305 protein-coding genes, 2 tRNA genes, 6 pseudogenes and 1 riboswitch (1 of these 314 running past the window's edge) are annotated in these 340,745 nt (G+C 71.4%); of the genes and pseudogenes, 139 read left to right on the forward strand and 174 right to left on the reverse strand.

Annotated features, from left to right (window positions below):
* The 3 genes from ACZ7DL_RS00240 to ACZ7DL_RS00250 form a co-directional block, all read right to left on the reverse strand.
* Nucleotides 1–1,809, reverse strand: the 5' portion of a protein-coding gene (locus ACZ7DL_RS00240; RefSeq protein ID WP_470770183.1) for a VMAP-C domain-containing protein. 615 nt of this gene lie to the left of the window's left edge; 1,809 of the gene's 2,424 nt are visible here — the first part of the coding sequence; its start codon is at nt 1,807–1,809; its stop codon lies off the left edge, out of view.
* The gene (locus ACZ7DL_RS00245) at nt 1,806–2,216 is read right to left on the reverse strand and encodes a CU044_2847 family protein (protein WP_470770184.1); all 411 of its coding nucleotides are present in this window, start codon (nt 2,214–2,216) and stop codon (nt 1,806–1,808) included. The genes ACZ7DL_RS00240 and ACZ7DL_RS00245 overlap by 4 nt, the downstream gene beginning before the upstream one ends.
* Before the next feature lie 116 nt (nt 2,217–2,332).
* A complete protein-coding gene (locus ACZ7DL_RS00250; protein WP_470770185.1) occupies nt 2,333–2,512 on the reverse strand; it encodes a DUF6104 family protein in 180 nt (59 codons plus the stop codon).
* 202 nt (nt 2,513–2,714) lie between these two features.
* Here ACZ7DL_RS00250 and ACZ7DL_RS00255 point away from each other — a divergent pair, with 202 nt between their 5' ends.
* Together ACZ7DL_RS00255 and ACZ7DL_RS00260 are read left to right on the forward strand one after the other, a co-directional pair.
* Nucleotides 2,715–3,731, forward strand: coding sequence for a DUF4097 family beta strand repeat-containing protein (locus ACZ7DL_RS00255; protein ID WP_470770186.1), 1,017 nt, complete (start codon nt 2,715–2,717; stop codon nt 3,729–3,731).
* 1 nt (nt 3,732) lies between these two features.
* Complete coding sequence (locus tag ACZ7DL_RS00260; protein ID WP_470770187.1) at nt 3,733–4,782, forward strand: PadR family transcriptional regulator; 1,050 nt, start codon at nt 3,733–3,735, stop codon at nt 4,780–4,782.
* A 40-nt stretch (nt 4,783–4,822) separates the two neighbouring features.
* Here ACZ7DL_RS00260 and ACZ7DL_RS00265 read toward each other — a convergent pair whose 3' ends face one another.
* Both ACZ7DL_RS00265 and ACZ7DL_RS00270 read right to left on the reverse strand, forming a co-directional pair.
* Entirely contained in the window at nt 4,823–5,788 is a 966-nt protein-coding gene (locus tag ACZ7DL_RS00265; RefSeq protein WP_470770188.1) for a zinc-binding dehydrogenase, read from the reverse strand.
* Nucleotides 5,789–5,984: 196 nt separating this feature from the next.
* Nucleotides 5,985–7,208 (reverse strand): NAD(P)-dependent malic enzyme, encoded by a 1,224-nt coding sequence (locus ACZ7DL_RS00270; protein ID WP_470770189.1) that lies wholly within the window; start codon nt 7,206–7,208, stop codon nt 5,985–5,987.
* Between the two features lie 547 nt (nt 7,209–7,755).
* On the opposite strand from ACZ7DL_RS00270, the gene ACZ7DL_RS00275 reads away from it, so the two are divergent.
* The 3 genes from ACZ7DL_RS00275 to ACZ7DL_RS00285 are packed head-to-tail and all read left to right on the forward strand — an operon-like array spanning nt 7,756 to nt 10,492.
* Nucleotides 7,756–8,715, forward strand: coding sequence for an ABC transporter substrate-binding protein (locus ACZ7DL_RS00275; RefSeq protein ID WP_470770190.1), 960 nt, complete (start codon nt 7,756–7,758; stop codon nt 8,713–8,715).
* Nucleotides 8,716–8,753: 38 nt separating this feature from the next.
* The gene (locus ACZ7DL_RS00280) at nt 8,754–9,689 is read left to right on the forward strand and encodes an amino acid ABC transporter permease (protein WP_470770191.1); all 936 of its coding nucleotides are present in this window, start codon (nt 8,754–8,756) and stop codon (nt 9,687–9,689) included.
* Nucleotides 9,686–10,492: an amino acid ABC transporter ATP-binding protein gene (locus ACZ7DL_RS00285; RefSeq protein WP_470770192.1), complete on the forward strand. Its 807-nt coding sequence runs from the start codon at nt 9,686–9,688 to the stop codon at nt 10,490–10,492. The genes ACZ7DL_RS00280 and ACZ7DL_RS00285 overlap by 4 nt, the downstream gene beginning before the upstream one ends.
* A 63-nt stretch (nt 10,493–10,555) precedes the next feature.
* Here the strand turns inward: ACZ7DL_RS00285 and ACZ7DL_RS00290 are convergent, their stop codons facing one another.
* Nucleotides 10,556–11,314 carry a class I SAM-dependent methyltransferase gene (locus tag ACZ7DL_RS00290; protein WP_470770194.1) on the reverse strand — a complete coding sequence of 253 codons (759 nt, stop codon included), beginning with the start codon at nt 11,312–11,314 and terminating at the stop codon, nt 10,556–10,558.
* A 100-nt stretch (nt 11,315–11,414) separates the two neighbouring features.
* On the opposite strand from ACZ7DL_RS00290, the gene ACZ7DL_RS00295 reads away from it, so the two are divergent.
* Complete coding sequence (locus tag ACZ7DL_RS00295; RefSeq protein ID WP_470770196.1) at nt 11,415–12,044, forward strand: CGNR zinc finger domain-containing protein; 630 nt, start codon at nt 11,415–11,417, stop codon at nt 12,042–12,044.
* Here the strand turns inward: ACZ7DL_RS00295 and sodX are convergent.
* On the reverse strand, nt 11,948–12,382 hold the full coding sequence (gene sodX, locus ACZ7DL_RS00300; protein ID WP_470771165.1) for a nickel-type superoxide dismutase maturation protease: 435 nt from the start codon (nt 12,380–12,382) through the stop codon (nt 11,948–11,950). The genes ACZ7DL_RS00295 and sodX overlap by 97 nt on opposite strands.
* A gap of 145 nt (nt 12,383–12,527) precedes the next feature.
* Between sodX and sodN the strand changes: the two genes are divergently transcribed.
* The 4 genes from sodN (at nt 12,528) to ACZ7DL_RS00320 (ending at nt 14,796) form a co-directional block, all read left to right on the forward strand.
* A complete protein-coding gene (gene sodN / locus ACZ7DL_RS00305; protein ID WP_362194992.1) occupies nt 12,528–12,923 on the forward strand; it encodes a superoxide dismutase, Ni in 396 nt (131 codons plus the stop codon).
* Between the two features lie 239 nt (nt 12,924–13,162).
* On the forward strand, nt 13,163–13,564 hold the full coding sequence (locus ACZ7DL_RS00310) for a helix-turn-helix transcriptional regulator (protein WP_470770198.1): 402 nt from the start codon (nt 13,163–13,165) through the stop codon (nt 13,562–13,564).
* A gap of 34 nt (nt 13,565–13,598) precedes the next feature.
* Complete coding sequence (locus tag ACZ7DL_RS00315; RefSeq protein WP_470770200.1) at nt 13,599–14,015, forward strand: VOC family protein; 417 nt, start codon at nt 13,599–13,601, stop codon at nt 14,013–14,015.
* 25 nt (nt 14,016–14,040) lie between these two features.
* The gene (locus tag ACZ7DL_RS00320; RefSeq protein WP_470770202.1) at nt 14,041–14,796 is read left to right on the forward strand and encodes a VOC family protein; all 756 of its coding nucleotides are present in this window, start codon (nt 14,041–14,043) and stop codon (nt 14,794–14,796) included.
* A gap of 21 nt (nt 14,797–14,817) precedes the next feature.
* On the opposite strand, the gene ACZ7DL_RS00325 is transcribed toward ACZ7DL_RS00320, so the two are convergent.
* The 4 genes from ACZ7DL_RS00325 to ACZ7DL_RS00340 all read right to left on the reverse strand — a co-directional run bounded on the left by ACZ7DL_RS00325 (nt 14,818) and on the right by ACZ7DL_RS00340 (nt 18,491).
* Entirely contained in the window at nt 14,818–15,150 is a 333-nt protein-coding gene (locus ACZ7DL_RS00325) for a DUF952 domain-containing protein (RefSeq protein WP_470770203.1), read from the reverse strand.
* 78 nt (nt 15,151–15,228) lie between these two features.
* On the reverse strand, nt 15,229–15,534 hold the full coding sequence (locus tag ACZ7DL_RS00330) for a hypothetical protein (protein ID WP_470770204.1): 306 nt from the start codon (nt 15,532–15,534) through the stop codon (nt 15,229–15,231).
* A 292-nt stretch (nt 15,535–15,826) separates the two neighbouring features.
* A complete protein-coding gene (locus ACZ7DL_RS00335; RefSeq protein WP_470770206.1) occupies nt 15,827–16,972 on the reverse strand; it encodes a family 2 encapsulin nanocompartment cargo protein polyprenyl transferase in 1,146 nt (381 codons plus the stop codon).
* Between the two features lie 112 nt (nt 16,973–17,084).
* A complete protein-coding gene (locus ACZ7DL_RS00340) occupies nt 17,085–18,491 on the reverse strand; it encodes a family 2B encapsulin nanocompartment shell protein (RefSeq protein WP_470770207.1) in 1,407 nt (468 codons plus the stop codon).
* 297 nt (nt 18,492–18,788) lie between these two features.
* Here ACZ7DL_RS00340 and ACZ7DL_RS00345 point away from each other — a divergent pair, with 297 nt between their 5' ends.
* Nucleotides 18,789–19,382 carry an N-acetylmuramoyl-L-alanine amidase gene (locus ACZ7DL_RS00345; protein ID WP_470770208.1) on the forward strand — a complete coding sequence of 198 codons (594 nt, stop codon included), beginning with the start codon at nt 18,789–18,791 and terminating at the stop codon, nt 19,380–19,382.
* 37 nt (nt 19,383–19,419) lie between these two features.
* Nucleotides 19,420–20,376 carry a 1-aminocyclopropane-1-carboxylate deaminase/D-cysteine desulfhydrase gene (locus tag ACZ7DL_RS00350; RefSeq protein WP_470770209.1) on the forward strand — a complete coding sequence of 319 codons (957 nt, stop codon included), beginning with the start codon at nt 19,420–19,422 and terminating at the stop codon, nt 20,374–20,376.
* Here ACZ7DL_RS00350 and ACZ7DL_RS00355 read toward each other — a convergent pair.
* Nucleotides 20,373–21,956, reverse strand: a complete 1,584-nt coding sequence (locus ACZ7DL_RS00355; RefSeq protein ID WP_470770211.1) for a Na+/H+ antiporter — start codon at nt 21,954–21,956, stop codon at nt 20,373–20,375. The two genes, ACZ7DL_RS00350 and ACZ7DL_RS00355, sit on opposite strands and share 4 nt — an antisense overlap.
* A 61-nt stretch (nt 21,957–22,017) precedes the next feature.
* Between ACZ7DL_RS00355 and ACZ7DL_RS00360 the strand changes: the two genes are divergently transcribed.
* The 3 genes from ACZ7DL_RS00360 to ACZ7DL_RS00370 all read left to right on the forward strand — a co-directional run bounded on the left by ACZ7DL_RS00360 (nt 22,018) and on the right by ACZ7DL_RS00370 (nt 24,116).
* Nucleotides 22,018–22,278: a UBP-type zinc finger domain-containing protein gene (locus ACZ7DL_RS00360; protein WP_470770212.1), complete on the forward strand. Its 261-nt coding sequence runs from the start codon at nt 22,018–22,020 to the stop codon at nt 22,276–22,278.
* A gap of 297 nt (nt 22,279–22,575) precedes the next feature.
* Complete coding sequence (locus ACZ7DL_RS00365) at nt 22,576–22,992, forward strand: ATP-binding protein (RefSeq protein WP_009190566.1); 417 nt, start codon at nt 22,576–22,578, stop codon at nt 22,990–22,992.
* A 17-nt stretch (nt 22,993–23,009) separates the two neighbouring features.
* Complete coding sequence (locus tag ACZ7DL_RS00370) at nt 23,010–24,116, forward strand: RNA polymerase sigma factor SigF (RefSeq protein ID WP_470770214.1); 1,107 nt, start codon at nt 23,010–23,012, stop codon at nt 24,114–24,116.
* 74 nt (nt 24,117–24,190) lie between these two features.
* Here the strand turns inward: ACZ7DL_RS00370 and ACZ7DL_RS00375 are convergent, their stop codons facing one another.
* Nucleotides 24,191–24,643: a hypothetical protein gene (locus ACZ7DL_RS00375; RefSeq protein ID WP_470770215.1), complete on the reverse strand. Its 453-nt coding sequence runs from the start codon at nt 24,641–24,643 to the stop codon at nt 24,191–24,193.
* A 135-nt stretch (nt 24,644–24,778) separates the two neighbouring features.
* On the opposite strand from ACZ7DL_RS00375, the gene ACZ7DL_RS00380 reads away from it, so the two are divergent.
* Both ACZ7DL_RS00380 and ACZ7DL_RS00385 read left to right on the forward strand, forming a co-directional pair.
* A complete protein-coding gene (locus ACZ7DL_RS00380; protein WP_470770216.1) occupies nt 24,779–25,747 on the forward strand; it encodes a diacylglycerol/lipid kinase family protein in 969 nt (322 codons plus the stop codon).
* A gap of 320 nt (nt 25,748–26,067) precedes the next feature.
* Complete coding sequence (locus tag ACZ7DL_RS00385) at nt 26,068–26,325, forward strand: WhiB family transcriptional regulator (protein WP_003992873.1); 258 nt, start codon at nt 26,068–26,070, stop codon at nt 26,323–26,325.
* Nucleotides 26,326–26,534: 209 nt separating this feature from the next.
* On the opposite strand, the gene ACZ7DL_RS00390 is transcribed toward ACZ7DL_RS00385, so the two are convergent.
* On the reverse strand, nt 26,535–28,001 hold the full coding sequence (locus ACZ7DL_RS00390) for a sensor histidine kinase (protein ID WP_470771166.1): 1,467 nt from the start codon (nt 27,999–28,001) through the stop codon (nt 26,535–26,537).
* Nucleotides 28,002–28,333: 332 nt separating this feature from the next.
* Nucleotides 28,334–28,963, reverse strand: coding sequence for a TetR/AcrR family transcriptional regulator (locus tag ACZ7DL_RS00395; RefSeq protein ID WP_470770217.1), 630 nt, complete (start codon nt 28,961–28,963; stop codon nt 28,334–28,336).
* Nucleotides 28,964–29,056: 93 nt separating this feature from the next.
* Between ACZ7DL_RS00395 and ACZ7DL_RS00400 the strand changes: the two genes are divergently transcribed.
* The 8 genes from ACZ7DL_RS00400 to ACZ7DL_RS00435 all read left to right on the forward strand — a co-directional run bounded on the left by ACZ7DL_RS00400 (nt 29,057) and on the right by ACZ7DL_RS00435 (nt 38,079).
* Complete coding sequence (locus ACZ7DL_RS00400) at nt 29,057–29,809, forward strand: SDR family oxidoreductase (RefSeq protein WP_470770218.1); 753 nt, start codon at nt 29,057–29,059, stop codon at nt 29,807–29,809.
* Between the two features lie 115 nt (nt 29,810–29,924).
* Complete coding sequence (gene nagB / locus ACZ7DL_RS00405) at nt 29,925–30,710, forward strand: glucosamine-6-phosphate deaminase (RefSeq protein WP_470770219.1); 786 nt, start codon at nt 29,925–29,927, stop codon at nt 30,708–30,710.
* A 298-nt stretch (nt 30,711–31,008) separates the two neighbouring features.
* Nucleotides 31,009–31,773 (forward strand): GntR family transcriptional regulator, encoded by a 765-nt coding sequence (locus ACZ7DL_RS00410; protein ID WP_360749104.1) that lies wholly within the window; start codon nt 31,009–31,011, stop codon nt 31,771–31,773.
* A gap of 151 nt (nt 31,774–31,924) precedes the next feature.
* Nucleotides 31,925–32,197 carry a DUF3311 domain-containing protein gene (locus ACZ7DL_RS00415; RefSeq protein ID WP_470770221.1) on the forward strand — a complete coding sequence of 91 codons (273 nt, stop codon included), beginning with the start codon at nt 31,925–31,927 and terminating at the stop codon, nt 32,195–32,197.
* Nucleotides 32,194–33,822: a monocarboxylate uptake permease MctP gene (gene mctP, locus ACZ7DL_RS00420; protein WP_470770222.1), complete on the forward strand. Its 1,629-nt coding sequence runs from the start codon at nt 32,194–32,196 to the stop codon at nt 33,820–33,822. The genes ACZ7DL_RS00415 and mctP overlap by 4 nt, the downstream gene beginning before the upstream one ends.
* 75 nt (nt 33,823–33,897) lie before the next feature.
* Complete coding sequence (locus ACZ7DL_RS00425) at nt 33,898–34,404, forward strand: GNAT family N-acetyltransferase (protein ID WP_470770223.1); 507 nt, start codon at nt 33,898–33,900, stop codon at nt 34,402–34,404.
* Nucleotides 34,405–34,456: 52 nt separating this feature from the next.
* A riboswitch (cobalamin riboswitch) is annotated at nt 34,457–34,580 on the forward strand.
* Between the two features lie 128 nt (nt 34,581–34,708).
* Nucleotides 34,709–37,066 carry a ribonucleoside-diphosphate reductase subunit alpha gene (locus tag ACZ7DL_RS00430; protein ID WP_470770224.1) on the forward strand — a complete coding sequence of 786 codons (2,358 nt, stop codon included), beginning with the start codon at nt 34,709–34,711 and terminating at the stop codon, nt 37,064–37,066.
* The gene (locus ACZ7DL_RS00435; protein ID WP_470770225.1) at nt 37,066–38,079 is read left to right on the forward strand and encodes a ribonucleotide-diphosphate reductase subunit beta; all 1,014 of its coding nucleotides are present in this window, start codon (nt 37,066–37,068) and stop codon (nt 38,077–38,079) included. Before ACZ7DL_RS00430 ends, ACZ7DL_RS00435 begins: the two co-directional genes overlap by 1 nt.
* 81 nt (nt 38,080–38,160) lie before the next feature.
* On the opposite strand, the gene ACZ7DL_RS00440 is transcribed toward ACZ7DL_RS00435, so the two are convergent.
* Nucleotides 38,161–38,370: a hypothetical protein gene (locus ACZ7DL_RS00440; protein ID WP_470770226.1), complete on the reverse strand. Its 210-nt coding sequence runs from the start codon at nt 38,368–38,370 to the stop codon at nt 38,161–38,163.
* Between the two features lie 93 nt (nt 38,371–38,463).
* Here ACZ7DL_RS00440 and ACZ7DL_RS00445 point away from each other — a divergent pair, with 93 nt between their 5' ends.
* A complete protein-coding gene (locus ACZ7DL_RS00445) occupies nt 38,464–39,426 on the forward strand; it encodes a GlxA family transcriptional regulator (RefSeq protein ID WP_470770227.1) in 963 nt (320 codons plus the stop codon).
* Between the two features lie 22 nt (nt 39,427–39,448).
* Here the strand turns inward: ACZ7DL_RS00445 and ACZ7DL_RS00450 are convergent, their stop codons facing one another.
* From ACZ7DL_RS00450 to ACZ7DL_RS00495, 10 genes are all read right to left on the reverse strand, one after another.
* The gene (locus ACZ7DL_RS00450; protein WP_470770228.1) at nt 39,449–40,819 is read right to left on the reverse strand and encodes a bifunctional albaflavenone monooxygenase/terpene synthase; all 1,371 of its coding nucleotides are present in this window, start codon (nt 40,817–40,819) and stop codon (nt 39,449–39,451) included.
* Nucleotides 40,816–41,901 carry an epi-isozizaene synthase gene (gene cyc1 / locus ACZ7DL_RS00455; protein ID WP_470770229.1) on the reverse strand — a complete coding sequence of 362 codons (1,086 nt, stop codon included), beginning with the start codon at nt 41,899–41,901 and terminating at the stop codon, nt 40,816–40,818. Before cyc1 ends, ACZ7DL_RS00450 begins: the two co-directional genes overlap by 4 nt.
* A 290-nt stretch (nt 41,902–42,191) precedes the next feature.
* Entirely contained in the window at nt 42,192–42,842 is a 651-nt protein-coding gene (def, locus tag ACZ7DL_RS00460) for a peptide deformylase (RefSeq protein WP_470770231.1), read from the reverse strand.
* 73 nt (nt 42,843–42,915) lie between these two features.
* Nucleotides 42,916–43,896, reverse strand: a complete 981-nt coding sequence (locus ACZ7DL_RS00465) for a hypothetical protein (RefSeq protein WP_470770232.1) — start codon at nt 43,894–43,896, stop codon at nt 42,916–42,918.
* A 100-nt stretch (nt 43,897–43,996) separates the two neighbouring features.
* The gene (locus ACZ7DL_RS00470; RefSeq protein ID WP_470770233.1) at nt 43,997–45,280 is read right to left on the reverse strand and encodes an HD-GYP domain-containing protein; all 1,284 of its coding nucleotides are present in this window, start codon (nt 45,278–45,280) and stop codon (nt 43,997–43,999) included.
* Entirely contained in the window at nt 45,277–46,581 is a 1,305-nt protein-coding gene (locus ACZ7DL_RS00475) for an HD-GYP domain-containing protein (protein WP_470770235.1), read from the reverse strand. Before ACZ7DL_RS00475 ends, ACZ7DL_RS00470 begins: the two co-directional genes overlap by 4 nt.
* Nucleotides 46,582–46,690: 109 nt before the next feature.
* Entirely contained in the window at nt 46,691–47,002 is a 312-nt protein-coding gene (gene rsrA, locus ACZ7DL_RS00480; protein WP_470770236.1) for a mycothiol system anti-sigma-R factor, read from the reverse strand.
* Nucleotides 46,999–47,694 carry a sigma-70 family RNA polymerase sigma factor gene (locus ACZ7DL_RS00485; RefSeq protein ID WP_470771167.1) on the reverse strand — a complete coding sequence of 232 codons (696 nt, stop codon included), beginning with the start codon at nt 47,692–47,694 and terminating at the stop codon, nt 46,999–47,001. The genes rsrA and ACZ7DL_RS00485 overlap by 4 nt, the downstream gene beginning before the upstream one ends.
* Nucleotides 47,695–47,950: 256 nt before the next feature.
* Nucleotides 47,951–48,580: an alpha/beta hydrolase family protein gene (locus ACZ7DL_RS00490; RefSeq protein ID WP_470770238.1), complete on the reverse strand. Its 630-nt coding sequence runs from the start codon at nt 48,578–48,580 to the stop codon at nt 47,951–47,953.
* 1 nt (nt 48,581) lies between these two features.
* Nucleotides 48,582–49,397, reverse strand: a complete 816-nt coding sequence (locus tag ACZ7DL_RS00495) for an SOS response-associated peptidase (protein ID WP_470770240.1) — start codon at nt 49,395–49,397, stop codon at nt 48,582–48,584.
* Between the two features lie 50 nt (nt 49,398–49,447).
* On the opposite strand from ACZ7DL_RS00495, the gene ACZ7DL_RS00500 reads away from it, so the two are divergent.
* The 4 genes from ACZ7DL_RS00500 to ACZ7DL_RS00515 all read left to right on the forward strand — a co-directional run bounded on the left by ACZ7DL_RS00500 (nt 49,448) and on the right by ACZ7DL_RS00515 (nt 52,945).
* On the forward strand, nt 49,448–50,170 hold the full coding sequence (locus tag ACZ7DL_RS00500) for a M50 family metallopeptidase (RefSeq protein WP_470770241.1): 723 nt from the start codon (nt 49,448–49,450) through the stop codon (nt 50,168–50,170).
* Nucleotides 50,171–50,198: 28 nt separating this feature from the next.
* Nucleotides 50,199–51,515 (forward strand): 3-phosphoshikimate 1-carboxyvinyltransferase, encoded by a 1,317-nt coding sequence (aroA, locus tag ACZ7DL_RS00505; protein WP_470770242.1) that lies wholly within the window; start codon nt 50,199–50,201, stop codon nt 51,513–51,515.
* 11 nt (nt 51,516–51,526) lie between these two features.
* The gene (gene rsgA / locus ACZ7DL_RS00510; RefSeq protein WP_470770248.1) at nt 51,527–52,537 is read left to right on the forward strand and encodes a ribosome small subunit-dependent GTPase A; all 1,011 of its coding nucleotides are present in this window, start codon (nt 51,527–51,529) and stop codon (nt 52,535–52,537) included.
* 84 nt (nt 52,538–52,621) lie between these two features.
* The gene (locus ACZ7DL_RS00515; protein WP_030657145.1) at nt 52,622–52,945 is read left to right on the forward strand and encodes a DMT family transporter; all 324 of its coding nucleotides are present in this window, start codon (nt 52,622–52,624) and stop codon (nt 52,943–52,945) included.
* Between the two features lie 30 nt (nt 52,946–52,975).
* On the opposite strand, the gene ACZ7DL_RS00520 is transcribed toward ACZ7DL_RS00515, so the two are convergent.
* Nucleotides 52,976–53,581, reverse strand: coding sequence for a TetR/AcrR family transcriptional regulator (locus ACZ7DL_RS00520; protein WP_470770251.1), 606 nt, complete (start codon nt 53,579–53,581; stop codon nt 52,976–52,978).
* A gap of 182 nt (nt 53,582–53,763) precedes the next feature.
* On the opposite strand from ACZ7DL_RS00520, the gene hisN reads away from it, so the two are divergent.
* On the forward strand, nt 53,764–54,564 hold the full coding sequence (hisN, locus tag ACZ7DL_RS00525) for a histidinol-phosphatase (RefSeq protein WP_470770253.1): 801 nt from the start codon (nt 53,764–53,766) through the stop codon (nt 54,562–54,564).
* Nucleotides 54,565–54,736: 172 nt separating this feature from the next.
* On the forward strand, nt 54,737–55,132 hold the full coding sequence (locus tag ACZ7DL_RS00530; protein WP_470770254.1) for a CBS domain-containing protein: 396 nt from the start codon (nt 54,737–54,739) through the stop codon (nt 55,130–55,132).
* 68 nt (nt 55,133–55,200) lie between these two features.
* On the opposite strand, the gene ACZ7DL_RS00535 is transcribed toward ACZ7DL_RS00530, so the two are convergent.
* Nucleotides 55,201–56,655 carry a catalase gene (locus tag ACZ7DL_RS00535; protein WP_470770255.1) on the reverse strand — a complete coding sequence of 485 codons (1,455 nt, stop codon included), beginning with the start codon at nt 56,653–56,655 and terminating at the stop codon, nt 55,201–55,203.
* Between the two features lie 145 nt (nt 56,656–56,800).
* Here ACZ7DL_RS00535 and ACZ7DL_RS00540 point away from each other — a divergent pair, with 145 nt between their 5' ends.
* Entirely contained in the window at nt 56,801–57,217 is a 417-nt protein-coding gene (locus ACZ7DL_RS00540; RefSeq protein ID WP_470770256.1) for a Fur family transcriptional regulator, read from the forward strand.
* 163 nt (nt 57,218–57,380) lie between these two features.
* On the opposite strand, the gene ACZ7DL_RS00545 is transcribed toward ACZ7DL_RS00540, so the two are convergent.
* The 4 genes from ACZ7DL_RS00545 to ACZ7DL_RS00560 all read right to left on the reverse strand — a co-directional run bounded on the left by ACZ7DL_RS00545 (nt 57,381) and on the right by ACZ7DL_RS00560 (nt 62,568).
* Nucleotides 57,381–57,454 (reverse strand) — tRNA-Met (locus ACZ7DL_RS00545).
* Between the two features lie 67 nt (nt 57,455–57,521).
* Nucleotides 57,522–59,333, reverse strand: coding sequence for a tetratricopeptide repeat protein (locus ACZ7DL_RS00550; RefSeq protein ID WP_470770258.1), 1,812 nt, complete (start codon nt 59,331–59,333; stop codon nt 57,522–57,524).
* A gap of 204 nt (nt 59,334–59,537) precedes the next feature.
* Nucleotides 59,538–59,611, reverse strand: a tRNA-Met gene (locus tag ACZ7DL_RS00555).
* Between the two features lie 41 nt (nt 59,612–59,652).
* The gene (locus ACZ7DL_RS00560; protein ID WP_470770260.1) at nt 59,653–62,568 is read right to left on the reverse strand and encodes a UPF0182 family membrane protein; all 2,916 of its coding nucleotides are present in this window, start codon (nt 62,566–62,568) and stop codon (nt 59,653–59,655) included.
* Nucleotides 62,569–62,711: 143 nt separating this feature from the next.
* On the opposite strand from ACZ7DL_RS00560, the gene ACZ7DL_RS00565 reads away from it, so the two are divergent.
* Nucleotides 62,712–63,254 (forward strand): PPA1309 family protein, encoded by a 543-nt coding sequence (locus ACZ7DL_RS00565; protein ID WP_470770261.1) that lies wholly within the window; start codon nt 62,712–62,714, stop codon nt 63,252–63,254.
* A gap of 75 nt (nt 63,255–63,329) precedes the next feature.
* Here the strand turns inward: ACZ7DL_RS00565 and ACZ7DL_RS00570 are convergent, their stop codons facing one another.
* The 4 genes from ACZ7DL_RS00570 to ACZ7DL_RS00585 all read right to left on the reverse strand — a co-directional run bounded on the left by ACZ7DL_RS00570 (nt 63,330) and on the right by ACZ7DL_RS00585 (nt 66,550).
* A complete protein-coding gene (locus ACZ7DL_RS00570) occupies nt 63,330–64,427 on the reverse strand; it encodes a YlbL family protein (RefSeq protein ID WP_470770263.1) in 1,098 nt (365 codons plus the stop codon).
* Nucleotides 64,428–64,477: 50 nt separating this feature from the next.
* Nucleotides 64,478–64,651, reverse strand: coding sequence for a hypothetical protein (locus ACZ7DL_RS00575; protein WP_470770265.1), 174 nt, complete (start codon nt 64,649–64,651; stop codon nt 64,478–64,480).
* Between the two features lie 218 nt (nt 64,652–64,869).
* The gene (locus ACZ7DL_RS00580) at nt 64,870–65,331 is read right to left on the reverse strand and encodes a molybdenum cofactor biosynthesis protein MoaE (RefSeq protein ID WP_470770267.1); all 462 of its coding nucleotides are present in this window, start codon (nt 65,329–65,331) and stop codon (nt 64,870–64,872) included.
* Between the two features lie 106 nt (nt 65,332–65,437).
* Nucleotides 65,438–66,550 (reverse strand): SDR family oxidoreductase, encoded by a 1,113-nt coding sequence (locus tag ACZ7DL_RS00585; protein ID WP_470770269.1) that lies wholly within the window; start codon nt 66,548–66,550, stop codon nt 65,438–65,440.
* A 191-nt stretch (nt 66,551–66,741) separates the two neighbouring features.
* On the opposite strand from ACZ7DL_RS00585, the gene ACZ7DL_RS00590 reads away from it, so the two are divergent.
* Both ACZ7DL_RS00590 and ACZ7DL_RS00595 read left to right on the forward strand, forming a co-directional pair.
* Nucleotides 66,742–68,190, forward strand: coding sequence for a zinc-dependent metalloprotease (locus ACZ7DL_RS00590; protein WP_470770270.1), 1,449 nt, complete (start codon nt 66,742–66,744; stop codon nt 68,188–68,190).
* On the forward strand, nt 68,187–68,708 hold the full coding sequence (locus ACZ7DL_RS00595) for an NUDIX hydrolase (RefSeq protein ID WP_470770272.1): 522 nt from the start codon (nt 68,187–68,189) through the stop codon (nt 68,706–68,708). Before ACZ7DL_RS00590 ends, ACZ7DL_RS00595 begins: the two co-directional genes overlap by 4 nt.
* A gap of 56 nt (nt 68,709–68,764) precedes the next feature.
* Here ACZ7DL_RS00595 and ACZ7DL_RS00600 read toward each other — a convergent pair whose 3' ends face one another.
* The 4 genes from ACZ7DL_RS00600 to ACZ7DL_RS00615 all read right to left on the reverse strand — a co-directional run bounded on the left by ACZ7DL_RS00600 (nt 68,765) and on the right by ACZ7DL_RS00615 (nt 72,691).
* Complete coding sequence (locus tag ACZ7DL_RS00600; protein WP_470770274.1) at nt 68,765–69,520, reverse strand: AIM24 family protein; 756 nt, start codon at nt 69,518–69,520, stop codon at nt 68,765–68,767.
* 17 nt (nt 69,521–69,537) lie between these two features.
* Entirely contained in the window at nt 69,538–70,218 is a 681-nt protein-coding gene (locus ACZ7DL_RS00605; RefSeq protein WP_470770275.1) for an AIM24 family protein, read from the reverse strand.
* Nucleotides 70,219–70,229: 11 nt separating this feature from the next.
* Nucleotides 70,230–71,951 carry a TerD family protein gene (locus tag ACZ7DL_RS00610; RefSeq protein ID WP_470770277.1) on the reverse strand — a complete coding sequence of 574 codons (1,722 nt, stop codon included), beginning with the start codon at nt 71,949–71,951 and terminating at the stop codon, nt 70,230–70,232.
* A 134-nt stretch (nt 71,952–72,085) separates the two neighbouring features.
* On the reverse strand, nt 72,086–72,691 hold the full coding sequence (locus ACZ7DL_RS00615; RefSeq protein WP_470770278.1) for a M48 metallopeptidase family protein: 606 nt from the start codon (nt 72,689–72,691) through the stop codon (nt 72,086–72,088).
* Nucleotides 72,692–73,107: 416 nt separating this feature from the next.
* On the opposite strand from ACZ7DL_RS00615, the gene ACZ7DL_RS00620 reads away from it, so the two are divergent.
* Together ACZ7DL_RS00620 and ACZ7DL_RS00625 are read left to right on the forward strand one after the other, a co-directional pair.
* Nucleotides 73,108–74,322 (forward strand): TOMM precursor leader peptide-binding protein, encoded by a 1,215-nt coding sequence (locus tag ACZ7DL_RS00620; RefSeq protein WP_470770279.1) that lies wholly within the window; start codon nt 73,108–73,110, stop codon nt 74,320–74,322.
* Nucleotides 74,315–75,694, forward strand: a complete 1,380-nt coding sequence (locus ACZ7DL_RS00625; protein WP_470770280.1) for an ABC1 kinase family protein — start codon at nt 74,315–74,317, stop codon at nt 75,692–75,694. The genes ACZ7DL_RS00620 and ACZ7DL_RS00625 overlap by 8 nt, the downstream gene beginning before the upstream one ends.
* Before the next feature lie 115 nt (nt 75,695–75,809).
* On the opposite strand, the gene ACZ7DL_RS00630 is transcribed toward ACZ7DL_RS00625, so the two are convergent.
* The 5 genes from ACZ7DL_RS00630 to ACZ7DL_RS00650 form a co-directional block, all read right to left on the reverse strand.
* Entirely contained in the window at nt 75,810–76,022 is a 213-nt protein-coding gene (locus tag ACZ7DL_RS00630; RefSeq protein ID WP_470770281.1) for a hypothetical protein, read from the reverse strand.
* A gap of 138 nt (nt 76,023–76,160) precedes the next feature.
* Nucleotides 76,161–76,484 (reverse strand): hypothetical protein, encoded by a 324-nt coding sequence (locus ACZ7DL_RS00635; protein ID WP_470770282.1) that lies wholly within the window; start codon nt 76,482–76,484, stop codon nt 76,161–76,163.
* A complete protein-coding gene (locus ACZ7DL_RS00640) occupies nt 76,481–76,849 on the reverse strand; it encodes a WhiB family transcriptional regulator (protein ID WP_103817702.1) in 369 nt (122 codons plus the stop codon). The genes ACZ7DL_RS00635 and ACZ7DL_RS00640 overlap by 4 nt, the downstream gene beginning before the upstream one ends.
* Before the next feature lie 173 nt (nt 76,850–77,022).
* Nucleotides 77,023–77,343, reverse strand: coding sequence for a hypothetical protein (locus ACZ7DL_RS00645; protein ID WP_470770284.1), 321 nt, complete (start codon nt 77,341–77,343; stop codon nt 77,023–77,025).
* 162 nt (nt 77,344–77,505) lie between these two features.
* Nucleotides 77,506–79,701: an ATP-dependent DNA helicase UvrD2 gene (locus ACZ7DL_RS00650; RefSeq protein ID WP_470770285.1), complete on the reverse strand. Its 2,196-nt coding sequence runs from the start codon at nt 79,699–79,701 to the stop codon at nt 77,506–77,508.
* Between the two features lie 208 nt (nt 79,702–79,909).
* On the opposite strand from ACZ7DL_RS00650, the gene ACZ7DL_RS00655 reads away from it, so the two are divergent.
* Nucleotides 79,910–80,152 (forward strand): mycoredoxin, encoded by a 243-nt coding sequence (locus ACZ7DL_RS00655; protein ID WP_201827110.1) that lies wholly within the window; start codon nt 79,910–79,912, stop codon nt 80,150–80,152.
* Nucleotides 80,153–80,322: 170 nt separating this feature from the next.
* Here the strand turns inward: ACZ7DL_RS00655 and nudC are convergent, their stop codons facing one another.
* The 5 genes from nudC to ACZ7DL_RS00680 all read right to left on the reverse strand — a co-directional run bounded on the left by nudC (nt 80,323) and on the right by ACZ7DL_RS00680 (nt 90,674).
* Nucleotides 80,323–81,267 carry an NAD(+) diphosphatase gene (nudC, locus tag ACZ7DL_RS00660; RefSeq protein ID WP_470770286.1) on the reverse strand — a complete coding sequence of 315 codons (945 nt, stop codon included), beginning with the start codon at nt 81,265–81,267 and terminating at the stop codon, nt 80,323–80,325.
* A gap of 151 nt (nt 81,268–81,418) precedes the next feature.
* A complete protein-coding gene (locus tag ACZ7DL_RS00665) occupies nt 81,419–82,822 on the reverse strand; it encodes a dipeptidase (protein WP_470770288.1) in 1,404 nt (467 codons plus the stop codon).
* A 53-nt stretch (nt 82,823–82,875) separates the two neighbouring features.
* Nucleotides 82,876–86,517, reverse strand: coding sequence for an ATP-dependent helicase (locus ACZ7DL_RS00670; RefSeq protein ID WP_470770289.1), 3,642 nt, complete (start codon nt 86,515–86,517; stop codon nt 82,876–82,878).
* 93 nt (nt 86,518–86,610) lie between these two features.
* The gene (locus tag ACZ7DL_RS00675; protein ID WP_470770291.1) at nt 86,611–90,030 is read right to left on the reverse strand and encodes an ATP-dependent helicase; all 3,420 of its coding nucleotides are present in this window, start codon (nt 90,028–90,030) and stop codon (nt 86,611–86,613) included.
* A gap of 257 nt (nt 90,031–90,287) precedes the next feature.
* On the reverse strand, nt 90,288–90,674 hold the full coding sequence (locus tag ACZ7DL_RS00680) for an MGMT family protein (protein ID WP_470770292.1): 387 nt from the start codon (nt 90,672–90,674) through the stop codon (nt 90,288–90,290).
* A gap of 161 nt (nt 90,675–90,835) precedes the next feature.
* On the opposite strand from ACZ7DL_RS00680, the gene ACZ7DL_RS00685 reads away from it, so the two are divergent.
* From ACZ7DL_RS00685 to ACZ7DL_RS00705, 5 genes are all read left to right on the forward strand, one after another.
* Nucleotides 90,836–93,736, forward strand: a complete 2,901-nt coding sequence (locus ACZ7DL_RS00685; RefSeq protein WP_470770293.1) for a lysylphosphatidylglycerol synthase domain-containing protein — start codon at nt 90,836–90,838, stop codon at nt 93,734–93,736.
* A gap of 100 nt (nt 93,737–93,836) precedes the next feature.
* Nucleotides 93,837–95,381, forward strand: coding sequence for an alpha/beta hydrolase (locus tag ACZ7DL_RS00690; protein ID WP_470770294.1), 1,545 nt, complete (start codon nt 93,837–93,839; stop codon nt 95,379–95,381).
* Nucleotides 95,382–95,507: 126 nt separating this feature from the next.
* Nucleotides 95,508–97,070, forward strand: a complete 1,563-nt coding sequence (locus ACZ7DL_RS00695; protein ID WP_470770297.1) for an alpha/beta hydrolase — start codon at nt 95,508–95,510, stop codon at nt 97,068–97,070.
* A 198-nt stretch (nt 97,071–97,268) separates the two neighbouring features.
* The gene (locus tag ACZ7DL_RS00700; RefSeq protein WP_470770299.1) at nt 97,269–98,669 is read left to right on the forward strand and encodes a hypothetical protein; all 1,401 of its coding nucleotides are present in this window, start codon (nt 97,269–97,271) and stop codon (nt 98,667–98,669) included.
* Nucleotides 98,670–99,041: 372 nt separating this feature from the next.
* Nucleotides 99,042–99,263 carry a hypothetical protein gene (locus ACZ7DL_RS00705; RefSeq protein ID WP_470770301.1) on the forward strand — a complete coding sequence of 74 codons (222 nt, stop codon included), beginning with the start codon at nt 99,042–99,044 and terminating at the stop codon, nt 99,261–99,263.
* A gap of 752 nt (nt 99,264–100,015) precedes the next feature.
* On the opposite strand, the gene moeZ is transcribed toward ACZ7DL_RS00705, so the two are convergent.
* The 12 genes from moeZ to ACZ7DL_RS00765 form a co-directional block, all read right to left on the reverse strand.
* A complete protein-coding gene (moeZ, locus tag ACZ7DL_RS00710) occupies nt 100,016–101,194 on the reverse strand; it encodes an adenylyltransferase/sulfurtransferase MoeZ (RefSeq protein WP_470770303.1) in 1,179 nt (392 codons plus the stop codon).
* A gap of 63 nt (nt 101,195–101,257) precedes the next feature.
* Nucleotides 101,258–102,013, reverse strand: a complete 756-nt coding sequence (locus ACZ7DL_RS00715; protein WP_470770305.1) for a spherulation-specific family 4 protein — start codon at nt 102,011–102,013, stop codon at nt 101,258–101,260.
* Nucleotides 102,001–102,960, reverse strand: coding sequence for an NAD-dependent epimerase/dehydratase family protein (locus ACZ7DL_RS00720; RefSeq protein WP_470770307.1), 960 nt, complete (start codon nt 102,958–102,960; stop codon nt 102,001–102,003). The genes ACZ7DL_RS00715 and ACZ7DL_RS00720 overlap by 13 nt, the downstream gene beginning before the upstream one ends.
* A gap of 214 nt (nt 102,961–103,174) precedes the next feature.
* Nucleotides 103,175–104,254 carry a hypothetical protein gene (locus tag ACZ7DL_RS00725; RefSeq protein WP_470770309.1) on the reverse strand — a complete coding sequence of 360 codons (1,080 nt, stop codon included), beginning with the start codon at nt 104,252–104,254 and terminating at the stop codon, nt 103,175–103,177.
* An 884-nt stretch (nt 104,255–105,138) separates the two neighbouring features.
* Nucleotides 105,139–106,920, reverse strand: coding sequence for a DUF3492 domain-containing protein (locus ACZ7DL_RS00730; protein WP_470770311.1), 1,782 nt, complete (start codon nt 106,918–106,920; stop codon nt 105,139–105,141).
* Nucleotides 106,921–107,155: 235 nt separating this feature from the next.
* Nucleotides 107,156–108,805 (reverse strand): dipeptide ABC transporter ATP-binding protein, encoded by a 1,650-nt coding sequence (locus ACZ7DL_RS00735; RefSeq protein ID WP_470770312.1) that lies wholly within the window; start codon nt 108,803–108,805, stop codon nt 107,156–107,158.
* Complete coding sequence (locus tag ACZ7DL_RS00740) at nt 108,802–109,800, reverse strand: ABC transporter permease (RefSeq protein WP_470770314.1); 999 nt, start codon at nt 109,798–109,800, stop codon at nt 108,802–108,804. Before ACZ7DL_RS00740 ends, ACZ7DL_RS00735 begins: the two co-directional genes overlap by 4 nt.
* Complete coding sequence (locus tag ACZ7DL_RS00745) at nt 109,797–110,942, reverse strand: ABC transporter permease (RefSeq protein ID WP_470770316.1); 1,146 nt, start codon at nt 110,940–110,942, stop codon at nt 109,797–109,799. Before ACZ7DL_RS00745 ends, ACZ7DL_RS00740 begins: the two co-directional genes overlap by 4 nt.
* 4 nt (nt 110,943–110,946) lie before the next feature.
* A complete protein-coding gene (locus tag ACZ7DL_RS00750) occupies nt 110,947–112,665 on the reverse strand; it encodes an ABC transporter substrate-binding protein (RefSeq protein ID WP_470770317.1) in 1,719 nt (572 codons plus the stop codon).
* Between the two features lie 190 nt (nt 112,666–112,855).
* The gene (locus ACZ7DL_RS00755; protein WP_353051285.1) at nt 112,856–112,951 is read right to left on the reverse strand and encodes an Ms4533A family Cys-rich leader peptide; all 96 of its coding nucleotides are present in this window, start codon (nt 112,949–112,951) and stop codon (nt 112,856–112,858) included.
* Between the two features lie 56 nt (nt 112,952–113,007).
* Nucleotides 113,008–114,504 (reverse strand): DUF3152 domain-containing protein, encoded by a 1,497-nt coding sequence (locus ACZ7DL_RS00760; RefSeq protein ID WP_470770318.1) that lies wholly within the window; start codon nt 114,502–114,504, stop codon nt 113,008–113,010.
* An 8-nt stretch (nt 114,505–114,512) separates the two neighbouring features.
* A complete protein-coding gene (locus ACZ7DL_RS00765) occupies nt 114,513–115,520 on the reverse strand; it encodes an alpha/beta fold hydrolase (protein WP_470770319.1) in 1,008 nt (335 codons plus the stop codon).
* Between the two features lie 197 nt (nt 115,521–115,717).
* Here ACZ7DL_RS00765 and ACZ7DL_RS00770 point away from each other — a divergent pair, with 197 nt between their 5' ends.
* From ACZ7DL_RS00770 to ACZ7DL_RS00785, 4 genes are all read left to right on the forward strand, one after another.
* Entirely contained in the window at nt 115,718–115,951 is a 234-nt protein-coding gene (locus tag ACZ7DL_RS00770; RefSeq protein ID WP_470770320.1) for a hypothetical protein, read from the forward strand.
* Nucleotides 115,952–116,117: 166 nt separating this feature from the next.
* The gene (locus tag ACZ7DL_RS00775; protein WP_470770321.1) at nt 116,118–116,759 is read left to right on the forward strand and encodes a TetR/AcrR family transcriptional regulator; all 642 of its coding nucleotides are present in this window, start codon (nt 116,118–116,120) and stop codon (nt 116,757–116,759) included.
* A gap of 139 nt (nt 116,760–116,898) precedes the next feature.
* Nucleotides 116,899–117,126, forward strand: a complete 228-nt coding sequence (locus ACZ7DL_RS00780) for a DUF3107 domain-containing protein (RefSeq protein WP_030649699.1) — start codon at nt 116,899–116,901, stop codon at nt 117,124–117,126.
* A 169-nt stretch (nt 117,127–117,295) separates the two neighbouring features.
* A complete protein-coding gene (locus ACZ7DL_RS00785) occupies nt 117,296–117,565 on the forward strand; it encodes a hypothetical protein (protein WP_470770322.1) in 270 nt (89 codons plus the stop codon).
* Between the two features lie 132 nt (nt 117,566–117,697).
* Here the strand turns inward: ACZ7DL_RS00785 and ACZ7DL_RS00790 are convergent, their stop codons facing one another.
* Nucleotides 117,698–118,444, reverse strand: coding sequence for a ferritin-like fold-containing protein (locus ACZ7DL_RS00790; protein WP_470770323.1), 747 nt, complete (start codon nt 118,442–118,444; stop codon nt 117,698–117,700).
* A 503-nt stretch (nt 118,445–118,947) separates the two neighbouring features.
* On the opposite strand from ACZ7DL_RS00790, the gene ACZ7DL_RS00795 reads away from it, so the two are divergent.
* Together ACZ7DL_RS00795 and ACZ7DL_RS00800 are read left to right on the forward strand one after the other, a co-directional pair.
* On the forward strand, nt 118,948–121,467 hold the full coding sequence (locus tag ACZ7DL_RS00795) for a DEAD/DEAH box helicase (RefSeq protein ID WP_470770324.1): 2,520 nt from the start codon (nt 118,948–118,950) through the stop codon (nt 121,465–121,467).
* A gap of 398 nt (nt 121,468–121,865) precedes the next feature.
* Nucleotides 121,866–122,747 carry an alpha/beta fold hydrolase gene (locus ACZ7DL_RS00800; protein ID WP_470770325.1) on the forward strand — a complete coding sequence of 294 codons (882 nt, stop codon included), beginning with the start codon at nt 121,866–121,868 and terminating at the stop codon, nt 122,745–122,747.
* A 9-nt stretch (nt 122,748–122,756) separates the two neighbouring features.
* Here the strand turns inward: ACZ7DL_RS00800 and ACZ7DL_RS00805 are convergent, their stop codons facing one another.
* Entirely contained in the window at nt 122,757–123,662 is a 906-nt protein-coding gene (locus ACZ7DL_RS00805) for an NYN domain-containing protein (RefSeq protein ID WP_470771168.1), read from the reverse strand.
* Nucleotides 123,663–123,871: 209 nt separating this feature from the next.
* Between ACZ7DL_RS00805 and ACZ7DL_RS00810 the strand changes: the two genes are divergently transcribed.
* The gene (locus tag ACZ7DL_RS00810; protein ID WP_470770326.1) at nt 123,872–124,024 is read left to right on the forward strand and encodes a hypothetical protein; all 153 of its coding nucleotides are present in this window, start codon (nt 123,872–123,874) and stop codon (nt 124,022–124,024) included.
* A 55-nt stretch (nt 124,025–124,079) separates the two neighbouring features.
* Here the strand turns inward: ACZ7DL_RS00810 and ACZ7DL_RS00815 are convergent, their stop codons facing one another.
* The 3 genes from ACZ7DL_RS00815 to ACZ7DL_RS00825 all read right to left on the reverse strand — a co-directional run bounded on the left by ACZ7DL_RS00815 (nt 124,080) and on the right by ACZ7DL_RS00825 (nt 126,436).
* Nucleotides 124,080–124,685 carry a MarC family protein gene (locus ACZ7DL_RS00815; RefSeq protein ID WP_470770327.1) on the reverse strand — a complete coding sequence of 202 codons (606 nt, stop codon included), beginning with the start codon at nt 124,683–124,685 and terminating at the stop codon, nt 124,080–124,082.
* Nucleotides 124,686–124,759: 74 nt separating this feature from the next.
* Nucleotides 124,760–125,617, reverse strand: coding sequence for a PHP domain-containing protein (locus tag ACZ7DL_RS00820; RefSeq protein ID WP_470770328.1), 858 nt, complete (start codon nt 125,615–125,617; stop codon nt 124,760–124,762).
* 177 nt (nt 125,618–125,794) lie between these two features.
* Nucleotides 125,795–126,436 (reverse strand): DUF6758 family protein, encoded by a 642-nt coding sequence (locus tag ACZ7DL_RS00825; RefSeq protein WP_470770329.1) that lies wholly within the window; start codon nt 126,434–126,436, stop codon nt 125,795–125,797.
* A gap of 178 nt (nt 126,437–126,614) precedes the next feature.
* Between ACZ7DL_RS00825 and ACZ7DL_RS00830 the strand changes: the two are divergent.
* A pseudogene (locus ACZ7DL_RS00830) lies at nt 126,615–126,793 on the forward strand (MFS transporter); the annotation flags it as partial.
* 166 nt (nt 126,794–126,959) lie between these two features.
* Here the strand turns inward: ACZ7DL_RS00830 and ACZ7DL_RS00835 are convergent.
* Entirely contained in the window at nt 126,960–127,544 is a 585-nt protein-coding gene (locus tag ACZ7DL_RS00835) for a suppressor of fused domain protein (protein ID WP_470770331.1), read from the reverse strand.
* A gap of 498 nt (nt 127,545–128,042) precedes the next feature.
* Here ACZ7DL_RS00835 and ACZ7DL_RS00840 point away from each other — a divergent pair, with 498 nt between their 5' ends.
* Together ACZ7DL_RS00840 and ACZ7DL_RS00845 are read left to right on the forward strand one after the other, a co-directional pair.
* Entirely contained in the window at nt 128,043–129,167 is a 1,125-nt protein-coding gene (locus ACZ7DL_RS00840) for a magnesium and cobalt transport protein CorA (protein ID WP_470770332.1), read from the forward strand.
* Nucleotides 129,168–129,200: 33 nt separating this feature from the next.
* Nucleotides 129,201–129,716 (forward strand): hypothetical protein, encoded by a 516-nt coding sequence (locus tag ACZ7DL_RS00845; RefSeq protein WP_470770334.1) that lies wholly within the window; start codon nt 129,201–129,203, stop codon nt 129,714–129,716.
* Nucleotides 129,717–130,122: 406 nt separating this feature from the next.
* Here ACZ7DL_RS00845 and ACZ7DL_RS00850 read toward each other — a convergent pair whose 3' ends face one another.
* Nucleotides 130,123–130,866: a hypothetical protein gene (locus ACZ7DL_RS00850; RefSeq protein ID WP_470770336.1), complete on the reverse strand. Its 744-nt coding sequence runs from the start codon at nt 130,864–130,866 to the stop codon at nt 130,123–130,125.
* Nucleotides 130,867–131,056: 190 nt separating this feature from the next.
* Here ACZ7DL_RS00850 and ACZ7DL_RS00855 point away from each other — a divergent pair, with 190 nt between their 5' ends.
* The 4 genes and pseudogenes from ACZ7DL_RS00855 (at nt 131,057) to ACZ7DL_RS00870 (ending at nt 134,900) form a co-directional block, all read left to right on the forward strand.
* Nucleotides 131,057–132,346, forward strand: coding sequence for a magnesium transporter MgtE N-terminal domain-containing protein (locus ACZ7DL_RS00855; RefSeq protein ID WP_470770338.1), 1,290 nt, complete (start codon nt 131,057–131,059; stop codon nt 132,344–132,346).
* A complete protein-coding gene (locus ACZ7DL_RS00860; protein ID WP_470770340.1) occupies nt 132,336–132,950 on the forward strand; it encodes a DUF1003 domain-containing protein in 615 nt (204 codons plus the stop codon). Before ACZ7DL_RS00855 ends, ACZ7DL_RS00860 begins: the two co-directional genes overlap by 11 nt.
* A 43-nt stretch (nt 132,951–132,993) precedes the next feature.
* Nucleotides 132,994–134,127: an Mrp/NBP35 family ATP-binding protein gene (locus ACZ7DL_RS00865; RefSeq protein ID WP_470770341.1), complete on the forward strand. Its 1,134-nt coding sequence runs from the start codon at nt 132,994–132,996 to the stop codon at nt 134,125–134,127.
* A gap of 294 nt (nt 134,128–134,421) precedes the next feature.
* Nucleotides 134,422–134,900: pseudogene (locus tag ACZ7DL_RS00870) on the forward strand (DUF6185 family protein).
* Nucleotides 134,901–134,952: 52 nt separating this feature from the next.
* Here the strand turns inward: ACZ7DL_RS00870 and ACZ7DL_RS00875 are convergent.
* From ACZ7DL_RS00875 to sigE, 5 genes are all read right to left on the reverse strand, one after another.
* Entirely contained in the window at nt 134,953–135,618 is a 666-nt protein-coding gene (locus ACZ7DL_RS00875; protein ID WP_470770342.1) for a hypothetical protein, read from the reverse strand.
* Between the two features lie 241 nt (nt 135,619–135,859).
* Nucleotides 135,860–136,291 (reverse strand): sec-independent translocase, encoded by a 432-nt coding sequence (locus ACZ7DL_RS00880; RefSeq protein WP_470770344.1) that lies wholly within the window; start codon nt 136,289–136,291, stop codon nt 135,860–135,862.
* A gap of 84 nt (nt 136,292–136,375) precedes the next feature.
* Nucleotides 136,376–138,301, reverse strand: a complete 1,926-nt coding sequence (locus tag ACZ7DL_RS00885; protein WP_470770345.1) for a S1C family serine protease — start codon at nt 138,299–138,301, stop codon at nt 136,376–136,378.
* 129 nt (nt 138,302–138,430) lie between these two features.
* Nucleotides 138,431–139,468 (reverse strand): zf-HC2 domain-containing protein, encoded by a 1,038-nt coding sequence (locus ACZ7DL_RS00890; RefSeq protein ID WP_470770346.1) that lies wholly within the window; start codon nt 139,466–139,468, stop codon nt 138,431–138,433.
* Nucleotides 139,465–140,178, reverse strand: coding sequence for an RNA polymerase sigma factor SigE (sigE, locus tag ACZ7DL_RS00895; RefSeq protein ID WP_470770348.1), 714 nt, complete (start codon nt 140,176–140,178; stop codon nt 139,465–139,467). The genes ACZ7DL_RS00890 and sigE overlap by 4 nt, the downstream gene beginning before the upstream one ends.
* A 236-nt stretch (nt 140,179–140,414) precedes the next feature.
* On the opposite strand from sigE, the gene ACZ7DL_RS00900 reads away from it, so the two are divergent.
* Nucleotides 140,415–141,110, forward strand: coding sequence for an O-methyltransferase (locus ACZ7DL_RS00900; protein WP_470771170.1), 696 nt, complete (start codon nt 140,415–140,417; stop codon nt 141,108–141,110).
* 86 nt (nt 141,111–141,196) lie between these two features.
* Here the strand turns inward: ACZ7DL_RS00900 and ACZ7DL_RS00905 are convergent, their stop codons facing one another.
* Nucleotides 141,197–141,364, reverse strand: coding sequence for a DUF3117 domain-containing protein (locus ACZ7DL_RS00905; protein ID WP_018544333.1), 168 nt, complete (start codon nt 141,362–141,364; stop codon nt 141,197–141,199).
* A 373-nt stretch (nt 141,365–141,737) separates the two neighbouring features.
* Here ACZ7DL_RS00905 and chcB point away from each other — a divergent pair, with 373 nt between their 5' ends.
* Nucleotides 141,738–142,541, forward strand: coding sequence for a 2-cyclohexenylcarbonyl CoA isomerase (gene chcB / locus ACZ7DL_RS00910; RefSeq protein WP_470770350.1), 804 nt, complete (start codon nt 141,738–141,740; stop codon nt 142,539–142,541).
* Nucleotides 142,542–142,624: 83 nt separating this feature from the next.
* Here the strand turns inward: chcB and ACZ7DL_RS00915 are convergent, their stop codons facing one another.
* Complete coding sequence (locus ACZ7DL_RS00915; RefSeq protein WP_470770351.1) at nt 142,625–143,212, reverse strand: DNA-3-methyladenine glycosylase I; 588 nt, start codon at nt 143,210–143,212, stop codon at nt 142,625–142,627.
* Nucleotides 143,209–143,565, reverse strand: coding sequence for a DivIVA domain-containing protein (locus tag ACZ7DL_RS00920; protein WP_470770353.1), 357 nt, complete (start codon nt 143,563–143,565; stop codon nt 143,209–143,211). Before ACZ7DL_RS00920 ends, ACZ7DL_RS00915 begins: the two co-directional genes overlap by 4 nt.
* A 136-nt stretch (nt 143,566–143,701) precedes the next feature.
* Here ACZ7DL_RS00920 and folP point away from each other — a divergent pair, with 136 nt between their 5' ends.
* Entirely contained in the window at nt 143,702–144,562 is an 861-nt protein-coding gene (gene folP, locus ACZ7DL_RS00925) for a dihydropteroate synthase (RefSeq protein ID WP_470770355.1), read from the forward strand.
* A gap of 284 nt (nt 144,563–144,846) precedes the next feature.
* On the opposite strand, the gene ACZ7DL_RS00930 is transcribed toward folP, so the two are convergent.
* A complete protein-coding gene (locus ACZ7DL_RS00930; protein ID WP_470770357.1) occupies nt 144,847–145,605 on the reverse strand; it encodes an LOG family protein in 759 nt (252 codons plus the stop codon).
* A 197-nt stretch (nt 145,606–145,802) separates the two neighbouring features.
* Nucleotides 145,803–146,882: a succinyl-diaminopimelate desuccinylase gene (dapE, locus tag ACZ7DL_RS00935; RefSeq protein ID WP_470770358.1), complete on the reverse strand. Its 1,080-nt coding sequence runs from the start codon at nt 146,880–146,882 to the stop codon at nt 145,803–145,805.
* Nucleotides 146,883–146,974: 92 nt separating this feature from the next.
* Between dapE and ACZ7DL_RS00940 the strand changes: the two genes are divergently transcribed.
* The gene (locus tag ACZ7DL_RS00940; protein WP_470770359.1) at nt 146,975–147,967 is read left to right on the forward strand and encodes a VldE C-terminal domain-containing protein; all 993 of its coding nucleotides are present in this window, start codon (nt 146,975–146,977) and stop codon (nt 147,965–147,967) included.
* A 285-nt stretch (nt 147,968–148,252) separates the two neighbouring features.
* The gene (locus ACZ7DL_RS00945; RefSeq protein WP_470770361.1) at nt 148,253–148,690 is read left to right on the forward strand and encodes an ATP-binding protein; all 438 of its coding nucleotides are present in this window, start codon (nt 148,253–148,255) and stop codon (nt 148,688–148,690) included.
* Nucleotides 148,691–148,753: 63 nt separating this feature from the next.
* Here the strand turns inward: ACZ7DL_RS00945 and ACZ7DL_RS00950 are convergent, their stop codons facing one another.
* The gene (locus tag ACZ7DL_RS00950; RefSeq protein WP_470770363.1) at nt 148,754–149,851 is read right to left on the reverse strand and encodes a bifunctional succinyldiaminopimelate transaminase/glutamate-prephenate aminotransferase; all 1,098 of its coding nucleotides are present in this window, start codon (nt 149,849–149,851) and stop codon (nt 148,754–148,756) included.
* Nucleotides 149,852–149,968: 117 nt separating this feature from the next.
* Nucleotides 149,969–150,289 carry a ferredoxin gene (gene fdxA, locus ACZ7DL_RS00955; protein WP_023546973.1) on the reverse strand — a complete coding sequence of 107 codons (321 nt, stop codon included), beginning with the start codon at nt 150,287–150,289 and terminating at the stop codon, nt 149,969–149,971.
* Nucleotides 150,290–150,429: 140 nt separating this feature from the next.
* On the opposite strand from fdxA, the gene ACZ7DL_RS00960 reads away from it, so the two are divergent.
* The gene (locus ACZ7DL_RS00960) at nt 150,430–151,494 is read left to right on the forward strand and encodes a GNAT family N-acetyltransferase (protein WP_470770365.1); all 1,065 of its coding nucleotides are present in this window, start codon (nt 150,430–150,432) and stop codon (nt 151,492–151,494) included.
* A 29-nt stretch (nt 151,495–151,523) separates the two neighbouring features.
* Nucleotides 151,524–152,390: a transglutaminase family protein gene (locus ACZ7DL_RS00965; protein WP_470770367.1), complete on the forward strand. Its 867-nt coding sequence runs from the start codon at nt 151,524–151,526 to the stop codon at nt 152,388–152,390.
* 28 nt (nt 152,391–152,418) lie between these two features.
* Here the strand turns inward: ACZ7DL_RS00965 and ACZ7DL_RS00970 are convergent, their stop codons facing one another.
* The 8 genes from ACZ7DL_RS00970 to ACZ7DL_RS01005 all read right to left on the reverse strand — a co-directional run bounded on the left by ACZ7DL_RS00970 (nt 152,419) and on the right by ACZ7DL_RS01005 (nt 160,110).
* Complete coding sequence (locus ACZ7DL_RS00970) at nt 152,419–153,033, reverse strand: response regulator (RefSeq protein WP_470770368.1); 615 nt, start codon at nt 153,031–153,033, stop codon at nt 152,419–152,421.
* Nucleotides 153,030–154,211 (reverse strand): sensor histidine kinase, encoded by a 1,182-nt coding sequence (locus tag ACZ7DL_RS00975; RefSeq protein WP_470771171.1) that lies wholly within the window; start codon nt 154,209–154,211, stop codon nt 153,030–153,032. Before ACZ7DL_RS00975 ends, ACZ7DL_RS00970 begins: the two co-directional genes overlap by 4 nt.
* Before the next feature lie 5 nt (nt 154,212–154,216).
* Nucleotides 154,217–154,957 (reverse strand): ABC transporter permease, encoded by a 741-nt coding sequence (locus tag ACZ7DL_RS00980; RefSeq protein WP_470770370.1) that lies wholly within the window; start codon nt 154,955–154,957, stop codon nt 154,217–154,219.
* Nucleotides 154,954–155,883, reverse strand: a complete 930-nt coding sequence (locus ACZ7DL_RS00985; RefSeq protein ID WP_470770372.1) for an ABC transporter ATP-binding protein — start codon at nt 155,881–155,883, stop codon at nt 154,954–154,956. Before ACZ7DL_RS00985 ends, ACZ7DL_RS00980 begins: the two co-directional genes overlap by 4 nt.
* Before the next feature lie 138 nt (nt 155,884–156,021).
* A complete protein-coding gene (locus tag ACZ7DL_RS00990; RefSeq protein ID WP_470770373.1) occupies nt 156,022–158,415 on the reverse strand; it encodes a hypothetical protein in 2,394 nt (797 codons plus the stop codon).
* Nucleotides 158,416–158,600: 185 nt separating this feature from the next.
* The gene (locus ACZ7DL_RS00995) at nt 158,601–159,017 is read right to left on the reverse strand and encodes a DUF6113 family protein (protein WP_470770374.1); all 417 of its coding nucleotides are present in this window, start codon (nt 159,015–159,017) and stop codon (nt 158,601–158,603) included.
* On the reverse strand, nt 159,014–159,868 hold the full coding sequence (gene mshB / locus ACZ7DL_RS01000; RefSeq protein ID WP_470770375.1) for an N-acetyl-1-D-myo-inositol-2-amino-2-deoxy-alpha-D-glucopyranoside deacetylase: 855 nt from the start codon (nt 159,866–159,868) through the stop codon (nt 159,014–159,016). Before mshB ends, ACZ7DL_RS00995 begins: the two co-directional genes overlap by 4 nt.
* A 47-nt stretch (nt 159,869–159,915) precedes the next feature.
* Entirely contained in the window at nt 159,916–160,110 is a 195-nt protein-coding gene (locus ACZ7DL_RS01005) for a hypothetical protein (protein ID WP_190013027.1), read from the reverse strand.
* 172 nt (nt 160,111–160,282) lie between these two features.
* Here ACZ7DL_RS01005 and ACZ7DL_RS01010 point away from each other — a divergent pair, with 172 nt between their 5' ends.
* Nucleotides 160,283–162,415, forward strand: coding sequence for a S9 family peptidase (locus tag ACZ7DL_RS01010; RefSeq protein WP_470770377.1), 2,133 nt, complete (start codon nt 160,283–160,285; stop codon nt 162,413–162,415).
* Nucleotides 162,416–162,555: 140 nt separating this feature from the next.
* Here ACZ7DL_RS01010 and ACZ7DL_RS01015 read toward each other — a convergent pair whose 3' ends face one another.
* Genes ACZ7DL_RS01015 through ACZ7DL_RS01035 form a run of 5 tightly spaced genes read right to left on the reverse strand, consistent with a single transcriptional unit; the run spans nt 162,556 to nt 168,114 of the window.
* Nucleotides 162,556–163,617, reverse strand: a complete 1,062-nt coding sequence (locus ACZ7DL_RS01015; RefSeq protein WP_470770378.1) for an ABC transporter ATP-binding protein — start codon at nt 163,615–163,617, stop codon at nt 162,556–162,558.
* Nucleotides 163,610–164,584, reverse strand: a complete 975-nt coding sequence (locus ACZ7DL_RS01020; RefSeq protein WP_470770380.1) for an ABC transporter ATP-binding protein — start codon at nt 164,582–164,584, stop codon at nt 163,610–163,612. Before ACZ7DL_RS01020 ends, ACZ7DL_RS01015 begins: the two co-directional genes overlap by 8 nt.
* 7 nt (nt 164,585–164,591) lie before the next feature.
* Complete coding sequence (locus tag ACZ7DL_RS01025; RefSeq protein ID WP_470770382.1) at nt 164,592–165,572, reverse strand: ABC transporter permease; 981 nt, start codon at nt 165,570–165,572, stop codon at nt 164,592–164,594.
* Nucleotides 165,565–166,488 (reverse strand): ABC transporter permease, encoded by a 924-nt coding sequence (locus tag ACZ7DL_RS01030; protein WP_470770384.1) that lies wholly within the window; start codon nt 166,486–166,488, stop codon nt 165,565–165,567. The genes ACZ7DL_RS01025 and ACZ7DL_RS01030 overlap by 8 nt, the downstream gene beginning before the upstream one ends.
* 6 nt (nt 166,489–166,494) lie before the next feature.
* Nucleotides 166,495–168,114: a peptide ABC transporter substrate-binding protein gene (locus tag ACZ7DL_RS01035; protein ID WP_470770386.1), complete on the reverse strand. Its 1,620-nt coding sequence runs from the start codon at nt 168,112–168,114 to the stop codon at nt 166,495–166,497.
* A gap of 509 nt (nt 168,115–168,623) precedes the next feature.
* Here ACZ7DL_RS01035 and ACZ7DL_RS01040 point away from each other — a divergent pair.
* The 6 genes from ACZ7DL_RS01040 to ACZ7DL_RS01065 all read left to right on the forward strand — a co-directional run bounded on the left by ACZ7DL_RS01040 (nt 168,624) and on the right by ACZ7DL_RS01065 (nt 175,685).
* Nucleotides 168,624–169,613 carry an ABC transporter permease gene (locus ACZ7DL_RS01040; RefSeq protein ID WP_470770388.1) on the forward strand — a complete coding sequence of 330 codons (990 nt, stop codon included), beginning with the start codon at nt 168,624–168,626 and terminating at the stop codon, nt 169,611–169,613.
* A gap of 78 nt (nt 169,614–169,691) precedes the next feature.
* Nucleotides 169,692–171,449, forward strand: coding sequence for an ABC transporter substrate-binding protein (locus ACZ7DL_RS01045; RefSeq protein WP_470770389.1), 1,758 nt, complete (start codon nt 169,692–169,694; stop codon nt 171,447–171,449).
* Between the two features lie 96 nt (nt 171,450–171,545).
* Complete coding sequence (locus ACZ7DL_RS01050) at nt 171,546–172,526, forward strand: ABC transporter permease (RefSeq protein WP_470770391.1); 981 nt, start codon at nt 171,546–171,548, stop codon at nt 172,524–172,526.
* Between the two features lie 70 nt (nt 172,527–172,596).
* On the forward strand, nt 172,597–173,634 hold the full coding sequence (locus ACZ7DL_RS01055) for an ABC transporter ATP-binding protein (RefSeq protein ID WP_470770392.1): 1,038 nt from the start codon (nt 172,597–172,599) through the stop codon (nt 173,632–173,634).
* Between the two features lie 26 nt (nt 173,635–173,660).
* Nucleotides 173,661–174,704: an ABC transporter ATP-binding protein gene (locus ACZ7DL_RS01060; protein WP_470770394.1), complete on the forward strand. Its 1,044-nt coding sequence runs from the start codon at nt 173,661–173,663 to the stop codon at nt 174,702–174,704.
* A gap of 240 nt (nt 174,705–174,944) precedes the next feature.
* Nucleotides 174,945–175,685, forward strand: a complete 741-nt coding sequence (locus ACZ7DL_RS01065; RefSeq protein WP_470770395.1) for a class I SAM-dependent methyltransferase — start codon at nt 174,945–174,947, stop codon at nt 175,683–175,685.
* 31 nt (nt 175,686–175,716) lie between these two features.
* Here ACZ7DL_RS01065 and ACZ7DL_RS01070 read toward each other — a convergent pair whose 3' ends face one another.
* The 7 genes from ACZ7DL_RS01070 to ACZ7DL_RS01100 form a co-directional block, all read right to left on the reverse strand.
* On the reverse strand, nt 175,717–176,844 hold the full coding sequence (locus ACZ7DL_RS01070; protein ID WP_470770397.1) for an ABC transporter ATP-binding protein: 1,128 nt from the start codon (nt 176,842–176,844) through the stop codon (nt 175,717–175,719).
* A gap of 29 nt (nt 176,845–176,873) precedes the next feature.
* On the reverse strand, nt 176,874–177,938 hold the full coding sequence (locus tag ACZ7DL_RS01075) for an ABC transporter ATP-binding protein (protein ID WP_470770398.1): 1,065 nt from the start codon (nt 177,936–177,938) through the stop codon (nt 176,874–176,876).
* 10 nt (nt 177,939–177,948) lie between these two features.
* Nucleotides 177,949–178,929, reverse strand: a complete 981-nt coding sequence (locus tag ACZ7DL_RS01080; RefSeq protein WP_470770400.1) for an ABC transporter permease — start codon at nt 178,927–178,929, stop codon at nt 177,949–177,951.
* 85 nt (nt 178,930–179,014) lie between these two features.
* Nucleotides 179,015–180,823, reverse strand: a complete 1,809-nt coding sequence (locus ACZ7DL_RS01085; RefSeq protein ID WP_470770401.1) for an ABC transporter substrate-binding protein — start codon at nt 180,821–180,823, stop codon at nt 179,015–179,017.
* Between the two features lie 75 nt (nt 180,824–180,898).
* On the reverse strand, nt 180,899–181,933 hold the full coding sequence (locus tag ACZ7DL_RS01090) for an ABC transporter permease (RefSeq protein WP_470770402.1): 1,035 nt from the start codon (nt 181,931–181,933) through the stop codon (nt 180,899–180,901).
* 564 nt (nt 181,934–182,497) lie between these two features.
* Entirely contained in the window at nt 182,498–184,405 is a 1,908-nt protein-coding gene (gene typA, locus ACZ7DL_RS01095; protein WP_470770404.1) for a translational GTPase TypA, read from the reverse strand.
* 133 nt (nt 184,406–184,538) lie between these two features.
* Entirely contained in the window at nt 184,539–186,752 is a 2,214-nt protein-coding gene (locus ACZ7DL_RS01100; RefSeq protein WP_470770406.1) for an ABC transporter family substrate-binding protein, read from the reverse strand.
* Nucleotides 186,753–187,066: 314 nt separating this feature from the next.
* On the opposite strand from ACZ7DL_RS01100, the gene ACZ7DL_RS01105 reads away from it, so the two are divergent.
* From ACZ7DL_RS01105 to ACZ7DL_RS01120, 4 genes are read left to right on the forward strand one after another with little or no spacing between them, the layout of a single operon-like run.
* On the forward strand, nt 187,067–187,354 hold the full coding sequence (locus tag ACZ7DL_RS01105) for a hypothetical protein (RefSeq protein ID WP_470770408.1): 288 nt from the start codon (nt 187,067–187,069) through the stop codon (nt 187,352–187,354).
* Nucleotides 187,355–187,379: 25 nt separating this feature from the next.
* Nucleotides 187,380–188,201 carry a hypothetical protein gene (locus tag ACZ7DL_RS01110; RefSeq protein ID WP_470770411.1) on the forward strand — a complete coding sequence of 274 codons (822 nt, stop codon included), beginning with the start codon at nt 187,380–187,382 and terminating at the stop codon, nt 188,199–188,201.
* A gap of 24 nt (nt 188,202–188,225) precedes the next feature.
* Nucleotides 188,226–190,157 (forward strand): fumarate reductase/succinate dehydrogenase flavoprotein subunit, encoded by a 1,932-nt coding sequence (locus ACZ7DL_RS01115; protein ID WP_470770413.1) that lies wholly within the window; start codon nt 188,226–188,228, stop codon nt 190,155–190,157.
* Nucleotides 190,154–190,927 carry a succinate dehydrogenase/fumarate reductase iron-sulfur subunit gene (locus ACZ7DL_RS01120; protein ID WP_470770414.1) on the forward strand — a complete coding sequence of 258 codons (774 nt, stop codon included), beginning with the start codon at nt 190,154–190,156 and terminating at the stop codon, nt 190,925–190,927. Before ACZ7DL_RS01115 ends, ACZ7DL_RS01120 begins: the two co-directional genes overlap by 4 nt.
* Here the strand turns inward: ACZ7DL_RS01120 and ACZ7DL_RS01125 are convergent.
* Nucleotides 190,905–191,990: a hypothetical protein gene (locus tag ACZ7DL_RS01125; RefSeq protein ID WP_470771172.1), complete on the reverse strand. Its 1,086-nt coding sequence runs from the start codon at nt 191,988–191,990 to the stop codon at nt 190,905–190,907. The two genes, ACZ7DL_RS01120 and ACZ7DL_RS01125, sit on opposite strands and share 23 nt — an antisense overlap.
* A 539-nt stretch (nt 191,991–192,529) precedes the next feature.
* Here ACZ7DL_RS01125 and ACZ7DL_RS01130 point away from each other — a divergent pair.
* Nucleotides 192,530–194,116, forward strand: a complete 1,587-nt coding sequence (locus ACZ7DL_RS01130; protein ID WP_470770416.1) for a hypothetical protein — start codon at nt 192,530–192,532, stop codon at nt 194,114–194,116.
* A 120-nt stretch (nt 194,117–194,236) separates the two neighbouring features.
* On the opposite strand, the gene ACZ7DL_RS01135 is transcribed toward ACZ7DL_RS01130, so the two are convergent.
* The 6 genes from ACZ7DL_RS01135 to ACZ7DL_RS01160 all read right to left on the reverse strand — a co-directional run bounded on the left by ACZ7DL_RS01135 (nt 194,237) and on the right by ACZ7DL_RS01160 (nt 200,970).
* The gene (locus ACZ7DL_RS01135) at nt 194,237–196,825 is read right to left on the reverse strand and encodes a SpoIIE family protein phosphatase (protein WP_470770417.1); all 2,589 of its coding nucleotides are present in this window, start codon (nt 196,823–196,825) and stop codon (nt 194,237–194,239) included.
* A 270-nt stretch (nt 196,826–197,095) separates the two neighbouring features.
* Nucleotides 197,096–197,524, reverse strand: a complete 429-nt coding sequence (locus ACZ7DL_RS01140; protein WP_470770419.1) for an ATP-binding protein — start codon at nt 197,522–197,524, stop codon at nt 197,096–197,098.
* 219 nt (nt 197,525–197,743) lie between these two features.
* On the reverse strand, nt 197,744–198,169 hold the full coding sequence (locus ACZ7DL_RS01145; RefSeq protein ID WP_470771173.1) for a (deoxy)nucleoside triphosphate pyrophosphohydrolase: 426 nt from the start codon (nt 198,167–198,169) through the stop codon (nt 197,744–197,746).
* 38 nt (nt 198,170–198,207) lie between these two features.
* Nucleotides 198,208–198,399, reverse strand: coding sequence for an SPOR domain-containing protein (locus tag ACZ7DL_RS01150; RefSeq protein WP_470770420.1), 192 nt, complete (start codon nt 198,397–198,399; stop codon nt 198,208–198,210).
* A gap of 461 nt (nt 198,400–198,860) precedes the next feature.
* A complete protein-coding gene (locus tag ACZ7DL_RS01155; protein ID WP_470770422.1) occupies nt 198,861–199,613 on the reverse strand; it encodes a GntR family transcriptional regulator in 753 nt (250 codons plus the stop codon).
* 163 nt (nt 199,614–199,776) lie between these two features.
* Nucleotides 199,777–200,970, reverse strand: coding sequence for a DUF4190 domain-containing protein (locus tag ACZ7DL_RS01160; protein WP_470770423.1), 1,194 nt, complete (start codon nt 200,968–200,970; stop codon nt 199,777–199,779).
* A 474-nt stretch (nt 200,971–201,444) separates the two neighbouring features.
* On the opposite strand from ACZ7DL_RS01160, the gene ACZ7DL_RS01165 reads away from it, so the two are divergent.
* Nucleotides 201,445–202,665, forward strand: a complete 1,221-nt coding sequence (locus ACZ7DL_RS01165) for a serpin family protein (protein WP_470770424.1) — start codon at nt 201,445–201,447, stop codon at nt 202,663–202,665.
* Nucleotides 202,666–202,756: 91 nt separating this feature from the next.
* Here ACZ7DL_RS01165 and ACZ7DL_RS01170 read toward each other — a convergent pair whose 3' ends face one another.
* The 5 genes from ACZ7DL_RS01170 to ACZ7DL_RS01190 form a co-directional block, all read right to left on the reverse strand.
* A complete protein-coding gene (locus tag ACZ7DL_RS01170; protein ID WP_470770425.1) occupies nt 202,757–204,121 on the reverse strand; it encodes a DUF1266 domain-containing protein in 1,365 nt (454 codons plus the stop codon).
* Between the two features lie 157 nt (nt 204,122–204,278).
* The gene (locus ACZ7DL_RS01175) at nt 204,279–204,677 is read right to left on the reverse strand and encodes an Imm7 family immunity protein (protein WP_470770426.1); all 399 of its coding nucleotides are present in this window, start codon (nt 204,675–204,677) and stop codon (nt 204,279–204,281) included.
* A gap of 4 nt (nt 204,678–204,681) precedes the next feature.
* Complete coding sequence (locus ACZ7DL_RS01180) at nt 204,682–209,388, reverse strand: putative T7SS-secreted protein (RefSeq protein ID WP_470770427.1); 4,707 nt, start codon at nt 209,386–209,388, stop codon at nt 204,682–204,684.
* 3 nt (nt 209,389–209,391) lie between these two features.
* On the reverse strand, nt 209,392–210,051 hold the full coding sequence (locus ACZ7DL_RS01185) for a hypothetical protein (RefSeq protein ID WP_470771175.1): 660 nt from the start codon (nt 210,049–210,051) through the stop codon (nt 209,392–209,394).
* Nucleotides 210,048–210,530, reverse strand: coding sequence for a hypothetical protein (locus tag ACZ7DL_RS01190; RefSeq protein WP_470770428.1), 483 nt, complete (start codon nt 210,528–210,530; stop codon nt 210,048–210,050). The genes ACZ7DL_RS01185 and ACZ7DL_RS01190 overlap by 4 nt, the downstream gene beginning before the upstream one ends.
* A 4-nt stretch (nt 210,531–210,534) precedes the next feature.
* On the opposite strand from ACZ7DL_RS01190, the gene ACZ7DL_RS01195 reads away from it, so the two are divergent.
* From ACZ7DL_RS01195 to ACZ7DL_RS01205, 3 genes are all read left to right on the forward strand, one after another.
* On the forward strand, nt 210,535–210,879 hold the full coding sequence (locus ACZ7DL_RS01195; protein WP_470770429.1) for a CPCC family cysteine-rich protein: 345 nt from the start codon (nt 210,535–210,537) through the stop codon (nt 210,877–210,879).
* A 163-nt stretch (nt 210,880–211,042) separates the two neighbouring features.
* Nucleotides 211,043–211,309: a type II toxin-antitoxin system Phd/YefM family antitoxin gene (locus ACZ7DL_RS01200; protein WP_470770430.1), complete on the forward strand. Its 267-nt coding sequence runs from the start codon at nt 211,043–211,045 to the stop codon at nt 211,307–211,309.
* A gap of 7 nt (nt 211,310–211,316) precedes the next feature.
* Entirely contained in the window at nt 211,317–211,580 is a 264-nt protein-coding gene (locus ACZ7DL_RS01205; RefSeq protein ID WP_470770431.1) for a type II toxin-antitoxin system RelE family toxin, read from the forward strand.
* 133 nt (nt 211,581–211,713) lie between these two features.
* On the opposite strand, the gene ychF is transcribed toward ACZ7DL_RS01205, so the two are convergent.
* Nucleotides 211,714–212,802 (reverse strand): redox-regulated ATPase YchF, encoded by a 1,089-nt coding sequence (gene ychF, locus ACZ7DL_RS01210; RefSeq protein WP_470770432.1) that lies wholly within the window; start codon nt 212,800–212,802, stop codon nt 211,714–211,716.
* A gap of 184 nt (nt 212,803–212,986) precedes the next feature.
* On the opposite strand from ychF, the gene ACZ7DL_RS01215 reads away from it, so the two are divergent.
* On the forward strand, nt 212,987–213,553 hold the full coding sequence (locus ACZ7DL_RS01215) for a DUF6542 domain-containing protein (protein WP_470770433.1): 567 nt from the start codon (nt 212,987–212,989) through the stop codon (nt 213,551–213,553).
* A gap of 182 nt (nt 213,554–213,735) precedes the next feature.
* Here the strand turns inward: ACZ7DL_RS01215 and ppgK are convergent, their stop codons facing one another.
* Both ppgK and ACZ7DL_RS01225 read right to left on the reverse strand, forming a co-directional pair.
* A complete protein-coding gene (gene ppgK / locus ACZ7DL_RS01220; protein WP_470770434.1) occupies nt 213,736–214,482 on the reverse strand; it encodes a polyphosphate--glucose phosphotransferase in 747 nt (248 codons plus the stop codon).
* A 29-nt stretch (nt 214,483–214,511) separates the two neighbouring features.
* Nucleotides 214,512–215,519 (reverse strand): 4-hydroxy-3-methylbut-2-enyl diphosphate reductase, encoded by a 1,008-nt coding sequence (locus ACZ7DL_RS01225; protein ID WP_470770435.1) that lies wholly within the window; start codon nt 215,517–215,519, stop codon nt 214,512–214,514.
* 381 nt (nt 215,520–215,900) lie between these two features.
* On the opposite strand from ACZ7DL_RS01225, the gene xseA reads away from it, so the two are divergent.
* From xseA to ACZ7DL_RS01240, 3 genes are all read left to right on the forward strand, one after another.
* Nucleotides 215,901–217,109, forward strand: a complete 1,209-nt coding sequence (gene xseA / locus ACZ7DL_RS01230; protein WP_470770436.1) for an exodeoxyribonuclease VII large subunit — start codon at nt 215,901–215,903, stop codon at nt 217,107–217,109.
* Entirely contained in the window at nt 217,106–217,330 is a 225-nt protein-coding gene (locus ACZ7DL_RS01235) for an exodeoxyribonuclease VII small subunit (protein ID WP_404062975.1), read from the forward strand. Before xseA ends, ACZ7DL_RS01235 begins: the two co-directional genes overlap by 4 nt.
* Before the next feature lie 144 nt (nt 217,331–217,474).
* On the forward strand, nt 217,475–218,065 hold the full coding sequence (locus ACZ7DL_RS01240) for a malonic semialdehyde reductase (protein ID WP_470770437.1): 591 nt from the start codon (nt 217,475–217,477) through the stop codon (nt 218,063–218,065).
* A 68-nt stretch (nt 218,066–218,133) separates the two neighbouring features.
* Here ACZ7DL_RS01240 and ACZ7DL_RS01245 read toward each other — a convergent pair whose 3' ends face one another.
* The gene (locus ACZ7DL_RS01245; RefSeq protein WP_470770438.1) at nt 218,134–218,661 is read right to left on the reverse strand and encodes a DUF4245 domain-containing protein; all 528 of its coding nucleotides are present in this window, start codon (nt 218,659–218,661) and stop codon (nt 218,134–218,136) included.
* Between the two features lie 128 nt (nt 218,662–218,789).
* Between ACZ7DL_RS01245 and glpX the strand changes: the two genes are divergently transcribed.
* Complete coding sequence (gene glpX / locus ACZ7DL_RS01250) at nt 218,790–219,824, forward strand: class II fructose-bisphosphatase (protein ID WP_470770440.1); 1,035 nt, start codon at nt 218,790–218,792, stop codon at nt 219,822–219,824.
* 79 nt (nt 219,825–219,903) lie between these two features.
* On the opposite strand, the gene ACZ7DL_RS01255 is transcribed toward glpX, so the two are convergent.
* Both ACZ7DL_RS01255 and ACZ7DL_RS01260 read right to left on the reverse strand, forming a co-directional pair.
* Complete coding sequence (locus ACZ7DL_RS01255) at nt 219,904–220,278, reverse strand: WhiB family transcriptional regulator (RefSeq protein WP_319147745.1); 375 nt, start codon at nt 220,276–220,278, stop codon at nt 219,904–219,906.
* Nucleotides 220,279–220,452: 174 nt separating this feature from the next.
* Nucleotides 220,453–221,142, reverse strand: coding sequence for a DUF1707 SHOCT-like domain-containing protein (locus tag ACZ7DL_RS01260; protein ID WP_470770442.1), 690 nt, complete (start codon nt 221,140–221,142; stop codon nt 220,453–220,455).
* A gap of 146 nt (nt 221,143–221,288) precedes the next feature.
* On the opposite strand from ACZ7DL_RS01260, the gene ACZ7DL_RS01265 reads away from it, so the two are divergent.
* Nucleotides 221,289–222,959 carry a fumarate hydratase gene (locus tag ACZ7DL_RS01265; RefSeq protein WP_470770443.1) on the forward strand — a complete coding sequence of 557 codons (1,671 nt, stop codon included), beginning with the start codon at nt 221,289–221,291 and terminating at the stop codon, nt 222,957–222,959.
* Nucleotides 222,960–223,208: 249 nt separating this feature from the next.
* Here the strand turns inward: ACZ7DL_RS01265 and ACZ7DL_RS01270 are convergent, their stop codons facing one another.
* The gene (locus tag ACZ7DL_RS01270; RefSeq protein WP_470770444.1) at nt 223,209–224,753 is read right to left on the reverse strand and encodes a ricin-type beta-trefoil lectin domain protein; all 1,545 of its coding nucleotides are present in this window, start codon (nt 224,751–224,753) and stop codon (nt 223,209–223,211) included.
* A gap of 103 nt (nt 224,754–224,856) precedes the next feature.
* Between ACZ7DL_RS01270 and ACZ7DL_RS01275 the strand changes: the two genes are divergently transcribed.
* From ACZ7DL_RS01275 to ACZ7DL_RS01285, 3 genes are all read left to right on the forward strand, one after another.
* Nucleotides 224,857–226,254 carry a class II fumarate hydratase gene (locus ACZ7DL_RS01275; RefSeq protein WP_470770446.1) on the forward strand — a complete coding sequence of 466 codons (1,398 nt, stop codon included), beginning with the start codon at nt 224,857–224,859 and terminating at the stop codon, nt 226,252–226,254.
* An 84-nt stretch (nt 226,255–226,338) separates the two neighbouring features.
* On the forward strand, nt 226,339–227,028 hold the full coding sequence (gene fomD / locus ACZ7DL_RS01280) for a cytidylyl-2-hydroxypropylphosphonate hydrolase (protein ID WP_470770448.1): 690 nt from the start codon (nt 226,339–226,341) through the stop codon (nt 227,026–227,028).
* Nucleotides 227,029–227,332: 304 nt separating this feature from the next.
* Entirely contained in the window at nt 227,333–229,462 is a 2,130-nt protein-coding gene (locus tag ACZ7DL_RS01285; protein WP_470770449.1) for a SpoIIE family protein phosphatase, read from the forward strand.
* Between the two features lie 57 nt (nt 229,463–229,519).
* Here ACZ7DL_RS01285 and ACZ7DL_RS01290 read toward each other — a convergent pair whose 3' ends face one another.
* Nucleotides 229,520–231,847: a transglycosylase domain-containing protein gene (locus ACZ7DL_RS01290; protein WP_470770451.1), complete on the reverse strand. Its 2,328-nt coding sequence runs from the start codon at nt 231,845–231,847 to the stop codon at nt 229,520–229,522.
* Nucleotides 231,848–232,063: 216 nt separating this feature from the next.
* On the opposite strand from ACZ7DL_RS01290, the gene ACZ7DL_RS01295 reads away from it, so the two are divergent.
* The 5 genes from ACZ7DL_RS01295 to ACZ7DL_RS01315 all read left to right on the forward strand — a co-directional run bounded on the left by ACZ7DL_RS01295 (nt 232,064) and on the right by ACZ7DL_RS01315 (nt 236,866).
* Nucleotides 232,064–232,975 (forward strand): SPFH domain-containing protein, encoded by a 912-nt coding sequence (locus ACZ7DL_RS01295; RefSeq protein WP_470770452.1) that lies wholly within the window; start codon nt 232,064–232,066, stop codon nt 232,973–232,975.
* The gene (locus ACZ7DL_RS01300; RefSeq protein WP_470770453.1) at nt 232,972–233,208 is read left to right on the forward strand and encodes a type II toxin-antitoxin system antitoxin; all 237 of its coding nucleotides are present in this window, start codon (nt 232,972–232,974) and stop codon (nt 233,206–233,208) included. The genes ACZ7DL_RS01295 and ACZ7DL_RS01300 overlap by 4 nt, the downstream gene beginning before the upstream one ends.
* A 117-nt stretch (nt 233,209–233,325) precedes the next feature.
* Entirely contained in the window at nt 233,326–233,850 is a 525-nt protein-coding gene (locus ACZ7DL_RS01305) for a PadR family transcriptional regulator (protein WP_360743530.1), read from the forward strand.
* Nucleotides 233,847–234,536, forward strand: coding sequence for an ABC transporter ATP-binding protein (locus tag ACZ7DL_RS01310; RefSeq protein ID WP_470770456.1), 690 nt, complete (start codon nt 233,847–233,849; stop codon nt 234,534–234,536). Before ACZ7DL_RS01305 ends, ACZ7DL_RS01310 begins: the two co-directional genes overlap by 4 nt.
* Complete coding sequence (locus ACZ7DL_RS01315; RefSeq protein WP_470770457.1) at nt 234,533–236,866, forward strand: ABC transporter permease; 2,334 nt, start codon at nt 234,533–234,535, stop codon at nt 236,864–236,866. Before ACZ7DL_RS01310 ends, ACZ7DL_RS01315 begins: the two co-directional genes overlap by 4 nt.
* Before the next feature lie 101 nt (nt 236,867–236,967).
* Here ACZ7DL_RS01315 and ACZ7DL_RS01320 read toward each other — a convergent pair whose 3' ends face one another.
* On the reverse strand, nt 236,968–237,912 hold the full coding sequence (locus tag ACZ7DL_RS01320) for a LysR substrate-binding domain-containing protein (RefSeq protein ID WP_470770459.1): 945 nt from the start codon (nt 237,910–237,912) through the stop codon (nt 236,968–236,970).
* A 132-nt stretch (nt 237,913–238,044) separates the two neighbouring features.
* On the opposite strand from ACZ7DL_RS01320, the gene ACZ7DL_RS01325 reads away from it, so the two are divergent.
* A complete protein-coding gene (locus ACZ7DL_RS01325) occupies nt 238,045–238,599 on the forward strand; it encodes a peroxiredoxin (protein ID WP_470770461.1) in 555 nt (184 codons plus the stop codon).
* Nucleotides 238,600–238,602: 3 nt separating this feature from the next.
* The gene (locus ACZ7DL_RS01330; protein WP_014674689.1) at nt 238,603–239,136 is read left to right on the forward strand and encodes an alkyl hydroperoxide reductase; all 534 of its coding nucleotides are present in this window, start codon (nt 238,603–238,605) and stop codon (nt 239,134–239,136) included.
* A gap of 21 nt (nt 239,137–239,157) precedes the next feature.
* On the opposite strand, the gene ACZ7DL_RS01335 is transcribed toward ACZ7DL_RS01330, so the two are convergent.
* From ACZ7DL_RS01335 to ACZ7DL_RS01365, 7 genes are all read right to left on the reverse strand, one after another.
* Nucleotides 239,158–240,567: an AI-2E family transporter gene (locus ACZ7DL_RS01335; protein WP_470770463.1), complete on the reverse strand. Its 1,410-nt coding sequence runs from the start codon at nt 240,565–240,567 to the stop codon at nt 239,158–239,160.
* A gap of 142 nt (nt 240,568–240,709) precedes the next feature.
* Nucleotides 240,710–241,420 (reverse strand): aggregation-promoting factor C-terminal-like domain-containing protein, encoded by a 711-nt coding sequence (locus ACZ7DL_RS01340; protein ID WP_470770465.1) that lies wholly within the window; start codon nt 241,418–241,420, stop codon nt 240,710–240,712.
* Between the two features lie 399 nt (nt 241,421–241,819).
* Nucleotides 241,820–243,145: a PhoH family protein gene (locus tag ACZ7DL_RS01345; RefSeq protein ID WP_470770467.1), complete on the reverse strand. Its 1,326-nt coding sequence runs from the start codon at nt 243,143–243,145 to the stop codon at nt 241,820–241,822.
* A 349-nt stretch (nt 243,146–243,494) separates the two neighbouring features.
* Entirely contained in the window at nt 243,495–244,268 is a 774-nt protein-coding gene (locus ACZ7DL_RS01350) for an isoprenyl transferase (protein WP_470770469.1), read from the reverse strand.
* Between the two features lie 768 nt (nt 244,269–245,036).
* A complete protein-coding gene (locus ACZ7DL_RS01355) occupies nt 245,037–245,822 on the reverse strand; it encodes a class I SAM-dependent methyltransferase (RefSeq protein WP_470770470.1) in 786 nt (261 codons plus the stop codon).
* Nucleotides 245,823–245,933: 111 nt separating this feature from the next.
* Nucleotides 245,934–246,452 (reverse strand): GNAT family N-acetyltransferase, encoded by a 519-nt coding sequence (locus ACZ7DL_RS01360; RefSeq protein WP_470770472.1) that lies wholly within the window; start codon nt 246,450–246,452, stop codon nt 245,934–245,936.
* 55 nt (nt 246,453–246,507) lie between these two features.
* Nucleotides 246,508–247,380, reverse strand: a complete 873-nt coding sequence (locus ACZ7DL_RS01365) for an LLM class flavin-dependent oxidoreductase (RefSeq protein WP_470770473.1) — start codon at nt 247,378–247,380, stop codon at nt 246,508–246,510.
* Nucleotides 247,381–247,471: 91 nt separating this feature from the next.
* On the opposite strand from ACZ7DL_RS01365, the gene ACZ7DL_RS01370 reads away from it, so the two are divergent.
* A complete protein-coding gene (locus ACZ7DL_RS01370) occupies nt 247,472–247,906 on the forward strand; it encodes a DUF192 domain-containing protein (RefSeq protein ID WP_470770475.1) in 435 nt (144 codons plus the stop codon).
* Nucleotides 247,907–248,045: 139 nt separating this feature from the next.
* Here ACZ7DL_RS01370 and ACZ7DL_RS01375 read toward each other — a convergent pair whose 3' ends face one another.
* The 14 genes from ACZ7DL_RS01375 to ACZ7DL_RS01440 form a co-directional block, all read right to left on the reverse strand.
* Nucleotides 248,046–248,669, reverse strand: a complete 624-nt coding sequence (locus tag ACZ7DL_RS01375) for an OmpA family protein (RefSeq protein WP_470770477.1) — start codon at nt 248,667–248,669, stop codon at nt 248,046–248,048.
* A gap of 7 nt (nt 248,670–248,676) precedes the next feature.
* Complete coding sequence (locus ACZ7DL_RS01380) at nt 248,677–249,258, reverse strand: hypothetical protein (RefSeq protein WP_470771176.1); 582 nt, start codon at nt 249,256–249,258, stop codon at nt 248,677–248,679.
* A gap of 38 nt (nt 249,259–249,296) precedes the next feature.
* Nucleotides 249,297–249,881: a pilus assembly protein TadG-related protein gene (locus ACZ7DL_RS01385; protein ID WP_470771177.1), complete on the reverse strand. Its 585-nt coding sequence runs from the start codon at nt 249,879–249,881 to the stop codon at nt 249,297–249,299.
* Nucleotides 249,881–250,078, reverse strand: a complete 198-nt coding sequence (locus ACZ7DL_RS01390) for a Flp family type IVb pilin (protein ID WP_470770479.1) — start codon at nt 250,076–250,078, stop codon at nt 249,881–249,883. Before ACZ7DL_RS01390 ends, ACZ7DL_RS01385 begins: the two co-directional genes overlap by 1 nt.
* A 125-nt stretch (nt 250,079–250,203) precedes the next feature.
* A complete protein-coding gene (locus ACZ7DL_RS01395; protein ID WP_470770480.1) occupies nt 250,204–250,968 on the reverse strand; it encodes a response regulator in 765 nt (254 codons plus the stop codon).
* Between the two features lie 14 nt (nt 250,969–250,982).
* Nucleotides 250,983–252,506: a sensor histidine kinase gene (locus ACZ7DL_RS01400; RefSeq protein WP_470770481.1), complete on the reverse strand. Its 1,524-nt coding sequence runs from the start codon at nt 252,504–252,506 to the stop codon at nt 250,983–250,985.
* 244 nt (nt 252,507–252,750) lie between these two features.
* A complete protein-coding gene (locus ACZ7DL_RS01405; RefSeq protein ID WP_470770483.1) occupies nt 252,751–253,638 on the reverse strand; it encodes a DUF5936 domain-containing protein in 888 nt (295 codons plus the stop codon).
* A gap of 15 nt (nt 253,639–253,653) precedes the next feature.
* Entirely contained in the window at nt 253,654–254,598 is a 945-nt protein-coding gene (locus tag ACZ7DL_RS01410; RefSeq protein WP_470770484.1) for a type II secretion system F family protein, read from the reverse strand.
* Between the two features lie 11 nt (nt 254,599–254,609).
* Nucleotides 254,610–255,947, reverse strand: a complete 1,338-nt coding sequence (locus ACZ7DL_RS01415; RefSeq protein ID WP_470770486.1) for a CpaF family protein — start codon at nt 255,945–255,947, stop codon at nt 254,610–254,612.
* A 19-nt stretch (nt 255,948–255,966) separates the two neighbouring features.
* Entirely contained in the window at nt 255,967–256,308 is a 342-nt protein-coding gene (locus tag ACZ7DL_RS01420; RefSeq protein WP_470770487.1) for a TadE/TadG family type IV pilus assembly protein, read from the reverse strand.
* Nucleotide 256,309: 1 nt separating this feature from the next.
* Nucleotides 256,310–256,690, reverse strand: a complete 381-nt coding sequence (locus ACZ7DL_RS01425; RefSeq protein ID WP_470770488.1) for a TadE family protein — start codon at nt 256,688–256,690, stop codon at nt 256,310–256,312.
* A 7-nt stretch (nt 256,691–256,697) separates the two neighbouring features.
* Complete coding sequence (locus ACZ7DL_RS01430) at nt 256,698–257,936, reverse strand: AAA family ATPase (protein WP_470770490.1); 1,239 nt, start codon at nt 257,934–257,936, stop codon at nt 256,698–256,700.
* Between the two features lie 12 nt (nt 257,937–257,948).
* Nucleotides 257,949–258,653 carry a Flp pilus assembly protein CpaB gene (gene cpaB / locus ACZ7DL_RS01435; RefSeq protein WP_470770492.1) on the reverse strand — a complete coding sequence of 235 codons (705 nt, stop codon included), beginning with the start codon at nt 258,651–258,653 and terminating at the stop codon, nt 257,949–257,951.
* 61 nt (nt 258,654–258,714) lie between these two features.
* Nucleotides 258,715–259,596, reverse strand: a complete 882-nt coding sequence (locus tag ACZ7DL_RS01440) for a hypothetical protein (RefSeq protein ID WP_470770494.1) — start codon at nt 259,594–259,596, stop codon at nt 258,715–258,717.
* 284 nt (nt 259,597–259,880) lie between these two features.
* Here ACZ7DL_RS01440 and ACZ7DL_RS01445 point away from each other — a divergent pair, with 284 nt between their 5' ends.
* The 6 genes and pseudogenes from ACZ7DL_RS01445 (at nt 259,881) to ACZ7DL_RS01470 (ending at nt 269,765) form a co-directional block, all read left to right on the forward strand.
* Nucleotides 259,881–261,599, forward strand: a complete 1,719-nt coding sequence (locus tag ACZ7DL_RS01445) for a chitinase (RefSeq protein ID WP_470770496.1) — start codon at nt 259,881–259,883, stop codon at nt 261,597–261,599.
* A gap of 142 nt (nt 261,600–261,741) precedes the next feature.
* Nucleotides 261,742–262,227 (forward strand): hypothetical protein, encoded by a 486-nt coding sequence (locus ACZ7DL_RS01450; RefSeq protein WP_470770497.1) that lies wholly within the window; start codon nt 261,742–261,744, stop codon nt 262,225–262,227.
* Nucleotides 262,224–262,874 (forward strand): hypothetical protein, encoded by a 651-nt coding sequence (locus ACZ7DL_RS01455; protein ID WP_470770499.1) that lies wholly within the window; start codon nt 262,224–262,226, stop codon nt 262,872–262,874. Before ACZ7DL_RS01450 ends, ACZ7DL_RS01455 begins: the two co-directional genes overlap by 4 nt.
* A complete protein-coding gene (locus tag ACZ7DL_RS01460) occupies nt 262,874–267,643 on the forward strand; it encodes a putative T7SS-secreted protein (protein ID WP_470770500.1) in 4,770 nt (1,589 codons plus the stop codon). The genes ACZ7DL_RS01455 and ACZ7DL_RS01460 overlap by 1 nt, the downstream gene beginning before the upstream one ends.
* A gap of 710 nt (nt 267,644–268,353) precedes the next feature.
* Nucleotides 268,354–268,954 (forward strand): annotated as a pseudogene (locus tag ACZ7DL_RS01465) (RHS repeat-associated core domain-containing protein); the annotation flags it as partial.
* Nucleotides 268,955–269,366: 412 nt separating this feature from the next.
* On the forward strand, nt 269,367–269,765 hold the full coding sequence (locus tag ACZ7DL_RS01470; protein ID WP_470770502.1) for a hypothetical protein: 399 nt from the start codon (nt 269,367–269,369) through the stop codon (nt 269,763–269,765).
* A 178-nt stretch (nt 269,766–269,943) separates the two neighbouring features.
* Here ACZ7DL_RS01470 and ACZ7DL_RS01475 read toward each other — a convergent pair whose 3' ends face one another.
* Entirely contained in the window at nt 269,944–270,252 is a 309-nt protein-coding gene (locus ACZ7DL_RS01475) for a hypothetical protein (RefSeq protein WP_470770503.1), read from the reverse strand.
* An 87-nt stretch (nt 270,253–270,339) separates the two neighbouring features.
* Nucleotides 270,340–270,999 (reverse strand): hypothetical protein, encoded by a 660-nt coding sequence (locus ACZ7DL_RS01480; protein ID WP_470770505.1) that lies wholly within the window; start codon nt 270,997–270,999, stop codon nt 270,340–270,342.
* 280 nt (nt 271,000–271,279) lie between these two features.
* Here ACZ7DL_RS01480 and ACZ7DL_RS01485 point away from each other — a divergent pair, with 280 nt between their 5' ends.
* Together ACZ7DL_RS01485 and ACZ7DL_RS01490 are read left to right on the forward strand one after the other, a co-directional pair.
* Complete coding sequence (locus ACZ7DL_RS01485) at nt 271,280–272,536, forward strand: DUF1266 domain-containing protein (protein ID WP_470770507.1); 1,257 nt, start codon at nt 271,280–271,282, stop codon at nt 272,534–272,536.
* 172 nt (nt 272,537–272,708) lie between these two features.
* Nucleotides 272,709–274,052: a M14 family metallopeptidase gene (locus tag ACZ7DL_RS01490; RefSeq protein ID WP_470770509.1), complete on the forward strand. Its 1,344-nt coding sequence runs from the start codon at nt 272,709–272,711 to the stop codon at nt 274,050–274,052.
* 3 nt (nt 274,053–274,055) lie between these two features.
* Here ACZ7DL_RS01490 and ACZ7DL_RS01495 read toward each other — a convergent pair whose 3' ends face one another.
* The 4 genes from ACZ7DL_RS01495 to ACZ7DL_RS01510 form a co-directional block, all read right to left on the reverse strand.
* Nucleotides 274,056–274,610: a hypothetical protein gene (locus ACZ7DL_RS01495; RefSeq protein WP_470770510.1), complete on the reverse strand. Its 555-nt coding sequence runs from the start codon at nt 274,608–274,610 to the stop codon at nt 274,056–274,058.
* A 127-nt stretch (nt 274,611–274,737) separates the two neighbouring features.
* Entirely contained in the window at nt 274,738–275,148 is a 411-nt protein-coding gene (locus ACZ7DL_RS01500) for a RidA family protein (RefSeq protein WP_470770512.1), read from the reverse strand.
* A gap of 9 nt (nt 275,149–275,157) precedes the next feature.
* Nucleotides 275,158–275,919, reverse strand: a complete 762-nt coding sequence (locus tag ACZ7DL_RS01505) for an IclR family transcriptional regulator (RefSeq protein ID WP_470770513.1) — start codon at nt 275,917–275,919, stop codon at nt 275,158–275,160.
* Entirely contained in the window at nt 275,916–276,965 is a 1,050-nt protein-coding gene (locus tag ACZ7DL_RS01510) for a sugar kinase (protein WP_470770515.1), read from the reverse strand. Before ACZ7DL_RS01510 ends, ACZ7DL_RS01505 begins: the two co-directional genes overlap by 4 nt.
* Nucleotides 276,966–277,138: 173 nt before the next feature.
* Between ACZ7DL_RS01510 and ACZ7DL_RS01515 the strand changes: the two genes are divergently transcribed.
* Together ACZ7DL_RS01515 and ACZ7DL_RS01520 are read left to right on the forward strand one after the other, a co-directional pair.
* Complete coding sequence (locus tag ACZ7DL_RS01515; RefSeq protein ID WP_470770516.1) at nt 277,139–278,434, forward strand: alanine racemase; 1,296 nt, start codon at nt 277,139–277,141, stop codon at nt 278,432–278,434.
* 9 nt (nt 278,435–278,443) lie between these two features.
* Nucleotides 278,444–280,054 carry an N-acyl-D-amino-acid deacylase family protein gene (locus tag ACZ7DL_RS01520; protein ID WP_470770517.1) on the forward strand — a complete coding sequence of 537 codons (1,611 nt, stop codon included), beginning with the start codon at nt 278,444–278,446 and terminating at the stop codon, nt 280,052–280,054.
* An 18-nt stretch (nt 280,055–280,072) separates the two neighbouring features.
* On the opposite strand, the gene ACZ7DL_RS01525 is transcribed toward ACZ7DL_RS01520, so the two are convergent.
* Nucleotides 280,073–280,933, reverse strand: a complete 861-nt coding sequence (locus tag ACZ7DL_RS01525; protein WP_470770518.1) for a S1 family peptidase — start codon at nt 280,931–280,933, stop codon at nt 280,073–280,075.
* Nucleotides 280,934–281,232: 299 nt separating this feature from the next.
* Nucleotides 281,233–281,910, reverse strand: a complete 678-nt coding sequence (locus ACZ7DL_RS01530) for a hypothetical protein (RefSeq protein WP_470770519.1) — start codon at nt 281,908–281,910, stop codon at nt 281,233–281,235.
* A 125-nt stretch (nt 281,911–282,035) separates the two neighbouring features.
* Between ACZ7DL_RS01530 and ACZ7DL_RS01535 the strand changes: the two genes are divergently transcribed.
* Both ACZ7DL_RS01535 and ACZ7DL_RS01540 read left to right on the forward strand, forming a co-directional pair.
* Entirely contained in the window at nt 282,036–283,247 is a 1,212-nt protein-coding gene (locus ACZ7DL_RS01535) for a pyridoxal phosphate-dependent aminotransferase (protein ID WP_470770521.1), read from the forward strand.
* A gap of 89 nt (nt 283,248–283,336) precedes the next feature.
* A complete protein-coding gene (locus tag ACZ7DL_RS01540) occupies nt 283,337–283,759 on the forward strand; it encodes an SCO4983 family protein (protein ID WP_470770522.1) in 423 nt (140 codons plus the stop codon).
* Nucleotides 283,760–284,249: 490 nt separating this feature from the next.
* On the opposite strand, the gene ACZ7DL_RS01545 is transcribed toward ACZ7DL_RS01540, so the two are convergent.
* Entirely contained in the window at nt 284,250–286,070 is a 1,821-nt protein-coding gene (locus ACZ7DL_RS01545; protein WP_470770524.1) for a phosphoenolpyruvate carboxykinase (GTP), read from the reverse strand.
* Between the two features lie 290 nt (nt 286,071–286,360).
* Between ACZ7DL_RS01545 and trhA the strand changes: the two genes are divergently transcribed.
* The 4 genes from trhA to ACZ7DL_RS01565 all read left to right on the forward strand — a co-directional run bounded on the left by trhA (nt 286,361) and on the right by ACZ7DL_RS01565 (nt 288,715).
* Complete coding sequence (gene trhA, locus ACZ7DL_RS01550) at nt 286,361–287,074, forward strand: PAQR family membrane homeostasis protein TrhA (RefSeq protein ID WP_470770526.1); 714 nt, start codon at nt 286,361–286,363, stop codon at nt 287,072–287,074.
* A 115-nt stretch (nt 287,075–287,189) separates the two neighbouring features.
* Entirely contained in the window at nt 287,190–287,321 is a 132-nt protein-coding gene (locus ACZ7DL_RS01555; RefSeq protein WP_470770528.1) for a hypothetical protein, read from the forward strand.
* 5 nt (nt 287,322–287,326) lie between these two features.
* Nucleotides 287,327–287,959: a TetR/AcrR family transcriptional regulator gene (locus ACZ7DL_RS01560; protein ID WP_470770529.1), complete on the forward strand. Its 633-nt coding sequence runs from the start codon at nt 287,327–287,329 to the stop codon at nt 287,957–287,959.
* A gap of 33 nt (nt 287,960–287,992) precedes the next feature.
* Nucleotides 287,993–288,715 carry a Mut7-C RNAse domain-containing protein gene (locus tag ACZ7DL_RS01565; protein WP_470770531.1) on the forward strand — a complete coding sequence of 241 codons (723 nt, stop codon included), beginning with the start codon at nt 287,993–287,995 and terminating at the stop codon, nt 288,713–288,715.
* 188 nt (nt 288,716–288,903) lie between these two features.
* Here the strand turns inward: ACZ7DL_RS01565 and ACZ7DL_RS01570 are convergent, their stop codons facing one another.
* Nucleotides 288,904–290,934, reverse strand: coding sequence for a thioredoxin domain-containing protein (locus ACZ7DL_RS01570; RefSeq protein WP_470770533.1), 2,031 nt, complete (start codon nt 290,932–290,934; stop codon nt 288,904–288,906).
* Entirely contained in the window at nt 290,915–291,505 is a 591-nt protein-coding gene (locus ACZ7DL_RS01575; RefSeq protein WP_470770535.1) for an ArsR/SmtB family transcription factor, read from the reverse strand. Before ACZ7DL_RS01575 ends, ACZ7DL_RS01570 begins: the two co-directional genes overlap by 20 nt.
* Nucleotides 291,506–291,822: 317 nt before the next feature.
* On the opposite strand from ACZ7DL_RS01575, the gene ACZ7DL_RS01580 reads away from it, so the two are divergent.
* Nucleotides 291,823–292,191 (forward strand): hypothetical protein, encoded by a 369-nt coding sequence (locus ACZ7DL_RS01580; RefSeq protein WP_470770537.1) that lies wholly within the window; start codon nt 291,823–291,825, stop codon nt 292,189–292,191.
* Between the two features lie 76 nt (nt 292,192–292,267).
* Nucleotides 292,268–295,468, forward strand: a complete 3,201-nt coding sequence (locus tag ACZ7DL_RS01585) for a tetratricopeptide repeat protein (protein ID WP_470770539.1) — start codon at nt 292,268–292,270, stop codon at nt 295,466–295,468.
* A gap of 8 nt (nt 295,469–295,476) precedes the next feature.
* Here ACZ7DL_RS01585 and ACZ7DL_RS01590 read toward each other — a convergent pair whose 3' ends face one another.
* The gene (locus tag ACZ7DL_RS01590; RefSeq protein WP_470770541.1) at nt 295,477–295,725 is read right to left on the reverse strand and encodes a hypothetical protein; all 249 of its coding nucleotides are present in this window, start codon (nt 295,723–295,725) and stop codon (nt 295,477–295,479) included.
* Complete coding sequence (gene mca, locus ACZ7DL_RS01595) at nt 295,718–296,599, reverse strand: mycothiol conjugate amidase Mca (protein ID WP_470770543.1); 882 nt, start codon at nt 296,597–296,599, stop codon at nt 295,718–295,720. The genes ACZ7DL_RS01590 and mca overlap by 8 nt, the downstream gene beginning before the upstream one ends.
* A 158-nt stretch (nt 296,600–296,757) precedes the next feature.
* Here mca and ACZ7DL_RS01600 point away from each other — a divergent pair, with 158 nt between their 5' ends.
* Together ACZ7DL_RS01600 and greA are read left to right on the forward strand one after the other, a co-directional pair.
* Nucleotides 296,758–297,156: a DUF4307 domain-containing protein gene (locus ACZ7DL_RS01600; RefSeq protein WP_470770545.1), complete on the forward strand. Its 399-nt coding sequence runs from the start codon at nt 296,758–296,760 to the stop codon at nt 297,154–297,156.
* A gap of 231 nt (nt 297,157–297,387) precedes the next feature.
* Nucleotides 297,388–297,885: a transcription elongation factor GreA gene (greA, locus tag ACZ7DL_RS01605; protein ID WP_470770546.1), complete on the forward strand. Its 498-nt coding sequence runs from the start codon at nt 297,388–297,390 to the stop codon at nt 297,883–297,885.
* Nucleotides 297,886–298,054: 169 nt separating this feature from the next.
* Here greA and ilvA read toward each other — a convergent pair whose 3' ends face one another.
* Complete coding sequence (ilvA, locus tag ACZ7DL_RS01610; protein WP_470770548.1) at nt 298,055–299,284, reverse strand: threonine ammonia-lyase; 1,230 nt, start codon at nt 299,282–299,284, stop codon at nt 298,055–298,057.
* Between the two features lie 161 nt (nt 299,285–299,445).
* Between ilvA and ACZ7DL_RS01615 the strand changes: the two genes are divergently transcribed.
* The 3 genes from ACZ7DL_RS01615 to ACZ7DL_RS01625 all read left to right on the forward strand — a co-directional run bounded on the left by ACZ7DL_RS01615 (nt 299,446) and on the right by ACZ7DL_RS01625 (nt 300,948).
* Nucleotides 299,446–299,952 (forward strand): MarR family winged helix-turn-helix transcriptional regulator, encoded by a 507-nt coding sequence (locus tag ACZ7DL_RS01615; RefSeq protein ID WP_470771178.1) that lies wholly within the window; start codon nt 299,446–299,448, stop codon nt 299,950–299,952.
* 131 nt (nt 299,953–300,083) lie between these two features.
* Nucleotides 300,084–300,590, forward strand: a complete 507-nt coding sequence (locus ACZ7DL_RS01620; protein ID WP_470770550.1) for a sigma factor-like helix-turn-helix DNA-binding protein — start codon at nt 300,084–300,086, stop codon at nt 300,588–300,590.
* 109 nt (nt 300,591–300,699) lie between these two features.
* A complete protein-coding gene (locus tag ACZ7DL_RS01625; RefSeq protein ID WP_470770552.1) occupies nt 300,700–300,948 on the forward strand; it encodes a hypothetical protein in 249 nt (82 codons plus the stop codon).
* A 111-nt stretch (nt 300,949–301,059) separates the two neighbouring features.
* Here ACZ7DL_RS01625 and ACZ7DL_RS01630 read toward each other — a convergent pair whose 3' ends face one another.
* Nucleotides 301,060–302,214 carry a cystathionine gamma-synthase gene (locus tag ACZ7DL_RS01630; protein WP_470770554.1) on the reverse strand — a complete coding sequence of 385 codons (1,155 nt, stop codon included), beginning with the start codon at nt 302,212–302,214 and terminating at the stop codon, nt 301,060–301,062.
* Nucleotides 302,215–302,462: 248 nt separating this feature from the next.
* Between ACZ7DL_RS01630 and ACZ7DL_RS01635 the strand changes: the two genes are divergently transcribed.
* The 3 genes from ACZ7DL_RS01635 (at nt 302,463) to ACZ7DL_RS01645 (ending at nt 306,662) form a co-directional block, all read left to right on the forward strand.
* The gene (locus ACZ7DL_RS01635) at nt 302,463–303,581 is read left to right on the forward strand and encodes a hypothetical protein (RefSeq protein WP_470770556.1); all 1,119 of its coding nucleotides are present in this window, start codon (nt 302,463–302,465) and stop codon (nt 303,579–303,581) included.
* Between the two features lie 313 nt (nt 303,582–303,894).
* Nucleotides 303,895–305,526 carry a M48 family metalloprotease gene (locus ACZ7DL_RS01640; RefSeq protein WP_470770558.1) on the forward strand — a complete coding sequence of 544 codons (1,632 nt, stop codon included), beginning with the start codon at nt 303,895–303,897 and terminating at the stop codon, nt 305,524–305,526.
* A 35-nt stretch (nt 305,527–305,561) separates the two neighbouring features.
* On the forward strand, nt 305,562–306,662 hold the full coding sequence (locus ACZ7DL_RS01645; protein ID WP_470770560.1) for a hypothetical protein: 1,101 nt from the start codon (nt 305,562–305,564) through the stop codon (nt 306,660–306,662).
* Nucleotides 306,663–306,836: 174 nt separating this feature from the next.
* Here ACZ7DL_RS01645 and ACZ7DL_RS01650 read toward each other — a convergent pair whose 3' ends face one another.
* A complete protein-coding gene (locus ACZ7DL_RS01650) occupies nt 306,837–307,880 on the reverse strand; it encodes an NAD(P)-dependent alcohol dehydrogenase (RefSeq protein ID WP_470770562.1) in 1,044 nt (347 codons plus the stop codon).
* Nucleotides 307,881–308,050: 170 nt separating this feature from the next.
* Between ACZ7DL_RS01650 and ACZ7DL_RS01655 the strand changes: the two genes are divergently transcribed.
* Nucleotides 308,051–308,962, forward strand: a complete 912-nt coding sequence (locus ACZ7DL_RS01655) for a helix-turn-helix domain-containing protein (protein WP_470770564.1) — start codon at nt 308,051–308,053, stop codon at nt 308,960–308,962.
* 53 nt (nt 308,963–309,015) lie between these two features.
* On the opposite strand, the gene ACZ7DL_RS01660 is transcribed toward ACZ7DL_RS01655, so the two are convergent.
* The 5 genes and pseudogenes from ACZ7DL_RS01660 to ACZ7DL_RS01680 all read right to left on the reverse strand — a co-directional run bounded on the left by ACZ7DL_RS01660 (nt 309,016) and on the right by ACZ7DL_RS01680 (nt 315,930).
* On the reverse strand, nt 309,016–312,264 hold the full coding sequence (locus ACZ7DL_RS01660; protein ID WP_470770566.1) for a S8 family peptidase: 3,249 nt from the start codon (nt 312,262–312,264) through the stop codon (nt 309,016–309,018).
* Nucleotides 312,265–312,565: 301 nt separating this feature from the next.
* A pseudogene (locus tag ACZ7DL_RS01665) lies at nt 312,566–313,186 on the reverse strand (ABC transporter ATP-binding protein); the annotation flags it as partial.
* A gap of 2 nt (nt 313,187–313,188) precedes the next feature.
* Nucleotides 313,189–313,941 (reverse strand): annotated as a pseudogene (locus tag ACZ7DL_RS01670) (ABC transporter permease); the annotation flags it as partial.
* 142 nt (nt 313,942–314,083) lie between these two features.
* Nucleotides 314,084–315,334, reverse strand: a complete 1,251-nt coding sequence (locus ACZ7DL_RS01675; RefSeq protein WP_470770568.1) for a L,D-transpeptidase — start codon at nt 315,332–315,334, stop codon at nt 314,084–314,086.
* Nucleotides 315,335–315,588: 254 nt separating this feature from the next.
* A complete protein-coding gene (locus tag ACZ7DL_RS01680; RefSeq protein WP_470770569.1) occupies nt 315,589–315,930 on the reverse strand; it encodes a hypothetical protein in 342 nt (113 codons plus the stop codon).
* Nucleotides 315,931–316,039: 109 nt separating this feature from the next.
* Here ACZ7DL_RS01680 and ACZ7DL_RS01685 point away from each other — a divergent pair, with 109 nt between their 5' ends.
* A complete protein-coding gene (locus ACZ7DL_RS01685) occupies nt 316,040–316,366 on the forward strand; it encodes an LAETG motif-containing sortase-dependent surface protein (RefSeq protein WP_470770571.1) in 327 nt (108 codons plus the stop codon).
* Between the two features lie 42 nt (nt 316,367–316,408).
* A complete protein-coding gene (locus ACZ7DL_RS01690; RefSeq protein ID WP_470770572.1) occupies nt 316,409–317,191 on the forward strand; it encodes a hypothetical protein in 783 nt (260 codons plus the stop codon).
* Between the two features lie 53 nt (nt 317,192–317,244).
* Here the strand turns inward: ACZ7DL_RS01690 and hutH are convergent, their stop codons facing one another.
* The 3 genes from hutH to ACZ7DL_RS01705 form a co-directional block, all read right to left on the reverse strand.
* Nucleotides 317,245–318,783, reverse strand: a complete 1,539-nt coding sequence (gene hutH / locus ACZ7DL_RS01695; RefSeq protein WP_470771180.1) for a histidine ammonia-lyase — start codon at nt 318,781–318,783, stop codon at nt 317,245–317,247.
* Nucleotides 318,784–318,871: 88 nt separating this feature from the next.
* Nucleotides 318,872–320,014, reverse strand: a complete 1,143-nt coding sequence (locus tag ACZ7DL_RS01700; protein WP_470770573.1) for a GGDEF domain-containing protein — start codon at nt 320,012–320,014, stop codon at nt 318,872–318,874.
* A 179-nt stretch (nt 320,015–320,193) separates the two neighbouring features.
* On the reverse strand, nt 320,194–320,988 hold the full coding sequence (locus ACZ7DL_RS01705) for an enoyl-CoA hydratase/isomerase family protein (protein ID WP_470770574.1): 795 nt from the start codon (nt 320,986–320,988) through the stop codon (nt 320,194–320,196).
* 191 nt (nt 320,989–321,179) lie between these two features.
* On the opposite strand from ACZ7DL_RS01705, the gene ACZ7DL_RS01710 reads away from it, so the two are divergent.
* Nucleotides 321,180–321,782, forward strand: a complete 603-nt coding sequence (locus ACZ7DL_RS01710; protein WP_470770576.1) for a hypothetical protein — start codon at nt 321,180–321,182, stop codon at nt 321,780–321,782.
* A gap of 171 nt (nt 321,783–321,953) precedes the next feature.
* Here ACZ7DL_RS01710 and ACZ7DL_RS01715 read toward each other — a convergent pair whose 3' ends face one another.
* Complete coding sequence (locus tag ACZ7DL_RS01715) at nt 321,954–323,078, reverse strand: adenylate/guanylate cyclase domain-containing protein (protein WP_470770577.1); 1,125 nt, start codon at nt 323,076–323,078, stop codon at nt 321,954–321,956.
* 215 nt (nt 323,079–323,293) lie between these two features.
* Complete coding sequence (locus ACZ7DL_RS01720) at nt 323,294–324,154, reverse strand: biotin--[acetyl-CoA-carboxylase] ligase (RefSeq protein ID WP_470770578.1); 861 nt, start codon at nt 324,152–324,154, stop codon at nt 323,294–323,296.
* Between the two features lie 110 nt (nt 324,155–324,264).
* Here ACZ7DL_RS01720 and ACZ7DL_RS01725 point away from each other — a divergent pair, with 110 nt between their 5' ends.
* The 4 genes from ACZ7DL_RS01725 (at nt 324,265) to ACZ7DL_RS01740 (ending at nt 326,984) form a co-directional block, all read left to right on the forward strand.
* Nucleotides 324,265–325,878, forward strand: a complete 1,614-nt coding sequence (locus ACZ7DL_RS01725; RefSeq protein WP_470770579.1) for an acyl-CoA carboxylase subunit beta — start codon at nt 324,265–324,267, stop codon at nt 325,876–325,878.
* A gap of 24 nt (nt 325,879–325,902) precedes the next feature.
* Nucleotides 325,903–326,115: an acyl-CoA carboxylase epsilon subunit gene (locus tag ACZ7DL_RS01730; protein WP_470770580.1), complete on the forward strand. Its 213-nt coding sequence runs from the start codon at nt 325,903–325,905 to the stop codon at nt 326,113–326,115.
* 89 nt (nt 326,116–326,204) lie between these two features.
* Nucleotides 326,205–326,333 (forward strand): morphogenic membrane protein MmpB, encoded by a 129-nt coding sequence (gene mmpB / locus ACZ7DL_RS01735; RefSeq protein ID WP_470770581.1) that lies wholly within the window; start codon nt 326,205–326,207, stop codon nt 326,331–326,333.
* A gap of 33 nt (nt 326,334–326,366) precedes the next feature.
* Nucleotides 326,367–326,984 (forward strand): Maf family protein, encoded by a 618-nt coding sequence (locus tag ACZ7DL_RS01740; RefSeq protein WP_470770582.1) that lies wholly within the window; start codon nt 326,367–326,369, stop codon nt 326,982–326,984.
* Here the strand turns inward: ACZ7DL_RS01740 and ACZ7DL_RS01745 are convergent.
* Nucleotides 326,956–327,525 carry a hypothetical protein gene (locus ACZ7DL_RS01745; RefSeq protein WP_470770584.1) on the reverse strand — a complete coding sequence of 190 codons (570 nt, stop codon included), beginning with the start codon at nt 327,523–327,525 and terminating at the stop codon, nt 326,956–326,958. The two genes, ACZ7DL_RS01740 and ACZ7DL_RS01745, sit on opposite strands and share 29 nt — an antisense overlap.
* 379 nt (nt 327,526–327,904) lie before the next feature.
* On the opposite strand from ACZ7DL_RS01745, the gene ACZ7DL_RS01750 reads away from it, so the two are divergent.
* Complete coding sequence (locus ACZ7DL_RS01750; RefSeq protein WP_470770586.1) at nt 327,905–329,677, forward strand: acetyl/propionyl/methylcrotonyl-CoA carboxylase subunit alpha; 1,773 nt, start codon at nt 327,905–327,907, stop codon at nt 329,675–329,677.
* 184 nt (nt 329,678–329,861) lie between these two features.
* On the opposite strand, the pseudogene ACZ7DL_RS01755 reads toward ACZ7DL_RS01750, so the two are convergent.
* From ACZ7DL_RS01755 to ACZ7DL_RS01765, 3 genes and pseudogenes are all read right to left on the reverse strand, one after another.
* A pseudogene (locus tag ACZ7DL_RS01755) lies at nt 329,862–330,083 on the reverse strand (hypothetical protein); the annotation flags it as partial.
* 40 nt (nt 330,084–330,123) lie between these two features.
* Nucleotides 330,124–331,068 carry a DeoR/GlpR family DNA-binding transcription regulator gene (locus ACZ7DL_RS01760; RefSeq protein WP_470770587.1) on the reverse strand — a complete coding sequence of 315 codons (945 nt, stop codon included), beginning with the start codon at nt 331,066–331,068 and terminating at the stop codon, nt 330,124–330,126.
* A 166-nt stretch (nt 331,069–331,234) separates the two neighbouring features.
* Nucleotides 331,235–332,683: an NAD(P)H-quinone dehydrogenase gene (locus ACZ7DL_RS01765; RefSeq protein WP_470770589.1), complete on the reverse strand. Its 1,449-nt coding sequence runs from the start codon at nt 332,681–332,683 to the stop codon at nt 331,235–331,237.
* Between the two features lie 96 nt (nt 332,684–332,779).
* Between ACZ7DL_RS01765 and ACZ7DL_RS01770 the strand changes: the two genes are divergently transcribed.
* From ACZ7DL_RS01770 to ACZ7DL_RS01780, 3 genes are all read left to right on the forward strand, one after another.
* The gene (locus ACZ7DL_RS01770) at nt 332,780–333,217 is read left to right on the forward strand and encodes a gamma-glutamylcyclotransferase family protein (RefSeq protein ID WP_470770591.1); all 438 of its coding nucleotides are present in this window, start codon (nt 332,780–332,782) and stop codon (nt 333,215–333,217) included.
* A gap of 137 nt (nt 333,218–333,354) precedes the next feature.
* On the forward strand, nt 333,355–334,179 hold the full coding sequence (locus ACZ7DL_RS01775; protein ID WP_470770593.1) for a purine-nucleoside phosphorylase: 825 nt from the start codon (nt 333,355–333,357) through the stop codon (nt 334,177–334,179).
* Nucleotides 334,180–334,735: 556 nt separating this feature from the next.
* Nucleotides 334,736–336,382, forward strand: a complete 1,647-nt coding sequence (locus ACZ7DL_RS01780; protein ID WP_470770595.1) for a phospho-sugar mutase — start codon at nt 334,736–334,738, stop codon at nt 336,380–336,382.
* 113 nt (nt 336,383–336,495) lie between these two features.
* Here ACZ7DL_RS01780 and ACZ7DL_RS01785 read toward each other — a convergent pair whose 3' ends face one another.
* Nucleotides 336,496–337,197, reverse strand: a complete 702-nt coding sequence (locus tag ACZ7DL_RS01785) for a PH domain-containing protein (RefSeq protein ID WP_470770596.1) — start codon at nt 337,195–337,197, stop codon at nt 336,496–336,498.
* A gap of 134 nt (nt 337,198–337,331) precedes the next feature.
* Between ACZ7DL_RS01785 and deoC the strand changes: the two genes are divergently transcribed.
* From deoC to ACZ7DL_RS01800, 3 genes are read left to right on the forward strand one after another with little or no spacing between them, the layout of a single operon-like run.
* Nucleotides 337,332–338,291, forward strand: a complete 960-nt coding sequence (gene deoC / locus ACZ7DL_RS01790) for a deoxyribose-phosphate aldolase (RefSeq protein WP_470771182.1) — start codon at nt 337,332–337,334, stop codon at nt 338,289–338,291.
* Between the two features lie 6 nt (nt 338,292–338,297).
* Nucleotides 338,298–339,728 carry an aldehyde dehydrogenase family protein gene (locus ACZ7DL_RS01795; RefSeq protein ID WP_470770598.1) on the forward strand — a complete coding sequence of 477 codons (1,431 nt, stop codon included), beginning with the start codon at nt 338,298–338,300 and terminating at the stop codon, nt 339,726–339,728.
* Nucleotides 339,721–340,629: an aldehyde dehydrogenase family protein gene (locus ACZ7DL_RS01800; RefSeq protein ID WP_470770600.1), complete on the forward strand. Its 909-nt coding sequence runs from the start codon at nt 339,721–339,723 to the stop codon at nt 340,627–340,629. The genes ACZ7DL_RS01795 and ACZ7DL_RS01800 overlap by 8 nt, the downstream gene beginning before the upstream one ends.
* Nucleotides 340,630–340,745: the final 116 nt, after the last annotated feature.

The following is a 340,745-nucleotide window of genomic DNA, read 5'->3' on the forward strand; positions in this document are numbered from 1 at the left end:
CTCGCCGCCCTCTCCGGCGACCAAGGCGTCGGGCAGCAACTGCCAGTCGTCCACCGGGAGATCGAACAGCTTGCGGGGCAGGAAGACCTCGAGGGCGGCGAGATGCTCCCCGTGGTCCCCCTGGCTCAGCGCCCGGGCCAGCGGCTCCCGCAGTACCCGCGCCAGCTCCTCCGGCCGCGCGCCCCGGTCGTCCCCGTCGACCGGGGTGACGTCCCGCCCGTCGTAGATCAGCTGCACGCTCCAGGGATGCCGGCCGTAGGTCGCTGGACCGACCTTGACGAGCACGTCGGTACGGGTGGCGGGGGGCACCGGGAACGGCGCCTGGTGCCCCCCGGCGGCCGGCGCTTCGGGGAGTCCGCCGAGCGGTGGTGCTTCGCGAGGGGCGGGCAGGGTGGGTGCGGCGGGTGTCGTGGCCGTGGGCGCGGGGACGGCCTCGGCCGGGAGAGGCGCTCCGGCGAGGTCGGCGGGCAGGGGCACCCCGGCAGGCGACGGCTCCTCGACGAGACCGGCGGGAGAGGGCGTGTCGAGGGACGTACCCGGTGACGGCACCCCGTCGGCTCCCGCCCACGACGGCACCGCGTCGGGTCCGGGCTGTGACGGTATGGGGAGGGAAGCGGGCACGGCCTGCCCGTCGGTGCCCTCCAGCAGCGCGCGGATGGCCTCGCCGACCGCCCAGTGCCGGTGGCCGGCGGCCTGTCCGGCGACCCACTCGGTGAACGCCCGCAGCCGCCCGGCCTCCACCTCCCCGGCATGCTCCCGAGCGGCCTTGCGGGCCACCCGGGCCGCGTACAGCAGAACGGCGTCCAGGTCGACCAGCGTGCCGCCGCCGCCCGGGTCCAGGGTGCGCAGCCCGTACAGCAGCCCGGCGCCCTCGCGCCAGGTCCGTACGTTCGGCAGCACCAGCGAGGGCAGGCGTTCGCCGCGTACCTGCTCCTTCACGTCCTCCACCAGGTGGACGACCTCGCCCGCTCCGGCCGGCGGCGGCAGGTGAGCGAGATGGCTGTAGAGGCGCGTGCGCAGCTCGGCGGTGACGCCGGAGACGGAGGGCGCGTGGCCGGGCAGGGCGGCCTGGAACCCGGTCCAGTCCGGGTACGGCGAGGGCGCGCCGAGCAGGCCGGCGTGATACAGGTCGTGTGCGCGCAGTGCCTCGCGCACCGCGCGCCCTGCCTCGCGCACGTCCAGCAGTTCGTACAGCGCGGTGACCGGGACGGCGACGCCCTCCTCCCGCCGGCGGCCCTTGATCACGCCGATGACGGAGCCGTGCCGCAGGTCGAGCACCGGCCCGCCGGAGAGTCCGCCGATCGGCAGGGTCCCGGTGAGCAGCAGGGCCCGCGCGTCGGATCCGGCGAGTTCGGCGGCGCCGTGCCGGATGCCGAGCTCGCCGGTCTGCACCGACCAGCCGTAGAGCCCGAGCGGGGTGCGGGGGCCGGCCTCCCGGTCGCCGAGCCACAGGCAGCGCACCGTGTCGGCGCCGGTCACCCGGACGAGGGCGAGGTCGGGGAACGGCCAGGGATCGCCTGCCGGCCCCGCTCCCCCGGGCCGGGGCGCGACGACGACGGCCGTCCCGGTGCCGCTGCGCGACTCCCAGGCGCCGGCGGCGGTGCGCTCCTGCCAGGTCACGCTCAGGGCGCTCTCCCCTCGGCACACCGCGGCTCCCCCCTTCCCCACGACGTGGGCGCAGGTCAACAGCCAACCCGGGGCTATGAAGAACCCCGACCCCCGGTACGAGTCACGGTCCGTTGCATACCCGTCACCCGGTGCGCCGATGCGTGCGAGAGAGGGGCGCACCATCTCGTCGAAGGCGCTCATACGGCGCCGGGGCCCGGGGACCGCGGCGGTGCGACCCCGCCGGCCGGCGCCGCGGGATCCGCGCCGTCCGCCGCCGTGGCGGGTTCGGTCCAGGTCAGGGACACGGTGAGGGAGGAGGTGCCGCCGCCCTCCGCGATGGCGCTCACGATCTTGCCGGACCGCGCTGTCAGTTCGACACCGAAGCTGACGGAGACCTCGACGGGGGCCGGTGTGTCCAGACCGGCGCGCAGGGAGCGCACGACACCGCCGACCGTGTCGGCCAGTCCCCCCGCCATGTCGATGACCCGGTCGCCGAGTCCGGTGTCCCAGTAGCCGCCCTCGTCCAGAGCGTCGTCGCCGGCCGTGCCGATCCTGGCCCAGACGACGGTTCCGTCGTCCAGGCGCACCCGTTCGATTCCTCCAGCCATGACGCCCCCGTTCGCCGATGGGAGGAGAAGGCTAACTCCAGGGGAGGGTGAGGGGGAGGGGAAGACGAAGGCCGGTGAACAATACGGCCGATGATCGCCCCCCCCGGCGGGGGGAGCTACTCGTCGTCCTCGTCGTCGAGCCGCGCGAGCCACGTGGCCAGGCGCTCCACGGGCACCTCGAAGTCCGGGTTCAGATCCACGAACGTCCGGAACTGCTCGGCCAGCCACTCGAAGCTGACCTCTTCCTCGCCACGCCGCTTCTCAAGCTCCTCGATACCGCGGTCGGTGAAGTACATAAGGGCACGTCTCCTGCGTAAACATCCAGCGAGCCAACACTCCCCACCAGCCTATGCGCCTCGCCCGACCGCCCGCGCACACCTCCCGGCACGTCCCGGCACTCACGCGAAAGAGCGTCTTGACTTCGCACATCCACGATATATCGTGTCTCTCACAGAACGCGATATGGCGTGTCGCGACCGTGTCCGCCGAGGAGGCCCCGTGTCCGAGTGGTCCGTCACCGAGCCCCAGAAGCTGACCTTCGACGCCCCCGTACGGGACCTCCAGGTCCGCATCGTCAACGGCACGGTGAACGTCGTGGGCACGGACGAGACCTCCGCCCGCCTGGAGGTGTCGGAACTCGAAGGACCGCCCCTTGTGGTCACCCGGAACGGCAGCACCCTCACCGTCGCCTACGAGGACCTCCCCTGGAAGGGCCTTTTGAAGTGGCTCGACCGCAAGGGCTGGCGCCGCAGCGCCGTGGTCTCCCTCGCGGTCCCCGCCGACACCCGCGTGGAGGTGGGCGTGGTCGGCGCCGGTGCGGTCGTCTCCGGCGTCCGCGGCCCCGCGGTGGTCAAGGGGGTGACCGGCGACACCACCCTGGTCGGCGTCTCGGGCCCGGTCCGCACGGACACCGTCTCGGGAAGCCTGGAGGCCCAGGCGGTCACCGGCGATCTGAAGTTCCACTCGGTCTCGGGAGACCTCACCGTGGTCGAGGGCTCCGGCCCCTCCGTGCGCGCCGACACCGTCACCGGCTCCATGATCGTCGACCTGGACCCGGACGGCCCCACGGACATCGGCCTCACCAGCGTCTCCGGCGAGATCGCCATCCGCCTGCCGTACCCGGCGGACGCCGAGGTCGAGGCGAACACCGCGAGCGGCACGATCTCCAGCGCCTTCGACGGTCTGCGGGTGCACGGCCAGTGGGGCGCGCACAAGATCACCGGCCGCCTCGGCGCGGGCACCGGCCGGCTCCGCGCCACCACGGTCTCCGGTTCGATCGCCCTGCTGCGCCGCCCGCCCCGGGACGACGAGGAGAACACCCCCTGGGAGGCCGAGCCCCCGCAGGGCACCGGCCCCGGCACCGGCCCCGCACCTCACCCGGCCGTCGGCACCCCGGTCCCAGGGGGCCCGGCCACAGGAACCCCGGCCGCCCCGGGTGACAATTCCGTCTCCGGCCAGGACGCCGACGCCACCGGCACCCCGGCCGACGGCACGACCGACAAGAAGGTGCTCTGACATGCCTCCCGTCTTCGCCCACGGCCGCCTCCGCCTGTACCTGCTCAAGCTGCTCGACGAGGCCCCGCGCCACGGTTACGAGGTGATCAGGCTCCTGGAGGAGCGCTTCCAGGGTCTCTACGCCCCCTCGGCGGGCACGGTCTACCCCCGCCTGGCCAAGCTGGAGGCGGAGGGCCTGGTCCGGCACACCACCGAGGGCGGCCGCAAGGTGTACGCCATCACGGACGCCGGCCGTGCCGAACTGGCCGAGCGCAGCGGCGAACTGGCCGACCTGGAGCTGGAGATCCGCGAGTCCGTCGCGGAGCTGGCCGCCGAGATAAGGGCGGACGTGCGCGGCGCGGCCGGCGACCTGCGCCGCGAGGTCCGCGCCGCCGCCTCCGAGGCCCGCCGGGGCGCGGGGACGCCCGGGGCCGGATCGTCCTACGGGGAGTACGGCGAGCCGGGTGACAAGGAGGCGTGGAAGGTCGCCAAGGAGGAGATGCGCCGGGTCAAGCAGGAGTGGAAGGAACAGGCGCGGCGCGCCAAGGACGAGAGCCGCCGGGCTCGCGAGGAGGCTCAGCGGGCACGCCGCCAGGCCCAGGAGGCGCAGGCGCGGGCGCGGGCCCAGGCGCAGGAGGAGATGCAGCGGATCGCCCGCCGGGTCCAGGACCACTTCCTGCGCGGCGACTGGCCGGCCGGCGTCCGCGAGGGCCTGACCGAACTGGCCAAGGAGTTCGGCGAGTTCGGGAAGGACTTCGGCAAGGACTTCGGCCGGGACTGGGGCTTCGGCCGCCCCGCCGAGGAAGCGGCCACATCCGCCCCCGCGGCGGAACCGCACTACACCGCCGCGGAGGAGGACTTCCCCGCCGCGTACGCCCCCTCCTGGGCCCACGAGGACTCCACCGGCGACCCGGCACGCGACCTGGACCGCCTCCTGGACCGCTTCCGCGACGGCATCCGCGACGCGGCCCGCGACCACGGGGTCACCGCCACCCAACTCGGTGAGGCCCGGCACCACCTTTCGACGGCGGCGGCCCGCATCGCGGCCGTACTCCACGCCCCCAGGCCCTGACCTGCCGGCCGACCGGACCGGCAGGCACCCCCGGGGCGGCTCAGGAGTTGGTGAGCACGATCTTTCCGAACTGCTCTCCGGAGGCGAGCCGTTCGAAGCCCTCGCGGGCCCGGTCGAGCGGCAGCTCCTCGTCGATGACGGGCCGTACCCCGGTCGCGGCGCAGAAGGAGAGCAGGTCCTCCAGCTCGTCCTTGGTGCCCATGGTCGAGCCGACGACCTTCAGCTCCAGGAAGAAGATCCGGGTCAGCTCGGCGTGCGAGGGCCGGTCGCCGCTGGTGGCGCCGGAGATCACGAGCGTGCCACCGGGACGCAGGGACTTCACCGAGTGCGACCAGGTGGCGGCACCCACGGTCTCGATGACGGCGTCCACCCGCTGCGGCAGCCGGGCACCCGGCTCCACGGCCTCCACGGCCCCGAGCTCCAGGGCCCGCTTGCGCTTCGCCTCGTCCCGGCTGGTGGCGAAGACCCGCAGGCCCGCCGCCTTGCCCAGCACGATCGCGGCCGTGGCGACCCCGCCGCCCGCGCCCTGCACGAGCACCGAGTCCCCGGGCCGTACCCCGGCATTGGTGAACAGCATCCGGTACGCCGTCAGCCAGGCCGTCGGCAGGCAGGCGGCCTCCGCGAAGGACAGCTCCTTCGGCTTGGGCAGGATGTTCCAGGTCGGCACGGCGACCTGCTCGGCGAAGGTGCCCTGGTAGCGCTCGGTCAGGATGGAGCGCGGCTCGTCGGGGCCGACGCCGTGGCCGCTCTGGCCGATGACGGAGTGCAGGACGACCTCGTTGCCGTCCGCGTCGATACCCGCGGCGTCACAGCCGAGGATCATCGGCAGCCGGTCCTCGGGAAGGCCGACGCCCCGCAGGGACCAGAGGTCGTGGTGATTGAGGGAAGCGGCCCGCACGGTGACGGTGCTCCAGCCGGGACGGGCCTCGGGAGCCGGACGCTCCCCCAACTCGAGGCCGGTGAGCGGCTGGTCGCGGTCGATTCGGGCGGCGTAGACAGCGAACATGCTGCCGACGATAGGTGCGCGGTGCAGCCGACGGAACCAGCGGCCCCTGTGACACATGCCCTCTTGCGCACCGGCACCCGGACAGCGCAGCGCGCCACGGACGGGCCGTGAGGGCGCCCTTGTCACCACCCGATCGGGCGAGCCGGTGGGTAAAAAAATGGTCCCGCCCATACGGACGGGACCATTCGGCGCAACGTCAGCGACGGGCGACGCCTTCGGCCCGAGCCGCGGCGGCAACCGCTGCGGTCACCGCCGGAGCCACCCGCTCGTCGAACGGCGACGGAATGACGTAGTCGGCGGCGAGATCATCGCCCACCACGGCGGCGAGCGCCTCCGCGGCGGCGATCTTCATGCCCTCCGTGATCCGCGTGGCCCGCACCTGGAGCGCGCCGGCGAAGATGCCGGGGAAGGCCAGCACGTTGTTGATCTGGTTCGGGAAGTCCGAGCGCCCGGTGGCGACGACCGCCGCGTACTTGTGCGCGACGTCCGGGTGCACCTCGGGGTTCGGGTTGGCCATGGCGAACACGAAGGCACCCTCGGCCATGGAGGCCACGGCCTCCTCCGGGACCGTACCGCCGGAGACGCCGATGAAGACGTCCGCGCCCGCGAGGGCGTCCTCCAGCGAGCCGGTGAGGCCGGCCTTGTTCGTGAAGGAGGCCAGCTCGCGCTTGACCGAGGTCAGGTCCTCCCGGTCGGCCGACACGACGCCCTTGCGGTCCGCCACCGCCACGTCCCCGATGCCGGCCTCGACCAGCATCTTCGCGATGGCGACACCGGCCGCGCCGGCGCCCGAGATGACGGCCCGCAGCTGCCCGATCTCGCGCCTGCTGAGCCGCGCCGCGTTCCGCAGCGCCGCGAGCGTCACGACGGCCGTACCGTGCTGGTCGTCGTGGAAGACCGGGATGTCCAGGCGCTCCTGGAGCCGGCGCTCGATCTCGAAGCACCGGGGGGCCGAAATGTCCTCCAGGTTCACTCCGCCGAAGGAGGGAGCGAGCCGGACGACGGTCTCGACGATGTCGTCGACGTCGGTGCAGTCGAGCGCGATGGGCACCGCGTCGACGCCACCGAACTGCTTGAAGAGGATGGCCTTGCCCTCCATCACGGGGAGCGAGGCCTCAGGGCCGATGTCCCCGAGTCCGAGCACGGCGGTGCCGTCGGTGACGACGGCGACCACGGAGGACTTCCACGTGTAGTCGTTGACCAGCTCCGGCTGTTCCGCGATCGCGGTGCACACGCGCGCGACTCCGGGCGTGTACGCGAGGGAAAGGTCGTCCTTGTCACGAACCGGCACCGTGGCCTGCACAGCCATCTTGCCGCCGCGGTGCAGCGCGAACACCGGATCGAAGGAATCGAGGGGCTCGGCCCCGCCGTCCTGGTCCGTTGTGCCGTCGCTGCGAGGATTGACGATCTCCGCTGCCACTTTGTCTTACCCCTTAGGTATGCATGGTTTGAGGGTCGACCACTCCTGGTGAGGGGTGGGCGGGCACCACGTACGGCTCGATTGCGGATACGTACGAGCTCATACGTGACGGGCGCGCCGCACACGCGCCCTGAGCCCCGGATGAGGGGTGTAAAGAACCTTCTTACCGGACGGAAGGTGCCCGCGACGAGTCCATTAGGCGCAAGGTCACATCGGGCGGCCGGAAGGCGTCGCACAGGTGACGGGCGGGCGAAGGGGCCGGAATGGCGCCAAAACCGCAGGGCCCGACCGATCGCATCGTGAGACAGGCCGAAGATTTTCCGGCTGGAGCGCTGGATTCCCGCAGATGATTCGGTGGCAATGGACCAGGCTTGTACCGACCTGATGCGGTTCGGGGGTCACCCGTTATCCGATTTTGACATAGTGACCCGCCTGAATGGCGCAGTCCGAATGGCAAGATGCCGTAAACCCACGAGGTCGCGACACCCGAAGGTGTGTGTTTCCGTCGACCCATCGGCAACTCTTCCCATCCGCCGGAGGAACCACGATGACCGCAAGCTCCATCCGTCGTACGACCGCCGCGCGCTCCCGTCTGGCCGCGGCCGGTGCGATCGCGGTCGCAGGCGCCCTGCTGCTCACCGGCTGCGGTGACCAGACCAAGGAAAAGAACAACGACTCCGGCAGCGCGTCCACCAGCAGCGCCCCGCTCGCCGACAAGCTCCCCCAGGACATCCGGAACAAGGGCAAGATCAAGGTCGGCTCGGACATCGCGTACGCCCCGGTGGAGTTCAAGGACTCCTCCGGCAAGGCCGTCGGCCTGGACCCGGACCTCGCGGCCGCCATGGGCAAGCAGCTCGGGGTGACGTTCGAGTTCGAGAACGGCACCTTCGACGCCCTGCTCACCGGTCTGCGCTCGGGCCGCTACAACATCGCGATGTCGGCGATGACCGACAACAAGAACCGCCAGGAGGGCGTCGACCCCGACACGGGCAAGAAGGTCGGCGAGGGCGTCGACTTCGTCGACTACCTGACCGCCGGTGTCTCCATCTACACCCGCAAGGGTGACACCGGGGGCATCACGAACTGGTCGGACCTGTGCGGCAAGAAGATCGCCGTCGAGCGCGGCACCGTCTCGGAGGACCTGGCCAAGCAGGAGGCCGAGAAGTGTCCGAAGGGCAAGAAGCTCAGCATCGAGGCGTTCGACGACGACCAGCAGTCCCAGACCCGTCTTCGCTCGGGCGGTGTGGACGCGGCCTCCTCCGACTTCCCGGTGGCGGCGTACGCGGTGAAGACCTCCGGCGGCGGCAAGGACTTCGAGATCGTCGGCGACCAGGTCGAGGCGGCCCCGTACGGCATCGCGATCTCCAAGGAGGACACCCAGCTGCGGGACGCCCTCCAGGCCGCGATGAACGCGATCATCAAGAGCGGTGAGTACAAGAAGATCCTCGAGAAGTGGGGCGCCCAGGACGGCGCCGTCAAGGAGTCCGTGATCAACGGCGGCAAGTGACCCGCGGCACCTGAAGCGGCCACTGAGAGGCAACACCCGTGACTGACATTGACAAGACGGCGGGGCCGACGGACACGCCCCCGGCCGGCGCCGAGGCCATCAAGGCCATCCCGGTCCGGCACTACGGACGCTACGTCTCCGCCGTCATCGCGATCGCGCTCCTCGTCGCGATCATCTACGCGTTCGGCCAGGGCAGGATCAACTGGCACGCGGTACCGGACTACTTCTTCGACGACCGGATCATGACCGGTGTCGGCAAGACCCTCCTGCTGACGGTCCTGTCGATGCTGATCGGCATCGTCGGCGGCATCCTCCTGGCGGTGATGCGGCTGTCGAAGAACCCGGTGACCTCGTCCATCGCCTGGTTCTACATCTGGTTCTTCCGCGGCACCCCGGTCCTGGTCCAGCTGTTCCTCTGGTTCAACCTGGGCCTGGTCTTCGAGTACATCAACCTGATGCCGTTCTACAAGGACTACTGGTCGAACTTCATGACGCCGCTGCTGACGGCGTTGCTCGGCCTGGGTCTGAACGAGGCGGCGTACATGGCCGAGATCTGCCGGGCCGGTCTGCTCGCGGTGGACGAGGGCCAGACCGAGGCGGCCCACGCGCTGGGCATGAGCCACGGCAAGACCCTGCGCCGGGTGGTCATCCCGCAGGCGATGCGCGTGATCGTGCCGCCGACGGGCAACGAAGTGATCAACATGCTGAAGACGACCTCGCTCGTGGCGGCCGTCCAGTATCCCGAGCTCTTCCGTTACGCCCAGGACATCGGCCAGAACTCCGGTGCCCCGGTGGAGATGTACTTCCTCGCCGCGGCCTGGTACCTGATCATGACCTCGGTGCTGAGCGTGGGCCAGTACTACATCGAGCGGTACTACGCCCGCGGCTCCAGCCGCCAGCTGCCGCCGACGCCATGGCAGAAAGTGAAGACGAACATGCTCTCCCTGGGCCGGCCCAAGGGAGGCACGGCATGACCGACAAGCTGAGCAAGACGCAGGACACGCGCCCGCAGGGCACCGTCCCGATGGTCAAGGCGGAGGGCGTCCACAAGTCCTTCGGCCACGTCGAGGTGCTCAAGGGCATCGACCTGGAGGTGAAGCCGGGCGAGGTGTTCTGCCTCATCGGCCCCTCCGGCTCCGGCAAGTCGACCTTCCTGCGGTGCATCAACCACCTGGAGAAGATCAACGCCGGCCGGCTGTACGTCGACGGCGAGCTGGTCGGCTACCGGCAGCAGGGCGAGAAGCTGTACGAGCTGCGCGACCGCGAGGTCGCCCTGAAGCGCCGGGACATCGGCATGGTCTTCCAGCGCTTCAACCTGTTCCCGCACATGACGGCCATGGAGAACGTCATGGAGGCGCCGGTGCAGGTCAAGGGCGTGAGCCGGACGCAGGCCAGGGAACGCGCCATGCAGCTGCTGGAGCGCGTGGGCCTGGCCGACCGGGCCGGGCACTACCCCTCGCAGCTCTCCGGCGGCCAGCAGCAGCGGGTGGCGATCGCCCGGGCCCTGGCGATGGACCCGAAGCTGATGCTGTTCGACGAGCCGACCTCGGCCCTGGACCCGGAGCTGGTCGGTGACGTCCTGGACGTCATGCGCGACCTCGCCGAGTCCGGCATGACCATGGTCGTCGTCACCCACGAGATGGGCTTCGCCCGCGAGGTGGGCGACAGCCTGGTCTTCATGGACGACGGTGTGGTGGTCGAATCCGGTCACCCGCGGGACGTCCTGGGCAACCCGCAGCACGAGCGGACGCAGTCGTTCCTGTCCAAGGTGCTCTGACACTCCGCACGGACAGAGGGGCGGTACGGGTCTCCCGTACCGCCCCTCTCGTTCATGCCCGGCTCACTTCAGCGCCAGCAGCAGGGTGTCCGACGGCGAGCACCACACCGGCCGGGCCTCGCCGAAGCCCCGCTCCAGCAGCGTGCGCGCATGCCAAGCCGCCGACGGCATGTCCCCGTCCGCGTGCTCGCCGTAGATCTCGAAACGGCGGGCGGTCGGCTCGGCGAGGACCGGGTCCCCGGCCGCCAGCTGCCACCAGTCGGCCCAGTCCAGGGCGCCGTCCCGCTTGGCCTGATCCATACGGGCGTGGCGCTGGGCGCGCTCGGCCGCGTTGATCCGGGGCGTGCGCTCATCGATCATGTGGTCCGCGTTCATGAAGACACCGCCGTCGCGGACCAGCTCCGCGACCTGACCGTAGAGGGCCGCGAGGGGTTCGCTGTGCAGCCAGTGCAGGGCCGTGGCCGTCAGGACGGCGTCGTAGGAGTCGTACGGCAGCTGCGCCGGCCAGTCGGGGTCCTTGAGGTCGGCGGTGACGAGCGTGACGCGGTCGTCGCCGTCGAAGGTGCCGTGCGCGATGGCGAGCAGGGCCGGGTCGAGGTCGACGCCGGTGCTGGTGGCCTCGGGGAAGCGCCTCAGCAGCCGGGCGGTGATGCTGCCGGTGCCGCACGCCAGGTCGAGCACGCGCGGGGCGGTGCCGACGAGCGCCTCCACCATGTCGAGCATGATCCGGAAGCGGTCCTCCCGGTCCGGCATGTACCACTCCTGCTGCCGGTCCCAGCTCTCCTGCCAGGCCGCCCAGTCGGTTCCGGTACTCGTGGTCATGGAACCCCGACTCCCCTCGGTTCGCGTAATACCCTGGAAGCACGACCGGCTGTTACCCGACCGCAGACAAGACGATAAAGCGCCTCCGTAAGGACTACAAGTGGAACTGGCCTATTACTCGGATTACGCCGTACGCCTCGTCAACAGCGAGGAGCCGGCCCGGGGCAAGGACACCCTGACCACGGTCGAGGCCGTCCGCGATCTCTTCGGCGGCAACGCGTCGGCGGCCCGCCGCGCCACCGACGCCGACGTGACGCGCTTCCGCTCGGTCCGGGCCCGGCTGCGCGCGGTCTTCGAGGCGGCCGACAAGGGCGACGAGACACTGGCCGTGGACCTGCTGAACTCGCTCCTGCTGGAGTTCCCGGTCAGCCCGCAGATCTCCGGGCACGACTTCCGCGACGAGGACGGCCGGCCGCTGTGGCACATGCACCTGGCCGACCACCCGTCCAACGCCACCGCCGGCTATGCGGCGATCGCGGCGATGGGCCTGGCCTTCCACCTCACCGAGTACGGCGTCGACCGCCTCGGCCTGTGCCAGGCGCCCCCGTGCCGCAACGCCTACCTGGACACCTCCACCAACCGCTCCCGGCGCTACTGCTCGGACCGCTGCGCCACCCGCGCCAACGTGGCCGCCTACCGGGCCCGCAAGCGTCTGGAGGCCGACCGGTCGGGCAGCAGCGGCCTCGCCGCCGAGACCGCCCAGCGCAGCAGCGTGAGCGGCGAACGCTGACCGGCCTTGAGCGGCCGGAACCGGAACCACGCCGTGCCGAGAATCAGTTCCTCGGGCACCACTCCGTAGTCCGTGCTGTCCCCGCCCGCGTACGGGTTGTCACCGAGCACCCACCAGCCGCCCTCGCGCCGCTCCACGGCCCGCTTGACGACCAGCAGGTCCTGCTGAAACGGATGCCGCAGCACCACGACGTCACCGGGCCTGACCGCAGCCCCGTACCGCACGAGCAACTGATCCCCGTGGTGCAGCGTGGGCACCATGGACGGGCCCGTCACCTCGGCCAGTCCGAAGGGCGCCACCGCCCTCCCCCGCTCGGTCTCCTGTGACAGCTCCGGCATCCCCGGCACCTCCCCGGTCCGTTCCTCCACCAGTCTCAGTCTCACCCTGGACTTTTGTCCTAAGCCCTAGGGGGCACCCGAGAAATCGCCTTCCCCAGGGAGTAATGTCACACCTGAGAAGACGATCACGAGGAAGGAATGCTCCATGCTTTCCCGCCTGTTTGCCCCCAAGGTCAAGGTCAGCGCCCACTGCGACCTGCCCTGCGGCGTGTACGACCCGGCCCAGGCCCGCATCGAGGCGGAGTCGGTGAAGGCCGTCCAGGAGAAGATGGCCGGTAACGACGACCCCCACTTCCAGGCGCGCGCCACCGTCATCAAGGAGCAGCGCGCGGAGCTCGCGAAGCACCACGTCTCCGTTCTGTGGAGCGACTACTTCAAGGCCCCGCACTTCGAGAAGTACCCGGAGCTGCACCAGCTGGTCAACGACGCCCTGAAGGCCCTCTCGGCCGCCAAGGCGTCCACCGACCCGGCGACGGGCCAGAAGGCTCTGGACTACATCGAGCAGATCGCCAAGATCTTCTGGGAGACCAAGCAGGCCTGACCCCTCCGGCCTTTTCCGGTCGCCCTCCCCGCACCCGGCCCCCAGGCCGCCGACCTCGGCGCGCCGAAGGGCCGGGTTCGGTCTTTTTCACCTCGGGCACCGAGGCGGAGGCGATCCGGCCGAGCCGGAAGCCGTTCGTCCGAGGCGAGCGGGGGCGGGCCGGCGCCCGGACAAGCGGAGGAAAACGCTCCGTCGAACTGGTGGGTCCCTGGTGTGCGTTCCCGTGCGAAGCTGAGCGGGTGACCGCCCTGGAGGACCTGAGACGGCTGCGCCGCGTGCGCGACCGTATGGACCGCGAGTACGCCGAGCCGCTCGACATGACCGAGCTGGCCCGGGACGCGCTGATGTCCTTGGGGCACTTCCAGCGCAGCTTCCGCAAGGCGTTCGGGGAGACGCCGTACAGCCATCTGATGACCCGCCGGATCGAGCGGGCCAAGGCGCTGCTGCGCCGGGGCGATCTCACCGTGACCGAGGTGTGCCTCGCCGTCGGCTGTACCTCGCTCGGCTCCTTCAGTTCCCGGTTCACCGAGCTGGTCGGCGAGACGCCGAGCGCCTACCGGGCCCGTGACCACGAGGAGAGCGCGGCGATTCCGCCCTGCGTGGCCCGCAGGCTGACCCGGCCGCGCCGCCGCCCGTACTGAGGCGCTGTCCGCGCGTCGGTTCTAGGGTGGGGCCATGGACGTGAAACTCGCGCAGTGTTTCATCGCCGTGGACGACCACGACAAGGCCATCGCCTTCTACCGCGATGTGCTCGGTCTGGAGATCCGCGACGACGTGGGCTTCGAGGGGATGCGCTGGGTGACCCTGGGTTCCCCGCTCCAGCCGGACGTGGAGATCGTCCTGGAGCCGCCGGACGCGAGCCCGGACGCCTCCCCCGCCGACAGGCAGGCGCTCAACGAACTCCTCGCCAAGGGCCTGCTGCGCGGGGTCATCTTCACCACCCCGGACTGCGACGCGCTGTACGAGCGGGTACGGGAGTCCGGCGCCGACGTCCTCCAGGAGCCGATGGACCAGCCGTACGGGGTGCGCGACTGCGCCTTCCGGGACCCGGCGGGCAACCAACTCCGGTTCATCGAGCGGCCCCTGACCTGAACCGGCCGCCGCATACACTCCGGTCATGATGATCCGCTGGACGTATGCGTTCGCCGACCGTCCCGCCGCACGACTCGGTGACGCGGGTGCCTTCTGGACGGCCGTCACCGGTACGCGGCTGTCCGAATTCCGCGGAGACGACGACGAGTTCGTGACGCTGCTGCCCGAGGGGGCGGACCCGAGCGTGAAGCTCCAGGGTGTCGCCGAGGGGGACGGCGGCGCCCACATCGACCTGTGCACCGAGGACGTACGGGAGTTGACCGCCCTCGCCCGCCGGCTCGGCGCCGCGCTCATGGCCGACCACGGCGACTGGGCCGTACTGCGCTCGCCCGGCGGGCAGTTGTTCTGCGCCGTGCCCTGGCACGGGGAGACGGTGCGGCCGCCGGTGGTGTCCGGCAGCCGCCTGGACCAGGTGTGCCTCGACATCCCGCCGTCCCGGTACGAGACCGAGTCCGCCTTCTGGGCCGGTCTGACCGGCTGGGAGCGACGGGCGGGCTCCCGGCCGGAGTTCGCCGTACTGCGGCCGCCGGCGGGCTTCCCCCTCCGGCTGCTGCTCCAGCGGCTCGACGAGGAGCGCCCGGGCTCCGCTCACCTCGACCTCGCCTGTGCGGACATCGCCGCCGTCCGTGCCCGGCACGAGGAACTGGGCGCCGCCCGCGTGCACGAGGGCTCCCACTGGACGGTCATGCGCGACCCGGCCGGCGGCACGTACTGCCTGACCGGCCGCGTCCCGGAGACGGGCGGCCTGCCCGCCGGCCCCGGACAGGCGCGCGCGGACTGACCGGCGGCCTCCCCGGCCGGGTCACCCCCAGGGCTCGACGTCCACCACGGCCTCGACCGGTACCGGGCCGTACACGTGCGGGAACTCCTCCCCGCCCGGCTCGACGGACTCGTACCTCACCGGCGCCCCGACCCGGGCCGGGTCCACGACCAGGACGACCAGTTCGTCCGGGCCGTCGTAGTCGCCGTAGAGGAAACCGGCGACCCGCGGGAGCTGTTCCCGGGTGGAGAAGTGGATGAAGCCCTCCTGCTGGAGGGTGCGGCCCCGGGTGGACAGCTCCCAGGTCCCGCGCTCGCGCGCCTGCTCCCACAGAGAGCGCTCGGTGATGTGCAGAATGGGCGGAAGTTTCGGCATGCGCCCACGCTACGGCGTCCCCGTCCGCCCCATGCGCCCGCCCGCCCACGCCACGGCGTCCCCCGGCAGCCCCTCTGCCTAGACGGCGCTGTTCCCCGCGCCGGTCGCCGACGGGTTCTCCGGGCCGCTGCGGCCCGGCCGGGCCGACGCACCGGCGGATCGGCCGGAGCCGGCAGACCGCTCGGAGCCGGCGCGCCGGCCGGGATCGGCGGGCCGACCGGACTCGGCCGACGACCGGCCGGACTCGGCGTTGGCCGGGCAGTCGGGGTTGCGGCACGGGCCGCGGCCCCAGACCGGTACCCAGGCGCCCAGGGTCTTGTGCCGCTTGACGACCGTGTCGACCGGCTGTCCGCAGACGGGACAGGCCTGGTTCTCGCTGTCCATGCCCTCAGGGTATTGCGGCGGCAGCCTCGGCGCTTCCCGCCGTACGTCCGCACCGGCGCACCGCTGCTGAGGCAGGGGTCCATCCCGCCGTCCCCCGCCTTGGGCGCGCACCGGGCCGAGCGGGTCGTCGGCGACGATCTCGGCGTGCGGGTCTGCCCGTGAAGAGCGGCGTCCCCGCACACTGTGGGGATGTGCGGGGACCACCTGGCCGGAGTCCCGGTGACCGCACGGGGTCAGGAGCCGCACGGGCCCGGGACTCCGGGTTCTACCCGGCCGCCGGGGGGCGGCGGCCTCAGCTGGTGCGCCGGGTGACGAACTCGGCGAGCGCCAGCAGACCGCCCGCCGCCTCCGGATCGGGGACCGCGCATGCCAGCTCCTGCATGGCCCGGGCCATCCGGTCGGCCGCCTCGGCCTGCGCCCAGTCCCGGCCGCCTGCCCGCTCGACGGCCAGCGCCGTACGCGCGATCTCCCCGGCCTCCGCCTCCCCGGCGAGGTGCGGCTTCCCGTACAGCGCGGCGAGTTCGTCCGCCGCCGGGGTGCCGGAGGTGAGCGCCGCCACCACCGGCAGGGACTTCTTGCGGGCGGCGAGATCCGCGCCGGCCGGCTTGCCGGTGTGCTTCGGGTCTCCCCATAAGCCGATGACGTCGTCGATCAGCTGGAAGGCGAGCCCGGCCTGGCGGCCGAAGCCGTCCAGCGCGGCCACCTCCTCCTCGCCCGCACCCGCGTACAGCGCGCCCAGCGCGCAGGCGCAGCCCAGCAGGGCGCCGGTCTTGGCCTCGGCCATGGCGAGCACCTCGTCCAGGGTGACCTCGTCCGGCGCGCGCTGCTCCAGGTCGGTGTCGGTGTGCTGGCCCTCGCACAGCTCCACCACACAGGTCGCGAGCCGGGCCGCGGCCGGGACGGAGGCCGGGTGCGGGTCCTCGGCGAGCACCCGCAGGGCCAGCGCCTGGAGGGCGTCCCCGGCGAGGATCGCGTCGGCGTCGCCGAACACGGTCCAGGCCGTCGGCCGGTGCCTGCGGGTGGTGTCCCGGTCCATCACGTCGTCGTGCAACAGCGTGAAGTTGTGGACCAGTTCGACCGCCGCTGCCGCCCGGACGGCCGCCGGGCGGGCCGCCGGGCCGCCGAGCGCGGCGGCGGCCGCCAGCACCAGCGCCGGCCTTATCGCCTTGCCCGCGTTGCCCGCCGCCGGGGTGCCGTCGGCGTGCTGCCAGCCGAAGTGGTAGAGCCCGATCCGGCGCATGGAGCCGGGCAGCGATTCCACGGCCGCGCGCAGCTCCGGGTCGACCAGGGCCCGGGTGCGCTCCAGCTGCGCCACCGCCTCCTGCGCGTCGAGCGGAGCGGCGGCTTCGCCTCCGGTCTTCTCCGGCGCCTCCCGCGGTGTGCCGGGACGTGGCACACCGGCGGAACGCTCCGCGGTCTCCGTCATGAACTCGGCCATGCCTCCCCCTCGCCAGGTCCGCGGAGGCCGTCGGCACCGGCCCGGCCGGACGCGTACCCCGGGGGCCTGCCCGCCGCGGCGGGCAGAGACACGGCCGCGACGTGCGGAAACGTCACCTCCACCGGCCGATCTCGACGTTCTCCAGCACGCCGAGCGCGTCGGGCACCAGGACGGCGGCCGAGTAGTACGCAGTGACCAGGTACTTGATGATGGCCTGTTCGTTGATGCCCATGAACCGGACCGACAGGCTCGGCTCGATCTCGTCCGGGATGCCGGACTGCCTCAGGCCGATGACACCCTGCTCGGACTCGCCGGTACGCATGGCGATGACGGAGGTCGTCCGGGCCTCGCTGATCGGGATCTTGTTGCACGGGTAGATCGGCACTCCGCGCCAGGTGGGGATGCGGTTGCCGGCGATGTCGACGGTCTCCGGGACCAGTCCCCGCTTGTTCAGCTCACGGCCGATCGCGGCGATCGCGCGCGGGTGGGCCAGGAGCAGCTTGGTGCCCCGGCGGCGGCTGAGCAGCTCATCCAGGTCGTCCGGGCTCGGTACGCCGTCGTGCGGCTGGATCCGCTGGTCGTACTCGCAGTTGCTGAGCAGGCCGAACTCCGGGTTGTTGACCAGCTCGTGCTCCTGGCGCTCCTTCAGCGCCTCGACCGTGAGCCGCAGCTGCTGCTCGGTCTGGTTCATCGGCTGGTTGTAGAGGTCGGCCACGCGCGAGTGGATGCGCAGCACGGTCTGCGCGATGCTCAGTTCGTACTCGCGGGGCCGCGGCTCGTAGTCCACGAAGGTGTGCGGGATGTCGGGCTCGCCGGAGTGGCCGGCCGCCAGCTCGACCTCCTTCTCGCCGTACTTGTTGGTCCGCTGCCGCGGGAGCGAGCGCATCTGCTCCAGGTGCTCGCGCAGTGAGTCGGAGCGCTCCGCGACCTGCTCGAAGTCCTGGCGGCTGAGGATCAGCACCGTGCTCGCGGTGTCCGCGCGGACGGTGTACTCCCAGATCGCCTCCGGGTCGAGCAGGCCCTGGTCGCCGAAGTAGGCGCCGTCGGCGAGGACCCCGAGGACGGCGTCGTCGCCGTAGGGACCCGTGCCGATCTTCTCCACCCGGCCGTGGGCGAGCAGATAGACCTCGTTCGCCTGGTTGCCGAAATCGGCGATCACCTCGCCGGGCGCGAAGTCGCGCTGACGGCATCGCCGGGCCAGCTCCGTCAGCACCTCCTCGTCCTCGTACGACCGCAGGGCCGGCAACTCACCCAGCTCGGCCGGGATGACCTCCACCTGGTTCCCGGTCTTCACAAAGGTGATGCGGCCGTCGCCGACGGCGTACGTCAGCCGCCTGTTCACCCGGTATGTGCCGCCCTGGACATCCACCCAGGGAAGGGTGCGCAGCAGCCAGCGGGAGCTGATCTCCTGCATCTGTGGAACGGACTTGGTAGTGGTGGCCAGGTTCCGCGCTGCCGCCGTCCCGAGGGACTGCTGCGGCTTGCCCTGATCTGTGCGGACCTCTTCGCCTACCGACATAGAAAAATGCCCTCCCAAAGTATGCCCGGTGCCGAATCGCACCGGGCACCGGTCTCGTCACCGAGCGTTCCAGCACGGAGGGTCGCGGCGCCATTACCCGAAAGAGCGGGAATGGATCATCGGATAACCGGGCAGACAGAGGGACCTCACTCCGGCCCTCGCCGATCCGCAGGCTGTCCGGATCGACTCGCACAACATACGAACGATGTGTCCCGTGACGTCCGGTTTCGGTAGAAGCAGGTAGGACGAAACGGCCGCGACCGGCGGCCGGACCGGCACGGCACTAAGGAGTCGGGCATGGCCCCACCCATGTCGGCGAGCGGATTTCTGGACGCGCTTCGGGCGGAGGGCGTGACGGTCGTCGAGGTCGGCGACTGGCAGCATCACAACCGCAATCACAAGGGCCCCTGGGGCCCGGTCCACGGCGTGATGATCCACCACACGGTGACACAGGGCAGCACGCAGACGGTGGAGCTGTGCCGCGACGGCTACCCGGAGCTGCCGGGACCGCTGTGCCACGGGGTGATCACCAAGGACGGCACGGTCCACCTGGTCGGCTACGGCCGCGCCAACCATGCCGGGCTCGGCGACGACGAGGTGCTGCGGGCGGTGATCGCCGAGAAGAGGCTGCCGCCGGACAACGAGGCGAACACCGACGGCAACCGGCACTTCTACGGCTTCGAGTGCGAGAACCTCGGCGACGGTGAGGACCCGTGGCCCGAGGAACAGCTGGACGCGATCGAGCGGGTCGCCGCGGCGGTGTGCCGCGCGCACGGCTGGACCGAGAAGTCGGTCATCGGACACCTGGAGTGGCAGCCGGGGAAGGTGGACCCGCGGGGCTTCACCATGCGGTGGCTCAGGGAACGGGTCGCCGAGCGCCTGAAGGGGTGACCCCGCCGGGGTGCGGGCCGACGGGCGACAATGAAGCGTGACCAGCCCGGACGTCCTCGCCCCCCGCCTCCCCTCCCCCCTCCAGGAGGTGCGGGACGACCGTTTCGCGTGCCGCGGGCTGCGGCTGCTGCTCAAGCGGGACGACCTCATCCACCCGCAGCTGATCGGCAACAAGTGGCGCAAGCTGGTGCCGAACATCGCGGCCGCACAGGGCCGCGCCCTGGTCACCTTCGGCGGGGCCTACTCCAACCATCTGCGGGCCACCGCCGCCGCGGGCCGGCTCCTGGACCTGCCGACCACGGGCGTGGTCCGCGGCCAGGAGCTGGCCGACCGCCCGCTCAACCCGTCCCTGGCCCGGTGCGCGGCCGACGGCATGCGGCTGCACTTCGTCGACAGATCGACGTACCGGCACAAGACCGAGCCCGAGACCCTGGCCGGGATCCTGCGCGCGTCCGGCGCCGAGGGCGCGTACGTCGTACCCGAAGGCGGCAGCAACGCCGAGGCGGTACGCGGCTGCCGTGCCCTCGGCGTGGAACTGCGCGGCCACGCCGACGTCGTCGCGATCGCCTGCGGCACCGGCGGCACCCTCGCGGGTCTCGCCGCCGGACTGGCGGCCGGGCAGCGCGCGCTCGGCATACCGGTCCTGAAGGGCGGCTTCCTGGAAGCCGGCATAGAAGCCCTTCAGGAACGTGCCTTCGGCACCCGCAGCGGCGCCTGGTCCCTGGACGACCGTTTCCACTGCGGCGGCTACGCCCGTACGACACCTGAGCTGGAGGAATTCGCTCAGGACTTCGAGCGGCGGCACCACCTGCCCGTGGAGCGTCTCTATGTCGCCAAATTGCTGTACGGACTCGTCACCCTCGCGGAGGAGGGCGCCTTCGCGCGCGGGACGACGATCGCCGCCGTCGTCACCGGCCGGCCGTTCCCGGAATCCCCGGCCGCCCCGGCCGCCCCGGCGGCCCCGGCCGCCCCGGCCGCCCCGGAACGACGCTAGCCGGCCTCCCTGAAGGCAGCCGCCTCCTCCAGGTCCAGGCGTCTGAGCAGGGCGCGCAGCATCTCGTCGTCGATGTAGCGGTGGTCGCGGAGCCTGACGAAGACCTCGCGTTCGGCGCTGATCATCTCGCGGGACAGCCGGCGGTAGGTGTCGTCCGCGGACTCGCCGGTGATCGGGTTGACCTGGCCGAGCCGCTCCCAGACGGCGTTGCGGCGGCGCTCCAGGACCGTGCGCAGCCGGTCGGCGAGCGGTGGCGGCAGGGCGTTGCGCTCGTCGGAGAGCAGTTCGTCGAGGTGGGCCTCGGCGGCCCGGGACGCCTGCGCCTGGGCGTTGGCCTCGGCAAGGGTCTCGGCCTGCCGGTCGCGACCGGGGAACTTCAGCATCCGGATCAGCGGGGGCAGGGTGACGCCCTGGACGACGAGGGTGCCGATGACGGTGGTGAAGGTCAGGAAGAGGATCAGGTTGCGGGGGCCGTCGGCCATGGTCGGCGGGATGGCGAAGGCGATGGCCAGGGAGACGACCCCGCGCATGCCGGCCCACGAGGTGACCATCGCGCCCCGCCAGGTGGGGTTGTCCTCCCGCTCCCTGACGCGCGCGGACAGCAGCCGGGGCAGGAAGGTGGCCGGATAGACCCAGACGAACCGGGCCACCACCACGACGAGGAAGACGGCCACCGCGTACCAGGCGGCGGAGGCGCCCTCGTACTCCCCGAGCCGCTTGAGGACGATCGGCAGCTGGAGGCCGATCAGGGCGAACACGGCGGACTCGAGCACGAAGGCGACCATCTTCCACACCGCCTCCTCCTGGAGCCGCGTGGCGAAGTCGACCTCCCACGCGCGGTGGCCGAGATAGAGGGCGACGACGACCACCGCGAGCACCCCGGAGGCGTGCGCCTGCTCGGCGACTCCGTAGGCGACGAAGGGGATCAGCAAGGAGAGGGTGTTCTGGAGGAGGGGTTCGGTCAGGTGGGTGCGCAGCCAGTGCAGGGGCGCCATGAGGACGAGACCGACCCCGACACCGCCGACCGCGGCGAGCGCGAACTCGCCGATCCCGCCGGCCCAGGTGGCCCCCTCGCCGACGGCGGCGCCGAGCGCCACCTTGTAGGCGGTGATCGCGGTGGCGTCGTTCAGCAGGGACTCGCCCTGGAGGATGGTGGTGATCCGGGAAGGCAGGCCGACCCGGCGCGCGACCGCCGTGGCGGCCACCGCGTCCGGCGGCGCCACCACCGCGCCGAGCACCAGGGCGGCGGGCAGCGACAGCCCGGGCACGATCAGATAGGCGGCCCAGCCGACGACGACGGTCGCGAACAGCACGTAGCCCACCGAGAGCAGCGCCACCGGCCGCAGCTGCGCCCGCAGGTCGAGATAGGAGCTGTCGCTCGCCGAGGTGTAGAGCAGCGGGGGCAGCAGCAGCGGCAGGACGACGTGCGGATCGAGGGTGTAGGACGGCACTCCGGGGAGGTAGGAGACCACCAGGCCGGCCGCGACCAGCAGCAGGGGCGCCGGCACGGGGGCACGCCGGGCCGTGGCGGCCACCGCGGCGCTGCCCGCCACCAGCAACAGCAGGGGCATCACGTCCATGGTCCTCGCCCACCCTCGTTTTCCGCGCGGCCGTCCGCACACCCGTCGTAATCTGGCAATCATGAAACAGTGCACGCACGCCGACGCGCTGCCGCACCCCGAACCGACGCCGCTCGACCAGACCTGTCCGGAGTGCCGGCGGGACGGCACGCATCCGGTGCAGTTGCGGCTGTGTCTCACCTGCGGCCACGTCGGCTGCTGCGACTCCTCGCCGGGACGGCATGCGACGGAGCACCATGAGAAGTCCGGTCACCCGGTGATGCGGACCTTCGAGCCCGGCGAGGACTGGCGGTGGTGTTTCGTGGACCACGTGCTCGTGTGAGCGAGACCGTCCCGCCCGACCGCGTTCTCGTGTGACACTGCATGCGGCGGCTGCCGCACGACGGTTCGAGCGTCTGACGTCTGGGTACGTCAACCCGGCGCGCGCTCTCCCCTTTTGGGCCCGCAAACCCTCTAGACACGGAGCGTATCCACAGCTTTACTGTGAGTGACGCCAGGGGGTTGGGGTCCCGGGACAGAAACGTTCGGAGCGCGATAGCGTCACCGCTTGAACCACGTACGCGTTACCCCGGGGGGCGACCCTCGGCCCCGTAAAGCTTGTACCACCATGGAGGTGAGGGTGTCCCAGATCGCAGGCGAGCCCGCGGCGAACCAGGACTTCGTGGAAGTCCGGCTTCCGGCTGCGGGTGCCTACCTGTCGGTGCTGCGGACGGCCACGGCCGGTCTCGCGGCCCGCTTGGACTTCACCCTGGACGAGATCGAGGACCTGCGCATCGCCGTGGACGAGGCCTGCGCGATCCTGCTTCAGCAGGCAGTGCCCGGCTCGGTGCTCAGCTGTGTCTTCCGGCTCGTCGACGACTCGCTGGAAGTCACCGTGTCGGCACCGACCACCGACGGCCACGCCCCCTCGCGGGACACCTTCGCCTGGACCGTGCTGTCGGCCCTCGCGGGCAAGGTCTCGTCCGCCGTGGACGAGGACAAGACGGTGTCGATCAGTCTCTACAAACAGCGCGGCGCCGGCCCCGGGCCGGCGTGAGGAACGGGGACGGGCCGGTGCGGGACGAAGAGCGCGGCACACGGGAGCTGCCGACCGGGGACGGGGGTGCCCCCTGGTCGACCAGCGCCGAGACCTCCGGGGCGAGCCCTCAGGACGGTTCCCGGCGCATGGCGGACGGCATCGACGGCATCCCCGAGCAGGCCAGACCGCACCCGGAGGACGACTCCGCGCGGGCCGGCGGTGACGGTGAGGGCTCGCCACCGGAGGCACGCGGCGGCGTCGAATCCGCCGCCCGCGCGGAGGCGAAGGCTCGGGGAAGGGCTACGGGCGGGACGATGAGCGAGCACGAGCGACACGCCGACGACGGCGCGCGCGGCGCTGAGGCCGTGCGGGCCGTACAGCACGACGCCCATGACCGCAGCGGGGCGCGGGCGAAGTTCGTCGAGCTGCGCAAACTGCCGGCGGGCAGTCCGGAGTACGCGGAGCTGCGCAACCAGCTGGTCCGTATGCACCTGCCGCTCGTGGAGCACCTGGCGCGCCGGTTCCGCAACCGCGGCGAGCCGCTGGACGACCTCACCCAGGTCGCCACGATCGGCCTGATCAAGTCCGTCGACCGGTTCGATCCCGAGCGTGGCGTGGAGTTCTCCACGTACGCCACCCCGACCGTCGTCGGCGAGATCAAGCGGCACTTCCGCGACAAGGGCTGGGCGGTGCGGGTGCCGCGTCGCCTTCAGGAGCTGCGACTGTCCCTGACGACGGCCACGGCGGAGCTGTCGCAGCTGCACGGCCGCTCCCCCACGGTCCACGAGCTGGCCGAGAAGCTCGCGATCTCCGAGGAGGAGGTCCTGGAGGGCCTGGAGTCCGCCAACGCGTACTCCACGCTGTCCCTGGACGTCCCCGACACGGACGACGAGTCGCCGGCGGTCGCCGACACCCTGGGCGCCGAGGACGAGGCGCTGGAGGGCGTGGAGTACCGCGAGTCCCTCAAGCCGCTGCTGGAGGACCTTCCGCCGCGCGAGAAGCGGATCCTGCTGCTGCGGTTCTTCGGGAACATGACCCAGTCGCAGATCGCGCAGGAGGTCGGCATCTCGCAGATGCACGTCTCCCGGCTGCTGGCCCGCACGCTGGCCCAGCTGCGGGAGAAGCTCCTCGTCGAGGAGTGAGCCGTCTTCGGTGAGCGCCGCGCCGGGGAGTGAACCCTGGTCGGCAAGGCTCGTCAGGTGAAGTCCGGTGGGCCCTACTCACCCCGGCCCGGTCCCTTGATCCCGAGGGCCCGGGTCGTCTCCCCGTTGACCAGGAGCACCAGCGCGGCCACGGCGACGACCGCGAGGGCGATGCCGGCCGGGATGGCCATGCTGTCGGCCTGGAGCAGGTTGTAGGCCACCGGAAGCGCCATGACCTGCGTGATCACGGCGGGGCCCCGGCTCCAGCCGCGCCGCAGCAGCAGACCGCGCGCGGCGAGCAGCGGCAGCAGGGCGAGGGCGACCAGGGTGATCCCGAGGGTCACGGCCTGCTGCCGGTCGTCCGGGGCACCGGTGAGCCCGAGGACCAGCGCCCACAGACCGCCGGCCACCAGCGCGGCCCCTTCCAGGGCGGACAGCGCGGCCGCACAGGTCAGCCGGCGCGGGCGCGGCTCCGCGGCCGCGGTGGCTACGGCGGTGTCCGGGGCGGGATTCTGCTGACTGCTCACCCCAGCAGGGTAGCCGTCCGCCCGGAGCGCCCGGCCGCGCCCCGCACCACCGAGTGTTCAGGCTCACGCCCCGCCTCTTACCGGATCCCTACCTCGGTCTGGGCCGAGTACCCCCCAGTAGGTACGCTGCCTTGCATGCGTGCACTTCTCGTGGTCAATCCAGCGGCAACCACCACAAGCGCACGCAGACGTGACGTCCTGATCCACGCCCTGGCGAGCGAGATGAAGCTGGAGGCGGTCACCACCGAGTACCGCGGCCACGCGCGCGACCTCGGCCGGCAGGCGGCGGAGAGCGACGACATCGACCTGGTGGTGGCACTCGGCGGCGACGGCACGGTGAACGAGGTCGTCAACGGCCTCCTGCACGCCGGCCCGGCCCCGGACCGCCTCCCCGGTCTGGCCGTCGTCCCGGGCGGTTCCACGAACGTCTTCGCCCGGGCCCTGGGCCTGCCCAACGATCCCGTCGAGGCCACCGGCGCGCTGCTGGACGCGCTGCGCGAGGGCAGCGAGCGGGTCGTCGGCCTCGGGTTGACCTCGGGAACGCCGGGCACCGAGGACGAGGCGGTGCCGGCCCGCTGGTTCACGTTCAACGCCGGGCTCGGGTTCGACGCGGGCGTGGTGGGCCGGGTCGAGCAGCAGCGCGAGCGCGGGAAGAAGTCGACGCACGCGCTCTACGTCCGTCAGGTGATCCGGCAGTTCCTCGGCGAGCCCCACCGGCGGCACGGCACGATCACGCTGGAGAGGCCCGGCGCCGACCCGGTCGAGGATCTCGTCGTCGCCATAGTCTCGAACACGTCCCCGTGGACGTATCTCGGCAATCGCCCCATGTACACATCACCTAAGGCCTCGTTCGACACCGGCATCGATGTGCTCGGTCTCAGCCGCCTGTCGACGGCCGCGGTTGCCCGGTATGGCACCCAGTTGCTCACTTCGTCCCCCGAGCGCGGCCCGCACGGCAAGCACGCGGTCTCCATGCACGATCTGGACCAGTTCACCTTGCATTCGAAGGTGCCTCTGCCGCTTCAGATGGACGGTGACCACCTCGGGCTGCGTACAAGCGTGACGTTCACAGGCGTACGCCGTGCACTGCGTGTGATTGTGTGAGCGGAACGGGCGAAAGTCCTTTCACTCGAACGTTTAGGCCAGGATCCACCCCATGGAAGTACGGCTGTGACCTAGTCGACACCGAGGAATCAAAAAAAACTTTCCGGAAGGGGTTGTATCCGCCGCTGAGGTTTGCGAGTCTCTACGTGGCGATCGGGACGGCCCGCAAGACCGGCCTCCACTGATCACCGGAACCCCTCTACAAACCAAGGACCACGCCGGGGAAGACTCGGCGGTCGGCCCTTCACTTGTTGAGGGATTCGTGAAAGCGTTCACATTCACAAGCAACTTGCACGTAATACCAAGGAGAGGTAGCAGCCATGGACTGGCGTCACAACGCCGTTTGCCGCGAGGAAGACCCCGAGCTCTTCTTCCCCATCGGCAACACCGGTCCTGCGCTGCTGCAGATCGAGGAAGCCAAGGCCGTCTGCCGTCGCTGCCCGGTGATCGAGCAGTGTCTGCAGTGGGCGCTCGAGTCCGGTCAGGACTCCGGCGTCTGGGGTGGTCTCAGCGAGGACGAGCGCCGCGCCATGAAGCGCCGCGCCGCCCGCAACCGGGCCCGTCAGGCCTCCGCCTGACACACCCACCCCTGCTGACAGCCTGAGCTTGGCGGCGCGCACAGCACGTGCGCATCTCCCGCCCCCGAGCCGCAGCGCGCAGTATCCCCCGATGCGCTTCGCCCTATAGCAGAGCAGCAACGAGCACGAGCCTCGGACCAATGGCGGTCCGGGGCTTTTTGCTGTGCCCACCCCCGCGCTCGATCGCCCGGCGCGTCGCGGCACTCGGCTCACTTCTGCGCGCGCACCGGAATGTCCAGGATCACCCGGGTCCCCCGCTCCGGGGCCGGGACCATGTCGAACGAGCCGCCCAACTCGCCCTCCACCAGCGTCCGTACGATCTGGAGGCCGAGGTTGCCCGAGCGGTGCGGATCGAAGCCCTCGGGCAGGCCGACGCCGTCGTCCTGGACGGTGACCAGCAGGCGGGCCTCCTTGGTGGTGCCGCCACGCACCGCGGAGACCTCGACCGTGCCGGTGTCGCCCTCGCGGAAGCCGTGCTCCAGGGCGTTCTGGAGGACCTCGGTGAGGACCATGGACAGCGGGGTGGCGACCTCCGCGTCGAGTATGCCGAAGCGTCCGCTGCGCCGGCCGGTCACCTTGCCCGGCGAGATCTCGGCGACCATGGCGAGCACCCGGTCGGCGATGTCGTCGAACTCCACTCGCTCGTCCAGGTTCTGAGACAGCGTCTCATGCACGATCGCGATCGATCCGACCCGGCGGACCGCCTCCTCCAGGGCCTCCCGGCCACGCTCGGACTCGATCCGGCGGGCCTGGAGCCGGAGCAGGGCGGCGACCGTCTGGAGGTTGTTCTTCACCCGGTGGTGGATCTCCCGGATGGTGGCGTCCTTGGTGATCAACTCCCGTTCGCGGCGCCGCAGTTCGGTGACGTCCCGGAGCAGCACCAGCGAACCGATGCGCGTCCCCTTGGGCTTGAGCGGGATGGCCCGGAACTGGATGACGCCGTCGTGGGCCTCGATCTCGAACTCGCGCGGCGCCCAGCCGCTGGCCACCTTGGCGAGCGCCTCGTCCACCGGGCCCCGGGTCGGGGCGAGTTCGGCGGTGGTCTGCCCGAGGTGGTGGCCGACCAGGTCGGCGGCGAGGCCGAGACGGTGGTAGGCGGACAGGGCGTTCGGGGAGGCGTACTGGACGATGCCGTCCGCGTCCAGCCGGATCAGGCCGTCGCCGACGCGCGGGGAGGCGTCCATGTCGACCTGCTGGTTGGGGAACGGGAAGGAACCGGCCGCGATCATCTGCGCGAGGTCGGAGGCGCTCTGGAGGTAGGTCAGCTCCAGGCGGCTGGGGGTGCGCACGGTGAGCAGGTTGGTGTTCCGGGCGATCACGCCGAGGACGCGGCCCTCACGGCGTACGGGGATGGACTCGACCCGTACGGGGACCTCTTCGCGCCACTCCGGGTCGCCTTCGCGCACGATCCGGCCCTCGTCCAGTGCCGCGTCCAGCATGGGCCGGCGGCCGCGCGGGACCAGGTGGCCGACCATGTCGTCCTGGTAGGAGGTCGGGCCGGTGTTGGGCCGCATCTGGGCCACCGAGACGTACCGGGTGCCGTCCCGGGTGGGGACCCACAGCACCAGGTCGGCGAAAGAGAGGTCGGAGAGCAGCTGCCACTCCGAGACCAGCAGGTGGAGCCACTCGAGATCGGAGTCGTCGAGAGCGGTGTGCTGGCGGACCAGTTCGTTCATGGAGGGCACGGTGCGAGCGTACCCGGGGCCTCGCGGGTGGCCGAAAAAACACCCGCGGGCCGCGGCGCCTGGAAGGGACCCTCAACCCTCCCGGCACCGCAGCCCGGAGCATCATCGGCCGTGGGGTGTGCGGTCCCGGTCGGCCGAAGTCGAGGAGCCGGGGCAGTCAGGGCAGAGAGCACCGGTTCCTCGGTCCGCCTTCCTGTGCGGGGAAGACGGAGGCTTGTTCACTTGGATTGTGGACTAGACCATAAGGGCGTGTCCACGGTGTCGGAGGTGCGTGCGCCGCGAAAGCGCGGGCACGCGATGCCACGCAGCCTAGCCCGACCGGGTCAGTCGTGGGGCCAGATGGACATGGCAATTTCCGCGAGTGCTTCCAATTCCTCCCGGTGCGCGCCGTCGCGAGCCTGCTGGGACATGCCCTGGATCATCGCGCCGGTGTGCCGGGCGAGGGCGGCGGCGTCGGTGCCGGCCGGGAGCAGCCCGGCCGCGATGTCGGCCCGGATCCGGGACTCGAACCGGGCGATGTTGGCGTTGCGCAACTCCCGCAACAGCGCCTCGATCTCGGGGCTGGTGCAGTTGGTGGCGGCGTGGACGATCAGGCAGCCGTACGGATGGGCCGGGTCGCTGTACTCGGCGGCGGCCTCACGGAGCATGCGCGTGACGGCCGCGCGGGCTGTCGGCTCCTCCGCGAGGGCGCGGTCGCCGAAGGCTCCGTGCGTGCGGGCATAGACCCGGACGACCTCGTCGAACAGGGTGCGCTTGTCGCCGAAGGCGGCGTACAGACTGGGGGCGCCGATGCCCATGATCCGGGTGAGGTCGGAGACCGAGGTGGCCTCGTACCCGTGCTCCCAGAACGCCATCAGCGCCTTCTCCAGCGCGGTGGCCCGGTCGAAGGAACGCGGCCGGCCCCGCGTCCGGCCCGTGCCGCCCTGCGCCTGCATCTCCTGACCCGTCGCCATGACGGCCATTTTATAGCGCCCCCTAGAAAATTGTCGGCGGGGGGGTGTACGGTTTTTTTGTATCGATCGCTAGATAAATGGGGAGGGGCCGACATGGGTGCGCTCACGGGGAAGACGGCGTTGGTCACGGGGGCGAGCCGGGGCATCGGGCGGGGGATCGCCGAGCGCCTGGGGCGGGACGGGGCGCGGGTGGCGGTGCACTACGGGAGCAACGAGACCGCCGCGAAGGAGACGGTGGCGGCGATCGAGGCGGCCGGCGGCTCGGCGTTCGCGATCGGGGTGGAGCTGGGAGCACCGGGGGACGCCGAGCGACTGTGGGAGGAGTTCGACCGGCACGCGGACGGGCTGGACATCCTGGTGCACAACGCGGCCGTCGCCGCCTCCCGCCCCTTCACGGAGATCAAGGAGGAGGAGTACGACCGGCTCTTCGCGGTGAACGTGAAAGCGCCGTTCTTCCTCACCCGGCCCGGGGTGGAGCGGCTGCGGGACGGTGGGCGGGTGGTGGCCATATCGTCCGGGCTGGCACGGAGCGCCGCGATGCCCGATCTCATCGCCTACTCCATGACGAAGGCGGCGCTGGACGTCTTCACCCGGGACCTGTCCAAGCTGCTCGGCCCCCGCGGGATCACGGTGAACTCCGTGGCGCCGGGCATCGTCGACACCGACGTGAACGCCTCGTGGCTGCGCGCGAGCGACGAGGCCCGGCAGGGCGCCGCGGCGTACTCGGCGCTGGGGCGGGTGGGGACGCCGGCGGACATCGCCGACGTGGTCGCCTTCCTGGTCTCGGAGGACGGCCGCTGGGTGACCGGACACTGGCTGGACGCGACGGGAGGCTCCCTCGGCTAGGGCGGACCGGTCCGGAAAAGCCCCTTCCCTCCCCCGCCGGCGAACCCCGATTCTGTTAGATTGGTCTAAACCACATAGAGACGCACACAGCCCTCTTCAGAACGGCAGGCCCAGCGTGGAAGTTGTCATCGTTCCGGACGCCGCGGCGGGCGGCGAGCTGATCGCCGAGGCCATGGCCCAGCTGCTGCGACGCAAGCCCGACGCTCTGCTCGGCGTGGCCACCGGCTCCACCCCGCTGCCCGTCTACCAGGCGCTCACCGCCAAGGTGCGGGCCGGTGCCGTGGACACCTCGCGGGCGCGGATCGCGCAGCTCGACGAGTATGTGGGGCTGCCCGCGGACCACCCCGAGTCCTACCGCTCGGTGCTGCGCCGCGAGGTGCTGGAGCCGCTGGGCATAGACATGGCCGCGTTCACGGGGCCGGACGGCACGGCGACGGACGTACAGGCGGCCTGCGAGGCGTACGACCGCGCACTCGCCGCGGCCGGCGGGGTGGACCTCCAGCTGCTCGGCATCGGCACCGACGGGCACATCGGGTTCAACGAGCCGTGCTCCTCGCTCGCCTCGCGCACCCGGATCAAGACGCTGACCGAGCAGACCCGGATCGACAACGCCCGCTTCTTCGGCGGGGACATCGAGCAGGTCCCGCACCACGTCATCACCCAGGGCATCGGGACGATCCTGGAGGCCCGGCACCTGGTGCTGCTGGCGACCGGCGAGGGCAAGGCGGACGCGGTCGCGGCGACCGTCGAGGGCCCGGTCGCGGCCGTCTGCCCGGCCTCCGCGCTCCAGCTCCACCCGCACGCCACGGTGGTCGTCGACGAGGCCGCCGCGTCCAAGCTGAAGCTGGCCGACTACTTCCGGCACACCTACGCCGACAAGCCGGAGTGGCAGGGGATCTAGTCCGGAGCATCGGCGGACACGGGGGGGGAGCCGGGCGGCGCGGGCGGACACGGGGGACGGCGGGCCGGAGCGAGGCGGCGCGGGCGCGGGCCGGCGTGCGGATCCGGGCGCGACCCCTGGGGCGCCGCGACCGTGCACTCCACCGGGCGATGGACTAGACCAACAGCGGGTGCAACGGTATACAGAGGAGATCACGGAGCGTGCGGGTGGAGTCGGACACCGCAACCCGTGCCACGATGTGAGCCGTGGCCGATGGGATGTCGGTCGCTTGCGGCATCCGGAGCCGGGAAGGCAGAGCATGAGCACCGACGTCAGCAGTGCGGAGAACGAGGCCGGCACAACCGTCCGTACCGCGCGCGTGCCCAAGTACTACCGCTTGAAGAAGCACCTGCTCGACATGACGGAGACGCAGGCGCCGGGCACGCCGGTCCCGCCCGAGCGCACGCTGGCCGCCGAGTTCGACACCTCCCGCACCACGGTCCGCCAGGCCCTCCAGGAACTGGTCGTGGAGGGCCGGCTGGAACGCATCCAGGGCAAGGGCACCTTCGTGGCCAAGCCCAAGGTCTCCCAGGCGCTCCAGCTCACCTCGTACACGGAGGACATGCGGGCCCAGGGCCTGGAGCCGACCTCGCAGCTGCTGGACATCGGGTACATCACCGCCGACGACCGGCTCGCCGAGCTGCTGGACATCACCGCCGGCGGGCGCGTGCTGCGCATCGAGCGGCTGCGCATGGCCAACGGCGAGCCGATGGCGATCGAGACCACCCACCTGTCGGCCAAGCGCTTCCCGGCCCTCAGGCGCTCGCTGGTGAAGTACACCTCGCTGTACACCGCGCTCGCGGAGGTCTACGACGTCCACCTCGCCGAGGCCGAGGAGACGATCGAGACCTCGCTGGCCACCCCGCGCGAGGCGGGTCTGCTCGGCACCGACGTCGGTCTGCCGATGCTGATGCTCTCCCGTCACTCGCTGGACCGCGAGGGCAAGCCGGTGGAGTGGGTGCGTTCGGTGTACCGCGGAGACCGGTACAAGTTCGTGGCACGGCTGAAGCGGCCGGCGGAGTAAGGACCCGTCAGCCCGTCAACCGCAGCTCCCGCCGGGCATGTTCGCTGAATCGATATACCGATATGCGGACGAGGTCTTCCGCTGTCATGACGCCGTCACCTAGATTGCGTGCGCATTAAACAGGTGATCGCGAGGGGACGGGAGCCATGGCATGTCCGAAACGCCTGAAGTGAGACCACCGGTGGTGACACCGGGCAGAGTGATCATCGCCCTCTGTCTCGTCGCGCCCTTCGTGGCGATGCTGTGGGTCGGCTCGTACGCGAAGACCGACCCCACCTTCATCGGGATCCCGTTCTTCTACTGGTACCAGATGCTCTGGGTGCTGGTCTCCACGGCGCTCACGATGCTCGCGTACCAGCTGTGGCAGCGTGACCAGCGCGCCCGCAAGGCGGCGACCGCCCGGCACGAGGAGGCGGCGAAGTGAAGGACGGCGTCAACGGCGTCGCGCTCGGCGTCTTCATCTTCTTCTTCCTGGCCGTCACGGTCATCGGCTTCCTGGCCGCGCGCTGGCGCAAGGCCGAGAACGAGCACTCCCTGGACGAATGGGGCCTGGGCGGACGGTCGTTCGGTACCTGGATCACCTGGTTCCTGCTCGGCGGTGACCTGTACACGGCGTACACCTTCGTCGCCGTACCCGCGGCGATCTACGCGGCGGGCGCGGCCGGCTTCTTCGCGGTGCCGTACACGATCCTCGTGTACCCGATGATCTTCACCTTCCTGCCCCGGCTGTGGTCGGTCTCGCACCGGCACGGGTACGTCACGACGTCCGACTTCGTGCGCGGCCGGTTCGGCTCGAAGGGCCTGTCACTGGCGGTGGCGGTGACCGGCATCCTGGCGACGATGCCGTACATCGCGCTCCAGCTCGTCGGCATCCAGGCGGTGCTGGACGTGATGGGCGTCGGCGGCGGCGAGAACACCAACTGGTTCGTGAAGGACCTGCCGTTGCTCATCGCCTTCGGTGTGCTGGCGGCCTACACCTACTCCTCCGGCCTGCGCGCCCCCGCGCTGATCGCGTTCGTCAAGGATGCCCTGATCTACATCGTCATCGCGGTGGCGATCATCTACATCCCGATCAAGCTGGGCGGGTTCGACGACATCTTCGCCAAGGCCGGCCAGGCGTTCAGCCAGGTCAACCCGGTCACGGAGAAGCCGCGCGGGGCGGTCGTCCCGCCGGAGACCGGCCAGTGGACGTACGCCACGCTGGCCCTGGGCTCCGCGCTGGCCCTGTTCATGTACCCGCACTCGATCACCGCGACCCTGTCGTCCAAGAGCCGTGAGGTGATCCGCCGCAACACCACGATCCTGCCGCTGTACTCGCTGATGCTGGGTCTGCTGGCGCTGCTGGGCTTCATGGCGATCGCGGCCGGTGTGAAGGTCACCAACGGACAGCTGGCCATTCCGCAGCTGTTCGAGGACATGTTCCCGGACTGGTTCGCGGGCGTGGCCTTCGCGGCGATCGGCATCGGTGCGCTGGTCCCGGCGGCGATCATGTCCATCGCGGCGGCGAACCTCTTCACCCGCAACATCTACAAGGACTTCATCAAGCCGGACGCGACGGCGGAGCAGGAGACCAAGGTCTCCAAGCTGGTCTCCCTGCTGGTGAAGGTCGGCGCCCTGGTCTTCGTCCTCACCATGGACAAGACCGTGGCCATCAACTTCCAGCTGCTCGGCGGCGTCTGGATCCTGCAGACCTTCCCGGCCCTGGTCGGCGGCCTGTTCACCCGCTGGTTCCACCGCTGGGCGCTGCTGGCCGGCTGGGCGGCCGGCATGATCTACGGCACGGCCGCCGCGTACGGCGTCGCCTCGCCGACGCAGAAGCACTTCGGCGGCAACGCCAAGGAGATCCCCGGCATCGGCGAGATCGGCTACATCGGTCTCACGGCGTTCGTCCTGAACGTCGTGGTGACCGTGGTCCTCACCGTCGTCCTGAAGGCCGTCAAGGCTCCCGAGGGCCTGGACGAGACCCGGCCGCAGGACTACACGGCGGACGCGGGCGATCCCGGGGTCCAGGTGGAGCTGCCCTCGGCCACCGCGGGCGCCGGCCACTAGCAGCCCCCCGCACCACCCGCAGCGGGCCGCCGGAAAGCACGTTTCCGGCGGCCCGCTTGCTTGCACACTCAGACCATGGACATCCTGATCCGCCCCGCCGAACCGGGCGAATACGACGCCCTGGGAGAGCTCACCGCCCAGGCATACCTCCAGGACGGCCTGCTCGACTTCGGCGAGAGCGACCGGTACCTGGGCGAACTGCGGGACGTGGCCAAGAGGGCGGCCGCGGCCGACGTACTCGTGGCCACGCGCCACGGCGCCCTCCTCGGCGGAGTCACCTTCGTCCCCTCCGGCGGCCCCATGGCCGACATCGCGCGGCCCGGGGAGGCGGAGATCCGGATGCTCGCGGTCGCCCGGGCGGCCCGCGGCCAGGGTGCCGGCGAGGCGCTCGTGCGGGCCTGTGTCGAGCGCGCACGGGCCGCGGAGGGCTGCACGGCCGTCGTCCTGTCGACCCAGCGCACCATGCACGCCGCCCATCGCATCTACGAACGGCTGGGCTTCGTGCGGGTTCCGGAACGGGACTGGAATCCGATGCCGGAGCTCGACGACATCACTCTCGCCACCTACGAGTTGACGCTCTGACACCGGCACGACACAACATCTGGGGGTGACACGACAGCCCGGCACTAGATGTATGCTCGTCCTCGCTGTCGCCGCAGGGGAATCCGGTGCGAGTCCGGAACTGTCCCGCAACGGTGTACCTGCGCGTATCTGCGCGCCTGTTGAGTCCGACGACCTGCCGACAGCGCACACCCGGCCGTCCGGCCCGGGTGGGTTTCTGAACGTCCGGGCCTCGTGGAGTGGGCCGGTGGACGCGACGCCGTGCGCGCTCGTGGCTGCCCCCTGCCCTCCGCCGGGCCCCGTGCCGAGCGAGGGAGAGCCCCACGTGACCATCGCGCCAGCCGACCCGGCTTCAGTCAGCGAGCTGGAGACCGACGGTCCCGGTGCCGTGCTGCTGCGGACCCTGACCGAGCTGACCGCCGACCTGCCCGACGCCGACCCGGGCCGGGTCGCCGCCGCCGCGCTGCGCGGCCGGTCCGCCCGGGCCGACGAGGCGGAGCTGCGGGAGCTGGCCACGGAGGCCGCGGCGGGCCTGATCTCCGAGGACCCGGCCTACTCCAAGCTGGCCGCCCGGCTGCTGACCCTCGCCATCCGGGACGAGGCCGCCTCACAGGGCGTGACGTCCTTCACCGAGTCGGTCGAGGTCGGCCACCGCGAGGGTCTTGTCGCGGACCGCACCGCGGACTTCGTCCGGCTGCACGCGGAGCGGCTCGACGCGCTGATCGACGGTGCGGCCGACGACCGGTTCGGCTACTTCGGCCTGCGCACCCTGCACAGCCGCTACCTGCTGCGCCACCCGATCACCCGCAAGGTGATCGAGACGCCCCAGCACTTCATGCTGCGGGTGGCGAGCGGTCTGGCCGAGGACGACACGACCCGCTCCGTGGACGAGGTCGCGGCGCTGTACCGCCTGATGAGCCGCCTCGACTACCTGCCCTCCTCCCCCACCCTGTTCAACTCCGGCACGCGGCACCCGCAGATGTCGTCGTGCTACCTCCTCGACTCGCCCCTGGACGAGCTGGACTCCATCTACGACCGCTACCACCAGGTCGCCCGGCTGTCGAAGCACGCCGGCGGCATCGGCCTGTCGTACTCCCGCATCCGCAGCCGCGGTTCGCTGATCCGCGGTACCAACGGGCACTCCAACGGCATCGTGCCGTTCCTGAAGACCCTGGACGCCTCGGTCGCCGCGGTGAACCAGGGCGGGCGGCGCAAGGGCGCGGCGGCGGTCTACCTGGAGACCTGGCACTCCGACATCGAGGAGTTCCTGGAGCTGCGGGACAACACCGGTGAGGACGCCCGCCGTACCCACAACCTGAACCTGGCGCACTGGGTCCCGGACGAGTTCATGCGCCGGGTCAACGCCGACGAGCAGTGGTCGCTGTTCTCCCCCGCCGACGTGCCCGAGCTGGTGGACCTGTGGGGCGACGAGTTCGACGCCGCCTACCGCAAGGCCGAGGCGGCGGGCCTGGCGAGGAAGACGATGCCGGCCCGGGACCTGTACGGCCGGATGATGCGCACGCTCGCGCAGACCGGCAACGGCTGGATGACGTTCAAGGACGCCGCCAACCGCACCGCCAACCAGACCGCGCAGCCGGGCAACGTCATCCACTCCTCCAATCTGTGCACGGAGATCCTGGAGGTCACCGACGACGGCGAGACGGCCGTCTGCAACCTGGGATCCGTGAACCTGGGCGCCTTCGTGGCCGACGGGGACATCGACTGGGAGCGGCTGGACGAGACCGTCCGTACGGCCGTGACCTTCCTCGACCGGGTGGTGGACATCAACTTCTACCCGACCGAGCAGGCGGGCCGTTCCAACGCCAAGTGGCGGCCGGTCGGTCTGGGCGCGATGGGCCTCCAGGACGTCTTCTTCAAGCTGCGTCTGCCCTTCGACTCCGCCGAGGCCAAGGCGCTGTCCACGCGCATCGCCGAGCGGATCATGCTCGCCGCCTACGAGGCGTCCGCCGACCTCGCCGAGCGCAACGGCCCGCTGCCCGCCTGGGAGCAGACCCGCTCCGCCCGCGGAGTCCTCCACCCCGACCACTACGACACCGAGCTCACCTGGCCCGAGCGCTGGGACGCCCTCCGGGCGCGCATCGCACGGACGGGCATGCGCAACTCGCTGCTCCTCGCCATCGCGCCGACGGCCACGATCGCCTCGATCGCGGGCGTGTACGAGTGCATCGAGCCGCAGGTGTCCAACCTGTTCAAGCGCGAGACGCTGTCGGGTGAGTTCCTCCAGGTCAACTCCTACCTGGTGCAGGACCTGAAGGACCTGGGCGTGTGGGACGCCCGGACCCGCGAGGCCCTGCGCGACGCCAACGGCTCGGTGCAGGACTTCGTCTGGATCCCCGAGGAGGTGCGCAGGCTCTACCGCACGGCCTGGGAGATCCCCCAGCGCGGCCTCATCGACATGGCCGCCGCCCGCACCCCGTTCCTCGACCAGGCCCAGTCGCTGAACCTCTTCCTGGAGACGCCGACCATCGGCAAGCTCTCCTCGATGTACGCCTACGCCTGGAAGTCCGGGTTGAAGACCACGTACTACCTGCGCTCGCGTCCCGCGACGCGTATCGCCCGTGCCGCCCAGGCGCAGGCCACCATCCCCGTGCAGCAGGTCGCCGACCCCGAGGCGGTCGCCTGCTCCCTGGAAAACCCCGAGTCCTGCGAGGCCTGCCAGTAATGTCCACCCGTAACACCAACCTGCTCGACCCGGGCTTCGAACTGACCCTGCGCCCGATGCGCTACCCCGACTTCTACGAGCGCTACCGGGACGCCATCAAGAACACCTGGACCGTCGAAGAGGTCGATCTCCACTCCGACGTCGCCGACCTCGCCAAGCTCACCCCCGAAGAGCAGCACCTCATCGGCCGCCTCGTCGCCTTCTTCGCCACCGGCGACTCCATCGTGGCCAACAACCTCGTGCTGACGCTGTACAAGCACATCAACTCCCCCGAAGCGCGCCTGTACCTCAGCCGGCAGCTCTTCGAGGAGGCCGTCCACGTCCAGTTCTATCTGACCCTGCTGGACACCTACCTCCCCGACCCCGACGACCGCGCCGCCGCCTTCGCCGCCGTGGAGAACATCCCCTCCATCCGCGAGAAGGCCGAGTTCTGCTTCAGGTGGATCAACGAGGTCGAGAAGATCGACCGCCTGGAGACCCAGGCCGACCGGCGCCGCTTCCTGCTCAACCTCATCTGCTTCGCCGCCTGCATCGAGGGACTCTTCTTCTACGGCGCCTTCGCCTACGTCTACTGGTTCCGCAGCCGCGGCCTCCTGCACGGCCTGGCCACCGGCACCAACTGGGTCTTCCGCGACGAGACCATGCACATGTCCTTCGCGTTCGAGGTCGTCGACACCGTCCGCAAGGAAGAGCCGGAGCTGTTCGACGACGCGCTCCAGCAGCAGGTCACCGACATGCTCGGGGAAGCCGTCGAGGCCGAGCTCCAGTTCGCGCGTGACCTGTGCGGCGAGGGCCTGCCGGGCATGAACACCGACTCGATGAGGCAGTACCTGGAGTGCGTCGCCGACCAGCGGCTGACGCGTCTCGGCTTCGCCCCGGTGTACGGCTCGGAGAACCCCTTCTCCTTCATGGAGCTGCAGGGCGTCCAGGAGCTGACGAACTTCTTCGAGCGCCGTTCGTCGGCCTACCAGGTCGCCGTGGAGGGCACGGTCGACCTGGACGAGGACTTCTGACCGGTCGGGAGCTGCTCGGCGTCGCCCGCACGCACCGCCTTCGCGGAGGTGCGGTGGCGGGCGGCGCCGTTCGCTTTCCGGTCAGGCGTGACGGGCCACGCCACGGTGCCCGCGCAGGGGCTTGGCCTCGCCCGTGGGCTCGGTGGGTGTCCCGCGCTGCTCCGCCTCCCTGAGCTGCCGGTCGATGCGCCGGTCGCGCAGTACGCCGAGCGCCGAGGGGAGGACCATGAGGACCAGGATCCCGAGGGTGGCGAGCATTCCGATCAGGCCTTCGATCTGGTTTCCGTTCATGGACACCACTGTCGCGCCGGATACTCCTTACCGGGAGTGGCAGGACTGCCGTAGACCCTCGAATTACTGCCAACACTGAGGCACACTGGCCGCATGCTGACGAACGTGGCCGCCGTGCTGCTGGACGGGGTGCATCCCTTCGAGCTGGGTGTCGTGTGCGAGGTGTTCGGCATCGACCGCAGCGACGAGGGGCTTCCGGTGTACGACTTCGCCGTGGTGTCGGCGGAGGGGTCCGAGCTGCGCACGCACTGCGGGTTCACCGTGTCCACGCCGCACGGGCTGGAGCGGCTGGACGAGGCCGATCTGATCGCCGTACCGGCCGGTGAGACCTATGCGGAGCGCGCGTACCCGCAGGAGCTGCTGGCGGCGCTGCGGCGGGCCGTCGAGCGGGGCGCGCGCGTGCTGAGCGTCTGCTCCGGGGTGTTCGTGCTGGCCGCGGCGGGGCTGCTGGACGGGCGCCGGTGTGCGGTGCACTGGCACCACGCCGAGCAGCTCGCCCGGCGTTACCCCCGGCTGCGGGTCGAGCCGGACGTGCTGTACGTGGACGAGGATCCCGTCATCACCTCCGCCGGCACGGCCGCCGGGATCGACGCCTGTCTGCACCTGGTGCGCAAGGAGCAGGGCCCGGAGGTCGCCAACAAGATCGCCCGCCGGATGGTGGTGCCGCCCCATCGGGACGGCGGGCAGGCGCAGTTCATCGAGCGGCCACTGCCGAAGGCGCCCTGTGACACGGTCGGCGAGGTGCTGGCCTGGATGGAGGCGCACCTCGACGAGGAGGTCACGGTCGAGCAGCTCGCCGCCCGCGCCCATATGGCGCCGCGCACCTTCGCCCGGCGCTTCCAGCAGGAGACGGGGACCACTCCCTACCGGTGGATTCTGCGACAACGCGTGCTGCTGGCACAGGAGTTGCTGGAGGGCACGGACGAGACCATGGACGCCATCGCCTGGCGCACCGGGTTCGGAACGGCCGCCGCGCTGCGCCACCAGTTCGTCCGGGCGCTGGGCACGACCCCGAACGCCTACCGGCGCGCGTTCCGGGGGCCGGAGGCCGCCTGAGCGCGCGCCGGTACCAGGTGACCTACCAGGGCAGCGCCCGCAGCAGGAGGTTGTGCGGGCGCAGGGTGATGCCCACGCGGGTGGTGTCATCGGACCCGCTGACCTGCTCGAAGCGGTACTTCGCCGAGATCGCCGCGGTGATCAGGCTCAGCTGGGTCATGGAGAAGTGGTCGCTGGGGCACTTGCGGTTGCCCACACTGAAGGGGCTCATGGCGTACTTGGGCACGTCCCGGGCCCGCTCGGGCAGCCAGCGGTCGGGGTCGAAGTCGAGGTGGCGCGCGTAGGAACGGGCGTCGCGCTGAATCGCGTAGGGGCTGTAGACGATGTCCGCCCCGGCCGGTATGCGATAGCCGCCGAGTGCGGTGTCGGTCACCGCGCGCCGCGTCAAAATCCATACGGCGGGCCTGAGCCGCATGGCCTCGACGACGACATTGTTGGTGTGCGTAAGTGAGCGCACATGCTCGAATCCGACGGGTCGGCCACCGGTCACGGATTCGACCTCGGTCCGTACCTTCTCGGCGTGTTCCGGATGTTCGGCGAGGACCTGGAGCAGCCACATGATCGTGGACGCCACTGTTTCGCTGCCGGGGGTGAGTATCGCGACGACCTGGTCGTGGATCTCCTGTTCCCCGATGGGGTCGCCATTGTCGTCCTTCGCCTCCAGCAATGCCGTCAGCAAATCGTCCGGCTTTTGACCAGATGCCCTCCGCTCGGCGACGATCTCGTCCACCAGCAGATGCAAATCGGCCAGCGCCCGGTTGAATTCGCGGTTGGCCGGAAACGGCAGCCGGTAGAGCGGTCCGAGCGGGAGCACCATCCTGCGGTACATCCCGCGGAAGACGCTGGCGAGGTCGACGCTGAGGCGTTCCGCGCGCTCGTCCATGTACTCGCCGCGCAGCAGGCAGCGGGCGGCGATGCGGACGGCGACCCGGAAGGACTCGGAGGTGCAGTCGATGGTCTCGCCGGGTTTCCAGCGCTCGGTCAGCGCGTGCGCCTCCTCCTCCATGACCGGGCCGTAGGCGGGTATCGCGTCGAGCCGGAACGCGGGCTGTATGGTGCGCCGCTGCCGGCGGTGCCGGGGGCCGTTGGCGGTGGCCACGCCCTCCTTGCCGAGCAGGCCCTCCAGGGATTCCCACAGCGGGCCGTCGATCTTGAAGTCGGGGCTGAGGGCCAGTGCTCCGGTGAGCGCGGGCGTGGTGACGGCGTACACCGTCTTGGGGCCGAGCCGCAGGCGCACGACGTCGCCGTGTTCGCGCAGCCCGGACATGAAGGCGAGCGGGTCGCGCACCAGTCTCAGGCCGTGTCCGAGGACCGGTAGGGCACCTCCGGCCAGGGGTGGTTCGCACAGTGCGGGCGTCTCGGGGGTCGCGGGCCTCACCGACTCGACGGTCATGACTCACCTGCCGCTTCGTTCGTGACGTACGGGGGCGTGGACCGGTCGTCCCAGCTGTCGACCATGTACCGGCCGGACTCGTGGTGGAACCAGTAGACGGAGCTGAACCAGTTGCGCATAGAGCCGACGCAGGCCCGGACGGCGGCGCTCAGTTCCTTTCCGCGGGCCGTTCCGTCATCCGTTTCACGGGCGAACCTCAGGGCGTCCCGTTCGACTTCGAGGAATTCGCGGACGCATTCCTCGACGCGTCGCCTGATTTCATCGACCGCGTCCTCGAGGGACAGCCCCTCATGAGTGATGAGGCTGATGCCGAGATTGTGGACCTCGTCTCCCGCTATTTCCTTCGGCAGTGAGCAGAGGTCGTTGTACCAGGCGGCGAATTCCTGACTGAGCAGGGCCGCCCGGCGGTACGCCGGGTATTTCCTTACAGCATCCGGAAGTTCACACCCGGCACTGGGCTCGAGCAGGTCCGTCCATATCCAATGCGCGAAGGTGAGCCGGCGCAGGGCGAGATACTCCTCGACGCCGGGTATGTATCCCTCGCTGCGATTGCGGAATTCGCGGTCGTACGCCTCGATCACCGCGTGGAAGTGCCGGGCGAACCGCTGGTTCCAGGTGTGCGGCAGAAAGCCGTACAGTCGCAGCACGCTGTCCGCGAAGCCCGCCACCAGCGGGTCCGGGTGGTGCAGATGGTGCCTGGGTGCGTCGAGAGCCGCGTGCAGCCGGTACCGCAGCCGCCGCCAGTCGCCCGCCCGGCCGTTCACGACGAAGCGGTCGTGGCGGTCGTCCCAGACGAAGAACCAGGCGCTGTAGTCGGCTATGGCCTGGAGGACCTCGTCGGGGGCGGTGGTGTAGTAGCCCGCCATGAGGTCGGTGTAGCACAGTCCATCGGCATATTCCTGCACCTTGTCCGCCGGCATGAGCCGTTTTTCCAGGAGCCAGAGCCGTGTCTTCTCCTGGAGCCGCGGCCAATACGGATGCAGTTGCCGGGGAAAGGCGGACTCGATCACCGGGAGTGCCAGTGAGGGTGGGACTACCACCGCCGTCGGTGCCGCTGTGGTGCTGCGTGGGAAAGCTTGCACGAACAAACCCCTCTCAGCCGCCAGGAGCGCACACCCCTCCTGTTGTGCCGGGCGTGCGCCGTTGCGTATCCCCGCACTTCCCATTCAGCACCACAACGGACCGCTGTGGGAACGGATTTGCTTCACTCACTACCCCACGGTGCCGAGAATCCCCCCCTGTGTGACTGATTAAGGATCACTAGGAGCACGGAAGAGATCGGCTGTACGACGCACGAACGAGCGAACAGCGGCAACACGAAGGCGCCCGGCCTGGAAGATCCCGGCCGGGCGCCTCAACTGCCCTCGGCACCTCAGTCGTTGGCGACCACGGGGTAGCGTGGCTCGTTCTCGGCCATCTGCCGCAGCGCATCCTTGCGGTCCCGCTTCGACAGCCGGTCGATGTACAGGTAGCCGTAGAGGTGGTCGGTCTCGTGCTGCAAACAGCGCGCGAAATAGCCGGTGCCGCGGACCTTGATCGGGTTGCCCTTCTCGTCCTGGCCGGTCACCTCGGCGTAGTCGGGCCGCGCGAGCGACGCGTACGCCGTGGGGACGGACAGGCAGCCCTCGTTGCTGTCGTCCAGCCGGCGCTTCTCCGCGGGCAGGTCGACCAGCTTCGGGTTGCACACCACGCCGACGTGCCGGACGCCCTCGTCGTCCTGGCAGTCGTAGACGAAGACCTTCAGGTCGACACCGATCTGGTTGGCGGCCAGGCCCACGCCCTCGGCGGTGCGCTGGCTGGCGAACATGTCGGCGACCAGCTGGTCCAGCTCCTCGCCGAACTCGGTGACGTCCTTGCACTCCTTGTGCAGCACCGGGTTGCCGACGACCGTGATCGGCCGCGAGGTGCCGCGCTCGCGCCAGGCCCTCTCGCGCCCCTCGCAGTCCTCCGTGTCGACGACGTAACCCTCGTCGTCGACGGGGAGCACGCCCGCGTGCTGCTGATCGGTGTCCTGCTGCGCCATGACCGACGTACGCCTTCCTGCAAGCCTGGAAATTTCTGCGAGTACAGCCTAAAGGTGGCTGGTCACCGACGGCTCAGCAAACCTCTTCGAGATCCCGCCAGTCCCTGGAGTCCGGGCTGTCCGCGACCCACCCGTCCAGCAGCCCCTGGACCAGCGAGGCCGGCGCGGCCAGCCCGCACTCGCGCTCGGGCACCCACAGCTGCCCGTCCGTCCGGTGCCCCAGCGGCCCGGGATGACCCGGCTCGCTGTGATCGTGCGGGTCGAGATGCACCCCCTCGCCCTCGTCCGAGGGCATCCGTGACTCCGAGCACATCCGGCACAGCAGCCGCACCGACGACGACCAGTCCTCCGCGGCGAACCCGGCGTCGGCGGCCAGCTGCTCCAGCGCGTCCCGGTCCGCCTCCGTGGCCGCCTCCAGCAGCACCACCCAGGTGGGGACGGGGGACGGCGCCCACAGCTCGATCTCGTCGAAGACCGGGTAACTGTGCCCGGCGGAGGTGGTGCGCTCGCCGTGCGGGACCCCGTCGTGCAGGACGACCTCGCCCCAGCGCCGCCCGGACGAGGGAAGCGGGATGGAGAGGACCTCCAGCCGGGCCGGGTCCAGCCGACGGCCCCAGACGACCTCGGCCTCACCCTCCGGGGAGAGCCGTACGGCCGCGCTGCCCAGCTCCATGCCGAGCGGCTCCGCGGAGGCCGCGGCACCTCCGGGCACCTTCAGCCCGTACGCCTGCCAGGCGCGGCGGGCCAGCGGCCAGTCCTGGAGGGCGGTCGCGGCGATGCCGACGTTCCACCAGTCGGGCGCCCCGGTCTCCCGGTCGAGCAGAGCGACCGCGCGCAGTCCGGCCGCGCGCGCCTGCTCCCAGTCGTGCCGGAACTTGTGCAGCAGAGCGAGGTTGAACCAGGACTCCGACAGCCAGGGTTCCAGATCGGCAGCGCGTGTCAGCAGTTCGCCCGCGTCCTCGTACCGGCCGTCGCCGATGAGCGTGAACGCGCGGTCGGTGGCCTGCCGCCAGGAGGCGGAGGGCCGGTGCCGTCCCTTGCCGAAGATCCTCACGTTTCCCGCCTGCCAGTTCCAGTTCCGCACAGTGGGCTGGCTTGTGCCCCCGGACACCCTCTCCCTCGCATCCAACCACGTACGGCGGGAAAGGCGCTCATTACCCATGGGTTACCCAGCCGGGAGCGGGGTCAGACAGTCCGGTCCGCCGCGCCTGCATGCGCTCCCGCGCCCCCCGTGGCCGCGCCAGCACCCGGGCGAGCGACTCCACGACCTCGGGAGCGTAGTCCCCGGCGGTGCCCAGCCGCAGCTCCTCCAGCGCGCGCAGGGGACCTTCGGGGCCGGCGTCCCGGGTCTTCTCCTCGTAGGCGTTCACGGCACGGACGATCCGGGCGGCGAGCGGCTGCTCGGCACAGGGGTCGGCCTGCCGCTCGACGACGACGGCGACGGCCGCGTCCACCCCGGTCTGCCGGACGACCGCCCCGCCGAGCAGGGCGATACGCCGCTGCTCCGCGGCCGGCAGGGCGGCGGTGGCGCCGGCCGGGACCGGGTCGACCAGGCTGAGCTGGCCGATGTCGTGCATCAGCGCCGCGTACTCCAGGACGTTCAGTTCGGGGCCGGACAGGCCGAGGTCCCGGCCGACGGCGAGGCTGAGCTCGGCGACGCGGTGGGCGTGCCCGGCGGGGGTGCAGCCGGCGATCTCGGTGGCGCGGGCCAGGGAGGCGATGGTCTGCCGGTAGGTGGCGCGGACGGCCGCGTACCGGCGCAGGGACAGCTGGACGAGCAGCAGGGGCAGGCAGAACACGGGCAGCGCCCACAGGCCGACGACGGCCGTCGCGAGCGCCATCACCGCGCCGGTCGCGCAGACGGCGGAGCCGATGCCGAGCAGCCCGTGCAATTCCTCACGCAGCAGCGGGCCGAACGGCCAGCGGGTGCGGCAGTGGGCGAGCGCGGCGGCGAGGACGGCGCCGCACAGCGAGGTGAGGACGAGCAGGGTGAGCAGCAGCAGGGCGTAGACGGGGCCCTCCCAGGCCGCGAACACGCCCTCGTCGAAAAGGGGTTGGAAGCAGACGGCGGCGAAGCCGACGGTGAGGACGCGGCGGGCCAGGTGGTCGACGGTGGGGGTGCGGCCGGCCCAGATGTGCGGCACGGCGCCGAACAGGGCGGCGACGAGGACGACGGTGACGACCTGGGCGGCACCGTGCTGGGTGGGCCGCCCGGCGTCGGGGCCCAGCAGGGCGTAGGACAGGGAGCCGGCGGCGCCCAGCGGCGCGGCCTGCCGTGCCGCCCGGGCGTCGCTCCAACGGGCCAGCTCGCCGACGGCTATGAGCACCCCGAAGGCGAGCGCGACGCCCCGGTCGTCCAGTCCGGTCCACAGGACGACGGCGAGGGAGCCGGCCGCGGTGAGCGCGGCGGCGCCGTGGATGAGCCGCAGCAGGGTCATCGGTGCGCCCCGGTGCCGGGGGCCGGCTCCACCGGCCGGGTGCCGTACGCCGGTTCGTCGGCGGTGACCGCCGGGTGCCAGCCGGAGCGGCGCAGGGCGCGGACGAGCGCGCCGACCATGCGGGGGTCGAACTGGGCGCCCGCGCAGCGCTTCAGCTCGGCGACGGCCACCTCGACCGGCCGGGCCCTGCGGTAGCAGCGGGTGGAGGTCATGGCGTCGAAGGCGTCCGCGACGGCGACGATCCGGGCGCACTCGGGGATCTGGGTGCCGGCCAGGCCGTACGGGTAGCCGCTGCCGTCCAGCCGCTCGTGGTGGTGGAGGATGGCCGCGCGGGCCTCGCCGAGGAAGGAGATCCCGCGGACCATCTCGTGCCCGTACTCCGGGTGCAGCTCGATGATCCGCCGCTCCTCCGGGGTGAGCGGCCCGTCCTTGCGTAGCAGCCGGGTGGGCACGCCCAGCTTGCCGACGTCGTGCAGGATGCCGGCGAAGCGCAGCACCTCGACGCGGTCGTCGTCCATGCCGAGTTCGCGGGCGATGAGCACGGATGCCTGCCCGACGCGTTCGCTGTGGCCGCGGGTGTAGCCGTCCTTGATGTCGACGGCCTGGACGAGGGCGCGGATGGTGGCCTGGTGGGCGGCGCGCTCTCGGTGGTACTGGGCGAACACCCACCCGGAGACGCACATCGGCAGCAGTACGAGCAGGGCGGCGACCGGGCCGTACGGGCTGCGCCAGAGCACGGCCATCATCAGCCCCGCGAGTCCGTGCACCGCGACGGGGGCGAGGCAGCGCGTCAGCAGCCCGCGCCACGCCCGGCGCAGCGGCACCAGCCCGGCCGCCGCGCGCAGGCCGCCGTCGAGGACGGTGAGCACCAGGCAGAAGGCGAGGACGGCCGCGCCCGCGGGCAGCAGGGCGTAGGGGAAGTGGCAGCCGACGACGGCGTCCCGGCCGCCGAGCGCGCCGTGCACCCGGGCGGCCGCCCACACCGCGAGCGCCGGCTGGGCGGCCCGCCACACGCGCCGGGGCAGCGCGGGCCGGTGCTCGACCGGGCAGAGCAGGGCGGCGGGCAGCGGGACGAGCGCGGCGGCCGCCGGCGGCAGCAGGAAGGCGCCGGCGAGCAGGACGGGATAGAAGGTGCCGCCGAAGCGGCGGTGTACGACGTGCTCACAGGCCGCGTACAGCGTGGCCAGCAGGGCCGGCGCCCACCAGGAGGCGGGCGTGGCCGGCAGGGGCAGGAGGATCGGCACGGCCGCCAGGGCCACGGCGGCCACATAGCCGCGTGCCCTCGCCGATACCGCCTCCATCGCGCCCCTCCCCGCCCTGCCTGTCAGGCTCGGAGCCTAGGGCGGGAATCGGGGGGCGTGGGGCTTATGACCTGAGGATTAGCACGGACGGGTGATGCGACCCGGCGTGTCAGGACTCCTGGGGTGCCGCGGGGGCCTTGGTCACGTCGTGCTCCGGCACGGTGTGGCCGGAGCGGATCAGCTCGATCCGCCCCATGACCTTGGCGCGCAGGTCGGCGGGCACGTCGTCATGCCCGCAGCACCGCTTGACCAGCTTCTTCACGGCCTGCTCCAGACCGTACTTCTCCAGGCACGGCGAGCATTCCTCGAAGTGGTGCTGGAACTTGTCGCGGTCGATGTCCGGCATCTCGCTGTCGAGGAACTCGTACAGGTGGTCGAGGACCTCACTGCAGTCCGTCTCGTGCGGCTCTCCGCAGCTCATGAGCCCGAGCCTTTCGCTTCGTTCGACTCTCCGGCGCCGGCCGGGACCAGTCCGCGCTCACGGGCGTAGTCCTCCAGCATGCCGCGCAGTTGGCGGCGGCCCCGGTGCAGCCGGGACATCACCGTTCCGATGGGTGTCCCCATGATGTCCGCGATCTCCTTGTACGCAAAGCCCTCTACATCCGCGAGGTAGACGGCGATGCGGAACTCCTCGGGGATCGCCTGGAGCGCTTCCTTCACATCCGAGTCGGGCAGGTGGTCGAGCGCCTGCGACTCGGCGGAGCGCAGACCCGTCGACATGTGCGACTCGGCGCGGGCGAGCTGCCAGTCCTCGATCTCCTCCGCGGCGGAGCGCTGGGGCTCGCGCTGCTTCTTGCGGTAGGAGTTGATGAAGGTGTTGGTGAGGATCCGGTACAGCCACGCCTTCAGGTTGGTGCCCTCGCGGAACTGGTGGAAGGACGCGTACGCCTTGGCGTAGGTCTCCTGCACCAGGTCCTCGGCGTCGGCCGGGTTGCGCGTCATGCGCAGCGCGGCCGAGTACATCTGGTCGAGGTATTCGAGCGCGTCCCGCTCGAAGCGCGCACTGCGCTCGGCGCTCGTCTCGTCGGACGCGTCCGCGCTGATGCCCTGGCCCTCGGGCAGCTCCGCCTGGCCGTTGTCGGTCCCTGCGTCGGTCCCAGTGACCGGACCCACCTCCTCAAGATCCCGGGCGGGACCGAAACCGATCCCACTCGATTCGGAGGATAGAACACCACCCGTACCCGCCGCCGCTCGAATAGGAGCGGTCTTGGCCGCGTGCAGCACCGTCCAGTCCAGGTCAGTACTGCGCTGGCGGGCCGGGCAGATGGTCGAACCCATGCGGCGGACTTCCTTTCCCACGACGTCGGTGCCGAGGCCTCAGCACTTCTGTCGGCCACAACAGCGGGCCGCCGCGCAGCATTCCCGGGCGTCACCCGAGTGACGCGACCCACCCGGCGACGCCCTCGGTGATGATCTCCAGTGCCCGCTCCTGGCCGATCTGCGCACGCTTGGGCACGGCGAAGCCGTGATCGCCGTACGGCACCTCGACCAGTTCGTAGGTGCCCTCGGGAAACTCCTCCGGCCGCCCGAAGGGGTCGTTCCCGCCCTGCACGACCAGCGTCGGCACCCCGGCGCCCAGCAGCTCCTCGGCGCGGGACTTCTCGGGCTTGCCCGGCGGGTGCAGCGGGAAGCTCAGCGCGAGCACGGCGTGCGCGCCCAGCTCGGCGGCCGTGCGGCAGGCGACCCGGGCCCCGGCGCTCCGGCCGCCGGAGACCACCGGCAGCCCCGGCTTCGCCAGCGCCGGCCAGAGGCCGCGCCATCCGGTGTCCAGGGTCTTCGGGGCGGGCGCCACCTTCTTGCCGGCGACCCGCCAGGGCTGCTCGACGAGGGCGACGGTCACGCCGTGCGCGGGGAGCGCCCGGGCGAGCGCCTGGAGGTCGCGCGCCTCGATGCCGCCGCCGGCCCCGTGGCTCAGGGCCAGCACCAGCCGCGCCCGCTTCGCCGGGTGCCAGGTGATCCGGGCATCCCCGGCGTCCGTACCCACCGTTTCTTCCGTCACGTCAGAAGAGTGTGCCCTCTTCCGGTGCCTCCAGCTCCTTCAGCAGTTCCGGACCGTTGTTGCGGACGTTGCTGACGGCGGTGGAGACCGGGTAGGCGCGCATCAGGCCGGGCGGGGGCGGCGCGAGCAGGTCGCGCAGGCCCTCGGGGTCGGTGCGGGACGGGTCGAGCCAGGCGTCCCAGCGGTCCGGGGTGAGCATCAGCGGCATCCGGGGGTGGATCTCGGCGAGGGAGTGCGGACCCTCGGCGGGGGCGACCGCCAGCGGGGTCTGCTCCGCCTCGGTGGTGATCACGGAGCAGGTGACCCACCAGGCTCGCGGGTGGTCGTCGGGCAGGGTCCGGTCGCGCCAGAACTCGTACAGGCCGGCCATCGCGAAGACCGAGCCGTCGGCGGGCAGCACGAAGTACGGCTGCTTGCGCGGCCGCTTCTTCCTCCCCTCCACCTCCAACTCGCGCTCCTGCCTGCCGGTGACCCACTCGAAGTAGCCGTCGGCGGGCAGGATGCAGCGGCGGGCGGCGAAGGCCCGGCGGTAGGCGGGCTTCTCGTGGACGGTCTCCGCGCGGGCGTTGATCATCCGGGCGCCGCCCTCGGGCGTCTTGGCCCAGGACGGGACGAGGCCCCACGTGAGCTTGCGCAGCTGGCGAACCGGGCGCGGGGAGTCCGCGTCTTTCAGGGGGCGGGCGAGGACGGCGTAGACCTCCTTGGTCGGCGCCACGTTGTAGTCCGGCTCCAGAGTCTCCTCGGGCTCCCACTTCTCGACCTCGAAGATTCCTGCGAGATCCTCGGGCCTACGACTCGATGCATACCGTCCGCACATACGTGCCACACTGCCAGACTCCGTACGAGAACAGGGGGCCACGCAGACATATGGCCAGCCTCGCCGCCACCGCCCTGCCCGACATCTGGGACCGGCTCACCGGCACCCAGCCCGACCCCGATCTGTGGGTGGTCCTCACCACGCTGGCCGCCGGGCTCGCCGTGGTCGTCCCGCAGACGCTGTGGCGGATATCCCGCAACGCGATCACCATCGCGCACGAGGGCGGCCACGGCCTGGTCGCCCTGCTCACCGGCCGGCAGCTCACCGGCATCCGGCTGCACTCCGACACCAGCGGGCTCACCGTGAGCCGGGGCAAGCCGTACGGACTGGGCATGATCCTGACGGCCGCCGCGGGCTACACGGCCCCCTCGCTGCTGGGCCTCGGCGGGGCGGCGCTGCTGGCCGTGGGCCGCATCACGCTGCTGCTGTGGGTGGCGACGGCGCTGCTGGTGGCGATGCTGGTGATGATCCGCAACGCGTACGGCGTGCTGACCGTGGTCCTCGCGGGCGGTGCGTTCCTGCTGGTGTCCTGGCTGGCGGGGCCGCAGGTGCAGGCGGCGTTCGCGTACGCGGTGGTGTGGTTCCTGCTGGTCGGCGGGGTGCGGCCGGCGTTCGAGCTCCAGGCCAAGCGGTCCGGAGGAGGCGCGGGTGACTCCGACGCGGACCAGCTGTCGAGGCTGACGCACGTCCCGGCGGGGCTGTGGCTGTTCCTGTTCCACGCGGTGTCCCTGTGTTCGCTCATCGGCGGGGGCCGCTGGCTGCTGGAAGGTTGATACCGAGCCCTCCTTATAAAGTGGCCCCATGGCCCCGAACACCTCCTCCACCGCCCTCTGGCCCGCCCCGCACGCGAGCGGGGCCGTCGACGCGACGGTCCACGTGCCGGGGTCCAAGTCGGTCACCAACCGCGCCCTGGTCCTCGCGGCCCTGGCCTCCGAGCCCGGCTGGCTGCGCCGCCCGCTGCGGTCCCGCGACACGCTGCTGATGGCGGGCGCCCTGCGCGCGATGGGCGTGGAGATCGAGGAGGGGGTCGGCCCCGACGGCACCGGCGAGGCGTGGCGGGTGCTGCCGAACGGTCTGCGCGGCCCGGCCACCGTCGACGTCGGCAACGCGGGCACGGTGATGCGGTTCCTGCCGCCGGTGGCCGCGCTGGCCGACGGTCCGATCCGGTTCGACGGGGACCCCAGGTCGTACGAGCGTCCCCTCAACGGTGTGATCGACGCGCTGCGGGCACTCGGTGCCCGGATCGACGACGACGGCCGGGGAGCGCTGCCGCTGACCGTGCACGGCGGCGGTGCCCTGGACGGCGGCCCGGTGTCGATCGACGCCTCCTCGTCCTCCCAGTTCGTCTCGGCGCTGCTGCTGTCCGGGCCGCGTTTCAACCAGGGCGTCGAGGTCCGGCACACCGGCGCGTCCCTGCCCTCGATGCCGCACATCCGGATGACGGTGGACATGCTGCGCGCGGTCGGGGCCCAGGTGGACACCCCGGAGTCGGGCGGCGAGCCGAACGTGTGGCGGGTGACGCCGGGCGCGCTGCTCGGCCGGGACCTGACGATCGAGCCGGATCTTTCCAACGCGCAGCCGTTCCTGGCGGCGGCCCTGGTCACCGGCGGCAAGGTGCTGATCCCGGACTGGCCGGCCCGCACCACCCAGCCGGGTGACCGGCTGCGGGAGATCTTCACCGAGATGGGCGGTTCCTGCGAACTCACCGACTACGGGCTGGTGTTCACCGGTTCGGGTGCGATCCACGGCATCGACGTGGACCTGAGCGACGTGGGTGAGCTGACCCCGGGCATCGCGGCGGTCGCCGCGCTCGCCGACTCGCCGTCCACCCTGCGGGGCGTGGCCCATCTGCGGCTGCACGAGACGGACCGGCTGGCCGCGCTCACCAAGGAGATCAACGAGCTGGGCGGTGATGTCACGGAGACGGCCGACGGCCTGCACATCCGGCCGCGCCCGCTGCACGGCGGGGTCTTCCACACCTACGAGGACCACCGCATGGCGACCGCCGGCGCGGTCATCGGCCTGGCCGTGGAGGGAGTGCGCATCGAGAACGTGGCGACGACCGCGAAGACCCTGCCGGACTTCCCCGAGCTCTGGGCCGGGATGCTCGGGCAGTAGGGACGTACGCCATGCGCCGCTACGGCAAGCACACCGACGAGGACGACATCCGCAGCCGCCCCAACCGCAAGGGCAACCGGCCGCGGACGAACATCCGGCCCAAGCACGAGGACGCGGCCGAGGGCATGGTCCTCACCGTCGACCGCGGACGGCTGACGTGCCTGGTGGAGGACCGGGCCGTCCTGGCGATGAAGGCCCGCGAGCTGGGCCGCAAGGCCGCCGTGGTCGGCGACCGGGTGGCGCTGGTCGGTGATCTGTCCGGCAAGAAGGACACCCTCGCGCGGATCGTCCGCATCGCGGAGCGGACGTCGGTGCTGCGCCGTACCGCCGACGACGACGATCCGTACGAGCGGGTGGTGGTCGCCAACGCCGACCAGCTGGCGATCGTGACGGCTCTGGCCGACCCGGAGCCCCGCCCCCGGCTGATCGACCGCTGTCTGGTCGCGGCCTTCGACGGCGGTCTGGAGCCGCTGCTGGTGCTGACCAAGTCGGACCTGTGCCCGCCGGACAAGCTGCTGGAGCTGTACGGCGACCTGGACATCCCGTACGTGGTGACGAGCCGGGAGGAACTGGAGAACGGCACCGCGGTGGCCCGGGTGCGAGAGCAGCTGGACGGTAAGGTCACGGCGTTCGTCGGGCACTCCGGCGTGGGCAAGACGACCCTGGTCAACGCACTGGTACCGCAGGATCAGCGCCGTACGACGGGCCATGTCAACGCGGTGACGGGACGTGGCCGGCACACCACCACCTCGGCGCTCGCGCTGCCGCTGTCGGGCGGCGCCGGCTGGGTCGTCGACACCCCGGGCGTACGCTCCTTCGGCCTGCACCACGTGGACCCGTCCCGGGTCATCCACGCCTTCCCGGATCTGGAACCGGGCACGGAGGGCTGCCCGCGCGCGTGCAGTCACGACGAGCCGGACTGCGCGCTGGACGCGTGGGTGGAGAAGGGCAACGCGGATCCGGCGCGGTTGTACTCGCTGCGCCGGCTGCTGTCGACTCGGGAGCGCACGGAAGGCGACTGAGCCTCGCGTTGTTTGCCGGGGCGTGAGTCCGGTAAGTGCATAATCGCACCGAGCCGGAGATCCGGACCAACGGGAGGACCGTACATGGCGTGGCTGCTGGTCATAGTGGCCGGGATTCTGGAGACCGGTTTCGCCGTGTGCCTGAAGCTCTCGCACGGGTTCACCCGGCTGTGGCCGACGATCGCCTTCGCCTCGTTCGCGCTGGGCAGCTTCGGCCTGCTGACCCTGTCCCTGAAGAAGCTGGACGTCGGCCCGGCCTACGCCGTGTGGACCGGCATCGGTGCGGCGGGCACCGCGATCTACGGCATGGTCTTCCTGGGCGACCTGGTCTCGACCCTGAAGATCGTCTCGATCAGCCTGGTGATCATCGGGGTCATCGGGCTCCAGTTGTCGGGGTCGGCGCACTAGGCGGAAACGCGGCGGGCGGCGCCGTACCGCTCACACCAGGTGGCGTGGGAGCACCGCGCGCACCAGCTCGGCGATGCCGCCCTCGCCGGGCGGGGCCGCCACGCAGGACAGGGCGAGGCGTACGACCAGTTCGCAGGAGCGGAGCAGTTCGGCGGTGTCGGCCGGGCCGGCACCGGGACCGGCCAGCGCGGTCGCCGCGCGGTCCCGGACGATCCGCACGAAGTCGCGGGGCGCCGGCAGCGGCCCGTCCGCCCGGCGCTGCGCCGGCACCGCGGAGGCGGAGGGTACGGCGGTGAGCGGCGGGGCGGGCAGCCACTCGCTCCAGCAGCCGGTGAGCATGGCCTTGACCAAGGTGTTGTCCCGGGCGGCGGCGGCCGTCCACTCGGCGGTCGCGGTGAGCCGGTCCCCCGGCCCGGCGGCGCCGGCGAGGGCCCGCTCGACGCCGGCGAGGTAACCGTCGGCCTCCCGCCGCACCAGCGCCCGGGCCAGTCCGTCCTTGCTGCCGAACTCGTTGTACAGCGTCTGCCGGGACACCCCGGCCGACGCCGCCACGTCGACCATCCGCACCGCGGACCACGGCCGGCGCGCGAGCGCCGTGTACGCGGCGTCCAACAGCGATTCCCGGGCAGCAGACATCCTCGCCTCCCTGCGCACGGCGACACTGCGCCCAGATTTGACGCGCTTGTATGCACTGTCAAGGGTTCGCGGCAGTCGTACCCCGCCCGGACCCCGCCGGCCCCCGCGCCCGCCGGCCCCCGCGCCCGCCGGCCCCCGTGCCCGCTGGCCCCCGTGCCCGCCGGACGGATACCGTTCCTCACATGCCGGACTACCTCGACGACCTCCGTCTCGCCCACGTTCTCGCGGACGCGGCCGACGCCGCCACCATGGACCGCTTCAAGGCCCTCGACCTGAAGGTGGAGACGAAGCCGGACATGACCCCGGTGAGCGAAGCGGACAAGGCGGCGGAAGAGCTCATCCGCGGCCAGCTCCAGCGCGCCCGTCCGAGGGACGCCGTCCTCGGCGAGGAGTACGGCGTCGAGGGCAGCGGCCCGCGCCGCTGGGTGGTCGATCCGATCGACGGCACCAAGAACTACGTCCGCGGTGTCCCGGTGTGGGCGACGCTCATCGCCCTGATGGAGGCGGGTGAGGGGGGCTACGAGCCCGTCGTCGGTCTCGTCTCCGCTCCCGCCCTCGGCCGCCGCTGGTGGGCCGCGAAGGGCCACGGCGCCTTCACCGGCCGCAACCTCACCTCCGCGAGCCGTATCCACGTCTCCCGGGTCGGCGAGCTCGCGGACGCCTCCTTCGCCTACTCCTCGCTCTCCGGCTGGGAGGAGCAGGGCCGGCTGGACGGCTTCCTGGACCTGACCCGCCAGGTGTGGCGCACGCGCGCGTACGGCGACTTCTGGCCGTACATGATGGTCGCGGAGGGCTCCGTGGACATCTGCGCCGAGCCGGAGCTGTCGCTGTGGGACATGGCCGCCAACGCGATCATCGTCACCGAGGCGGGCGGCACCTTCACCGGCCTCGACGGCCGTCCGGGCCCGCACAGCGGTAACGCGGCGGCGTCCAACGGCCTGCTCCACGACGAGCTGCTGGGGTATCTCGACCAGCGCCGCTGAGCCGCGGCGGACGCCCGGGCACGCCCTCAACTGACCTCGCGCGCCCCCTTGTTGACCTCCGCTTTACCTGGCACTCTGAGGCCACCCCCACTTGTGAACTTGTGCAGCGCCGAACAGGCGCCTCCGGCGCCGGGCTGAACGCACTCAGGGGTTCCTAGGAGGTGGCCCTTTCATGCTCGTCCGTGACGCCATGAGCACGGTGATACTCACCCTCGGCCCCGCTCACACCCTCCGCCAGGCGGCCGCCCTCATGTCGGCCCGCCGCGTCGGCGCCGCCGTGGTCCTCGACCCGGACGCCGGCGGCATCGGCATCCTCACCGAACGCGACATCCTCAACTGCATCGGCCTCGGCCAGAACCCGGACACGGAACCCACCCACGCCCACACCACCACAGACGTCGTCTTCGCCGCCCCGACCTGGACCCTGGAGCGGGCGGCGTGCGCCATGGCGCACGGCGGCTTCCGCCACCTGGTCGTCCTCGACCGCGGCGAGGTGGCCGGAATCGTCTCGGTCCGCGACATCATCCGCTGCTGGGTCCCGGCCCGGGAACCCGCGCCGGTGCCCTGAGCACGCGAAGCGGGCCGGACCCCAGAGCACCGCGGGGTCCGGCCCGCCCAGCCGCGGACGCGGCCGGCTCAGCCGCGCAGCGCCCGCACCGCCGCCTCCAGCCGCTTGCCGAAGTCGGCGTCGGCACTCGCGAAGTTACCGATCGCCCGCTCGACGATGTCCTCGCGCGAGACCGGCGCGAGGGCGCCCGCCAGGTTGGCGACCAGCCGCTCCTTCTCGTCCTGAGACATCAGCCGGTAGAGGTTGCCCGCCTGCACGAAGTCGTCGTCCTCGGCGTGCACCGGGGTCGGGTGGTCGCCGGTGCCGGCCGTGAAGCCGTCGAACGGCTGCCACAGCGGGCGGCCGGTCTGCTGCGGCCCGCCGAAGCTGTTCGGCTCGTAGTTCTTCGCGCCGCCGTGCCGGCCGTCGTAGAGGAAGCCGTCGCGCGCGTTGGTGCGCGCCTCGGTCGCGTGCGGGCGGTTCACCGGCAGGTGGTCGGCGTTGATGCCGACGCGGTAGCGGTGGGCGTCGCCGTACGCGAAGAGCCGGCCCTGGAGCATCTTGTCCGGGGACGGGCCGATGCCGGGCACGAAGTGCGCCGGGGAGAAGATCGACTGCTCGACCTCGGCGAAGACGTTCCGCGGGTTGCGGTTCAGCTCCAGCCTGCCGATCTCGATGACCGGGTAGTCGGCGTGCGGCCACACCTTGGTCAGGTCGAACGGGTTGAAGCGGTACGTCGCCGCGTCCGCCGCCGGCATGATCTGAACGCCCACGGTCCAGCTCGGGAACTCGCCGCGCTCGATCGCCTCGCGCAGGTCTCGCTGGTGGGAGTCGGGGTCCTTGCCCGCGAGGACCTCGGCCTCCTCGGCGGTGAGGTTCCTGATCCCCTGGTCGGTCTTGAAGTGGTACTTGACCCAGAAGACCTCGCCGGTCTCGTTGGCCCACTGGAAGGTGTGCGAGCCGAAGCCGTCCATGTGCCGGTACGAGGCCGGGATGCCGCGGTCGCCGAACAGCCAGGTCACCTGGTGGGTCGACTCCGGCGACAGCGACCAGAAGTCCCACACGTTGTCGGCTTCCGTGCTGCCGGTGTACGGGTCGCGCTTCTGGGTGTGGATGAAGTCCGGGAACTTGATCGCGTCCCGGATGAAGAAGACCGGGGTGTTGTTGCCGACGAGGTCGTAGTTGCCCTCCTCGGTGTAGAACTTCAGCGCGAAACCGCGTGGGTCCCGGACGGCGTCGGCCGCGCCGAGATTGCCGGCCACGGTCGAGAACCGCAGGAAGACCTCGGTCTCCTTGCCGACCTCGGAGAGGAAGGCGGCCCGCGTGTACGGCGTGACGTCGGCGGTCACCGTGAAGGTGCCGTAGGCGCCGGCGCCGCGGGCATGCACCACGCGCTCCGGGATGCGCTCCCGGTTGAAGTGGGCCAGCTTCTCCAGCAGCAGCTGGTCCTGGACGAGGACCGGACCGCCGACGCCCGCCGTCTCGCTGTTCTGGTTGTCGGCGACCGGAGCACCGGCCTCCGTGGTGAGCGGTCCCTGCGTCACGTGCGCCTCCTGCGTCATCACTGACCAAACCTGTCCTGTGGCCAAAGCCATGATTGATCCTACAATAGACTTTGTCTAAGTCAAACAGAGGTCTAAAGTCACACCTATTCCCGACCTGGTCCGCCTTCCTGTTAGGCTGGTGGCCATGAGCGACCTTCTGGAACGGCTGCGTGGACGCGGATGGCGGATGACCGCGCAGCGGCGCGTGGTGGCCGAGGTCCTGAACGGCGAGCACGTCCATCTGACGGCCGACGAGGTCCATGCGCGGGCCGTCGCGAAGCTGCCCGAGATCTCCCGGGCGACCGTCTACAACACGCTGGGCGAGCTGGTCTCCCTCGGCGAGGTGCTCGAGGTCACCACGGACAAGCGCGCCAAGCGGTACGACCCGAACGCCCACCGGCCGCACCATCACCTGGTCTGCGCCCGGTGCGGCGCGATCCGCGACGTCCACCCGACGGGCAACCCCCTCGCCGACCTCCCCGACTCCGAGCGCTTCGGCTTCACGGTGTCGGACGTCGAGGTGACCTACCGGGGCGTGTGCCCGAACTGCGCGAGCGCGTAGCCACCCGCTTCCGAAGAGCCCCGGCATCCGCCGGGGCTCTTCGCATAGGGGTGGCGCCAGGCTCTTCACCTCGGGACGCCGAGGCTCTTCGCGTCTGCACGTATGCGAAAAACGAAAAAACCGAGGGCCGGAATCCTTCTGGATTCCGGCCCTCGGCCTTCAGTAGCGGGGACAGGATTTGAACCTGCGACCTCTGGGTTATGAGCCCAGCGAGCTACCGAGCTGCTCCACCCCGCGTCGGTGAACACGACACTACGTGACTCCGGCGCCGGGATGCAAATCGCTTAGCGGTGAGTGGTCCGGGTCACGCCGACAGTTCCTCCCGCAGGGCGTCCCGCAGCCGCCCCGCTCGCTCCGCCACCTCCGCCGGCCCCAGCACCACCGCCCGGTCGGCCCACCGCTGCCCCTCCGCCAGCTCGCCGCGACGCGCGTAGACCAGGGCCAGCCGCAGCGCCGCCCGGCCATGGCCGGCGTCGGCGGCCCGGGCCCACCACACCGCCGCCTCCGGCTCGCTCCCCTCGCGGGCGAGCAGCAGCCCCAGATTGAAGGCGCCGTTGCGGGACCCGGCCTCGGCCGCCGCCCGGTACCACCGCGCCGCCTCCACCACGTCACCGCGGGCCGCCGCGAGCATCCCGACCCGCACCTGCGCCCGCCGGTGCCCCTGCGAGGCGGCACGCTCGTACCACTCCTCGCACTCGGTCTTCTCCTGCACGATCTCCCCCAGCTCGTGCGCGGGCTCCGGCGGCCGGCGCGCGTCGAGCAGGGTGGCCAGCCGGTATGCGCCCTCCGCGCTGCCGCCGCCCGCCGCACAGCGCAGGTGGCGTTCGGCCTCCCGCTCGTCGCCCTCGCGCAGCCGGGCGATCCCGACCTGGAGCGCGGCCTCGGCGTGCCCGGCGGCGGCCGCCCGCTCGTACCAGCGCAGTGCCGTCTCGTCCTCGCCGCGTCCGGCGTAGAGGATGCCGAGGTTGAACGCCGCGTCCACGCTCCCCGCCTCGGCGGCCTTGGAGAACCACGGCTCGGCCCCGGTCGTGTCGCCGCCCTGGAGCAGCAGGATGGCCAGCGCGTTCGCGGCCTCCCGGTGCCCGGCGTAGGCGGCCCGCCGGTACCACTGCTCGGCCTGCGCGGTGCGGCCCTGTTCGGCGCAGAGCAGGCCGAGGTTGTAGGCGCCGTTGTCGTCGCCGGCGTCCAGCGCGGCCCGGTACCAGCGCTCGGCGGTCTGGGTCTCGCCGCGCTCGGCGTGCAGCGCACCCAGCGCGTTGGCCGCGTTGCCGTCGCCGTCCTGCGCGGCACGGAGCCACCACACGGCCGCGCTCTCGGTGTCGCCGGCGTCGCGCAGCAGGAAGCCCAGCGCGCAGGCGGCCCGCGCCTCGCCGTCCTTGGCGGAGGTCAGATACCAGCGCCCGGCCTCCTTCAACTCCCCGCGCTTCTCCAGGATCGCCCCGAGCTGGAGTGCGGCCCGCCGGTGGCCGCGCGCGGCGGCCTGCCGGTACCACTGCTCGGCCTCCGCGACAGCGTTGTCGGGCGCGGTCTCGTCCCCGGGCCCGTCCTTGCGGTCGAGCCTGCGCGCCAGCCGGTAGGCGGCCTCCCGGTGCCCGCGCTCGGCGGCGGCCCGCAGCCAGTGCTCGGCGCCGACGTCCCCGCGGTGTTCGAGCAGATCGGCGAGCGCGTAGGCGCCGAGGACATGGCCCTGCTCGGCGGACTGGCGCAGCCAGTACTCGGCGGCCGGCTCGTCCCCGCGCTCGCGGTGGTAGCGGCCGAGCGCGTGCGCGGCGGCCGCGGAACCGGCCACGGCGGCGATCCGCCACCAGCCGGCCGCCTCCTCGGCGTAGCCGCGCTGGTGCAGCAGGACCCCCAGGTTGTTGGCGGCGGCCCGGTCGCCGGCCGCGGTGGCGGCCCGCAGATGGGGTTCGGCTCCGTCGAGGTCGCCGCGGCGCAGCAGCATGGCTCCGAGGACGCTCGCCGCCTCGGCGTCACCGCTCTGCGCGGCGAGCGCGAGGCGCGTCTCCTCGGCGGCATCCCCCATGTCCACCATTTCGTCGCGGGCCGGCTCTGTACCGGAAGGCTGCACAAATCGCCCTGTCTCGAACAGAGTTGCCTTGTCCCCCATAACGTCCATCGTCGCACCACCTGCAACCTGGGTACACCCGGTATACCGCAGCCCGTGAGGTCACTTCAGCGTTTTGTCGACATGCCCACAGGGAGACAAGTCAAACACACACCGCCCAACTCCCCACGGCGGCGCGGCCGTCCCTCCCTCCAGCACATGAGTTCGCACACCACGAAGGCCCGGATCCTGTCGGATCCGGGCCTTCGACTTCAGTAGCGGGGACAGGATTTGAACCTGCGACCTCTGGGTTATGAGCCCAGCGAGCTACCGAGCTGCTCCACCCCGCGCCGTTGCACGTCAACCGTACCACGGCGCGGGAGGGGCTTGATCAACTGCCGTTCTTCCCGTTGGTCTTCTCGCCGGTCTTCTCGGCCTTGGACTGGGCTTCCTCGGCCCGCTTCAGCGCGTCCTGGAGATCCTTCTGCGCCTTGGCGTAGGCGTCCCAGTCCGGGCCGTCCTTCAGCGCCTGCTGACCGGCGTCGAATGCCTTCTGGGCGTCCTCCAGCGCCTGCTTGACCGTCGGGTTGCCGGTACTGGGCGGGTTGGTGGTGCCGGTGTCCGGTGGCGTGGTGGTCGGACTCTTCGTACCGAAGACCTTGTCGAGCGCCTCGCCCAGCGTGTTCTCGAAGGCGGTCTCGCCCTCGTAGGTGACCAACACCTTGCGCAGCAGCGGGTACTTCAGTCCACCGCCGCGTACGTAGACGGGCTCCACGTAGAGCAGTCCCCCGTCCAGGGGCACGGTCAGCAGGTTGCCGTACTCGATGTCGGAGTCACCGCCCTTGAGGAGTTTGATCGCGGCGGCGATGTCCTGTTCGGAGTTGAACTTGCTCTGTACCTGTTTGGGTCCGTCGACCGTCGTACTGGTCGGCAGTTTCAGGATTCTGATCTTGCCGTAGTCACCGGTGCCCGCCTCCGCGTCGACGGTCATGAACGCGCTCAGGTTGTCCCGCCCGTTGGGCGTGAACGTCGTCGACAGCGAGAACGCCTGCTTCGTCTGGTCCGGCATCTTCATGCTCAGGTAGTACGGCGGCACCGCGTTGCCCGACTTGTTGGTCGGGTCGTCCGGCACCTGCCACACCTCGCTGCCGGTGAGGAAGGTCTCGGCGTCCGTCACGTGGTAGCGGGTGAGCAGCTCACGCTGGACCTTGAACAGGTCCTGCGGGTACCGCAGATGCTCCATCAGCTCCGCGGAGATCGCACTCCTCGGCTGCACCGTGTCCGGGAACGCCTTCATCCAGGTCTTCAGCACCGGGTCCTTGGTGTCCCACTCGTAGAGCTTGACCTCGCCGGTGTACGCGTCGACGGTCGCCTTCACCGAGTTGCGGATGTAGTTGACCTGGTTCTGCTGGGCCACCACCGCGCGCGAGTCGTTCGTCGCGGTCAGCGAGTCGGCCGTCGTGTCACCGAGGGTGGTACGGGACGCGTAGGGGTAGCCGTTGGTGGTCGTGTAGGCGTCGACGATCCACTCGATACGGTGGTTCACGACCGCCGGGTAGGCGTCGCCGTCGATGGTCAGCCAGGGGGCGACCGCCTCCACGCGCTCCTTGGGCGTGCGGTTGTACAGGATCCGCGAGCCCTTGCCGATCGCGCCCGAGTAGAGGATCTGCGGCTCGTTGAACGCCACCGCGTACGCGGCCCGGTTGACCGGGTTGTCGAGGTTGACCCCGCTCTTGCCCTCGTAACTGGTGGTCTTCTCACGGTCGTTGTCGGAGTAGTCGATCTCCTTCTGGGGACCGCCGACGATCGAGTAGGTGGTGGTCTTCTCGCCGTAGTAGATCTGCTGCTGGTACGTGCCGAGGTCGCCCCGGGACGGCAGGTCGTACTCCGTGAAGACCGGCTCGCCGTCCTTCGCCTCGGTGCCCTTGGCGGCGACCACGCCGTAGCCGTGCGTGTAGCGGAAGTGGTCGTTGATCCAGTTGTTCTTCGGGACACCGTCCAGGTTCAGCTCACGCAGCCCGAGGACCGTGTCCTGCTCCTTGCCGTCCTTGGTGGGGTACCGGTCGACGTCCAGGTTGGTCGGGAAGCCGTAGTAGTTCTTCATCTGCTGGAGCTGCTGGAACGTCGGCGAGACGATGTTCGGGTCCATGATCCGGATGCTCGCCGCGTCGTTCGCGTCACTGCGCAGACTGGTCTTGTCCGAGGTCGTGGACTGGCCCGAGTACGCGGTGACCTTGGCGTCGTCGATGCCGTACGCCTCGCGCGTCGCCTTCAGGTTCTTCTGGACGTACGGCGCTTCCTTGGCCTGCTCGTTGGGCTGGACCTGGAATTTCTGCACGATGGCCGGGTACAGGCCGCCGATGAGGATCGCCGACAGGACCATCAGGCCGAAGCCGATGACCGGCAGCTGCCAGGTGCGCCGCCACAGGGTGCCGAAGAACAGCAGCGCGCAGATGACGGCGATGCAGAACAGGATCGTCTTGGCCGGCAGATAGGCGTTGGCGTCGACGTAGCGCAGGCCGGTCCAGTTGTCCGTCGCCTTGAAGTCGCTGGACTTCACCGCGAGGCCGTACCGGTCCAGCCAGTACGCGACCGCCTTCAGGGCGACGAAGATGCCGAGCAGCACCGACAGGTGACCGGTCGCGGCGGCGGTGGCGCGCGCGCCCGGACTGGTGACGCGCAGCCCGCCGTACAGGTAGTGGGTGAGCGCGGCGGCGATCAGGCACAGGATGGCGGCGGCGAAGCCGAAGCCCAGCAGGAAGCGGTACCAGGGCAGATCGAAGGCGTAGAAGGAGACGTCGAGGTGGAACTGCGGGTCCTTCTGGTGGAAGGGCACGCCGTTCACCCACATCAGCCACGTCCGCCACTGGCCCGACGCCGAGGCGCCCGCGATCAGCCCGACCAGGGAGGTGACGGCGAGCAGCAGCCACGTCTTGTACGGCGCGATGCCCATCCGGTAGCGGTCGAGGCTCTGCTGCTCCATCGACATGGCGCTGAGCGGGGGCCGCAACCGGTGCGCGAGCCAGATGTTGAAGCCCACCGCGACCGCCATCAGCAGGCCGAAGACGAAGAACAGGCCGATCTTGGTCGACAGGGTGGTGGTGAACACCGAGGAGTAGTGCACCGACCGGTACCACAGCCAGTCCGTCCAGAAGCCCGCGAACATGGTGAACGCCATGCCGAGGACGGCCAGCACCCCCAGTGTCACGAGCAGGGCCCTGACCCGCCGGGACGGGCGGCCCGCTCTGATCCGTGGCCCCGTCGGGCCTCCGCCGCGGTCCGGCATCTGGAAAGCCAAGGTGCGCACCTCGAAGTTCGCTGTCGATCCGTCAGACCCTCGGGTTCGCGGGCCCGCCGTGGCCCCCCGTGATCGCGGGCCCACACCTATGCAACTTACTCACGGTTTACTCGGTTCCCGATTCCGGCCGGTAACGAGGCAGGATTGTGACCATGTCCAACACTCCCATGGCAGCGAGCCCGCTCACCCGGGCCGTACTCGAGATCGACGAGTACGCCTCCGGCCTCGGCTGGGACCAGCCCGCTCGCCTCTTCGCCCTTGTAGACACCGCACGGCTGCGGGCTCAGGAACCTTCGCTCGCGGCTCAGCTGGGCCTCGAGGACGAGTCCGAGACCGTCGGTCTCACCCCGATCGAGCAGGACGAGATCCCGTCCGGAAAGCCGCTGGACGAGTTCCTCGCCACCATCGCCTGGCCCGACGCCGTGACCGGCTGCGCGCTCACCGTCGAGCGCCTGATGCTGCCGCCGTCGGCCGAGGCGCAGGTCCCGTCCGGCCTGGACGAGGCCGGTCTGTCCACGTGGGTCGCGCAGCACCCCGAGCGCCAGGAGGTGCGGATGACGGTGGCCGTGCTGCGCGACGGCAGCCGCGAGTCGGCGCTGCGGCTGCGCGAGAAGGACTCCCCGACGGAGGTCCTGACCGGCCCCGACCTGGTGCCGGGCCTGGCGGACGCCCTGGCGGCGACGTTCGCCGACTGAGCCGCTCCGCCGCGGTACGGCGATGGGGGCGCCCCTGGTGTTCAGGGAGCGCCCCCAGCCGTTGTCAGGGGCCGCTCAGCCCTTGGTGGTGCACTTCGGCAGATCGGCGGTGTCCCCGCTGCGGATGTCCTTCAGCGCGTCGAGCGCGTCGCCGATGGCCTTGACCTTGACCAGGGTGAGCCCGTCCGGGGTGTCCTTGGCGGCTGCCGCGCAGTTGTCGGCGGGCGTCAGGAAGTACCGCGCGCCCTTGCTGCGCGCGCCGACGGTCTTCATCTCGACGCCGCCGATCGGGCCGACCGTGCCGTCGTCGTCGATGGTGCCGGTGCCGGCGACGAACGTGCCGCCGGTGAGATTGCCCGGGGTGAGCTTGTCGTAGATGCCGAGCGCGAACATCAGACCGGCGCTGGGCCCGCCGACGTCGGCGAGCTTGATGTCGATGGTGAACGGGAAGGTGTGGTCGGTCCCGGCGGAGATCCCGACGATGGCGCGCTTGGCCCCGCCGTCGGCGGAGGTCGAGGTCGTGATGGTGACGTCCTGCGTCCTGGCCGCCGTCCTGTGCGCCTTCTCCGCGGCGGCCTGGTCCTTGGCCGGGACGACGGTGAAGACGACCTGCTGGCCCGGCTTGTGCTTGGTGACCAGCTTGGCGACGTCGGCCGGCTGCTTCACCGCCGTACCGTCGACGGACTTGATCACGTCACCGGCGTGCAGCTTGCCCTCGGCCGGGGAGTCCTTGACGACGGTGGAGACGATCACCCAGGACTTCACCGGGACGCCCAGTTCCTCCAGGGCGGCGACCTTGGCGCTCTCCTGGGACTGGCTGAACTCCTCGGCGTTCTCCTGGGTGGACTGCTCCTCCGTCTTGCCGTCCGGGTAGAGCGTGTCGTGCGGGACGATCTTGCTGTCGTGCGCCAGCCAGCCGTAGACCGCCTCCACCAGGTTCATCCGGAAGTCCGCACTGGTGACGCGGACGGTGGTCATGTTCAGATGGCCGTCCGTCGGATACGTCTTGTGCCCGGAGATCTGGAGCACCGGCTCGCCGTCGTGCTCCCCGAGCGTGTTCACCGTCGGGCCCGGAGACATCTCCGAGTACGGCACGGGGATGAGTACTCCCGCGCACAGGAGCGCGATCAGCATCAGGGTCGAGGCGAGCATCGTCGCAGTGCGGCGTGGCATGCCACGACAGTACGGGACGCCTCTGTCAGCGCACCGTGAGGGCACCCCCGTCACGCACCGCGCGCACCGGAGCGGGACTTCTCCATGGCTTCGCGGAACCGGGCGTATCCGTCCAGCTCAGGGCCGTCACTGCGCGCCTTGCGGGTCCGATTCGCCCAACTGCCCCACAGCCCGCCGCCGATCGCAGCCACAAGCGGAATCAGCAGCCAGACAAGCACCCCCATGCCGACCTCCATACGCCATGAGCGTCCGCAACTGACTGATCAGCAGATTAACCATCCGCACGGACAACGCTCACGCGAGGGTCCCGGTTACGCAACCGGAGGGAACTGTGCGCCGACCGTGACGGCAAACGGGGGACGAGCGAGGCCGACCGGGGAACGCCGGGAGGGGCTCGACGGGCGTCGGGAGGGGACGGGGATCGGCGGGCGCCGGCGAGCGATCAGCAGGCGCCGACCCACTCCTCGGTGCCGTCGGAGAACTTCTGGTGCTTCCAGATGGGGACCTCGTGCTTGAGGTCGTCGATCAGCTTGCGGCAGGCGTCGAAGGCCTCCCCGCGGTGCGGGCAGGCCACGGCGACGACGACGGCGAGATCTCCGACCCGGAGGTCGCCCACCCGGTGGACGGCGGCCAGCGCCCGCACCGGATGGTCCGCGACGACCTTCTCGGCGATCCGCCGCATCTCGGCCTCGGCACTGGGGTGGCACGAATACCCGAGCGCGTCCACGTCGGCGCCCCCGTCGTGGTTCCGCACGGTCCCCACGAACAGCGCGATGCCGCCGGCCGCGTCGTCCCCGACGGCCCGGAACACCTCGTCCACGGAGAGCGCGGTCTCCCGGACACCGATCAGCTTGATGGGATCCTGAGCCGCCCGCTCACCGGGGTGGTCGTTCGTGAGTGCCATGCGTCCATCGTGCCGCACGCGCCCCACATCGCGGAATACGAGTTTCACCAGGCACGCGCGCGGGGCGCTTTGGATGCTTCTACAGCGGCGGGCGGAGCCCCTTGCCTCACACGCGCCGCCGAGCCTTCCGGGCCCGCCGTACGACGGCCGCCGCGCCCAGCAGAGCCACCGTCGCCCCGGCCGCACCGGCCGCCGTCGCGTCCTTCCGGCCCAGCCGCCGTCCGGCCACCGTGTGCCGCCCGGCAACCTCCTCCAGCAGCTCCGCGAGCACCTCCTCGTTGGTCCACTTCGGCCGCCACCCGGCATCGTGCAGCCGGCTCCCGCTGATCACCCAGGGGTACATCGTGTACGCCAGGTCCCCGGCCGGAGAGGGGGTGAGCCCGATCCGGTGCAGCCGGGCCGCCGCGCCGAGCGCGACCGCCGACGGCAGCTCCATCCGCCGGATCCCGCTCAGCTCCTCGACCTCCTCCTGCTCCAGCCATCCGTCACAGCCGACGGCCAGCTCCCCGTCGACCTTCTCCAGCACGGCGTACTCCAGAGCGCTGCACAGGTCCTCGACGTGGCAGAACTGCCACGCGGGCCGCGACCCGGCGACGACCAGCAGCCGCGGCGACTCGAAGTACCTGGTCAGCGCGGTGTCCGTGCCGCCCACGAGGACGGCGGGCCGTACCACGGTGACGTTCAGCCCGGGATGCGCCCGGGGCGCGCGCCGCGCCAGCCGCTCGATCTCCAGCAGGTCCCCGACGCCGGTCGCCTCGGCGGTGGCGCGCAGCTCGGCGTCCTCCGAGAGCGGCAGCTCGTTGTCCGGCAGCGCGCCGTAGACCATCGCGGAGGTGCACAGCACCACCCGGTGCACGCCGGCCGCCGCGGCGGCGGTCAGGACGGTCTGCGTCCCCCGGACGTTGTAAGCCGTACGCGCCGCCGCGTCGGTCTCCAGATCGAGGTCGAGCGCGAGGTGCACGACCACGTCGGCGCCCCGCAGCTTGTCCGCGATCGCCGGGTCGCGCACGTCGAGGATGTGCCATTGCGCGTCGGCGCACTCGCCCCGCCGCTCATCGATGGCGACGACGTGTCTGATCTCCTCCGACGCGGCGAGCCGCTCGGTGAGCAGGGCGCCGACCCCGGTGGCGGCGCCGGTCACCGCGACGACGGGCCCGCGCACGGCGGGAGGGGTTGAGGGGTTTCGCGCTGCGCGAACCTGCGGATCTGGGGAACTCACCGGGCGTCTCCAGCGGTTGTCTTCAGTACGAGCGCGAGTGACGCGTACGTACCAGGTGCATCCATCCTGCCGCAGGCCTTCCGTGGGCGAAGCACCGAGGCCCGATCGGGTCCGGGTGTCTACGCTGGGTGGTGTTGTCGGGCAGCCGCGCCGCCGGAGGAAACCGGTGGCCTTACCAGCCGAGGAATCCCGTGAGTGACACCCCATTCGGTTTCGGCCTTCCGCCGGAGGAGCCGGAAGACGGCGACGAGGGCAAGAAGAAGGACCAGCAGAGCGGTGGTGGGCAGGGACCGGCCAATCCGTTCGGTTTCGGCGGCCTGCCCGGAGCCGGCGGCTTTGGCGGCCCCGGCGCCGACAACCCGCTCGCAGCCATGTTCGGTTCCCTGAACCCCACCGACCTGGGCGCAGCCTTCCAGCAGCTGGGCCAGATGCTCTCGTACGAGGGCGGCCCGGTGAACTGGGACATGGCCAAGCAGATCGCCCGCCAGACGGTCTCCCAGGGCACCCCGGACGGCACGAAGGACGCCAGCGTCGGCCCGGCCGAGCGCCGGGCGGTGGAGGAGGCCGTGCGCCTGGCCGACCTGTGGCTGGACGACGCGACGTCCCTGCCGTCGGGCTCCGGCACGGCGGTGGCCTGGTCCCGCGCGGAGTGGGTCGAGGCGACCCTGCCGGCCTGGCAGGAGCTGGTCGACCCGGTCGCCGAGCGGGTCGGCGCGGCCATGGGTGACGTCCTGCCGGAGGAGATGCAGGCCATGGCGGGCCCGCTGATCGGCATGATGCGCTCGATGGGCGGCGCCATGTTCGGCACGCAGATCGGGCAGGCCGTGGGCGTGCTCGCGGGCGAGGTCGTCGGCTCGACCGACATCGGCCTGCCGCTCGGCCCGGCCGGCAAGGCCGCGCTGCTGCCGGCCAACGTGGAGGCGTTCGGCAAGGACCTGGGCGTGCCGCAGGAGGAGGTGCGGCTCTACCTGGCGCTGCGCGAGGCCGCCCACCAGCGCCTGTTCGCGCACGTGCCGTGGCTGCGCTCGCACCTGTTCGGCGCGGTCGACGGCTACGCGCGCGGGATCAAGGTCGACACGGCGAAGCTGGAGGACGTGGTCGGCCAGTTCGACCCGCAGAATCCCGAGCAGCTCCAGGACGCGCTTCAGCAGGGCATGTTCCAGCCCGAGGACACGCCCGAGCAGAAGGCGGCCCTGGCCCGGCTGGAGACCGCTCTGGCGCTCGTGGAGGGCTGGGTGGACGCGGTGGTCCACGCCGCCGCCAAGCCGCGTCTGGGGTCCGCCGACGCCCTGCGCGAGACACTGCGCCGCCGCCGCGCGACCGGTGGCCCGGCCGAGCAGACGTTCGCCACGCTGATCGGCCTGGAGCTGCGCCCGCGTCGGCTGCGCGACGCCTCCCGCCTGTGGGCCTCGCTCACGGACGCGCGCGGGGTCGACGGCCGCGACGGCCTGTGGGCGCACCCGGACATGCTGCCGACCGCGACCGACCTGGACGACCCCGACGGATTCGTCCACCGCGAGCACATGGACTTCTCCGAGCTGGACAAGATGCTCGGGGAGGCGGCGGGCGGCTCGACCAAGCCCGACCTGCGCAAGAAGGACGACGAAGACGACGACGGCAAGGGCGACGACACCGAGTGAGCCTGTACGACGACGCGGTCCTCGTCCTGAAGGGATACGAGGGCCAGGACGAGCTGCGCCAGGCCTACCTGGATCACCTGGCGGCCCATCCGGACGGCATGTGGAAGGCCTGCCACGCGGGTCACCTCACGGCCAGCGCCCTGGTGATCGACCCCGAGCGCGGCCGGGTGCTGCTCACGCTGCACAGGAAGCTGCGGATGTGGCTCCAGATGGGCGGCCACTGCGAGCCGGGCGACGCCACGCTGGAGGCGGCGGCGCTGCGCGAGGCAACCGAGGAGTCCGGCATTCCGGGGCTGACGCTGCTGCCCGGGGGCCCGGTGCGGCTGGACCGGCATCCGATCCCGGCGCCGTGCCACTGGCACCTCGACGTCCAGTACGCGGTACTGGCCCCGCCCGGCGCGGTGCAGGCGATCAGCGACGAGTCGCTGGACCTGCGCTGGTACGCCTACGACGAGGTGGACGGCGTGGCGGACGAGTCCGTCGTACGCCTGCTGGAGGCCACGCGGTCCCGGCTCTGACGGCATGAGGGGTGGCCGCATGCACGGTCACCCCTCGTCTGCCGGCCTGTCGTGGCTCAGCTCCAGACGTTGCCCTGGTTCTGGCCGCGCGCGCCCTGCTGTCCCATGCCGAACTGGGCGGAGAGACCCTGTCCGATCACCGCGTTCTGCGGCGGCAGCAGCTCGCTGGGCTGCACGAGCGCGAACCCGGAGCCCAGGAAGCTCAGCTCCCAGCCCTCACCGGTGTTGCCGCGCCGCCTCCACACGCCGGAGGAGTGCGTCTGGGCCTGCATCTGCACGCGCAGCCCGGTGGACCAGGCCACGATCGCGTCCGCGTCGCAGTTGACGTACTTGTCGGGCGTGACCTGCATCAGCAGCGGCGCGCCCGAGGTCATCAGGGCCACCTTGCCGCGCCCGGTGATGTTGAGCTGGTACTTCCCGGAGCCGGAGATGCCGTAGAGGCTGTCGACGGCGATGACCTCGTGGTGCAGCGAGGAATCCATCGCGAGGACATAGCTGCTGTCGACGGTCAGTCCGTCCTGCTCCACGTCCACGAGATGGACGTGCTGCTTGAGGTTGGCGAGGTAGACCGTGCCCTGTCCGTGACAGCGCATCAGGTCCAGGCCCTCGCCGGTGTGCGCACGCGCGCGTGCCTGGTTGTTGCTGCGGTACTCGGCGTCGAACTCGACCAGGCCCTGGTAGGCGACCATGGTGCCCTTGCGGGCGAGGATGTCGTCGTGGCCCTCCAGGGTGACCCGGAGCATCTGCTTGTTCTGGAGGCTCCAGCGCTCCTGCGTCTGCAGGTCGTTGTGTGCGAAAAGCGGGCTCTGCATGGCTTTCTGGCTCCCCCTCAGCCCCGGATCCGGAGGCGGTCGGTGCTGTCCTCGCTGGGCTGGACGACGACGATGCCCTGGCCGGAGAAGGCCATCTGGTAGGCCTCGCCGCTGCCCCGGCCGATCAGCGACTGCGCCTTGAAGCTGCGCTTGCCCTTGACCTTCAGGTTCGGCGACCAGGCGACGAGCGCGTCCGGGTCGACGTACGTCTCGTCCTCCCCGCCGCCGCAGTCGACGACGATCGGCTTGCCCCGGGAGGTCAGGGCCACCCAGCCCTGCCCGGAGATCTTCGTGTTCCACAGGCCCTGGCCGGCGAACTTGGCGAGCCCCTTCACCCGCTCCACACCCCAGCTGAGGTGGGCGTCGAAGGCGAGGAGATTGGTGGCGTTGACGGAGATGCCGTCGCCGTTGAGGTTGATGACGACGACGTTCGCGCCGTAGTCGGCGAGGTAGAGCAGGCCGTCGCCGGAGCACTTCATCAGCGGGGCGCCCTCGCCGGTGATCCAGTCGCGGGCGATCTGGCGGACCGCCGGCGGGTTGGGCTCGTACTGGATGAAGCCTTCGTAGGCGACCATCGACCCCACGCGCGCGAGGAGGTCGTTCCCGGTCTGCATGGCGACCTTCAGCATGTGGTTGCCGTGGTTCTCCATGCGGGCGGTGACGGGTGCGGGGGCATGGCCCGCGAGCGGCTGGTTCATGACGGGCTCCCTCAGACCTCGTACGGCTGGACGACGATGAAGTTGCCGGGCGCACCCCGGAACTGGAGGTTGACGCTCTCGCCGGTGTCGCCCGGGTAGGCGTTGCGGCGCATGCGGACCTGGCTGGACACGATCACCTGGGAGGCGGCCGACCAGGCGACGACGGCGTTGCAGTCGGCGAAGGTGGTCGGCGTGACCGGCAGCACCACGGGCGTGCCGTGCGTCTTGACGACGATCGTGCCGGTGCCCTGGAACTGCATGGTGAACAGCGCGCCGCCCGGGATGCCGTGCCCCTCGATGCGGCGGACCTCGTACTGGAGGCTCTCGTCGAAGGCGAGGACGTTCTCCGCGGAGACGCAGATCGCGTCGCCCTGGAGCTCGACCGGGTGCAGGTGGGTCGAGTTCTCGGCGAGGAAGACCTGGCCCTGGCCGGTGCAGCGCATCAGCTGCATCTCCTGGCCGGTCGCGTTGCCGACGACCCGGCCCATGAAGCCGGCGCCCTTGTAGCTGAAGTCGACCTTGCCCTGGTAGAGCACCATGCTGCCCTGCCGGGCCAGCACCGGCTGGCCGCCGATGCCGAGGTCGACGCGGACCAGCTTCTTGTTCTGCTGCGTCCAGCGCTGGCCGGTCGGCGTCTCCTTGAACGCCTGGAGCGCGGCCGTCACTCCGGCACCGCCCTGGGGCGCGCCCTGCGGCACTCCGTAGGGGGCGGGCTGCTGGCCGGGGACCTGGCCGTAGCCCGGCGGCATGGGCGGAGTCGGCTGACCGCCGTAGGAGGGCGGCTGCTGACCGTAGCCCGGGGGCAGCGGCGCGCCGGGCTGGCCGCCGTACGACGGCTGCTGGGGCGGCTGGCCGTAGGGCGCGGGGGCCGCGGGCGCGGACGGCGGCGGGACGGTGCCGCCGGGGGGCGGGGTCAGCGGGGCGACGACCGTCTGCGCGGCGTGCACGTTCGGCGCGGGGGCCGGGGGCGGGGTGTGGCCGGGCGGGGCCTGGCCGGGCGGCGGGGCGAAGCCCTGCGGGGGCGTGCTCCCGGACGGCGGGGCGAAGCCCTGTGCGGCGGGCTGCGGCGCGGGCGCAGGGGCGGGCGCGGGGGCGGGGGCGGCCGGGGCTCCGAACGCGGGTGGCGGTGTGGACTGGGCGGGCGGGGCGAAGCCGGGGGCCGCGCCGGGCTGCGGCTGCTGCTGCGGAGCGGCGGGCGCCTCCTCCTCCATCACCTCGCCGCCGAAGTTCTTCAGCAGCGCATCCAGGCCGCCGTCGAAGCCCTGTCCGACGGCGGCGAACCGCCACCCGTCCTTGAAGTAGAAGTCACCGAGCATCACGGCCCGCTCGGTGGAGAACTCCGCGCCGCTGAAGGAGTACCGGGCGACCTCCTCGCCGCCCGCCACGATGCGCAGGTATCCCGGGGCGATCTGTGACATCTGCCCGGCGCCGTCGAGGGTCGCCGTGAAGGACAGCTTGCGGATGTGCGAGGGGATCCGGTCGAGCGTGACCCGGAACGACTCCGTGTCACCCGCCTGGGCACCGAGCAGCTGGATGGACTCCTCGGGGGACTTCGGCTGGTTGAAGAAGACGAAGTACCGGTCGTCCGTAAGACGCTCGTCGGCGTCCAGACCGAAGCAGCTGATGTCGAAGGTCAGTCCGGGAGCGGAGATCTGCACGCCTACGTACAGATCCGTGCCCGCCGTGAGGTCACTGATCCTGGCCTTGTGGCCGCGTTGGAATTCCCTGGCCATGCGTTACGACCGTCCCCCATCCCGAATGTGAGTGCGTCGCGCCAGGCTAACGGCAAAGACCGACAACGGCCCCAGGTGGGCGTGGTCGGTACACACCCGGTACACAACCGCACCCGGCTGCTCACACAGGAGGCTCAGGCGTCCCGCTCACCCCGCGCGCCGGGCACGTGCGGCAGCCGTTCGGCGGCGACCACCCCTTCGAGATAGCCGCGCGCCCGCTCGGTGCGCGGATAGGCGTCCAGCAGCCGCCAGAAGTCGGGGCCGTGACCGGGGACCAGCAGATGCGCCAGCTCGTGGCAGAGCACGTAGTCGATGACGTACTCCGGCATCCCCTGGAGCCGGTGCGAGAGCCGGATGCTGCCCTCGGCCGGGGTGCACGAACCCCAGCGGGTGTTCTGGTTGGTGACCCAGCGCACGGAGGCGGGCCGCGCCCGGCCGTCGAAGTACTGGGCCGACAGCCGTTCGGCGCGCTCGGTCAGCTCGGCGTCGCCCAGCACCCGCTTGCTCTCCTGGGCAGCGAGTTTGTCGAGCATGACGGTCACCCAGCGCTGCTCCTCCGCCTTCGACATCCGGGCGGGGATCAGTACGACGGTGCGATCGCCCTCGCGGTACGCGGAGACCGTCCGGCGGCGCCGGGCACTCCTGCGGACCTCGATCGCGCTCGCCCCCGAGCCGCCGGGCGGCTGGCTCGTCGTGCTGTGCTGTGGTTTTCCGGCACGGTGCAGTGGGTCGGCGGGCACGCCCCGACGTTACCCGGTGGGCATGGGCAAAGTCCCGGCTCCGGGACGGTTCGCTGCTGATCCCCCACCATGTGTTTGATTCGTAGGACCGATCCATTGGTCCGACTTGCACAGGTTTGTCGGTCAGTTGGCGTGTGACGTACTCCTGATGTGATGCGACGCGGCCGCCCTGGTGTGATGTGCTGCGGCGCTGGCATGCTGTGGCGCGGTCCTGGTGTGCTGTGGCGCGGTACCGGTGTGCCGTGACGCGGCTCGCGTTTGTACGACTGATCCCTCCCGCCTGTGGACAACTTCCGGCACCCGGCGCCCGGGCCGGGCATGCTGGCAGGCGTCGGCGGAGCGCTACCGGTTCCGCCGGCAGGACGGACACCCCGGACGTTCCGGGGCTGTCACAACGGACACGGGGGGGGCGAGGCATGCATCCGGTGGTGAAGCCCGCGCTGCGGCGCGGCTGGCGCGATCGCAACACCGTGCAGTTCGGGATGACCCCGGCGCACGCGTTGACACTGGGCCCGATGGACACGGCGACGGGCAGCTTCCTTGAGCTGCTCGACGGCACCCGCGGGCTGCCGCTGCTGCGCGAGGAGGGCCGTCGCATGGACGTGCCGGACGACCGTGTCGACGCGCTGGTGGAGCGGCTGGCCCGCGCGGGCCTCGTCGACGACGCGCGCGGCGGCGGGCCGGCCGCGGACGCGCTGCGGGACAAGACGGAGGTCCTCGAGCGGCTGCGCCCCGACCTCGCCTCGCTGTCCCTGATCACGCCCGAGCCGGGCGGGGCGCCGGCCCGGCTGGCCGCCCGGCGCGCGCTGCGGGTGCGGGTACGGGGTGCGGGCCGGGTCGGCGCCCTGCTGGCGTCGGTGCTGTCGGGCGCCGGCGTCGGCGAGGTCGACGTACGCGACGTGGGCCGCGTGGAGCCCTGGGACGTGGCGCCGGGCGGACTGCCCACCGAGTCGCTCGGCGACCGTCGGGACGCGGCGGCACGGGCCGCCGTCCGCCGCGCGGCGCCGGACCGCCCGCCGCGTCACGCCCACTCCCCGGGGTCCGGCACCGAGGATCCCGGCCTCTCACTGGTGATCTTCGCGCCCCGCGACGACGTCGCCGTGCACGCCCCGGATCCGTTCACCGCCGAACCGCTCATGGCCTCCGGCACGCCCCACCTGTATGCCGGTGTCGTGGAGGGCACGGGCGTCGTCGGTCCGCTGGTCCTGCCCGGCGAGACGGGCTGCGCCGGCTGTCTGCACCGGGACCGCACGGACCGGGACCCGGCCTGGCCCCGGCTGGTCACCCAGTGGCGTTCCGGCAGGGCCCGCCGGATCGGCGCCTGCGATCTCACCCTGGCCACGGCGGTCGCCGGTCTCGCCGCCGCGCACGCCCTGGCCTTCCTCGACGGGGAGTCGCCGTCCGGCGCGGGTACCCGCTGGGAGGTGTCCCTGCCCGGCCTGAACTGGCGCGCCCGGCCGGTCCGGCCGCATCCGGAATGCGGCTGCGGGGCGGCGAGGAGACGTAACCGGGAGCACTCCTCAACCGGTGGGGAACCACGCGAGACAATGGCGGTGCAACGGCCGTCGACGGAGCGACGAAACGAAGCGGGCGCGGCGCGGCCGACTGGGACCTGGAGGGCGCATGTCTGATCTTCCCCGGAAGGCGGTCACCCGTACCGCCAAGCTCGCCGCGCTCCCGCTCGGCTTCGCCGGCCGGGCGACCTGGGGGCTGGGCAAACGGATCGTGGGCGAGTCCGCGGAGATCGTCGGCCGCGAGCTGCAACAGCGCACGGCGGAGCAGCTGTTCAAGGTGCTCGGCGAGCTGAAGGGCGGCGCGATGAAGTTCGGGCAGGCCATGTCCGTCTTCGAGTCCGCGCTGCCGGAGGAGATCGCCGGCCCCTACCGCGCCGCCCTGACCAAGCTCCAGGACGCGGCGCCGCCAATGCCGACCCGCACGGTGCACGCGGTGCTGGAGGAGCGGCTGGGGCCGGACTGGCGCGATCTTTTCGAGGAGTTCGAGGACAAGCCGGCCGCGGCCGCCTCGATCGGCCAGGTGCACCGGGCGGTGTGGCACGACGGCCGCGAGGTGGCGGTCAAGGTGCAGTACCCGGGGGCCGGCGAGGCCCTGCTCTCCGACCTCGGCCAACTGAGCCGGTTCGCCCGGCTGCTGGGGCCCCTCATCCCGGGCATGGACATCAAGCCGCTGATCGCGGAGCTGCGGGACCGGGTCTCCGAGGAGCTGGACTACGGCCTGGAGGCGCAGGCCCAGACGGCGCACGCGGAGGAGTTCGCGGACGACCCGGACGTGGTCGTCCCGGCGGTGGTGCACCAGTGCGAGCAGGTCCTGGTCACCGAGTGGATCGATGGCATCCCGCTGTCCGAGATCATCGCGGACGGCACCCAGGAGCAGCGCGACCGGGCCGGTCAGCTCCTTGCCCGCTTCCTCTTCTCGGGCCCGGCCCGCACCGGCCTGCTGCACGCCGATCCGCACCCGGGCAACTTCCGGCTGCTGCCCGGCGGCCCCGCCGGTGAGGACGACTGGCGCCTCGGCGTCCTGGACTTCGGCACGGTCGACCGGCTCCCCGGCGGCCTGCCGGCCCCGATCGGCGTCTCCCTGCGGATGACGCTGGACGGCGACGCCGAGACGGTTTACGAGCTGCTCTGCGCGGAGGGGTTCGTGAAGGAGACCATCGAGCTGGACCCGGACGCGGTCCTCGACTACCTGCTGCCGATCATCGAGCCGGCCCGGGTCGAGGCGTTCACCTTCACCCGGTCCTGGATGCGCAGCCAGGCCGCCCGCGTCGGCGACCCCCGCTCCCCCGCCTACCAGCTCGGCAAACGTCTCAACCTGCCGCCGGCCTACCTGCTGATACACCGGGTGACCCTGAGCACCATCGGGGTGCTCTGCCAGCTGGGCGCCACGGTCCGGCTGCGGGAGGAGCTGGAGGAGTGGCTGCCGGGCTTCGTGACCGACCCGGCCGAGGGGGACGCCGGCGAGGAGGAACCGGCGGCGGGCGCCTGACCGGGTCCGCACCGGCGCCGGGCCAGAAGGCTGCCTGACCGCGCGCCGGCGCCCCGCGTCACCCGCTCTCCGAACCGGCCGGCCTTCCCCGCTCTTCTCACCGCCGGGCCGGCTCTCACCACCAGGCCGAGTCCAGCCGTCCCTCGATCGCGCGGAGGTTCTCGCGGGAGCAGGCGTCGCAGAAGTACTGGCGGACGCCGTTCTCCACGGAGCAGGTCCAGGTGACCGGCTGGGGGCCGTCCGCGGGGGTGCCGCAGCGGGCGCACACGACGGGACGGGGCGCCGCGGTGGAGCCGCCCTGATCACTTCCTCCGGGAAGACTCGTCACCCGGCGACGATAACTCCGTACCCGGCACTTCGCCGTGCGCAACGCACCGCGGGGGCCGGTCCGTTCGGCCGGACCGGCCCCCGCGGAGAAGCTTCGCCTCCCTGTGCCGGGAGGCCACCGCTGCTCGGGTGTGTTCCTTTACTGCATGACGGCCATGGCGAGAGCGCGGCGGGCGCGCATCGAGGCGCGCTCGGCCCGGCGCTGCATCCGCCGGGCGGCGGCCAGGCGTACGGCCCGGCGTTCGCGCTCGGCGTCATGGAGCCGCTCGTGCATATGCGCGCGAGCCAGGGCTTCTTGCATGAGTTGCATCTCTCGGTTCCTGTTCTGGCGCGCTTCGGTCGCGCCGGTGGTGCTGAAGTCTGAGGTCGCGGAGCCTGCGGGCTCGCTGGTGGACGGCTTCATCGGGGCCTGCTTCTGGGGGTCGTGCGTGAGGGGGCGGTCGATCGTTCCTGCGGTGTTCATGCCGTGACCGGGTTCTTCCGCGGGCGACCACGGGGCCGCTTCCGGGCGACGACGACACCCTGGACGAACAGCTCGCCACCCCAGACGCCCCAGGGCTCACGCCGCTCCTTGGCGCCGGCGAGGCAGGCCTCCATCAGCGGGCAGGTGCGGCAGAGGGACTTGGCGTACTCGACGTCCGCGGGCGACTCGGCGAAGAAGACCTCCGGGTCGTAGGAGCGGCAGGGGACGGGTACGCCGAGGTTCTCGATGGCGTCGTCGAGCGCGGTGAGCGCGGTGAGGGGGGTCAAGGTGGAGTCCTCCGTGAGGCCGGGCGGGGGGATCGTTTGCGAAGGCGGTACGGACGGGGCGTGCGCTTCGAGTTGCACGGTTGGTTTTCCTCGTCTGGTCGGTCCGGCCGGTTGACCGGGTGGCGGCTTGGTACCGGGTTCTTTTCTTGTCCCGAGGCCCCTTCGCTCCGTCGTCCCGTTCGGGACAAACAGAAGGGCCGCGGATCCCGGATGGGGTTCCGCGGCCCTGAAGGCGCCGGCCTGATCGGCTGTCAGGCTGGATCGCTCCAGGGTTCTGGCCCACGGAAGGCCCACATCAGGTGGTGCTGCGTCGTCTGCTTCCGGAATCCGGCACCGGCCGCCGCAAAGGCATAGGCATGTGCCTGTGCCGCTACCGCTTCCAGTGCCTTGGTCGGTCGCTCGTTGCGCTCGCGGACAGGGAGGCCCGCGAGGGCAAGGGAGGACGCCGGACGGACGGCACGAATGCCGGACAGACCGGTGCCCTGGTTCGAGGCGCCGAGCATGCACGTGGAGACGGTCGAGCGATCGGTCAGTTTGGCCGTGCTGATGGTGCTGATGTTGATGCTGATCACTGGACTCGCCTCCTCTCGGCGTCTCTGGGACTGGGTGAACCAGTCCGTCGGATGTGCAAGTACAACACGGAACAGGGGCCTTGGAGAAGGCCGCTGCTTCCGTGCCTAGAACCTATGGGGATTGCCGGGGCATGCGCAAACTATTTTTTCGACGAGTTCGCATCAGTCGCTCCCGCCGCCTTCTTCAGGCTCCTGACCTGCACAAATGGCCAGAACATCGGCTCCGTAGCTGCGCAGCTTGCGGCTGAGGACGCCGGGGATGCGGGCGAGTTCGGCGGAGTTCTCCGGGCACGCCTCGGCGATGGCCATCAGCGTCCGGTCGGTGAAGACGCAGAAGTCCGGCTGGCCGCTGCGCTCGGCCTGGACCGCCCGCCACTCCCGGAGCCGCTCGTAGAGCCCTTCGTCCATGTCCGAGGGGCAGTCCTCGCAGCGCATCAGCTTCATCTCGCCCGCGTCGGTGAGCGTGCGACCGCAGACCCGGCAACGGGCGGGGGCGCGCTGGGTGCGCCGGGGGACGGCGCCGGTGCCCCCGGCGGTCCCGCGCTCCACGCCGCCGCCCGTACCGGCCCCGGAACGGCCGACGGTGGGGGTGGTGCCGGGGCGCAGGCCGTCCAGGAAGCGGCTCGCTCTGCGGCTCGGGCGTCCGCCGGGTGAGCGGGACAAGGACCAGGAGACGTGGAGGCGTTCGCGGGCGCGGGTGACGCCGACGTAGAGAAGGCGGCGTTCCTCCTCGATCTGCTCGTCGGTCCGGGCGTAGGTGATGGGCAGCATGCCCTCGGCGATGCCGACCAGGAAGACGACGTCCCACTCCAGGCCCTTGGCCGCGTGCAGGGAGGCGAGGGTGACGCCCTGGACGGTCGGGGCGTGCTGGGCGTTCGCCCGCTCGTCCAGTTCCGCGACGAAGTCACCGAGGGTGGCTCCGGGCCGGGCGGCGGCGAGGTCATGGGCGAGGTTCACCAGGGCGGCCAGGGATTCCCAGCGCTCTCTGACGGCGCCGGAGCCGGCCGGGGGCTCGGTGGTCCAGCCCTCGCCGGACAGCACCGCCCGTACCTGCGAGGGCAGGTCGACGGCCTCGTCCAGCAGGGAGTCGTTGCCGCCGAAGCGGGCCGCGCCGCGCATGGCGATGCCGGCCTTGCGGACCTCGGGCCGGTCGAAGAAGCGCTCGGCGCCGCGCAGCTGGTAGGGGACTCCGGCGTCGGCGAGGGCCTGCTCGTAGGTCTCGGACTGGGAGTTCGTGCGGAACAGGACGGCGATCTCGGCGGCCGGGACGCCCGCGTCGATCAGCTCGCGGATGCGGCGGGCGGCACCCTCGGCCTCGGCGGGCTCGTCGGTGTACTCGGTGTAGACGGGCTCGGGTCCCGGGGGGCGCTGGGAGACGAGTTCCAGCCGGTGGCCGGCGGCGCGGCCGCGGGCCTGGGCGAGCAGTCCGTTGGCGAGGTGGACGACCTGAGGAGTGGAGCGGTAGTCGCGGACCAGCTTCACGACGGTGGCGCCCGGGTGCCGGGTGCGGAAGTCGAGGAGGTGATCGGGCGTTGCTCCCGTGAACGAGTAGATGGTCTGGCTGGCGTCCCCGACGACGCACAGGCTGTCCCGGTCGCCGAGCCACAGGTCCAGTAGCCGCTGCTGGAGGGGGCTGACGTCCTGGTACTCGTCCACGACGAAGTGCTGGTACTGCGCGCGGACCTGCTCGGCGATGTCGCGCCGGTCCTGGAGGATGGCGACGGTCAGCAGCAGGACGTCCTCGAAGTCGATGACCGCCCGGTCGCGCTTGAGGTCCTCGTAGGCCGCGTAGAGGTGGGCGATCTCGGCCGGGTCGCGGGGGGCGTCGCGACCTGCCTTCGCAGCCGCGTACGGATAGTCCGCGGGGACCGTCTGGGTGACCTTGCACCATTCGATCTCGCCGGTGACGTCCCGCAGCTCGTTCCGGTCGAGGCGGGTGCCCAGGGCGGCGGCCGCGTCGGCGACGAGCTGGATCTTGCGGTCGACGAGCCGGGGCATGGAGCCACCGATTGCTTTCGGCCAGAAGTACTGGAGCTGTCGCAGAGCGGCGGAGTGGAAGGTGCGGGCCTGGACGCCCTGGGCGCCGAGTTGGCGCAGCCGGCCGCGCATCTCTCCGGCGGCGCGGTTGGTGAACGTGACGGCGAGCACACTGGACGGGTGCAGGATGCCGGCGCGCACCCCGTAGGCGATGCGGTGGGTGATCGCCCGGGTCTTGCCCGTGCCCGCTCCGGCCAGCACGCACACCGGGCCGTGCAGGGCGGTGGCCACCTCGCGCTGCTCGGGGTCGAGCCCTTCGAGCACCGCGTCGGCCGAGTCCGGTACCTGCGGGAAGAGGGTGGAGCGCGTTGCTGCTGTCACACGGCCATGCTGCCAGGTCGCCCGGGACGGCTGCGCCGGTTGTCCACAGGCAAAGGCTCGCAGTCGTATTAATCAGGGGCTCGCCGTCGTGTGAATGCGGCAGGCGTCACAGCCGAAGGCGGATACCCCGGTCGGGAATGGGGGGCCGGTCGCCTACGTTCTCTCCCTGGACGAACTTTTCCCTAGCTGCCTGAGGAGCGCGAGAGACATGCAGGGCACTGTGACGATGTACAGCACGACCTGGTGCGGCTACTGCCGACGGCTGAAGAGCCAGCTGGACCGGGAGGGCATCGCGTACAGCGAGATCAACATCGAGCAGGACCCCGAGTCCGCCGCTTTCGTGGAGAAGGCGAACGGCGGAAACCAGACGGTCCCGACCGTGCTCTTCGCGGACGGCACCACGCTGACGAACCCGTCGCTGGCCCAGGTGAAGCAGAAGCTCGCCGCGTGACCCTCCGCGGGTTTCCGCGGTGAGCGGCCGCCAGGGCGGCCCCTGTCTCTCAGGGGCCGCCCTGTTTGTTTGCCGTCCTCGGTCGTTTCCCGGCCTCGGTTGTGTCCCGTCGCCGGTTGTGTCCCGTCCCCGGCGGTTTTCCGTCCCGCGCCGGGCGCACCTCCCGCCGCTCAGACGAAGCTGCGTGTCGGCAGGGGCTTGCCGTACCACATCTCGATCAGGCGGGCCGCGATGGAGATGCCGTAGGGCGCCAGCACCTCGCCGGCCTCGAAGGCGGTGTGCAGCTCCTCCCGGGAGAACCAGCGGGCCTCGTGGATCTCGTCCCCGTCGACGTTGATCTCGGTGGAGGTGGCGCGGGCCATGAAGCCGAGCATCAGGCTGGACGGGAAGGGCCAGGGCTGGCTGGCGACGTACTCGACCGGGCCGACGGTGACGCCGACCTCCTCGGACACCTCGCGGCGCACCGCCTGCTCGATGGACTCGCCGGGCTCGACGAAGCCGGCGAGCGTGGAGAAGCGGCCCTCGGGCCAGTGGACCTGGCGGCCGAGCAGGATGCGGTCGTCGTCGTCGGTCACGGCCATGATCACGGCGGGGTCGGTGCGCGGGTAGTGCTCGGCGCCGCAGGCCGGGCAGCGGCGGATGTGGCCGGCCGCGGCGATGACCGTGCGCTCGCCGCAGCGGGAGCAGAAGCGGTGGGTGCGCTGCCAGTTCTCCAGACCGACCGCGTGCACCATGAGCCCGGCGTCGCGCGGGGACAGCAGCAGGCCGGCCTCCCGCAGCCCCGCGGGGCGCGCGGACTGGTCGATACGGCCGGGCAGCGAGTCCTTCTGGAGGGCGAAGTAGCTGACGCCGTCCCCGTCGGTGCCGAGGAAGTAGCGGTGGGCCTCGGTCAGCGGGGCCTCGAACGACGGGGTCATGACCAGCTCGGTCCGGCCGTCAGGGGTCTCGTCGATGAGCACCTGGCCGCCGGAGACCACGAAGCAGCGGGTCGTGGGGTGGCTCCACGCCGCCGCGAGCCAGGCCTCGTCCAGCCGGTGGTGGGCGGCGCGGTCGATGCCGCTCGGGGCGGTCAGCGAGATGGGTCGGTCGGCTGTGTGGTCGGTCCAGGTGGTCACGGGTGCTTCCAACTCCCCCAGGGCAGCGGTTCTGTCGGCGGGCGGTTCGGCGGGACGTAGGGCGGGAGGGCGCAGGGCCGGGCGCGGACGGGGCGACGGGGCGGTCCTTCCAGTGTGCCCCGCGCGCGGTGCCGTGCCGTACGCCGGCCGGTCAGGGTGCGGCACGCCAGTTCTCGGCCAGGTCACCCCACAGGTAGGCGCTGGTCTCGACGCCCTTGAGGAGGAGGTCCAGCTCGACCTTCTCGTCGGGGGCGTGCCAGCCGTCGGAAGGGACGGAGATGCCGAGGAACAGCACCGGGGCGCCGAGGACCTCCTGGAGATCGGCGGCGGGTCCCGAGCCGCCCTCACGGGTGAAGCGGACCGGCCCTTCGAAGGCCCGGCCCATGGCGCGGACGACGGACTGAAGCGCGGGATGGTCCAGCGGGGTCAGGCACGGGCGCGTGGCCGAGCTGAAGTCGATCTCGTACCGGATCCCGGCGGGCACCTGCTCGCCGGCCCAGGCGCGGACGGCCTTCTCGATGTGCTCGGGGTCCTGGCCGGCGACCAGCCGGAAGGACAGCTTCACCATGGCCGCGGACGGGATGATCGTCTTGCTGCCGGGGCCCTGGTAGCCGCCGCCGATGCCGTTGACCTCGGCGGTCGGGCGGGCCCAGATGCGCTCCAGGGTGGTGTATCCGGCCTCGCCGTGGGCGGCGTACGACTTGGCGGTGCGCAGCCAGCGTTCCTCGTCGAAGGGCAGCTCGGCGAACAGCTCGCGCTCGCGGTCGGTCAGCTCGACGACGCCGTCGTAGAAGCCGGGGACCGCCACGCGCGCGTGCTCGTCGTGCAGGGCGGCGACCAGGCGGGCGGCGGCGGTGGCCGGGTTGGGCACGGCACCGCCGAAGGAGCCGGAGTGGATGTCCTGATCGGGGCCGTACAGCCGGATCTCGCACTCGGCGAGGCCGCGCATGCCGGTGCACACCGTCGGGGTGTCCTCGGACCACATGCCGGTGTCGGAGACGATCACGGCGTCGGCGGCGAGCCGCCCGGCCCGCTCCTCCACCAGGGCGCGGAAGTGCGGGGAGCCGGACTCCTCCTCGCCCTCGATCAGCAGCTTCAGATTGACCGCGGGCGCGGTGCGGCCGGTGGCGGCGAGGTGGGCGCGGACGCCGAGGGTGTGGAAGAACACCTGGCCCTTGTCGTCGGCCGCCCCGCGCGCGTAGAGGCGGTTCTCGCGGACGACCGGCTCGAAGGGGTCGCTGCCCCAGCCGTCCTCGCGGGCGGCGGGCTGCACGTCGTGGTGGCCGTAGACCAGGACCGTGGGCGCCTCCGGGTCCCCCGAGGGCCATTCGGCGAAGACGGCCGGGGCACCGGGGGTCTGCCAGACCTCGGCGACCGGGAAGCCGGTCTCGGTCAGTTTCGCGGCGAGCCAGTCGGCGCTGCGCCGTACGTCGGGCGCGTGGTCGGGCTGGGCCGACACGGAGGGGATGCGCAGCCATGCGGCGAGGTCGTCGAGGAAGGCGGCGCGGTGCTGCTCGATGTACATGCGGACGGCGCTGTCCGGGGTCTGGCTCATGCTCCCGAGCCTATCCGCCCGCACCGGCAACCTCGGAGGGCGGTTCGTCACACTCAGGTCGCCTCCGGTGACCGCTCCGTCTCCCCCGTGAGCAGCCGCTCCAGCGCGGCCCGGTCCGGCAGGCCCTCGGGGCGTACGACCTCGCCGCTGCGCACGTACACGAAGGCGGCCGTGACGGACTCGGGCGGCACGCCCTGCTGCTCGGCCCAGGCCAGCCGGTACACGGCGAGCTGGAGCGGGTCTGCGGTGCGGGTGCGGCTGGTCTTCCAGTCGACGATCTCGTACGTCGTCCCGTCGCCGTCGCCGGTTCTGTAGACGGCATCGATGCGGCCCCGCACGACGCGGCCGGCGAGGCTGAGCTGGAAGGGCGCCTCGACGCGGTAGGGGGTGCGCCGGGCGTACTCCGTGCGTTCGAAGGCCGCCTTCAGGGCTTCCAGGTCGCGCTCGTCGGCGATCTCCGCGTCGCTGCCGGGCAGCTCGTCCGGTTCCAGCAGGGGCAGCGTCAGCTCCTCGAAGCGGGATTCGACCCATGCGTGGAACCGGGTGCCCCGGCGCGCGGCCGGTTGCGGGGGGCGCGGCATGGGGCGCGCGAGTTCCTGCGCGAGCCCGTCCGGGTCCTCGGCGAGACGCAGCAGCTGGGACGCGGTGAGCGTGGCGGGCAGGGGCACGTCGGTGACGGTCCGCCGGGCGCGCAGCAGTTCTCCGGTGAGCGCCTCCAGATCGCGGTCCCAGGAGGCGATGGTGCGGGCCTCCTCGGGCGTGAGCGGGGCCGGGACCGGCGGCCCGGCCGGACGGGGGCGGCGCGACGGGGCGGACGCCTGGTGGGGCACCGTGAGCCGCTCGTCGCCGCGGGCAGCGCGGTCGGCGAGGTCGGGCTCGTCAGGAACGGGGGCGTACGCGTCGTGCGGCGGCTCAGCGGCGAAGGGGTCGTCGTCGTACGGGAGGTCCTCGGCATACGGCTCCTCGCCGTACGGCTCGCCTTCGTACGCCTCCTCCGCCGCCTCCTCCGCGTACGGCTCGTCCGCGTAGGGCTCGTCGTCGTACGGCTCGTCGTCCGGCGGTGGCGGCCAGTCGGGGTTCTCGGCGCCGGCGGGGTCGTGCAGGGCCGGGCCGGGGCCGTCGGGGCGGGCGAGGGCCTCCAGGTGGGCGAGGACGGTCTCGGCGGCGGCGCGGCGGCGGGCCAGGGCGGCGGGGTCGAGCGGGAGCGGCCACACCTGGTCGGCGGTGGCCGTGTGCAGGGCCGGATTCTCCTCGTCCTCGGCAGGCTCCTCCGCCCATACCTCGATCTCGCCGTACCCGGCGGCGCAGTGGTCGTACAGGGCCTGGAGGAAGGCCGAGGGGCCGCGCCGCTTCTTCTGGCTGGGCCCCCACCAGTGGCCGGAGCCGAGGAGCAGGGAGCGGGGGCGGGTGAAGGTGACGTAGCCGAGACGGAGTTCCTCGGTGTGCTGGTGGTCCTTCATGGCCTCGTGGAAGGCCTTCATGCCCCGGGCGTCCCAGGATTCGATGTCGGGCAGGGTGTCGCTGTCGCCGCGCAGGGCGTGTGGCAGCACCTTGGCCTGGGCGGTCCACTTCTCGCGGCCCTGGGCGCTGGGGAACGTGCCGTTCACCAGTCCGGGGACGGCGACGACGTCCCACTCCAGGCCCTTGGACTTGTGCGCGGTGAGTACCTTCACGGTGTTCTCGCCGCCGGGCAGCGCGTTGTCGAGGCCCTTCTCGTACTGGGCCGCGGTGCGCAGGAAGCCGAGGAAGGCCAGCAGGGTGGCCTCGCCGTCACTCGCGGCGAAGGCGGCGGCGATGTCCAGGAAGTTGGACAGGGTCTCGCGGCGGCGGGCGGCGAGCGCGTGCGGGGATGCCGACAGCTCCACCTCCAGACCGGTGACGGCGAGGACGCGGTGCAGGACGTCCATCAGCGGGTCGGACAGCGAGCGGCGCAGGTCGCGCAGCTCGGCGGCGAGCCGGGCGAAGCGTACGCGCGCGTCCGGGGAGAACGGCAGCCCGTCGTCGTCTCCTTCCTGGACGTCCGCCTCCATCGGCGTTTCGAGGAACGTGTCCAGGGCGTCCGCGAGCGATATCACCTCGGACGGGTCCACCCCCTCCACGGCCGCGGCGAGCCGGCGGTCGGGGTCGTCTGTGTCGTCCACGCGCGCGTGGGCTACGAGCAGGCGGGCGCGGCGGCCCAGCAGGGCGAGGTCGCGGGGCCCGATGCGCCAGCGCGGTCCCGTCAGCAGGCGCACCAAGGCGGCGTTGGCGCCGGGGTCCTGGAGGACCTCGCAGACGGCGACGAGGTCGGCGATCTCGGGCAGGTGCAGCAGCCCGGACAGGCCGACCACCTCGACGGGGATGTCCCGGGCGACGAGGGCGCCCTGGATCTCGGCGAAGTCGGTCGCCGTCCGGCACAGGACGGCGATCTCGCCGGGGGGCGTGCCGGTGCGCACGAGGTGGGCGAGGGAGTCGGCGATCCAGTCGATCTCCTCGGCGTGGGTGGGCAGCAGGGCGCAGCGCACCGTGCCGTCGTACTCCGCGCCCGGGGCCGGGCGGAGGGCCTCCACACCCGCGTGCATGGCGCGCAGCGGCTCGGCGAGGCCGTTGGCGAGGTCGAGCAGGCGCCCGCCGCTGCGGCGGTTCTCGCTGAGCGCCTGCCGCGTGGCGGGCCGGCCGCCGGCGTGGGCGAAGTGCTCGGGGAAGTCGTCCAGGTTGGCCACGGAGGCGCCGCGCCAGCCGTAGATGGCCTGGCAGGGGTCGCCGACCGCGGTGACGGGGTGGCCGGTTCCGCCGCCGAACAGTCCCGCCAGCAGGACGCGCTGGGCCACGGAGGTGTCCTGGTACTCGTCCAGCAGCACCACGCGGAACTCCTCGCGCAGCAGACGGCCCACCTCGGGGATGCCGGCGAGGCGGGCCGACAGGGCGATCTGGTCGCCGAAGTCGAGCAGGTCACGCTCGCGCTTGGCGGCCCGGTAGCGCCGGACGAGGTCGGCGAGTTCCCGGCGGGCAGCGCCGGTCTCCGGGACCTTGCGCAGGTCGGCGTTGGTGAGCTTGGCGCCCTCCAGGGTGCGCAGCAGGCCGGCGTCCCAGGCACGCAGGTCCTCGGGGGCGACGAGGTGTTCGGCGAGTTCGGAGTCCAGGGTGAGCAGGTCGCTGACCAGGTCGGCGAAGGAGCGGGTCAGCGCGGGGTAGGGGCCGGGGGCCTCGCGCAGGACGCGCGCGGCCAGCTGAAAGCGGGTGGCGTCGGCCAGCAGACGTGAGGTGGGTTCCAGGCCGAGCCGCAGGCCGTGGTCGGCGAGCAGGCGGCCGGCGAAGGCGTGGTACGTCGAGATGACGGGCTCGCCCGGCGGATTGTCGGGGTCCGGCCAGGGGCTGCCGGCGCTCTGCGCCGTCGCCGAGGGGTGGTGGCCGGGCGACGGGAGGGCGTCGGGGTCGGTGACGCCGGCCTTGATCAGCGCCTTGCGGACGCGTTCGGCCAGCTCACCGGCGGCCTTGTTGGTGAAGGTCAGGCCGAGGACCTGTTCGGGGGCGACCTGTCCGGTGCCGACCAGCCAGACCACGCGGGCCGCCATCACGGTGGTCTTGCCCGACCCGGCGCCGGCCACGATCACCTGCGGGGCAGGCGGCGCGGTGATGCAGGCCGTCTGCTCCGGGGTGAACGGGATGCCGAGGAGCTCCTTGAGCTGCTCGGGGTCGGTGATACGGGCGGGCATGTCGAAAGAGGCTAGCGGCGGGCACTGACAGTCGGGAGCAGAGCACCCGTCCGGGACCGAAGAAGCGCAGGTCAGGCCGGGTCGTGCCGTACGTCACTCGACCACGTGCCGGCCCTCCGGCCGTGCGCTGCACGAGGCGCGGAACGCGCAGTGCGCGCAGTGCTGGCCGGTGCTCGGCGTGAACCGCTCGTCGAGCACCTTGCCGGCGGCGGTGGCCAGCAGCTCCCCGACCCACTCCCCCGCGAGCGGCTCCTGGGTCTGCACCTTGGGCAGGCTGTCGCCGCCGTCGCGCTTGGCGGCGCCCTGTCTGAGGTGGACCAGTTCGGCGCCGCCCGGTTCGGGGCGTACGCCGTCGAAGGCCGTGTCGACGGCGCCTTCGCGGACGGCGAGCTGATAGACGGCGAGCTGGGGGTGGCGCTCCACCTCGCGCGCGGTGGGTGCCTGCTTGCCGGTCTTGAAGTCGACCACGTAGGCCCGGCCCTCGGCGTCCGTCTCGACGCGGTCCATCTGGCCGCGGATGCGGACCTGGTAGTCGCCCGCTTCGAGAGTGACGTCGAAGTCCTGCTCGCTCGCCACGGGGGTGCGGCCGGCACGGTCCAGCACGTGCCAGTGCAGGAAGCGTTCGAGCGCCACGCGCGCGTTGTCCTTCTCCTGCCGCGACTTCCAGGGCGCGTCGAAGGCGAGCGCGTTCCACACGGAGTCCAGGCGTTCCATGAGGACGTCGAGGTCGGCGGGGGTGCGGCTGGAGGCGACCTCGTCGGCCAGGACGTGGACGACGTTGCCGAAGCCCTGCGCGGCGGTGGCGGGGGCGTCGGCCTTCACCTCGCGGCCGAGAAACCACTGAAGCGAGCATGTGTTGGCGAGCTGGTCGAGGGCGCTGCCGGAGAGGACCACGGGCTGGTCGCGGTGACGCAGCGGCACCTTGCTCTCGGTCGGCTCGAACATGCCCCACCAGCGGTAGGGGTGCGCGGACGGCACCAGCGGGCGGCCCTCCTCGTCGGCGAGCGCGGCCAGCCGGGCCAGCCGGCGGGCGGCGGCCTCCCGCAGCGCGGCGGAGACGCGCGGGTCGACGGTGGTGGCGCGCAGCTCGGCGACGAGCGCGGCGACGGCCAGCGGGCGGCGCGGGCGCCCGGTGACGTCCTTCGGCTCGACGCCCAGCTCGGTCAGGAACCGGGACGGCTGGTCGCCGTCGTCGGCCGGTGCCTTCACGGCGGTGACGACGAGCCGGTCACGCGCGCGCGTGGCGGCGACGTAGAACAGGCGGCGTTCCTCGGCGAGCAGCGCGCCCGGGGTCAGCGGCTCGGCGAGTCCGTCACGGCCGATGCGGTCGGCCTCCAGCAGCGAGCCGCGCCGCCGCAGGTCGGGCCACATGCCCTCCTGGACGCCGGCGACGACGACCAGCCGCCACTCCAGGCCCTTGGCGCGGTGGGCGGTCATCAGGCGAACGGCGTCGGGGCGTACCGAGCGGCGCGTGAGCGTGTCGGCGGCGATGTCCTCGGCCTCGATCTCCTCCAGGAAGTTCAGGGCGCCACGGCCTCCGGTGCGCTCCTCCGCGCGCGCGGCGGTCGCGAACAGCGCGCACACGGCGTCCAGGTCCCGGTCGGCGTTGCGGCCGGCCGCGCCGCCGCGCCGGGCGGCCCGCTCCAGGCGCGCGGGCCAGGGCGTGCCCTCCCACAGGTCCCACAGCGCTTCCTCGGCCGTGCCCCCGCCCGCGAGGCGCTCGCGGGCTTTGCGGAGCAGCGCGCCGAGGCGCTGCGCCCCGCGCGCGTACGCCGGGTCGTGTACGGCCAGACGCTCGGGCTCGGCGAGCGCCCGCGCGAGCAGCTCGTCGGACGGGGGCGGCAGCGGGTTGCCGGCGGCCCGCTCCTCCTCGCGCAGGGCGCGCCCGAGGCGGCGCAGGTCGGCGGCGTCCATTCCGGCGAGCGGGGAGGTGAGCAGGGTGAGGGCGGTCTCGGTGTCGAGCCAGCAGGCGTCCGGAGCTTGTGTTCCGGCGTCGTCGGCGGGTGCCTCCTCCGGTGCCGCGTCGCCTTCCGCGACCGGCGCCGCCGCAGGCTCCTCCGCCACGGCAGGCTCCTCGCGGCGCCCGGCCTCCGCCGTGGCCACCGCGCGCAGGGCCGTGAGCAACGGTGCCACCGCCGGCTCGTGCCGCAGGGGCAGGTCGTCGCCGTCGATGTCCAGGGGGACGCCGGCCGCGGTGAAGGCGCGGCGGAGGGTCGGGATGCGGGAGCCGGCCCGCACCAGGACGGCCATGTCGCTCCAGGCGACGCCGTCCTCCAGGTGCGCGCGGCGCAGAATGTCCGCGATGTTGTCCAGTTCCGCGCCGGGCGTCGGGTAGGTGTGGACCTCGACCCGGCCGCCGTCCCGTACGGGGGCCGGCTCCCGGTGGGCGCGGACCTTGTCGGCGGGCAGCCGGGGCATCGGCATGCGCTGGGTGATCAGGCGGGTGGCAGCCAGCAGGGCGGCGCCGGAGCGGCGGGAGGTGCGCAGCACCGCGACGGGGGCGGGGCGGCCGTCCGCGCGCGGGAAGGCGGACGGGAAGTCGAGGATGCCGTTCACGTCGGCGCCGCGGAAGGCGTAGATCGACTGGTCGGGGTCGCCGAAGGCGACCAGGGTCCGTCCCGCCCCTCGGCCACCGTCCTTCTGCGGCAGCCCCTGATTGCCGGCCAGGGCGTGCAGGAGCCGGACCTGGGCGGGGTCGGTGTCCTGGTACTCGTCGACGTACACGGCGTCGTACTGGGCGGCGAGCCGGGCGGCGGTCTCCGGGCGGCGGGCGAGCAGGACCGCGCGGTGGACCAGTTCCGCGTAGTCGATCACGCCCTGGAGGTCGAGCACGTCCAGGTACTCGGCGAGGAAGGCGGCCGCCGCCCGCCAGTCGGGACGGCCGATACGCCGTGCGAAGGCGTCCAGGGCGTCGGGGCCGAGGCCGAGCTCGCGGCTGCGGGCGAGGACGGCGCGGACCTCGTCGGCGAAGCCACGCGTGGTCAGGCAGGCACGCAGCTCGTCCGGCCAGCGGACGTGGGTCAGGCCGAGCCGCTCCAGGTCGGTCTGGCCGGCGAGCAGCTCGCGGACGGTGACGTCCTGCTCGGGCCCGGAGAGCAGGCGCAGGGGCTCGGTGAACCGGCCGCTGTCCTGGTGGGCGCGGACCAGCGCGTAGCAGTACGAGTGGAAGGTGGTCGCCCTGGGCGCGCGGGCCGCGCCCATGCGCAGGGCCATGCGGTCGCGCAGGCCGACGGCGGCCTTGCGGCTGAACGTCAGCACCAGGATCCGCTCCGGGTCACCGCCCCGGGCGATCCGCGCGGCGACGGACTCGACCAGGGTGGTGGTCTTGCCGGTGCCGGGACCGGCGAGGACGAGCAGCGGTCCGCTCCGGTGGTCAACCACGGCGCGCTGCGCCGCGTCCAGAGGAGGGGGATCCACTACGGCCGGCGGGGTACGGACCAGTCGGTAAGCGCCACGGCTCCCCTGCCGCACCGAGGGGTGCGGCAGGCGCCTGGTGGAGGAAGAGGAGCTCACGTGATCGGCCGGTCCTGGTGGTTGTGCTGGTGGGCGTGCGGTCACGCGTGCGAGGCGGTGGCCGCGGGGTGAGGGGGACACGTGCTGCCGACGCTACGCCGCCACTCCGGGCGGAAGCAGGGCTTCCGATTCTTCCCCGGCGGCGCTCGCACCACGCGCGCCCCACATCCCACGAACGTACGGCATGCCGCGAACGTCCCCCATGTCACCCGTATGGACCACAGGCCCGCCCTGGGGGCATCGGATGGCGGAAGCTGTCAGGTGTGACCCTCCGCGTCCGCGCCGCCGTCCCATCGGGCCCGCCGCATGTCGAGCCGCGGCAGATGGCCCTCGGCGCTCCTGCCCGCCTGCTTCAGCGGCGTGCCCTCGGCGCGATAGTGGGCGAGCGCCCGCAGCTCGTGCCCGGGCAGCAGCACACCGTCGGCGCGTACGACGCGCCACCACGGAACGGCGCCCCCGTAGAGGGCCATGACCCGGCCGACCTGGCGCGGCCCGCCCTCCTCCAGCCACTCGGCGACATCGCCGTATGTCAGCACCCGGCCCGGCGGAATCCGCTCGGCGGCCTCGAGGACCCGCTCGGCGTACTCGGGCAGCGCGTCCGCGTACCCCTCGCGGGCGTCTTCGGGAGGGCTCTGCTGGCTCATTCCCCCCATCCTGCCGCACCCCTCGGACATCCCGGCCGGGCCGGGAGCAACGGCCCTCTCGCCCCCCGGCGGTCCTTCGGGCAGACTGTGCGCCCGCGGATCCGCACCCTGATGCCCGTGTGTGTCGGTGGGGCATGCCACCATCGTGCGGGCGGTGACTGGTGATACGAGATCAAGAAGAGACGACGAAGGAGCAGGGCGTGCACCCCGAAGGAGCGGCGGGCACCCCTGACGCCTCGGCGCGCCCCGACACCGCCCGCGCGGGCGAGAACGGCGGCGACGCGCACCAGGACGACACCGGTCCGCACAAGAACGACGGCACGCGTGCGGAGGCAGGCGCCGCCGAAGCTCACGTGAGCGACGGCGCACGCGCGCGGGACGGCGACGCCGATGCCGCCGAGCCGGCGCCCGGCTCCGGAAACGCGCCGGCGGGCCACCTTCCGTGCGCCGACGACGACCCCCACGCCGAGCAGGTGGAGGGCGACGAACCGCTGCTCCCCGCGCGCGTGCACCGCCCCTCCGACCTCATGCGGCTCATGGTGGGCGTGCTCGCCATCGTCGTACTGCTGGCGATCGCCGCGTTCGCGCACGGCACCACCTCGGGCCTCGAACAGGACATCAACAAGGGCACCGGTCAGGCCCCGGACCTGCTGATCAAGATCGCCGGCCTGGCGTCCAGCATCGCGATCCTGCTGGTGCCGGTCGCCTTCGCGATCGAGCGGCTGATCAAACGGGACGGACTGCGGATCGCCGACGGCGTGCTGGCGGCCGTCCTGGCGCACGGAGTGACCCTCGCCACCGACCTGTGGGTCGCACGGGCCGCCCCGGACTCGATCCAGGAGGCGCTGACCCAGCCCTCGCCGGGCGACATCCACGCGCTGACCGACCCGGTGCACGGCTATCTGGCACCGGTCATCGCCTATATGACGGCCGTCGGGATGTCCCGGCGGCCCAGATGGCGCGCGGTGCTGTGGATCGTGCTGCTGCTCGACGCGTTCTCGATGCTGGTCACCGGCTACACCACCCCCTTCTCGATCATCCTGACGGTGCTGATCGGCTGGACCATCGCCTACGGCACCCTGTACGCGGTCGGCTCGCCCAACGTCCGCCCCACCGGCCAGACCCTGATGGCGGGCCTCCGGCACGTCGGTTTCCACCCGGTCAGCGCGGCCCGCGAGGAGACCGTGGAGACGGAGAACGGCGACCGGGGCCGGCGCTATTTCGTCGCCCTGGAGGACGGCCCGCCGCTGGACGTCACGGTCGTCGACCGGGAACAGCAGGCGCAGGGCTTCTTCTACCGCGCGTGGCGCAATCTGACCCTGCGCGGCTTCGCCACCCGCTCCAGCCTCCAGTCGCTGCGCCAGGCGCTGGAGCAGGAGGCGCTGCTGGCGTACGCGGCGATCGCTGCGGGCGCCAACGCCCCCAAGCTGATCGCCACCTCCGAACTCGGCCCGGACGCGGTCATGCTCGTCTACGAGCACACCGGCGGGCGCACGCTGGACTCGCTCGCCGACGAGGAGATCACCGACGAGCTGCTGCGCCACACCTGGCACCAGGTGCAGGCGTTGCAGTCGCGGCGCATCGCGCACCGCAGGCTGGCCGGTGACGCGATTTTGGTGGATCGTTCCGGCAAGGTGATCCTCACCGAGCTGCGCGGCGGCGAGATCGCGGCCGGTGAGCTGTTGCTGCGGATGGACGTCGCCCAGCTGCTGACCACACTCGGCCTCCGGGTCGGCGCCGAGCGGGCGGTCGCCTCGGCGGTCGGGGTGCTGGGCCCGGACGCGGTCGCCGACTGCCTGCCGATGCTCCAGCCGATCGCGCTGACGCGCTCCACGCGCGCGACCCTGCGCCGGCTGGCCCGGGAGCGGGCCCAGCGCGAACGCGAGGCGGTGCTCGAAGCCTCCCGGCAAGCCAAGCTGGCCCGGCTGGAGGAGGCGGCCGAGGCGGCCCCGCCCGCCCCGTCCGCCCCGGGAAAGCCCGACAAGAAGACGGTCCGCGCCGAGCAGCGCGCCGAGAGACGGGCCATCGACGAAGCCCTCGAAGAGGCCCGGGAAGAGGACCTGCTCACGCAGATCCGGCACGAGGTGCTGCGGATCAGGCCCCAGGCGCCCGTGGAGCCGGCCCGCCTGGAGCGGGTGCGGCCGCGGACGCTGATCAGCTTCATCGCCGGTGCGATCGGCGCGTACTACCTCCTGACGCAGCTCACCCACATCGAGTTCGGCACGTTGTTCTCGCAGGCCCAGTGGGGCTGGGTGATCGCCGCGGTGCTGTTCTCCGCGCTCAGCTACGTGGCCGCCGCGATGGCGCTGCTGGGGTTCGTGCCGGAGCGGGTGCCGTTCCTGAGGGCGGTGGCGGCGCAGGTCGCCGGGTCCTTCGTGAAGATCGTGGCGCCGGCCGCGGTCGGTGGTGTGGCTCTCAACACGCGCTTCCTCCAGCGCACCGGCGTGCGCCCGGGGCTCGCGGTGGCGAGCGTCGGCGCGTCGCAGCTGTTCGGGCTCGGCTGCCACATCCTGATGCTGCTGTCCTTCGGCTATCTGACCGGTACCGAGAAGACACCCTCCCTCTCGCCGTCCCGCACGGTCATCGCGGGTCTGCTGACCGTGGCGGTGCTCGTCCTCGTGGTGACGTCGGTGCCGTTCCTGCGGAAATTCGTCGTCACGCGCGTGAGGTCGCTGTTCGCCGGGGTCGTGCCGCGCATGCTCGACGTGCTCCAGCGGCCGCAGAAGCTCATCACCGGCATCGGCGGCATGCTCCTGCTCACCGCCTGCTTCGTAATGTGCCTGGACGCCTCCGTCCGGGCCTTCGGCGACGGCACCACCTCACTGAGCATCGCCAGCGTCGCCGTCGTCTTCCTCGCCGGCAACGCGCTCGGTTCCGCCGCGCCCACCCCGGGCGGCGTCGGCGCGGTGGAGGCGAGCCTCACGCTCGGTCTGATCGCCTTCGGTCTGCCCAAGGAGGTCGCCGCCCCGGCCGTCCTGCTGTTCCGGCTGCTGACCCTGTGGCTGCCGGTGCTGCCGGGCTGGCTTGCCTTCAACCACCTCACCCGCAAGGGAGCCCTCTAGGCCACCCGCAAGGGCGCCCGCTGGGCGTCTGCGCCGGGTGCTGTACCTCGTACGGCTCGCGTCCCGCGCGCCCCGGCGTGCGCGCCCCCACGATGGGGGTATGGCGAACCCCCTCCGGCTGCGCGCCGCCGCGCTGACCACCACCGCTGTGCTGCTCTCCGCCGTGCTGGCAGGCTGCGGTGACGGCGCCCAGGACGGGGATCTCACACAGCAGAAGCTGGACTGGAAGGACTGCCCGGCCCCGTCCGCGGCGGAGGGCGGCGGCAGCCCTCCGTCGCCGCTGCCGAACGGCACCGAGTGGCAGTGCGCCACCATGAAGGCACCGCTGGACTGGGGCAAGCCGAAGGGCGACACCATCGGCATCGCCCTGATCCGCGCCAAGGCCGGCGGCCCGGCCGACCGGCGGATCGGCTCGCTCTTGTTCAACTTCGGCGGCCCGGGCGGCAGCGGCGTCACCACGCTGCCCGCGTTCGGCGCGGACTACGCCGCCCTGCGCACCCGCTACGACCTGGTCAGCTTCGACCCGCGCGGCGTGGGCCGCAGCGCGCCGGTGAAATGCGAGAGCGACGCCCAGCTGGATGCCTACTTCCAGCAGGACGCGACCCCGGAGGACGGCGCCGAACGCGCACAGCTCCTGAAGCGCACCCGCCAGTTCAACGCCGCCTGCGAGAAGAACTCCAAGAAGGTCCTGCCGCATGTGCGCACCACGGACGCGGCCCGCGACATGGAACTGATGCGCCAGGTCCTCGGCGACGACAAGCTGCACTACTTCGGCATCTCCTACGGCACCGAACTCGGCGGCGTCTACGCCCACCTGTTCCCCAAGCACGTCGGCCGGGCCGTCCTGGACGGCGTCGTGGACCCCACGCAGAACCCGGAGCAGAGCGCGCTGGGCCAGGCCAGAGGCTTCCAGCTCGCCCTCGACAACTTCGCGAAGGACTGCACGTCGAAGACGACGGACTGCCCCGTCGGCGACACCGAGCAGGAGGTGAAGGACCGCATCGCGAAACTGCTCGGCGACCTGGAGAAGAAGCCGATCCCCGGCATCTTCCCGCGCCGGCTGACCCAGACGGCCGCCACCAACGGCATCGCGCAGTCCCTGTACTCGAAGGACTTCTGGGAGTACCTCACCGAGGGCCTGGAGGAGGCGTACGACGGCGACGGCAAGATCCTGATGCTGCTGTCCGACTCGATGAACGGCCGCAGCGACAACGGCGAGTACAGCAACCTCACCGCGGCGAACATCGCCATCAACTGCTCCGACGAGAAGCCGCGGTACACCGCTGACTACGTCCAGCAGAAGCTGCCCGAGTTCCGCGCGGCCTCCCCGCTGTTCGGGGACTACCTGGCCTGGGGCATGGTGAGCTGCACCGACTGGGCGGTGCCGGGCGCCGCCGATCACCCCGACGTCAGCGCGCCCGGGTCGGCGCCCATCCTCGTCGTCGGCAACACCGGCGACCCGGCCACGCCGTACGAGGGCGCGAAGAAGATGGTGGACGCGCTCGGCAAGGGTGTGGCCGTCGAGCTGACGTACAAGGGCCAGGGGCACGGCGCCTACGACAGCAAGAACAAGTGCGTACAGAGCGCCGTGAACGGTTACCTGCTGGACGGAAAAGTGCCGAAGGCCGACACGGTCTGCTCCTGAGCTCCCCCCAGAGAGCCACGAAACAGCAGGTCAGAGAGTTATCCACAGGCTGTCACGGCCCGGGCGCCTACCATGGCCTGAACGCCCGGCGCTGCACGGTGCGGCGGGCCTGTCAGGGGGGTGCACATGACGCGACTTCTGCGGTGGACGGCCGCGGTGGCGGCGGGGCTGCTGCTGGCCGGCTGCGGTGGCTCGTCCGGCGGGGACGGCGGCGGGGACGAGGGCAAGGGAGCGGACTCGGCTCCCCCGTCGGCGGCCGGCTCCACATCCACGCCGTCCCCGACGGCGCTGCCGTCCTCCCTCACCTCCCAGCGCCTCGACTGGCACCGCTGCACGTCCACCGGGAACGCCGCGGCACCGGGTGACGCATGGCGGTGCGCGACGCTCAAGGTGCCGCTGGACTGGTCCAAGCCCGCCGGCAGAACGATCGGTCTCGGCCTCATCCGCGCGCGGGCGACCGGCGGCGACCGCATCGGCTCGCTGCTGTTCAACTTCGGCGGCCCCGGCGGCTCGGGCGTGTCGACGATGCCGTACTTCGAGTCCTCCGTCTCCGCGCTCCACGAGCGCTACGACCTGGTGAGCTGGGACCCGCGCGGGGTCGGTGCCAGCGAGGGCGTCCGCTGCCGCGGCGACCGGGAGATCGAGGCCGCCGAGGCCGTGGACGCCACGCCGGACACCCCTTCCGAGGAGAAGGCGTTCTTCCAGGACGCCACCGCCTTCGGCAAGGGCTGCCAGAAGGCCACCGGCCCGCTGCTGGCTCACGTCTCCACCACCGACACCGCACGCGACATGGACCTGATGCGCCAGGTCCTCGGCGACGACAAGCTGCACTACTTCGGCATCTCCTACGGCACCGAACTCGGCGGCGTCTACGCCCACCTGTTCCCCAAGCGGGTGGGCCGGGTGGTGCTGGACGCGGTGGTCGACCCGACCGCGGACACGGTGGGCCACGCCGAGAATCAGGCCCGCGGCTTCCAGCGGGCCCTGGACGACTACCTCAAGTCCACCGGCCAGGACCCCGAGCAGGGTTCCCGGAAGATAGCCGGGCTGCTGACGCGGCTCGACGCCGAGCCGCTGCCGACGTCGTCCGGGCGGAAGCTGACCCAGACCCTCGCGATCACCGGGATCATCCTGCCGCTGTACAGCGAGTCGAGCTGGTCGAGACTGACCAGCGCACTCAAGTCGGCGGAGAGCGGCGACGGTTCGCAGCTGCTGGCACTCGCCGACGAGTACAACGACCGGGACTCCTCCGGTCACTACGGCACGATGTCGCACTCCCAGCGGGTCATCTCGTGCCTGGACGAGAAGGAGCGTCCGACGCTCGCCGAGACGAAGCGGCGACTGGCGGAGTTCAAGCGGATCTCGCCGGTGTTCGGGGACTTCCTGGGCTGGGACACGGCGGGCTGGTGCCACGACTGGCCGGTGCCGGGCCAGTACGACACTCCGGAGGTCATCGCACCGGGTGCGGCGCCGGTCCTGCTGGTGGGCAACACCGGCGACCCGGCGACCCCGTACGAGGGAGCCCGTAGGATGGCCGACGAGCTGGGCCGGGGCGTGGGCGTCGAACTCACCTGGAAGGGCGAGGGACATGGGGCGTACGGCAGCGGCAGCGACTGCGTCGACTCGACCGTGGACGCCTACCTGCTGAACGGAACGGTGCCGAAGGACGGCAAGGTCTGCGGCGGTTGAGAAGCCGACGGCGACAAGCCCACGGACGCGTAGAAGTGCCTCAGGGTCGTGCACCGGCACTGACCCGGCGGGGGACGTCCACGCATCGAAAGCCGGGGCGGCCCGCCGTGTCGCGCTCACGCATCCGCTCCTAACGGAAAATGATCATTCCGCTAGGATCCCCCGCGGTCATGTCATGAACACGGGGGAGTGAGATCCGTGAACCACAGGAGCGGTATAGGTCCGCGGGCGCGCGGCGCGGTCGTCGGGATGTCGCTGTCCCTGGCGCTGCTGACCGGATGCGGCGGCGGTGACGGGACGGCCGGCGGCGGTAAGGCGACGGCGTCCGCCGCGGCCGCCGGAGGCGCCGCGAAGGGCCCCGCCTACCGCGGGCCCGCGCTGCCCGGCTTCGCCGCCCAGCCCGCCTGGAGCCTGCCCGCCGAGGGCACCTCGGCGCCCGGCGTCCTCGACCTCGGCTCGACCCTGCTGCTGGCGAAGGACGCGCAGGGCGACTACGCAACGGGCGGGCTGACCGAGGGCATGCTGCACTCCTCAGAGGAGGCCGAGCCCCTCACGCTGGAGTTCCGCGACATGAAGACCGGCGCGGTCCGCAAGGCGCTGAAGGTACAGGCCGAGACGGTCGAGGCGGTCACCTGGCGTGACGGCGCCCCCGCCGTGGCCGTGACCTCCTCGACGACCAGCGAGTCAGACGGCCTCACCGAGGCGAAGACCACCACCGCGGCCACCCTGTACGGCGCCGACGGCGGCGAACTCGCCAAGGTCCCCTCGTACGAGCGGGGCACCCTGCTCGACGGCTACCGCGTCGAGAAGGCCGACGACACCCTCCGCCTCACGCCCGTCGGCGGCGGCCCGTCCCGCACGGTCACCTGCACCGGCACCGCCGCCAGGTGCACCTACGACGCCGAGACCGGCACGGCGGACGCCTCGGCGGCCCATACCCCGCTCATCGGCGGCGGCTACTACCCGGGCTTCCTGAACGCCAGCGACTTCCAGACCGAGCGCGAGCAGATCACGCTCAACGAACTCGCCACCGGCAAGCAGGTCTGGAGCACCGCCGACGCGAAGATCCCCGAGGGCGTGGAACTGGACGACAAGGGCAATCCCGAGAGCGAGGAGATCCGCATCCTGCGGATCGCCGACGGCAAGGTCCTCGTCGGCTGGAAGGCCGCTCCCTCCCTCTCCTCCGGCAACTGGATCCACGCCTGGTACGACCTGAAGAGCGGCTCGCTCCTCACCTCCTACCAGGGCGCGGCGGAGGTGCTGTTCTCGCCCTCCGGCGACCTCGCCGCCCGGGACGTGGTCAGGTTCGAGGACTTCCCCGGCACCACCGTGTGGCAGACCTCCGACGGCAAGCGGCTGTGGGAGCAGCAGGACGGCGAACACGCCCTCGACCCGGTCCGCTTCACGGCCGACGGGTCGGTGCTGTACGGGGTGACGGACGACGAGAGCGCCACCGACACCGGCGTCGCGGTGGACACCCGGACGAAGAAGGTGCTGGCGAAGAACCTGCCCGAGGAGAACATCCCGTCCGTCGACACGGCCACCGGCTACGGCTACGTCGGCACGGAGGCGGGTCTGTTCGTCTTCGCACCGGCGTGAGCCGGCCCGCACGCCGATCCATGTCACGCGGCGACCGAAAGGGTCGTCGCTGACCGATCTCCTCGGGGCCCCGCGCTGACCGATCTCCTCGGGGCCCCGGTTTCGCCGAGCAGCCGGTAGGGGTGGAGCCGGAGCGTACGCGCGCCTGATCGGTCGGCGCACGCGCCCTCGTGGCTGAGTGTCGTCGGCTGCGTTCGTGCCACCGCCGTGCCAGATACGGAGGGCAACCACGGTCAGCGAAGGAAACCTGCGGGCGATTTTTTGTCGCAGCAGGTTTCGAAACCGCAGGTCAGTGGCGTGATGCGGCCGATTCCGTCCGGATCTGTGCCGACGGCCACAGCGAGCGGGAAGAACGTAGGCTCATACTGAGCCATGACAAAGCCCGCTGCACCGAAGCGTCACTTGCCTACCAGCCCCTTCAAGCCCCCGGTCACACCGGCTCCCAAGCACTTCGCCACGGGCGACCAGGTCACGCATGACGTGTACGGCCTCGGCCGGGTGATCGGCATCGAGGACGGAATCGCGGCGCTCGTGGATTTCGGCTCGGCGCAAATGCGGATCTTGAGCCCGTACGCCAAGATGACCAAGCTGTAGGACCGCTGTGCCCGGTCACGGCACACCAGGCCCCTTCAGGGACCTGTACCGAAAGAGAGACCTCTCATCGATCTGACGCCGCTGTTCTCCGCCCCGGAGGGACAACGCCGCTGCTCCAGTGCAGCATCGCCGCCTCCGACGACGAACCCCTTCCAGGCCCCTGACTTCGGGCAAGACGACACCGTGCCGTTCGAGGGTGCACAGGAGCCCGGCTCGGGCATGCGTGCGGCGCGACCCGAGGCAGCTTAGCTCCACGAATGACGGTTGCTGCGGCAACTGGCCGCCGGCCGCCTCCGGTTCTGTGGTGAGGAGCGCGGCCGTCTCGGTTTCCGTTTCCTTCAGCCCGTTCACCGTCGTTCGGCGCACAGGCGGGCCACCGACCACCACGATCGGAAGGCGTGCGCCTACCGTCGGCATGAGGCAGTGAGCGGTGCGGGGCCGGCATGTGCACCTGGGGCGGCACCACGTCCCCGTTCCTGAGCCGCCGCCCAGCTCCCCGCCACTCAGCCGCTCAAAGCGGATGTCAGCCACCTGGCCCGGCTCGACCGGGCCGGCCCCCTCCCCAACGGGCCGTGCTGCCGGCCGGCGCAGGCTGCCGCATGGCGATTTCCCGTCCAGGCAGCCGCAGCCCGGGCCGTCTCCGGGCGGTGCGAGGTCAGCCCGACACCGACCGACAACGACCGAAGCCCACGGCATCTGCACTGGTCAGAGCCGTGGGCTTCTTCTGTCACGCTGGTCAGCCAGCGGGCCGGTCAGTAAACCGGCTTGTGCGGTTCGATCTGGTTGACCCAGCCGATGACGCCGCCGCCGACGTGGACCGCGTCGGCGAAGCCCGCGGACTTCAGGACCGCGAGGACTTCCGCACTGCGGACACCCGTCTTGCAGTGCAGGACGATCTTCTTGTCCTGCGGGAGACCCTCCAGGGCGGCGCCCATGAGGAACTCGTTCTTGGGGATCAGCCTGGCACCCGGGATGGAGACGATCTCGTACTCGTTCGGCTCGCGGACGTCGATGATCTCGATGTTCTCGCCGTCGTCGATCCACTCCTTGAGCTGCTTCGGAGTGATCGTGGAGCCGGCGGCCGCCGCCTGGGCCTCCTCGGAGACGACGCCGCAGAAGGCCTCGTAGTCGATGAGCTCGGTGACGGTCGGGTTCTCGCCGCACACCGCGCAGTCGGGGTCCTTGCGGACCTTGACCTGGCGGTACTGCATCTCCAGGGCGTCGTAGATCATCAGGCGGCCGACCAGCGGCTCGCCGATGCCCGCGAGGAGCTTGATGGCCTCGTTGACCTGGATGGAGCCGATGGACGCGCACAGCACGCCCAGGACGCCGCCCTCGGCGCAGGAGGGGACCATGCCGGGCGGCGGGGGCTCCGGGTAGAGGCAGCGGTAGCAGGGGCCGTGCTCGGACCAGAAGACGGACGCCTGGCCGTCGAAGCGGTAGATCGAGCCCCACACGTACGGCTTGTTCAGCAGCACGCACGCGTCGTTGACCAGGTAGCGGGTCGCGAAGTTGTCGGTGCCGTCGACGATCAGGTCGTACTGGCTGAAGATGTCCATCACGTTGTCGGCTTCCAGCCGCTCCTCGTGAAGGATCACGTTCACGTACGGGTTGATGCCGAGCACGCTGTCGCGGGCCGACTCGGCCTTGGAGCGGCCGATGTCGGACTGGCTGTGGATGATCTGGCGCTGCAGGTTCGACTCGTCGACCTCGTCGAACTCCACGATGCCGAGGGTGCCCACGCCCGCGGCGGCCAGGTACATCAGCGCCGGCGAGCCCAGGCCGCCGGCGCCCACACAGAGCACCTTGGCGTTCTTCAGCCGCTTCTGCCCGTCCATGCCCACGTCGGGGATGATCAGGTGGCGGGAGTACCTGCGGACCTCGTCTACGGTGAGCTCGGAAGCCGGCTCGACCAGGGGTGGCAGCGACACGGGGACTCCGTTGGTCGGTCAATCACTACAGTTGTTCTCCTCGTAACACTGCCACGGCCTTCTTCATTCCGAGACACCTGTTCCGATACGCGAGACGATTTCGTCCCAGTAGCCGGGCATCGCCTCCCAGGGGTCGGCGCGCCCGCCGCCGTCGGTGCGGTCCGTGAAGTAGACCGTCGCCGCTCCCTGCCAGCGGGCGATCCGCAGCGCCTCGTCCAGATGCCCGCGCGGCACGCTGTGCACGAAGTGGCAGAACCGGTCGGCCGGATAGTCGGCGGTCCACTCGGCCACCTGCGACCAGCGGTAGTCGGACCAGGGACCGGAGAAAGTCACCAGTTGGTCGGCGTCCTCGGCGTAGCCGGGGTGCGGGTGGCGGCCGTGGCCGAGGACGATGTGAGCGGTGTCACTGATCGCCCGGAGGGTGGTGACCGCGCGGCGGACCTCCGGGAGCGCGGCGCGCTCGGTCGGGCAGCGGTCCAGCAGGAAGCCGTCGACCCGGTACCAGTCGAGATGGCGGTGGGCGTCGGACAGCAGGTCCCCGAAGGCCCGGGCGCCGTAGGTCAGGTCCAGATGTCCGAGGACGCGGACACCCGCGGCGCGCAGCCGGGCCGCGGCCTCCAGGCAGTGCGGGTCGGGTCGGGTGCCGGGGCCCGCGGCCACGTCGAGCACCGCCCAGTCCAGCGGGGTGCCGGGGCGGGCGAGTTCGGCCCACTGGGCCGGGGCGACGAGCGGGTGGGCGTATCCGGGGATGCCGAGGGCGGTGCGGACGCCGGTGCCGGTGCCGGTGGCGCCCGCGGTGGTGCTGGTCAGATGCGGCATGCCGCCTCCATCCAGATGTCGGCCAGGGATTCTTCGAGGTTGATGCGGGGCCGCCAGCCGAGCCGGTCGCGGGCGGTGCGCACATCGGCCTGCTGCCAGCTGCCGCAGCCGTCCGGGTACGGGTAGGCGACCGGGGCCGCGTGGTCGGAGTCGGCGCGGGGATGGCCGATGGCGCTGCGCAGCGGCCCGGGCGGGGCGTCGAGTTCGTGCAGGGCCCCGCCGTATCCGGCCACGCGCGCGAGGACCGCGGCGGCGTCTCTGAGGCGCACGGCACGGCCCGACCCGATGTTGATCACGCCCTGCGCGGCGGAGAGCGAGGCGGCGTGCACGGCCCGCGCGACATCGCGCACGTCGATGAAGTCGCGCTGGACGCCGAGGCCGCCGAGCTTGAGTTCGCCGTCGCCGGACTGCATGGCGCGGCGCATGGCCTCGGCGAGCCGGCCGAGCGGGGAGCCGGCCGGGGTGCCCGGGCCGGCCGGCGAGAAGACGCGCAGGACGACGGCGTCCAGGCCGGAACCGAGGACCAGTTCGGTCGCGGCGAGCTTGCTGACGCCGTACGGGCCGCCGGGGCGGGGTACGGCGTCCTCGGCCGTGGAGGAACCGGGCTGGCTGGGGCCGTACTCGGAACCGCACCCGATCTGTACCAGACGGGCACCGCAGCCGCTGCGGCGCAGCGCCTCGCAGACGGTGGCCACGGCGACGGTGTTGTGCCGGGTGAGTTCACGGGCCCCACCGCGGGTGGCGCCGGCGCAGTTGATGACGACCCCGGGGTGGACCGCGTCGAGGAAGCGGGTGAGCGCGCCCGGGCTGCCGGTGGCGAGGTCGAAGCGGACGTCGGCGTCGTCGCCGCGGCCGAGCGCGGTGAGCTGGACGGCCGGGTCGGCGAGCAGGCGGTCGGCGACGAAGCGGCCGATGAATCCGTTGGCTCCGATCAGCAGGACCCTCATCGCGCGGCCCCCTGGGTGTGCGCGCCGGCGGTACCGGCCGTTCCGACCGCTCCTGCGGCTGCTCCGGACGCTCCGGCGGTTCCGGTGACTCCGGTGACTCCGGTGGCTCCTGAGGCTCCGGGTCGGAAGGTGGTCATCTGGTCTTCTCCTTCAGCGGGGTGGTGCGGGTGGTGCGGGTGCCTCCGGCGGTGGGTCGGGCCGGTGGGCGGAAGGTTCACTCGGGTGCTTCCGCGGGCGCGTGGGCCGAGGCCCGCGTGAGGGTGCGGCCGGCGTGCCACAGCAGGGCCAGGGCCGCGGTGCCGCAGGCGAGGGCCGGTACGGCGGCCTCGCCCCAGGCGTCGACGAGGGTCTCGACGGGAGCCGCCAGGAAGGCACAGCCGGGCAGTCGTCCGGCCGCCGGCAGCGCGAGGGCCACCGCCTCCGTGGCCGCCGCGGCGCCCAACGCGAGGGCGGGGACGCGCCGGTGGCGGTGCACGGTGAGCAGGCGCGCGAGCAGGAGCAGGGCGCCCAGCGGGAGGGTCTGCCCGTAGGCCGCGGGCGCGTGCAGGGCGGCGCCGCACAACGCGAGCGATGCGCCGAGGGCGCTCAGGAACAGGGCGAACGCGCCGAGCAGGAGCGGTTTCACGGCGGCCGTGAAGTCCTCCAGACCCCGGCTGCCGGCGAGCCTGCGGCGGGCGCCGACGGCAAGGAGGTGGGCGGACCAGGCCGCGGGGGCACAGGCCAGCAGGAGAGCCAGGGCGGGCGCGGTGGCGGTGGGCCAGGGGCCGTCGGGGGCGCCGGTGGGCAGGGCGTCGGGGCCGCCCGTCACGACGGTGTGGAGGAGGCCGTCGCCGAGGAGGGCGTAGGCGAGCAGCCAGAGCGTCCACGCGCGCGTACCGGCCGCGGTGCGCCACGCGCGCGTGCCGGGCGGGCCGGCGAGCGGGCCGTGACGCAGTGCCGCGCGCGCGGCGAGCGCTACGGCGAGGAGGCCGCCGACGGCCACCAGCAGGCGCGGGTGTCCGTGCGTGACGGGCAGTCCGGTCACCGTGGCCGCGCCGAGTGCCCCGGGCAGCAGGGTGAGCAGGACCCAGCCGAGGCGGACCCGCGGCACCGGCAGGGGCTCGGGCTCCGGACGCGGCTCAGCGTTGCGCGGCACACGCGCGTACAGCTCCTCGGCGAGCGAGAAGACGTCCCGGTGCCGGAAGCGGGCGGCGGTCCGGTCGGTCACCCCGTGCGCCTCCAGTCCCGCCGCGATCTCCAACGGGTCCACGGCCCGCTCACACAGCGCACGGTGCCGATGCAACAGGGCTTTCACCGGGTCACCGGACCGGCGGGGGCCGGGGGCACGCGACTTCTCGGCGGCTGCGACACCGGGGTCGGGTGAGGCGAAGGTGCGTCGGGGAGCGCGCCCGGCGGGAGCGGCTGGGGATTCGAGGAGCGCGGGGGGCTGTCCGGCGGCGGCTGGGGATTCGAGGGGCGCGGGGGGCTGTCCGGCGGCGGCTGGGGATTCGAGGGGCGCGGGGGGCTGTCCGGCGGCGGCTGGGGGTTCGAGGGGCGCGGGGGGCTGCCCGGCGGCGGCTGGGGGTTCGAGAGGCGCGGGGGGCTGCCCGGCGGCGGCTGGGGGTTCGAGAGGCGCGGGGGGCTGTTCGGCGGGGGTGGCCGGCGGTACGGAGGGGCGCGCTGGAGCCTGTTCGGTGGCAGCGGGCGATCCGGGGGCTTGCGCGGGTGCCTGGCCGGCAGGGGCGGCGAGCGCACCGCAGAATTCTGCGGCAGCCCGTCCAGCGACGTCGGCCGGCGCACGACAGGCTTGTCCGGGCGCCTGCCCGGTGGGGTCGGCGAGCGATGCGGAGACATGCACGGAAGCCCGGCCGGTGGCCTCGTCCGGCTCGCCCGTCAACCACTCCCCCGACCGCGCGTCCCAGGGATCGGCACCGCCGGGCATTCCCGGCCGGTCGACTCCGGCCGGTTCTTTACGACCCCGAGTGCCGTCCCCGGCGGACGCGCTCACGGGTGCCGAACCGCTCACAGCGGCGGAGCCGTCCCCGGCGGACCCGTCCGGGACACCGAAGCCCAGGCCCTCCAACTCACCCGGTTCCTCCGGCTCGACCTCCTCGCCACCGAACTCACCGCCCTCCCCACCCAGCTCCCCCACTCCTCCGAAACCGAGCCCCTCACCGGCGATCCGGCTGTCCAAGTCGCTCACCGTGCCCCCTCCGCAGCCGCCAGTGAGGTCGCGCGGACCGGTGGGCTGGCGGCCCAGGCGGGGATGGCTCGGGGCAGGACGCGGGCCGTGGGACCGGTCCAGCGGCCGGGGACGTGGGACTCGGCGGGCGCGGCGAACGGCAGTGGCTCGCCGGACTCGTCCAGGACGACCCGGCGGACCGGACAGTGCGAGACGATCTCCAGGTAAATGCCGTGAAATGCCGCGATGTTCTGCTCGACGGTGAACAGTTCGAGCGCCCGGGCGCGCGCGGCGGCACCGAGGCGCTCACGGCGCTCGGGGTCACGCAGCAGCGCCACGCACGCCTCGGCGAGCGCCCTGGGATTGCGCGGGGGCACGACCAGCCCCGTACCGCCGATGACCTCCACGACCGCGCCCACGTCCGTGGACACGGTGGCCCGGCCGCAGAACATGGCCTCGACGAGGCTGATCGGGAAGCCCTCCACGACGCTGGAGAGGACGACGACCGCGCCGGCGGCGTACGCGTCGGGCAGCGTCGGCGCCTCCGGGGAGCCGATCTCCTCGAAGGAGACGGGATTGTCGCCGACCTCGTGCGCGCCGCCCGCCTCGTCCGGGAAGAGCTGCGCGGCGAGCGCCCGGCAGTGGCCGAGGTAGGCCGCGCCGTCGGCGCCGGAGGGCGCGCCGACGATGCGCAGGCGGATCCGGGGCTCCTCCTTGCGGACCTCGGCGAAGGCGTGCAGCAACGAGACCAGGTCCTTGGCGGGTTCCACGCGCCCGACCCAGACCAGCGTGTCCGGGTCAGCCCGGTCCGGGGACTCGCCGGCCTCGGTGAAACGGTCGGCGTCCATGCCCGGGTACACCGTGCGGATCCTGGCGCGGTCGGCGCCGCACCGTTCCTGCCAGCGGCGCGCGTGAGCGTTGCCCGGGGTGAGGATCTCGGCCTTCCGGTAGACCTCGGTGGCGAGCCTGCCGTGAAAGGCGGCGAGCAGCGCGCGTACGGCGGGGGCGGCGGCGTCGGGGCCGAGGGCCAGGTAGTGCGAGCGCAGTTGCACGCCGTACTCGGTGACGAGCAGCGGTACGTCGGAGAAGTGCCGGGCGAGCAGTCCGCAGAGGGCGGCGGGGCCGCCGGCGGTGGCGTGGCAGAGGTCGGCCGCGCCGAGGCCGTCGTCGCCGTACCAGTCGAGGGAGAGGGGGCGCAGGGCGCGTTCGAGGTGCGCGGCGACGGCGAGCAGATCGGGTACTCGCGCCTCGCGCGCCGTGCGCAGCGCTCCGGGCGCACGACAGGCGTGTTCCAGGGCGCGTACGGCGGCGTCGGAGCGCAGGGCGCCGACCAGTCCGCCCTCCTCGCGGGCGAGTTCGGCAAGCCCGTACAGCGCACTGCCGAAACGGTCCGCCAGATCCGTGGGCGCGGACGCAGAGGCGGACGCGGCAGCCGGCCCGGCATCCGGCGCACCCTCGGCCCATCCGGCCTCAGACCCACCAGCCCCACCGGTCCCACCGCCGTCGACCCCGGCACACACCGCCCGCACCAGCTCCCCGTAGCACTCTGCGAAGCGCCGGCGCGTGCGCCGTCCGTACGTGACCCCGTCGTCCACGGCCGTCCACAGCGGCGCCGTACGCACCCGGCTGACCTGCGGCGGGAGCGGAACGCAGCCCTCTTCCTGCTGGCGTCGGCTGCGGCTGAGCGCGTAGACGTCGAACTCGTGCTGCTCGAGCCCGCGCACAAGCCGGTCGCACCAGAATCTGGCGTCACCGCTCACATACGGATAGCCACCTTCGGTGAGCAGTCCTATACGCATGTGTGCACCCCCGATCTCCCATCTGGGGAGCCGCCGTGGTCCCGGCGGCTCGCAGCGGGACGAACGTAAGGGGACAAGGCGGTGGCGCGACGGACGGTTGTCCGTCGCGCCACCAAAAGGGGTGAACGGCCGTAACTTTCGCGTGCGGGTCGCGTTCCGTCACGCTATGGGACCGCAGAGTGATCAAGCGAGCCCGAAACGTTACGCCACGCGGGCACGGGACCTGCGCCGGGCGCTACGCCACCGGTTCACGCCGGGCGGCGCGTCGCCGGGCCGTCAGCTCCGGGTCGAGCGCGGGCACGGCGGCCAGGAGCTGCTTGGTGTACGGCTCGCGCGGGCTGTCGTACACCTCGTCGGCGGGCCCGTACTCGACGAGCCGGCCGCGCCGCATCACCGCGACCCGGTCGCTGACCTGGCGGACGACCGCGAGGTCGTGCGCGATGAAGACCAGCGCGAGGCCGAGTTCCCGCTGGAGCTCGCCGAGCAGGGCGACCACCTGGGCCTGCGTGGTGACGTCCAGCGCGGAGACCGGCTCGTCGCAGACGATGGCGCGCGGCTCGGCGGCGAGCGCCCGCGCGATGCCGATGCGCTGGCGCTGTCCGCCGCTGAACTCGTGCGGGTAGCGGTCGTAGTGCGCCCCGTCGAGCCCCACGCGCTCCAGCAGCTCCGTCACGCGCCCCCGGATGCGCTCCTCATCCCTCCCCCACCCTCGGCTTCGCTCGCGCCGGGGGACCCCCACCCCCCGCGCGCGGAGCGGGTCGGCGATGGACTCACCCACGCTGCGGCGGGGGTTGAGGGAGGAGACGGGGTCCTGGAAGACCATCTGGACGGCCGGGTTCACGCCGGTGTGCGGGCGGCCCTCGTAGCGGATCTCGCCGGCGGTCGGCTCCAGCAGCCCCACGAGCATGCGGCCGAGCGTGGTCTTGCCGCTGCCGCTCTCACCGACCACGCCGAGGGTCTCCCCGCGCCGTACAGTCACCGAGACGTCGTCCACGGCCGCGAGCGCCCGCTTGCCGCGCCCGAACTCGCGCCGCACGCCGGTGGCCTCCAGCACGACCTCCTCGGTGGCCGGGGAACCGGTCCTGCGGGCGTCCACGCGCGGGACGGCGTCGAGCAGCTCGCGGGTGTACGCCTCGGCGGGCGCGGCGAGCACCGCGCCGACGGGGCCGCGCTCGACGGCCCTGCCGTGCCGCATGACGAGGACGTCGTCCACGCTCTCGGCGGCCACGCCCACGTCGTGGGTGACGAGCAGGAGACCCATGCCGGTCTCCTCGCGCAACGTGTGCAGCAGGTCGAGGATCTGGGCCTGCACGGTGACGTCGAGGGCGGTGGTCGGCTCGTCGGCGATCAGCAGGTCCGGCTCGCAGGCGAGAGCCATGGCGATGAGCGCGCGCTGGCGCATGCCGCCGCTGAACTCGTGCGGGCGGGACCGGGACCGGCGTGCCGCGTCCGGGATGCCGACGCGGTCCAGCACCTCGACGGCACGCGCGCGTGCGGCGCGGCGCGACACGCGCGTGTGGACGCGGTACACCTCCGCGATCTGGTCGCCGATCGCGTAGTACGGGTCGAGCGAGGACAGCGGGTCCTGGAAGACCATGGCGGCCTTGGCGCCGCGCAGCCGGCGCAGTTCCTCGTCGGAGGCCGTCTGGACGTCGGTGCCGGCCACCCGGACCGAGCCGCCGACCCTCGCCCCGGTGCCCCGGTGCAGGCCCAGCAGAGCGCTCGCGACCGTGGACTTGCCCGAGCCGGACTCGCCGACCAGGGCCAGGGCGGCGCCCTCGGCCAGGCTGAAGGAGAGCCCGTCGACGGCGCGCAGGGCGCCGAACTCGACGGTCAGGTCGGTCACTTCCACCAGGCTCATGTCCGCCACTTCCACCAGGCTCATGTGAGCACCACCCGTCGGTCGGCCACCGCGTACAGCACGTCCGCGACGGCGTTGGCGAGGACCACGAAGAAGCCGGTGACCAGGACCATGCCGACGACCACCGGCAGGTCGACGACCTTCACCGCGTGCACCAGTTCCTGGCCGATGCCGGGCAGGCCGAAGAGGGTCTCGGTGAGGACGGCGCCGCCGATGGCGGAGCCGAAGGTGACCGCGTTGAGCGCGATGACGGACGCCGTCGCGCCGCGCAGCGCGTGCCGGGCGATCACCGCCCGCTCGCCGACGCCATAGGCGCGGAACGTACGGATGTGGTCCTCGGCCAGCGTCTCCAGCATCGACGCCCGGGTCAGCCGGGCGAAGTTGGCCGCCTCGATGAGGGCGAGGGAGAGCCAGGGCAGCAGCAGGTTCCACGCCCACTGTTCGGGATCGTCGGTGAAATGCACGTACTGCGGGAAGGGCAGCAGCTGGAGTTCGCCGCAGACGACGATCATCAGGATCAGTCCGATGACGAAGACGGGGGTGGCCGTGCCCGCCAGGGTGATCGCGGTCAGGACGCGCTCGGAGAGCCGGCCGCGCCGCCATGCGGACAGCACGCCGGTGCCGATGCCGAGCAGCAGCCAGATCACCATCGCGCCGAGCACCAAGGAGAAGCTCACCGGCAGCTTGGTCAGGATGATGTCGGTGACCTGCCGGCCGGTCTGGTACGACTGGCCGAGGCAGGGTGCCGAGCAGTGCTCCACGGCGGTGCCGGTCGAGAAGTCCTGGCCCACGAAGAGCCCCTGCAGGAAGTGCCAGTAACGCACGTACAGCGGGTCGTCGAGGTGGAGCTGCTGGGCCACCTGGTGGACCTGGGCCGGGGAGCAGCGCGGGCCGCAGGTGATCTGGGCGACGTTGCCGGGGGTGACGTAGAAGACGACGTAGATGATCACCGAGAGCACGAACAGGGTGACCACGGCACCGATGACCCGGCGCAGCACGAATCCGGCGAAGCCGTTCACGCGCGCTCCTCCTTCTTCGGTGCGGCGGTCGGTGCGGCGCCCGCTGCGGCGTCCGGCGCGATGCACGCTGCGGCGTCCGGCGCGGCGCTCGGGGCGTTCCTCGGCGCGGCCGTCTCCGCGCGGGTCGCCTGGTGCGGTACGGCCGCCTGCGCGCGGGCCTCGCGCTTGCGGCCGGTGCCGATGCGCAGGCGCGAGGCCGCGCGCGGGTCGAGGGCCACGCGGACGCCGTCGCCGAGGACGGTCATCGCGAACACGGTCACGAACAGGGCGAGGGCGGGCAGCAGCAGGTACTGCGGGGCCGCCTGGTACCAGACGTCGGCGGAGGTGAGCATCTGCCCCCACGAGGGGGTGGGCGGCTTGACGCCGACGCCGAGGAAGGACAGGGCCGCCTCGGCGCTGATGTTCGAGGGGACCAGCAGCGCGGCGTAGGTGATGACCGGCGCGGCCAGGCCCGGGAGCAGCTCGCGTACGGCGGTCCGCCAGGTGCTCCAGCCGCTGAGCCGGGACGCGGAGACGTAGTCGAGGTGCTTGAGGGCGAGGGTCTGCGCCCGCACCATCTTCGCCATCGTGCTCCAGCCGGAGACCAGGGAGATGATCAGTGCGACGAGGACGGGCCGCGGGAAGCCGCTCGGCACGATGGCCAGCAGCGCGAGCGCCATGATCATCAGCGGCATCGAGACGAAGATGTCGGTGACGCGGCTCAGGACCAGGTCGACCCAGCGGTTGCCCAGTCCGGCGGCCACGCCCATGGCGACGCCGAGGAGGATCTGCACCAGCGTGGCGCCCAGCGACACGCCCAGGGAAACCTGCGCTCCGTAGGCCAGCCGGGCGAACATGTCGCGTCCGGTCTGCGGTTCGACACCCAGCCAGTGGTCGGCGCTGATGCCGCCGAGGGAGCCGATGGGCACGCCCCCGCGCGCGGAGTCGATCAGAGTGGGGTGGTAGGTGGTGGGGTCCTGGCCCTCCAGGGCGACGAGCAGCGGCGCGGCGAGCGCGACCAGGACGAGCAGCGCGACGACGGCCGCGGCGACCAGGGCGGCGCGCTGCGCCCGCAGCCGCCGCCAGAACTGATGTGCCCCCGAGACCGCCGGGACGGTGCTGCCCGTCCCGGCGGTCTCGACGGCGGCAAGTGCTTCGCTCACGGCGCTACTTCACCGCGACCTGGGAGATGTCCAGCACGCCGGTCCAGTCACTGATGACGATGTTCTTGACGTCCGAGCCGTACAGGCGCTTGTAGACCGGGTGGAACAGCGGCACGACGAGTGCCTTTCCGCCGATCTTCTTGTCCAGTGCACCCCATCGCCGGGCGGCGGCGTCAAGGTCGGTCAACTTGTTGATCGCGTCAATCTCGTCATTGACCGACTTGTCATTGAGCAGGCCCGTGTTGAAGTTCGCTCCATCCTTGACGATCTGCCGGCCGTCGAAGATGGGGGCGAGGAAGGGACCGCCGGAGGGCCAGTCGGCACCCCAGTGGGCGAGGAAGAAGCCCGGCTCGGACTTCACACTGTGGATCTTGTCCCGGTAGTCGTTGTCCTCCAGGCCCTGGAGCTTGACCGTGATGCCGGCCTTCTTGAGCGCGTCCTGGATGGCGGTGGCGATCTCCGGGCTGGTCTCGAAGTCCTTGTTGTTGGAGTGGGTCAGCGTGATGGTGAGCCCGTTCTTGTGACCGGCCTGGGCGAGCAGCTCCCCGGCCTTCGCCGGGTTGCCGGACTTGCCCGCCGGGAACGGGTCGTACGGCGTGTGGCCGAAGGACTTCTGGTTCGGCAGGAAGGTGGTGGCCGGCTCGGCGAGGGCGCTGCCGCCGGCCGCGTTGACCACGGACGACCGGTCGATGGCGTACGCGATCGCCTGGCGCACCTTGGGGTTGTCGAACGGCTTCACGGTCGGGTTGAAGGCGATGTAGTCCGTGTAGCCGAAGTGGCCGGTGCCCACCCGCGCGGCCAGCTCCTTGTCACCGGTCACCTTGGCGAGTTCGGCCGGGCCGAGGTTGGTGTCCGTGGTGACGGCGGCGGCGTCCGCCCCCTGAGACGTGGAGATCCGCTGGTTGATCACCGAGGAGTCGAGGCCGGAGCGGACGTCGATCCGGTCCGGGTAGGCCTTGCGCTCGGCGTCCGTCGCCGCCGACCAGTGGGTGTTGCGCTCCAGGACGAGGTGCTCGCCGTCGTTCTCGTTCTCGACGACCTTGTAGGGGCCGGACGAGACCGGGTGCGACTCGTACTTGGTGCCCGTGTCCTTGCTCTTGGGCACCGGGGCGAACTGCGTCTGCGTGGCGAGGTACGGGAACTCGCCCTCGGGCTTGTTCAGGTGGAAGACGAGGGTCCGGGCGTCCGGCGTCTCGATCGCGGACAGGCCCTTCTTGTCCTTGTACGGCCCCTGGTAGTCGGCGGCACCGACCAGCCAGTCGCGCAAGTAGGGGGCGCCACCGGAGAGTTCGGGGGCGAAGGAGCGCTCGATGCCGTACTTGACGTCGGCCGAGGTGATCGGCGTGCCGTCCTCGTACGTGAGGCCCTTCTTCAACGTGTACGTCCACACGGTGGCGTCCTTGTTGGGGCGCCCGGTGTCGGTGGCGAGGTCCGGGACGACCTGGGCGCCGGCCGCGCCGTTCTCGCGGTTGCGCGTGGTGAGGGTGCGGAAGACGAGCGAGGGAACGTTTCCGCCGCCGGAGGTGTACAGGCGCGCCGGGTCGAAGTCGGTCTGCGGCTCGGAGTTCAGGACCGTGAGCGTGCCGCCCTTGTGGGGCGCGGAGTCGCCACCGGAGCCCTTGGCATCGCTGTCCTCCGGGCCGCAGGCGGCGGCGCCCGCTGCCACGACCAGGCTGACGGATGCCGCTGCCACACGGCGCGCTATGACGGACGGTTGACGCATCGGAATGACGACCTCTCGGGGTGATGTGTCGGTGTCGATCGAGGGTTTCTCGATGGATGAGACATGTGGACGAGGAGTGAGACGACTGCGGACAGACGTCGGCCCCGGCGTCGGGTCGTCGAAAAATCCGTGACACAGTCACGGACGGAAGAGCGAAAAGGGTCGCGACGCGAACGCCGGGGAGGCGGCGTCAGCGACAGTGGATGTCGGCCACGCAGAGAGCGGTCACACCGATGAGCGCCAGCTCGATGGCGGCGCTCGCACGGACGGCATGACTAGACCACATGCGCAGAAATATGTACGAACTCACGGCTCATGTCAATGTGACATAAGTGGACTCTGTCAACGACCGGGGTATGGCCATGGATTGGGTCGACAGTGGATTCCGTCGTGGTCAAGGAATTTGGTCTGCTGCTGCATGACGGGCGCCAGCTCCCCGTCCTTCTGGCAGGTGACGTGCCCGTGGCCGAGCCGGTGGCCGACCTCATGGTTGATCAACATCTGCCGGTACGCATGGATCGCGTCACCGTAGGTCTTGCTGCCTTGAGCCCACCGGTACGCATTGATCATGACGCGGTCGGTCGCGGCCGAGTCGCAGGAGACGTTGTCCTCGGTGGTGTCCAGGCCGGACTTGGCGCACCACGTGGCGGTGGTGCCGGGGCTGGCCAGCGTGATCACGAAGTCGGGCTTGCCGGAGGAGATGCGCTCGAAGGTACGGGCGCCGCCGTGTGCCCAACTACGGCCGTCGTTCAGGGTCTTCTGCACAGCCTCGGCGAACAGCGCGCCGTCCAGCCCCAGTCCCTGCTCGACGTCGACGCGGTACCGGTACTTCTGACCGGTGCCGGGCGCCTTGTCGAGACCGGGCACGGCGTCGAACTTCCCCGAGCCCTTCAGTGCGGCGCCGAGCGGGTACTTCTTGGCCATCTTCTGGTCGTACGTCAGCGCCACCGCGCTCGGCACGGCGGCCGGCGTGGGCTCGCCGGAGGGCCGCGCGTCGTGGACCTGGCCGGTGGCGGACTGCGACTGTACGGCGTCGTCGTGCTGTCCCTCGGCCACCTGTCCGGCGACGACCACCGCGAGCACGGTGGTGACGGCGGCCGCCGCGATGCCGGTGAAAGCCCAGCCCTTGCCCCCGCCGCGCTGTGCCGGCACGGCTGCGCCGTCCGCCGCGACCGTGGACGTGCCCGGAACGGCGCCCGGTGCCGCGCCCGGCGGCCGGCCGGTACCGCGCGCCCGGCCCGCACCGGCCGCGAAGACGTCGATGTCCTCGATGCCCTCGGTGTCCTCGGTGCCCTGGGCGTCGGCACCGGCGCCGTCGAAGGCGTCGAGGTACTCCTGCCGGGGGCCGCGGCGGCGTCCCGGACCGCCCGGCGCCTGGCGCTGCCGCGGCACCGCCGCACCGGGACCGCCGGCACCGCCCGCCCGGCCCGGGAACTCGCCCCAGCCGCCGCCGGCTTCCCGCTGCTCGGGATGCCCGCCCCGCGCGGCCGTCCCCTCCCGGGAATCTGACACCCCGCGCGCGGGAGTGCCATCGGCCGCCCTCGGCGTCCCGCGCGCCGGCGCCCCGTCGGCCGGCCTCGGCACACCGCGTGCCGGCGTCCCGTCGGAGAACCTCGGCACACCGTGCGCGGGAGTACCGTCAGCCGGCCTCGGCGACCCCTGTGCCGGCGTGCCGTCGGCGAACCCGGGCACGCCCCGCCCCGTCGTACCCTCCGGCACACGGGGCGCGTCGCCGCCCTGGCCGTCGGAGCGCGTGCCCCGCTGGTCCCCCCGCCTCGCTGCTGGTATGTCCGCGGAGTCCTTCTTCGGGGCCGGTCCGCGGCGGCTGTGGCGTCCCACTCCGGACCTCAGCTCCCCGCGCCCGTGACGACGCCCTCGGTGGAACGGGCGCCCTCGGCGGAGCCGGCCGTCTGCGCCAGGAGCTCCCGGAACGCACCGGCCACCACGTCCGGGTACTCCATCATCGCCACATGCCCGGCGTCCGGCAGGGACAGCAGACGCGAGTCGCGGAAGGCGCGGGCGGCCTTGCGGGCCATGCGGAAGCCGACCAGCTGGTCCCGGCCTCCGTAGATCAGCAGGGTGGGGGCCAGCACCCGCTCGGCTTGGCGCCACAGCCCGTGCTGTCCGCCGAGCGTGTAGGCGTTGACGATCCCGCGCGCGGAGCGGCCCATCGCGTCCCAGAAGTACGGCAGCTGCTGCCGCCGCTCCAGCTCCTCCACTGCGTGCCGGAACGCCTCCGGCGAGACCCGCGTGGGGTCGCCGTAGCAGAGCGCCATGACCCCGCGCACCCGCTGCTCGGCCGTCCACTCCCTGGTGAGCCGGGTGAACAGGGCGGCGATGCCGGGCACACCGAGCAGCCCGGTCGGCACCGCGCTGCGCTGCACCCGCAGTTCGGGCAGGGCGGGCGAGACGAGGGTGAGCGTGCGGACGAGGTCGGGGCGTACGGCGGCCACGCGTGTGGCGACCGCGCCGCCGAGCGAGTTGCCGAACAGGTGCACCGGGCCACGGCCGGCCGCGTCCAGACAACGGATCACCGCGCGCGCGTGCCCGGTGACGGAGTAATCGCCGTCGTCCGGGGGCGGCGAGTCGCCGAAGCCCGGCAGATCGACCGCCTCGCTGTCGACGACGCCCTCCAGCTCGGCCATGAGCGACGACCAGTTCTGCGAGGAACCGCCGAGCCCGTGGACGTACAGCGCGGGCGGCAGGCCCTCGCGCGCCGGGCGCCGGGAACGGATCGACAGGGTGACCCCGGGCAGACCCACGGACCGCAGCCGCTCACCCTCGCCGACCCGGACGGGCGCCACCCTGGGGAGCACACTGGCGGCCGGTACGGACGGCGACTCGGTCGAAGACATGCGGCAATGTTACGAGGTGATCACGCCGGGGTTCGTGTGTTCGCCGTCACAGGCTGAACCGTGCACGGCCGGGGAACCGGACAGCGAACGGACCTGACGGCATGGCGTCCGGATCAGCTGTCTCCTAGGCTCATACAGAGGGCACCCGCATGTGGCCCCTGCTGTTTCCAGGGACGTTCGTAGGAAGGGAGCCCACCATGGCCTATGACCCCTCAGACCCCGACGCGATCGAGGACATCGAGGATCTGGAGGCCGACACGGTCTCGGAGATCGATGTCGAGGCGCCCGAGGTGGACGCGGCCGAGCAGCACGCGGACATCTCGCCGGACCGCGACGACCCCCTGACGGACGTGGACCCGGACCGGGGGAACGAGGCCGATCTCATCGAACAGGCACGCGTGGTCGCGCTCGACGAGGACGACTACCGCTGACCTCGCCGGTCCTCGCGGGACCCGGCCGGCCGCAGCAGGGCGGCCGCACGGCTTTCGCCGTCGTCCGGTACGTGAAATTCTGCGCTCGCACCGCGCACACCACGGTTACCGAAAAGTACGATGGCCGCGCGGCCGACACCGCACGTGGACGACTTTGGGAGGCGGCGTGACAGCCATCGAGCAAACTGAGGCGGTACGCCCGCGTGGCACCCGTCTGCCGCGCCGCGCCCGGCGGAACCAGCTGCTGGGCGCAGCTCAGGAGGTGTTCGTCGCGCAGGGCTACCACGCGGCGGCCATGGACGACATCGCCGAGCGGGCCGGCGTGAGCAAGCCGGTGCTCTACCAGCACTTCCCGGGCAAGCTCGACCTCTACCTGGCCCTGCTGGACCAGCACTGCGAGTCGCTGATCCAGGCCGTGCGCGGCGCACTGGCCTCGACGACCGACAACAAGCAGCGCGTCCGGGCGACCATGGACGCCTACTTCGCGTACGTGGAGGACGACGGCGGAGCCTTCCGGCTGGTCTTCGAGTCGGACCTGACGAACGAGCCCGCGGTGCGCGAGCGCGTGGACAAGGTCACCACCGAGTGCGCCGAGGCGATCTGCGACGTCATCGCCGAGGACACCGGCCTCTCGCGCGCGGAGTCGATGCTGCTCGCCTCCGGTCTCGGCGGCCTCGCCCAGGTGGTCGCCCGCTCCTGGCTGCACAGCGACCGCAGCGTCCCGCGCGACCAGGCGGTGCAGCTGCTGACCTCGCTGGCCTGGCGGGGCATCGCCGGTTTCCCGCTGCACGGCAGCGAGCAGCACTGACGGCCGGTTCAGTTCATTCCCGCGGGGTGTTCGCTCCTGGCGTTCCGGCTCGCAGCGTGTACGTCCCCTCACCGGGCTAATGTGTGCGGAGTACGGCGCGGAGATCGCGCACATCACTGACCGTCGGAGGGACATAGCCGTGGAGGTCAAGATCGGCGTGCAGCACGCGCCCCGCGAGATCGTTCTGGAGAGCGGTCAGAGCGTCGAGGAGGTCGAGCGCGTGGTGGCCGAGGCGCTGGCCGGCAAGACGGGGCTGCTGAGCCTTCAGGACGAGAAGGGCCGCAAGGTCCTGGTGCCGACGGACCGTCTGGCGTACGTGGAGATCGGCGAGCCGACCGTGCGCAAGGTGGGGTTCGGCGCGCTCTAGCCGACATCACGAGAAGGGCCCGGCGGCCGTGTGCCGCCGGGCCCTTCCGTATGCGGTGTGCTCACATAGGGAGCACAGCTCCTCCACAGCGGAGGATTGCAAACCGCAGGTCACGGGTATGACGGGCTACGACCGTCGAGCCAGACCGGCCGTGGGAGGGACCCCCGACATGATCCTGGAAGCACTCGGCTCCGCCGTGCTCGGTCTGATCCTCGCCTGGGCGGCGGCCCACCGTTTCGCCCACCGGCTGCCGGCCCGCCCGCTCGTGTACTCGACAGGCGTCGCCGGAGCCCTCTTCGGCGACTTCGTCACCCACACCGCCCTGGGCCCCGGCACCGCCCTGCTGAGCCTCCTGGGCGCCCTGATCATCGGAGTGGCGTCCCTGTCCCTGCTGCTCCGCCCCGCGGGCCGCCTGCGCCGACGATCAGCAACGGCGTAAGGGCCGTAGGGAGTCGGGGCGGCGACGGCGAAGCCGAGCCGCCCGAGGGGCGCGGGGAACCGCGCGAGCGTCCTCAACGCACCCCCAGCCGCGAGAAGCACCCCGACCAGCTCCCACAAGGCGCAACGGCTCTCAGGCCGCGAGGCCCAGCGCAGCCATCCGCTTGGTGTGCGCCTCGGTGATCCGCGAGAACATCCTCCCGACCTCCGCGAGATCGAACCCGTCGGCCACGCCCCCCACGAGCATCGTGGACAGCGCGTCCCGCTCGGCGACCACCCGCTGGGACTGCGACAGCGCCTCGCCCATCAGTCGCCGCGCCCACAGCGCCAGCCTGCCCCCGACGCGCGGATCTGCGTCGATGGCGGCCCGCACCTTCTCCACCGCGAACCCGGCGTGCCCGGTGTCGTCGAGCACCGCGAGCACCAGCTCGCGCGTGTCGGAGTCGAGCCGGGCGGCGACCTCACGGTAGAAGTCGCTCGCGATCGAGTCGCCGACGTACGCCTTGACCAGGCCCTCCAGCCAGTCCGAGGGCGCGGTCTGCCGGTGGAAGCCGTCGAGCGCGGCGACGAACGGGTCCATCGCCGCCGTCGGCTCCTCGCCGATCTCGGTCAGCCGGTCCCGCAGCCGCTCGAAGTGGTGGAACTCGGCCGAGGCCATCTTCGCCAGCTCCGCCTTGTCCGCCAGGGTCGGCGCCAGCTTGGCGTCCTCCGCGAGCCGCTCGAACGCAGCGAGTTCCCCGTACGCGAGCGCGCCGAGCAGGTCCACGACGGCGGCGCGGTACTGCGGGTCGGCAGACGCCTGCGCCCAGTCCCGGGCGGCGACGCCGGTGGGTGCGGCGGGTTCGGCGGAGGCGTTCTCAGGCTTGTCAGAGCTAGTCATGAGGCGCACAATAGCCCGCTTGTCGTGCCTCCGAAGCCCCTGATCAACCACTGTGACGACGACTACGTGACCGATTCGGCCATCGCATGTGCGCGAATCCGGGGTACAGTGGTATTGCGCCTGCTGAGTGCGTCGACGGTGTTCGACGTGTCCCGACAGGCTGCACGCATGAGGATGCCCGGTCGGTGGCCCGATCGGCTCCGACCCGACAGCCCTCCAAGGCCGTACGGCAGTGATCGTACGACGGCAGGAGGGACACCCTCAGCGGTACGAGCGCTAGAGCGTCGGCAGAGGTCCCGTGTCCTACGGCTTGCCCGAGCGGCTTTCCGTATGGCAGCCGACGTCCCCGGCACGGTCAGTCATGACCCCCCGCGCTCGCCTCGCACCGCGCACACAGAAGAGGCATAACCCTGACTACGACGTTTCGAGACCTCGGAATCCTTCCCGAGACCGCCGAGGCCCTGGAGGCCGTCGGCATCATCACTCCCTTCCCCATCCAGGAGATGACGCTTCCCGTCGCCCTCTCGGGCACGGACGTCATCGGCCAGGCCAAGACCGGCACCGGCAAGACGCTGGGCTTCGGCCTCCCGCTCCTCGAGCGCGTCACCGTCCCCGCCGACGTCGAGGCCGGACGCGCCGCCCCCGAGGCCCTCACCGACGCCCCGCAGGCGCTCGTGGTCGTCCCCACCCGCGAGCTGTGCACCCAGGTCACGAACGACCTGCTGACGGCCGGCAAGGTCCGTAACGTGCGGGTGCTGGCGATCTACGGCGGCCGGGCCTACGAACCCCAGGTCGAGGCCCTGAAGAAGGGCGTCGACGTGGTCGTCGGCACCCCGGGCCGGCTGCTCGACCTCGCGGGCCAGAAGAAGCTGAACCTGAAGCACGTCAAGTGCCTGGTCCTCGACGAGGCCGACGAGATGCTCGACCTGGGCTTCCTGCCCGACGTCGAGAAGATCATCGACATGCTGCCGGCCAAGCGCCAGACCATGCTGTTCTCGGCGACCATGCCGGGCGCGGTCATCGGCCTCGCGCGCCGCTACATGTCCCGGCCCACGCACATCCGCGCCACCGCGCCGGACGACGAGGGCGCCACGGTCGCGAACATCAAGCAGTTCGTCTACCGCGCGCACAACATGGACAAGCCGGAGATGGTCGCCCGCATCCTCCAGGCCGAGGGCCGCGGACTCGCGATGATCTTCTGCCGCACGAAGCGGACGGCGGCCGACATCGCCGAGCAGCTCCAGCAGCGCGGTTTCGCCTCGGGTGCCGTCCACGGCGACCTGGGGCAGGGCGCCCGCGAGCAGGCCCTGCGGGCCTTCCGCAACGGCAAGGTCGACGTCCTCGTCTGCACCGACGTCGCCGCGCGCGGCATCGACGTCGAGGGCGTGACCCACGTCATCAACTACCAGTCCCCCGAGGACGAGAAGACGTACCTCCACCGGGTCGGCCGCACGGGCCGCGCGGGCGCCAAGGGTACGGCGATCACGTTCGTCGACTGGGACGACATCCCGCGCTGGCAGCTGATCAACAAGGCGCTGGAGCTGGACTTCAACGACCCGGTGGAGACGTACTCGAGCTCCCCGCACCTGTTCTCCGACCTCGGCATTCCCGCGGGCACGAAGGGCATCCTGCCGCGCTCCGAGCGGACCCGTGCCGGTCTGGACGCGGAGGAGCTGGAGGACCTGGGCGAGACCGGCGGTCGGGGCGCGCGTGGCCGTGGCCGCGGCGATCGTGGTGACCGCGGTGGCCGTGGTGGCCGTGCCGAGTCGGCCCCGGCCGAGCGGGAGCGTCCGGACCGTACGCCGCGCCGGCGCCGCCGTACGCGCGGCGGAGCGCCGCTGGACGCCGCCCCCGCCGCCCCCGCCGCGTCGGTCGCCGAGACCGCCGGCCCCGAGGAGTCCCCGGTGGCGACCCGCACCCCGCGCCGCCGTCGCCGTACGCGCGGCGGAGCGCCGGCGGAGCAGCCGGTGACGGTCGCCGCGGTGACCGACGAGGCCGCTGTCGCGACGGCGGACACGGTGGAGGGCCCGGCCGTCCTGGACACCGCGGCCACCCCGGACACCCCGGAGAAGCCGCGCCGGCGCCGCACGCGGAAGTCGGCGACGGCGGAGGCGCCGGTGGCCGAGTCCGTGACCGAGCCGGTGACCGAGCCCGTGGTGGCGCCTGCTCCGGCACCCGCGCCCACCGTGGCCGAGGCCCCGGCCGCCGAGCCCGCGATCGCCGCCGGCGAGGTGGCAGCGCCCGAGGCCGCGCCGGCCGCGGAGGCCAAGCCGCGCCGCCGCACGCGGAAGACGGCCGAGCCGACCGCCCAGGCGGAGGCGGCGCTGGACACGGCGGAGGCCGCCGAGGCCAAGCCGCGCCGGACGCGGAAGACCGCGGCCGCCGCGGAGACCGCCGAGAACACGGAAGCCAAGCCGCGCCGCACCCGCAAGACCGCGGCCGCCGCCGAGGCCGCCGTGGACACCGCCGAGGGCACGGAAGCCAAGCCGCGCCGCACCCGCAAGACGGCAGCCGCCGCCGTGGACACGGCCGAGGCCGAGGCCACGCCGCGTCGCCGCACCCGCAAGGCAGCGGAGCCGACCCCGACCGACGCCCCCGAGGCCGAGGCCGAGACCAAGCCCCGCCGCACCCGGAAGACCGCGGCGGCCGCCGTGGACACCGCGGAGGCCGCCGAGGCCAAGCCCCGCCGGACCCGCAAGACCGCGGCCGTCGCGCCGGAGGCCACCGAGGGCGAGGCCGAGGCCAAGCCGCGCCGGACCCGTAAGACCGCCGCCGCCGTGGAAGCGGCCGGCGCGGACGAGGTCGCCGCTCCGAAGGCGCGACGGACCCGCAAGGCCGTTGCCGAGGCGGCTGCTCCGGAGATTCCGGCGCAGGCCACCGAGGAGCCGGAGGTCAAGCCGCGGCGCCGGACCCGCAAGGCGACGGTGTCCGTCGCCGAGGCGGCCGGTGAGGGCGCCGAGACGACGCCCAAGCCGCGCCGGACCCGCAAGGCCACGGCGTCCGTGGAGGCCGCCGAGGCCTGACCCGGCGCCAGGCCGCGGCGTCCGTGGAGGGCCCCCGAGGCCTGACCCGGCGCCGCGTGCGCGGCGGCAGAGTAAGCCGATCCGATGGCCGGGTTCACGACAGTGGACCCGGCCATCGCGGCGGCAGAGTAAGCCGGTCCGATGGCCGGGTTCACGACAGTGGACCCGGCCATCGGCGTCTCCACCCGTAACCCGCGCCCCACCGCCCCCGCGCCCGCCCCGCGCGCCCGCCGCCCACACCACCGAACCCGGCACCCGCGCCCAACCACCACCCACACACGCCACCCCGGCCCAACCGCCGCGCGCACCCCCGCCACCACACACCCCCACCCAGCTCCCCCCACCACCCCGACACCCACCCGGCGCCCGCCCCCACCCCCGCCCGATAGCCTCTCCCCATGAGCAGGCCCGCCACCTTCGTCCCGCCTCCGGGCGCCCGCGCGTACTCCCTCCGGACGGCGCGTGGTGAGTTCGCCGTGGTCGACGCTCCCGTGGCCGTCGGTGTCGAGTCCAGGGGTGTCGCGCTGCTGCTGCCGGGGTTCACCGGCAGCAAGGAGGACTTCAATCCGCTGCACGTGCCGCTCGCGGAGCGCGGATACCGGACCGTGGCCGTGGACGGGCGGGGACAGTTCGAGTCGGACGGACCGGCGAGGGACGAGTCCGCCTACGCGCAGGAGGAGTTGGCGCGGGACGTGCTCGCGCAGGCGGAGGCGCTCGGCGGCCCCGTGCATCTGCTGGGGCACTCCCTCGGCGGGCAGATCTCGCGCGCGGCCGTACTGCTCGACCACTCGCCCTTCCTGTCCCTCACCCTGATGGCCTCCGGGCCGGCCCAGATCTCGGCGTCCCAGCGGGAGCGCGTGAAGCTGCTCCGGGACGCGCTCGCGGTGCTGACCATGGCCGAGGTGTGGCACGCGATGCAGGCGATGGAGCCGCCGGAGGAGACCGATGCGCCCGCGCTGGACGAGGGGCTCGACGACCGGGACGACCTGCGGCGCCGCTGGCTGGCCACCAAGCCGGCCCAACTTCTCGCCACCGGCCGCCAGTTGTGTACGGAACCGGACCGGGTCGCCGAACTCGCGGCCCTGCCACTGCCGTTCCACGTCCTGTCGGGCTCGCAGGACGACACCTGGCCGCTGCCGCTGCTGGACGACATGGCGATACGGCTGAAGGCGCGGCGGACGGTCGTCGACGGCGCCGAGCACTCCCCCAACACCGACCGCCCCCTGGAGACGGCGCGCGCGCTCGCCGACTTCTGGGACGAGAGTCCGAGCACCCTCTAGGACGACGCCCTAGTACTGCGCGTGCAGATGCTCCCAGAACCCGTCCCTGAGCACGCGCCGCAGGTCCGCCTGGCCGCGCAGGGAGTACTGGAGCAGGTCCTCGGCCTCGACCAGCAGGTCCTGGTCGACGGAGCCGGGCAGGTAGGGGTGGCCGGGGAACAGTTCGACCAGCGCTTCGCGGCCCCGGGACGCGAGCCACTTCGCCGCGATCTGGGCGCCGACGAAGCGCACGTCCTCGCGGGTGGGGCGGGTGCCGGCCGTGGCCTCGTACGCGGCGGTCGTGCGCCGGGTGACGTACGGCTTGAAGAACTCCAGGTCGAACGTGCGCTGGCTGTCGACCTCCCAGAGCAGCGGCTCGGCCTGGTTGCGGCCCTCGGGCGCCTCGATGCCCCAGAGGTGGACGCGAGCGCCGTAGCCCTGGGCCGCCTCGACCGCCGAGACCAGGTCCTCGTCCCCGCCGAGCAGGGCCGCGTCGCTGATCGCGCGGTGGCGGGCCAGTGATTCCAGGTCCGTCCGGATCAGGGAATCGACGCCCTTCTGCTGGTTGTTGGAGTTGAGGTTGCCGAGGCGGACCTTGACGTCGGGCAGTTCGGCGATGGACTGCTGCTCGGCGGTGTGGATGCGGCGCCGGGCGCCGTCGTACCAGTACACGCGCAGCAGCCGGCTGTCCGCGAAGATCGAGCGGGCCTTGTCGATCAGCGCGTCGATCAGGCCCTCGGCGTCGAGGTCGAAGGCCCGGCGGTCCTCGGTTCCGGCGACCAGCCGGCCGGCGGCCGCGTACAGATAGCCCGCGTCGACGAAGATCGCGTGGGTCGAGGGCGTCTTCGCCACCTCGGCGAGCATGCGTTCCAGCAGCTCGTTCGTACGGTCGATGCGGGCGCCGAGGGCGGCAAGGTCGTCGTTCATCGCCTTCATTGTCCGGCTGGTCACGGTGCGAACACAACCGGTCCCGGTCGGTTCCCCCACGATCGCTTACCGGTCGGTAATTAGTCGTTCGAAAATTTTCTTTAGCGTAGGGAATGTTTGTAACAAAGACCGGGTTGACTATCTACGACACCGGATACACCGGACGTCACAGCAAGTAGTTCTCCTCCAGGAGGATCACCAGACGAAGGGAGAAGCCCATGCGCTTCGAGATCATGCGACTCGACGAGGTCGACGGCACCACCGTGGACACCACCGTCGTGGACGCCGCCTCCGTCAACCGGATCGTGCAGCAGGCCGCCGCCATCGGACAGCGCCTGTGGATCCGTCCGGCCGACACCTCGGCCTCGTAACACCTACGCGGGCATCCGCCACTCAAGCTTTCCGGGGGAGCCGAGCCGACGAGGCTCAGCTCCCCCGGATCACCTGAGTGACCCCGTTGATGATCTGCTGCACGGCGATCGCGGAGAGCATCATGCCCGCGAGCCGTGTCACGAGGACGACACCGCCGTCCTTGATGATCCGGATGATCAGCAGCGAGTAGCGCATCACCAGCCACAGCACAACGTGGATCGCGAGGATCGCGGACCACACCGAGACCTGCGTGGCCACGCTGTCGGCCTTCTGCACGGCCAGGATCACGGACACGATCGCACCGGGCCCCGCGAGCAGCGGCATGCCGAGCGGCACGAGCGCCACGTTCACGTCCTTGGTCTGCTTCGGCTCGTCGGTCTTGCCGGTGAGCAGGTCCAGCGCGATCAGCAGGAGCAGCAGCCCGCCCGCGATCATCAGCGCGGGCACGGACACGTGCAGGTAGTCGAGGATCTGGTGGCCCAGGACGCCGAAGACGGCGATGACCCCGCCCGCCACACAGACGGCCTGGAAGGCCATCCGCTTCTGCACCTTGCCGGGCCGTCCGGCGGTCAGGGCGAGGAAGATCGGGGTGATCCCAGGGGGATCCATGATGACAAAAAGGGTCAGAAACAGAGAGCCGAAGACGGCGATGTCGAACATGGGGGTAGTACAAGCCTTGCGGGGTGAGGAAGTACGGGCGTGAGGTGGTGCGGCGCGTCGGCCCCTGGGGGGCCTCAGGCTCCGCCGGTGCCCGGCACCGGGAACGCGCCCGTCGCCCGGCGGGTGATCTCCCCGTACACCTCGGGGTCGGTCGTGTACGCGCCCAGCGCCACGGTCTTGCGGCTGCCGTGGTAGTCCGAGGAGCCCGTGACCAGCAGCCCCAGCTCCTTCGCCAGTCCCCGCAGCCGGTTCCGGGCGTCGAGGTCGTGGTCCATGTGGTCCACCTCGATGCCGTCCAGACCGGCCTCGGCCAACTCCGCGATCCTGGACTCCGGCACGGTCCGGCCACGCTTGGCGGCGGCCGGGTGCGCGAACACACAGACCCCGCCCGCGGCCTTGACCAGCCGGATCGCCTCGAAGGGGTCGGTCTCGTGCTTCTCCACGAAGGCCCGCCCGCCGTCGGCCAGCCAGTCCTCGGTGAACGCGTCGCTCACCGTCGGCACGACACCCAGCTCGACCAGCGCGGTCGCGACATGCGGACGCCCGACGGAACCGCCGGCGGCGATCCGCTCGACCTGCTGCCAGGTGACCGGCACGCCCAGCGCGTTCAGCTTGGCGACCATGCCCTGGGCCCGCGGCACCCGGTCGTCCCGGACCAGCTCGCGCTCGGCGAGCAGGGTGGGCTCCTCGGGGTCGAAGAGGTAGGCCAGCATGTGCATCGAGATGCCGTCGATCCGACAGGACAGCTCGGCACCGGTGACCAGGGAGAGCCCCTCGGGCAGCGCGGCGATCGCCTCGGCGTACCCGCGGGTGGTGTCGTGGTCGGTCAGCGCGACGACGTCCAGTCCGGCCGCGGCCGCACGCCGCACCAGCTCGGCCGGGGTGTCCGTACCGTCGGAAGCCGTGGAGTGACAGTGCAGATCGATGCGCACGGCGACTCCAGGCGGTGACGGAAGGAAAGGGGACACCTAAGGATAGCGGTGTTTCCAAGCCCCACTGTCACACCCGCAACCGCTGAGCACCCCCTACGGCAGCCAACCCGAGGGGCGCGAGGAACCACAGACGACCCGCAGCCGCCCACGCAACAGAACCCGGCACCCCGGTGGGCGCTACGGCCGGAGCAGGCGCGGCGACAACGCCCCGCAGGGCACCAGATCTATCTCCGCCCCCGCGTCCCGCAGGTCGGTCAGCACCAGCTCGTCGTACATGAGCAGCCCGGACTGCTCGGGCCACATCACCGCCCACAGCCACATGCCGAGCGCCTCTCCGGCGAAGACGGCCCGGTCGTCGGGGGTGCGGAAGACGTGCCAGAGCGGGGTGGGGCGGCCCGCGGCCAGCACCTTGGCCTGCGGCGGCTTCTCCACGTTCATGTACGACCCCGGGTCCGGGCCGTCGATGCCGGCGTAGTACGCGCCGAGCCCGACGCCCAGTTCCTCGGCGATCAGGATCATCTCCCCCGGCCCGCCGAGCGGCCCGGGACCCGAGCAGGCCACGGCGGTCGCCCGGCCTCCGCTGCGGTCGTCCCCGGCGTAGGCCACACCCGTGAACAGCCAGCCGACCGGCAGCGGCCACGGCATCCACACCGGCACCTGGGTGCGGTGCACCACGACGTTGAGCGCCTCGACGCTGGGCGGGATCACGGGCTGCAACGGATACACCGTGCCGTGCACATCGCACTGCCACGCATCGGCGAAGAGGCCGGGAGCCCTGACCCGGCCACCACACCTCGGGCAACTGGGTTCGCCCCTCATAGGGCTCCACGGTCCTACCCCTGCCCGCCCACGTCAAGGACGATCACCCGTCCGGACGGAAGACCCGACCATATGCCGTACCAGCCGGACACACCCCGGATAGTTGCGTCAGCATTAATTAGGTGCGCTAACTTACTATGTGCATATCCCAACTATCCCGTGGGGACGCGAGAAGCACATGGACCCCTTCGACGCGGGAGTCCACGGCATCCTGCGGCAGCCCAAGGCGGTCTGGCCACGGCCGGCGCCTCCGTCGTCGCCTTCACGGGCGTCTGCCTGGTCGACCCGATCCCGCCGTCGATCGCGCAGGGCCTGCACGCCACCGCCAGTCAGGTGTCCCTGCTCTTCACCTCGCACACGAACGGCGTGAAGGCCGGCACGGTGAAGTACGTGCAGTTGGAGAAGTGCTGGACATGACGCCGTACCGGTCGGGCGCCGTGCTCTCCGCCTGGGGCGTGCTGCTCGCCGTCTTCGTCAACTGACCGGATCCGGCCTTGTGTTGGTGAGATCGGTCACCCGGGCGTCAGTCCAGCCGGACGGATCTGCGGGCGGGGTCCCTCAGGTCCGTCCCCTGGGTGAGCCAGCGCTCCTGGAGGGCCTGAGCACCGTGCACCCGCTTCCAGGCGGCCTCGTTCGGGGTCATCGGCAGCAGCGGCAGGAACCGTACGGGGTCCATCGGGGCGTCCAGCTCCAGGTCCTCCACGAGTCCACCCGGCTCGCCCACCAGGACCGAGGTGAAGGGGGCGCCGGGCCACAGCGGCTCACCCACCTCCAGCGAGGCACCGGGGGTCACCACCAGGCCCTCCACCTGCGGGGACGCGGCCAGGACGGCGAGCGGGCGGAGCACCTTGTCGGTGTCGGCCAGGCCCGCGCGGACGGACAGGACCAGCTCGGCGCGGGGACCCTTGACGGGGTCGGCCAGCAACGCCGTGGGGTCGGCCATCGGGTGCTGGGACATGCCGAGGGTGGCGTACCGGACGACGTCCCCCTCCTGGAACCGGAGCACCTCGATGCGGTCCGTGCCGAGGAAGGTGACCGCGGCGCGGGCGTCCGGTTCGCCCAGCGCGGTGTTCAACCGTGCCTCGACCAGAGGAAGAACATCAACCATGCGGTGAGCATAGAACTCGTCAGTAGCGGGCAAAGCGGCGCCTTGACACAGCGGGCGGCTGCTACGCTGAGCCGGTGGTTCGGGACAGCACGCAGAAGCGTCGCTATCGAGTCCCGACGCCGATGAGACTCCCTTACGAGGGACCGGCCGGAGGAGGTGGGGCTGTCATGGATCGAAGTCGACCGTGCAGTACCACTCGCTCTTCCGGCTGCTGATGTAGTTACCGGCTGGCCGCCGCCTTCCCTTTCGCGTCGTCGTTTCGCGTCGTCCTCGGAAGAGCACTTCGTTTCGCTTTGCCTGATCTGTCTGACCTGAATCAGTTCTGCATCAGTAGCGAAGTCGCCACCGCGACGGTGCGGTGCTCCCCGCTTTGTGGACGGGCCAAACATCCTTCCCTCGCCCGAAGGGCCGGGAGGCCCTTGCCGGACGTCCCCATTCCGGGTAGTTCCACCCGTCGCCGCGCGCGCTCTCGCTGCCCGCCCGCGAAGGAGCCTGCCCATGTCGATGATCCGCGACCTGCGCGCCGTGGTCCGCCCGTCGTCCCGTGTCTCGCTGCGCAAGGACGCCGGCCTCACCTACGACACCACGCGCGCCCCCGGCACCCCCTCGGCCGTCGTGGACTGCGCCGTCTACCGCGACGGCGCCCGCGTGGCGAGCGACAAGCCGCTGAGCCCGCACGAGGCGATGCGCCTGGTGCGCCGTGACGGCGGCTTCGTGTGGATCGGGCTGCACGAGCCGACCGAGGCCGAATTCGCCGGTATCGCGAGCGAGTTCGGGCTCCACCCGCTGGCCGTCGAGGACGCGGTGCAGGCCCACCAGCGGCCCAAGCTGGAGCGGTACGACGACTCGCTGTTCACCGTCTTCAAGACCATCCACTACGTCGAGCACGACCGGCTCACCGCCAACAGCGAGGTCGTCGAGACCGGCGAGGTCATGTGCTTCACCGGCCGGGACTTCTTCATCACGGTCCGGCACGGCGGCCAGGGCTCGCTCAGGGCGCTGCGGCACCGGCTCCAGGACGACCCGGAGCTGCTGGCCAAGGGCCCCTCGGCCGTGCTGCACGCCATCGCCGACCATGTCGTGGACGGCTACATCGCGGTCGCCGACGCGGTGCAGGACGACATCGACGAGGTGGAGACCGAGGTCTTCTCGCCCGGCCGCAAGGGTGGCGTGTCGCGTGGTGTCGACTCGGCACGGATCTACCAACTCAAGCGTGAGGTCCTGGAGTTCAAGCGCGCGGTGGCTCCCCTGTTGCGGCCGATGCAGCTGCTGAGCGAGCGGCCGATGCGGCTGATCGACCCCGACATCCAGAAGTACTTCCGGGACGTCGCCGACCACCTCGCCCGGGTCCAGGAGCAGGTGCTGGGCTTCGACGAGCTCCTCAACTCCATCCTCCAGGCCAACCTCGCCCAGGCGTCCGTCGCGCAGAACGAGGACATGCGCAAGATCACGTCCTGGGCCGCGATCATCGCCGTACCGACGATGGTGTGCGGGGTGTACGGCATGAACTTCGACTACATGCCGGAGACGCACTGGCGGTTCGGCTACCCGGTGATCATGGCCGTCACCGGGGTCATCTGCCTGGGCATCCACCGCACCCTGAAGCGCAACGGCTGGCTGTGAGCGGCCCGGTCCGGCCTGGATAGGCTGGGGCGCATGACAAGCGAGCTGCTCGACCGGGCCCTCATCGAGGAGGCCTCGAAGAAGTCCGGCCTGATCTGGGTCAGGGGCGCCGGTGCGCCGGCCGCGCGTGCGCTGTGGCACGTGTGGCACGAGGGCGCGGTGTGCGTGGTCGGTGACGGTCCCGGTGAGCAGCCGCTGGAGGGGCTGGCCGACGGCGGCTCCGCCGAGGTGAGCGTGCGCAGCAAGGACAAGGGCGGCCGGCTGGTGACGTTTCCGGTGACCGTGGCCCAGCTGGCTTCCGGCTCCGCGGAGTGGGAGGCGGCCGTCGCCGAGCTGAAGGGCAAGCGGCTGAACGCGCCCGACGGCGAGGAGATGCCGGCCCGCTGGGCCCGCGAGTGCCGGGTGCTCCGCCTGGTGCCGACGGGGGCGGTGACACCGGTGCCGGCCGGCAACCTGGCAGAGTCCCCCGTCCCCACCCCGGCCACGACCCGCAGACCGGCACCGGCGGGCCTGCCGAAGCTGCTGTTCAAGCGCCGTAAGCGGAAGTGAGAGCGGGGGGGCTGAGGGGGGCGTTCGGGGCCACGGGGTCGCGCCGCGGGGTTGCGCCGTCGGGTGGAGCCGCTTGGGCTGAGCCGCTCGGGTGGAGCCGCTCGGGCTGAGCCGCTCGGGCTGAGCCGCTCGGGCTGAGCGGCTTGGGCTGAGCCGCTCGGGCTGAGCCGCTCGGGCTGAGCAGGGTTCGGCACCGCCGGACTGCGCCGCGGGGGCTGAGCGCCGTTGCGGCGGGAAGTGGGTGGCGGCGGCTGGCTCAGGTCGGCTGTGCGTCCTCCGCCTGCTCCAGGAACGCTGTGCTCGCTCCACCCGCCCCGGAACCGCGGTTTCTTTCCCCGCCGCGACGGTGATCAGCCACGACGGCGTTGATCGGCGGTGCCGGGCCTCGCTCGGCCCGGCCGGTCGCTCATGAGGTCGGCAGTTGCTTGCCGTAGTCCACCGTTTCCGACTTGGCCGGTTCCTCGACGGTGAAGTTCTTGCCCCAGTCGGAGAAGCGGAGGGTCCCCGCCTGGCCGGCGCGTACCAGCCGGAGGGGGTAGGGCGTGCCCTGGAGGGACACGTCCAGGGTGCCGCCGGAGCCGTTGTCGCCGGTGATGCGGATCGTGCGGGTACCCGACCCGTCGGTGTGATGGCCGTCCGTGGCCAGCGTGCCGTGCAACGTCAGCAGACCGTCGAGGAGGACGTCCTTGTCCGTGAAGCCGCTGAACTTCTTGTACGCCGGGTCCCCCTGCGGCACCTTCACGTACTTGCCGTCCAGCTTGCCCGTGGCGCCGTCGTTGCCGTCGGTGTGCTTCCAGAAGTCCGCGTCGGCCTTGAGATACAGCTGCTGCCCGACCCGCAGCAGCTTGAAGGTCGCCCCCTGCGAGGTCACGGACCCGGTCCCGCCGTCGGTCTTCAGCCGCATGTCCAGCGTGTACGTACGGCCGCTGGTGACCACGGTCCCGGACAGCCGCACGGCGGACGCCGCCTCCGCCGCGGCCCGCGTCTTCGCCTGGATCTTCTCGGCGGGCAGCTTGCCCACGCCGTTGGTGCCCGCGTCCGGATCGTCGCCGCCGCACCCCGTCAGCGCCGCCAGCCCGGTCACGGCCAGTGCGCACAGCGCAGTCATCCGCGTGGCCCGGCGGGTTCGGCCCTGGGCAATCGCAGTCACAGGTGCAGCTGCCTTTCTGACGAGTCCTGAGCGGCGTACCGCAGCGTACCGGTGCCCGGGCCGCCCGGCGGAGCCAGTCCGTCCGGACCGCTCACCAGGGCGTATCCGATCAGGACCGGCTAGCCTGAAGCGCACCTGCGCGGGTATGTCCGAGCAACTCACACGATCCCCACGCAAAGGAAGCACAGCCATGGCAGCCGGTGCCCCCCGGATCTTCGTCTCGCACCTGGCCGGGGTCCCCGTCTTCGATCCGACCGGCGACCAGGTGGGCCGCGTGCGCGATCTGGTCGTCATGCTGCGCGTCGGGCGGCGCCCGCCGCGCGTGCTCGGCCTGGTGGTCGAGCTCTCCACCCGTCGCCGTATCTTCCTGCCCATGACCCGGGTGACCGGCATCGAGTCGGGCCAGGTCATCACCACCGGCGTGCTGAACGTCCGCCGCTTCGAGCAGCGGCCCACGGAACGGCTGGTCTTCGGCGAGCTGCTGGACCGGCGGGTCACGTTGGTGGAGACCGGCGAGGAGGTCACCGTCCTCGACGTCTCCCTGCTGCAGCTGCCCGCCCGCCGGGACTGGGAGGTCGACCGCGTCTTCGTCCGCAAGGGGAAGAAGGGGGGCGCCTTCCGGCGGGCGAAGGGCGAGACGCTGACCGCCGAGTGGTCGGCCGTCACCGGGTTCTCCCTGGAAGAGCACGGGCAGGGCGCCGAGAGCCTGCTCGCCACCTTCGAGCAGCTGCGCCCCGCCGACCTCGCCAACGTCCTGCACCACCTCTCCCCCAAACGGCGGGCCGAGGTCGCCGCCGCCCTGGACGACGACCGGCTCGCCGACGTCCTGGAGGAGCTGCCGGAGGACGACCAGATCGAGATCCTCGGCAAGCTGAAGGAGGAGCGCGCGGCGGACGTGCTGGAGGCGATGGACCCGGACGACGCGGCCGACCTGCTCTCCGAGCTGCCCGAGGAGGACAAGGAGCGGCTGCTGAGCCTGATGCAGCCCGCCGACGCGGCCGAGATGCGCCGCCTGATGTCGTACGAGGAGCACACGGCCGGCGGTCTGATGACGACCGAGCCGATCGTGCTGCGGCCGGACGCCACCGTCGCCGACGCGCTCGCCCGGGTCCGCAACCCGGACCTCTCCCCCGCCCTCGCCGCCCAGGTCTACGTCTGCCGTCCGCCCGACGAGACCCCGACCGGCAAGTACCTGGGCACCGTCCACTTCCAGCGGCTGCTGCGCGACCCTCCGTACACCCTGGTCAGCTCGCTGGTGGACGACGATCTCCAGCCCCTGGCGCCGGACGCCGCCCTGCCGATCATCGCCGGGTTCTTCGCCACGTACGACATGGTGGCGGCGCCCGTGGTGGACGAGTCCGGGTCGCTGCTCGGCGCGGTGACCGTGGACGACGTACTGGACCACATGCTGCCCGAGGACTGGCGGGAGACGGAGTTCCACCTGGACGAAGGAGAGGAGGCGCCCACGCATGGCTCCTGAGCGCGAGACCGCGACCCGCGACCGCCATCCGGCGGGCGCCACGGCCGCCACCCGGCCCCGGGCCCCCCGGCTGGACCAGCCGCGCCCGCCGCGCCGCCGTTTCCTGCCCGAGTGGGACCCGGAGGCCTTCGGCCGGCTGTCGGAGAAGATCGCCCGGTTCCTGGGCACCGGGCGCTTCATCGTCTGGATGACGGTCGTCATCATCCTGTGGGTGGTCTGGAACGTGGCCGCACCGGTGGGGATGCGCTTCGACCAGTACCCGTTCATCTTCCTGACCCTGATGCTGTCCCTCCAGGCCTCCTACGCGGCTCCGCTGATCCTGCTCGCCCAGAACAGGCAGGACGACCGCGACCGGGTCAACCTGGAGCAGGACCGCAAGCAGAACGAGCGGTCCATCGCCGACACGGAGTACCTGACCCGGGAGATCGCCGCACTGCGCATGGGCCTCGGCGAGGTCGCCACCCGCGACTGGATCCGCTCGGAGCTGCAGGATCTGGTGAAGGAGCTGGAGGAGCTGCGCAGGCACGACGGTCACCCCGGCCAGGTCGTATTCCCGGCGGAACGGGCAGAACGCCCGCAGGGACGTGACACAGACGACCGCTGAGGGGCATCCCGGATGCCCCTCGGCGCGCCGTACCATCGTCCTTATGGCTACGGAAGACGCGGTGCGCGAGGCACTGGCGACGGTGAACGACCCCGAGATCAACCGCCCCATCACCGAACTGGGGATGGTCAAGTCGGTGGAGATCGGTGCGGACGGAGCGGTCGCGGTCACCGTGTATCTGACGGTGTCCGGCTGCCCGATGCGCGACACCATCACGCAGCGCGTCACCGAGGCGGTCTCCCGGGTCGACGGCGTCACCCGCGTCGACGTCACGCTGGACGTGATGAGCGACGAGCAGCGCAAGGAGCTGGCGGCGGCCCTGCGCGGCGGCCAGGCCGAGCGCGAGGTGCCCTTCGCCAAGCCGGGCAACCTCACCCGGGTCTACGCGGTCGCCTCCGGCAAGGGCGGTGTCGGCAAGTCCTCGGTGACGGTGAACCTGGCGGCGGCGATGGCTGCCGACGGCCTGAAGGTCGGTGTCGTGGACGCCGACATCTACGGCCACAGCGTGCCGCGCATGCTGGGCGCCGACGGCCGTCCCACCCAGGTCGAGAACATGATCATGCCGCCGTCCGCGAACGGCGTGAAGGTCATCTCCATCGGCATGTTCACCCCGGGCAACGCCCCCGTCGTCTGGCGCGGCCCGATGCTGCACCGCGCTCTCCAGCAGTTCCTCGCCGACGTCTACTGGGGCGACCTGGACGTCCTGCTCCTGGACCTCCCGCCCGGCACCGGTGACATCGCGATCTCCGTGGCCCAGCTGGTCCCCAACGCCGAGATCCTGGTCGTGACGACCCCGCAGCAGGCGGCGGCCGAGGTGGCCGAGCGGGCGGGCTCCATCGCCGTGCAGACCCACCAGAAGATCGTCGGCGTGGTCGAGAACATGTCCGGCCTGCCCTGCCCGCACTGCGGCGAGATGGTCGACGTCTTCGGCACGGGCGGCGGCCAGCTGGTCGCCGACGGCCTGACCCGTACGACGGGTACGACGGTCCCGGTCCTCGGCAACATCCCGATCGACGTCCGCCTGCGCGAGGGCGGCGACGAGGGCAAGCCGGTGGTCCTCACCGACCCGGACTCCCCGGCGGGCTCGGCCCTGCGCGCGATCGCCGGCAAACTGGGCGGCCGCCAGCGTGGCCTGTCGGGCCTGTCGCTGGGCATCACGCCGAAGAACAAGTTCTGAGCCGGCTTCTCTCAGCTGGTACGGCGAAGGGGTGCCGTCGTTCGTCGACGGCGCCCCTTCGCCGTACTCAACGGTCGTCGCGTGCGTCCGCGTGCCCCGGGCAGAGGTCGAGCGTGGTGCACAGCAGGATCTCCTGACAGGAGGCTCCCCCGGGCTCAGCGCCCGGCTCCCGGTCGGCATGCGGCACGAACCGCCGTTGCGATGCCTTGAGGTGCCGCGTCCGATCCGCCTTCTCGACGTGCACGTGCTCCGCACACCGCGCGTCTGGCCTTCTACTTCGGAATCCCGGCCGGCGTGGGCCTGCTCTATCTGCACTTGCAGGATCCGTGGACCATGCTGCAGCTCAGACACGAGCCCACCGCGATTCCGGAGCTCGTCGCGAAGTTCGCCGCCTATCAGACGGCGTGGGCCGCTGCCGGTTTCACCCTGGGCGCGCTGTGGCGCCTGCTCCCGGCCACCGCAGCGCCGTTCGGGCGTGGTGCCTGGCCTTCGCCTTCGCCCTGCCCGCCTCTCTGGCGCTGCTGCTCTACCGGTTCACCGGCGCGGACTTCGTGAGCCTGCTTCTCTACTCCCTGCTCATGGCCACGATCCTGACGGCCACCAGCATCTGGTCGGACACATCCACGTTTCGCGAAGAACGGCAGTACTCGCCCAGCCGTCTCGCTCTGCTGGTGTCCATCTACCGGCTACGGGGCCTCACCGGGCACGTCACCTGGCTGCTGGCGCAGCTCGCGGCGGCCGTGGCGATCCGGCACGAGTTGGCCACCCGTTGACCGGCCCGATCCGGACCGCCGCCCGGCCGCGGCGGTCCCCCTGACCCGCCGCCTAGGCGTACGCGGCGATGTCCTTGATCGCGGCGAATCCGAGCCCGTACGCGCTCATCCCCCGCCCGTAGGCGCCGAGGTGCACTCCCGCCTCCGTCGTACCGGCCAGCACCCAGCCGTACTCGGACTCCCGGTAGTGGAACGAGGCGGCGACGCCGTCCACCGGGAGGGAGAGTCTGGACCATTCGGGGCCGTCGAGATCGTCGGCCAGCGCCCAGGCGGTCTCGGTCTGCTGGTCCAGCCAGTCGTCCCGCAGGCTGTGGTCCATCTGCCCGGGCCAGGTGAAGGACAGCAGCCCCACGCCGGCCAGCCATGCCGCCGAGGACACCGATGTCGCCTCCAGCAGCCCCGTGCCGTCGGCGCTCCGCCGGGACGGCTGCGCGGCGACGGTCACCACGACCGCGAACTTCTCCCGCGGCTCACCGGCGGAGCCGGACTCGCCCCGCACCGAGGGCTCGTCACCGTGCCCGATCGAACCGTGCTCGACGGCGCCGTCGGCCGCCGTGCCGACCTGCATCAGCCAGCGCGGCCCCGTGAACGCCTCGTCGAGCCCGTACCAGGGGAAGGGCGCCCGCAGGTAACCGTCGACCGTACGCCGGGCGGAGGGGAGCTGCTGTCCGCCCTCCGCGGCCGGCGCCTGCGCGCCCACCCGACTCGTCGTCTCCATCTGCCCGGACGCCTCCTCGCTCTCGTCGGACCGGGGTGGCCCGCCCCCCTTCGGGCGTACGCGTCCGGTCCGCACAACAACTCGGCAGCATATCCACACTGCTGAGAGCAGCAGGGCAGGCGCTGGATGCGTGGGTCGCGCGAACGGCCTGTTCAGGCCGTGCGCGACGGGCGGGCGCTATGAAACGCGTCACGTGCGCGGCGTACACCCGCGTGCGCGTGTCGGCAGGGAGCGGCTCCGCTTACGTGGCGTCCGCGTCGAAGGGCGGGCGCTCGGCGTCGCCGGGCGCCTCGGGCTTCTTGGTCATGTCGACGCGGCCGCCGGAGGACGCCGGGGAGGACGTCCCGCCGTCGCGACCGTGCACCGCGTCCGTGACCTCGGCCATCTCCTTCTTCAGGTCGAAGCCGTTGCGGATCTCCTTCAGCCCCAGTTCGTCGTTGTCCAGCTGCTTGCGGAGGAACGTCTTGGGGTTGAGGTCCTCGAACTCGAAGTCCTTGAACTCCGGACCGAGTTCGCTGCGGATGTCGTGCTTGGCGCTCTCCGAGAACTCGCGGATCTTCCGGATCGTGCGCATCACGTCCTGGATGACCTTCGGGAGCTTGTCCGGACCGAAGACGAGCACGGCGAGCACGATGATGGTCACCAGCTCCAGTGGCCCTATGTCATTGAACACCTGACGCTCCTTGCGATGCCCTCGGTCACTCAACGGTACCCGGCGTTCCTGTCCGACCGGTACCGTCCCGAGGTGAGACTTCTGTCAGTTCTGCTCCGACGCTCCCAGCACGAGTGACACCTCCCGCTCGATGCCCTCGCGTTCGACCGTCAGCCGCAGCCGGTCACCGGGGCGGTGGGCACGGATCTTGACGATCAGCTCCTCACCTGTGTGGACGCGCTCGCCGCCGACCTCGGTGATGACGTCGCCCGCCTTGAGGCCGGCCCGCTCGCCGGGGCCGCCCCGGGTGACGGCGGGACCGCCGCCCGCGCTCTTGCTGTCGATCCGGGCGCCGTCACCGGTGTAGCCCATGTCGAGAGTGACGCCGATCACAGGATGGGTGGCGTGGCCGGTGTTGATCAGTTCCTCGGCGACGCGCTTGGCCTGGTTGACCGGTATGGCGAACCCGAGGCCGATGGAGCCGGCCTGGCCGCCCTCGGAATCCGAGCCGCTGCCGGCGGAGCGGATCGCGGAGTTGATGCCGATGACCTGGGCGCGGGAGTCGAGCAGCGGGCCGCCGGAGTTGCCCGGGTTGATCGGGGCGTCGGTCTGGAGCGCGTCGACGTAGCTGACGTCGCTTCCGTCGCTCTTCTCCCCGCCGGCCGTGATGGGCCGCTCCTTGGCGCTGATGATGCCGGAGGTGACCGTGTTGGCGAGGTCGAAGGGGGCGCCGATGGCGACGACCGGGTCGCCGACCTTGACGTCGTCGGAGTTGCCGAGCGGCAGCGGGGTGAGTCCGTGCACGCCGCGCACCTGGACGACGGCGAGGTCGTAGCCGCTGTCCCGGCCGACGACCTTGGCCTTGACGGTGTCGCCGCTGCTGAACGTCACGGATATCTCGCCGTCCGACCCGGCGGGCTCCACGACGTGGTTGTTGGTGAGGATGTGCCCCTGGGCGTCGAGCACGAAGCCGGTGCCGGTGCCCGCCTCGTCGGCCCCGCGCACGTGCAGCGTGACCACGCTGGGCAGGGCGCGGGCGGCGATCCCGGCCACGCTGTCCGGCGCCCGGCCGGCCGGCACGCTCCCGGCCTGCGGCAGCCGGAGGTCGTCGCCCAGGCCCTCGCGCTCGACGTAGGCGCCGACGGCTCCGCCGATGCCCGCCGAGACGAAGGCGACGACCAGGGTCCATACGAGGATGAAGCGCTTCGCCCGCCGCTTGCGCTGCTCGTCCGTCAGCACCGCTGCCCCGGTCTGCTGCAGCGGCCCCTGGGCCAGGGCCTGCTCCTTGGCCGATCCAGCGCCCCAGGGGTCGTACCGCCCCCAGGGGTCGGCGGGAGGGGGTACGGAGGCGTCGGCGGCCTCGGGAGAGACGGGAGCCGTGGGCACCGCCGAGCCGGGAGGGGTGGGCTGCGCGGGCGCAGGCACGTGGGCCGCGGGTGCCGGCATGGCCGCAGGGGCCGGGACAGAGGGCGCCGGTGCCGGTACGGGCGGCGCGGGGGTCGGCGCGGAAGACATGGGTGCCGGACCGTGAGCCGCCGGTGCCGGTACAGAGGGCACGGGAGCCGGCACGGGAGACATGGGTGCCGGGCCGTGAGCCGCCGGTGCCGGTACGGGCGGCGCGGCTGCCGGCGTGGGAGCCGCGGGTGCGGGTGTCGCCGTCCCGTGGGCCGGAGTCGCCGCCGGGTGCTGTACCGGCGGTGCCGGAGCCCAGGGGCCGGGTTCGCCGTACGGCGGGGTGCTGTACGGATCGGGGTCGTGCAGCGGCTTGGGCCGCTCGGCGGGCACCGTCCAGGCGGTTTCCCCGGCTGCCACACTTTCGCCCGCCCCGGCGCCGGCCGCTGCCGGCCTGGCCAGCTCGAAGTCGCCGTCGGCAGCGGACGGGGCCCGGTCCACGGGCTCCGGTGCACGGCCGGCCGGGACCTCCTCGGTGCCCGTCTCCGCCCCCACGACATCCTCGATCCGGTCGGCCGGTGTCACCCCCGCCGCTCCCTCCGGTCCTGCCACCGGCGGGACACGGTTCCCCTCGTTCATGTTCTCCCCACGGCCCGGCCGCGACCACGCGCTGTCGCGGCCACGGAACTTCGTCTACGCGCCCGGGTCATCGCCACCGGGCACGGCCCTCACAGGATTCAACCAGGTTCGCCGTGGTGCAGTCGCCGGTCAGGGCGACGGGTGGGGTGCGGGGGTGGTGTCGGGGACGGGGGCGGACAGCAGGTCGGAACCGGTGGCTCCGAGGGACGTGGACCAGTCGGAGAGCGGGAGCGCCGTGATCTCGTCGAGCGGGCGTATCAGTGGGGAGACGGCGGCCGCACCGGCCAGCACCGGCGCGGTCAGGCCGCGTACGGCGTCGGTCTGTGGCTGCCCGGCGGAGGCCGGCACTCCGGGCAGCAGCGGGGCGGACAGCGCGGTCGGCGCCGCCGGGACCGGCCCGATCAGCGCACCGCCCTGGGCGAGCAGCGGTCCCACCGGGCGGCGGCGCTGGCTGTCCGGTGTGATCGTGCCCCCTGCGCCGGTGGTGCCCGCCGAGCGCGCCGGGGTCGCATTGCTGCCCGTGCCGGAGCCGCCGCGGGCGTCCGCGGTCAGGCCGGGGACGGCGGTGGTCATGCCGCCGAGGGCGACCGCGGCCAGCGACACCGCACCGGCGGCGGCGACCGCGAAGCGCAGCCCGCGCGAGGCGGAGCGGCCGTCGTCGGGGCGGCCGACGGGATGGATGCGGAAGCCACGGTCCGCGGGCCCGGCGGTGCGGTCCGCCCGGGCGGGGACATAGCCGTGCGGGCGGGCGGGGACGTACCCGAACGCGAAGCGGTCGGCGCGCCTCACGCCGAAGACGCCGGAGGATCCGGAGGGTCCGGAGGGTCCGGAGGGTCCGGAGGGTCCGGATGCGGGGTCGCCTCCGAGGAGGTGGCCCCCGGGTGACGGCGTGCCGCCGCCGTCCAGGTCACCTCCCGCGGGGAGGCCCTGGAGGCGGGCCAGAAAGCTCGCCGAGGGCGGGGGCGGGGCCGCCTCCGCGAACACGTTCTTCAGCGCGCGCTGGGCGTCCGCCTCCGCCTTGCACCGGGCGCAGGTGGCCAGGTGCGCGAGGACCCGCTCACGCGTGTCATGACCGAGCTCTCCGTCCACCAGAGCGGAGAGCCGGTCTCCCAGGTGCTGCTCTGCGAGATGGGGCTCCTCGACAGGTTTCAGTCGTGATCCACTCACGCGGTCGCGCCCCCTCCCCCCAGAGCGGGGACACGGGCCAGGAAGGAGCGCCGCTCGGCGGCACGGGCTTCCGGGGAGCGGTGGGCGAGCGCCTTGCGGAGCTGGGACCGGCCGCGGTGGATACGGGAGCGGACCGTGCCGAGCTTCACGCCGAGGGTGGCGGCGATCTCCTCGTACGACAGTCCTTCGATGTCGCACAGGACGACGGCGGCGCGGAACTCGGGCGCCAGGGTGTCGAGGGCCTGCTGGACGTCGGCGTCGAAGTGGGCGTCGTTGAAGAGCTGCTGCGGGGTGGGCTCGCGGCTGGCCAGGCGGTCGGCCGCGTCGTCGCCGAGGGCGTCGAAGCGGATGCGCTGCTTGCGCCGGACCATGTCCAGGAAGAGGTTGGTGGTGATGCGGTGCAGCCAGCCCTCGAAGGTGCCCGGCGAGTACGTAGACAGGGAGCGGAAGACGCGGACGAAGACCTCCTGGGTGAGGTCCTCGGCGTCGTGCTGGTTGCCCGTCAGGCGGTACGCGAGTCGGTAGACCCGGCCGCTGTGCATGCTGACGATCTCGTCCCACGTGGGCGGAGTCCACGCCTGCCCGTCCGCGTCGGTGGCGAAGGTCGCGGTCTGGGTCTCGCCTGCGGCGAAACCGGCGGCGTGGCTGTCAGCAGCGGTGTCGGTCACGGATTTCGGCCTGCCCGCCGACCCGAGGAAGCGCCGCAGCACTCCACCCCGATCCCCGGGCGCAGCCGCACCTCCCCTGTCGGCTCTGGTGGTGTCCAGTGGAGCCCCTACCATAGCCACCTCGCCCGTTAGCTCCGGATAAGCGGTTTTACGAGAATTTGATGCAGGCTGATACAGCTCATACGGCTGCGTCAGCAGTTGCTCGGCGTCCTGATCCACCTCTTGCCCCCCGTCGCCTCCCGGGCCACCGGCTCATCCCTATAAACGCCTGGTCCCATCTGCGGGTTCCCGCCGCCAACGGATACAGTCACGCCCAGGCAACCAGGGGACGGGAGAGGGTCATTACCGGCAACCGGCAGACGAGCTGGGCGTTCGCCGACGCCTTTGTCGCCGAGGACGAAGCGCTGCGGTGGGCCCGCGACCGGGCCCGCGAGGCAGGGCTGCGCTCGGTGTCGCCCAGCACGGGCGCCGCGCTGCGACTGCTCGCCGCCTCCGTGGACGCGAAGGCGGTCGCGGAGATCGGCACGGGCTGCGGGGTGTCCGGGATCCATCTGCTGCACGGGATGCGGCCGGACGGGGTGCTCACCACGGTGGACCCGGAGCCGGACCACCAGCAGTTCGCCCGGCAGGCCTTCCGCGTCTGCGGCTTCGCCAGCAACCGGGCCCGTTTCATCCCCGGCCACGCCCTGGACGTGCTGCCGCGTCTCGCGGACGCCGGCTACGACCTCGTCTTCTGCGACGGGGACCGGCTGGAGTACCCGGACTACCTCGCTGAATCGTTGCGCCTGCTGCGGACGGGGGGTCTGGTCGTCTTCGAGGGCGTCTTCGCAGGCGGCCGGACGGTCGACTCGGGGCCGCAGCCGACCGAGGTGCTGCGGCTGCGCGAGCTGCTGCGCACCGTGCGGGAGAGCCAGGAGCTGGTGTCGTCGCTGCTGCCGGTGGGCGACGGACTGCTCTGCGCCGTCAAGCGGTGACCCCGGCCGCGACGGTCCCCGGGAACGCGGCTGCCCCGGCACCGCGTACGATGCCGGGGCAGTCGCAAGGACAGGATCGCTGGGACTCAGACGACGACCTTCTTGAGGGCGTCGCCAAGCGCCTCGGCCTCGTCAGGGGTCAGCTCGACGACGAGTCGACCGCCGCCTTCGAGCGGAACGCGCATGACGATGCCCCGCCCCTCCTTGGTCACCTCGAGCGGGCCATCACCCGTCCGCGGCTTCATGGCCGCCATGCTCGTTCCCCTTCCTGAAACCAGCTCATCGTCTGCCGACGGCCCCAAGAGGGCAACCGCCATCCGGAACGGACACGCGACACCGGCATCGAACACATTGCTTCCAAGCCATTATCCCGCATCGCAGGACCCGATGACCAACATCGGTCGGCATCGCTTGGGCAACGCGCGCGAGCAAAACCACCCAATTCGGCGATGTGGCTGCGATACTGCGCCACCGCACGGAAATCCACCGGCCGGCCCGACCCTGCTTTTCTTTGACGCAGGTCACATGTGCGCTCCGGCCCTTTGCCGGCGATCTCCGCCATGCTGTCCTCAGACAGGGGCGTACTGAGCGGTACGTCACCAGCCGCGACACCGGAGGGGATACGCCATGGCCGACACCGTGCTCTACGAGGTGAGCGATGGACTCGCGACGATCACGCTGAACCGCCCCGAGGCGATGAACGCGCTGAACATCGCGACCAAGGTCGCCCTCCGGGAGGCGGCGGAATCGGCGGCAGGCGACTCGGCCGTACGGGCGATCCTGCTGACCGCCGCCGGGGACCGGGCGTTCTGCGTGGGCCAGGACCTCAAGGAGCACATCGGGCTGCTGGCCAGCGACCGGGAGAGCGGGTCGGGGCAGACGATGAGCACGGTCAAGGAGCACTACAACCCCGTCATGCGGGCGCTCGCCGGTGCGTCGAAGCCGGTGGTCGCGGCGGTGAACGGCGTCGCCGCCGGGGCCGGGTTCGGCTTCGCGCTCGCCGCGGACTACCGCGTGGTGGCCGACACCGCGTCCTTCAACACCTCGTTCGCGGGCGTGGCCCTGACCGCCGACTCCGGCATCTCCTGGACCCTGCCCCGGGTGATCGGCCCGAGCCGCGCCGCCGACCTGCTGCTTTTCCCGCGCAACATCAGCGCCCAGGACGCGCTGGAGCTGGGCATCGCCAACCGGCTCGTGCCCTCCGCCGAGCTGCGCGCGGAGGCCGAGAAGGTGGCCCGGGCGCTGGCCGAGGGGCCGACGGTGGCGTACGCGGCGATCAAGGAGGCGGTGGCGTACGGGCTGACGCACTCGCTCGAGGAGACGCTGGAGAAGGAGGACGAGCTCCAGACTCGGGCGGGGCAGTCGGAGGATCACGCCATCGCCGTTCAGGCGTTCGTGAACAAGGAGAAGCCCAAGTACTTGGGGCGGTGACGCTCCACGGGCGGGGATGCGGGTTCGCAGTGGTTGCTCGCGCCCAGGCGGCGGAGCCACAGATCGCTACGGCCCCGCGCCCCTCACGCGGCGCTACGGGCCACGCACACTTCCAAGTGGTCGTTCACCAGGCCGCACGCCTGCATCAGCGCGTACGCGGTCGTCGGGCCCACAAACCTGAGCCCCCGCTTCTTCAGCGCCTTGGAAAGGGCCGTGGACTCCGGAGTGACCGCCGGGACGTCGGCCAGGGTCTGCGGGGCCGGGCGGCCGGCCGGGTCGGGGGCGTGGGACCAGATCAGGGAGTCCAGGTCGCCCTCGGCCCAGTCGGCGAGTATGCGCGCGTTGGCGAGCGTGGCGTCGATCTTGGCCCGGTTGCGGATGATGCCCGGGTCGGCCAGCAGGCGGTCGCGGTCGTCGTCGGTGAACGTGGCGACCTTCTCGATGCGGAAGCCGGCGAAGGCCGCGCGGAAACCGGGGCGGCGGCGCAGGATCGTGATCCAGGACAGGCCCGACTGGAAGGCCTCCAGGCTGATCCGCTCGAAGAGGGCGTCGTCGCCGTGGACCGGGCGGCCCCACTCCGCGTCGTGGTACGACACGTAGTCGTCGGTGGACAGGGCCCAGGGGCAGCGCAGGGCGCCGTCCGGACCGGCGAGGGCTGCTCCGGTGGTCATCGCTGCTCCTCCCGGCCCTCGCCCTTGGCCGGCGGCGCGTGCGCGGCGGCGGCTCTGGCGCCGGCCAGGGCGGACTCCAGGTCGGCGATGCGGGCGTCCCGTTCGGCCAGTTCGGCGGCGAGCCGGCCGAGCGCGTCGTCGACGTCGGCCATGCGATAGCCGCGCGGGGCGACCGGGAAGCGCAGGCTCTCCACGTCCTCGCGGCCCACCGGGCGGTCCGCGGGCAGCGGGTCCCGCAGCTGCTCCGGCACCACCTCGGGGAGCGGGCCGCTCGCTCCGCCGCCCACCACGGCCAGGGTCACCGCGGCGACCACGACGGCCAGCGCGACGACCAGGAACAAGAACATCACCATCGCCAGAGGTCCCCACGCTCGTACCGGACGCTGTGCCGGAAGCTGAATCTGTCAGGCTCCGATCGTGCCATGCGAGTCTGACAGTTAGGGTCACAGGCGGCTGTACTGCGGGATGTTCGAGGAGAGGTCACAGCGGATGCTCAGGCTGGGCAAGCGGGAATTCGGACCGCACGAGCCGGTGATCATGGCGATCGTGAACCGGACGCCGGATTCCTTCTACGACCAAGGAGCCACGTTCCGCGACGAGCCTGCGCTCGCCCGGGTGGAGCAGGCGGTGGCCGAGGGCGCCGCGATCATCGACGTCGGCGGGGTGAAGGCCGGGCCGGGCGAGGAGGTCACGGCGGAGGAGGAGGCGCGCCGGACGGTCGGTTTCGTCGCGGAGGTACGGCGCCGGTTCCCCGATGTGATCATCAGCGTGGACACCTGGCGGGCCGAGGTCGGCGAGGCCGTATGCGAGGCGGGCGCCGATCTGCTGAACGACGCGTGGGGCGGGGTCGACCCGGGGCTCGCGGAGGTCGCCGGCCGGTACGGCGTGGGGCTGGTGTGCACGCACGCGGGTGGCGTGCAGCCGCGGACGCGACCGCACCGGATCGCCTACGGCGACGTCATGGCCGACATCCTCGAGGTGACCGTGGGGCTGGCCGAGCGGGCGGTGGCGCTGGGGGTGCCGCGGGAGTCGGTCCTGATCGACCCCGGGCACGACTTCGGGAAGAACACGCGGCACAGCCTGGAGGCGACGCGGCGGCTGGACGAGATGGTGGCCACGGGGTGGCCGGTGCTGGTGTCGCTGTCCAACAAGGACTTCGTGGGCGAGAGCCTGGACCGGCCGGTGAAGGAGCGGCTGATCGGTACGTTGGCGACGACGGCCGTGTCCGCGTGGCTCGGGGCGCAGGTGTACCGGGTGCACGAGGTGGCCGAGACCCGTCAGGTACTGGACATGGTGGCGTCGATCGCCGGGCACCGGGTCCCCGCGGTGGCCCGCCGGGGTCTGGCCTGAGCGACCGGGGGCTCCGCCCCCTGGACCCCGCTCGCCCATCCGCCCGACCGCCTCGGTCGGCTGACAGGCGAAGGAAAAGGGTGGGCATGGGCCCGGGGTCCGGGGCGGAGCCGACAGGGCCTAGGGGGTTTCGTTTGGATCAGGTCGGATCAGGCCGCGGCGCATGGTGCGGTGCATCGCAAGGCGGAGGATCACCCGCGTACTGGGCGTACTCGGGTGGTCCGACAACGCGGCGAGGTGCCGTGCCGGGCGTCGCGGACCCGGGCTGATCCAAACGAAGCCCCCTAGCGGCCCGCCTCCTTCGAGACCAGGGCCACCGCCTCCTCCACGTCGTCGGTCAGGTGGAACAGCAGGAGGTCCTTCTCCGCCGCCTTGCCCTGGGCGACCAGCGTGTTCTTCAGCCAGGCCACCAGACCGCCCCAGTACTCGCTGCCGAACAGCACGATCGGGAAGCGGGTGACCTTCTGCGTCTGGACCAGGGTCAGGGCCTCGAAGAGTTCGTCGAGGGTGCCGAGGCCGCCGGGCAGAACGACGAAACCCTGGGCATATTTGACGAACATCATTTTCCGCACAAAGAAGTACCGGAAATTCAGTCCGATATCGACGTACGGATTCAGCCCCTGCTCGAAGGGAAGCTCGATACCGAGGCCGACCGAGATACCGCCGGCCTCGCACGCGCCCTTGTTGGCCGCCTCCATCGCGCCGGGGCCGCCGCCGGTGATCACGGCCCAGCCGGCCTCCACCAGCCCGCGGCCGAGCCGCACCCCCGCGTCGTACTCGGGCGAGTCCACCGTCGTCCGCGCCGAGCCGAACACGCTGATCGCGGGCGGGAGTTCGGCGAGCGTGCCGAAACCCTCGATGAACTCCGACTGGATGCGGAGCACGCGCCAGGGGTCCGTGTGGACCCAGTCCGAGGGGCCGCCCGCGTCCAGCAGCCGCTGGTCGGTCGTGCTGGCCGTGACCTGTCCTCGCCGTCGGAGGACCGGTCCGAGCCGCTGCTCGTCCGGCGGCTGCTTCTTCCCCTCGGGGTTGCCGGTAGCCATGTGCGCTCCCTCCGCTTGCCGGTAGTTCGATCTCAGCCTAGATCCACCCGGGTTACGAAGGGGGGAAGTGCGCATGTCCGCGTGCGTGCCCGCGGGGACCCGCAAGGGCCCACCGGGCCCCACAGGAGCCCTCGCAGGGCCCCCGCAGAGCCCCGTAAGACCCCGCAGAGCCCATGGAGGCGCGCCGCGAGGGCCCCCTACGCCGTGAGCCAGTTCCGCAGCCGCTCCTCGCCCGCGAGGATCTTCGCGGTCTCCACGCGCTCGTCGCGCTTGTGGGCCAAGTGCGGGTTGCCGGGGCCGTAGTTGACCGCGGGGATGCCGAGCGCGGAGAAGCGGGACACGTCAGTCCAGCCGAACTTCGGTCGCGGGGTGCCGCCCACCGCCTCGATGAAGGCCGCGGCGGCCGGGTGGGAGAGGCCGGGCAGCGCGGCGCCGCTGTGGTCGTCCACCACGAACTCCTCCACACCGCAGTCCGCGAACACCTCGTGGACGTGCGCGAGCGCCTCCTCCCCGGTGCGGTCGGGGGCGTACCGGAAGTTGACCGATACCACGCACTCGTCCGGGATGACGTTCCCGGCCACTCCCCCGCTGATCGCCACCGCGTTCAGGCCCTCGTGGTACTCCAGGCCGTCGATGAGCGGCCGGCGCGGCTCGTAGGCGGCCAGGCGGGCCAGGACGGGCGCCGCCGCGTGGATGGCGTTGGAGCCCATCCAGCCGCGCGCCGAGTGGGCCCGCTCGCCCTTCGTCTTCAGCAGCACCCGCAGCGTTCCCTGGCAGCCGCCCTCGACCTCACCGTCGGTGGGCTCCAGCAGGACCGCGAAGTCGCCCGCCAGCCACTCCGGGTGGGTCTCGGAGACGTGCTTGAGACCGTTGAGGTCGGCGGCGACCTCCTCGTTGTCGTAGAAGACGAAGGTCAGGTCGCGGTTGGGGGCGGGCACCGTGGCCGCGACGCGCAGCTGCACCGCCACGCCCGACTTCATGTCGCAGGTGCCGCAGCCCCAGAGCACGCCGTCCGGGTCGAGCCGCGAGGGCACGTTGTCCGCGATCGGCACGGTGTCGATGTGGCCGGCCAGGATCACGCGCTCGGCGCGGCCCAGGTCCGTACGGGCGATCACGTTGTTGCCGTAGCGGTCCACCGTCAGGTGGGGCAACGCCCGCAGGGCGGCCTCGATCGCGTCCGCGAGCGGCTTCTCGGTGCCGCTCTCGGACCGGAAGTCCACAAGCTGCGCGGTGAGCGCGGCGGCGTCCAGGGTGAGGTCAAGCGAGGTGTCGGCCATGGCCCCGACCCTAGCGCGCCGCCCCTGGGCCGGTCCGCTGTGCCGGGCGGACCCCTCGTGAGGGCCTTGCGGGGCTCCAGTACCTTGTACGCGTGTCAGAGCCGTCCCCCACCCGTCCCAAGCGCCGCGGTCGCCTCTTCCGTTTCACCGCGGCCCTGTTGGTCCTGTGCGGTGTCGCCGCGTACCTCGTGGTGCAGTACATCACCGGAGGCGGCGGAGCGCGCGGCTGCAAGGTGGTCTCGGCCTCCGGCGACGGGGCGTCGTACGAGTTCACGCCGGAGCAGGCGGTGAACGCGGCGACGATCGCCGCCGTCGGCACCGGGCGCGGCATGCCCGAGCGGGCCGTGACGATCGCGCTGGCGACCGCCCTCCAGGAGTCGGGGCTGCGGAACATCGAGCACGGCGACCGGGACTCGCTGGGTCTGTTCCAGCAGCGGCCCTCACAGGGCTGGGGCACCGAGCGGCAGATCATGGACCCGGCCTACGCGGCGGGCATCTTCTACGCGCACCTGGCCAAGGTGCCGGACTACACCGACCTGCCGCTGACGGTGGCCGCGCAGCGGGTGCAGCGCAGCGGCTACCCGGAGGCGTACGCCAAGCACGAGCCGGACGCCACACTGCTGGCCGCGGCCCTGACCGGGCAGGCGGCGGCCACCCTGACCTGCGACGGGCGCCCGGAGCGCACGGCCTCGGCGACCGGTCCGGACGCGGTACGGGACGCGCTGGTACGGGACTTCGGGCGGGACGCGCTCCAGGAGACCGGTGCGCAGGTGGGCGGTACGCCCGTGCCGTCCCCGTCTCCGTCGCCGAGCGTGACCGCGACCGCGCGCGGGCGGACGGTGACCGTTCCGGTGCCCGCGGGCACACGGACGGACGCGACCGGGCGCGGCGAGCGGGAGCGGGGCTGGCAGGTGGCGCAGTGGGCGGTCGCCAACTCCTCGGCGCTGCACATCCAGCGGGTGTCGTTCGCGGGCCGGGAGTGGACCGCGGGGAGCAGCGGCAGCGCTTGGAAGACGACCGGTTCGCACGGGGCCGGCGGCGCGGAACGGTCCCTGGGCGCGGTCCGGATCGTGACCGGACAGTAGTACGGCGGGTCACTCCGGCGGGTTGTGCGGCGCCGGGCCGCGGGGCCGTCCGGCCGAGTGCGGTGGGGGGCCGGAAATCCCCGGAATTCAAGGGGTGGAAGGATTCTGCACGGTTTCGGGCAGACGTTCTTTGCCCGTTTTTATCCACACCTGATAATGCGATGCGTTATCCATTCTTTACCTTGGGCGTCCGCAACCTTCGCGGGCTTCGAGCGGTAGTCACGGCGTCCGAGCCGGACACGAGCTCGGACGCAGACACCGTTCTCTCCCGTCGAATGGAGCATCATGTCCCTCCCCCTGACCCGCCGGATCGCCCGTGCCGCGCTGCTTGTCGCAGCGGGAGCGGCTGCCGGGGTCGGTGCGGCCGGCTCCGCCGGTGCGGCCACGAATCTGCCGGCGGCCACCCCGAACCTGAGCGGTCTGACCTCGCCGGACGTGACGCCCGTCGGCAACACCGTCGACGGTGCCGCGCAGAGCGCCACCTCGCTCGCGGGCAACGCGGTCGAGAAGGCGGTGCCGGCCGCGGGCAAGACCGGCGGCGGCGCCGTGAAGAAGACCGCCCCGGCGGCGCAGAAGGCCGCGGCGGACGCGGCCGGGACCGCGGGGGGTGTCCTCGGGGACGCCGCCTCCGGTGCGACGAAGGGCGGGCTGCCGACGGACTCGCTCAGCAAGGGCGGGCTGCCCACGTCGTCGCTGCCCACCAAGGGCCTGCCGCTCGGCTAGGCGCCCTGCTGTGACGGTCGACGGGGTCCGGGGAGTTCCCTGGGCCCCGTCGGTCTGTCCGGGCTACGCCGTCAGGCGTGCCACCGCTGCGCGTACGCGTTCGTCCGTCGCCGTGAACGCCACCCGGACGTACCGCTCGCCCGCCTCGCCGTAGAAGTCGCCCGGGGCCACCAGGATGCCCAGGTCGGCCAGGTGGGCGAGCGTGGTCCAGCAGGACTCGTCGCGGGTGGCCCACAGGTAGAGGCTCGCCTCGCTGTGTTCGATGCGGAAGCCGTGGGCGAGGAGGGCCGTGCGCAGGGCCTCGCGGCGGGCGGCGTAGCGCTCGCGCTGCTCGTGGACGTGGGCGTCGTCGCCGAGGGCGGCCACGACCGCCGCCTGCGTCGGCGCGGAGGTCATCATGCCGCCGTGCTTGCGGATCTCCAGCAGCGGGCCGAGGACGGCCGGGTCGCCGGCGATGAAGGCCGCGCGGTAGCCCGCCAGGTTCGAGCGCTTGGAGAGGGAGTGGACGGCGACGATGCCGTCGTAGGAGCCGCCGTTGACGTCCGGGTGCAGGACCGAGACCGGGTCGGCCTCCCAGCCCAGCTCCAGGTAGCACTCGTCGGAGAAGACCAGGACGTCGTGGGCGCGGGCCCAGGCGACGATGTCCGTCAGCTCCTGCCGGGACAGCACCTTGCCCGTCGGGTTGGACGGGGTGTTCAGCCAGAGGAGCTTCAGGTTCGACGGGTCCAGCTCACGCGGGTCGTCGTAGACCTCGTACTCGGCGCGGGCGAGGCGGGCGCCGACCTCGTAGGTGGGGTAGGCCAGGCGCGGGTAGGCGACCTTGTCGCCGGGGCCGAGGCCGAGCTGGGTCGGCAGCCAGGCGACCAGTTCCTTGGAGCCGACGACCGGCAGGACGTGCCGGTGGGTGACCCCGCGGGCGCCCAGGCGGCGCTCCAGCCAGCCGGTGATCGCGTCGCGCAGAGCGGGGGTGCCCCAGACCGTCGGGTAGCCCGGGGAGTCGGCCGCGTCGATCAGGGCCTTCTGGATCAGCTCGGGGACCGGGTCGACGGGGGTGCCGACGGAGAGGTCGACGATGCCGTCGGGGTGCGCCGCCGCCGTCTTCTTGTAGGGCTCGAGCTTGTCCCAGGGGAAGGTCGGCAGGCGGTCGGAGACTGCGGACACGGTCAGTGGCTCACTTTCGTCTGGTGCGGCAAACGCCTCGGTCCCGTGCGGCGGTGATCAGGGGTGATCGGGCCGTACGGGACCGAGGCGGCGCGGTGTTGCGGGCCGCTTACGGGATTACTCGCCCTGCGGCGGCAGCGCGGCGACGAAGGGGTGGTCGCGCTCGATCAGCCCCAGCTTGCTGGCACCACCGGGCGAGCCCAGCTCGTCGAAGAACTCGACGTTCGCCTTGTAGTAGTCCTTCCACTCCTCCGGGACGTCGTCCTCGTAGAAGATCGCCTCGACCGGGCAGACCGGCTCACAGGCACCACAGTCGACGCATTCGTCCGGGTGGATGTACAAGGACCGGGAGCCCTCGTAAATGCAGTCGACCGGGCACTCCTCGATGCACGCCTTGTCCTTCACGTCTACACAAGGCTGCGCGATGACGTAGGTCACGCTGTCGTTCCTCCTCGATAGGGCGCTGGCGGGCCTCCTCAGGCTCCGCCGCCTGGCGCGCGGGAGCGCGGCGTCGTCGATGCCCGCCCCTAGTATCTCCGTTCCGGAGCATGATCCGAACAGGAGGGGTGAACTGACCAGTGGAAATCTCGGCGACAGGACGCCTGGTAGTCCGAATCACCCCTTCTGACGTGGGGAAACGTGTCTCTGTACGGCGGTTGGGCGAACCCGGTGCCGGCCCGGAGAAGTTCACCGACACGGTCGGTGTTCTCACATCATGGGACAACGGCGTGCTCATGATCACACGGCGGGACGGTGAAAGCGTCCACATCCCGGAGTCCGCCCTGGTAGCGGGGAAGGTCGTACCGGCCGCTCCGGCGCGCCGCAGGGGGCCCGCCGCCACGTATCCGGAGCTCGCGCGGATCGCCGCGCGCGCGTGGCGGCCGGTGGAGAGCGAGTGGCTCGGCGAGTGGGAGCTGCGGGCCGCCGACGGTTACACCAGGCGGGCCAACAGCGTACTGCCGCTGGGCGATCCCGGCCGTCCGCTCGACGCGGCCCTGGACGCGGTACGACGCTGGTACGGCGAGCGTGGCCTGCCCGCCTATGTGCAGACCGCGACCGGCGCCGAGGGCACGCAGGAGCTGCTGTGCGCGGAGCTGGAGCGGCGCGGCTGGGCGCGGGAGGTGACCGCCGAAGTGTGGACCGGTGCCCTGGCGCCGGTCGCGGACCGGGCCGAGGGCGCGGGTGTGGCCCTCTCCCGGACGGCTGACGAGCCGTGGCTCGCGCGGTACCAGCGCAAGGGAGTGAGCGAGGTGGCCCTGCGGGTGCTCGGGGGCACGTCCCCCTCGGGCGGAGCCGAGAGCGGGGAAGGGCCCTCGGTGTGGTTCGCGTCCGTGCCCGGCGCCGGGAGCGGTGAGCCGCCGGCGGCGATCGGGCGGTGTGTCGTGGACGGGCGCTGGGCCGGGTTCGCCGCCGTCGAGGTGGATCCCGGCCGGCGGCGGCAGGGGCTGGCCACCGAGGTGATGGCCGCGCTGGCCCGGCGCGCGCTGGACGAGGGCGCCTCGGCGGCCTGGCTCCAGGTGGAGGCGGACAACGAGGGCGGCCGGGCGCTCTACCGCGCGCTCGGCTTCGTGCCGCACCACGCCTACCACCACTACCGGGCTCCGGAGGAGCCGGAGGCGCCCTCCGGCCCCGGACGGTCGTAGGAACCGCCGTGGAAGGGCATGAGCCTGCCATGCGTCATCCGTATCTCCCGCCCCCGTATCCGCCCCCGCCGGAACGCTCCGCCGAGCTGCGGCGGCGGTTCGCCGAGGAGGCCCGGTCCGAGCGGCCGGACCTGTCCGCGCTGTGCCTGCTGATCGGCGCGGAGACGGACGGCTCGCTGGACGAGGCCGGCCTCGACGCCGCGCAGGCGGAGCTGGACCGGCTGGCGGGCGAGCTGCCGTACCGACCGGGCGGGCCGCACGCGTGGGCGGAGGCGGTACGACGGCTGCTCGGCGGCCGCTACGAGTTCCACGGAACGCCGGGCGACTACCAGCGGCTGGAGTCCTCCCTGCTGCACGAGGTGCTGCGGCGGCGGCGCGGGCTGCCGATCCTGCTGTCGGTGGTGTGGCTGGAGGTCGCGCGCCGGGCGGGGGCTCCGGTGTACGGGGTCGCGCTGCCGGGGCACTTCGTGGTCGGCTTCGGGGCGGCGGCGGAGCAGGTGCTGGCCGATCCCTTCGAGGGGGGCCGGGTACTGACCGGGACGGACGCCGAGCTGCTGGTGGCGGGCGCCACGGGCACCCCGCTGGATCCCGCGATGCTGGAGCCGGCGGCGCCTTTGGAGGTCGTGCAGCGCGTCCTGAACAACATCCGGGCGTGGGCCACCGCGCGGCCGGAGCGGTCGGACGTGGCCCTGCGCGCGGTGGAGCTGGCCCTGCTCATCCCCTCGCATCCGGCGCGACTGCGCTATGAGCGCGGGCAACTGCTGGTGCAGCGCGGGCAGTTCGTCGCGGGCGCCGAGGAGCTGGAGTACTACGCCGACCTGATCGAGGTGGTGGACGAGTCCGCCGCGCGGAAGGTCCGGCAGGAGGCGGGGACGGCGCGGGCGAAGCTCAACTGATCCCCGCGCCCCGCACCGGCAGGGGGGTTCAGAGCCACCCCTTCTCCCGGGCGGTCCGCACCGCCTCCGCCCTGTTGCGTACCGCCAGCTTCTGGATGGCTGTCGACAGGTAGTTGCGGACCGTGCCCTGGGAGAGGTGGAGCACCTGGGCGAGTTCGGCGTTGGTGGAGCCGTCGGCCGCCGCGCGGAGCACCTCCCGTTCGCGCTCGGTGAGCGGGTTCGCGCCCTCGGCGAGCGCGGCGGCGGCCAGGGTGGGGTCGATGACCCGCTCGCCGGCCAGCACCTTGCGGATCGCCTCGGCGAGCTGGGCGGCCGGGGCGTCCTTGACGAGGAAGGCGTCGGCGCCCGCCTCCATGGCGCTGCGCAGATAGCCGGGCCGGCCGAAGGTGGTGAGGACGACCAGCTTGACCCGCGGGTGCTCCCGGTGCACCCGGGCGGCCGCCTCGATGCCGGTGCAGCCGGGCATCTCGATGTCGAGCAGCGCGACGTCCACGCCGTGCGCGGCGACGGCCGCGAGGACCTCGTCGCCGCGCGCGACCTGGGCGACGACCTCGATGTCGTCCTCCAGGCCGAGCAGCGCGGCCAGCGCCTCGCGGACCATCGACTGGTCCTCGGCCAGCAGGACCTTGATCGTGCTCGTCATGCCCCGGATCCTACGTCGGCCCCGGGGGCCGTGGGCACGCGGGCGACGAGCCGGAAACCGTGCTTGACCCGGCCCGCCTCCAGGGTGCCTCCGGCCTTCTCCAGCCGTTCGGTCAGACCGGTCAGTCCGTTGCCGGGGGCCGCGCCCGAGCCGCCGGATCCGTTGTCCTCGACGGAGAGTTCGAGCACCGGCCCGTCGAGGGTCTGACGGTGCAGCAGCTGTACGACGCACCGGTCGGCGCCGCTGTGCCGGACCACGTTGGTGACCGCCTCGCGCAGCGCCCACGCGAGCGCGGCCTCGGCTTCCTCGGGCACGCCGGTGAGCTCGGGTTCGGCGGGCACCTCGGCGGTGACCCCAGCGGCGGTCAGGGCGACCTGGGTGCCGGCGAGTTCGGCGGCGAGCCGGGGCCGCCGGTAGCCGGTGACGGCCTCCCGGACGTCGACCAGGGCCTGCCGGCTGACCTGTTCGATGTCGGCGACCTGCTGGGCCGCCTTGTCGGGGTGGCCGGGCAGCATCCGGCCGGCCAGCTCGCTCTTCAGCGTGATCAGCGACAGCGAGTGGCCGAGCAGGTCGTGCAGGTCGCGGGCGAGCCGGAGCCGCTCCTCATTGGCGGCGAGCTGGGCTACGGTGGCCCGCGCCTTGCGCAACTCGATGGTGGTCCGCACGAGTTGGCCGACGCCGGTCATCGCGAATCCGATGAGCAGGACCAGCAGGACCAGGCCCCGCGCCTCGTGCTCGTCGGAGCGCAGGCCGATCAGGTACATCGCCACGGCGGAGGCCGGGATGGCCCAGTAGGCCGCGCGCAGCGGCAGGGTGGCCCCCCAGGCGACCGACAGGTAGACGAACAGGCCCAGCCAGGCCCTGCCGAGGGTGAACGCGAGCACGGGGGCGAGGACACCGAGGATGCCGCCCAGCGTGAGTACGACGCGCGGGGAGAACGGCCGGCCGATGTTGCGGAACACCAGCGTCAGATAGACCCCGACGAAGACGGTGAGGCCGAGTGCGCCGGCCACGGTGGCCCCGGTGGTGTGTCCCCCGTCGACCAGGTCCTCGACCGGCGAGCTGAGGAAGACCAGCCAGACCCCGATCCACAGCGTCTTCACCAGCAGCTCACGCCGGTTGCGGGGCGGCCAGCCCACGGGCGTGCGGTTCGGCATTCCGTGCCGGTCTTCCGTCATCGCGCTCACGCCTTCAGCGTGTCCTTCCGGTACAGCCAGGCCGCGCCGCCCGCGAAGAGGACGAAGTAGGCGGCGAGGACGGCGACGTCCGTCGCGCTCGGGGCCTGGCTCTGCTCGATCGCTCGTCCCACGGCAGCGTACGCGTGGGTGGGCAGCCACTTGGCGATGTCCTGCAGGATCTGCGGGAAGGTGGTGGACGGCATCCACAGGCCGCCGAGGATCGACAGACCGAAGTAGATGATCATCGTGATGGGCCGGACCGCGTCCCCGGAGGCGAGGTACCCGATGGCGACGCCGAGCGCGGCGAAGACGAGGCTGCCGGCCCAGATGGCCCCGGTGAGGGCGAGCCACTGCCAGGCGTCCAGGTGGACGTGCTCGATCGCGGCGGCGGCGAGGAACACCACGATGATCGACGGCAGGCTCACCACGGCGGCGCCGGCGGTCTTGGCGAGGACGTAGCCGCGCCCGGGCAGCGCGGTCAGCCGCAGCTGCCGTACCCAGCCGTTCTCGCGCTCCTTGGCGATGCGCTCGCTGTTGCCCATCAGGACGGCGGTCAGGGCGCCGAAGGAGGCCATGGAGACCATCAGGTAGGTGGCGACAGTCAGGCGGCTGCCGTCGACCTTCTCGTCCGCGCCGGAGCTGCTGGAGAAGATCAGGAACAGGATCGCGGGATAGAGCACCGAGAAGAACAGGAACTTCTTGTTGCGCAGGGCGCGGGCGAGTTCGAGCTTGATCAGGGCGTTCACGACTGCTTGGCCTCCTCGGCCTCGGTGATGGCGACGAAGGCCTGCTCCAGGCCGAGGCCGGCGACTTCGAGGTTGCGGGGGTAGACGCCGAGGCCGTACAGGGCGTGGACGGTGGCGTCGGCGTCGGAGGACTGGATGCGGACGGTCTGGCCGGACACGTCGAGCGAGGTGAGGAAGGGCAGGCCGCGCAGGGCCGTCTCGTCGATCTCCCCCTCCAGGTCGAAGGAGACCCGGCGGGCGCCGGCCTTGGCCTTGATCTCGGCGGCGGTGCCGTCGGCCAGGAGCCGGCCCCGGTGCAGCACCAGGACCCGGTCGGCGATGGCGTCGGCCTCTTCCAGGTAGTGGGTGGCGAACAGGACCGTACGGCCCTGGTCGGCCTGTTCGCGCATGGTGGCCCAGAATGCCTGGCGGGTGGAGACGTCCATGCCGGTGGTCGGCTCGTCCAGGACGATCAGGTCGCTGTCGCCGGCGGTGGCGAGGGCGAAGCGGACGCGCTGGGCCTGGCCGCCGGAGAGCTTGTTGACCTTGCGGTCGGCGATCTGCGCGATGCCCGCCCGGGCGATCACGTCGGCCGCCCGGTACGGCTTCGGGTGCAGCGAGCAGGCCAGTTTCACCAGTTCGGCGACGGTGACCTCGTCCATCAGCCCGCCGCTCTGCAGCATGGCGCCGACCCGGCCGGCGACGATGGCCTCGCGCGGGCTGGTGCCGAACAGCCGCACCGAGCCGCTGTCGGCGTGCTTGAGCCCGAGGAGCAGGTCCAGGGTGGTGGACTTGCCGGCCCCGTTCGGGCCGAGGAGGGCGACGGTCTCGCCCGGGTACAGCCGGAGCGAGAGGCCGTCGACGGCCCGCACGCTCCCGTATGTCTTGGTCACCTGGTCGAACCCGACCACCGGGGTGGTGGTGGCCGGTGCCGCTGTCGTCGTCATGCGTCCATGCTGGCCGGGAGGGCCGTGGACCCGGCAGTGTCGGCGGTCCCGAGTGCCGGATGACAGATGTCACGCGGATCTCGTGACGGACGCGGCGAGGGGGCGCCCCCTGGGCGAGGCGCCCCCTGGAACGGCCGGCTAACTCGGGTTCGTCTCGATGACGCCCACCCGCTCGGCCGCGGTCTTGCCCCGCAGGGCCTTGCGCAGCGCGGCGACGACGTCCTGCGGCAGGACGCCGCGCTTCCCGGTCGCGGTCTGGATCTGCACGCCGTCGAAGGTGCTGCCGTAGGCCGCCTTGAGCGCGTTGAGGTCGTAGGTGTCCACGAGCTTTCCGTCGATGGCCTTGAAGCCGATGATCTTCGGCAGCGAGACCGGGCCGAACGGGATGCTGTGCGCCGGGTCGGTCTGCACCCGGACCAGGCCGGACATCGCGGGCTTCGCGAAGTCCTTCATCATCCGGTCGACCTCGGCGTCGGAGACCGTCGGCTGCTTGGTGGTGGCGGGCACGGCGACCGGGGTCGCGCTGCCCGACTCCACCAGCGTGCGGTACGCCTGTTCGACCGCCTGGGTGGACCCGCCGGCGTCGATGGCCTTGCCCGCCTTGCCGTAGACGGCCACGGCCTTGCCGGACTGGAACTTGATGGTGCCGTCCGTGACCGAGCCCGAGCCGCCGCCGGCCTGCTGGAGGGCGGCCTGGAGCTTCTCCTCGTCCACCGGCATGACCGGCTCGACCACACGCTTCTGCCCGAAGAGGGAGCCGACGACGTGCACCGGGTTGTAGTCGCTCTTCGCGGCCTCGCTCACCGTGGCCTGGTAGTCGAACTGGAGGCCCGCGTTCTCCGGCGTAAGGGTGACCGTCTTGCCGCCCACGGCCAGCTTCAGCGGCTTGTTCACCCGGCTGCCGAAGGCGTCGTCCAGCTTCTTGACGGCGTCGTCGCGGGTGCCGCCGCCGATGTCGACGCCGAGCACGGTGGTGCCCTTGGGCACGTCGGTGTGGTTCATCAGCAGGCCGGCGCCGTAGGCACCGCCTGCGACGACGATCACGCCGACGCCGAGCAGCATCAGCTTGCTGCGGCCCTTCTTCTTCGGCTTGGCCGCCGCCTTGGGCGCGGCCGGCTCGGGCTTGGGCGCCGCCGGGCCGCCGGGGTGGCTGCCGAAGGGGGACGTGCCCGCGTCGGGGACGACCGGGATGCCGCTGGTGACGGTGTGTCCGGAGACGTTGTCGGCGGCCGGGGAGCGGTAGCCGGGCGTGCCCGGCTCCGGGGCCGGCTTCTGCGGGGTGAGGATCGCGGTGTCGTCGCTGAGCCCGCCACCGGGGCCGTGGCCCGCGGGGCCGTTGCCGGGGGCGGCACCCGGGCCGCCGGGGACACCGGGGCCGTCCAGGTCGGCGAGGTCGGCGAGGGCGCTGCGCGCGGGCGGGGTGCCCTGGCCGCCGAAGCCGGCGCCCGCGGGGCCGGCGAAGGGCTCGCCCGGCGCCGTGCCGAGGCCGCCGGCGGCCGGCGGGACGAGGGGGCCGTCGCCGGTGACCGGGCCACTGGTGGGGCCGGCCGGGCCCTGCGGGCCGCCGGGACCACCGGGGCCGCCGGGGCCGCTGAAGCCGCTGGCGCCGCCGTGGCCGTGGGCACCGCCCGCGGGGCCGCCGAAGCCGTCGTGACCGTTCGTGCCGGCCGTACCGGCGTCGAAGCCGCCCCGGCCGCCGTTCTCCGCGAAGGGCTCCGAGAGGCTCCCCCGGCCGTTCCCCGCGCCGTTGCCCATGCCGTTCCCCGCGCCGTTCTCCGCGAAGTACGGCAGATCGTCCCGGCGGGGCTCGGCGGAGCCGGCGGAGCCGGGCCGGGAGCCGCCGCCCAGCGGGCCCGCGGTCAGCGCCTCGGTCACGTCGAAGGAGCCGGTGCCGCCGCCGTGTCCCGGGGCGACGGGGCCGCCGGTGGCGCCGGGCAGGCCCTTGCCGTTCGAACCGCCGGAGCGGGGGCCGCCCGGCACGCTCATGGAGCCGACCACACCGCCGGGACGGCCGCCGCCGGGGCGGGCGCCGGGGGCGCCGGCCTTGCCGGACGGTGCCGGAGCGCCGGTGCGGGGGCCCGCCGCGGCGGAACCGCCCGGGATCCCCGCCCCGTTCGTGCCGCCGCCGCCCGGACCGCCCTTGGGGGCGGCGGACTTGCGGGGCGCGAACCAGTCGCTGGTCTTCTCCTCCGCCTGGGACGCCGGGTCGGCCGGGGCCTCGGCGGGGCCGGCGGCCGGACCGTCGGCCGCGGGCCGCGGCTCGGCGGCGGGCGCCTCGTCCGCGGCGGCCTCGCCGTCCCCGACGGGCGTGCGCACGACGACCGGCGGGATGGGCCGGGAACCGGGGATGTTGATCCGGATCCGGGTCGTCAGCGTCGTCTCGGTCTTCTTCTCCTCCGGGCGCGTGCCCGAACGGCCCGCGTCCAGGCCCTCGTCGGAAGCCAAAGGGGTCCCGTACGGCGGCGTGCCGGAGGGGTACGCGGCTCCGCGCCCGTTGGGCCCGGAGGACGGAGTGTCAGTTTCACGACTCAAGGCAGGTTCTCCCAGTTGGCTCCACCGCCCGTTACGACCTCACGTTGGGGGTCCCCCCTGCTCGAAGAGCTTGGGGGAGGCTCGGCGGCGCGCACCACCATACTGGCCACTTCTGGCGTGTATCCCCTGACCGCTGAGTAAACCCACACGGGACTCGCACGTGCGCCGCACGGCGAAGTGGTACGTCACTTGGCAAGTCGGGCGGAGCCGCCGTCGGGTTGCCGTCCGGCGCCAACGGTGGCACAGATCACAGCGAGGGCCATGCCGCCGAGCAGGAAGAGATAGGAGCCGCCGCCCGCGCCGAACAGGAAGTCGCCTTCCGGGCGCGAGGTGGTGAGCAGGATGACGGTGACGATCCAGCCCGCCGCCGGCGCGACCGCCCCGCTGCGGCTCCTGGTGGCGTACGCCCCGCCGAGGAAGAGCCCGACGGCGCCCGCGAGGGCGAGCAGCAGCCCGCCGGGGAACCAGGCCGCCTGCACCAGAGCGCCGGCGAGGCTTAGGACCGCGCCGAGCAGGAACAGGCCGATGTGGGCGACGGCCCGTCCGGCGGACGGCGGGCGCAGCGGCTGGGTGAGCATCGAGCCCGGTCCACCGTTGCTCATGACGCCTCCTCGACGCCGGCGAACAGGTCGGTCTCCCCGCCCTGTCCCGTCCCGCGCACCAACTCGTAGTACTCGGTGGTGAACAGCGGCTGGGCGAGTGCGTTGGAGAGCGCGAAGTACGGCTCGGCCACCTCGATCTGGGTGGCGTGGGCGCGCATCGCGGCGGCCTTGGCGGCGGCGTGCGCGGTGCCGTCGATCGCGGTGGTGATCCGCTCGTCGGCCACCACGCCGGGCAGGTCGTCCACGGCCGCACTCTTCTCGAACGGCAGTGCGGGCAGCTCGTCCTGGATGCGGGCGAAGGCGGCCTCGGCGACGGAGCGCGGGATGCGGTTCCAGTACACCTTGTCGATCCGGTGGCCCCGCTCGGCCGCCATGTCGACCGCGCGCATGGCGACGCGGTGGGCCTGGATGTGGTCGGGGTGCCCGTAGCCGCCTTTGTCGTCGTAGGTGACGAGGACCTGCGGCCGGACCTCCAGGATCACCTCGATGAGGTGGCCGGCGGCCTCGCCCGGGTCGGCCTGCCAGAAGCAGCCGGGGTCGTCGTTGTCGGCGAGGCCCATCATCCCGGAGTCGCCGTAACGACCGGCGCCGCCGAGCAGCCGGACGTCCGTGACCCCGAGCGCGCTCGCGGCCGCGCCCAGCTCGCCGCGCCGGTGCGTACCCAGCGCGGGACCCGTCAGATGCCGCAGCTCCGGCGGGATGACCTCGCCCCGCTCGCCCAGGGTGCAGGTGACCAGGGTCACATGGGCACCCTCGGCCGCGTACTTGGCCATGGTCGCGCCGTTGTTGATCGACTCGTCGTCCGGGTGCGCGTGCACCAGGAGCAGACGCCGAGCGGCAGGTTCCGTCATGGGACCACCCTACGAGGTTCCCACGCCCGTCCCCGGGACGGCTGCCGTCAGAACTTGATGCTGCCGATCATGCTCGCGACGTTGGTCGTCAGCTCGTTGATCGTGGGAGCGACGGTCGAGGAGGCGAGATAGAAGCCGAGCAGGATGCAGACGACCGCATGTCCGCCCTTCAGTCCTGACTTCTTGACCAGCAGGAAGACGATGATCGCCAGCAGCACCACCGCCGAAATCGAGAGTGCCACGGCGGCTCACCTCCAAAGATCCCAGGGACGCGGGTTCTAGATCAGTAGAGCAAATCCATGCAGATGCCAGCAGGTTCATACCCACACAGCGGTAGTGATCATAACTATCCGTACTCGCGCATCGCTCGGCGCACGGCCGCACAAGGGGGCGCATGGCCAATATGGTCGGGGTATGACGACCGAGGCAGACTCCTTCCCCCGTCGGCACGCCCGGACCCAGCGGTTCACGCTCGGCGCGCCGCGTGCGTTCAGCGTGGCGCCCGACGGCACGCGTGTCGCGTTTCTGCGTTCCGGCTCCGGCACCGACCGGGCCAACTCCCTGTGGGTGCTTGATCTGCCGGAGGGCGTGGAGCGTCTGGCGGCCGACCCGCGGGTGCTCCTCCGGGGCGCCTCGGAAGAGCTCTCGGCCGAGGAGCGGGCACGCCGGGAGCGCAGCCGGGAGGGCGGGGCCGGCATCGTCGGCTATGCCACCGACGGCGCCGTGGAGTTGGCGTCTTTCGCCTTGTCAGGGCGGCTTTTCACGGCGGAGCTACGAGCGGGTACGGCGCGTGAACTCCCCGTTCCGGGACCGGTGATCGACCCGCGTCCGTCCCCCGACGGGCGGCACGTCGCATATGTCGCCCGGGGTGCGCTGCGGGTGGTGGGCGCCGAGGGGGACGGCGACCGGGCACTGGTGGAGCCGGAGTCGGCGGACGTGAGTTACGGCCTCGCGGAGTTCGTCGCGGCCGAGGAGATGGCGCGTTCGCGGGGGTTCTGGTGGGCGCCGGACTCGGACCGGCTGCTCGTGGCGCGCGTGGACGACACGCCGGTACGGCGGTGGTGGATCGCGGATCCGGCCCATCCGGAGCGTGAGCCACTCAACATCCGGTACCCGGCGGCGGGCACGCCGAACGCAGACGTACGGCTGTTCGTGTGCGGGCTGGACGGGGCCCGCACGGAGGTTGTCTGGGACCGCACGCGCTATCCGTATCTGGCGCGTGCGCACTGGTCAGAGGCGGGTGCGCCGCTGCTGCTCGTGCAGGCGCGGGATCAGCGCAGCCAGCTGTTCCTGGCGGTGGACCCGGACACGGGGGCCACGCGGATGGTGCACGCCGATGAAGATCGAAGTTGGCTGGAACTGTTCGCCGGTGTGCCCTGCTGGAGCCCGTCCGGGCAGCTTGTCCGGATCGCGGACGAGGGCGGCGCACGCGTTCTGGCGGTCGGCGAAAGGCCCTTGACCAGCGGTCAGTTGCACATCCACGCGGTCCTGGACGTGGGCGCGGACGACGTATTGGTTTCCGCCTCCGCGGGAGAGGAGGCTCAGACACCGGAAATCGGCGAAGTCCATGTGTACCGGGTGAACGAGCTGGGCGTGGAGCGACTGTCGCAGGAGCCCGGGGTACACATGGCGGTGCGCGCCGGGGGCGTGACCGTCCTGGTGTCCGCCGCACTGGACCGGCCGGGCGCCCGGGCCCAGGTGCTGTGTGACGGAAAACCGGCGGCCACTATCCGGTCTTATGCCGAGGATCCCGGTTTGTCCCCGCGGGTGACCCTCACCGAGGGGGGCGCACGCCGAATTCCGTGCGCCGTGCTTATGCCACGGGACTACCACGGTGACACTCCCCTGCCGGTTCTCCTGGACCCCTACGGCGGTCCGCACAGCCGACGGGTGGTCGCCGCGCACAACGCGTACCTCACCCCCCAGTGGTTCGCCGACCAGGGCTTCGCGGTCCTCGTCGCCGACGGCCGGGGCACCCCGGGCCGCTCGCCGGCCTGGGAGAAGGAGATCCGGGACGACGTGGCGGCCGTCGTCCTCCAGGACCAGGTCGACGCGCTGCACGCGCTCGCCGAGCGGTACCCGCTGGACCTGGGCCGGGTGGCGATCCGGGGCTGGTCCTTCGGCGGCTATCTCGCGGCACTCGCGGTGCTGCGCCGCCCGGACGTCTTCCACGCGGCGGTGGTCGGCGCGCCCGTCACCGATCTGCGGCTGTACGACACCCACTACCAGGAGCGCTATCTCGGCGACCCGAACGAGCAGCCGGAGGTCTACCGCCGCAACTCGCTGCTCGACGACGCCGGTCTGGTCGACCCGGCCGAGCCGCACCGTCCGATGATGATCATCCACGGGCTGGCGGACGACAACGTCGTCGTCGCCCACTCCCTGCGCCTCTCCTCCGCCCTGCTGGCCGCCGGCCGCCCGCACGAGGTGCTCCCGCTGTCCGGGGTGACCCACATGACCCCGCAGGAGACGGTCGCGGAGAACCTGCTCCGCCTCCAGCTGGACTTCCTCCGGCGCTCCCTGCCGCAGCCCGGCCCCCGCCCCTGAACCCCGTTTACACACAGGCAACTTCACGGAAGCGGCACCGATATACGAACACGGGAGGCTGATCAGCGTACGGCCGTGCGGGTGCCGTGAACGGGCCGGGGTACGCCATGTGACCCCGGCCCGTTGCCGTTCCGGACGGCTCAGCGGGGCTCCTCGGGCGGCACGCCCCCCGGCGCGGAGCGCCTGATCGATACGGCCTCCGCCGCGAAGTGGCACGCCGAGGGGTGGGCCGCCGGGCCGGACGTGTCCCGGAAGGCGGCGGGGACCGCCAGGGCCGGCACTTCCCTGGCGCACCGCTCCTGCGCCTTCCAGCAGCGGGTGCGGAAGCGGCAGCCGGAGGGGATGTCCGTCGGCGAGGGCACGTCACCGGTGAGGATGATCCGCTCCCGCTGCTCCCGGGCCTCGGGGTCGGGCACGGGGACGGCGGAGAGCAGGGCCTGGGTGTAGGGGTGGGTCGGGTGGTCGTAGATCTCGGCGTCGCGCCCGGTCTCCACGATCCGGCCCAGGTACATGACCCCGACCCGGTCCGAGATGTGCCGGACGATCGACAGGTCGTGCGCGATGAAGACGTACGACAGCGCGAACTCCGCCTGGAGCCGGTCCAGCAGGTTGATCACCTGGGCCTGGACGGAGACGTCCAGCGCGGACACCGGCTCGTCGGCGACGATGATGTCGGGGCGCAGCGCCAGCCCCCGGGCGATGCCGATGCGCTGGCGCTGGCCGCCGGAGAACTGGTGCGGATAGCGGTTGATGTACTCGGGGTTGAGGCCGACCACGTCCAGCAGCTCCCGCACCCGGCGGCGCCGGTCGCCCCTGGGGGCCACCTCGGGGTGGATGTCGTACGGCTCCCCCACGATGTCGCCCACCGTCATCCGGGGGTTGAGGGAGGTGTACGGGTCCTGGAAGACCATCTGGATGTTCCGGCGTACGGCCTTGAGTGCCTTGCCGGAAAGCTTCGTGATGTCCTCGCCCTTGTACTTGATCAACCCTGCCGTCGGCCGCTCCAGATGGACCAGCATCCTGGCAACGGTTGATTTGCCGCAGCCGGACTCCCCGACGATGCCGAGGGTCTCTCCCCGGTCCAGCGTGATGTCGACGCCGTCGACGGCCTTGACGGAACCGACCTGTTTCCTGAACAGAACGCCCCGCGTCAACGGGTAGTGCTTGACCAGTCCGCTCACTTCCAGGATCCGCTCAACCATTGAGGCACTCCCTCCAGAAGTGGCAGGCACTGCCCCGGTGTTGATCCACCTCGTACAGCGGCGGCACCTCGGTGCGGCACACGTCCCGGGCCATGGGGCAGCGCGGGTGGAAGGCGCACCCCGGAGGGATGTTCATGAGGCTGGGCGGCAGCCCCTTGATGGCGCGGAGCTCCCGGCCCTTGCGGTCGAGCCGCGGGATCGACTCCAGCAGGCCCTTGGTGTAAGGGTGGGCGGGTGCCTTGTAGAGGTCGTGCACGGGCGCCGACTCGACGATCCTCCCGGCGTACATCACCGCGATCCGGTCGGCGACGTCCGCGACGACGCCCAGGTCGTGGGTGATGAGGATGAGGCCCATGCGGTACTCGCGCCGAAGCTCGGCGAGCAGGTCCATCACCTGGGCCTGGACCGTGACGTCCAGGGCGGTGGTCGGCTCGTCGGCGATGACGAGGGCCGGTTCCAGGGCCAGCGCCATGGCGATCATGATGCGCTGGCGCATACCGCCGGAGAACTGGTGCGGATGGTCCCGCACCCGCTGGGCCGCGGCCGGGATGCGCACCCGGTCCATCAGCTCCACGGCCCTCGCCCGCGCGTCCTTCCTCGACATCCCGCGGTGCACGACGAACATCTCGCCGAGCTGGTCCCCCACGGAGAGCACCGGGTTGAGGGCCGACAGCGCGTCCTGGAAGATCATCGCCATCCCGGCGCCCCGGATCCTGCGCCGCTCCTCCCCCTTCAGCCGCAGCACATCCCGCCCTTGGAACAGGATCTCCCCGCCGGTGATCCGCCCCGGCGGCATGTCCAGGATCCCCATCACGGCCTGTGCGGTGACGGACTTGCCCGAGCCGGACTCGCCGAGCACGGCCAGCGTCTGCGCCGCGTCCACGCCGTAGCTCACCCCGTTGACCGCGTGGGCGATCCCGTCCCGGGTCCGGAACTCCACATGCAGGTCGCGCACTTCGAGCAGCACGGCACCGTCACCTCAGCTTCGGGTCGAGGGCGTCGCGGACCGCGTCGCCGAGCATGATGAAGGCCAGCACCGTGAGGGCGAGGGCGCCCGAGGGCCACAGCAGGGCGTGCGGGGCGTTGCGGACGTAGGGCGAGGCGGCGGAGATGTCGATGCCCCAGGAGACGCTCGGCGGTTTGAGGCCGACGCCGAGGTAGGACAGGGTCGCCTCCAGGGCGATGTAGGTGCCGAGTGCGATGGTCGCGACGACGATGACCGGGGCCACGGCGTTGGGCGCGATGTGCCGGAGCAGGATGCGGGCGTCGGAGGCGCCGAGGGCGCGGGCCGCCTGGACGTAGTCGTTCTGCTTGACGGTGATGACCGAGCCGCGCGCGATCCGGGAGATCTGCGGCCAGCCGAGCAGCACCATGAACCCGATGACCGGCCAGACCGTATTACTCGTCACCACGGAGAGGAGGACGAGTCCGCCGAGGACGACCGGGACGGCGAAGAAGATGTCGGTGACACGGGACAGCACCCCGTCCCAGGCGCCGCCGAAATAGCCCGCGAGCCCGCCGAGCACCGACCCGAGCAGGGCCACCCCGAGCGTGGCGCACAGGCCGACCGTGACGGACGTACGGGCGCCGTAGACGGTGCGCGTGTAGACGTCGCAGCCCTGTCCGTCGTAGCCGAAGGGATGGCCGGGCCGGGCGCCGTCCTGAGCCCTGGCGAGGTCGCACTTCAGGGGGCTGCCGGAGGCGATCGCCGAGGGCCACAGGGAGATCACGATCAGGAACAGGATGACCAGGGCGGAGAGGAGGAAGACCGGATTGCGGCGCAGGTCCCGCCAGGCGTCGGACCACAGGGAGCGGGGTCTGCCGGCCGGCCCGGTGCCCTCCGGTCCGGCCGGCACCGGCTCCAGCGTGGCCGCCTCGCTCGCGCCGAGGTCCATCGCGCCGCCCATGCCGGTGCCGGCGATCGCGCGCTCGGGCTCGTACGGCTGCTCAGGCATAGCGGATCCTCGGGTCGAGTACGGCGTACAGGAGGTCGACGAGGAGGTTGGCGACCAGGAAGACGAGGACGAGCACGGTCACGAAGCCGACGACCGTCTGGGTGTTCTGGCGCAGGATGCCCTGGTAGAGCTGGTAGCCGACGCCGTGGATGTTGAAGATCCGCTCGGTGACGATCGCGCCGCCCATCAGCGCGCCGATGTCGGTGCCGATGAAGGTGACCACGGGGATCAGGGAGGTGCGCAGCAGGTGCCGGGTGATGACCCGGCGCCGGGGCAGGCCCTTGGCGACGGCCGTGCGGACGTAGTCGGACCGCTTGTTCTCCGCGATGGAGGTACGGGTGAGCCGGGTGACGTAGGCGAGCGAGACGGAGGCGAGGACCAGGCCGGGCACGAGCAGCTCGCCGAAGGCGGCGGCCGGGGAGACGGACGGTTTGATCCAGGTCCACCGGACGCCCAGGAGCAGCTGGAGCAGCAGGCCGGTGACGAAGGTGGGGACGGAGATCACCACCAGGGTCAGCAGCAGCACGGTGGTGTCGACGGGCCGGCCGCGCCTGAGGCCGGTGAGCACGCCGAGCGTGATGCCGACGACGATCTCGAACAGGAGGGCCACGACGGTGAGCCGGATGGTGACGGGGAACGCCGTGGACATCAGCTCGGTGACCGGCTGGCCGTTGAACGCCGTACCGAAGTCGCCGGTGAAGACGTTCCCCATGTAGGTGAGGTACTGCTGCCACAGCGGCTGGTCCAGGCCGAACTCCCGCTTCAGCTGGACGGCGGTCGCCGGGTCGCAGGTCCGCTCCCCGCACAGGCCCGCGACGGGGTCGCCCATCACGTTGACCATGAGGAAGATCAGCAGGGTGGACCCGATGAACACCGGGATCATCTGGAGCAGTCGCCGGACGACGTAGCGCCCCATGGCGGCTCAGCTGACCTTGATCTCGTTGTAGACGGGGACGCTGAAGGGGTTGAGCGCCACGCCGGACAGCCGCTCGGAGTAGCCGGCGCTGCCGTTCTGGTACCAGAGCGGGATGGCGGCCATGTCGTCCCGGACGACCTCCTCCGCCCGCTGGAACAGCGTGACGGCCCTGGCCTGGTCCGGCTCGGCGTTGGCCTGGTCGACGAGCCGGTCGAACTGCCGGTTGGACCAGGTGCCGTCGTTGGACGAGGCGCCGGTGTAGTACAGCGGCTGGAGGAAGTTCTGGATCAACGGGTAGTCCATCTGCCAGCCGGCCCGGAAGGGACCGGACATCGTGTGCCGGGTGATCTGGTTGCGGAAGTCGGCGAAGGTGCCGACCGGCTTGCCGACGCATGCCTTGTCGTTGTCGAGGGCGTTGTTGATGGAGTTGCACACGGCGTCCACCCATTGCTTGTGCGAGCCTGTGTCCGCGTTGTAGGTGATGGTCAGCCGGCCGCCGGGGATCCCGCCGCCCTCCCGGACGAGCCGCTTGGCCTGCCCGGGGTCGTAAGTGCAGGCGTGGCCGCACAGGCCGGGCCGGTAGCCGCCGGCCGTACCGAGGACCGGGGAGGTCCAGTCGGTGGCCGGGGTGCGGGTGCCACGGAAGATGGTCTCGGTGACCTGCTTGCGGTTGATGGCCATGGACAGGCCCGTGCGCACCTTCCGCGCCCCGCCGGTGTTCCACCTCGGGTCGTAGTACGGGAAGGCCAGGGTCTGGAGGATGCCGGCCGGGGTGTTGATGTAGCGGCCGTCCAGGTCGGTCCCGACGTTCTTGAGCTGGGTGGAGGGCACGTCGTCGACCAGGTCGAGATTGCCGGCCAGTACGTCGGTGTACGCGGTGTTGTTGTCCGTGTACACAAGGAGGGTCACGCCGACGTTCCGGGCCGGGTCGGGTCCGGGGTAGCCGTCCCACTTCCGCAGGGCCATGGCCGAGCCCCTGGCGTAGGAGTCGACCAGATAGGGCCCGTTGCCGATCGGCTTCTTCACCCAGGCCGCGTGATCGGTGAAGAAGGCGCGCGGGAGCGGGGCGAAGGCCGCGTACCCGAGGATGTCGGGGAAGCCGGAGAACTTCTGGCTCAGCGTGACGGTGAAGGTGTGGTCGTCGACCACCCTCAGCCCGGACAGGGTGTCCGCGGTCTGCCTGCCGCTGTCGGGGTGGACCTTGTCGTAGCCGGCGATGTACCCGAAGAAGTAGGCGTTCTTCTGGTTGTGGCGCAGGCTCGCCCCGTAGTTCCAGGCGTCGACGAAGGAGCGGGCGGTCACCTTCTCTCCGTCGGAGAAGGTCCAGCCGTCCTTCACCGTGACCGTGAAGTGCCGTGCGTCGTCGGTGTCGATGGACCGGGCGAGCCAGTTCTGCGCCTTGGCGGTCTTCGGGTCGTACCTCTTCAGGCCCCGGAAGAGCATGTCGAGGACCTTGCCGCCCTGCACGTCGTTGGTGTTGGCGGGTTCGAGCGGGTTCTCCGGTTCGCTCCAGGACGACGTCAGCACCCCAGCGCCGCCGTATCCGGCGCCGCCACCGCAGGCGGTGGCGAGCAGTCCGGCGGCGATCGCGCACACGGCCCACCTGACGCGCGCGGTTCCACGCATGGCTGCCTCCTCCGCGATCACCAAGCCTATATCGGTCATATCAGCTCATACTTCAGATATCGCAGGTACGCCGTCGGATTCGGGGGCCTTTGAGCGGACACGTCATCCGATTGCAGGCATCACCCGCCCGCCGCCTTGATGATCTTGAGCGAGGAGTGCAATAGATCTTCATGCAACGATGCTGAAACGTTGGATTGGGACGTGGCGATGTACGCATTTCGACACTCCACCGTCCGCATATCGAACTTCTTGCCCGATTTGCCCAATTGGTCCGATGTGAAGCACGGATTGATTACGGCGGGCTACCCGCGTAGCTACGGAATGATCAAGTACAGGCAAAGAAGGTAAAGAGAAACCCAAGCCGACCGAGAATTTATTGACCTTGAATGAATTGCGTTGAAAAAGTCCGGCGTAGCCCGTAGGGGAGCGCCCTGCGGAGTCATCAGACCCTCCCTTGGGCCAGGAGCACCATGACCCCCCCAACTCCATCTGCGGCTGCCCCGCTTGAGGTGACCGACGAAACCGTGTCGAAGTCGATCACTTCGGACGGTTCGAAGGGCAGCGAAGGCCGCTCTCCGGGACGGCTTGCTTGGAAGCGCTTCAAGCGCGACAAGACGGGCGTCATATCCGCTTATGTCGTGATCTTCTTCTTCGTGATCGCCATAGCGGCGCCACTCATCGCGAAGCTGTACGGCAAGGACCCGTACACCACCTACGCGAGCAAGGACCCGAGCCTGCTCAACGCGTTCTCCTACCCCGCGGGCCCCAACGGCGGCATGAGCTCGGAGTTCTGGTTCGGCATCGAGCCGCAGCTGGGCCGGGACGTCTTCACCTTCCTGCTGTACGCGATCCGCAACTCGCTGGGCATCGCTCTCGCCGCCACCCTGCTCACGACGATCGTCGGCGTCCTGGTCGGCATCACGGCCGGCTACCTGGGCGGCAGGGTCGACTACTTCGTCGGCCGGGTCATCGACATCATGCTGTCGTTCCCGTCCACCCTCTTCATCATCGCCTTCCTGCCGGTCGTCTTCGGCCTCTTCGTCGCCGCTGACGAGGACATCCCGACGAGCCTGCGCGCGGTCTCCCTGATCATCGTGCTGGCGGTCTTCGGCTGGGCGTCCATCGCGCGTCTGCTGCGCGGCCAGGTACTCGGCCTGCGCGAGCGGGAGTTCATCGAGGCGGCCAAGGTCACGGGCGCGTCTCCGATGCGCATCGTCTTCAAGGAACTGCTGCCCAACCTGTGGACTCCGATCCTGATCCAGTCCACGCTGATGCTCCCCGCGTACGTGACCGCGGAGGCGGGTCTCGCCTTCCTCGGCGTCGGCATGATCGACCCGACCCCGGACTGGGGCGTCATGATCCAGCGCGGAGCGCAGTTCTACACCGAGGACATCACCTTCATGCTCTTCCCGGGCCTGGCGATGGTGATCTTCGTCCTGGCCTTCAACCTCCTCGGCGACTCGGTGCGCGACGCGCTCGACCCGAAGTCCAAGCGGTAATCCACGTTCCACCCCCGGCCCGGTTCGACGACGACCGGCGGGTCCCGTCTGTTCCGATCGACACAAGGCAGGCTCAGCATGTCTTTTTCCCGTAGAAACTTCCTGATCGCCACCGGTGTGGCGGCGGCCTCGACCTCCGTGCTGAGCGCCTGCAGCAGCGGCAGCGGCAGCGGCTCCGGGGACAAGGTGCCCCAGGTCAGCGGCAGCAAGGAGACCAAGATCGCGGTCGGCACCAAGGCCGACTCGACCGGTCCGGCGCCGGAGGTTCCGGGAGCCACCAAGGGCGGGACCATCTACTCGCTCGACCAGTTCGACATGGACCACCTGGACCCGGCGCAGATCTACTCCTCGACCGAGGCCGCGATCAGCGTTCCGATCCTGCGCGGTCTGACCGGCTACAAGATCGACGACAAGGGCGGCGCCCTGCTCGTCGGCGACCTCGCCACGGACGCCGGCACCATGAAGAACGGCGGCAAGACCTGGTCCTTCACCCTGAAGGACGGTCTGAAGTGGGAGGACGGCTCGGACGTCACCATGGACGACGTCCGCCACACCTTCGAGCGCCTCTTCGCCGACTTCATCACCGAGGGCCCGCGCTACGTCCAGAACTGGCTGGAGGGCGGCAAGAAGTACAAGGGCCCCTTCAGCGGCAAGCACCTCGACTCCATCGAGATCTCCGGCAAGACCGTCACCTTCCACCTCAGTGAGGCGCGTGGTGACTTCAACTTCACCCTCGCCATGCGCGGTTACGCCCTGGTGTCGAAGAAGCACGACACCAAGGAGAAGTACGACGAGCGCCCGTTCTCCTGCGCCCCGTACAAGATCGGCGAGCGCAAGATCGGCAAGTCGCTGAGCTACGTGCGCAACGAGCACTGGGACCCGAAGACCGACTCGATCCGCAACGCCTACCCGGACAAGTTCGTCTTCCAGTTCGGCTTCCAGAACCTGGCGTCGACCGACCGCTACATCTCGGACCGCGGCAACGACCAGTACACGATGTCGATCTTCAACGAGGTCGCCGCCGAGCGTGTCGCCCAGGTCCTGACCAACGCGAAGTTCAAGAACCGCGTCCTCACCGCGGTCGACACGGCCACCTACTACTGGCCGATCAACACGACCCGGATCAAGGACGTCAAGGTCCGCCAGGCCATCAACTACGCCTGGCCGCTCCAGCAGCTCCAGACCATCCGCGGCGGTGCCTCGATCACCGAGATGGCGACCACCATCTTCAGCCCGGTGACCCCCGGCTACCAGAAGTTCGACCTGTACGGCAAGACCACCAAGCCGGGCGGCGACCCCGAGAAGGCCAAGGCTCTGCTGAAGGAGGCCGGCAAGGTCGGCCAGAAGCTGGTCATCGCCTACCAGCAGTCGGACAACTCGGTGAAGCAGGCCGTCGCGATCAAGAACGCGCTGGAGGCCGCCGGCTTCACGGTCGTCAACAAGCAGGTCGACAAGTCGACCTTCTACACGCAGATCAGCAAGCTGGACAACGGCTACGACATGTTCGCCGCGGGCTGGAGCCCGGACTGGCCCGCCGGTTACTCGGTGTTCTTCCCGTGCTGGGAGGGCAGCCAGATCGTCGACGGTGGCCAGAACTGGTCGCAGCTGAACAACACCGGCGTCAACAAGGCGATCGCGGCCGCGTCGCAGATCACCGACCCGGACAAGGCCAACAAGGCCTGGGGCGACATCGACCGCCAGATCATGGAGCTGGCGGGCTGTGTGCCGGACTACCACCCGATCCGTCACTGGATGTACGGGTCCAAGGTCGGCCACGTCATCTACGACAGCGCCAACACCTGCGTCGCGCTCTGCAAGCTGTACGCCAAGAAGTAAGCGCGCTCGAACCCTCGGGGGCGGCCACGATCTGGCCGCCCCCTCCGGCCCACCCCTCACCCCGGCGACGGCGCCCCGTCCGGAAAGTCACGCCCCATGTTCCGCTTCCTTGTCCGCCGAACCCTCGGCGCGCTGGTCATCCTCCTGGTCATCAGCGCTGTCACTTTCTGGCTGTTCTACGCAGTCCCGCGTGACCCGGCCATGCTGTCCTGCGGCAAGAACTGCACGCCCGACATGCTCAGCAAGGTCCGGCACAACCTGGGCATCGACCACCCGCTGCCGGTCCAGTACTGGTATTGGATCAAGGGCATCTTCGTCGGGCGGGACTACGCCGGCTTCGGGCACTGTGAGGCGCCCTGCCTCGGCTACTCCTTCGCCAACAACCAGCCGGTGCTCAACACCATCCTGGACCGGTTCCCGCTCACCCTCTCGCTGGCCCTCGGTTCCGCCGCCGTCTTCCTGGTCTTCGGCATCGGCGCCGGCATGATCGCCGCCGTCAAGCAGGGCAAGTGGCAGGACAAGGTGGCCAGCTCGGCCTCGCTGGTGGCCTCCTCGCTGCAGATCTACTTCATCGGTTACATCGCGATGTACTTCCTCGTCGGGAAGCTCGACCTCCTCGACAACCCGTCGTGGACGCCGATCACCGAGGACCCGGCCGCATGGGCCTCCGGTCTGCTGCTGCCGTGGCTGGTGCTGGCCCTGATCTGGACCGCCAACTACACCCGTATGACCCGCTCCCAGCTGGTCGAGACGCTCAGCGAGGACTACGTCCGCACGGCCCGGGCCAAGGGCCTGTCCCGCCGTAACGTCTTCTTCCGGTTCGCCTGGCGCGGCGCGATGGGTCCGATCGTCACGATCTTCGGTATCGACCTCGCCACCCTCATCGGCGGCGCGATGATCACCGAGTACACCTTCAGCCTCCAGGGCATCGGCCGCCTCGCGGTGGACTCCGTGGACAAGAGCGACCTGCCCATGCTGCTCGGCGTCACCATGCTGTCCGCCGGCGCCATCGTGTTCTTCAACATCATCGTCGACGCCATCTACGGCCTCATCGACCCGCGGATCCGGCTCGCCTGACCTCCGCCCGCCGTCTCCCTTCCCACCGCCCCACCCGGCGACCCTCGCATCACCCCCCAGGAGCGTCCCCGTGACGAGCACCGATCAGCAGCCGTTCCTCTCCATCAGGGACCTCAGGGTCCACTTCTCCACCGAGGACGGCATCGTCAAGGCCGTCGACGGACTGAGCTTCGATCTGGCCAAGGGCCAGACGCTCGGCATCGTCGGCGAGTCGGGCTCCGGCAAGTCCGTCACCAACCTGACGATCCTGGGCCTCCACGACCGCGACCGCACCGCGATCGACGGCGAGATCGTGCTGGACGGCAAGGAACTGCTCACCGCCTCCGAGCGGGAGCTGGAGCAGCTGCGCGGCAACAAGATGTCCATGATCTTCCAGGACGCGCTTGCCTCGCTCTCGCCGTACCACACCATCGGCACCCAGATCGGCGAGACCTACCGCAAGCACACGGGCTGCTCCAAGTCCGAGGCCCGCAAGCGGGCGATCGAGATGCTGCGCCGGGTCGGCATCCCGCAGCCGGACATGCGGGTGGACGACTACCCGCACCAGTTCTCGGGCGGTATGCGCCAGCGCGCGATGATCGCCATGGCACTGGTGTGCGACCCCGAGCTGCTGATCGCGGACGAGCCGACCACGGCCCTCGACGTGACGGTCCAGGCCCAGATCATGGACCTGCTCAAGGACCTCCAGCAGGAGTTCGGCACCGCCATCATCTTCATCACCCACGACCTCGGCGTCATCGCCGACATCGCCGACGACGTGCTGGTGATGTACGGCGGCCGGTGCGTGGAGCGCGGCACCAAGGAGGAGGTGCTGCGTACCCCGCAGCACCCCTACACGCTGGGCCTGCTGAACTCGATGCCGAGCCTGACCGGGTCGGTGGACGTGCCGCTGACGCCGATCCCCGGTTCGCCGCCCTCGCTGCTCAACCCGCCGTCGGGCTGCCGCTTCCACCCGCGCTGCACCTTCGCCGACAAGGTCGCCGGGGGGCTGTGCTCCGGCGAGCGCCCGGTGCTCGAGGTGGTCGACGGCCGCGGCTCGGCCTGCCACCTCACCGAGGAGCAGAAGCGGAAGCTCTTCGCCGACTTCGCCGGAACCCGGCACAACTGACGGACACGAGACGGGACTTCACGATCATGAGCAACACGAACCCCCTCCTGGACGTCTCCGGACTGACGAAGCACTTCCCGATCAAGGGCGGCTTCCCGATCCGCCGTACGGTCGGCGCGGTACAGGCCGTGGACGGACTGGACTTCCAGGTGGCCGAGGGCGAGAGCCTGGGCCTGGTCGGTGAGTCGGGCTGCGGCAAGTCGACCACGGGCCGGCTGATCACGCGGCTGATGGAGCCGACCGGCGGCAAGATCGCCTACCGCGGGCAGGACATCACGCACGCGAGCCGCAGGGAGCTGGCGCCGATCCGCTCCGAGATCCAGATGATCTTCCAGGACCCGTACGCCTCGCTGAACCCGCGGCAGACGGTCGGCAAGATCATCTCCAGCCCGATGGAGATCAACGACATCAACCCGGCCGGGGGCCGCGAGAAGCGGGTCCGCGAGCTGCTGGAGATCGTCGGCCTGAACCCGGAGCACTACAACCGCTTCCCGCACGAGTTCTCCGGCGGCCAGCGCCAGCGCATCGGCGTCGCCCGGGCGCTCGCCCTGGAGCCGAAGCTGATCGTGGCGGACGAGCCGGTGTCGGCCCTGGACGTCTCCATCCAGGCCCAGGTCGTCAACCTGCTCCAGAAGGTGCAGAAGGAACTCGGCATCGCGTTCGTGTTCATCGCCCACGACCTCGCGATCGTGCGGCACTTCTCGCAGCGCGTCGCGGTCATGTACCTCGGCAAGATCGTCGAGATCGCCGACCGCGAAGACCTGTACGGCAACCCGCGCCACCCCTACACGCGGGCCCTGCTGTCCGCCGTGCCCGAGGCGACGGTGGACGAGGAGCCGCGCGAGCGCATCCGGCTGACCGGTGACGTGCCGTCGCCGATCAACCCGCCCTCCGGCTGCCGCTTCCGCACCCGGTGCTGGAAGGCGACCGAGAAGTGCGCGACGGAGGCCCCGCCGCTGGTCCAGGCCGAGGGCAACAAGCCCGGCCACCTGACCGCGTGCCACTACCCGGAGACGGCCGACACCGTCCCCGCACCGCGCCTGTCCAAGGACCCCGAGGCGGCGGTCTGACACACCCCTTTCCGTCAGCCGCCCCCTTGCGGAACGGACTTTCACCGGCCCATTGACCCGAGCCCATGAACGTCCGCTCCAGGGGACGAGGGCCCGTGCCTCCCCAGGCGCGGGCCCTCCTCTGTGTGCCGGGACCTCTCCGGTCGCCCCGCCTTGCCCGAACCACCGCGGTGCGCAGCGGACTTCACGGAGTGCGCCGTTCCTGACGCACCGTTCAGGATCGTGTGTCACACTGCCGCGGTGGTCGATCACGTCTTTGCCGATCTCTCGCTCGCCGCGCTGTACGACAGCCTCAATCCCTGGGGACCGGGTGACGACTTCTACCTCGGTCTGGTGCGGGAGGCCGGGTCCGTGCTGGACATCGGCTGCGGTACCGGGCAGCTGCTTCGGCGGGCCCGGGCCGAGGGGCACCGGGGCCGGCTGATGGGTCTCGATCCGGCCGCCGCCATGCTCGTACAGGCGCGCAGAGCATGCCCCGACGTCGAGTGGGTGCTCGGCGATGTGCGGGTGCGGCGGTGGCAGGCGGAGTTCGACCTCGTCGTCATGACCGGGCACGCCTTCCAGGAGCTGGTGACCGACGACGAGATCCGTCTCTGTCTGCGCGCCGCGCGGGCGGCCCTGCGGGACGGGGGGCGGTTCGTGTTCGAGACCCGCAATCCCGGCGCCCGGGCCTGGGAGCGGTGGACCCCGGACCGGATCCACGAGATCACCGCCGCCGACGGCACCCCCGTACGGGTCTGGCACGAGGTGCGGGGCGACGGACCGCAGCGGGGCCGGGTGCGCTTCACCGAGACCTACGCCGGCCCCCGGTGGCCCGCCCCCCGCGTCCAGCACAGCGTCCTCCGTTTCCTGGACGCCGGCGCGCTGGAGGGCTTCCTCGCGGAGGCGGGCCTGGTGGTGGCCGAGCAGTACGGCGACTGGGCCCGGGGCCCGCTCACCCCCGACGCCCCGGAGATCATCACGGTGGCCCGCCGGGCCTAGCCGGCCACCGTGACAGGGACCCGGGAGGCCCCTAGGCCCTGTCGTCCTGGCCTTCCTCCAGTGCCGCCAGGGCCGGGTCCAGGACGATGTCCTCGGCGCGGGCCTCGATGGTCGGCTCCTCCGGGAAGTGGCAGGCCGTCAGGTGGCCGTCGTGGTTGCCGGAGAGCCGGATCAGCGGGGGCTCGTCGGTGGCGCACTTGTCCTGCGCCTTCCAGCACCGGGTGCGGAAGCGGCAGCCGGAGGGCGGGGAGATCGGGGACGGCACGTCACCGGCGAGGCGGATGCGCTCGCGGGCCGGCGCGTCGCCCTCCGCGAGGTTCACCTCGGGTACGGCGGACAGCAGGGCGTGGGTGTAGGGGTGGCGGGGGCGGGCGTAGATGGAGTCGCGGTCGCCCACCTCGATGATCTTGCCGAGGTACATGACGGCGACCCGCTGCGAGAAGTGCCGCACGACGGCCAGGTCGTGGGCGATGAACACGAACGCGATGCCGAGTTCCTTCTGCACCTTCTGGAGCAGGTTGACGACCTGGGCCTGAATGGAGACGTCCAGGGCCGACACCGGCTCGTCCGCCACGATCAGCTTCGGCTCCAGGGCGAGCGCCCGGGCGACGCCGATGCGCTGGCGCTGGCCGCCGGAGAACTCGTGCGGGAAGCGGTTGTAGTGCTCCGGGTTCAGGCCCACGGTCTCCAGCAGCTCGCGGACCCGCTTCTCGCGGCCCCCGGCCACGTTGATGCCGTTGATCTCCATCGGGCTGGAGATGATCTTTCCCACCGTCTGCCGCGGATTCAATGACGAGTACGGGTCCTGGAAGATCATCTGGATCTCGGAGCGGATGGGGGCGAGCTGCTTGCGCGTCGCGCGGCTGATGTCCCGGCCGCGGTAGGTGATCGTGCCGCTCGTCGGCTCCATCAGCCGCGTGATCAGCCGGCCCGTGGTCGACTTGCCGCAGCCCGACTCGCCGACCAGGCCGAAGCTCTCGCCGGCGTGCACGGTCAGGTCGATGCCGTCCACGGCCTGCACCGCGCCGACCGTACGGCGGATCGGGAAACCGCCCTTGACCGGGAAATGCTTGGTCAGCCCCGAGACCTCCAGCAGCGGCTCCCCGTCCGCGCCGGCGTTCTGCTCACGCGGGACCGGGAGGACCAGGTCCTCTTTCATGACGGTGTCCTCCTAGGACGACTGACGACCTAGCCCAGTCGGGGCTTGATCTCCTCGATGAAGATGGTCCGCTTCTGGTCGGCGGTGAGATGGCAGGCCGAGGCCCGGTCCGGGGCCGACAGCGGGCGTTCGGTCACACAGCGGCGCGTACCCTCCACCCGATCCTGGAAGCCGCAGCGCGGATGGAAGCGGCAGCCGGACGGCGGGTTGAGCAGCGAGGGCGGGGTGCCGGGGATCGGGGACAGCTGCGCGCCGAGGTCGGAGTCGAGGCGGGGCATGGAGTTCAGCAGGCCCCAGGTGTAGGGGTGCTGGGGTGAGCGCAGCACCTCCTCGGTGGTGCCCCGCTCCACCGCGCCGCCCGCGTACATCACCATGATGTCGTCGGCCATGTCGGCGATCACCCCCAGGTCGTGGGTGATGAAGATGATGCCCGAGCCGAACTCCTGCTGGAGGTCCTTGAGCAGATCCAGGATCTGTGCCTGGACGGTCACGTCCAGCGCGGTCGTCGGCTCGTCGGCGATGAGCAGGTCGGGGTCGCAGACCAGCGCCATGGCGATCATCGCGCGCTGGCGCATGCCGCCGGAGAACTGGTGCGGGTAGTCCTTCGCCCGTTCCCGCGGGTTCGGGATGCCGACCTTGCCGAGCATCTCCACCGCACGGTCCCAGGCGTCCTTCTTGGAGGCACTGTTGTGCTTCATGTACGGCTCGGCGATCTGCCGGCCGACGGTGTAGTAGGGGGAGAGCGCGGTGAGCGGGTCCTGGAAGATCATGGCGACCTTGTTGCCGCGCAGCTTCTCCAGCTCCGACTCCCGGGCCGTGGTCAACTCCCGCCCGTCCAGCAGGATCTCGCCCTCGACCGTGGTGAACATCGGGTTGTGCAGGCCGAGGATGGTCAGGTTCGTCACCGACTTGCCCGAGCCGGACTCCCCCACGATGCCGAGCGTGCTGCCGCGTTCCAGGTCGAAGGAGAGCCCGTCCACGGCCCGTACGACGCCGTCCTCGGTCTTGAAGCTGACGTACAGGTCCCGGACCGAGAGCAGGGGCCCGGCGCCGGCCGGGGTGGGAGCACCGGATTCCTTGGTCAGAGTGGTCACGACAGTGCTCCTAGGACAGCCGCACACGCGGGTCGATGAAGGCGTAGGCGGCGTCGACGATGATGTTGAAGAGCAGGATCATGGTGGCGGAGAACAGCATCACGCCGAGCAGCAGCGGCAGATCGCTGAAGAACACGGACTGGACGGCGAGCTGTCCGAGGCCGGGCAGGCCGAAGGTGGTCTCGGTGATGATGGCGCCGCCGAGCAGCGAGCCGAGGTCGATGCCGAAGATGGTGACGATGGGGATCAGCGAGCCGCGCCAGGCGTAGCGGAAGAAGACGTACTGCCGGGACATGCCCTTGGCCCGGGCGGTGCGGACGTGCTCCTCCTGGAGCTGTTCGATCATCGAGGACCGTGCCATACGGGTGTACTGCGCGGCGAAGATGGTGGACAGGACCACCCAGGGGATGATCAGGCCGGTGAACCAGCCGACCGGGTCCGTGGTGAAGGTGTTGTAGGCGGGCTTGTCGAACCAGTGGGTCTGGTAGACGAGGACGGCGAGCACCAGGGGGCCGAGGAAGTAGATCTGCATCGAGCTGAGCACCATCGCGCCTCCGGTGGCCGCCTTGTCGATCAGCGTGCCGCGCCGCCAGGCGGCGAGCAGGCCGGTGCCGAGACCGACGATCAGGAAGCAGACGGCTCCGCCGAGGGTGAGCGAGAAGGTGATGGGCATGCGGTCCACCAGGGTGCCCCAGACCTCCTCGTTGGTGTGGTACGAGTAGCCGAAGCAGGGAGCCGGGCAGGGGCCCTGGGCGAACTGGTCGCTGCCCAGGACGAGGTTGTGCAGGAAGGTCCAGTACTGCTCGGGAATGGACTTGTCCAGGCCGAGCACGTGGTGGATGTTGGCGAGGCTGTCGGGGTTGCAGGTCTTGCCGCACATCAACAGCGCCGGGTCGCGGGGCACTCCGAAGAACAGCAGGAACGCGACGATGCTCAGCAGGAAGAGGATGACGACGGCACCGAGAGTCCGGCGCACGAGGAAGCGCAGCATGGCAGGGGCAGCTCTCTGACGTCGGCGGCCTTGGCGGTACCCGGCGCACCGCTGGTGGGGCGCGCCGGGTACCGGGCGGGGACGGTTACTTGATGTAGAGGCGACGCGGGTCGACGCCGCCGATCACGTCGTCGTAGACCAGGCCGCCGACCTTGGAACCGGCGATCTGGGTCTGCTTGTAGTACGCGGTCGGGACGACGTTGACGACGTCCTTGACCAGGTACTCGTTGAGCTTCTCCCACTCCGCGGCGGACTTCGCCGGGTCGGTGATCCGGTTGATGCGGTCGATCTCGCTGTTGACCTTCGGGTCGTTGATCTGCGAGTAGTTCTGCGCGCCCTCGGCGATCTGCCGGCCGTCGTACAGCGGCGGGATCACGGTCGAGGCGGACGGCCAGTCGGCACCCCACGCGGTGTGGAAGATGTCGTAGTTGTTGTCGAGCTTGGAGACCTGGTCGTAGTAGGTCTCGGCCGGGATCTCCTGGCGCTGGACGTCGAAGCCGGCCTTCTTCAGGCCCGCCGCCATGGCGGTGGAGTACTGCTGGCCCTCGGGGGTGTTGATGTAGCCGAAGGTCAGCTTCATGTTGAGCTTGCCGGCCTTCTTCAGCAGCTCCTTGGCCTTCTCCGGGTCACCGGCGGGCTTCTTCTTCTTGCCCCACGGGTCGAAGGCGGCGTTGTAGCCGGAGACGGTCGGCGAGATCAGGCCGCCGGCGACCTCCATGGCGTCGGTGCCGCCGAAGGCGCGGACGAACGGCGTGATCGGCAGGGCGTAGGCGATGGCCTGCCGGACCGTCTTGTCCTTCATGGCCGGGTGGCTCAGGTTGACGTTCATCTGGCCGACGTACGGCATGTAGCCGGAGACCGTGCGGGACTTGAGCTTCGGGTCGCGCAGGACCTTGGACAGGTTGCCCGCGTCGACCTGGTTGGTGAAGCTGACGCCGGTCTGGTCGGCCCCGCTGTCGGCGAGCAGCGCCTTCGTGGACGTCTCGTACTGCTGGTTGAACGTGAAGTTGACCTGGTCCAGGTACTGGTGGCGCAGCGGGTCCGTCTTCGCGTCCCAGTTGGTGTTCTTCACCAGCACCATCGACTTGCCGGACTTGAACGACTGCACCTTGTACGGGCCGGACGCCACCGGCGCCTTGTCGTACTTCTGCTTGGTGTCGCCCTTCTCCGAGACCACCGAGTAGCCCGCCATGGCCAGCGCGTACGGCAGGTCGGGGTGCGGGGTCTTGAAGTGGAAGACGATCGTCTTCTCGTCCGGGGTCTCCAGGACGGAATCGGGCAGGTGCTTGCCCTTGTACGGGCCGTCCTTGAGCAGCTTGCGGTAGGTGGCGCCCGGGGTGTCGGCCAGCCATTGCTGGACGTAGCTGGGGCCCTGGTTGATGAACGGCGCGAAGAGCCGCTCGATGCTGTGCCGGACGTCCTTGGACGTGATCGGGGATCCGTCCTGGAACTTGATGCCGTCCTTGAGGGTGTACTTCCAGGTCTTGCCGCCGTCGGTGGTGGTGCCGGAGTCGGTGGCGAGGTCGCCGACCACCTCGTGCTGGCTGCCGTCGTTGCTGGTGGCCTTGTAGCCGGTGAGGCCCCGGTGGATCAGCTGCGACAGGGTCATCTCGTCCTGGACGTAGACCTGGCCCGGGTCGAGGTGGGCGAAGCTGTCGCGCTGGAGCACCTCCAGGGTGCCGCCCTGCTTGGCACCGGCCACGTCCGGTGCGGGGCCCGTGGAGTCGGCGGCGTTGCCGAACTTGATGGATGCCTGCTGGCGCTTGGCGTTCTCCTGCTGCTTCTTCTCGTTGCCGCCGCCGTCGCTGCCGCCCTTGCTGCAACCGGTGAGCACAAGAGCTCCGGCCGCGAGCACGGAGAGTGCGCCGTATACGTGGCGTCCGCCCCTACTCATCACGAAGATTCCCACCCATCTGTGTGTCACCAGTGCGATCCGTGTGTCACCAGTGCGAAAGAGAACGTGCTTGGGTCAGCGCGCGGTCTTGGGATCGAATGCGTCTCTGACCGAGTCCCCGAGCAGGTTGAACGCGACGACGAAGATGATCATCGAAATGCCGGGGAAGAACATGTAGGTGATGTCGTTCTGCATCACCAGTTCGGTGGACGCCTTGGAGAACATCTGTCCCCAGTCCGGCGTCGGTTCGACGATGCCCACACCCAGGTAGGACAGGCCCGCCTCGGCGGTCACGAAACCGGGCAGCAGGTACGTCGACTGCACCAGCAGCGGGGTGACGATGTTCGGCAGGATCTCCTTGCGGATGATCCGCCACGGCGAGGCCCCGCTGACCTTGGCCGCCTCGATGAACTCCCGTTCGCGCAGGGCGAGTGCGGTGCCGCGCAGGATGCGGCCGAGGCCCATCCAGCCCAGGAACCACTGGACGAGAATGAGTGCCACCACCCGGACGTAGGTGGGTGTCTCGTCGCGTGGGCTGACGAACAGGGAGACCACGACCGGCATGCTCGCGATGAAGAACAGCTGGGCCGGGAAGGCGAGCAGGAAGTCGATGATCCGGCCGATGAAATAGTCGGCCTTCCCGCCGAGGTAGCCGGCGGTGACGCCGAGCAGGATGCCGGTCACGACGACCGCGACGGTGACGGCGACCGAGATCATCAGCGAGGTGCGGATGCCGTACAGGAGTTTGGTGAAGACGTCGTAGCCGTTGCCGGGTTCGAGGCCGAACCAGAACTCGCCGCTGATGCCGCCGTTGGGCTGCACCGGGACGCCGGCGCTGTCGAAGAGCTCCGGGCGCTCGTCCGCGTACACGGTGTACGGGTCCTTGCCGTACACCTTGGAGATGAGCGGGGCGAGCAGGCCGATCAGGAAGAAGAAGCCCACGACGTAGGCCGAGATCACGCCGGTGCGGTCGCGCTTGAAGCGCATCCACATCAGCTGGCCGGGGGACCGGCCTTCGAGCTTGACGGTTTCGCTCTTCGTCTGCGGCCCGGGTTCGCCGTCGACGACGACCGAAGTACCGCCGCCCTCAATGTCGATAGGACTTGTCACGGTTCGTCCGTTTCACAGGTATAGGTGTGAGAGGTACCTGGGTACTCCTAGAACGCGCGAAACCGCAGTCGGACGCGCGTAGTTCTGTGTCGAATCACACCGCTGGAAGCGACGAACTGACCCACCTGGTGCTCGTGACACCGCGCATGGGGGTTCCTCCTCATGACTTCACGTGTTCACCAACAGGAGAGGGTTTCCGTCTTCCCTCCGACACCCCTGACGGAGGGTCAGACACCCCCTGGTGCTCGTGAGTCGGCGCTGTCCCCACAGCGCGAGACCCATTGACCCGAGCGCTACGCGGCTAACTATCTGCCATGCGACAGGTGGCGACCACCGTCTTTAAATCTCAATTCAGTCACAGCTGACGCGAACAACTTCCAATAACTGGACAAACTGTTCGACGGGAGAAGGCCGCGAAACGGACGTGTTACCTGGGTATCGGTCGGGGATCTCCGCAATCCGGACGCCGGACGCCCCGTAGTCGATCACCGGCCACCGGAAAACGGGTTGCAAAAAGCCCGGGCACCCCCATCATGGGGGCACCCGGGCTCAACTGCCGGTGCGTCAGCCGTGCTTGGCGCGGCTCGCGGAGCGGGCCCGCTCACGCTGGTCGAGTACGACCTTGCGGATGCGAACGGCCTCCGGGGTCACCTCGACGCACTCGTCGTCGCGGCAGAACTCCAGCGACTGCTCCAGCGACAGCTTGCGCGGCGGCACGATCGCCTCGAACGAGTCGGCCGACGACGACCGCATGTTCGTGAGCTTCTTCTCCTTGGTGATGTTGACGTCCATGTCGTCGGAGCGGGAGTTCTCACCGACGATCATGCCCTCGTACACCTCGGTGCCCGGCTCCACGAACAGCACGCCGCGCTCCTGCAGGTTCGTCATCGCGAAGGCGGTGACGGCGCCGGAGCGGTCGGCTACCAGGGAGCCGTTGTTGCGGGTCGTGAGGTTGCCGAACCAGGGCTCGAAGCCCTCGTGGATGGAGTGGCCGATACCCGTGCCACGGGTCTGGGTCAGGAACTCGGTACGGAAGCCGATGAGGCCGCGCGAGGGCACGACGAACTCCATGCGGACCCAGCCGGAGCCGTGGTTCGACATGTTGTCCATGCGGCCCTTGCGGACGCCCATGAGCTGCGTGACGGCGCCCATGTGCTCCTCGGGCACGTCGATCGTCATGCGCTCGACCGGCTCGTAGACCTTGCCGTCGACGTCCTTGGTGACGACCTGCGGCTTGCCGACGGTCAGCTCGTAGCCCTCGCGGCGCATCTGCTCGACCAGGATGGCCAGCGCCAGCTCACCACGGCCCTGCACCTCCCAGGCGTCCGGGCGCTCGGTGTCGAGGACCCGCAGCGAGACGTTACCGATCAGCTCGCGGTCCAGGCGGTCCTTGACCTGGCGGGCGGTGACCTTGCGGTCCTTCACGGCCGCCTTGGCGTCCGCGCCCTTGCCGGTGCCGCCCCGGCCGACCAGCGGCGAGGTGTTCGTGCCGATGGTCATGGAGATCGCCGGCTCGTCCACCGTGATCAGCGGCAGCGGAACCGGGTTCTCGGTGTCGGCCAGGGTCTCGCCGATCATGATGTCCGGGATACCGGCGACCGCGCAGATGTCACCGGGGCCGGCCTTCTCGGCCGGCTTGCGGGTGAGCGCCTCGGTCATCATCAGCTCGGAGATGCGGACGTTGCTGACCGACCCGTCGCGCTTGATCCAGGCGACCGTCTGGCCCTTGCGCAGCTCGCCCTGCTCGACGCGGAGCAGCGCGATACGGCCGAGGAAGTTGTCGGCGTCGAGGTTGGTGACGTGGGCCTGGAGCGGCGCGTCCTCCTCGTACGTGGGGGCCGGGATGTGCTCCAGGATGGTGGAGAAGAACGGCTCCAGGCTGGTGGAGTCGGCCGGGACCGTGCCGTTGTCCGGCTTGGTCAGCGAGGCGATGCCGTCACGGCCGCACGCGTAGACGATCGGGAACTCGATCTGCTCCTCGTCCGCGTCCAGGTCGAGGAAGAGGTCGTAGGTCTCGTTGACGACCTCGTCGATGCGGGCGTCCGGGCGGTCCGTCTTGTTGATGCAGAGGATGACGGGCAGCCGGGCCTGGAGCGCCTTGCGCAGCACGAAGCGGGTCTGCGGCAGCGGGCCCTCGGAGGCGTCGACGAGGAGGACCACGCCGTCCACCATCGACAGACCGCGCTCGACCTCGCCGCCGAAGTCGGCGTGGCCGGGGGTGTCGATGATGTTGATCGTGATCGGGTCCCCGCCGTCCTTGGGGTGGTACTTCACCGCCGTGTTCTTGGCGAGGATCGTGATGCCCTTCTCACGCTCCAGGTCGTTCGAGTCCATCATGCGGTCGTCGACCGAGTCGAGCTGGTGGGCGGCGAAGGCACCGGCCTGCTTCAGCATGCCGTCGACGATGGTCGTCTTGCCGTGGTCGACGTGGGCGACGATGGCGACGTTGCGGATATCGTGGCGCGTGGCCATGGTGTGGCGTTCTCCCGGAGTGTGAGGACTGCCCTGCGCGTACGTCCGTGCCGCGCGGGCCCTGCCGGGCTGGACACGCCACGGCCTCACCCCATGGTACGTGGCCTTTTCAGCCGGGGCTCGCCGGGCCGCCTCAGCCCTTGCCCGGACTGGCCGAGACCTTCGCCCCCTTCTTCAGAAAACCCATGTCCTCGTAGATCGGGGTCTGGAAACCGAAGGCACCGGCGTTGACCAGGTTCTTCCGCACCCCCACCAGCTGCGGCCGCTGGTACAGCGGGATCGAGCCGGCCGCGGCCCAGATCCTCGCGTCGGCCTTCCTGATCAGGTCCCGCGCCTCGTCCTCGTCCAGTGTGGTGCCGGCCTCGTCGAAAAGCTGGTCGACCTGGTCCGTACCGACCCGTGTGAAGTTCTGCTCGACGTTCACCGAGCCGTCGGCCGCCGGGACCGGCTTGGCGTAGATGGGCCGGGCGTCCGTGGCCGGGAAGGCGGAGGACGGCCAGGAGTACAGGGCGAGGTCGTAGTCGCCGGCGGCGATGTGGTCCTTGAAGTAGCTCTCGTCCGAGACCTTGGTGATCGTCGTACGGATGCCGACCTGCTCCAGCATCGCGGAGATCCGCTCGGCGACGGAGTTCAGGATGTCCGAGCCGGAGCCGGAGGGCAGGACGAAGCGGAGCGCGAGCGGCTTGCCGTCCTTGGCGAGCGGTCCGGCCGGCGCGGCGGCCGGGGCGGCCGTGCCCTGGGGCGCGTACGCGCCGGGTGCGCCGCCGTGCTTGCCCTCCTGCGCGAGGTGCTGGTCGCCGTGCTCGCGCCCGTCGTCGGCGGACTCGTGCTGCTTGTCCTTGCCGTCGCGCTCGCCGTCGCGCTTGCCGTCGTGGTTCTCGTCGGGGCCCTTGTCGTCCTCCCCGACGATGTACTCGCCGTCGTTGCCGCCGTTCGAGACGTCCTCGGAGCCGTGCTCGGGACCGTGCTCGGGACCCGCCGCCTTCTCGCCCTTCTTCTCCTCCTTCAGCGGGCCGCCGCGCACCCAGCCGGCGTCGGCGAGCAGCGCCTGCGCCTCCTTGGCGTCCTGGTCGCCGAGCGCGCCGCTGTTGTCGGCGTAGGCCAGCTGCCCGGACAGGGCGAGGTGGCTGCCGACCGGGACGGCGGGCAGCCCCAGCGGGGTGAGCACCAGCCGGGCCAGCTCCGTGCGGTCCAGGGCGCGGGCGACCGCCCGGCGCACCCGTTCGTCGGCGAGCGGGCCGGCGGCGCCGTTGAGGGCGAGCTGGGTGTAGACGGGCTCCAGGGACTTGCGGACGTCGAAGTCCCGCAGCGCCTGCTGCTGCTCCAGATAGCGGCTGACGGCCTTGCGCAGCTTCTTCTTGCCGGCGTGCACCTCGTCGGAGTCGAGGCCGTGCGCGAGGGCCCAGGAGCGCAGTTTCTTCGCGGAGGTCTTCCCGGCGCCCTGGAGCGGGGTGCCGGTGCCCTTCTCGCGGGCGGCCAGGCCGATCCGCTGGGCCTCGCCGGAGTCGATCTCGGCGAGGTCCACGCTGCCGTCGGCGAGCGCGGTGGCCCGCTTGTCGCGGGCCACGGCGTGCAGCACGATCCGGTCGAGCTTGGCGGGCTTGCCCCACCAGCGGGGGTTGCGGGTGAGGACGACGTCCTTGGCGGCGGTGTCGACCTTCTCGACCTTGAAGGGCCCGGCGGTGACCTTCAGCTTGCGGCGGGCGCCGTCGTTGAAGGCGTCCGGGGTGCCCGTGACGTCCTTCGGGTACAGCGGGGAGAACAGCGATTTCCAGTCGGCGTAGGGGCGCGAGAAGGTGACCCGGACCTGGAGGTCGTTGGCGCCGCGCTCGATCTTGGCGATCCGGTCGTAGCCGGCGTTGCGGGCGGTCCAGTAGGCGCTGTTCTTTCCGGACAGGGCGCGCCACTGGGCGACGAAGTCGGCGGCGCCGATCTCCCGGCCGTCGCTCCAGACGGCCTGCTGGTTCAGCTTGTACTCCACGACCTGGCGCGGTTCGGTCTCGATGACCTTGGCCGACTCCAGGTAGGCGGGATTGGCCGCCGGCCGGCCGGCGGCGTCCATCCGGAACATCGAGGGCAGCACGGCCTGGGCCACTCGGGTGGTGCCGGCGTCGGCGTCGGCCTGGAAGGTGTTCAGCGTCTCCGGTACGGCGTCGACGGCCCATTTCAGGGTGCCGCCGTCGGCGACCTGGTCGCGGGCGACGAGAGCGATGTCCTGCGGCGCGAGCGGGTCGGCGACCTCGTCGTCGGAGCCGCAGCCTGCGAGAAGCGGCACCGCGAGCGCCCCCGCGGTGAGGAAGGTGACCGAGCGCATGACCGCGCGCGAGCCGACGCCGTGGTGGGACATCTCTGCTACCTCCGGGAAGCCGCGGGCTTTATGCTCACATTTGTCGGTATACGGAACTGATCACTTTTGGCGGTATATGGAGCTGATCAGATCTATGCGGCCACTGAAGAGGAAAGGATCCAGCAACAGCGGGCGACACGGCGACGACGGTCGGTAAGCCCACCCGTGCGGCGCAACACACCGGGCGATACACCCGTACGCCTCGGCCAATCGCTGCACATCCCTTCACAGAGGCAGGCGTGAGGCGCAACACTCCAAGGCGCATGAACGTTGCCGCCCATGACCCGCCGGACCCGCGGAAGCGAGGGCAAGTCATGTCCGTGCACGACGACATCAACGCGATCCAGCGCTGTATCGAGGACCTCAACCGGTCGCTGGGCCGTCTGGAGCACCAGATCGGCGGCGGCCTGGACATACGCCGGGTCCGCCTGGACGCCGACCATCTGCGCGAGAGCGTGGCACTGCTGCGGGAGGCCGCCGCCGCCCCGGCCGCGTCGCACCGGCCCGACCTCGTCACCATCTCCGACGCGCCCTACGACATCAGCCTGTGGACGGACTCGGACGACGAGGGCCTGGGCGCCCGCGACCGCCGCGCCCCCTGAACCCGCTACCGACCGGAGTCCTGACTTGGCCACTGGTACGGAACCCCGACAGAACAGCGGCGGCGTACGCACCGGTACACGCGCCGCGATCGCCGCCCCGCACCTGCGGACCGACCGCTGGTGGCTGGCCCCCGCCGTCACCGCGGCCGGTCTGCTCGCCTTCGTCGTCTACTCGACCTGGCGGGCCTTCGCGAACGCGGACTACTACGCGGCGCCGTACGTCTCGCCGTTCTACTCGCCCTGCCTGGCGGAGAACTGCCGGACCATGCGCGCCGGGCCGAACGCCGACCTCTTCGGGAGCTGGTGGGCGATCTCGCCCGCGATCCTCATCCTGATCTTCCCGCTCGGCTTCCGCCTGACCTGCTACTACTACCGCAAGGCGTACTATCGCGCCTTCTGGGCGTCCCCGCCGGCCTGCGCGGTGGCCGAGCCGCACCGGACGTACACCGGCGAGACCCGCTTCCCGCTGATCCTCCAGAACGTCCACCGGTACTTCTTCTACGCCGCCCTGCTGGTCGCCGGCGTGCTGACGTACGACACCGTGCTGGCCTTCCGGGATCAGCACTACCGCTGGGGCCACATGGGCCTCGGCAGCCTGGTCTTCCTGGTCAACATCGTGCTGATCTGGGCGTACACCCTGTCCTGCCACTCCTGCCGGCACATCGTCGGCGGCAAGCTCAAGCACTTCTCCAGACACCCGGTGCGCTACAAGGCGTGGCAGTTCGTCGGGAAGCTCAACGCCCGGCACATGCTGCTCGCGTGGGCTTCCCTGCTGAGCGTGGCACTCGCCGACTTCTACGTCTATCTGGTCGCGTCCGGGGTCTTCGACGATCCGCGCTTCTTCTAGTGATTCCAGTGAGGGACTGAACTGATGTCCGTGGTCGACCGGCAGGAGTGGGACGTCGTCGTGGTCGGTGCCGGCGGTGCCGGGCTGCGGGCCGCCATCGAGGCGCGCGAGCGTGGCGCCCGTACGGCGGTGATCTGCAAGTCTCTGTTCGGCAAGGCGCACACGGTGATGGCCGAGGGCGGCATCGCGGCGGCGATGGCCAACGCCAACGAGCACGACACCTGGCAGGTCCACTTCCGCGACACCATGCGCGGCGGCAAGTTCCTCAACCAGTGGCGGATGGCCGAGCTGCATGCGCAGGAGGCCCCGGACCGGGTGTGGGAGCTGGAGACCTGGGGCGCGCTGTTCGACCGTACGAAGGACGGCCGCATCTCGCAGCGCAACTTCGGCGGCCACGAGTACCCCCGGCTGGCCCACGTCGGCGACCGTACGGGTCTGGAGCTGATCCGCACGCTCCAGCAGAAGATCGTCGCCCTCCAGCAGGAGGACTTCCGGGAGAGCGGTGACTACGAGTCCCGGCTGAAGGTCTTCCAGGAGTGCACGGTCACGCGGATCCTCAAGGACGGGGACCGCGTCTGCGGGGTCTTCGGGTACGAGCGCGAGACCGGCCGTTTCCTCGTCCTGGAGGCACCCGCCGTGGTCGTCGCGACCGGCGGCATCGGCAAGTCCTTCAAGGTCACCTCGAACTCCTGGGAGTACACCGGCGACGGCCACGCGCTGGCGCTCCTCGCGGGCGCACCGCTGCTGAACATGGAGTTCGTGCAGTTCCACCCGACCGGCATGGTCTGGCCGCCCTCGGTGAAGGGCATCCTCGTCACCGAGTCCGTGCGCGGGGACGGCGGGGTGCTCAGGAACTCCGAGGGCAAGCGGTTCATGTTCGACTACGTCCCGGACGTCTTCAAGGAGAAGTACGCCGAGTCGGAGGAGGAGGCCGACCGGTGGTACGACGACCCGGACCACAACCGCCGGCCTCCCGAGCTGCTGCCCCGCGACGAGGTGGCGCGGGCGATCAACGCCGAGGTGAAGGCGGGCCGGGGTTCGCCGCACGGCGGTGTCTTCCTGGACGTGTCGACCCGGATGCCCGCCGAGGTGATCCGGCGCCGGCTGCCGTCGATGTACCACCAGTTCAAGGAGCTGGCGGACGTCGACATCACGGCCGAGGCCATGGAGGTCGGGCCGACCTGCCACTACGTGATGGGCGGCATCGCGGTCGACTCCGACACGGCGGCGGCCCGCGGGGTGCCGGGGCTGTACGCGGCAGGCGAGGTGGCCGGCGGCATGCACGGCTCCAACCGGCTCGGCGGCAACTCCCTGTCCGACCTGCTGGTCTTCGGCCGCCGGGCCGGCTGGCACGCGGCCGAGTACGCGCAAGCGCTGACGTACCGGCGCCCGCCGGTGGACGACGTCCAGGTCGACGCGGCCGCCGCGGAGGCCCTGCGTCCCTTCTCCGCGGAGGCGGAGGGCGAGGCGGGGCCGCCGGAGAACCCGTACACCCTGCACCAGGAACTCCAGCAGGCCATGAACGACCTGGTCGGCATCATCCGCCGCGAGGGCGAGATGGAGCAGGCCCTGCACAAGCTGGCCGAGCTGCGGGCACGGGCCCGGCGGGCCGGCGTGGAGGGCCACCGCCAGTTCAACCCCGGCTGGCATCTCGCCCTGGACCTGAGGAACATGCTGCTGGTCAGCGAGTGCGTGGCCCGGGCCGCGCTGGAGCGCACCGAGTCGCGCGGCGGGCACACCCGCGAGGACCACCCGACGATGGACCGCGCCTGGCGCAACGTGAACCTGCTCTGCACCCTCGCCGACCCCACCGGCGGCCTCGCCGCGACCGATCACGCCCGCGGTCAGATCCGCCTCAGCCGCGAGACCACCGACCCCATCCGCCCGGACCTGCTCGCCCTCTTCGAGAAGGAGGAGCTGGTCAAGTACCTCGCCGAAGAGGAGCTGTACGAGTGAGCAGCTACGAGGCCCGCTTCAAGGTGTGGCGGGGTGACGAACAGGGCGGCGGCCTCGAGGACTTCACGGTCGAGGTGAACGACGGCGAGGTGGTCCTGGACATCGTCCACCGCATCCAGGCCACCCAGGCACCCGACCTGGCCGTGCGCTGGAACTGCAAGGCGGGCAAGTGCGGTTCGTGCTCGGCGGAGATCAACGGCCGACCCCGGCTGTTGTGCATGACGCGGATGTCGGTGTTCACCCGGGACGAGACGATCACGGTGACACCGCTGCGGGCCTTCCCGGTGGTCCGGGACCTGGTGACGGACGTCGGCTTCAATTACCGGAAGGCGAGGGAGGTCCCGTCCTTCGTCCCGCCCGCCGGTCTCGGCCCCGGCGAGTACCGCATGGTCCAGGAGGACGTGGACCGCTCGCAGGAGTTCCGCAAGTGCATCGAGTGCTTCCTGTGCCAGAACACCTGCCACGTGGTGCGCGACCACGAGGAGAACAAGCAGGCGTTCGCGGGCCCGCGCTACCTGATGCGCGTCGCCGAACTCGACATGCACCCGCTGGACGCGGCCGCCGAGTCCGGCCTGGACCGGGGGCGCACCGCCCAGGACGAGCACGGCCTCGGCTACTGCAACATCACCAAGTGCTGCACGGAGGTCTGCCCCGAGGGCATCAAGATCACCGACAACGCCCTGATCCCCCTGAAGGAACGGGCGGTCGACCGCAAGTACGACCCGCTGGTGTGGCTGGGGTCGAAGATCAGGAGGCGGTCGGGGGCGTGACCACCCAGTCCTCCCGGTACGCCCGCCAGTCCTCCTCCGTGGCCGCGAAGTCAACGTAGAGAGCGACGCCGAAGCGGGCCCGGCCGGCGTCCGTGCGGCTCAGGCCGAGGCGGACCCCGCGCACGGCGGCGGGCACGGTCTCGGCGTGCGCCCAGTGACCGAACCGGTTCTCGTGGTAGAAGGGCAGGCCCATCAGCAGGTCGGTGCCCTCCGGCGTGACCTCCAGGGCGAGGCTCGTCTGCTGGGCCACATAGCCGCCGTACAGGCTTTCGAGCGGCTGCATGGTGTCGTACGACATGACGGCGATCTGGTCGACGCGGCGGGCCACCTGTCCGAAGTACGCCTGCGACCACCACTTGGGGTGGCCGGTGGTCGTGCCCCAGAAGGAGTGGAAGCCGGGCAGCGGGTCGATCTGATGGGCCGCGACGGAGAGGACGGCGCCCCGGGCGTGGGTGAGGTCGCGCAGGTCGTCGAGGAGGCCGAGGTAGTCGCGGTCGCCGGAGTGCAGGGGCTCCAGGTCGAAGTGGGCGCCCTGGAAGCCGGCGTCGAGGATGCCGCGGGTCGAGTCGAGGATCGCCGCGCGGGTGGCCGGGCGGTCGAGGCGCAGCCCCTTCGGGCCCTCGCTGGCCAGCACGTCACCGAGCCAGGCCTGGACGCGGACGCCGGGCAGCTCCCGGTGGACGGCCGCCGTCAGCCAACGGGCCTTCGGGTACGCGGACCCGGGGAGGGTGCCGTCGTGTTCCAGCGGGCCCGAGTGGACGTACAGATCGTGGATGCCGGTGTCGCGGAGGCGGCGGGCGAGGGCCTTGACGTCCTTCTCGGTCTTCCGGCCGTCCACCCAGGCGTGGCCCAGCCAGACGGCGTCCCGGTGCCGGGTGCGGGTGCCGGGGGCCGGGTCGCCGGTGTAGTTGAGGCGGAGGGCCGTCTCGGCGGTGAGGAGCGGGAACAGCAGGAGGGCGAGGACGGCGGCGACGACGCGGAGGATCCGCCGCCTGCGGGAGCGGGGCTTCGGCCGCGGAGCCGGACGGTCACCGGCCGGGGCCGCGCCGTCCGGCGGGGCTATGGACTCGCCGGTCTCATTGCTGCGGCCGGTGTCGCCGGCCTCACCGGCCTCACCGGCTTCGGCTTCCGGACGGCCCTCCTGCTCCGCGTGTTCCGCGTCCCGGTCCCCGCCCACCGGGTTCGCACGGTCCCGGCTCTCGCCGGCCCGACCCAAGCCCGCCCGCTTCTCCTCGGCCCGACCCAAGCCCGCTCGCTTCTCCTCGGCCCGCTCCTCGCCGGCCCGCTTCTCCTCGGCCCGCTCCTCGCCGGCCCGCTTCTCCTCGGCCCTGTCCTCGTCCGCCCGCTTCTCCTCGGCCCGCTCCTCGCCGGCCCGCTTCTCCTCGGCCCTGTCCTCGTCCGCCCGCTTCTCCTCGGCCCTGTCCTCGCCGGCCCGCTTCTCCTCGGCCCGCTCCTCGCCGGCCCGCTTCTCCCCGGCTTGGTCCTCGTCCGCCCGCTTGCCGTCCGCCCGCTGCTCGTCCATCCCGCCCCCCTGTCCTTCTGGTCCCCCACCCGTATCCATCCCGCTCGCGAAGGCGTCTACCTGCCCATACGCTCCGAAATGTGACGTCCTCCCTGATCCGGGGCCGGCCCCGGCGTGCCACAGCGCACATACGGGTGCGGGTGGCGTATGCCGTGCTGGGTGCCCTGGTGGGAGCCGGGTGGCTGATGTCGCCGGTGATGACGGTCGGTGCCCGCGATCCGGTTCCCGCCGCGCCGGTCGGCATGGTGGCGAGCGCCGCCGCCCCCGACCAGGACGAGACGTCCACCGCCGACCTCGTGCTGCCGCTGGTCGCCGGGGTGGCGGCCGTCACCCTCGCCGGATACGGCTACCTCCGGCGCACCCGGCGGGCCCGCACCCGGACCACTCCGGGCACCGTCTCGGCGCGCCCGCCCTCGCCCACCCCGGCCGACTCCGAACGCCAGGCCCGCGCGGCACTGCGCCTGGCCGACGACTGCGTACGGACCAGCAGGGAGGAGCTGTCCTTCGTCCGGGACCGGTACGGGGAGAAGCAGACGGAGCCGTTCACGCACGCCCTGCGGGCCGCCGAGACCGAGCTGGCGGCGGCGTGCGCGATCTGGCGGCGGTACGAGGAGGGCGTCCCGGAGGACGAGAGCGCCCGGCGCCAGGCGCTGGTCGGGGTGATCGGCCGCTGCGCGGAGGCGGGGCGCCGGCTGGACGCGGAGGCGGCGGCGCTGGATCGGCTGCGGGGGTTCGGCGCAGAGGACGGGGCGGGGGGCCTCGGCTCGGCGCTGGAGGTGGCCGAGGGGCGGTTCCGGGAGTGGGCGGCGCGGACCCTGCCCGCGCAGGACACGCTGGCGGCCCTCCGGGAGCGGTACGCGCCCTCCGCCACCGGGCCCGCCACCGGATATCTCGAACAGGCCAAGGACCGGCTGGTGTTCGCCACCGTCCGGCTCAACGAGGCCCGCCAGGCCGCCGACGCGGGCGACATGCGGCGGGCCGCCCGGCAGCTGCGCGCCGGCGAGGGCGCGGTGGCCCAGGCCGGGACGCTGGTGGACGGCGTGGAGCGGCTCGCGGCGCGGCTCGGGGAGGCGGCCGGGCTGGTACCGGCCGCGGTGGCCGGCGCCGAGGAGGAGCTGGCCGCGGTCCGGCGCGAGGCCGGGCGGACCTCGTTGACCACGGGTGAGCTGCACGCCCGGCTGGCGCACGCCGAAAGGGTGCTGGCGGCGGTCCGCGAGGAGCTGGCCGGCGGACCGTACGACCCGCTGGACGCACTGCGCCGGATCACCCGCGCCGTCGAGCGGCTGGAGGGGGAACGCCCGGAGGTACTGGACACCGCGGCGCTGCTGGTGGCGCGGGGTGCCGTGGCCGGGGCGGAGGAGTTCGTCGCGGTGCACCGGGCAGCGGTGGGCGCGGAGGCCCGGGCCCGGCTGGCGGAGGCGGCACGGGAGCTGGACGCGGGGAACACCGGCCCGGCCGACGCCTTCGCCGCCCAGGCACGGGAGCACGCCGAGCAGGACGTACGGGTGTACGGCACCCCGCATGTCGGCACCGACGGGGACACGGCCGGTCTCGCCGGCGCCGTGCTCGGCGGCATCCTCCTGGCCGAGGACCCGGACGCCGGTCCCCCGGCCGCGTACGGCGGCCCGCAGACCCGCACCCGCCACCACAGCGGCCCCGACGCCTAGGGCCTCTCTTCCGGATCTCGCCGGGAGCGCGGGACCGGCCTGATCCGTAAGACCTGATCCGGAAAAAGGCCCCGGCCGCCGGGGTTCCGGCCGGCCGCGTCGTCGGGGGGCGGGCCCGGTTCAGAAGAGGCTCAGCAGCGCCTCCGCCGGGTCGGTGAGGCCGCCCTCTCCGCCCGGCAGCGGCAGCTCGAACCACACCGTCTTGCCGCGGGGCGTCCGCCGGGAGCCCCAGGCCGCGCTGAGCAGGCCGACCAGCTGCAAGCCCCGCCCGCCCTCGTCTGTGTCCCGGGCGCGTCGGCGGCGGGGCTGGACGAGACCGGAGTCCCAGACCTCGCAGACCAGTGTGCGGTCCAGCAGCAGCCGTAGCCTGATGTCCCCCTCGCCGTACCGCAGCGCGTTCGTCACCAGCTCGCTGACCAGCAGCTCCGTGGTGTCGACCAGCGGTTCCAGGTCCCAGGACAGCAGCTGGCCGCGGGCGTACTCACGGGCCCGGCCCACACTGCGCGGCTCGCGGGACAGCGTCCAGTCGCCGACGGACTCCGCGGGCAGCCCCTGGACCCGGGCCATCAGCAGGGCGATGTCGTCCTCGCCGTGGTGGGTGTCGAGGGTGTTGAGGACGTGGTCGCAGACGTCCTCCAGCGGCCGCGACGGATCCGTGAGCGCCCCCACGAACGCCTGCAGTCCCTCTTCCAGGGGGTGGTCGCGGGACTCGACCAGGCCGTCCGTGTAGAGCGCGAGCAGGGCGCCCTCCGGCAGTTCGACCTCGACCTCCTCGAACGGCTCGCCGCCCACGCCGAGCGGCATGCCGGGCGGCACGTCGAGCATCAGCGCCGTCTCGCCGGGCTCGACCAGGACCGGCGGCAGATGGCCGGCGTTGGCGAACGTGCAGCGTCTGGTCACCGAGTCGTACACGGCGTACACGCAGGTCGCCAGGTACACCTCGGACAGGTCGGCGTCCCGGGGCTGGCGGGCGGTACGCGTCGCCTGCTGGACCCCGCCCGGGGTGCCGAGCCCGCGCGCGATCTCGTCCAACGCCGACAGTACTTCGGCCGGTTCGAGGTCGAGCAGGGCCAAGGTGCGTACGGCCGTACGGAGTTCACCCATCGCCACGGCCGCGCGCAGGCCCCGCCCCATCACGTCACCGACCACCAACGCCGTACGGTGACCGGGCAGTTCGATCACGTCGAACCAGTCGCCGCCCACCTCCGTCGCCGCGTTGCCGGGCAGATAGCGGCAGGCGATGTCCAGGCCGGACGCCTCGGGGTCGCCGGGCGGGAGCAGGGACCGCTGGAGTATCAGCGCCCGTTCGTGTTCCCGGCGGTACAGGCGCGCGTTGTCGATGCAGACGGCGGCGCGTGCGGCCAGCTCGACAGCGAGGTCCCGGTCCCGGTCGCCGAACGGCTCGCTGCCCTTGGTACGGGCGAACTGTGCGAGTCCCACGACCGTGTCGTGGGCGACCATCGGCACGGCCAGCGTGGACTGCACGAGGCCCCCCTCCTCGGCGGGCACGTGCTGCGGCCGGGCGGTGCGCAGGGCGTCCGCGCAGGGCGAGTTGAACGGGAAGTGGTGGACCGCGCCCACCTCGACGGGTTCCCCGGAGCCGCTGAAAGGGGCACCGGACACCGCGCTGGCGAAGGCGACGCGGCGCAGTTCGGCGCTGCCGTCGGCGAGACCGGGTGGGGTCTCGTCGCCCGCCAGCAGGCCCTGGTAGAGATCGACGGTGGCGAGGTCGCAGAAGCCGGGCACGACCACGTCGAGGAGTTCGCGGGCCGTGGTCTCCAGGTCGAGGGAGTTGCCGATCCGGGCACCCGCCTCGTTGAGCAGGGCGAGGTTGCGGCGGGCGGCGGCGGCCTCGCGGGCGGCGGCACGGCGGGCGGTGATGTCGGTGCCGAGCCAGGCGACACCGATGGGCCGGCCGGTACCGCTGTGCACGCGGTAGAGGTTGACGGACCAGTGCCGGCGTTCCTCGGAGCCCGGGACGAAGCCGGTGACGTGCATGTCGGTGATGGACTCGCCGCTCTCCAGCACCCGGCGCAGGGTGGCCGAGACCCGCTCGGCCTCACCGCGCGGCAGATAGTCGTGAACTCCCTTGCCGCGGTGGTCGTCCGGGGATCCGCCGAAGATGGAGGCGAAGCGCATGTTGGCCCGGCGGATCCGCAGGTCGGGGTCGATCAGCAGGAAACCGAACGGGGATTGACCGAATATCGCCTGCGAGGCGGCGAGATCCGTCTCGATACTGCGCAGCGTGCGGACGTCGACGACTATACAGACGGCGGCATTCTCGCCCTCGGCACTGCGGGTCGGCATGACGTAGACCTCGGCCAGGCCCTCTTCGCCGCGCGCGCCGTCCGGCCCGTCCGGCATCCGGAAGGGAACCACTCCGGTCCACTCGCGCCCGTCGAGGATCTCGGCCATCTTCCGCTGGCCGCGCTCGCGCAGGTCGGGGTCGATGAAAGCCTCTATGGGGTCCATGCCGACGGCGCGTTCGGCGGGAATACCGAAGAGCTGCTCGGCTCGCAGGCTCCACTGTTCGACCAGACCGCCGGGACTGATGGAGAAGGACGCGACCTTGATGTAGTCGTAGATCGAACCGGGCGGACTGCTCTGCCACATGGCGTCTCCGGGTGCCGCGGCAGCCTCCGCGGCCTGACTCCTCGCGCCGTCCGACGGGTCCTCGAACTCCGTGGCCTTCGCTGGTATCTCGCTCACGCGAACCGTCCCCTCCAGCTCACCGCGTCCGGCACCGGTCACCGGGGGCGGCTGCCCGCAGTATCCAGCACTACGGCGCCGCACGACACGGTGTTCACGATCACAGCTCGGTCCAGGTGTTTTTCGGACCGGTCCGTGACAACACTCCCACTCTTCTAACCAGGGAACACACCGCCGAATCGCCCGCCCTAGGACAGGGTGCGCCCCCGGCGCGCACGGTGGACGGCGCGCCTGCGGCTGTACACCCCGTGCCCCCGTGGTGCTCCGGCCTCACCCGGGCACCGCCAGCTCGAACCAGACGGTCTTTCCGCTCGCGTCGGGCCGGGTGCCCCAGCGGCGGGAGGAGCCGGCGACCAGCTGGAGGCCGCGTCCGCTCTCGTCCTCGGGCTGCGCGACACGTTCGCGCGGCGGGTCCGGGAGCGGGTCCGAGACCTCCACCAGCAGCGCGTCCTCCATCCCGGCGGGGCGGATCAGCCGTACGCCGATGGGGCCGGTGGCGTGCCGCAGTGAGTTGGTGACCAGTTCGCTCACCAGCAGGGCGGCGAGGTCGGCGACGCAGTCCAGATCCCAGCCGTGCAGCTGACGCCGGACCGCCGCGCGGGCGGCGCGCACCGCGCCGGGATCTGCCGGAAAGGTCCACTCGACGCAGTCGCCGTCGGTGTCGATCACGCCGATCACTTCCCAGGCCAGCGATCCCACCCATGTCCGGTTTCGTGGGGTTAATGGGGACATACCCGATATCCGGGGGGCAGTACCGCGCGAAAGGGCGCACTGTGGCACGAACGGGCGCGCTCCACTTGGGGGCCGGGGTCCAAGAGCTCGGGTGGGGGTCGTCCTGCGACTGCGGGTCCGTTGCGGCTGGTCGCGCCCACGCGACGGCAGCCGCACCTCAGACCCGGCCCCACGCCCCTTGCGAGGCTACGCCCCGCGTCCGATCGTGGCCGCCACCTCTTGGACCGCCGGGACATCCTGGTCGAGCCAGTCGACCTCCCAGATGCGGTCCGGGGTCAGCCAGCGCAGCGCGTCGTGGTCCTGGAGGGGCCGGGGCGCGGGTGAGCCGGGGCGCAGGCGGGCGGTCCACACCTTCAGGACGTACGGCGTCCGCAGCGGCCACTCCCCCGGCACACGCCCGACCGGCTCGGCGTCGACGCCCAGTTCCTCGCGCAGTTCGCGCACCAAGGCGTCCTCGGGCCGCTCGCCCGCCTCGACCTTGCCGCCGGGCAGCTCCCAGCGCCCGGCCAGGTCAGCGGGCGCGCTGCGGCGTGCGGCGAGCAGCCGGCCGCCGTCGAACAGGGCGGCTCCCACCACCACGATCCGCTCCGGCCCGGGTGTCATCGGAGTCATGGACGTCATGGAGCGGAGCCTACGGGAGGCGGGAATGGTCAGTTCCGAGTGCCGTCGCCGTTCTGGCTGATGCGCTCGACCCAGTAGAGCTGCTTGTGCCCCCGGTCGTCGAGGCTGTCGGCGATCTTCTGCGCCTCCGCGCGGGTCGCGTACCGGCCGACGCGGTAGCGATTGCCGTTGTCGTCCTGCCGTATCACGATCCAGGGCAGAGAGACCGTGCCTTCACTCATGGGCCCCACCGCCCGCGTACCTTCGCGCACCGCCCCGCCCTCCCCCACTTCCGACTTCGCTCTCGCTTGCGCGGGGGGACACCCATCCCCTCTCGGGCCCCCGTCGCGCCCCGCCTAAGGAAACCGCAGTCCGCATATGCCCGAGCGTACGCCCAACCTTCACTGAGCGAATACGTCTTTTCACAAAGAGGTACGCAACCAGCCAGAACGCCGGGGGCGCACGGGACCGAATGCGCCGTCGCGAACTCCGCTGCCTCGACTCGGGCAAGCCGGGGGCAGCCGGGACCACCTGGGAGAACGGCCGGATTGCTGCGCCGCGCGGGGGCCCGGCGGCGACCGGAGCACCGTCGTCAACGCCCGTACGGGCGCGCGGGGGTGTGCGCTACTTCACGCGGAGTGCGCACGCACGCACGCCCGGCGGGCCGCCGACGGGGCGACGCCCGCGGGGCCCGGTGCGCCCGTCACTTCACGGGCAGGTGGTAGGAGACCCGGTAGCGGTCGGCCGGGATCACCACGTCGGCGGTCTCGACCGGGCGGCCGGAGGCGAAGTAGGTGCGCTGGACGACCAGGACCACATGGCCGGGGACACCGCCGAGCAGGTGCAGTTCCTCGGCGAGGCCGGGGCGGGCGCCGACCTCCTCGGTGACGTTGTCGACGATGACGTCGATGGCCCGCATCCGCTCGACCACGCCCATCCCGCCGAGCGGTCCCTCCTCGGGCAGCATCACGGGGGTGCGGCCGGTGACGGCGAGGGGCTCCCAGGAGGTGGAGAGCATCATCGGCTCGCCGCCCTCCCGGAACACGTACTTGGTGCGCATGACCCGGTCGCCGGACTGGATCGCCAGCCGCTCGGCGATGGCCGCGCCGGCCTCGGCCTGCTCGCTGCTGGACTCCCAGGTGCCGCGCACCGAGGCGTCGGACTGCTCCTGCCGGAACGGGGTGGCGCCGCCGGCCGGGCGGTAGCCGGAGCGGGCCACCCGCCGGGGCACCGGCCGCTCCCGCACATACGTCCCCGAGCCGGACCGGCCCTCGACGAGCCCCTCGGCCATCAGCACCTTGCGGGCCTCCAGCGCGACGGTGTCCGAGACGCCGTACTCCTCGCGGATGCGGGCCTGGGAGGGGAGCCGGGTGTGGGGCGGGAGTGAACCGTCGACGATCTTCTTGCGGAGATCACCCGCGACGCGCAGGTACGCCGGCTGCTCACCGAAAGTCACTGGCCGCTCCCATCAGGTTGTACAGACAGCAACAGCCTGGCAACCGTGGGTTGTGCCGTGCAAGCGAAGGCCAGAGAATCACTCGATGTGATGACATGCGGGCCGGGAGGGCTTTACCCAGGCGCTTTCTTCCCCGTATAGGGGTGCTCAGCCCGCGGCCCGCTCACACCTGGAGAGAGCTGCCGGCGCCCTCGTCGTCCGCGGGCGGGGTGGTGGCCAGCCCGAGCGCCTTGCGGGCGTCGACCGCCTGGCGGGGGCCGATCAGGCCGAAGCCCTTGTCGTAGTGCCCGTAGAAGGCGTCCGCGTCCTTCGCCTCGGCGGCTTTCGCCCACTCCGCGCGCGCCTTGTCCAGCCGGGCGGCGAGCGCCGTGACCGGCCCCTCGGCCCCCGCGGGCCAGTCGTGCGCGCGCAGCGTTTGGGACTGCTCGGCCAGCGCGGCCGACACCCGGCCCGCCCACGCCTTGTGCCCCGGCAGGTCGTCCTCCACGTACTCCTCGTCCGGGGCGGTCTCCAGGGCCGCGTTGAGGACGTGAGCGGCCTTCAGATAGGCGACCTGGTCGGCGTCGAGGACGGTCTCGTCGTTGCGCAACGAGCCGGTCAGGTCCTCGCCCTCCGTGGTGTTGCCGAACACACAGGTGACCTCGCGGTCCCCGCCGGCCCAGCTGTCCTCGGTCGGCGTCAGGTAGTACACGTCGACGTCCCGCGGGATCGCCCAGCCGTCCATCGCGTAGCCGTCCTGGAGGGTCCAGCAGCGCTCGTCGGCGGTGTCGGTGACCTTGTCGTCCCCGGGGTAGGCGCCGTCCGCCAGCCGGAAGGACGCGAACACCTCGCCGTCGTGCGCGCCGGCGCAGGGGACCTTGTCCACGTCGTACGTCTCGCCGCTCAGCGCACCGTCCGGCGCGTTGAAGCACTCCCCCTCGGCCAGCGAGACGGTCGCGCCCTCACGCGAGCCCTCCTCGACCCCCCGCCACACCTCGGCCGCGCCGCCGGTGGCGAGCAGCAGCGCCCACAGCGCGATCCCGACCCCGGACAGCACCGCGCCGCCCACGGCCAGCCCGGTGCCGCGTTCGCCACGCCGGCGGATCTGCCGCAGCGCGACCAGCCCGAGCACCAGCCCGACACCGGGCAGGAAGCACAGCACACCGAGCACGAGGGCGGCGATGGCGAGCCCGTTGACCGGTGCCGGGTGGTTGAAGGGGCTGTACCCCTGGGCCCACGGCCGGTACCCCGGCAACCCCGGGGGACCGGCGGGTTGTTGGCCGTACGGCGACGGCCCGTACGGCCCCCGCGGGTACGACTCGGGTGGCTGGAACGGCCCTTGTGGCTGGTGGGGGCCGGGTGGCGGGGGTATGGACACCGGTACCGTGCTCCTGGGTCGGGCGGCGGCAGGACAGGACCGGCGACCGGCCGGCGGCTGGACTGACGTACGACTGGCCGCATGGTAAGCGGGGCACGAACGGGGACGGAATGCGGGTGGAGACCCAGACGGGCGGCCGGATGGACGGCACGGCCCGTCAGGGGCGGTCCGGCGCGGGGGAGTCGGCGCTGGCGGAGTCGGCCGAGGCCGTGGGCATGCCGGCCGCTCAGACTGCGGCACCCGCACGGAAGTTCCCCGGCTTCCTCGCCCTGCGCCGGCACACCCGGCCGGTGTCGGCGACGGGTTGGGGACGGGCCCGTGCCGTTCCCGGCGGCCGCCCGGGCGAGCCGGCCGGACCCGCACGGTCTGCCCGAGGAGGCGCCGGTGGTGGGGCCTGGTGAGCCGGGACCGAGCCGGCGGCGGAAATGAGCAAGGAATGCAAGGAATGAGCAGGGCGTCCCGGAAGGGCAAGGAATGAGCAAGGTGACCGAGGAGACGGTCCGGCGTGTGAACGGGCTGACGGCCCGCTGGGCGCAGGCCCTGCCCGAGGGCACGGTGTTCTCGGCGCCGGGCGTCTGGCCCCTGCTGGCCTTCCTGGCCGACGGCGCGGCGGGCCCGGCGCGGGCGGAGCTGGCCGGTGCCCTGGGCGTGCCGGCCGAACAGGCGGCCGGTGCCGCGCGGGAGCTGCTGGCGGGGCTGGCATCGGTGTCCGGCCTGGACGCGGCGCTCGGCCTGTGGACGCACCAGGGGCTGGCCCTGCGCGAGGAGTGGCGGGCCAAGCTTCCCGCCGGTACCCACGGAGTCTTCGGGGACGACCTCGTCACCGCGCAGGAGCGGCTGGACGCCTGGGCGGCCCAGCGGACCGGCGGGCTGGTCGAGCGCATGCCGGTGACGCTGACCCGGGAGGCGCGGATGGTGCTGGCCAGTGCCCTCGCGCTGCGCACGGACTGGCGGCAGCCGTTCACGGAGCAGCCGCTGCGGCCGGACTCCGGCCCCTGGCAGGGCCGTACCCTGCGCGGCCTGCACCGGCGCAGCGTGCGGCCGGACCGGGTGGGTGTCGCGGGCACCCCGGACGGCTTCGTCACCGCGCTGACGGTGCCCGGGGACAACGGGGTCGACGTGCATCTGATGCTCGGCGAGGAACGCATGACGCCCGGTCAGGTGCTGGCGGCCGGTGTGGGGATCGTGGAGCGGGCCCTGCCGCTGACCGGGGGCGGCGCGCTGCCGTACGGCCATGTCGGCCCCGGCCTGCACGTGGAGCAGCAGCCGGCCACCGCTCCGGAGCCGAAGACGCTGGACGTGCGGACGGTGGCGTACGAGGTGCGGGCCGACCACGACCTGCTCGCCCTGGCGGGCGTCTTCGGCCTCACCGCGGCCACGGACAGCGAAGTCGGGCACTTCCCGGGGGTGAGCGCGTATCCGCTGGCCGTCGGCGAGGCCCGCCAGTCGGCCGTGGCCCAGTTCGGGGCGCTGGGCTTCCGGGCGGCGGCGGTGACGGCGGTCATGCCGGTGGCGGCGGGCGGGCTCCCGCAGTACCGCTACGAGACCACGGTCGTCCGCGTCACCTTCGACCGCCCCTTCGCCTTCCTCGCCACCGACCGGGAGTCCCGCCTGGTGCTGGCGGCGGGCTGGGTGACGGAACCGGCGCCGTACCCGGTCACGGGCTTCGGTGCGGCGCCTTCGCCGGTGCGCTGACCGGCGGCCGCCGCCCACGGTCTCGGGGCCCGGCCCCCGCCGAGTCGCTGCCGCGGAGCCATCGGTCCGGGGCCCGGCCAGGGTGGGTGGGCTAAGCGCCCAGCTCCGCGCCCCGGGGCAGGTGGAAGGGGACGGTGTGCCAGGGGCTGTCCGGGTGGGTGGCCAGGGCCCGGTGGGCCGCAAGCATCTCCTGGTACCAGCCGCCGAATTCCTCGTCGTCGAAGTGCAGGCAGCGGCCCAGCGCGTAGCCGGCGGAGAAGTCCTGCCAGGAGGTGTGGGCGGACTGCGCGGCGCCGCTCGCCTCGACGACGGCCTCGCGCATCTCGACGCGCGTGGCGAACCGGGCGCCGTAGCCCCAGCGGGCCATCATCGAGGCGCGGCCGATGTCCCAGGCGGCGACCGAGCGCACCGCGGCGTCCGCCGCGAGCAGGCCGTCGGCGCGGAACCTGGCCTCGTACCGCAGCACCTTGCCGACCAGGCCGACGACGTGCGCGACGAACTCCTCCCAGTCCGGCCCGACCTCGTCCTCCGGCAGGTGCGCGGCACGCTCCCGCAGCGTCATCTCGACGCATTCGCGCCATGCGGTGGCGTCGACGGCCTGGAGCCGCCCGCCCGTGTACCGGTGGGCCAGTGCGTTCCGCGCGTCGAGGACGAACTCCCAGTACCAGGGGGTGACGTCCCGATCCAGGAGCCGCCGCTGGGTCTCCTGCCACTCCGCCCGGTCGGTGACGCCCCACCACTTGGCGAGCCGTTCGTGCTCGACGGACAGGCCCAGACCGTGGTAGTGCGGGTTGTTCCAGGCCTCGCCGTTGACGAAGCACATGTGGGCGCCGAGGGCCAGGCCGTGCAGGAGCGGGCCGCGGGGCGGGGCGCCGGTGCGCAGGGTGACGAGCTGTTCGGCGCGGCCGTCCTCGTCCCAGTGCTCGTTGTGCAGCGCGCGCCACACCTGGCGCTCCTCCGCGTCGGCCGACATGAGCATCGGGCACGGCGTCTGGCTGTTGACGGCGATGCCGGCGACGTCCTCGGGCAGGTCGTCGGCCAGGTCGCGCAGTGTGTACGTCTCGAAGACCAGGTACGGGTGGGGACGCGGGAGCAGGCCGCGCGTGTAGACCGCGACAAGCCGTCCGACGGGGGTGTCGTGGACGTGGAAGGTGCGCTTGCCGGGATCGGGCGAGGTCTCCTCACGGCGGAACGGCACGTACACCAGGTCGCCGGCGAGCGCCTCCAGGTAGGCGAGGTGCATGTCGCCGCGGGCCTCTTCCTCGGCGTCCGCGTCCTTCCACTCGGTCGCGGCGTGCCGGGTCAGCAGCTCGTACAGGTGCTGTTCGAGCGCGTCGGGCGCCTGCCAGGTGCCGGGCTCGGCGGGCACCGGGACGTTCGGCAGCGCCTCGTCGTGATCGTCCAGTTCCCCGACGACGTACCGTTCGGCCACCTGCTCCGCCCCCTTTGTGATCATGGCTGCGGCCACTCTACGACCCCAACCCGCCAGCGGGTCTCGGTACCGGCCTCGGGAGCCGTGATCCTGTCCGGCTCGGGTCGCCGGGTCCACCCTCGGGTACGTGTCGATCCGGCCCCCCGTCGGGAGGGCTTCCGGACGGGGGGCCGCGTAGGGCTCAGTCCTCGATCACCGGATTGCACGGCGAGAGGAACGGGTCCAGGCGCTCCTCGACGACCCCCCTGCGCAGAACGCGCACCCGGAACGCGTTGTCGGCGTTCGGGATGTCCCTTTCGTCGGAGCGGTCGTAGAGCAGCCCCCACGAGCCGGGGAAGCGGCGCGCGATGTACGCCACCAGTTCGTCCAGCTGCCCGGCCTCGTAGCCGATGTGGTTCGTGTGGCCGGTGGCCGTGACGACGTCCAGCCCGTTGAAGACGTCGAGCGCGACCTTGCAGCTGGAGGACCACTGGACCGCGTCGATCCGCGCACGCAGCTCCTCGACGCCCGCCCTCAGGGACTGCGAGTCGTCTTCGTACGGGTCCTCGGAGATACCGAACCAGCCATGGAACTCGTACATGCCCTCACTCCAGCGGAGTCGTGTCGATCACCGGCTCGACGCCGTACCGGCGTCCGTATTCCTGGAGCTTATCGATCACGCCTGGTCCGGGCGGTCCGTCGAAGTGGAAGTACGGCGTGCGGCCACTCTGGATCGCCGCCTCGAACGTGGCTTGCGCCTGCTTTCGGAACTTCTTGTTCAAGGTGAAGTCCGCGGGCTTCGCCTGGGCCACGTACTCGTCGCTGATCGCGTCGAACTCACGTCCGTCCGGGTCGTTCGCGAACCTCCTGCGGGGATCTCCGCCCAGCTTCTCGGCCAGCTTGTCCGCGTCGGCGTCGGGCTTGGTGACCTCGATGAGGTCGCCGAGCCCCCCGTTGTCCTCGTACGGCGCGAGGCCCAGCGGATCGCTGAACCGGTGCGGGTTGTGCACGTACGCCGTCGGGTTGGGCGCGGGCGCGAGGCCCAGCGGGTCGGGCGTGATGTACCGGGCGGTCTGCGGGTCGTAGTAGCGGTGGTGGTTGTAGTGGAGGCCGGTCTCCGGGTCGAAGTACTGGCCCGGGAACCGCAGCGGTGTGTACGCGGACGCGTCGGTGTTCCACGTCGTGATGCCCCACAGCGTGGTGCGGCTCTGCCAGGCGATGCGCCCGTCCTCGTCGATGAGTTCGGTCGGGGTGCCGATGAGGTCGGTCGCGATCGCGAAGAACCGTGCGTCGATCTCCCGCTGGGTGGCCGCATCGGTGAGCCGTTCGGTCTGGGCGACAGGGGTCAGGCCCTCGTGGTCCCAGCTCAGTGTGGTGTGGTGAGGCAGCTCGCCGGGGATCTCCGTCGTCTGCTCCGCGAGCACGGGACCGTCCCAGACGAAGCGCGTGCGCTCGGCCACCGCCTGGCCGTCGGCCGCCATGCGCTCCTTGGCGATGCGCCGGCCGAGCGGGTCGTACCGGTAGCGCCACAGAGTGCCGTCCGGGGTCGTGACCTCGGTGAGCCGGTCCTCGGCGTCGTACGCGTACGTCCACACGTCACGCTTCTTCGACAGCCGGGTCTTCGAGCGGCGGATCAGCCGGCCGGCTCCGTCGTACACGTAGCGGTTGGCGCCGGCCTCCGTGATCCGGGTGCCGGTGTAGGAGCGCTTGCCGCGCGCGTCGCCACCGGCGTGGCGGTCGGGCCAGGCGGCGGAGATGTTGTTGCCACCGCTGTCGTACGCGTACGACTCGCTCCACCGGTCGGCCGTGACGGCGGTGACCCGGCCCGTCGCGTCCAGGCCGAAGCGGCGCGGGCCGCGCAGGGCGTCGTCCACGGCGACGAGATGGCCGTCCTCGCGGTAGGCGTACGTCCGCAGGTTCAGCCGGTGGTCGCCGCGCGCGATCTCCTGGGCGGTGAGCCGGCCCGCGGCGTCCCAGTCCGACGTCAGCGTCAGCGTCTCCCCGACGCTGCGGCTCAGCTCGCGCCCCGCGGCATCACGCGTGAACACGATGTCGTGGCCCGCGACGGTCAGCGCGGCGGCACGGCCCGCGCTGTCGTGCGTGTACGAGGTGACATGGCCGCTCGGGGTGACGCGCCGGGTGCGGCGCCCGGCCGCGTCGTACGAGAAGGACAGCGCACGCCCGTCGACCAGCTCGGTCTTGACGTGGCCCCGGCGGTCGTACGCGTACACCAGCTCCGCGTCGGGCCCGACGGCCCGTAGCAGCCGGCCCGCGGGGTCGTACTCGTACGTCGTCACGGCACCGCCGGCGTCCTTGCGGACGACCTGGCCGAGCACGTCCCGCTCGTAGCGGACGGCCGCGCCGAGCGGGGTGGTACGGGACAGCACCCGGCCGAGCGGATCGACGTCGTAGGCGATGGTGCGGCCGTCGAAGTCGGTCTCGGCGACGAGGGCGCCGGCCGGGTCGTAGGTGTAGGTCCACCGCAGGCCCAGGGGGTTGCGGACCTCGGTGAGACGCAGCTCGGTGTCGTGCGTGAATTCGTGGCGGGCGCCGTCGGGGTCGGTGCGGGCCCTGAGCAGGTCGAAGTGGGTGTACTCGAAGGTCGTGGTGCGGCCCTCGGGGTCGGTGTGGCTGAGGCAGTTGCCCTCGCCGTCGTACGTCCACGACTCCACGGCGCCGTCCGGGCCCGTGAACCGTGCGAGCCGGCCCTCAGGGGTCCACTCGAAGCGGGCGGTGCCGCCGCTCGGTCCGGTGCGCTCGGTGATCCGGCCGAAGGCGTCCCGCACATACGACGTCGTACCACCGTCCGGGGCCGTCTGGGCCATGAGAAGGCCCGCGGCATTGTGGCGCAGCAGTGTCGTGGCGCCTGGGGGTCCCCCCGCTCGCGGGGGAGGGTCGGTGACCGAGGTGACGTGGCCGAGCGCGTCGTGGGTGTAGCGGGTGGTGTGCCCGGCGGGGTTGGTGACCGCGACCCGGTTGCCGCGTTCGTCGAACTCCTGCTTCCAGCGCAGCCCGCCCGGCTGGACCAGCTCGACCGGGCGGCCGTCGCTGCCGTAGGCCGCCGTCTGCACGCTGCCGTCGGGGCGGGTGACCGAGACGAGACGGCCCTCGTCGTCCCAGCGGAACTCGGTGCGCGCGCCCGGGGATCCCCCCGCTCGCGGGGGAGGGTCGGTACGGGACAGCAGCCGGTCGTCGCGGTCGTAGGCGTACCGGATCGTCGCGCCCGTGGGCCAGGTCTCGGCCACGACCTGGAGGTGGCTGTTGACCGTGTAGCGCCAGGTGTGGCCGAGGGAGTCGGTGACCGTGGTGGTGGTCAGGCCGGTGTCGGGGTGCGGATCGCCGTAGTGGAACTCCGAGCGCAGATGCCCCTCGTCACCGGTCTGGGAGACGCACCGGTCCCTGTCGTCGTACACGAAGCCGTAGCCGGAGCCGTTCGTGTCGGTCCAGGCGACGATGCGGCCTTCGGTGTCGTAGTCGAACCGGGTGGGGACGCCGGAGGACTTGGTGACCTCGGTGAGATGGCCTTCCTCGCTGTATCCGTACCTGGCGATCTCGGTGCCGCCGAGGCTCAGCGAGGTGATCCGGCGGTTCCGCGTGGTGAACGTGAGGCGGTACCCCCCGGAGTGGCTGAGGGCGAGCGGGGCGCCCTCCTCGTCGTACTCGACGGTGATCGTGCGCCCGTTGCGGTCGGCGATCTCGGCGAGCGGCGCGGAGCCGTTGTCTCCCGGCTCTGCGCCGGGCGGGGCGAGAAAGTGCCGGACGATGCCCGTGTCCGGGTCGGTGAGCGTGTAACTGCCGTCGATGTGCCGTTCCAGCGGCCAGCGCGGCCCCGCCACGGGGAGCACCGGCGTGCCGGGGGCGGGGTGCGGATACGGGACGAGCAGGTTGTCCTCACCGTGGAAGACGACACCGATCGGGTCGACGGTCAGGCGCTGGTCGATCGTCGACGACCAGCTCTCGCCGAACCAGCGGCCCGCCCGGTACGAGGACTCGAAGTCCCTGCGGAACAGCAGCGGCAGGCTGCCCGGCAGCAGCACGTCCTCCTGCGGCAGGAACATGCGGCCGGTCGCGAAGTCGACGGGCTCACGGCCGCACCGCTTGCCGTCGGGCCTGCGGACGGTCTCCCTGAGTTTGCGGGCCCGGCGCGCCTTGGCGGCGTCCGCGAGCTCGTCCGTGAGCCGCGCGCCCTTCGCGGCGGCTCCGGCGCCACCCGTCGCGGCGGTGAGGATCGCGTCCGGCGCCAGCGTGCCGAGCCCTTCCGCCGGGTCCTTCATGAAATCGTCCAGCATCTGCTTGCCGGTGCCCCAGGGGTCGTTGGCGACCTGGACGAGTCCGGCGACGGTGCTGTTGAGATTGGTGACGTACTCGGCCGGATGCGTGATGTTGTACGGGTCCAGCGGGTTGATGCCCCGGACGAAGTTCACGATGCCCGCGGTGCCCTTGACCGCGCCCATGGTGAAGTGGGTCTTCATCAGTTCGAGCTCGTCGAGCCCGTCCTTCAGCTGTTCGCCGTAGGAGGGCTTGGGCGGAGCCGCGTCCCGGGCCTTCTGCACGGCTGTGCGGGCGGTCTCGGCGGCGGAGTTCCGCTGCTTGCGCGCCTCGGCGAGGATGTCCTGCGCCTCCTGCATCTTCGCCTTGCCGGGGTCGGAGAAGTCGCCCGGCTTCGGCGGCAGTGTGGCGGGGTCACGCTTGTCGGCGGGCGTCGCACGGTACTTGCCGACGGCGTCCTTGTAGTCCTCGACCTTCTTCTTGTGCGCGTCCAGGGCGTCCGCCGAGGCCTTCGTGCCTTCCTTCCACTTCTCGATCGCGAGCTGCGCCTGGCCCTGCGCCCAGGTCACCGTGTCCGCGAACGCCTCCAGCGCCTTCGCCGCTTCCTCGAACGCGTCCGCGCCCTTGTACCACTTGGGCGGCTCCAGTTTCACCGTCCTGCGGAACGCGTCCGCCGCCTGACCCCGCAGGGAGTCCGAGTCGAGCCCTTCGAGACCGAGCCCTACGTCGTTGAAGGAATCCGTGAAGTGACGCAGGTGGGACGCGGTGGAGCGCAGCTTGCTCGGCGAGCCGTAGACGAGCTTGGTCTTGTCCTCGGTCTGCCCGAGATCCATCTCGTCGACCTCGGCACCCATCCGGTTCGCCAGTGAACGCGACTTCTCGCGCACCCAGTCCGCACCGGAGTCCCAGCCGACGTCCTCGAGCCGGTCCGCCGTCCAGTCGCCGGCGTCCTCGACCCGGTTGCCGGCCCACTCGACGCCGTCCTCGACCGCGTCCTCGACGACGTCCGGCGTGATGTCACTGACGAAATCCCCGATGCCCATGCGTCAGTTCCCCCCGCCTTTGCTCTGCTGCTGTTGCTGCTGGGCCCGCTCCTCGGGCGACGGCCCGAAGGTGTCGTCGACGGCCTTGTCGAACTGTTCCTGGTCGATGCCGAGGAGGTCGTTGAGCATCCGCGACCGCTCGCCGCCCTGCCCCTCGGTGAGCACCGCGCGTCCGGTGTCCTTCCAGGTCTGGGCCATCTCGTCACCGGCGCGGTCCCATGACTCCGCGCTCCAGTCCGGGTTCAGCGCGTCCGGTGTGAACACGTCGCCCCAGCCCTGCCGGGCGATGTCCTCCTCGGAGGCGTACGGGCTGCCGCCGGCGATCGAGTTGACGCCGAACTTCAGCGCGCTCTCGACGTACTGGTCCTCCTCCCAGAGCACGCCCGCGGCCAGGCCGAGCTTCGCCGCGATGGTGTTGGCGTCCTGGATCAGCGCTCGTACGCCCCACTCCCACCGCTCGCAGAAGTCCTCGAAGTCCACGGACAGGCCGTGGTGCCCGGCTTCCATGCCGGTCATCGCCAGTTCGGAAAAGCCCTTGCCGAGCACCGCTCCGGTGCTCGTACCGATCTCCTTCAGCTCACCGACCGCGTTGCGCAGGCCCTGGGTGAGCCGCTGGACGGTGTATTGGTCGACATGGAGATCCTTCGCCCCGTCGCCCATCAGGCGGCACCCCCTGCGGTCTTGTCGGTCCCGTGGGTCGCGTGCGTCACGTCGGTCCCGCCGACGAGCTTGTCCGGCGTGTCGACGGCGGCTTCGTCCGGAACGATGCCCATGGCGGGCGGGAAGAGCATGGACCCGTCGGGGTCCGCGACGTCGACGGCGATGCCCGCGGGCTCGCCCATCGCCGGGATGATCTCGTCGAGCAGCCGGGCGCCGAGCAGTTCGGCGAACTCCCAGGGCCGCGCGCTGTCCTGGGCGCTTGCGGACTGCCGTGCCCGCGATTGCGCGAAGCGGGCGAGGGCCTCCTCGCCGGTGAACGCGAACACCCAGCGCACACCGCCGAAATGCCCCGTCCACAGCCCGCCCCGGTCCAGCGGTACGAGCATCCTGGCCCGCCTCAGCTCCCCCAGGAGCGCCCGCGGATCGCCCGTCCCGGCCCGCCGCTCAGCGATCTGCTCGGCGAGCGCAGTCCCGTCACGCACCTCAATGCCTCCCCCGGCATCGTCGACAACGCGCCTTCCCGGGGAACCACGCTCCACCCACACCCGACGGTTCCCGGCCACTGCCCTCTACCGAGGGAGAGAAATCCATGGCACACCGCGGAACCAGACTGCGCAGGTGAGTGACTCCTGCCCCTGCCCGTGTCGCGGGCACCGCGTGCTCGGCGACATGCCCGGCTCTTACGAGATCTGCCCCGTCTGCTTCTGGGAGGACGACGGCGTGCAGTTCCGCTGGCCGGCCATGGCAGGCGGGGCGAACAAGGTCTCCCTGATCGAGGCCCAGCGCAACTACCAGGTCGCAGGCCGGACGGCCCTTCGCCGGATGTATTAGACGTTGAATCGGAACGTTCAGCACAGCGCTCCGACCTGCTGAAACATGCTTCTTGGCGATCCCATCCCGCACCGGTCCAGCACGGTGAGGATGCATCCCGCACATCCAGCACGCGCGCTCGCAGCCGTTGTGTACACATGGGACACTCTGTACGCTTGGGCGCATGAGTCAGATGCCCATAGAGTCCATCCGCGACGTGCGCGCACACCTGGCTGAGGTCGTGGAGCGGGCGGACCGCGACGACGTACCCACGGTCATCACGCGGCGCGGCAAAGAAGTCGCCGCCGTAGTGTCGATCGAGGTGCTGCGCAAGTACCAGGAATGGGAAGAGCGCGAGATCAACCGGATCATCGACGAGCGCATGGCCAACCCGGCGCCCGGCATCCCGATCGAGGACGTCATGCGGGAGACGCTGGCACGCAGTGAATGAGCACAGCGTGAGTGAGTACCGAACCGTCTTCCGGCCAGAGGCGCAGGCAGAGCTTCGGAAGATCCCACGCGACATGGCGCTGCGCATCCTGGCCAAGCTGACCGAGCTGGAGAGCGACCCCCTCGGCTTCAACACCACCGCGCTCGTGTCGAAGCCGGAACGCCGTCGACTGCGAGTCGGCGACTACCGCGTCGTCTACACGATCGACAACGGGGAGCTCGTGGTGTGGGTCGTACACGTCGGGCATCGCTCCACCGTTTACGACACCTGACGCCGGCTGATCCGGCGTCAAAACAACCAGCACCCATCCAGCAGGGTGACGGCGAAGGGGCCGACTCCGGGAGGAGTCGACTCCTTCTGACCTGCACGCTTGACGGATCACCTAGCGCGCAGCAACGGAATGGTTACACGTTGAAGCGGAACTCCACCACGTCGCCGTCCTGCATCACGTAGTCCTTGCCCTCCATGCGGGCCTTGCCCTTGGCGCGGGCGTCGGCGACCGAGCCGGCGTCGACCAGGTCCTCGAAGGAGATGACCTCGGCCTTGATGAAGCCCTTCTGGAAGTCGGTGTGGATGACACCGGCCGCCTCGGGGGCCGTGGCGCCCCTCTTGATCGTCCAGGCGCGGGACTCCTTGGGGCCGGCCGTCAGGTACGTCTGGAGGCCGAGGGTGTTGAAGCCGACGCGGGCGAGGGTGGCGAGGCCGGGCTCGTGCTGGCCGACGGACTCCAGCAGCTCCAGAGCCTCCTCCTCGTCCAGCTCGGCGAGGTCGGCCTCCAGCTTGGCGTTCAGGAAGATCGCCTCGGCGGGGGCGACCAGGGCGCGCTGCTCGTTCTTGAAGTCCTCGTCGATCAGCTCGTCCTCGTCCACGTTGAAGACGTAGAGGAAGGGCTTGGTGGTGAGCAGGTGCAGGTCGTGCAGCAGCTCGGCGCGCTCGCTGCCCTGGACGATGCCGTGCGCGAAGAGCGTGTCGCCCTTCTCCAGGATCTCCTTGGCCTCCTCGACGGCCTTGACCTTGGGCGCGATGTCCTTCTTGATCCGCGACTCCTTCTGGAGGCGGGGCAGCACCTTCTCGATCGTCTGGAGGTCGGCCAGGATCAGCTCGGTGTTGATCGTCTCGATGTCGTCCTTCGGCGAGACCTTGCCGTCGACGTGGACGACGTTCTCGTCCTTGAAGGCGCGGATGACCTGGCAGATCGCGTCCGACTCACGGATGTTCGCGAGGAACTTGTTGCCCAGGCCCTCGCCCTCGGAGGCGCCGCGCACGATGCCGGCGATGTCGACGAAGTCGACCGTGGCCGGAAGGATGCGCTCCGACTTGAAGATCGAGGCCAGCTTGGCGAGACGGGCGTCGGGCACGCCGACCACACCGACGTTCGGCTCGATCGTGGCGAACGGGTAGTTGGCCGCCAGCACGTCGTTCTTGGTCAGGGCGTTGAACAGGGTCGACTTGCCGACATTGGGCAGGCCGACGATTCCGATCGTGAGCGACACGTTGCGACTTCCCGTAGATGAGTGGGCCAGGGGCTGCCAGGGGCCAGAGACCGACACTGGCCGATCCACCAGTTTACGGCGTCCCGCACACCAGGCTCGCGGGATGGCCGAACGCCCGGCCGAGCCTCCCGCGTCGGCGTGTCTGAGGGCTGATTGGGCACATAAGCAGACCTAAGTTGGTCCAATGGAGCAACACAGAACGGGATCTCCGCACGACGGACCGCGACACGGCAGGCAGCCGCCCGCCGCGCTGCCGCCGCAGACCCGGCGCCGGCCGGGCGGCGAACGGCGGCCGGCGCCGGGGACCGCCCGGCCGGCGCGTCCGGGCCGGCCGGTCCGGGCCGCCGGAGCGGCCGGAGCGGCCGGACGGCTGCAGAACCCGAGACTCACCGGGCTCGGCAGCGGGCTGTTCTGCATCGCGGCGATGTTCCTGCTCGGCTACCTGGACCAGTTACTCCTCGGGGCTTCCCTGACGGTGTACGGGATGCTGTTCCTGCTGGTGTGCGTGCTCACGGCGGTGTGGGTACGCGTGGGGGACGTACTGACCGCGCCCGTGGTGGTGCCGATCGCGTTCGCCGTGGGGCTGCTGCCCGTGGCCGACGGCAGCGGGGGGCTCGCCGGCCGTCTGATGGGTCTGTTCACGGGACTGGCCACGCAGGCGGGCTGGCTGTACGGGGGGACGCTCGCCGCCGGGATGATCGTCCTCGTCCGCCGGGTGCGGTGGGTACGGGAGCGCCGCCGGAGAAGCTGACCGGCGACGCCGGGAGGAGCTGAGTGGCCGGGCACCGGGAGGAGGAGCCGAGCGGCCGGGCACCGGGGCTGGGGAGCGCCTTGACGAGCGGCCAGGCGTCGAGGCGAGCGTAGCGGCCGGGGCCCGGGCGGAGCCGGGGCACCGGGACGAGCGGAGCGGCTGTGTCCCGGGTGCCTGAGCGGTCAGGACCGCTCGGCCGCTCTCATCGCCGCTCCCACGATCCCCGCGTTGTTCTGGAGCTGCGCGGGGACGATCTCGGCCTTGACGCCCTCGATGAGGTGCAGGAACTTGTCCGCCTTGCGGCTGACCCCGCCGCCGATGATGAACAGCTCCGGCGAGAACAGCATCTCCACGTGCGCCAGATACTTCCGGACGCGCCGCGCCCACTGCTCCCAGCTGAGGTCGTGGTCCTCCTTGGCCTTGCTGGAGGCCCGCTTCTCCGCGTCGTGGCCGTTCAGCTCCAGGTGGCCCAGCTCGGTGTTCGGCAGCAGGGTGCCGTCCACGAAGACGGCGCTGCCGATGCCGGTGCCGAAGGTGAGGAGGACGACCGTGCCCCTGCGGTCCCGGCCGGCGCCGAACCGCATCTCGGCGACGCCCGCCGCGTCCGCGTCGTTCACCACGGTCACCGGCAGCCCGCCGAGCCGGCCGCTGAACAACGCGCGCGCGTCCGTGTCGATCCAGCTCTGGTCGACGTTCGCCGCCGTACGGACCATGGCGCCGCCGGTGACCACCCCGGGGAAGGTCAGGCCGACCGGGCCGGTCCAGCCGAAGTGGTCCACGACCTGCTTGACCCCGTCGGCCACGCCGTCGGGCGTCGCCGGGTGCGGGGTGAGCACTTTGCAGCGCTCCTGGGCGAGGTCTCCCTTGTCCAGGTCCACAGGAGCGCCCTTGATCCCGGATCCGCCGATGTCCACGCCGAAGATCTGCATGGCTCCACGTTACGACGGACCACTGACGGTCACGCCTCCGGCGTACCGCTCCCGCCGCGCTCGGCGACCAGGGCGGTGGCCTCGTCGCGCAGGTCGCGGCGGAGCTCCTTGGGCAGCGAGAAGGTGATGGACTCCTCGGCGGCCTTGACCAGTTCCACGTCCGCGTAGCCGCGCTCGGCGAGCCACTCCAGGACCTGCTCGACCAGCACCTCGGGCACGGAGGCACCGGAGGTGACGCCCACGGTGGTCACGCCCTCCAGCCAGGCCTCGTCGATCTCGGCGGCGAAGTCCACCAGGTAGGCCTCGCGGGCACCGGCGATCTTGGCGACCTCGACCAGCCGCTTGGAGTTGGAGGAGTTGCGCGAGCCGACGACGATGACCAGCTCGGCCTCGGCGCCCATCTGCTTCACGGCCAGCTGCCGGTTCTGCGTGGCGTAGCAGATGTCGTCGCTGGGCGGGGAGACGAGACCGGGGAACTTCGTCTTCAGCGCGTCGACGGTCTCCATGGTCTCGTCCACCGAGAGCGTGGTCTGGGAGAGCCAGACGACCTTCGACGGGTCGCGGACCTCGACCTTGGCGACGTCGCCGGGGCCGTCGACCAGCTGGATGTGGTCGGGGGCCTCGCCGGAGGTGCCGATGACCTCCTCATGGCCCTCGTGCCCGATCAGGAGGATGTCGTAGTCCTCCTGGGCGTACCGGACGGCTTCCTTGTGGACCTTGGTGACCAGGGGGCAGGTGGCGTCGATGGTGGCGAGCCGGCCCTGCCTGGCCTCCTCGTGCACCACGGGGGCGACGCCGTGTGCCGAGAACATCACGATGTTGCCCGGCGGCACCTCCTCCGTCCGCTCCACGAAGACGGCGCCCTTCTTCTCCAGGGTCTGCACGACGTACTTGTTGTGGACGATCTCGTGCCGGACGTAGATCGGGGCCCCGTACTGCTCCAGGGCTTTCTCGACGGCGATCACGGCGCGGTCCACGCCGGCGCAGTAGCCCCGGGGGGCGGCGAGCAGGACACGGCGGCCAGACGAAGCGGTCATGCGTCCCATCGTAAGGCCGCGTTCGGCGGCTCCGAGATCGCGGCCCCGTGGCCCGGCGGGGAAGACCGTGTGCGTATGTCCGACACCGGAACGACTGCCTCCGGGATCGGGGCGCGGCACCGGCTGCGGCGCAGCCTCGGCTTCCGGGATCCCGTCCACGGGTTGCTGTCCTCGCCCCGATGGCGCCGGTCGGCGTCTGCGGGCCGCTGGACGCCCGGTCGCACGGCGCGGTGGCGCTGGTGTACGTGGTGGCCACGGTCGTGCGGGATCGGTGGTGCGCAGAACGGGATAGCCGACGTCCATGGACATGCCGGCCACCTTCGCGCGGCTGCTGCCGGGCGCGACAGCCGTTTTGTCGGTGGCGGCCGTTAGTCTCGCGGCATGGCTGTGAACACGTCCCCGGAAACCCCCCTGCCCGTAGGCGAGGTGTCCCGGCTCATCGGGGGCTGGATCGACCGGCTCGGTGCCGTATGGGTCGAAGGGCAGATCACCCAGCTCTCGCGGCGGCCCGGCGCCGGTGTCGTGTTCCTCACGCTGCGCGACCCGTCGTACGACATCTCCGTCAGCGTGACCTGCTACCGCCAGGTGTTCGACGCGGTCGCGGACGTCGTCGGCGAGGGCGCCCGGGTCGTCGTCCTGGCGAAGCCGGAGTGGTACGCGCCGCGCGGCCAGCTGTCCCTGCGTGCCGCCGAGATAAGGCCCGTCGGCGTCGGCGAGCTGCTGGCCCGGCTGGAGCAGCTGAAGAAGGCGCTCGCGGCCGAGGGCCTGTTCGCGCCGGAGCGGAAGAAGCCGCTGCCGTTCCTGCCGCAGCTGATCGGGCTGGTGTGCGGCCGGGCCTCCGCCGCGGAGCGGGACGTGCTGGAGAACGCCCGGCACCGCTGGCCCGCCGTCCGCTTCGAGGTGCGCAACGTCGCGGTGCAGGGCGTGCACGCCGTTCCCCAGGTCGTGCAGGCCGTCAAGGAGCTCGACGCGATCGACGACGTGGACGTGATCATCGTGGCGCGCGGCGGCGGCAGCGTCGAGGACCTGCTGCCCTTCTCCGACGAGCAGCTGGTGCGGGCGGTGGCCGAGTGCCGTACGCCGGTGGTGTCCGCGATCGGGCACGAGCCGGACAATCCGCTCCTGGACCACGTCGCCGACCTGCGCGCCTCCACGCCGACGGACGCGGCCAAGAAGGTCGTACCGGACGTGGGCGAGGAGCTGGCGCGGGTGCGGATGCTGCGGGACCGGACGCGGCGCTGCATGGCCGCGTTCGTGGAGCGGGAGGAGCGCGGGCTGGCGCATGCCCTGGCCCGGCCCTCGATAGAGGATCCGCACCGGATGATCGACGAGCGCGCCGACCAGGTGGCCTCGCTGGTCGACCGGGGCCGGCGGACCCTCGGGCACTTGCTGGACCGCGCGGACTCGGAGCTGACGCACACGCACGCGCGCGTGGTGGCGCTCTCCCCCGCGGCGACGCTCCAGCGGGGTTATGCGGTGCTCCAGCGGGCCGACGGGCACGTGGTGCGCGATCCGGCCGAGGTGACGGCGGGCGAGGCGCTGCGGGCGCGGGTCGCCGACGGTGAATTCACGGTGAAGGTGGGCGAATGACGAGCAAGGTGGACGAGGCGCTCTCGTACGAGCAGGCGCGGGACGAGCTGATCGAGGTCGTACGGCGGCTGGAGGCGGGCGGTACGACGCTGGAGGAGTCCCTGGCGCTGTGGGAGCGCGGCGAGGAGCTGGCCAAGGTGTGCCGGCGCTGGCTGGAGGGGGCGCGGGCCCGGCTGGACGCGGCCCTGGCCGAGGAGGAGGCCGGGGAGGACACCGAGTAGGCACCGGCCCGCGGGCTGTGAGGCCCGTCACCACACCCTGACACTTGTTGAAGGTTGAACTTCATCTGGCGTAGTGTCGTGCCGTCAGCCGATCCGGACCGCGGTCCGGTACGTCGGATCAAGACGCACCCAGAAAGTTCACGCATGTCTCTCGTTCTTGACCCCGCCGCCCAGGACCTGCTGTTCCGTGAGGCCCGCACCGCGAACACCTTCACCGACGAGCCGGTGACCGAGGAGCAGGTCCAGGCGATCTACGACCTGGTCAAGTACGGCCCCACCGCCTTCAACCAGTCCCCGCTGCGCATCACCCTGGTCCGCTCCCCCGAGGCCCGCGAGCGCCTGGTCAAGCACATGGCCGAGGGCAACCAGCCCAAGACCGCCGCCGCCCCGCTGGTCGCCATCCTCTCCGCGGACAACGAGTTCCACGAGGAGCTGCCGACCCTCTTCCCGCACTTCCCGCAGGCCAAGGACATGTTCTTCAGCGAGCGTCCGGCCCGTGAGGGTGCCGCCGCGCTGAACGCCGCGCTCCAGGCCGCGTACTTCATCATCGGCGTCCGCGCCGCCGGTCTCGCCGCCGGCCCGATGACCGGTCTCGACTTCGAGGGCGTCCGCAAGGAGTTCCTGGACGACGACCACACCCCGCTGATGGTCGTCAACATCGGCAAGCCGGGCCCGGACGCCTGGTACCCGCGCTCCCCGCGCCTGGCCTACGAAGACGTCGTCACGACCGTCTGATCCGCCGGAACAGCCCGTACACGCGAAGAGGCCCCCAGCACCGCCGGGGGCCTCTTCGCATACGTGGATCACTTCATCTGCAGCGCCGCCACCATCGTGGTCAGATCCGCGAAGGAGCCGGTGCCGGCCACCACCGTCGTGGAGCCGGGCGTGTCCTGGAGGACGAGGGCGTCGTACCGGCCGCCGGTGTAGCGGGTCCAGGTGCGGCCGTCGATCTTCTCGGTCCGCTGCGTCGCGGACCCGCCCTGGCTGGCCTGGTCGATGAAGTCGGCCCGCTTCAGCGTGGACTGCTCGACCTGCACGTACTGGCCGTCCGGGGTCTGGAAGCCGAGGTGCCAGCGGTCGGATTTGTCGCCCTGGAAGCGTACGGAGGTCGCCTTCCAGGTACTCGGCAGGCCCTCGGGCGCGGCCACCGGGTAGCTCGCCGCCCGGCGGGCACCGAGCAGCTCCACCCGGTAGTCGACCCGCTTGAGGTCGGGAGTGTGATCGTCGTGCGGGACGGAGAGGAAATAGACGACCGCCGCCGCGATGCCGATCAGGGCCAGGGAGAGGATCATGTCCCGGGCCGTCTTCTGCTTGCCGTTCGAACCTGCCACGCCCCCTATCGTCGCAGGTGTCCCATGCGCTCATCCGTGGGGCCCCCTGCTCATTTTGTCTGCCCGACGATAGAGTCAGGGTCCAATACCCTCATCCGGCCGTCGTCGTATCAGAAAGGTGCGCTCCGATGACCGAAAATCATCACCTGCCGTCCGAGCTCGATGTTCCCTCCGAGGCTCCCGACCGCAACCTCGCCCTGGAACTCGTCCGGGTGACCGAAGCCGCCGCGATGGCAGCGGGCCGCTGGGTGGGGCGCGGTGACAAGAACGGCGCCGACGGTGCCGCGGTGCGCGCCATGCGGACCCTCGTCTCCACCGTCTCGATGAACGGCGTCGTCGTCATCGGCGAGGGCGAGAAGGACGAGGCCCCGATGCTCTTCAACGGGGAGCACGTGGGCGACGGCACCGGTCCCGAGGTCGACATCGCCGTCGACCCGATCGACGGCACCACGCTGACGGCGAAGGGCATGCCGAACGCCATCGCCGTCCTCGCCGCCGCCGAGCGCGGCGCCATGTTCGACCCGTCCGCGGTGTTCTACATGGACAAACTGGTCACCGGTCCCGAGGCGGCGGACTTCGTCGACATCGACGCGCCCGTGGCCGTGAACATCAAGCGGATCGCCAAGGCGAAGAAGGCCACGCCGGAGGACGTCACCGTCGTCATCCTCGACCGGCCGCGGCACGAGAGACTGATCAGGGAGGTCCGGGAGGCCGGCGCGCGCATCAAGCTGATCTCCGACGGCGATGTGGCCGGCTCGGTGTACGCACTGCGCGAGGGCACCGGCGTCGACCTGCTGCTCGGCATCGGCGGCACGCCCGAGGGCATCATCTCCGCCTGCGCCGTGAAGTGCCTGGGCGGCACCATCCAGGGCAAGCTGTGGCCGAAGGACGACGAGGAGCGGCAGCGGGCCATCGACGCCGGGCACGATCTGGACCGCGTGCTCACCACGGACGACCTGGTGTCCGGGGAGAACGTGTTCTTCGTCGCCACCGGTATCACCGACGGCGAGTTGCTGCGCGGGGTCCGCTACCGCTCGGAGACCGCGCAGACCGAGTCGATCGTGATGCGGTCGAAGTCCGGGACCGTGCGGCGGATCTACTCCGAGCACCGGCTCAGCAAGCTGCGGGCTTACAGCGCGATCGACTTCGACCGGGCCAAGTGACACGCCCGCCGGGGCTTGCGCTCCTCGGCGACTGAAAGGGCGCCCTCTGTGCGGAGAGGGCGCCCTTCGTCGCGTGCAGCTAGCCGGCTATGCGGTTCGCCGTCGCCCGTGCCGCCTTCTTCAGCTCGACTTCGCGCCGGCGGCGCCGCGCCAGCACCACCCGGCGTTCCGCCGCCGTGAGGCCGCCCCAGACACCGTAGGGCTCGGGCTGGAGGAGGGCGTGTTCGCGGCACTCGACCATGACCGGGCAGCGGGCGCAGACCCGCTTGGCCGCCTCCTCGCGGGACAGCCGGGCGGCGGTCGGCTCCTTCGACGGGGCGAAGAAGAGGCCCGCCTCGTCGCGCCGGCACACCGCCTCGGTGTGCCAGGGTGCGTCTTGATCCCTGTCTCGCGCTGGCACCCGCTGGGCCGGAACGGCAGCTACCTGCAAGGACGAATGCGGCGGTTGCAGCACGGTCTACTCCTGACGACGGCTTCGCGAGCGAGAGACGATGCAGCAAGGCCTACCCGCTGTGCGCGCGCCTATGCACAGCGTTCCCATCCGCAGGCGCACTACATCGCTTTCACGCCCCCGCGAGGCATCGCCGCGGCGCCACACCCCTGCCGGAGACCGCCGGATTCGCGTCCGTCAATGCCCCAGGTGTTTGCGCAGCTTCCGGTCGGCCTTGTCCTGCACGCGGTCCAGGATGTCCGCCACGAGCTTGCCCCGCTTGGGCCGCGCCTCGACGTTGCCGAGGACGGCCCAGCCGTCGACGTAGACCACCGGCGCGTCCGGTTCCACCGAGTCCAGCGGGCTCACCTCGAAGTTGCCGAGCACACCGCCTCCGGTGCCGCGCAGGGAGATGTTCTCCGGGACGCGGATCTGGACGTCGCCGAAGACCGAGACCGCCTTGATCACCACCTGCTGGTACTCGAAGATCGCCTCGCTGAGGTCGATCTCGACGCTGCCGAAGACCGCGTACGCGTGCAGTCGCCGGCCGGCCCGCCAGCGACCCCGGCGCATGGCGCTGCTGAACACCGCCACCACGCTGGCGTCGGCCTCCGCCGGCACCGCGCCCGGGGTGGGGCGGGACGGGACGGGTGTGCAGGCGGGGGCGGCGGAGCGCTGGTGGGCGCCGGGCAGATCCCGGATGAAGACCTGCAGCTCACCCACCGTCTTGGCGTGCAGCACCCCGTCCACGCGCTCGGCGTGCTCGTCGGCGGTCAGCCGGCCCTCGGCGAGGGCCTCGCGGAGAATGTCGGCGACCCGGTCGCGGTCGGCGTCGGAGGCGCGCAGCTCGGCTGCGGGTGTGGGTGCGGTCTGCTTCTGAAGGTCCACGGACAGCAGCGTACCCAAACACGATAGATCGCGATACCCCCAACTGAGCCTTACCTCACAGGTTCGCCGTCGGCGGCAGGTTCTACGCTGGGGAGGCTCGCCAGCGTCGGCGGGCGGCCGTCCGTCAGAGTGAGGAATGGGCTGAGATGCCTGAGTTCGCGTACACCGATCTGCTCCCCCAGGGAGAGGACACCACCCCGTACCGGCTGGTGACGTCCGAGGGCGTCTCCACGGTCGAGGGCCCCGACGGGCGGACGTTCCTCAAGGTGGAGCCGGAGGCGCTGCGCAAGCTGGCCGAGGAGGCCATCCACGACATCCAGCACTACCTGCGCCCGGCCCACCTCGCCCAGCTGCGCCGGATCATCGACGACCCGGAGGCGTCGGGCAACGACAAGTTCGTCGCGCTCGACCTGCTGAAGAACGCGAACATCGCGGCGGCCGGCGTGCTGCCGATGTGCCAGGACACCGGCACGGCGATCGTGATGGGCAAGCGCGGGCAGAACGTGCTGACCGAGGGCGGCGACGAGGCGGCGCTGAGCCGTGGCATCTACGACGCCTACAAGAACCTGAACCTGCGTTACTCGCAGATGGCTCCGCTCACCATGTGGGAGGAGAAGAACACCGGCTCCAACCTGCCGGCCCAGATCGAGCTGTACGCCACCGACGGCGGCGCCTACAAGTTCCTGTTCATGGCGAAGGGTGGCGGCTCCGCCAACAAGTCCTTCCTGTACCAGGAGACGAAGGCCGTCCTGAACGAAGCCTCCATGATGAAGTTCCTGGAGGAGAAGATCCGCTCGCTCGGTACGGCCGCCTGCCCGCCGTACCACCTGGCGATCGTCGTCGGCGGCACGAGCGCCGAGTACGCGCTGAAGACCGCGAAGTACGCCTCCGCGCACTACCTGGACAACATGCCGACCGAGGGCTCGCCGCTCGGCCACGGCTTCCGGGACGAGGAGCTGGAGGAGAAGGTCTTCGAGCTGACCCAGAAGATCGGCATCGGCGCGCAGTTCGGCGGCAAGTACTTCTGCCACGACGTGCGCGTCATCCGCCTGCCCCGGCACGGCGCGTCCTGCCCGGTCGCGATCGCCGTCTCCTGCTCCGCCGACCGCCAGGCGGTCGCCAAGATCACCGCCGAGGGTGTCTTCCTGGAGCAGTTGGAGACCGACCCGGCGCGCTTCCTGCCGGACACGACCGACGATCACCTCGACGAGGCGGGTGACGTCGTCAAGATCGACCTCAACCAGCCGATGGACACGATCCTCGCCGAGCTGACCAAGTACCCGGTCAAGACGCGGCTCTCGCTGACCGGTCCGCTGGTCGTGGCCCGTGACATCGCGCACGCCAAGATCAAGGAGCGGCTGGACGCGGGCGAGGAGATGCCGCAGTACCTGAAGGACCACCCGGTGTACTACGCCGGCCCGGCGAAGACCCCCGAGGGCTACGCCTCCGGTTCCTTCGGCCCGACCACGGCCGGCCGCATGGACTCCTACGTGGAGCAGTTCCAGGCCGCGGGCGGCTCCAAGGTGATGCTCGCCAAGGGCAACCGCAGCAAGCAGGTCACCGACGCGTGCAACGCCCACGGCGGCTTCTACCTCGGCTCCATCGGCGGCCCGGCCGCCCGCCTCGCCCAGGACTGCATCAAGAAGGTGGAGGTCCTGGAGTACGAGGAGCTGGGCATGGAGGCGGTCTGGAAGATCGAGGTCGAGGACTTCCCGGCGTTCATCGTGGTGGACGACAAGGGGAACGACTTCTTCCAGGATCCGGCTCCGCAGCCGACGTTCACGAGCATTCCGGTGCGGGGTCCCGGGCTGGCCTAGGGACTTCGTTTGGATCAGCCCGGGTCCGCGACGCCCGGCACGGCACCTCGCCGCGTTGTCGGACCACCCGAGTACGCCCAGTACGCGGGTGATCCTCCGCCTTGCGATGCACCGCACCATGCACCGCGGCCTGATCCGACCTGATCCAAACGAAACCCCCTAGTTCCCTCGCCCCGGCCGCCTGCCGGCCGACCGAGTCGGGTGGCGGGTGAGCGGCCGGGGGTTCAGGGGGCGGAGCCCCCTGGTCGGTCAGCTGAAGCGCTGGGCGGCCGACCCGTCACAGCTCTGCAGCCGGGCCCGGTCCCCGGCCGCGCCCAGCGTCACGCACAGCCCCGTCGCCGCCGCCGGACGGACCGTCCCCGACTGGCGGACGAACTGCTGGTTGGCGCCGCCGTGGCAGTTCCAGAGGATCAGGCCGGTGCCGGCCGTGTAGGAACCGCCCGGCACGTCCAGGCACCGGTCATGGGTCAACTCCACGTGCAGCGAGCGCCGTTCGGTGTCGTACCACCAGCCCTGGTTGCGCCCCCCGTGGCAGTCCCAGCCGATCACCTCGGTGCCGTTGGCGCTCGATCCGCCCGAGGCGTCCAGGCAGGGGCCGGTGGCCGGGCTCGTCAGCGGCCTGAAGGCGTCGTCCCAGGCGCCCGGGTACAGCCGGGGCGTGCCGGTGCTCGCCGGGTCGGCGCAACCGGCCTCGCGCAGGCCGGATTCGTAGAACCGGGTCAGGCAGGCGGCGAAGGCGCCGTGGCCCCGGGCGCCCGGGTGGAAGGACTGCCGTACCGAGTTGGAGTCGGGCGGGAAGGGGTTGGTGAGGTCCACGTACAGGCCCCGTGCCCAGGTGTCCTCCATGCAGACCTCGTGGCCGTGGAAGAGCCGGGAGTTGTCGAGGTAGGAGGCGCCGCTCTCCCGGGCCGCCTCGCGCATGCCGCGTTCGAAGAGCGGGACGGCGGTGTTCCGGCCCCAGGCGGCGTCGGAGTCGTAGCCGGTGCAGCCGCCCGGGAGCTTGCCCGGGTAGTCGGGGTTGTCGTGGATGTCGGGGCCGATGGGGCTCGGGTAGCCCATGAGGACGAGTGTGTAGTCGTCGTCCGCGTAGCCCGCGTTCCGCATGACCGTCCTCAGGTCGGCGACGGTGGCCTTCACCTTGGGCACGAGGGCGTCGACGCGGGCCTGCCAGCCGGGGTCGTACTTCGGCTCGCAGCGGCCCTGGAGGGTGAGATAGCGGGTGACGCAGTCGGTCATGACGGGGCCGAACCGGAGGTCGTCGTTGGCGCCGGCGACCAGCACGATCAGCTTGATCCGGGTGGTGCGGGCCTTGATGGCGAGGCTGTCGCTCTGCACGAGTTCGTCGGCGTACTGCTTGCTGCCGCCGATGCGGATGTTGCCGGTGTAGGCGCCCGAGCAGGCGACGTTGTAGGTGACGTCGGCGGGGATGCCGGTGCGGTGGATGGCCGCCTGGGGTGAGCGGTGGCACCAGTTGTCCGGGCCGTTGGTGCCGGGCTCGTAGGTGCCGACGCCCTCGCCGGAGATCTCGCTGTCACCCAGGGAGATCAGCGAGGTCTTGCGGTCGGCGAGGGGCCGCTGGGCCGGGTCGCCGTAGAGGGCGGTGGCCTCGGCGGCGCGGATGCGTTCCAGGTCGGGCGGGAGAGGTGTGGCCCCCTCCGCGGCCGCCGTCGCCCCCGTGACGGCCGTGGCGGCCGGGACCGCGTGGGTGGCGGGGGCGGTGAGGCCCGCGAACACGGTGGCGGCCGCCGCGACAGCGACGGCCGTCCATCTGATCCTGGATCTGACGCGTTTCATGACGCCTCCCCGAAGCAGGTGTTGCCCCCGGTATTTACTGGTGGGTAGTCAGATAGGGAATACACGTGCCGCGACAAGTGCTCATGTTTTCGGAGGTACGACGATGACGACCGAAGAGCCGCAGTACCGGATCGAGCACGACTCGATGGGCGAGGTCCGGGTCCCGGCCCACGCCAAGTGGCGCGCGCAGACCCAGCGCGCCGTCGAGAACTTCCCCGTCTCCGGGCAGCGGATCGAGCGGGCGCACATCGAGGCGCTGGCCCGCATCAAGGCGGCCGCGGCGAAGGTGAACGCCGAGCTGGGCGTCCTGGACAAGGACATCGCGGAGGCGATCCAGGAGGCGGCCGGGGAGGTCGCCGCGGGCAGGTGGGACGAGCACTTCCCGGTGGACGTGTTCCAGACGGGCTCCGGAACGTCGTCCAACATGAACACCAACGAGGTCGTCGCGACGCTGGCGACCGAGCGGCTCGGCCGGGACGTGCACCCCAACGACCACGTGAACGCATCGCAGTCGTCCAACGACGTCTTCCCGTCCTCGATCCACATCGCGGCCACCGCGGCCGTCACCCACGACCTGATCCCCGCCCTGGAGCACCTCGCCGCGTCCCTGGAGCGCAAGTCCGAGGAGTTCGCGGACGTGGTGAAGTCCGGCCGGACGCATCTGATGGACGCCACCCCGGTGACGCTCGGCCAGGAGTTCGGCGGGTACGCGGCCCAGGTGCGGTACGGCGTCGAGCGCCTCAGGGCCTCCCTGCCGCGCCTCGCCGAGCTGCCGCTGGGCGGCACGGCGGTCGGCACCGGCATCAACACCCCGCCCGGCTTCTCCGCCGCCGTCATCGAGGAGGTCGCCCGGGCCACCGGGCTGCCGCTCACCGAGGCCCGCGACCACTTCGAGGCGCAGGGCGCCCGGGACGGCATCGTGGAGACCAGCGGGCAGCTGCGGACCGTCGCGGTAGGCCTGACGAAGATCGCCAACGATCTGCGCTGGATGTCCTCCGGGCCGCGCACCGGTCTCGCCGAGATCCGGCTGCCCGACCTCCAGCCCGGCTCCTCGATCATGCCGGGCAAGGTCAACCCGGTCGTCCCGGAGGCCGTGCTGATGGTCGCCGCGCAGGTCATCGGCAACGACGCCACCATCACCACCGCCGGCGCCGCCGGCAACTTCGAGCTGAACGTCATGCTCCCGGTGCTCGCCAAGAACGTCCTGGAGTCGGTCCGGCTGCTCGCCAACGTCTCGCGGCTGCTGGCCGACCGGACCATCGACGGCATCACCGCCGACCGCGAACGCACCCGCGAGTACGCCGAGTCGTCCCCGTCCGTGGTGACCCCGCTGAACAAGTACATCGGCTACGAGGAGGCCGCGAAGGTCGCCAAGAAGTCGCTCGCCGAGCGGAAGACGATCCGTGAAGTCGTCCTGGAGAGCGGGTACGTGGAGCGCGGCGACCTGACGCCGGAACAGCTGGACGAGGCGCTGGACGTGCTGCGGATGACACGGCCGTAACCGCGAGCGAAGCTTTCCGGCCACCCCGGAGCACCGTGATGTGCACCGCAGCAGTCGTATGCCCGTGGCACCTAATATCTGTCCATGACGGACGACGGAGCGGTGGCACGAGTGGCAGCGGGACCTGCGACGCACTGGACCCCGGGGACGCAGATCCTGTGGCGTTACCGGGAGAACGGCGGCGCACACTTCCACATCGCCCGGCCCGTCACCGTCGTACGCGACGACGCGGAGCTGCTGGCGGTGTGGCTGGCACCCGGCACCGAGTGCGTGAAGCCGGTCCTGGCCGACGGCACGCCGGTGCACCTGGAGCCGCTGGAGTCCCGCTACACCAAGCCGCGCACGGTCCAGCGGGACCGCTGGTTCGGCACCGGCGTGCTGAAGCTGGCCCAGCCCGGCCGGCCCTGGTCGGTGTGGCTGTTCTGGGACCCGGGCTGGCGGTTCAAGAACTGGTACGTCAATCTGGAGCAGCCCCTGGCCCGCTGGACGGGCGGGGTGGACTCCGAGGACCACTTCCTGGACATCTCCGTGCACCCGGACCGGAGTTGGCACTGGCGGGACGAGGACGAGTTCGCGCAGGCCCAGCGGGACGGACTGATGGACGCGGCGACTGCGGAGCGGGTGCGGGCGGCCGGACGGGAGGCGGTGGAGGTGATCCGCGCGTGGGGGCCGCCGTTCTCCGATGGCTGGCCGCACTGGCGCCCGGACCCGTCCTGGGCGGTACCTTCTCTCCCCGAGGACTGGGACCGTACGCCCGCGCACGTGTCCTCATGAGACTCTTGATGCGCCCCGGGGCAAGAAACGTAGGATCGTCCTCCGCAAGGGCGCGTAAGTGCAACTACCGGAGCATGAGCCGGGCTTGACCGATCGTCACCGAGGGGCGGCAGGACGTGAGCGAGGGGTACGAGGGCGGCACCACCGCGGACCGCGGCGGCTCAGCGAACGGCACAGAAACAACCTCTGACCCCGCGGGAATTCCGTTCCTGGGGCACGTATTGCGGGTATCGGCACTTCGGCGGGACCAACTGCGCGCCCGGCGCACCCGGCGCACAGCCCCGGACGGATGGATGCGACACGCGTGACGGAGCAGCCCACCTCCTTCGAACGCCCCCAGCCGGGCGTCGACCCCGCGGAGGGCCGCGGGGCGCTCCTGCGTACCCCGAAGCAGCTCGGCAACCCGGCCTTACCCGCGCAGCCCCGTCCCGAGGGAACGCCCTCGGGACCGGGCCCGGCCACGCCCGGTGGCAAGGGAAAGGACGGCAAGGGGAAGGAGCCCCCAGTCAACGGCCCCGAGCACGCGCAGCCCGCCACCGACGACCCGATGGGGGTAGCTGCCACCAGAGGGAGTTCGAGCGTGGAGGACCATCGCCCGCGCCCCGCGCCGGAGGCCATCCCGGCGCAGCCCGGTGCCGAGCAGGAGCGGGCGCCGGCCGGCCAGGAGCGCCGTACCGGGCGGGGACTGCCGCCGGGGCGGCCGATGCCGATGCGGCGTGACGGGGACCGGCTCAGGTTCGTGGGCGCGGCCACCCGGCGGATCGCCCGCGGGCTCGACCTGGACGAGATCGTGATGGGGCTGTGCCGGGCCACCGTGCCGACGTTCTCGGACGCGATCCTGGTCTATCTGCGCGACCCGCTGCCGGTCGGCGACGAACGGCCCACCGGTCCGGTGGTGCTGCGGCTGCGCCGCACCGACCGGATACCTCAGGAGCGGGACACCGACGGGGTGCTGCTGCCGCCGGCGTTCGAGCCGGAGCCGGAGCCCTCGGCGCTGGCGGATCTGTCGTCGCTCACCACCGAGCTGTGCGAGGTACGGCCGGGCGGCGCCCTGAACGAGGTGCTGCGCGGGGTGCGGCCGGTGTTCGCCGACGCGCCCGCCGCCCGGGCCGCGCTGCCCGAGCTGCTCGGCGAGGGCGGCGAGGCGGTCGTGCCGGGCGGGCAGCACGCGATCCTCGCGCCGCTGCGCGGCCGGCGCCGGGTGATCGGTGCGGCACTGTTCCTGCGCCGCCCGGACCGGCTCGCGTTCGAGGCGGACGATCTGCTGGTGGCCGCGCAGCTGGCCACACACAGCGCGCTCGGCATCGACAAGGCGGTGCTGTACGGCCGGGAAGCGTACATCGCCGACGAGCTGCAGCGCACCATGCTGCCCGAGACCCTGCCCCGCCCGACCGGCGTCCGGCTGGCCTCGCGCTATCTGCCGGCGGCGGAGACCGCCCGGGTCGGCGGCGACTGGTACGACGCCATCCCGCTGCCCGGCAGCCGGGTCGCGCTGGTCGTCGGCGATGTGATGGGCCACTCGATGACCTCGGCGGCGATCATGGGCCAGCTGCGCACCACCGCGCAGACCCTGGCCGGACTCGACCTGCCGCCGCAGGAGGTGCTGCACCACCTGGACGAACAGGCGCAGCGCCTCGGCTCCGACCGCATGGCGACCTGCCTGTACGCCGTCTACGACCCGGTCACCCACCGCATCACGATCGCCAACGCCGGTCATCCGCCGCCCGTGCTGCTACACCTGGGCGGCCGGGCCGAGGTGCTGCGGGTGCCGCCGGGTGCGCCGATCGGCGTCGGCGGGGTGGACTTCGAGGCGGTGGAGCTGGACGCGCCCGCCGGGGCGACCCTGCTGCTGTACACCGACGGGCTGGTGGAGTCCCGGCTGCGGGACGTGTGGACCGGCATAGAGCAGTTGCGGGAGAAGCTGGCGGCGACCGCCCAGCTGACCGGGCCCGACCATCCGCCGCCCCTCGAGGCGCTGTGCGACGAGGTGCTGGACATGCTCGGCCCGGGCGACCGGGACGACGACATCGCGCTGCTCGCGGCCCGCTTCGACGGGATCGCGCCGAGCGATGTCGCCTACTGGACGCTGGAGCCGGACGAGACGGCCCCCGGCCAGGCCCGCCGGCTGGCCCGGCGCGCGCTCGCCCGCTGGGACCTGGAAGACCTGACGGACTCGGTGGAGCTGCTGGTCAGCGAGGTCGTGACGAACGCCGTACGGTACGCGTCGCGTCCGGTGACGCTGCGGCTGCTGCGCACGCACGTGCTGCGCTGCGAGGTCGGCGACGACGTGCCCCAGCTGCCGCGCCTGCGGCAGGCCCGGGCCACGGACGAGGGCGGGCGCGGCCTGTACCTGGTGAACAAGCTGGCCCGGCGCTGGGGAGCGACCCGGCTGAGCACCGGCAAGGTGGTCTGGTTCGAGCTGAACCGGGGCTGAGCCCCGCCGGTGTGACGACGAAGGGCGCCCGGAGACTCCGGGCGCCCTTTCGTGCGTCTACTGGCCGAGATCCGCGTCGGGGTCGAGCGGGTCCTCGGTGACGGGATCCGTCGGTACCCCGGTGCTCGGGGTCTGCGTCGGCGTCTTGCTGGGCGTCTGCGACGGCGTCTGCGACGGGGTCTGGGACGGGGTCTCGGTCGGTGACTGGGACGTCGGCGGCGCGCTGGACGGCGTCTGCGACGGCGTCTGGGTCGGGGTGTGCGTCCAGGTCGGCGTCTCGGTCGGTTCGACGGCCGCGCCCTGCGTGGTGTTCAGGTCGAACGTGGCCTTGCCCGTGACACCGAAGGTGTACGCGGCCCAGATCTTCGCCGGGTAGTCGCCGCCGTTGATGCGGCCGGGCGGGGGGACCAGGGGGCCGGTCGCGCCCCGCATGGACACATGGGCCTTGGTCTTCGGGTCCTCGCCGAACAGGCCGACGGAGGTGACCAGGTCGGGGGTGTAGCCGGTGAACCAGGCCGACTTGTTCTCGTCAGAGGTACCGGTCTTGCCCGCCACCTGACGGCCGCCGCGCAGCGGGTTGCCGGCCACGGACCTCTTGGCCGTACCGTCGTCGACCACGCCGGTGAGCACCGAGGTGACCGTGTCGGCGGCCGTGCGGCTGATCACCGAGCCGCCGACCGGGTCCGGGATGTCGACCGTACGGTCCTTCTGTTCAGCCGACTTGATGACGCTCGGGGTCACCTTGTAGCCGTGGTTGGCGAAGGTGGCGTAGATGCCGGCCATCTCCAGGGGGCTGGCGCCCATCGAGCCCAGCGTCTGGGCGGGCACGGCCTGCATGCCCTTGGTGTCCATGCCGAGCCTGCCCGCCGTGCTCATGACCTTGTCCATGCCCACGTCCACGCCCATCTGCGCGAAGACGGAGTTGACGGACTTGTTCATGGCCTGCTGGACGGTGATGTCGTCGTAGCTGACGTCGTCCTCGTTCGGCGGGGCGAAGCCGACCTTGGTGCCGTGGTCCACGACGGGGCGCCGGCTGGTGCCGTCGTAGAGGGTGTTGGCGGTGATCGGCTTGCCGTTCTGCGTGGTGGCGTTCTGCTCCAGCGCGGCGGCGAGGATGACCGGCTTGAACGTCGAGGCCGGCTGGTAGTCCTTGCGGGTGGCGTTGTTGTAGTAGTGCTCGTAGTAGTTCTTGCCGCCGTAGAGCGCGACGATCTTGCCGGTCTTGGGGTCGACGGAGACGGCGCCGGCCTGGATGTCGCCGTCGACCTTGCGCTTCTTCTTGTCGAGCTTGCTGGTCAGCTCGCTCTTGACGGCCTTCTCCAGCGCGGCCTGCTTCTTGCGGTCGATGTTCAGGGTGATGGTCCAGCCGTTCTCGACGACCGCGCTCTCGGCCTGCGACTGGGTCAGGCCCTGCTCCGCCATCAGCTGGTTCTCCAGCTGCTGGTTGGCGAGCTCGACCAGGTAGCCCTTCTGTCCGTCGAGGCCCGGGGCGCCCTTGGGGTCCTTGATCTTGGGGAAGCGCAGGCCCTGCCGCTCGGCCTTGGGCAGCCAGCCCTCCTCGACCATGTTGTCGAGGACGTAGTTCCAGCGCGCCGTGACCAGCCTCTTGCCGGTGGGGGTCGCGACCGCCCAGTCGTACTGGCTCGGCGCCTGGAGCAGCGCGGCGAGATAGGCGCCCTGCTTGACGTCGAGGTCCTCGGCGTCGACGTGGAAGTAGGCCTGGGCGGCGGCCTGGATGCCGTAGGCGTTGCGGCCGTAGTAGCTGGTGTTGATGTAGCCGGCGAGGATGTCGTCCTTGGACTTCTCCCGCTCCACCTTCAACGAGATGACCAGTTCCTTCATCTTGCGCGTGACGGTCTGGTCCTGGTTGAGGTAGAAGTTCTTGACGTACTGCTGGGTGATCGTGGAGCCACCCTGCTTGCCCTTGCCGGCCAGCGTGTTGAGCAGACCGCGGGCCGTGCCTTTGAGGTCGACGCCGGCGTCGTGGTAGAAGCTCTTGTTCTCCGCCGCCACGAAGGTCAGCTGGACCTTGCGCGGCACCTTGTCCAGGTCGACGATCTCGCGGTTGACCTCGCCCTGGCGGGCCAGGATCGTCCCGTCACTGAACTTGTAGACGTTGCTCTGGCGCTGGGCGGCGGCGTTGCCCTCCGGGACGTCCACGTACATGTAGAGCCCGATGAAAGCCGCGATGACCAGCAGGCACATCCCGAAGAACGTCCCGAGGATCTTCTTCCAGGTGAACATCCGGCGTATGAGGCTCTTCGGCGGCTTCGCCGCGGCACCGCCCGCGGACGCGGTCCCCGCCGCGGGCGTGGAGGGGCGGCGCTTGGGCGCCGCACGGCGGCCACCGCGCTGTCGCGCTCGTCTCTCTTCCGCTCGTCCCATGGGTCCCTACGCTCGCTTCCGTCTCGGGGTCAGCTTCGAAAGCTAACACCCGCCTATATGACAAAGGGCGTCTGATCCGTTCTTTTACGGACGTGACAATCAGCACCCACCCCAAGGGAACCGACGGTTCTGAGCGGCGAGGGGTTGCCTGACAGCCCAAAAGTGATATCACTTAGCTAGAAGCAAGCTAGGCACCACGAGAACGGGGGCTCACCCATGTCCGACCTGCCCGAAATGCCAACCCCGCGCGTACGGGAGTTCACCGCCCACAGCATCGGCGGCGGGCTCGCCCTGCTGCTCGGGCTGGTCGGGCTCGGCGCCGCGGCCGCACTGTTCGCGGCCTCGGGGGCGGCCTCATCCTCCGGCGCCGAGGGCGGTCTCATCGCCGCCGGCGTCGCCGTCCTGCTCGCGTCGCTCATCGCGATGCGCGGCCTGAACACGGTCGCGCCGGGCGAGGCCAGGGTCGTCCAGCTCTTCGGGCGCTACCGGGGCACGATCCGGCAGGACGGCCTGCGCTGGGTGAACCCTTTCACCTCCCGGACCCGGATATCCACCAGGGTGCGCAACCACGAGACCGCCGTCCTGAAAGTCAACGACGCCTACGGCAACCCGATCGAGCTGGCCGCGGTCGTGGTCTGGAAGGTCCAGGACACCGCGCAGGCCACTTTCGAGGTCGACGACTTCGCCGAGTTCGTCGCCACGCAGACCGAGACGGCCGTGCGGCACATCGCCATCGAGTACCCCTACGACGCCCACGACGAGGACGGCCTGTCGCTGCGCGGCAACGCCGAGGAGATCACCGAGAAGCTGGCCGTCGAGCTGCAGGTGCGGGTGGAGGCGGCCGGAGTGCAGATCATCGAGTCGCGCTTCACTCATCTCGCGTACGCTCCCGAGATCGCCTCGGCGATGCTCCAGCGACAGCAGGCGGGGGCGGTCGTCGCGGCCCGGCGGCAGATCGTCGACGGCGCCGTGGGGATGGTCGAGGCGGCACTCGCCCGCATCGCCGAGCAGGACATCGTGGACCTGGACGAGGAGCGGAAGGCGGCGATGGTGTCCAACCTGATGGTCGTGCTGTGCGGGGACCGCGCCCCGCAGCCGGTCCTCAACACCGGGACCCTCTACCAGTGACGGACTCCCCGGAGACCCCGAAGCGCCGGCCGCAGCAGCGCAAGCAGGTGCTGCTGCGGCTGGACCCGTCGGTGTACGAGGCGCTCGCCCGCTGGGCCGGGGACGAGCTGCGGTCGGCCAACGCGCAGATCGAGTTCCTGCTGCGCAAGGCACTGGCGGAGGCGGGACGACTGCCCAAGGACACCGGACCGCTGCCGCGCCGGGGGCGGCCGCCCGGCGGCTCGGCCGGGTAGCAGAGCCGTGTAGCACAACCGTGACAATCGCCCGCCACCTGCGCGGCCGTACCCCCCGCCAATGCCTGCACACTCGGCGTATACATACCGCGTATACACCGTGTGTAGAGTGCTCCCATGTCCATCGGTCACACCCTTCTAGGGCTCCTGGAGTCCGGCCCGCGCCACGGCTACGACCTCAAGCGGGCCTTCGACGAGAAGTTCGGTCACGACCGGCCGCTGCACTACGGCCAGGTCTACTCCACGATGTCCCGGCTGCTGAAGCACGGCCTCGTGGAAGTCGACGGCATCGAGGCGGGCGGCGGCCCCGAGCGCAAGCGGTACGCCATCACGGACGCCGGCATCACCGACGTCGAGCGCTGGCTCGCCACCCCGGAGAAGCCGGAGGAGTACCTCCAGTCGACCCTCTACACCAAGGTCGTCCTCGCCCTCCTCACCCACCGCGACGCGGCCGACATCCTCGACACGCAGCGCGCCGAGCACCTGCGCAGCATGCGGATCCTGACCGACCGCAAGCGCAAGGGCGATCTCGCGGACCAGCTGATCTGCGACCATGCCCTGTTCCACCTGGAGGCCGACCTGCGCTGGCTGGAACTGACCGCCGCGCGCCTCGACAAGCTCCGTGCGGCGGTGGCCCGATGACCCCTCCGCCCGGCTCCCTGCTCGCCGCCGAGAACCTGCGCAAGGCCTACGGCCCCACGGTCGCGCTCGACGGCGCCGAGTTCTCCATCCACCCCGGTGAGGTCGTCGCCGTGATGGGCCCCTCCGGCTCCGGCAAGTCGACGCTGCTGCACTGCCTCGCCGGCATCGTGCCGCCCGACTCCGGCTCCATCACCTACGCCGGCCGCGAACTGGCCGGCATGAGCGACAGCGAGCGCAGCGCGCTGCGCCGCAGCGAGTTCGGCTTCGTCTTCCAGTTCGGCCAGCTGGTCCCCGAGCTGACCTGCGTGGAGAACGTGGCGCTGCCGCTCAGGCTGAACGGCACCTCCCGCAAGCAGGCCGAGCGGGCCGCGCTCAGCTGGATGGAGCGCCTGGAGGTGGACGACCTCAAGGACAAGCGGCCCGGCGAGGTCTCCGGCGGCCAGGGCCAGCGGGTCGCGGTGGCGCGGGCGCTGGTCACCGGACCCCGGGTGCTCTTCGCCGACGAACCGACCGGCGCACTCGACTCGCTCAACGGCGAGCGCGTGATGGAGCTGCTCACGGACGCGGCCCGGTCCACGAACGCGGCCGTCGTGCTCGTCACGCACGAGGCCCGGGTCGCCGCCTACTCCGACCGGGAGATCGTCGTACGCGACGGCAGGTCCCGGGACATGGAGCGGGCCATATGAACGTCCGGCAGTGGGCCAGGGATCTGGCGATGGGCGTCCGGTTCGCCGTCACCGGCGGGCGCGAGGGCTGGGTCCGGATGGTGCTCACGGCGGTCGGCGTCGGCCTGGGCGTGGCGCTGCTGCTGCTCACGACCGCGCTGCCGAACGTGCTGACGGCGCGGCACGCGCGCGAACAGGCCCGCCAGGACCTCACCTACGGCAGTGCCGTGCCGCCCAAGGGCGAGAACACCGTGCTGGTCGGCCTGAGCAACACCAACTGGCACGGCGAGGACGTCCGGGGCCGGCTGCTCCAGCCCGAGGGCGCGCGGGCGCCGCTGCCGCCCGGTGTGGACCACTTCCCGAAGAAGGGCGAGATGGTGGTCTCGCCCGCGTTGAAGGAGCTGCTCTCCTCGGACGGGGCGAAGCTGCTGCGGGAGCGGCTTCCGGACCGGATCACCGGCACGATCGGCGAGGCCGGGCTGATCGGCTCGCACGAGCTGGCCTACTACGCGGGCGCCGACGGCATGGTGGCGGCCAAGAACAGCACGCGCGTGGTGCGGCTGACCGCGTTCGGTGATCCGCACCCGACGACCGAGCGGGCCGACCCGGTGCTCATCCTGATGACACTGGTCGTGTTCGTGGTCCTGCTGACGCCGGTCGCCGTGTTCATCGCCGCGGCCGTACGGTTCGGCGGCGAGCGGCGCGACCGCCGGCTGGCCGCGCTGCGCCTGGTGGGCTCCGACAGCCGGATGACCCGCCGCATCGCGGCCGGCGAGGCGCTGGCCGGGGCGCTGCTCGGACTGCTGGTCGGCACCGTCTTCTTCCTGATCGGGCGGCAGGTGGCGGGCTCGGTGGAGGTACTGGGCGAGAGCTTCTTCCCGAGCTATCTGGACCCCTCCCCCGCGCTGGTCTCGCTGGTCGCGGTGGCGGTTCCGGCCGCCGCGGTGCTGGTCACGCTGCTCGCGATGCGCGGGGTGGTGGTGGAGCCGCTCGGCGTGGTGCGTACGGCCAAACCGGCCCGGCGGCGCCTGTGGTGGCGGCTGCTGCTGCCGCTGGTGGGCCTCGGGATGCTCTACCCGATGATCGGCAACGGCCGCGACCACGGCGACTTCAACCAGTACCTGGTCACCGGCGGCGTCCTGCTGGTCCTGGTCGGCGTCACGGCGCTGCTGCCCTGGCTCGTCGAGGCGGTCGTCGCCCGGCTCGGCGCCGGCGCGGTCTCCTGGCAACTGGCCGTACGACGGCTTCAGTTGAGCAGCGGTACGGCGGCCCGCATGGTCAACGGCATCGCGGTGGCGGTGGCCGGGGCGATCGCGCTCCAGATGCTGTTCGCGGGCGTGGAGAGCCAGTACACCAAGGACACCGGCCTGGATCCGAACCGGGCGTCGATGGAGGTCGACCTCTCGGACCGGGCCCGGCTGGCGGTGGCGGCCCGCGAGTTCGCCCGCACCGAGGGCGTGCGCGAGTCGGTGGCGATCTCCACCGGCGGACTCGGCGACAAGCGACGCGACCCCGCGGCCACCGTCGGCATCACCGTCGGCGACTGCGCCGCGCTGCGGGAGCTGGCCCATCTGCCGTCCTGCCGGGACGGTGACGTGTTCGCCGTGCCCGGCACGGAGGACGACGCCGCCATGCGGGCCCTCAAGCGGCCCGGCCGGCGCGGCTACCTGGACGCCACCTACTCGGAGGGCGAGCGCGGGCGCGAGATCCCCTGGACGGTACCGGCCGGCCTGCGGCAGGTGACCGCCCGCAAGGACTCGCTCCAGTCCGGGATCGACGGCCTGCTGCTCACCCCGTCCGCACTGCCCGCCGAGGCCGGGTCGGTGCTGTACCACCAGGTCTACATCCGCCTCGACCTGTCGGTGCCGGACGCGGACGAGCACGTGCGCAACACGGCCGCGCGGGCGGACCGCCTCGCCAACGCCTGGCACTGGACGGCGACCCAGCAGGCCACGAAGTACACCTCCCTGCGCACCGGCCTGTTCATCGGCGCGGTCGGTGTGCTGGCGCTGATCGGGGCGAGCCTGCTGGTCTCCCAGCTGGAGCAGTTGCGTGAGCGGCGCAAACTGCTGTCGTCGCTGGTCGCCTTCGGCACCCGGCGCCGCACGCTGAGCCTGTCGGTGCTGTGGCAGACGGCGGTGCCGATCGCACTCGGCCTGCTGCTGGCCTCGGCGGTGGGACTGGCCCTCGGCACGGTGCTGCTGAAGATGACGGCCACCCCGGTGACCGTCGACTGGGCGAGCGTCCTGTCGATGACCGCCGCCGGCGCGGCGGTGGTCCTCACGGTCACCCTGCTGAGCCTGCCACCGCTGCTGCGGATGATGCGGCCGGAGGGGCTGCGCACGGAGTAGGCGGAGTAGGCGGCGCAGCCGCCACAGGGCGGCGGGGAACTGCGCGACCGGCCCCCACCGGCCCGCAGCCGCGCGCCCCGGGAACCCCCCTTCCCGGGGCGCTAGTCCAGCACCCGCACCGGCAGCGCGCGGAGCGCGTCGCGCAGAGCCGCCGCCAGCTCCTCGTACTCCGCAGAGCGCGCGGCCCCCGCCCGCATGGCGAAGGCGACCCGGCGGCTCGGGGCGGGCTCGGCGAAGTAGCCGGTCAGCAGCTGGCTGCTGCGGGCGGTCTCCAGCTTCAGCGCGGTGCGCGGCAGCAGCGTGCAGCCGAGGCCGCCGGCCACCAACTGGACCAGCGTGGACAGCCCGGCGGCCGTGGTGGTGACCGGCGCGTCCTCGCGGCCTGCCTCCCGGCAGATGTCGAGGGCCTGGTCGCGCAGGCAGTGGCCCTCGTCCAGGAGCAGCAGGTTCAGCTCCCGCAGCGCCTCGCGGGGGATGCCCTCCCGGCCGCCGAGCCAGTGATCGAGCGGGGTGACGAGCACGAAGTCCTCGTCGAAGAGCGGGAGTTCCACGACACCGGGCACCCCGAGCGGCACAGCGAGCAACAGCAGATCCAGCCGGCCGGAGTTCAGGCCGTCGATCAGGTTGGCGGTCTGCTCCTCGTGCACCTGGAGGTCGAGGTGCGGGTAGCGCTCGTGGACGAGGCGCAGCACGGCGGGCAGCAGATACGGCGCCACCGTCGGGATCACCCCGAGGCGCAGCACGCCCGTGAAGGGCGCCCGGACCGCCTCGGCCTCCTCCAGCAGCGCCCCGACCGCCTCCAGCACCGCCTTGGCCCGTACGGCCAGCCGCTCACCCGCCGGCGAGAGCAGTACCTTGCGGGTCGTACGCTCAAGGAGGGTCACGCCCAGTGTCTCCTCGAGCGCCGAGACCGCGCCGGACAGCGCGGGCTGGCTCATCCCGATGGCCGCCGCCGCGTCCCGGAAGTGCAGATGCTCGGCCACGGCGGCGAACGCCCGCAGCTGCGCCAGGCTCGGTTGCTTCCGCTTGCCGTTACTGATGGTCACTGATAGCTACCTCCGATCAACACGACCGATTGTAGCTATTTCCCTAATCAATGGGTCGTGTGCCAACATCAACAACGTCCAACCCATGAGAAACACCCCAAAAGGGCAGTTTCTTCGCTGCAAGGAGAGCGCGTGCTCACTGTCGGTGACAAGTTCCCCGAGTTCGAACTGACCGCCTGCGTCTCGCTGGAGAAGGGCAAGGAGTTCGAGCAGATCAACCACAAGTCCTACGAGGGCAAGTGGCTCGTGGTCTTCGCATGGCCCAAGGACTTCACGTTCGTGTGCCCGACCGAGATCGCCGCGTTCGGGAAGCTGAACGACGAGTTCGCCGACCGCGACGCCCAGATCCTCGGTTTCTCCGGTGACTCCGAGTTCGTCCACCACGCCTGGCGCAAGGACCACCCGGACCTGACCGACCTGCCGTTCCCGATGATGGCGGACGCCAAGCACGAGCTGATGCGCGACCTCGGCATCGAGGGCGAGGACGGCTACGCCCAGCGCGCCGTCTTCATCGTGGACCCGAACCACGAGATCCAGTTCACGATGGTCACCGCCGGTTCCGTGGGCCGTAACCCCAAGGAGGTCCTGCGGGTCCTGGACGCCCTCCAGACCGACGAGCTGTGCCCCTGCAACTGGAGCAAGGGCGAGCAGACCCTCGACCCGGTCTCGCTGCTGGCTGGTGAGTGACCCGTGTCGCTCGACTCCCTGAAGTCCCGTATCCCGGACTACGCCAAGGACCTGAAGCTCAACCTGGGCTCGGTCATCGGCAACTCGGAGCTGCCGGCGCAGCAGCTGTGGGGCACGGTGCTGGCGACCGCGATCGCCTCCCGGTCCCCGATCGTGCTGCGTGAGCTGGAGCCGGAGGCGAAGGCGAACCTCTCGCCGGAGGCGTACCAGGCCGCCAAGTCGGCCGCCGCCATCATGGCGATGAACAACGTCTTCTACCGCACCCGGCACCTGCTGTCCGACCACGAGTACGGCACCCTGCGCGCGGGCCTGCGGATGAACGTCATCGGCAACCCGGGCGTGGAGAAGGTCGACTTCGAGCTCTGGTCGTTCGCGGTCTCCGCGATCAACGGCTGTGGCATGTGCCTGGACTCGCACGAGCAGGTGCTGCGCAAGGCCGGCGTGGAGCGCGAGACCGTCCAGGAGGCGTTCAAGATCGCCTCCGTGGTGCAGGCGGTCGGTGTCACCCTCGACGCCGAGGCCGTGCTGGCCGAGTAAACCGCACGACGAGGACCCCGTTCACTCCTGGTGGACGGGGTCCTTCGCGTTCTCGGCCGCAAGCTCGGTGGCCGCCTGCGGCTGCCGGACCTCCTGCGAATACTGCCGCAGATACCCGACCACCGTGTTCGTCACCGCCACCAGCGGTACGGCCACCACCGCGCCGCCGATACCGGCCACCATGCCGCCGGCGGCCACGGTCAGCACCACCGCCAGCGGGTGGACGCGGACCGCGCGGCCGAGGATGAACGGCTGGAGGACGTGCCCCTCGATCTGCTGGACCGCGAGGACCACCGCCAGAGTCATCACGGCCGTGAAGACACCCTGGGTGACCAGCGCCACGATCACCGCGAGCGCGCCGGAGGCGACCGCGCCGACCAGTGGGATGAACGAGAACAGAAAGATGAAGACGGCCAGCGGGACGGCCATCGGCACGTCCAGGAAGTAGATGCCGATGCCGATGAAGATGGCGTCGATGAGGGCGACCAGGACCGTGCCGCGGACGTAGGCGGTCAGGGTGCGCCAGGCGCGCGGGCCGGCGCCGGCCACGCCCGGGCGGGCGGCCGAGGGCACCAGCTTCAGGAACCACTCCCAGATCCGCTTGCCGTCGTAGAGCAGGAACAGCGTCGAGAAGAACACCAGCAGGATGCCGGTGAGGGCCTCCACGATGACCTGGACGCCCTCCAGGCCCGCGGACGTTATCTGGTCGGCGTTGGCGCCGATCGCCTCGCGCAGGTTCTTGGCGATCTGGTTGATCTGCTTGTCGGTGACGTGGAAGGGGCTCTTCAGCAGCCAGTTGCGCAGATCGTCGATGCCGCTCTGGATCTGGCTGGAGAGCGTGTCGATGTTCTCCATGACCTGCCAGGTCACGAACCAGCCCATCAGGCCGATGACGACGAAGCCGCTGATGGCGGTGAGCGCGGTGGCCGGGCCGCGGGGCACCCCGCGGCGGGTCAGGCGGGCGACCGTCGGCTGGAGCATGGCGGTGACCAGCAGCGCGATGACGAAGGCGAACACCACCAGCTGGACGGCGCTGATGACCCGCATCAGCACCCAGACCGTGCCGGCCAGTACCAGCACCCGCCAGCCGGCCTCGGCGGCGACCCGGACACCCCAGGGCACGGCCTCGGCAGGGTCGGGGCGGGGGCCGCGCGCCGGCGGCGCGGGCTTGCGGGCGGGCCCGGCCGCCTCGGCGGCGGGCGCGTCGGCCGGCGCGGACGCGGAGGTCTCGGCCGGCTCGGCGGACGCGGCCGGCTCGGCGGTCTCGGCCGGCTCGGCGGACGCGGCCGGCTCGGCGGTCTCGGCCGGCTCGGCGGACGCGGCGGGCTCCGCGGGGTCCTGCTCCGCCGCCGCGCGGCGCTCGTTCAGGCGCTCGCTCATCTCGGTGAGACCGGCTCCCAGCCGGCCGAGCCACCCTGGCACTCGCGACATCATCCGTCCTCTTCCCCCGCGTCCCTGGGTGTTCGCCACCACTCCCCCCTGGAGTCGTCCGGTACGACCGTACAGGGCGAAAGCCCCTCCCCTGAGGACGGGGAGGGGCTGCGCGAGGTTGAGCGCCGGACGGGCGGGCGTCCTAGTACCAGTGGTTGGCCTGCCAGAACGACCAGGCCTGGCAGGGGCTGCCGTAGCGGCCGTTCATGTAGCTGAGGCCCCACTTGATCTGGGTGGCCGGGTTGGTCTGCCAGTCGGCACCGGCGGAGGACATCTTGGAGCCGGGCAGGGCCTGGAAGAGGCCGTAGGCGCCGGAGGAGGCGTTCACCGCACGGTAGTTCCAGCTGGACTCGTGGTCCACGATGTTGCTGAAGCACTGGAACTGGTCGCCCGCCACCATCTGACGGGCCATCGCCTGGATCTGCGCGACCGAGTAGCTGCTCTGGGTCGGGAAGCTGGAGGAGTCGCGGACGTCGTCGCGGCTGGCCGTCGCGGCCTTGGTCTCGGCGCGCTCCTTGGCCTCCTTGGCCGCCTTGGCCGCCTGCTCGGCCGCTTCCTTCTTCGCGATCGCGGTCTCGGCGGCGGCCTTGCGGGCCGCTTCCTCGGCGTCCTTCTTGGCGCTCGCGTCCGCGGCGATGGCCTGAGCGTCGGCCTGCTGCGTCAGGGACGCGGTCTGCACCTGCGCCTGCTGACCCGCGGGTATGTCCGCGAGGAGCGTGGTGTCGGCTGCCGTCGCCTCGGCGTCGTTGTTGTTCTGCGCGACGCTGCCCGAGGCAACGCCGACGACGCTTCCGACGGCGGTGACCGCGGTGGCCGAGGCCACTGCGAATCCCCGGACCGAAATCCGGCTCACACGGTTTCCTTCCAGCATCGCCCGCTTCGGTGACCCTGGCGGACGCAATCGTGCCCCTGACACTGGCCTCCCAACTGCGGGGTCACGGGAGGCGCGGGCCCGGTGGGCAACTCCCCCGAAGGGAGCGCCGCGAGGTGCTCGGGCGGCATACGACGAACTCTATGGAGTTGGTGATGCGTCTGTGGTGCCGTACCGCTGGGGGTACAGGTGTGTCGTATGCGGGGCCTGACAGGACTGAGACTCTGCCGTAACCGGACGCCGGGTGGCAATTCTGCGTTGCGTGTGAAAGCTCACATCCCGTTTGGCCCCAGGGATTTCAGGAAAGCTCCACGCGCGAAGGCGCCGCCCGGCTAGGCTCGTCGCCTTTGCCGGACGGCGCCAACGGCCGTCAGGTCAGCGTCAGATGTGGCCGTCCTCCAGCATTTCGGTCACAAGCGCTGCAATCTGGGACCTCTCGGACCTGGTCAGCGTGACATGGGCGAAGAGGGGATGCCCCTTCAGCTTCTCCACGACGGCGACGACGCCGTCATAGCGGCCTACGCGCAGATTGTCCCGCTGTGCCACGTCATGGGTCAGTACCACCCGCGAGTTGGCACCGATCCGGGACAGAACGGTCAGCAGAACGTTCCGTTCCAGCGACTGCGCCTCGTCCACGATCACGAACGCGTCGTGCAGCGAGCGCCCGCGGATGTGGGTGAGCGGAAGCACCTCCAGCATCCCGCGCGCGGTGACCTCCTCGATGACCTCCCGGCTGGTGACCGCCGAGAGGGTGTCGAAGACGGCCTGCGCCCACGGGCTCATCTTCTCCGCCTCGCTGCCCGGCAGATAGCCCAGCTCCTGCCCGCCGACGGCGTACAGCGGCCGGAAGACCATCACCTTCTGGTGCTGACGGCGCTCCAGCACCGCCTCCAGGCCCGCGCACAGCGCCAGCGCCGACTTGCCGGTGCCGGCCCGGCCGCCCATCGAGACGATGCCGACGTCCGGGTCGAGCAGCAGGTCGAGCGCGATGCGCTGCTCGGCGCTGCGGCCCTTGATGCCGAACACCTCCCGGTCGCCGCGCACCAGCCGGACGTTGCCCTCGGCGGTGACCCGGCCGAGCGCCTTGCCGCGCTCGGACTGGATGGTCAGGCCGGTGTGCACGGGGAGGTCGGAGGCCTCCGGCACGTACACGTGTCCTTCCTCGAAGAGGATGTCCACCTGCTCGGCCGACAGGGTGAGTTCGGACATTCCGGTCCAGCCGGAGTTCTCCGTGATGGCGAGTTCGGCCCGGTACTCCTCGGCGAGGAGGCCGACCGAGGACGCCTTGATCCTGAGCGGCAGGTCCTTCGACACGACGGTGACGTCGAACCCCTCGGCCTGCAGGTTGCGGGCCACCGCGAGGATGCGGGAGTCGTTGTCCCCCAGGCGATAGCCGGTGGGCAGCACGCTGGGGTCCGAGTGGTTGAGCTCGACACGGATCGTCCCGCCGAGCTCCCCGATCGGGATGGGGGCATCGAGGCGACCGTACTTCACCCGGTAGTCGTCCAGCAGGCGCAGCGCCTGGCGGGCGAAGTAGCCGAGTTCGGGATGGTGCCGCTTGGCCTCCAGCTCCGTGACCACCACGACGGGGAGCACGACCTCGTGCTCGTCGAAGCGGCTCAGGGCGTTCGGGTCGGCCAGCAGGACGCTGGTGTCGAGAACATAGGTGCGCCGGTCGGGCTTGTGGCGCTTTGTGCTGGTCACCACGGAAGGACGTACCCCCTCGGATGAGGTCGGGGAGCGACGAAGTGATGCTGGACCGGTGTCTGGCCCCCGCGGCACGGCGAGCCGTGAACCGGCCCCCCGCGGCTGCTTCCGTGCCAGGACCGCACGGTCGGGCTGGTGCAAAGGGCCTCCCGGGCGGACGGCCCCGTGCCGCCCGCTGAGATCCGACGCCCGTGGTTCGGGTGTCGACCTGCTTGGCTTATGCCCTCGAACATGCGCCGCCATGCAAAAGCGGCCACCAGCGCGCCGGTGAACTCCTTGTTACGTCCTCGCGAATCGGGGTATCCGAAAGCGCCCCGCCACCGGGCGGCGGCGGGGCGGTGCGGGCGGGTCAGCCGCCGTAGCGGCGGTGACGTGCGGCGTAGTCACGCAGGGCGCGCAGGAAGTCGACCTTGCGGAAGGCCGGCCAGAAGACCTCGCAGAAGTAGTACTCGGAGTGCGCGGTCTGCCAGAGCATGAATCCGGACAGCCGCTGCTCTCCGCTGGTGCGGATCACCAGATCCGGGTCCGGCTGGGCTCCGGTGTAGAGGTGACGCCCGATCATGTCGATGTCGACGGACTCGGCGAGGTCCTCCATCGGCACGCCCTTGTCGTGCGCGTCGAGCAGCATCGAGCGCACGGCGTCGGCGATCTCCTGCCGGCCGCCGTAGCCGATGGCCACGTTGACGAGTATGCCGTCGATGTGGGCGGTGGCCTCCTCGGCCTCCTTCAGCGCCGTCTGCATCTGCGCGGGCAGCAGGTCGAGGGTGCCGACGTGGTGCACGCGCCAGCGGCCGTCGGCGGCGAGGGTGCGGACGACGTCCTCGATGATGCCGAGCAGGGGGACGAGTTCCTCCTGCGGCCGGTCGAAGTTGTCGGTGGACAGCAGCCACAGCGTGACGACCTCGACGTCGGTCTCGCTGCACCAGCCGAGGAACTCCTCGATCTTCTCTGCGCCGGCCCGGTGACCGTGGACGGTGCTGGAGCCGGACGCCTTCGCCCAGCGGCGGTTGCCGTCCATGATGACGCCGATGTGCTTGGGCACCTGAGCGTGGTCGAGGTGGCCTTCCACCCGGCGTGCGTAGAGCCTGACGAGCAGGCCGCGCAGCTTGTCGCGCAGGTTCACGTAGACCCTCCGGGGGTTGGGCGCGGGGAACGGGGTGCCGGAGCCGTCGAGCCTACCGCTGTCTGCGGCCTGCTTCCGGCACGGGGTTTTGAGGTGCGGGATTCGTGCGGTTTCGCCGCCGACTGCGGGTCGGCGGGGGCGATCGCGCCCGCGCGGCGGAGCCCGCCCGCCGCACATGGTGCCCCTGGTGGGAGACGCCGGCCTGTGGCCGAGCAGTTCCGGGCGGGGACGAAAAAACGGGCCGGTCCGTGGGGGGGAGACGGACCGGCCCGAGGGGGGGTTTCCACCATAACCCTTCGTAAGGGATGGTGGGTGCATCGGCGTGCCACAACTACTCTCCGGAATCATCCGGCAACGCCCCGGTGGCCGCAGAATGTCGGATTCAGGGGTGCTTCCTGGCCGATTCACAGCAGAATCCCAGGGGATTCCGGTCGGATACGAATGAATTCGTAGGGCTTACGCCATCTTGGTGGCACATCGGCGAGTTGCCCAGGGTCCCCCCGATGGGCGGTGCGGCCAGCGAACGGTGACTTGACGATTCCGCTACGGAGACCGAACGAAGATCATCCGGTTTCACGGCACCGCGCAGCCCCCTCCACTGCGCGGTACCGGCCGCGCAGCTTTGCTGACGCGAATAACCTTGGTCTGAACTTACGTGACGGGTGGGACTCACGAGAACCAGGATCGATAACAATGTGGAAACCCTGGGAGAACAGGAGATGAACCGTCACCCGCTTTGATCAGGTATGCCCTTTCCATCGGATTTCGTCAGCGGCCCGGCCTGCGTACGTCGAACAGCTGCCGGGCGCTGTGCGCGACGAACGGTCCCTCCTTCTCGATCCGCTCGTGCAGCGCACGGAGTTGGGGCTCGTACGCCTCCACCGTGAAGCCCGGGACCATCCAGACCACCTTGCGCAGGAAGTGGACGACGGCGGCGATGTCCTGGAACTCCATCCGCAGCCGCTCCGCCCGCAGATCCACCACCTCCAGCCCCGCCGCCTCCGCGTCGGCGCGCTCCCGCTCGGGGGCGCGGGCCCGGCGCACCTCCTCCGGCTGCGGCCCGAGGAAGTACTCGACCAGCTCGAAGACGCTGCTGGGCCCCACGTGCTGGGCGAAATAGGTGCCGCCGGGCCGCAGCACCCGGGCGATCTCGTCCCAGTACGGGCGGACCGGATGGCGGCTGAGCACCAGGTCGAACGCCTCGTCCGCGAACGGCAGCGGCGCGTCGTCCGGGGCGGCGACCACCACGACACCGCGCGGCCGCAGCAGGGCGGTGGCCTTGGCGACGTTCGGCGGCCAGCCCTCCGTCGCCGCGACCAGCACCGGCCGGTCCGGCTCCGCCCCGCTCAGCGCGGAGTCCAGCACCTCCCCGCCACCGGTCTGGACGTCGAGCGCGGCCTCGGCTCCCGCCAGCCGCTCCCCCGCCGACCGGGCGTACCCCCACGAGGGCCGGGCCTCACTGGCCCGCCCCTCGAACCAGGAGAAGTCCCATCCCTCGGTGGGCACGGCGACGCCCTCGGCCACGAGGTCCTCGAAGGATCGGTTCGCTGTCATCCCGCCATGATCCCAAGGGGCGGACGACGGGGCCTGCCGGTTATCCGGCGATCCGGGCGAACCGGCGGCGACGGGCCTGCCGGTTTTCCGGCGGACCGGCGGCGACGGTCGTCACCTGCCGTCCCGGGCGTCCCCGCGGGCCTCCCCGAGAATCAGCAGGACGTGCTCGTCCTCCCCGTGCCGGACCGTGCCGGACCGCTCGAAGCCGTGTCTCTCCAGCACGCGGACGGAGGCGGTGTTTCCGGCGAAGGGGTCGGCGTACAGCGGGCGCACCCGCTCCAGCTCCAGAAACAGGCCGAGGGCACGGGTGCCGATGCCGCGGCCCCAGTACGGCCGCCCGAGCCAGTAACCGACGAACCGCCGCCCGTCCTGCGTCCAGGACACCACGCTCCCGGCGACCTCCCCGTCGACGGTGACCGTCCGCACCAGGCAGTCGGGATCAGCCAGCACCCGCTCCCGCCAGTGCCGGAAGAAGACGTCCCTTGGCCGGGGGGTGAACCTCGACCGCCGGACGGCTTCGGGGTCGTGCTCGTAGGCGAAGAGGGCCTCCAGATCCTCGTCCGTGACCTGCCGCAGAAACACGGCGGCGCGCTGGTCGGTCCTGTTCGTCCCGTCGGTCTCGTCCGTCATGCAGGGCAGTGTGGCACCCCCCACTGACAATGGCCCTGACCAGCGAAGAGGCGCCTCACGGCAGCAGGGGGCGGACCTTCTGTGCGGCGAACCGCACGAATCCCTCCGGGTCCGGCTCGTCCGCCGTCGGCTGGAGGACGACGGTGTCCGCACCGGCCTCGGCCAGCCGGCGCACGGCCTCGGCCACGGCGGCCGCGTCGCCGGCGACGCCCACGCCCGGCACCGACTCCAGCCCCTCGGCGGCGAGTTCGGCACGCAGCCGGACGTCGGCCCCGTCCCCTGTGGCTGTCAGGAGATAGACGACGACCCGATGCGACCCGGCGCGCCCAGCCGCCTTCCGCCCCTCCTCGACGAGCTGCCGGGCCCGACGTACGCCGTCCACCGAGGTGGCGGCGGTGAGGAGGGTGCCGTCGGCCTTCTCGCCGGTGAGCCGGAGCGTACGGGGTCCGGTGCCGCCGGCGAGTACGTCGACCGGGCGCTGCGGGGGCCAGTCCAGGGCGACGTCGTCCAACTGGACGTACCGCCCGCGCACAGTGAGCCGCTCCCCGCGCAGCAGGGCGCGCAGGGCGTCGAGGTGCTCACCGAGCAGGCCGAGCGGTGAGGCGGCCCGGGCGCCGACCTGGCCCATCCAGTCCTGCACACCGTGCCCCACGGTCAGGATGGCCCGGCCGGGGAACATGCGCTCCAGCGAGGCGGCCTCCATGGCGGTGACGGCCACGTTCCGCAGCGGCACGGGCAGCAGACCGATCCCGACCCGTAGCCGCTCGGTCCAGGCGAGCGCGGCGGCGGCCGTGGACATCCCGCCCTCCAGGAAACAGTCTTCCCACAGCCACAGCTCTTCGAGCCCCGCGTCCTCCGCGGCGCGGGCGACGGCCCGCAGCCGCTCGGGTGGAAGCTGCGGACGGAATACGGCGCCGAGTCCTGTCATAGGCCCCTTCCTAGTGGGGAGGACGGGGGAAGGACAACGCATTTACGAACCCGGCGAGTTGACGGCCCGGCGGCGGAGCGGAGGACGGGGCATGGGGCGGCGGCGAGAGCGCTGGCGGGACGGTCGGGGGCGGCTGATCGTGCGGGACGACCCCGCGGAGGCACCCACCGCGCCCGCCCCCCTGGAGATCCCCCTGCAGATCCCGCTGGAGATCCCGCTGGAGATCCCGCTGGAGATCTCGACCTCCTACCGGGCGCGGACGAAGGGATTGCTGGGCCGGGACTCGGTGGACGGGGCGATGCTGCTGTCGCCGGCGAGCGGGGTGCACACGTTCGGGATGCGGATCCCGATCGACGTCGCCTACCTGGACCGCCGCCTGACCGTCATCGCCGTCCGCACGATGCTCCCGGGCCGCCTGGGCCTGCCCCGCCCGCGGGCACGGCACGTACTGGAGGCGGAGGCCGGGGCGATGGCGGGGTGGGGGCTGCGGCCGGGCGTGCGGGTGGAGGTGGAGAAGTTGGCTTGATCCGTGGGGGTACGGGGCGTTACGAGGGTGAGGCCGCCGGAGTGCCGGAGACGGTGTTCACCTGGGCTTCGGAGTCTTTGGAGTCGTTGAAGTCCTTGGAGACTCTGGAGTCCTTGGAGTCCTGCTCATCGGCCCGGCCTCACTGCTGGGTACGGGGGAAGGAGACCTCCACCCGGCGGTTCTTCTTCCGGCCGGCCTCGGTGGAGTTGTCGGCGATCGGGTACTGCTCACCGTAGCCGCGGACGTCGAAGGTGACGTTCGGGTTGTTCAGGTCCTGGTCGAGTACGGCTTGTACGGCGTTGGCGCGCTGCCTGGAGAGGGTGTCGCCGTGGGCGGAGGAGCCGAGGTTGTCGGTGAAGCCGAAGACGCGGACCTGGGTGGCGTTCTGCTTCCTGATCTCCTCGGCGATGCCGGCGATACGGGCTTTCGCCTCTTCACCGAGCTTGGCGCTGTCCTTGTCGAACAGCACCTCGGCCTGGAGCGCGAAGGTCACGTCGGCGTTGGTGTCCTCACGCCGCTCGTCTCCGCTCTGGTCCTCCACGACCGACTTGATGTCCAGCACCTTGGCCGCAGCCAACGTGGCCCCCTCCGGAAGCTTCAGGTCCGGATCCGTCGGATCCACTTTCACCGGGGCGGCGGCGGTGGGTTCCGTACCGGGCGGTTCACTGGGACCACCGTCATCGGCGACGGCCACGGCACCGGGCAGACACACGACGACCAGAAGAACGGCGGCGGTGAGAGCGAGGCGGGGGTTGGTGGTCACTGGGGCCTCACCCGGAGATCTTGATGGTGGCGGAAGAGAACGTCGGCAGCTGGAAGGCCACCTCGGTCACGTTCGCCGGAGGTGCTGGGAACTGCATGAAGACCGCCAGGGTGTCACCGGCCCTGAGTGTGGAGAAGCCGGTGGTCGTCAGTGGACGGCCCTCGGTGTCTCGCAGAACGTAGTACCGCTTCTTGCCCTGCGGATCGACGAGCGTGGCACCGCCCAGAGACCTGCCGTTCCTCAGGATCTCGGTCTCATTGCCGCTCAGGGCGGAAGGGATGACAACACTGTCCGCCGCATCGTTCTTCAAGGTGCCGTTGACGGTGACAAAGCCGCCCGAGTCGCGCTGAGCCGAGGTGATCTGGAGAAGCAGGCCGTCCGAGCCCTTGAGTTCGGTCAGCGGCTCGTCCGACTCCCCTTCCTGAGTGCTTGGCCCGGACTCACTTGTCTTGGAGGCGGACACCGAGCTGTCCGGCTTCTTGTCGTCATCGCCACTGCCGCCGCAGCCGGCCACACAAACGACCAGACCAGCTACAACGGACAGTGCGACCATCCCCCTGCGGGCCTTCGCAGCGCACCGAATGCTCATCGCTCCGCTTCCTTCGTCACTCATCGTCAGCTTGTCGGTCAGCCCAGGTGAACGTCGAAAAGGTCTTCGGGTTTCGGGAGTTCCGACGGCTCGTCCGGGTTCAGCTCCCAGGCCTTGTCTTTGCAGGTGAGTTGCGGCAGCGCCTCGTCTCCGGCCCGCTCGCCGGAGAGGTCGAAGGTGCAGAGCGGCTCGATGACGGCAGTTGCGGAGGCGGTCGACTTGAAGTTCTCCGTCCCAGGTACGACGGAACGGCCGACGGACTTGTTGGTCTTCACATCGACCCGGTACTCCAGCAACTCCGGGGAAAGGCACGTGTTCACATGAGCATCGTTCTGCGCCGCGAGTTGTTCGGCCCGCCAGCACGGGTCGTCGATTCCCGCCTTGCCCTCGAAGACGTCCTGCCATTTCGTCGGATCGAGCAGCAGCTTCACCCACTGGTCCGTGAGTTGTTCGCGAGCGTTCTGAGCCGCCGCGAGCGCTGCCGCGTCAGCAGCCGTCTGTGTTCCTTCCCGGTTCACCGCGGCCTGACCGACGGCAAGGTACGCGAGCGCAAGAAAAAGCAGGCCTGCCACCACCGTGATGTAGATGGGGAAGGCCTGCCCTGCGTCGCGGCGGGGAAGAATCAGCCGCCGGTGACCTCGGAAATCTTCTGCGTGATCGCGTCGTAGATCGACTGGCCGATGCTCGTACCCGTGATCGCCAACACGATCGCCACGACCACCGCGATGATGCCGAGGTACTCCACCGCAGTCTGACCCCGGTCGTCGTGCATGGCACGGGCCTGCAGATACGCGACGGTGGTGTTGAACCATTTGCTCACGGTTTTCCCCTCCAGCTTCGCCTCGGACCCGGGGAGCGTACGGTGAAACGGTCCGGTTGCCAGAGGGCCCCAGGACCCAACCCCAGGCCCATTCCGCCCCGGTGTTCCTGCCCTGCCCGCGCATGTCAGGTCACCCCCAGCCACTTCGCTGTCGCCTGGGACCTCGTGGTGCTGTGGAGCTTGGCGAAGATGCGGTTGATGTGGTTCTTGACCGTCTTCTCGCTGATGAAGCAGGCGGCGGCGATCTGCTGGTTGGTCATGCCGGACGCGATGAGGTCCATGATCTCCGCCTCCCTCGCGCTCAGCCGGAACCCCGATCGGAATGACTGTCCCACAGATGGTTGCATTTGCGAAAGGGCTTTGAGGTCAGAATTCCCTGTATTGTCGGGGTGTTGGAGGGGTGCGTGTGCAGGTGCACTTTGTCTTAGGTCCGTCAGCAACGCCCTCGCCGCCCCTGGTGTCACATGCGGCCGGCCCTCCCGGACATCCCGCACCGCCCGCACCAACTGCTCCGTCGTGAACTCGCCGTGCACCAGATATCCGCCCGCCCCCAGCCGCAGCGCCTCACGTACGGTCTCCGTCTCGTGGGTGTAGGTGAGCATCATGACGGGGGCCAGCCGCACCAGGTGCGGCAACGCCGAGATTCCGTCGACTCCGGGCATGCGGACGTCGAGGAGGATGACGTCGGGCCGGTGCCGGAGCGCCGCCTCGTACGCCTCGCGGCCGTCCCTCGCCTCCGCCACCACCGTGGTGTCCGCGCGGCCCGAGAGCAGGGTCGTCAGGCCGGCGCGGACCACGGGGTTGTCGTCGGCGACCAGCAGCCGCAACGGTGGCGAGGCCGGCGCCGGGGGTGGGAAGTCGGGCCGGGGCGCGCTGTGTGATGACCGCATGGTGTCTCCTCCTCTCAGGCTGGCCGGGACAGGGGGGTGGACGGTTCGGACGCGGCCGAGGGGCCGGCGCGGCCGGGGGTGCGCAGGGGGACGTCCAGGCGTACCTCCGTGCCTCGTGCGTGGGCGCCCCTTCCCACGCGGATGCGGGCGCCCGCCTGTGCCGCCCGTTCGACCATGCCGAGCAGGCCGAAGTGGCCGCAGTCGCGGAGCCGTTCGAGGGTGGTGCCGGGCGGGAGGCCGGTGCCGTCGTCGTGGATCGTGAGGCGGAGCAGGTGGCCGTCGACCGCCGCTCGGACGTCCACACGGGTCGCCGACGCGTGGCGGTGGGCGTTTTCCAGTGCCTCCGTGGCGATCGAGAGGAGGTGGCGGGCCACGGGGGGCAGCAGGGGCGGCAGACCGGCGGGGTTCTCGGCCGCCCAGTGGCAGGTCACCGGCAGGCCCGTGCGGCGGGTGAAGGCGGCCGCCCGGTCGGGCAGTTCCTGCCAGAGCGGGGACGGGGTCGACGGGGACTGGGCCGTGGTATCCGGCTGGTCCCGTCGCAGGTCCGTCAGCAGTTCGCGGGACTCCGCCGCCGCCCTGCGCGCCGAGCGGGACACCAGGTCCGCCTGATCCCGGATGCGGGACGGGTCGGGCTCCGCCGCCGCGGCCGTGGCCGCCAGGCCGTCCGCCGCGAGGGCCACGCCGTACAGGGTCTTGGCCACGGAGTCGTGCATCTCGCGCGCCAGCCGGGCGCGTTCCGCGCTCACCGCCTCCGCCGCCGCGAGGCGGGCCTGGACCGCCGTCAGGGCCTGGGTCGCGGCGCCGAAGCGGAGCATCAGGTTGCGCAGGGTCGAGCCCATGGCGCCGGCGATGACGCAGAGGCCGGGCAGGAGCAGGGCCTCGGCGACGGGTGCGTGCCGGTCGGCCTTCAGGGTGGCGTGGACCAGGAGCAGGATCAGGGCCTGGAGGGAGGCGAAGCCGGCCGCGCCGCGCCAGCTGTAGACCAGGCCGGCCAGGAGCGGGGTGCAGACGCTGACGTAGGCGAGGGTGGTGTCCGGGCCCGCCGAGATCAGGAGGAGGGCGCCGAAGAGGGTGTCGGCGGCCAGCAGGCTGGGGTGGCGCAGGAGGAGGGGGCTGAAGCGCTCCCAGTCGCGGAAGAGGACGTAGGACACCATGAAGGTGACGACCACGGCGGCGCCGACCAGGCGAGCGCCCAGGCCGGGGGCGGCGTTGAGCAGGGCGGCGGGGGCCGACAGGACGATCATCGCCAGGCGGAAGCCGAAGACCTGGCGGCACATGGCCTGAAGGGCACGGATCTGGAGCTTCTCGGACGGCTCGGCCGGCGGTGCCACCTCCTCCCGCTGCGCCACCCACGACTCGACCGACGGCGCCACCTCCTCCCGCTGCGCCACCGACGGCTCGACCGGTGGTGCCGCCCCCTCCCGCTGCGCCACCGACGGCTCGGCCGGTGGTGCCGCCCCCTCCGGCTGCGCCCCCCGGCCCGGCTGCGCCACCTCCTCCAGCGAGGTCTCGGCTACCGCCGGCCCCCGCCCGGCCATCTCCCCGACCGACCGACGCCCACCCCACCCCGTCCGCGCCGGCCCCTGCCCGGCCCTCTCCCCCCCGACCGACCGACGCCCACCCCACCTCGTCCGCTCCGGTCCGGCCGTCCCGGCTGCCCCGCCCCGCGTGCCCGGCGGCCGGTGTGCGAGCCGGCCGGCGGCCTCCCGCAGGCGCGCGCCGAGGCGTGCTCCTCCCATGCGCTTCCCGCGTCCCGTCAGGCCCGTCGTCGTCATGGCCACCTCACTTCCCCGTGAGCGAGCCGAAGTCCACGCCGGAGCCGAGCAACAGGCCCGCGCCCAGCAGGAGCATCGTCGCCGGGACCATGAAGGTAGTGATCATCAGCGTGGCCTTGGGCACCGCGCGGGCGGCCTTGCGGCGGGCGTTCTGGGCGTCGGTGCGGCGCATGTCCTTGGCCAGGGAGACCAGGGTGTCCACGATGGGCGCGCCCAGCTCCTCGCCCTGCTGAAGCGCCGTGACGAACATGGCCACCTGCTCGGAGTCGTTGCGCCGGCGCAGTTCCGCGAAGGCCTGTCGGCGGCTCATGCCGAGGTCCATCTGGCGCAGGGTGATGCGGAGTTCGTCGGCCCACGGGCCCTCGTAGCGCGAGGCGACCCGGTCCAGGGCCTGGCGGAAACCGAGGCCCGCACTGACCACCACCGCGAGTACGTCCAGGAAGTCGGGCAGGGTGCGCTCGATGACGTCCTTGCGGACCCGGATCGCCGACCAGATGCCCACCTCCGTCCAGAACGCGCCGAAGAGCAGCAGGAGCAGCGCGACGAACCACTGGCCGCGGAGCAGGAAGACCAGGAAGCCGACGCCGCCGAGCGCGCCGTAGACCGCGCGGCGGGCCGCGTAGCGGTCGATGGTCAGGCCGCCGGGGTTGCCCGCGAGGTCGATCTTCCTGCGGTACCTGGCGACCAGGCGCGGGCCCATCAGGCGCAGCACGGCGGGGGCGTAGCGCATGCCCATGCGGTCGATCACCGAGCCGACCGCGCCGGTGCGGGTGGCGCCGACCTCCAGGGCGACGGCCAGGTCGCCGGGGAGCTTGGCGTCCGCGCGGTACATGCGGACGCCGGCGAAGGCGCCCCAGACGCCGAGGCCCATCAGCAGCGCGAGCAGGAATCCCATGTCAGGCCCGGCCCCTCACACATCGATCCGGCTCAGGCGCCGGATGAGCGCGAAGCCGACGGCGTACATGGCGAACGCGATGATCACGCACGCCTGGCCCACCGGTGAGCCGGTCATGCGGTCCAGCGCGCCGTCCTTGACGCCGTTCATCAGGAACAGCGCGCCGACGCCGAGGACCGGGACGGCGTACGACGTCATGGTCACCTGGGAGAGCTGGGTGCGGATCTCGCGCCGGGTCTCCTTGCGCTCCTCCAGGGTCTCGGTGAGGTTGCGCAGGGCGGAGACCACCTGGCCGCCCGCCCGGTTGGACAGCACCAGCGTCGTGACGAGGACGACCAGTTCGCGCGAGGGAAGGCGGTCGGCCAGTTCGCCGAGCGCGTCGTCCAGGGAGTGGCCGATGGCCAGCTGGTCGGCGACCTTGGCCAGTTCCTCGCCGGCCGGGGCCTCCAGCTCCTCCGCGGCCATGCCGATCGCGGTGCGCAGGGCGAGGCCGGCCTGGGTGGCGTTGGCCAGGATGCGGGCCAGTTCGGGGAGTTGGTTGATGAAGCGTTCGATGCGTTTCTGGCGCTGCCAGTTGAGGAACTGGACCGCCGCCCCGACTCCGAGGAGCCCGGCGATCGGGCCGAAGAAGGGGGCCAGGGTGGCCTGGCCGATCAGCCAGAGCGCGGCGACCGCGGCGAGCATGGCGACGAAGAACTCGCCCGGTGTGACGTCCAGGCCGGTCGCCGCCAGCCGCCGTTCCAGCCACCGGCCGAGGCGGGTACGGCGCAGCCGCCGGTCCAGGTCGCGGAAGCGGCGTCTGCGGCCGGCCGCCGGTGGCAGGCCGGTGTGCGCGAGGCGGTCCACGAGGGCGGCGCGTTGGGCCCGGCCCGAGGCGTAGCTGTGCACGCCGGCCACCGCCAGGACGCAGGTCAGCAGCGCCACGCCGGTGGTGAGCTGGACGAGGGTGTGCAGTTCCATGGTCCTGGGTCCTACCTGGCTTCTCGGGTGGCTAGCTGGTCGGCGGTGCGGGCGACGCCGAATGCCTGCGGGATCGGCTGGCTCGCCATGTAGAGGCGGTCGGCGGTACGGCGAGGCAGCGGGAAGTACCGGAAGGCGCCGTGGACACGGCCGTCGGGGGTCATGGGCCGGGCCTCGAAGCGGGCCACGGTCGCCAGCCGGTACGGCTCCCCGCCGTGGCTGTCGAGCAGCGCGATCTCGGTGATCCGGCGGGCGCCGTCGGCGAACCGGGTGAGCTGGACGATGACGTCGACGGCGCTGTTGATCTGGTCGTGCAGCGCTACGAAGGGGACCTCGACGTCGGACATGGAGGCGAGGGTCTGGAGCCGGGTGAGGGCGTCCTCGGCGCTGTTCGCGTGCACGGTCGCCAGCGAGCCGTCGTGGCCCGTGGACATCGCCTGGAGCATGTCCAGGGACTCACCGCCGCGGACCTCACCGACCACGATCCGGTCGGGGCGCATGCGCAGGGAGTTGCGGACCAGGTCGCGGATGATGACCTGGCCCTTGCCCTCCACGTTCGGCGGGCGCGACTCCAGGCGGACCACGTGCGCCTGCTGGAGCTGGAGTTCGGCGGAGTCCTCGATGGTGATGATGCGCTCGTGCGGCGGGATCAGCCCGGACAGGGCGTTCAGCAGCGTCGTCTTGCCGGTGCCGGTGGCGCCGGAGACGATGATGTTGAACTTGGCCTGCACCAGGCCCGCCAGCAGATACACCATGTGCTCGTCGAGCGAGCCGAAGCCGATCAGTTCCTGGAGGGTGAAGGAGCGCGGGAAGCGGCGGATGGTGAGGATCGGGCCGGTCAGGGACAGCGGCGGGATGATGACGTTGACGCGCTCGCCGGAGGGAAGGCGGGCGTCCACCATCGGGTTGGACTCGTCCACCCGGCGGTTGACCGTGGACACGATCCGCTCGATGGTCTGCATCAGCTGGTCCGCGGAGGCGAACCGCAGGGGCAGCTGCTCGACGCGGCCGCCGCGCTCCACGAAGATCGCGTCCGGCCCGTTGACCATGATCTCGGTGATGGACGCGTCTTCCAGCAGCGGTTCCAGGATGCCGAGGCCGAGCGCCTCGTCCACCACCCGGCGGATCAGCTGGGACCGCTCCACCGTCGACAGCACCGGGCCCTCGCGGCTGATGATGTGCCCGAGCACCCGTTCCAGACGCGCCCGGCGCTCGGCCGCCGCGAGCGAAGTCATCTCCGCGAGGTCGATCTCCTCCAGCAGCTTGGCCCGGTAGGAGGCGACCAGATGCCCGTCCTCGCCCCGGCTGCCGTGCTCCTCCGGAGTGCTGATGCGTGCCCGCAGACTCATGGGGTTCGCTTCTCCTCGGTCAGTGGTCGAGCGGCATGGTGGCGGACTTGGTGGCGGTGCCGAGGTCCCAGACGATCGCGGGGATGTGGACGGTCGCGGTGACGGTCACGGAGTCGCCTCCCCGGGCGGCCGAGCACGCCACCCGGATCCCGCCGCTCACCGCGTCCGCGCACGCCTGCGTGTACGACTGCTCCAGCGACGCCGCCCGCGCCCCCGCCCGGGCCGCCGTACCGGCCTGCTCGGCCGCGTACGCGACCGCGCCGATCTGGAACCCGGCCAGCCCGACGATCAGCAGGACGGGGATGAACCCCAGGTATTCGATGGCGACTTGCCCCCGGTCGCGGCTGCGGCGGTTCGGCATCTCAGCGCTTCGCCTCCTCGACGGCACCGGCGTGGCCGTGCACGGTGACCGGGAAGTCGACGAGGCCGGGGAAGAGCACGGGGACCTTGAGGGCCACGTCGGCCGTCACATAGCCGGCCCCGCCGCACTGTTCCACGCTGGCACCCCCTCGCCACGCCCCCGACAGATGCCTCAGCGCGGCCTGCTCGCACACCGCGAACCGCTCCCCCGGAGGCACCGCCGTCCCGGCTCGCACGCCCTCGTCCGCAGCATTCCCCGCGAGTGTGTAGGCGTACCCCACGAGTACGGCCTGCCACATCAGCACCAGTGTGAGGACGATCAGCGGGGTCATGCCGAGTAACTCGACGCTGACCTGTCCCCGGTCCCCGTCCGGCCGTTTCATGGAGCGCTCACTCCTTCCGCCGCCGAAAACTCACCGCTCCCCGCCCGGCGCCCCGGTGGGAGCTCCCCTCGGCGGCGCCCTTCACCAGCCCCAGCTCCCCCGCGAGCGCCCACAGCGCCTGCTTCACGGTGCTTCGGGCGTCCAGCTCGTGGACCCGTCCGGCGTCCACGACGCCCTGAAGCTCCTTGAAGTTGGCGGGGACGGTGGTCCGTGCCAGTGCCGTACCCGTGATCCGCTGCACCAGCGCGGGCTGGATCTCCGTACTGCGCGTGTGCCGGTTGACGACCACCGTGGTCTCCTCGGCCTTGCGGATCTGGAGCCGGTCCCACATCCGTACCGTCCGCTTGGCCGCGCGTACGGAGATGACGTCCGGGGTGGTGACGAGCAGGGCCGTGTCGGCCATCTCCACCGCCGCGGCGCCCGCCCCGCCGAGCTGGGCGCCGCAGTCGATGACGACGACCTCGTAGCGGGAGCGCAGGGCGCTGATCAGCTGGCGGGCGGCGCGGTCGGTGACCTCCTCGCCGCGTTCGCCCTCGCCGGGCGCGAGGAGCAGCGCGAGGCCGGTGTCGTGCCGGAAGACGGCGTCGGCGAGGACGCGCGGCGAGATGTCGGTGATGGCGGCCAGGTCGGCGACCGAGCGGCGGAACTGGATGTCCAGGTAGGAGGCGATGTCGCCGGTCTGGAGGTCGAGGTCGACCAGCGCGGTGGGCCGGCCGGAGGCCTGGGCGGCGAGGGCCAGCTGGACGGCGGTCAGGGTGGCGCCGGTGCCGCCCTTGGCGCCGCTGACGGTGACGACCGTACCGCCGGCCCCGCCGAACACCTCGCCGCCGTGCCCGAGGTGCCGTCGTACGCCCGTCGACCACTGCGCGACGGCCTGGACACGGTTGGCGAGTTCCTCGTACGACAGCGGGAGCGCGACCAGGCCGCGGGCGCCGGAGTCCATGGCGGCGGCGAACAGGCCGGGGCTCGCGTCGGTGGTGACGAGGATGACGCCGACGGCCGGGAAGCGCAGGGCGACCTCGCGGATCAGCTCCAGGGCCGGGACCGGGCCGATGCGTTCGTGGACGACGACGACCTCGGGCAGCTCGTCGACCGACTCGGCGGCGAGCCGGGCGAGGGTGTCGACCAGCTGGGTGGAGTCGGTCACCGGCGGCTGCGGTTCGGCGTCCGGGAGCTGGCTGAGCAGGGTGGTGAGGGAGCGGACGGCGTCCGGGTCCGCGCCGGCCGGGAGGATCCTGGTGGGCATGCGGGCCGCCTCTCACTTGTCCGTCGCGAGTTCGTAGGTGCGGTCCTTGTCGGGGACGCTGGTCTCGCTGCCGGGGGCCACGAGCGCGAGCCGGACGCGCTGGGCGAAGGACTCGGCGTAGGTGATGCGCTGGGCGTCGATGGTGGACAGCGCGAAGGTGATGGGGACGGCTTCGGTGGGCTGCCGGCGGTTGTCGCTGTCGGTGTCCAGGGCGGTGATCTGGCCGACGTCGAGGACGCGGGCGCTGGTCACGATGATCTTCGACTGGTCGGGGTCGCCTTCCTTCTTTCCCTCGAAGGTGGCATAGACGTTGACACGCGACCCGGGGGTGATCTTGCCGGCGACACCGGTCGCCGCGTCGATCATGATGGCGACCTCCTGCTGGCCGGCCTGGAGGGCGGGCTGGTCCACGATCATGTCGGTCTGGAGCAGGGAGCCGGTGCGCAGGGTGGTCACGGCGATCTTGCCGCGGATCTGCCTGAGGTCGGTGACGGCGTTGCCGGACAGCCACCGCCTGGGCATCGTCGTCTTCTCGAACTGGTCCGTGCTCAGCGCGGTGTACGGCTTCACCTCGGACCTGACCCGGTAGGCGGTGACCTCGGGCCCGACCTTGGAGTTCACGTCGTGGACGACGGAGAGGACGCCGGCGAACGCGCCCAGAGCGCACAGGACCGACAGGATCAGGAGTATCACGCCGCGGCGCTGACGGGAGTTCATGAACCGTGCAACCTCATCGGGGGGGGATCGGTCGAGCGGGGTATGGGTCACGTGCGCGGGGTCAGGCGGGCGTTCTCGCTTCGAGGGCGCGTGGGGCCGGGGGTTCGTGGGCGGGCGGTCCGGCGGAGCAGAAGACGCAGCGGTCGCCGATGACGTCGATGCCGCACCAGTGGCAGCTGGTCTGCCGTACGGACGCGACCAGTTGGTAGAGGACCGACAGGTCGGCGAGGTAGCCGCAGAACTCGACCATGCGGCCGGTCCCCCACCACACCGGTGACTCGGCGGGCAGCGGGGTCTCGCGCAGCCCGTGCACGCCCCACCGGGTGCCGAGGCCGGCGGTCCAGTCGCCGGGCAGCTGCCCCTTCGCGACCAGCATCCAAGTGCTGAACTCGGGCCCCTTGAGGGTGGCGCCCGGCGCGACCTTGACGAGCTGGGGCTCGGGATGGGCGAGGACGGCGAACTGGCTGCCCGGCACCCAGGATCTGGCGTGCGCCTTCAGTCCGACGGGGACCCTGTCCAGCTTGGCGACGGAGCCGAGGACGGCGCCGGCGTGGATGTAGTGGGTGAGCAGCCGTCCGGCGGAGGCGAGCACGCCCGGGCTCAGGTCGCAGGAGGCGAGCTGGCGCAGCTGCCGGGCGAGGACGGCGATGCCGAGGGGCGGCAGCTCCGGGCGGAACAGGGCGATACGGTCGCTCTCCAGCAGCGAGCGCAGGGTGTACAGCCGCCGGACGACCGGCTCCGGGGTGGCCTGGGAGCACACGACGACGACGTGTCCGTACTGCTCGGTCAGTGCGTGGAGTTCGGTGAGGGCCTGGTCCAGCGGCTTGCGGTCGAGGCCGCTCAGCACGACGGCGGGCATGGTCCGTTCGTCCTGCGCCGGCAGCGCCATGTCGGCGCTGGTCACGGCAATGGCAGTTGGCACGCGCAGCTCCCCGCTCTTCACACCCGCCGGCCCACCGGGGTAACTCCCATGCGCCAGGGCGACTTCATTGCGTGACTACCTGAGCACTGTATCCACGGCCGTATGGCCGGAGAACAGCGTTTGTGAAGCCGGTGTGGAACTCTCCCGGAGCAAGTCCCGCCAAACCTGGACAGGTTGAGCTGGCACCGGAGGACCGTTTTGGTCTGGACCTCTTGACACCCGGATTGGTCTGGACCAACTTAGGCGCAAGCGGTGGCCACCGCCCTCTCCCTCCCCTCCCCGCCAACTCCCCACCGGAGGCACCTGTGGACCGCGCAGCAGGCACACCCAGACCCCGCGGACGGCGGCTCACGACATGGTCCGCCGCCACCGCCCTGGCCCTCTCGGTCGCGGGCCTCTCGGCGGCCGGCCCCGCGTCCGCCGCGGACGTCAACAACGTCCGCAACGCGGGCTTCGAGTCGGGCCTGACCAACTGGACCTGTTCGGCCGGCAGCGGTACGACCGTCTCCTCACCGGTGCACGGCGGCTCCGGCGCGCTGAAGGCGACCCCGGCGGGCCAGGACAACGCCAAGTGCACCCAGTCGGTGGCGGTCAAGCCCAACGCGACGTACACGCTGAGCGCGTGGGTGCAGGGCGGCTACTCCTACCTCGGCGTGACGGGTACCGGCACCACGGACGTCTCCACCTGGACCCCCGACACGACGTCCTGGAAGCAGCTGTCGACGACCTTCACCACGGGCGCGTCGACGACGTCGGTCACGGTCTACACCCACGGCTGGTACGGCCAGGCGGCCTACTACGCCGACGACATCTCGGTCCACGGCCCCGACGGCGGCTCGGGCGGTGACCCGGCCCCGACGGTCCCGGCGGCGCCCGCCGGCCTCACCGTCTCCGGTACGACGTCCTCCTCGGTCTCCCTGTCGTGGTCGACGGTGTCGGGCGCGACCGGCTACAACGTCTACCGGAACGGCACCAAGGTGACGGCGGTGACGGGCACGTCGGCGACGGTGACCGGCCTGACGGCCGCGACGTCGTACGCGTTCCAGGTCACCGCCACCAACGCGGCGGGCGAGTCGGCGAAGTCGGCGACGGTGACGGGCACGACGTCCTCCGGCACGGGCGGCGGCGGGGGCGGTGCCCTGCCCAAGCACGCGGTCACCGGTTACTGGCAGAACTTCGACAACGGCGCGACGGTCCAGAAGCTGTCCGACGTCCCCTCGGCCTACGACATCATCGCCGTGGCCTTCGCGGACGCGACCTCCACGCCGGGAGCGGTGTCCTTCAGCCTGGACTCCTCCGGCCTCGGCGGCTACTCGGTCGACCAGTTCAAGGCCGACATCAAGGCCAGGCAGGCGGCCGGCAAGAAGGTCGTCGTCTCGATCGGCGGCGAGAAGGGCACGGTGTCGGTGAACGACGCGGCATCGGCCACGAACTTCGCGAACTCCGTCTACGCGCTGATGCAGACGTACGGCTTCGACGGTGTCGACATCGACCTGGAGAACGGTCTGAACGCGACGTACATGACGCAGGCGCTGCGCGCCCTGTCGGCCAAGGCGGGCTCGTCCCTGATCATCACCATGGCGCCACAGACGATCGACATGCAGTCGACGTCGAACGCCTACTTCCAGACCGCGCTGAACGTGAAGGACATCCTCACGGTCGTCAACATGCAGTACTACACCAGCGGTTCCATGCTCGGCTGCGACGGCAAGGTCTACAGCCAGGGCTCGGTCGACTTCCTCACCGCCCTGGCCTGCATCCAGCTGGAGGGCGGCCTGTCCCCGTCCCAGGTCGGCCTCGGCCTCCCGGCCTCCACGCGAGCGGCGGGCAGCGGCTACGTCTCCCCCACGGTGGTGAACAACGCCCTGGACTGCCTGACGGCCGGCACCAATTGCGGCACCTTCAAGCCGTCCAAGACCTACCCCGGCCTGCGGGGCGCGATGACCTGGTCCACGAACTGGGACGCGACGTCCGGGAACGCGTGGTCCAACCCGGTGGGGGCACACGTGCACGCACTGCCGTGACGTGACCGGCACGCCCTACGGTCACCTTGAGCGCCCGGGCCTTCAGGTCCGGGCGCTGCCATGCGTCCGGGCGGCCGAACTCGAGCGGTCAGCCAGTCATTCCTTTTGCACCTGGCAACAAGACGGTGTGATGATCCCGGGCATGGCTGAACACGGGGGAAGCGCAGCCCGGTTGGGCAATACCCGCAGGTCGCGGCTGTACGACTACGTGGACTCGGTCGAGACCGGCCAACAGCAGGCCTCCGGCGGAGCCGAGCGCAGGCGGCGCGAGTTCGCCGTCCTGCTGGGGCAGTTCCGGCGTACGGCCGTACTGGTCCCCCTCGATGCGGAAACCGGTGCCCCGCTGACCGCCGACCACGGCGGCGTCCGCTGGATCTATGCCTTCTCGAACGAACAGGCTCTTGCGCGTTTCGCGCTCGCGCGGAGGGAGGGCGACCGGGAGTGGGCGTACCAGCGGTGGCTGGGCGCACGCCTGCTGGATGCCGCGGTACCCGCGGCCGGGGTGCCGTGCGGGGTGGCGCTGGACTGCGCGGACGGGGAGGACGGGACGGTCTTTCCTCCGGTGCGCGGGATCGTGCCGGACGAGGTGGCGGTGGATGTCGACGGCGAGACGGGGGACGAGAGGTGACCGAAGGCAGCGGCAAGGATCTGGCGACGGAGGGGCTGGCCCTGATCGCCAAGGGCCTGACCGATGCGCTGGGGGAGTTGAAGGAGCTGGGCGGGTTCGGCACGTCCGGGGCCGGGCGGGGCTTCGGTGAGGTCGCGCTGTCCGGGCTGGAGCTGGGGCACGAGGGTCTTACGGGGGATTTCAAGTCGTTCTGTGAGCGCTGGGAGTGGGGCGTTCGGTCGCTGATCAACGAGGGCAACGGGTTCGCTGAGAAGACGGGTCTGGCGGCGGGTACGTATTTCGAGACCGACAAGTACGTCGAGGGCACTGTCAAGGTCGTGGAGAACGCGGCCATCGGCAATCCGTACGCGTCCGAGGAGGACGTGGAGAAGATGGGCTGGGGGGAGATCGCCGAGTCCGGGGCGTACGGCGGGGACGTGGACTACAGCAAGGAGTCCTTCGAGGAGGCGTGGGCCAACAGCAAGCAGGGCTGGAAGGACGCCGGCCGGGACATGGCGACCTCACGGGTTCTGGGGCCGTTGAGCCCGGGCGCTGACACCGTCGGTATGACGGACGCCGAGTACGCCGAGTACCTCGACGACACCTTCGGCCCCTCCCCGGAGGCCCGCGCCAGGGCTGCCGCCGAGCAGCAGGGCGGTGAGGGCTGATGGGGATCGGGGACATCACCAACTCGCTGCTCAGCGGGGGCGAGCGGCTGGTCGACGGCGGCAAGAAGCTCCTCGGCGAGACCGTCGACTACACCACGGACAAGATCGGCGAGGGCCTGGACCATGTCGGGGCGCACAAGTGGGCCGACGTGGTGGAGGACTGGGGTGACGGGGTCGCCTCCGACCTGGGCGCGACCCCGGGTGAGCAGCAGCTCGGCGAGACCGAGGAGGCGAACGAACTCGTCCACGGCAGCCCGGTGAAGATTCGCGAGAGCGCCAAGCACCTGCGGGACTTCCATGGCGCGTTCGACAAGGTCGGCCAGGGGCTGAAGAAGGTCGACTCCTCCGGCTGGAAGGGGGAGGGCGGTGACGCCTTCCGCAAGAAGTTCGGGGTGCACCCGACCAAGTGGGCGCATGCGGCGGAGGCGTGCAGGACGGCGGCTGCTGCCTTGGAGTCGTACGCCGACACCGTGAAGTGGGCTCAGGGCCAGGCGAAGGAGGCCGTAGCGCTTTACAAGAAGGGCGTGAAGGCGTCCAAGGACGCGTTCGACGCCCACCAGGAGAAGGTCGAGTCGTACAAGGCCAAGGCGGACGCGGGCGAGGATCCCGGCCCGAAGCCCGGGCAGTTCCACGATCCGGGCAAGGCCGACGTCCAGGCCGCCCACCACAAGCTGGCCGAGGCCCGCAAGCAGCGCAACACCGCCGCCTCCGAGGCGCAGAGCCAGGTGAAGGCGGCCCTGGCCCACGCCCCCGCCGAACCCCCACCGCTGAACCGTCTCAAGGGTGACTTGAGGGACGGCGCCGTGTCCACCGGCATCGAACTCACCCACTTCGCGGGTGGTGTCGCCAAGGGCACGGCCGGGCTGGTCAACTTCGTCCGCGGCCTGGACCCCATGGACCCCTACAACCTCACCCACCCGGCCGCCTACATGCAGAACGTCAGCATGACGCTCTCCGGTCTGACCTCCACCGCCGCCCACCCCGAGCGGACCGCGAAGACCATGTGGGACGAGTTCCGCAAGGACCCGTCCGAGTTCGGCGGACGCATGCTCCCCCAGTTCCTGGGCACCGACGGCCTCGGCGTGGAAGCGGGTCTCGCCCGGAAGGCGGCGGAGACAGGGCTCACCCGACGGGCGGCGGAGGCCGCGGCGGAACGCGAGGCGCGGGCCGGAGCGGAGGGCGCGACCGGGAAGTCGGCCCGGGACCGGGTGAACGAGGACCCCCAACAGCCCTCCCGCACCGACGAAGCGGTGGAGAGCAAGAACACCGACCCCATCGACCTCGCCACCGGCAAGATGTACCTGCCGCAGACGGACGTCGCCCTCCCCGGCGCACTGCCCCTGCTCCTGACCCGGCGGGTGGAATCCGGCTACCACCTGGGCCGCTGGTTCGGCCCGTCCTGGTCCTCCACTCTGGACCAGCGCCTGGAGATCGACGCGGAGGGAGTCGTCTACGTCAGGGAGGACGGCCTCCTCCTGTCGTACCCCCACCCCGCCCCCGGCCTGCCCACCCTGCCCAGCCACGGCCCCCGCCTCCCCCTGGACCGGGTGGACGACGGCTACACCATCACAGACCCTCACACCCGCCGCACCTGGCACTTCGCCGACCGAGGCCCCGACCTGGCGGTCCTCGCACAGATAGACGACCGCAACGGCAACTGGACCACCTTCGAATACGACCCCGAGGGCACTCCCCTGGGCGTGTACACGAGCGCCGGCCAGGGCGTCCGCATCACAACGGAAGCGGGCCGCGTAACGGCATACCACCTGACCGCCACCGGCGAGGAACTGAAGCGCTTCGGTTACACGGACGGCAACCTCACGCAGGTCATCAACTCATCGGGCCTGCCGCTCCGCTTCACCTACGACGAGCGGGGCCGCATCACTTCCTGGACGGATACGAACGACCGCAGCTACACGTACGAGTACGACGATCAGGACCGCTGCACAGCGGAGGGCGGCTCGGAAGGCCACATGGCCCTCCGCCTGACCTACACAGACCCCGACCCGACGACGGGTCTGCGGACGACGACGGCAACGACGGCCGAGGGCCGTACCCGCCGCTACCTGGTCAACGACGCGTGGCAGGTCGTAGCGGAGACCGACCCACTGGGCGCGACGTCCCACTACCGCCGAGACCGCTACAACCGCCTGCTGTCCACGACCGACCCCCTGGGCCACACGACGACGTTCGAGTACGACGATGCCGGCAACCTCACCCGGGTGATCCGCCCGGACGGCCGCGAGGCGCGGGCGGAGTACGACGACCTGGGTCTGCCGCTGAAGGTGGTGCGTCCGGACGGCACGGTGATCCGCCAGACGTACGACGACCGGGGAAACCGCACATCTGTCACGGACCCGGCAGGACAGACGACCCGCTTCACGTACACAGAGGCCGGCCACCTGACAGCGGTGACGGACCCCCTGGGCCATACGACGACGGTCGTGTGTGACCGGGCGGGTCTCCCGGTGGAGGTCTCGGACCCGCTGGGCGCCACGACACGGTATGAGCGGAACGCTCTCGGTTTGCCGACCGCGATCACGGATCCCAGCGGCGCCACTACCCGCCTGGAATGGTCACTCGAAGGCCACCTGACCCGCCGCACGGCCCCCGACGGCACGACGGAGACCTGGACCTACGACGGCGAGGGCAACTGCACGAGCCACACAGACCCGCTCGGCGGCGTCTCGCGCTTCGAGTACACCCACTTCGACCAGCTGACGGCCCGCACCGGCCCGGACGGCGTCCGCTACGAATTCGACCACGACACGGAACTGCGCCTGACGAAGGTCACCAACCCGCAGGGCCTGACGTGGACGTACGAGTACGATGCGGCCGGCCACCTGGTACAGGAGACGGACTTCGACGACCGCACGCTGGCCTACGAGTACGATCCGGTCGGTCGCCTCGTCTCACGGAGGAACGCCCTCGGCGAAGTGACGACCTTCGACCGCAACGAGCTGGGCCAGGTGCTGCGCCAGGACGCGGCGGGCCAGGTCACCACTTATGCCTACGACCTGACCGGTCGACTGGCCCAAGCGACGGGGCCGGACGGAACGACACTGACGCTGCTGCGGGACCGCTACGGCCGCCTGCGCTCGGAGACGGTCAACGGCCGCACGGTGAAATACACCTACGACGCGCTGGGCCGCCGCACCGGTCGCACCACCCCGACCGGGGCCGAGACAACGTGGTCGTACGACGCGGCGGGCCGCCGAACGGCCATGGTGGCCTCGGGCCGGGCCATCGACTTCACGTACGACGACGCGGGCCGCGAACTGACCCGGCATGTCGGCGGCGCTATCGCCCTCCAGCACAGCTTCGACGCCCTGGGCCGCCTGACAACCCAGTCGGTGACCGGAGTGCAGGGCCGCACGGTCCAACGCCGGACATACACCTACCGGGCCGACGGCAACCTGACCGGCATAGACGACCACCTGTCCGGCACCCGCCGCTTCGATCTCGACGCGACGGGGCGGGTGACGGCGGTCCACGCGGCGAACTGGACCGAGCGCTACGCCTATGACGAGGCAGGCAACCAGACCCACGCGTCCTGGCCGTCCGACCACCCGGGCGGGGAGGCAAGAGGCCCACGCACGTACGCCGGCACCCGCATCACCCGAGCCGGCAACGTCCGCTACGAACACGACGCCCTGGGCCGCATCACGCTCCGCCAGAAGACCCGCCTGTCCCGCAAGCCGGACACCTGGCGCTACGAGTGGGACGCCGAAGACCGCCTGACGTCAGTCGTGACCCCCGACGGCACCCGCTGGCACTACACATACGACCCCCTGGGCCGCCGCACGGCAAAACTCCGTTTGGCGGACGACGGCGAAAGGGTCGTGGAGCGGGTGGACTTCACCTGGGACGGCACCACCCTCTGCGAACAGACGACAACATCCGCCGACCTCCCCCACCCTGTCACCCTCACCTGGGACCACCAGGGCCTGCGCCCGCTCTCCCAGACGGAACGCATCACCCCGGCGGAAGCCCCACAGCAGGAAATCGACTCCCGCTTCTTCGCGATCGTCACGGACTTGGTCGGCACCCCGAGCGAGCTCATCGACGAACAGGGCGAGATCGCCTGGCGAACGCGCAGCACCCTGTGGGGAACGACGGCGTGGGCGACAGACAGCACGACATACACGCCCCTACGTTTCCCGGGCCAGTACTACGACCCGGAAACCGGCCTCCACTACAACTACTTCCGCCACTACGACCCCGAGACCGCCCGCTACCTCAGTCCCGACCCGCTCGGGCTTGGACCAGCGCCGAACCCGGGCACATACGTCCACAACCCAATCACGTACTCCGACTCCCTCGGGCTCGCACCTGATTGCCCCCCGAAGGGCGAAAAAGAAAATCCCTTCGCCACACGAGAAGAGGCTGAGCGTGCAGCCTTTGACGCGGCGGGGGTACCTTATGGGGCCATTCCTGACGCGGAATGGGTGGTCACGGACGTCAAACACCAGGCTCACATGCCCGGCTATTTCTATTCCGACAACGTCACCCACCTGGGAAGGTTTCGGCAGTTTGAGACACCAGGCGGGTCTCGTGTCATTGTGGAGCATACGTTTGACAAGGCCGGACCCCATTTCCATGCAGGGCAGCCTAAACTCGACCCGACAAGAACAGGAGTAAACTTCGGCTGGGACAACTCACCTGGCGACTTCTACCGGTACAAGGATTCCTGGGAGCGGTATGACGCCATCGACAAACCTGGCGGCGATCATCACTTCTTCTACGAGCATGGCTGGGGCTCATGGTAGGAACACATGAAATGACCGAAGGCGGCGAGATTGACTGGGAGTCGACGATTCGAAAGTGCGGCCTAGAAGTCTCGCAAGCACCCCCGGTCCCGGGCTCATTGCATCCCGAGATCGCCGCCCTCAGAGTATCAGGCGGAAATGTCCGACCTGCTGTCACAGTGGCGAAGAAGGGAAACTCTCTAAGCATTCTCGATATGCGCTGGCAGGAAGTGGCTTACCCGCTGATCACTTCGCACGACCGAGAATTCTTGATCATACTGTGGGGGGCGGGGTCACTCAGACAGGGATGGTTCCGCGTGCGCGACCCCAGGCCCCTAGAAACGGGATTGCCCTCCCGCGTCCGCACCGCCATCGGCAGGCCGGAATTCTGTTGCCTCTCCCTCGATGGCAGCGCACTGTGCGCAGTCACAGTCGAACAAGACGAATACTGGATCGTCACGCACGAATTCGAGTAACGCGATCGAGAGTCACCGGCCCACGTCGTGCACCGCGTGCACGACGTGGGTCGGCGCTGGTTGAGTCTGCACCCGACCGGGGGCACCGAGGAACGTGCACGGCGGCTCGCGGCTCAGTACTGCTGCACGGATGCCGCTCTGGTCGAGGCTCTGGTCACGATGGCGACGGACAGGACACAGGGCTGGTGGGAGGAGTACCGAGGCCGGCTCCCGACGCCGTTCATGGATCTACCCGCACTGGAGCACCACGGCAGCTACCGGTGGGAAGTGGAAGATCCTTCATCCACGGGCTGGCGAAGGCGCTGTGAGCATGCTGCCCCCGGAACCTGGCAGAAGTCGCCCTTCTCCGGAGGTTGCCAGGAGGACGCCTGCGTGGAGGTCGCCGACCTGGACACCCACATATCCATCCGCGACTGCAAAGCCCCCCACCCTGTCACCCTCACCTGGGACCACCAGGGCCTGCGCCCGCTCTCCCAGACGGAACGCATCACCCCGGCGGAAGCCCCACAGCAGGAAATCGACTCCCGCTTCTTCGCGATCGTCACGGACTTGGTCGGCACCCCGAGCGAGCTCATCGACGAACAGGGCGAGATCGCCTGGCGAACGCGCAGCACCCTGTGGGGAACGACGGCGTGGGCGACAGACAGCACGACATACACGCCCCTACGTTTCCCGGGCCAGTACTACGACCCGGAAACCGGCCTCCACTACAACTACTTCCGCCACTACGACCCCGAGACGGCGCGGTACCTCAGCGCGGACCCCCTCGGTCTTGCCCCGGCCCCCAACCCCGCCACGTACGTCTTCAACCCGCAGGCGTACTCCGATTCACTCGGACTCGCACCGGACTATCCCGAAGCGGAAGAGTCACGAGGGCCTTTTGACTTCAGGGAACCGAATCCGAATCACCCTCCAAGTGAAGCCGCAACGACCGCCATGAGGTCGGCACCAATCGGCGGAAACGTAGACTGCTCAGAAATCGCCGAGTATATCCTGCGCGAAACGGGCGGTCAGGGTAAAATCATCAACTTCACAGCACACGGAGGCCGCGATATCACCATCCCCGAGAAGATGGGACAGGTATTGAGTGATTATCGATACCATGACGTCTACACCGACGGACGGTACGTGTACGACCCTGCGATGAGTAAGCATCCGATTCCATACGGAGACTACGAGCGGGCCATCCGCCTAACAAATCCGGGAAAGAAGCTCGTCGTCACAAACGGCGGGTATTCCGGCCCCCTCTGGTGAGACGGATCGATCACATGCTCAACAGAAACACCGAGGCAGCGCAAGCCCTCAGCAGATTCGGCGAGCTGGCTTGGTTTGCACTGCCCAAAGAATACAACGACGTATACGGCTACCATCAAGTTCCTTATCTGGGGTGGCGTTACACATCCCCCCAGGAAGGTATCGCAGAGTTCATCGAGAATGCCGTGAGTAAAGTGCCCACCCAACTCGAGTGGGAGCTCGACAGGACTAGGAGGAACTGGGTCCTGCTGCCGAGCCGGATTTTGCATGAAGCTCAGGGGCTCGAAAATCCTGCTTTCTCGGACGTCGTCCACTCCATCAACACCCAAGACGAAGAATTCTGCCTCACGGCACTCTCCGATTTCGAGCTGATCATCCGACATCTCCAGCAGATCCCGATGCCAGCACACTGATCCAAAGTCGTCCGAGACAGGGCATCTCACGCCTCTCGGATCACCGTCCGAGGAATTCGGGCTCCCTCCCGCCAGGTGACTCAAGGCGCTGAGCAGTGTCAGTGGTGCCGGACAAGCGTGTGGCGCCGTCCCACCCCTGGAGCGGGGCGGGCGGCGCCACGTGGCAAAGATCGGAGCGCTAGCCGGGGAACGGCTTGCTCTGGTTGTCCTCCGCCTGGATGCACGCGTCGAGCTTCCTCTCGAGGGCGGTCGCGTCGCTGAGGGCCTTCCTGGCCGCCGCGGTCTCCCCCAGCTGCTTCAGCTTCGCGGCCTTCTCCTTGAGGGCGGCGATCTGATGGCGCAGCTCGCTCTTGTTGCACGTGATGGAGGCCTTGACCAGGACCGCGCCCCGGTCGGCCGACGTGGCGGCGTGGGCGGGCATCGACGTGACGAGGAGGCCTCCGGCGATGGCCGCGGAGACGGCCAGGGCGGCAAAGCGCTTGGTCATGTGTTCCCCCAGATGGAGCTTGGGTTGGTCTTTACCAACACATGTTAACCCGTCAGTAACAAAGCTCCCCTCACGACCCAGCGGTGACTACGGCGTGTACACCTGCTGGAGGCTGTGGATCGCCCCGTCGTCGCCCGTCTCGTACCTGAAGACCAGGCCGGCGTCGGGGTGGGCGTCGAGCCAGTCGATGAGTTCCTGGACGCCGATGCGCTGGTTCTCGCTGCTGTCGGTGATGGGGTTGGCGGCGGTGACGTACGCGGCCTGGTCCATGGCCCAGCGGCTGTCCTCGCCGTCGGTGAGGAACGGCCTGCCGTCGGTGTCCTTGCCGGGGCATCCCCAGGCCCCGTGCCGGATGACGAGATTCACCTTTCCGGTGCTGCCGGGGAGTTCCTCGGCGCGGCTGACGACGATCTCGTCCGGGTCGGCGTGGTCCGGGTCCGGCGCCTCGGTGGCGCAGTCGGCGGCCGGAGCCGTGGTGGTGGCCGGTCCGGTGGTCTTGGACGCGGGCTTCCCGGCGGGCGTGCCGGCGCTCCCCGCGCCCGACGCGGCGCCGCCGGTGGCCGCCGCGCTCGCCGTGGCCCCGCCCTTGCCGCCGGAGGTACCGGGCGCCGCGCTCGCCGTGGCGGCGGCGCTCGGCGTGCCGTCGGCTCCCGCGGCGGAGTCGTTCCCCTGGCAGCCGGTGAGCGCCGCGGCCAGTGCGACGGCCGCGCATGCGATGACGGCAGGTCTGAGGCGATGCGTGTTCATGTGGGACGTCCCCCTTGTGCACGGGCGGCCCGACCGGCCGCACCCGGATCCGGACCGTAACAACGCCCCACCCGTTGCGCACTACCCGGACCTCGCTTGTCACCGACTCCGGACAGTGCCGTCACGGGGCACGGATCAGGTGAGGGGAGCGGGTGGGGAGCAGGCTTTCCGGCGGCGCCGGTGTGCGTGTACCGCCTCGAAGCGGCCGCTTCACGGTCGCATAACATGATCAGGCGCCTCAAGTGGTCTCAGACGTACACAAGTTGAGAAGGGCTCCGTCATGTCGTTCGGTCCGCCGCCCGCCGGATTCGGGCCTGCCGCGCCGCCCGCCTGGAACCCGCCGACGCGGATCGAGCAGGCACTCTACGAGGCGAAGTCGCGAGGGGACTGGGCGGCCTATTTCGCCGCCCTCGCGGACAGCCGCCTGTACTTCGAGATACGCCGTGACAAGGCGGATGCCGAACCGGACCGGGTCAACCCCGTGTTCGGGCACGATCCCCGGGTCGCCGGCGGGCGGATCTGGGCGGTGTACACCGAGGGCATGCTGCCGGCGCCGGATCCGTACCGGGTGTTCGACTGGCAGAGCCTCGGCTGGTTCGCCCGGGTGTGGGCGCCGAGCGATCCGGCGATGATCGTGGTCGATCCGGGCAGTCCGTGCGAGGCGTTCCTGCCCTCCGCGCCGCCGCACTCCACCGTGTGGGCACAAGCCGCCGAACGGTCCAGCGCCCCGCTGGACCGGGCGCGGGTGCTCACGCTCCGGGTGGGCGGTCCGCTGGAGGGGCCCGTCGCGCGGGGGCTGGCCTGCGGCGCGCTGCTGTTCGTACGCGACGGACTGGCCTGGAACGCCATGGCGTACCACGGCAACGGGTATCCGGCGGAGCGGCGGCTGCTCCGGGAGTGGTGGGGTGTCACCAGCCGCGAGGAGTGGCAGGACCAGCAGCGGGCCCTGCTCGACCCCGACGGGGCCAATCCCGTCTGGGAGTTCGCCCTGAGCCTGCGCCGCACCATCGCCCGTGACTTCGGCGGCCACGTCGACACCTCGTACTGGCGTGACGCGGTCGCCCGGGTGCTGCGGGCCCGTGCGGGCGGCGAGACCGTCCTCACCCCTGACGGGGTCACCACCACGCCCACGGTCCCGGAGGCGGAGATCGAGGCCCGGATCAAGGGCGTTCAGCATCTCGTGGGGCGCATCACCCGGTACGAGGCGCGTTTCCGGGCCGACGGCATCCTCGACGAAAACCGGTTCGTCGGCTCCGTGGACGCCTGGAACTTCGGGCGGGCCTCCGGCATGGCCCGCTGGGGGCTGGGCGCCCGCTACTGCTCGCTGACGGAGGCGGAGTCCGCCGTGATCGAGGCCGGGCGGGCCTCCGCGCGGTCCTACAAGTCCTGGCAGGACTTCGCCGCCGGGTACATCTTGGGACGCTGTCTGCACTTCGACGACGAGGAGTTCGGCACCTGGTACACGGACATGGTCGACGTCCACCGGGTTCTGATGTCCGACCCCAAGAGCCCGTGGCGCACCGTTCCGTTCCGGTGAGGGACACGGTTCGCGCCATCATCCCCGCAAGGCTTGACCTGATCATGCCAACGTCTCACCATGAGCGCCAACCCGCACAGCGGACCCACAGGGATGCCCCACCGCAGGCCCCGTCGGGTCCGCACCCGCACGTCGCACTGGAACACCCCCACCTCCACCCCTAGGAGAGTTCATGCGACTTCGCATCCGCGGCTCCGGCGCGCGCGGCAGCAGACGTACCGCCACCCTCGGTGCGCTCCTGGCCCTCGCCCTGACCGCCCCCGTCTCGGCCACCGTCGGCCAGGCCACCGCCGACAGCGTCCGAAGAGTCGCGCCCGGCGACGACGAGATCCGCCAGTACGAGATCCACCAGAGCACGAACCCCGTGACGCGTACGGCCATCCAGGCGGCCGGCGTCAGCGTCGACGAAGCCGACGAGGAGACCGTCGTCGTCTCCGGGCGGGCGGAGCAGATCCGCACGCTGCGCCGACTGGGGTACGACGTCAGCCCGCTGGGCGCCGCGCCGCAACGCTCCGGTGCGCGGCTGTACGACTTCCCCGGCACCGACTCGAAGTACCACAACTACGCCGAGATGAACGCCGAGATCGACCAGCGGCTGGCCGCATACCCGAACATCATGAGCAAGCGGGTGATCGGGAAGTCGTACCAGGGCCGGGACATCGTCGCCATCAAGGTGAGCGACAACGTGGGCACCGACGAGGACGAGCCGGAGGTGCTGTTCACCGCCCACCAGCACGCGCGTGAGCATCTGACCGTGGAGATGGCCCTCTACCTGCTACGGGAACTCGGCGCGGGGTACGGATCCGACGCGCGCGTCACGAACGTCGTCAACAGCCGGGAGATATGGATCGTCCCGGATCTGAACCCGGACGGCGGGGAGTACGACATCGCCAGCGGGTCGTACCGGTCGTGGCGGAAGAACCGGCAGCCCAACTCCGGCTCGTCGTACGTCGGGACCGACCTGAACCGGAACTGGAACTACAAGTGGGGCTGCTGCGGCGGGTCGTCCGGGTCCACGTCCTCGGAGACCTACCGCGGGACCGCCGCCGAGTCCGCGCCCGAGGTGAAGGTGGTCTCCGACTTCGTGCGCAGCCGGGTCGTCGGGGGCAGGCAGCAGATCAAGGCGGGAATCGACTTCCACACCTACAGCGAGCTGGTGTTGTGGCCGTTCGGGTACACCTACGCGGACACCGCCACCGGCATGACCGCGGACGACGCCGCCGCGTTCAAGGCGGTGGGGCGGAAGATGGCCGCGAGCAACGGGTACACCCCGGAGCAGTCCAGTGATCTGTACATCACCGACGGTTCCATCGACGACTATCTCTGGGGTGTGCACAAGATCTTCGACTACACCTTCGAGATGTATCCGGCGTCGAGCGGGAACGGGGGGTTCTACCCGCCCGATGAAGTCATCGAGCGGGAGACCTCCCGGAACAGGGACGCTGTGCTGCAGCTGCTGGAGAACGCGGACTGCATGTACCGGTCGATCGGCAAGGCCGACCAGTACTGCGGTTAGCGGCTACGCCTCCTCGAAGTAGGCGTCGAGCACCGCGTCCAGCTGCTCGTCCCACTCCTTGAAGCGCGCCCTGGCCGTCGCCTCGATCTCGATCGGGAACCAGCGGCGGTCAGGGGTGTGCACGGTGATCGTGTACCGCTTGCCGAAGCGCGGGGACTCCGTCTCGACCGCGGCGATCTCGTCCCAGCGGAACTCGCAGGCCTCCTCGTCCAGGCTGAGGCGGACGCCCCTGCGGTCGGCGACTATCCGCGCCCGGCGGTCGGACGCCTCGAAGACCGGGCCGTCCTCGGCGGTCTCGTCGTCGTCCGCCCGCGCCTCGGCGGCCGCGTCGCCGGCCACCGGTTCCTCCGGCGTCGGGTCCTTCGGCGCCGCCTCCTCGGATGCGGGCTTCTCGGCCTTCGTCACCGCGGCCTCCGGCTCCTTCGTGACCGGCTCCCCCGGTGTCGGACCCGTGATGCCCGGGATGAAGGCCGGGTCGAAACCGGCGCCCGTCACGGGCTCGGTCTTCAACGGCTCGGCCTTCACCGGCTTGCTGCTCGATCCTATGCGCTGCTCCACGGCGGCAGTATGGACGACTTCCCTGTGCCGGAACCAGTCAGCTCACGAGAACCGGTCAGCTCACGAGAACCGGTCGGCGCAGGAACACGCGTGAGGTGCCGTCGGCCCGGTACGGCGAGGGCGTCGGTCAGCCCAGGACGGCGAGCGCGTCGATCTCGATGAGCAGGCCGGCCGGCAGACCGACGTAGACCGTCGTGCGGGCGGCGGGCGGCTGGGTGAGGCCCTGCTCCTCGAAGTAGGCGTTGTAGATCTCGTTCATCTCGGCGAAGTGGTCCACGTCCGTGAGGTAGACACGGATCATCATCACGTCGTCCCAGCTCGCTCCGCCTTCCTCCAGGACCGCCTTGACGTTGGCGAGGGTCTGGAGGGTCTGCTCGCGCAGGGTCGGGCCGGCGGGCGTCGGAGGCTTTCCCTCCGCCGCCGGCAGGAAGCCGACCTGGCCGGCGACCTGGAGGATGTTGCCCTTCCGCACGCCGTGCGAGAACTTCGCGGGCGGAGCGGTGTGGGTCTTCGGCGTGAGCGCGATCTTTTCCGTCATACGGATTCCTTACCGATGGTCTGCTACGGGTGTTCTGCCGGAGTACTCGCCGCTGATCGCGTCCGCCGTACGGCGCACCAGCGGGAGCAGGGTGAGGAGTTCCTCGGCGGTGACGACCACGTTCGGCGCGGACACCGACATCGCGGCGACCACCCGGCCGTCGGCACCGCGGACGGGGGCGGCGACGCAGTTGACGGACTCCTCGTGGCCACCGAGGTCGGTGGCCCAGCCCTGTTCGCGCACCGTGGCGAGTTCCTTCAGGAAGGCCTCGGCGTTCGGGGTCGAACGGGCCGTGTACGCGGGATAGTCGAGCTGCTCGGCGAGGGCGCGGCGCTCGGGTCCGGGCAGGTCGGCGAGGAGCAGCTTGGCCACGGCCGCCACGGTGATGGCCACGGGCTTGCCGATCCGCGAGTACATGCGGACCGGATAGCGGCTCTCCACCTTGTCGATGTACAGCACCTCGTTCTCCTCGTGGACGGCGAGGTGGACGGTGTGTCCGCACTGTTCGTTGAGCCGGACGAGGTGGGGGTGGGCGATCTCGCGGATGTCCAGGTTCTCCATCGCCTCCTGGGCGAGGGCGAAGAGACGGGCGCCGAGCCGGTAGCGCTGGTCGGACTGGCGGTAGACCAAGCCGTGTTCGTGCAGGGTGCGCAGGAGGCGGAGAGCGGTGGACTTGTGCACGCCCAGCCGGTCGGCGACCTGCCCGAGGTCGGCGGGGCCCTCGGCGAGCAGCGGCAGGATGCTCAGGGCGCGGTCGACGGTCTGACTCATGGGGTGTTCGCCTCCTCCGGGGCCCGATCGGCCTGTGTCCAGCCGGGGCCGAGACGAAGTCTCCCCCATGCGTGGTCGTCCAGGGCGGCGAGGCGGTCGGCGTGGCCGCGGGCGGGGGGTGCGGCGAGGTCGCCGGGGGTGGTGAGGGCGGCGGCGGCGAAGAGGTGGCCGTACCGGACGCGGGTCTTCGGGGGAAGGCCGCGGAGGGTGGCGGAGAGGAAGCCGGCGGCGAAGGCGTCTCCCGCGCCGACATGGGCGACGACGTCCACGTGCGGGGCCCGGACGAAGGTCGCGGTGCCGCCGGCGTCCTCGGTGCCTTCGGCATCCTCGGTGCCTTCGGTGTGCCGGTGGAAGACGGTCGCTCCGCCCCTGCCCTGTTTGACGACGACCGTTTCCGGCTCCGGCAGCGCCTCCAGGACCGCCCGGCTGCCGTGCAGCCCCCAGGCCCGACGTGCCTCGTCGGCGCCGACGAACACGATGTCGGCACCCCGCGCCAGCTCCAGCAGCACGCGGGGCCCGTCGGCGTCCGGCCACAGCGCGGGCCGGTGGTTGACGTCGAAGGAGATCAGCGGGCGGCCGGACCGGCGTGCCGTCAGTTCGCGCATCAGCTCCAGGCAGTCGCCGGACAGCGCCGCCGTGATCCCGGAGAGATGCAGCACCCGCCCGGCCCGCACCGCCGCCAGGTCGACGTTGTCCACGGCCATGGCGGAGGCCGCCGACCCCGCCCGGTAGTACGCCACCTCGTGCGCGTCCGTGCCGCGGTCGCCGGCCGTGCGGAAGTAGAGGCCGGTCGGGCGGCCCGGGTCCCGGCGCACGGCGGACACGTCGACCCCGTACCCGCCGATCCGCTCCACCAGATGGTCGCCGAAGCCGTCCGCGCCGACCCGGCCGACCCAGCGTGCCGTGTGGCCGAAGGCGGCCAGGGCGCAGGCCACGTTGGACTCGGCGCCGCCGATGGACCGGTGGAAGGAAGGCACGTCGGCGAGGTGGCCGGGGCGGCCGGGCAGGAAGGTGACCATGGCCTCGCCGAGCGTCACCACGTCCATGACGTTCCCGGTGTGCGCAACGACCGAGGCGTAAGCAGCGTCGTCGATGATGGCTCCTGTCGAGGGCCGGGTGGCGGCTTTCGTTGACCCGGTGTTCGGCAAGATGCTAGACACCAGTAAGCACTGCATGCAATGGCCGTTGCATATAGCGCAACAGCCGAGAGAGGGGCTCCATGAGCACCGAAGCGCTGGCCCGCCAGGCCGCGGCACGTCTCGCCCGCCTGGCCGAGGAACGTGTCGACCACCGCTTCAAGGGCCTCCCCCCGGACGCCGACGGCCTCACCGTCGCCGAGCTGGCCGCCCAGCGCCGCAACCTCTTCCGGGACGGCGACGGCTTCACCACGCCCGTCCTCGCCCTGTCCGCCGAGCGCCTGGAGCACAACCTCGCGCTGATGGAGACGTACACCGCCCGGCACGGCCTGGCCTTCGCCCCGCACGGCAAGACCTCCATGGCCCCGCAGCTCTTCCGCCGGCAGATCGAGCACGGCGCCTGGGGGATCACGCTGGCGGTGCCCCACCAGGTGCGGGTCGCCAGGGCGTTCGGCATCCAGCGGATCTTCCTCGCCAACGAGCTGGTGGACGCCTCCGCCCTGCGCTGGATCGCCGGCGAGCTGGCCGCCGACCCGGAGTTCCGTCTCGTCTGCTACGTCGACTCGGTGCGCGGGGTGGAGCTGATGGACGCGGCCCTGCGGGACGCCGCCCGGCCCGTGGACGTCGTGATCGAACTGGGGGCGGGCGAAGGGGCCCGGACCGGTGTGCGCACGGAGGCGGAGGCCCTGGCCGTGGCCGGGGCCGTGGCCGGCACACGGACGCTCCGGCTCGTCGGTGTGGCGGGATACGAGGCCCAGGTGCCGGGCGCCTCCCCGGAGCGGGTGCGGGAGTGGCTTCGGCGCCTGGTCGGCCTCGCCGTGGAGCTCGACCGGGCCGGGCGCTTCGCCGAGGCGAGCGACATCGTGGTGAGCGCCGGCGGCAGCGAGTGGTTCGACGCGGTCGCCGACGTGTTCGCCGGCATCCCCGCACTCTCGCTCCCGGTGCTGAAGCTGCTGCGCTCCGGCGCCTACGTCTCGCACGACGACCTGCACTACGACAGGCTGACCCCGTTCAACCGGGTGCCCGAGGAGGGCGCGCTGGAGCCCGCGTTCCGGCTGTGGGCCCAGGTGGTGTCCCGGCCGTCCGCGACGGAGGCCTTCGTCAATGCGGGCAAGCGGGACGCCGCCTACGACCTCGACCATCCGGTGGCGCACGTGGTACGCCGGAACGGCACCGAGCGTTCGGCGGCGGACGTCGAGGTGACCGCCCTGTCCGACCAGCACCTGTGGCTGCGCACCGGCCCCGGCGCCGATGTCGAGGTCGGCGACTGGATCGGCTTCGGCCTGTCCCACCCGTGCACGGTCTTCGACAAGTGGCAGCTGATCCCGGTGGCCGAGGCGGACGGGACGGTCGTCGACTACATCCGTACGTTCTTCTAGGAGGCCCGCGTGGAGCAGCTCGTCATCCGGGACGCGGACGTCGTCGACGGCAGCGGGGCGGACTCCTACCGCGCCGACGTCGTCATCGACGGCGGGCGGATCGTCTCGATCGTCAAGGAGGCCGCCGCGGCGGGCTGCCAACGGCCGCGCGCCCGGCGCGAGCTGGACGCGGAGGGCCTGGTCCTCTCCCCCGGCTTCATCGACATGCACGCCCACTCGGACCTGGCCCTGCTGCGCGACCCCGACCACAGTGCGAAGGCCGCACAGGGGGTCACGCTGGAGGTGCTGGGCCAGGACGGGCTGTCGTACGCGCCGGTGGACGAGCGCACGCTGGAGGAGGTGCGCCGGGCGATCACCGGCTGGAACGGGTACGGCGACGACGTCGACTTCGACTGGCGGACCGTCGGCGAGTACCTCGACCGGCTCGATCGGGGCATCGCCGTGAACGCGGCCTACCTGATCCCGCAGGGCACGGTCCGGGCCCTCGTGGTCGGCTGGGAGGACCGCGAGGCCACGGCCGGGGAGCTGGACCGGATGCGGGAGTTGGTGGCCGAGGGGCTGGAACAGGGCGCGGTGGGCATGTCCTCCGGGCTGACGTACACCCCCGGCATGTACGCCAGGGACGCGGAGCTGACCGAGCTGTGCCGGGTGGTGGCGTCCTACGGCGGCTACTACTGCCCGCACCACCGCTCCTACGGCGCCGGCGCCCTGGAGGCGTATGCCGAGATGGTGGCCCTGTCCCGGGAGGCGGGCTGCCCGCTGCACCTGGCCCACGCGACGATGAACTTCGGGGTGAACAAGGGCCGGGCGCCAGAGCTGCTGGCCCTGCTCGACCGGGCCCTGGAGGCGGGCGCGGACATCACGCTGGACACCTATCCCTACACGCCCGGCTGCACCACCCTCGCCGCGCTGCTGCCGAGCTGGGCGAGCGAGGGCGGGCCGGAGAAGGTCCTGGCCCGGCTGACCGACCCGGAGACGGCCGAGCGCATCCGGCACGACCTGGAGGTGACCGGCTCGGACGGCTGCCACGGCGTGCCGGTGGAGTGGGAGACGATCGAGGTCTCCGGGGTGACCGATCCGGCGCTGGCCGAGTGCGTGGGCCGTACGGTCCGGGACGCGGCGGAGGTGCGCGGCGAGGCCCCCTGGGTCACCGCCCGACGCCTCCTGGTACGGGACCGGCTCGGTACGACGATCCTCCACCACGTCGGCCACGAGGAGAACGTCCGCGCGATCATGCGGCACCGCGCGCACACCGGCGGCTCGGACGGCATCCTGCGGGGCAGCAAGCCGCACCCGCGCGCGTACGGCACCTTTCCGCGCTATCTCGGCCACTATGTGCGGGAGTCGGGGGTGCTGACGCTGGAGGAGTGCGTGGCCCGTCTCACCTCGCGGCCCGCGGCCCGGCTGCGGCTGCCGGACCGGGGGCTGGTGCGCGAGGGGTACCGGGCCGACCTGGTCCTGTTCGACCCGGAGACGGTCGCGCCCGGCGCCACCTTCGCCGCGCCCCGGGCGCTGCCGGCCGGGATCCCGTATGTGCTGGTCGACGGCCGGTTCGTCATCGAGGACGGCAAGCGGACGGACGTGCTGGCGGGGCGGGCGGTCCGTCGTACCCCGGTGTGACCGCCCGGCCCGGCCGGCTCAGGGCTTGGGCAGGGTGCAGCCGGAGGCGCTGAGGTTGAGCTTGTTGCCGGTGGTGAAGCAGGCGGGGATGGTGTAGGTCTCCTGGCCGTAGTTGATGCCCTGGCGGACGGTGACGGTGCCGCTCGCGTCGACCTCGCACGGGTTGTTCTCCGTGCACCGCTCACCGTCCTCGTTACCGGTGTTGTTCACGGCGACGACCTTGCCGGTGGTGGTGTCGACGACCGGGGAGCCGGAGGTGCCGCCGATGGTGTTGCAGGCGGAGGTGTAACGGACGGAGTCCTTCCAGGTCCAGGCGCCCTCCTTCAGCCGGTACACGAAGCCGTCGATGTTGCAGCTGTAGATGCGCTTCCAATAGCCGGAGACCACCTTGATGGCGGTGCCGGCCGTCGGGTGCGTGTCCTGCACGGTGAGCGGGCTGATGCCGTAGGAGCTCTTGATCGCCGCGTACGTGGTGGTGGTGCGGTAGATCGCGACGTCCGTGTCGGTCATGGTCGAGTACACGATCTGGTTGGCGCGCAGGGTGGCGATCCTGGTGCCGGCGGAGTTCAGCAGGCCGAAGGAGCGGCTGGAGGACTGGCCGGTGATGACCTCGCCCGGGTCCGGGAAGCCGGTCTCCAGGCAGTGGCCGTTGGTCAGCACGAGGGCGGGGTCGCTGTCGGCGGAGCCGGGGAAGCGGATGACGGAGCCGGAGCAGTTGCTGAGCGAGACGGTGCCGGCGAAGTCGACGGTGGCCTTGACGGCCGGGGCGGAGTGCGGGGCGGTGGTCTTCGCGGCCGTGTGCGGGGCGGCGATCGCCGGGGTCGCGCCCAGCCCGGCTATCGCCAGGGAGGAGAGGGCGGCAAGGAGAGGCTTGTTCATGTGGGGGTCCCCTCTTACGACGTGGGCGACCGGAGGTTGTCCGGTCGCCCATGCGGTTGTCATGCGCATTGTCAGCGGCTGAGGGGGACGGGGACAAGGAGCCGCGTCAGGCCATAGGGGTTTCCCTGTGCGGGAACGGCGTGAGCGAGGGCAGTACCTCGCGGCCGGGCCGGGCGGCAGGGGCCGCCCGCCCTCGGTCTGCGCCCGTCCGGCGACGAGCCACCGTCAGAGGGCGGTCAACTGCCTTGACCCCGCACGCCGTTGCCGCGGCGGAGCCGGCCGCGCGGTCCGGCCTCCGGTCAGCGCGGGCGTTTCGTCGCGCCATGGCCGTGGCCCCGGCTGGGGACGGCGGCGGAGTCCGACGCCGTCGGGCTGACGGACGACTCCGCGGGCGTGGGACTGGCCGAGACCGAAGCCGCCGGACTGCCGCTCGGGTCGACGGCGTCGGCGCTCGCGGCCGGGCTGTCGGACGGGAGACCGGCCGCCACGGCCGCCGTGCCGGAGGGAGCGGGTGCGGTGGAACGGGCGGAGCGGGCGGCGGTGGCCGGGGCCGTCGTGGCCGGGACCGTGCCGCCGCCGTCGTCGGTGGCGGGGCCGTCGGCGACCCGGCCGCCGTCCGCGGGGCGGGACCCGTCCGAGGAACCCGATCCGGCCAGGGCGGCGATCACCGCGACGGCCCCGGCCACGCCGAGGGCGCCCGCGACGACCGCCAGCCGGCGGCGGTCGCCGCCGCGCCGCTGGGCACGCCGGCGCGCGGCCCGTCCCGCGCCGGGCTCCGGCGGCGCGGGCTGCGCGGGCAGCTCGCGCGTCTCGTCGTACCCGTCCTGCCAGCCGTGCGCGGCGGCCGGGTCGGCGTACTCGTCGTAGGCGGGGGCCGGAGCCTGCTGCGGGAGGTACACGCTCGGCCGGACACCGGGCGCGCCGCTCGTCGCACGGCTGCCGAACGCCTCCGCCTCATACTCCCGTTCCGTGGACATGCCAGCGGATTGTAGGGACGCAAGCGGTTCCTGAGACAGCCGAGGGCGATATCCGGGCAAACCTCCGTGTCTCACGTGGCGGAAAACACGACCCATGAGGCATTACCGAGCCGTAAGCTCACGTCATGCAGGTGATCCAGTCGACCAAGCTCGCCAACGTCTGTTACGAGATCCGGGGCCCGGTTCTCGAGGAGGCCATGCGGCTGGAGGCGGCGGGGCACCGCATCCTCAAGCTCAACACCGGCAACCCGGCCGCCTTCGGCTTCGAGTGCCCGCCGGAGATCCTCGAGGACATCCTCCGGAACGTCTCCACGGCGCACGGCTACGGCGATGCGAAGGGACTGCTGGCCGCCCGGCGCGCGGTCGTCATGCACAACCAGACCATCGGCATCGAGACGGACGTCGAACACGTCTTCATCGGCAACGGCGTCTCCGAGCTGATCGTGATGGCCATGCAGGGGCTTCTGGACGACGGGGACGAGGTGCTCGTACCGGCGCCGGACTACCCGCTGTGGACCGCCGCCGTGTCCCTGTCCGGCGGCACCGCCGTCCACTACCGCTGCGACGAGCAGTCGGACTGGATGCCCGACCTCGCCGACATCGAGCGCAAGGTCACCGACCGCACCAAGGCCATCGTCATCATCAACCCGAACAACCCCACGGGCGCGGTGTACGACGAGGCCGTGCTCAAGGGACTGACGGACATCGCCCGCCGGCACAACCTGCTCGTCTGCTCCGACGAGATCTACGACAAGATCCTCTACGACGGCGCCACACACACCCCGACCGCGAAGATCGCCCCGGACCTGCTCACCCTCACCTTCAACGGCATGTCGAAGGCGTACCGGGTGGCCGGCTACCGCGTCGGCTGGATGTCGATCTCCGGCCCGCGCGCGCACGCCGACTCCTACATCGAGGGCCTGACGATCCTGGCGAACATGCGGCTGTGCGCCAACATGCCGGGCCAGCACGGGGTGGTCGCCGCGCTCAGCGGCCGGCAGTCGATCAACGACCTGGTGCTGCCGGGCGGGCGTCTGAAGGAGCAGCTGGACACCGCCTACGAACTGCTGACGCAGATCCCGGGCGTGACGTGCGTACGGCCGAAGGGCGCGCTGTACCTCTTCCCGCGCCTGGACCCGCAGGTCTTCAAGATCAAGGACGACCGCCGGATGGTCCTCGATCTGCTGCGCCGGGAGAAGATCATGGTCGTCCAGGGCACCGGCTTCAACTGGCCCGAGCCGGATCACTTCCGCGTGGTGACCCTGCCCTCGGTCGGCGATCTGCGGGACGCCGTGACCAGGATCGGGAACTTCCTGGACGGATACGGCCAGCCGTAGCCGAGGGGGCTTCGTTCCGTGACCCGACTCAACTTTAGACGAAATCCAAGCTAAGATGGTTTCCTGTCAGAGCACAGGAGGCCGTCCCCATGTACGAACCGATCCGCACCAAGTCGGTCCACAGCACGAGGGCCGGCAGCACCTCCGACTTCCCCCACCGGTCGCGCGAGGAGGAGCTGGACATCCAGCTCGCCGGGCACCTCGCCGCGCTGCTCGCGGTCACCGACGAACTTCGCGCCCTGACCCCGTCCGCCGACCTGGACACGGCCGCCGAGCGCCTGGCGGCCCAGGTGGCCCGGCTGCGGGGAGGGCGTACGCCGCTGCGTGCCGCGCCGACCGCGGCGGGTGAGCCGGCCGCGCTGCACCGGCGGGCGCACACGCTCGCCGGACGGGCGCTCGTGGTCGCGGCCTCGCGCGCGGACACGGCGGTGGCGATCCTCGCCGCCGAGCGGATGGACGCCCACAGCGCCGCCGCCCCGGCCGGGCCGAAGGAACTCAGCCCGGCCCGATGACCCCGTCCAGGGGTCCCTTTGTCGGCCCCGGTCCGCGTGCACCCGCAGCGACGCGCGGACCGGGCGCCATACGCCGCGCCCGGCTTCGAACCGGCTTCTCGGCAGCGGTGCGTTTCGTCGGGCAGGTCGCCGGCCCGTTCCTGGCCGGGCGCCGTGCGGAGCGCCGGTCGGGTGGGCGGGGGCTGAGCACCGTCGCGGCGGAGGAAGGGTGAGCGGCAACCACAGGCTTCCGGTCCCCTGAAGCCGCCGCGACGGCGATCAGACGTTGCCGTGCCCTTGTCCTCTCCTTGCCGGCCCGCGACGACGGCGGCCGGCACCACATCGGGAGCGGCGAAGAAGTCGGCCTTCTCCGATCCGATCACCCCACGCACCGTGAAGGCGAGGGGCCCCGCACGCCGTTGTGCGGGGCCCTCGGGTGTGTTCCACGGCCGGTCGTGACGATCGCTGGTCAGGGCACACCCCGGCCGGCCGTGGAGTCTTGGGCGGGCGCTCAGCCCAGGCGCTCCACCAGGGCGCGGTACTGGTCCCACAGCTCCTTCGGGGTGTGGTCACCGAAGGTCTCCAGGTGCGCGGGGACCAGCGCGGCCTCCTCGCGCCAGACCTCCTTGTCGACCGTGAGCAGGAAGTCGAGGTCGGACGGGGACAGTTCGAGGCCGTCGGTGTCCAGCGCCTCCTTGGTCGGCAGGATGCCGATCGGGGTCTCGACACCCTCGGCCTTGCCCTCCAGCCGCTCCACGATCCACTTCAGGACGCGGGAGTTCTCGCCGAAGCCGGGCCAGACGAACTTGCCCTCGTCGTTCTTGCGGAACCAGTTGACGTAGTAGATCTTCGGCAGCTTGGCCGCGTCCGCGGACTGGCCGACCTTGACCCAGTGGGCCATGTAGTCGCCCATGTTGTAGCCGCAGAACGGCAGCATCGCGAACGGGTCGCGGCGCAGCTCGCCGACCTTGCCCTCGGCCGCGGCGGTCTTCTCGGAGGCCACGTTGGCGCCGAGGAAGACGCCGTGGTTCCAGTCGAAGGACTCCGTCACCAGCGGCACCGCGGTGGCGCGCCGGCCGCCGAAGAGGATCGCCGAGATCGGCACGCCCTTGGGGTCCTCCCACTCGGGCGCGATGATCGGGCACTGCGAGGCCGGCACGGTGAAGCGGGCGTTGGGGTGGGCGGCGGGCGTCTCGGACGCCGGCGTCCAGTCGTTGCCCTTCCAGTCGGTCAGGTGGGCCGGGGACTCCTCGGTCATGCCCTCCCACCACACGTCACCGTCGTCGGTGAGCGCGACGTTGGTGAAGACCGCGTTGCCCCACAGGGTCTTCATCGCGTTGGCGTTGGTGTGCTCACCGGTGCCGGGCGCGACGCCGAAGAAGCCGGCCTCGGGGTTGATCGCGTACAGCCGGCCGTCCTCGCCGAACCGCATCCAGGCGATGTCGTCGCCGATGGTCTCCACCGTCCAGCCGGAGATCGTGGGCTCCAGCATGGCGAGGTTCGTCTTGCCGCAGGCGCTCGGGAAGGCGGCGGCGACGTACTTGGCCTCACCCTGCGGCGGGGTCAGCTTGAGGATCAGCATGTGCTCGGCGAGCCAGCCCTCGTCCCGCGCCATGACGGAGGCGATGCGCAGCGCGTAGCACTTCTTGCCGAGCAGGGCGTTGCCGCCGTAACCGGAGCCGTAGGACCAGATCTCGCGGCTCTCCGGGAAGTGCGAGATGTACTTGGTCCGGTTGCACGGCCACGGGACGTCCTCCTGGCCCTCCTCCAGGGGGGCGCCCAGCGTGTGGACGGCCTTGACGAAGAAGCCCTCGTCGCCCAGCTCGTCCAGGACGGCCTGGCCCATGCGCGTCATCGTGCGCATGGAGACGGCGACGTAGGCGGAGTCGGTGATCTCCACGCCCAGCGCGGCCAGCGGGGAGCCGAGCGGGCCCATGCAGAACGGGACGACGTACATCGTGCGGCCCCGCATCGAGCCCCGGAACAGGCCCTTCTCACCGGCGAAGATCTCCCGCATCTCGGCGGGGGCCTTCCAGTGGTTGGTCGGGCCGGCGTCCTCCTCCTTCTCGGAGCAGATGAAGGTGCGGTCCTCGACGCGCGCGACGTCGGTCGGGTCGGAGGCGGCGTAGTAGGAGTGCGGGCGCTTGATCGGGTCGAGCTTCTTGAAGGTGCCCTTGGCCACGAGCTCTTCGCAGAGGCGCTCGTACTCGGCCTCGGATCCGTCACACCAGACCACGTTGTCCGGCTGCGTCAGTTCGGCGATCTCGTTGACCCACGAGATCAGTTCCTGATGGTCGGTGGGAACGCTGGAAGCCGAGTTGTCGCGCGCCACGGTTGCTCCTAAATGAGGGATTTTGTCCTTGTTGCCCCGTGGGGGCTGCGACCCGGACGCTTCTCTGATGCTCATCCGGTGCCGACTGCACTCATTTGATCATCCGACGCGAATGCCCATCTGTCCAGGGGACGTCACAAGTGAGCGACGTGAGGAAGACCACGGTTTCCAGGGCTGTTTGCGTTCCCTTTACATCCTGGTTTGCGACACCTGAAGGTCTTTTTGCGTTCAGTCGACCTGAGGCACCGCGCTGATACACGATTTACGGCGCCGTGGGTACCATGCGGCCCATGACTGCGTCCGCCCCCGACGCGCCCACGGACTCGCCGGCCGCCGGCCGCGGTCCCGTCGCGCTCCCCTTGCCGCACCCGGTCAAGCCCAGGCTCCGCGGCTGGCTGCACCTCGGCATGTTTCCGGCCGTACTCATCGCTGGCCTCGTACTCACCGCGCTCGCCGACTCGACCAGAGGGCGCATCGCCTGCGGCATCTACGCCCTGACCGCCTGCCTCCTCTTCGGCGTCAGCGCGCTGTACCACCGGGGCAACTGGAGCCCCCGCATGGACGGCGTCCTGCGCCGCCTGGACCACGCCAACATCTTCCTGATCATCGCGGGCACCTACACCCCGCTGACCCTGCTGCTCCTGCCCGGCGCGAAGGGCCAGTGGCTGCTGTGGGGCATCTGGGCCGCGGCGGCGGCCGGCATCGTCTTCCGCGTCTTCTGGGTCGGCGCCCCACGCTGGCTCTACACGCCCTGCTACATCGCCATGGGCTGGGCGGCCGTCTTCTTCCTGCCCGACTTCCTGCACACGGGCGGCATCGCCGTCCTGGTCCTGGTCATCGTCGGCGGCCTGCTCTACAGCGCCGGGGGCGTGATCTACGGCATCAAGCGCCCGAACCCGTCACCGCGCTGGTTCGGCTTCCACGAGGTCTTCCACTCCTTCACTCTCGCCGCCTTCGTCGTGCACTACGTCTGCATCTCGCTGGTGGCGTACCAGCACGGATAGCCACACCCCACGTCCCCCTTCCGGCCACGACTCGCCCGAGTCGTGGCCGTTTTCGCGCTTCCTGACACCGGATCCCTATTGGCAGTGCCATGCACATGAAAGTCACCCTCATTTCATGGCGACTGTCACACCACCTCGTCTCGGCCTGCCGGCCGCCGCGTTCCCGCCGGGCATCGCGGCCGCCGCGGCGGCCGCGCCGGGGGACACCCCGCAGATGGTCACGTCCGGGACCGATGCCGGACAATGACCCGCATGACCGCCGCACGTTCCCCCTACTCCCCCGCCGACCGACCCCGACTCGGGCTGCGGGAGCGGAAGAAGATCAAGACCCGCGAGGCGATCCGCGCCGCGACGTACGCGCTGATCAGGGAACAGGGGTACGACGCCACGACGATCGAGCAGATCGCCGAGCGGGCCGAGGTGTCGCCGTCGACCGTCTTCCGGTACTTCCCGACCAAGGAGGACATCGTCCTCACGGACGAGTACGACCCGCTGATACTGGAGGAGCTGCGGGCACGGCCGGAGGACGAGCCGTGGAGGGACTCCCTCCGGCACGTGATGCGCAAGACCCTCGACCTGAGCGAGCAGGAGGACCCCGAGGTGCTCCGGCTGCGGGCACACCTCGGGGCCCAGGTCCCCGCCGTGCGCTCCCGGTACTTCGAGAGCATGTCGGAGACCGGCCGCCTGCTCCGCCAGGCCCTCGGGGAGCGCACGGGCCGCGACCCGGAGAGCCTTGAGGTGCGCGTCAGCGCGATGGCCCTCATCGGCGGCATGATGGAGGTCTCCATGTACTGGGCGGAGAACGGCTTCCAGGGCGAGCTACGGGACCTCATGGAGCGGGCCCTGGACGTCATGGAGGACGGTCTCGGCCCGGAAAACCCCTGAGGTCCACGGCGCCGTCCGTGACATCCTGACGGGGTGAACCGACCCGAGATCCACGTCGAAGTCGCCCCCGCCCTCCACCTGTTCGTGCCGGCCGCCCGGCGCGGCGGCGCCACGGCGCTGGCCACCGACGGCGTCTCGACGCTCGGTCATGTGATCGAGTCCCTCGGGGTGCCGCTGACCGAGGTCGGCGCGCTGGTCGTCGACGACCGCGAGGTGCCCGCCTCGCACGTCCCGAGCGCGGGCGAACGCGTGTCGGTCCGTGCGGTGGCCCGCCCTCAGCAGGTCCCCGGGGCCCCTCTCCGCTTCCTCCTCGACGTCCACCTCGGCACCCTGGCCCGCCGGCTGCGGCTGCTCGGCGTGGACACGGCGTACGAGTCGACGGACATCGGCGACCCGGCGCTGGCCGCCCGCTCGGCGGCCGAGAAGCGGGTGATGCTCAGCCGCGACCGGGGCCTGCTGCGCCGCCGGGAACTGTGGGCCGGCGCGTTCGTCTACAGCACCCGCCCCGACGACCAGCTCCACGACGTCCTGGACCGCTTCGCCCCCGACCTGCGCCCCTGGAGCCGCTGCACCGCCTGCAACGGCCTGCTCAAGCAGGCCACCAAGGACGAGGTCGCCGACCAGCTCAAGGGCGGAACCCAGCGGTCGTACGACGTCTTCGCCCAGTGCACGGCCTGCGGCCGGGCGTACTGGAAGGGCGCGCACCACGAACAGCTGGAGGCCATCGTGGAGCGCGCCCTGGCGGAGCACGGTTAGCGCCTGCTCAACTCCCTCTCTCACACCAGCCGGGCGGGGCCGGGACGGGGTTGCTCGTCACGTTCCGGTCGACCCGGCGGACGTGACCGTCCGTCACGCCCGCCGCATCGCTGTGGAGAGTAGGCGGGATCCGACACTTGCCCGGATTCGAACAGTTCCCGCCGTCCGCTTTTCCGGATGTGCGCCGGTCAGTACGCGTTCAGCGCCGCACGCAGCCGCTCCGGATCGGCGGTCGGGGCGTCACACGTGAAGTTACGGCAGACGTACGCAACCGGTTCACCGGCCAGGAGCGGCCGGTCGGCGAGGAGCGGAAATTCGTCACTGTCCGGCGTGCCGACCGCGACGACGGCGCCCGGGGCGGTGCCGAGAAGGGCTGTGCGGTGCAGGGCGGCCGTGTCCTCGTCGGCGAGGGAGGGTCCGACGATCGCGACCTCCTTCGGCCCGTCGAGCAGCGCCTCGGCGACGGCCAGCCCCCACCCGATGAACCGCGGCACACGCGGCCCGAGCGTCTTCACGACCCCCAACGCCCGTTCGGCTGCCGTCCGGTGGGGTTCGGAGCCGGTGTGCGCGGCGTAGCTCAGCAGGGCTCCGGCCGCGGCGGTCCAGCCGGAGGGGGCGGCGTTGTCCGTGGGGTCCTGGGGGCGGCGGATGAGCTGTTCGGCGTCGGAGGCGGTGTCGTAGAGGCCACCGGTCTCCGGGTCGGCGAAGCGGGTGAGCACATGGTCGAGCAGCAGACCGGCGAAGTCGAGCCAGACGCCCTCGCCGGTCGCGCCGGCGAGCGCGAGGAAGCCCTCCGCGACGTCGGCGTAGTCCTCCAGCACACCCGCGTTGGCGCCGACGCGGCCGTCCTTGCTGGTGCGGGCGAGCCGGGCGTGCTCGTCCAGGTGGACGCGGACGAGCAGGTCGGCGGCGCCGAGGGCGGCCTCGGTCAGGTCGGGCCGGTCGAAGTAGGCGCCGGTCTCGGCGAGCGCGGCGACGGCGAGCCCGTTCCAGGCGGCGACGACCTTGTCGTCCCGGCCCGGGGCGGGCCGCTCGGCCCGCTCGGCCAGCAGCCGGCTTTTGACGGAGGCGACCTTCTCCGCGTCGAACACGCCTTCCATTTGCGGCAGTTGGAGGACGGACTGCCCGTGCTCGAAGGTGCCCTCCTCGGTCACGCCGAAGTACTGGGCGGCGAGTTCGGCGTCGTCGCCGAGCACCTCGCGGAGCTGTTCGGGCGTCCACACGTAGTACGCCCCTTCCACGTGCCGCCCGCTGCCGTCGTCGCTGTCGGCGTCGAGGGCGGAGGCGAAGCCTCCCTCGTTCGTGCGCAGTTCGCGGACCATGAAGTCGGCGGTCTCCAGCGCGACCCGCCGGGCGAGGTCCGAGCCGGTGGCCCGCCACAGATGGGCGTACACCCGACACAAAAGCGCATTATCATAAAGCATTTTCTCAAAATGGGGCACAACCCAGTCACGGTCGACGGAGTAGCGGGCGAACCCGCCGCCGAGCTGGTCGTAGATCCCGCCCCGGGCCATCCGCTCGCAGGTGTCCCGGGCCATCTGGAGAGCGCCCTCGGCACCGGTCCGCGCGTGATGCCGCAGCAGGAACTCCAGCACCATGGACGGCGGGAACTTGGGCGCGCCGCCGAATCCGCCGCGCTGCGGGTCGTATTCGCGGGTGAGGCCGAGGAGGGCCTGCGAGAGTTCCTGTTCGCCGGGCGCCTCGGCGGCCTGCCGGACGATCTCCCGCTGGGCGAGGTCGCGGACGATCTTCCCGGCGACCTCGCTGACCTCGTCGTGCCGTGTCGTCCAGGCCTGCTGGACGCCCTCCAGCACCTGCCGGAAGGAGGGCATGCCGTGCCGCGGGGCGGGCGGGAAGTAGGTGCCGAAGTAGAAGGGCTCCGCGTCCGGGGTGAGGAACACGGTCATGGGCCAGCCGCCCTGCCCGGTGGCCGCCTGGACGGCCTCCATGTAGACGGCGTCGACGTCCGGCCGCTCCTCGCGGTCGACCTTGACGCTGACGAAGTGCTCGTTCAGGTACTCGGCGGTGGCCCGGTCCTCGAAGGACTCGTGGGCCATGACGTGACACCAGTGGCAGCTGGAGTACCCGACGCTCAGCAGCACGGGTCTGTTCGTCCTGCGGGCCTCGTCGAAGGCCTCGGCCGACCAGGGCCACCAGTCGACGGGGTTGTCGGCGTGCTGGAGCAGATACGGGGACGTCTCATGGGCCAGTCGGTTCACCGTTCCACTCTCCCACGGGCTCCGGGACCGCGTAGAAACGCATGAGCACCGGGCGCGCCCCGTCCGGCGCCTCCTCGCGCGGGTGGCCGTACCGGTCGAGCAGCGCGTGGTACTCGCGCATGAACTGGAGGAGTTCCTCCCTGGTCAGCCAGGTGCCGTGACGCTGGACCTGGGCCCAGCCCTCGGGGCCGCGGTACTCCTGGTGGGCGCGGCGGTAGAGCGCGGTGTCGAACTCGATCTTCAGGTGGGCCAGCTCGGCGGCCGCCGCGTACTCCTCCGGCGCCATGGTGGCCGGGTCGGGCGTGGTGTGCCGGAACGGCAGGATCCGCCACCAGCGCTCCCGGCCGCCGGACTTCTCCGGGATCTCCTCGATGAGCCGCTGTTCGGCGAGTTTGCGCAGGTGGTAGCTGGTGGTGCCGGAGCTCTCGCCCAGTTCACGGGCGAGGACGGTGGAGTTCGCCTCGCCGTGCCGGCCGAGGTAGTCGAGGATCCGGCGGCGCAGCGGGTTGCCGAGGGACTTGTAGAGAGCGGTCCGCTCCAGGCTGGTCATCTCGGGAAGGCCGTCGGTCATGCCGCCACGGTAACGCCGAGGGCCCCTGAGACACCCTGAGGGACCCTGAGACGCCCCTGATGTCTGCCGAATTTTCTTTGCAGAGATTTCTCTGCGGTTTACGGTGGGGGTGTTGCGGCGACACGGAACGACGACCGAGAAGGGGGCGCGGGATGGCGGCAAGCGGGTGGGAAACGGGACGCGGGACGGCATCGGGGCGAGTGCGGGTGCGCGGGACGGTGGCCGAGCGGGGACGGGGGCGCGGCACGGCGGTCGGATGGGCGAGGCGGTACGGGACGGCGTCCGGGTGGCGGAGGTGGACGCTGATCCTGCTGGGGGTGGGGGCTGTCCTGTTGGTGCCGTGGATGGCGCTGCTGGCGGTGACTCTGCCGGCGAGTACGCAGGTTCACCACTGGTCACTGGCCTGGATCGGCCTGGACGTCCTGTTGGCGACAGGCTGCGCCACCACGGCTCTCCTGGGCCTGCGCGGCGACCCCCGCTCCCGCCTCACGGCCTCGGCGACGGCGAGCGTGGCGGTCCTGGACGCCTGGTTCGACATAACCACCGCCCACACCGGCTCGGCCCTGCTCCAGGCACTGGCCTGCGCGGTGGCGGAGGGGGTGGTGGCGGGGGTCTGCGTGAGGCTGGCGGTCTCGACGGGTGCAGCCGCAAGGCCGTCGACACCAGACCCTCACCACCCCCGCTGATCGTCACCCCCTCGCAATCCGGCCTCCCCACAAGGACACTCGGGGCAGAGGAGTTGGCGCGGGAGGGGGACGGGGCATGCGGGACAGCCATCGGGCGGAGGCCGAGCGGTTGCTGGTGCGGGCCGTGGAGGAGGAGGTGCGGCGCTCGGGCGGGCGGATCGACGGTCAGGTGCTGCTGTCACGGGCGCGCGGTGCGCTGGACGCGATGGCGGGGGCGGCCGGCGAGGAGTACGAGTCCTACACACGCGCCCTGGACCAGGCGGAGGCCGGCCGGCTGTCCTTCGGCCAGCGGTATGCGCGCCAGGGCGCCGGAACGGCCCTGCTGGTGGCGGCCGTTGCCGCCGTCGCCGCCGCCGTGGCCGACCTGTCCCTCGGCACCGGCACCGGCACCGCCCTCGGCGCGGGCGTCACCGCGGCCGCGGTGGGCGCCGTGGCCACGGTGGTGAAGGTGGCCGGTGCCCATCTGCCCGCCGCCCACCACCGCGCGGGCGAGGCCGGCCAGCCCGGCGGCCCGGAGCAGCTGCGGCTGCAGTGGCTGACCGCGCTGGAGGTGCGGGGCATCCGGCCCTTCCTCGACCAGCAGCGGGTGCTCAGCGCGTCCACCGGCGCCAAGAAGACCGGGGGCCCGGCGCTGCGCGGCGCGGACAAGAGCGCGGCGGCCCGACGGCGTTCGGTGCTGGAGCAGTCGTTCGGGCAACTTCCCGACGCCGACGGGCCGTTCGCCGGGCGCCGGACGGAGCTGGCGCGGATCAGGCAGTGGGCGCAGGCGGCCCGGGCGGCCACCGAGACCCGGCCGACGGTGGTGGTCCTGCACGGCGAGCCCGGCTCCGGCCGGACCACGCTGGCGGTGCGCGCGGCGCACGAACTGCGGGACCACTTCCGGGGCGCGGTGGTGGTGGATCTGCGCGGCGGCGGCCGGGACGCGCCGCTGTCCACCCGGGACGCCCTGCTGCACCTGCTCAACCGGCTGGGCGCTCCCCGTGAGCAGCTGCTGTTCCGGGAGCGTTCCTCCCCCGACCAGCAGGTCAAGCGGCTCGGCGAGCTGTACCACCGGCATCTGACCGGGCTGCCCGTGACGATCGTGCTGGACGACGCCTCGGACCCGGAGCAGGTGTGCGCCCTGGTGCCGGAGCGCTCCGACAGCCTGGTGCTGGTGACCGCCCGTACGGCCCTGGACCTGCCCGCGGACCTTGCGGCATGGGTGCACGAGCTGCCGGTGCGGGCGCTGGACGCGGCCGGCGCCGAGGAACTGCTGAGCGCGACGGCCGAAGACGCGTCGGGGCCGTACGACGCCGAATCCGTGGACCAGGTCCGCCGATGGTGCGGGGGGCTGCCGCTGGCGCTCAGGATCGCGGGCTCCGCGCTCGGCCCGCGCTCGACCCAGGTGCTGGCTTCCGACCTGAGCGCGTACGGCCCGATGGAGCCGGTCGAGCGGGCGCTGTGGCTGCGCTACACCGACCAGCCGGAGCCCACCCGCCGGCTGCTGCGCCGGCTGGCCCTGGCGGGTCGGGCCTCGCTGGGCACGGCGGCGGCGGCCGCGCTGCTGGCCACCGACGAGGCCGAGGCCACCGGGCACCTGGTGGCGCTCGCCCGGGCCGGGCTGATCGACCATGTGCGCGGCAGCCGCTACCGGCTGCACGACCTGGTGCGGTCCTTCGCGCAGGCCCGGCTGCTGGACGAGGAGGACCCGGCCGAGCGCGCGGCGGCGCAGGAACGGCTGATCGTGAACTACGCGGAGCTGGCCGAGTCGGTGCTGCGTCTGGTCGACGGCAACATGTCGACGCGGTCGAACCAGTTCGGCTCGCACGGCTTCCCCTCGCTCGACGAGGCGCTGCGCTGGCTGGACGACGAGTCCAGCTTCATCACGGCGGCCCTGCGGCAGGCGGAGGGCGTGAACCAGGCAGCCGTGCTGAACCTGCTCGGCGCGCTGTGCGACTACTGCCTGCTCCGCGGTGACCTGTACCGGCTCGGCGAGATCAGCGAGCTGGCGCAGTCGGTGGACCAGGGGCTGCTGGTGCGGTCGGTGCAGTGGCGTACCGGCATCGCGGCCCGGCAGCTGGGCGAGCTGGACAAGGCGCGCACCACGCTGGCCTCGGTCGTGGACCTGTACCGGGAGGCCCACCACGAGGCGGGAGCGGCCCGTGCGCTGTGCTCGCTCGGGATCACACTGCACCACCAGGGCAACCTCACGGAGGCGGCGGCCAAGCTCCAGGAGGCGCTGGATCTCCAGGCGGCGCCGCAGCTGGCGACGGACCGGGCGTGGACGATGCACGCGCTGGCGGCCGTCCAGCGGGACCGGGCCCGGCTGGCGGAGGCGCTGGACCTGCTCACCCGCTCCTTGGTCCTGCACCGCGAGGGCGGCTCGCTGCACGGCGAGGCATGGGCGCACTTCCAGCTGGGCCAGCTGGCGCTGCGGATGGGGGACGTACCGCGCGCGGAGACGGAGCTGCGGGCCGCCCTGGAGCGGTACGGCCGGACGCGCGACGCGCGTGGGGAGGCATGGGCGCTGACCCAGCTGGCCCGCGCGCGGCTGGTGGCCGGGGACGCCTCGGCGGCCGTGGAGAACCTGCGCCTGGCGATGGCCCGGCACCGGGAGAACGAGGACGCGCGCGGGGAGGCGTGGACCCTGTACTACCTGGGGCAGGCGCTGGAGGAGACCGGCGATCTGGACCAGGCGGTGCGCGACCTGGAGCGGTCCCGGACGATGTTCTCCCGGATGCGGGACGTGTACGGCCTGGCCTGCGCCCGGCACCACTCGGCGCGGGTGACCCGGGACCAGCGTGCCGCGCAGACGGGCTCGCTGCGCAACTCGGGCTTCGCCCGTCAGCTGCTGGTGGACGCGCGCACCGACTTCCAGCGGATCGGCGTCGCCCACGGCGAGGCCTGGACCTGCCTGGAGCTGGCGGTCGTGGACGCGGGCAACGGCCGCACCCCGCAGGCGCTGACGCTGTGTGACGAGGCGCTGACCCTGTTTTCGTCGTACGGCGACCGGCGCGGCGAGGACTGGGCCCGCTTCCTGCGCTGCACGCTGCTGCCGTACGCGGCGCCGGGCGGGGTGGAGGTGGGCACGGCGGTCGCCCAGGAGGAGTTGGCCCAGCTGGCCCGCGCCGCGCATCCGCTGCGGGACGAGAAGCTGGACGGCTACATCTCGGCGTACGCCCTGCTGCTGGAGCGGGGCGTACAGCTGGAGGCGGGCTGGCAGGCCTGGCCGCTGCGCATGACTCCGGACCGCCACGCCCGGGAGGTGATGGGAGTGGCGGTACCGGCGGGGCGGTGACCCTCGGGTCAGCCCCGCCGGGCCGGGGTGTCGGACTTCTCCCCGGCCGGTTCCGCGTCGGTGTTCGGCGACTCCTTGAAGTCGACCTTCTGCATGTGCTTGTTCATCGACTTCATCAGGCCCCACACGGCCACGGCCATCACCGCGAAGACGACGAAGCCGAGGACACCGGGGGTGACCTTGTTCTGGTCCACCTCCTTGGCGAGGGGGACGAGATGCGTCACTGCCAGGCTCACGCTTGCGCTCATGTCAGGCATTGTCCCGGATGCCCGCGAAGAGGTCGTCCTCGGGGATGGAGGTATCGACCAGAGACTTCGCCAGCTCGTACTCCTCCGTGGGCCAGACCTCCTTCTGGACCTCCAGCGGCACCTTGAACCAGCCGCCGTCCGGGTCGATCTGCGTGGCGTGGGCGATCAGCGCCTTGTCGCGGATCTCGAAGAAGTCCGCGCACGGGATGTGCGTGGTCAGCGTGCGCTCGGTGCGGTCGATCTCGTCCCACCGCTTGAGCCACTCGCCGTACGGCGACTCCAGGCCGCGGTCGAGCATGGCCTGGTGCAGCGCCTGGGTGCGGGGGCGGTTGAAGCCCTGGTTGTAGTAGAGCTTCAGCGGCTGGTAGGCGGGGCCGAACTCGGCCTCGGGGTACTTCTCGGTGTCCGCCGCGCCCTCGAACGCCACCATGGAGATCTTGTGGGTCATGATGTGGTCGGGATGCGGGTAGCCGCCGTTCTCGTCGTAGGTGGTGATCACCTGCGGACGGAAGGAGCGGATGCTCCGCACCAGCTCGCCGGCCGCCTTGTCGACGTCCTCCAGGGCGAAGCAGCCCTCGGGCAGCGGCGGCAGCGGGTCGCCCTCCGGCAGGCCGGAGTCGACGAAGCCGAGCCACTCCTGCTTGACGCCGAGGATCTCCCGGGCCTCGTCCATCTCCTTCCGGCGCACCTCGTGGATGTTCTCCTCGATGTAGGCGTCGCCCTGGAGCTTCGGATTGAGGATGGACCCGCGCTCGCCGCCGGTGCAGGTCACCACCAGCACGTCCACCCCCTCGGACACGTACTTCGCCATGGTGGCCGCACCCTTGCTCGACTCGTCGTCGGGGTGCGCGTGAACGGCCATCAGTCGCAACTGGTCAGTCAAGACTCAATCCTCGGTAGGTCGGCGCCCCGGGTTCGTGGGGCACATTCAAAGGTGCCGTCCCGGAGGGGACGTCGTTGAGGGGTGGCGGTCGGGCGGCGGGCGGGAGGCTTCTATAGTGACCGAATCGGGGGGCGAATAATTCCGCGGAGAGGACGATCATGAGTACCGCGAGCACGCGGCTGCCCGAGGGCCGCTACGGCCGCTCCTCGGACGAGCGCGCCGACCGCAAGCTCAAGATCGCCGGCGCGGTGCTGGGCGCGGCCCTGCTCGCACTGGTCGGCTACTTCGCCTACCACTATGTCGCGCAGAACGAGATCAGCGCCGAGGTCATCAGCTTCAAGGCGTCCGACGACGCGGTCCAGGCACATCTGGAGGTCCGCAAGGACTCCGGCGCCTCCGGCTACTGCACCCTGCGGTCCCAGTCGGCCGACGGCGCCGAGGTGGGCCGGGCCGACTTCCGCTTCTCCGGATCGGCCACGCGGATCGACAAGGTCGTCACGCTGCGTACGACGGACCGGGGCACGACGGCCGAGCTGCTGGGCTGCCACGCCGACTGACGCACCCGCTGACGCACCGCGGCGCTCGGCGCGCCCCCCGCTTCACCCGGATCCCTCCCCCGCTTCACCCGGAATACGTAGGGGCCGACCTGCGTTGATGTGATTCTCATGGCTTATGTCCTCCCCCTTCCGCCTGTGAATTGTTAGGCTCGTGGTTTCGCCCATCCAAGAGGGAACATGCTTCTGGGTAGGGCGATGCTTTGTATTCCCAGTACCGACGAGGAGCACCCTGTGACCCAGACCAGCGAGAACGTCACCTGGCTGACCCAGGAGGCGTACAACAAGCTCAAGGACGAGCTTGAGTACCTTACTGGTCCTGCGCGCACGGAGATCGCCGCCAAGATCGCGGCCGCGCGCGAGGAGGGCGACCTGCGCGAGAACGGCGGGTACCACGCGGCCAAGGAGGAGCAGGGCAAGCAAGAGCTGCGTGTGCGCCAGCTGACCCAGCTCCTCGAGAACGCGAAGGTCGGCGAGGCGCCGGCCGCGGACGGTGCCGTCGCGCCGGGCATGGTCGTCACGATCGCCTTCGACGGTGACGAGGACGACACGCTGACGTTCCTGCTCGCCTCGCGCGAGTACGCCAGCGCCGACATCGAGACGTACTCGCCGCAGTCCCCGCTCGGCACGGGTGTCATCGGCCACAAGGTCGGCGAGGACGCGGAGTACGAGCTGCCGAACGGCAAGAAGGCCTCGGTGCGGATCCTGAAGGCCGAGCCCTACACCGGCTGATCCGCCCCCGGTTCGTTCGAAGCCCCCGGCGCCCTAGGGCCGCCGGGGGCTTCTTCGTACCCCTCGCCCCGCTCCGGGTGCTCCGTCGGCCAGGCGCCCGAGAGGGACCGGCCGGGGGGCGCACACCCGATGACCTGGGACCAGGCGGCGCGGACGGCCGGCGACCGGGTCAGTCGATGACCGTGTAGCCGGCGTCCCGCAGGGCCCGGCCGACCTCCGTGCAGTGCACGGGGCCCTTCGTCTCCAGGTGCAGCTCCACCTCCGCCTCCGTGAGCCCCAGCCGGGAGTCGGTGCGGACGTGGCTGACGTCGAGCACGTTGGCGTCGACCGCGGAGAGCACCCCGAGGAGCGTGGCGAGGGCGCCCGGCCGGTCCGTCAGGCGCAGCCGCACGGCCAGGTAGCGGCCCTGCGCGGCCATGCCGTGCCGCAGTACGCGCTGCATCAGCACCGGGTCGACGTTGCCGCCGGAGAGCACCGCGACGACCGGGCCCTCGAAGGCGTCCGGCGCGGCCAGCAGCGCGGCGACCGGGCTCGCCCCGGCCGGCTCCACGACCAGCTTGGCCCGCTCCAGGCACAGCAGCAGCGCCGCCGACAGCTGGTCCTCGCTGACCGTGCGCACCTCGTCCACCAGCTCGCCGACGATGCCGAACGGCACCTCGCCGGGCCGCCCCACCTTGATGCCGTCGGCCATCGTCGCCGGGTTCTCCAGCGACACCGGGCGCCCGGCGGCCAGCGAGGGCGGGTAACAGGCGGCGCCCTCCGCCTGCACGCCGATGATCCGGACGTCCGGCCGCAGCGCCTTCACCGCCACCGCGATACCGGCCGCCAGTCCGCCGCCGCCCATGCCGACGACGATCGTCCGCACCTCCGGGCACTGCTCCAGGATCTCCAGACCGACCGTGCCCTGGCCGGCGATCACGTCCGGGTGGTCGAAGGGGTGGATGAACACCGCGCCGGTCCCGGCCGCGTACTCCTGGGCGGCGGCCAGCGTCTCGTCCACCACCTGGCCGTGCAGGCGCACCTCGGCGCCGTAGTCCCGGGTCGCGCTGATCTTCGGCAGCGGGGCGCCCTGGGGCATGAACACCGTCGCGTGCACGCCCAGCAGCGCGGAGGCCAGGGCCACACCCTGCGCGTGGTTGCCGGCGCTCGCGGCCACCACGCCGGCCGCCCGCTCCTCCGGCAGCAGCCCCGCGATCCGCACATAGGCGCCGCGCAGCTTGAACGAGCCGGTCCGCTGGAGGTTCTCGCACTTCAGGTGCACCGGTGCGCCGACCAGCTGGGACAGGTGCCGGCTGCCCTCCATCGCCGTCACCCGGGCCACGCCCGAGAGCATCTTCTGGGCGCCGCGCACGTCGTCCAGGGTGACGGAACGCAAGACGCCGGCCGTGCCGTAGCTCATGACTCCAGCATCGCAGTTCACGTTTGCGCACGACGGGTGTGACCAAGCTGCGAGACCGGTTTGCGCAGCGCCGGTACGGCCCGGCGCCGGGCCGCGTACCCTGTCCCCCAACCCAGCAGCCTTCATGAAGCGAGCCTCCGGCCATGCCCACAACACCTGAAATGTCGATGGACATGACGACCGTCGGTGACACCGGTCTACTCGACACCCTCCAGCACGAGGTGGCGGTGTTCGCCCGCCGTGCCGAACAGACGCGGCTCGGCGGCGTCGGCCAGGTGCGCAACTCCATGGACCGCGCCGCGTATCTGCTGCTCAACCGCCTCGACAAGGAAGGCCCGATGGGCGTCAAGGCGCTCGCCGCGAGCATGGGCATCGACTCCTCGACGGTCACCCGGCAGGTGGCGCCCCTGGTCGACACCGGGCTCGTCAAGCGCACCTCGCACCCGGAGGACGGGCGCGCGGTGGTGCTCCAGCTGTCGCCGCGCGGCGCCGCCCGGCTCGAGGAGGTGCGCTCGTCCAGACGTCAGCTCATGGCCGAGCTGACACACGACTGGGCGCCGGAGGAGCGCGAGCAGTTCTGCACGCTCCTCACCCGCTTCAATGACGCCCTCTCCGCGCGTATGGCCGTGCAGGGTGTTGCGGCGACGGAGCAGCCGCCGGCCTCCTGAGCCGCGTATCGCACGGGTGAGGTCCGCGGTCTTGACCCCGGGCCGTCACTGGCCTCATATGAGACCGGGTCCTGTGCCGTACGCGGTTCACCTGTCCCGTACCGGACGGGGCCCCGTCAGGGGGAGGCGCGGTGCGTGATCGGCAGGTGGCCCGCGAGGCCCGACGGGCCCGGGAGTTCGAGGCGTTCGTCGCGGGCGCGGCCGGGCGCCTGCTGCATGCCGCCACGCTGCTGACCGCGGAGGCGCCGGAGGCCAACCCGCGCGCGCGTCGGCTGCTGACGCTGGCGCTCGCCCACACGTACGCCCGCTGGGACCGGCTGCGCGGCGAGGACCCGTACGACTGCGCGCGGCAGTACCTCGCCACGCGCTTCGCGCGCCTGACCTGGCGCCAGTACGGCGCCTTCGGCCGCGCCCGGCCGGATCCGCGCGGCCCCCTCGCCGCGCTCACCCCGCAGGAACGCCTGATCCTCGTCCTGCGGCTGTACGAAGGTGTCGCCGAGGAACAGACGGCGGCTCTGCTCGGCCTGCCCGCGGAACGCGTACACACCGTCTGCGACCGCGCGGCAGCCACCCTCCTCCACCCCGTCCGCCCGCCCGCGCCACGTGCGGCGGGCGGCACGAAGGTGGCTCCGTCATGAGGCGGGGCGGCGGGTCCGCCCCGCTGCGTCCCGTGCGCACCGCCGTCTCGCACGGCCGGCGTGTCGGTGGTGCCGTGTGCGGTCATGAGGTGCGGGGCGGGAGGTCGCGGTGAACCGGGCTGAGCGGGAGGCCGCCGTGCGGCGGATCATGGAGCAGGCCGCGGTGCCGGTGCCGCCGGAGCTGGGCGTGGACGCGGTGCGCCGCGGCGACCGCCTGCTGCGGCAGCGGCGGCTCGCCCGCCGGGTGCTGTGGCTGCTGGCGTGGGCCGCGGCCGTCGCGTTCGCGGTGTGGGCGGCCGACGCCCACCCGTGGGTGGAGCCGCCCTCGCAGACGACTCCACCGGTCACCGGCTGGTGACCCCGGCTGCCAGGGCCTCTTTGCCGGATCTTGCCGGGGCGCGGGGCCTGGCACGCACGGGTCAGCCGAGAGGCGCGGTCCATTGCGGCCGGCCTGATCCGGAAGAAAGGCCTAGCCCAGGGCCTGCTGGAGGTCCTCCAGCAGGTCGTCGACGTTCTCGATGCCGACCGACAGGCGCACCAGGTCGCCCGGCACCTCCAGGGCGGAGCCGGCCGCGGAGGCGTGCGTCATCCGGCCGGGGTGCTCGATGAGGGACTCGACACCGCCGAGGGACTCGCCGAGCGTGAAGACCTGGGCGCGGTTGCACACCTCGACCGCGGCGGCCTCGCCGCCCTCGACCCGGAACGACACCATGCCGCCGAACGCCCGCATCTGCTTGGCGGCGATCTCGTGGCCGGGGTGCTCCGGCAGCCCCGGGTACAGCACGCTCGTCACGCGCGCGTGCCGGGTCAGCATGTCGGCGATCTTCGTGGCGTTCTCGCTGTGCCGGTCCATGCGCACCGCGAGGGTCTTGGTGCCGCGCAGCACCAGCCAGGAGTCGAAGGGGCCGGCGACGGCGCCCATCGCGTTCTGGTGGTAGGCCAGTTCCTCGCCGAGCGTCTGGTCGGAGACGATCAGCGCGCCGCCGACCACGTCCGAGTGCCCGCCCATGTACTTGGTGAGCGAGTGCACCACGACGTCCGCCCCGAGCGAGAGCGGCTGCTGGAGGTAGGGGGTGGCGAAGGTGTTGTCCACGACGAGCTTCGCGCCCGCGTCGTGGGCGACGGCCGCGACGGCGGAGATGTCGGTGATGCCGAGCAGCGGGTTGGAGGGGGTCTCCACCCAGACGGCCTTGGTCTTCGGCGTGATCGCGGCCCGGACGGCGGCCGGGTCGCTGGTGTCGGCGACCGACCACTCCACACCCCAGCGGGTGGCGACCTTGGCGAAGAGCCGGAAGGTGCCGCCGTAGGCGTCGTTGGGGATCACCACGTGGTCGCCCGGCGTGAGCAGCGTCCGCAGCAGGGTGTCCTCGGCCGCCAGGCCGGACGCGAAGGCGAGGCCGCGGCTGCCGCCCTCCAGCGCGGCGAGGTTCTCCTCCAGGGCGGTGCGGGTGGGGTTGGCGCTACGGCTGTACTCGTAGCCGCCGCGCAGCCCTCCGACGCCGTCCTGCTTGTAGGTCGAGACCTGGTAGATCGGCGGGACGACCGCGCCGGTGAGAGGATCCGCGGTGTTGCCCGCGTGGATCGCGAGAGTCTCGAAATGCTGACTGATATGCCTGTCGCTCATGTGCATCGAGCGTAGTGCTCCTGACCGGATCCTGGCGCCCGACGGGCATGCCCGGTACCGGCGCGAGGGATTTCCCTCTAGGGGCACCCACGCCGACGCGCCCGCGCCGCGCGCCCGCTGTCGTACACCAGCAACCCGCTGAGACCGGCGTGCCCACGGCGACCGGCTGACATGCCCTGGTCGCACGTTGTCCACAGGGGCGGTGGCGGGGTTCGCCAAGTGGCGGCGGTGTCTGGTTCGCTTGAGGCATGGCGATTCTCTGGCTGCTGATGGCGCTGCTCATGCTGAGCTTCGTCCTGCTCCCGGTCATGCGGCGCAGGCGCGGGGTGATCGAGCAGGTTCCCCCGGGACACCCGGACGCCGCCGACCCGGCGGACTACGGCTTCGTGCGCCAGGAGGAGCTGGACGTGCGCATGCCCGGCCCTGACCAGGACCTGCTGGAGGTCCTGGAGCTGGTGCAGCGCACCGGGGACCACCGGGCCGCCGCCCAGCTGCTGGCCGGCACCGAGTCCGAGGGCGAGGTGCGCTGGCAGCGGGTGCAGGCCTTCGCCGGCGCCGCAGCGCTGGAGCTGAAGCAGCGGCCCGGCGGGGTGCACGAGATACCGGGCGGCCAGTGGCTGCGGGTGTGGCGGGCCGAGCAGCCCAAGGACGCGGGCGGCGCCGCCGTCCACGCCGAGTTCCTGGTGCAGCAGGCCTGGCGGACGTCGACGCCGGGCACGGACGACTTCCGGATCATCATGGAGGAGGCCCGGACCGCCTGCGCCCAGGCGGCCCTGCTGGCCCCCGGCGACCCGGTGCCGTACATCATCGAGCTGTCCATCGCGCGCGGACTGGCCTGTCCGCGAGATGAGTTCGAGCAGCTGTGGCTGAAGATCCTCGACCGCGCCCCGCAGCACATGGGCGCGCATCTGGCCGCGCTGCACTACTGGTGCGAGAAGTGGCACGGCTCGCGCGAGCAGGCGTACTCCTTCGCGGAGGCCGCGGCGGCCCGCGCCCCGGAGGGCTCGCTGCTCGCCGCGCTGCCGCTGTTCGCGGTGTTCGAGCACCTCCCGGAGGTGAACCTGGTCGCGAGCTTCTACCAGAGCGAGGTCGTCACCAGGGCGATCCACGGCGCGCTGCACGCGGTGCACTCGGCCCGCCCCGACGACCCGATGCTCGCGCACGTCCGGCATCTGCTGATCTTCTTCCTGGTCCGTGCCGAACGCTGGGCGGAGGCAATGCACCAGTTGATATACGTCGACGGTCACGTCGGCGCGCTCCCGTGGACCCTGTCCGCCGACCCGGCCGCCGCGTTCGCCGTCTACCGCGCGCTGGCGGTGGCCGGCTACGAGGCCAACGGCGGCAGCCCGGCCACCCTGCCCGGCTGACCCCAGCGCCGGCCCCGGAGCCCGCACACGACCGGCCGCCGCCCCCACGCAGGCGGCCGGTCGCCCACACACGACCGGTCCTTCACCCGTCCGCGCCGTCCCCTTCACCCCCTCCGCCCTGCCCCCTTCGCCCCCTCACACCACCCTTCATCCCCGCCCACATTGCCCTTCTGACCTGCGGTAGGGCATACTCCGCATCCCCCCACACCGCACCGCCCGCACCGATCGGCCGCCGGCCGGTGCTCCGTCCTGTCCTGTTTTTCCGCTGCTCCGTCATGTCCTTTTCCTGAGGTCCTGTGGGGGGATCTGCCCAATGGGCGCAACCCTGCGCGCACTGCGCGCTCTTGTCCTGCTGCTCGGCTTCTATCTGCTGAGCCTCGTCCTGCTCGCCGCGCTGATCGGCCTCGACGTCCTCGTCTTCACCTGGGGACACGGCCCGCTCACGGCGAAGGTCGGCTTCGTCACGGTGCTGCTGGCCATCCCCGTCGTCCGCGGCATGCTCATGCTGCGCACCCCCAAGGGCGAGGACGGACCCGGCATCCCGGTCACCGAGGCCGACGAGCCCCGGCTGTGGGCGCTGGTCCGCGAGCTCGCCGCGGCGGCCGGCACCCGCGCCCCCGACCGGATCCTGCTCACCGGCGAGGTCAACGCGGCCGTCAGCGAGAACCCGCGGCTGCTCGGTCTGCTCCCCGGACCGCGCCACCTCTACCTCGGCGTCCCGCTGCTGACCGGCCTGACGGAGGCCCAGCTGCGCTCCGTACTCGCCCACGAGTACGGCCACTTCACCGGCGGTGACACCCGGCTCTCCGCGCTCGTCGTGCGCGGGCGTGTGCAGATCGGCCGGGTCATCGGCCAGTTCCACGCCAAGGCGGACGGCAAGGTGGCCGCCGACCGCGCCCGGCAGCAGAAGGCATCCGCCAAGCGGGTCGCCAAGGGCAAGAAGGCCAAGCAGATCGACACCACCGGCGTCGGGGCGACGTACCGGACGATGGCGCGGATCTACACCGCGTACGGCAAGCTCTACCTGCGCGCCTCCCTGTCCACCGCGCGCGGTCAGGAGTACGCCGCCGACCTGACCGCCGCCCGGATCGCCGGACGCGACGCGACCTCGTCGGCACTGCGCGAGATCCCGGTCCTGTCCGCCTCGCACGACTTCTACCTCGAGTCGTACGCCACCCTGGGCCTCCAGGCCCGGCTGCTGCCGCCGCGCGGCGAGTTCTTCGGCGGCTTCGGCCGGCTGCTGACAGCTCGGGAACCGGAGCTGGCCGGCCTCCGTTCGGAGCTGCCGGAGGAGCCGGCGGGACCGTACGACTCCCACCCGCCGATCGCCGACCGTGTCCGCCGGATCGAGGCGCTGCCCGCCGACGGGCGCGCCGACGAGGCCAAGGGGGCGGCGCTGGCCCTGCTGACCGACCCGGCGCGCACCCTGGCCGCCCTGGAGGACGCCGTCCTCGTCGACGAGCTGCTCACCTACCCGCGCGCCGCCGGCTGGGAGGAGCTGCTGGACGCCTCGATGGCCACGGGCCTCGCGGTCACGCAGACCCCGCTGCACCGGGCGCTGGCCGGGTACACCGGGCAGCCGGCGACACTGTCCGCGCTGCTGGACGCCATCGACGACGGCCGGCTGTGGCGGCTGGCGGAGCAGCTGCCGCTGTCGGAGGAGGCGGCCGCGGCGAAGGGGCGGGCGTTCCGCGAGTTCGTGCGGCCCGTGTTGCGCCGGTCGCTGCGCACCATGGTGCTGGCCGAGTTCAGCTCCCGTTCGCTGCTGCACTGGGAGTTCTCCTGGACCCAGCCGGCGTCGGTGCGGCTGCCCGGCTGGGGTTCCGAGACGGACGAGAACGGTCCCGAGGCCGCGCTGGAGGCAGCGGTGGAAGCGGCGCTCGCCGACCACCCCGACACCACGCGGCTGCGCGCCCTGCTCCCGCCGGCGACCCAGCTCGCCTGACAAGCCTCCCCCAAAGAAACGAACGGACCGACCCGATGACCGTCCTCTTCTGGATCCTCGGCATCCTGGCCGTCCCGACACTGATCGTCGTGTTGTGGCTGGCCTGGGTGTTCCTGAAGGAGTTCTTCTCTTCGAGCCCCGACGACGGCACGGAGGCCGCCGCGGCCGCGGAGAAGCTCGGCCTGCTGCCGGCCGAGCGGCAGAACACCGACCACGCCGCGCCCCTGCCGGCGGAGTGGACGGCCGCACTCACCGCGGTGCGCCGCGGCGACTGGCTGCCGGCCGCCGAACTGCTCGCGGCGATCGGCCGGGACTGGGAGCGCCGGTCGTCGGCCGCCTATCTGCTCGCCGAGTGCGCGGCCGAGGAGGACGCGTGGCTGCTGGCGTGGGAGGAGGCACGGCGCGACGATCCCGACGCGGCCGTCGTCCGGGCGCGCAGCACGGTGATCCTGGCCTGGAAGCTGCGCGGCGCCAAGACGGCCCAGTACACGACCCGGGAGCAGGCCGAGGGCTTCCACCGCACGCTGGCCTCCGCCCGTGACGAGATCGCGAGGGCGGCGGCGCTGAACCCCGACGACCCGACGCCGTACATCGCGGAGATCTGGGTGGCGCTGGGGCTCGGTTACCCGAACGCGAAGATGGACGAGCTGTGGGCGGAGATCACCGCCCGCGCCCCGCACCACTACGAAGCACACTTCTCGGCGCTCCAGTACTGGTGCGCGAAGTGGCGCGGCTCCGAGCGGCTGGCCAGGGAGTTCGCCGAGCGGGCCGCGGCCGGGGCACCGCTGGGCAGCCTGCTGACGGCGCTGCCGCTCATCGCGCACTTCGAGCACGACGAGTCGGAGGACACCGCGGCCGACAACACCCCGGAGATGCGGGCCCGGGTCGAGGCGGCTCTCGCGGACGCGGCCGCGGCGGACCCGTCCCACCCGCGCCTGCCGGAGCTGCGGCACCTGCTGGCGTTCTATCTGCATCTCCAGGACCGCAACGAGGCGGCGCTGGAGCAGTTCAAGCTGGTCGACGGGTATGTGGACGCGCTGCCCTGGCGCTACCGGGGTGACATGGCCGGCTACTTCTGCCAGGTCCGCAACACGGTGGCGCACACGGTGGCCGAGGCCGCCACGGCGGGGGTCTGACCGGACTTCGACGGTCTCTGCCCAGGGGTGGCGCCGCATGCCGGCGCCGGCTCAGGTGCTGTCCGCCCGGCTGTCGGAGCGCTCCGGCGCCCGGCCCTAACCGCCCCACGGACCCGGGGCGGGACCGTACCGAGGTACGGTCCCGCCCCGGCGAACCCGGCGAGCGGACGTCGGTCAGATGGTGGCCGTGTCGATCACGAAGCGGTAGCGGACGTCGCTGGCCTGCACCCGCTCGTACGCCTCGTTGATCTGGTCGGCGCGGATCAGCTCGATCTCCGCGCCCAGGCCGTGCTCGGCGCAGAAGTCCAGCATCTCCTGGGTCTCGGCGATGCCGCCGATGCCCGAGCTGCTCATGCTGCGGCGGTGGCCGAACAGCGACTGGAGCACGATCTGCACCGGCTCCTCCGGCAGGCCGACGTTCACCATGGTGCCGTCCGTGCGCAGCAGGGAGACGTACGCGGAGAAGTCGAGCGGCGCCGAGACGGTGTTCAGGATGAGGTCGAAGGTGCCCGCCAGCTCCTCGAAGGTGTTCGGGTCGCTGGTGGCGTAGTAGTGATCGGCACCCAGCCGCAGGCCGTCGTCCTTCTTGCGCAGGGACTGCGACAGGACGGTGACCTCGGCGCCGAGCGCGTGCGCGATCTTGACGCCCATGTGGCCGAGACCGCCCAGGCCGACGACGGCGACCTTCTTGCCGGGGCCGGCGTTCCAGTGCTTCAGGGGCGAGTACGTGGTGATGCCCGCGCAGAGCAGCGGCGCGGCCACGTCCAGTGACAGGCCCTCGGGGATCCGGACGACGTAGTTCTCGTCGACGACGACCTTCTCCGCGTAGCCGCCGTAGGTGGGCTCGCCGTCCTTGCCGGTGTCGTTGTAGGTCCAGGTGGGGCCGCCGCCCGTGCAGTACTGCTCCAGGCCGGCCTTGCAGTTGTCGCAACGGCGGCAGGAGTCGACCATGCAGCCGACGCCCACCCGGTCGCCGACGGCGAACCTGGTCACACCGGAGCCGACCTCGGCGACGACGCCCGCTATCTCGTGGCCCGGCACCATCGGGAAGATGCCGGGGCGCCAGCCGTCCTGGGCCTGGTGGATGTCGGAGTGGCAGATACCGGCGAACTTGATGTCGATCAGGACGTCGAACTCGCCGACCGCGCGCCGCTCGATGGTGGTCCGCTCCAGCGGGGCCTTCGGTGCGGGCGCGGCGTAAGCAGCAACAGTGGTCATGCCAGGGTTCTCCTAGAGGGGTGTCGCGCCCGGCTGCCTTTCCGGCCGGGCACATGTCCAGCCTGCACCCGATCGGCGGGCACCACCCAGTCCACGGTCGTGCGTACGACTGCCGTGCCTACCACTGGCGGGATCAGGCTGCCACGCCTACGACCAGGAATACTGGACGCATGAACAGCAGGGACGAGCAGCCGGACGCCGCAGCGGCCGCCACCGGCCGGACCCTGGACCGGCGGGCGGAGCTGAGCGAGTTCCTGCGGAGCCGGCGGGCCCGGCTGAAGCCCGAGGACGTGGGACTGCCCGACTTCGGACGGCACCGCCGGGTGCCGGGGCTGCGCCGCGAGGAGCTGGCGCAGCTGGCCGGGGTGTCGGTGGCGTACTACACCCGGCTCGAACAGGGCAACGGCCGGAACGTCTCGGCGGAGGTGCTGGACTCGATCGCGCGGGCGCTAAGGCTGACGGACGCCGAGCACGCGCATCTGACCCACCTGGCGAAGCCGAAGGCGCACAAGAAGAAGCCGGCGGCACGGCAGCAGCAGGTGCGGGCGGCGCTGCGGCAGCTGCTGGACGCGATGGACTCCGTACCGGCGTACGTGGTGGGCCGGCGCGCGGAGATCCTCGCCTGGAACCGGATGGCGGCGGCCCTGTTCGGCGACTGGGCGGAGCTGCCGCCGGCCGAGCGCAACTGGGCCCGGCTGGTGTTCCTGCGGCCCGACTACCGGGACCTGTTCGTCGACTGGGAGCAGAAGGCGATCGACATCGTGTGCGCGCTGCGGATGGACGCGGGCTGCTATCCGGACGATCCGCGGCTGTCGGCTCTGGTGGGTGAGCTGTCGGTGAAGAGCGAGGAGTTCCGCCGGCTGTGGGCCACGCACGACGTCAGGGAGAAGAGCCACGGCGTCAAGCACCTGCACCACCCGCTGGTGGGCGACCTCGCCCTCAGCTTCGAGAGCTTCCGCCTGACGGACGGCTCGGACCAGTCCCTGGTCACCTACCACGCCGAGCCGGGCTCCGCGTCGGCCGAGTCCCTCCTTCTGCTGGCCAGCTGGGGCACGGACGCGACGCGCGCGGCAACGCGATGAGGGGCACACCGGAGACTGTCTCCGGTGTGCCCCCCATCAGGGTGCGCTAGGGCTCACTTGCCGTAGTACGCGTTGTGGATCGTGATCTCCGACGTGTTGCCCTTCTTGTCGGTGATCTTGGCGCGGAACGAGATGGCCTTGTTCTTCGCCGGGTTCTTGACGGTGATCTTGCCGTTGCGGACGTCGACCTTCTTGAAGTTCTTGCCGTCGTAGGAGACGTAGACGGCGAGGGACTTCAGGTTGCTCCCCGCGGCCGAGCCCTCGACGGTGACCGGGAAGGTGACCGTCTTGCCGGCCTCGACGCGGCTGTCCAGGCCGGTCGTGGCACCGAAGTGCAGGGCGGAGGCGGGCAGCTGGGCGAAGTCGTCCGACGGCTTCTTGGAGCGGAAGGTCCAGGCAGCGTCGATCCGCGTCGAGGCCTCCGACACCTTCGAGGACCGCGTGACCGAGGTGGTCAGCTTGTAGGCCGCGTCACCGGCCGGGACCTTGAAGGTCTTCTCGCCGAACAGCGGGTCGTTGTTGGAGCCGACCTTGGTGCCGTTGCGGTACAGGGTCGTCTTCACCGAGGTGAAGTCCGAGTACCCGGCGTGCTTGGCGGAGTCGGCGACCAGCGGCAGCGAACCGAAGATCTCGTTGCCGTCGCGGAACAGGCCGAAGTCCTTGCTGACGTGCGGGCCGAACACCGCGGTGTTGACCGTCTTGGTGTAGCTGCGGCCGGCCTTGAAGGAGAACGAGCCGAGGTCGTAGCCGGCGTCGGAGAGCGGGAAGCCGTCCTGGTCGACCCCGCCGTCCTGGGCGAACTCCAGCTGCCAGTTCACACCGCCCTTGGCGGACAGGTGCAGGGTGCGGGTGCCGGGCAGCTTCTGCGGGATGCTGATGGAGGAGGCGCCCGAGCTGCCGGGCAGCCAGCCCACCGCGTCGACGGCGCCCTTCTTGCCGCTCGCCGCCGCGCCCATCCGGACCTTCACCGTGGCCAGGTCGCCCGCCTTGTAGTGCTTGGTGTAGCCGGTGGCGAGCTGCTTGACCGGGCCGCCGGAGGTCACGTCGTACTGCTCGTTCGTGCCCTTGGTCCAGTGGCCGTCCCACTGCTGCCGCAGCGTGCCCGAGGGCAGCTCCGGGCCCAGGTGGGCGGTGTGGAAGTTCTTGTACGTGTCCAGGAACCAGCCGTAGCCGTAGGTGTTGTTGCCGACCGTGACGTCGAACTCCGGCGAGGCGAACTGGGACTTCAGGCCCGAGCCCGGGACGGTGACGTCCACCGGCTTGGCCTTGCGCGCGTCGATGGTGATCGTCTGCTTCTTGCCGACGGTCAGCTTCGGCTGCGCGATCCAGTCGATGCCCTTGGAGGCGTCCTGCGGGTCGGCGTAGACGGCGGTGTTGAGGATGTACGTGCCCTTGGGCGCGCGCACCTTCACCGTGCCGGACTTGTCGTACGGGTTCAGCCAGACGCCGTTGGCGAGGCCCGCCACACCGCTGAGGTCGGCGCCGTAGTTCGGGGCCGGCTTGCCGTCACGGCCGATGAACTTCAGCGTGAGGTCGTAGGACTCCACCTCGCGCTGGACCGCGGCGGCGGTGCGGACCGTCTGGCCGCCGCCGGTCGCCGTCACGTACGCCGAGTAGGCGCCGTCGACGGTGCCGCCCAGCTTGGTGTTGACGGTGAAGCCGACCGAGGCCTTGCCGTGGGCCGGGACGGTCACCTTGGTCGCGCCGAGCTTGAAGAAGCCCGCCGGGGCCGCCGCGCCCTTGGGGTTGGTGGCGGTGCTGGTCAGGCTGAGCGTGACGTCCTTGTCGCCGAGGTTGCGGTACGTCAGCTGCTTGGTGACCGGCTTGTCGTCGGTGTGCGGCCACTGCTGCACACCGAAGCTCACCGACACCGGTTCGGCGACGATCGACTGCTTGATGGCCTTGTCGACCTGGATCCGGCCCGAGCCCTGCTGGAAGGGGGTGTACTTGCCGCCCTTGGTGGAGCCGGTCAGGGCGCCCTTCAGCTCGGCGGAACCCCAGTCGGGGTGCTGCTGCTTCAGGATGGCGGCGGCGCCCGCGACGTGCGGGGTGGCCATCGAGGTGCCGGAGATGGTCAGGTAGCCCTCGGGCTTCTCGCCGACCTCCTGGTCGATGACGCTGCCCTTGGCTGCGGCGGCGGTGATCTCCACGCCGGGCGCGGTGACGTCCGGCTTGATGGCGCCGTCGCCGGCGCGCGGGCCGGTGGAGGAGAAGTCGGCGAGCTTGTCCTTGTCGTCGACGGCGCCGACGGTGAGCGCGGCGTCCGCGCTGCCCGGCGAACCGATCGACTGGGGGCCCTCGTTGCCCGCGGCGATCGCGAACAGGACGCCCTTCTCGGCGGAGAGCTTGTTGACCTCGGCCTCGAGGGGGTCGATCTCGGGGGTGTCGTAGCCGCCGAGGCTCAGGTTGATGACGGAGGCGCCCTGGGAGGCAGCCCACTCCATGCCGGCGAGGATGCCGGAGTCGTCACCGGAGCCGGTGTCGTCCAGGACCTTGCCGTTGAGGACCTTGGCGTCCGGGGCCACACCCTTGTACTTGCCGCCCGACTTGGCGCCGGTGCCCGCCACGATGGACGCGACGTGCGTGCCGTGGCCGAAGTGGTCGGTGGCGTCGGCGGCGGCGGTGAAGTTCTTGGACTCGACCACCTGGTCCTTGAGGTCCGGGTGGGTGGTGTCCACACCGGTGTCCAGGACGGCGACCTTCACGCCCTTGCCCGTGTAGCCGGCCTTCCACGCGGTCGGGGCGCCGATCTGGGGCACGGACTTGTCGAGCGACGCCTTGCGGACGCCGTCGAGCCAGACGTGGGCGATGCCGGAGGCGGTCCTGTCGCCGTTGGTCACCGCGTCCCACAGGTCGGCGGTGTCCTTGACCGGGGTCTGCACCGCGTCCGCGTTGAGCGCCTTGAGGCTGCGGCGCAGGGTGCCCGCGTCCCGGACGTCGGCCTTGGTGGCCGTGGCGGAGCCGCGGTAGCCGACGATGACCTTCAGGCCGTTCTTCTGGGCCTTGCGGGTGGCGGCCTTGTTCAGCTCGGTGATGTCGAACAGGCGCTGGTCCAGCGTGCCGGAGGCGACCAGGTGGGCCGCGTCGGCGGGGATGACCAGCGTGTGTCCGGCGGACTTGCGGACCTGGAAGGGTATGTGCTCGCGTCCCTCGGCCCGCTCCAGGCCGACGATGCGGCCCTTGCCGTCGAGGGCGACCCGGTCACCGGTGATGAGCGTGACGTGGTGCTTGGCGGTGACTTCCGAGGCGGCGGTGGCGGCTGCCGAGGCGCGTGCGGGCTTCGCCGACGCCGGGCTGGTCATACCCGCTGCGAGGGCGACCGCTGCGGCCGTTGCCACGGTGGCCGCAGCTGCTCTTTTCACTTGTCTGCGCAAGTTCTCCCCCTGGAGAAGAAGTACCGGGCGAATTCCCCGTTCACCCGGCCGGGGACCGTCTCGTACGCATGCACGTCACCCCCCGGATCACGAAGTATGCCGGGGGGTGATCAGACTGCTCAATAGGTGACAGGACGGCGGGGAAGCGCTTCCGGAAACTGTTACGCGCCGGCCGGGACACCGTTACAGAACCGCGAAGTCCCTTGTACTCAGGGGGTGTTATACGCCGTCAGGCGCCGGCGTTCTCCTTCACGGTGATCCTCCCCTTGCGCAGGGTGGCAAGACGCGGGGCCTTCTTCGCGAGCGCGGAGTCGTGGGTCACCATGATGAACGTCAGCCCGTACTCCTTCCACAGACGTTCGAGTACGTCCATGATCTCGTCCCGCATGCCCTCGTCCAGGTTGCCGGTCGGCTCGTCGGCCAGCAGCACCTTGGGCTTCTTCACCACGGCCCGGGCGATGGCCACGCGCTGCTGCTGTCCTACGGACATCTCACCGGGGAGATGACCGAGGCGCTCGCCGAGGCCGACGGAGTTCAGTGCCTCGGCGGCGAGTTCCCGCCGCTCCCCGGCCTTGATGCCGAGGGGTACGAGGGCCGTCTCCACGTTTTCCTGCGCGGTCAGCGTCGGGATGAGGTTGAAGGACTGGAAGACGAATCCGATGTTCTCGCTGCGGAGTCGTGTCAGCCGGGCCTCGGTCAGCCGGGACAGATCCGTGCCGTCGAGGACGACTTCGCCGGAGGTGGGGCGGTCGAGGGCGCCGAGCATCTGGAGAAGAGTGGACTTCCCGCCGCCGGTGGGGCCCTGGATGACTAGTCGGTCCCCGTCGCCGATGGTCAGGTCGATGCCGTCGTGCCGCCGCCGAAGCCGCCACCGGGGCCGCCGCCGAGGCCGCCGCCACCGGTGCCGCCGCCGAGCTGTGCCTGCAGGCTCGGGCTGACGGCGGTGACGACGTACGCGCCCGCCAGGCCGAGGGCGATGCCGAGGGCGCCGCCGACCAGGCCGTTGACCATGGCCTCGCCGATCACCTGCCGGGTCACCCGGCCGGACTTCCAGCCCAGGGCCTTCAGCGTGCCGAACTCGCGCACGAAACCGGCGGGGGACCGCCGAGGAGGTGAGCAGGCCGGCCACCAGGAACGCGGCCACCAGCACCGCGATGGACAGCCACTTACCGACGCTGGTGGCGAGGGAAGAGGCGGTGGACAGGGAGCCGGAGACGGTGTCCGCGAGGTCGGCGGACGTGGTGACCGTCGTACCGGGGACGTGCTTCTGGATCTGCGACTTGACGCTGTCGACCTTCTGCGAGTCGGTCGCCTTGACGTAGATCGTGGTGACCTTGTTCTTCGAGTCGCCGAGGGTCTGCGCCTGCTCCAGCGGGATGTACAGGCCGGCGGCCGCGTCACCGCTGTCGGCGGTGGCGATGCCGATCACCGCACCCCGGGCTGGGAGCCCACCTTGGTCACCGTCGAGGCCGACAGGGTCTGGAAGCCCTGCACCATGACGCGGTCGCTGCTCTGGGTGGAGTCGCCGTCGCTGCCCTGCGCGTCGAACCGGAAGTGGGGCCGCTGTGCGTCGCCGGTGGACGCGGACGCCGCCTTGGTGACCGTGAAGAACACGGCCCGCAAGCTAGGTACGGACCGTGATGGGACCATAAGGCCGGCATAAGAGAAGCATGAGAAGGCCGTGACCGGGCCCATAAACGCCAGCGCCGCCCCTGGGGGCGGCACTGGAGCGGATTCCGAAGAGGCGTCAGACGGCCGAACCGGCCTTCCACTGCGCCCAGTCCATGTTCCAGCCGTTGAGGCCGTTGTCCGGCGAGACCGTCTTGTCGCCGGTGTGCTGGACGACCACGACGTCACCGATGAGCGAGTTGTTGTAGAACCAGGCCGCCGGCGTGCTCGGGTCGCCCGCGCCCTTCTTGTCCTGGAGGCCGACGCAGCCGTGGCTGGTGTTCACGTTGCCGAACACCGAGGGCGCGCCCCAGTAGTTGCCGTGGATGAAGGTGCCGGAGGTGGTCAGACGCATGGCGTGCGGCACGTCCTTGATGTCGTACTCGCCCTTGCCGTCGTCGTCGGTGAAGCCGACCGTCGCGCCGTTCATGCGGGTCTGCTTGAACTTCTCCGAGATCACCATCTGGCCCTCGTACGTCTTGTTGTCGGGCGAGCCGGCGGAGATCGGGATGGTCTTGACGACCTTGCCGTCCTGCGTGATCTTCATCTGCTTGGTCTGCGCGTCGACGTACGTGACCTGGTTGCGGCCGATGTGGAAGGTGACCGTCTTCTGCTGGACGCCGAGGACGCCGCTCGCGCCCTCGACGCCGTCGAGAGCCAGCTTCAGGGTGACGGTGGAGCCTTCCTTCCAGTACTCCTCCGGGCGGCAGTCCATGCGGTTGGCGTTGAACCAGTGGCAGACGACCTCCTGGCCACTGGTCGTGCTGACCGTGATGCCCTTCTGCACGGCCGCCTTGTTGGTGATCGCCTTGTCGAAGTTGATCGACACCGGCATGCCGACGCCGACCGTGGCGCCGTTGTCCGGGTTGAAGGTGCCGATGAAGCTGTTGGCCGGGGAGACCGTGGTGAAGGAGGCGTTCTCGTGGGCTATGCGGCCCTCGGAGTCCTTGGCCTCGGCGGCGAGCTTGTAGGTCGTGGAGCGCTCCAGCTGGACGGTGGGCTTCCAGCTCTTCTTGTCGGCGGACAGCTGGCCGGCGACGGCCTTGCCGTCCTGGGTGGTCATCGTGACCCCGGTGAGGGTGCCCTTGCTCACCTTGACGGCCGCGGAGTTGTTGATCGAGGCGTTGTTGGAGCCGTCCTTCGGCGTGATCGCTATCTGCGCCTGCGACGACTTCTTGGCCGCCGCCTCATCGACCTTGGCCTGCGAGGTGTCGCCGCTGCCGCTGCCCGAGGACTTGTCGTCGCCGCCGGAACACGCCGTGAGCACCAGCACACCGCCGAGCAGAGCGGACGCGGCCGCCAGGCCCTTGCGCCGCTTACTGTCCGTCATCACAAGCTTCTCCATCGTTGCCGAGTCGCGATAACTCCGAGAGTCCCCGTCAAGAACCTTCAACGCTACGGCCGGTTCGTCCCGTTCCCCACCCCCTGCATCTGTGGGGCATCCCACGTCCGCGGAACACGGGTCCGCAGTGGTTGCCGGTGATGCGAATGGTGACGGTGGTGCGGGTACCGTCCGTGCGCCCCCAGAGACGACGAAACCCCGGACGGCGGTTGCCGTCCGGGGTAAGGAGTGCCCCGGGGCGATCAGCCGATGCCGCCCTCTTCGTCGTCCTCCCCATCATCCTCGTCCAGGTCCCAGTCGGGCGAATCGGGGTCGTACTCGATCCGCTCGCTGGACCAGGACGCCTGCTGGAGCTCCACCCCGGGCACCTCGCTGATCAGGTCGAACGGATCCACGAGATACGCCAGGGCCTCCGCGGTGTCCTCCGTCACAGCGCTCTCGGCCTGGGCCCGCTCCGCCTCGGGCACCTCGGAGTCCCCGGCGAGCCGGCGCAGCGCGGCCTTGGTCACCTCGTCGTCTTCCTGCACTTCGAGGACCAGCTCCACGCGAAGTCGTACAAAACGTGATGTCTCTTCAGTACTCATGGCGCGAGCGTACGACCGAAACCTCCCGTGACTTTCCTGTGACCCGCGCCTTTCACTAACATCGCCTCACACGGCCAATTCGCCAGCGTCACAAGGGGATCGATATTCCGTGTCATCCGCTCGCCGTCCGCTGCTGACCGCCACCGCCGCGGGGACCCTGCTGTGCGCGTTGTGGTTCGTCCCGTCCGCGAACGCCTCACAGAACGCCCCGGCGAGAGAGACGGCGGCCACCGCCGCGTCCCCGGCGCGGATCACGCAGGCCAGGGCGGTGACGACGGCGACCACCGACTCCGCGCGGGAGACGGCGGACGAGACCGAACTGGCCGACACGGGAAGCCCCGACACCACCCCGTACGTGGTCGGCGGCAGTCTTTTTCTCGCCGTGGGCGCCGGTTTCGTCATGTATTCAGTGCGTCGGGAACGTCTGGGCTTTTAGTTTTCCTTGACGAATCCTTGACAGGCCGCACATAGTTCGCTCATGAAGAGATCATCGGGCGTGCGGCTGTGCGCCACCGCAGCTGTGAGCGTGCTGTCGCTCGCCCTCATCACGGGCTGTTCCGACGGGGACTCGAAGGACTCGAAGGACGCCAAGGGCGAGACCGCGGCGAAGGCGCTGAGCGCCGCGGAGTTGAAGCAGAAGATCATCGCCAAGGGCGATGTGCCCGGCTTCAAGGTGGGCCCCGTCGAGGGCGGCGTCCCCGACAAGAGCAAGGTCACGTCGGACGACGCCAAGTGCGAGCCGGTGCTCCAGGTGTTCACCGGCATCGCGCCCGGCGAGCCGGCGGCGCACACCAGCCGCATGGCCACGGAGGACAAGAAGGACCCCACGGACGACGCGACGTCCCTGGACGACATGGCCGACGGCAAGTTCGAGGACGCGATCAACGAGTCCATGGACCTGGACGTCACCGTGGTCACCCTGGCCTCGTACGACGGTGACGGCGCCGAGCAGGCCCTGAAGTCCGTCTCGGACGGGGTCAAGTCCTGCGCGGGCGGCTTCTCCGGCGAGCAGGACGGCGAGAAGGGCAAGTTCACCAAGGTCGGCGAGGAGAAGTCCTCGGGCACGGGTGACGAGTCGGTGGCCTTCACCGCGACCAACGACGCGGGCAAGGACGGCTCCCTGCCGCTGCACGCCGAGGTCGTGCGGCACGGCAACACCCTCGCGACCTACACCACGATCAACATCGGCGCGATGATGAGCAAGAAGGCCTACACGGTCTCCGCTCCGGTCGTGAAGGCACAGGCCGCCAAGCTGAAGTGACGCTTGCGGTATGACGTTGCGGGGCCCCGGCGGTTGCCGGGGCCCCGGTGCGTTCACCGAAGCGGGCCGGTGACCTTCTCCACGGCCGCCACGAGGTCACCGCCGCGCACGAACGCGTCGGCGGCGGCCAGGTCCGGGGCCAGGAAGCGGTCCGGACCGGGGCCCTGCACGCCGGCGGCGCGTACGGCCTCGATGACCGCCTGGGAGGCGGGCGCCGGGGTCAGGCCCTCGCGCAGCTCGATGGCGCGGGTGGCCGCGTACAGTTCGATCGCGACGACCCGGGTGAGGTTGTCCACGGCGGTGCGCAGCTTGCGCGCGGCCGACCAGCCCATGGACACGTGGTCCTCCTGCATGGCGGAGGACGGGATGGAGTCCGCGGAGGCGGGCACGGCGAGCCGCTTCAGCTCGCTGACCAGGGCGGCCTGCGTGTACTGGGCGATCATCAGGCCGGAGTCGACGCCGGCGTCGTCGGCGAGGAACGGCGGCAGGCCGTGGCTGCGGTTCTTGTCCAGCAGCCGGTCGGTGCGGCGCTCGGCGATGGAGCCGAGGTCGGCGGCGGCGATGGCGAGGAAGTCCAGGACGTAGGCCACGGGCGCGCCGTGGAAGTTGCCGTTGGACTCCACGCGCCCGTCGGGCAGGACGACCGGGTTGTCCACCGCGGAGGCCAGCTCCCGCTCGGCGACCAGGCGGGCGTGCGCGAGCGTGTCGCGTCCGGCGCCGGCGACCTGCGGGGCGCAGCGCACGGAGTAGGCGTCCTGGACCCGGGGCGCGTCGTCCTGGTGGTGGCCGGTGAGACCCGAACCCTTCAGCACGGCGAGCATGTTGGCCGCGGAGGCGCCCTGCCCCGGGTGCGGGCGGATGGCGTGCAGCTCGGGCGCGAGGACCTTGTCCGTGCCGAGCAGCGCCTCCATGGTGAGGGCGGCGGTGACGTCCGCGGACTTGTACAGGGTGTCCAGGTCGGCGAGGGCCATGATCAGCATGCCGAGCATGCCGTCGGTGCCGTTGAGGAGGGCGAGGCCCTCCTTCTCGCGCAGCTCGACGGGGGCGATCCCGTGCTCGGCGAGCAGTTCGCCGGCGGGCCGGACCTGCCCGTCGGGGCCCTCCGCCTCGCCCTCGCCCATGAGGGTGAGGGCGCAGTGGGACAGCGGGGCCAGGTCGCCGGAGCAGCCGAGGGAGCCGTACTCGTGCACGACCGGGGTGATCCCGGCGTTCAGCACGTCGGCCATGGTCTGGGCGACCTCGGGCCGGACGCCGGTGTGTCCGGAGCAGACGGTCTTGAGCCGCAGGAACATCAGGGCCCGTACGACCTCGCGCTCCACCCTCGGCCCCATGCCGGCGGCGTGCGAGCGGACGATGTTGCGCTGCAACTGGGCGCGCAGCTCCTGGCTGATGTGCCGGGTCGCCAGGGCGCCGAAGCCGGTGGAGACGCCGTAGACCGGGTCCGGCTTGGCCGCCAGCGCGTCCACGATCTCCCGGGCCGCCGCGAGGGCCGCCACCGCCTCCGCCGACAGCTCGATGCGGGCACTGCCGCGCGCCACGGCGAGAACGTCGGACGCCGTGACACCGGACGTCCCCACCACCACAGTGTGCATATCCATATTCAGGAGCGTACGCATTGAATGCAGGGATGTCACTAGTGGGGAGCGGGGGCGACCCTTACCGCGCGGTGTGGGCTTCGCCTCACGGCCGGCGCCCGCGGAACCGGCGCCGCTCGGCACGCGAGGGCGGCGGCTCGTCGGCCAACCGTACGACCGGATCGTCCGGCCCCTCACGGCCGGCCATCACCGGCCGGTCCAGACACAGCGCCTTGGCCCGGTACTGGGCGGCGTCCGCGAGCCGGAACAGCCGGCGGGCGTCCCGCACCTCCCCGATCGGGTCCTCGGTCGAGGCCATCCCGCAGGCGACGCCCTCGCCCAGCTCCAACTCGGCGGCCCGGCGGCACAGTTCGTCCGCCGCCTTCACCACGTCGTCGGCGGGCGGCCCGACCGCGAGCAGACAGAACTCGTCCCCGCCGAGCCGTGCGGTCAGCGCGCCCGGCACCATCGCGCCGCACAGCGACAGCACCGAGCCGAAGCGCTCCAGGAGCCGGTCGCCGACGGCGTGCCCGAGGGTGTCGTTGACCCGCTTGAGTCCGTTGAGGTCACAGACGACCAGGCTGACCACCGCGCCCTCCGCGCGGTGCCGCTCGATGGCCTCCTCCAAGTGGACGTCCACGGCACGGCGGTTGGCGAGGCCGGTCAGGGCGTCGGTGTACGCCAGCCGGCGCGCCTCCTCCAGCCGTTCGGTCTGCGCGATGCCCGCGGCGACGACGGCGGCGAGCACGGTGGCGAAGTCGGCGTCGGCCCGTGCGAACAGGGGCTCGCCGGCCGGGCGGGCCACATACAGCTCGCCCCAGGCCCGGCCGTGCAGCACGACGGGGGCGACGACGCAGCAGCCGCGGCCCCGGCGGCGCAGGGCGGCCACCCGCTGATGGAGGTAGCCGGGAGTGCCGGCGGCCGCTCCCTCGGCGGTCTCCACCCACGCGTTGGGCCCGCCGCCGCCGGCCCACCGCTCGTGCAGGAACTCGGTGATCTCCGGGAACTGGTGCACCGGGTAGGCCTCGGCCTCCGGGAACTCCTCCTCGTCCGGGGAGCGGTCCCCCACGTTGACGAGGACCCGCAGCCGGCCGAGCCCGCGTTCCCACACCGACAGCGCGGCGAAGCTGCCGTCCAGCGCGTGGCAGGCGCCGAGGGCGGCGGCCTGCCAGGACTCCCGCGGGGTGTGCGCCGCCGCCATGCCCTGCGCCAGCGCCACGACGGCGGCCAGCCGCTTGTCCTCACCCATTACTCCAGGTTAGGGAGTAATGGAGCGGTTCGGGGTATTGGAGCGGCGATCAGGTGGAATGTGCGGTGACGTGCACGGACCTGCGGACCGCTGCCGGGTGCGGGTCCGTCGTGGCTGGTCGCGCCCGCGCGGCGGAGCCGCACAGTGCACACAGCCCCGCGCCTGTTCGAGGCGCCGCCTCACTCCCCCGGCCACTCCGGCTTGCGCTTCTCGTTGAACGCCGCCACCCCCTCCGCCCGGTCCCCCGAGAACGCCACCGAACGCCACGCCGCGTCCTCCACGTCCAGCCCGGCCCGCAGATCCAGCCCGTGCCCGAGCCGCAGCGCCCGCTTGGCGGCACGCAGGCCGACCGGCGAGTTCCCGGCGATCCGCGCGCCGAGCGCCAGCGCCTCCTCCCGGTCCCGCCCCGCCTCCACCAACTGGTCCACCAGCCCCAGCCCGGCCGCCTCGGCCGCCTCCACCCGCCGGGCCGAGAAGATCAGCTCGGCCGCGCGGGCCGCACCGACCCGCCGGGGCAGCAGCTGCGTACCGCCGCCGCCCGGGATCACGCCCACGGACACCTCCGGCAGCCCCACCACCGCCGTACGGTCGGCCACGATCAGGTCGCAGGAGAGCGCCAGCTCGAACCCGCCGCCCAGCGCGAAGCCGTGCACCGCCGCGATCGTCGGCATCGGCAGCTCCAGCACCCCGGTGTACGCCGCCCGCGCCATCGGCCGCTGCCGTACGAGATCGGCGTCGGTGAAGGAGTTCCGCTCCTTCAGGTCCGCCCCCACGCAGAACGCCCGTTCGTGCGACGAGGTCAGGACGACCACCCGGGCGTCCCGGTCGGCGGCGAGCGCGGCGCACGCGCCCGCGAGGGAGCGGGCCATCTCCGTGGAGACGGCGTTCATGGCCTTGGGCCGGTCCAGTACCAGCTCCGCGACGTGCCCGTGCCGCCGCACCAGCACGAACTCCCCGAACCGCTCCTCGCTCATGACACCCTCCGGTTAACGCGGGTTAACTCACTGTCGGCCCGATCATCGCAGCCGTACCCGATGCCGGGAAAGACCGGGGGGCTACACCCGTTCGAGTGACATCCCGGCCGTCTCGCCGCACACCGCCCAGACGCGCGCATAGCGTGCGCTCCGCCATGGCGCGCCCCGGGCGCGCGGCGGGGAGGGAACCCATGACACCGATACCCGGACAGTCCGTTGCGGAGCGGGAGCGCGAGCCGGGAGGCACCCCGGGAGTACGGCGCGGGCGGCACCGCAAGCCCCGCCCCCGCAAGGTGCTGCTCGCCGCCGGCGGTCTCGCTCTCGCCGCGGGCGTGCTCAGCCTGGTCCGGGTGACCCCGGAGTCGGGGGTCGGCGCACCGGGTACGGCGGAGGCCGAGCCCGCGGTCCCACCGGGCGGCGGGGCCCCGGACCGCGCGGCCACCGTCGCCGCCGCCCCCACCGCGCTGCCCTCGGCGACCTCCGTCATGGGCGGCCGAAGCCTCGCGCCGACGCCCCCCGGGTCCTCAGTCCCCACGGCACCGGGCACGGCCACGGCACCGCACGGCGGCACCGCCGTACCGAGCACCGCCCCGACCACGCGGCCGACCGGCGCTCCGGACACCCCCGGCGACACCCCGCGGCCCGCGCCGACGGCGTCCGCCCCGGCGACGCCGGAGCCGGCCCCGACCCCGACGTCTACGGGTGAGAACACGGCGGAGCCCGATCCGGGCGGGGTGTGCATCCCGGTGATCGGGCTGTGCGTGGACGACGTGCTCGGCGAGCCGGACGGATAGCGGCCGGCTAGGGGGTTTCGTTTGGATCAGGTCGGATCAGGCCGCGGCGCATGGTGCGGTGCATCGCAAGGCGGAGGATCACCCGCGTACTGGGCGTACTCGGGTGGTCCGACAACGCGGCGAGGTGCCGTGCCGGGCGTCGCGGACCCGGGCTGATCCAAACGAAGCCCCCTAGGGCCGGCCGTCGCGGCGCGCGAGCAGCCAGGGCTCGACCACGCCGAGTCCGCGCACCGGGCGCTGCCACATCGGCTGGAGCGCGAAGCGGTACGTCGGCGGCTCCTCGCCCTCCTTCTCCGCGGCGGCCGCGGCCTCGGCGGCCTCCGCCTCGGAGGCCGGGGCCTCGCCCGTACGGATCAGCTCCTCGGCGAAGGCACTGTCCACGAGGACCGCGTCCCGGGGGGCTATCGACGTCAGGCGGGAGGCCAAGTTCACCGTCGTACCGAACACATCACCCATACGGGTGGTCACCGTGCCGAACGCCATGCCGACCCGCAGCTCGGGCATCGTCTCGTCGTTCGCCAGTGTCTCCACCAGCCGCAGTGCGATGTCCGCGGCCGTGCCCGCGTCGTCCGCGGCGTAGAGCACCTCGTCGCCGAGGGTCTTGATGAGCCGGCCGCCGCGCGCCGCCACCAGGTCGGCGGCGGTGGTCTCGAAGGCCTCGACCAGCTCGCCGAGCTCCTCCTCCTCCATCCGGCGGGTGAGCCGGGTGAAGCCCACGAGGTCGGCGAAGCCGACGGCCAGCCGGCGGTCGACCATCTCCTCGTCGTCGGCGGCCTGGACGACCCGGCCCGTCGCCGCGGCCAGCTGGCGGCGCCAGACGTAGACGAGGAACTCCTCCAGCTCCGGCAGCAACAGCTCGACCAGCGGGTACGTCACCTCGGTGCGGGTCATCCCGGGCTCGGGCGGCTCGGTCAGGCCCTCCAGGAAGGAGTCGATCTGCCACTCCGCCAACCGGGCGGTGGTCTGCCCGGTGGACCGGGCCACCTGCACCGCCATGGCCTCGCTCAGCAGTCCCGCCTCCACCAGACCGGCGAGCCGGCGCAGGGCGAGGACGTCGGCCTCGGTGAGGGCCTTGGCCTGGCCGATGTCCGCGAAGCCCATGGCCCGCCAGAACCTCGACGCCAGCTCCATGGAGACACCGGCGCTGCGGGCGGCCTGGAACGGGGTGTACCGGCGCTCGGCGCCCAGGATGAGCTGTTCGAGCCGCAGGGCCAGCGGGTCCTCGCCGGTGTCGGGGGCGCTGGGGTCCACCCGGCCGTCCCCGCCCGCGCCGGAGCCCGTGTCGTCGACGGTCACGCCTGCTGCCCTTCCGATCTGCCACGGTCAGGTATCGACCGGCCTCAACTCTACGGCAGGTGTGCGCCAGCTCACTCCGTCGGGTTCGGCCGACGGGGCACGTCCCGGCACCGGCTGCGCGGACCGGCGTGCTGCGCCGGCCACCCGGGAGCTGCGCCCCCGGCCACCGGTCCACTGTGGCTGGTCGCGCAGCTCCCCGCGCGCCTTCGGGGCGCCTACGCCGGCCGCAGGTGGACGACGTCGCCCGCCCCCACCGGCTCCCGAAGGCCCTGCTCCGTGGCGATGATCAGGCGCCCGTCCCCGTCCAGCGCCACGGCCTCCCCGACCACCGCGCGGTCCCCCGGCAGCTCCGCCCGCACCATCCGGCCGAGCGTCGCGCAGCCCGCCGTGTACGTCTCCTGGAGACCGCTCGCCCCGGCATCGCCGCCCGCGGCCCGCCACCGCCCGTACCAGTCCTCCAGCGACCGCAGGACCGCCCGCAGCAGCGGATCCCGGTCCGTGCCCCGCGCCCCGGCCAGGACCAGCGAGCCCGCCTGCGGAACCGGAAGTTCCGCCGCTTGCAGGGTGACGTTGACCCCCACGCCGATGACGACGCCGTCGTCACCGGCCCGCTCGGCGAGGATGCCCCCGGCCTTGCGTTCCTCCCCGCCGACGGTCACCAGCAGGTCGTTCGGCCACTTGAGTGCCGTGTCCACGCCCGCCGCCCGGGCCAGCCCGGTCGCCACCGCCACGCCCGTCAGCAGCGGCAGCCACCCCCAGTGCGCCACCGGCACCTCGCGCGGCTTCAGCAGGACGGAGAAGATGAGGCCGGACCGCGCCGGAGCCGTCCACTGGCGGTCCAGCCGGCCCCGGCCGGCCGTCTGCTCCTCCGCCACCAGGACCGCGCCCTCGCCGACGGCCCCGGCGGCGGCCCGCGCGACGAGGTCGGCGTTGGTGGAACCGGTTTGCTGCACCACCTCGATCTCGCGGTACAGGCCCCCCTCCCGGATCAGCCCGCGCCGCAGTGCCGCGGCGTTCAGGGGCGGGCGGTCCAGGTCGGACCAGCGGCTGTCGTCTGATGGATTCTGCGGCGTCATGCAAGCCACCCTAGGTGTGGTAAACGACGCACTGCTGATCGGTAGCGCCACCACTACTCTACGAATGAGTAACCGTCCCCCCTTTTGAGCAGGCAGGGAGCCGCATCCCGATGTCCGAGCCGGAAGAGCGTCACGAGATCCAAGAGATCGACATTCACACGACCGCGGGGAAGCTCGCGGATCTCCAGCGGCGCATCCACGAGGCGACGCACGCCGGCTCCGAGCGCGCCGTCGAAAAGCAGCACGCCAAGGGCAAGCTGACGGCCCGTGAGCGGATCGAGCTGCTGCTCGACGAGGACTCGTTCGTGGAGCTGGACGAGTTCGCCCGGCACCGGTCGACCAACTTCGGGCTGGAGAAGAACCGTCCGTACGGGGACGGGGTCGTCACCGGGTACGGCACCGTCGACGGCCGCCCGGTGGCGGTGTTCTCCCAGGACTTCACGGTCTTCGGCGGCGCCCTCGGCGAGGTCTACGGCCAGAAGATCGTCAAGGTCATGGAGTTCGCGCTGAAGACCGGCTGCCCGGTCATCGGCATCAACGACTCCGGCGGCGCGCGGATCCAGGAGGGCGTGGCCTCCCTCGGCGCGTACGGCGAGATCTTCCGCCGCAACACCCACGCCTCCGGTGTCATCCCGCAGATCAGCCTGGTCGTCGGCCCGTGCGCGGGTGGCGCGGTGTACTCGCCGGCCATCACCGACTTCACGGTCATGGTCGACCAGACCTCGCACATGTTCATCACCGGCCCGGACGTCATCAAGACCGTCACCGGCGAGGACGTCGGCTTCGAGGAGCTGGGTGGCGCCCGCACCCACAACTCGGCCTCCGGCGTGGCCCACCACATGGCGGGCGACGAGAAGGACGCCATCGAGTACGTCAAGCAGCTGCTGTCGTACCTGCCGTCCAACAACCTCTCCGAGCCTCCGGTCTTCCCCGAGGAGGCCGACCTCGCCCTCACCGACGAGGACCGGGAGCTGGACACGCTCGTCCCGGACAGCGCCAACCAGCCGTACGACATCCGCACGGTGGTCGAGCACGTCCTGGACGACGCCGAGTTCTTCGAGACGCAGGCGCTGTTCGCGCCCAACATGGTCACCGGCTTCGGCCGGGTCGAGGGCCACCCGGTCGGCGTGGTCGCCAACCAGCCGATGCAGTTCGCCGGCTGCCTGGACATCGACGCCTCCGAGAAGGCCGCCCGCTTCGTGCGGACCTGCGACGCCTTCAACATCCCGGTCCTGACCTTCGTGGACGTGCCGGGCTTCCTGCCGGGCGTCGGCCAGGAGCACGACGGCATCATCCGGCGCGGCGCCAAGCTGATCTACGCCTACGCCGAGGCCACCGTCCCGCTGATCACCGTCATCACCCGCAAGGCGTTCGGCGGCGCGTACGACGTCATGGGCTCCAAGCACCTGGGCGCCGACCTCAACCTCGCCTGGCCGACCGCCCAGATCGCGGTCATGGGCGCGCAGGGCGCGGTCAACATCCTGCACCGCCGCACCCTCGCCGAGGCGGAGGCGAACGGCGAGGACCTGGAGGCGGTGCGCGCCCGGCTGATCCGGGAGTACGAGGACACCCTCCTCAACCCCTACGTCGCGGCCGAGCGCGGCTACATCGACGCGGTGATCATGCCGTCCGACACCCGCGCCCACATCGTCCGCGGGCTGCGTCAGCTGCGCACCAAGCGGGAATCCCTGCCCCCGAAGAAGCACGGCAACATCCCCCTCTAGGCCCCGCGGACCCTGGGAGCGGTCATGAACATCAAGGTCGTACGAGGCAATCCGACCCCGGAGGAGCTGGCCGCCGCCCTGGCGGTGGTCCGCGCCCGCGCCGCGGCGGCAGCGGCAGTGCCGTCCGGCGCGGAGAGCGGCCCGCGGGACGCGTGGTCCGACCCCTCGCGGATCGCGGCGGCGCGCGTGCCCCGGCCCGGCCGGGCGTCCTGGACCCGCACCTATTGGCCGAGCTAGGCGGATCCGACGGACCGGTACGGCGCCGGGCACCAACTTGAGTAGCAGTACTCAGGCGCCCGGCCCCCACTCGGCCGCACGCTGAACGAGTGCTGTGGTCAGACCCCGAGAACGAGCCGCCGGAAGAACTGCGCGACATGCAGAACATGCTTCGGCGGCTCGGTCTCATCATGGCTCTGGCCATGGTCCTTTTCATGATCGTCATCGGTCTGAGGTGAGCCGCCCCGGCACACCCTGACTAACCTGACGGCATGACTGCCAAACGCCGCAGGCGACTCGTGCTCGCCTCCCAGTCCCCCGCCCGGCTGGGCCTGCTCCGGCAGGCCGGCCTCGCCCCCGAGGTGATCGTGAGCGGTGTCGACGAGGACGCCGTCACCGCACCCACCCCGGCGGAGCTGGCGCTCGCCCTGGCCGAGGCGAAGGCGTCGGTCGTGGCGGCCAAGCCGGAGGTGCAGGGCGCCCTGGTGATCGGCTGTGACTCGGTGCTGGAGCTGGACGGGCAGGCGCTCGGCAAGCCTGCCGACGCCGAAGAGGCCACCGCCCGCTGGAAGACCATGCGCGGGCGGGCCGGCGTACTCCAGACGGGGCATTGCGTGTGGGACACGGAGGCCAAGCGGTACGTGTCGGCGACCGCCTCCACCGTCGTCCGGTTCGGTGAACCGAGCGACGCGGAGATCGCCGCCTACGTGGCCTCCGGAGAGCCCCTCCACGTCGCCGGCGCCTTCACCCTGGACGGCCGTTCGGCGCCGTTCATCGAGGGCATCGAGGGAGACCACGGCAATGTGATCGGCATCAGCCTGCCGCTGGTCCGCAGACTCCTCGCGGAACTGGGCGTGGGCATCACGGAGTTGTGGTCGCCGGAGCAGTGACCTGGGCGGGGACGGAGTCCTGCGGCTCGTCGTCCCCGTCCTGCGGCTCGTCCGTACGGCTCGCCGGCGCGCCGGCGCCGACGGGGGCCACGCCCGGCTCCGCCCGTTGTGCCGGCCCCTCGCCCGCCCCGGGCGCACCGCCGCCCGCGGCGCGCTCGGGGCCGCCCGCACGGTCGTACGTCATCAGGAGCAGCACGATCAGCCCGAGGACGACCACCATGAACAGGAACGCCGTCCAGCCGACCAGGCCCCAGGCGAAGGCGCCGAGCAGCCCGTGCACCACGGCCATGCTGATCAGCAGGACGCGGCCGAAGCCGGCCGGGGCCCGGTCGCGTAGCGCGACGAGCGCGGCCACCAGCGCGCACAGCGCGAAGTAGAGCCCGAAGAGCACCCCGCCGACCTTCGAGGACGTCGCCATGACGTCCGGGTCGAGACCCGCCAGCGACATGTCCTGCCGGTCGACGACCACCCCGAGGAACCAGTTCAGCGCGGCGATGAAGACGGCCTCCGCCAGGAGGACGACCGCCACGACCCCTGCCACCGGTCTGCGCACCACCGGCCCCCACCCACTCTCACACCATCAGCCTGTTACCTCAGGTACGTTCGAGACAGCGCGAACGCTACTAACGGGTAAACCCGAGGACAAGGGTTCGGGCGCCGGCAAAGAATCATTGGGCCATTCGTAGGGACTCGACAAAGAAACAGAGTGGGCCGCAGCACGCCCTCACAGAGACCTTGACCACACGACAGGGCTAGGGTTTCCCGAAGGAGTCCTGCGTACCGAGGTGCGACATGGGATTTCGCGGGTCGAGCGAGCCTCGAATCACGCTCCGTGTGGGCAAGCTCACCACTGGGGACGGGTCGAAGTGCCGTGTCGGCAGTCCCTAAACTCGGCTTGTTTCAAGGAGGGAGCCTCAATCGTGCGCAAGGTGCTCATCGCCAACCGTGGCGAAATCGCTGTCCGCGTGGCCCGGGCCTGCCGGGACGCCGGGATCGCGAGCGTGGCCGTCTACGCAGACCCCGACCGGGACGCTCTGCACGTCCGCGCCGCGGATGAGGCGTTCGCCCTGGGCGGTGACACTCCGGCCACCAGTTATCTGGTCATCGACAAGATCTTGAACGCGGCGCGCGAAGCCGGCGCGGACGCCGTCCACCCCGGTTACGGCTTCCTGTCGGAGAACGCCGACTTCGCGCAGGCCGTTCTGGACGCCGGCCTCATCTGGATCGGCCCGCCGCCGCAGGCCATCCGCGACCTGGGTGACAAGGTCGCCGCCCGGCACATCGCCCAGCGCGCCGGAGCCCCCCTGGTGGCCGGCACCCCCGACCCGGTGTCGGGCGCGGAGGAGGTCGTCGCCTTCGCCGAGGAGCACGGCCTGCCGATCGCCATCAAGGCCGCCTTCGGCGGCGGCGGCCGCGGCCTGAAGGTCGCCCGCACCCTCGAAGAAGTCCCCGAGCTGTACGAGTCCGCCGTCCGTGAGGCGGTGGCCGCCTTCGGCCGTGGCGAGTGCTTCGTCGAGCGCTACCTGGACCGGCCGCGGCACGTGGAGACCCAGTGCCTGGCCGACAAGCACGGCAACGTGGTCGTCGTCTCGACCCGTGACTGCTCGCTCCAGCGCCGGCACCAGAAGCTGGTGGAGGAGGCCCCGGCGCCGTTCCTCTCCGACGAGCAGGTCGCCGAGCTGTACCGCGCCTCCAAGGCCATCCTGAAGGAGGCCGGCTACGAGGGCGCGGGCACCTGTGAGTTCCTGGTCGGCCAGGACGGCACCATCTCCTTCCTGGAGGTCAACACCCGCCTCCAGGTGGAGCACCCGGTGACCGAGGAGGTCGCCGGCATCGACCTGGTCCGCGAGATGTTCCGCATCGCCGACGGCGAGGAGCTGGGCTACGACGACCCGCCGCTGCGCGGTCACTCGTTCGAGTTCCGCATCAACGGCGAGGACCCGGGCCGCAACTTCCTCCCGGCCCCCGGCACGGTCACCACGTTCGCCCCGCCGTCGGGCCCCGGCGTCCGCCTGGACGCCGGCGTGGAATCCGGCTCGGTCATCGGCCCGGCCTGGGACTCGCTGCTCGCCAAGCTGATCGTGACCGGCCGCACCCGCAAGGAGGCCCTGGAGCGGGCCGCCCGCGCGCTGGACGAGTTCCAGGTCGAGGGCATGGCCACCGCGATCCCGTTCCACCGCGCGGTCGTCAGGGACCCGGCGTTCGCCCCCGAGCTGACCGGCTCCGAGGCGCCCTTCACGGTCCACACCCGCTGGATCGAGACCGAGTTCGTCAACGAGATCAAGCCGTTCGCCGCTCCCGCCGACGCCGAGGCCGAGGAGGAGCTGGGCCGTGAGACGGTCGTCGTCGAGGTCGGCGGCAAGCGCCTGGAGGTCTCGCTGCCGGCGTCCCTGGGCATGAGCCTGGCCCGCACGGGCCTGGCGGCCGGTGCCAAGCCCAAGCGCCGCGCGGCCAAGAAGTCCGGCCCGGTCGCCTCCGGCGACACCCTCGCCTCGCCGATGCAGGGCACGATCGTGAAGGTCGCGGTCGAGGAGGGCCAGGAGGTCAAGGAGGGCGACCTGGTCGTCGTCCTGGAGGCCATGAAGATGGAACAGCCCCTCAACGCCCACAAGGCGGGCACGATCAAGGGTCTGAACCTGGAGGTCGGCGCGTCGATCACGTCGGGCGCGGCGATCTGCGAGATCAAGGACTGACCCGGACAAATCCATCCGCCCACGCCCGGCGAACCGGCTTTCCGGTCCGCCGGGCGTGGCGTTTGTGCGGCGCCGGCAGACGGGCGGAACGATTCGCCGTCAGGTCGGTGAGGCGGTGGAGCAGTTCGTCGTGGCGGGGAGCGGCGTCGCCGGTGGATCGGCCGTCCCGAGAAGCCGAGGCCCTTCAGGCAGAGCCACGGCGTGCCTGGCGCCCTCGCAGGGCGCACCTGCTACGCGGGGGCCGGCGGCCGGGCGGGCGCCCGTGTGCGGCCCCCACGACCGCCTTCGCGGTCGTCGTACCTGCCGTGGTGCGCCGGCAGGTACGGACGGGCCGGTCGGGCAGGCACGGACGGGCCGGTCGGAAGCCGTAGGACATGCGGAAGGCTTCGCAGCCGAGGCGGTCGCACTCCTCCCTCGCGCTTCCGAGCCCCTACGGGCACCGGACGCTACCGCCGCCGCAGGTCGGCAACCCGCCCCCGTTCGGAGCCCGTCGACTCTCCCAGGCCCGTGGTCGAGCGGAGGGCGGAGGAGCCCGGTACGTGCCCCCTGCGCGGTCCCGGCAGGGCAGTGCGCCGCGCCGCCGGGACCTGGTCACCCCCCGGGCTTCCGCTCGCCCCCGCCACGGCGATCTGCACCCCCTGGTCGGCGAGCGCCTGCAGCTCCGTCACGGCACGGTCGTCGTGGGCGGGTGGCTCGTCGGTGACCAGCCGGGTGATGAGGTCCGTCGGCACGGTCTGGAACATCGTGTCCGTGCCGAGCTTGGTGTGGTCGGCGAGGACGACGACCTCCGCGGCGGCCTGGACGAGGGCCCGGTCGACGGAGGCCGAGAGCATGTTGGACGTGGACAGGCCGCGCTCTGCGGTGAGGCCGCTCCCGGACAGGAATGCCTTCGACACGCGCAGCCCCTGGAGGGACTGTTCGGCACCGGAGCCGACGAGGGCGTAGTTGGAACCGCGCAGGGTGCCTCCGGTCATCACGACCTCCACCCGGTTGGCATGGGCCAACGCCTGGGCGACCAGCAGGGAGTTGGTGACCACCGTCAGGCCCGGCACGCGCGCGAGCCGGCGGGCCAGCTCCTGCGTGGTCGTACCGGCCCCGACCACGATGGCCTCGCCCTCTTCGACGAGGCTCGCGGCGAGGTCGGCGATGGCCGTCTTCTCGGCGGTCGCGAGATGGGACTTCTGCGGGAAGCCCGACTCCCGCGTGAACCCGCCCGGCAGTACCGCACCGCCGTGCCGGCGGTCGAGGAGTCCTTCTGCCTCCAGTGCGCGCACGTCCCGCCGTACGGTCACTTCGGAGGTCTGGACGACGCGGGCGAGCTCACGGAGCGACACGGCACCGTTCGCTCGCACCATTTCTAGGATCAATTGGCGACGTTCAGCAGCGAACACGAAACTGACAGTAACCCCAGCGACCGTCTGGTTTCAGCAGTTTGCGCCGAATAACAGAAGTTGTTCGCATGGTGGGGCGGGAAGTGGTATAGGACCCATCCGCCCCGACTATGCCGTTCGCACACGCCGCGACTCCACGTGACCAGCGGGAACCCGGCCGGGGGCGTCAGCCCTCCGCGCTCGCCTTGCGCGTGTGCAACTGCCGGGCGACCTCCGCGATCGACCCCGAAAGGGAGGGATACACGGTGAACGCGTTCGCGATCTGTTCGACCGTCAGATTGTTGTCGACGGCGATCGAGATGGGGTGGATCAGTTCCGAGGCGCGGGGCGCGACGACGACACCGCCCACGACGATCCCGGTGCCCGGCCGGCAGAAGATCTTCACGAAGCCGTCCCGGATGCCCTGCATCTTCGCGCGCGGGTTGCGCAGCAGGGGCAGCTTGACGACCCGGGCATCGATCTTGCCGGCGTCCACGTCCGCCTGCGTGTAGCCGACGGTCGCGATCTCGGGGTCGGTGAAGACGTTCGAGGAGACCGTCTTCAGGTTCAGCGGGGCCACCGCGTCGCCGAGGAAGTGGTACATGGCGATACGTCCCTGCATGGCGGCGACCGACGCCAGAGCGAACACACCCGTCACGTCACCGGCCGCGTAGACGCCGGGGGCGGTCGTCCGGGAGACCTTGTCGGTCCAGATGTGACCCGACTCGCGCAGCTTGACCCCGGCCTCCTCCAGCCCCAGGCCCGCGCTGTTCGGGATGGCACCGACGGCCATCAGGCAGTGGCTTCCGGTGATGACCCGGCCGTCGGCCAGCGTCACCTCGACCCGGTCGCCGACGCGCTTGGCGGACTGCGCGCGGGAGCGGGCCATGACGTTCATGCCACGGCGCCGGAAGACGTCCTCCAGGACGGCGGCCGCGTCCGGGTCCTCACCGGGCAGCACGCGGTCCCGGGACGACACCAGGGTGACCTTCGACCCGAGGGCCTGGTAGGCGCCGGCGAACTCGGCACCGGTCACACCGGAGCCGACCACGATCAGCTCTTCCGGCAGCTCGGTGAGGTCGTAGACCTGGGTCCAGTTCAGGATGCGCTCGCCGTCGGGCTGGGCGTCGGGCAGCTCGCGCGGGTGACCGCCGGTGGCGATGAGGACGGCGTCGGCGCCGAGGGTCTCCTCGGTGCCGTCGGCGGCGGTGACGACGACCTTCCGGGACCCGTCGAGGGCCTGCATGCCGTCCAGCCGGCCGCGCCCGCGCATGACCCGCGCACCGGCACGGGTGACGGACGCCGTGATGTCGTGCGACTGCGCGAGCGCGAGCCGCTTCACACGCCGGTTGACCTTCCCGAGATCCACCCCGACCACGCGGGCCGCCTGCTCCAGCGGCGGGGTGTCGTCGGCGACGATGATCCCCAGCTCCTCGTAGGAGGAGTCGAAGGTGGTCATCACCTCGGCCGTAGCGATAAGCGTCTTCGACGGCACGCAGTCGGTCAGCACCGACGCTCCGCCCAGACCGTCGCAGTCGACGACGGTCACCTCCGCACCGAGCTGGGCGGCGACCAGCGCCGCCTCGTATCCGCCGGGTCCGCCACCGATGATCACGATCCGAGTCACGTACTCCATTGTCCCGCACGCTTCAAGGTGCTACTGCCCGGGGGCGCCACGAGGTCACTCCCGGGGCGCCGGAGGCGCAGGGGGCGGCTGCCGTACCCTCTCTCCATGTCGCTCTATGCCGCGTACGCCGGCAACCTCGACGCGCGCCTGATGTCCCGCCGCGCCCCGCACTCCCCGCTGCGCGCCACCGGCTGGCTGAACGGCTGGCGGCTCACCTTCGGCGGCGAGCAGCTCGGCTGGGAGGGCGCGCTGGCGACGATCGTCGAGGACCCGCTGGCCCAGGTCTTCGTGGGCCTGTACGACATCGCACCCATGGACGAGGAGTCGCTCGACCGGTGGGAGGGCGTGGGGCTGGAGATCTACCGGCGGGTACGCGTGCGCGTGCACACCCTGGACGGCGAGGAGTCGGCCTGGGCGTACGTCCTCAACGCCTACGAGGGCGGCCTGCCCTCGGCGCGTTATCTGGGCGAGATCGCCGACGCGGCGGAGTCGGCGGGGGCTCCGCACGACTATGTGATGGAACTCCGCAAGCGCCCCTGCTGAACCGGCCCCACCCCCGCCTGCCTGCGTTTTCCCTCCCCTTTCGACCACCGTTTGTGGAAAACGACAAGACAACGGACACAAAACCCGTGGGCTCTGTCATCTACGCGCGTAGGCGAAGACCGGTTACCCTCGTCGGCGTGAACGCATCTCTTCTTCCGGACGACATCCAGGGCGACCCGTACGCCGCCGCCGACGCCGCCGCCGCGCGCCTGCGCGCACTCACGGGCGCCGAGACCCACGACGTCGCCCTTGTGATGGGCTCCGGCTGGGCTCCGGCCGTCGACGCCCTGGGCGCACCCGACGCCGAGTTCCCGGTCACCGAGCTGCCCGGCTTCCCGCCGCCGGCGGTCGAGGGCCACGGAGGCAAGATCCGCTCGTACTCCTTCGGTGACAAGCGGGCCCTGGTCTTCCTGGGCCGCACGCACTACTACGAGGGCCGTGGCGTCGCCGCCGTCGCCCACGGCGTGCGCACCGCCGTGGCGGCCGGCTGCAAGACCGTGGTGCTCACCAACGGCTGCGGCGGCCTGCGCGAGGGCATGCGCCCCGGCCAGCCGGTGCTGATCAGCGACCACATCAACCTCACGGCGACCTCCCCGATCGTCGGCGCCAACTTCGTCGACCTGACGGACCTGTACTCGCCGCGCCTGCGCGCCCTGTGCAAGGAGATCGACTCCACGCTGGAGGAGGGCGTCTACGCCCAGTTCCCCGGCCCGCACTACGAGACCCCGGCCGAGATCCGCATGGCCCGCGTCATCGGCGCGGACCTGGTCGGCATGTCGACGGTCCTCGAGGCCATCGCCGCGCGCGAGGCGGGCGCCGAGGTCCTGGGCATCTCCCTGGTCACCAACCTGGCCGCGGGCATGACCGGCGAACCCCTCAACCACGAGGAGGTCCTCCAGGCGGGCCGCGACTCGGCAGCCCGCATGGGCCAGCTGCTGACCCAGGTACTGGGCCGGATCTGACCACCCACGGCACCACGCCCCCGCAGACCGGGGACGTGGTGCCTGCGGCGCTTCGGCGCGGTACGCGGGTGCACTCCGGGCACGGGTGCGGCGCCTGTGGCGCTATGGCGTGGTGCGCTTGTGCGCTCCGGGCGCGACGTGATGGTTCGTGCGGGTGGGCGCGCGTGGTGCCCGTGGTGCCCGTGGTGCGCTGTCACGTCGGGGCGCGGCCTGCGGTCGGCTTCGGGCGGGTGCGGGGTGTGCGTCTCATCGGGGGCGCGTGCCGCGCGTCTGACCGGGCGCGCGGGGTGTGTGCGTTTCATTGGGCGCGTACGGGATGCGGTCCGCTTCATGCGGGGTGTGGTGCGCGTGTTCACGTCGGGGGCGCGTGGTCTGTGGTCGGGCTGCCCGGCCCGGGCCTGGCGCGTTGGGCGGGTGACGTTGCCGGGGACGGTGGCGTGGGCCCGCCGGTCCGCCTTCCAGCCGACCGAGTCGGGTGGTGGGTGGGCGGAGGATGGGGGTCTGGGGGCGGAGCCCCCGGCCGGACCAGGCAAACACAGGAGAGGTTGATCCCAAGGTGCACGACGATCTCATCGCCCGGGCCAAGGCCTGGCTCGCCGAGGACCCGGACCAGGAGACCCGCGAGGAACTGGCCGAGCTGATCGACGCGGGGGACGTCACGGAGCTGTCGGCCCGCTTCAGCGGCACTCTCCAGTTCGGCACCGCCGGCCTGCGCGGCGAACTGGGCGCCGGCCCCATGCGCATGAACCGCAGCGTCGTCATCCGCGCCGCCGCGGGCCTCGCCGCATACCTGAAGAAGAACGGCACCCCCCACGGGGACGACGACGCCGGACTCGTCGTCATCGGCTACGACGCCCGCCACAAGTCCGCCGACTTCGCCCGGGACACCGCCGCCGTGATGACCGGCGCCGGCCTGCGTGCCGCCGTACTCCCCCGCCCGCTGCCCACCCCCGTCCTGGCCTACGCGATAAGGCACCTCGGCGCGGTCGCGGGCGTGGAGGTCACGGCCAGCCACAACCCGCCCCGGGACAACGGCTACAAGGTCTACCTCGGCGACGGCTCCCAGATCGTGCCGCCCGCCGACGCGGAGATCGCCGCCGAGATCGACGCGATCGCCTCCCTGCACGACGTACCCCGCCCGGACGCCGGCTGGGAGACCCTGGACGACGCGGTTCTGGACGCCTATCTGGCCCGTACGGACGCCGTCCTCGCCGAGGGCTCCCCGCGGACCGCGCGCACGGTCTACACGGCCATGCACGGCGTCGGCAAGGACGTCCTGCTGGCCGCCTTCGCCCGCGCCGGCTTCCCCGCGCCGGTGCTGGTCGCCGAGCAGGCCGACCCGAACCCGGACTTCCCGACGGTCGCCTTCCCGAACCCGGAGGAGCCGGGCGCGATGGACCTGGCGTTCGCGCAGGCCCGCGAGAGCGAGCCGGACCTGGTCATCGCCAACGACCCGGACGCCGACCGCTGCGCGGTGGCCGTCGGGGACGGCGGCGACTGGCGCATGCTGCGCGGAGACGAGGTCGGCGCCCTGCTCGGCGCCCACCTGGTCCGGCGCGGCGCCCGGGGCACCTTCGCGGAGTCGATCGTCTCCTCCTCGCTTCTCGGCCGGATCGCCGAGAAGGCGGGGCTTCCGTACGAGGAGACCCTGACCGGCTTCAAGTGGATCGCCCGCGTGGACGGCCTGCGCTACGGCTACGAGGAGGCCCTCGGCTACTGCGTGGACCCGGAGGGCGTGCGCGACAAGGACGGCATCACGGCCGCGCTGCTGATCACCGAGCTGGCGTCGGTGCTGAAGGAGGAGGGCCGTACCCTCCTCGACCTGCTCGACGACCTCGCCGTGGAGCACGGCCTGCACGCCACCGACCAGCTGTCGGTCCGCGTCCAGGACCTGTCGCTGATCGCAGACGCCATGCGCCGGCTGCGCGAGCAGCCGCCGACGGAGCTGGCCGGCCTGCCCATCACCCGGGCCGAGGACCTGACCCGGGGTACGGACACGCTGCCGCCGACCGACGGCCTGCGGTACACCCTCGACGGCGCCCGGGTGATCGTCCGCCCGAGCGGCACCGAGCCGAAGCTGAAGTGCTACCTGGAGGTCGTCGTACCGGTTGCCGGCCACGCCGGTCTGCCGGCCGCCCGCACCCGCGCGGCCGAGCTGTTGGCGGCCGTCAAGCGGGACCTCTCGGCGGCTGCGGGCATCTGACCCGGTTCACCCGGGCCGGGCGCCGTCCGGCGGGTGTCGCGTCCGCGCACACCGCCCCGCCGCCGACCCCGGTGGGATGCCGTGCCGTGCAGGGCATCCCACCGGGGTTCTCCTCATCCCGCAGCCAGCAGAATCGCCAGCAGCACCGCCCCGGCGACCGCCGGCGCCGCCACCTCGTAGGCCCAGCGCACGGTGACCTCGCCCGGTGCCTGCTCGGTCTCCCCGTGGCGCTCCAGCAGTTCGCGCAGGTCGTCGATGATCTGGTCGGTCGCCGCCCGGGTCGGCCCGGTGTCCGGGCCGCGCAGGCTGAAGCCGCCGAGCCCGAAGCCGCTCGGCGCGAGTCCGCCGGTCCGGCCGCCCGGTGTCACGCCCCGGGCCGCGTCCGCCGCCGCCCGCCGCTGCCGGTGGGCCGCCTTCTTGCGGGCCCGCAGCGAGACGGGGATCGCCCACAGCTGGTACTTGCCGCCGGACTTGGTCACGACCTCGTTGGAGTAGCCGGAGCGCAGGCCGGCGATCTCACTCCAGGGCAGGGTGATCACCCGGAAGGGGTTGCGGATGCGCAGCCGGTCGTCGTTGGCGAAGACCGCCGGGCGGAGCGTGAAGGCGGTCACCAGCGGTACGGCCAGGATCATCCCGGCCAGGGCCAGCCAGGGCGTCCGGCCGTGGCCCTTGAACAGCGCGTCGAAGCCCAGCCAGAGGACGACCACGAGCAGCAGCACGCCGCCCGCCAGCCCCAAAGGCGAGCGATAGATCCGGTCCTTGGCGGCTGGTACCGGAGGCTGTGACGCGGGTGACGGGTGGTCCGGGGTGGTCATGGCCCGATTCTGCACGACACCGCCGCCGCGCGGTCACGCGCCCGGCAACCGGCGCTCATCCGTGATCTCCGCACCCTGGATGAGCAGCCGGGGTGTACAGCCGCTACGCGCGTAGATATGCTCGTCTGGTGACCATGCCCACCTCTGCACCCACAGCACAGGCTCTCGCCGACGTCACCGCGTCCGACAGCACGCTGCGCCGCTTCCTGCACGGGCTGCCCGGCGTCGACGCGGTCGGCCTGGAGGCGCGCGCCGCGTCTCTCGGCACCCGTTCCATCAAGACCACCGCGAAGGCGTACGCCATCGACCTCGCCATCTCGATGGTCGACCTGACGACGCTGGAAGGCGCGGACACCCCGGGCAAGGTCCGGGCGCTCGGCGCCAAGGCGGTCCACCCCGACCCCACGGACCGTACGGCCCCGGCGACGGCCGCGGTCTGCGTCTACCCCGACATGGTGGCCACCGCCAAGGAGGCCGTCGCCGGCTCCGCCGTGAAGGTCGCCTCGGTGGCGACCGCCTTCCCGGCCGGCCGCGCCGCCCTCGACGTGAAGCTGGCCGACGTCCGCGACGCGGTCAGCGCCGGCGCCGACGAGATCGACATGGTCATCGACCGTGGCGCGTTCCTCGCGGGCCGGTACCTGAAGGTGTACGACGAGATCGTCGCCGTGAAGGAGGCCTGCGGGGACAGCGCCCGGCTGAAGGTCATCTTCGAGACGGGCGAGCTGTCGACGTACGACAACATCCGCCGCGCCTCCTGGCTCGGCATGCTGGCCGGCGCCGACTTCATCAAGACCTCCACCGGCAAGGTCGCCGTCAACGCGACCCCCGCGAACACCCTGCTGATGCTGGAGGCGGTCCGCGACTTCCGGGCCCAGACCGGCATCCAGGTCGGCGTGAAGCCCGCCGGCGGCATCCGCACCACCAAGGACGCGATCAAGTTCCTGGTCCTGGTGAACGAGACCGTGGGCGAGGACTGGCTGGACAACCACTGGTTCCGCTTCGGCGCCTCCTCGCTGCTGAACGACCTGCTGATGCAGCGCCAGAAGCTGGCCACCGGCCGCTACTCCGGTCCCGACTACGTGACGGTGGACTGATCCCCCATGGCATTCGAGTACGCACCCGCCCCCGAGTCCCGCGCGATCGTCGACATCGCGCCCTCGTACGGCCTGTTCATCGACGGCGAGTTCACCGAGGCCGCCGACGGCAAGGTCTTCAAGACGGTCTCGCCGTCGACGGAAGAGGTCCTCTCCGAGGTCGCCCAGGCCGGCGCCGAGGACGTCGACCGCGCGGTGAAGGCCGCCCGCAAGGCGTTCGAGAAGTGGTCGGCGCTGCCCGGCTCCGAGCGCGCCAAGTACCTGTTCCGCATCGCCCGCATCATCCAGGAGCGCAGCCGCGAGCTGGCCGTCCTGGAGACGCTGGACAACGGCAAGCCGATCAAGGAGACCCGCGACGCGGACCTCCCGCTGGTGGCGGCCCACTTCTTCTACTACGCGGGCTGGGCCGACAAGCTCGACCACGCCGGGTTCGGCGCCGACCCGCGTCCGCTGGGCGTGGCCGGCCAGGTCATCCCGTGGAACTTCCCGCTGCTGATGCTGGCGTGGAAGATCGCCCCGGCGCTGGCGACCGGCAACACGGTCGTGCTGAAGCCTGCGGAGACCACCCCGCTGAGCGCCCTGTTCTTCGCGGACATCTGCCGCCAGGCGGGCCTGCCCAAGGGTGTCGTCAACATCCTTCCGGGCTACGGCGACGCGGGCGCCGCGCTGGTCGCGCACCCGGACGTGAACAAGGTCGCCTTCACCGGCTCCACGGCCGTCGGCAAGGAGATCGCCCGCACGGTCGCCGGTACGCGCAAGAAGCTCACCCTGGAGCTGGGCGGCAAGGGCGCCAACATCGTCTTCGACGACGCGCCGATCGACCAGGCCGTCGAGGGCATCGTGGGCGGCATCTTCTTCAACCAGGGCCAGGTCTGCTGCGCGGGCTCCCGCCTGCTGGTCCAGGAGTCGATCCAGGACGAGCTGCTGGACTCCCTCAAGCGCCGGCTGTCCACGCTCCGCCTCGGCGACCCGCTGGACAAGAACACCGACATCGGCGCGATCAACTCCGCCGAGCAGCTGGCCCGGATCACCGCGCTGGCCGAGCAGGGCGAGGCGGAGGGCGCCGAGCGCTGGTCCCCGGCCTGCGACCTGCCGGAGAGCGGCTACTGGTTCGCCCCGACGCTCTTCACGAACGTCACCCAGGCCCACACCATCGCCCGGGACGAGATCTTCGGCCCGGTGCTGTCGGTCCTCACCTTCCGCACGCCGGACGAGGCGGTGGCCAAGGCGAACAACACGCAGTACGGCCTGTCCGCGGGCATCTGGACCGAGAAGGGCTCGCGGATCCTGGCCGTCGCGAACAAGCTGCGCGCCGGTGTCGTCTGGTCCAACACGTTCAACAAGTTCGACCCGACCTCGCCGTTCGGCGGCTACAAGGAGTCGGGGTTCGGCCGCGAGGGCGGCCGCCACGGCCTGGAGGCATACCTCGATGTCTGACCGTCTGAGCGTCTTCAAGACCTACAAGCTGTACGTCGGCGGGAAGTTCCCGCGTTCCGAGAGCGGCCGGGTGTACGAGGTGACGACGAAGCCATCAGCCGTTGACGCGGCGGGGAAGGGCAACTGGCTGGCCAACGCGCCCCTCTCCTCCCGCAAGGACGCCCGTGACGCGGTCGTGGCCGCGCGCAAGGCGTTCGGCGGCTGGTCCGGCGCGACCGCCTACAACCGCGGCCAGGTCCTCTACCGCGTCGCGGAGATGCTGGAGGGCCGCAAGGAGCAGTTCGTCCGGGAGGTCGCGGACGCGGAGGGCCTGTCGAAGTCGAAGGCGGCTGCGGTCGTGGACGCCACGATCGACCGCTGGGTCTGGTACGCGGGCTGGACGGACAAGATCGCCCAGGTGATCGGCGGCGCCAACCCGGTGGCGGGTCCGTACTTCAACCTCTCCTCCCCGGAGCCGACCGGCGTGGTCGCCGTACTGGCCCCGCAGGAGTCGTCCTTCCTCGGCCTGGTCTCGGTCGTGGCCCCGGTGATCGCCACCGGCAACACCGCGGTCGTGATCGCCTCCGAGAAGGCCCCGCTGCCCGCCCTGTCGCTGGGCGAGGTGCTGGCCACCTCCGACGTCCCGGGTGGCGTGGTCAACGTCCTGTCCGGCCGTACGGCGGAGATCGCGGCGCCGCTGGCCGCGCACCAGGACGTCAACGCGATCGACCTCGCGGGCGCGGACGAGGTGCTGGCGAGGGAGCTGGAGATCGCGGCGGCCGACAATCTGAAGCGCGTCCTGCGTCCACAGGCTGTGGACTACTTCGAGACGCCCGGGATCGACCGGATGACGGCGTTCCTGGAGACGAAGACGGTGTGGCATCCGACGGGCTCGCTGGGCGCGTCGGGGTCTTCTTACTGAGTCCCGTGGGGAACTGCGCCGTCGGCCCCAGCGGGTCCGCTGTGGCCGCCGGGGCCGTTCCCCCCTCCCCTTCCGGGGGCTTCTCCACGGACCAAGGAACCCAGGAACCGGTCCGC

The sequence above is a fragment of the Streptomyces sp. NPDC036984 genome, assembly GCF_055607665.1.

Excerpts from the sequence above, each read along its gene's own strand:
- ACZ7DL_RS00245 (WP_470770184.1), bottom strand. The coding sequence starts at position 2,216 with ATGGCTGGAGGAATCGAACGGGTGCGCCTGGACGACGGAACCGTCGTC.
- ACZ7DL_RS00250 (WP_470770185.1), bottom strand. The coding sequence starts at position 2,512 with ATGTACTTCACCGACCGCGGTATCGAGGAGCTTGAGAAGCGGCGTGGC.
- ACZ7DL_RS00260 (WP_470770187.1), top strand. The coding sequence starts at position 3,733 with ATGCCTCCCGTCTTCGCCCACGGCCGCCTCCGCCTGTACCTGCTCAAG.
- ACZ7DL_RS00265 (WP_470770188.1), bottom strand. The coding sequence starts at position 5,788 with ATGTTCGCTGTCTACGCCGCCCGAATCGACCGCGACCAGCCGCTCACC.
- ACZ7DL_RS00275 (WP_470770190.1), top strand. The coding sequence starts at position 7,756 with ATGACCGCAAGCTCCATCCGTCGTACGACCGCCGCGCGCTCCCGTCTG.
- ACZ7DL_RS00285 (WP_470770192.1), top strand. The coding sequence starts at position 9,686 with ATGACCGACAAGCTGAGCAAGACGCAGGACACGCGCCCGCAGGGCACC.
- ACZ7DL_RS00290 (WP_470770194.1), bottom strand. The coding sequence starts at position 11,314 with ATGACCACGAGTACCGGAACCGACTGGGCGGCCTGGCAGGAGAGCTGG.
- sodX (WP_470771165.1), bottom strand. The coding sequence starts at position 12,382 with ATGCCGGAGCTGTCACAGGAGACCGAGCGGGGGAGGGCGGTGGCGCCC.
- sodN (WP_362194992.1), top strand. The coding sequence starts at position 12,528 with ATGCTTTCCCGCCTGTTTGCCCCCAAGGTCAAGGTCAGCGCCCACTGC.
- ACZ7DL_RS00315 (WP_470770200.1), top strand. The coding sequence starts at position 13,599 with ATGGACGTGAAACTCGCGCAGTGTTTCATCGCCGTGGACGACCACGAC.
- ACZ7DL_RS00320 (WP_470770202.1), top strand. The coding sequence starts at position 14,041 with ATGATGATCCGCTGGACGTATGCGTTCGCCGACCGTCCCGCCGCACGA.
- ACZ7DL_RS00325 (WP_470770203.1), bottom strand. The coding sequence starts at position 15,150 with ATGCCGAAACTTCCGCCCATTCTGCACATCACCGAGCGCTCTCTGTGG.
- ACZ7DL_RS00330 (WP_470770204.1), bottom strand. The coding sequence starts at position 15,534 with ATGGACAGCGAGAACCAGGCCTGTCCCGTCTGCGGACAGCCGGTCGAC.
- ACZ7DL_RS00335 (WP_470770206.1), bottom strand. The coding sequence starts at position 16,972 with ATGGCCGAGTTCATGACGGAGACCGCGGAGCGTTCCGCCGGTGTGCCA.
- ACZ7DL_RS00340 (WP_470770207.1), bottom strand. The coding sequence starts at position 18,491 with ATGTCGGTAGGCGAAGAGGTCCGCACAGATCAGGGCAAGCCGCAGCAG.
- ACZ7DL_RS00345 (WP_470770208.1), top strand. The coding sequence starts at position 18,789 with ATGGCCCCACCCATGTCGGCGAGCGGATTTCTGGACGCGCTTCGGGCG.
- ACZ7DL_RS00355 (WP_470770211.1), bottom strand. The coding sequence starts at position 21,956 with ATGGACGTGATGCCCCTGCTGTTGCTGGTGGCGGGCAGCGCCGCGGTG.
- ACZ7DL_RS00360 (WP_470770212.1), top strand. The coding sequence starts at position 22,018 with ATGAAACAGTGCACGCACGCCGACGCGCTGCCGCACCCCGAACCGACG.
- ACZ7DL_RS00380 (WP_470770216.1), top strand. The coding sequence starts at position 24,779 with ATGCGTGCACTTCTCGTGGTCAATCCAGCGGCAACCACCACAAGCGCA.
- ACZ7DL_RS00385 (WP_003992873.1), top strand. The coding sequence starts at position 26,068 with ATGGACTGGCGTCACAACGCCGTTTGCCGCGAGGAAGACCCCGAGCTC.
- ACZ7DL_RS00390 (WP_470771166.1), bottom strand. The coding sequence starts at position 28,001 with ATGAACGAACTGGTCCGCCAGCACACCGCTCTCGACGACTCCGATCTC.
- ACZ7DL_RS00395 (WP_470770217.1), bottom strand. The coding sequence starts at position 28,963 with ATGGCGACGGGTCAGGAGATGCAGGCGCAGGGCGGCACGGGCCGGACG.
- ACZ7DL_RS00400 (WP_470770218.1), top strand. The coding sequence starts at position 29,057 with ATGGGTGCGCTCACGGGGAAGACGGCGTTGGTCACGGGGGCGAGCCGG.
- ACZ7DL_RS00410 (WP_360749104.1), top strand. The coding sequence starts at position 31,009 with ATGAGCACCGACGTCAGCAGTGCGGAGAACGAGGCCGGCACAACCGTC.
- ACZ7DL_RS00415 (WP_470770221.1), top strand. The coding sequence starts at position 31,925 with ATGTCCGAAACGCCTGAAGTGAGACCACCGGTGGTGACACCGGGCAGA.
- ACZ7DL_RS00425 (WP_470770223.1), top strand. The coding sequence starts at position 33,898 with ATGGACATCCTGATCCGCCCCGCCGAACCGGGCGAATACGACGCCCTG.
- ACZ7DL_RS00435 (WP_470770225.1), top strand. The coding sequence starts at position 37,066 with ATGTCCACCCGTAACACCAACCTGCTCGACCCGGGCTTCGAACTGACC.
- ACZ7DL_RS00440 (WP_470770226.1), bottom strand. The coding sequence starts at position 38,370 with ATGAACGGAAACCAGATCGAAGGCCTGATCGGAATGCTCGCCACCCTC.
- ACZ7DL_RS00445 (WP_470770227.1), top strand. The coding sequence starts at position 38,464 with ATGCTGACGAACGTGGCCGCCGTGCTGCTGGACGGGGTGCATCCCTTC.
- ACZ7DL_RS00450 (WP_470770228.1), bottom strand. The coding sequence starts at position 40,819 with ATGACCGTCGAGTCGGTGAGGCCCGCGACCCCCGAGACGCCCGCACTG.
- def (WP_470770231.1), bottom strand. The coding sequence starts at position 42,842 with ATGGCGCAGCAGGACACCGATCAGCAGCACGCGGGCGTGCTCCCCGTC.
- ACZ7DL_RS00470 (WP_470770233.1), bottom strand. The coding sequence starts at position 45,280 with ATGACCCTGCTGCGGCTCATCCACGGCGCCGCCGCGCTCACCGCGGCC.
- ACZ7DL_RS00475 (WP_470770235.1), bottom strand. The coding sequence starts at position 46,581 with ATGGAGGCGGTATCGGCGAGGGCACGCGGCTATGTGGCCGCCGTGGCC.
- rsrA (WP_470770236.1), bottom strand. The coding sequence starts at position 47,002 with ATGAGCTGCGGAGAGCCGCACGAGACGGACTGCAGTGAGGTCCTCGAC.
- ACZ7DL_RS00495 (WP_470770240.1), bottom strand. The coding sequence starts at position 49,397 with ATGTGCGGACGGTATGCATCGAGTCGTAGGCCCGAGGATCTCGCAGGA.
- ACZ7DL_RS00500 (WP_470770241.1), top strand. The coding sequence starts at position 49,448 with ATGGCCAGCCTCGCCGCCACCGCCCTGCCCGACATCTGGGACCGGCTC.
- aroA (WP_470770242.1), top strand. The coding sequence starts at position 50,199 with ATGGCCCCGAACACCTCCTCCACCGCCCTCTGGCCCGCCCCGCACGCG.
- rsgA (WP_470770248.1), top strand. The coding sequence starts at position 51,527 with ATGCGCCGCTACGGCAAGCACACCGACGAGGACGACATCCGCAGCCGC.
- ACZ7DL_RS00515 (WP_030657145.1), top strand. The coding sequence starts at position 52,622 with ATGGCGTGGCTGCTGGTCATAGTGGCCGGGATTCTGGAGACCGGTTTC.
- ACZ7DL_RS00520 (WP_470770251.1), bottom strand. The coding sequence starts at position 53,581 with ATGTCTGCTGCCCGGGAATCGCTGTTGGACGCCGCGTACACGGCGCTC.
- hisN (WP_470770253.1), top strand. The coding sequence starts at position 53,764 with ATGCCGGACTACCTCGACGACCTCCGTCTCGCCCACGTTCTCGCGGAC.
- ACZ7DL_RS00530 (WP_470770254.1), top strand. The coding sequence starts at position 54,737 with ATGCTCGTCCGTGACGCCATGAGCACGGTGATACTCACCCTCGGCCCC.
- ACZ7DL_RS00540 (WP_470770256.1), top strand. The coding sequence starts at position 56,801 with ATGAGCGACCTTCTGGAACGGCTGCGTGGACGCGGATGGCGGATGACC.
- ACZ7DL_RS00550 (WP_470770258.1), bottom strand. The coding sequence starts at position 59,333 with ATGGACGTTATGGGGGACAAGGCAACTCTGTTCGAGACAGGGCGATTT.
- ACZ7DL_RS00565 (WP_470770261.1), top strand. The coding sequence starts at position 62,712 with ATGTCCAACACTCCCATGGCAGCGAGCCCGCTCACCCGGGCCGTACTC.
- ACZ7DL_RS00570 (WP_470770263.1), bottom strand. The coding sequence starts at position 64,427 with ATGCCACGCCGCACTGCGACGATGCTCGCCTCGACCCTGATGCTGATC.
- ACZ7DL_RS00575 (WP_470770265.1), bottom strand. The coding sequence starts at position 64,651 with ATGGGGGTGCTTGTCTGGCTGCTGATTCCGCTTGTGGCTGCGATCGGC.
- ACZ7DL_RS00580 (WP_470770267.1), bottom strand. The coding sequence starts at position 65,331 with ATGGCACTCACGAACGACCACCCCGGTGAGCGGGCGGCTCAGGATCCC.
- ACZ7DL_RS00600 (WP_470770274.1), bottom strand. The coding sequence starts at position 69,520 with ATGCAGAGCCCGCTTTTCGCACACAACGACCTGCAGACGCAGGAGCGC.
- ACZ7DL_RS00605 (WP_470770275.1), bottom strand. The coding sequence starts at position 70,218 with ATGAACCAGCCGCTCGCGGGCCATGCCCCCGCACCCGTCACCGCCCGC.
- ACZ7DL_RS00610 (WP_470770277.1), bottom strand. The coding sequence starts at position 71,951 with ATGGCCAGGGAATTCCAACGCGGCCACAAGGCCAGGATCAGTGACCTC.
- ACZ7DL_RS00620 (WP_470770279.1), top strand. The coding sequence starts at position 73,108 with ATGCATCCGGTGGTGAAGCCCGCGCTGCGGCGCGGCTGGCGCGATCGC.
- ACZ7DL_RS00625 (WP_470770280.1), top strand. The coding sequence starts at position 74,315 with ATGTCTGATCTTCCCCGGAAGGCGGTCACCCGTACCGCCAAGCTCGCC.
- ACZ7DL_RS00635 (WP_470770282.1), bottom strand. The coding sequence starts at position 76,484 with ATGAACACCGCAGGAACGATCGACCGCCCCCTCACGCACGACCCCCAG.
- ACZ7DL_RS00655 (WP_201827110.1), top strand. The coding sequence starts at position 79,910 with ATGCAGGGCACTGTGACGATGTACAGCACGACCTGGTGCGGCTACTGC.
- ACZ7DL_RS00665 (WP_470770288.1), bottom strand. The coding sequence starts at position 82,822 with ATGAGCCAGACCCCGGACAGCGCCGTCCGCATGTACATCGAGCAGCAC.
- ACZ7DL_RS00670 (WP_470770289.1), bottom strand. The coding sequence starts at position 86,517 with ATGCCCGCCCGTATCACCGACCCCGAGCAGCTCAAGGAGCTCCTCGGC.
- ACZ7DL_RS00680 (WP_470770292.1), bottom strand. The coding sequence starts at position 90,674 with ATGAGCCAGCAGAGCCCTCCCGAAGACGCCCGCGAGGGGTACGCGGAC.
- ACZ7DL_RS00690 (WP_470770294.1), top strand. The coding sequence starts at position 93,837 with ATGGCGAACCCCCTCCGGCTGCGCGCCGCCGCGCTGACCACCACCGCT.
- ACZ7DL_RS00695 (WP_470770297.1), top strand. The coding sequence starts at position 95,508 with ATGACGCGACTTCTGCGGTGGACGGCCGCGGTGGCGGCGGGGCTGCTG.
- ACZ7DL_RS00705 (WP_470770301.1), top strand. The coding sequence starts at position 99,042 with ATGACAAAGCCCGCTGCACCGAAGCGTCACTTGCCTACCAGCCCCTTC.
- ACZ7DL_RS00715 (WP_470770305.1), bottom strand. The coding sequence starts at position 102,013 with ATGCCGCATCTGACCAGCACCACCGCGGGCGCCACCGGCACCGGCACC.
- ACZ7DL_RS00720 (WP_470770307.1), bottom strand. The coding sequence starts at position 102,960 with ATGAGGGTCCTGCTGATCGGAGCCAACGGATTCATCGGCCGCTTCGTC.
- ACZ7DL_RS00730 (WP_470770311.1), bottom strand. The coding sequence starts at position 106,920 with ATGCGTATAGGACTGCTCACCGAAGGTGGCTATCCGTATGTGAGCGGT.
- ACZ7DL_RS00735 (WP_470770312.1), bottom strand. The coding sequence starts at position 108,805 with ATGAGCCTGGTGGAAGTGGCGGACATGAGCCTGGTGGAAGTGACCGAC.
- ACZ7DL_RS00750 (WP_470770317.1), bottom strand. The coding sequence starts at position 112,665 with ATGCGTCAACCGTCCGTCATAGCGCGCCGTGTGGCAGCGGCATCCGTC.
- ACZ7DL_RS00755 (WP_353051285.1), bottom strand. The coding sequence starts at position 112,951 with ATGTGGTCTAGTCATGCCGTCCGTGCGAGCGCCGCCATCGAGCTGGCG.
- ACZ7DL_RS00765 (WP_470770319.1), bottom strand. The coding sequence starts at position 115,520 with ATGTCTTCGACCGAGTCGCCGTCCGTACCGGCCGCCAGTGTGCTCCCC.
- ACZ7DL_RS00770 (WP_470770320.1), top strand. The coding sequence starts at position 115,718 with ATGGCCTATGACCCCTCAGACCCCGACGCGATCGAGGACATCGAGGAT.
- ACZ7DL_RS00785 (WP_470770322.1), top strand. The coding sequence starts at position 117,296 with ATGATCCTGGAAGCACTCGGCTCCGCCGTGCTCGGTCTGATCCTCGCC.
- ACZ7DL_RS00790 (WP_470770323.1), bottom strand. The coding sequence starts at position 118,444 with ATGACTAGCTCTGACAAGCCTGAGAACGCCTCCGCCGAACCCGCCGCA.
- ACZ7DL_RS00795 (WP_470770324.1), top strand. The coding sequence starts at position 118,948 with ATGACGCTTCCCGTCGCCCTCTCGGGCACGGACGTCATCGGCCAGGCC.
- ACZ7DL_RS00800 (WP_470770325.1), top strand. The coding sequence starts at position 121,866 with ATGAGCAGGCCCGCCACCTTCGTCCCGCCTCCGGGCGCCCGCGCGTAC.
- ACZ7DL_RS00805 (WP_470771168.1), bottom strand. The coding sequence starts at position 123,662 with ATGAAGGCGATGAACGACGACCTTGCCGCCCTCGGCGCCCGCATCGAC.
- ACZ7DL_RS00810 (WP_470770326.1), top strand. The coding sequence starts at position 123,872 with ATGCGCTTCGAGATCATGCGACTCGACGAGGTCGACGGCACCACCGTG.
- ACZ7DL_RS00815 (WP_470770327.1), bottom strand. The coding sequence starts at position 124,685 with ATGTTCGACATCGCCGTCTTCGGCTCTCTGTTTCTGACCCTTTTTGTC.
- ACZ7DL_RS00825 (WP_470770329.1), bottom strand. The coding sequence starts at position 126,436 with ATGAGGGGCGAACCCAGTTGCCCGAGGTGTGGTGGCCGGGTCAGGGCT.
- ACZ7DL_RS00835 (WP_470770331.1), bottom strand. The coding sequence starts at position 127,544 with ATGGTTGATGTTCTTCCTCTGGTCGAGGCACGGTTGAACACCGCGCTG.
- ACZ7DL_RS00840 (WP_470770332.1), top strand. The coding sequence starts at position 128,043 with ATGTCGATGATCCGCGACCTGCGCGCCGTGGTCCGCCCGTCGTCCCGT.
- ACZ7DL_RS00845 (WP_470770334.1), top strand. The coding sequence starts at position 129,201 with ATGACAAGCGAGCTGCTCGACCGGGCCCTCATCGAGGAGGCCTCGAAG.
- ACZ7DL_RS00855 (WP_470770338.1), top strand. The coding sequence starts at position 131,057 with ATGGCAGCCGGTGCCCCCCGGATCTTCGTCTCGCACCTGGCCGGGGTC.
- ACZ7DL_RS00860 (WP_470770340.1), top strand. The coding sequence starts at position 132,336 with ATGGCTCCTGAGCGCGAGACCGCGACCCGCGACCGCCATCCGGCGGGC.
- ACZ7DL_RS00865 (WP_470770341.1), top strand. The coding sequence starts at position 132,994 with ATGGCTACGGAAGACGCGGTGCGCGAGGCACTGGCGACGGTGAACGAC.
- ACZ7DL_RS00875 (WP_470770342.1), bottom strand. The coding sequence starts at position 135,618 with ATGGAGACGACGAGTCGGGTGGGCGCGCAGGCGCCGGCCGCGGAGGGC.
- ACZ7DL_RS00885 (WP_470770345.1), bottom strand. The coding sequence starts at position 138,301 with ATGAACGAGGGGAACCGTGTCCCGCCGGTGGCAGGACCGGAGGGAGCG.
- ACZ7DL_RS00905 (WP_018544333.1), bottom strand. The coding sequence starts at position 141,364 with ATGGCGGCCATGAAGCCGCGGACGGGTGATGGCCCGCTCGAGGTGACC.
- chcB (WP_470770350.1), top strand. The coding sequence starts at position 141,738 with ATGGCCGACACCGTGCTCTACGAGGTGAGCGATGGACTCGCGACGATC.
- ACZ7DL_RS00915 (WP_470770351.1), bottom strand. The coding sequence starts at position 143,212 with ATGACCACCGGAGCAGCCCTCGCCGGTCCGGACGGCGCCCTGCGCTGC.
- ACZ7DL_RS00920 (WP_470770353.1), bottom strand. The coding sequence starts at position 143,565 with ATGGTGATGTTCTTGTTCCTGGTCGTCGCGCTGGCCGTCGTGGTCGCC.
- folP (WP_470770355.1), top strand. The coding sequence starts at position 143,702 with ATGCTCAGGCTGGGCAAGCGGGAATTCGGACCGCACGAGCCGGTGATC.
- ACZ7DL_RS00930 (WP_470770357.1), bottom strand. The coding sequence starts at position 145,605 with ATGGCTACCGGCAACCCCGAGGGGAAGAAGCAGCCGCCGGACGAGCAG.
- dapE (WP_470770358.1), bottom strand. The coding sequence starts at position 146,882 with ATGGCCGACACCTCGCTTGACCTCACCCTGGACGCCGCCGCGCTCACC.
- ACZ7DL_RS00945 (WP_470770361.1), top strand. The coding sequence starts at position 148,253 with ATGTCCCTCCCCCTGACCCGCCGGATCGCCCGTGCCGCGCTGCTTGTC.
- ACZ7DL_RS00965 (WP_470770367.1), top strand. The coding sequence starts at position 151,524 with ATGCGTCATCCGTATCTCCCGCCCCCGTATCCGCCCCCGCCGGAACGC.
- ACZ7DL_RS00970 (WP_470770368.1), bottom strand. The coding sequence starts at position 153,033 with ATGACGAGCACGATCAAGGTCCTGCTGGCCGAGGACCAGTCGATGGTC.
- ACZ7DL_RS00975 (WP_470771171.1), bottom strand. The coding sequence starts at position 154,211 with ATGACGGAAGACCGGCACGGAATGCCGAACCGCACGCCCGTGGGCTGG.
- ACZ7DL_RS00985 (WP_470770372.1), bottom strand. The coding sequence starts at position 155,883 with ATGACGACGACAGCGGCACCGGCCACCACCACCCCGGTGGTCGGGTTC.
- ACZ7DL_RS00995 (WP_470770374.1), bottom strand. The coding sequence starts at position 159,017 with ATGAGCAACGGTGGACCGGGCTCGATGCTCACCCAGCCGCTGCGCCCG.
- mshB (WP_470770375.1), bottom strand. The coding sequence starts at position 159,868 with ATGACGGAACCTGCCGCTCGGCGTCTGCTCCTGGTGCACGCGCACCCG.
- ACZ7DL_RS01010 (WP_470770377.1), top strand. The coding sequence starts at position 160,283 with ATGACGACCGAGGCAGACTCCTTCCCCCGTCGGCACGCCCGGACCCAG.
- ACZ7DL_RS01015 (WP_470770378.1), bottom strand. The coding sequence starts at position 163,617 with ATGGTTGAGCGGATCCTGGAAGTGAGCGGACTGGTCAAGCACTACCCG.
- ACZ7DL_RS01025 (WP_470770382.1), bottom strand. The coding sequence starts at position 165,572 with ATGCCTGAGCAGCCGTACGAGCCCGAGCGCGCGATCGCCGGCACCGGC.
- ACZ7DL_RS01030 (WP_470770384.1), bottom strand. The coding sequence starts at position 166,488 with ATGGGGCGCTACGTCGTCCGGCGACTGCTCCAGATGATCCCGGTGTTC.
- ACZ7DL_RS01035 (WP_470770386.1), bottom strand. The coding sequence starts at position 168,114 with ATGCGTGGAACCGCGCGCGTCAGGTGGGCCGTGTGCGCGATCGCCGCC.
- ACZ7DL_RS01045 (WP_470770389.1), top strand. The coding sequence starts at position 169,692 with ATGTCTTTTTCCCGTAGAAACTTCCTGATCGCCACCGGTGTGGCGGCG.
- ACZ7DL_RS01050 (WP_470770391.1), top strand. The coding sequence starts at position 171,546 with ATGTTCCGCTTCCTTGTCCGCCGAACCCTCGGCGCGCTGGTCATCCTC.
- ACZ7DL_RS01060 (WP_470770394.1), top strand. The coding sequence starts at position 173,661 with ATGAGCAACACGAACCCCCTCCTGGACGTCTCCGGACTGACGAAGCAC.
- ACZ7DL_RS01070 (WP_470770397.1), bottom strand. The coding sequence starts at position 176,844 with ATGAAAGAGGACCTGGTCCTCCCGGTCCCGCGTGAGCAGAACGCCGGC.
- ACZ7DL_RS01080 (WP_470770400.1), bottom strand. The coding sequence starts at position 178,929 with ATGCTGCGCTTCCTCGTGCGCCGGACTCTCGGTGCCGTCGTCATCCTC.
- ACZ7DL_RS01085 (WP_470770401.1), bottom strand. The coding sequence starts at position 180,823 with ATGAGTAGGGGCGGACGCCACGTATACGGCGCACTCTCCGTGCTCGCG.
- typA (WP_470770404.1), bottom strand. The coding sequence starts at position 184,405 with ATGGCCACGCGCCACGATATCCGCAACGTCGCCATCGTCGCCCACGTC.
- ACZ7DL_RS01100 (WP_470770406.1), bottom strand. The coding sequence starts at position 186,752 with ATGTCCCACCACGGCGTCGGCTCGCGCGCGGTCATGCGCTCGGTCACC.
- ACZ7DL_RS01105 (WP_470770408.1), top strand. The coding sequence starts at position 187,067 with ATGTCCGTGCACGACGACATCAACGCGATCCAGCGCTGTATCGAGGAC.
- ACZ7DL_RS01115 (WP_470770413.1), top strand. The coding sequence starts at position 188,226 with ATGTCCGTGGTCGACCGGCAGGAGTGGGACGTCGTCGTGGTCGGTGCC.
- ACZ7DL_RS01145 (WP_470771173.1), bottom strand. The coding sequence starts at position 198,169 with ATGACTCCGATGACACCCGGGCCGGAGCGGATCGTGGTGGTGGGAGCC.
- ACZ7DL_RS01150 (WP_470770420.1), bottom strand. The coding sequence starts at position 198,399 with ATGAGTGAAGGCACGGTCTCTCTGCCCTGGATCGTGATACGGCAGGAC.
- ACZ7DL_RS01165 (WP_470770424.1), top strand. The coding sequence starts at position 201,445 with ATGAGCAAGGTGACCGAGGAGACGGTCCGGCGTGTGAACGGGCTGACG.
- ACZ7DL_RS01170 (WP_470770425.1), bottom strand. The coding sequence starts at position 204,121 with ATGATCACAAAGGGGGCGGAGCAGGTGGCCGAACGGTACGTCGTCGGG.
- ACZ7DL_RS01175 (WP_470770426.1), bottom strand. The coding sequence starts at position 204,677 with ATGTACGAGTTCCATGGCTGGTTCGGTATCTCCGAGGACCCGTACGAA.
- ACZ7DL_RS01180 (WP_470770427.1), bottom strand. The coding sequence starts at position 209,388 with ATGGGCATCGGGGATTTCGTCAGTGACATCACGCCGGACGTCGTCGAG.
- ACZ7DL_RS01195 (WP_470770429.1), top strand. The coding sequence starts at position 210,535 with ATGCCTCCCCCGGCATCGTCGACAACGCGCCTTCCCGGGGAACCACGC.
- ACZ7DL_RS01200 (WP_470770430.1), top strand. The coding sequence starts at position 211,043 with ATGAGTCAGATGCCCATAGAGTCCATCCGCGACGTGCGCGCACACCTG.
- ACZ7DL_RS01215 (WP_470770433.1), top strand. The coding sequence starts at position 212,987 with ATGGAGCAACACAGAACGGGATCTCCGCACGACGGACCGCGACACGGC.
- ppgK (WP_470770434.1), bottom strand. The coding sequence starts at position 214,482 with ATGCAGATCTTCGGCGTGGACATCGGCGGATCCGGGATCAAGGGCGCT.
- ACZ7DL_RS01225 (WP_470770435.1), bottom strand. The coding sequence starts at position 215,519 with ATGACCGCTTCGTCTGGCCGCCGTGTCCTGCTCGCCGCCCCCCGGGGC.
- xseA (WP_470770436.1), top strand. The coding sequence starts at position 215,901 with ATGGCTGTGAACACGTCCCCGGAAACCCCCCTGCCCGTAGGCGAGGTG.
- ACZ7DL_RS01235 (WP_404062975.1), top strand. The coding sequence starts at position 217,106 with ATGACGAGCAAGGTGGACGAGGCGCTCTCGTACGAGCAGGCGCGGGAC.
- ACZ7DL_RS01240 (WP_470770437.1), top strand. The coding sequence starts at position 217,475 with ATGTCTCTCGTTCTTGACCCCGCCGCCCAGGACCTGCTGTTCCGTGAG.
- glpX (WP_470770440.1), top strand. The coding sequence starts at position 218,790 with ATGACCGAAAATCATCACCTGCCGTCCGAGCTCGATGTTCCCTCCGAG.
- ACZ7DL_RS01265 (WP_470770443.1), top strand. The coding sequence starts at position 221,289 with ATGCCTGAGTTCGCGTACACCGATCTGCTCCCCCAGGGAGAGGACACC.
- ACZ7DL_RS01270 (WP_470770444.1), bottom strand. The coding sequence starts at position 224,753 with ATGAAACGCGTCAGATCCAGGATCAGATGGACGGCCGTCGCTGTCGCG.
- ACZ7DL_RS01275 (WP_470770446.1), top strand. The coding sequence starts at position 224,857 with ATGACGACCGAAGAGCCGCAGTACCGGATCGAGCACGACTCGATGGGC.
- fomD (WP_470770448.1), top strand. The coding sequence starts at position 226,339 with ATGACGGACGACGGAGCGGTGGCACGAGTGGCAGCGGGACCTGCGACG.
- ACZ7DL_RS01290 (WP_470770451.1), bottom strand. The coding sequence starts at position 231,847 with ATGGGACGAGCGGAAGAGAGACGAGCGCGACAGCGCGGTGGCCGCCGT.
- ACZ7DL_RS01295 (WP_470770452.1), top strand. The coding sequence starts at position 232,064 with ATGTCCGACCTGCCCGAAATGCCAACCCCGCGCGTACGGGAGTTCACC.
- ACZ7DL_RS01305 (WP_360743530.1), top strand. The coding sequence starts at position 233,326 with ATGTCCATCGGTCACACCCTTCTAGGGCTCCTGGAGTCCGGCCCGCGC.
- ACZ7DL_RS01310 (WP_470770456.1), top strand. The coding sequence starts at position 233,847 with ATGACCCCTCCGCCCGGCTCCCTGCTCGCCGCCGAGAACCTGCGCAAG.
- ACZ7DL_RS01315 (WP_470770457.1), top strand. The coding sequence starts at position 234,533 with ATGAACGTCCGGCAGTGGGCCAGGGATCTGGCGATGGGCGTCCGGTTC.
- ACZ7DL_RS01335 (WP_470770463.1), bottom strand. The coding sequence starts at position 240,567 with ATGTCGCGAGTGCCAGGGTGGCTCGGCCGGCTGGGAGCCGGTCTCACC.
- ACZ7DL_RS01355 (WP_470770470.1), bottom strand. The coding sequence starts at position 245,822 with ATGACAGCGAACCGATCCTTCGAGGACCTCGTGGCCGAGGGCGTCGCC.
- ACZ7DL_RS01360 (WP_470770472.1), bottom strand. The coding sequence starts at position 246,452 with ATGACGGACGAGACCGACGGGACGAACAGGACCGACCAGCGCGCCGCC.
- ACZ7DL_RS01365 (WP_470770473.1), bottom strand. The coding sequence starts at position 247,380 with ATGACAGGACTCGGCGCCGTATTCCGTCCGCAGCTTCCACCCGAGCGG.
- ACZ7DL_RS01370 (WP_470770475.1), top strand. The coding sequence starts at position 247,472 with ATGGGGCGGCGGCGAGAGCGCTGGCGGGACGGTCGGGGGCGGCTGATC.
- ACZ7DL_RS01380 (WP_470771176.1), bottom strand. The coding sequence starts at position 249,258 with ATGAGCATTCGGTGCGCTGCGAAGGCCCGCAGGGGGATGGTCGCACTG.
- ACZ7DL_RS01395 (WP_470770480.1), bottom strand. The coding sequence starts at position 250,968 with ATGCGGTCATCACACAGCGCGCCCCGGCCCGACTTCCCACCCCCGGCG.
- ACZ7DL_RS01400 (WP_470770481.1), bottom strand. The coding sequence starts at position 252,506 with ATGGCCGGGCGGGGGCCGGCGGTAGCCGAGACCTCGCTGGAGGAGGTG.
- ACZ7DL_RS01405 (WP_470770483.1), bottom strand. The coding sequence starts at position 253,638 with ATGGGATTCCTGCTCGCGCTGCTGATGGGCCTCGGCGTCTGGGGCGCC.
- ACZ7DL_RS01410 (WP_470770484.1), bottom strand. The coding sequence starts at position 254,598 with ATGGAACTGCACACCCTCGTCCAGCTCACCACCGGCGTGGCGCTGCTG.
- ACZ7DL_RS01415 (WP_470770486.1), bottom strand. The coding sequence starts at position 255,947 with ATGAGTCTGCGGGCACGCATCAGCACTCCGGAGGAGCACGGCAGCCGG.
- ACZ7DL_RS01420 (WP_470770487.1), bottom strand. The coding sequence starts at position 256,308 with ATGCCGAACCGCCGCAGCCGCGACCGGGGGCAAGTCGCCATCGAATAC.
- ACZ7DL_RS01425 (WP_470770488.1), bottom strand. The coding sequence starts at position 256,690 with ATGAAACGGCCGGACGGGGACCGGGGACAGGTCAGCGTCGAGTTACTC.
- ACZ7DL_RS01430 (WP_470770490.1), bottom strand. The coding sequence starts at position 257,936 with ATGCCCACCAGGATCCTCCCGGCCGGCGCGGACCCGGACGCCGTCCGC.
- cpaB (WP_470770492.1), bottom strand. The coding sequence starts at position 258,653 with ATGAACTCCCGTCAGCGCCGCGGCGTGATACTCCTGATCCTGTCGGTC.
- ACZ7DL_RS01450 (WP_470770497.1), top strand. The coding sequence starts at position 261,742 with ATGGCTGAACACGGGGGAAGCGCAGCCCGGTTGGGCAATACCCGCAGG.
- ACZ7DL_RS01460 (WP_470770500.1), top strand. The coding sequence starts at position 262,874 with ATGGGGATCGGGGACATCACCAACTCGCTGCTCAGCGGGGGCGAGCGG.
- ACZ7DL_RS01470 (WP_470770502.1), top strand. The coding sequence starts at position 269,367 with ATGCTCAACAGAAACACCGAGGCAGCGCAAGCCCTCAGCAGATTCGGC.
- ACZ7DL_RS01475 (WP_470770503.1), bottom strand. The coding sequence starts at position 270,252 with ATGACCAAGCGCTTTGCCGCCCTGGCCGTCTCCGCGGCCATCGCCGGA.
- ACZ7DL_RS01480 (WP_470770505.1), bottom strand. The coding sequence starts at position 270,999 with ATGAACACGCATCGCCTCAGACCTGCCGTCATCGCATGCGCGGCCGTC.
- ACZ7DL_RS01485 (WP_470770507.1), top strand. The coding sequence starts at position 271,280 with ATGTCGTTCGGTCCGCCGCCCGCCGGATTCGGGCCTGCCGCGCCGCCC.
- ACZ7DL_RS01490 (WP_470770509.1), top strand. The coding sequence starts at position 272,709 with ATGCGACTTCGCATCCGCGGCTCCGGCGCGCGCGGCAGCAGACGTACC.
- ACZ7DL_RS01500 (WP_470770512.1), bottom strand. The coding sequence starts at position 275,148 with ATGACGGAAAAGATCGCGCTCACGCCGAAGACCCACACCGCTCCGCCC.
- ACZ7DL_RS01505 (WP_470770513.1), bottom strand. The coding sequence starts at position 275,919 with ATGAGTCAGACCGTCGACCGCGCCCTGAGCATCCTGCCGCTGCTCGCC.
- ACZ7DL_RS01510 (WP_470770515.1), bottom strand. The coding sequence starts at position 276,965 with ATGGACGTGGTGACGCTCGGCGAGGCCATGGTCACCTTCCTGCCCGGC.
- ACZ7DL_RS01515 (WP_470770516.1), top strand. The coding sequence starts at position 277,139 with ATGAGCACCGAAGCGCTGGCCCGCCAGGCCGCGGCACGTCTCGCCCGC.
- ACZ7DL_RS01525 (WP_470770518.1), bottom strand. The coding sequence starts at position 280,933 with ATGAACAAGCCTCTCCTTGCCGCCCTCTCCTCCCTGGCGATAGCCGGG.
- ACZ7DL_RS01530 (WP_470770519.1), bottom strand. The coding sequence starts at position 281,910 with ATGTCCACGGAACGGGAGTATGAGGCGGAGGCGTTCGGCAGCCGTGCG.
- ACZ7DL_RS01535 (WP_470770521.1), top strand. The coding sequence starts at position 282,036 with ATGCAGGTGATCCAGTCGACCAAGCTCGCCAACGTCTGTTACGAGATC.
- ACZ7DL_RS01540 (WP_470770522.1), top strand. The coding sequence starts at position 283,337 with ATGTACGAACCGATCCGCACCAAGTCGGTCCACAGCACGAGGGCCGGC.
- trhA (WP_470770526.1), top strand. The coding sequence starts at position 286,361 with ATGACTGCGTCCGCCCCCGACGCGCCCACGGACTCGCCGGCCGCCGGC.
- ACZ7DL_RS01555 (WP_470770528.1), top strand. The coding sequence starts at position 287,190 with ATGGCGACTGTCACACCACCTCGTCTCGGCCTGCCGGCCGCCGCGTTC.
- ACZ7DL_RS01560 (WP_470770529.1), top strand. The coding sequence starts at position 287,327 with ATGACCGCCGCACGTTCCCCCTACTCCCCCGCCGACCGACCCCGACTC.
- ACZ7DL_RS01575 (WP_470770535.1), bottom strand. The coding sequence starts at position 291,505 with ATGACCGACGGCCTTCCCGAGATGACCAGCCTGGAGCGGACCGCTCTC.
- ACZ7DL_RS01585 (WP_470770539.1), top strand. The coding sequence starts at position 292,268 with ATGCGGGACAGCCATCGGGCGGAGGCCGAGCGGTTGCTGGTGCGGGCC.
- ACZ7DL_RS01590 (WP_470770541.1), bottom strand. The coding sequence starts at position 295,725 with ATGCCTGACATGAGCGCAAGCGTGAGCCTGGCAGTGACGCATCTCGTC.
- ACZ7DL_RS01600 (WP_470770545.1), top strand. The coding sequence starts at position 296,758 with ATGAGTACCGCGAGCACGCGGCTGCCCGAGGGCCGCTACGGCCGCTCC.
- ilvA (WP_470770548.1), bottom strand. The coding sequence starts at position 299,284 with ATGAGCTACGGCACGGCCGGCGTCTTGCGTTCCGTCACCCTGGACGAC.
- ACZ7DL_RS01615 (WP_470771178.1), top strand. The coding sequence starts at position 299,446 with ATGTCGATGGACATGACGACCGTCGGTGACACCGGTCTACTCGACACC.
- ACZ7DL_RS01630 (WP_470770554.1), bottom strand. The coding sequence starts at position 302,214 with ATGAGCGACAGGCATATCAGTCAGCATTTCGAGACTCTCGCGATCCAC.
- ACZ7DL_RS01635 (WP_470770556.1), top strand. The coding sequence starts at position 302,463 with ATGGCGATTCTCTGGCTGCTGATGGCGCTGCTCATGCTGAGCTTCGTC.
- ACZ7DL_RS01640 (WP_470770558.1), top strand. The coding sequence starts at position 303,895 with ATGGGCGCAACCCTGCGCGCACTGCGCGCTCTTGTCCTGCTGCTCGGC.
- ACZ7DL_RS01645 (WP_470770560.1), top strand. The coding sequence starts at position 305,562 with ATGACCGTCCTCTTCTGGATCCTCGGCATCCTGGCCGTCCCGACACTG.
- ACZ7DL_RS01650 (WP_470770562.1), bottom strand. The coding sequence starts at position 307,880 with ATGACCACTGTTGCTGCTTACGCCGCGCCCGCACCGAAGGCCCCGCTG.
- ACZ7DL_RS01655 (WP_470770564.1), top strand. The coding sequence starts at position 308,051 with ATGAACAGCAGGGACGAGCAGCCGGACGCCGCAGCGGCCGCCACCGGC.
- ACZ7DL_RS01660 (WP_470770566.1), bottom strand. The coding sequence starts at position 312,264 with ATGACCAGCCCGGCGTCGGCGAAGCCCGCACGCGCCTCGGCAGCCGCC.
- ACZ7DL_RS01675 (WP_470770568.1), bottom strand. The coding sequence starts at position 315,334 with ATGACGGACAGTAAGCGGCGCAAGGGCCTGGCGGCCGCGTCCGCTCTG.
- ACZ7DL_RS01680 (WP_470770569.1), bottom strand. The coding sequence starts at position 315,930 with ATGAGTACTGAAGAGACATCACGTTTTGTACGACTTCGCGTGGAGCTG.
- ACZ7DL_RS01690 (WP_470770572.1), top strand. The coding sequence starts at position 316,409 with ATGAAGAGATCATCGGGCGTGCGGCTGTGCGCCACCGCAGCTGTGAGC.
- hutH (WP_470771180.1), bottom strand. The coding sequence starts at position 318,783 with ATGCACACTGTGGTGGTGGGGACGTCCGGTGTCACGGCGTCCGACGTT.
- ACZ7DL_RS01700 (WP_470770573.1), bottom strand. The coding sequence starts at position 320,014 with ATGGGTGAGGACAAGCGGCTGGCCGCCGTCGTGGCGCTGGCGCAGGGC.
- ACZ7DL_RS01705 (WP_470770574.1), bottom strand. The coding sequence starts at position 320,988 with ATGAGCGAGGAGCGGTTCGGGGAGTTCGTGCTGGTGCGGCGGCACGGG.
- ACZ7DL_RS01710 (WP_470770576.1), top strand. The coding sequence starts at position 321,180 with ATGACACCGATACCCGGACAGTCCGTTGCGGAGCGGGAGCGCGAGCCG.
- ACZ7DL_RS01720 (WP_470770578.1), bottom strand. The coding sequence starts at position 324,154 with ATGACGCCGCAGAATCCATCAGACGACAGCCGCTGGTCCGACCTGGAC.
- ACZ7DL_RS01725 (WP_470770579.1), top strand. The coding sequence starts at position 324,265 with ATGTCCGAGCCGGAAGAGCGTCACGAGATCCAAGAGATCGACATTCAC.
- ACZ7DL_RS01730 (WP_470770580.1), top strand. The coding sequence starts at position 325,903 with ATGAACATCAAGGTCGTACGAGGCAATCCGACCCCGGAGGAGCTGGCC.
- ACZ7DL_RS01740 (WP_470770582.1), top strand. The coding sequence starts at position 326,367 with ATGACTGCCAAACGCCGCAGGCGACTCGTGCTCGCCTCCCAGTCCCCC.
- ACZ7DL_RS01765 (WP_470770589.1), bottom strand. The coding sequence starts at position 332,683 with ATGGAGTACGTGACTCGGATCGTGATCATCGGTGGCGGACCCGGCGGA.
- ACZ7DL_RS01770 (WP_470770591.1), top strand. The coding sequence starts at position 332,780 with ATGTCGCTCTATGCCGCGTACGCCGGCAACCTCGACGCGCGCCTGATG.
- ACZ7DL_RS01785 (WP_470770596.1), bottom strand. The coding sequence starts at position 337,197 with ATGACCACCCCGGACCACCCGTCACCCGCGTCACAGCCTCCGGTACCA.
- deoC (WP_470771182.1), top strand. The coding sequence starts at position 337,332 with ATGCCCACCTCTGCACCCACAGCACAGGCTCTCGCCGACGTCACCGCG.
- ACZ7DL_RS01795 (WP_470770598.1), top strand. The coding sequence starts at position 338,298 with ATGGCATTCGAGTACGCACCCGCCCCCGAGTCCCGCGCGATCGTCGAC.
- ACZ7DL_RS01800 (WP_470770600.1), top strand. The coding sequence starts at position 339,721 with ATGTCTGACCGTCTGAGCGTCTTCAAGACCTACAAGCTGTACGTCGGC.